At 62.0% G+C, this 461,373-nt stretch carries 433 protein-coding genes, 7 tRNA genes and 1 riboswitch (2 of these 441 running past the window's edge); of the genes, 263 read left to right on the top strand and 177 right to left on the bottom strand.

What is annotated here, in order from left to right:
* The 4 genes from KYT97_RS00465 to KYT97_RS00480 all read right to left on the bottom strand — a co-directional run.
* On the bottom strand, positions 1–731 hold the 5' portion of the coding sequence (locus tag KYT97_RS00465) for a PhzF family phenazine biosynthesis protein (protein ID WP_219111566.1). 130 nt of this gene lie to the left of the window's left edge; the window shows 731 of its 861 coding nt (coding positions 1–731); it begins with the start codon at positions 729–731; its stop codon lies off the left edge, out of view.
* A gap of 73 nt (positions 732–804) precedes the next feature.
* Entirely contained in the window at positions 805–1,185 is a 381-nt protein-coding gene (locus KYT97_RS00470) for a hypothetical protein (protein WP_033234950.1), read from the bottom strand.
* 99 nt (positions 1,186–1,284) lie between these two features.
* Entirely contained in the window at positions 1,285–1,701 is a 417-nt protein-coding gene (locus KYT97_RS00475) for an ATP-binding protein (protein ID WP_141486061.1), read from the bottom strand.
* 197 nt (positions 1,702–1,898) lie between these two features.
* Positions 1,899–2,702: a hypothetical protein gene (locus tag KYT97_RS00480; protein ID WP_219111567.1), complete on the bottom strand. Its 804-nt coding sequence runs from the start codon at positions 2,700–2,702 to the stop codon at positions 1,899–1,901.
* A gap of 94 nt (positions 2,703–2,796) precedes the next feature.
* Between KYT97_RS00480 and KYT97_RS00485 the strand changes: the two genes are divergently transcribed.
* Together KYT97_RS00485 and KYT97_RS00490 are read left to right on the top strand one after the other, a co-directional pair.
* On the top strand, positions 2,797–3,552 hold the full coding sequence (locus tag KYT97_RS00485) for a tryptophan-rich sensory protein (protein ID WP_219111568.1): 756 nt from the start codon (positions 2,797–2,799) through the stop codon (positions 3,550–3,552).
* Between the two features lie 118 nt (positions 3,553–3,670).
* Positions 3,671–4,591 (top strand): NAD-dependent epimerase/dehydratase family protein, encoded by a 921-nt coding sequence (locus KYT97_RS00490; protein ID WP_033234948.1) that lies wholly within the window; start codon positions 3,671–3,673, stop codon positions 4,589–4,591.
* A 139-nt stretch (positions 4,592–4,730) separates the two neighbouring features.
* Here the strand turns inward: KYT97_RS00490 and KYT97_RS00495 are convergent, their stop codons facing one another.
* The 3 genes from KYT97_RS00495 to ctaD form a co-directional block, all read right to left on the bottom strand.
* A complete protein-coding gene (locus KYT97_RS00495; RefSeq protein WP_033234947.1) occupies positions 4,731–5,033 on the bottom strand; it encodes a hypothetical protein in 303 nt (100 codons plus the stop codon).
* 107 nt (positions 5,034–5,140) lie between these two features.
* Positions 5,141–5,545, bottom strand: a complete 405-nt coding sequence (locus KYT97_RS30810; RefSeq protein ID WP_045067238.1) for a YtxH domain-containing protein — start codon at positions 5,543–5,545, stop codon at positions 5,141–5,143.
* Positions 5,546–5,667: 122 nt separating this feature from the next.
* Entirely contained in the window at positions 5,668–7,398 is a 1,731-nt protein-coding gene (gene ctaD, locus KYT97_RS00505) for an aa3-type cytochrome oxidase subunit I (protein ID WP_033234946.1), read from the bottom strand.
* Positions 7,399–7,550: 152 nt separating this feature from the next.
* On the opposite strand from ctaD, the gene KYT97_RS00510 reads away from it, so the two are divergent.
* The 4 genes from KYT97_RS00510 to KYT97_RS00525 are packed head-to-tail and all read left to right on the top strand — an operon-like array spanning position 7,551 to position 10,459.
* Positions 7,551–7,997 carry a PPOX class F420-dependent oxidoreductase gene (locus KYT97_RS00510; RefSeq protein WP_045067240.1) on the top strand — a complete coding sequence of 149 codons (447 nt, stop codon included), beginning with the start codon at positions 7,551–7,553 and terminating at the stop codon, positions 7,995–7,997.
* Positions 7,998–8,022: 25 nt separating this feature from the next.
* Positions 8,023–8,637: a TetR/AcrR family transcriptional regulator gene (locus KYT97_RS00515; protein ID WP_245005979.1), complete on the top strand. Its 615-nt coding sequence runs from the start codon at positions 8,023–8,025 to the stop codon at positions 8,635–8,637.
* Positions 8,634–9,647, top strand: coding sequence for a TIGR03617 family F420-dependent LLM class oxidoreductase (locus KYT97_RS00520; protein ID WP_095885998.1), 1,014 nt, complete (start codon positions 8,634–8,636; stop codon positions 9,645–9,647). The genes KYT97_RS00515 and KYT97_RS00520 overlap by 4 nt, the downstream gene beginning before the upstream one ends.
* The gene (locus tag KYT97_RS00525) at positions 9,644–10,459 is read left to right on the top strand and encodes an enoyl-CoA hydratase/isomerase family protein (protein ID WP_095885999.1); all 816 of its coding nucleotides are present in this window, start codon (positions 9,644–9,646) and stop codon (positions 10,457–10,459) included. The genes KYT97_RS00520 and KYT97_RS00525 overlap by 4 nt, the downstream gene beginning before the upstream one ends.
* A gap of 22 nt (positions 10,460–10,481) precedes the next feature.
* Here KYT97_RS00525 and KYT97_RS00530 read toward each other — a convergent pair whose 3' ends face one another.
* Positions 10,482–11,513 carry a phosphotransferase family protein gene (locus KYT97_RS00530; RefSeq protein ID WP_095886000.1) on the bottom strand — a complete coding sequence of 344 codons (1,032 nt, stop codon included), beginning with the start codon at positions 11,511–11,513 and terminating at the stop codon, positions 10,482–10,484.
* Entirely contained in the window at positions 11,506–12,651 is a 1,146-nt protein-coding gene (locus KYT97_RS00535) for an Rv3169 family protein (protein WP_095886001.1), read from the bottom strand. Before KYT97_RS00535 ends, KYT97_RS00530 begins: the two co-directional genes overlap by 8 nt.
* Before the next feature lie 100 nt (positions 12,652–12,751).
* On the opposite strand from KYT97_RS00535, the gene KYT97_RS00540 reads away from it, so the two are divergent.
* From KYT97_RS00540 to katG, 3 genes are all read left to right on the top strand, one after another.
* The gene (locus KYT97_RS00540) at positions 12,752–13,381 is read left to right on the top strand and encodes a TetR/AcrR family transcriptional regulator (RefSeq protein WP_239654714.1); all 630 of its coding nucleotides are present in this window, start codon (positions 12,752–12,754) and stop codon (positions 13,379–13,381) included.
* 200 nt (positions 13,382–13,581) lie between these two features.
* The gene (locus tag KYT97_RS00545; protein ID WP_033235028.1) at positions 13,582–14,025 is read left to right on the top strand and encodes a Fur family transcriptional regulator; all 444 of its coding nucleotides are present in this window, start codon (positions 13,582–13,584) and stop codon (positions 14,023–14,025) included.
* 36 nt (positions 14,026–14,061) lie between these two features.
* Positions 14,062–16,287, top strand: a complete 2,226-nt coding sequence (katG, locus tag KYT97_RS00550) for a catalase/peroxidase HPI (RefSeq protein WP_045067255.1) — start codon at positions 14,062–14,064, stop codon at positions 16,285–16,287.
* A 67-nt stretch (positions 16,288–16,354) separates the two neighbouring features.
* Here katG and KYT97_RS00555 read toward each other — a convergent pair whose 3' ends face one another.
* Both KYT97_RS00555 and KYT97_RS00560 read right to left on the bottom strand, forming a co-directional pair.
* Entirely contained in the window at positions 16,355–18,160 is a 1,806-nt protein-coding gene (locus KYT97_RS00555) for an alkyl/aryl-sulfatase (protein ID WP_045067256.1), read from the bottom strand.
* Between the two features lie 157 nt (positions 18,161–18,317).
* Positions 18,318–18,905 carry a helix-turn-helix domain-containing protein gene (locus KYT97_RS00560; RefSeq protein ID WP_045067257.1) on the bottom strand — a complete coding sequence of 196 codons (588 nt, stop codon included), beginning with the start codon at positions 18,903–18,905 and terminating at the stop codon, positions 18,318–18,320.
* A gap of 125 nt (positions 18,906–19,030) precedes the next feature.
* Here KYT97_RS00560 and KYT97_RS00565 point away from each other — a divergent pair, with 125 nt between their 5' ends.
* Genes KYT97_RS00565 through KYT97_RS00575 form a run of 3 tightly spaced genes read left to right on the top strand, consistent with a single transcriptional unit; the run spans position 19,031 to position 23,443 of the window.
* Positions 19,031–20,485 carry an MFS transporter gene (locus KYT97_RS00565; RefSeq protein ID WP_219111569.1) on the top strand — a complete coding sequence of 485 codons (1,455 nt, stop codon included), beginning with the start codon at positions 19,031–19,033 and terminating at the stop codon, positions 20,483–20,485.
* A 43-nt stretch (positions 20,486–20,528) separates the two neighbouring features.
* Positions 20,529–22,436, top strand: coding sequence for an alkyl/aryl-sulfatase (locus KYT97_RS00570; RefSeq protein WP_045067262.1), 1,908 nt, complete (start codon positions 20,529–20,531; stop codon positions 22,434–22,436).
* Positions 22,437–22,462: 26 nt separating this feature from the next.
* On the top strand, positions 22,463–23,443 hold the full coding sequence (locus tag KYT97_RS00575; RefSeq protein ID WP_045067263.1) for a linear amide C-N hydrolase: 981 nt from the start codon (positions 22,463–22,465) through the stop codon (positions 23,441–23,443).
* Between the two features lie 188 nt (positions 23,444–23,631).
* Here KYT97_RS00575 and KYT97_RS00580 read toward each other — a convergent pair whose 3' ends face one another.
* Complete coding sequence (locus KYT97_RS00580) at positions 23,632–25,029, bottom strand: DUF1254 domain-containing protein (RefSeq protein ID WP_219111570.1); 1,398 nt, start codon at positions 25,027–25,029, stop codon at positions 23,632–23,634.
* Between the two features lie 241 nt (positions 25,030–25,270).
* Positions 25,271–25,579 (bottom strand): amphi-Trp domain-containing protein, encoded by a 309-nt coding sequence (locus tag KYT97_RS00585; protein WP_033235026.1) that lies wholly within the window; start codon positions 25,577–25,579, stop codon positions 25,271–25,273.
* A gap of 161 nt (positions 25,580–25,740) precedes the next feature.
* Here KYT97_RS00585 and KYT97_RS00590 point away from each other — a divergent pair, with 161 nt between their 5' ends.
* Positions 25,741–26,286, top strand: a complete 546-nt coding sequence (locus KYT97_RS00590; RefSeq protein WP_045067266.1) for an alpha/beta fold hydrolase — start codon at positions 25,741–25,743, stop codon at positions 26,284–26,286.
* 95 nt (positions 26,287–26,381) lie between these two features.
* Here KYT97_RS00590 and mtr read toward each other — a convergent pair whose 3' ends face one another.
* Positions 26,382–27,758: a mycothione reductase gene (gene mtr, locus KYT97_RS00595; protein ID WP_116103921.1), complete on the bottom strand. Its 1,377-nt coding sequence runs from the start codon at positions 27,756–27,758 to the stop codon at positions 26,382–26,384.
* Positions 27,755–28,786, bottom strand: a complete 1,032-nt coding sequence (locus KYT97_RS00600) for an alpha/beta hydrolase (protein WP_116103923.1) — start codon at positions 28,784–28,786, stop codon at positions 27,755–27,757. The genes mtr and KYT97_RS00600 overlap by 4 nt, the downstream gene beginning before the upstream one ends.
* Before the next feature lie 146 nt (positions 28,787–28,932).
* On the opposite strand from KYT97_RS00600, the gene mqo reads away from it, so the two are divergent.
* From mqo to KYT97_RS00650, 10 genes are all read left to right on the top strand, one after another.
* Positions 28,933–30,471, top strand: coding sequence for a malate dehydrogenase (quinone) (gene mqo / locus KYT97_RS00605; RefSeq protein ID WP_116103925.1), 1,539 nt, complete (start codon positions 28,933–28,935; stop codon positions 30,469–30,471).
* Positions 30,472–30,482: 11 nt separating this feature from the next.
* Positions 30,483–30,959, top strand: a complete 477-nt coding sequence (locus tag KYT97_RS00610; RefSeq protein ID WP_045067941.1) for a GNAT family N-acetyltransferase — start codon at positions 30,483–30,485, stop codon at positions 30,957–30,959.
* Positions 30,960–31,011: 52 nt separating this feature from the next.
* Positions 31,012–31,158: riboswitch (adenosylcobalamin (AdoCbl) riboswitch) on the top strand.
* Positions 31,159–31,194: 36 nt separating this feature from the next.
* The gene (locus tag KYT97_RS00615) at positions 31,195–33,096 is read left to right on the top strand and encodes a VWA domain-containing protein (protein ID WP_116104062.1); all 1,902 of its coding nucleotides are present in this window, start codon (positions 31,195–31,197) and stop codon (positions 33,094–33,096) included.
* Between the two features lie 23 nt (positions 33,097–33,119).
* Positions 33,120–33,734 carry a cob(I)yrinic acid a,c-diamide adenosyltransferase gene (gene cobO / locus KYT97_RS00620; RefSeq protein WP_033234930.1) on the top strand — a complete coding sequence of 205 codons (615 nt, stop codon included), beginning with the start codon at positions 33,120–33,122 and terminating at the stop codon, positions 33,732–33,734.
* Positions 33,728–35,104, top strand: coding sequence for a cobyrinic acid a,c-diamide synthase CobB (locus tag KYT97_RS00625; RefSeq protein WP_219111571.1), 1,377 nt, complete (start codon positions 33,728–33,730; stop codon positions 35,102–35,104). Before cobO ends, KYT97_RS00625 begins: the two co-directional genes overlap by 7 nt.
* Positions 35,097–35,537, top strand: coding sequence for a cobalamin biosynthesis protein (locus KYT97_RS00630; RefSeq protein ID WP_219111572.1), 441 nt, complete (start codon positions 35,097–35,099; stop codon positions 35,535–35,537). Before KYT97_RS00625 ends, KYT97_RS00630 begins: the two co-directional genes overlap by 8 nt.
* Entirely contained in the window at positions 35,534–36,760 is a 1,227-nt protein-coding gene (gene cobA, locus KYT97_RS00635) for a uroporphyrinogen-III C-methyltransferase (RefSeq protein ID WP_219111573.1), read from the top strand. The genes KYT97_RS00630 and cobA overlap by 4 nt, the downstream gene beginning before the upstream one ends.
* Positions 36,761–36,771: 11 nt before the next feature.
* The gene (locus KYT97_RS00640; protein ID WP_219111574.1) at positions 36,772–38,283 is read left to right on the top strand and encodes an MFS transporter; all 1,512 of its coding nucleotides are present in this window, start codon (positions 36,772–36,774) and stop codon (positions 38,281–38,283) included.
* Between the two features lie 79 nt (positions 38,284–38,362).
* Entirely contained in the window at positions 38,363–38,791 is a 429-nt protein-coding gene (locus tag KYT97_RS00645; protein ID WP_033234926.1) for a CBS domain-containing protein, read from the top strand.
* A gap of 35 nt (positions 38,792–38,826) precedes the next feature.
* Complete coding sequence (locus tag KYT97_RS00650) at positions 38,827–40,335, top strand: protein adenylyltransferase SelO (protein WP_219111575.1); 1,509 nt, start codon at positions 38,827–38,829, stop codon at positions 40,333–40,335.
* 47 nt (positions 40,336–40,382) lie between these two features.
* On the opposite strand, the gene KYT97_RS00655 is transcribed toward KYT97_RS00650, so the two are convergent.
* Together KYT97_RS00655 and yaaA are read right to left on the bottom strand one after the other, a co-directional pair.
* On the bottom strand, positions 40,383–41,249 hold the full coding sequence (locus KYT97_RS00655) for an AraC family transcriptional regulator (protein ID WP_219111576.1): 867 nt from the start codon (positions 41,247–41,249) through the stop codon (positions 40,383–40,385).
* A 175-nt stretch (positions 41,250–41,424) separates the two neighbouring features.
* Positions 41,425–42,168, bottom strand: coding sequence for a peroxide stress protein YaaA (yaaA, locus tag KYT97_RS00660; protein ID WP_033234924.1), 744 nt, complete (start codon positions 42,166–42,168; stop codon positions 41,425–41,427).
* A 55-nt stretch (positions 42,169–42,223) separates the two neighbouring features.
* Between yaaA and KYT97_RS00665 the strand changes: the two genes are divergently transcribed.
* From KYT97_RS00665 to KYT97_RS00685, 5 genes are all read left to right on the top strand, one after another.
* Positions 42,224–43,969 (top strand): proline--tRNA ligase, encoded by a 1,746-nt coding sequence (locus tag KYT97_RS00665; protein WP_033234923.1) that lies wholly within the window; start codon positions 42,224–42,226, stop codon positions 43,967–43,969.
* A gap of 79 nt (positions 43,970–44,048) precedes the next feature.
* Positions 44,049–44,720, top strand: coding sequence for an O-methyltransferase (locus KYT97_RS00670; protein ID WP_033234922.1), 672 nt, complete (start codon positions 44,049–44,051; stop codon positions 44,718–44,720).
* A 22-nt stretch (positions 44,721–44,742) separates the two neighbouring features.
* On the top strand, positions 44,743–45,402 hold the full coding sequence (locus KYT97_RS00675; RefSeq protein WP_219112749.1) for a rhomboid-like protein: 660 nt from the start codon (positions 44,743–44,745) through the stop codon (positions 45,400–45,402).
* A 58-nt stretch (positions 45,403–45,460) separates the two neighbouring features.
* The gene (locus KYT97_RS00680; protein ID WP_219111577.1) at positions 45,461–47,191 is read left to right on the top strand and encodes an acyl-CoA dehydrogenase family protein; all 1,731 of its coding nucleotides are present in this window, start codon (positions 45,461–45,463) and stop codon (positions 47,189–47,191) included.
* Positions 47,188–47,967 (top strand): nuclear transport factor 2 family protein, encoded by a 780-nt coding sequence (locus KYT97_RS00685; protein ID WP_219111578.1) that lies wholly within the window; start codon positions 47,188–47,190, stop codon positions 47,965–47,967. The genes KYT97_RS00680 and KYT97_RS00685 overlap by 4 nt, the downstream gene beginning before the upstream one ends.
* A 53-nt stretch (positions 47,968–48,020) precedes the next feature.
* On the opposite strand, the gene KYT97_RS00690 is transcribed toward KYT97_RS00685, so the two are convergent.
* Together KYT97_RS00690 and KYT97_RS00695 are read right to left on the bottom strand one after the other, a co-directional pair.
* On the bottom strand, positions 48,021–48,446 hold the full coding sequence (locus tag KYT97_RS00690) for a pyridoxamine 5'-phosphate oxidase family protein (protein WP_033234918.1): 426 nt from the start codon (positions 48,444–48,446) through the stop codon (positions 48,021–48,023).
* A gap of 50 nt (positions 48,447–48,496) precedes the next feature.
* Complete coding sequence (locus KYT97_RS00695; RefSeq protein ID WP_219111579.1) at positions 48,497–49,897, bottom strand: aminotransferase-like domain-containing protein; 1,401 nt, start codon at positions 49,895–49,897, stop codon at positions 48,497–48,499.
* On the opposite strand from KYT97_RS00695, the gene KYT97_RS00700 reads away from it, so the two are divergent.
* Positions 49,896–50,888 carry a DMT family transporter gene (locus tag KYT97_RS00700; RefSeq protein WP_219111580.1) on the top strand — a complete coding sequence of 331 codons (993 nt, stop codon included), beginning with the start codon at positions 49,896–49,898 and terminating at the stop codon, positions 50,886–50,888. The genes KYT97_RS00695 and KYT97_RS00700 overlap by 2 nt on opposite strands.
* Here KYT97_RS00700 and KYT97_RS00705 read toward each other — a convergent pair.
* From KYT97_RS00705 to KYT97_RS00715, 3 genes are all read right to left on the bottom strand, one after another.
* Positions 50,850–51,680: an SDR family NAD(P)-dependent oxidoreductase gene (locus tag KYT97_RS00705; RefSeq protein ID WP_045067289.1), complete on the bottom strand. Its 831-nt coding sequence runs from the start codon at positions 51,678–51,680 to the stop codon at positions 50,850–50,852. The two genes, KYT97_RS00700 and KYT97_RS00705, sit on opposite strands and share 39 nt — an antisense overlap.
* Positions 51,677–52,174: a nuclear transport factor 2 family protein gene (locus tag KYT97_RS00710; protein WP_033235020.1), complete on the bottom strand. Its 498-nt coding sequence runs from the start codon at positions 52,172–52,174 to the stop codon at positions 51,677–51,679. Before KYT97_RS00710 ends, KYT97_RS00705 begins: the two co-directional genes overlap by 4 nt.
* A 93-nt stretch (positions 52,175–52,267) precedes the next feature.
* Positions 52,268–52,903: a TetR/AcrR family transcriptional regulator gene (locus tag KYT97_RS00715; protein ID WP_245005982.1), complete on the bottom strand. Its 636-nt coding sequence runs from the start codon at positions 52,901–52,903 to the stop codon at positions 52,268–52,270.
* Between the two features lie 70 nt (positions 52,904–52,973).
* On the opposite strand from KYT97_RS00715, the gene KYT97_RS00720 reads away from it, so the two are divergent.
* Positions 52,974–54,386: a DHA2 family efflux MFS transporter permease subunit gene (locus KYT97_RS00720; RefSeq protein ID WP_219111581.1), complete on the top strand. Its 1,413-nt coding sequence runs from the start codon at positions 52,974–52,976 to the stop codon at positions 54,384–54,386.
* A 52-nt stretch (positions 54,387–54,438) separates the two neighbouring features.
* Here KYT97_RS00720 and KYT97_RS00725 read toward each other — a convergent pair whose 3' ends face one another.
* Complete coding sequence (locus tag KYT97_RS00725) at positions 54,439–54,885, bottom strand: ferritin-like domain-containing protein (protein WP_219111582.1); 447 nt, start codon at positions 54,883–54,885, stop codon at positions 54,439–54,441.
* Positions 54,882–55,385: a hypothetical protein gene (locus tag KYT97_RS00730; RefSeq protein WP_033234912.1), complete on the bottom strand. Its 504-nt coding sequence runs from the start codon at positions 55,383–55,385 to the stop codon at positions 54,882–54,884. The genes KYT97_RS00725 and KYT97_RS00730 overlap by 4 nt, the downstream gene beginning before the upstream one ends.
* Positions 55,386–55,653: 268 nt before the next feature.
* Between KYT97_RS00730 and rimP the strand changes: the two genes are divergently transcribed.
* From rimP to truB, 11 genes are all read left to right on the top strand, one after another.
* A complete protein-coding gene (gene rimP / locus KYT97_RS00735; protein WP_219111583.1) occupies positions 55,654–56,259 on the top strand; it encodes a ribosome maturation factor RimP in 606 nt (201 codons plus the stop codon).
* Positions 56,256–57,287, top strand: a complete 1,032-nt coding sequence (gene nusA, locus KYT97_RS00740) for a transcription termination factor NusA (protein WP_033234910.1) — start codon at positions 56,256–56,258, stop codon at positions 57,285–57,287. Before rimP ends, nusA begins: the two co-directional genes overlap by 4 nt.
* A 44-nt stretch (positions 57,288–57,331) precedes the next feature.
* Positions 57,332–57,682, top strand: a complete 351-nt coding sequence (locus KYT97_RS00745) for a YlxR family protein (RefSeq protein WP_045067292.1) — start codon at positions 57,332–57,334, stop codon at positions 57,680–57,682.
* A gap of 108 nt (positions 57,683–57,790) precedes the next feature.
* On the top strand, positions 57,791–60,790 hold the full coding sequence (gene infB, locus KYT97_RS00750; RefSeq protein WP_084702751.1) for a translation initiation factor IF-2: 3,000 nt from the start codon (positions 57,791–57,793) through the stop codon (positions 60,788–60,790).
* Between the two features lie 139 nt (positions 60,791–60,929).
* Positions 60,930–61,220 carry a DUF503 domain-containing protein gene (locus KYT97_RS00755; protein WP_033234909.1) on the top strand — a complete coding sequence of 97 codons (291 nt, stop codon included), beginning with the start codon at positions 60,930–60,932 and terminating at the stop codon, positions 61,218–61,220.
* 149 nt (positions 61,221–61,369) lie between these two features.
* Positions 61,370–61,855: a 30S ribosome-binding factor RbfA gene (gene rbfA / locus KYT97_RS00760; RefSeq protein WP_033234908.1), complete on the top strand. Its 486-nt coding sequence runs from the start codon at positions 61,370–61,372 to the stop codon at positions 61,853–61,855.
* A gap of 12 nt (positions 61,856–61,867) precedes the next feature.
* Positions 61,868–62,872, top strand: a complete 1,005-nt coding sequence (locus tag KYT97_RS00765; RefSeq protein ID WP_084702753.1) for a DHH family phosphoesterase — start codon at positions 61,868–61,870, stop codon at positions 62,870–62,872.
* Positions 62,873–62,882: 10 nt separating this feature from the next.
* The gene (locus KYT97_RS00770) at positions 62,883–64,301 is read left to right on the top strand and encodes an MATE family efflux transporter (protein ID WP_425332396.1); all 1,419 of its coding nucleotides are present in this window, start codon (positions 62,883–62,885) and stop codon (positions 64,299–64,301) included.
* Positions 64,286–65,209: a metallophosphoesterase family protein gene (locus KYT97_RS00775; protein ID WP_138873123.1), complete on the top strand. Its 924-nt coding sequence runs from the start codon at positions 64,286–64,288 to the stop codon at positions 65,207–65,209. Before KYT97_RS00770 ends, KYT97_RS00775 begins: the two co-directional genes overlap by 16 nt.
* A 14-nt stretch (positions 65,210–65,223) precedes the next feature.
* Positions 65,224–65,883 (top strand): 4'-phosphopantetheinyl transferase family protein, encoded by a 660-nt coding sequence (locus KYT97_RS00780; protein WP_245005983.1) that lies wholly within the window; start codon positions 65,224–65,226, stop codon positions 65,881–65,883.
* 24 nt (positions 65,884–65,907) lie between these two features.
* On the top strand, positions 65,908–66,831 hold the full coding sequence (gene truB, locus KYT97_RS00785) for a tRNA pseudouridine(55) synthase TruB (protein ID WP_045067298.1): 924 nt from the start codon (positions 65,908–65,910) through the stop codon (positions 66,829–66,831).
* Positions 66,832–66,850: 19 nt separating this feature from the next.
* Here truB and KYT97_RS00790 read toward each other — a convergent pair whose 3' ends face one another.
* The gene (locus tag KYT97_RS00790; RefSeq protein WP_033234902.1) at positions 66,851–67,612 is read right to left on the bottom strand and encodes a metal-dependent transcriptional regulator; all 762 of its coding nucleotides are present in this window, start codon (positions 67,610–67,612) and stop codon (positions 66,851–66,853) included.
* A gap of 117 nt (positions 67,613–67,729) precedes the next feature.
* On the opposite strand from KYT97_RS00790, the gene KYT97_RS00795 reads away from it, so the two are divergent.
* The 22 genes from KYT97_RS00795 to KYT97_RS00895 all read left to right on the top strand — a co-directional run bounded on the left by KYT97_RS00795 (position 67,730) and on the right by KYT97_RS00895 (position 90,818).
* A complete protein-coding gene (locus tag KYT97_RS00795) occupies positions 67,730–68,710 on the top strand; it encodes a bifunctional riboflavin kinase/FAD synthetase (protein WP_045067300.1) in 981 nt (326 codons plus the stop codon).
* A gap of 157 nt (positions 68,711–68,867) precedes the next feature.
* Positions 68,868–69,137 (top strand): 30S ribosomal protein S15, encoded by a 270-nt coding sequence (gene rpsO, locus KYT97_RS00800; protein ID WP_033234901.1) that lies wholly within the window; start codon positions 68,868–68,870, stop codon positions 69,135–69,137.
* 427 nt (positions 69,138–69,564) lie between these two features.
* Positions 69,565–71,835 (top strand): polyribonucleotide nucleotidyltransferase, encoded by a 2,271-nt coding sequence (locus KYT97_RS00805; RefSeq protein WP_033234900.1) that lies wholly within the window; start codon positions 69,565–69,567, stop codon positions 71,833–71,835.
* A 127-nt stretch (positions 71,836–71,962) separates the two neighbouring features.
* Positions 71,963–73,366 carry a M16 family metallopeptidase gene (locus KYT97_RS00810; RefSeq protein WP_230590176.1) on the top strand — a complete coding sequence of 468 codons (1,404 nt, stop codon included), beginning with the start codon at positions 71,963–71,965 and terminating at the stop codon, positions 73,364–73,366.
* A 29-nt stretch (positions 73,367–73,395) separates the two neighbouring features.
* Entirely contained in the window at positions 73,396–74,514 is a 1,119-nt protein-coding gene (locus KYT97_RS00815) for an alcohol dehydrogenase catalytic domain-containing protein (RefSeq protein ID WP_219111585.1), read from the top strand.
* A gap of 175 nt (positions 74,515–74,689) precedes the next feature.
* Positions 74,690–76,384 carry a cutinase family protein gene (locus KYT97_RS00820; RefSeq protein ID WP_219111586.1) on the top strand — a complete coding sequence of 565 codons (1,695 nt, stop codon included), beginning with the start codon at positions 74,690–74,692 and terminating at the stop codon, positions 76,382–76,384.
* A gap of 156 nt (positions 76,385–76,540) precedes the next feature.
* Positions 76,541–76,870, top strand: coding sequence for a hydrogenase maturation nickel metallochaperone HypA (hypA, locus tag KYT97_RS00825; protein ID WP_219111587.1), 330 nt, complete (start codon positions 76,541–76,543; stop codon positions 76,868–76,870).
* 2 nt (positions 76,871–76,872) lie between these two features.
* A complete protein-coding gene (gene hypB / locus KYT97_RS00830) occupies positions 76,873–77,667 on the top strand; it encodes a hydrogenase nickel incorporation protein HypB (protein WP_219111588.1) in 795 nt (264 codons plus the stop codon).
* A gap of 164 nt (positions 77,668–77,831) precedes the next feature.
* Positions 77,832–78,905 (top strand): NADH-quinone oxidoreductase subunit B family protein, encoded by a 1,074-nt coding sequence (locus KYT97_RS00835; protein WP_033234895.1) that lies wholly within the window; start codon positions 77,832–77,834, stop codon positions 78,903–78,905.
* A 36-nt stretch (positions 78,906–78,941) separates the two neighbouring features.
* Positions 78,942–80,735, top strand: a complete 1,794-nt coding sequence (locus tag KYT97_RS00840) for a nickel-dependent hydrogenase large subunit (protein WP_045067307.1) — start codon at positions 78,942–78,944, stop codon at positions 80,733–80,735.
* Positions 80,736–80,846: 111 nt separating this feature from the next.
* Positions 80,847–81,737: a NifU family protein gene (locus KYT97_RS00845; RefSeq protein ID WP_172935603.1), complete on the top strand. Its 891-nt coding sequence runs from the start codon at positions 80,847–80,849 to the stop codon at positions 81,735–81,737.
* A gap of 14 nt (positions 81,738–81,751) precedes the next feature.
* Positions 81,752–82,354, top strand: coding sequence for a DUF5947 family protein (locus KYT97_RS00850; protein ID WP_084702856.1), 603 nt, complete (start codon positions 81,752–81,754; stop codon positions 82,352–82,354).
* On the top strand, positions 82,351–82,989 hold the full coding sequence (locus KYT97_RS00855) for a DUF6084 family protein (protein ID WP_045067309.1): 639 nt from the start codon (positions 82,351–82,353) through the stop codon (positions 82,987–82,989). The genes KYT97_RS00850 and KYT97_RS00855 overlap by 4 nt, the downstream gene beginning before the upstream one ends.
* Positions 82,986–84,401 carry a hypothetical protein gene (locus KYT97_RS00860; protein ID WP_219111589.1) on the top strand — a complete coding sequence of 472 codons (1,416 nt, stop codon included), beginning with the start codon at positions 82,986–82,988 and terminating at the stop codon, positions 84,399–84,401. The genes KYT97_RS00855 and KYT97_RS00860 overlap by 4 nt, the downstream gene beginning before the upstream one ends.
* The gene (locus tag KYT97_RS31220; RefSeq protein WP_371851312.1) at positions 84,398–84,517 is read left to right on the top strand and encodes a DUF6893 family small protein; all 120 of its coding nucleotides are present in this window, start codon (positions 84,398–84,400) and stop codon (positions 84,515–84,517) included. The genes KYT97_RS00860 and KYT97_RS31220 overlap by 4 nt, the downstream gene beginning before the upstream one ends.
* 6 nt (positions 84,518–84,523) lie before the next feature.
* Entirely contained in the window at positions 84,524–85,012 is a 489-nt protein-coding gene (locus tag KYT97_RS00865; protein WP_219111590.1) for a hydrogenase maturation protease, read from the top strand.
* Between the two features lie 2 nt (positions 85,013–85,014).
* A complete protein-coding gene (locus KYT97_RS00870; RefSeq protein WP_219112751.1) occupies positions 85,015–85,284 on the top strand; it encodes a HypC/HybG/HupF family hydrogenase formation chaperone in 270 nt (89 codons plus the stop codon).
* The gene (gene hypF / locus KYT97_RS00875; RefSeq protein ID WP_219111591.1) at positions 85,281–87,581 is read left to right on the top strand and encodes a carbamoyltransferase HypF; all 2,301 of its coding nucleotides are present in this window, start codon (positions 85,281–85,283) and stop codon (positions 87,579–87,581) included. Before KYT97_RS00870 ends, hypF begins: the two co-directional genes overlap by 4 nt.
* Positions 87,582–87,597: 16 nt before the next feature.
* Entirely contained in the window at positions 87,598–87,897 is a 300-nt protein-coding gene (locus KYT97_RS00880) for a HypC/HybG/HupF family hydrogenase formation chaperone (RefSeq protein WP_033234887.1), read from the top strand.
* Positions 87,894–89,006, top strand: coding sequence for a hydrogenase formation protein HypD (gene hypD, locus KYT97_RS00885; RefSeq protein WP_033234886.1), 1,113 nt, complete (start codon positions 87,894–87,896; stop codon positions 89,004–89,006). Before KYT97_RS00880 ends, hypD begins: the two co-directional genes overlap by 4 nt.
* On the top strand, positions 88,996–90,066 hold the full coding sequence (gene hypE / locus KYT97_RS00890; protein ID WP_219111592.1) for a hydrogenase expression/formation protein HypE: 1,071 nt from the start codon (positions 88,996–88,998) through the stop codon (positions 90,064–90,066). Before hypD ends, hypE begins: the two co-directional genes overlap by 11 nt.
* Positions 90,066–90,818, top strand: coding sequence for a DUF6390 family protein (locus tag KYT97_RS00895; protein WP_116103961.1), 753 nt, complete (start codon positions 90,066–90,068; stop codon positions 90,816–90,818). The genes hypE and KYT97_RS00895 overlap by 1 nt, the downstream gene beginning before the upstream one ends.
* A 15-nt stretch (positions 90,819–90,833) precedes the next feature.
* Here the strand turns inward: KYT97_RS00895 and KYT97_RS00900 are convergent, their stop codons facing one another.
* Positions 90,834–90,989, bottom strand: coding sequence for a hypothetical protein (locus KYT97_RS00900; RefSeq protein ID WP_187328581.1), 156 nt, complete (start codon positions 90,987–90,989; stop codon positions 90,834–90,836).
* Between the two features lie 190 nt (positions 90,990–91,179).
* Here KYT97_RS00900 and lplAB point away from each other — a divergent pair, with 190 nt between their 5' ends.
* Positions 91,180–92,229 (top strand): lipoate-protein ligase LplAB, encoded by a 1,050-nt coding sequence (gene lplAB, locus KYT97_RS00905; RefSeq protein WP_219111593.1) that lies wholly within the window; start codon positions 91,180–91,182, stop codon positions 92,227–92,229.
* A gap of 32 nt (positions 92,230–92,261) precedes the next feature.
* On the opposite strand, the gene KYT97_RS00910 is transcribed toward lplAB, so the two are convergent.
* Entirely contained in the window at positions 92,262–93,422 is a 1,161-nt protein-coding gene (locus KYT97_RS00910) for a hypothetical protein (RefSeq protein ID WP_219111594.1), read from the bottom strand.
* On the bottom strand, positions 93,415–94,374 hold the full coding sequence (locus KYT97_RS00915) for a metal-dependent hydrolase (RefSeq protein ID WP_141485999.1): 960 nt from the start codon (positions 94,372–94,374) through the stop codon (positions 93,415–93,417). The genes KYT97_RS00910 and KYT97_RS00915 overlap by 8 nt, the downstream gene beginning before the upstream one ends.
* A gap of 187 nt (positions 94,375–94,561) precedes the next feature.
* Between KYT97_RS00915 and KYT97_RS00920 the strand changes: the two genes are divergently transcribed.
* Positions 94,562–95,170: a TetR/AcrR family transcriptional regulator gene (locus KYT97_RS00920; protein WP_092808457.1), complete on the top strand. Its 609-nt coding sequence runs from the start codon at positions 94,562–94,564 to the stop codon at positions 95,168–95,170.
* Here the strand turns inward: KYT97_RS00920 and KYT97_RS00925 are convergent.
* The gene (locus KYT97_RS00925) at positions 95,167–95,895 is read right to left on the bottom strand and encodes an energy-coupling factor transporter transmembrane component T family protein (RefSeq protein ID WP_092808456.1); all 729 of its coding nucleotides are present in this window, start codon (positions 95,893–95,895) and stop codon (positions 95,167–95,169) included. The two genes, KYT97_RS00920 and KYT97_RS00925, sit on opposite strands and share 4 nt — an antisense overlap.
* Entirely contained in the window at positions 95,892–97,925 is a 2,034-nt protein-coding gene (locus tag KYT97_RS00930; protein WP_219111595.1) for an ABC transporter ATP-binding protein, read from the bottom strand. The genes KYT97_RS00925 and KYT97_RS00930 overlap by 4 nt, the downstream gene beginning before the upstream one ends.
* A gap of 103 nt (positions 97,926–98,028) precedes the next feature.
* Here KYT97_RS00930 and dapB point away from each other — a divergent pair, with 103 nt between their 5' ends.
* Together dapB and KYT97_RS00940 are read left to right on the top strand one after the other, a co-directional pair.
* Positions 98,029–98,793, top strand: a complete 765-nt coding sequence (dapB, locus tag KYT97_RS00935; protein ID WP_092808454.1) for a 4-hydroxy-tetrahydrodipicolinate reductase — start codon at positions 98,029–98,031, stop codon at positions 98,791–98,793.
* Between the two features lie 28 nt (positions 98,794–98,821).
* Complete coding sequence (locus KYT97_RS00940; RefSeq protein WP_033234876.1) at positions 98,822–99,289, top strand: hypothetical protein; 468 nt, start codon at positions 98,822–98,824, stop codon at positions 99,287–99,289.
* 6 nt (positions 99,290–99,295) lie between these two features.
* On the opposite strand, the gene KYT97_RS00945 is transcribed toward KYT97_RS00940, so the two are convergent.
* From KYT97_RS00945 to KYT97_RS00955, 3 genes are all read right to left on the bottom strand, one after another.
* Positions 99,296–99,964: a thioredoxin-like domain-containing protein gene (locus tag KYT97_RS00945; protein WP_245005984.1), complete on the bottom strand. Its 669-nt coding sequence runs from the start codon at positions 99,962–99,964 to the stop codon at positions 99,296–99,298.
* Positions 99,965–100,001: 37 nt separating this feature from the next.
* Entirely contained in the window at positions 100,002–100,949 is a 948-nt protein-coding gene (locus KYT97_RS00950) for a hypothetical protein (protein ID WP_245005985.1), read from the bottom strand.
* A gap of 121 nt (positions 100,950–101,070) precedes the next feature.
* The gene (locus KYT97_RS00955; protein ID WP_051730551.1) at positions 101,071–102,231 is read right to left on the bottom strand and encodes an isochorismate synthase; all 1,161 of its coding nucleotides are present in this window, start codon (positions 102,229–102,231) and stop codon (positions 101,071–101,073) included.
* Positions 102,232–102,385: 154 nt separating this feature from the next.
* Here KYT97_RS00955 and KYT97_RS00960 point away from each other — a divergent pair, with 154 nt between their 5' ends.
* The 6 genes from KYT97_RS00960 (at position 102,386) to KYT97_RS00985 (ending at position 118,967) form a co-directional block, all read left to right on the top strand.
* Positions 102,386–102,616: a phosphopantetheine-binding protein gene (locus KYT97_RS00960; protein ID WP_219111596.1), complete on the top strand. Its 231-nt coding sequence runs from the start codon at positions 102,386–102,388 to the stop codon at positions 102,614–102,616.
* Positions 102,617–102,656: 40 nt separating this feature from the next.
* Entirely contained in the window at positions 102,657–103,109 is a 453-nt protein-coding gene (locus tag KYT97_RS00965) for a flavodoxin family protein (protein WP_095887796.1), read from the top strand.
* Positions 103,110–103,352: 243 nt separating this feature from the next.
* Positions 103,353–115,805 (top strand): non-ribosomal peptide synthetase, encoded by a 12,453-nt coding sequence (locus KYT97_RS00970; protein WP_219111597.1) that lies wholly within the window; start codon positions 103,353–103,355, stop codon positions 115,803–115,805.
* On the top strand, positions 115,805–116,818 hold the full coding sequence (locus KYT97_RS00975; RefSeq protein ID WP_219111598.1) for a Fe2+-enterobactin ABC transporter substrate-binding protein: 1,014 nt from the start codon (positions 115,805–115,807) through the stop codon (positions 116,816–116,818). Before KYT97_RS00970 ends, KYT97_RS00975 begins: the two co-directional genes overlap by 1 nt.
* Positions 116,815–118,128: an enterobactin transporter EntS gene (gene entS, locus KYT97_RS00980; protein ID WP_219111599.1), complete on the top strand. Its 1,314-nt coding sequence runs from the start codon at positions 116,815–116,817 to the stop codon at positions 118,126–118,128. Before KYT97_RS00975 ends, entS begins: the two co-directional genes overlap by 4 nt.
* Positions 118,125–118,967, top strand: a complete 843-nt coding sequence (locus KYT97_RS00985; RefSeq protein WP_033234871.1) for a siderophore-interacting protein — start codon at positions 118,125–118,127, stop codon at positions 118,965–118,967. Before entS ends, KYT97_RS00985 begins: the two co-directional genes overlap by 4 nt.
* Before the next feature lie 40 nt (positions 118,968–119,007).
* Here KYT97_RS00985 and KYT97_RS00990 read toward each other — a convergent pair whose 3' ends face one another.
* Together KYT97_RS00990 and KYT97_RS00995 are read right to left on the bottom strand one after the other, a co-directional pair.
* A complete protein-coding gene (locus tag KYT97_RS00990; RefSeq protein ID WP_219111600.1) occupies positions 119,008–120,294 on the bottom strand; it encodes an alanine racemase in 1,287 nt (428 codons plus the stop codon).
* 32 nt (positions 120,295–120,326) lie between these two features.
* Positions 120,327–121,988 (bottom strand): amidohydrolase family protein, encoded by a 1,662-nt coding sequence (locus KYT97_RS00995; protein WP_342393902.1) that lies wholly within the window; start codon positions 121,986–121,988, stop codon positions 120,327–120,329.
* A gap of 2 nt (positions 121,989–121,990) precedes the next feature.
* Here KYT97_RS00995 and KYT97_RS01000 point away from each other — a divergent pair, with 2 nt between their 5' ends.
* From KYT97_RS01000 to KYT97_RS01015, 4 genes are all read left to right on the top strand, one after another.
* Positions 121,991–122,836, top strand: coding sequence for a M55 family metallopeptidase (locus KYT97_RS01000; protein WP_219111602.1), 846 nt, complete (start codon positions 121,991–121,993; stop codon positions 122,834–122,836).
* Positions 122,837–122,980: 144 nt separating this feature from the next.
* Entirely contained in the window at positions 122,981–124,075 is a 1,095-nt protein-coding gene (locus tag KYT97_RS01005) for a M20 family metallopeptidase (protein ID WP_219111603.1), read from the top strand.
* Positions 124,076–124,077: 2 nt separating this feature from the next.
* Positions 124,078–124,953, top strand: a complete 876-nt coding sequence (locus KYT97_RS01010) for a GNAT family N-acetyltransferase (protein ID WP_045067332.1) — start codon at positions 124,078–124,080, stop codon at positions 124,951–124,953.
* Positions 124,950–126,683 carry a PucR family transcriptional regulator gene (locus tag KYT97_RS01015; RefSeq protein WP_239654715.1) on the top strand — a complete coding sequence of 578 codons (1,734 nt, stop codon included), beginning with the start codon at positions 124,950–124,952 and terminating at the stop codon, positions 126,681–126,683. The genes KYT97_RS01010 and KYT97_RS01015 overlap by 4 nt, the downstream gene beginning before the upstream one ends.
* A 71-nt stretch (positions 126,684–126,754) precedes the next feature.
* Here KYT97_RS01015 and KYT97_RS01020 read toward each other — a convergent pair whose 3' ends face one another.
* Both KYT97_RS01020 and KYT97_RS01025 read right to left on the bottom strand, forming a co-directional pair.
* Positions 126,755–127,651, bottom strand: coding sequence for a serine hydrolase (locus tag KYT97_RS01020; RefSeq protein WP_219111604.1), 897 nt, complete (start codon positions 127,649–127,651; stop codon positions 126,755–126,757).
* 91 nt (positions 127,652–127,742) lie between these two features.
* Positions 127,743–128,630, bottom strand: coding sequence for a LysR family transcriptional regulator (locus tag KYT97_RS01025; protein ID WP_045067334.1), 888 nt, complete (start codon positions 128,628–128,630; stop codon positions 127,743–127,745).
* Between the two features lie 194 nt (positions 128,631–128,824).
* On the opposite strand from KYT97_RS01025, the gene KYT97_RS01030 reads away from it, so the two are divergent.
* The 6 genes from KYT97_RS01030 (at position 128,825) to KYT97_RS01055 (ending at position 136,068) form a co-directional block, all read left to right on the top strand.
* Positions 128,825–130,372, top strand: a complete 1,548-nt coding sequence (locus KYT97_RS01030; protein ID WP_219111605.1) for an N-acyl-D-amino-acid deacylase family protein — start codon at positions 128,825–128,827, stop codon at positions 130,370–130,372.
* A complete protein-coding gene (locus tag KYT97_RS01035) occupies positions 130,369–131,796 on the top strand; it encodes an FAD-binding oxidoreductase (RefSeq protein WP_425332397.1) in 1,428 nt (475 codons plus the stop codon). The genes KYT97_RS01030 and KYT97_RS01035 overlap by 4 nt, the downstream gene beginning before the upstream one ends.
* The gene (locus tag KYT97_RS01040) at positions 131,793–132,275 is read left to right on the top strand and encodes a RidA family protein (RefSeq protein ID WP_045067336.1); all 483 of its coding nucleotides are present in this window, start codon (positions 131,793–131,795) and stop codon (positions 132,273–132,275) included. Before KYT97_RS01035 ends, KYT97_RS01040 begins: the two co-directional genes overlap by 4 nt.
* 252 nt (positions 132,276–132,527) lie before the next feature.
* A complete protein-coding gene (locus KYT97_RS01045; RefSeq protein WP_245005986.1) occupies positions 132,528–133,922 on the top strand; it encodes a serine hydrolase domain-containing protein in 1,395 nt (464 codons plus the stop codon).
* 98 nt (positions 133,923–134,020) lie between these two features.
* The gene (locus tag KYT97_RS01050; protein WP_219111607.1) at positions 134,021–135,100 is read left to right on the top strand and encodes a dipeptidase; all 1,080 of its coding nucleotides are present in this window, start codon (positions 134,021–134,023) and stop codon (positions 135,098–135,100) included.
* Between the two features lie 32 nt (positions 135,101–135,132).
* A complete protein-coding gene (locus KYT97_RS01055; protein WP_219111608.1) occupies positions 135,133–136,068 on the top strand; it encodes an alpha/beta fold hydrolase in 936 nt (311 codons plus the stop codon).
* An 81-nt stretch (positions 136,069–136,149) separates the two neighbouring features.
* On the opposite strand, the gene menC is transcribed toward KYT97_RS01055, so the two are convergent.
* Genes menC through KYT97_RS01085 form a run of 6 tightly spaced genes read right to left on the bottom strand, consistent with a single transcriptional unit; the run spans position 136,150 to position 143,458 of the window.
* Entirely contained in the window at positions 136,150–137,283 is a 1,134-nt protein-coding gene (gene menC, locus KYT97_RS01060; RefSeq protein WP_219111609.1) for an o-succinylbenzoate synthase, read from the bottom strand.
* Positions 137,273–138,136: a GNAT family N-acetyltransferase gene (locus KYT97_RS01065; RefSeq protein ID WP_219111610.1), complete on the bottom strand. Its 864-nt coding sequence runs from the start codon at positions 138,134–138,136 to the stop codon at positions 137,273–137,275. The genes menC and KYT97_RS01065 overlap by 11 nt, the downstream gene beginning before the upstream one ends.
* Positions 138,133–138,924 carry an ABC transporter ATP-binding protein gene (locus KYT97_RS01070; RefSeq protein ID WP_141485980.1) on the bottom strand — a complete coding sequence of 264 codons (792 nt, stop codon included), beginning with the start codon at positions 138,922–138,924 and terminating at the stop codon, positions 138,133–138,135. Before KYT97_RS01070 ends, KYT97_RS01065 begins: the two co-directional genes overlap by 4 nt.
* A complete protein-coding gene (locus KYT97_RS01075; protein WP_245005987.1) occupies positions 138,921–140,798 on the bottom strand; it encodes a dipeptide/oligopeptide/nickel ABC transporter permease/ATP-binding protein in 1,878 nt (625 codons plus the stop codon). Before KYT97_RS01075 ends, KYT97_RS01070 begins: the two co-directional genes overlap by 4 nt.
* The gene (locus KYT97_RS01080; protein ID WP_084702760.1) at positions 140,799–141,812 is read right to left on the bottom strand and encodes an ABC transporter permease; all 1,014 of its coding nucleotides are present in this window, start codon (positions 141,810–141,812) and stop codon (positions 140,799–140,801) included.
* Positions 141,813–141,856: 44 nt separating this feature from the next.
* Positions 141,857–143,458: an ABC transporter substrate-binding protein gene (locus KYT97_RS01085; RefSeq protein WP_219111611.1), complete on the bottom strand. Its 1,602-nt coding sequence runs from the start codon at positions 143,456–143,458 to the stop codon at positions 141,857–141,859.
* A 633-nt stretch (positions 143,459–144,091) separates the two neighbouring features.
* Between KYT97_RS01085 and KYT97_RS01090 the strand changes: the two genes are divergently transcribed.
* The 4 genes from KYT97_RS01090 to KYT97_RS01105 all read left to right on the top strand — a co-directional run bounded on the left by KYT97_RS01090 (position 144,092) and on the right by KYT97_RS01105 (position 147,775).
* Positions 144,092–145,432 carry a serine hydrolase domain-containing protein gene (locus KYT97_RS01090; RefSeq protein ID WP_141485979.1) on the top strand — a complete coding sequence of 447 codons (1,341 nt, stop codon included), beginning with the start codon at positions 144,092–144,094 and terminating at the stop codon, positions 145,430–145,432.
* A 137-nt stretch (positions 145,433–145,569) separates the two neighbouring features.
* Positions 145,570–145,806 (top strand): RGCVC family protein, encoded by a 237-nt coding sequence (locus KYT97_RS01095; RefSeq protein WP_084702762.1) that lies wholly within the window; start codon positions 145,570–145,572, stop codon positions 145,804–145,806.
* A 62-nt stretch (positions 145,807–145,868) separates the two neighbouring features.
* The gene (locus KYT97_RS01100) at positions 145,869–146,492 is read left to right on the top strand and encodes a TetR/AcrR family transcriptional regulator (RefSeq protein WP_045067348.1); all 624 of its coding nucleotides are present in this window, start codon (positions 145,869–145,871) and stop codon (positions 146,490–146,492) included.
* A 26-nt stretch (positions 146,493–146,518) separates the two neighbouring features.
* Entirely contained in the window at positions 146,519–147,775 is a 1,257-nt protein-coding gene (locus tag KYT97_RS01105) for a DUF1214 domain-containing protein (RefSeq protein WP_092808443.1), read from the top strand.
* A gap of 6 nt (positions 147,776–147,781) precedes the next feature.
* On the opposite strand, the gene KYT97_RS01110 is transcribed toward KYT97_RS01105, so the two are convergent.
* The 19 genes from KYT97_RS01110 to KYT97_RS01200 all read right to left on the bottom strand — a co-directional run bounded on the left by KYT97_RS01110 (position 147,782) and on the right by KYT97_RS01200 (position 166,417).
* Complete coding sequence (locus KYT97_RS01110) at positions 147,782–148,411, bottom strand: class I SAM-dependent methyltransferase (protein ID WP_172935322.1); 630 nt, start codon at positions 148,409–148,411, stop codon at positions 147,782–147,784.
* Positions 148,408–149,064, bottom strand: coding sequence for a lysoplasmalogenase (locus KYT97_RS01115; protein ID WP_033234866.1), 657 nt, complete (start codon positions 149,062–149,064; stop codon positions 148,408–148,410). The genes KYT97_RS01110 and KYT97_RS01115 overlap by 4 nt, the downstream gene beginning before the upstream one ends.
* A 19-nt stretch (positions 149,065–149,083) precedes the next feature.
* Positions 149,084–150,679 carry an NADH-quinone oxidoreductase subunit NuoN gene (gene nuoN, locus KYT97_RS01120; protein ID WP_172935323.1) on the bottom strand — a complete coding sequence of 532 codons (1,596 nt, stop codon included), beginning with the start codon at positions 150,677–150,679 and terminating at the stop codon, positions 149,084–149,086.
* Positions 150,676–152,298, bottom strand: coding sequence for an NADH-quinone oxidoreductase subunit M (locus tag KYT97_RS01125; RefSeq protein ID WP_230590173.1), 1,623 nt, complete (start codon positions 152,296–152,298; stop codon positions 150,676–150,678). The genes nuoN and KYT97_RS01125 overlap by 4 nt, the downstream gene beginning before the upstream one ends.
* Positions 152,292–154,184, bottom strand: a complete 1,893-nt coding sequence (nuoL, locus tag KYT97_RS01130; RefSeq protein WP_219111612.1) for an NADH-quinone oxidoreductase subunit L — start codon at positions 154,182–154,184, stop codon at positions 152,292–152,294. Before nuoL ends, KYT97_RS01125 begins: the two co-directional genes overlap by 7 nt.
* 1 nt (position 154,185) lies before the next feature.
* On the bottom strand, positions 154,186–154,485 hold the full coding sequence (gene nuoK / locus KYT97_RS01135; protein WP_033234863.1) for an NADH-quinone oxidoreductase subunit NuoK: 300 nt from the start codon (positions 154,483–154,485) through the stop codon (positions 154,186–154,188).
* A complete protein-coding gene (locus KYT97_RS01140; RefSeq protein ID WP_092808439.1) occupies positions 154,482–155,279 on the bottom strand; it encodes an NADH-quinone oxidoreductase subunit J in 798 nt (265 codons plus the stop codon). The genes nuoK and KYT97_RS01140 overlap by 4 nt, the downstream gene beginning before the upstream one ends.
* Positions 155,276–155,803, bottom strand: coding sequence for an NADH-quinone oxidoreductase subunit NuoI (nuoI, locus tag KYT97_RS01145; protein WP_033234861.1), 528 nt, complete (start codon positions 155,801–155,803; stop codon positions 155,276–155,278). Before nuoI ends, KYT97_RS01140 begins: the two co-directional genes overlap by 4 nt.
* Positions 155,796–157,058 (bottom strand): NADH-quinone oxidoreductase subunit NuoH, encoded by a 1,263-nt coding sequence (gene nuoH, locus KYT97_RS01150; RefSeq protein ID WP_371851315.1) that lies wholly within the window; start codon positions 157,056–157,058, stop codon positions 155,796–155,798. Before nuoH ends, nuoI begins: the two co-directional genes overlap by 8 nt.
* Positions 157,059–157,144: 86 nt before the next feature.
* The gene (locus KYT97_RS01155; protein ID WP_172935325.1) at positions 157,145–159,559 is read right to left on the bottom strand and encodes an NADH-quinone oxidoreductase subunit G; all 2,415 of its coding nucleotides are present in this window, start codon (positions 159,557–159,559) and stop codon (positions 157,145–157,147) included.
* Positions 159,556–160,857, bottom strand: coding sequence for an NADH-quinone oxidoreductase subunit NuoF (gene nuoF, locus KYT97_RS01160; RefSeq protein WP_033234858.1), 1,302 nt, complete (start codon positions 160,855–160,857; stop codon positions 159,556–159,558). Before nuoF ends, KYT97_RS01155 begins: the two co-directional genes overlap by 4 nt.
* A 1-nt stretch (position 160,858) precedes the next feature.
* Positions 160,859–161,674 carry an NADH-quinone oxidoreductase subunit NuoE gene (gene nuoE / locus KYT97_RS01165; RefSeq protein ID WP_172935326.1) on the bottom strand — a complete coding sequence of 272 codons (816 nt, stop codon included), beginning with the start codon at positions 161,672–161,674 and terminating at the stop codon, positions 160,859–160,861.
* On the bottom strand, positions 161,671–162,987 hold the full coding sequence (gene nuoD / locus KYT97_RS01170; protein WP_072782567.1) for an NADH dehydrogenase (quinone) subunit D: 1,317 nt from the start codon (positions 162,985–162,987) through the stop codon (positions 161,671–161,673). Before nuoD ends, nuoE begins: the two co-directional genes overlap by 4 nt.
* Before the next feature lie 8 nt (positions 162,988–162,995).
* Complete coding sequence (locus KYT97_RS01175) at positions 162,996–163,658, bottom strand: NADH-quinone oxidoreductase subunit C (RefSeq protein ID WP_172935327.1); 663 nt, start codon at positions 163,656–163,658, stop codon at positions 162,996–162,998.
* A complete protein-coding gene (locus tag KYT97_RS01180; RefSeq protein ID WP_033234854.1) occupies positions 163,655–164,209 on the bottom strand; it encodes a NuoB/complex I 20 kDa subunit family protein in 555 nt (184 codons plus the stop codon). Before KYT97_RS01180 ends, KYT97_RS01175 begins: the two co-directional genes overlap by 4 nt.
* 78 nt (positions 164,210–164,287) lie before the next feature.
* A complete protein-coding gene (locus tag KYT97_RS01185) occupies positions 164,288–164,647 on the bottom strand; it encodes an NADH-quinone oxidoreductase subunit A (protein WP_033234853.1) in 360 nt (119 codons plus the stop codon).
* Positions 164,648–164,879: 232 nt separating this feature from the next.
* A complete protein-coding gene (locus KYT97_RS01190) occupies positions 164,880–165,302 on the bottom strand; it encodes an Rv3143 family two-component system response regulator (RefSeq protein ID WP_033234852.1) in 423 nt (140 codons plus the stop codon).
* 160 nt (positions 165,303–165,462) lie between these two features.
* Positions 165,463–165,897, bottom strand: a complete 435-nt coding sequence (locus KYT97_RS01195; protein WP_033234851.1) for an SRPBCC family protein — start codon at positions 165,895–165,897, stop codon at positions 165,463–165,465.
* A 61-nt stretch (positions 165,898–165,958) separates the two neighbouring features.
* Positions 165,959–166,417: a toxin-antitoxin system HicB family antitoxin gene (locus tag KYT97_RS01200; RefSeq protein ID WP_033234850.1), complete on the bottom strand. Its 459-nt coding sequence runs from the start codon at positions 166,415–166,417 to the stop codon at positions 165,959–165,961.
* A 157-nt stretch (positions 166,418–166,574) separates the two neighbouring features.
* Here KYT97_RS01200 and thyX point away from each other — a divergent pair, with 157 nt between their 5' ends.
* The 6 genes from thyX (at position 166,575) to KYT97_RS01230 (ending at position 174,917) form a co-directional block, all read left to right on the top strand.
* Positions 166,575–167,324 carry an FAD-dependent thymidylate synthase gene (thyX, locus tag KYT97_RS01205; protein WP_033235005.1) on the top strand — a complete coding sequence of 250 codons (750 nt, stop codon included), beginning with the start codon at positions 166,575–166,577 and terminating at the stop codon, positions 167,322–167,324.
* 69 nt (positions 167,325–167,393) lie between these two features.
* A complete protein-coding gene (gene dapA / locus KYT97_RS01210; protein ID WP_033234849.1) occupies positions 167,394–168,299 on the top strand; it encodes a 4-hydroxy-tetrahydrodipicolinate synthase in 906 nt (301 codons plus the stop codon).
* Positions 168,300–170,306: a ribonuclease J gene (locus KYT97_RS01215; RefSeq protein ID WP_033234848.1), complete on the top strand. Its 2,007-nt coding sequence runs from the start codon at positions 168,300–168,302 to the stop codon at positions 170,304–170,306.
* A gap of 46 nt (positions 170,307–170,352) precedes the next feature.
* On the top strand, positions 170,353–170,976 hold the full coding sequence (locus tag KYT97_RS01220) for a TIGR03085 family metal-binding protein (protein ID WP_095887802.1): 624 nt from the start codon (positions 170,353–170,355) through the stop codon (positions 170,974–170,976).
* 114 nt (positions 170,977–171,090) lie between these two features.
* Positions 171,091–173,895 carry a DNA translocase FtsK gene (locus KYT97_RS01225; RefSeq protein ID WP_052683555.1) on the top strand — a complete coding sequence of 935 codons (2,805 nt, stop codon included), beginning with the start codon at positions 171,091–171,093 and terminating at the stop codon, positions 173,893–173,895.
* Between the two features lie 47 nt (positions 173,896–173,942).
* Positions 173,943–174,917, top strand: a complete 975-nt coding sequence (locus KYT97_RS01230) for a TerC family protein (RefSeq protein WP_045067374.1) — start codon at positions 173,943–173,945, stop codon at positions 174,915–174,917.
* A 6-nt stretch (positions 174,918–174,923) separates the two neighbouring features.
* On the opposite strand, the gene KYT97_RS01235 is transcribed toward KYT97_RS01230, so the two are convergent.
* Together KYT97_RS01235 and KYT97_RS01240 are read right to left on the bottom strand one after the other, a co-directional pair.
* Complete coding sequence (locus KYT97_RS01235; protein WP_033234846.1) at positions 174,924–175,205, bottom strand: YciI family protein; 282 nt, start codon at positions 175,203–175,205, stop codon at positions 174,924–174,926.
* 31 nt (positions 175,206–175,236) lie between these two features.
* The gene (locus KYT97_RS01240) at positions 175,237–175,761 is read right to left on the bottom strand and encodes an amino-acid N-acetyltransferase (RefSeq protein ID WP_033234845.1); all 525 of its coding nucleotides are present in this window, start codon (positions 175,759–175,761) and stop codon (positions 175,237–175,239) included.
* Between the two features lie 120 nt (positions 175,762–175,881).
* Between KYT97_RS01240 and pgsA (KYT97_RS01245) the strand changes: the two genes are divergently transcribed.
* From pgsA (KYT97_RS01245) to pspM, 5 genes are all read left to right on the top strand, one after another.
* Positions 175,882–176,529, top strand: a complete 648-nt coding sequence (gene pgsA / locus KYT97_RS01245) for a CDP-diacylglycerol--glycerol-3-phosphate 3-phosphatidyltransferase (RefSeq protein WP_045067376.1) — start codon at positions 175,882–175,884, stop codon at positions 176,527–176,529.
* Positions 176,530–176,532: 3 nt separating this feature from the next.
* Positions 176,533–177,030 carry a CinA family protein gene (locus KYT97_RS01250; RefSeq protein ID WP_141485968.1) on the top strand — a complete coding sequence of 166 codons (498 nt, stop codon included), beginning with the start codon at positions 176,533–176,535 and terminating at the stop codon, positions 177,028–177,030.
* Between the two features lie 146 nt (positions 177,031–177,176).
* Positions 177,177–177,566 (top strand): helix-turn-helix domain-containing protein, encoded by a 390-nt coding sequence (locus KYT97_RS01255; RefSeq protein ID WP_033234842.1) that lies wholly within the window; start codon positions 177,177–177,179, stop codon positions 177,564–177,566.
* A gap of 166 nt (positions 177,567–177,732) precedes the next feature.
* On the top strand, positions 177,733–178,545 hold the full coding sequence (locus tag KYT97_RS01260) for a PspA/IM30 family protein (RefSeq protein WP_033234841.1): 813 nt from the start codon (positions 177,733–177,735) through the stop codon (positions 178,543–178,545).
* 105 nt (positions 178,546–178,650) lie between these two features.
* On the top strand, positions 178,651–179,433 hold the full coding sequence (gene pspM, locus KYT97_RS01265) for a phage shock envelope stress response protein PspM (RefSeq protein WP_245005988.1): 783 nt from the start codon (positions 178,651–178,653) through the stop codon (positions 179,431–179,433).
* Positions 179,434–179,445: 12 nt separating this feature from the next.
* On the opposite strand, the gene KYT97_RS01270 is transcribed toward pspM, so the two are convergent.
* The 3 genes from KYT97_RS01270 to KYT97_RS01280 are packed head-to-tail and all read right to left on the bottom strand — an operon-like array spanning position 179,446 to position 181,332.
* On the bottom strand, positions 179,446–180,051 hold the full coding sequence (locus KYT97_RS01270; RefSeq protein WP_033234840.1) for an energy-coupling factor transporter transmembrane component T family protein: 606 nt from the start codon (positions 180,049–180,051) through the stop codon (positions 179,446–179,448).
* Positions 180,048–180,728: an energy-coupling factor ABC transporter ATP-binding protein gene (locus tag KYT97_RS01275; protein WP_033234839.1), complete on the bottom strand. Its 681-nt coding sequence runs from the start codon at positions 180,726–180,728 to the stop codon at positions 180,048–180,050. Before KYT97_RS01275 ends, KYT97_RS01270 begins: the two co-directional genes overlap by 4 nt.
* Before the next feature lie 7 nt (positions 180,729–180,735).
* Positions 180,736–181,332, bottom strand: a complete 597-nt coding sequence (locus KYT97_RS01280; protein WP_033234838.1) for a biotin transporter BioY — start codon at positions 181,330–181,332, stop codon at positions 180,736–180,738.
* Positions 181,333–181,561: 229 nt separating this feature from the next.
* Between KYT97_RS01280 and KYT97_RS01285 the strand changes: the two genes are divergently transcribed.
* The 8 genes from KYT97_RS01285 to recX all read left to right on the top strand — a co-directional run bounded on the left by KYT97_RS01285 (position 181,562) and on the right by recX (position 188,012).
* Positions 181,562–181,738 carry a hypothetical protein gene (locus KYT97_RS01285; protein WP_033234837.1) on the top strand — a complete coding sequence of 59 codons (177 nt, stop codon included), beginning with the start codon at positions 181,562–181,564 and terminating at the stop codon, positions 181,736–181,738.
* Positions 181,739–181,756: 18 nt separating this feature from the next.
* On the top strand, positions 181,757–182,470 hold the full coding sequence (locus tag KYT97_RS01290; protein ID WP_219111613.1) for a PIG-L deacetylase family protein: 714 nt from the start codon (positions 181,757–181,759) through the stop codon (positions 182,468–182,470).
* 65 nt (positions 182,471–182,535) lie between these two features.
* Positions 182,536–183,174, top strand: a complete 639-nt coding sequence (locus KYT97_RS01295; protein WP_033234835.1) for a TetR/AcrR family transcriptional regulator — start codon at positions 182,536–182,538, stop codon at positions 183,172–183,174.
* A 4-nt stretch (positions 183,175–183,178) separates the two neighbouring features.
* Positions 183,179–184,723, top strand: a complete 1,545-nt coding sequence (locus tag KYT97_RS01300; RefSeq protein WP_219111614.1) for a glycerol-3-phosphate dehydrogenase/oxidase — start codon at positions 183,179–183,181, stop codon at positions 184,721–184,723.
* Positions 184,724–184,755: 32 nt separating this feature from the next.
* Entirely contained in the window at positions 184,756–185,919 is a 1,164-nt protein-coding gene (locus KYT97_RS01305) for a glycosyltransferase (RefSeq protein WP_219111615.1), read from the top strand.
* Between the two features lie 47 nt (positions 185,920–185,966).
* The gene (locus KYT97_RS01310) at positions 185,967–186,161 is read left to right on the top strand and encodes a DUF3046 domain-containing protein (protein WP_033235000.1); all 195 of its coding nucleotides are present in this window, start codon (positions 185,967–185,969) and stop codon (positions 186,159–186,161) included.
* Between the two features lie 193 nt (positions 186,162–186,354).
* Positions 186,355–187,392, top strand: coding sequence for a recombinase RecA (gene recA, locus KYT97_RS01315; protein ID WP_033234999.1), 1,038 nt, complete (start codon positions 186,355–186,357; stop codon positions 187,390–187,392).
* 8 nt (positions 187,393–187,400) lie between these two features.
* Entirely contained in the window at positions 187,401–188,012 is a 612-nt protein-coding gene (gene recX / locus KYT97_RS01320) for a recombination regulator RecX (RefSeq protein ID WP_072782495.1), read from the top strand.
* 134 nt (positions 188,013–188,146) lie between these two features.
* On the opposite strand, the gene KYT97_RS01325 is transcribed toward recX, so the two are convergent.
* The 4 genes from KYT97_RS01325 to gluA form a co-directional block, all read right to left on the bottom strand.
* Entirely contained in the window at positions 188,147–189,043 is an 897-nt protein-coding gene (locus KYT97_RS01325) for an amino acid ABC transporter permease (RefSeq protein ID WP_172935332.1), read from the bottom strand.
* A complete protein-coding gene (locus KYT97_RS01330; protein WP_033234831.1) occupies positions 189,040–189,720 on the bottom strand; it encodes an amino acid ABC transporter permease in 681 nt (226 codons plus the stop codon). The genes KYT97_RS01325 and KYT97_RS01330 overlap by 4 nt, the downstream gene beginning before the upstream one ends.
* A gap of 100 nt (positions 189,721–189,820) precedes the next feature.
* The gene (locus KYT97_RS01335) at positions 189,821–190,657 is read right to left on the bottom strand and encodes a glutamate ABC transporter substrate-binding protein (RefSeq protein WP_172935333.1); all 837 of its coding nucleotides are present in this window, start codon (positions 190,655–190,657) and stop codon (positions 189,821–189,823) included.
* A 78-nt stretch (positions 190,658–190,735) separates the two neighbouring features.
* Positions 190,736–191,464, bottom strand: coding sequence for a glutamate ABC transporter ATP-binding protein GluA (gene gluA / locus KYT97_RS01340; RefSeq protein WP_080711761.1), 729 nt, complete (start codon positions 191,462–191,464; stop codon positions 190,736–190,738).
* Positions 191,465–191,749: 285 nt separating this feature from the next.
* Here gluA and miaB point away from each other — a divergent pair, with 285 nt between their 5' ends.
* Positions 191,750–193,252 (top strand): tRNA (N6-isopentenyl adenosine(37)-C2)-methylthiotransferase MiaB, encoded by a 1,503-nt coding sequence (miaB, locus tag KYT97_RS01345; protein ID WP_219112761.1) that lies wholly within the window; start codon positions 191,750–191,752, stop codon positions 193,250–193,252.
* On the top strand, positions 193,249–193,842 hold the full coding sequence (locus KYT97_RS01350; RefSeq protein ID WP_033234997.1) for an Rv2732c family membrane protein: 594 nt from the start codon (positions 193,249–193,251) through the stop codon (positions 193,840–193,842). Before miaB ends, KYT97_RS01350 begins: the two co-directional genes overlap by 4 nt.
* A 35-nt stretch (positions 193,843–193,877) precedes the next feature.
* Here the strand turns inward: KYT97_RS01350 and KYT97_RS01355 are convergent, their stop codons facing one another.
* Complete coding sequence (locus KYT97_RS01355; protein WP_033234828.1) at positions 193,878–195,278, bottom strand: DUF349 domain-containing protein; 1,401 nt, start codon at positions 195,276–195,278, stop codon at positions 193,878–193,880.
* A gap of 139 nt (positions 195,279–195,417) precedes the next feature.
* Between KYT97_RS01355 and KYT97_RS01360 the strand changes: the two genes are divergently transcribed.
* From KYT97_RS01360 to KYT97_RS01385, 6 genes are all read left to right on the top strand, one after another.
* Complete coding sequence (locus KYT97_RS01360; RefSeq protein WP_095886068.1) at positions 195,418–196,149, top strand: class III extradiol dioxygenase subunit B-like domain-containing protein; 732 nt, start codon at positions 195,418–195,420, stop codon at positions 196,147–196,149.
* Positions 196,146–197,087 carry a tRNA (adenosine(37)-N6)-dimethylallyltransferase MiaA gene (miaA, locus tag KYT97_RS01365; RefSeq protein WP_219111616.1) on the top strand — a complete coding sequence of 314 codons (942 nt, stop codon included), beginning with the start codon at positions 196,146–196,148 and terminating at the stop codon, positions 197,085–197,087. Before KYT97_RS01360 ends, miaA begins: the two co-directional genes overlap by 4 nt.
* A gap of 50 nt (positions 197,088–197,137) precedes the next feature.
* Complete coding sequence (locus KYT97_RS01370) at positions 197,138–197,854, top strand: class F sortase (RefSeq protein ID WP_245005989.1); 717 nt, start codon at positions 197,138–197,140, stop codon at positions 197,852–197,854.
* Positions 197,855–197,885: 31 nt separating this feature from the next.
* Positions 197,886–198,755 (top strand): diaminopimelate epimerase, encoded by an 870-nt coding sequence (gene dapF, locus KYT97_RS01375; RefSeq protein WP_095886069.1) that lies wholly within the window; start codon positions 197,886–197,888, stop codon positions 198,753–198,755.
* A 66-nt stretch (positions 198,756–198,821) separates the two neighbouring features.
* Positions 198,822–200,345 (top strand): GTPase HflX, encoded by a 1,524-nt coding sequence (gene hflX / locus KYT97_RS01380; protein WP_045067393.1) that lies wholly within the window; start codon positions 198,822–198,824, stop codon positions 200,343–200,345.
* 19 nt (positions 200,346–200,364) lie between these two features.
* Positions 200,365–201,369: a hypothetical protein gene (locus KYT97_RS01385; protein ID WP_245005990.1), complete on the top strand. Its 1,005-nt coding sequence runs from the start codon at positions 200,365–200,367 to the stop codon at positions 201,367–201,369.
* Positions 201,370–201,435: 66 nt separating this feature from the next.
* Here the strand turns inward: KYT97_RS01385 and KYT97_RS01390 are convergent, their stop codons facing one another.
* From KYT97_RS01390 to KYT97_RS01405, 4 genes are read right to left on the bottom strand one after another with little or no spacing between them, the layout of a single operon-like run.
* Positions 201,436–201,693 (bottom strand): HPr family phosphocarrier protein, encoded by a 258-nt coding sequence (locus tag KYT97_RS01390; protein WP_033234824.1) that lies wholly within the window; start codon positions 201,691–201,693, stop codon positions 201,436–201,438.
* A 36-nt stretch (positions 201,694–201,729) separates the two neighbouring features.
* Positions 201,730–203,802 (bottom strand): PTS fructose transporter subunit IIABC, encoded by a 2,073-nt coding sequence (locus KYT97_RS01395; protein WP_172935338.1) that lies wholly within the window; start codon positions 203,800–203,802, stop codon positions 201,730–201,732.
* Between the two features lie 18 nt (positions 203,803–203,820).
* A complete protein-coding gene (gene pfkB, locus KYT97_RS01400) occupies positions 203,821–204,810 on the bottom strand; it encodes a 1-phosphofructokinase (RefSeq protein ID WP_033234822.1) in 990 nt (329 codons plus the stop codon).
* Entirely contained in the window at positions 204,807–205,574 is a 768-nt protein-coding gene (locus KYT97_RS01405) for a DeoR/GlpR family DNA-binding transcription regulator (RefSeq protein ID WP_045067396.1), read from the bottom strand. Before KYT97_RS01405 ends, pfkB begins: the two co-directional genes overlap by 4 nt.
* A gap of 205 nt (positions 205,575–205,779) precedes the next feature.
* Here KYT97_RS01405 and KYT97_RS01410 point away from each other — a divergent pair, with 205 nt between their 5' ends.
* The 3 genes from KYT97_RS01410 to KYT97_RS01420 all read left to right on the top strand — a co-directional run bounded on the left by KYT97_RS01410 (position 205,780) and on the right by KYT97_RS01420 (position 210,074).
* Complete coding sequence (locus tag KYT97_RS01410; protein WP_172935339.1) at positions 205,780–207,453, top strand: phosphoenolpyruvate--protein phosphotransferase; 1,674 nt, start codon at positions 205,780–205,782, stop codon at positions 207,451–207,453.
* A gap of 45 nt (positions 207,454–207,498) precedes the next feature.
* Positions 207,499–208,797, top strand: coding sequence for a uracil-xanthine permease family protein (locus tag KYT97_RS01415; protein WP_045067399.1), 1,299 nt, complete (start codon positions 207,499–207,501; stop codon positions 208,795–208,797).
* Between the two features lie 134 nt (positions 208,798–208,931).
* Positions 208,932–210,074 carry an acyl-CoA dehydrogenase family protein gene (locus KYT97_RS01420; RefSeq protein ID WP_033234819.1) on the top strand — a complete coding sequence of 381 codons (1,143 nt, stop codon included), beginning with the start codon at positions 208,932–208,934 and terminating at the stop codon, positions 210,072–210,074.
* A 66-nt stretch (positions 210,075–210,140) separates the two neighbouring features.
* On the opposite strand, the gene lexA is transcribed toward KYT97_RS01420, so the two are convergent.
* Positions 210,141–210,866 (bottom strand): transcriptional repressor LexA, encoded by a 726-nt coding sequence (gene lexA, locus KYT97_RS01425; protein ID WP_033234818.1) that lies wholly within the window; start codon positions 210,864–210,866, stop codon positions 210,141–210,143.
* Between the two features lie 389 nt (positions 210,867–211,255).
* Here lexA and KYT97_RS01430 point away from each other — a divergent pair, with 389 nt between their 5' ends.
* Positions 211,256–211,879, top strand: coding sequence for a LysM peptidoglycan-binding domain-containing protein (locus KYT97_RS01430; protein ID WP_242484358.1), 624 nt, complete (start codon positions 211,256–211,258; stop codon positions 211,877–211,879).
* Positions 211,880–212,104: 225 nt separating this feature from the next.
* On the top strand, positions 212,105–212,590 hold the full coding sequence (gene nrdR / locus KYT97_RS01435) for a transcriptional regulator NrdR (protein ID WP_033234817.1): 486 nt from the start codon (positions 212,105–212,107) through the stop codon (positions 212,588–212,590).
* Between the two features lie 285 nt (positions 212,591–212,875).
* On the opposite strand, the gene hrpA is transcribed toward nrdR, so the two are convergent.
* Entirely contained in the window at positions 212,876–216,781 is a 3,906-nt protein-coding gene (gene hrpA / locus KYT97_RS01440) for an ATP-dependent RNA helicase HrpA (protein WP_219111617.1), read from the bottom strand.
* A 96-nt stretch (positions 216,782–216,877) separates the two neighbouring features.
* Between hrpA and KYT97_RS01445 the strand changes: the two genes are divergently transcribed.
* Entirely contained in the window at positions 216,878–217,498 is a 621-nt protein-coding gene (locus tag KYT97_RS01445) for a Pr6Pr family membrane protein (RefSeq protein WP_033234815.1), read from the top strand.
* Positions 217,499–217,516: 18 nt separating this feature from the next.
* On the opposite strand, the gene KYT97_RS01450 is transcribed toward KYT97_RS01445, so the two are convergent.
* Positions 217,517–217,834 carry a DUF2322 family protein gene (locus tag KYT97_RS01450; protein WP_033234814.1) on the bottom strand — a complete coding sequence of 106 codons (318 nt, stop codon included), beginning with the start codon at positions 217,832–217,834 and terminating at the stop codon, positions 217,517–217,519.
* A gap of 143 nt (positions 217,835–217,977) precedes the next feature.
* Between KYT97_RS01450 and KYT97_RS01455 the strand changes: the two genes are divergently transcribed.
* Positions 217,978–219,201, top strand: a complete 1,224-nt coding sequence (locus tag KYT97_RS01455; protein WP_033234813.1) for an aminotransferase family protein — start codon at positions 217,978–217,980, stop codon at positions 219,199–219,201.
* Between the two features lie 9 nt (positions 219,202–219,210).
* Here KYT97_RS01455 and KYT97_RS01460 read toward each other — a convergent pair whose 3' ends face one another.
* Positions 219,211–219,465, bottom strand: coding sequence for a hypothetical protein (locus KYT97_RS01460; RefSeq protein ID WP_033234812.1), 255 nt, complete (start codon positions 219,463–219,465; stop codon positions 219,211–219,213).
* 18 nt (positions 219,466–219,483) lie between these two features.
* Here KYT97_RS01460 and KYT97_RS01465 point away from each other — a divergent pair, with 18 nt between their 5' ends.
* Complete coding sequence (locus tag KYT97_RS01465) at positions 219,484–220,182, top strand: hypothetical protein (protein WP_033234811.1); 699 nt, start codon at positions 219,484–219,486, stop codon at positions 220,180–220,182.
* Here KYT97_RS01465 and KYT97_RS01470 read toward each other — a convergent pair.
* The 3 genes from KYT97_RS01470 to KYT97_RS01480 form a co-directional block, all read right to left on the bottom strand.
* Positions 220,168–220,848 carry a PhzF family phenazine biosynthesis protein gene (locus tag KYT97_RS01470; protein ID WP_033234810.1) on the bottom strand — a complete coding sequence of 227 codons (681 nt, stop codon included), beginning with the start codon at positions 220,846–220,848 and terminating at the stop codon, positions 220,168–220,170. The two genes, KYT97_RS01465 and KYT97_RS01470, sit on opposite strands and share 15 nt — an antisense overlap.
* Before the next feature lie 89 nt (positions 220,849–220,937).
* Entirely contained in the window at positions 220,938–221,477 is a 540-nt protein-coding gene (gene ahpD / locus KYT97_RS01475) for an alkylhydroperoxidase, AhpD family (RefSeq protein WP_033234809.1), read from the bottom strand.
* Positions 221,478–221,479: 2 nt separating this feature from the next.
* Entirely contained in the window at positions 221,480–222,067 is a 588-nt protein-coding gene (locus tag KYT97_RS01480) for a peroxiredoxin (protein WP_033234808.1), read from the bottom strand.
* 197 nt (positions 222,068–222,264) lie between these two features.
* On the opposite strand from KYT97_RS01480, the gene KYT97_RS01485 reads away from it, so the two are divergent.
* Positions 222,265–223,191: a LysR substrate-binding domain-containing protein gene (locus tag KYT97_RS01485; RefSeq protein ID WP_033234807.1), complete on the top strand. Its 927-nt coding sequence runs from the start codon at positions 222,265–222,267 to the stop codon at positions 223,189–223,191.
* Positions 223,192–223,440: 249 nt separating this feature from the next.
* Here KYT97_RS01485 and KYT97_RS31225 read toward each other — a convergent pair whose 3' ends face one another.
* The 9 genes from KYT97_RS31225 to KYT97_RS01520 all read right to left on the bottom strand — a co-directional run bounded on the left by KYT97_RS31225 (position 223,441) and on the right by KYT97_RS01520 (position 228,982).
* Positions 223,441–223,620 carry a DUF7683 domain-containing protein gene (locus KYT97_RS31225; RefSeq protein WP_116103997.1) on the bottom strand — a complete coding sequence of 60 codons (180 nt, stop codon included), beginning with the start codon at positions 223,618–223,620 and terminating at the stop codon, positions 223,441–223,443.
* 98 nt (positions 223,621–223,718) lie between these two features.
* Positions 223,719–223,964 carry a DUF7683 domain-containing protein gene (locus KYT97_RS01490; protein WP_033234806.1) on the bottom strand — a complete coding sequence of 82 codons (246 nt, stop codon included), beginning with the start codon at positions 223,962–223,964 and terminating at the stop codon, positions 223,719–223,721.
* Between the two features lie 200 nt (positions 223,965–224,164).
* Positions 224,165–224,308: a hypothetical protein gene (locus tag KYT97_RS01495; protein ID WP_155276686.1), complete on the bottom strand. Its 144-nt coding sequence runs from the start codon at positions 224,306–224,308 to the stop codon at positions 224,165–224,167.
* Between the two features lie 101 nt (positions 224,309–224,409).
* Positions 224,410–224,655 carry a DUF7683 domain-containing protein gene (locus KYT97_RS31230; protein WP_033234805.1) on the bottom strand — a complete coding sequence of 82 codons (246 nt, stop codon included), beginning with the start codon at positions 224,653–224,655 and terminating at the stop codon, positions 224,410–224,412.
* A 63-nt stretch (positions 224,656–224,718) separates the two neighbouring features.
* The gene (locus KYT97_RS01500; RefSeq protein ID WP_202025568.1) at positions 224,719–225,864 is read right to left on the bottom strand and encodes a colicin E3/pyocin S6 family cytotoxin; all 1,146 of its coding nucleotides are present in this window, start codon (positions 225,862–225,864) and stop codon (positions 224,719–224,721) included.
* The gene (locus tag KYT97_RS01505; RefSeq protein ID WP_033234803.1) at positions 225,864–226,151 is read right to left on the bottom strand and encodes a WXG100 family type VII secretion target; all 288 of its coding nucleotides are present in this window, start codon (positions 226,149–226,151) and stop codon (positions 225,864–225,866) included. The genes KYT97_RS01500 and KYT97_RS01505 overlap by 1 nt, the downstream gene beginning before the upstream one ends.
* Entirely contained in the window at positions 226,151–226,525 is a 375-nt protein-coding gene (locus tag KYT97_RS01510) for a WXG100 family type VII secretion target (protein ID WP_342393914.1), read from the bottom strand. The genes KYT97_RS01505 and KYT97_RS01510 overlap by 1 nt, the downstream gene beginning before the upstream one ends.
* Before the next feature lie 166 nt (positions 226,526–226,691).
* The gene (locus tag KYT97_RS01515; RefSeq protein ID WP_033234801.1) at positions 226,692–228,077 is read right to left on the bottom strand and encodes an FAD-binding oxidoreductase; all 1,386 of its coding nucleotides are present in this window, start codon (positions 228,075–228,077) and stop codon (positions 226,692–226,694) included.
* Positions 228,078–228,133: 56 nt separating this feature from the next.
* Positions 228,134–228,982: a LysR substrate-binding domain-containing protein gene (locus tag KYT97_RS01520; protein WP_033234800.1), complete on the bottom strand. Its 849-nt coding sequence runs from the start codon at positions 228,980–228,982 to the stop codon at positions 228,134–228,136.
* A gap of 56 nt (positions 228,983–229,038) precedes the next feature.
* On the opposite strand from KYT97_RS01520, the gene KYT97_RS01525 reads away from it, so the two are divergent.
* Entirely contained in the window at positions 229,039–229,446 is a 408-nt protein-coding gene (locus tag KYT97_RS01525) for a DUF5997 family protein (RefSeq protein ID WP_033234799.1), read from the top strand.
* Positions 229,447–229,499: 53 nt separating this feature from the next.
* On the opposite strand, the gene KYT97_RS01530 is transcribed toward KYT97_RS01525, so the two are convergent.
* The 3 genes from KYT97_RS01530 to KYT97_RS01540 all read right to left on the bottom strand — a co-directional run bounded on the left by KYT97_RS01530 (position 229,500) and on the right by KYT97_RS01540 (position 234,203).
* Positions 229,500–232,004 (bottom strand): DEAD/DEAH box helicase, encoded by a 2,505-nt coding sequence (locus tag KYT97_RS01530; RefSeq protein ID WP_033234798.1) that lies wholly within the window; start codon positions 232,002–232,004, stop codon positions 229,500–229,502.
* A 26-nt stretch (positions 232,005–232,030) separates the two neighbouring features.
* A complete protein-coding gene (locus KYT97_RS01535) occupies positions 232,031–233,068 on the bottom strand; it encodes an alpha/beta fold hydrolase (protein WP_033234797.1) in 1,038 nt (345 codons plus the stop codon).
* A 175-nt stretch (positions 233,069–233,243) separates the two neighbouring features.
* A complete protein-coding gene (locus KYT97_RS01540; protein ID WP_033234796.1) occupies positions 233,244–234,203 on the bottom strand; it encodes a proteasome assembly chaperone family protein in 960 nt (319 codons plus the stop codon).
* A 310-nt stretch (positions 234,204–234,513) separates the two neighbouring features.
* On the opposite strand from KYT97_RS01540, the gene KYT97_RS01545 reads away from it, so the two are divergent.
* Together KYT97_RS01545 and KYT97_RS01550 are read left to right on the top strand one after the other, a co-directional pair.
* Entirely contained in the window at positions 234,514–235,281 is a 768-nt protein-coding gene (locus tag KYT97_RS01545; RefSeq protein ID WP_219112767.1) for a DUF5642 family protein, read from the top strand.
* A 156-nt stretch (positions 235,282–235,437) separates the two neighbouring features.
* A complete protein-coding gene (locus KYT97_RS01550) occupies positions 235,438–236,559 on the top strand; it encodes a DUF4192 domain-containing protein (protein ID WP_219111619.1) in 1,122 nt (373 codons plus the stop codon).
* 31 nt (positions 236,560–236,590) lie between these two features.
* On the opposite strand, the gene galE is transcribed toward KYT97_RS01550, so the two are convergent.
* Both galE and KYT97_RS01560 read right to left on the bottom strand, forming a co-directional pair.
* Positions 236,591–237,574 (bottom strand): UDP-glucose 4-epimerase GalE, encoded by a 984-nt coding sequence (galE, locus tag KYT97_RS01555; protein WP_045067413.1) that lies wholly within the window; start codon positions 237,572–237,574, stop codon positions 236,591–236,593.
* Between the two features lie 8 nt (positions 237,575–237,582).
* The gene (locus KYT97_RS01560; protein ID WP_033234793.1) at positions 237,583–238,269 is read right to left on the bottom strand and encodes an iron-dependent transcriptional repressor DtxR; all 687 of its coding nucleotides are present in this window, start codon (positions 238,267–238,269) and stop codon (positions 237,583–237,585) included.
* A gap of 176 nt (positions 238,270–238,445) precedes the next feature.
* On the opposite strand from KYT97_RS01560, the gene KYT97_RS01565 reads away from it, so the two are divergent.
* A complete protein-coding gene (locus tag KYT97_RS01565; protein WP_219111620.1) occupies positions 238,446–239,717 on the top strand; it encodes an acetoin utilization protein AcuC in 1,272 nt (423 codons plus the stop codon).
* Entirely contained in the window at positions 239,710–242,430 is a 2,721-nt protein-coding gene (locus KYT97_RS01570; RefSeq protein WP_045067417.1) for a bifunctional acetate--CoA ligase family protein/GNAT family N-acetyltransferase, read from the top strand. The genes KYT97_RS01565 and KYT97_RS01570 overlap by 8 nt, the downstream gene beginning before the upstream one ends.
* Before the next feature lie 102 nt (positions 242,431–242,532).
* On the opposite strand, the gene KYT97_RS01575 is transcribed toward KYT97_RS01570, so the two are convergent.
* From KYT97_RS01575 to KYT97_RS01585, 3 genes are all read right to left on the bottom strand, one after another.
* Positions 242,533–243,504 (bottom strand): sigma-70 family RNA polymerase sigma factor, encoded by a 972-nt coding sequence (locus tag KYT97_RS01575; RefSeq protein WP_033234790.1) that lies wholly within the window; start codon positions 243,502–243,504, stop codon positions 242,533–242,535.
* 163 nt (positions 243,505–243,667) lie between these two features.
* Positions 243,668–245,152, bottom strand: a complete 1,485-nt coding sequence (locus KYT97_RS01580; protein WP_116104005.1) for a DUF7782 domain-containing protein — start codon at positions 245,150–245,152, stop codon at positions 243,668–243,670.
* A 42-nt stretch (positions 245,153–245,194) separates the two neighbouring features.
* Positions 245,195–245,554 carry a DUF3099 domain-containing protein gene (locus tag KYT97_RS01585; RefSeq protein ID WP_045067419.1) on the bottom strand — a complete coding sequence of 120 codons (360 nt, stop codon included), beginning with the start codon at positions 245,552–245,554 and terminating at the stop codon, positions 245,195–245,197.
* A gap of 85 nt (positions 245,555–245,639) precedes the next feature.
* Here KYT97_RS01585 and KYT97_RS01590 point away from each other — a divergent pair, with 85 nt between their 5' ends.
* Positions 245,640–245,876 (top strand): DUF3039 domain-containing protein, encoded by a 237-nt coding sequence (locus KYT97_RS01590; protein WP_033234787.1) that lies wholly within the window; start codon positions 245,640–245,642, stop codon positions 245,874–245,876.
* On the opposite strand, the gene KYT97_RS01595 is transcribed toward KYT97_RS01590, so the two are convergent.
* A complete protein-coding gene (locus KYT97_RS01595; protein WP_219111621.1) occupies positions 245,849–247,132 on the bottom strand; it encodes a YihY/virulence factor BrkB family protein in 1,284 nt (427 codons plus the stop codon). The two genes, KYT97_RS01590 and KYT97_RS01595, sit on opposite strands and share 28 nt — an antisense overlap.
* 255 nt (positions 247,133–247,387) lie before the next feature.
* Between KYT97_RS01595 and KYT97_RS01600 the strand changes: the two genes are divergently transcribed.
* Positions 247,388–249,169, top strand: coding sequence for a DEAD/DEAH box helicase (locus KYT97_RS01600; protein ID WP_033234785.1), 1,782 nt, complete (start codon positions 247,388–247,390; stop codon positions 249,167–249,169).
* Between the two features lie 99 nt (positions 249,170–249,268).
* Here the strand turns inward: KYT97_RS01600 and KYT97_RS01605 are convergent, their stop codons facing one another.
* Positions 249,269–249,460 (bottom strand): DUF7455 domain-containing protein, encoded by a 192-nt coding sequence (locus KYT97_RS01605; RefSeq protein WP_033234784.1) that lies wholly within the window; start codon positions 249,458–249,460, stop codon positions 249,269–249,271.
* A 234-nt stretch (positions 249,461–249,694) separates the two neighbouring features.
* Between KYT97_RS01605 and KYT97_RS01610 the strand changes: the two genes are divergently transcribed.
* From KYT97_RS01610 to KYT97_RS01625, 4 genes are all read left to right on the top strand, one after another.
* Positions 249,695–250,072 (top strand): DUF952 domain-containing protein, encoded by a 378-nt coding sequence (locus KYT97_RS01610; RefSeq protein WP_095886079.1) that lies wholly within the window; start codon positions 249,695–249,697, stop codon positions 250,070–250,072.
* Between the two features lie 86 nt (positions 250,073–250,158).
* Complete coding sequence (locus KYT97_RS01615; RefSeq protein WP_033234782.1) at positions 250,159–250,641, top strand: cation:proton antiporter regulatory subunit; 483 nt, start codon at positions 250,159–250,161, stop codon at positions 250,639–250,641.
* A 7-nt stretch (positions 250,642–250,648) separates the two neighbouring features.
* Positions 250,649–251,821, top strand: coding sequence for a cation:proton antiporter (locus KYT97_RS01620; RefSeq protein WP_033234781.1), 1,173 nt, complete (start codon positions 250,649–250,651; stop codon positions 251,819–251,821).
* A gap of 21 nt (positions 251,822–251,842) precedes the next feature.
* A complete protein-coding gene (locus KYT97_RS01625; protein WP_219111622.1) occupies positions 251,843–252,649 on the top strand; it encodes a tyrosine-protein phosphatase in 807 nt (268 codons plus the stop codon).
* A 69-nt stretch (positions 252,650–252,718) separates the two neighbouring features.
* Here the strand turns inward: KYT97_RS01625 and KYT97_RS01630 are convergent, their stop codons facing one another.
* Together KYT97_RS01630 and ppgK are read right to left on the bottom strand one after the other, a co-directional pair.
* Positions 252,719–254,164 (bottom strand): RNA polymerase sigma factor, encoded by a 1,446-nt coding sequence (locus KYT97_RS01630; RefSeq protein WP_202025569.1) that lies wholly within the window; start codon positions 254,162–254,164, stop codon positions 252,719–252,721.
* Between the two features lie 112 nt (positions 254,165–254,276).
* Complete coding sequence (gene ppgK / locus KYT97_RS01635; RefSeq protein ID WP_116104010.1) at positions 254,277–255,020, bottom strand: polyphosphate--glucose phosphotransferase; 744 nt, start codon at positions 255,018–255,020, stop codon at positions 254,277–254,279.
* Positions 255,021–255,115: 95 nt separating this feature from the next.
* Here ppgK and KYT97_RS01640 point away from each other — a divergent pair, with 95 nt between their 5' ends.
* Positions 255,116–256,045, top strand: coding sequence for an inositol monophosphatase family protein (locus KYT97_RS01640; protein WP_045067426.1), 930 nt, complete (start codon positions 255,116–255,118; stop codon positions 256,043–256,045).
* On the opposite strand, the gene cei is transcribed toward KYT97_RS01640, so the two are convergent.
* Positions 256,035–256,715 carry an envelope integrity protein Cei gene (gene cei, locus KYT97_RS01645; RefSeq protein WP_033234778.1) on the bottom strand — a complete coding sequence of 227 codons (681 nt, stop codon included), beginning with the start codon at positions 256,713–256,715 and terminating at the stop codon, positions 256,035–256,037. The two genes, KYT97_RS01640 and cei, sit on opposite strands and share 11 nt — an antisense overlap.
* Before the next feature lie 535 nt (positions 256,716–257,250).
* Here cei and KYT97_RS01650 point away from each other — a divergent pair.
* The gene (locus KYT97_RS01650; RefSeq protein ID WP_003942593.1) at positions 257,251–257,553 is read left to right on the top strand and encodes a DUF4193 domain-containing protein; all 303 of its coding nucleotides are present in this window, start codon (positions 257,251–257,253) and stop codon (positions 257,551–257,553) included.
* A gap of 98 nt (positions 257,554–257,651) precedes the next feature.
* On the opposite strand, the gene KYT97_RS01655 is transcribed toward KYT97_RS01650, so the two are convergent.
* On the bottom strand, positions 257,652–258,152 hold the full coding sequence (locus tag KYT97_RS01655) for a DUF3093 domain-containing protein (protein ID WP_033234777.1): 501 nt from the start codon (positions 258,150–258,152) through the stop codon (positions 257,652–257,654).
* Positions 258,153–258,245: 93 nt separating this feature from the next.
* Here KYT97_RS01655 and dut point away from each other — a divergent pair, with 93 nt between their 5' ends.
* Together dut and KYT97_RS01665 are read left to right on the top strand one after the other, a co-directional pair.
* Positions 258,246–258,740, top strand: coding sequence for a dUTP diphosphatase (gene dut, locus KYT97_RS01660; RefSeq protein WP_033234988.1), 495 nt, complete (start codon positions 258,246–258,248; stop codon positions 258,738–258,740).
* A 3-nt stretch (positions 258,741–258,743) separates the two neighbouring features.
* Positions 258,744–259,571, top strand: a complete 828-nt coding sequence (locus KYT97_RS01665) for a DUF3710 domain-containing protein (RefSeq protein ID WP_219111623.1) — start codon at positions 258,744–258,746, stop codon at positions 259,569–259,571.
* Here the strand turns inward: KYT97_RS01665 and KYT97_RS01670 are convergent.
* Positions 259,565–260,311, bottom strand: coding sequence for an alpha/beta fold hydrolase (locus tag KYT97_RS01670; protein ID WP_219111624.1), 747 nt, complete (start codon positions 260,309–260,311; stop codon positions 259,565–259,567). The genes KYT97_RS01665 and KYT97_RS01670 overlap by 7 nt on opposite strands.
* Positions 260,312–260,448: 137 nt before the next feature.
* Here KYT97_RS01670 and KYT97_RS01675 point away from each other — a divergent pair, with 137 nt between their 5' ends.
* Together KYT97_RS01675 and KYT97_RS01680 are read left to right on the top strand one after the other, a co-directional pair.
* Positions 260,449–260,823, top strand: coding sequence for an OB-fold nucleic acid binding domain-containing protein (locus KYT97_RS01675; protein ID WP_033234775.1), 375 nt, complete (start codon positions 260,449–260,451; stop codon positions 260,821–260,823).
* 66 nt (positions 260,824–260,889) lie between these two features.
* Entirely contained in the window at positions 260,890–261,567 is a 678-nt protein-coding gene (locus KYT97_RS01680) for a DUF3159 domain-containing protein (RefSeq protein ID WP_045067432.1), read from the top strand.
* Here the strand turns inward: KYT97_RS01680 and KYT97_RS01685 are convergent.
* The 3 genes from KYT97_RS01685 to KYT97_RS01695 form a co-directional block, all read right to left on the bottom strand.
* Positions 261,560–261,853: a GNAT family N-acetyltransferase gene (locus tag KYT97_RS01685; RefSeq protein WP_033234773.1), complete on the bottom strand. Its 294-nt coding sequence runs from the start codon at positions 261,851–261,853 to the stop codon at positions 261,560–261,562. The two genes, KYT97_RS01680 and KYT97_RS01685, sit on opposite strands and share 8 nt — an antisense overlap.
* Positions 261,854–261,903: 50 nt before the next feature.
* Positions 261,904–262,566, bottom strand: a complete 663-nt coding sequence (locus KYT97_RS01690; RefSeq protein ID WP_033234772.1) for a potassium channel family protein — start codon at positions 262,564–262,566, stop codon at positions 261,904–261,906.
* 78 nt (positions 262,567–262,644) lie between these two features.
* Positions 262,645–263,310, bottom strand: coding sequence for a potassium channel family protein (locus KYT97_RS01695; RefSeq protein WP_033234771.1), 666 nt, complete (start codon positions 263,308–263,310; stop codon positions 262,645–262,647).
* A 171-nt stretch (positions 263,311–263,481) separates the two neighbouring features.
* On the opposite strand from KYT97_RS01695, the gene KYT97_RS01700 reads away from it, so the two are divergent.
* The 4 genes from KYT97_RS01700 to KYT97_RS01715 all read left to right on the top strand — a co-directional run bounded on the left by KYT97_RS01700 (position 263,482) and on the right by KYT97_RS01715 (position 269,049).
* Entirely contained in the window at positions 263,482–265,476 is a 1,995-nt protein-coding gene (locus tag KYT97_RS01700) for an APC family permease (protein ID WP_033234770.1), read from the top strand.
* A 34-nt stretch (positions 265,477–265,510) separates the two neighbouring features.
* The gene (locus KYT97_RS01705) at positions 265,511–266,785 is read left to right on the top strand and encodes a class I SAM-dependent RNA methyltransferase (protein ID WP_219111625.1); all 1,275 of its coding nucleotides are present in this window, start codon (positions 265,511–265,513) and stop codon (positions 266,783–266,785) included.
* A 151-nt stretch (positions 266,786–266,936) separates the two neighbouring features.
* A complete protein-coding gene (locus KYT97_RS01710) occupies positions 266,937–267,443 on the top strand; it encodes a MarR family winged helix-turn-helix transcriptional regulator (protein WP_033234768.1) in 507 nt (168 codons plus the stop codon).
* Between the two features lie 4 nt (positions 267,444–267,447).
* Entirely contained in the window at positions 267,448–269,049 is a 1,602-nt protein-coding gene (locus KYT97_RS01715) for an MDR family MFS transporter (protein ID WP_052683516.1), read from the top strand.
* Here the strand turns inward: KYT97_RS01715 and KYT97_RS01720 are convergent, their stop codons facing one another.
* Positions 269,050–269,718 (bottom strand): SIMPL domain-containing protein, encoded by a 669-nt coding sequence (locus KYT97_RS01720; protein WP_095886084.1) that lies wholly within the window; start codon positions 269,716–269,718, stop codon positions 269,050–269,052.
* A 13-nt stretch (positions 269,719–269,731) separates the two neighbouring features.
* A complete protein-coding gene (gene glsA, locus KYT97_RS01725; protein ID WP_219111626.1) occupies positions 269,732–271,555 on the bottom strand; it encodes a glutaminase A in 1,824 nt (607 codons plus the stop codon).
* 252 nt (positions 271,556–271,807) lie between these two features.
* Between glsA and dxs the strand changes: the two genes are divergently transcribed.
* Positions 271,808–273,745, top strand: a complete 1,938-nt coding sequence (dxs, locus tag KYT97_RS01730; protein ID WP_045067438.1) for a 1-deoxy-D-xylulose-5-phosphate synthase — start codon at positions 271,808–271,810, stop codon at positions 273,743–273,745.
* Between the two features lie 77 nt (positions 273,746–273,822).
* On the opposite strand, the gene KYT97_RS01735 is transcribed toward dxs, so the two are convergent.
* From KYT97_RS01735 to KYT97_RS01750, 4 genes are all read right to left on the bottom strand, one after another.
* Positions 273,823–275,265 (bottom strand): sugar porter family MFS transporter, encoded by a 1,443-nt coding sequence (locus KYT97_RS01735; RefSeq protein ID WP_095886087.1) that lies wholly within the window; start codon positions 275,263–275,265, stop codon positions 273,823–273,825.
* Between the two features lie 158 nt (positions 275,266–275,423).
* A complete protein-coding gene (locus KYT97_RS01740; RefSeq protein ID WP_033234762.1) occupies positions 275,424–275,894 on the bottom strand; it encodes an SRPBCC family protein in 471 nt (156 codons plus the stop codon).
* 46 nt (positions 275,895–275,940) lie between these two features.
* Positions 275,941–276,954: an iron-siderophore ABC transporter substrate-binding protein gene (locus KYT97_RS01745; RefSeq protein WP_095887810.1), complete on the bottom strand. Its 1,014-nt coding sequence runs from the start codon at positions 276,952–276,954 to the stop codon at positions 275,941–275,943.
* Positions 276,955–277,003: 49 nt separating this feature from the next.
* Positions 277,004–278,341 (bottom strand): lipase family protein, encoded by a 1,338-nt coding sequence (locus KYT97_RS01750; protein ID WP_245005991.1) that lies wholly within the window; start codon positions 278,339–278,341, stop codon positions 277,004–277,006.
* A gap of 339 nt (positions 278,342–278,680) precedes the next feature.
* On the opposite strand from KYT97_RS01750, the gene KYT97_RS01755 reads away from it, so the two are divergent.
* Both KYT97_RS01755 and KYT97_RS01760 read left to right on the top strand, forming a co-directional pair.
* Positions 278,681–279,232, top strand: a complete 552-nt coding sequence (locus KYT97_RS01755; protein WP_219111627.1) for a TetR/AcrR family transcriptional regulator — start codon at positions 278,681–278,683, stop codon at positions 279,230–279,232.
* A gap of 167 nt (positions 279,233–279,399) precedes the next feature.
* On the top strand, positions 279,400–280,995 hold the full coding sequence (locus tag KYT97_RS01760; protein WP_219111628.1) for a GMC oxidoreductase: 1,596 nt from the start codon (positions 279,400–279,402) through the stop codon (positions 280,993–280,995).
* Between the two features lie 81 nt (positions 280,996–281,076).
* Here the strand turns inward: KYT97_RS01760 and KYT97_RS01765 are convergent, their stop codons facing one another.
* From KYT97_RS01765 to KYT97_RS01785, 5 genes are all read right to left on the bottom strand, one after another.
* Positions 281,077–283,182, bottom strand: coding sequence for a 3-hydroxyacyl-CoA dehydrogenase NAD-binding domain-containing protein (locus KYT97_RS01765; RefSeq protein WP_219111629.1), 2,106 nt, complete (start codon positions 283,180–283,182; stop codon positions 281,077–281,079).
* A gap of 3 nt (positions 283,183–283,185) precedes the next feature.
* Complete coding sequence (locus KYT97_RS01770; protein ID WP_219111630.1) at positions 283,186–284,403, bottom strand: thiolase family protein; 1,218 nt, start codon at positions 284,401–284,403, stop codon at positions 283,186–283,188.
* Positions 284,404–284,564: 161 nt separating this feature from the next.
* A complete protein-coding gene (locus KYT97_RS01775; protein ID WP_219111631.1) occupies positions 284,565–285,878 on the bottom strand; it encodes a ribonuclease D in 1,314 nt (437 codons plus the stop codon).
* A gap of 11 nt (positions 285,879–285,889) precedes the next feature.
* Positions 285,890–287,329: a WS/DGAT/MGAT family O-acyltransferase gene (locus tag KYT97_RS01780; RefSeq protein ID WP_045067450.1), complete on the bottom strand. Its 1,440-nt coding sequence runs from the start codon at positions 287,327–287,329 to the stop codon at positions 285,890–285,892.
* A 62-nt stretch (positions 287,330–287,391) separates the two neighbouring features.
* Positions 287,392–287,982 carry a DUF3000 domain-containing protein gene (locus KYT97_RS01785; RefSeq protein WP_045067451.1) on the bottom strand — a complete coding sequence of 197 codons (591 nt, stop codon included), beginning with the start codon at positions 287,980–287,982 and terminating at the stop codon, positions 287,392–287,394.
* Positions 287,983–288,163: 181 nt separating this feature from the next.
* Between KYT97_RS01785 and hemE the strand changes: the two genes are divergently transcribed.
* The 7 genes from hemE (at position 288,164) to KYT97_RS01820 (ending at position 295,176) form a co-directional block, all read left to right on the top strand.
* On the top strand, positions 288,164–289,261 hold the full coding sequence (hemE, locus tag KYT97_RS01790) for a uroporphyrinogen decarboxylase (protein ID WP_045067454.1): 1,098 nt from the start codon (positions 288,164–288,166) through the stop codon (positions 289,259–289,261).
* A complete protein-coding gene (locus tag KYT97_RS01795; protein WP_219111632.1) occupies positions 289,258–290,619 on the top strand; it encodes a protoporphyrinogen oxidase in 1,362 nt (453 codons plus the stop codon). Before hemE ends, KYT97_RS01795 begins: the two co-directional genes overlap by 4 nt.
* A gap of 4 nt (positions 290,620–290,623) precedes the next feature.
* Entirely contained in the window at positions 290,624–291,319 is a 696-nt protein-coding gene (gene hemQ, locus KYT97_RS01800; RefSeq protein ID WP_033234754.1) for a hydrogen peroxide-dependent heme synthase, read from the top strand.
* A 48-nt stretch (positions 291,320–291,367) separates the two neighbouring features.
* Positions 291,368–293,644 (top strand): molybdopterin-dependent oxidoreductase, encoded by a 2,277-nt coding sequence (locus KYT97_RS01805; RefSeq protein WP_219112771.1) that lies wholly within the window; start codon positions 291,368–291,370, stop codon positions 293,642–293,644.
* 149 nt (positions 293,645–293,793) lie between these two features.
* Positions 293,794–294,195 (top strand): YbaB/EbfC family nucleoid-associated protein, encoded by a 402-nt coding sequence (locus KYT97_RS01810; protein WP_245005992.1) that lies wholly within the window; start codon positions 293,794–293,796, stop codon positions 294,193–294,195.
* Positions 294,188–294,499, top strand: coding sequence for a WXG100 family type VII secretion target (locus tag KYT97_RS01815; protein ID WP_033234752.1), 312 nt, complete (start codon positions 294,188–294,190; stop codon positions 294,497–294,499). Before KYT97_RS01810 ends, KYT97_RS01815 begins: the two co-directional genes overlap by 8 nt.
* Positions 294,499–295,176, top strand: coding sequence for a WXG100-like domain-containing protein (locus KYT97_RS01820; protein WP_095886092.1), 678 nt, complete (start codon positions 294,499–294,501; stop codon positions 295,174–295,176). The genes KYT97_RS01815 and KYT97_RS01820 overlap by 1 nt, the downstream gene beginning before the upstream one ends.
* A 31-nt stretch (positions 295,177–295,207) precedes the next feature.
* Here KYT97_RS01820 and KYT97_RS01825 read toward each other — a convergent pair whose 3' ends face one another.
* The 3 genes from KYT97_RS01825 to KYT97_RS01835 are packed head-to-tail and all read right to left on the bottom strand — an operon-like array spanning position 295,208 to position 298,631.
* The gene (locus KYT97_RS01825; protein ID WP_141485942.1) at positions 295,208–296,434 is read right to left on the bottom strand and encodes an MFS transporter; all 1,227 of its coding nucleotides are present in this window, start codon (positions 296,432–296,434) and stop codon (positions 295,208–295,210) included.
* Positions 296,431–297,513, bottom strand: coding sequence for an LLM class flavin-dependent oxidoreductase (locus tag KYT97_RS01830; RefSeq protein WP_219111633.1), 1,083 nt, complete (start codon positions 297,511–297,513; stop codon positions 296,431–296,433). The genes KYT97_RS01825 and KYT97_RS01830 overlap by 4 nt, the downstream gene beginning before the upstream one ends.
* Positions 297,510–298,631 (bottom strand): acyl-CoA dehydrogenase family protein, encoded by a 1,122-nt coding sequence (locus KYT97_RS01835; protein WP_219111634.1) that lies wholly within the window; start codon positions 298,629–298,631, stop codon positions 297,510–297,512. Before KYT97_RS01835 ends, KYT97_RS01830 begins: the two co-directional genes overlap by 4 nt.
* 296 nt (positions 298,632–298,927) lie before the next feature.
* On the opposite strand from KYT97_RS01835, the gene KYT97_RS01840 reads away from it, so the two are divergent.
* The 12 genes from KYT97_RS01840 to KYT97_RS01895 are packed head-to-tail and all read left to right on the top strand — an operon-like array spanning position 298,928 to position 313,426.
* On the top strand, positions 298,928–300,562 hold the full coding sequence (locus KYT97_RS01840) for an ABC transporter substrate-binding protein (RefSeq protein ID WP_219111635.1): 1,635 nt from the start codon (positions 298,928–298,930) through the stop codon (positions 300,560–300,562).
* A 14-nt stretch (positions 300,563–300,576) separates the two neighbouring features.
* Positions 300,577–301,641 carry an ABC transporter permease gene (locus tag KYT97_RS01845; protein ID WP_116104028.1) on the top strand — a complete coding sequence of 355 codons (1,065 nt, stop codon included), beginning with the start codon at positions 300,577–300,579 and terminating at the stop codon, positions 301,639–301,641.
* Positions 301,638–302,552, top strand: a complete 915-nt coding sequence (locus KYT97_RS01850) for an ABC transporter permease (protein WP_141485938.1) — start codon at positions 301,638–301,640, stop codon at positions 302,550–302,552. The genes KYT97_RS01845 and KYT97_RS01850 overlap by 4 nt, the downstream gene beginning before the upstream one ends.
* Positions 302,549–304,165 carry a dipeptide ABC transporter ATP-binding protein gene (locus KYT97_RS01855; protein ID WP_219111636.1) on the top strand — a complete coding sequence of 539 codons (1,617 nt, stop codon included), beginning with the start codon at positions 302,549–302,551 and terminating at the stop codon, positions 304,163–304,165. The genes KYT97_RS01850 and KYT97_RS01855 overlap by 4 nt, the downstream gene beginning before the upstream one ends.
* On the top strand, positions 304,162–305,412 hold the full coding sequence (locus KYT97_RS01860; RefSeq protein ID WP_116104032.1) for an acyl-CoA dehydrogenase family protein: 1,251 nt from the start codon (positions 304,162–304,164) through the stop codon (positions 305,410–305,412). The genes KYT97_RS01855 and KYT97_RS01860 overlap by 4 nt, the downstream gene beginning before the upstream one ends.
* Positions 305,409–306,653 (top strand): LLM class flavin-dependent oxidoreductase, encoded by a 1,245-nt coding sequence (locus KYT97_RS01865; RefSeq protein WP_219111637.1) that lies wholly within the window; start codon positions 305,409–305,411, stop codon positions 306,651–306,653. The genes KYT97_RS01860 and KYT97_RS01865 overlap by 4 nt, the downstream gene beginning before the upstream one ends.
* Positions 306,654–306,663: 10 nt before the next feature.
* Positions 306,664–307,584 carry an LLM class flavin-dependent oxidoreductase gene (locus KYT97_RS01870; protein ID WP_219111638.1) on the top strand — a complete coding sequence of 307 codons (921 nt, stop codon included), beginning with the start codon at positions 306,664–306,666 and terminating at the stop codon, positions 307,582–307,584.
* Positions 307,581–308,819, top strand: coding sequence for an acyl-CoA dehydrogenase family protein (locus tag KYT97_RS01875; RefSeq protein WP_219111639.1), 1,239 nt, complete (start codon positions 307,581–307,583; stop codon positions 308,817–308,819). Before KYT97_RS01870 ends, KYT97_RS01875 begins: the two co-directional genes overlap by 4 nt.
* A gap of 41 nt (positions 308,820–308,860) precedes the next feature.
* On the top strand, positions 308,861–309,892 hold the full coding sequence (locus KYT97_RS01880; protein ID WP_219111640.1) for an aldo/keto reductase: 1,032 nt from the start codon (positions 308,861–308,863) through the stop codon (positions 309,890–309,892).
* Between the two features lie 44 nt (positions 309,893–309,936).
* Positions 309,937–310,968 (top strand): aldo/keto reductase, encoded by a 1,032-nt coding sequence (locus tag KYT97_RS01885; RefSeq protein WP_033234740.1) that lies wholly within the window; start codon positions 309,937–309,939, stop codon positions 310,966–310,968.
* Position 310,969: 1 nt separating this feature from the next.
* Positions 310,970–312,043, top strand: a complete 1,074-nt coding sequence (locus tag KYT97_RS01890; RefSeq protein WP_219111641.1) for an LLM class flavin-dependent oxidoreductase — start codon at positions 310,970–310,972, stop codon at positions 312,041–312,043.
* Between the two features lie 21 nt (positions 312,044–312,064).
* Positions 312,065–313,426 carry an NtaA/DmoA family FMN-dependent monooxygenase gene (locus tag KYT97_RS01895; RefSeq protein ID WP_219111642.1) on the top strand — a complete coding sequence of 454 codons (1,362 nt, stop codon included), beginning with the start codon at positions 312,065–312,067 and terminating at the stop codon, positions 313,424–313,426.
* Between the two features lie 93 nt (positions 313,427–313,519).
* Here the strand turns inward: KYT97_RS01895 and KYT97_RS01900 are convergent.
* Positions 313,520–313,593 (bottom strand) — tRNA-Cys (locus KYT97_RS01900).
* 234 nt (positions 313,594–313,827) lie between these two features.
* On the opposite strand from KYT97_RS01900, the gene KYT97_RS01905 reads away from it, so the two are divergent.
* From KYT97_RS01905 to KYT97_RS01965, 13 genes are all read left to right on the top strand, one after another.
* On the top strand, positions 313,828–314,199 hold the full coding sequence (locus KYT97_RS01905) for a rhodanese-like domain-containing protein (RefSeq protein WP_033234737.1): 372 nt from the start codon (positions 313,828–313,830) through the stop codon (positions 314,197–314,199).
* A gap of 11 nt (positions 314,200–314,210) precedes the next feature.
* Positions 314,211–316,079 (top strand): ABC transporter ATP-binding protein, encoded by a 1,869-nt coding sequence (locus KYT97_RS01910; protein ID WP_219111643.1) that lies wholly within the window; start codon positions 314,211–314,213, stop codon positions 316,077–316,079.
* A complete protein-coding gene (locus KYT97_RS01915; protein WP_219111644.1) occupies positions 316,076–317,848 on the top strand; it encodes an ABC transporter ATP-binding protein in 1,773 nt (590 codons plus the stop codon). Before KYT97_RS01910 ends, KYT97_RS01915 begins: the two co-directional genes overlap by 4 nt.
* A gap of 403 nt (positions 317,849–318,251) precedes the next feature.
* On the top strand, positions 318,252–319,895 hold the full coding sequence (locus tag KYT97_RS01920; protein ID WP_033234736.1) for an ABC transporter substrate-binding protein: 1,644 nt from the start codon (positions 318,252–318,254) through the stop codon (positions 319,893–319,895).
* Between the two features lie 3 nt (positions 319,896–319,898).
* Complete coding sequence (locus tag KYT97_RS01925; RefSeq protein WP_095886108.1) at positions 319,899–320,915, top strand: ABC transporter permease; 1,017 nt, start codon at positions 319,899–319,901, stop codon at positions 320,913–320,915.
* Positions 320,912–321,793: an ABC transporter permease gene (locus KYT97_RS01930; RefSeq protein WP_219111645.1), complete on the top strand. Its 882-nt coding sequence runs from the start codon at positions 320,912–320,914 to the stop codon at positions 321,791–321,793. The genes KYT97_RS01925 and KYT97_RS01930 overlap by 4 nt, the downstream gene beginning before the upstream one ends.
* On the top strand, positions 321,790–323,535 hold the full coding sequence (locus tag KYT97_RS01935; protein WP_219111646.1) for a dipeptide ABC transporter ATP-binding protein: 1,746 nt from the start codon (positions 321,790–321,792) through the stop codon (positions 323,533–323,535). The genes KYT97_RS01930 and KYT97_RS01935 overlap by 4 nt, the downstream gene beginning before the upstream one ends.
* Positions 323,532–324,770, top strand: coding sequence for an acyl-CoA dehydrogenase family protein (locus KYT97_RS01940; RefSeq protein ID WP_219111647.1), 1,239 nt, complete (start codon positions 323,532–323,534; stop codon positions 324,768–324,770). The genes KYT97_RS01935 and KYT97_RS01940 overlap by 4 nt, the downstream gene beginning before the upstream one ends.
* Positions 324,771–324,938: 168 nt before the next feature.
* The gene (locus KYT97_RS01945; protein WP_033234734.1) at positions 324,939–325,844 is read left to right on the top strand and encodes a LysR family transcriptional regulator; all 906 of its coding nucleotides are present in this window, start codon (positions 324,939–324,941) and stop codon (positions 325,842–325,844) included.
* A 75-nt stretch (positions 325,845–325,919) separates the two neighbouring features.
* Positions 325,920–327,266 carry an LLM class flavin-dependent oxidoreductase gene (locus tag KYT97_RS01950; RefSeq protein ID WP_219111648.1) on the top strand — a complete coding sequence of 449 codons (1,347 nt, stop codon included), beginning with the start codon at positions 325,920–325,922 and terminating at the stop codon, positions 327,264–327,266.
* Positions 327,266–328,591: an NtaA/DmoA family FMN-dependent monooxygenase gene (locus tag KYT97_RS01955; protein WP_116104049.1), complete on the top strand. Its 1,326-nt coding sequence runs from the start codon at positions 327,266–327,268 to the stop codon at positions 328,589–328,591. Before KYT97_RS01950 ends, KYT97_RS01955 begins: the two co-directional genes overlap by 1 nt.
* A 156-nt stretch (positions 328,592–328,747) precedes the next feature.
* Positions 328,748–330,337: an FAD-dependent oxidoreductase gene (locus KYT97_RS01960; protein ID WP_219111649.1), complete on the top strand. Its 1,590-nt coding sequence runs from the start codon at positions 328,748–328,750 to the stop codon at positions 330,335–330,337.
* On the top strand, positions 330,334–330,657 hold the full coding sequence (locus KYT97_RS01965; RefSeq protein ID WP_033234730.1) for a 4Fe-4S dicluster domain-containing protein: 324 nt from the start codon (positions 330,334–330,336) through the stop codon (positions 330,655–330,657). The genes KYT97_RS01960 and KYT97_RS01965 overlap by 4 nt, the downstream gene beginning before the upstream one ends.
* 118 nt (positions 330,658–330,775) lie before the next feature.
* Here the strand turns inward: KYT97_RS01965 and KYT97_RS01970 are convergent, their stop codons facing one another.
* Positions 330,776–331,291, bottom strand: a complete 516-nt coding sequence (locus tag KYT97_RS01970) for a GNAT family N-acetyltransferase (protein ID WP_219111650.1) — start codon at positions 331,289–331,291, stop codon at positions 330,776–330,778.
* A gap of 489 nt (positions 331,292–331,780) precedes the next feature.
* A complete protein-coding gene (locus tag KYT97_RS01975; RefSeq protein WP_219111651.1) occupies positions 331,781–332,461 on the bottom strand; it encodes a TetR/AcrR family transcriptional regulator in 681 nt (226 codons plus the stop codon).
* 233 nt (positions 332,462–332,694) lie between these two features.
* Here KYT97_RS01975 and KYT97_RS01980 point away from each other — a divergent pair, with 233 nt between their 5' ends.
* The 6 genes from KYT97_RS01980 to KYT97_RS02005 all read left to right on the top strand — a co-directional run bounded on the left by KYT97_RS01980 (position 332,695) and on the right by KYT97_RS02005 (position 340,060).
* Positions 332,695–333,504, top strand: coding sequence for a TauD/TfdA dioxygenase family protein (locus KYT97_RS01980; RefSeq protein WP_219111652.1), 810 nt, complete (start codon positions 332,695–332,697; stop codon positions 333,502–333,504).
* A 120-nt stretch (positions 333,505–333,624) separates the two neighbouring features.
* Positions 333,625–335,190, top strand: coding sequence for an ABC transporter substrate-binding protein (locus KYT97_RS01985; RefSeq protein ID WP_219111653.1), 1,566 nt, complete (start codon positions 333,625–333,627; stop codon positions 335,188–335,190).
* Positions 335,191–335,196: 6 nt separating this feature from the next.
* A complete protein-coding gene (locus KYT97_RS01990; protein WP_033234725.1) occupies positions 335,197–336,156 on the top strand; it encodes an ABC transporter permease in 960 nt (319 codons plus the stop codon).
* On the top strand, positions 336,153–337,013 hold the full coding sequence (locus tag KYT97_RS01995) for an ABC transporter permease (protein ID WP_219111654.1): 861 nt from the start codon (positions 336,153–336,155) through the stop codon (positions 337,011–337,013). Before KYT97_RS01990 ends, KYT97_RS01995 begins: the two co-directional genes overlap by 4 nt.
* 30 nt (positions 337,014–337,043) lie before the next feature.
* Positions 337,044–338,681, top strand: a complete 1,638-nt coding sequence (locus KYT97_RS02000; RefSeq protein ID WP_219111655.1) for an ABC transporter ATP-binding protein — start codon at positions 337,044–337,046, stop codon at positions 338,679–338,681.
* A 653-nt stretch (positions 338,682–339,334) separates the two neighbouring features.
* Positions 339,335–340,060 carry a hypothetical protein gene (locus KYT97_RS02005; RefSeq protein ID WP_219111656.1) on the top strand — a complete coding sequence of 242 codons (726 nt, stop codon included), beginning with the start codon at positions 339,335–339,337 and terminating at the stop codon, positions 340,058–340,060.
* Between the two features lie 271 nt (positions 340,061–340,331).
* Here the strand turns inward: KYT97_RS02005 and KYT97_RS02010 are convergent, their stop codons facing one another.
* Positions 340,332–340,778, bottom strand: coding sequence for a DUF6301 family protein (locus tag KYT97_RS02010; protein ID WP_219111657.1), 447 nt, complete (start codon positions 340,776–340,778; stop codon positions 340,332–340,334).
* 266 nt (positions 340,779–341,044) lie between these two features.
* Here KYT97_RS02010 and KYT97_RS02015 point away from each other — a divergent pair, with 266 nt between their 5' ends.
* The gene (locus KYT97_RS02015; RefSeq protein ID WP_245005993.1) at positions 341,045–341,686 is read left to right on the top strand and encodes a recombinase family protein; all 642 of its coding nucleotides are present in this window, start codon (positions 341,045–341,047) and stop codon (positions 341,684–341,686) included.
* A gap of 118 nt (positions 341,687–341,804) precedes the next feature.
* On the opposite strand, the gene msrB is transcribed toward KYT97_RS02015, so the two are convergent.
* From msrB to KYT97_RS02035, 4 genes are all read right to left on the bottom strand, one after another.
* Positions 341,805–342,224 (bottom strand): peptide-methionine (R)-S-oxide reductase MsrB, encoded by a 420-nt coding sequence (msrB, locus tag KYT97_RS02020; RefSeq protein WP_045067462.1) that lies wholly within the window; start codon positions 342,222–342,224, stop codon positions 341,805–341,807.
* Positions 342,225–342,233: 9 nt separating this feature from the next.
* A complete protein-coding gene (locus KYT97_RS02025) occupies positions 342,234–343,517 on the bottom strand; it encodes a glycosyltransferase family 87 protein (RefSeq protein WP_045067463.1) in 1,284 nt (427 codons plus the stop codon).
* Positions 343,518–343,578: 61 nt separating this feature from the next.
* Positions 343,579–345,135, bottom strand: coding sequence for an alpha/beta fold hydrolase (locus KYT97_RS02030; protein ID WP_219111658.1), 1,557 nt, complete (start codon positions 345,133–345,135; stop codon positions 343,579–343,581).
* Between the two features lie 19 nt (positions 345,136–345,154).
* Complete coding sequence (locus KYT97_RS02035; RefSeq protein WP_219112775.1) at positions 345,155–345,913, bottom strand: pyrimidine reductase family protein; 759 nt, start codon at positions 345,911–345,913, stop codon at positions 345,155–345,157.
* A gap of 34 nt (positions 345,914–345,947) precedes the next feature.
* On the opposite strand from KYT97_RS02035, the gene zapE reads away from it, so the two are divergent.
* Positions 345,948–346,964 carry a cell division protein ZapE gene (gene zapE, locus KYT97_RS02040; RefSeq protein ID WP_033234718.1) on the top strand — a complete coding sequence of 339 codons (1,017 nt, stop codon included), beginning with the start codon at positions 345,948–345,950 and terminating at the stop codon, positions 346,962–346,964.
* Here zapE and KYT97_RS02045 read toward each other — a convergent pair.
* Both KYT97_RS02045 and KYT97_RS02050 read right to left on the bottom strand, forming a co-directional pair.
* Positions 346,961–347,494: a GNAT family N-acetyltransferase gene (locus tag KYT97_RS02045; protein ID WP_219111659.1), complete on the bottom strand. Its 534-nt coding sequence runs from the start codon at positions 347,492–347,494 to the stop codon at positions 346,961–346,963. The genes zapE and KYT97_RS02045 overlap by 4 nt on opposite strands.
* A gap of 66 nt (positions 347,495–347,560) precedes the next feature.
* On the bottom strand, positions 347,561–348,757 hold the full coding sequence (locus tag KYT97_RS02050) for an MFS transporter (RefSeq protein ID WP_219111660.1): 1,197 nt from the start codon (positions 348,755–348,757) through the stop codon (positions 347,561–347,563).
* A 118-nt stretch (positions 348,758–348,875) separates the two neighbouring features.
* Between KYT97_RS02050 and KYT97_RS02055 the strand changes: the two genes are divergently transcribed.
* Complete coding sequence (locus KYT97_RS02055; RefSeq protein ID WP_219111661.1) at positions 348,876–350,261, top strand: GH1 family beta-glucosidase; 1,386 nt, start codon at positions 348,876–348,878, stop codon at positions 350,259–350,261.
* Positions 350,262–350,422: 161 nt separating this feature from the next.
* Positions 350,423–350,905, top strand: a complete 483-nt coding sequence (locus KYT97_RS02060) for a 2-isopropylmalate synthase (RefSeq protein WP_092808378.1) — start codon at positions 350,423–350,425, stop codon at positions 350,903–350,905.
* 141 nt (positions 350,906–351,046) lie between these two features.
* Here the strand turns inward: KYT97_RS02060 and KYT97_RS02065 are convergent.
* The 5 genes from KYT97_RS02065 to KYT97_RS02085 all read right to left on the bottom strand — a co-directional run bounded on the left by KYT97_RS02065 (position 351,047) and on the right by KYT97_RS02085 (position 351,551).
* Positions 351,047–351,121 (bottom strand) — tRNA-Val (locus KYT97_RS02065).
* 17 nt (positions 351,122–351,138) lie between these two features.
* Positions 351,139–351,214 (bottom strand) — tRNA-Gly (locus KYT97_RS02070).
* A gap of 92 nt (positions 351,215–351,306) precedes the next feature.
* Positions 351,307–351,381 (bottom strand) — tRNA-Val (locus tag KYT97_RS02075).
* 1 nt (position 351,382) lies between these two features.
* Positions 351,383–351,453, bottom strand: a tRNA-Cys gene (locus KYT97_RS02080).
* Positions 351,454–351,478: 25 nt separating this feature from the next.
* Positions 351,479–351,551, bottom strand: a tRNA-Gly gene (locus KYT97_RS02085).
* Positions 351,552–351,836: 285 nt separating this feature from the next.
* Between KYT97_RS02085 and KYT97_RS02090 the strand changes: the two genes are divergently transcribed.
* The 11 genes from KYT97_RS02090 (at position 351,837) to KYT97_RS02140 (ending at position 361,033) form a co-directional block, all read left to right on the top strand.
* Positions 351,837–351,908 (top strand) — tRNA-Val (locus KYT97_RS02090).
* A 214-nt stretch (positions 351,909–352,122) separates the two neighbouring features.
* Positions 352,123–352,524: a TIGR02611 family protein gene (locus KYT97_RS02095; RefSeq protein WP_165826376.1), complete on the top strand. Its 402-nt coding sequence runs from the start codon at positions 352,123–352,125 to the stop codon at positions 352,522–352,524.
* Between the two features lie 131 nt (positions 352,525–352,655).
* Positions 352,656–354,713: a threonine--tRNA ligase gene (gene thrS / locus KYT97_RS02100; RefSeq protein ID WP_033234712.1), complete on the top strand. Its 2,058-nt coding sequence runs from the start codon at positions 352,656–352,658 to the stop codon at positions 354,711–354,713.
* Positions 354,710–355,264: an ATP adenylyltransferase gene (locus tag KYT97_RS02105; protein WP_080711748.1), complete on the top strand. Its 555-nt coding sequence runs from the start codon at positions 354,710–354,712 to the stop codon at positions 355,262–355,264. Before thrS ends, KYT97_RS02105 begins: the two co-directional genes overlap by 4 nt.
* Before the next feature lie 60 nt (positions 355,265–355,324).
* Positions 355,325–355,984 (top strand): phosphatidylinositol phosphate synthase, encoded by a 660-nt coding sequence (gene pgsA, locus KYT97_RS02110; RefSeq protein WP_033234710.1) that lies wholly within the window; start codon positions 355,325–355,327, stop codon positions 355,982–355,984.
* Positions 355,981–356,883 carry a phosphatidylinositol mannoside acyltransferase gene (locus KYT97_RS02115; protein WP_033234709.1) on the top strand — a complete coding sequence of 301 codons (903 nt, stop codon included), beginning with the start codon at positions 355,981–355,983 and terminating at the stop codon, positions 356,881–356,883. Before pgsA (KYT97_RS02110) ends, KYT97_RS02115 begins: the two co-directional genes overlap by 4 nt.
* The gene (locus KYT97_RS02120) at positions 356,880–358,007 is read left to right on the top strand and encodes a glycosyltransferase family 4 protein (RefSeq protein ID WP_033234708.1); all 1,128 of its coding nucleotides are present in this window, start codon (positions 356,880–356,882) and stop codon (positions 358,005–358,007) included. Before KYT97_RS02115 ends, KYT97_RS02120 begins: the two co-directional genes overlap by 4 nt.
* The gene (locus KYT97_RS02125; RefSeq protein ID WP_033234707.1) at positions 358,004–359,026 is read left to right on the top strand and encodes an NUDIX hydrolase; all 1,023 of its coding nucleotides are present in this window, start codon (positions 358,004–358,006) and stop codon (positions 359,024–359,026) included. Before KYT97_RS02120 ends, KYT97_RS02125 begins: the two co-directional genes overlap by 4 nt.
* A gap of 103 nt (positions 359,027–359,129) precedes the next feature.
* On the top strand, positions 359,130–360,038 hold the full coding sequence (pdxS, locus tag KYT97_RS02130) for a pyridoxal 5'-phosphate synthase lyase subunit PdxS (RefSeq protein ID WP_033234706.1): 909 nt from the start codon (positions 359,130–359,132) through the stop codon (positions 360,036–360,038).
* A gap of 27 nt (positions 360,039–360,065) precedes the next feature.
* Complete coding sequence (locus KYT97_RS02135) at positions 360,066–360,728, top strand: AzlC family ABC transporter permease (protein ID WP_239654719.1); 663 nt, start codon at positions 360,066–360,068, stop codon at positions 360,726–360,728.
* Positions 360,725–361,033 carry an AzlD domain-containing protein gene (locus KYT97_RS02140; RefSeq protein WP_045067480.1) on the top strand — a complete coding sequence of 103 codons (309 nt, stop codon included), beginning with the start codon at positions 360,725–360,727 and terminating at the stop codon, positions 361,031–361,033. The genes KYT97_RS02135 and KYT97_RS02140 overlap by 4 nt, the downstream gene beginning before the upstream one ends.
* Positions 361,034–361,069: 36 nt before the next feature.
* Here KYT97_RS02140 and KYT97_RS02145 read toward each other — a convergent pair whose 3' ends face one another.
* The 3 genes from KYT97_RS02145 to KYT97_RS02155 all read right to left on the bottom strand — a co-directional run bounded on the left by KYT97_RS02145 (position 361,070) and on the right by KYT97_RS02155 (position 361,853).
* Positions 361,070–361,258: a hypothetical protein gene (locus KYT97_RS02145; RefSeq protein ID WP_045067969.1), complete on the bottom strand. Its 189-nt coding sequence runs from the start codon at positions 361,256–361,258 to the stop codon at positions 361,070–361,072.
* A gap of 124 nt (positions 361,259–361,382) precedes the next feature.
* Positions 361,383–361,523, bottom strand: coding sequence for a hypothetical protein (locus KYT97_RS02150; RefSeq protein WP_162487743.1), 141 nt, complete (start codon positions 361,521–361,523; stop codon positions 361,383–361,385).
* A gap of 60 nt (positions 361,524–361,583) precedes the next feature.
* Entirely contained in the window at positions 361,584–361,853 is a 270-nt protein-coding gene (locus KYT97_RS02155; RefSeq protein ID WP_045067483.1) for a DUF7218 family protein, read from the bottom strand.
* A gap of 308 nt (positions 361,854–362,161) precedes the next feature.
* On the opposite strand from KYT97_RS02155, the gene KYT97_RS30815 reads away from it, so the two are divergent.
* The gene (locus KYT97_RS30815; RefSeq protein ID WP_239654749.1) at positions 362,162–362,464 is read left to right on the top strand and encodes a uracil-DNA glycosylase family protein; all 303 of its coding nucleotides are present in this window, start codon (positions 362,162–362,164) and stop codon (positions 362,462–362,464) included.
* Positions 362,465–362,472: 8 nt separating this feature from the next.
* Here the strand turns inward: KYT97_RS30815 and KYT97_RS02165 are convergent, their stop codons facing one another.
* Positions 362,473–363,411, bottom strand: coding sequence for a LysR family transcriptional regulator (locus KYT97_RS02165; RefSeq protein WP_219111662.1), 939 nt, complete (start codon positions 363,409–363,411; stop codon positions 362,473–362,475).
* Positions 363,412–363,530: 119 nt separating this feature from the next.
* Between KYT97_RS02165 and KYT97_RS02170 the strand changes: the two genes are divergently transcribed.
* The 5 genes from KYT97_RS02170 to KYT97_RS02190 all read left to right on the top strand — a co-directional run bounded on the left by KYT97_RS02170 (position 363,531) and on the right by KYT97_RS02190 (position 368,853).
* On the top strand, positions 363,531–364,778 hold the full coding sequence (locus KYT97_RS02170; RefSeq protein WP_219111663.1) for an MFS transporter: 1,248 nt from the start codon (positions 363,531–363,533) through the stop codon (positions 364,776–364,778).
* A gap of 250 nt (positions 364,779–365,028) precedes the next feature.
* On the top strand, positions 365,029–365,895 hold the full coding sequence (locus KYT97_RS02175) for an amidohydrolase family protein (RefSeq protein ID WP_219111664.1): 867 nt from the start codon (positions 365,029–365,031) through the stop codon (positions 365,893–365,895).
* Between the two features lie 49 nt (positions 365,896–365,944).
* Positions 365,945–366,529, top strand: a complete 585-nt coding sequence (locus KYT97_RS02180) for a TetR family transcriptional regulator (protein ID WP_084702864.1) — start codon at positions 365,945–365,947, stop codon at positions 366,527–366,529.
* Positions 366,530–366,852: 323 nt separating this feature from the next.
* Entirely contained in the window at positions 366,853–367,701 is an 849-nt protein-coding gene (locus tag KYT97_RS02185; protein WP_092808263.1) for an SDR family oxidoreductase, read from the top strand.
* Between the two features lie 63 nt (positions 367,702–367,764).
* A complete protein-coding gene (locus KYT97_RS02190) occupies positions 367,765–368,853 on the top strand; it encodes an alpha/beta fold hydrolase (protein ID WP_230590163.1) in 1,089 nt (362 codons plus the stop codon).
* 38 nt (positions 368,854–368,891) lie between these two features.
* Here the strand turns inward: KYT97_RS02190 and KYT97_RS02195 are convergent, their stop codons facing one another.
* Complete coding sequence (locus KYT97_RS02195; protein ID WP_219111665.1) at positions 368,892–370,514, bottom strand: flavin-containing monooxygenase; 1,623 nt, start codon at positions 370,512–370,514, stop codon at positions 368,892–368,894.
* Positions 370,515–370,627: 113 nt separating this feature from the next.
* On the opposite strand from KYT97_RS02195, the gene KYT97_RS02200 reads away from it, so the two are divergent.
* The 11 genes from KYT97_RS02200 (at position 370,628) to KYT97_RS02250 (ending at position 383,260) form a co-directional block, all read left to right on the top strand.
* On the top strand, positions 370,628–371,245 hold the full coding sequence (locus KYT97_RS02200) for a TetR/AcrR family transcriptional regulator (protein ID WP_033234697.1): 618 nt from the start codon (positions 370,628–370,630) through the stop codon (positions 371,243–371,245).
* 100 nt (positions 371,246–371,345) lie between these two features.
* Positions 371,346–372,323, top strand: coding sequence for an alpha/beta hydrolase (locus KYT97_RS02205; RefSeq protein ID WP_230590162.1), 978 nt, complete (start codon positions 371,346–371,348; stop codon positions 372,321–372,323).
* On the top strand, positions 372,316–374,049 hold the full coding sequence (locus KYT97_RS02210; RefSeq protein WP_219111666.1) for an N-acyl-D-amino-acid deacylase family protein: 1,734 nt from the start codon (positions 372,316–372,318) through the stop codon (positions 374,047–374,049). The genes KYT97_RS02205 and KYT97_RS02210 overlap by 8 nt, the downstream gene beginning before the upstream one ends.
* Positions 374,050–374,089: 40 nt before the next feature.
* On the top strand, positions 374,090–375,703 hold the full coding sequence (locus KYT97_RS02215) for an ABC transporter substrate-binding protein (protein ID WP_219111667.1): 1,614 nt from the start codon (positions 374,090–374,092) through the stop codon (positions 375,701–375,703).
* A 112-nt stretch (positions 375,704–375,815) separates the two neighbouring features.
* The gene (locus KYT97_RS02220) at positions 375,816–376,799 is read left to right on the top strand and encodes a DUF2332 domain-containing protein (protein WP_219111668.1); all 984 of its coding nucleotides are present in this window, start codon (positions 375,816–375,818) and stop codon (positions 376,797–376,799) included.
* Between the two features lie 68 nt (positions 376,800–376,867).
* Positions 376,868–378,109: an MFS transporter gene (locus KYT97_RS02225; RefSeq protein WP_245005994.1), complete on the top strand. Its 1,242-nt coding sequence runs from the start codon at positions 376,868–376,870 to the stop codon at positions 378,107–378,109.
* Positions 378,106–379,317 carry an LLM class oxidoreductase gene (locus tag KYT97_RS02230; protein WP_219111670.1) on the top strand — a complete coding sequence of 404 codons (1,212 nt, stop codon included), beginning with the start codon at positions 378,106–378,108 and terminating at the stop codon, positions 379,315–379,317. The genes KYT97_RS02225 and KYT97_RS02230 overlap by 4 nt, the downstream gene beginning before the upstream one ends.
* The gene (locus KYT97_RS02235; RefSeq protein ID WP_095886150.1) at positions 379,314–379,694 is read left to right on the top strand and encodes a MerR family transcriptional regulator; all 381 of its coding nucleotides are present in this window, start codon (positions 379,314–379,316) and stop codon (positions 379,692–379,694) included. Before KYT97_RS02230 ends, KYT97_RS02235 begins: the two co-directional genes overlap by 4 nt.
* Positions 379,695–379,781: 87 nt before the next feature.
* Complete coding sequence (locus KYT97_RS02240) at positions 379,782–380,207, top strand: DUF7144 family membrane protein (protein WP_033234969.1); 426 nt, start codon at positions 379,782–379,784, stop codon at positions 380,205–380,207.
* A gap of 134 nt (positions 380,208–380,341) precedes the next feature.
* Positions 380,342–381,547, top strand: a complete 1,206-nt coding sequence (locus KYT97_RS02245; RefSeq protein WP_219111671.1) for a DUF2254 family protein — start codon at positions 380,342–380,344, stop codon at positions 381,545–381,547.
* Positions 381,548–381,889: 342 nt separating this feature from the next.
* Positions 381,890–383,260 (top strand): cytochrome P450, encoded by a 1,371-nt coding sequence (locus tag KYT97_RS02250; RefSeq protein WP_219111672.1) that lies wholly within the window; start codon positions 381,890–381,892, stop codon positions 383,258–383,260.
* A 6-nt stretch (positions 383,261–383,266) separates the two neighbouring features.
* Here KYT97_RS02250 and adhP read toward each other — a convergent pair whose 3' ends face one another.
* Positions 383,267–384,307: an alcohol dehydrogenase AdhP gene (adhP, locus tag KYT97_RS02255; protein WP_172935399.1), complete on the bottom strand. Its 1,041-nt coding sequence runs from the start codon at positions 384,305–384,307 to the stop codon at positions 383,267–383,269.
* A 329-nt stretch (positions 384,308–384,636) separates the two neighbouring features.
* On the opposite strand from adhP, the gene KYT97_RS02260 reads away from it, so the two are divergent.
* From KYT97_RS02260 to KYT97_RS02290, 7 genes are all read left to right on the top strand, one after another.
* On the top strand, positions 384,637–385,431 hold the full coding sequence (locus tag KYT97_RS02260) for an SDR family NAD(P)-dependent oxidoreductase (protein WP_033234692.1): 795 nt from the start codon (positions 384,637–384,639) through the stop codon (positions 385,429–385,431).
* A 52-nt stretch (positions 385,432–385,483) separates the two neighbouring features.
* Complete coding sequence (locus KYT97_RS02265; RefSeq protein WP_219111673.1) at positions 385,484–386,401, top strand: tyrosine-protein phosphatase; 918 nt, start codon at positions 385,484–385,486, stop codon at positions 386,399–386,401.
* 146 nt (positions 386,402–386,547) lie between these two features.
* Complete coding sequence (locus KYT97_RS02270) at positions 386,548–387,132, top strand: biotin transporter BioY (RefSeq protein ID WP_172935402.1); 585 nt, start codon at positions 386,548–386,550, stop codon at positions 387,130–387,132.
* Complete coding sequence (locus tag KYT97_RS02275; protein ID WP_219111674.1) at positions 387,129–388,235, top strand: AMP-binding enzyme; 1,107 nt, start codon at positions 387,129–387,131, stop codon at positions 388,233–388,235. Before KYT97_RS02270 ends, KYT97_RS02275 begins: the two co-directional genes overlap by 4 nt.
* Positions 388,232–389,359 carry a thiolase family protein gene (locus tag KYT97_RS02280; RefSeq protein WP_045067502.1) on the top strand — a complete coding sequence of 376 codons (1,128 nt, stop codon included), beginning with the start codon at positions 388,232–388,234 and terminating at the stop codon, positions 389,357–389,359. The genes KYT97_RS02275 and KYT97_RS02280 overlap by 4 nt, the downstream gene beginning before the upstream one ends.
* 10 nt (positions 389,360–389,369) lie before the next feature.
* On the top strand, positions 389,370–390,752 hold the full coding sequence (locus KYT97_RS02285) for an AMP-binding protein (RefSeq protein WP_045067977.1): 1,383 nt from the start codon (positions 389,370–389,372) through the stop codon (positions 390,750–390,752).
* Between the two features lie 237 nt (positions 390,753–390,989).
* Entirely contained in the window at positions 390,990–391,811 is an 822-nt protein-coding gene (locus KYT97_RS02290; protein WP_045067504.1) for an alpha/beta fold hydrolase, read from the top strand.
* A 120-nt stretch (positions 391,812–391,931) separates the two neighbouring features.
* Here the strand turns inward: KYT97_RS02290 and murJ are convergent, their stop codons facing one another.
* The 5 genes from murJ to KYT97_RS02315 all read right to left on the bottom strand — a co-directional run bounded on the left by murJ (position 391,932) and on the right by KYT97_RS02315 (position 396,961).
* Positions 391,932–393,518, bottom strand: coding sequence for a murein biosynthesis integral membrane protein MurJ (murJ, locus tag KYT97_RS02295; RefSeq protein ID WP_219111675.1), 1,587 nt, complete (start codon positions 393,516–393,518; stop codon positions 391,932–391,934).
* Positions 393,519–393,774: 256 nt separating this feature from the next.
* A complete protein-coding gene (locus KYT97_RS02300) occupies positions 393,775–393,954 on the bottom strand; it encodes a hypothetical protein (RefSeq protein WP_219111676.1) in 180 nt (59 codons plus the stop codon).
* 111 nt (positions 393,955–394,065) lie between these two features.
* Entirely contained in the window at positions 394,066–394,755 is a 690-nt protein-coding gene (locus KYT97_RS02305) for a TetR/AcrR family transcriptional regulator (protein ID WP_045067507.1), read from the bottom strand.
* Positions 394,755–395,570, bottom strand: coding sequence for a Fic family protein (locus KYT97_RS02310; protein ID WP_219111677.1), 816 nt, complete (start codon positions 395,568–395,570; stop codon positions 394,755–394,757). The genes KYT97_RS02305 and KYT97_RS02310 overlap by 1 nt, the downstream gene beginning before the upstream one ends.
* Complete coding sequence (locus tag KYT97_RS02315) at positions 395,567–396,961, bottom strand: putative nucleotidyltransferase substrate binding domain-containing protein (protein ID WP_219111678.1); 1,395 nt, start codon at positions 396,959–396,961, stop codon at positions 395,567–395,569. Before KYT97_RS02315 ends, KYT97_RS02310 begins: the two co-directional genes overlap by 4 nt.
* A 198-nt stretch (positions 396,962–397,159) precedes the next feature.
* Between KYT97_RS02315 and KYT97_RS02320 the strand changes: the two genes are divergently transcribed.
* The 5 genes from KYT97_RS02320 to atzF are packed head-to-tail and all read left to right on the top strand — an operon-like array spanning position 397,160 to position 403,917.
* Positions 397,160–398,683: an amino acid permease gene (locus KYT97_RS02320; protein ID WP_219111679.1), complete on the top strand. Its 1,524-nt coding sequence runs from the start codon at positions 397,160–397,162 to the stop codon at positions 398,681–398,683.
* On the top strand, positions 398,680–399,585 hold the full coding sequence (locus tag KYT97_RS02325; protein ID WP_245005995.1) for an urea amidolyase associated protein UAAP1: 906 nt from the start codon (positions 398,680–398,682) through the stop codon (positions 399,583–399,585). The genes KYT97_RS02320 and KYT97_RS02325 overlap by 4 nt, the downstream gene beginning before the upstream one ends.
* Positions 399,582–400,235, top strand: a complete 654-nt coding sequence (locus KYT97_RS02330) for an urea amidolyase associated protein UAAP2 (RefSeq protein WP_033234682.1) — start codon at positions 399,582–399,584, stop codon at positions 400,233–400,235. Before KYT97_RS02325 ends, KYT97_RS02330 begins: the two co-directional genes overlap by 4 nt.
* Positions 400,232–402,244 (top strand): 5-oxoprolinase/urea amidolyase family protein, encoded by a 2,013-nt coding sequence (locus KYT97_RS02335; protein ID WP_219111681.1) that lies wholly within the window; start codon positions 400,232–400,234, stop codon positions 402,242–402,244. The genes KYT97_RS02330 and KYT97_RS02335 overlap by 4 nt, the downstream gene beginning before the upstream one ends.
* Positions 402,241–403,917: an allophanate hydrolase gene (gene atzF, locus KYT97_RS02340; protein WP_072782504.1), complete on the top strand. Its 1,677-nt coding sequence runs from the start codon at positions 402,241–402,243 to the stop codon at positions 403,915–403,917. Before KYT97_RS02335 ends, atzF begins: the two co-directional genes overlap by 4 nt.
* Before the next feature lie 28 nt (positions 403,918–403,945).
* Here the strand turns inward: atzF and KYT97_RS02345 are convergent, their stop codons facing one another.
* Together KYT97_RS02345 and KYT97_RS02350 are read right to left on the bottom strand one after the other, a co-directional pair.
* Positions 403,946–404,374 carry a pyridoxamine 5'-phosphate oxidase family protein gene (locus tag KYT97_RS02345; RefSeq protein ID WP_219111682.1) on the bottom strand — a complete coding sequence of 143 codons (429 nt, stop codon included), beginning with the start codon at positions 404,372–404,374 and terminating at the stop codon, positions 403,946–403,948.
* A 57-nt stretch (positions 404,375–404,431) separates the two neighbouring features.
* On the bottom strand, positions 404,432–405,730 hold the full coding sequence (locus KYT97_RS02350; protein WP_219111683.1) for a serine hydrolase domain-containing protein: 1,299 nt from the start codon (positions 405,728–405,730) through the stop codon (positions 404,432–404,434).
* A 174-nt stretch (positions 405,731–405,904) separates the two neighbouring features.
* On the opposite strand from KYT97_RS02350, the gene KYT97_RS02355 reads away from it, so the two are divergent.
* Positions 405,905–406,726 (top strand): acyl-CoA thioesterase, encoded by an 822-nt coding sequence (locus tag KYT97_RS02355; protein WP_033234679.1) that lies wholly within the window; start codon positions 405,905–405,907, stop codon positions 406,724–406,726.
* Here the strand turns inward: KYT97_RS02355 and KYT97_RS02360 are convergent.
* Positions 406,720–407,331 carry a hypothetical protein gene (locus tag KYT97_RS02360; RefSeq protein ID WP_342393903.1) on the bottom strand — a complete coding sequence of 204 codons (612 nt, stop codon included), beginning with the start codon at positions 407,329–407,331 and terminating at the stop codon, positions 406,720–406,722. The two genes, KYT97_RS02355 and KYT97_RS02360, sit on opposite strands and share 7 nt — an antisense overlap.
* Before the next feature lie 89 nt (positions 407,332–407,420).
* On the opposite strand from KYT97_RS02360, the gene KYT97_RS02365 reads away from it, so the two are divergent.
* Both KYT97_RS02365 and pdxT read left to right on the top strand, forming a co-directional pair.
* The gene (locus tag KYT97_RS02365) at positions 407,421–408,293 is read left to right on the top strand and encodes an acyl-CoA thioesterase (RefSeq protein ID WP_219111684.1); all 873 of its coding nucleotides are present in this window, start codon (positions 407,421–407,423) and stop codon (positions 408,291–408,293) included.
* Positions 408,290–408,895 (top strand): pyridoxal 5'-phosphate synthase glutaminase subunit PdxT, encoded by a 606-nt coding sequence (gene pdxT, locus KYT97_RS02370; RefSeq protein WP_219111685.1) that lies wholly within the window; start codon positions 408,290–408,292, stop codon positions 408,893–408,895. Before KYT97_RS02365 ends, pdxT begins: the two co-directional genes overlap by 4 nt.
* Here pdxT and KYT97_RS02375 read toward each other — a convergent pair.
* Together KYT97_RS02375 and KYT97_RS02380 are read right to left on the bottom strand one after the other, a co-directional pair.
* Positions 408,892–409,827 (bottom strand): hypothetical protein, encoded by a 936-nt coding sequence (locus KYT97_RS02375; protein ID WP_219111686.1) that lies wholly within the window; start codon positions 409,825–409,827, stop codon positions 408,892–408,894. The two genes, pdxT and KYT97_RS02375, sit on opposite strands and share 4 nt — an antisense overlap.
* Entirely contained in the window at positions 409,824–410,180 is a 357-nt protein-coding gene (locus KYT97_RS02380; RefSeq protein WP_033234675.1) for a GntR family transcriptional regulator, read from the bottom strand. Before KYT97_RS02380 ends, KYT97_RS02375 begins: the two co-directional genes overlap by 4 nt.
* A 146-nt stretch (positions 410,181–410,326) precedes the next feature.
* Between KYT97_RS02380 and KYT97_RS02385 the strand changes: the two genes are divergently transcribed.
* From KYT97_RS02385 to KYT97_RS02430, 10 genes are all read left to right on the top strand, one after another.
* On the top strand, positions 410,327–411,082 hold the full coding sequence (locus KYT97_RS02385) for a YebC/PmpR family DNA-binding transcriptional regulator (protein WP_045067518.1): 756 nt from the start codon (positions 410,327–410,329) through the stop codon (positions 411,080–411,082).
* Positions 411,083–411,228: 146 nt separating this feature from the next.
* The gene (gene ruvC / locus KYT97_RS02390) at positions 411,229–411,801 is read left to right on the top strand and encodes a crossover junction endodeoxyribonuclease RuvC (RefSeq protein WP_033234673.1); all 573 of its coding nucleotides are present in this window, start codon (positions 411,229–411,231) and stop codon (positions 411,799–411,801) included.
* Complete coding sequence (gene ruvA / locus KYT97_RS02395) at positions 411,798–412,394, top strand: Holliday junction branch migration protein RuvA (protein WP_141485891.1); 597 nt, start codon at positions 411,798–411,800, stop codon at positions 412,392–412,394. Before ruvC ends, ruvA begins: the two co-directional genes overlap by 4 nt.
* Positions 412,391–413,488: a Holliday junction branch migration DNA helicase RuvB gene (gene ruvB, locus KYT97_RS02400; RefSeq protein ID WP_033234671.1), complete on the top strand. Its 1,098-nt coding sequence runs from the start codon at positions 412,391–412,393 to the stop codon at positions 413,486–413,488. Before ruvA ends, ruvB begins: the two co-directional genes overlap by 4 nt.
* Positions 413,489–413,626: 138 nt before the next feature.
* Positions 413,627–413,974, top strand: a complete 348-nt coding sequence (yajC, locus tag KYT97_RS02405) for a preprotein translocase subunit YajC (protein ID WP_045067521.1) — start codon at positions 413,627–413,629, stop codon at positions 413,972–413,974.
* 128 nt (positions 413,975–414,102) lie between these two features.
* Entirely contained in the window at positions 414,103–415,833 is a 1,731-nt protein-coding gene (gene secD, locus KYT97_RS02410) for a protein translocase subunit SecD (protein ID WP_033234669.1), read from the top strand.
* Positions 415,830–417,050, top strand: coding sequence for a protein translocase subunit SecF (secF, locus tag KYT97_RS02415; protein ID WP_033234668.1), 1,221 nt, complete (start codon positions 415,830–415,832; stop codon positions 417,048–417,050). Before secD ends, secF begins: the two co-directional genes overlap by 4 nt.
* 2 nt (positions 417,051–417,052) lie before the next feature.
* Entirely contained in the window at positions 417,053–418,786 is a 1,734-nt protein-coding gene (locus KYT97_RS02420; protein WP_219111687.1) for an ABC transporter substrate-binding protein, read from the top strand.
* Positions 418,787–418,821: 35 nt separating this feature from the next.
* The gene (locus KYT97_RS02425; RefSeq protein ID WP_045067526.1) at positions 418,822–419,373 is read left to right on the top strand and encodes an adenine phosphoribosyltransferase; all 552 of its coding nucleotides are present in this window, start codon (positions 418,822–418,824) and stop codon (positions 419,371–419,373) included.
* Between the two features lie 96 nt (positions 419,374–419,469).
* Entirely contained in the window at positions 419,470–421,884 is a 2,415-nt protein-coding gene (locus tag KYT97_RS02430; RefSeq protein WP_033234665.1) for a RelA/SpoT family protein, read from the top strand.
* 51 nt (positions 421,885–421,935) lie between these two features.
* Here the strand turns inward: KYT97_RS02430 and KYT97_RS02435 are convergent, their stop codons facing one another.
* From KYT97_RS02435 to KYT97_RS02450, 4 genes are all read right to left on the bottom strand, one after another.
* On the bottom strand, positions 421,936–422,511 hold the full coding sequence (locus KYT97_RS02435) for a hypothetical protein (protein WP_219111688.1): 576 nt from the start codon (positions 422,509–422,511) through the stop codon (positions 421,936–421,938).
* A gap of 16 nt (positions 422,512–422,527) precedes the next feature.
* Entirely contained in the window at positions 422,528–423,031 is a 504-nt protein-coding gene (locus KYT97_RS02440) for a flavodoxin domain-containing protein (protein ID WP_219111689.1), read from the bottom strand.
* Positions 423,032–423,121: 90 nt separating this feature from the next.
* Positions 423,122–423,922 (bottom strand): peptidylprolyl isomerase, encoded by an 801-nt coding sequence (locus tag KYT97_RS02445; protein WP_033234663.1) that lies wholly within the window; start codon positions 423,920–423,922, stop codon positions 423,122–423,124.
* Positions 423,922–424,794, bottom strand: a complete 873-nt coding sequence (locus KYT97_RS02450; RefSeq protein ID WP_033234662.1) for a peptidylprolyl isomerase — start codon at positions 424,792–424,794, stop codon at positions 423,922–423,924. The genes KYT97_RS02445 and KYT97_RS02450 overlap by 1 nt, the downstream gene beginning before the upstream one ends.
* A gap of 166 nt (positions 424,795–424,960) precedes the next feature.
* Here KYT97_RS02450 and KYT97_RS02455 point away from each other — a divergent pair, with 166 nt between their 5' ends.
* From KYT97_RS02455 to KYT97_RS02485, 7 genes are all read left to right on the top strand, one after another.
* Positions 424,961–425,641, top strand: coding sequence for an MBL fold metallo-hydrolase (locus KYT97_RS02455; RefSeq protein WP_092808188.1), 681 nt, complete (start codon positions 424,961–424,963; stop codon positions 425,639–425,641).
* Between the two features lie 16 nt (positions 425,642–425,657).
* On the top strand, positions 425,658–426,929 hold the full coding sequence (gene hisS, locus KYT97_RS02460) for a histidine--tRNA ligase (protein ID WP_095886170.1): 1,272 nt from the start codon (positions 425,658–425,660) through the stop codon (positions 426,927–426,929).
* Entirely contained in the window at positions 426,889–427,548 is a 660-nt protein-coding gene (locus KYT97_RS02465; protein WP_372472392.1) for a hypothetical protein, read from the top strand. The genes hisS and KYT97_RS02465 overlap by 41 nt, the downstream gene beginning before the upstream one ends.
* A 53-nt stretch (positions 427,549–427,601) precedes the next feature.
* The gene (locus KYT97_RS02470) at positions 427,602–428,591 is read left to right on the top strand and encodes a malate dehydrogenase (RefSeq protein WP_033234659.1); all 990 of its coding nucleotides are present in this window, start codon (positions 427,602–427,604) and stop codon (positions 428,589–428,591) included.
* A 230-nt stretch (positions 428,592–428,821) separates the two neighbouring features.
* Positions 428,822–429,526 carry a TetR/AcrR family transcriptional regulator gene (locus tag KYT97_RS02475; RefSeq protein WP_219111690.1) on the top strand — a complete coding sequence of 235 codons (705 nt, stop codon included), beginning with the start codon at positions 428,822–428,824 and terminating at the stop codon, positions 429,524–429,526.
* Positions 429,527–429,551: 25 nt separating this feature from the next.
* Positions 429,552–430,718 carry an FAD-dependent oxidoreductase gene (locus KYT97_RS02480; protein WP_219111691.1) on the top strand — a complete coding sequence of 389 codons (1,167 nt, stop codon included), beginning with the start codon at positions 429,552–429,554 and terminating at the stop codon, positions 430,716–430,718.
* Positions 430,719–430,898: 180 nt separating this feature from the next.
* Complete coding sequence (locus tag KYT97_RS02485; protein ID WP_219111692.1) at positions 430,899–432,239, top strand: HNH endonuclease signature motif containing protein; 1,341 nt, start codon at positions 430,899–430,901, stop codon at positions 432,237–432,239.
* 88 nt (positions 432,240–432,327) lie between these two features.
* Here the strand turns inward: KYT97_RS02485 and KYT97_RS02490 are convergent, their stop codons facing one another.
* The 3 genes from KYT97_RS02490 to KYT97_RS02500 all read right to left on the bottom strand — a co-directional run bounded on the left by KYT97_RS02490 (position 432,328) and on the right by KYT97_RS02500 (position 435,658).
* The gene (locus KYT97_RS02490) at positions 432,328–433,791 is read right to left on the bottom strand and encodes an APC family permease (protein WP_245005996.1); all 1,464 of its coding nucleotides are present in this window, start codon (positions 433,789–433,791) and stop codon (positions 432,328–432,330) included.
* 172 nt (positions 433,792–433,963) lie between these two features.
* Positions 433,964–434,977: a MerR family transcriptional regulator gene (locus KYT97_RS02495; RefSeq protein WP_219111693.1), complete on the bottom strand. Its 1,014-nt coding sequence runs from the start codon at positions 434,975–434,977 to the stop codon at positions 433,964–433,966.
* 15 nt (positions 434,978–434,992) lie between these two features.
* On the bottom strand, positions 434,993–435,658 hold the full coding sequence (locus KYT97_RS02500) for a HEAT repeat domain-containing protein (protein WP_219111694.1): 666 nt from the start codon (positions 435,656–435,658) through the stop codon (positions 434,993–434,995).
* A gap of 286 nt (positions 435,659–435,944) precedes the next feature.
* Between KYT97_RS02500 and KYT97_RS02505 the strand changes: the two genes are divergently transcribed.
* A complete protein-coding gene (locus KYT97_RS02505; RefSeq protein WP_179300714.1) occupies positions 435,945–436,100 on the top strand; it encodes a hypothetical protein in 156 nt (51 codons plus the stop codon).
* Between the two features lie 700 nt (positions 436,101–436,800).
* Complete coding sequence (locus tag KYT97_RS02510) at positions 436,801–437,112, top strand: MerR family transcriptional regulator (RefSeq protein ID WP_033234653.1); 312 nt, start codon at positions 436,801–436,803, stop codon at positions 437,110–437,112.
* A 329-nt stretch (positions 437,113–437,441) separates the two neighbouring features.
* Here the strand turns inward: KYT97_RS02510 and KYT97_RS02515 are convergent, their stop codons facing one another.
* From KYT97_RS02515 to KYT97_RS02530, 4 genes are all read right to left on the bottom strand, one after another.
* Positions 437,442–438,629 carry a zinc-dependent alcohol dehydrogenase gene (locus KYT97_RS02515; RefSeq protein WP_141485872.1) on the bottom strand — a complete coding sequence of 396 codons (1,188 nt, stop codon included), beginning with the start codon at positions 438,627–438,629 and terminating at the stop codon, positions 437,442–437,444.
* Between the two features lie 263 nt (positions 438,630–438,892).
* Complete coding sequence (locus tag KYT97_RS02520; RefSeq protein ID WP_219112780.1) at positions 438,893–441,028, bottom strand: catalase; 2,136 nt, start codon at positions 441,026–441,028, stop codon at positions 438,893–438,895.
* 362 nt (positions 441,029–441,390) lie between these two features.
* Positions 441,391–441,573, bottom strand: coding sequence for a hypothetical protein (locus KYT97_RS02525; RefSeq protein WP_141485870.1), 183 nt, complete (start codon positions 441,571–441,573; stop codon positions 441,391–441,393).
* A gap of 138 nt (positions 441,574–441,711) precedes the next feature.
* Complete coding sequence (locus KYT97_RS02530) at positions 441,712–441,981, bottom strand: DUF4235 domain-containing protein (protein WP_033236141.1); 270 nt, start codon at positions 441,979–441,981, stop codon at positions 441,712–441,714.
* Positions 441,982–443,540: 1,559 nt separating this feature from the next.
* Between KYT97_RS02530 and KYT97_RS02535 the strand changes: the two genes are divergently transcribed.
* Entirely contained in the window at positions 443,541–444,275 is a 735-nt protein-coding gene (locus tag KYT97_RS02535) for a GAF and ANTAR domain-containing protein (protein ID WP_219111695.1), read from the top strand.
* Positions 444,276–444,617: 342 nt separating this feature from the next.
* Here KYT97_RS02535 and KYT97_RS02540 read toward each other — a convergent pair whose 3' ends face one another.
* Positions 444,618–444,908, bottom strand: a complete 291-nt coding sequence (locus KYT97_RS02540; RefSeq protein WP_033236145.1) for a MerR family transcriptional regulator — start codon at positions 444,906–444,908, stop codon at positions 444,618–444,620.
* Between the two features lie 291 nt (positions 444,909–445,199).
* Between KYT97_RS02540 and KYT97_RS02545 the strand changes: the two genes are divergently transcribed.
* Positions 445,200–445,346, top strand: coding sequence for a hypothetical protein (locus KYT97_RS02545; protein ID WP_155276695.1), 147 nt, complete (start codon positions 445,200–445,202; stop codon positions 445,344–445,346).
* Positions 445,347–445,797: 451 nt separating this feature from the next.
* On the opposite strand, the gene KYT97_RS02550 is transcribed toward KYT97_RS02545, so the two are convergent.
* The gene (locus KYT97_RS02550; protein WP_242484363.1) at positions 445,798–446,238 is read right to left on the bottom strand and encodes a hypothetical protein; all 441 of its coding nucleotides are present in this window, start codon (positions 446,236–446,238) and stop codon (positions 445,798–445,800) included.
* Positions 446,239–446,504: 266 nt separating this feature from the next.
* Between KYT97_RS02550 and KYT97_RS02555 the strand changes: the two genes are divergently transcribed.
* Positions 446,505–446,729 (top strand): hypothetical protein, encoded by a 225-nt coding sequence (locus KYT97_RS02555; RefSeq protein ID WP_143547493.1) that lies wholly within the window; start codon positions 446,505–446,507, stop codon positions 446,727–446,729.
* A gap of 195 nt (positions 446,730–446,924) precedes the next feature.
* Here KYT97_RS02555 and KYT97_RS02560 read toward each other — a convergent pair whose 3' ends face one another.
* Entirely contained in the window at positions 446,925–447,344 is a 420-nt protein-coding gene (locus KYT97_RS02560) for a hypothetical protein (RefSeq protein WP_033236147.1), read from the bottom strand.
* Positions 447,345–447,591: 247 nt separating this feature from the next.
* Here KYT97_RS02560 and KYT97_RS02565 point away from each other — a divergent pair, with 247 nt between their 5' ends.
* Positions 447,592–447,807 (top strand): hypothetical protein, encoded by a 216-nt coding sequence (locus KYT97_RS02565; RefSeq protein WP_141485867.1) that lies wholly within the window; start codon positions 447,592–447,594, stop codon positions 447,805–447,807.
* 53 nt (positions 447,808–447,860) lie between these two features.
* On the opposite strand, the gene KYT97_RS02570 is transcribed toward KYT97_RS02565, so the two are convergent.
* From KYT97_RS02570 to KYT97_RS02580, 5 genes are all read right to left on the bottom strand, one after another.
* Positions 447,861–448,601 carry a thioesterase family protein gene (locus KYT97_RS02570; protein ID WP_219111696.1) on the bottom strand — a complete coding sequence of 247 codons (741 nt, stop codon included), beginning with the start codon at positions 448,599–448,601 and terminating at the stop codon, positions 447,861–447,863.
* 525 nt (positions 448,602–449,126) lie between these two features.
* Complete coding sequence (locus tag KYT97_RS31055; RefSeq protein ID WP_255285223.1) at positions 449,127–449,261, bottom strand: hypothetical protein; 135 nt, start codon at positions 449,259–449,261, stop codon at positions 449,127–449,129.
* 158 nt (positions 449,262–449,419) lie between these two features.
* Positions 449,420–450,097 carry a hypothetical protein gene (locus tag KYT97_RS02575; protein WP_245005997.1) on the bottom strand — a complete coding sequence of 226 codons (678 nt, stop codon included), beginning with the start codon at positions 450,095–450,097 and terminating at the stop codon, positions 449,420–449,422.
* Entirely contained in the window at positions 449,997–450,764 is a 768-nt protein-coding gene (locus KYT97_RS30820) for a hypothetical protein (protein WP_245005998.1), read from the bottom strand. Before KYT97_RS30820 ends, KYT97_RS02575 begins: the two co-directional genes overlap by 101 nt.
* Positions 450,761–451,090 (bottom strand): type VII secretion target, encoded by a 330-nt coding sequence (locus KYT97_RS02580; RefSeq protein ID WP_245005999.1) that lies wholly within the window; start codon positions 451,088–451,090, stop codon positions 450,761–450,763. The genes KYT97_RS30820 and KYT97_RS02580 overlap by 4 nt, the downstream gene beginning before the upstream one ends.
* A gap of 100 nt (positions 451,091–451,190) precedes the next feature.
* Between KYT97_RS02580 and otsB the strand changes: the two genes are divergently transcribed.
* Positions 451,191–451,985, top strand: coding sequence for a trehalose-phosphatase (gene otsB, locus KYT97_RS02585; RefSeq protein ID WP_033236151.1), 795 nt, complete (start codon positions 451,191–451,193; stop codon positions 451,983–451,985).
* Positions 451,986–452,356: 371 nt separating this feature from the next.
* A complete protein-coding gene (locus KYT97_RS02590; protein ID WP_033236152.1) occupies positions 452,357–452,908 on the top strand; it encodes a LysM peptidoglycan-binding domain-containing protein in 552 nt (183 codons plus the stop codon).
* A gap of 84 nt (positions 452,909–452,992) precedes the next feature.
* On the opposite strand, the gene KYT97_RS02595 is transcribed toward KYT97_RS02590, so the two are convergent.
* The 3 genes from KYT97_RS02595 to KYT97_RS02605 all read right to left on the bottom strand — a co-directional run bounded on the left by KYT97_RS02595 (position 452,993) and on the right by KYT97_RS02605 (position 455,814).
* On the bottom strand, positions 452,993–454,426 hold the full coding sequence (locus KYT97_RS02595; protein ID WP_245006000.1) for a putative nucleotidyltransferase substrate binding domain-containing protein: 1,434 nt from the start codon (positions 454,424–454,426) through the stop codon (positions 452,993–452,995).
* Between the two features lie 50 nt (positions 454,427–454,476).
* Entirely contained in the window at positions 454,477–455,370 is an 894-nt protein-coding gene (locus KYT97_RS02600) for a DUF5995 family protein (RefSeq protein WP_033236254.1), read from the bottom strand.
* A 78-nt stretch (positions 455,371–455,448) separates the two neighbouring features.
* Positions 455,449–455,814 (bottom strand): RidA family protein, encoded by a 366-nt coding sequence (locus KYT97_RS02605; protein ID WP_219111698.1) that lies wholly within the window; start codon positions 455,812–455,814, stop codon positions 455,449–455,451.
* 99 nt (positions 455,815–455,913) lie between these two features.
* Here KYT97_RS02605 and KYT97_RS02610 point away from each other — a divergent pair, with 99 nt between their 5' ends.
* From KYT97_RS02610 to KYT97_RS02635, 6 genes are all read left to right on the top strand, one after another.
* Positions 455,914–456,936: an Rv2578c family radical SAM protein gene (locus KYT97_RS02610; protein WP_219111699.1), complete on the top strand. Its 1,023-nt coding sequence runs from the start codon at positions 455,914–455,916 to the stop codon at positions 456,934–456,936.
* Between the two features lie 24 nt (positions 456,937–456,960).
* Positions 456,961–457,578 (top strand): hypothetical protein, encoded by a 618-nt coding sequence (locus tag KYT97_RS02615; protein ID WP_219111700.1) that lies wholly within the window; start codon positions 456,961–456,963, stop codon positions 457,576–457,578.
* A 90-nt stretch (positions 457,579–457,668) separates the two neighbouring features.
* Positions 457,669–458,157 carry an FBP domain-containing protein gene (locus KYT97_RS02620; RefSeq protein ID WP_092808172.1) on the top strand — a complete coding sequence of 163 codons (489 nt, stop codon included), beginning with the start codon at positions 457,669–457,671 and terminating at the stop codon, positions 458,155–458,157.
* A 139-nt stretch (positions 458,158–458,296) separates the two neighbouring features.
* Positions 458,297–458,740, top strand: a complete 444-nt coding sequence (locus KYT97_RS02625; protein ID WP_187328577.1) for a helix-turn-helix transcriptional regulator — start codon at positions 458,297–458,299, stop codon at positions 458,738–458,740.
* 10 nt (positions 458,741–458,750) lie between these two features.
* On the top strand, positions 458,751–459,161 hold the full coding sequence (locus KYT97_RS02630) for a VOC family protein (RefSeq protein ID WP_033236256.1): 411 nt from the start codon (positions 458,751–458,753) through the stop codon (positions 459,159–459,161).
* A 77-nt stretch (positions 459,162–459,238) separates the two neighbouring features.
* Positions 459,239–461,373, top strand: partial view of an ATP-binding cassette domain-containing protein gene (locus tag KYT97_RS02635; RefSeq protein ID WP_033236257.1) — the 5' portion only. It continues 247 nt past the right edge of the window; only the first 2,135 of its 2,382 coding nucleotides appear in the window; the start codon lies at positions 459,239–459,241; its stop codon lies off the right edge, out of view.

The following is a 461,373-nucleotide window of genomic DNA, read 5'->3' on the forward strand; positions in this document are numbered from 1 at the left end:
GGATCGAGTGCCCGCAGGTATCCGCCGGTGGAAGCCGCCGCAGATCCTGTTGCCGGGTCTTCGGTGATGTTGCCCGCGGGGAAGAGATTTCGGGCTTCGAAAGTGTTGGCGTCCAATTGATGCAGGAAGGTCACGGTTCCGGCCCAGCCTTGTGCGTCCATGAGAGTGCGCATTGCCGCGGGGTCGAAGGTGAACTGGTCGAAGGTCGATTTGTCACCGAGAACCACAATCGGATGGGTGTTTCCGGCATACGACAGCTGCGGCGGAAAGTTGGTGTCGATTGCCGACGAGTCGATGCCCACGAGGCCGAGTAGTGCAGTGAGCACGGCATGGTCGATGGGCGAGACTGCAGGTTCCACGCTGGTGAACGTTGCGTGAATGCCTGATGCCTCTGTTGTGGTCGTGATCGACACCGGTCCGACGGATGTCTCGAACGTGAAGGTTCCGGCGCCGTCACGTTCGGTGAGCGCCACCGCCGTGGCAATGGTGGCGTGACCGCAAAATGGAATTTCCGCAATCGGGGAAAAGTATCGAATAACGTTGTGTTGCTTGTCTTCCTCGGATCCAGGCTTGGTGACAAATGCAGTCTCCGCGTATCCGATGTCCGTTGCGATGGCCTGCAACTCCGCGTCGCTCAGCCCCCGTGCGTCCAGCAACACTCCTGCGGGATTGCCGCCCGCGGGATCGGAGCTGAATGCGGTATATCGAAGGATATCGGGTGTGATGGCCATGGAACTATCGTCCCTCGTGGACGAGCCGGCAACAAATGGCCGGATGGTCGGAACTGGACTGCGAGCGTTTCGATCAGCCCGCGTAGCGCCAGCTGTAGGCGCACAGCAAGCCCCAGGTGGCCGCGAATCCAGCGACCTTGAGCCGCGTTGCGGTTCCGGGCAGCGTCGATCCGAAGATTGCGGCGTCACCGAGATCGGCTGCGGCTCGGAACGCGACAGCGCCGCGACGCGCCGGCCCGTACGGTGCCATGGCCAGCAGAAGTCCGCTCGCGACATCGCGCGCTCCAACCGCCCTGATCACGGTCGCTACTTCCGGTGCGATGCTGCCGTCAGCCTTGGTGAGTTTGCACGGCTTCGCAAGAATTCTCGGTGAGAGGACGAGGGCGGCGCTGTAGGCGGCGGTCAGGACACCGAGAGCTTGAGGGAGCAATCGCGCAGTGGGGATTGGCGTCATGATCTCTGTGTACCCACAATCCGTTGTCCTACCTCCGTCGCACATACCGTCTGTTTGTGCTGAGGACTCCAGCTGGACGCTCGTCGTCCGTGGATGGAATCAGGGGTCAGCCTTCAGTGTCATGTCCATGGTGACGGTCACAGCCCACATCTCGGTAGGGCCTGCGACTGCGGACGGACACTGCTCGAGAGCGACGCTGTCCACCAGCTTTTGCAGCACGAACCAACTGAATGAGGTTGTACTGGTGTCGACCATTGCCGACGTCGTCCCGGTGAGGATCACCGACACGCTGCCAGGGTCGGCTCCGACGGTGCACGTGAGAGTGCTGCAGGTAGGCGTGTGGCGCAAAAGAGTGCTCGCTGCTTCATCGACCGCGAGAACGAGGTCTGCCACAGCGTCGGCTGCTAGGTCGTGGTGTCTGCCCCTCGACCGGACGAGAGCTCGCAGGATATGGAGCTGATCAGCGGTGGCGGCTACGGACAGTGAAGGTAAAGGGAAAGACTCGTCGACAACCATGAGTGCTCCTACGATGCGTTGCGGTGTCGTGTCAGGAAGCAGCGGCGGCGGACCGTCCTGATGACTACCAGTGCGCGCATCAAAAGGTGCTCTTTCCAGTGGCCTCCCGTCGAAACGATTCGGCAGGGACAGGCCAGATGCCGTCTGTAGTGCATTCGTAGCCGGATCGAAGGCGGATGGGTCGGACGTGGGAAATATCAGGTGTCGAACTCGGCAGCAAGATCCCTGGCCTGCGTCAGCTTCGTCGCCGCCCGCTCCGCGGCTTCCTCGGCGGTGCGCCGAGCGGACTCGGCAAACCGGCACTCCTGCTCGGCCTGTGACAAAGCCTCTCGGAGATCGGAGACCTTCTGCGCCGCCTCGTTCACCCTCGCAGTAGCCGAGTCGAGTTCCGAAGTAGCCTGATGCGCAGCAGTTTCCGCCTCGCTGACGCGAGCCTGGGCTTGTTTTCGCGCGGCCTCAGTCGGCTGTCCTTTCGGCTCGGCGTCGGAAGGCGCCGGTGCGGTCGGTTCAGGTACCGATGCGAGCGCTGCAGGGCCGAAGCCGCTGTACGACACTGAGCCCAGCAACCGGCCGCGACGTAGATCGGCGCCGATATCGGGTTCGGAGAGCGCCGCCGACAGTGACTGCCCGATCTCGCGCATCACTGTCTCCGACAGCGGGCGGCCACGATCTTGTGCCGCCGACGCGGCGCGGTCGGTCAGCGCTGAGATGACGGCCGCTCGCCGGGAAGCCAGAGACCGCAACTCTCCAGCGCGTAGGGCCTGTTGTGCGGATCGCAGTGCTGCCCCGAGTTCGAGCAACCGATCGACGCTTTCCGGCTCGACCCGAACGAGAAGGTTGAGAGCCCATCCCGTTGTCGTGGGTTTGCGCAGGGCATTCAGATTTTTCGCCAGCGTCGTATCGCCCAACTCCTTGGCGCGCGCGACTGCGGCGCGTCGCGCGCCGATGAATTCGGACGGGTCGAGTGCGTAGAGTTCGTCGGCTGTGTTGTCGAAGTCCACACATCATTGTTACACCGGGAACGCCGTGGCACCGCGATCGCCAACGGGAGTCGTACTCGGACTCGCTGGGCATACATCCGGTATGGGTCAGGTTATGAAACTCGTCGTTGTTGTCAGCGCCGTGATCGCAGTAGTCGGATCGTTCATCGGTTCGGGAGCCTGGATCGGCACGCCGATCGCGGAGGCAGCAGGAGGTGCACTGAGCGCTACGTCAACGCTGGTGGCACCGGCCGGGACTGCGTTCTCGATCTGGTCGGTTGTCTACGGCGGATTTCTCGCATACGCGATCTGGCAGTTCCTGCCGGGCAGAACTGAGCGTCACGAGGCCTTGCGTCCCGCGATAGCGGTGTCGATGCTCCTCAATGCGGCCTGGATTCTCTCGGTGCAGGCCGGATTGTTGTGGCTGAGCGTCGTGATTATCGCGAGTCTGCTGGCCGTGCTTGCGCGAGTGTTCGTGCTGCTTCAGCGACAGCGCCCGGAGAACGGGATCGACGCGGTGATCACGGACGGCACCATGGGTCTGTATCTCGGCTGGGTGTGCGTCGCAACCATTGCCAACGTCACCGCCTGGCTCGTCGATCTGGGTATCACGAGTGCCGCGACGACGTGGGCAGTCATTGTTCTCGCCATCGCTGCCATGGTCGGAGTTGGCCTTGCGACCGGTTCGCGCGGCGCGATCGCGCCGTCGATCGGCATTGTGTGGGGACTGGCGTGGGTGGCGCAGGGCCGACTGGGCGGCGAAGTGGCGAACACGGCGGTCGGTATCTCGGCAGTGCTTGCAGCCCTGCTGGTCGGTGTCTATACCGCCGGCGTCAGGCTCGAGCTGACCGGCGCGCACCCGGCGAAATGAATTTTTGATCCCGGTTGGTGAGAGAAGTCATCCCGAAGCGATTCCGGTTTACCTAGATTCATGAATCGAAGTATTTCTCCACCTAGAAGTAATTCTCTACGTAAAGAAGAGGCATTCTGTGAAGATCCTGATTGTTGGCGGAACTGGCATGATCGGTGCCCACACGGCACTTCACCTTCGCGACATGGGAAACGACGTCACCGTCGCGGCGCGTAATCCACTCGCCGATGACTCGCCTGTGCGAGATTTCCCGGTCCTGCTCGGTGACTACACGGAACAAACTTTCACGGCGGATCAACTGGCACCGTTCGACGCGATCGTCTTTGCCGCCGGTCAGGACGTGCGACACATGGGCCGCGGCGTCGATGAGGCGGAATTCTGGGAGAAGACACAGTCCGGTGGGGTGCCGCGGTTCGCGGCGCTCGCCAAGGAGGCTGGTGTTGCCCGGTTCGTCCAGGTGGGAAGCTACTACCACCATCTGCGTCCCGAATTGGCAGAGACGATGCCGTACATCGCTGCGCGAAAGGCTGCCGACGAAGGAGCACGGGCGTTGGCCGACGAGACCTTCAATGTCTCGACGCTGAACCCGCCCTCAATTCTCGGCGTCATCAGTGGAACGTCTGCCAAGCGTTACCGCAAGATGTTCTCGTGGGCTGCGGGCAACGAGGCACAGATTCCTGATTTCGCTCCGGCCGGCGGCACCAATTTCATGTCGGTGCGGTCTTTGGCGGAAGCGATCTGGGGCGCGCTGCAACACGCGGAATCCGGCAAGGCATATCTGATCGGCGACCAGAATCTCACCTACCAGCAGTATTTCCAGTTGCTGGTTGCTGCGGCAGGCGGCGACCGGGAGATCGGCGAACGCAATGAGGAGCACCCCATCCTTCCGGACAGCTTCATCGTCCAGGGGCGCGGCAACGTCATCTCCTACGAGCCGTCTGACGCCGACACCGCGCTCCTCGGTTACACCCGGAACGACTGTGCGCGAGCACTTACCGAGATGCACGAGACAGTGAAGGAAGCCGTCGACGCACGCTGACGTCGTGGCCCGCTGTCCTTTTGGTGATCCTGTTTCGGTGTGTCGCCAAGCCCACGCCAGTGGACAGCGGGCCGGCCGGCCCAGCGAGCCAGGCCGCGGCTTGCGGCCGCGCTACGCGCCGCTACCGCGATCCTCGTCTTCAGTCCTCGTCAGGGTAGTTCCAGTCGAACACAACCTTCGCGGGCGGAACCGCCTCCGCGACGCGAAGCTGCAACGACTTCTCGAAGGTGGGACGCCACTTGTAGAAACCGCTGAAAATTACGGGATGCTGTGACACGACGTGCACGTCACGGGTCCCTTCGGGATTTTCTCGCCGTGAGATGACCACCTCACGTTCGAGCCGATTTTCCTCAACTACCTGCTCGAACAATGTGTAGATCGCGTCGGCGTCTGCCGGCGTGAGGCCATACACACCAAAACGGACATCGATATTCACAGACATCCGACAACTGTAGGTCGAGGTTCACCCGACAGTTGCATTGAGGTGACGGATGTTCGGCTCGGGTGCACGCGATTTCCGTTGTCCCGCACACCAACGCCTCTGTCAGGTCAGGCTTTCGGATCCGGGTTTTGGTTGCGGCTGGTGTGCCCCTGGCCGGAATCGCTTGGTGCGGCATCGTCTGGCGGGGCCGGGGTGCCGGGCGAGTTGCCTTCCGCTGTCGGAGTTGGGGTCGCAACCTCATCGGGTGTTTCTCCGATGGCTGGACCGCTCGCAGTGCTTGTCTCGGCGTTGTGGTGGCTAGCTTTTTTGGCAAGGTCGCCGACCTTGTGTTGCACCTGCGGTGCCTTCTCCTTGACGGTTTCCGCCACTTCGCTCACTTTTTCCTGGACAGTCGGGTTGTGCCACAGTTCGAGGGACTGGTCCCTCATCTTTTCGTAGGTTTGTCGTCCGGATCTGGTGCCCACGACGAATCCCGCAGCGGCGCCCGCTATGAAGATCAGTGCTTTCTGCATGACGTCTCCTGGTGTCGTCCGGCATGGAACGAGGTGGACGAGTTGTCACTGATCGCTCGTCCACCCACGAATACCCGTCAACAAGCCTGCTAACCGCGCGAGCGGCGGTATGACGGAGCGTCTTAACGATCAGCGGTGTCTTCCAAGGACATTGCGCGCGCGGAGTGGCCATCGCTGGTGATGTGAGCTTCGGCGCGCATCCGGTCGACCATGTGTGGGTAGTGAAGTTCGAACGCGGGGCGTTCTGATCGAATTCTGGGAAGTTCGGTGAAATTGTGCCGGGGCGGGGGACAACTGGTTGCCCACTCGAGCGAGTTTCCGAATCCCCACGGATCGTCGACCGTGACCACTTCGCCATATCGGTAGCTCTTGAAGACGTTCCACACGAACGGCAACGTGGATGCACCGAGAACGAACGCGAAGAGCGTGGACACGGAATTCAGCATCGTGAACCCGTCGGAAGGTAGGTAGTCGGCGTATCTGCGCGGCATTCCTTCTGCGCCCAGCCAGTGCTGCACAAGGAATGTGCCGTGGAATCCGACAAACGTGGTCCAGAAATGCCAGACGCCGAGCCGGTCGTCCAGCATCCGGCCGGTCATCTTCGGGAACCAGAAGTAAATGCCGGCAAACGTCGCGAACACGATTGTGCCGAACAGAACGTAGTGGAAGTGCGCGACGACAAAATAGCTGTCCGTGACGTGGAAGTCGAGTGGTGGGCTCGCGAGGATGATGCCAGTCAATCCGCCGAACAGAAACGTGACCAAGAAGCCGAGGGAAAACAGCATGGGTGACTCGAAAGTCAACTGTCCCTTCCACATTGTGCCGATCCAGTTGAAGAACTTGACTCCGGTGGGCACCGCGATCAGGAAGGTCATGAAGGAGAAGAAGGGCAATAGAACGGCGCCGGTGGCAAACATGTGGTGTGCCCAGACGGCGATGGACAGCGCCGCAATGGCGAGAGTGGCGTAGACCAGGCCGTTGTAGCCGAAGATCGGTTTGCGGCTGAAGACCGGCAATATCTCCGAAATGATGCCGAAGAAGGGGAGGGCCACGATATAGACCTCGGGGTGGCCGAAGAACCAGAACAAATGCTGCCACAGGACGGCACCGCCGTTGCTCGCGTCGTAGACGTGTGCGCCGAGGTTTCGGTCGGCGAGGAGTGCCATCAGGGCTGCAGTCAGGATCGGAAAGGCGATCAGGATCAGTATCGACGTGATGAAGATGTTCCAGGTGAAGATCGGCATGCGGAACATCGTCATTCCCGGCGCGCGGAGGCAGATCACGGTGGTGATCATGTTGACCGCTCCGAGAATGGTTCCGACTCCGGCCAATGTAAGACCGGTAATCCAGAGGTTGGCTCCGGCGCCGGGTGAGAACGTGTCGGTGGACAACGGCGCGTACGCAGTCCAACCGAAATCGGCCGCGCCGCCAGGCGTGACGAACCCACTGATCGTAGTAATCGCGCCGAACAGGTAGAGCCAGTAACTGAGGGCGTTCAATCGGGGAAACGCGACGTCAGGTGCTCCGATCTGCAGCGGCAGTATGTAGTTCGCGAAGCCGAAGACGATCGGGGTCGCGTACAGCAGAAGCATGATGGTGCCATGCATGGTGAACAGTTGGTTGTACTGCTCGTTGGACAGGAACTGCATTCCTGGAACAGCTGTCTCGGCACGCATCATCAACGCCATCACGCCGCCGATCAAGAAGTAGGCGAACGACGTGAACAGATACATCAAGCCGAGTTTCTTCGGATCTGTGGTCGTCAACGTGTCAAGAAGCGCCTGGCCCTTCCGCAGGCGGCGTGGGGGATACGGCCGTCGGCCTACGAGGGCGCGGACTGGTACTGCGGTCATCAGGTCTCCCATCGCACGTATGGAAGCGCGACTGCAAGAGTTGTTACCCGTACTTGAAGCTGGCGAAACAGCGCTGAACTATCTCGGATGGTGTGGATTCTCGGCGGATCCCGGTGCGGAACAATATCCATTCCTGCGTCGTTGTCCGGGCTATGAGCGACGATACGGAAGTCCGGGACGCACTCTTCGAGCTTGTTGCCAATGGGAAACAGGGTGTTTTGGCAACCATCAAGCGGGACGGCAGGCCGCAGCTGTCCAACATCATTTACCGCTGGGATTCCGAGTCGCGAACGGCATCGATCTCGATTACGGCGGACCGCGTCAAGAGCAAAAATGCCGAGCGTGACCCGCGGGTGTCACTGCATGTGAGTGCTCCGGATTTCTGGAGCTATGCAGTGATCGAAGGCATTGCGAAGTTGACTCCATCAGCTTCCGATCCACACGACGAGGTGGTCGACGCGCTGGTTGATCTCTATCGAGACATCAGTGGCAATGAGCATCCCGACTGGGAGGACTACCGCCGCGCGATGGTGGCGGAACGCCGCCAGATCCTGAGTGTGCGAGCAGATCATGTGTACGGCATGTCGGGCACCGGTTAATAACGTTACGAGCTACTATGTAATGGTGAATTCGGAGACACCACGCGCCGGCCGGCCGCGCGACCCGGGCAAGGACCAAGCTGTGCTGGTTGCAGCGCGCCGCCTCCTGGCCGAAGTTGGCTACCAGCAGACGACGATTGCCGCCATCGCCCGGTCGGCCGAAGTGAATACGCCGGCTATCTACCGCCGATGGCCGACTCGCGAAGCATTGATCGAAGAAGCAGTGCACGGGACCGGAGGCCATCCGTTGCCCGAGGTGTCCGGAGATCTCCGAACAGACCTCGCGACGTGGGTGCGGATCTTCCTGGTTCGAGCCGCGCGACCTGCGGCCAGGGCCGGTGTTCCGGGACTGCTCGCGGACCCTCAAAGTGAGGACGCCCGGCAGCGTTTGCTGGCCATCGGCGCTCCGGTTCGCAAAGCCTTTCAAGAGATGTTGGACGACGCCGCTGCTCGGGGAGAAATCCCGGTCGACGTCGACGCGACGTTCCTGTTCGATCTACTCTCGGGCGCCACCACTATGCGTGGTCTCACGCGTGGCGCCGAGGGCGAGGACCGCTTCGTCGATTCACTTGCAGGTTCGCTGTTCGTGTTGGCAGTGCATGCAAGCGAGACGATCGGTCTGAAAGCAGGGCACGAATGAAGATCGATCTCCAGTTGGATTCACGTCCCGAAGACTCGGCAGCGCGCGCGAAGGAACTTGTTGCGCTGGGCGCCGACGGTCTTTTCACGTTCGAGGGCGCACACGACGTTTTTGTCCCGCTCGTCGCAGCGTCAGGTGTGGTCGAGGCGGACCTCATGACCAATGTGGCGATCGCGTTGCCCCGCAGTCCGTTGCACCTCGCTCATGTTGCGAACGACCTACAGGCATTGAGCCGCGGTCGATTCCGGCTCGGTTTGGGTTCGCAGATCCGTCCCCATATCGAGCGACGCTACGGTAGCGAGTGGTCGCGGCCAGCCGCACGAATGCGGGAAGCAGTACTTGCGATCAAAGCGATCTTCACTGCGTGGGAAGAGCGTTCGCCCCTGGATTTCGTGGGCGAGTTCACCCAGCACACGCTCATGCCACCAACGTTCGATCCTGGACCTAATCCGTACGGTCCGCCGGAAATCTGTCTGGGAGCGTTGGGGCCCTTGATGACTCGGGCCGCTGCGGAAGTGGCAGACGGGTTGCTTGTCATGCCCTTCAACAGTGCCCGTCATTTTCGCGAGCGGACCATGCCCGCAATCGAGGAGGGGCTCGAACTCGGCGGGCGTACCAGGGCGGATCTTGCGATCTACCCGCAGGTGCTGGTTGGTGTCGGGCGGACCGCAGACGAACTCGCCGACGCCGAGCGCGGGGTCCGGAGTCTGCTCGGGTTCTACGGTTCCACGCCGGCGTATCGGCCGGTGTTGGAGGTCGACGGCTGGGAAGATGTTCAGCCCGAACTCAACTCGCTCTCCAAGCGGCGCGAGTTTGCTGCAATGACGGACCTGATCGATCGAGACATGATGAACACGCTTGCAGTGGTGGGTACCCCCGAGGAATGTGCGGCAAAGATCATCGCGCGATTCGGCGACCACGCTGAGCGCGTGTGCTGCTACTTTCCTGGATACTCGGTATCTGATTCCCATGTTGCGGAGATGATTTCGGCGCTCGGGAAAATGCGATGACAAGCGGGGTGCTGGTGGAGGTGGACGGCGGCGTAGCCGTAGTCACCCTCGACCGGCCGGAACGACGCAACGCGTTCACCGGGGCGATGGGTCGAGCACTGGGTGAGGCGTACCGGAATCTTGACGCCGATGACGGCGTTCGTGCCATCGTGCTGACCGGTGCGCCGCCGGCATTCTGTGCGGGCGCAGATCTAGGGGGAGGCGCGGACACGTTCGATGCGCCTGTCGGTGACGGCTTTTCGGCATCGCCGATCAACCCACCGGCCTTCGATTTGCGTAAGCCCGTGATCGCGGCGGTGAACGGACACGCGATAGGTATCGGACTGACTATCGCGATGCAAACAGACATCCGGATTTTTGCCACCGATGCCAAGTATGCGATTCCGCAGGTTCGCCGGGGAGTGTTGCCCGACGCGATGTCACATTGGACCGTTCCGCATATCGCCGGTATGGCGGTTGCTGCCGATATCCTGTTGACCGGTCGCACATTTGACGGTGCGGAGGCTGTTCGGCTGGGACTCGCGAGCCGTTGCCTGCCCGCAGACGACGTGTTGCCCGCCGCCCTGGGCATCGCTCGGGATATCGCGGTGAATGTTGCACCCATGTCGGTTGCGCTGTCCAAACGTCTCTTGTGGCAGTCGGCCAGACACGGCTACGGTCCCGAGCGGGTAGCGGACCTCGAGACAGAGTTGCACTTGCGTGTGATGGGTGAGCCCGACTCGTCCGAGGGGGTTCGCGCCTACCTGGAACGGCGTGACCCACACTGGGTCTCACGGCTGTCATCCGACTGGCAGGAGATTGCTCCGCAATGACTCAGTGTGGGGTCAGGCCGCGCTAGGCGTGTGCCAACAACTGTTCGAGGCGGCGGCTACAGAATGCGGTGATGTCCGCGTGCTCACCGAGTTGTAGGTGCGTGGACAGTCGCAGTAGCGGAACCGATAACAGCACCGCAGCGAGCACCTCGTTGAACAACAGGTTCTGGACCGGCCATCCTGTCAGTTCCTCGTAGCGGGTGATCGTCTGCTCCCGGGTCGGTGTGCCAGGCAGAGATGGGTGACCCTCGAACTCGCTGCAGGCCCAGTCGAGGAACAGCATCCACGCCAGGTCGGCTTCGTGATCACCCAGATACGCCATTTCCCAGTCGAGTACACCGGCAACGGAATGGTCCGGGCTGTAGAGGATGTTCGACATGCGCGCATCGCCCCAACACAACGTGACATGTTCGGGCTCGTAGATATTCGCGCGGAGCCACGACAGTGCCTTCTCCATTACCGGCGACAGACTCGGCGCTGCCCAACGCACGGCCCAGTCGAGATAGTTCACGGCCTGCTCGATCGGTTTGTCCCCGAACCTCGGCATGGAGAGAAAGTCGAGGCGAAGCTCGCCGGGGTCGAGTTGATGGATGCGGGCCATCGTCTCGACGCAGCCCCACCACATCCGCGCCCGACTCTGCTCGTCGGCCTCGAAGTAGTTTCCGGCGGTGTGATACGACGGAAAATCGCTGGGAGCCTCGGCATTTCCGATGCGTTCCATGACGTAGTACGGCCCGCCGAGAGCATTATCGGCGTTGTCTATCCAGAGCATCCGGGGGACAGGCAGATCGGTACCGGCAAGTCGCTTCGACACCAAATACTGGCGTCGTAGGTCGTAGTCGGGAAACAGGGAGATCTCGGGTGGGCGTCGGAACACGAAGCCCGCCCCCGAATTTTCGGACCCTTCCAGCTCGAACAGGTAGGTCTCGGTGGAGAACCCGCGCTCGGTGCGTTGCCAGGCGACGATCTTCGCTTCCTGTGCGCCTGGAATCTGTTCGCGAACAACGGGTTCCAGGGTCGATGCCAGAGCCTGCGCGGCGACACGTTCAGTCATTGTGTGCGTCCGTCCGGTTTGCCGACCAGTCCGTGTACCCGTACCGGGGGTTCACACCCATGAAAACCATCTCGACCAGTCCGTGCCCGATCTTGTCACCCATCCGAACCTCGCACAGTGTTTCGCTGAGCATGCTCACTTGGCGGATCTCGTCGAGGTTGGTGATGTCCACTGTGAAGCTGTCGCTGAAGTCCTTGCCGCGGTACATGCCCGAGGCGTAACCGCGGTATTCGTCGTAACCGGCTAGTCCCGGCCAGAAATCACACACCGGATTCACTTCGATGACGTCGGTGGTTCGGTCGGCGCGATGCACGGTGAAGGTACCGGATTTCACGACGCGCAGATCGTCACGGAACTTCAGGTCGTGTTCGACGTCGCTGATGGGTAATGGGTCCTTGCCGCTGTCGATCGGGAAGAGCACTTCGCCCTCGAACTGCCAACGCGCTCCCGTGCTCGTTTCACGCTGCGCGAAATGCACTACCTCGTCGTCGAATTGGAAGATCCCCATGTAGTACAGGACTCCCTCCGGAACCTCCGACGGCTGCAGGTTCGCGCCCTCCGACAGGCTGCCGCCCCCGCCGCCGTGGCGAACGCCCCACGAGTGGTCACGACCGAACCACCAGTTGTCCGGATCGATCTCGATGCGCTCGCCGTCGATCTCGATCCAGCCGGTGATCGTGCCGTTCTGGTAGAAGCGACGGGCGTCCTCGCGCACTCTGCCACGGGTGCGGTGGAATGCTGCCGTCTGCTCGTAGACCGGAAAGTCGCCGGAGAAATCGAGTTGCAGGCTCAGTCCGTGCTCGTTCGACTCGACGGTCGAGCGAACCTTGCGCAGCGGTTCGACGATCTCGTAGGTGTACGGCCCGACGCTCCAGGCCGCAAGAGCGCCGGTCTGCGGGTTCAGTTCGGTCGACAGACGAACCACGCGAGCCTCTTCGCCCTTGCGTGTGACCATCGCGTAGGCGTCGAGGACGTTGCGGTTCGGGTATTTGGCCAGGCCGGTCATGACGGAGACCTCGCCGGTTTTGTCGAACCCGTACATCACGATGCGTTCGGTCCAACGCAGGTCGCTTTGCGAGACGTGGTCGAGTGTCGTGGGTAGTTGGTGGATGAGCAGTTCGTCGTGCGGAGTGATCACTGCGGGCCCCTTCGTGGTGGATGGATGCCTTCAATCTATTACGGAGCGCATCGCAACGTAATAGTTTTCGGCAAATATATCTCCGGTAATGTCCGCGGATGTGGATGAACGCAGAGATCGTCGAACCGGTACCGCTGGCGTGGGGAGGCCCCGCGATCCTCAGGTGGACCTGGCCGTTCTCGCCGCCACCCGGGAATTGCTCGTAGAGCTCGGCTACCAGAAAACCACCATCACGGCGATCGCCCGACGAGCAAACTTGGGTACGGCAGCGATCTATCGGCGCTGGGCAACTCGCGAATCGATTATCGAAGAAGCGGTCTTCGGCATGCAGAATGGTGCATTGCCCGCGACTACCTCGAATTTGCGCGAGGACCTACTGATCTGGACGCGATGGTTCCTCACGCAAGTGGCGGAACCGGCAACTCGCGCAGCCATTCCGGGCTTACTCTCTGCATATCAACAAGAGGAAGGCGCGTACCAGCGACTGGTTCTCAGTTCCGAGTATCCCGCCCGACTGGCACTCCTCGAGCGGGTGCGCGCCGAGTACCCGGAGCGGTCCGAGGCGGACGTTGCCGCCGCCACCGATGTCGCCTTCGATTTCCTCGTTGCGGCCACGATTGTCCGCGGACTCACCAGTGGACTCACCGACGCCGACGCTTTCTGCACCCGAACCGCCGCATCATTGGCGCTGCTGATCACCTCTACTCGCAGCGATATCAACGCCGAGTAATTGCATTCAGGCTAGGTAAGGGATTCGACACTTCGCGTCGGTCGGGCCGCTGATACTGCGCGCGGAGGATAACGGCCACAGTGACATCTGTGGCAACAATCCGGAATCAATTCGAGCTCGAAACCATTCGGTTGGCGTCAATTCCAACTATTTTCGCGAAAGTCTTGGATCAGTCCAGAAATCCGCGTCATAGTAGTGGGGTGTCCTCGACGCCGGACTTTCCAGCACAACTGCGTGACGCAGAGCTCCGTGTGACCCGACCACGGGTTGCGGTGCTCGAAGCGCTGCATGCGCGTCCACATGCCCCGACGGATTCGATTTTCGATGCTGTTCGGGCGGTTCTACCGGGAGTGTCTCGCCAAGCGGTGTACGACGTACTGCATGCGTTGACTTCAGTGGGAATCGTGCGGCGGATTCAGCCTTCCGGTTCAGTGGCTCTCTACGAGTTGAGGGTTGGTGACAACCATCATCACGTCGTCTGCCGATCGTGCCGGACGGTGTCGGACGTCGACTGCGCAGTTGGCGAGGCACCTTGTCTGACGCCACCGGATTACGACGGCTTCGAGTTCGTCGAAGTCGAAGTTGTCTTCTGGGGGATGTGCCCCGACTGCGCGGCATCACAGAGTTCGCGATCACACCCGTGATCGGAGTCGGATCTATTTGCTCATGGAGGGATTAACGTGTCCGATAGTTGCCCGATGGCCCCTGAAGGAAAGTCGCAGGGGGGAAGCGAAAGTGAAAATCCCGCGATCTCGGCTCCGACGCCCACGGCGCATCGCCCGATGACAAACCAGGACTGGTGGCCGAACCAGCCAAACCTTTCGGTGTTGCGTGTTCATTCGCCCAAATCCAACCCTCTGGGTTCGGACTTCGATTACGCGGCGGAGTTCGCGAAACTCGACGTCGACGCTCTCAAGCGCGACGTCATCGACTTGATGACAACGTCGCAGGACTGGTGGCCCGCAGACTACGGTCACTACGGTGGGCTGTTCATTCGGATGAGTTGGCACGCCGCGGGTACCTACCGCATCGCGGACGGCCGCGGCGGTGGAGGTCAAGGCGCACAACGGTTTGCGCCGCTGAACAGTTGGCCGGACAACGCAAGCCTCGACAAGGCTCGCCGCTTGCTGTGGCCCGTCAAACAGAAATATGGCAAGCAGATCTCGTGGGCCGACCTTCTGGTTTTTGCCGGCAACTGCGCCTTGGAGTCGATGGGGTTCAAGACCTTTGGCTTCGGGTTCGGTCGCGAGGACATCTGGGAGCCGGAGGAAATGTACTGGGGCCCGGAGGACTCGTGGCTCGGAGACGAGCGGTACAGCGGCGACCGTGAGCTGTCCGGTCCGCTCGGCGCGGTGCAGATGGGTTTGATCTACGTAAACCCGGAGGGGCCGAACGGGCAGCCCGATCCGGTCGCCGCTGCCCGCGATATCCGCGAAACCTTTGCGCGCATGGCGATGAACGACGTCGAGACGGCGGCGCTGATCGCCGGCGGACACACCTTCGGTAAGACTCACGGGGCCGGCCCCGCCGATCTCGTCGGGCCCGAACCCGAAGGCGCTCCGATCGAACAGCAAGGCTTGGGCTGGAAGAGTTCCTTCGGCACTGGCGTGGGGAAGGATGCGATCACCAGCGGCCTCGAGGTCGTGTGGACGAATACGCCGACGCAGTGGGACAACTCGTTCCTGGAAATTCTCTACGGCTACGAGTGGGAACTGACCAAGAGCCCCGCTGACGCGTGGCAGTGGACGCCCAAGGACGGCGCCGGTGCCGGCACGATCCCGGACCCGTTCGATTCGTCGGTGAAGCGTTCTCCGACCATGCTGACCACGGACCTGTCGCTGCGGCTCGATCCGGCATACGAGAAGATCACGCGCCGTTGGCTCGATCACCCGGACGAATTTGCCGACGAGTTCGCCAAGGCCTGGTACAAGCTGCTGCACCGCGACATGGGACCGGTCACTCGCTATCTCGGTCCGTGGATTCCGGAACCGCAGCTGTGGCAGGATCCTGTTCCCAACGCCGCTGCCCCGGTGATCGGCGATGCGGATATTGCTGCCCTCAAGAGCAAGGTACTGGAGTCCGGGCTGTCGATCTCGCAGTTGGTGTCTACCGCCTGGGCGTCGGCGGCGAGTTTCCGTGGCACCGATATGCGCGGCGGCGCAAACGGAGCCCGGATTCGCCTCGAGCCGCAGAAGAGTTGGGAGGCAAACAGTCCCGCCGAGTTGTCAACGGTATTGAGTGCACTCGAGCAGATCCAGCAGGACTTCAATTCCCAGTCCGGCGGAGCGAAGGTCTCGCTTGCCGATCTGATTGTTCTGGCGGGAACCGCGGCGGTCGAGAAGGCCGCCAAGGACGCCGGCCACGAAGTCTCTGTCTCGTTCACACCCGGTCGGGCGGACGCGTCGCAGGAACAGACGGACGTGGAGTCCTTTGCGGTTCTCGAACCCCGGGCAGACGGATTCAGGAACTACCTGCGCGGCGGGGAGAAGATTCCGGCCGAAATCCTGCTTGTCGATCGGGCATACATGTTGACGTTGACCCCACCGGAGATGACGGTGCTGGTCGGCGGCCTTCGCGGGCTGAACGCCAACGTCGGGGGTACCGCCCACGGTGTGCTGACCGATCGGCCGCAGACGTTGACCAACGACTTCTTCGTCAATCTCCTCGACATGGGCACGGAGTGGAAGCCGTCTACGTCGTCGGAGAACGTCTACGAGGGTCGTGACCGGGCCACCGGTGACGTCAAATACTCTGCCACTGCCGTCGATCTTGTCTTCGGATCGAACTCGGAACTGCGTGCTCTCGCAGAGGTGTACGCAAGTGCGGACGCACAGCAGAAGTTCGTGGAGGACTTCGCGAGCGCGTGGACCAAGGTGATGGAACTCGATCGGTTCGACCTCGACTGATCGCCGCCCTGCTGAATACGTAAGGCCCACCTGGCAATCAATTGCCGGGTGGGCCTTACGTATTCGTTCAGGGAGTCACAATCGCAAATGCCGGATCGGGACTGTCGAGTAGCCCGAGGAGCCGCTGTATCGTCGCCGGGTCGCCGGAATGCTCGATACCGTCCAGTCCGCCGCCGGCCAGCAACCCGAGCAACTGGGCTTTGGTCAACGTGAGGGTGAGATCGGCGGTTGCCTTGGTCCGCGGGTTGGGTGTCTGTATCAGCGCGCCATTGGAGAGAGTCATGCGGACTTTTGTGTCGAGATCGGTGAAAATCCACTCGATGCAGAGCTTTTCACCCCCGGCGCGGGGCCCGTTGACGCGGATGGCGAGTGTGTCGAAGAGTTGCTCCACCGTCAGTGCCGCTGCCATTCCGGTGCCGAGATCGATGGGTGGTGGGGTGATTTCGCCTCGCAGTTCCTTCGCCCCGGTGAGGTAGAAACCGCGCCAGGTCGGATTTTCGGCGCCGTAGCCGAGCGTGGTGTAGAGATCTGCGAGAGCGTTTCTCGCTTCTGTGTTGTCTGGTTCGGCAAATACCGCGTGCTTGAGCAGTTCGGCCGCGAACCGCGTGTCACCGGCATCGATGTAGCCGCGCGCCTTGTCGAGCACTGCCGGTACGCCACCGATCACGTCGACGTATCGGGCCGCCAACTGCTCGGGCGGGTGCTGCCAGAGTGAGCTGGGATGACCGTCGAACCAGCCCATGTAGCGCTGGTAGATCGCTTTGACGTTGTGACTGACCGATCCGTAGTAACCGCGCACGTGCCAGGCGTCGTCGAGCGACGCGGGAAGCGTGATCGCCTCGGCGATTTCGCTGCCGGTCAGTCCGATGTTGACCATCCGCAACGTCTGATCGTGCAAGTACGCGTACATGTCCCGCTGTTCGGTCAGGAACTGCACGATGTTCTCGGATCCCCATGTTGGCCAATGGTGTGACGCGAACACGACGTCGGAATCCGGCGCGAACAATTCGACAGCCTCGTCGAGGTAATGGGACCAGATGCGTGGGTCACGTACCAGTGCGCCCCGAAGTGTGAGGATGTTGTGCAGGTTGTGCGTGGCATTTTCGGCGACGCACAAAGCGCGGCTGCCCGGAAAGTGGAAGTTCATCTCCGACGGCGCTTCGGTGCCCGGCGTGATCTGGAAGACGATCCGCACTCCGTCGACGGTTTCCTCCTGCCCGGTACGGGTGATGTCGACAGTTGGGGGGATCAGACCCACCGATCCACCGGATGTCTGAATGCCCAGTCCGAGACTGGCTTGGCCCTCTGGTCCGACGTCCAATGTGTAGCCGTACTGGTAGTTCGCGCGACGGTTCATTGCCGTTCCCGCATAGACGTTTTCCGATACCGCGTGTTCGAGAAATCCTTCGGGCGCGATGATCGGCACGTCGCCGGCGCCGTCCGGCAGAACTCCCATCACGCCGCCGAAATGGTCTGCGTGTGAATGGGTATAGATCAAGCCGGTGACCGGACGGTCACCGCGGTGCTCGCGGTAGAGCGCAAGACCTGCGGCAGCGCACTCGGCGGAGATCATCGGGTCGATCACGATGACGCCGGTATCGCCCTCGACGATCGTCATATTGGAAATATCGAACCCGCGGATCTGATAGATCCCGTCGGTGACCTCGAAGAGTCCGTTCTTGACGCAGAGCTGCGCCTGACGAAACAGGCTCGGATGAACTGTTTCCGGGCACGGTTCGTCGAGATAGCTGTAGCCGGACAGATCGAAAACAATCCGTCCGTCGGCGTTCTTGATGGTAAGCGGTTCGAGCGTGGCGATGAAGCCCCGCTCGGCGTTGTCGAAATCCGTGCGGTCGGAGTAATCCAGCGCCATATCGATGCAGCTCCCTCGAAGAGTCGATGATCACGTCCTCACATGGTCGAATTCCGCACGGCTCTGCGCATCATCCGCGGCGGGTGAATCGAGTGGCACCGAACGCGACCGAACGCCTCGTGCCGACTCGCCGTCGCAGGCAGATCAGCCGGAGGTCTCACTTTTGTGCGGCAATAGTTTTCGAGTTCGTGCGCACGCGGGCCTTGTCGCCGCTGGGGCCGAACAGGTGCAGGATCTCGACAACCTGGTCATCTGCCGGGCCGAACCAATGGGGCTCCGCGGTGTCGAACTCCGCGACTTCTCCTGGCCGGAGGACAACCTCGTGCTCGCCGAGAATCAGGCGTAGGTCGCCGGCGAGAACGTACAGCCACTCGTATCCGGCATGTGTGACGAGTTTCGGCGGGCGAGGCCCGATCACCTGCTTGAAGACCTGAACCCGGCCCGGGTAGCGCGTCAACGGCACTACAGCGCTTCCGTTTCGGCGGCGACTCGGTGTGAGGTGAACTCTGGGGTCCCCGGTGGCGGGCGCCCCAACCAGTTGGTCCAGTGCCACACGGTGGGTTCGGGCAAGAGGCACAAGCAAATCGAGGGTAGGACGACGCTTGCCCGACTCGAGTCGTGACAGTGCGCTGACGGAGATACCCGTGGCGTCGGACAGAGCTTCGAGGGTCATGTCGCGATCGCGACGAAGTGCCCGCAATCTCGGTCCGATATCGCTGAGCATCTTCTCCAGTTCGGTATCCATGAGCTCATCTTTGCAGTTTCCGCAAATTTCCTACCGAGTTTGCAGGCCCGGTTGCGACGATCCTTTCGACAGGCGACCACGGCACAGCATCAGCACAACAGCATCAGTACAAGGGGAGTCCAACCATGAAACCTTCGAGCGGAATCGACAGACCGCAGGCGATCGGAATGCATGCCCGACGGCGGTGGGGCGTCCTGGCAATCTGCTGCACGAGTTTGTTCGTGGTCGGATTGGACACGACCATCGTCAATGTCGCGCTGCCGACGATCGGGGCAAGTTTCCACGTCGGCATCCCTGGTCTCGAATGGGTCGTCAACGCATACACACTCGTTCTGGCGAGCTTACTGATCTCGTCCGGAGCCCTGGCCGACAGGTTCGGCCGTAGACGCGTTTTCCAGGTCGGACTGGTCGTGTTCGGAGTCGCGTCGATAGCGTGCGCACTTGCGCCGTCGGTAGGCGTGCTGATCGCCGCGAGAATTGCACAGGGCGTTGGCGGTTCGATGTTGAGTCCGGTCGCGCTCGCAATCGTGGTCAACGTGATGACCGACCCGAAGGAGAGAGCCAAGGCGATCGGCGTGTGGGCCGCGGTCTTCGGTCTGAGTATGGCCGTCGGGCCGATCGTCGGTGGAGTGCTCATCGAGAGCTTCGGTTGGCGATCCGTGTTCTGGGTCAACGTCCCGGTGATCGTGATTGTCCTTTTGTTGACTGCTGTGTTCGTGCCGGAATCGCGCGCTCCGCAGGCGCGAAGGCTCGATCTGCCGGGACAAATACTGTTGGTCGCTGTTGTGGGCGGTGCAGTGGGGCTGCTCATCGAGGGCCCACGAATCGGATGGACGTCCCCCGGTGCGGTGGTCGGTTACATCGCAGTCGCGCTCGCTCTGGCTTCGTTCATTGCTGTCGAATCGAGGAAAGCTGAACCACTCGTCGACCCTGCACTGTTTCGGCACAGACCGTTTTCTGCGGCGGTTCTCGGCGCAGTTGTGGTGTTCGTGGCATTGAACGCGACGCTGCTGCTCGGCACGCTCTACCTGCAACAAGCGCGTGGCATGACCCCGGCCACCGCGGGCGTCGTCATTCTCCCGATGGCTGTTGCAGCAACCGTGTGCGCACCGTTGTCGGGGATTCTGGTCGGACGCGTCGGGCCGCGGTTACCGCTGCTGATCGCCGGCGGCTTCACCGCGTTGGGTGGCCTGTGTCTCGTATCGCTCGACAACAACACCGGTCTTCCGACTGTGCTTGTCGCCTACCTGTTTCTCGGTATCGGGTTCGGTTTCTCGAATGCCCCCATCACCAACACTGCTGTCAGCGGACTGCCTCAATCGCAAGCTGGACTCGCTGGTGGAATCACATCCAGTGCAAGACAGTTCGGCGCTGCTCTCGGCGTCGCACTGGCCGGTGGCTTTGTCGCGAACACTGTCGATTCGGACGTCGCGCAGGCGTCACACGCGGGGTGGATGCTCGTTGTCGCGTGCGGGTTGGTGGTTCTTGTCATCGCGTGTGCATCGGCTCAGCCGACATTGGCTCAGTCAGCATCGGTTCACCCAGCACGGGTGATTCCAACTACCCCGCCCGCCCGATAGAGATGGGGGTGTAACCGATCGTCGTAACCGAACGGGGAGTGCCATGTGCCAGAACCATCAAGACGCAACACCGGCCACTGTGACGGTGAATCGCGAAGCCGTCGCGCGGTATGCCATGGAAGACCGGCAAGATTTCGTGGATGCGGATCGTGGCTTGATCGCTCCATTGCCGGGAGAGGTGTTCGGCGACGACGGTCACGTGGTGTTCGACCCGGAGGCGATGGCTTACCTCACCGACGACACTCCTGCGCCGGATACCGTCAATCCGAGCTTGTGGCGTCAGGGCCAATTGATGCGCCGGGGCGGGCTGTACCAAGTCACGGATCGTCTGTATCAGGTGCGAAACAACGACCTCGCCAACCTGACGGTCGTAGAAGGCGACGAGGGCCTGATCGTCATCGATTGTATGGCGGGCGTTGAATCGGCGCGCCAGGGCATGAAGATGATTCGTGAGCACGTCAGCGACAAACCGGTGGCGGCAATTATCTACACGCACACTCACATCGACCACTACGGCGGCGTCAAGGGAATCGTCGATGTCGACGACGTTGCGTCGGGGAAGGTACCGATCATCGCGCCAGGCACGATCGCGTCGTTCGACAAGTTTGCAATCGGTGAGAACGTGGTTGCGGGTAATGCCATGGCCAGGCGTTCGTTCTATGCGTTCGGCGGACTGCTCGACCTCGGGCCGAAGGGGATGGTTACGTGCGGGATCGGAACGATCAGCACCAAAGGTCCACTGGTCTCGTACATTTCCCCCACGGATAGCATCACCGAGACCGGAACGAGACGAGAAATTGCGGGTCTGGAGTTCGAATTCCTTTATGCGCCGGACACCGAGGCTCCCGAGGAAATGCACATCTGGATCCCCGAACTCGCGGCCTTGACCTGTGCGGAGAACGCCAATCATTCGCTCCACAACATCCAGACATTGCGGGGGGCACGCACGCGCGACGCTCGGAACTTCGCCCGATATCTGGACGAGACTCTCGAACGATGGGGAGACGACGCAGCAGTTCACTACGGTCCGCACACGTGGCCGGTGTGGGGCAACGAGAACCTGGTGCCGTTCATCGAATCACAAAGAGACACATACAAATACATTCACGACCAGGCGCTGCGTCTGGCTAACAAGGGATACACACCACTCGAAGCTGCCGAAGTCATCGAGCTACCGGAGGAACTCGGCCGTAAGTGGTACAACCGCGGATATCACGGAACACTGCACCACGACGTTCGCGCCGTCTACACCAAGGAACTGGGAATGTGGGACGGCGATCCGGTGTCGCTCCATCCGCATCCACCGGTGGAGTCGTCCAGACGGTTTGTCGATCTCCTTGGTGCACAGAAGATTCTGGACGAGGGAAAGCGGGCTTTCGATGCGGGGGACTACCGCTGGGCAGCTGAGATCCTGCACAAGTTGGTGTTCGCGCAACCGGAGAACACCGAGGCGAAGAACCTCCAGGCCGACGTCTACGAACAGATGGGGTATCAAGCCGAAGGGCCGCAGTGGCGCGGGATCTACCTGACAGCCGCCCTGGAATTACGTGAAGGCTCGCAACCTCCTCCCTACATCACGGCAAGTGAGGACAGTGTCCTAGCGATGCCCATCGACATCCTGTTCGACTTCGTCGCAGTACATCTCATCGGCGACAAGGCAGCTGACGTCGATCTCCGCATCGATTTTGTGTTCACCGATCACGACGACGAGGCATGGACGACGTGGGTCAAGCGTGGCGTTCTCAATGCCAGGCGGGGGGCGGCGTCGAACACGCAGCTGACGGTCTCGGGGCCGAAACCTGCGCTGATCGGCGCACTTCTGCAACCAGGTGCAGCGCCCGAGTTGGCTCGGGCCGGGAAAATCTCGCTCGACGGCGACGATTCGGCTTTGAAGACGCTCGGAGGGTTGTTGGATACCTTCGATCCCACCTTCAATATCGTCACGCCGTAACCCAGAGACGAAGGGAGATTTTCTCGATGTGTACGCGATTGGTTTACCTAGGACCGAACGACACCGTGATCACTGCCCGGTCGATGGACTGGAAGCTCGATCTCGGTACCAATCTGTGGGCATTTCCCCGCGGTATGGAGCGTGAAGGCTGCGCCGGGCCGAATTCGATAACGTGGACATCGTTGTACGGCAGTGTTGTGGCTTCCGCTTACGACATGTGCACGACAGATGGGGTGAATGACGCCGGACTGTCCGCAAATCTGTTGTGGCTCGTTGAATCCGAGTATCCGGAATACGACGGATCAACTCCAGGCCTGTCGATTGCTGCGTGGGCGCAGTACGTGTTGGACCGGTGTGGGAGCGTCGCGGAAGCCGTCGAGGTGCTGGCAGCGGAGCCCTTCACCATCGTGACTGCGGCCGTTCCGGGAGAAGACCGCTTGGCAACACTGCACATGTCGCTCTCGGACGCTCGCGGTGACAGCGCCATCATCGAGTACATCGGTGGCCGACAGACAATTCACCACAGTCGTGAGTATCAGGTGATGACCAATTCTCCGATCTTCGACAAACAACTCGCCGTCAACGAGTACTGGAAGCAGATCAACGGAACCGTCATGTTGCCCGGCACCAATCGCGCCGCGGATCGTTTTGCCCGTGCCTCGTTCTACGTCGACGCGGTCCCGAAGACCGACGACCCGCGTACCGCATTGGCCGCGACCTTCAGTGTCATTCGGAACGTGTCAGTGCCCCTGGGTATTTCGACTCCCGACGAGCCGAATATATCCTCGACACGGTGGCGCACCGTTGTCGATCACAAACGGGGACTGTACTTCTTCGAATCGGCCATGACGCCGAACACTTTCTGGGTGGATGTGTCGTCGATCGATCTGAGTGAGGGGTCAACCGTCCGGAAGCTCGAACTCGGGCCGGACGAGAGCACCGTATTTTCGGGGGATTCCACCGATCAGTTCAAACCCGCCGAACCGTTCACCTTTGCCGGGTTGTAGGGGCGGGATGTGGATGTGCGCTGCTGAGGTGACGGAACAGCTACCGACCGCTCGCCACTGTTGCCCTGGCCGCGTGGGGGGCTTTCGGTTTGGCATCCTCCCATGGGAGAAGTGCTTTTGACCTCCAGACCTGTCACCCGTTCAGGGCGGCGCAGGGCGAACAGTGGGCGGTCGATGCCCAGTTAGTTTCAGCGTTTTGCCGGGGTGAAGTCTCCGGGACGCCAGCTGCCGTCGAATGCTGCGGCTTCGGGTCCGTAGATACGGATGTATGCGAACCATCCGCGACCTGGAACCGTTTCCAGCCAGTTGTCCGCCGCATCGTCTGGTTGGGTCGGACCGAAGTGCAGCGTGATCTCATTGCCAGAGGTCAGAGCCGATGACAGTTCGAACAACGATCTGAGCGCTCCCTTGTTGCCGTCCGTCTGCACTTGCGAACGTGTTTGCGCGTCGTAGATGGTGACGGACCAGAAGAGCTTGCCAGGGACCGGCAGCGGGATAGTGAGTGTGTAGGCGTTGGCGCCGTCCAGGTATGTTCCGGTGTTGTCGCGTGTGGCGAGCCAATACAGCGATCCACTGCCCTCCACGCGCCGGAACATCGCCGGCGACGCGACGATGGCCTGCGCGAACCACCGCTCACGGGCTTCGAGATCGAGACCTGCGGGTGTCTCGAAGTCCGCGTTGTCGGGAACCAATCCCACCCATTCCCACTGCCGATCGGTCCAGGCGGCCTGGTCAGGGCGTGTTCCGGCGAATGCCGTCACCAACATTTGATCACGGCCGATTCGGGCGGCCTTCGTGAGTGCTGCGGCGTCGCGGTCTGTCGGTGCGAACGGGGTTCCTTTCCCGATTCCGAGTCCGTCGAGCAGTCCGTGCATTGGCCGGAACTCCTCGACAAGCGGTTCTTCCTCGAGGATGCCGTGCAGGACTCGCCAGAATTCGAGGTTGTCCTCCCACCGCAGACAGGTGCTGTCGACGGTCTTGGTGCTGGTGTCGATCACATCGAGTAGTTTGTCGGTGCCGAGGCGGTAGATCTTCACTCGGAGGAGTGCGTCCTTGGCTGCATCGAGATCGCCCCCTACCGGGAGGGCTCGTACTGCCACCAGCACTTTGAAGGAATTCGACCGACTGACGTGATGATCTGCCGGTACTTCTCCGGTGTGATCGGGGGGAAGTATGGCGTATTTTCCTCCAGCGCCCTGGTCGGGCCCGGGGATACCCATATCGGTGATCCACCTGTGGTGATGATCGTCGACGAGACCGATGTACGCTCCGGGCGGTAATTCGATGACCATCGGTCCCTCCGTGAGGTCCAAAGCCGCTGCCCCGTAGGGGGTATCGGAGTTAAGTGTGAATCCGACCTGCCGAGGGGTTGTCGCTGCAATTCCCATCGCCTTGTTGTCGTCGAAACCTAGTTCGCGGTTGCCGTTGAAAATCCCCTCAATGGACACTGTCGGGTACCAAAACCGGTAGGCGACGAGTGCGCGCTCCAGATAGGCGTCCTCGTGGGCTTTCTTCGCGGTCGCAGCGGTCGGGTAGCCCCCGGAGAATTCATAGGGTGTCTCAGATGTCGGATGTGTTTGGTCCATGCCACAGATCATCAACGGTCAGTATCGACGACGGCATCACCCGCGTCGGATGATCTCCGGAGCTCTGGCAGGCATTGCGTCCGACGCAGTGGCAGATCGATTTGCGGGGTAGTCGCGTGAGGGGCGCGCGACTCTATTCGGAGCCGCTACCCGATTCTGTTGTCACACGGAGAGTTACAGAAGTGGCGACGGCTGGGACCTCTGAAAGCTCGGCCGGAGCGACCGATGGAATGTCAACGAATTACTTGGCGGCGCTCTTGCGAGGCCGACCGCGTCGAACTGCCTTAGTCGGAGGCGTGGACTTTGCGGCCGGCTCAGCCGGGGGATCGTCGCGCCAGTGAATCTCGATTTCGATTTCGACTTCGTTGCCGTCTACCTCGATCTCGAGTTCCCACCGAACCTGTTCAGGGACAGCGATTTCAATCGAGTCGCCGCCCGATCCCAGTTCCACTTCCGAGCCGCTGGCGAGAGCTTGCCCGAGCGCGATCAGTCGCTCGGCGACTTCCGCTCGCGAGAGTGCGGACTTACTTTTGATCTCCAATTTGGGCACGATCACTCCTGACCTCGGCGGATTCATTGTTCACGGTAATTGGACCATCGAAAGATTGTGGGAGTTTCGCGCGACCGCTGATTACCGCGCTCCTGTGTGAGTTGTCATTTTCAGTCCGCTGCTCGCCGACCTGGGGATTGGATCGCGTACCGTTGCCTTTCATGGAACTGACTCGAGTAGCGGTGGGCAAGGGGTCGTGCACCGTTCGGATCGACGGACCGGTCAGTAAGCACGCGGTCCTCCTTCTTCCGGGCAAGGGCGACCCTGTCGACGTATACGACAAAGTGTGTGAACGCCTCCACAATTCGGATTTGCGCACGGTTGCGGTCGAATCGATCGAGAATCTGGACGAGAAGACGGCAGTAGTTCTGCTGGACGAGTTGAACATCGCCTGGGTGAACCTGGTGGGGCACCGCGAAGGCGCGGACCTAGCGTGGCTGTTGGCCGCACGCCAGTTCGGCCGCTTCGCGAGCTTGATTTCGGTGGATCGTGGCCATCCGTCGGCGGCCGACATCGCCGGAGTTCCGCCGGTGGAGGTGCCGACAACCATCGTGGTCGGCAGTGCTGGGCGGGCGATCGCCGACGCCAGTGGACGGTTTGTGTACTCCGATTTCCGGGTGGCCGAAGTGCCTGGCGTCGATGACATCGTGAAGTCCGCGCCCGCTGAACTCGCCACGGAGATCGTGTTGCGCACCAGCCCTTGGTAGACCCGGGAACCACCAAGGCGGGCATCCCCCGAGGGGGTGCCCGCCTTGTGCGTTCTTCCGAAACAGATGTCGAGTGTTCCTAGATGTCGAGCGTTCTAGATGTCGAGCCCGAGCAACGCGTTCTCGACGACCTCGGCCAGGGCCGGGTGGATCCAGTACTGCCCACGGGCCATGTCCTGCGCGGACAGCCCGAAACTCATGGCCTGGATGAGTGGCTGGATGACGGTCGGCGCGTGGGTTCCCATGACGTGAGCGCCCAGGAGTCGGCCCGTGCCGCGCTCCGCGATGACCTTGCAGAGACCTTCCTGATCTTCCATCGCCCAGCCGTAGGCGACGTCGCCGTACGCCTGGACCTTGACGGTGATGTCGAGTCCGGCGTCGCGCGCCTGCTTCTCCGTCATTCCGACATCGGCGATCTGCGGATCGGTGAACACCGCGGCCGGGACAAACCGGTGATCGGTGGCGCGCAGCCCGGAAGTGTCGTTCCACGCGTCCTGGAGCAGGTTGTGCTGCACAACACGCGCCTCGTGGTTGGCCACGTGCTTGAGCTGATAGGGGGAGGAGACGTCGCCGAGTGCAAAGACGCCTTCCGCGGTGGTGCGCTGGTACTCGTCGACGACGACGGAGCCGTTGTCGTCGAGTTCGATGCCGGCCTTGTCGAGGTCCAGGAGATCTCCGTTGGGCTTGCGGCCCACCGCAACGAGCAGAACGTCGCCGGAAACGACTGTGCCATTTGCCAGTTCGACGGCGATGTTCTCACCGTCCGCGCGGACCGACTGCATCGGTGATCCGAGATGCACGTCCCACTTCTTGACGGCGAGTTCGGTGAAACGCTCCGAGATCTCGTCGTCGAGATGACGCAGGAGGCGCCCACTGCGGCCGATGATCGACACGCGAGAACCCAAGGCGGAGAACACATGTGCAAACTCGGTGGCAATGAAGCCCGAGCCGACGATCACGAGGTGCTCGGGGAGTTCCGGCAAGCGCATGATGTCTTCGTTGGTGTAGTACTTCACGCCAGACGAGGCGATCTCCTCGGGAATGATCGGGCGTGAACCGGCCGCGATCACAACCTGGTCGGCAGTGATGGTCTCACCTGTGCCGGTGTTGATGGTCTTCGGTCCGGTGAAGGTGGCGTGGCCGCGGTAGACGGTGGTGTTGGGGCTGTCCTCGCTGCGGTAGCGTTCGCCGCCCGCGGAGATGGGATCGATCCGGCCGAAGACGCGCTTGACGATGTCGGACCAGCGGACGCCGTCCAGGGTGGCGTCGACGCCGAACTTCTCGGCATGCGACACCGTGTTCGCGACCTCTGCCGCGTAGACGAACATCTTGGTCGGTATGCAACCGACGTTGAGGCACGTGCCGCCGAAGGTGCCTTCCTCGAGGATGGCGATTTTCTTGCCGTCGAATCGCTCGTCGGGCAACGAATTCCCCGAGCCGCTTCCGATGATGGCAAGGTCGTAATGCGTCACTGCGCGTTCTCCTGTGTGGTGGTGTCTGCGTCTGCGGTCAGATGGCGCTCTAGCCACTCCAGCCACTGATCGAGTTCGGAAAAGGCTGTGGCCAACGGCTTCTGAGTCGAGAGGAAGACGTCGTGGCGCGCGCCGTCGATGGGAACGATGGTAGTCCGATCACCGAGGCAACCTGCCCACCGTGCGATCTGCCTCACATCCAGGACGGAATCTGCCAGGTCGACGCCGGGGTGGTACGCCCTGGCGAACTCCGATTTCTTCGAGCGCAGGATCAGCGCCGGCACACCGATGTCCAGGCCGCGGTGCAGTTGCGCGTGTCCGCCGCGCACGGCACGCATCCACCCGAACGTGACCGGGCAGCCTTCGAGCGGCTTCCAGTCGAGGTTGTAGTCCCACTCGCCGTTGGCGGAGACGTGCAGGCTCGAGCCGTACGTCGGCAAGCCCGTGCCGGGGATGACAGTCTTCGCGGACACCCGTCCCAGTGCGTCGATGGCGGCGGTGCCGACGCTGCGAACCATCGCTGGACCCTGCAGGTCGAACCACGGGCTGTTGAGCACAAGACCCGCGATGCCGTGTCCCGCGCTGCCGCCCGGCTTGCGCTGGAGTCGGTCCAGCCACAGCGGAACGATGAGCCCACCGGTCGAATGCGCCATCAGGAGCAGTTCGCTGCCGTCGGTTTCGGAGTTCACGATGCGCAGGGCCTCGTTGAGTTCGGCGTCGTACAGTGCGAGATCCGACACATAGTGAGCGGTGTGGCCCGGTTTCAGTGAACGCCCGCACTTGCGCAGATCCAGTGCAAAGAAGGCGTAGCCCTGCTCGGCAAAGTGCTCCGCCAGATGTTTCTGGAAGAAGTAATCGGTGAACCCGTGTACGTACAGAACTGCACGGTTCGCCCGAACTGCCTCGCCAGGCGGCTGATAGCGGACGAGTGTCGCGTCGACCTCACCCTCACCGTCCGGATCGGTTCCGAGAGGAATGGTCAGCTGCTGATATCCGTCTCCGAGGACGTCTGGAACCCATGTAGTCACAGATCACAATCTAATCGTCGTTTCCCGGCGGCGTTGTAGAGCACAATTGGGGGTGGTAAACGGCGCACTTACGCCCAGGTAACCTATTCGGCGTAACACAGCAGGCGGATGCGCGCACGGCTAATGACAAGGAAGTCGATTCTCCAGTGTCGAATCAGAACGCGGTAGAGACGAAGACGGATGTAGTGCTCGTAGGTGCGGGCATCATGAGTGCCACGCTTGGTGCATTGTTGCGCCAGCTGCAGCCGGACTGGTCGATCTCGACCTTCGAGAGGCTCGACGCCGTCGCAGCCGAGAGCAGCGACCCGTGGAACAACGCGGGAACCGGTCACTCCGCGCTCTGTGAGCTCAACTACACCCCCGAGAACTCGGACGGCACGGTCGACATCAAGAAGGCCGTCAACGTCAACGAGCAGTTCCAGGTGTCCCGGCAGTTCTGGGCACACGCTGTCGAGCAGGGCGTGTTGACGCAGCCCAAGGAATTCATCAACCCCATCGCGCACGTGAGCTTCGTTCACGGCGAGGCAAACGCCAAGTACCTGCGTGCCCGCTACGACGCACTTGTCGGCCACCCGCTCTTCCGTGGCATGGAGTACATCGACGATCCGGCCGAGTTCACCAAGCGCCTGCCGCTGATGGCAAAGGGCCGCGACTTCTCGGATCCCATCGCCCTCAACTGGAGCCAGGACGGCACCGACGTCGACTTCGGAGCGCTCACCAAGCAGCTCGTCGGCTACATCGGCAAGACCGGCGGCAACATGTACTTCGGTCACGAGGTCACCAACCTCACCCAGAACTCCGACAAGACGTGGACCGTCAAGGTCACCAACCGTCGCACCGGTGAAAAGCGCGTCGTGCGTTCACGATTCGTGTTCGTCGGAGCCGGTGGCGGCGCTCTGCACCTGCTGCAGAAGTCGGGCATCAAGGAAGCCAAGGGCTTCGGCGGTTTCCCCGTCAGCGGCGCGTTCCTGCGATGCACCAACCCTGAGCTGATCGACCAGCACAGCGCCAAGGTCTACGGCAAAGCTGCCGTCGGCGCTCCGCCCATGTCGGTTCCGCACCTCGACACGCGTGTCATCGGCAACAAGCCAGGCCTGCTGTTCGGACCGTACGCCGGCTGGTCGCCCAAGTTCCTCAAGCAGGGTCGCTTCACGGACTTGCCCGGTTCGGTCAAGCCCAACAACATCCTCTCGATGCTCGGCGTCGGCGTCAGCGAACTCGGTCTGGTCAAGTACCTGGTCAGTGAGCTCACCAAGAGCGAAACCGGACGCATCTGGGATCTGCGTGAATTTGCGCCCAAGGCGGAGACCAAGGACTGGGAGCTCATCACCGCAGGCCAGCGTGTCCAGGTGATTCGCCGGGCCAAGGGCAAGGGCGGCGTCCTCGAATTCGGTACCGCCGTGGTGGCTGCCGAAGACGGAAGCATTGCCGGACTGCTCGGTGCGTCACCAGGCGCGTCGACGGCTGTTCCCGCGATGCTCGACGTGCTCGAGCGCTGCTTCCCGACCGAATTCCAGGGCTGGAAGGGCAAGCTGCGCGAGATGGTTCCGTCCATCGGCGTCAAGCTCACCGACAACGAAGGACTTTTCAACCAGGTCTGGGATTGGTCCTCGAAGGTGCTCGAGCTCGATTCCTCGGCGTCAACCGATTCTCTTCCGGTCGCGGAGACCGCTGCAACTGTGTGATAGTCGCAACCATGACGGCAACAGCAGCATTGAAGCGTTCATGGGCACTCGACCTCGACAACAAGACTTTCTACGAGTTGTTGAAGCTTCGGGTAGAAGTATTTGTCGTCGAGCAGGCCTGCCCGTACCCCGAGTTGGACGGGCGGGACCTGCTGACGGAAACCCGCCATTTCTGGCTGGAGCAGGACGGCGAGGTGGTGTGCACTCTGCGCCTCCTCGAAGAGCACGACGACGGCACGAAGAGCTTCCGAATCGGTCGACTCTGCACGTCACGTGAAGCACGCGGACAGGGCCATACGACGCGATTGCTGCAAGCTGCGCTGGCCGAAGTGGGCGAAGCGCCGTGCCGCATCAACGCTCAGACCTATCTGGTCGACATGTACAGCAAGCACGGCTTCAAAGCTGACGGCGAAGAATTTATCGAGGACGGTATTCCGCACACCCCGATGCGCCGCGGTGGCGGCGAGGCGTTTGTGCTTGCCAGCTGAAACGCAGTCATACACCCGACCCAGTCGGCTCACGCAATTGTGGGCCGACTAGGGTTTTTTCGATACCGAATGCTCGCGGGGAAGTCCTGTTCGATTCAGGTGCGGTCCCGCCACTGTAAAGATCTCACGAGATCTCAGCCAGATTGCCGCGACGTTCGGATGAAGCCAAGTTCTCGGCGAGGAAACCGAGAGGTGGAGGGATGTCGACGTGCGTGTAGAAGACGATCAGGCAGCGGTGGCGGGTTTCCCGTTCAGCGCGGTAGTAGGCCAGGACCAACTGCGATTGGCGTTGATCCTGTGCGCCGTACACCCCGGAATCGGTGGCGTGCTGGTTCGCGGTGAAAAGGGCACGGCAAAATCCACCGTCGTTCGAGCCTTGACGGCTTTGCTACCGGCTGTCGACGACGCCGGTGTGACGCGTCCGGCCAGGCTGGTCGAACTGCCCGTCGGGGCGACGGAGGACCGCGTGATCGGCTCGATCGACCTCGAGAAGGTATTACGCGACGGTGAGCGCGCCTTCCAGCCCGGACTCCTGGCCGCGGCGCATCAGGGGGTTCTGTACGTCGACGAAGTGAATCTCCTGCACGACCACCTGGTGGACGTTCTTCTCGACGCGGCCGCGATGGGCCGAGTGCATGTCGAGCGGGACGGAATTTCGCACTCCCACGCCGCGAAGTTCGTCCTCGTCGGAACAATGAATCCCGAAGAGGGAGAACTGCGTCCACAGCTGCTGGATCGTTTTGGTCTGGCGGTCGACGTGTCGGCGTCTCGCGACGTGGATGTGCGGATGGAGGTAGTGCGACGACGCCTCGACTACGAGCGCGATCCACAGGCGTTTGCCCGCAGGTATGCGCCGGCCGATCAGGAACTCGCCGCCGAAATCCTTTCTGCGCGTGACAAACTGGATGGCGTGGAGCTGAGCAACCGCGAACTTCGGCGCATCGCGTCGCTGTGCGCGTCGTTCGACGTGGACGGTATGCGCGCCGATCTTGTTCTCGCCCGTACTGCCACCGCTCATGCTGCCTGGCGTGGCGGCAGCGAGGTCGCCGAGGAAGACGTACGAGTCGCAGCGGAACTGACACTGCCGCACCGCCGCCGTCGCGATCCCTTCGACGAGCCGGGCCTCGATCAGCAGCAACTCGACGACGCGATGGATCGTGCAGACGAGGATGCTCGGGCCGGCGAGCCTGAACCACCCGAGAATCCTGAAGGCGGCGAACCTGACGGCGATGAACCCGATGACGGGGGCCCTGATGATGACGGCCCCGACGATGATGGGCCGCAAGACGATCCGGACGGTCCGGGCGGGGGAGTTCGCGCCACCGATCGACCGTCTGCGCCGCCGAGCAGTGCGTTCAAGGCCAAACTTCTCGAAGTTCCTGGTGTCGGTGAGGGTGCGCCAGGCCGGCGTTCGCGCTCCACGTCGTCGCGTGGACGCGTCGTGCGGTCCACCACCGACCGCGGGCACGGTCTGCACCTGACGAGCACGGTGTTTGCCGCTGCGGAATCGCAGATTGCGCGGGGCCGGACGGAGGGCCGTCTGCGGTTGGCGCCGGCCGACCTGCGAGGCGCGATTCGTGAAGGGCGCGAGGGCAATCTGATCGTGTTCGTGGTGGACGCGTCGGGGTCGATGGCGGCGCGCGACCGGCTCTCCGCTGTGACGGGCGCCGTTGTCTCGCTCCTGCGCGACGCTTACCAGCGCCGCGACAAGGTGGCCGTTATCACCGTCCGGGGCCGCGAAGCCGAACTGGTTCTGCCGCCGACGTCGTCCGTGGACATCGCTGTTCGCCGGTTGCAGTCCATGCGAACAGGTGGCAAATCACCACTCGCAGAAGGCTTCTTGCGTGCCCGTGAGGTGATTCTGCGTGAGCGGCTCAGGGATCCGCAGCGCCGCGCGCTCATGGTTGCGCTGACAGACGGGCGTGCCACCGGCGGCAAGGACGCGCTGCACCGCGCTCGCGTTGCCGCGCACTTACTGGCCGATGCATCGGTCGCTTCGATCGTCGTGGACTGCGAAACCGGGCTCGTCCGTTTGGGGTTGGCCGCCGAATTGGCCCGAGAACTACGAGGTGGATGCGTCCGCCTTGCCGAATTGTCAGCTCAGCAGGTCGCGGGTGTCGTCCGCGCCGCCGCCTAACGTTTTCATTTCAGGAGATCACCATGCCTAAAGGCGTTCCCGACACTGTCCCCGACGACGGATTGACCACACGTCAGCGTCGCAACGCGCCGGTGCTTGCCGTCCACACCGGACCGGGAAAGGGCAAGTCCACCGCAGCATTCGGGATGGCGCTGCGTGCCTGGAACCAGGGATTCGACATCGGCGTCTTCCAGTTCGTGAAGAGCGCAAAGTGGAAAGTCGGCGAGGAAGCCGCCTTCCGCGCACTCGGAAACCTGCACGACGAGAGTGGCGTCGGCGGTCCGGTGCAGTGGCACAAGATGGGTGAGGGCTGGTCGTGGACTCGTAAAGCGGGTAGCGAGGAAGACCATGCGGCAGCAGCTGCGGAGGGATGGCAGGAGATCGCCCGTCGCCTCGCCGACGAAACGCACCGTTTCTACGTCCTCGACGAGTTCACCTATCCGCTCAAATGGGGATGGGTCGACGTCGACGAGGTTGTGCAGACCCTGCGTGATCGGCCGGGAAATCAGCATGTGGTGATCACCGGCCGTGACGCGCCGCAGGCGTTGATCGACGCAGCCGACCTGGTGACCGAGATGACCAAGATCAAGCACCCGATGGACGCCGGCCGAAAGGGCCAGCGAGGCATCGAATGGTGAGTTCGTCCACTCCCGCCGTTGTTATCGCCGCACCCGCATCGGGTAGCGGAAAGACCACGGTGGCAACGGGATTGATCGGTGCACTCCGGCGATCCGGCAGCAGTGTTGCACCGTTCAAGGTTGGTCCGGATTACATCGACCCGGGCTATCACGGACTTGCGGCGGGAAGGCCGGGTCGCAACCTCGACACGGTGCTCGTCGGCGAAGAACGCATCGCTCCGCTCTATCAGCACGGCACCGCCGACTGCGATATCGCGGTGGTCGAAGGCGTCATGGGCCTCTTCGACGGCAAGATCGACGAAGCCAATGCGCAGGCATCCGCAGAAGGGTCGACGGCGCAGGTGGCCGTGGTTCTGGGGGCACCGGTTGTTCTGGTCATCGACGCTCGCGGCCACAGCCAGAGCCTGGCCGCCGTGTTGCACGGCTTTGCCACCTACGACGCTAGTGTGCGGATCGGCGGCGTCATCCTCAACCGCGTCGGCAGCGCCCGGCACGAGCAGGTTCTGCGCCACGCGTGCGACAAAGTGGGGATACCGGTACTCGGGGTTGTTCCGCGCCTGGCCGAACTGGAAGTGCCGTCGCGTCACCTGGGGTTGATTCCGGCTGCCGAGCACGGCACCGCGGCAGTCGCCGCCGTGGACGCGATGTCGGAGTTGATCGCAACTCACGTCGATCTCGGCGCGGTGCGCGCATTGGCCGCATCGAATGTTGTTGCACCTGTGTGGGATCCAGTACAGGAAGTGGGGGAGCATCGCAGCTCGCGGCCCGTGGTGGCAATGGCGGGCGGGCCTGCCTTCACCTTCGGGTACGCCGAACATCGTGAACTTCTCAGTGCCGCAGGCGCGGACGTGCAGGTCTTCGATCCGCTGCGCGACGAATTGCCCTCCGGTACTGCCGCGTTGGTCCTTCCCGGCGGATTTCCGGAGGAGCATGCCGTTGACCTCGCGTCGAATACTGTTCTGCTGGCGCAGGTTCGAGAGCTGGCCGCCGGCGGAGCACCGATCCACGCCGAGTGCGCGGGACTGCTCTACCTCGCCCGCAGCCTCGACGGTCATGCCATGGCCGGAGTTGTCGGCGTCGACGCCGTTTTCGGTAAACGACTCACACTCGGTTATCGGGAGGCGGTGGCGTTGACGGACTCGAGTCTCTTTGCGGCGGGTTCGCGTGTCGCCGGGCACGAATTTCACCGAACGTCTCTCGTCAGTGCCGACGCCGACGGGTGCGCAACCGCATGGGGTTGGCGACCGTGGGACGGCGGCGCAGTGCGCGAGGGATTTGTCAACGGTGGAGTTCACGCGTCGTATCTCCACACACACCCGGCGGGTCAGCCCGAGTCGATCGCCACCTTTGTCGAGGCCGCGCGTGGCTGAGGTCTATGTCGGACTCGGGTTCACTACATCTGCCTCTGCTGTCGAGATCGTCGACGCTGTGCGAGGGATACTGCCGCAGGGCGCGACGCTCGTTGGTCTTGCCACCGCCGCGGTCAAAGCCTCCGCCCCGGCGCTGATCGACGCCGCGCAGATCCTGTCAGTCGATGTCGCGGCGTTCACGTCGGAAGAACTTGCAGCCGTGAACGTTCCGTCACCGTCAGCGCGCGTAGAGCAGGCTGTCGGCACTGCGAGCGTTGCCGAGGCGGCAGCGATCCTGGCTACCGGTCACGGACAGTTGACAGTAGGTAAGACCTCGACCGGTGCGGTGACAGTAGCCGTGGCCAGTAAAGTTCCCCCAGCGAGCGCAGGTTTTCCCGCGAGCACAGCTTTTCCAGCGAGCACAAAGATCGACGATGAAATGGAGTGCGAGTGAGCGAGCCCACCGCAGACGAGACCAACTACCTGGTCGGACTCAACCTGACCGATCGACGCGTTGTCGTATTCGGCGGCGGGACGGTCGCTCAGCGCCGCCTCGGCCTGCTGGTCGCGTCGGGCGCGGCAGTTCACGTGATCAGCCGCGAGGTCACGCCGGCAGTCGAGGGCATGGCAACGGCAGGGCAGATCACACTCGAGCTGCGTCCGTACCAGGAGGGTGACCTCGAGGGTGCCTGGTACGCAATCGCGTCGACCGACGAGCCGGAGACCAATGCGGCGATCGTCGCGGAAGCGGAGCGTCATCGAGTCTTCTGTGTCCGCGCGGACAACGCCAAGCACGGCACTGCCGTCACACCCGCAAGTGCCGAGTACGACGGTATGAGCATCGGCGTCCTGGCCGGCGGCGATCATCGTCGTTCGGCAGCCGTCCGTACCGCGGTGGTCGAAGGTCTGCAGTCCGGTGTCCTCGCGGATACGGCCGAACCGGCGGCGCCTGGCGTTGCACTGGTCGGCGGTGGGCCAGGTGACCCGGATCTGATCACGGTGCGCGGTCGACGGTTGCTGGCCCGCGCCGACGTTGTTGTTGCCGACCGCTTGGCGCCGCCGGAGTTGCTGGCTGAGCTCGGTCCTGATGTCGAGGTCATCGACGCCGCGAAGATTCCGTACGGCCGGGCCATGGCGCAGGAAGCCATCAACGCTGCGCTGATCGACAACGCGAAGGCCGGAAAGTTCGTCGTGCGGCTCAAGGGCGGTGACCCCTACGTCTTCGGTCGTGGCTACGAAGAACTCGAAGCGTGTGCCGCAGCCGGTGTTCCGGTGACCGTAGTGCCCGGAATCACGAGTGCCATTTCCGTACCGTCGGCAGCCGGCATTCCCGTCACGCATCGCGGTGTCACGCACGAGTTTGTAGTCGTGAGTGGGCACGTTGCTCCGAATCATCCGGATTCGCTGGTCGACTGGTCGGCTTTGGCGAAGCTGCGCGGCACGATCGTGCTGCTCATGGCCGTCGAACGCATTGATCAGTTCGCGGCTGCACTCATCGAGGGTGGGCGTGCCGCGAGCACTCCGGTCACGGTGATCCAGGAGGGCACACTACGTACGCAGCGTGAGTTGCGGGCCGATCTGGCGACCGTTGCTCAGCGCGTCAAGGACGAAGAGATCAAGCCCCCGGCCATCATCGTGATCGGACCGGTGGCGGGCTTTTCCGTCAACGCTGGGTAACGTGAAGTCTTGTGTCTGATTCCCCAAAATCTGAAACCGCTCAATCCGCGGCCCCAGCGGTCAATGCGCCGGTAGCGACCCGAGTCATCGGACTCGCCATCATCGTCCTGAGCGGTTTGCAGATGATGGTGGTGCTCGACGGCACCGTCGCCAACCTTGCGCTTGCGCCGCTTCAGGCTGATCTCGGCCTCAGCGACAGCGGCCGAAATTGGGTGCTGACGTCGTATGCCCTGGCGTTCGGCGGGCTGATGTTGCTCGGTGGGCGACTCGGTGACGCGTACGGCCGCAAGAAAATGTTCATCGCGGGCGTCACGCTCTTCACCGTGGCGTCGTTGTTGTGTGGTCTTGCGTTGAACGAGGGCATGCTGATCGCGGCGCGGGCCCTGCAAGGCGTCGGAGCGGCCGTAGCGTCGCCGACGGCCTTCGCTCTTGTGGCCACTACATTCGCCGCGGGTCCGGCTCGTAATCAGGCCATCGCGATTTTTGCCGCCATGACCGGCGTCGGTTCGATTGCCGGGCTGATCATCGGCGGCGCGTTGACCGAGGTGTCATGGCGACTGATCTTCCTCATCAACGTTCCCATCGGAATTGTGCTTGTCGGGATGGCGTTTCGGGCTCTGCGCGAAACAACGCAGACTCGGCTCGCCCTGGATGTGCCGGGCGCGATTCTCGCCACGCTCGGCTGCACCGGCATCGTCTTCGCATTGACCGAGGGGCCGGAAATGGGCTGGGGGAGCGTCGCCGTTATCGGTGCGTTGGTCGCCGGACTGATCGCTCTCGGAGCATTCCTCTTCGTCGAACGCACCGCCAAGAATCCGTTGCTCCCGTTCTCGTTGTTCGCCGACCGGAACCGCGTTGCGACCTTCCTGGCGATCTTCTTCGTCGGTGGTGCGATGTTCAGTATGACCGCGTTTGTTGCGCTCTTCGTGCAGGACATCATGGAGTACTCGCCGCTGCGCTCAGGTTTGGCGTTCATTCCGTTTGCCATCGGACTAGGTGCCGCAGCAACGGTCGCGTCGAAGTTGGCGGTCCGTGTCCAACCTCGCTGGCTGGTTCTGACCGGTGTGCTGATCATGATCGTCGGACTTCTCTACGGCTCCACCCTCGACTCCAGTTCCACCTACCTTGCCAACCTTTTTGTCCCCGTCATCGGCATCGGATTCGGTATCGGACTGGCGATGGTGCCGCTGCCACTGTGCGCGATCGCCGGTGTTCCCGAGACGGAGATCGGCCCGTTGACCGCCATTTCCCAGGTTGCCCAGACGCTTGGCGGCCCACTCGCGCTGTCGGTCATCGGCGCGATGGCAACGTCGAAAACTCTCTCGCTCGGCGGTATTTCGGGCAAGGCTGCCGACATGAATCCGGCCCAGCTGATTGCCCTCGGAGAGGGGTACACCTTTGCGCTTGTCGGCTGTGCGATCTGCGCGGTACTTGCCGGCATTGCGGCCGCGTGCATCAGATTCACCCCGGCCCAGGTAGCTCAGGCGCAGGCTGCGGAGAAGGCCGCTCAGGGAATTAGCTGATCAGCCCTGTTTTTGTGCGTCGCAACTGGATACGATCGTTGCAAGAGGGCCGAGATTCTCGAAGGATCGGAGTGCCGTGATGCGGATCGCGGATATCTTGCGCAACAAGGGCAACAGCATTGTCACCATCGACGCTCACACCACCGTCAACGCGTTGCTGTGCGATCTTGCCCGCCACAACATCGGCGCAATGGTCGTCCTCGACGGCGACGCGGTTGTCGGAATCATCTCCGAGCGCGATGTCGTGCGGCGTTTGCACGAGCGGGGTCCGGAATTGCTGGCCACGGAAGTGTCCGAGGTGATGACAGCGTTGATGTACACGTGCGTGCCTGCTGATTCCGTGGACAGTATTGCCGCGATCATGACCGATCGCCGAATCCGCCATCTGCCGGTCATCGAGGACGGCGAACTGCTCGGAATCGTCAGCATCGGTGACGTGGTCAAGAGCCGGATCGACGAGTTGCAGAGCGAGCGCGATCACCTCGAGTCGTACATCGACCAGGGCTGATCGATGGGCTGTCTCACGGTGGCTACTCTCGTGTGATGGCTGCAATCCAGGATTCCACAGCAGGCACTGGCACATCCGTGACCGGCCTCGAGAGCACGTTCGCTGACGAGCTTGGCGCTTTGACGGTTCCGTGGCAAGGTACTGCCGCGCCTGACCCGCAGTTGCTCGTCGTCAACGAACGGCTGGCTGCATCGTTGGGCTTGGACGTAGACGCGCTGCAAAGTGTGGACGGGGTTGGCGTCCTGTCCGGGTCGACGGTGCCGGTTGGGGCAAAACCGGTGGCGATGGCGTATGCGGGTCATCAGTTCGGTGGATACGCACCGATCCTCGGGGACGGTCGGGCGTTGCTACTCGGTGAACTGTCGACCGGTGACGGTCGGCGAGTGGATCTGCATCTCAAGGGCTCGGGGCGCACGCCGTTCTCTCGGGGCGGTGACGGGTATGCAGTTGTCGGGCCGATGCTGCGCGAATATCTGGTCAGTGAGGCGATGTATGCCCTCGGTGTCCCCACCACGCGCGCGCTGTCGGTGGTGGCGACTGGACGGGACGTTCGCCGCAACGGCGCAGAACCCGGTGCCGTGCTTGCACGGATCGCGTCGAGTCACCTTCGAGTTGGGACCTTCGAGTTCGCGGCCCGGCAGGGCGAGGTCTTGCAGTCGCTCGCCGATTACGCGATCGCCCGGCACTACCCGGAGCTGACCGAACTGCCGGCAACGGGTACACACAATCGCTACCTGAGGTTCCTCGAGGGGGTGGTCGAGGCGCAGGCGTCACTGGTGGCGCGGTGGATGCTCATCGGTTTTGTACACGGAGTGATGAACACCGACAACACGACAATTTCGGGGGAGACCATCGATTACGGTCCGTGCGCCTTCCTCGACGCGTTCGATCCGGCGGCAGTGTTCAGCTCGATCGACAGCGGCGGCCGCTACGCGTTCGGCAATCAGCCCGCCGTCTTGAAGTGGAATCTGGCGCGCTTGGCAGAAACACTGTTGCCGCTGATCGATTCCACACCCGACGATGCGATTTCCGCGGCGTCGGCAGTTCTCGACACCTTCGACGAGCGTTACGAGGGCCACTACGCGGCCGGCATGGCGGCAAAGCTCGGTCTGGCCCACCCGATTGTCGATCGGGCGCTTGTCGACGATCTGCTGACATTGTTGGCGGAACACGGTGCTGATTGGACGGGCAGTTTCCGTGCTCTCGCGGACGAACTGCGCGGAAATTCGGCGCCCCTCGACGACCTCGTGCCACGGGATCACATCGCGCCCTGGTTGCAGCGGTGGCACGACGCCCTGACGGAACAGGGACGCGAGGCCGTGGAGACCGCGAGCGCGATGGATCGCGTCAACCCGCTATACATTCCGCGTAATCATCAGCTCGATGCTGCTCTGTCTGCCGCGACCGACGGGGACCTCGTTCCCTTCGAGAAGCTGCTCGAGGTTGTCACGCATCCGTTCGACCGACGCGACGAGTGGTCCGACTACACCGAGGCGGCCCCGCAGTCTTTCAGTGAAACGTTCCAAACCTTCTGTGGCACTTGATTTATGATCGAACACCGCCAGCACCTCACTGCCGGCGGGCCGCTTGATCATGCGCGTTCCACCGGGAGCCACAGTTCGCACGTGGCCGTACTGAAATCATCGGCGCGGTCGAGAACTGCGACGATCGACGGACCCGGCCGGAGTCGCCACGGGTTCGACGGAAACCAGTCCGTCGCGGTCGCTGCCCAGGTCGCCTGCAACGCAGCCGGATACTCGCCCTCGGTGCGGAACACCGCCCACCTACCGGCAGGAACCTCGATCGTGTCGAGATCGTCGGGCACCGGCGTCGTGTCGGTGACGGCGATGCCGTGCAGGTAGGTCAACTCGCTTCCCTCGGTGTAATCCGGGTCGACGTCGGCGCTCACTTGGAGCAGGCCGGCCGGTTCGGTGTTGCCCAGCGCTTTGAGGCGGGCGTGCTCTGCAGGCGGCAGAGAAGCGATGTGGGCTTGGATGTGGGGGTTGACGCCCTCGTGGATGAGGGGCACGCGCGTGGCGTGGCCGACGAGGCGGAGCGCCGGTCGATCGGTGATGCGGGTGTCCATGGTGATGTTCCCTTCTACGGTCAGGCGGAACCTGAGCTGCGGTTGCGTTCGAAGGGGGCCGCCATCTCGCTTGACGTCGCCGGGGCTGACGCCGTGCACGGATCGGAAGGCTCGGCCGAAGGCTTCGGTCGACCCGTAGCCGTAGCGGACCGCGATGCTCAGCAGGTTCCCGTTTCCGAGAACGTCTGCCGCTGCGACCGACATGCGGCGACGCCGGATGTACTCCGACAGCGGCATGCCCGCCAGGGACGAGAACATCCGCCGGAGGTGGTATTCCGTCGTGCCGAGCTCAGTCGCCAATGAAGCCACATCGAGGTCGTCGTTCAGACGATCCTCGACCAACTCGACCAGTCTGTTCAGCTCCGCGATCATGGCGCCTCCTTCGACACCCACACTTCCGGGTCGTCCCGATCGGCACCCTACTATCGCGGTCCGATCGGATCGTCTTTGTACGCGCAGTCGTCCTCCGACATTCCGTTTTCAGAAGTGCCGTGCACAAACCGTCCAGCTGACTTTGCGGTGCAGGGTTGATCGGCTGGTGAAGTCGTCAATCCGTCAGGATGATCAATTCGCGCTCCGACGCGATTTCCACGCGCAGGCCCGCCTTCGACGCGACTCGGGCAACTCCCTTGATGTCGCTGGGTTCGGCGCGCGAGACCACCAGGGCGCGCGCGAGCAGACCCTTGTGATGCTTGTTGAAGTGACTGACCACGGTGCGGGTGCCGTCCGGCTTTTCGGTTAGCACGGTGGCGATTAGTGCGTCAGGAACAGGTCCGAGGTCTTGGTAGGTGCCGGATCGTAGATCGATGACAAGGCCGTCGGCTTCGGCGGCCAAGGCCTTCGGCAGCTCCGGCTTCCACAGCGAGCGCAGCGTCCCCATCCCCGGCAGCTTGGACCCGCCGGAGAGGCGGTAGGCGGGAATCAGATCGCCTGCCCGGACGGCGCCGAACAGGGCAGAACCGATAGCGATTCGATCGAGTGCCTTGGCCTTCTGAGCGCGCGTGAACGACTTCGCGTCAAGGGCGTCGAACAGCACACCGGTGTAACGCTGCAAGGCGGGGCGGGTTGCCGAGACCCACAGTTTCGCGTTGCGTTCCACCTCGTCCGCCTGGGTCGGTCCGAGCCCCAGCGCCTGGCACGAGGCGTCGACATCGGCGGCTAGATCGACGAGCGTCTGCACCAGCAATTCGCGCGTTTCGGTCAACTGGGGCATCGACAGTTCAGCCAGATCGAGGGGCGCGTCCTTGCCGCCGTCGGACTTGGTTTCTGAGGGAGGCAGCAATACAAGCACCCCGATACCGTACCGACGCCTGCGGACGGTACAGCGCCGACTATCCTTGTACCTCGTGATTACCCGTCTGTCCCACCTGTTCCTGCGTACCCTGCGTGACGATCCCTCGGACGCCGAAGTTGCGAGCCACAAACTGCTGGTTCGCGCCGGCTACGTGCGCCGAATCGCTCCAGGCGTCTACTCGTGGTTGCCACTGGGATTGCGGGTGCTGCGCGAGGTCGAGCGCGTTGTCCGCGAAGAGATGAATGCCATGGGAGGCCAGGAAATCCTGCTCCCCGCATTGCTGCCGCGTGAACCCTACGAGGCATCCAACCGGTGGACCGAATACGGCGCCGGACTGTTCCGCCTCAAGGACCGCAAGGGTAACGACTACATGCTCGGCCCGACCCACGAGGAGCTTTTTGCTCTGACGGTCAAGGGTGAGTACAACTCCTACAAGGATTTCCCGGTCACCCTGTACCAGGTGCAGACCAAGTACCGCGACGAAGAGCGTCCGCGCGCCGGCATTCTGCGTGGCCGCGAGTTCGTCATGAAGGACTCGTACTCCTTCGACCTCACCGACGAGGGTCTGACGGCGTCGTACCAGGCGCACCGCGACGCGTACGAGAAGATCTTCACGCGGTTGGGCGTCAAGTACGTCATCGTCTCGGCTACGTCGGGCGCGATGGGCGGCAGCGCATCCGAAGAGTTCCTCGCCGAGAGTGAGATCGGCGAAGACACCTACGTGCGCTGCCTCGAATCCGGTTACGCCGCAAATGTCGAGGCCGTCAAGACGGTTGTGCCCGAAGCCATTCCGTTCGACGGACTGCCTGAGGCCAAGGTCTACGACACCGCGAACACCCCCACCATCGACACCCTGGTGGACTGGGCGAACGGTGCCGACCTCGGCCGCACGATCACCGCTGCCGACACCCTCAAGAACATCATGGTCAAGACCCGCCTGCCCGGCGGCGAATGGGAACTTCTCGGCATCGGCATCCCCGGCGACCGTGAGGTCGACGAAAAGCGCCTCGAAGCTTCGCTCGAGCCCGCCGAGTTCGTGATGATCACCGAGACCGACTTCAAGAACAACCCGTTCCTGGCCAAGGGCTACATCGGCCCGAAGGCGCTGCAGGCCAACGGTGTTCGCTACCTCGTTGATCCGCGCGTCGTGGACGGCACCAGCTGGATCACCGGCGCCGACGAAGACGGCAAGCACGTTGTCGGCCTTGTTGCCGGTCGCGACTTCACACCCGACGGAACCATCGAAGCCGCCGAGGTTCGCGACGGCGACGCATCTCCCGACGGAGCCGGCACGCTGGTCTCGGCCCGCGGTATCGAAATCGGTCACGTCTTCCAGCTCGGCCGCAAGTACACCGATGTGTTCAACGTCGACGTCCTCGCCGAGAACGGCAAGCCGGTTCGCCCGACCATGGGTTCGTACGGCGTCGGCGTCTCGCGCCTCGTGGCCGTCATCGCCGAGCAGCACCACGACGAGAAGGGCCTGCGTTGGCCCGCCGAGGTCTCACCGGCCGATGTCTACCTCGTCATCGCGAACAAGGACGAGACCGCTCGCGAAGGCGCCGAAGGCCTCGCGGCGCAACTCGACCGTGCCGGACTCGAAGTGATTCTCGACGACCGAAAGGCGTCGCCTGGCGTGAAGTTCAAGGACTCCGAGCTGATCGGTGTTCCGCTGATCGTTGTCGTCGGCCGTGGTTGGGCCGACGGTAAGGTCGAAATCCGCGACCGCTTCACCGGCGAAAGCCGCGAAATCGACGCCGATTCGGCAATCGAGGAGATCATCGCCGCAGTTCGCGGCTGATCCCAGAAGATGTGCGGGCCGCCGCAGACACCGTTCGAGGTGTCTGCGGCGGCCCTTCTTTTCTGCCACAATCGTTCCTATGGAACGCGAACCGGATTGGGCAGAAGTCGACGGTTACCTTGTCTCCACGTTGGTAGGTGAAGATCCGGTCCTCGATGCGGCACTCGCCGCCAACACCGCGGCCGGCCTGCCGCCTATCGACGTAGCGCCGAACCAAGGCAAGTTGCTCCATCTGTTTGCTCGAATGTGCCTGGCGCGCAACGTCCTCGAAATCGGAACCCTCGGCGGGTACAGCACCATCTGGTTGGCCCGCGCCGTCGGACCGTCGGGACGCGTCATCAGTCTCGAATTCGAGCCGGCACACGCCGAGGTAGCGCGCGCCAACATCGAACGCGCCGAACTCGCCGATCGGGTCGACATCCGCGTCGGCGCTGCCCTCGACAGCCTGCCGTTGATCGCGAAGGAAGAACTCGGTCCCTTCGACCTGGTGTTCATCGACGCGGACAAGGAAAACAACAGCGAATACGTGCGGTGGGCCCTTGCACTGTCGCACCCGGGAACCGTCATCGTCGTCGACAACGTCGTGCGTGGGGGACACGTCTCGAATCCGGACATCGACGACGAGCGAGTCAAGGCCAGTCGTGCCGTCCTCGAGATGATCGCGGCCGAACCGCGACTCGACGGCACCGCGATTCAGACCGTCGGATCGAAGGGGTGGGACGGGTTCGCCGTTGCAGTAGTCAACGAGTGAGCGCACACTCGAAGCGGTGAGGATGCTGGGGGCAGCAAAGGCGGTATGGCAGTGGGTGCGGAGCGCACCCGGGACGTATATCTGGTTGTTGGCCCTGCTCTTCACCACACTGTTCCTGCGGCATCTTCCCGACAATGTCGAGGAACACTTTCTCGGTAAACGCTCCACTAATCTGCATCACCTCTCCGAAGACCCGATCCGCGTCCTGTTCTCGAGTGCCTTCTGGCTCGAAGGTGGTGGCTGGCTGGGGTATTTGGTTCTGTTCACTGTTTTTCATGCCACGGCAGAGCGCTGGCTCGGGACGTGGCGGTGGTTGTGCGTTGTCGTGATCGCGCACGTCGGCGCCACCTACATCAGTGAAGGTGTTCTCTACGAAGGCATTCGGCACGGATATGTCGCAGAGTCGGCGGTCAACACTCTCGATGTCGGGGTCAGCTACGGATTGGCCGGTGTCGTCGGTGTTCTCGTGTACCGGATTTCGAAGCCCTGGCGCTACGTCTACCTCGGTGCAGCAGTGATTTTCTATGCGGTGCCGTTGATCTTTGCTACGACATTCACTGCGGTCGGGCACATGTCGGCGTTACTTCTCGGAGTGGCGTGTTATCCGCTGACGCGGGCTCGGACGGGGGTGTGGAATCCGGCGGATCTATTGCCGGCGCGGAGGGCTGCGCCGGCTTCGTGAACTCTTCCCAACCTAAGTTACTCACTGGTAGGTTTACGGCATCGACGAAAGGTATGACGTGTCTGACACCGACGGATTGCTGTTCAACCCCCACACCGAAGATTTTGCCCGTTTTGATCCCGAGACTCGCAGGCTGCTGCTGGCAACAGTCGAATGGTTCGAAAGCCGTGGCAAGAATCAGCTCCTGCATGACGATCTCGAAGCTGTTTGGGTGTCGGACTTCCTCGACTTCGTCAAGAAGGAGAAGTTGTTCGCGACATTCCAGACTCCAGCGGCTTACGCCGACGGCGACGAGAACCGTCGCTGGGACGGTGCCCGCAACGCGGCACTGAGTGAGGTCTTCGGCTTTTACGGACTCGCGTACTGGTACGCGTGGCAGGTCACGATCCTCGGACTCGGACCGATCTGGATGAGTGACAACGACGCCGCAAAGAAGCGTGCAGCGCAGGAACTCACCGACGGCGGAGTCATGGCGTTCGGACTCTCCGAGCGCGACCATGGCGCCGACGTCTACTCCACCGACATGCTTCTCACTCCGGCCGACGGCGACGTTGCCTTCCGGGCCAGCGGTGAGAAGTACTACATCGGCAACGGCAACGTCGCCGGAATGGTGTCGGTATTCGGGCGTCGCACCGATGTCGACGGACCCGAGGGGTACGTGTTCTTCGTTGCGGACAGCGCGCACCCGAACTACCACCTCGTCGACAACGTCCTCCGTGGTCAGATGTACGTCAGCAACTTCCGCTTGGAGGACTACCCGGTCCGCGAGGAAGACATCCTGCACACCGGTGTCGCGGCGTTCGAGGCAGCGCTCAACACCGTGAACGTCGGAAAGTTCAACCTCTGCACCGGTTCGATCGGAATCAGCGAGCACGCGTTCTTCGAGGCAATCACCCACGCGCAGAATCGAATTCTGTACGGAAATCCCGTCACCGACTTCGCTCACGTCCGAGCGGCGTTTGTCGACGCGTACTCCCGGCTGGTTGCGATGAAGCAGTTCAGCGCGCGGGCTGTCGACTACTTCCGCAGTGCGAGTCTCGATGACCGTCGCTACCTTCTGTTCAACCCGATGACCAAGGCCAAGGTCACCTCAGAAGGTGAGCGCGTTGTCGGACTTCTGCACGACGTTATTGCTGCCAAGGGCTACGAGAAGTCCACGTACTTCCGCGAAGCCGCGCAGGTGATCGGCACACTGCCCAAGCTCGAAGGCACCGTTCACGTCAATGTCGGCTTGATCCTCAAGTTCTTGCCGAACTACCTCTTCAATCCGGCAGAGTTCCCGGAGATCGTCACGCGCGACGACGCAGCCGACGACGAGTTCTTCTGGAATCAGGGACCGACTCGCGGCGCCGCGAAAATTCAGTTCCACGAGTGGAAGCCGGTGTACGAGAAGCACTCTTCGATCCCGAACGTCGCTCGTTTCTACGAGCAGGCGATCGCACTCACCGAATTGCTCACTGCCGCAGCGCCGGACGCGCAGCAGCAGAAGGATCTCGATTTCATGCTCAACGTCGGGCATCTGTTCTCGCTCGTCGTGTACGGGCATCTGATCCTCGAGCAGGCCGACATCGCCGGACTCGACGCCGATGTCGTGGATCAGATCTTCGACTTCCAGATTCGCGATTTCTCCGGCTATGCGATTGCGCTGCACGGGAAACCGTCGTCGACACCGGAACAGCAAGCTTGGGCGCTCGCAGCTGTGCGCAAGCCCGTCGTAGACAGTGAGCGCTTCGACCGCGTGTGGCAGCAGGTCAAGGCCTACGACGGCGCATACGAGATGCGCGCATGAGCGCGGTGGCAACCCGCGATCAGTTGATGGCGGTAGTCGAGGGATCTCCCAAAGCTGTCGGTGCACACGATCGTTCGGCGTGGGTGTCGCTGTTCAGCGCAGACGGTCAGGTCAATGATCCTGTTGGTTCGCGTCCGCACAACGGGCGGGCGTCGATCGAGAAGTTCTACGACACATTCATTGCCCCGAACACCATCACGTTCCATGTCGAGCGCGACATAGTGTGTGGCCGAACAGTGTGGCGCGACCTCAGCCTCGCCACCGAAATGTCGACGGGCGTTGTCCTGAACGTGCCGATGCATCTGCGCTACGACCTGGTGGGCGAGCCGGATTCGTTGCAGATCGGAACCCTCTACGCCCATTGGGAATTGGCGACCATGTTGAGTCAGCTTGCCACCGCGGGCGCAGCAGGCGTCAAGGCTGCGGCCAAGCTCACGCCGCAGTTGCTGTCCAACCAGGGGATCGGGGGAGCGATTGGCTTCTCCAGCGGCATCCTCGGGGTCGGGTCCAAGGGCAAGCGGGCGGCAACACGATTCCTCGACGCCGCAAAGGTCGGCCGGATTCCGCCCATTCCGGTCGAGCTTCCGGCGGGCACGCACCTGTCTACCGCAGACGCCAACGATCTTCTGGCCGGCGTGAGCCGGGGCAAGGTCCTCGCTGCCGGCCGCACGGCCACGGCAAGCGTTGTCGTCTGCGGTGAACCGGCCATCGCGCTCTTCGGATTCGAGGCCTCGGGGCATCGGATCAACCGGGTGCGGTTCTTCACCGAGAGCTGACGTTATTGGCTCGGCGCACCGATTCCGGCGCGCCGAGCCTGCGTCGTCCTTGTTTAGAGAGCGCCGAGATCGGCGGACAGCCAGGTGTGCGGTTTCATGTAAATTGCGACCTGCTCGCCCAGTTGAGAGCGGGCAAAGTCGAGATAACCGTCAACCTTGTCCGGGGTCAAATATCGCCGCGATACTTCGACCAGCATCTCGTCGGTTCCAGGCACGATTTTGTCGACGGAACCTTCGACGCTCACATAGCGGATGGTCGGCTCGAGTCGTTGAGCCATGAGGGAGAAGTGCCCAGCAGACTCTATGAGCTGGGCCTTTTTCGATCCTTTTCCCGTGAGAATCCAGGGGCTGCCACCTGGTGAATAGAGATACCAGATCGGGACTGTCAACGGACCGCGCTCGGAGTTGTTCGCCACCGACAGCGCTGCTACGTGCGGCTCGGCCAGAAACTGTTCACGCTCATTCTCGGAGAGTGCCATCACCTGAGACTACAGCGGCATTCGACAGGCTGGCCAGCGTTGTGGCGCCCTCATTTCGGGACGAGTTGATCGGCCAGGATCCGGGCGGCTTCCTCGAAACGATCTGGATGTGAACCGCCGAAGTTCAGACGAATGTATGCGGCGGTTGGTTCCGCCGGAAACCACTCGGCCCCAGGGGAAATCGAGAGGCCGTGCGTGAGGCACCTGGTTGCAAACGTTTCGGAATCGGAGCCGTCCGGCAGGCGAAGCCATAAGTTGAGACCACCGGCGGGTTTGTGGGTGAGCGTGAGTTCCGGTGCATGAGTATCCAATTCGCGGATCAGATGGTCACGCCGTTCGCGCAGTAGTTCGCGAACGTTTCGCCGATGAGTAACCCACGAAGGTTGGGTGAGGACGTCGACCGCCGCAGCTTGCAGAATCCCGGAAACGTACAGGTCATCGATGGTGCGATCGGTTTCGATTCGTCGTCGCGCCGGACCGCGTGCAACAACGGCCGCGACCCGTAGTGCCGGCGACGTGCTCTTGGTGAGCGACCGGACGTAGATCACGTGGCCGTCGGGGTCGTTCGCAGCCAGGGGAGTGGCGTCCATGTCGATTCCGAAATCGTGCGCCCAGTCGTCTTCGATCACGAATACACCGTGATCGCGCACGACCTTCATGATCGATTGCCTCTCAGCGTCCGACCAGAGTGCTCCGGTTGGGTTGGCAAAATGTGGTTGCGCATAGAACAAGCGCGCTCCGGAGAGTTCGAACGTGGTGGCAAGATCATCCGGATCCGGCGCGTGCGTCCCGCGGGCGACGGGCACAACGCTCAGCCCGGCCTGTTTGGCTGCTGCGATGGCACCCCAGTACGTGGGCGACTCCATCACGATGGCATCGCCGGGACCTGCAAGCGCCCGGAACGTCGAAGACAGTGCACTCTGCCCTCCGGGTGTGATCAGGACGTCGGAATCGCGCACCGTGGTAGCGCCGCCCGTGGTGAGCTCGTGGGCGAACCACTCGCGGAGTTCTCCAAGCCCTGCGGTGTGCGGTCGACGTGCCGCAAGTGAGCTCCGCGCAGCCCTCGACAGTGCTCCGCGGATCTGACGAAGGGGAAGCAACTCGTCCGTTGGGTAGCCGCTGTGCAGCGAGATCGTGTCTGCCGTAACCGTGAGCATGCTTGATCCGATGGGATTGGCGTCGACCCGGCTCGGACCGAGACTGGTTGTCTGCCAAGAATAGTCGGATATCTGAGGCGCTCGCTTGCGGGCGACGAAATTTCCCGAACCTGGGCGGGTTTCAACCAGGCCTTCACCCACGAGTTGGCGGATTGCGTGCTGCACAGTGACAGGCCCCACGCCGTGCGTTGCGGCCAGCGCCCGAGTGGAGGGGAGTTGCATTCCGGCGGTCGACGACGCGATCAGCGTGCGCAAGCCGTCGACTACCCGTCGGCTACTGCTATCGTGGGACATGAATGACAATAGTAGCGCTATCGCAAACGGATCGGCACCGCTATCGGGTCTGTGGTGGGGGCTCCTGGGAGTTCTGGCGTTTTCGTTCACGGTTCCACTGACAAGAATCGCAGTCGCTGACCTTGATCCGTTGTTCATCGGCGCCGGCCGGGCTGTAGTGGCGGGAGGGTTGGCGACGATTGCGCTGCTGGCTTCGCGCGCCGCCATTCCCAGCCTTCGGCAATGGGCACGGATTGCACTTGTCGCCATCGGAGTCGTTCTCGGGTTCCCTCTACTCACCACGTTTGCAGTGCAAACATCACCGGCCAGTCATGCCGCCGTCGTGATCGGGCTATTGCCTGCCGCGACGGCCGTACTGGCCGTACTTCGGGGGAAAGAACGGCCGAGTCAGGCATTTTGGTGGGCGAGTGCGGCCGGCGCGATATCGGTGGCAGTGTTCGTCGCATGTGCAGGCGGCGGACTCGGTTCGTTCCACCTCGCGGATCTTCTGCTGGTCGGGGCAGTGATCTGTGCTGCTCTCGGGTACTCCGAAGGAGCTTTGCTGGCCCGCGAAATCGGATCATGGCAGACAATCGCCTGGGCGTTGATTCTCGCACTGCCCGTTACGGCCACCATGACCGTTGTGTCGGTGGTGAATACGCCCGTCCACGCCGACGCCAATTCATGGCTTGCGTTTGCCTACCTCGGTGCCATCAGCATGTTTCTCGGTTTCTTCCCCTGGTACCGGGGCCTGGCGATGGGGCCGATCTCCACAGTCAGTCAGACGCAGCTGGTTCAACCGGTTCTCAGCATCGCGTGGTCGGCCTTGATCCTGGGCGAGGAATTGTCGCTGTCCATCGTCGCGGGCGGCATCGTGGTGATTGGCTGCGCGTGGCTTGCGCTCAAGGCGCGCGTAGCGGCGCCGGGCACCGCGAGGGTGCGCGACGCCGCTACGGCGTCCGGTGTGCGTGGCTCAGAAGAGCGGGCCGCCACCGAATGCAGCACGATGTGACGCCGGCTGCTTGCCGTTGGCGTCGGTGATTCCGTAGTCGAGTGCAGTTTCCGCGGTGATCAGCGTGTGCCCGCTGCGGGAGTTGACGTCGGGATCGTTGGCCAGTGCCGTGATGACCTGCCCGACGAATTCCGGGGTTTCCGCCTCGGCGAGGGAGAAGCCCTCGAAGCTCTCCATTCCGCTGGCTTCCATTCGCTCGTTGCGAATCAAGCCGAGCCAGAAGGACAGTGCGGTGACTCCGGTTCCTTTCAACTCGACGGCCATGTCCGCGGCCATCTTGTCGAGTCCGGTCTTCGACATCCCGTACAGCACGGAGTGCAAGTATCCGCGGCTGCCGAACGACGAGATATGGCCGATGACACCGCTTCCGCGCGGAACCATCAACTTGGCGGCTTCCACGGACGCGACGTAATGCGCGCGCAAACCGATCCCGATCAGGGAGTCCCAGTCGGCGACGGGGCGCTTCCAGAACGGATCCGTGAAACCTGCGTAGCCGGCAGGGTTGGCCCACACGTTGTTGACGAGGAGATCGAGACGGCCGGACTGCTCGTCGGCAATGCGGGCAAAGAGATCAACGATTTGCTGATCATCGCTGTGATCACACTGCACGGCGATTCCCCGGCCACCACGCTCGGTGATCTCCGCGGCTGCAGCGTCGAGTGGGCTGTTGGTGCCGACTTCACCGCGCGCGGTCACATACACGGTCCAGCCGTCGCTGCCCAGCGCCAACGCGATTCCTTTGCCGACACTGCGACTCGCGCCGGTTACCAGTGCAACCTTTGATCCAGTCATTCTTGACTCCCCACTGATCCCTCGGCGAGGACGGTCTCGGCTGACAGGGGAGTGGTCATCGACCACGTCTCCGTGAAGTGGCAGCGACTCATCTTCCACGCTCCGTCCTCGATCACATACGCGTCGTCGTATTCGCCCGTCATCAATTTCTGAGTCCGAGCGACGGTGTCGATCTGGCGGAACTGCAGCGTCCATCGTCCGAGTGCGGAAGTCTCCGAAGTTATTTCGATATCGGGGTGAAGTCCGTGGTGCATGTCGAGGACCGCGTAGTGGCCGTCGACTTTGCGCAGGGCGACTGCAGTGAAGATGTCGGCCATCGGGCCCGCGTCGTCGAACGCCCCCAACTGGCCGTAGTCGATGGACGCGCCGCTCTTGATGAAACTGTTGCGGAACGCGACCGGGTCCTTGGCATCACAGGCGCGCCAGTAGTTGTACTTGAGCTTTTTGATCTCTTCGATCTGCTCGAGGGCGTCGATGCGTTGTGCAAGATCCAACGTCGGTCCTTTTCGTCCGGTTTTACGTGATGTGTCGGAACCCGACTCTATGGTGCGTTCCATCACACATGTGACGTAAATCCCAGTGGCCGGTCAGGTGTCCGAGTCGGATGCAGGCGCGGTGCCGGTGGCGGAGAGTGTTGTTGCGGCCGATTCGCCGAAGACGCTGACGCACAGTTCCCCTAACGCGGGATCCTCGTCGATGTGGTCCGGCGCTTTCATCGCGAGCAGATTGTTGATGAGCATGCCGTTGGCGATGAACATCCGGGCCTGCTCGGGGGTGCAACCGGTTCGATCACGCACCAGGCTGTAGATCTTCGACATCGCGAACCGAGACACGGTGGCGATGTCGTCTGTGCCGGTGGCGAACCCGTGCAGCATGACGAGCAGTAGGTCGCGGTCCAGGATCAGCTCGCCGTAGGCGGAACCGAGCTCGGCCCAGAACTCCGGATCGTCAGGCTCGATATCAAGTGTGTCCAGCTTTTCGGTGAAGGTTCGGACGATCTCGTCGAGTGCTCGCGCGAACACCGCCCGGAACAGTTCTGCTTTCGTTCCGAACATGCGCACAATGTACGGCTGCGAGACACCGGCTTCCTTCGCGACCGCATCGGTGCTGGTGCCGGAGTATCCGCCGCGGGCGAAGGCCCTGGTGGCTGCTGCAAGGACAAGCGCCCGGCGCTGGGGCGCGCTCATCCTTCGCTTGGGTGTGGCGGAATCTTCGCTCGACATATTGACAGGTTATCAGTTGATAACTTAGCGTCGAATAAGTAATCAACTGATACCTAAGCGAAGGCGTGCAATGACTGTTTTGGCGAATGCCGGTGCCGCACCCGGTTCGGAAGGGACCCGCAGGCGATCAGTACCGGTTGCGATTGCGATCGTCGCGGCGTCCCTGCCGATGTTCATGGCAACCCTCGACAATCTGGTGATGACCAGCGCATTGCCGGTGATCGAGAAGGACCTGAATGCGTCCGTGAGCCAGTTGCAGTGGTTCATGAATGCGTACACGCTTGCGTTTGCGACGCTGATGTTGTCGGCGACGACGCTCGGCGATCGCTGGGGTAGGCGACGCATGTTCGTCGGCGGGATCGGACTGTTCACCGCGGCGTCAATTGCCTCCGCGCTCTCGACATCGGCAGGACTGTTGATCGCGGCACGCGCCGTTCAAGGCGTCGGCGCTGCCGCCATCATGCCGCTCTCGCTGACACTGCTCGTGGCTGCGGTTCCGGAAGCCAAGCGCGCCATGGCAATCGGCATCTGGGGTGGAGTATCGGGGCTCGGTATCGCGATGGGTCCGGTGGTGGGCGGCGCTGTGGTCGACGGTTTTTCGTGGCAAGGGATCTTCTGGATCAACGTGCCGGTAGCAATCGTCGCAGTTCCGCTCGCAATGTATGCACTGCGCGAATCGACCGGGCGGAAGCAACCTTTGGACGTCGCCGGGGTCGCGCTGGCCGGACTTGGTGTGTTCCTCGCTGTCTGGGGCATCGTTCACGGAAACGACGACGGTTGGGGTTCCTTCGGTGTTGTCGCATCGCTGGTGGGTGCCGTAGTTGCCTTGGGGCTGTTCATCGTTCGCGAACGAACCACGTCGCACCCCGTGATGCCGTTGCGTCTGTTCCGATCCAGAAGCTTCTCGATGGCAAACGTGATCGGACTGACCTTCTCGATCGGCATCTTCGGTGCGGTGTTCCTGCTCTCGCAGTACCTCCAGATCGCGATGGGGTTCACACCGTTCGAAGCCGGGTTGCGGACGCTTCCATGGACCGCGGCGCCGATGGTGTTCGCCCCGCTCGCGGGCTTCCTCGCCCCGAAAGTGGGACTGCGGCCGCTGCTTCTCACCGGTCTCGGTCTACAAGCCGGCGCGTTGTTCTGGTTGGCTGCTCGCATCGGTCCCGACGCCACGTACGCGTCACTCGTCCCCGCACTTCTCATGGCCGGAATGGGCATGGGGCTGACCTTCGCGCCCAATGCCACCGCGGTACTCGTCGACATGGACGCGCCGGATCACGGCACGGCCAGTTCGACCAACGCAACACTTCGCGAGATCGGCGTCGCATTGGGAATCGCAGTCCTGACAGCGGTGTTCCTGGCCGCAGGTGGAGCGTTGACGCCGCTGGGATACAGCGAAGCACTGACGCCGGCCCTGCGAGTCGGCGGATGTTTTGTACTGGTCGCGGTAGTGGCGGCGTGGTTTGTGCCGACTCGGAAGTGAGTTTTGCTGTGCGCCTTTATCAACCGCGGGCGGTTAATGAAGGCGCACAGCACTATTCGCCGGGAAACGCCGATGTTGCGGGAGTTGTCCCGAGTGCGAGGTTCCATCCAGCCCCGCGGATCGAGGCGTCTGTGAGCGCCTCGACTCCGAAAGTGCGGAGATCGTCGGAATCGGCCTGTTCGATCAACGCGCGATACGCAGCCGCGGTATCGGCTTCGATCTGTGCCGCCAACTGCGCTGCCGTGATGGCGTCGGTGACCGGGAAAGGGATGTCGTAGCCGGCGGCGGCAATCGGGGGAGTGAGGCCCGCGTCGACGGCGATGACGGAGAGAGCGTCACGGCGCGCCCGGTGGGTTGCCATGTGGGTGGCAACCTCGTTGGCCCGAGCCGGGTTGGAGAACGCTGCGACGACGCCGTAAGCGAAGATTGCGGCGTTCTCGGATTCGATGGCGTCGAGCACGGCTGAATCACTGGTTGTCGATGTGCGCAGAATGCTCATGGCAGCAGTACCGCCGTCTGGGTGGCGCACGCCGCGCTGATCGAACCGAGTAGTCCGGCGCGATAGCCCGATGTCGTCCGAGCGAGATCGGCAGCGCTGCGAGCGGACTCCGCTAACGACGCGCGCACGGCGTCGATCCCCGCGGGCGCTGCCGGTGCGGTCGACGACGCTGACGGCGTTGACGTGGTGCCGGCACCCCCGCCTGCCGCTCGCGCGATCTCGGCGTCGAGGGCATCGGCATGAGCGGTGCGCTCCGCGCTGATCGTCGTGAGCGCGGCAACACGTTCCGGTGCCAGCGCGATCGAATTGCTTGCAGCGGCGGCGTCTGCTCGTGCGCGATCGGCCTGCGAGGTCAGCTGGTCGACTTCTACGGCGGCCTGGGCGGAGCCGTTGTCAGTACACGCTGTGGCCGCGAAGGCGATGGCGCCGATCGATGCCGCACCTGCGATCTTCAGCGCACTCCGGCGGGAGTGGGAGGTGGTGGATAGGGGCGTCAGCACTCGTCCATGGTGCCAGGTACCGCGCGATTCGTTCGAATCAGGCAAACGTGTTCACGTGTGATGTGTAACGGTCGGTCTGGTCGCAGTCATCTCGAAGGGGCGGTACTCTTGGATGCTTGGCCGGACAGTGTGGCGAATGGTGTCTTTGGCATGCCCACAAACTGGGTACCTGCTACTTCGAGACCTGCATCACACAGGCCTGAGCCACACAGACTGACAACACCGAGTCGATGCGAGTCGACGACAACTGAAACGAGGAGTTCGCGAGATGCCGGTGCCATCCAAGGACAGGGTTATCGAGCTGGTCTCCGAACTCGTGCAGTCCAAGGGCTACGACGTCGAGGACGTCGTGGTCACTAATGCGGGCAAGCACAGCGCCGTTCGCATCATGGTCGACAGTGACGCCGGTATCGAACTGGATGCCGCTGCCGAGATCAGTCGGCTCGTCTCCGAGTTGTTCGACAGCCTCGAGGAAATCGGGGAAGCGCCGTACACGCTCGAGGTCACGTCGCCCGGGATCGATCGGCCGCTGACAGCAGAGCGACATTGGCGCCGCGCACGTGGGCGCAAAGCACGCATCGATCTTGCCGACGAGACCGTCGTCGGTCGAATCGGTGTCCTCGGCGAGGATTCGGTTGCAGTGGTCATGAACGGTCGCGGCGGTCTGACAGTCCGCGGGATACCGCTGGCAGACGTGCAGAAAGCTGTTGTGCAGGTCGAGTTTTCGAAGCCGAGCGACGCAGAGCTGGAACTTGCCGGAGGAATTCCGGAGGGTCGGGCAGTGCATACGGACCTCGACGAGTCCGACGCACAGGTGCTCGATTCCGAAGAAGACGTAGAAGACGTAGATAACGAAGAAGGGTTCGACAAGTGAATATCGACATTGCAGCGTTGCGAGCGATCGAGGCCGAAAAAGGCGTCCCGATCGAAACAGTGATCGCCACGATCCAGACCGCGCTGCTGACGGCGTACCGACACACCGAGGGCCACAAGCAGAACGCTCGGATCGACGTCAATCTCAAGACCGGATCGGTGCGAGTCATGGCTCACGACACCGACTCCGACGGAAATATGGTGGGCGCCGAGTGGGACGACACCCCCGAGGGCTTCGGCCGGATCGCGGCGACCACCGCGCGTCAGGTGATTCTTCAGCGTCTGCGTGATGCCGAGCACGAGCGCAGTTTCGGCGAGTACTCGACGCACGAAGGCGAAATCGTCGGTGGTGTGATCCAGCGAGACACCCGCGCGAACTCGCGTGGCATGGTTGTCGTGCGAATCGGCAGCGACGCGCATGGCACCGAAGGCCTGCTTCCGCCGGCCGAGCAGGTTCCTGGTGAAAGCTACGAGCACGGCGAGCGCATCAAGTGCTACGTCGTCGGGGTTGCCCGCGGCGCGCGCGGCCCGCAGATCACGCTGTCGCGCACCCATCCGAACCTGGTTCGGAAGCTGTTTGCACTCGAGGTTCCCGAAATTGCCGACGGCAGCGTCGAGATCATCAATGTTGCCCGCGAAGCTGGTCACCGTTCCAAGATCGCGGTTGCGTCGCGCGTTCACGGGCTCAATGCGAAGGGTGCATGCATCGGTCCTATGGGGCAGCGCGTGCGTAACGTCATGAGCGAACTTGCCGGCGAGAAGATCGACATCATCGACTACGACGAGGACCCCGCGACATTTGTGGGCAACGCACTCTCTCCGTCGAAAGTGGTCTCCGTCACTGTTGTCGACCTCGATGCCCGCGCAGCTCGGGTTATCGTGCCTGATTTCCAGCTGTCGCTGGCCATCGGCAAGGAGGGTCAAAATGCCCGCCTTGCTGCGCGGTTGACCGGTTGGCGTATTGATATTCGAAGCGATGCAGCACCGGTCGACGACGCGTCGGATCGCTCCGGCGCGTCAAACGGATAACGGTGGAATGCAGTGTTCCAGACAGTTCGACGGTAGAGTAGACGATGGTTCGACGTGAGTCCTCGGATTTTGCGCGCGCGACGCCCGGTTCGCCGGTCAGAACGTGTGTGGGATGCAGGGAACAAGGGTCGGCTGCCGATCTGTTGAGGGTCGTGGTTGGTGGGCAGGGGCCGGAGGGTTCCCTGCTTGTCCCCGACGTATTGCGAAGGCTCCACGGTCGAGGTGCATGGCTGCACCTGGATCCGAGTTGCCTGAGCCTGGCAGAGCGGCGCCGAGCATTCAGCAGAGCACTGCGAGTGTCCGGAAATCTGGACACGTCCGCTGTCGACCAGCTGGTCGACGCAGTTCACACAAAAGCAGTACCTCTCGAGAAGAACAGGCACAAGCACTCATGAGCACACCGTGAAGCACCAACGATGAACGTCCATCGGCTATAACCCGAGGTCGTGTGGGACCCACATCTGTGGGATGCCTCCTGCTCGACCTCATCAGTGAGGAGAGCAGTGGCAGGCAAGGCCCGCGTACACGAGTTGGCTAAAGAGCTCGGTGTTACCAGCAAGGAACTACTCGCAACGCTCAAAGAGCAGGGCGAGTTCGTAAAGTCTGCGTCATCCACAGTGGAGGCGCCCGTCGCACGTCGTCTGCGGGAATCATTCCCGTCTGCCGGTGGTGCAGAAACCAAGCCCGCGTCCGGCGACGCAGCGGCAAAGCCCGCAGCAAAGCCAGGCGCACCGTCGCCGTCGGCAGCAAAGCCCGGCGCACCGCGTCCCGGGCAGCGTCCCGGCCCCAAGCCGGCCGCACCGGCTCCCGCAGCACCGGCAGCCCCGGCTGCTGCAGCTCCGGCCCCGGCAGCACCGTCGGCTCCCGCAGCACCGGCTCCTACGACGCCGGCAGTTCCCACGCCGACGTTCAATGCGCCCGCTGCACCCAGCAACGCTCCGAAGCCGGCTCGTCCGGCTCCGGCAGCTCCCGCGGCACCGGCAGCTCCCGCTGCAGCTGCTCCGGCAGCACCGTCGACCGGCGCAAAGCCCGGTGGACCTCGTCCGATGCCCAAGGCTCCGCGCGTCGGAAACAACCCGTACTCCTCGGCTCCGGCTGAGCGTCCGGCACCACGTCCGGCTCCGGGCCAGAGCGGTCCTCGTCCGGGCGCTCCGCGTCCCGCGGCGCAGGGTGGATCTCGTCCGGCTCCCGGCCAGGGTGGACCCCGTCCGGCTCCCGGCCAGGGCGGTCCTCGTCCGGCTCCCGGCCAGGGCGGTCCTCGTCCGGCTCCCGGCCAGGGTGGACCCCGTCCGCCCGCAGGTCAGGGTGGACCCCGTCCGAGCCCCGGCTCCATGCCTCCTCGCCCGAACCCGGGTGCAATGCCTGCTCGTTCCGCTCGTCCCGCGCCCGGTGGCGGCGCAGGTCGTCCGGGCCGGCCCGGTGGCGCTCCCGGCGGTCGTCCCGGTGGCGGCGGCGGTGGGTACCGCGGTGGCGGAGCTCCCGGCGGCGGCGCAGGTGCCGGTGCAGGTGCTCCCGGTGGCGGAGCTCCCGCAGGTGGTTTCCGCGGTCGTCCCGGCGGCGGTGGCCGTCCCGGTCAGCGCGGCGCAGCAGCAGGTGCATTCGGTCGTCCCGGCGGAGCAGTTCGTCGTGGACGTAAGTCGAAGCGGGCAAAGCGCGCCGAGTACGAGAGCATGCAGGCTCCCGCAGTCGGTGGCGTCAGGCTGCCTCGCGGCAACGGCGAGACCATCCGTCTCGCTCGCGGCGCGTCGCTGTCCGACTTCGCAGACAAGATCGATGCGAACCCCGCAGCACTTGTGCAGGCACTGTTCAATCTCGGCGAGATGGTCACGGCAACGCAGTCGGTCAACGACGAGACGCTGGAGCTTCTCGGCGGCGAAATGAACTACGTCGTTCAGGTCGTCAGCCCTGAGGACGAAGACCGTGAGCTGCTCGAACACTTCGACCTCACCTACGGCGAGGACGCCGGCGGAGAAGAGGACCTCGAGTCCCGTCCGCCTGTGGTCACCGTCATGGGCCACGTCGACCACGGTAAGACCCGACTGCTCGACGTGATCCGTAAGGCCAACGTCCGTGAGGGCGAAGCCGGCGGCATCACGCAGCACATCGGTGCTTACCAGGTGCTCACCGAGCTCGAGGGCAACGAGCGTCTCGTGACGTTCATCGACACCCCCGGTCACGAGGCCTTCACGGCCATGCGTGCTCGTGGTGCCAAGGCCACCGACCTCGCGATCCTCGTTGTCGCAGCCGACGACGGTGTCATGCCGCAGACGGTGGAAGCGATCAACCACGCCCAGGCGGCCGACGTGCCGATCGTGGTCGCGGTCAACAAGATCGACAAGGAAGGCGCCAACCCGGACAAGATCCGTCAGCAGCTGACCGAGTACGGACTGGTCGCCGAGGAATACGGCGGAGACACCATGTTCGTCGACATCTCGGCGAAGCAGGGTCTGCACATCGATCAGCTTCTCGAAGCTGTGCTGCTGACCGCGGATGCCTCCCTGGATCTGCGCGCAAACCCGGACATGGATGCACAGGGTGTTGCGATCGAGGCTCACCTCGACCGTGGCCGTGGCCCCGTTGCCACAGTGCTCATCCAGCGCGGAACGCTGCGCGTCGGCGATTCCATCGTCGCCGGTGATGCATACGGCCGCGTCCGCCGCATGGTGGACGAGCACGGCGAGGACGTCCACGAGGCACTGCCTTCGCGTCCGGTTCAGGTCATCGGCTTCACGTCCGTCCCCGGTGCAGGCGACAACCTGCTCGTGGTCGACGAGGACCGTATTGCCCGTCAGATCGCTGACCGTCGCAATGCACGTAAGCGCAACGCGTTGGCAGCGAAGAGCCGCAAGCGAATCAGCCTGGACGATCTCGATGCAGCTCTGAAGGAACATTCGCAGCTGAACTTGATCCTCAAGGGCGACAACTCGGGAACCGTCGAGGCTCTCGAAGAGGCACTGCTGGCTATCCCGATCGACGACGAGGTGCAGTTGCGCGTCATCGACCGCGGTGTCGGTGGCGTCACGGAGACCAACGTCAACCTGGCAGCGGCTTCCAACGCGATCATCATCGGCTTCAACGTCCGTGCCGAAGGCAAGGCGACCGAGCTGGCGAACCGCGAGGGTGTCGACATCCGGTACTACTCGGTGATCTACCAGGCCATCGACGAGGTCGAGAAGGCTCTCAAGGGTCTGCTCAAGCCGGTGTACGAAGAGGTCGAGCTGGGCAAGGCGGAGATCCGCGCGATGTTCCGTTCGTCCAAGATCGGCAACATTGCCGGTTGCTTGGTCACGTCGGGCAGCATCCGTCGCAACGCCAAGGCACGGCTCATCCGCGACAGCAAGGTTGTCGCCGAGACGGTCACCATCTCCTCGCTCAAGCGGGAGAAGGAAGACGCCACCGAGGTTCGCGAAGGCTACGAGTGTGGTCTGACCGTCACCTACTCCGATATCAAGATCGGTGACGTTCTGGAGTGCTACGAGCTTCGTGAGAAGCCGCGCGACTAGTAGTCGCCGCGGGCGCTGGGGGCGCTCGTGACTATTGACTGACATGGACTCTCCTGGACATTGACCACAATGTCCGGGAGAGTCCATTCGGCTATGCCGACGAGGAAGCGGTCTGGGACGAGAAACGGTCTGGGGGAAAATGTTCGTAGGTGCGTTGGAGTTCGACATTCTTTTCGGAGATGTCCACTCCCTCAAGGAAAAGCGTTCGCTGGTGTCGCCGATTCTGACCGAACTGCGGCGTTTCGGTATCAGTGCGGCGGAAGCCGGGGAACAGGGGCGTCTTCGCCGCGCCTTGGTCGGTGTTGCTGCGGTCAGTTCGTCGATGGATCATCTGCACGACGTACTCGATCGTTGTGAGCGAGCGGTTGCAGCGCGACCGGAAATGCAGTTACTTGCCGTACGTCGGCGCGTCTTCGGTCCCGAGGACTGATTTGGTCGGTGGGCGGCGATGCACAAGACTGGTGTCGGTAATAATTCTTGTAAATCGAACATTGTGAACGATCGAGTTATCTCGTATCGGATGTGCGTGAAATCGAATGTCCGTGGAATCGAAAGTCCAGGGAGAAGGAGACAGAGATCATGGTGGATCCCGCCCGGGCCCGTAAGCTCGCAAAACGAATCGGCACGATTGTCGCGACCGCAATCGACCACGAGATCAAGGATCCGCGGCTTGCTTTTGTGACCATCACCGACACGAAGGTCACCAACGACCTGCACGATGCGACCGTGTACTACACCGTGATGGGTGAAAAGGTCGATTCCGCACCCGACGTCGAAGCTGCTGCAGCCGGTCTCGAGAAGGCCAAGGGTGTTCTCCGGTCGAAGGTGGGCGCCGGCACCGGTGTCCGTTTTACCCCGACGCTGACGTTTGTCGCGGACACCGTTCCCGATACTGCGCGCCACATGGAAGAGCTGTTGGCTCGTGCGCGTGCCGCCGACGGCGAGCTCGCCAAGGCTCGCGAGGGAGCTCAGCCTGCCGGTGATGCAGATCCGTACAAGGAGCCACGAGTAGCTGCTGACGACGATGACGACGTCGTTGCCTCGGATGCTCGAGATCTCGACTGACCCGCAGCGAGGATGACGATCACCGCACGCGCTGACGGAGACCCTTGCGAGGATCCTTGCCGGGCAGGCTTCGCGCGGGCAATCGAAGTGCTGGATGCGGCTCGGACGGCAACTGTCCTGTGCCACATCCAGCCTGACGCAGACACTATCGGCAGCGGTCTGGCATTGGGGTTGGCGCTCGAGCGCAGGGGCGTTTCGGTTCAGGTTGCCTTCAGCCGGCCTGCGCACCTGCCCGAGTCCATGCTCGGATTTCCCGGTCTGCATCTGTTGGTTCCACCGACTTCCGTGCGTTCCGAAGTGGACGTCCTGGTCACCGTCGACGTGGGAAGCACCGGGCGCTTGGGCGCTCTTGCGGATCGGTTGGCTGGTGCGGCCAGCACTGTCGTCGTGGATCATCATCGATCCAATTCGGAATTCGGTGCGATCAACGTCGTGGACGAATCCGCAGCATCGACGACGGCTCTGCTGGCACGGTTGTTCGATTTTTGGGGCGTGGAGATCGATCGTGACGTGGCCCATTGCCTGTATGCCGGTCTGGTGACCGATACGGGGTCCTTCCGTTGGGGCGGGCCGTCGACGCATGTTCTTGCGGCCCGGCTGTTAGCCACCGGTATCGACGGCGACACCATCGCTCGGCAACTTCTCGACACGCATCCGTTCGGCTGGCTGCCGATGCTGTCGTCGGTTCTCGGCTCGGCGACGCTGGTACGAAGCGCCGCGGGCGGTCGTGGTCTCGTATACGCGGTGATCCGCCGCGACGACATCGGAGATCTGCGGTCCGAGGAAATCGAGAGCGTTGTCGACATCGTCCGGACGACGTCGGAAGCCGAGGTTGCCGCTGTGCTCAAGGAATCGGAAACCGGCAGCTGGTCGATATCGTTGCGCGCGAAGACCGATGTCGACGTTTCGGCTGTCGCGGAGAGTCTTGGTGGCGGTGGGCATCGGCTCTCGGCCGGCTACACCTCGACCGATTCGAGTGAGCAGACGGTTGCAGCGTTGATTGCCGCACTGGGGTGAGTGTCCGATCGTGACCGCATCCGATAGTCCTGCGCCTGCAACAGCGACAAATCCCGGCGCCGAGGTCGACGTGACCGGCCGTCGTATCTTCGGGTTGGCGTTGCCTGCGCTAGGTGTGCTGGCAGCCGAGCCGCTCTATCTCCTGTTCGACATCGCAGTCGTGGGACGGCTCGGAGCCCTTCCGTTGGCGGGTCTGGCGGTGGGCGGGCTCATCTTGTCGTTGGTGAGCACTCAGTTGACGTTCCTCTCGTATGGAACCACCGCTCGCGCGGCTCGACTGCACGGCGCCGGCCGCGATCGCGAGGCGGTCGGTGAAGGTGTTCAGGCAACGTGGTTGGCGTTGGTGATCGGGCTGCTGTTGGTGGCGGTGGTGCAGGCGATTGCCGGGCCGTTGACGTCGGCGGTGGCGGGCGGTTCCGATATCGCGGATGCGGCCGAGAGTTGGTTGCGCATCGCGGTGCTGGGTGTGCCGCTCATTCTGGTAGCCCTCGCCGGCAACGGTTGGATGCGCGGGCTGCAGAACACGATCCGTCCGCTGCGCTTCGTTCTTGTGGGACTGGGGATTTCGGCAGTTCTGTGCCCGATCCTGGTTCACGGATTATGGGGTGCGCCGCGCCTCGAACTCGAAGGTTCGGCGGTTGCGAATCTTGTCGGTCAGAGTATTTCCGGCATCTTGTTCGCGTGGGCGTTGTTCCGCGAACCAGTCTCGGTCAGACCACGTGTGTCGATCATGCGCGCGCAGATGGTCATGGGCCGAGATCTGATTCTCCGCAGCCTCGCTTTCCAAGCCTGTTTCGTGTCGGCTGCGGCGGTTGCGTCGCGATTCGGAGCAGCCGTGGTGGGCGCGCATCAGGTGGTTCTGCAGTTGTGGAACCTGGTTGCGCTGCTTCTCGATTCATTGGCGATCGCCGCGCAGACGCTGATCGGGGCCGCGCTGGGAGGCGGATTTGCGGTTGCTGCCAAGAAAATGGCGTGGCGGATCACAGTGTGGTCGACGGTCTTCGCAGTGCTGTTGGCCGTTCTGTTTGCCGCCGGGCACTCGGTGATCCCGCAACTGTTCACGGCAGACGACGAGGTGCTTGCGCAGATGTCGATCGCCTGGTGGTTCTTCGTCGCGATCATGCCGTTCGCGGGAGTGGTGTTTGCCCTCGACGGGGTTCTCCTCGGCGCCGGTGATGTGACCTTCATGAGAAATGCCACCATGGCGTGTGCGGTGGTCGGATTTCTGCCGGCAATCTGGATGTCGCTGGCCTTCGACTGGGGGTTGGCCGGAATCTGGGCGGGCCTGACCGTGTTTGTCGTACTGCGGATGATTGCGGTGTCCTGGCGTGCGCTGTCGGGAAAGTGGGCTGTGACGGGAACCGAGACAACTGCACATGCAGTCGAGCGTTCGAGTGAGGAAGCTGAGGGATCGTGGCAGCAAAGCTGATGGCAGTGAGCGACATTCATGTCGGTCACAACGGCAACAAGCCGATGACGGAGGAACTGTTCCCGGACTCGCCGGACGACTGGTTGATCCTGGCCGGCGACGTGTCGGAGAAGACCGACGATATTCGCTGGGCGCTCACGCTCCTGCGCTCGCGCTTCGCGAAGGTCATCTGGATTCCCGGCAACCACGAACTGTGGACCACGGCCAAGGACCCGGTGCAGATTCACGGCGCTCCGCGGTACGAGTACCTGGTCAACATGTGCCGCGAGATCGACGTCATCACGCCCGAGGATCCGTTCCCGGTGTGGGAGGGCGAAGACGGTCCGGTGACGCTCGTCCCGATGTTCCTGCTCTACGACTACTCGTTCCTGCCCGTCGGGGCGCGAGACAAGGAACACGGCCTCGAGATCGCGCGGGACAAGAATGTCGTCGCCACCGACGAATTTCTGCTGTCGTCGCAGCCGTACGCAACCCGCGACGCGTGGTGCCGTGCCCGCATCGCGTACACGCAGGAGCGTCTGGACGCGTTGCCCGAAGGTACGAAGACCGTGCTGATCAATCACTTTCCGTTGGTTCGTCAACCGACTGACGTGCTGATCTATCCGGAATTCGCGCTGTGGTGCGGTACGACGCTGACCGCGGACTGGCATGTGAAATACAACGCCGTGTGCTCGGTCTACGGGCACCTGCACATCCCGCGAACCACCTACTACGACGGCGTCCGCTTCGAGGAAGTGTCGCTCGGATACCCACGGGAGTGGCGTCGGCGCGGCCTGCCCGAGAAACTGTTGCGGCAGATTCTGCCGGTGCCGGAGTACCCGCCGGGAACGTTGAACAAATGGGGCGGCCACTTCAAGGTGACGCCGGAGCAGGAAGCCGAAGTCGAGCGTATGCGCTCGGGTCGCTAGAAAGGCACCGACACGTGATCGAACAGATTCTGCCCGGCGGCATCGCGATTGCCGAGGCGTTCGAGGATCCGCCTGGACTTGTCCCGCATCCCAGCGAAGAGGCGCTGATCGGCCGTGCGGTGGAGAAGCGTCGTCGCGAATTCGTGACGACGCGCAATCTTGCCCGCACCGCCATGGGGAAACTGGGTGTCCCGGCGGCCCCCGTCATGCGGGGGGAGCGGGGAGCGCCGTTGTGGCCGAAAGGCGTTGTCGGCAGCCTCGCGCACTGCGAAGGATATCGCGGCGCGGTGCTGGCGTACTCGATGCAGGTTCGTTCGCTCGGTATCGACGCCGAACCCCACGGGCCGTTGCCGGACGGGGTGCTTCCGGCCGTCAGCATCGAGGACGAGCGAACCTGGCTGGGCGAGCAGGCCGGCGACGGTCCCGTCCACTGGGATCGAATCCTGTTCTGCGCCAAGGAAGCCACGTACAAGGCGTGGTTCCCACTGACACAACGGTGGTTGGGGTTCGAGGACGCACACATCACGTTCGAATCCGAATCGGATACGTCCGGCACGTTCCGATCCAAGTTGTTGGTCCCGGGGGAGACGACGTCCGGTGCGCCGCTCACCGAATTCGACGGTAGGTGGATGGTGTCCGACGGACTGATCCTGACGGCAATTTCGGTGCAGTGAGTCCGGCTGGCAGAATCGAGACCCGTGTCAGCTCGCGAAAAGCCTTCCTCCGGACTTGTCGGCGCCGGAATCTTGATCGTCGACAAAGAAGCAGGCCTCACCAGCCATGACGTAGTGGCCCGGTGCCGCAAGCTGTTGAATACCCGCAAGGTCGGCCATGCGGGAACGCTTGATCCCATGGCAACCGGTGTGCTGGTTCTCGGCGTGGAGCGTGCCACCAAACTGCTCGGCCTGCTGGCACTGACCACCAAGGCGTATTCGGCGACCATCCGGTTGGGTGCGTCGACGACCACCGACGACGCGGAAGGTGAAGTACTCACCTCAGCGGATGCGTCGGCCGTGACGGATGAGGAGATCGCCGCAGTAGTGGCGACGCTGACCGGTGACATCGAGCAGATCCCGGCCAGTGTCAGCGCCATCAAGGTGGACGGTCAGCGGGCTCACGCTCTGGTGCGAGCCGGTGAAACCGTCGAACTTGCCGCGCGTCCGGTGACGGTGTCGACGTTCGAGATTCTTGCCCGACGCGACATCGAGGGCGGATTTGTCGACCTCGACGTCGACGTGGAGTGCTCGTCGGGTACCTACATTCGTTCGCTGGCGCGTGATCTCGGGCGAACGTTGGGTGTCGGCGGTCATCTGACGGCACTGCGTCGTACGCGCGTCGGACCGTTCACTCTCGAACACGCGCGCACGCTCGAAGATCTCGCCGAGGCTCCCGGCGTGAGTCTCGATATCGACCAGGCCGCCCAGACTGCGTTCCCACACCGTCAGATCACAGTGGCCGAGGCCGAAGCCATCAGCCAGGGGCGGTGGCTCGAACCGATCGGGCTCAAAGGTGTCTACGCGGCCATCGATCCCAGCGGCCATACGATTGCCCTGCTGCAGGAAAAGGGAAAGCGTGCGAGTTCGGTCATGGTCGTGCGCCCGGCGACACTGCGCCAAGACTAGTCACTCCGGACCAGGCTGATCAGACCAGCCAGATGGCTTGGGCGACAGGGCTTCCCAGATCTATACAGTCGGGGTTGTCGCCCAAGCGTACGGAGACGGTGCCGGCAAAATCGCGACGCTCCTCCACGGTGATCTCGACGTCGAGTGTGACGCCGACGGAATCGAAGTAGCGAAGCATCTCCGGATCGGAGTCGGAAATACGCGCAACCCGCCCGCGCTCACCGTTGGCGAAGTCGCTGAGCTGGCGCGCCGGGGGAGTGGGAATCGACCCGTCGGCGGCCGGGATGGGGTCGCCGTGCGGATCGCGTTCGGGGAAGCCGAGTTTGGCATCGATGCGCGAGATCATCAGGTCGGAGACGGCGTGCTCGAGAATTTCGGCTTCGTCGTGAACCTCGTCCCAGCCGTAGCCGAGTTCGTGAACGAGATACGTTTCGAGCAATCGGTGGCGTCGCACCATGGAGACAGCTGCCGCCCGGCCCGTGTCCGTCAACGCGATCGATCCGTATCGGGCGTGATCGACCAGACCCTGATCGGACAGTTTGCGGATGGCTTCGGACACCGTGGAGGCGGAGACGCCCATCTTCTCGGACAGCAACTTCGTGGAGATGCGTTCGAGTGACCACTCCTGAATGGTCCAGATGACCTTCAGGTAGTCCTGCGCGACCGAGGACAGTGCAAGCGTGTCGATCGATCCGTCCGGGTGGGAATCCGCGTCGCCGGATTCGGCGGCACCATCCGGTGCAGAGTGTGTATCGGAGGGTCCAGTCTTGTGAGCTGCCACGACACTTAGCTTAGGCTACGAATTGCGGAAGTTCCGTACCTGCGACGTAGTGCAGTGGCAGACCGCTCGGCGGGTCCAACCGAAACTACTGACGGTGCGCCCCGTAGGCTGCCTTTCGTGCTGAGGTGGCGTGGTCTCGACGAAGTTCCGGCCGATTGGGGTCGTTGTGTGCTCACTATCGGTGTGTTCGACGGTGTGCACCGTGGGCATGCCCAATTAATTGCCCGGGCAGTAGCCGCGGCGCGAAAGCGCGGGGTTCCCAGTGTGCTCATGACGTTCGATCCGCACCCCATGGAAGTTGTGCGACCGGGTAGTCATCCGGCTCAGTTGACGACGCTGGCGCGTCGTGCGGAATTGGCCGAAGAGTTGGGCATCGACGTCTTCTGCGTCATGCCGTTCACCGCGGATTTCATGAAGCTGACTCCGGAGCGGTACGTCCACGAAATCCTCGTGGAGCGCCTGCACGTTGCCGAGGTTGTCGTGGGCGACAACTTCACGTTCGGCAAGAAAGCCCTGGGTAACGTCGATCTGCTTCGCGAAATGGGCGATCGATTCGGATTTGCCGTCGACGGTGTCCAATTGCTCGCCGAGCATGCGGTGACGTTCTCGTCGACCTACATTCGCTCGTGCGTCGACGCCGGCGACATGGCCGCGGCAACCGAGGCGCTCGGTCGACCGCATCGCGTCGAAGGTGTTGTGGTGCACGGCGACAAGCGTGGCCGTGAGCTCGGATTTCCGACGGCAAACGTCGCGCCTCCGGTGTTCTCGGCTATTCCGGCCGACGGCGTCTACGCGGCGTGGTTCAGCGTTCTGGGGGCAGACGAGGAGTTGGGCACACTCGTACCGGGAAAGCGGTACAAGTCGGCAGTGTCCGTCGGCACCAATCCGACATTCTCCGGTCGCGCTCGCACCGTCGAGGCCTTTGTTCTCGACGCCGACGCAGATCTGTACGGACAACATGTCGCCGTCGACCTGGTGGCGCGGATCCGCGGGATGGAGAAGTTCGATTCCATCGAGTCGCTGATCGCGGAAATGAATCGCGATGTCGAGCGCGCTCGTGAAATTCTGGATCACGACTCGGAACAGAGTGTCGGCTGACGCCTGGGAACAGAGTGTCGGCTGACACACTTGCCGTCGACCGGTAAATCGATCGCAACGGTCCTGGTAGAATCTTCTCTCGGTGTGTGCTGCGGTTTGCGGCGGCCGCGTCCGATCTAGTTCCTTTCACGCAAACGTCATCACAGGAGTGAATCAAGTGGCATTGACCACGGAAGAAAAGAAGGCCGTTCTCGGCGAGTACGGCTTGCATGAGACCGACACGGGATCGCCCGAAGCTCAGGTGGCAATGCTCACCAAGCGCATCACCGATCTCACCGAGCACCTCAAGACCCACAAGCATGACCACCACTCACGTCGTGGACTGCTCTTGATGGTCGGTCGTCGTCGTCGTCTGCTCAAGTACGTGGCAAAGACGGACGTCGCTCGTTACCGTGCGCTCATCGAGCGCCTCGGCCTGCGTCGCTAGATTTTTGTCACGACGCTGATCGAAAGCAACACGGCAGGCTCCGGTTTGCCGAACACTCCGTTAGCCGGCGAAGCCACGCATATACTGGGCTTCGCTGGCTTTCGGCGTTAGCTGCCGCAAGGCAGTTTCCGCTGTCGGCGCATTTGCACAGTTGGTGCAGTGCGAAGTCAGCACACCGTATGCATCAGAGAACGTGGTGTCGGTTGTCGGTAGTGGTTCTCCGGACCGGGCGAATGCCCTGCGGTTCCGGCGGACTTCGATCGACGGCCGCCCCGAACGTCAGTGACGTCCCGAAGCAGAGACCAGTTCGCACGTAGGAACCTCTGCAATTCAAGAGGGGGACGTCCCTCGGTGCGCAGTTTCCACCAGGAGGGTGGGAACGCCCGCGCGGGTACGGCGAAGACGAGAGGGAAGTGAAGAGAAAAAGATGACAGAGAATTCCGTAGTAGAGGTCGACGAAGGCGTGTTCGAATCCACCGCCGTGATCGACAACGGGTCCTTCGGTACCCGCACCATCCGTTTCGAGACCGGACGCCTTGCTCAGCAGGCCGCCGGTGCCGTCGTTGCCTACCTGGACGACGAGACCATGCTGCTGTCCGCCACGAGCGCCAGCAAGCACCCCAAGGAGCATTTCGACTTCTTCCCCCTGACGGTGGACGTCGAAGAGCGCATGTACGCAGCGGGCCGCATCCCCGGCTCGTTCTTCCGTCGCGAGGGACGTCCCTCCACCGACGCGATCCTGACCTGCCGCCTCATCGACCGGCCGCTGCGCCCGTCGTTCGTCGACGGTCTGCGTAACGAGATCCAGGTCGTCGTCACGGTCATGAGCCTCAACCCGCAGGATCTGTACGACGTCGTGGCTATCAACGCCGCATCCGCGTCGACGCAGATCGCGGGCTTGCCGTTCTCCGGTCCCGTCGGTGGCGTGCGTGTTGCACTCATCGTCTCCGAGGACAACAAGGCCGGCCAGTGGGTTGCATTCCCGACGGTCGATCAGCTCGAGAACGCCGTGTTCGACATGGTCGTCGCCGGCCGCGTCGTTTCCGGCAGCGGTGACAACGCCGACGTCGCGATCATGATGGTCGAGGCCGAGGCCACCGACAACGTCATCGCGAAGATCGCCGACGGCGCTCAGGCTCCCACCGAGACCATCGTCGCCGAAGGCCTCGAGGCTGCCAAGCCGTTCATCGCCCGTCTGTGCGCTGCGCAGGCAGCACTGGCATCCAAGGCTGCAAAGCCTACGGGTGACTACCCGGTCTTCCCGGCGTACCAGGACGACGTATTTGCTGCCGTCGAGGCTGCTGCGTCCGAAAAGCTCAATGCCGCACTGACAATCGCCGGCAAGCAGGAACGCGACGACAAGACCGACGAGGTCAAGGTCGAGGTTCTCGAGCAGGTTGCACCGAACTTCGAAGGCCGCGAGAAGGAACTGGGAGCAGCGTTCCGCTCGCTCACCAAGAAGCTGGTTCGCCAGCGCATCCTGCGCGATCAGTTCCGCATCGACGGCCGCGGCGTCACGGACATCCGTTCGCTGTCCGCCGAGGTTGCGATCATCCCGCGCGCACACGGTTCCGCACTGTTCGAGCGCGGCGAGACCCAGATCCTGGGTGTCACCACACTCGACATGGTGAAGATGGCTCAGCAGGTCGACTCGCTCGGCCCCGAGACCAGCAAGCGCTACATGCACCACTACAACTTCCCGCCGTACTCCACCGGTGAGACGGGTCGCGTCGGTTCGCCGAAGCGTCGCGAAATCGGTCACGGCGCACTTGCCGAGCGCGCACTCATGCCGGTTCTGCCCAGCGTCGAAGAGTTCCCGTACGCGATTCGCCAGGTCTCCGAGGCGCTGAGCTCCAACGGTTCCACCTCGATGGGCTCCGTGTGTGCTTCCACGCTTGCACTGCTCAACGCCGGTGTGCCGCTGAAGGCTCCGGTTGCCGGTATCGCCATGGGCCTCGTCTCCGACCAGGTCGACGGCGAAACCCGTTACGTGGCACTGACGGACATCCTCGGCGCCGAAGATGCTTTCGGTGACATGGACTTCAAGGTTGCCGGTACCAAGGACTTCGTCACGGCTCTGCAGCTGGACACGAAGCTCGACGGCATCCCGTCCAAGGTCCTCGCCGGCGCACTCGCGCAGGCCAAGGATGCTCGTACCACGATCCTCGAGGTCATGGCAGAGGCCATCGACACCCCGGACGAGATGAGCCCGTTTGCACCTCGCGTGACGGCCATCAAGGTCCCGGTCGACAAGATCGGCGAGGTCATCGGCCCCAAGGGCAAGATGATCAACTCCATCACCGAGCAGACCGGTGCCAACATCTCCATCGAAGACGACGGCACCGTGTTCGTCGGCGCCACCGATGGACCGTCTGCACAGGCCGCGATCGACATGATCAACGCCATTGCCAACCCGCAGCTCCCCAAGGTCGGCGAGCGGTTCCTGGGCACGGTCGTCAAGACCACCGCCTTCGGTGCCTTCGTCTCGCTCCTGCCGGGTCGCGACGGATTGGTACACATCTCCAAGCTGGGCAGTGGCAAGCGTATTGCCAAGGTCGAAGACGTGGTCAACGTCGGATCCAAGATCCGCGTCGAGATCGCAGATATCGATGCTCGCGGCAAGATCTCGCTGATCCCCGTGGAAGAGGGCAACGACGACGCTGCCGCTCCGGCTGCTGAAGAGGCTGCTTCCGAGTAGCACTTCTTCTCGGTTTGTTCGATGCGGCCCCGCGCGGATTTCCGTGCGGGGCCGCATCTGTACTGTCTGTAGACACATACTTTCCGGACCTGATCATTCTCCGCACCGAGGACTGCTGAACTTTTTCATGGCCAAGACCCCAGGCAAGACCACTGCCAAGACCTCAGGCACGACAACTGCCAAGAATGCTGCGAAGAAGACGCGCAGCCGCAGTACTGCACTCGCAACTCCGATCGACGCTCTTCCCGAATCCGGAGTCCAGCGGACAGTTCTGCCTGGCGGACTCCGCGTCGTCACGGAGTTCATCCCGGGTGTGCGCAGTGCGTCGGTCGGCGTCTGGGTGGGCGTCGGATCGCGTGACGAGCAGCCCAGCGTTGCCGGCGCGGCCCATTTCCTCGAGCACCTGCTGTTCAAGTCGACGCCGTCGCGGACAGCGCTCGACATCGCGCAGGTCATGGACGGAGTGGGCGGAGAACTCAACGCGTTCACGTCCAAGGAGCACACGTGCTTTTACGCGCATGTGATCGACGAAGATCTGCCGATGGCCGTGGATCTTGTCGCCGATGTCGTTTTGCGCGGCCGGTGCCGGTCCGCTGACGTCGATGTCGAGCGGCAAGTGGTCCTCGAAGAGATCGCGATGCGCGACGACGATCCGGAGGATCTCCTCGGCGACGCGTTTCTGACTGCTCTGTTCGGTGACCACCCGGTGGGTCGCCCCATCATCGGCAGCGTGGATTCCATCGAGTCGATGTCCCGCAATCAGTTGCATTCCTTCCACGTGCGCCGGTACACGCCGCAGCGGATGGTTCTTGCCGTCGCCGGAAACGTCGACCACAAGCAGGTCGTGACATTGGCGAAGCGCGCATTTGCCGGTCACCTCGAGCGTGGTGTGAAGCCGGCACCGCGCCGTGAAGGAACTTTGCGTCTGCGCACGATGCCGGAACTGAGTTTGACGCATCGTGACAGCGAGCAGGTTCATCTTGCGCTTGGTGTACGGGCTTTCGGCCGTCACGAAGGTCATCGGTGGGCGCTGTCTGTGCTCAATACCGCGGTGGGCGGCGGCTTGAGTTCGCGTCTGTTCCAAGAGATTCGGGAACAGCGTGGTTTGGCGTATTCCGTGTATTCCGGGGTGGACACCTTTGCGGACACGGGGGCGTTCTCGGTCTACGCGGGGTGCCAGCCGGAAAACCTGGGTGAGGTCACCACGGTGATCCGCGAGGTTCTCGCTCAGGTGGCCGCAGGCGGAATCACGGACGCGGAGATTGCGCGCTCCAAGGGCGCGCTTCGGGGCAGTCTTGTTCTGTCACTGGAAGATTCGGGTTCGCGGATGAACCGTATCGGTCGCAGTGAACTCAACTACGGAAACCATCGCAGTGTCGCCCAGACATTGGCGTCCATCGACGCCGTCACTGCGGAAGAAGTTCTCGAAGTGGCACAGACTTTGCTGACACGGCCGTTTGCCGCCGCCGTGGTCGGTCCGTACAAACGTGTCCGGGATCTGCCGGCGTCAGTGCGTGGGATTGTCCGATAATCGGTAACTAGCGAAATCAGGGTGCGCAGTTGAAGATTCGTGGAGCAGTGCTCGAAGAAATCGGACGGAGCCGCCCGTACGCGTCGTCGATGCCGATCACGGTGTCGGAACTCGAACTTGATGCTCCCGGTCCCGGTGAGATCCTCGTGAGGATCGAGGCGGCCGGACTGTGTCACTCGGATCTCTCCGTCGTAGACGGCAATCGTGTTCGCCCGGTGCCGATGCTGCTGGGGCACGAAGCGGCCGGTCGGATCGAGCAGATCGGTGACGGCGTGGACGCCCTGCGGGTGGGGGATCGTGTTGTCATGACGTTCCTGCCTCGGTGCGGCGAGTGCGCCGGCTGCGCAACCGACGGCCGGATGCCGTGCACGGTGGGCAGTGCCGCAAACAACGACGGCAGTCTTCTCGGCGGTGCGCACCGACTGCAGCGCGACGGTGTGAGCGTCAAGCATCACTTGGGAGTATCCGGATTTGCCACGCACGCTGTCGTGAATGCCAAGTCGGTGGTGGCCGTCGACGACGACGTACCGGCGGATGTTGCAGCTGTGCTGGGCTGCGCAGTCCTGACGGGTGGCGGAGCGCTACTCAATGCGGCAAAACCCCGTTCCACCGACACCGTGATGGTTGTCGGTTTGGGCGGCGTCGGTATGGCAGCAATTCTGACGGCCCGAGCGTTGGGTGTCGCGACGGTCATCGGCGTCGACGCGCTCGAGTCGAAGCTGGCTCAGGCACTCGAACTGGGCGCGACCGATGTCTTCACACCGTCCGGTTTGTCCGAGAGTGGTGTGCGCGCAGACATTGTGGTGGAAGCTGCGGGCAATGCTCGCGCGTTCGAGACTGCCGTGTCCGCCACGGCTGCGGGTGGCACCACTGTCACGGTGGGACTGCCCGCGCCGGACGCGCGTTCGTCGATTTCGCCGCTCGGACTGGTCGCGGAAGCTCGGACCGTCATCGGCAGCTATCTCGGCTCGGCAGTCCCGGCGCGTGACATCCCGATCTACGCGCAATTGTGGCGCGACGGAAAGCTACCGGTCGAGAAGCTCATCTCGTCAAGAATCGAGCTGAGCGACGTCAATTCGGGGATGGACGAACTGGCGGACGGGAAAGCAATCCGACAGGTCATTATTTTCGACTCAGAGCACGACTGAACAGGGATTTTGTCGGGTGAGGGCATGGCCTCTCAGGCCGAATCGAGCACGCATAGCCCTCGCAGATCGTTATCCGATGTAACGCTTCTCCCGAACTGGACGACTACTCGAATGACGTTGCGTGACGCCCCGGGGGTCGGTCGTACGTTTTCCGAAAGTGGATTGGGGAGAAAATATGCCGGTTCGTGGGTTCTTTTCACGACATCGAATACTTGCGGGCGCACTGGCGCCTGCAGCGCTCGGCGTTGCAGCGCTGGTAGCTGTGGCGGTAGCCGTGGACTCACCGCAGTCCAGCACGATCGAGACGCAACTGACGTCGTCGGTCACCGAATGCCACGACATGGTGAGCATCGCAGTTGCCGGTCGGCACGACACTCCGGACGCGAACACGGTCAAGATGCTGCTCGGTGCGGACGGTAAGCCGCTACCTGCCGCGCTGTCAGGCGATTACACGAGTGACCGCGTCGATCAGGTGATCAATCCGGCCGGTTCGGTCAACACGACCAAGCCAGGTTCGTATGCGGCCGTATATATCGCATACCCGGCAAACATGGCGTCGTACGAGGATGCCGTTGCCGCCGGCGCGGCAAACACCCAATCCGTGATGAGTGCGATCGCGAAGGAATGCCCCAAGACGCAGTTCTCGATCGTCGGGTACAGCGAGGGTGCTGACGTCGTCCGCCGTGTTGCCATGGACATCGGAAATCAGGAAAGCAACGAGTTCGGGGTAGACCCGGACAAGGTTGTCGGTGTGGTCATGCTCGCGGATGCGGGACGTGAAGAGGGAGACGGCACGTTCATCGGCGCCCAGAATCCGTTCACGAACCCAGACAATTTCGACACGAAGTACCAGAATGGCACGTCGGCAACCCCAGGTCAGGGCGTCCTCCCCGACACGGCGGGCAGCTTCGGCAAGCTGAACGGCAAAGTCGCCTCGTTCTGCTCCGACGGTGACTTCACGTGCTCGGCTCCGAGCAATATTTCGCTCTTGCTCCTGGCTGCGAACGTCGGACGCCAGCTGAACATCGACGATCTCGAATCCCAGGGACTCACCCCGACCACCGGTATCAACGTTGCCGTTGTGCTCGGTCAGATCGTCTTCGAAGCATTCAACGACATTTCATCCGATCCCGATTGGATGAAGGGTGACGAGACCTTCCTCCAGGTGATGCTGAAGGTATCGGATCCTGACTACAAGCCAGGTACGGCCACCACGGTGACCACCGTGGCCGACGAAGACTCGATTACCGCCGAGAAGGTCTCTCCGCTGGCGTACCTGCCGCAGAAGCTCTTCAAGGAGATCGTCGGACTGATCGCCACCAACCAGAACACGATCCCGGTGATCATGAGTGATCCGTACCAGATGACACTCGGTCCAGACGTCGGACATCATTTCGACTACTGGCGCGACGCCGATGCCGCGAACGGCAAGCCGTTGACTTCTGCGCAGTACGCAGCAGCGTGGCTTACGTATCTCGCGCAGCAGGCCAAGGACGGTAAGCCCGTCGATACGACGGCAAAGCCCACGGCTGTAGAGCTTGTCGCTGCCGTCGACGCGTACATGGCTGACGACGCAGCCGAAGGCGATGTCGCTGCCGAAGGCACCGATAATCAGGCTCCTGCCGGAACCACAGGTTCGACGGACTCCGCCACCGCGCCGGGAACGTCGCCGGATGCTCCTGTCGCCGGATCTGTTTCCGAGACCTCAGGTGCAGTTGCAACACCGAGCGAATCGGTGGTGCCCACCACGGGCGCAGCAGTCTCGAGTGCTCCGACATCGGAGACAGCGAGTTCAAGTGCGGCCGCCACTACCACCACGACGGTGACGTCTACGACGACCACAACCAAGGCGCCGACCACGGGACAGTAGCCTCTCCCCGGCAAGCATCAGGCTGCGATCCGCATGTACATGCGGATCGCAGCCTTTTTCTATGCCACGGTTTTTCTAAGCCACCGTTTTTCTAAGCCATGGCTCTGCCCTATCGTGGAACGTACGGTCCCTTCACATGTGAATTGCGGGTCTGCCGTGCATGAACTGTCGATTGCCCAGAGTGTGGTCGATGCCGTGTGCGAGAAGGCAGGCGCGCGACGCGTATGTGGTGTCCGACTCGAAGTGGGACGACTGTGTGCTGTTGTGCCTGATTCGCTGCTCTTCTGCTTCGACGTCGTGACCGCGGGTACTCAGGCCGAAGGCGCGAGTCTGCGCATCGACGAGATCGCGACGAGCGTGCGTTGCCGGGAATGCGGCGAGGTTTTCTCACCGCCGGACATGATCTTGCTCTGCCCCTGTGGCAGCGCCGACGTCGATATCCTCGCCGGGCGTGAACTACGGATATTGTCGATGGAAGTGAGCTGATCATGTGCGCAACGTGCGGCTGCGGTGAGGGCGCGGGGGTGCGAATCTCCGGTGAATCGGGGCACAGTCAGGATCATGAGCACCCGCACGACCACGAGCACCCGCATAGTCACGATCATTCACACAGTCACGAACATTCCCACAGCACGACCGTTGTTCTGGAACAACAGGTACTCGCCAAGAACGACGAAGTTGCCACCCGCAATCGCGAGTGGATGCGTCGGCGCCGGATTGCCGCACTCAATGTTATGAGTTCGCCGGGCGCGGGTAAGACAACGTTGCTGGTTCGCACGATCAACGACTTGCGCGGCCGATTTCCCGTTGCCGTTATCGAGGGCGACCAGGAGACTGCGCTCGATGCCGAGAGGATTCGGTCAACGGGATCTCCTGTCGTTCAGGTGAATACAGGTGCGGGCTGCCACCTGGATGCGGAAATGATCGATCGTGCCATTAACGTGAATCGCCCTCTCGACGATTCTCTTCTCTTGATCGAAAATGTGGGAAATCTAGTGTGTCCCGCACTTTTTGACCTCGGCGAGGAAGGCAAGGTTGTCCTAATTTCTACGCCGGAGGGTGCCGACAAGCCGATGAAGTATCCGCATATCTTTGCCGTCGCGGACCTCGTCATCGTCAACAAGATCGATTTGCTTCCCTATGTGGAATTTGACGTCGATGCATGCATCCGTCAGGCAAAATCGCTGAATCCTGCTGTGCGCGTTGTTGTTTTGTCGGCAACGACGGGTGAGGGTTTGTCGCAGTGGTATGACTGGATCGACTCTCGAATGGCGCTTTCCTGAGTTGTCGTTGACAACTGATCTGCTCGGGTACTTAATGAAATGAGTGGGTGCCACGTTGCGGGCCGAATATCGGCTCGGGTGGTGTTCGATACCGGCGGCAGGAATCCGGTGGAACCAGACCCGGTGTAGCAAGTGGTGCCGTCGCACACGTGAAAGCGGCTGATATGACTACTCAGAATGCGACTGCGGACACCGCAGCAGCGAAGGCGGAAGAAACTCTCATCCATGTTCTGTGGATCAACGCCGGGCTCAGTTGTGACGGCGATTCGGTGGCGTTGACCGCGGCCACGCAGCCGAGCATCGAAGAGATTGCACTCGGTGCGCTGCCCGGCTTGCCTCAGGTTGCGGTGCATTGGCCACTGATCGACTTCGAGTGTGGGCCAGAGGGCGGCGCCGACGATTTCCTGGAATGGTTCTGGAAGGCGGATCGGGGTGAACTCGATCCGTTTGTCCTTGTTGTCGAAGGGTCGATCCCGAACGAGAAACTGCACGACGAGGGCTACTGGTGCGGTTTCGGCAACAACCGCGAGACGGGGCAACCGGTCACGACCAGTGAGTGGCTGGACAGGCTGACCCCCAAAGCGACTGCGGTTGTTGCTGTCGGCACGTGCGCGACGTACGGCGGAATTCACGCCATGGCGGGAAATCCGACCGGCGCGATGGGCGTACCGGACTATCTGGGATGGACGTGGAAATCCAAGGCCGGTATCCCGATCGTCTGTGTGCCGGGGTGCCCGATCCAACCGGACAATCTGTCGGAGACCCTGACCTATCTGTTGTACATGGCAACTGATCAAGCGCCGATGATTCCACTGGACGAATCGCTGCGACCACAATGGCTGTTCGGCGCGACGGTGCACGAGGGCTGTGATCGCGGTGGCTACTACGAGCAAGGAGAGTTTGCCACCGAATACGGTTCGCCCAAGTGCATCGTGAAACTGGGCTGTTGGGGTCCGGTCGTGAAATGCAATGTGCCAAAACGTGGTTGGATCAACGGAGTGGGTGGATGCCCCAACGTTGGCGGCATCTGCATCGGGTGCACCATGCCGGGGTTCCCGGACAAATTCATGCCGTTCATGGACGAACCACCCGGCGGCAAGCTTTCGTCCACCGCTGTGGGTATGTACGGCAGCGTGATTCACAGTCTGCGCCGGATCACCGGTCACACCTTGGACAAGGAACCGCATTGGCGCGAACGGGGTTCGAAGTTGCTCACCGGCGCCACTCGCACGTGGTGAACAACTCGAGATACATCGAAACTGGGAGGCACTGACATGACGGCCATCGTTCCCGAACCCACCTCTACCGCGGATCGTGACGGTCTGGTGGAGATGGCGTGGGATCCCATCACCCGCATCGTCGGAAGTCTGGGCATTTACACCAAGATCGACTTCGCGAACCGGGAAGTCGTGGAATGCCACAGTACGTCGTCGATCTTCCGCGGCTATTCCCTGTTTATGAAGGGGAAGGATCCGCGCGACGCGCATTTCATCACCAGTCGCATCTGCGGTATTTGTGGAGACAACCACGCGACGTGCTCGTGCTACACCCAGAACATGGCGTATGGCGTAAAACCACCGCATCTGGGCGAGTGGATAGTAAATCTCGGTGAAGCCGCAGAATACATGTTCGACCACAACATCTTTCAAGAGAATCTTGTTGCGGTCGACTACTGCGAGAAGATGGTGTCCGAGACCAATCCCGGTGTCCTGGCGCAGGCGGAGAACACCCGCTGCCGGCACGAGGATCAGCACGGTTACCGCACCATCGCCGACATCATGCGCACTCTCAATCCGTTCACCGGCGAGTTCTACCGTGAGGCCCTTCAGGTTTCACGTTCGACCCGTGAAATGTTCTGCCTGATGGAGGGCCGTCACGTTCATCCGTCGACGCTCTATCCGGGCGGCGTCGGAACAGTGGCCACCATCGAACTGATGACCGACTACATGACGCGGTTGATGCGCTACGTGGAGTTCATGAAGAAGGTCGTGCCCATGCACGACGATCTGTTCGACTTCTTCTACGAAGCCCTGCCCGGTTACGAGAAGGTAGGTCTGCGTCGGACTCTCCTCGGCTGCTGGGGGTCGTTCCAGGATCCGGAATTCTGCAATTTCGAGTACAAGGACATGACCGAGTGGGGACGCAAGATGTTCGTGACCCCCGGAATCGTGGTCGATGGCAAACTGATCACGACCGATCTGGTCGATATCAATCTCGGTATCCGAATCATGCTGGGCTCTTCGTATTACGAGGATTGGAAAGACCAGGAGATGTTTGTCGAGACCGACCCTCTCGGTAACGCGGTGGATCGGCGTCACCCCTGGAATCAGCACACCAACCCTCATCCGCAGAAGCGTGATCTGGAGGACAAGTACAGCTGGGTGATGTCGCCTCGATGGTTCGACGGCAAAGACAATCTTGCTCTCGATACCGGCGGCGGCGCACTCGCCCGCTTGTGGAGCACGGCGCTGGCGGAGTTGGTCGACATCGGCTACGTCAAGTCCACCGGACACAGCGTGCAGATCAATCTGCCCAAGACAGCGCTGAAGGGGCCGGTCACACTCGAGTGGCACATCCCCGAACACGGGAGCAACACGCTCGAAAGGAACCGTGCACGTACGTATTTCCAGGCATACGCGGCCGCATCGGCGTTACATTTTGCGGAGAAGGCTTTGGTGGAGATTCGCGCCGGCCGGACCAAGACGTGGGAATCGTTCGAAGTTCCGGACGAGGGTATCGGCTGCGGCTTCACCGAAGCCGTCCGCGGAGTTCTTTCCCACCACATGGTGATTCGGGACGGCAAGATTGCGAACTACCACCCGTACCCGCCAACTCCGTGGAACGCGAGCCCGCGTGACAGCTACGGCACTCCCGGGCCGTACGAGGATGCGGTGCAAGGTCAGCCGATCTTCGAGGAGAACGATCGGGACAATTTCAAGGGTATCGACATCATGCGCACAGTCCGCAGTTTCGACCCGTGCCTGCCGTGTGGCGTTCACATGTATCTCGGTGGCGGTAAGACCATCGAGAAACTGCATTCGCCGACACAATCCGTGACGGGGGAGTAGCCCGTGGTGCACGGTGACAGGGAGCGCGGTGACAGGGAGCGCGGTGAGAACGCGAGCGGTGCACCGCCTGGTGACTACTGGCGTGGAGCGGGCGAACGCATCGAAACTCTGTTGCAGGCCAGCGCAGGGGGCGGACCGGTAGCACGTGATCGTGCAGAGCAACTGGTGCGTGAAGTAGTGCAACTCTACGGCGCAGCTCTCGAACGCACTGTGCACCTTGCGGATTCCGCGATGGTAGATGAGATGACCCGTGACGACCTGATCTCGAGCCTTCTGCTCGTGCATGGCCTACATCCGCACGACGTGGAAACCCGCATACGTACGGCGCTGGACAGTGTGCGCCCGTACCTCGGGTCGCACGGCGGCGACGTCGAATTGATCGAGGTGACCGATGGTGTGGTGCGGTTGCGGCTGCTCGGCAGCTGCAACAGTTGTCCGTCGTCGTCCGTCACGCTCGAATCGGCCGTGCAGGACGCCGTGACGGCTGCGGCGCCCGAGACGAGCGGCATCGAGGTCGAGACCCCAACCGAACATGAGCCCAAAGCTGGTGTGATCTCGGCGCAGTCGCTGTTCTCGCACATCCACCACGACGCCGCCGGCCACTGGATCGGTGTGCCGGAGTTCGCCGAGGTCGGCGAAGGTGAGGTGGCAGGTTTTTGCGTCGAAGGCGCAGATCTGTTGGTATGCAGGCTCGGCGACACCCTGTACGCCTACCGCGATCACTGTCCGGTCTGTGATCGCTCGATGGCGGGGGCGATGCTGGAGCGAATGATGGGGCGACCCGCACGTAGCGGCGTGGTGCTGACCTGTCCGAACTGCGGCACTCACTACGACGTCCGAACTGCAGGCGCGCGCGTCGATGCCCGTGCCGGTGTTGATGCCGGGGCGGAACATCTTGCGCCCCTGCCGCTTCTGCCTCGCGACGGGATCCTGTCGGTGGCAGTGCCTGGCAGCGCTGCACCGGGAAGTTCAGCAGCTGACGTTCAGGTATCGGTGATGTAGTGGCAAAATCCACTGTGGGAGAGGTTCTCACGAGAATAGCGTCGGCGCGATCGGTACCAACCGGTCCGCGATGCGAGATGTGCGCGGTCGGCATCGGCGAGGACCATCAGCACGTCGTCGATGTCTCGGTGCGCGCCCTGATGTGCGTCTGTCGACCGTGTTACCTGCTTTTTGCCCCGGTGGACGCTGATCTGCGGTACAAGGCAGTTCCGGATCGATACGAGGAACTCGACGATTTCGAGCTGGGCCCTGGTCGATGGGAATCGCTGGAAATTCCGGTGAATCTGGCGTTCTTCTTCCGCAATTCCGTGTTGGACAAATTCATCGCGTTTTATCCCGGTCCGGCGGGGGCCACGGAATCCGAGCTACCCATCGATGCTTTCGAGGCGGTGCTGCGGGAGAATCCTCGAACGAGCACGATGCGAGCAGACGTCGAGGCCTTGATCGTTCACGTTGTTCCGGGCGAGGTGGCTCCCCGATGTTTCATTGTGCCGATCGACGCCTGTTACGAGTTGGTAGGGCGATTGCGGAAGGTGTGGCGCGGTTTCGACGGCGGCCAGGATGCGCACACCGAGATCGCGGAGTTCTTCCACAGAGTCGAGGAACGGTCGCGATGACCGCCTTGGAGTTCTCCGTCGTGGACATCATGGTCGACCCGTACGCGGTGACCCCCAATCTCGTAGTGAAACTGAAGATTTCGGAGTCCACCGGAACACCTGTCCGGGCGCTGGCCGTGCGAGCACAGGTTCGGATCGAACCACACCGACGGCCGTACTCCGCATCTGAAGAAGACGCGCTGCTCGATTTGTTCGGTCGGCGTGAACGTTGGTCGAGTACGCTACGAACCTTCCTCTGGATGGAATGCTCGACGGTGGTCCAGGGGTTCTCAGGAGTCACCGTCGCCGATCTTCCTATGCCGTGTACGTACGACGTCGCGGTGACCGCATCCAAGTACATGCATGCCCTGCAGGACGGCACGGTGCCGGTAGTCGTGCTACTGAGCGGCACCGTCTTCACCGACGGCAGTCGCGGATTCTCGGTCGAGCAAATTCCGTGGGACAGATCGGCGTCGTACGAGATGCCGGTGGCCACGTGGAAGCACATGATCGAGACGCATTACCCGGGTTCGGGTTGGGTACGCCTCGATCATGACACCATTGCCGAACTCACCCGGTTCAAAGCCACACACGGTTACACCGACTTGGAATCCACGGTCGGCGCGCTCTTGGCGGGGATCGAGGTGCCGCAATGACACACGCGGGTGTCGACCATGACGTTCGAGCCGTAGCCGACGCGATCCTGTACGAGGGGTACCTGCTCTACCCGTACCGGGCGAACTCGGGAAAGAACCAGTCACGCTGGCAGTTCGGTGTGCTCGGTCCACCGGGGGCATCAGAGTTGGGTGTCGGTGAGCAATCAGGGATGTCGGCCCAAGCCGTCGTGGCCGCGGATGCCGGCGATCTGCGTGTCACGTTGCGGTTTCTCCACCTTCAGCGCCGAACAGTCCAACGACGTATCGATCCGGACGGCTGGGAGTCAGTGCATCACGTGACTTCCGGTGACCACGAATGGATTTCGTGGGACGAAGCAAGTGAATGTGAGATCGAGTCGGGTCCGCACCGGCTCACGGACCTTGGCGAAGGGCGAAGCCTGGCTTTCGAGGTTCCGGCCTTTTCGGAGATCGAACCGATCCTGGATGCGACCGGCGCATCTATCGGTCGCATTGTGCGCACCCGGGCTGCGCTGTCCGGACTCGTTGATCTTCGGGCTGCGTCGGGGAGGCCTGATCAGGTTGTGTTGTCGATGGATGTTCGAAACACCACCGCGATCGTGGCCGTCGACAAGCATTCGGCGCCGGCGTATTCCATGCTCGGGGCGCATGTGATCATGCAGTGCGATACGCCGTCGTTCGTCTCACTTTTCAGCGTGAATGACGAGCAGACACACGAATACCCGTTGATTCAAGATCGGTGCTATCCGGTGTTGGCCGGTACCCCGAATCCAGCGTTGCCGGACCGCTCGACCACGGTTCTGGTATCGCCGATCATTCTGTACGACTTTCCTGTGATCGCGGGGCAAAGTGAAGGATTGCTGTTCGATTCCACCGAAATCGACGAGATCCTGTCGCTGCGCATTCTGACGATGACGGACGAGGAGAAAGCGCAGGCGCGGGCGACAGATCCGAAAGCCGCCGAGATCATCGATCGTTGTGAGGCCCTGACACCCGAAGGGTTTGCCGACCTTCACGGAGTGCTTCGTGATCCTCATGCCGGGCAGGAAGACGCGCAGGGAAACTCGGCTCCCATGCTTCCCGAAGTGCCAGACGGTGTCGACTGGTGGTCGCCCGAGGCCGATACGAGGGTGTCGCCGCGAATCGACGGCATCTTGGTGGGCGGTGTGCGGATAGCCGGGGGAAGCACCGTACGCGTGCATCCGTCGCGGCGGGCCGACGCTCAGGACCTGTTTTTCGACGGCAAGCTCGCTCGCGTTGCCACCATCCACGAAGACGTGGACGGCGACATTCACGTAGGGGTGACGCTGCTCGACGATCCCGCGGCCGACCTGCACAACTGGTACGGCCGCTATCTGTATTTTGCTCCGGACGAGGTGGAACCGGTGCCCGGAGCGCAGACGCAGAGCAATCGAGAGGAGAACACACTATGAGGGGCATGGGAATGCTGTCGACGGTACTTCTCGGCGCAACAGCGATCGCTGCGGCCGTCGTGTTGGTGGTGTCGATGCCGGATATTCAACGGTATCTACGGATGCGAAAGATGTAGTCACGCATGCGCGTTCTGGTTGCGGGTGTCGGGAATATCTTTCTCGGCGACGACGGGTTCGGGCCCGAAGTCGTGCGGGTGCTGCAACAGGAGCAACTGCCGGCGGGAGTGCAGTTGGTGGACTACGGAATTCGAGGGGTGCACCTGGCCTACGACCTTCTGGAAGCGTGGGAGGCCTTGGTGCTGATCGACGCGCTGCCGCCGAGCGGGAAACCCGGCGCGGTCGAGGTATTCGAGCTGGAGGCCGAAAGGGATGACAGCACGGCAAGGTTCGACGCGCATTCGTTGGATCCGAACTCCGTGTTCTCCAGTCTGCGGGCGCTCGGTGGAACAGCGCCGCGAACGTTTGTCGTTGGTGCGCACGTCGAATCGGTGGACGAGGGGATGGGATTGACACCACAGGTTCAGGCTGCCGTGAGCGGCGCCGCGTCAGTTGTCATGGGCCTTGTCAGGTCGATGGCGGCGGACGCCGCAACCGCTGATCAGGGGGCATGACCATGTGCCTGGGTATCCCTGGACGCGTCGTGGCGCTGCTCGACGGATACGGCGGACAACTGGCGCTCGTCGATGTGGAAGGTGCGGCGCGCAAGGTGAATATCGGGATGCTCGATGAGAATACAGTCGGCGCTGGTGACTGGGTTGTCATCCATATGGGCTTTGCCGTCGAGAAGGTGGACGCGACCGGCGCTGCCGAGGCGCTTGCGGGTTTGGAGCTGATGGGTCGATCACGCCCCGAGGTCGCGGGCGAGGACGGGGGCGAGCCATGATCACCGCCATCCGACTTCATGTTCAGGGGGTGGTGCAGGGAGTCGGATTCAGACCATTCGTGTATTCACTCGCAACCGAATTGGGGCTGACGGGCACGGTGGGCAACTCGCCGCGAGGAGTGGTGATCGACCTCGAGGGCGAGGATCTATCGCTCGCGGAGTTCGCGACAGTACTGCGGGTGCGCCAGCCGCCGTTGGCCAGGATCGAATCGGTGGAGTGCGTGCCTGCTCAGGCGTGTGGGCGGGCCGGGTTTCGGATCGTGGACACGGACACGACGACGGCAGGGCGGACGTTGGCACCGCCTGATGTTGCGACCTGCGACGATTGCCTGCGCGAGATGGCCGACCCGGGGAACAGGCGGTATCGGCATCCGTTCATCACGTGCACCAACTGTGGTCCACGGTTCACGATCATCGAGGAACTTCCGTACGACCGGGCAGCGACAACGATGCGCGGGTTTCCGATGTGCTCGGAATGCGCGGCCGAGTACGCCGATCCACGTAATCGTCGCTTTCATGCGCAGCCGATTGCGTGTCCGCAGTGTGGCCCGACCCTGACCTTCGTCGATACAGACGCAGATGCTGCTGCCGTGCCCGTGAACGGCGAAAATGCCGTACACCGGGCGCGAGAGTTTTTCCGCGACGGCAAGATTGTTGCAGTCAAAGGCATCGGGGGGTATCACCTGGCGTGTGATGCCCGAAACGAGTCGGCAGTACAGGAACTACGAGCTCGTAAGTGCCGCCGCGGTAAGCCGCTTGCCGTGATGGTGCGAGATATCAACGGTGCGTACGCGGTGGGACGGGTCAACGAGACGCAGTCGCGGGCGCTGACCGAATGCTCGCGCCCGATCGTGTTGGTGGACAAGGCGTCGAAGTACGACCTTGCGCCTTCGGTCGCGCCGGGAATCCCGGATATCGGAATTATGCTGGCGTACAACCCGATCCAGAACCTCCTGCTCGGTCTTCCCGGTGATGCGGCTGGGCCGACAGCGCTGGTGATGACGTCGGCGAACCTCGGTGGTGAACCAATCCTGTTCCGCGGCACTGATCTGGAAAGAGTGTCCGCGCTGGCAGACAGTGTCCTGACCCACGATCGCCCGATTCGGGTGCCGTGCGACGATTCCGTCCAGCGTGTAGTCGACGGCCGCCGAGTGATGCTTCGCCGTTCCCGCGGATATGCACCTTTGCCGATCGAACTGCCATTGGACGTCGCACCGATTCTGGCGGTGGGCGCAGATCTGAAGAACACCTTCGTGATTGCCGACGGAACGTCCGCCTGGCCGAGTCAACATATCGGAGACATGGGTGATGTCGCCGTGTTGGACGGGTTCGCGGCGGCCCGGACACACTTCGAATCGATTACCGGCGTCACCCCGAGTCAGGTTGTGTGCGACGAACATCCCCGGTACCACTCGTCGGCGTGGGCCAGAAGGCATGCGGCGGGACGGCCGGTGCGCACTGTGGGACATCATCACGCGCATATCGCCGCGGTGATGGGTGAGAACGGCTGTGACGGCTCCGAACCGGTTATCGGAATGGCCTTCGACGGAACGGGCTACGGAGCGGACGGAGCGGTGTGGGGCGGGGAGATGCTGCTCGCCACGTACAAAGGTTTCCGTCGTCTAGCGCATCTCGGGTACGTAGCGCTGCCGGGCGGTGACGCCGGCGTGGAACGTCCGTACCGCATGGCGATGTCGCACCTGCGTTCGGCGGGAATCGGCTGGGACAGTGAGCTTCCACCAGTTGCAGCGTGTCCGGCTCGTGAACGCTCCGTCCTCGGTCATCAGTTGGAGACGGGATTCGGCTGTGTGGAGACTTCCAGTATGGGGCGGCTTTTCGATGCCGTTGCCGCACTTGCCGGTGTCCGCCAAAGTGTGGAGTACGAGGCTCAGGCAGCAATCGAATTGGAAGGCATATCCCGGGGAATCGACTGCGGCAGTGAGTACTACGTGTTCGGTGAACGCGAAGATGCCGGCGGGTCGTGGATCGCCGATCCCGGTCCGGTCATACGTTCCGTGGTTGACGACTTACGGAACGGTGTGTCGGCAGGTGTGATCGGTGCGCGCTTCCACGAGAGTGTTGCGCGTTTGGTAGTGACCTGGGCGCAGGCAGCGCGCGCCGCAGCCGGCGTCGACGACGTTGCCTTGAGTGGCGGTGTCTTCCAGAATCCGTTACTCCTGGCGCGGGCGCGGGTACTGCTGTCAGACGCTGGATTCCGCCCGCTGACGCACCACGAGTTACCGCCGAACGACGGTGGTCTTGCGTACGGCCAAGTGCTGGTCGGGAGTTCGCGATGAAGTCAGGAGGGTAGCCATGTGTTTAGCCGTACCGGGACGTATCGAATCGCTCGAGGATCGTGACGGAACCACGATGTCCGTCGTCAACTTCGGGGGAGTCCGCAAAGAGGTGTGCCTCGAGTACATTCCGGGCGCCGCGGTCGGAGAGTACGTCGTTGTTCACGTCGGGTTCGCGATTCAGAGGCTCGACGAGGAATCAGCACAACGCACACTTGCGGAGTTCGAGCACCTCGGCGTGCTCGACGAGGAGTTCGGCGACGGATTTGCTCGCGCAGCCAAGGCTCTGGGAGTCGATCAGAAGGAGAATCAATCATGAAGTATCTGGACGAATTCTCCGACCCCGAGTTGGCCGGTAAATTACTCGATCAGATTCGCACACTCGCTACCCGCCGATGGGCGATCATGGAAGTCTGTGGTGGCCAGACGCATTCGATCATCCGCCACGGAATTGACCAATTGCTGCCCGAGCAGATCGAGATGATTCACGGGCCGGGGTGCCCGGTCTGTGTGACGCCGCTGGAGATCATCGACAAAGCGCTCGAGATCGCCGCCCGCCCGGACGTGATCTTCTGCTCGTTCGGTGACATGTTGCGAGTACCAGGTAGTGCGTCCGACCTCTTTCGGATCAAGAGTGCTGGTGGTGATGTGCGCGTGGTCTATTCGCCGCTCGACGCGCTGACCATCGCGAAGGAGAATCCGGACCGGGAGGTCGTGTTCTTCGGGATCGGGTTCGAAACCACTGCGCCCGCAAACGCGATGACCGTATATCAGGCGCACCGACTCGGCATCAAGAACTTCTCGTTACTTGTCTCCCACGTGCTCGTCCCGCCCGCGATGGCCGCGATCATGGACTCCCCGGAGTGTCGGGTGCAGGCGTTTCTCGCCGCAGGTCACGTGTGCAGTGTGATGGGAACATCGGAGTACCCCGCTCTGGCAGAGAAGTACCGGGTGCCGATCGTCGTCACGGGGTTCGAACCCCTCGATTTGCTCGAGGGCATCAGAAAGACCGTGCTGCAGTTGGAAACCGGCAGGCACGAGGTGGAGAACGCCTATGCCCGGGCTGTGACGGCCCAGGGAAATGTGGCAGCCAAGGCGATGCTCGACGATGTGTTCGTAGTATCCGACCGGACGTGGCGCGGTATCGGTCCCATCCCGGACAGCGGTTGGCAGTTGGCGCCGAAGTATGCAGAATTCGATGCGGAACAAAGATTCTCGGTAACCGACATTCACACCGATGAGTCATCGGTGTGCCGTTCCGGAGAAGTTCTCCAAGGCTTGATCAAGCCGAACGAGTGCGCTGCCTTCGGGAAGGAGTGCACGCCGCGTAATCCGTTGGGGGCCACCATGGTCTCGTCCGAAGGTGCGTGCGCCGCCTACTACCTGTACCGACGCTTGGAACTGCAGGAGGCGGGTCATGGGAGCTGACAACAGTGCGGTGGTGGACCCTGGGGCGTGGGTCTGCCCGCTGCCGCTCCGTGATTCGCCGAACATCGTCATGGGACACGGCGGTGGTGGCGCGATGTCCGCCGAGCTGATCGAGCACTTGTTCCTACCCGCATTCGGCGACGCGGCCGACGCGGAACTCGGCGACTCCGCGGTGCTCGACATCGGCGGCGTTCGGGTGGCGTTCTCGACGGACTCGTACGTGGTCAAACCGATGGTGTTTCCGGGTGGAAACATCGGCGATCTGGCCGTGAACGGCACGGTCAACGATCTTGCCATGGCCGGCGCGCAACCACTGGCCATGTCGACCGCCTTCATTCTCGAGGAGGGGACACCGCTCGCCGAAATAGCCACGGTGGCGGCCACGCTTGGCGACGCGGCTCGCTCAGCCGGAGTGCGTCTGGTGACCGGCGACACCAAGGTGGTCGACGCCGGTCACGGCGACGGAGTCTTCGTGAACACTGCGGGCATCGGCATCGTGCCAGCTGGTGTCGACATACGGCCGAACCGGGCCGAGGTCGGTGATGCAGTGATCGTCAGTGGTGACATCGGAGTTCACGGCGTGGCGGTGATGAGTTGCCGGGAGGGTCTGGAGTTCGGAACCGAGGTGCGCAGCGACTGCGCCGCACTGAACGGCCTGGTTGCGGACATGATCGCCACCGGCGCGGACATCCACGTCCTTCGCGACCCGACGCGCGGCGGAGTTGCAGCGACGCTCAACGAGATTGCCCAGGCGTCGAATGTCGGTGTTGCGCTCGTGGAACGGAAGCTGCCGATTCCCGACGCCGTTCGGGATGCCTGTGGATTGTTGGGTCTGGATCCGCTGTACGTGGCCAACGAAGGCAAATTGGTTGCGTTTGTCGCACCCACCGACGTCGACCTCGTGCTCGATGCCATGCGTGGACACTCGCTGGGAAGGGGGGCAACGGTGATCGGGGAGTGCGTGAGCGCGCACTCCGGAATGGTGGTTGCCCGAACCGCGCTTGGTGGCAATCGGGTAGTGGATCTCCCTGCTGGTGAACAGCTTCCGCGGATCTGTTGATGACCGGCATTCACGTTAGCGGCCCGGCTCTGTTTGCGAGGTACGCATATCCGCCGAACGAATTGGGGTATTGCGGAGCTGACGATCCGTCGGCGCTCTTGCGTCAGGCGGCCGGAACGGTGACAGAGCAGGACCGTGGCCGAGCGCAACAGTTCGACGGTGCGTGGCCGTATCTCGAGGCACTGGCCTGGGGAGCGGGTGTGGACGACCCACTCGACCCACGCGTGATCGAGGCTTACTGGTTGGGTGGGTCGCTGCTGGATTCGGTGAACTCGGAAGAGTTGGTGGCGCACCTACGGCATGAATTCGGGACGCGCAACGACGGAGGGTTGCTCCCAGATCTCGATGGCCGAGATCGCGCTCTTGCGCATCACAGTTTCCACGTTCTTGCCGTGTATCCGTGGGTGCGCCTTCTTCGGAAGCACGGTGCGGTGCCACTGTCCATCCTCCAGAACTGCCGAATCAGGTGGGGCGAAGTACGTGAAGTAGGTGACGAGTATGCCGAGGTGGAGTCCTCGCCGCTCGCGTTCGACGGTAACCGACTGACCCGCGGTCCGAAGGCGATCGAACACGTGCGGTGGAACGTCGACGGCATTCCACTTGCTCCCGCTCCGGTGCGAGGGAACGTGGTAGCGCTGCACTGGGATTGGCTGTGCGACAGCATTTCGGTGAAGCAAGCCGAGGCCTTGGATCACGCCGAAGAGGCGGCACTCGAGATCGTCAACCTGCGACTGCGGGAGCGCAGAATGTAGGCGCGTCAGGCGGTGCTAGTCCAACGATGCACAGGCAGTGCACCACGGGCGACCGTCGACGCCGTCACTTCGATCCGAAGGGTCGATGCGCGCGGCAAGGATGCAGCTCTCGTTGTCGTGGTAGACGTCGAGATCGGAAGGAACCGTCGAGTGGAACGCCGGGACCTTCATGTGCACCTCCGTTGTGGCTCGTCAGGATTCGAGCCGAATGGGCTAATGATCGCACCCTGGGCATCATTTCGCTCGGCGGGTGGCACGACCAGGTGGGGTGCTTTGTCTCACCGGGCATCCGATGTGTGACTCTGCCCTCTGCTCCGACGGCGCGCGCCGACGGGCGATCCCGCGGGGATAGGCTGAACACATGCGCGGAGAGTACAAGGTTCCTGGTGGCAAGCTCGTTGCAGTCGATGTCGAGGTCGAGGACGGGCAGCTGTCCGACGTAGCGGTTTCCGGCGATTTTTTCCTCGAGCCGGACAGCGCGCTGGATGACATCAACGGAGCGCTGACGGGTATGCCGGCCGATGCCAACGTGGAACAGCTGGCGGACGCCATCATCGCGACGCTCGACGAGTCCGTGTCGATGATCGGGTTCACTGCGGAGTCGGTCGGCATCGCGATTCGCCGCGCGCTCGGTCATGCCACCAGCTGGGCGGACCACACATTCGACGTCATTTCGCCGGCGGTCCTCGATCCCGCGATGCACGTTGCGCTGGACGAGGTCATCGCGCGCGAGGTGGCGTCCGGTGAGCGTCCGGCCACTTTGCGTTTCTGGGACTGGGATTCGCCGCTGGTCGTGATCGGCTCGTTCCAATCCGTACGCAATGAAGTCGACTCGGAAGCTGCTGCGCGCCACGGTATCGGTGTTGTGCGCCGGATCTCAGGCGGCGGTGCGATGTTCATGGAACCGGGTAACTGCATCACGTATTCGTTGGTGGTACCCGCGTCGTTGGTGGAGGGGCTGAGTTTCGAACGGTCGTACGCCTTCCTGGACCAGTGGGTGATGGGCGCGCTTGCCGAAGTCGGAATCACCGCGCGCTACGTACCGCTCAACGACATCGCCTCGGACAAGGGCAAGATCGCCGGCGCAGCCCAGAAGCGGTTCGCCGACGGCACAGTCGTTCATCACGTGACGATGGCCTACGACATCGACGCGGAGAAGATGACGCAGGTTCTGCGAATCGGCCGAGAGAAGATGTCCGACAAGGGAACCAAGAGCGCGGCCAAACGAGTGGACCCGCTCCGCTCTCAGACCGGAATGACACGCGCCGCGATCCTGACAGCGTTCGAGAATTACTTCCGATCGCAGCACGACACCCGCACCAGTACCTACACCGAGGCAGAGTTGGCGCAGGCGCGTGAGCTGGTGGAGACCAAGTTCAGCACCGAGAAGTGGACGCACCGCGTGCCGTAGGGTGCGTCCACCTCGAGCTGTTTTCAACCAAGTTATGCGGTGTGAGGAGCGGGTTGCTCTTCGGTGGACGGAGAGTCGCCTGCTGCTGCACTGCGACGCGTCACGGTGAATGTTGCAGCGACACAGAGTATTGCGACGACGAAGCACGCCAGCGTGTACCAGAGATTCCCGATCGGGTCTCCGTTGCTGGTCGAACCGTCGACGGCACCGAAGAAATCGGGTAGGGCGCTGGCCCAGAGAACGGCCATGATGCACAGGTACACCACGCTGTAGTACTGGACAAACCTGTTGGTGTACGGGGGCGCGTCAGACGGCTGCGTACGCAACCGGGTCCACTGGCGGATCAACAGCGTAATCGCGACAACGGAGAGGATCACCAGTTCCGCTGCGTAGAGCACTCCTCGGACCGTGTCGCTCCCCGCACCGAACACTGTTGCGGGCAACGGCAGGATGAACGTGCCCACTGAGGCCAGGACGCCGATGACGATTGTGCGCCAAACCAATTGGAGTCCGGTGAAATGTTGGCCGTTGTCGACGTGGCGGCCAACGAAGAACTGGACGCAGAATGCCAGCGACATCGGCCACAAGGCTGCGAACACAACAACGCTCGGCAGTGGGACGGCGTCGAACATCGGTTGGTTGATCGGGTTTGCCGTCGACCATTCCCACCACCGAAGCTGCGGTCCGAGATGGTCGAAGATCTCGTAGAACGCGTGGTGAACGAAGCCCACGCAGACTGCGCCGGCGAGCACCCCGTACCGACGGAAAACGCCCAGCATCTTGACGATTTCGAAGGCCAGCGTTGCCATCAGCGGATAGATCGCGATGATGTAGAGGGGGAGTCTGCCCCACAGGAAATCGACAGTGAACACGTTGTGCGCGAACATCGTATCCACGTGCTTCTCGATGCCGAAGGCCGCGGGAAAGTACAGCGGCGGTTCGATGATGAACAGATAGGCGGTGGCGCCGAACCAGAGTACGAGATTGGTGGGATCGCCGTTTCGCCGCAAGCGCACGATCGCGAGAACCAGAGCGAGCACCGAGCCGATGATGATGGTCCACTCGAGAACCGGCAGAGTCCAGTTCTCCAGCCCGAAGGGGTTGCGGAGTTCGACCAGTCCACCCGCTTCTGCGCAGGAGAAGCCGAGTTCCGTGGCGAGTTGATCGAAAGTGGGGGAACAGAGGTCAGCCATTGTTCGACCGCCCTGTGCTCTTCGATCCTGTGCTGTTCGATTCAGCTGTATACCAGCGGGTTACGTCGTATCCGGCTTCGAAACGTTCGAACCACACGTCGGCCAGGGCGGGCAGGTTCTCGGTGGCGGGGTTGTGCTTGGGCAGTTGGCTGCGGATAACTCCCCGCAGCGCGGTGAGTTGCTCGCCGAGCGGCAATACGTCGAACGCGCGAGACATCGGACCGTTGTCCTGCGCCTCGAGCCCGGGTAAACGCTTGCGAAGAAACTGCATGTTGCGATACGACGCGAACATGGCCATCGCGTCGACCTGCCGATCTTCGCGCGGCACATGCTTGTTGAAGCCCAGGGAGGCCAGCCTGATCACTTTCATGACGTGCCGGAAAATTGACGGTGCCATACGCATCCGGTAGAGGTCGCTGCCGACGACGGAGTCGAAGATGATGAGGGCGGAACTTCGGTGTTCGACTTCCTCGACGAAGTGCCAGATGAACAGCGACGCAACCCTGTCGTCGCCGGGGCGGAAAAGTGCAGATTCGTTGTCGAGCATCAGCTTGAACACCGAGGTGAAGGTTGCTTCGAGGTCGGCGGTGTATGCCAGTCGGTAGTTCACCGACGTTTCTGCAGTGAGTTTGTCGAACTCGCCGACCACGTCGTCGAGAGTTTCCTGCAGGCCGGGATATCGCCTGATCAAGCCTTTGACGTGTTGACGATGCGCCGAGGAATGCTGTCCCTCTTGGCGCATGAACGCGTCGGCTTCCTCGGCAACTGCGCGATCCGTCAACAGCGGTTTGGTTTGCATGATGAGCTTGACGATCATCTTCTCGAAACCGATGGCCAGGAAAGAGACGGCATTGGCCATGCTCGAGAAGGCCGGATTCTCCTCGTTCCACAGGAAGGGGACGTCGTAGTCCTCGAAAGCAAAATTCATCTTTCGCACGTGTAGATCAGTCACTTCTCGAAACCTCGTCTTTCCGGACGGTCGGGTAGGTGGCTGCCCGGATGCCCCGATAGCCACGCTCTGAATGTGACCATACACAGATTAGCGTTTGTGTATGGTCACAATTCCGTGATGCGCACAGAATTGGTGTCGACTGGCAGTGTTAGCCTGGGTTTCTCGATTCGAGTGAGGAATACAGGCAGTGGCGCGAAGACGTGGGTGGGGCGGAAATCCGCCAGTCGACGATGACGACGCAACTCGTCGAATCGTCACCGCGGCAGTCGATTTGATCGGGCGAACGGGCTCGGCAATCAGCATCGCCGATATCGCGGAGTCGCTGGGCGTGATCCGTCAGACGGTGTATCGGTACTTTCCCAACTCCGACGCCCTGATGCGCGCAGCGGCAATCGCATCGGTCGCCGGATTTCTAGATCGGCTCACTGCCCATGTGAGCGGCATCGAAGATCCCGTCGACGCGATGACCGAAGGCGTTGTCTACACACTGACCGAAGTCCGCAGAATCCCACATCTTGGCATCTTGCTGACGGGAACGTACTCGAACCTTCACCCCGACGGTCTCACATCGGATGAGGCTCAGGCCTTCGGAATCGCGATGATCAACCGATTCGACGTCGATTGGAAGAAGTACGGCTACGACGACGCTGCTCTTCGGGAACTCGTCGAATACGTGCTGCGCACGATGCAGTCGTTTTTCATATCCCCCGGTAATCCACCTCGGAGCGACGACGAACTACGGCAATACCTGCGCCGTTGGATGGGCGCTGGGATCACTGCACAACCACAGCCCTAGATCACGGTCAGTACGATCGCTCCGGCGCAGGAAAGAACGACAACGATGATCGCCAGCAGATCAGCTCGACGCGGACGCTTCGGATAGGCGGCGATCAATCCCGTTCCGCCGCGTGCGGAGATGGCTTCACCCATTTCGGCGGATCTCCGGATCGCCACCGACATCGTGGTAGTGATCAGATCGATAATCGTGTTGTCGGACGCGCTGTGCACCACGCCTTTCGGCCGGAGTCGGCGAGCCGCGGCCAGCGTGAGCATTTCCTCGATCAGGAGGGGGAGTGAGCGAATGCACAGCGCCGCGGCTGTTGCCCACTCGTCCACCGGGATTCGTAGGAACCGCAGCGGACGTCCGAGTGTCGCCAGTGCGGGTGCGACGTCGCTCATCGAGGTGGTCCAGGCCAACATCAGTGACGCGCACAGCAATATGATTCCGAAGGTGACTGCCCGAAGGTAGAGGTACACGGCGTCGAGACCGATCGGGAGATTGACCAGGGCGCCGCCCAGCAGTAGCAGCCATATCCACCATGGTGGGCGCGGGATTGCCGTCGGTGGAATGTGGCCGATCGCGGCAGTAATGACGAGCAGTCCGGTGATCACGGCAATGGACGGCCACGACGGCGCGATCACCATGACAAGGCTGATGAGAACCACGGCAATGATCTTCGTGCCGGCCCATAGTCGGTGGATCGGTGAGGTGGTGGGAACTTCGCGCAGGAGTGTGGTCATCGCCGGGTCTCTTCCAGTGTGACGGGACTTTCGGTCAGGACACCGTCAGCGAGATGAATTGTCCTGCTGCACACGCCATCCATGCCGTCGACGTCATGGGAAATCACGACCAGCGCGGTGCCGTTGCGCCTGATCCAGGTCAGGACATTCATGATGGCCGCTCGCCCGGGTGGGTCGAGGCCTGCGAGGGGTTCGTCGAGGATGAGCATCTGGGGCTGTCGGACGAGCAGACCGGCGAGCACCACTCTGCGCATCTGCCCGCCACTGAGTTGATCGATGCTGCGGCTGGCAATGCGACGATCAAGTCCGACAGCGTCGAGTGCCCAGGAAACCTGCGTCGACCCGATTTCGGGCCCACCGGCGGCCTCGATGTCTTCGGATACGGTTCGACGTTGCAGTTGCAGCCGCGAGTGTTGGAAGGTCAAGCCCACCGAACCCACCTGCCGGGCAATCGGTTTGCCGTCGAACAACGCCGTGCCCGACGTGGGTACCGTTAATCCGGCCATGATCCAGGCCAGTGTGGATTTTCCGGAGCCGTTGCCGCCCAGGACCAGTACGCCGTCACCTGAGCCGATGGTGAGATTGACGTCGGACAACGCGGTGCGCGACCACGGAGTCCGATTGTTGTAGGTGTGCGAGAGGTTCTTGATTTCGAGCAGGGCTTTGGTGCTGCGCGGCCAGTAGGTGGGAACCGTCGGCGCTCCGGTGCCGACCATCCAGCCCGGCTCATGTTCGATCTGCCGGCCGTTCTCGAGCTGGATAACCCGGTCTGCTTGGCGGGTGTCGGCCTGATGATGGGTGACAAGAACAACGGCCATATTGTGCCGACGGGGGAGAGCTGCCAGCAGTTCCACTAGTTCTTCTCGCCCGGTGCGATCGACCATCGCGGTGGCTTCGTCGGCGATGAGCAACGCGGGACGACGCGCGAGGGCAGCGGCGACAGCAAGGCGTTGCATCTCGCCACCCGAGAGTGACGACGTTTCACGCATCGCCATTCCACCCAGCCCGACTTCGGTCAAGAGCGCCTCGATGTCCGGAACATGCTCGGGTTGCAGGCCCCACACCACGTCGTCGGCGACGCGCGTTCCGAGGATCTGGCTTTCGGGTCGCTGCAAAACCACCGCCGTACCGTCGTGATGGCCGAGTCCCGCAGCGCCAGGTCGAACCAGCAGTCCGGTGGACGGTGCCCGGCCGGCGAGAAGGCGCGTCAAGGTCGATTTTCCGGAACCGTTGTGCCCGACGACGGTGACAAATTCGCCGCGGTCGATCGAGAAGTTGATGTCCGTCAACGCCGGCGACGTAGAACCCGGGTAGGTGAAGCCGACGTGTTCGAGCGTCAACGGCAACGGGTTGATCGACCGGTCGTCGGGCGTCGTGGCCAGCGGATCCACCGTGGGAAGTGCGGCCAACCGATCGAGAACTGCGCCGAGAACAAAGTAGGAGACGACGGTGCTGATGATGATGCCCAGCGTCGCGGACGCGGCGATCCAGAGCCACCAGTAATCGATGATGGCTCCGATACTGCTTTCGATCGCATCTGCGATCCCGATGAAGTACGGAAATCTTCTGAGAATTTCCGCGACGCCGCGAGCCGTGTTGTCGAGTGAATCCAACAACAGATTTCGTAGCGGCGAGAGAATGAGCAGCAGAACTATCGAGAACAGGGCCAGAATCGGCCCGACAACGAACGACGCCAGTAGCGCGGAAAAGAATCCGCGCCCCCGCCTTTTTACGTTGCCGATAATTCCGCCCAGTAGGGCGCACAGCGCAACGGCTGAGGCAGAACCGGAGCCGGCGGCAACAAACGCGACTGCGGTGGCTGCAACCCCGGAGGCGACCACAGCGCGGATTCTGAACCGCTGAGCAACGATGCCCATCGGAACAGCCGCAACAAGATGGAGAGCACTCGCCAGAGGAATAACTGTCGCGATGACTGAAAGAGCGACCGTGAATCCGGCCATCACGGCACCAGTCGCCACCTCGAGTGGACGCAAGTTGCCGGTTGGCTGAATTTCTGGGCGGTTGCTCACCAACTCCAGTGTGCCAGTCGTGACGAAACTCCTGTTGCACTGATGGTGAGCCCATCTGCCCGGTTGCGTAGGCTTTACCCCACAACAATGCATCGGACGGAGCGTGGAAGACGTGAGTGCAGCACCCATCAGGGTTGGGGTTCTGGGAGCCAAGGGCAAGGTCGGCCAGGCAATCTGCGCAGCAGTCGAGGCTGCCGCTGATCTGGAACTGGTTGCGCAGGTAGATACCGGCGATCCGATCGAGACGTTTGTCGACACCCGCACTCAGGTCGTGGTCGACTTCACACATCCCGACGTCGTGATGGGAAACCTGGAGTTTCTCGTAGCCAATCGCATTCACGCCGTGGTCGGCACCACAGGTTTCGACGAGAGTCGGCTGGCTGCGGTGCAGTCGTGGGTCGACGCCCAGCCCACCACAGGCGTCCTGATCGCCCCGAACTTCGCGATCGGTGCTGTGCTGTCTATGCGCTTCGCGGCTGCCGCAGCTCGGTTCTTCGATTCCGTCGAAGTTATCGAACTGCACCATCCCCACAAGGCTGACGCGCCGTCCGGCACCGCGTACCGCACTGCGGCGATGATCGCCGCGGCGCGCGCCGAAGCTGGTGTCGGTCCCAGTCCTGACGCCACGACCACTGAACTCGACGGTGCCCGCGGCGCCGATGTCGACGGTGTGCGCGTGCATTCGGTGCGCATGGCCGGGATGGTCGCGCACCAGGAGGTCATTCTGGGCACGCAGGGCGAGACGCTCACCATCCGTCACGATTCCATCGACCGAAACTCCTTTGCACCGGGCGTCCTGCTCGGCGTTCGCCAGATCGCGTCTCGCCCCGGCCTTACCGTCGGTATCGATTCGTTCCTGGATTTGTGAGCACTACGGGCCTGTGAGTACCAAGAACATGAACAACAAAACCACCCGCACGCTCATCTTGATCACGGCGATCTGTATTGCCTTGGCGGTGTACTTCGTGCTGCTGGGCCAACGCGGAATTCAGCTCATCCAAGACGGCGGCGGCGTGGCCATCGGCCTGGGAATCGGTGTGCTCATCCTGCCGTTCCTGGGACTGTGGCTGGTGATCGCAACATTGCGAGCGGGATTCACCCATCAGCGCCTGGCTCAGCAGATCCACGACGAAGGCTTGGCCGTCGACGCGTCGACGCTCCCGAAATTGCCGTCGGGCCGGATCGAGCGCGCTGCAGCCGACGAGTTGTTCGCGACGGTCAAAGTTGATTGGGAAGCTGATCCCGACAACTGGAAGCAGAACTTCCGTCTTGCCCGCGCCTACGACTACGCGGGTGACCGAAGCCGCGCCCGCGAAACCATGCGCCGGGCAGTGGAATTGGAACGACGCGAGCGCGGCAAGTAGACCCGTCTACTCCGGAACGGTGGTGGGGGACGCCGGATCCGGAGTGGTGGGGTCGAACGGCGGCGGGTTGTCCGGGTCGAAGCTCAACGGCGGAATCGAACACGTCGCTCCCACTTCGGGATACGTCGCGGGATTGAGTCGAAGCGCCGAGATGAACTGATCGATTCGGATGTCGGATGCTTGGTCGAGTTCGAGTTGATGTCCCCACGACTGCAACGAGATCGGCGCGTCGAGCGTTGGATACGGTGACATCAGCATATGGCTGTTTCCGCTGACCCTTCCAGCGAGGAGCTCGACGTCGCCGGCTGAAACAAGGTCAGGGTTGTACGTGATCCAGACCGCGCCGTGTTCGAGTGAATGAACGGCATTTTCGGTTCGGATCGCCTGTGGATACACAATTCCGGTGCATTTAGCCCATACCCCGTCGTGCCGCCCGCCGAACGGTGGTGAATGTGTGTATGCCACACGCTCATTGGGCTGGACGTGAAGTGCCGTTGGGTATTCGACATACACAACCCCGTCGATCGCTTCCGACGGATCAGGGTTGTCGGCGCTCGGAACAAACGCATCGGGGAGCGGCGCGCCATTGACTACGTGGGTGCAGCCCGCTGCCCCGAGGGCAACGGTGCATACCAGTGCAATGGCAGCGCCGCTCATCCGAATTCGTGTATTCACCCCGCGATGATAGCGGTCCCGCGGATTGACCCCGAGTCTACGAACCCGTTGAGCCCAGGGGTCCCGCCGAGCCTCCCGCCACGGCAAGGGCGGTTGCTCCGCGAAGGATGAGCAGTGGTGGCAGTGGCCCCGGGTAGGCCTCGGATCCGCTGATCAGATCTCCGTCGTTGTTGAATGTAATTGCCTCGCCCTGTGGTTCGTTCGGGAGCGGAACCCGAATCGCTCTGGTGGACAGGGCTTTGACTACGTCACCGTCGGGGGCGGAATACAGGTAGATATCGGTGTACGTGCGCAGAGCGACCACCGTGCCGTCGGTGCTGACTGCGCCGCCGGTGACGGCCATTTTTCCCGCTCCGTCGACCGGACCGCCGGGAGTTGTGGTCGGCGAGAATTGCAGGTGTCCGACCTTGTTCAGTTGTGTCGGGACAGTCGTGCTCAGGTCATGCACATTCTGATTACCCTCCGGTGCGTAGATATCGCTCGACCCGAGATAGTCCTTCGTCACGATGACGGGCAGCCCGTCATGCGAGATGAGCAAGGTCTCGGCGTCATGTGCGCCGTCGGGATAGGTCAGCACACGTGGTGTGGCAGCTTCCGCGCCCGACGGATCGAATCCGATCAGCGCCACGGACGTACGAACCTTGTTGTTGTCCCCGATGTCGGCAAGCCACAGAGTGCCGTCGGTAGTGCAGTCGAGATCTTCGACATCGTAGGTCTCAGTCCCCACCGGTATCCAGCGAGTGACGTGGCAGCCTGCGTCGAGTTCGGCAATCCGGTTGTCTGCCCCGCTGTCGCCGATGGCGTACATTCCGGTGGACGTATCCGCCAACCCGGACAGTTCGGTGAGGCCGGTGTCAGTCGGGGTGCACAACACCTCGAAGGTTGGAGATACCTGCTGCGCAGATACGGTTCCGAACTGAATCTCGGTGACGAGGATAGTCACTGCGCCGGCGACCATCGCAGCGTGGCGGGTTGAGGCGCGCATTCGATTCACAGGGAACCCTCCAGGCGAGAAGCCAGAGACGAATTAGGATGTATCGCCCAAAACGGTACTGAACGCCCGACCTGTTGGTGTCAAAATGAGTGCATCGACCGGTAGTGAGCCACTATTCGGCAAGATCTTCGGCAAGATCGAATGCGCTGAGAATCGTTCGGAACTTGGTACTGGTTTCACGCAATTCCGTATCGGGATCCGACGACGCGACGATTCCACCACCGGCATAGGCCTTCGCCGAGAGGCCGTCGGCCGCGATCTCGGCGCATCGGATGGCAACCATCCATTCGCCGTCGCCCGTCCGATCGCACCATCCGATGGCACCTGCGTAAAAGCCACGATCGTCCTCGGTCCCGGTGATGTGATCGCGAGCGGCATCGGTCGGTGTTCCGCAGATCGCCGGAGTGGGGTGCAGTGCAAGCGCGAGCTCCAGTGCCGTTGTGTTCGGGTCGGCCAGTACCCCTTCGATCTTGGTTCCGAGGTGCCAGAGTTGAGGCGTGCGGAGCAGTTCGGGAGTGCTTGGCGCTGAGAATGATCGGCACAGCGGTCCGAGAACCGCGCTGATCGAATCGACGACAAATTTGTGCTCGGACAAATCCTTGGTGGACGCCAGGAGTTCCTGGGCGTGTGCTTCGTCTTGCTTCGAATCAGGGTGTCGTGCAATCGAACCTGCGAGCGGGTGGCAGGTGACGATGTCCCCGCGGCGTTCGATCAGGACTTCCGGCGTTGAACCGACCAAAGCGCGCCCGCGGTATTTCCCGCCGGCGGGGGAGAGGTCTACGCAGAACCCGTTGTGCGAGTGATCGAGCGAGATCAATTTTCTCGTGAGTGCTGTGGGCGAGATCGGCGATTCGGTTGCGATCGCGAGCGTGCGTGCGAGAACAACCTTGTCCAGTTCGCCTGCCTGCAGTCGCGTGATCGCACCGCGAACGCGCCGGGTGTGCTCGAGAGGGCTTGGTTCGCATCCGGCAACTTTCGCGGAGGGAAGATTCACCGCACCGGAGTGATGTAGATCACCCCTCGTTCGAGTGAAACTCAGCGGCGCGGTGAGCGCGCACGGTGTTGAGGGAGCGAAGGGGAGGGCGCCCACAACCGAGTCGATCCGCCCTGTCTTGAGTCCCTCTACAGCGTCGAACGCCGAGTCGAATTCTTCCACCACTCCGGAGGTCTGAACCGAGGTCTGCCTGCGGGAGAGCAGGAAAACTGAATCCGCTCCGTTGTCAGATCGGTTGGTGTGCAACGGGTATTCGGCGACTTCGGCCAGTGCAAACATGGACGCCCTTCCAGATTGTCCGGAACTATTGCTATGTTGAGGCTAGCCTTAGTTGTGCGAGATTTGTGTGTCCAGTTTCAAGTTGGGTACCAACGTACCAATATGGTTAGGCTGGCCTAAAGTCATTCCGTATTCGTACTATACGAGGAGATCGATGAGCAGCACTGTGGACCGGGCCCGGATTGTGCGTGACGTTGCCGAAGTTCTGTCGATGAGGGCAGAACAACTCGGCGACGACACGGATCTGACCGATGAGGGCCTGGACTCGGTGCGGCTCATGATGCTGGTCGAACAGTGGCGCGCCGACGGAGCGGATGCAGATTTTGCCGAGTTGGCGGAAGAGCAGACCGTCAATGCATGGGTTGCGGTTCTCTGCTCGCGGTAAGCGGCCTTGCCTGCGGTAAGCGCGTCGTATTCTCGTGGACGTGAAGACTTTGTTGGTGGTTCACCATTCGCCCTCGCCCGCGACGCATGAATTGCTTGATGCCGTGCTGGCAGGCGCGCATGATCCAGAGATTGAGGGCGTCGAAATTATTGCTGTCCCGGCATTGGCAGCGACCGTGCCCGACGTACTCGGTGCTGACGGATATATTTTCGGAACCACCGCGAACTTCGGCTATATGTCCGGGGCATTGAAGTACTTTTTCGACACTACCTATTACCAATGCTTGGGTGCGGTGTCCGAGCGTCCATATGGGTTATGGGTGCACGGAAACAATGACACTGCCGGTGCTGTGTCGTCGGTGCGGGCACTGGCAACCGGTCTCGGTTTGGTTCCGGTGGCCGAGCCGCTCGAAGTGATTGTGCCCGTGGACAAAAACGTTCGTGAGCAGTGCTACGAATTGGGCGGAACCGTCGCTGCCACCGTGATGGGCTGACGCATTCCGTTTCGGGTTCGATCCCACATTTTGATACAGCAGCGGTGTTGTCGGAAATGAAGTAGTTGTTCTTTCAATAAGATTCGGTATTTCACCTGCGGTAATTGTCGGAAAGCGTCGACCTGGCAGTGGTCGCGAAAATTGCCCTGAGTGAGTCTTCCACTTTGCCGCATATTTAGTTTAGGCTGCCCAAAATGAGGTTAGGCCACCCTTGCGTGGCACGTCCGCGGCGAAAGGATCAGTGTGAGCGTTTTTCCAGGTTCGAACTCCATCGAGGCAAGCGAGAATTTGCTTGCACTGACAGGAGCTCAGCTCGGAATCTGGAACGCGCAGAGACTTGATCCGGAATCGCGGAGTTATCTCGTCGGCGAGGTGCTCGAGATTGTCGGCGACGACGCGATCGATACCGCACTTCTGGCAGATGCCATCCGGGCGACGATCGGCGAGGCCGAGACCATGCGGCTGCACATGATCGAGACGCCTGACGGACCTCGACAGATCATTTCCGACGCTCCCGTCGGTGACATCCCGATAGTCGACCTGCGGGCGGAGCGTGACCCGGTTGCGGTTGCGCACGCCCTCGTCGACGCCGAACGAGGCCGGGCGTCGGAGTACTGCCGGGCGATGGTGGAACGCCCGCTGTACACGTACTCGCTGATCAGGCTCACCGATCGCGAAGTCTGGTGCATCCAGCTCTATCACCACCTGATCGTCGACGGATACAGCGCGGCAATGATCTCGCGCCGCGTGGCCGACCATTACACCGCGCTCGTGCGCGGAAGTGAGGTAGCACCAACACGATTCGGCTCGATCGAGCAACTGATTGCCGAGGACGAGGAGTACCGCGGCGGTGAGCAGTTTGCCGAAGACCGCGACTACTGGCGTGACGCCCTTACCCCGTTGCCGCCGTTTGACGGTCGAGGCAGGCAGGTTGCCGGTCCCGCCGAGCGAACCGTTGCGGTCCGCAGTGTGATGTCTGCCGACACCCTGGCCAAGCTCAAGGCAGTGGCGGCCACAACGGGTACGACCTGGGCCGAAGGTCTTATTGCCTGCTACGGAGCATTCTTGCATCGCCTGCTGGGTGAGTCGGACGTTGTCATCGCGATGCCGCTGATGGCTCGGGTCGGTCGCACGGCGCTCCGGACTCCCGCGATGGCTGTCAATGTGCTGCCACTGCGCCTGACGGTCCGCAGCGGTGACCGACTCGGCGACCTCAGCAAGCAGGTCGCGGCGTCGATGAAGAGCATGCGTGCTCATCAGCGATACCGCGGAGAGAACCTGGCCCGCGATCTCGCGGTGGCCGGCAGCGGTGCGTTGCTTCACGGAATCGGTATCAATCTCAAGGCATTCGACTTCGCATTGGACTTCGCAGGTGCTGTGGGCGTGCTGCGCAACGTTGCAGGCGGTCCGCCGGAAGACCTCGGCTTGACTGTTACACCCATTGCCGACGGTGAGGTGCTCCTCGGGTTCGAGGTGGACGCCCGCACCAACACTCGTGAATCCGTGGAACGACGCCTCGCGGGATTTGTCAGCATCATCGACGCGATGGTCGGGGAGGACGATCCGGCTGTCGGGCAGGTGGACGTACTCTCCGTCGCCGAGGCCGACCGGATTCTGGTCGACCGTGAGAGCGCGCCGAGCGCCGGCCGGATCGAGCAGGTTGCAGATGTGTTCGATCGTGTTGTCGCCCAACAGTTAGAGGCCACGGTCCTGGTGTGCGGCGACGATTCTCTGACCGGCGGCGAGCTGGGCGCTCGCGTCTACCGACTGGCGCGCGCGTTGCGAGCCCGGAGCGTCGGACCTGACGACATAGTCGGGATCGCAATACCGCGCACAGCCGACATGGTTGTTGCACTGCTCGCGACGCTCCAAGCCGGGGCCGCGTACGTGGCATTGGATCCGGAGCATCCGGTAGAGCGCCTGCGGGCTCTGATCGACGACGCTCAGCCCAAGGTTGTGCTGACCACTGGTGCACTGGCGGAGCAACTTTCGGGGGATTCCCGGCCGGATCCAGTAGTCGTGGAGTCCGAAACGCTCCGCGACGAACTCACGCGTTACTCCGATCTACCTATCTCCGCGAGTGAACTGGCTGCTCCGCGTCACGCAGACCACCTCGCCTACGTCATCTACACATCCGGATCGACGGGGACACCCAAAGGCGTTCTGGTGCGAAGCGGCGGACTCGCGCATTTGCTACACCACCACAGTGCGACGATCTACCGTGACGCTGCGAACCGAGTGGGCGGGCGACAACTGCACACCGCTCATACGGCCTCGTTTGCCTTCGACGCATCCCTCGACCAGCTGCTGTGGATGCTGTGTGGGCATCGAGTGCATGTGTACGACGAAGAGCTTCAGAAGGACGCCGACGCACTGGTTTCCGCGTTCGCGCGCGATCGGATCGATGTCGTCGACACCACCCCCTCGATGGCTACGGCACTGGTCGACAGTGGATTGTTGACGGGCGCACACCCACTTGCGTTGTTGGTTGTCGGCGGTGAGGCCGCGCCGCCTGCGCTGTGGGATGCGATCATCGCTGCGAACGTGCCGGCCCAGAACCTGTACGGACCCACGGAAGCAACCGTCGACGCGATTGCTACTTCCGTCCACGGCGCCGAACCCCGAATTGGCTACCCGCTCGCGGGAACTCGCGCGTATCTCCTCGACAGCGCGTTGAAGCCGGTTGCCGACGGCGAGCGCGGAGAGCTCTATCTGGCCGGTCCTCAGTTGGCCAGGGGATATCTCGGGCGGGAAGCCGCGACCGCTGAACGATTTGTTGCCGACCCCTTCGGGGCTCCCGGTGACCGCATGTACCGGGCCGGCGACCTGGCCCGTTGGGTGCCTGGCCGCGGATACGAATTCATCGGCCGCGGCGACAAGCAGGTCAAGATCCGTGGTCATCGCATCGAACTCAGTGAGGTCGAAGCGATTCTGGGTGCCGTGCCCGGCATCGGCGCGGCCGCAGCCGTCATTCGCACCGACGGTGGACGCCCCAGTTTGGTGGGTTACGTCGTGGCTGTGGCCGGTGCTACTTTGCCGCCGCAGGACGAACTGCGCCGTGATCTTGCGACGCGAGTGCCGGATCACCTGGTGCCTTCGGTTGTTGTTGTCTTGACTGAACTTCCCGTGACTGTCAACGGAAAACTTGATCGCGCGGCGCTACCCGCTCCGGTTCTGGAATCAGAAGGTCGTGCCGCATCCACACCCCGCGAGCAGATCCTCTGTGCTGTGGTGGCGGAGGTTCTGGGACGGGACCGAGTTGGTGTCGACGAGGACTTCTTCGGTCTCGGTGGTGACAGCATCACCGCCATCAGCGTCAGTAGTCGGCTACGTGTGCGCGGAGTGCTCATTGCTCCGAAAGAGCTTTTGGCGCAGCGCGATTTGGGGACCATCGCAGCGGCGGCCCGCGAGGTCGCCGACGATGACAACCGCGCCGCTGCTGTAGTCGACGTAGCGACCGGCTCAGTGATCGCACCACCGATCGTGCGCGCATTGACCGACAAGAACCCCACCGACGAGTCCATTGCCGGTTACGCACAGTGGACCGCTGTGCGTATCGACGAGATGGTCGCGTTCGACGACATCCGATCAGGGGTCCAGACGATCCTCGATCGCCACGATGCACTGCGACTTCTACTGCGACGGGGAACTGGCGGCGCCGCCACCGAATTGATCGTTCGTGACTCGGGTGCCGTGCGCGCAGAGGGGCTCGTGAGTGAGATCGCGGGAAGTGCTGACACTGAACTGATCCAGCGCACCGCCGAAGAAGCTGCGGCGCAACTCGATCCGCGTGCAGGCAATCTCCTGCGCGTAGTGTTGCTGCGAACCCCAACCGGTCACCCGGATCAGTTGATCGTCATTGCGCACCACTTGATCGTCGACGGCGTTTCCTGGCGGATTCTGCTTCCCGATCTGCACGAGGCAACCGATGCTGCGCGCGAACGTCGATCCGCCACGCTGGGTGTCTCAGGTAGTTCGTGGCGTCGGCACGCGGGCGTGCTCGCGGAGTTCGGGGCTTCGGGCACACTGCGATCCGAACTCGACTACTGGAAGACCGCCGCCGGCATCACGGCAATCGGCAGTGGGAGCGCTGCTCCGATCGGCGCTCGTCGACTCGACCCCACGACGGACACCGTGAGTACCGCGGCCCGCACCACAACCGTAGCGTCGGCAGCAGTGACCGAAGCGGTTCTGGCCACGCTTCCTGCGGCGTACCGAGCGCGGGTAGACGAGGTATTGCTGGCAGCGTTGATGTTGGCGTTGCGTTCGTGGCAGAACAGTCGTGGGCACGAATTGGGTCACACGCAGACGGTGACCGTCGAAGGACACGGTCGTGATCCGCTGACCGAAGACACCGACTTCGCCGGAACGGTCGGCTGGTTCACCAGCGAGTTCCCGGTATCGGTGCCCACCGGCGCGATTTCGAGCCGCGACGCACTGACCGACGCTCTGAGCGGTGGCGCGGCGGCCGGAGCTCTGCTGCGTAGCGTCAAGGAGGCGAAGCGCGCTGTTCCGGGCGGGGGCGTCGGCTACGGGGTACTTCGCTACCTCGATCCCGTTGCGGCGCCGGAATTCTCCGACGTCGTTGAGCCTGAACTTCTGCTCAACTATCTGGGACGCTTCCCGTCGTTGCCGGGAACCGGGTGGAGGCTACCCGAGCATGACGCGTTCTCCGTGATCGAACCGGCATCCAAGGCGATGTCGGAAGTGTTGGCGCTCAATGCGTTTGTTCGCGAAGACGGTGACCCCCAATTGGCTGTCGAGTGGACGGCAGCGGGCCGGGTGCTGGACGCCGCGATCGTCGATGAACTGCACGGACATTGGGACGAAGCTCTAGCGGCGCTCACCGCGCATGCAGCGCTGTGCGCCGGCGGGTTGACCCCCTCCGACTGCTCGGCTCATTGGGTCGATCAGGACGGCATCAATGAACTGGAGTCGGTTCACGGCCCGCTCGCCGATCTTCTTCCGTTGTCCCCGTTGCAGGAAGGGTTGCTGTTCCACGCCGTTCGAGATGGCGTTGCGGACGTCTACACTCTCACTGCTCGTTTTGATCTCACCGGACCGCTGGACGACGCGCGGCTGGCCGAAGCATTCGAGACGGTCATCGACCGGCATCCGAACCTGCGCGCGGCGTTCCACTACGAACAGTTCGATCGGCCGGTGCAGGCAATTCCGCGTTCGGCCAAGGTCGCCTGGCGATCGGTCGATCTGACGGCGGTACCGAAGGCGGCAGCACTGCGTTCGGCGCAGCGCCTGGAGGACGAGGCTGCCGAGCACATCTTCGACGTCGGACTTCCTCCGCTGCTGCGCGCCCTACTGATTCGTCTACCCGGTGATGTCCATCGGCTGATCCTCAATGCGCATCACCTGCTCACCGACGGCTGGTCCACGCCCATCGTCCTGCGTGAATTGATGAACGTTTACCACGACGGTGACGCCGGTCTGCCGGCGCCGACTCCGTACGGCGACTACCTGGCGTGGATCGCCGACCGCGACGAGGATGCGCAACGGGCAGCGTGGAGCAAGCGTCTGCGTGGGCTGACCACTCCGACGCTCGTTGCTGACGGACAGTCGGAACGAGGCGTGCCGGTGCAGGTTCCGGTACCGCTGTCGGACACGGACGCCTCGGCGTTGATCGAACTCGGACGCGCCCGCGGGTTGACTGTCAACACCCTGGTCCAAGGGGCCTGGGCTGCAGTCCTTGCCGAGCTGACCGGGCAGTGGGACGTTGTTTTCGGAGCGACAGTCTCCGGTCGTCCCGCCGATCTTTCCGGTGTGGAAGCTATGGTCGGATTGTTCAGCAACACGATTCCAGCGCGGTTCGACATCGCTACCGACGTTCCTCTTCTCGAGCAGTTTGCCGGTTTGCAGAACGCACAATTCGATATGCAGGACGTCGAGCACGCCAGCCTGGCGGAGATCGAGCGAATCGCGGGAATCGGGCAACTGTTCGACACACTTCTCGTTTTCGAGAATTTCCCGAATTCCGGAGCCGGCCAGCCCAGCTCGCACGAGCTGCGCGTCAGTAGCTTCACGAACCGTGGTGTCACGCACTACCCGATGACGCTGATGGCACCGCCGAGCCTGGGCCTCGATCTTGTGCTCTACCACGATCCTGTTGCCATTCCCGCAGACACCGCTGCGCGGGTGGTGACGCGATTGGGTGAGATTCTGGGCGGTGTTGTTCATTCGCCGTCGTTGCCCGCGGGGGACCTCCTCGACGTCGTGAAGCGCGTTTCGATGCGCAGACCATCCCCGGCGCCGATCAAGTCGGATGTGGCAGCGCCTGGCGCCGTAGATCCTGTCGTCGTGGACGCACTGTGCCGTTGCGCTGCAACGGTGTTGGATCTTCCCGTAGTGAACCCGGCTGATAACTTCTTTGCCCTCGGCGGTCATTCGCTGACCGCTATGCGTTTGGTGGGAAGCCTGCGCAAGCTGGGCTTACGCGTATCGGTTTCGGATGTGTTCGATACGCCGACCCCGTTGGGGCTGGCCGGCGTCGCGCGGATTGACAACACGAAGTTCGGTGCGCTCGAGCTGGACTCGACCGTGGCAGCGCCCGTGGATGGTGTCGGGGATCAGAGCGAGGCGCCGCGCGGCGGCGCCGAGCCGGGAAATCCTGACGACGAAGAGTACTGGGTTCAGGTGCTCGGCGGTCTGCCGCTCGACGTGGATCTTCCCTACGATCGAACTCCGTCTCCGGCGTACCGTGCCCACACGTACATTCGGCAGCTGGGCGAAACCGTCGACCGGGATTCGATGCTGCTCGCTGCAGTTGCCGCCGCGCTGAGTACCTTCGGTGCCGGCCGCGACATAGCGGTCGGATTGGTCGACGCCGAAGCGGAGTCGATCATCCGGGTCGATCTGAGCGGCCGACCGACCTTTACCCAGGTCGTGGACCGGGTCGAGAACGCCATGTCCGGCGCCGGTCTGCATTCCGACGTGAGTCTCGATCGACTCGCGAACCTCCTGGATCGTTCACGGGCAAGTCTGGGTGCCGCTCGCGTGGGGCATGCCGACGCAGTTGTCGATCTCGAGTTTGTGCGCGTTGGTTCCGAGATTCACCTGACCGTCAATGCCGAGGTGTACGACGGATCGACCGCGGACGCCCTCCTCGATACCGTGATCTCGGTACTCGAGCGCGGCGCCCGGCACGGGGACCTTCCCGTTCCCGAATTGCTGCCGACAGTGGCTCGTCCGCATAACGACCCACCGCGGCGAGTTGACGCTCCAGCGGGAATATCGATCCTGTTCGAGCGGAATGTCGTCGCAGTACCCGACGTCATCGCGCTGATCTCCGGCGAGTCGACGCTCACCTACCTCCAATTATCGCGCCGGGTGGACGAATTGGCGCGCGAACTTGTTGCCGCCGGTGCCGGGCCGGAGCAGGTTGTTGCCGTTGCCCTTGACCGATCCGTGGACCTGGTCGCAGCACTGCTGGCTGTTCTGCGTGTCGGCGCGGTGTACCTGCCACTCGATGTCGATTATCCGGCCGAGCGGCTCGAATTCATGATCGAGGACGCGGCACCTGTTTGTGTTCTGACGAGTTCCGATGTGGCAGGGCAACTTCCTTCGACTGCGCCGGCGGTGGTGCTCGTGGACGCAGCACAGACGAGTTCGGATGTTGTTCTTGCAGAACCGCGACCGGCCGGTGAGCACCTTGCCTACGTCATCCACACCTCGGGTTCGACGGGTCGACCCAAGGGAGTGATGGTCAGCACTGCCAATCTCGCGGCGTTCGCCGAGACTGTGATCGGCGATCAGTGGATCAGGCCAGGCGATCGCATTCTTGCGGTGACGACGGTGTCGTTCGATATCGCCGCGCTGGAATTGTTGTGTCCGCTGGCTGCCGGTGCCACCGTTGTGCTCGCCGATCGGGGGACGGTCCGTGATCCGGATGCCCTGCTCGAGTTGATCACGCAAAGCCGTGCCACCGTCATGCAGGCAACTCCGTCGCTGTGGCGAGTTGTCACGGAACACGAGAATGCGCATCGCCTTCTCCAGGTTCGAGCGTTGGTGGGTGGAGAAGCACTTCCGCAAGACCTGGCCGATGATCTGGTGACATTCTGCCCCTCGGTGCGCAACGTGTACGGACCCACGGAAGCGACAGTGTGGGCGACATCGGCGGTACTCGATCGCGATGATCGGGTCACGATCGGGCGACCATGGACCGACGTCCACGCACGGGTACTCGACGACGATCTGCGGAACGTTCCGGAAGGTGTTGCAGGCGAGCTGTACCTGGGCGGTTCGCAGGTGGTACGCGGATACTTGAACCGACCCGATCTGACGGTCACCAGGTTTGTGGCGGATCCGAGCGTGCCGGGCGCCCGCCTGTACCGCACGGGTGATCTGGTTCGACGCAGGAACGGTGTGTTGCATTTCTTGCGACGTGCGGACGATCAGGTGAAGGTCCGCGGGTTCCGTATCGAACTCGGTGAGGTCGAGGGCGCGCTCTGCGGTGTGAGTGGTGTATCTCGAGCGGCAGCCACCGTCCGAGTAGATGCGGCAGGCATCGGAAGTCTGCACGGATACGTGGTGGCTGAAGTCGGTACCGGCCTCGATTCGGCTTTGGTTCGCAAGGAAGTTGCGCTGCTGCTTCCCGAACACATGGTGCCGCAGACACTGACGGTGCTGGATGCGCTTCCGTTGACGCTCAACGGAAAAGTCGACCGCAAGGCGCTTCCCGAAACGGCGCCGGATCGGTTGCGGCACCCCTTGGTGACCGTCGACTCCGATCGGCGGATACGTCTCGACATTCTCAGTCCGGGTTGGCGGGATGTGTTGCCTCTCGGTCCGTTGCAGGAAGGCATGTACTTCCAATCGGTACTCGACGGTGCCGGCGGCACTGACGTCTACCACATGCAGCCGAAATTCACGTTCTCGGCGGAGGCCGATGTGGACATTTCTGCGCTGCGCGCGGCGGGTGATGCACTTCTGCGCCGCTACCCGAACCTGCGTGCCGGCTTCACTCACGCCGGGTTCGACGCTCCGGTTCAGTTTGTTCCGCTAGCAGCCTGCATGCCTTTCCGGGAAGTTGACCTGAGCACTACTCCGGTCGGCGAGATCGAGGGTGCAGTACAGGCACTCGACGAAGAAGAGTTCGCCACCGTCTTCGATCTGAGCGCTCCACCGCTGATCCGAATGGTTCTGGCGTGGTTGCCGGGCGGCGGCGCGCATCTCGTATTCACCCAGCATCACTTGCTGACCGACGGTTGGTCGCAGACGCTGATGTACGCGGAACTGTTTGCGCTGTACGAATATGCTCGTTCGAACGGCACAGATCCGGTCCACCTCGACTCGGCGTTGGAAACCCCGGCGGATTTCCGTGATCACCTGCGCTGGATCGCCGAGGCAGATCGCCCGGAGGCTCTTTCGTCGTGGAAGAATTATCTGGCAGACCTCGAACAGCCGACGCTTGTCGGCGGCACCGGTTCCGGCGGTAGTGCGCCTCTTCCGGTGTTCACGCGAGTTGTGTTGGAACAGAGCATCAGTAGTGACGTACGGGACCTTGCGCGCAGGACCGGTGTGACCCTGTCTACGGTTGTCTCCGCGGCCTGGGGACTGGCGCTGCGAGCAGTGACCGGTCGTGACGACGTGGTCTTCGGTTCGACGGTGTCCGGGCGTACGCCTGAGGTGGACGGCGCGGACCGCATGGTGGGTCTGGCGCTCAACACCATTCCGGTGCGCATGAATGTTCGCCCCGGGGAGCGGATCTCCGACCTCCTCGGACGGTTGTTCCGCGAGCAGGGTTCACTCCTCGAACATCACCATGTGGGTCTCGGCGACGTTCAGCGCGCGGCCGGATTTGCCGCACTGTTCGACACGCTCTACGTTTTCCGTAATACCCCTCGCGACGAACAGGCACGCCAGGACACGTTCGGGCGCAGTGGAATCGTCGGATTCGACGCGGTGGACGGCACCCACTACGCGCTCACACTCGATGTTGATCCCGGTGGGGGTGACGCGTCGATGGCGCTTGTTCTCGAGAACCGGCCGGATCTGGTTCCGGGCGATGTGGCGCACGACGTTCTGGCTCGTACCGAAGCCATCCTCGAACTGATGGCGCGTTCCGAGGCGGCGACAGTGGCCGACACGGCGGTTCCGCGCGCCCAGACGCCCACCGAGTTCGTGTCGCAGCACGTCACTATGCCCCTTCCCGGAGAGCCGGGCGGCAGCGTCGACGCGTTGCTGCGAGAACGAGCGTTGGCGACACCGGACGACACCGCACTCGTATTCGGCGATGTGACGTTGAGCGCTGCGCAGATGAATACGCGAGTTGATCGGTTGGCGCGAATACTTGCATCGTCCGGCGCTGGGCCGTCCGGCGTTGTTGCGCTTGCACTTCCGCGGACAGCGGATCACGTGGTGGCGATCTTTGCCGTCATGCGAGCCGGAGCTGCCTACCTTCCGTTGGATCTGGCGCATCCCGCCGCCAGGCTGCGGGAGTTGATCGAAGACAGCAATGCGGCCGTGGTGATCACCACCGCCGATCAACACGATCTCGTCGCTGCCGAGGGTCGGACAAGCATTGTCATCGACCTGCCGAGCATCGTTGACATTCTTGACGGCCGCGCCGAGACACCCACTGTTGCCGATGCAGCGGTAGGCGGTCCGACATCGGCGGATCAGCCTGCCTACGTGATCTACACGTCGGGCAGCACGGGCAAACCAAAGGGCGTCGTGGTGGGCCACCGCGGCCTGACCACGATGTACCACAACCACAAGGCCGAAATCTTCACGCCGACCGAAAACAGCGCTGCCGGGCGACGATTGCGTATCGCGCACACGGTGTCCTTCTCCTTCGACATGTCGTGGGAAGAACTGTTCTGGCTCCTCGCCGGTCATGAGGTTCATGTGATCGACGAGCAGGCGCGGCTGGATCCGGTGTCGTTGGTCAAGCACTACCAGTCCGTCGGCATCGATGTGGTGAACGTGACGCCCTCGTATGCACGGGAATTGACGGCGGCCGGACTTCTCGACGGTGATCACACTCCGGCGCTGGTCATGCTCGGCGGCGAAGCGGTTCCCGCGGAATTGTGGTCGCGGTTGCGTGATCAGGACGGCGTCGACGGCTACGACCTGTACGGCCCCACCGAGTTCACGATCAATGCGATGGGCTCGCCAGTTCGGGCAAGTGACACTCCGTGCTTGGGGCGGCCGATCCTCAATGCGTCGGCGCGGGTGCTTGATTCAGGCCTGCGCGAAGTCCCGCTAGGGGCGGCGGGGGAGTTGTACATGTCCGGTGACGGAACAGCGATGGGCTACCTCGATCGGACCGCTCTGACGTCGTCGGTATTTGTCGCCGACCCTTTCAGCGTCGGCGGGCGCATGTACCGGACCGGTGACGTGGTGCGTCGACGGCGCGACGGCGAACTCGAATACCTCGGACGCGCAGACCATCAGGTGAAGATCCGAGGAATCCGGATCGAGCTGGGAGAAGTGGAATCTGCACTGGCAGCGTGCCCCGGAGTGCTTCGCGCCGCGGCGACCGTTCGGCGTGACAACGGTTCAGCGCCACGGCTGATCGGCTACGTGATTCCCGAAACGGGTTGTGCACCGGGAGACCTCAGGGCGGTCATGCGGGAACGTGTACCGGCGCACCTGGTTCCGTCGGATATCGTCACCGTCGCTTCGATTCCGCTGACACCCAACGGAAAGCTGGATCGAGCGGCCTTGCCCGCGCCGCCGACCCGGGCAGCGGCGCGCGAACCTCACACCGAGACCGAAAGGCAACTGTGCCAGGTCTTCGCGCATGTTCTCGGTGTCGACACCGTCGATCCGGAAGAGAGCTTCTTCGACCTCGGTGGAGACTCGTTGCGTGCCATGCGTTTAGTGGGCGAAGTAGAACACGAACTCGGCGTCGGAGTGGGCGTGGGAACGTTGATGGCTCGTCCGAGCGTTGCCGAGCTTGCTGCTCATATCGCAAGCCCCCTTGACGTGGACCTCAGCCGTGATCACCTGGTGTCGCTGCGGGCCGAAGGCGCCGCCGAACCGTTGTTCTGTGTTCACCCTGCGGGCGGATTCGTGTGGCCTTTCGCACCGCTGACCGGGGTGCTCGAGGCTGATCGTCCGGTGTTGGGCCTGCAGTTGCCGACGCTCGCGGGCGACACCCTCGAAGCTACGAACGTGGATCAACTTGCATCGATGTATGTCGAGACGATTCGCGGCGTGCAACCGGACGGTCCCTATCACCTCCTCGGATATTCGTTCGGTGGCAACGTCGTTCACGCGATGGCTGCGCAGTTGGCGGAGGCGGGACACACGGTAGGATTCACCGGCCTGATCGACACCCACCCGCTCGGAACCAGGTCCGCTGAGAACCGGGAAGACCGCAGCACCGAACAGGACTTGGCAGCGGCACTCCCGCCGGAACTCCTTGCGCAGGCACCCGCCCTGGTCGAGTTGGTGCGAACCGGATTTGATGCCACTCGTTCACTGGCGTCGGGATCGGTGGACCCGAATTACGCCGGGTCGGTTACTCTGATCACCGCTGACACGGGTGTGTCCGGGGAAGTGCTGGCTGATCGCTGGCGCACAATCCGGGGGGACCAGGAACTTTCAGTCCACCACCTACCGTTCGACCACGCCGGATTGGTGACCCCAGCCGGTTGGGCGGCAATTGCGCCACTGCTCGACAGTCATCTGTCGCAGCTCACAAACCACACAGTTGGAAACACAATGGGAGTTGAATGATGAAGTCCACACCGCCCCTCGCGATTCGAAGTTGGCGACGATTCGTCGCGATTGCGGGTCTGTTGATCGTTGCACTCGTTGCGATGGTCGGTTGCAGCAGCGCGTCCTCGGACGAGCCTGCAAAGGCAGACGAACCTACGACGCGTGTGATCGAAACCGAGAAGGGTTCTGTCACCGTACCGGCGTCGGCAGAACGGATCGTGGTGCTCAGCGGTGGCCTCGCCGGTTACCTCTATGCACTCGACGCACCCGTAGTCGCAACCGACACACGCGTTTTGGGTGTGACGAACCTCGACGGCGGCTTCCCGCCGGCTTGGGCAGCGGATGCAAAGGCCCAGGGCACCAAGGAACTGCCCGCCGGTGAGCAGCTCAACATCGAAGCCGTCGCCGCAGCTGCGCCCGACCTGATCATCGGTGGCGGACAGGGTGTCACCTCGGTGCAGGCTGAGGAGCTCTACGACCAGCTCACAGCAATTGCGCCGACCGTCCTCGTGCCGCGCACCGTTGCCGCATGGGACAAGCAGCTCGAGATCGTCGCCGACGCCGCCGGACGCTCCGACCAGGTTCCGGCTCTGATGGATGCATACGACGCCAAGGTCAAAGAGGTAAAGGGCAAGATCACCGTTCCCGAGGGCAACGTCGTCTACATCCTCTCGCTCGCGAACAACAAGCCGTACCTCGTGCCGCCGACTGCCGCTCTGCCCGCAATGCTTGCAGAACTCGGATTCAAGGCCGACGACGTCATGACCAAGGCCGGAAACCCGCAGCTCTTCGGCTCGGGTGACTCGTTCGAGGTCAGCCCGGAAATGCTCTCGCAGGTTGCCGACGCCCCTGTCGCATTTGTCATTCCGGTATCCGGACGCCCGATGGCAGAACTTGCCACCGATCCGCTGTACTCGCAGCTTCCTTCCTTCAAGGCCGGAACGACGTTCGAGCTTCCCGCCACCAGCTACCGTCCTGACTACGACGGCGCAATGGCGACCCTCGACCTGATCGGTCAGACCTTCGGATGACCCGACTCGGTGGGCTGGTCATCGATGTATCACCATTGCGGACCAGCCGTCCCTTCCGGTACGCGTTCTCCGCGCGAATGATCTCGCTGCTCGGGATCGGACTACTTGTCGTAGCCGTTCCCGCGCAGACGTACCAGCTCACCAAGTCGACCTTGCAGGTTGCCGGAGTGTCCACGGCGATGGCCATCGCCATGTTCGTCGGCAGCCTGTTCGGTGGGGTGCTCGCGGATCGATACGATCGGCGACGCACTATCCAACTTGCCCGCAGCGCTGCGGGTCTCGGATTTGTGATCCTCGGGTGCAACGCTCTGCTTCCGCATCCGTCCATGTGGGTCATCTATGTCGCAGCGGCGATCGACGGCTTGGCCGGCGGCGTCAGTAGCTCGGCCCTGATGGCTTTGATGCCGGCGCTGCTGCCCCGCGAGAAGATGGCGGCAGCCGGCGCACTGGTGGCGTTGACCACCGATGTCGGGACGATGATCTCACCGGCGATTGCCGGAGTGATCATCGCCTCCGGCGGTATTCCTGTGACGTACTTCGTGGCCGCCGCGGCCACGGCGGGCACGGTTACTCTCTTCCAAGCTGTCGGACCGGCGCCGGCGCCCGGCACCAACCACGAAAGCCCCGTCCGCGCTCTCGTGACGGGAGTGAAGTTCGCGGGTACCCATACCGTGATCCGCGGAATCCTGATCAGCGGATTACTGGTCATGTTTGTCAGTGGTCCGATGGTCCTGCTTCCGGCCTTTGTCGACGACGTACTCGGTGGTGGCCCAACGATGCTGGGTCTGCTGTACGCGGCACCGGCAGTGGGCGCGGTGATCGGTTCGCTGACCAGCGGATGGACTGGGCGCGTTCACCGCAACGGCGCGGCTATGTTGATATCGGTCGCGCTCATGCCGCTCGGTTTGGTGATTCTCGGGGCTTCGGGGGCTGTATTCCTCGCCTTCCTCGGCCTTGCCGGATTCGGACTCGGACGAGCCCTCAACGACATCTTGCGATTCGCCGTCCTGCAACAGAACACGCCGGACGAATTGCGTGGACGCGTGTCGAGTCTGTGGATGGTGCAGGCCGTCACAGGTACGGCGATCGGGTCCATGGCAGCGGGATTCCTCGGCCAGTGGCTCGAACCGGGAACTGCACTGCTGGCCCTGGGTATTGCAGGCCTGACGTTGGGACTGATACTCCTCGCAACACTGGGTTCGGTGCGGCGGGTAACTTCAGAGGTAATCGTGCTCGATCGCCCAGACTCTCACCCAGAAAATGCGGTGCCCGTGGCCACTGCTGCGCGGGAAAAGGAAGGTAGTTCATGAATCGAGGAGACCATCTCGCGACCATTGCCGACGTGCTGGCGGGAACCAGCGGCGCAAAAGTGCCGTACCCCATCGGCATTCGTGAACTCGAAGTCGTTCGTAGCACCATGGTCGGATCAGGGTTGTTGCGGTTGACGTTGGGTGGACCCGAACTCGAAGGGTTCGAGTCGCATGCTCCGGATGAACATGTGCGGCTGGTCTACCCGAATGAGGACGGAACACTTCGCCTACCCGAGCGTGATGGGACAATGCTGAAATGGCCTAGACCGCTTCCGATCTCGCGTGAATACACCGTCCGTCGGTACGACCCGGATCTGGCGGAATTGGACATCGACTTCGCCCTGCACGAAGGTGGCTTCGCCTCCGATTGGGCCCAGGCCGTGACACCGGGTACCCGGATCCATGTGGCAGGTCCGCCCGGTGGCGTCATCGTGCCGTGGACGTACGACAGGTACCTCCTCGCCGGCGACATCACGGCGCTGCCCGCGATCGCCCGGTGGCTCGAGATGCTGCCGGAAGCTGCATCCGGGTGGGCGTTCATCGAAATTACCGACGCTTCACAGGAAATCGAGTTGACGGTCCCTGAGGGTGTCGAGGTCCGGTGGCTGCACCGCGGTGACGTTCCGGCCGGACATTCCGATCTGCTCGAGCAGGCAGTGCGAACTGTCACCGTTGCTGAAGATGAGCGTATCTACGCCTGGATATCCGGGGAAGCCACGAGCCTCAAGCCGCTTCGCAGGTTCGTTCGCGACAACTTGAAGTTGGACAAAGGCGACTACCTGATTACGGGTTACTGGAAGCGTGGCGTCGCAGATTTCGACGAGGACGACGAAGACTGAACCAGAAAGGCGTCCCCGCGGGGACGCCTTTCTCGGGTTTTCAGAAGAACGTGTGGACTGACCCTACGACGCGATAACGTGCATCAACCTCAGGAATCAGTGACCACTTGTCGAAAGTTGTGCACGGGTGCGAGATTCCGCAGCCCAGGAGATCACCGACACGCACGTCGAAATCTGCCGGCAGATCGACGTAGGCGTGCTGATCGTTGAGTGCAGAGATGGACAGTTCCCGAGCCGACTGATTGGAGCCGTCTCGCCGTCGCCACAGTACTGTGGGAAAGCCTGCGTCGGAACCGACGTCGCGACGACCGAAGCCGAGGATCGCCCGGCCCGGCTCAGGTAGGGAGAGCACAACGCCCCAGACCTCGGCAGCTGCCCGCAGAGTCCGCGGACCATCGGCCCATGGCGAGGTATCGGCGTAGAGGCCGTGATCGTGAGTGATGTAGCAACCACTGCGCAGCACGACGCGCACACCGTTGTCCGTTGCCCAACGGCCGGCCAACTCGCGGACTACCAGATCGTGGAATGCGCTGCCGCCGAAGGTGACCAGGGGGAGCGGGGCTTGTGTCGAGTTGTTCTCGAACAGGTTCTCCGCCACGCAGATTTCTGTGAATACTCGCGCGGATCTGAGATACGAATCGACGGAGATGCGGCGGGCAGCCACCGACGCACCCGGCATCATGCCCTCGAACCCCTCGACTCCGGTGAGGACGAGTGCCTGGGTCTGTGACGCTGCGCGGGCGACGTCGAGTGCCTGGTCGAGTGTGCGCGCCCCGGCGCGACCGTTGTCGTAGCCGAGTTCGACGAGTACGCGGATTCTGCTGCTCGGTGAGACTTTCGCGATCAACCTCTCCATGAGTTGGACGCTCTCGATCGAGTCGACCAGGGTAGCGACGAAGAACCCGGGATCTGTTTGCTGCACATCACAGATCCATCGAATGCCCGCCGGGTCGAGTACTTGGCTCGCGATGATGATGGTGTCGACGCCGAACTCGCGGAGAATGCGTGCCTGCGCGACCGTCGCCGCGGTCATTCCCCACGCTCCGGCGTCGAGTTGTCGATGAACCAATTCCGGACTCATCGTGGTCTTGGCATGAGGTGCCAGGTCGACATCGTGGTCGGCGCAGAACTTTGCCATGAGGTCGACATTGTGTGAGATCGCCTCCCGATCGAGTGTCATCACCGGGAGTGGGAGGTCGCCGTCGAGAGCGGAGATCCCCAACGCTTCGAGGTCGGAACTGCGCAGACCGTTGAGGTCGGTTCCGAAGGCTTTGTGCTGCCAGCCGATCGGTGGGTTCGTGTGGTCGGTCGTATCGGCGATGTTCATGAGTAAAAGACTTTCTGTCAGAGCTTGTCCGGTCACGAGCGGCGAATTGGTCGACCTGGCAGGGCATCCTCGACGAGGATGCCTCCCTCGACGACGGGTACTCCGCCGACCAGTACCCGGCTGATTCCACTGGAAGGCCGAGTACCGTCGACGTACGTGGCGTTGTCGGTAATTCTATCGGGGTCGAAAACGACGATGTCGGCGTCGCTGCCTGGGCTGATCCGCCCCTTGGACGACATTGCGGGAACTGACTCCTCCAAAATCTGGGCTGGGATCAACGAGCAGCGAGCGATGATGTCCGACAGCGACAGTAGTTGACGCTCGCGATACAGCGTGCGGATTGCGCGTGCATAGGTACCGGCGCCGCGAGGATGGCCGAGTGCAGTCGGGGGCAGTGGCCACTGCAGTGCATCGGCCGGGGTGCGCCTCGGCCAGGTCAGCGGCATAGCGTCGCTGGCGATTGCGGCTCGATCGAAAGTCATTGCCCGTTCGAGGATCTCGCGTGTGGGGTCGTCGGTCTCGTCGAGGAACTCGACGAGAACCAAGGCGCCGGGATCGGTGGCACGGAGGTGCTCCAACTGCTTGCGGTTCTCGATGCGTTCCCCGGTGGGAACGAAGGTGAGTGATTGCGTCGTCAGATTCATCAGATGCAGCCTGTCCGGATCGAGAAAGGCCGCTCCGACTGCCGTCGACCCGGAACCGTACGGATACGCCTCGGTGGTGACACGTGAGCCGGCTTCCTGAACGCGCGCCACCACCGCCAGAGCTTGGTCGACGTGCGCACCGGAGGTGCTGTTGACATGGCAGTAGTGCATATGTGCGCCGGTTTCGGCTGCAGCACGGGCGATTTCGACGGCACCGTCCACCGGGCTCGACGGATCCATCGAAATGAGCGGACGCGCATGGGTATAGGTAGGCACACCCGCCCGGGCAGCGAGTGTCGCGACCTCCAGGTATTCCGCGGGGTCGGACTTCGGGGCGTATCCGACCACGACTCCGATCCCGAGAGCTCCTGCGGCGAGGTCACTGTCGATGAGTTCGAGAATGTGTGCGCGCTGCGCCGACGTCGGCTCGCCCTGCCAGCTCGGCGCACCCAGGTGATGCAGAAGTGTTCGGATGTCACCGTCGGGATCGGCGCCGGCGAGCTCGATCATGCGGGCGTGTGCCCACGATGTTGCGTAACCGTAGTTGATCGGGCGTCCTTCGGAAGCCGCTCGCGCGTACGCCTTCGCGACGGGTATGACGCCGGCCTCCAGTTCGAGGGCCGTCGTGACGCCGTCCATCGCCTGCAGCCGTTGCTCGGCGATTTCCTGTCCGTGACTGTGCATGTCGATGAATCCGGGGCAGATCACCTGACCTGTCACATCGATGGTCCGGAGGGCTTCGATCGCGTCGTGGCCCCAAGCCGAAACCGTGCCGTCGGTGATCGCGATGTTGCGAACCTCGTCGGTGCCCGATGCCGGATCGACCACGCGGCCGCCGGTGAACACGATGTCGTGGACCTGCATAAGCGTTGCACTCCTGTCGTTGGTCGATAGTGTCCCGATGGTTTCACGGGTGCAGTTCCGGATTCTGGTGTGAACGTCCCAAATTGAGGCGTGCTCACCGTTCGGCGGAACAAGAATCTGACACGCACGAATGTGAAGGTGAGGTGTAACGACCAACACGGCTGGAACAGATTCGATGGAGGGCACTGATGCACGTCTACATTTCGGTGGACATGGAGGGTATCGCGGGTATCGCGACTCTCGATCAGACGGTTCGCGGCGGTGGCGGGTATCCGCGGGCGCAGGCGCTCATGACCGCAGAGACGAATGCTGCAATTGCCGGTGCGTTCGACGGCGGCGCGACGAGCGTCCTGGTCAATGACAGCCATGGAACGATGGACAACCTGCTTCATGCTGATCTGGATCCTCGAGCTCGGGTGATTTTCGGGTCTCCGAAGTTGCAGTGCATGGCCGAGGGTCTGACGTCGGATCACGACATTGCACTTTTTGTGGGCTATCACGCGCCTGCGGGTGGGCCTGGCGTCCTGGCGCATACTTTCTCGAGTCTGTTCGCCGACGTTCGACTCGACGGTAAGTCGGTGTCCGAGACCGATGTCAACACTCTGTACGCGGCGACGCAGGGTGTTCCGGTAGGCCTGGTCACCGGAGACGACATCATCTGCGCCCTGGTGGACGCAGCGTCGCCGACGACGGAGACCGTAGAGGTGAAGAAGGCGCATGGATGGTCGGCTGCAAACTCGTTGCCTCCGTCGCTCGCGTGCGACCACATCAGGGCAGGAGCGGAACGTGCGGTGCGCAAGGCCGACACGCTGAAACCCGTAGCGCTCCGGGACGAATGGACGCTCGAGATCGTTCACCCCACGACTACGGCTGCCGAGCTTGCGGAGGCTGTTCCCGGTTCGAGGAGGATTGCGGACCGTACCATCGCGCACACTCTGGGCAGTGTCGACGACATACTCGGATTGATCACTGTCAACTCACGATTGGCCGCAGTCGGGGTCAAGCCGATTGTGACGGTTGCCAATCGAACCTGATTCGCCGATGTCCCGTCGGGGAAGCAATTGGTGGCGTACGACGAATTCGAGTCGGAAGGACAGTAGTCCTGGACAAGATCTGCGGTAGTCGGTTCGGCCAAGCTTGACGGGAGTAGTCGACGTCGGTGACAGGAGTACCTGAGAGTGGACAAGAAGACAATGGCGGCGGACTTGGCCGCTTTGGTGATCGCCGAGTCACCCAGTTCAGATCTCGCGGCGGTCGACGCCTGTGCGGACGTGGTTGCCGAGATCGGGGAACGACATCTCGGAAGCGCTCCGGAACGCATCCGCATCGACGGACGGCAGCACTTGCGTTGGTCGTTCGGGGCGGAGCCGAAGGTGATGCTCCTCGGGCATTTCGACACCGTGTGGCCGCTCGGGACACTCACCGAACTGCCCTGGTCCGTCACCGACAACATCGCCACCGGACCCGGAGTCTTCGACATGAAGGCCGGCATCGTTCAGCTTTTTCATGCGCTCGCATCTCTCCCGTCGCTCGACGGCGTAGTCGTGCTCCTCAACTCCGACGAAGAAATCGGCTCCCCGACTTCGCGCGCCCTGATCGAGGAGCACGCGCGCCAGGTCGAGGCGGTGCTGGTCCTCGAAGCCGCCGCCGACGGCGCGGTGAAGACAGCGCGAAAGGGCATGTCGCTCTACTGCATCACTATCGAGGGACGCGCTGCGCACGCAGGCCTGGAACCCGAGCGGGGTGTGAACGCTGTCGTGGAACTCGCGCATCAGATTCTGGCCGTGGCGGAACTCGCGGATCCGGCGGTGGGAACGTCAGTGGTCCCGTCGGTCATCAGTGGTGGCACCACCACCAATACTGTTGCAGCGCAAGCGCAACTGTGGTGCGACGTTCGGATGTGGTCCGCGAAGGAACAGGAACGCATCGATCGTTCGGTTCGCGAGCTGGTGCCAGTACTGGCCGAAAGCCGGATCTCGGTGACCGGAGGACCCAACCGGGGTCCCCTCGAGGCCGCGTCGTCGGAGAAGCTGTACTTCCTCGCCCATCAGATCAGTAGCGAGAACGGGCTGGGGATGTTGCGCGACTGCGCGGTCGGCGGTGCCTCGGACGGAAACTTCACCGCTGCAGTCGGAACCCCCACGTTGGACGGCCTCGGTGCCGTCGGCGGTGGCGCCCACGCGGCAAACGAACACGTAGAGATAGATCAGATGATCCCGCGCGCCGCGTTGTTGGCCGGTTTGGTGACTCGAGTCCTGGAGGGAGGACTGTGACGATGACATCGCCGAATATCAGCCAAGCCGAACATGCCGCTGTGCTTGCGCGTGTGACTATCGAAACCGTTACCGGGCATGCCAAGTTGGAACAGGTTTTCGACCTGTTCGAGAAGGTATGGCAGCCGGAGAGCGGAAATCCGCCCGTGCACCGGGACATGATGCAGGCACTCGCGCACTCCGGTAATTACGTAGCCGGCGCTTTTCGTGGTGGAGACCTGATCGGTGCGTCGGTCGCATTCTTCGAGGAACCGCAGCACCGTTCGTTGCATTCTCACATCACGGGGATCCTCCCGACTGTCCAGAACGGTCATATTGGCCTTGCATTGAAACTGTTCCAGCGGGCGTGGGCGCTGGAACGGGGGATTCTCCACGTGCGGTGGACTTTCGATCCCCTCGTCGCGCGCAATGCCTACTTCAACGTCTCGAAACTCGGTGCGCTCCCGATCCAGTATCTGCCGCGTTTCTACGCGCCGATGAACGACGGTCTCAACGGCGGTGCCGACAGCGACAGGTTGCTGATCGACTGGGAAATCGGCAGTAGCAAGGTCTCGGATGTCGTCTCCGGTGCCGGCGAGGTTCCGACTCCAGAGTCCTTGGGAACGAGCGAACTGCTGTCCGTCTCGGAAGCCGGTCTGCCCGTGATGAAAGCGACCGAGAATCGATTTGTCACCGTGGCTACGCCGAATGACGTGTATGCACTGCGTAATTCGGACCCGACGGTGGCGAACGATTGGCGATTGGCTGTCCGCGACGCTCTCGGTGGCGTGCTCGCCGAGAACGGGGTGGTAGTTGCCGTCACCCGGAGCGGGAAGTACGTGCTGGATCGTGCGCCGGGATCAGAATTCGTCAAGGCGACAGTGGAGGTTGCTTCGTGAAGGGTCTGGGAGGCCCAGGTGTTCCGGGAGGCCCAGGCGTTGCGGGAGGCTCAGGTATCGGCGTCGGACCGTATGACACACTTCGTTCACAGGACGAAGGAGTGATGGACGTGGGCACCGTGCGACCTCGCATCAGTTTGGTGCGGCTTCTCGAAGACGTGGGAACCACGGTGCTGAACGCGGTTGTCGGTGATCCGCAGTCGATGGACGAGGTTGCGTCCGTCGTCATTCACGATCCCGAAGACGATTCGCCGTCGACCTCGGACTCGATGGTATTGCTCGTCGGGATCAGTGGCGGTGAACGTATCGCGGAATCCGTCGTCGATCTGGCCGAGCGTGGTGTAGCGGTGGTGGTCGCGCGTGTCAGCTCCGACCTGAGCTCTGTGGACCGGGAGACCATCGAATCCACGGGTGTCGTCGTGTTGGCGCTGGCCAGAGGAGTCTCGTGGGTTCAGTTGACAAGCCTGCTGCATTCGGTGCTGGAAGCTCGTAACGAAGTCGGCCACATACATTCTCGCGGAGGTGGCCCGGCTGGGGATCTGTTTGCGTTCGCCAACGCGGTCAGCGCACTCCTGGACGCGCCGATCACGATCGAAGACAGAAGCTCACGGGTCATAGCGTTCTCCGGTCGTCAGGAGGAAGGTGACGGTCCGCGTATCGCGACCGTTCTGGAACGGCAGGTCCCTGACCAGTACATTCGAGTGCTCGAAGAGGCAGGGGTATTCGACCGGCTCTATCGAAGCGACGATCCGGTGTGGGTGCCGGCGGAGACCCTCGGTACCAAAATGGGACGTATCGCAGTGTCCATTCGGGCCGGCGACGAGTTCCTCGGCTCCATGTGGGTGGCACTGGTCGCGCCGTTGTCGGAAGACCGAACGCGCGCGTTGCTCGATTCGGCAGGGATGATCGCGTTGCAGATGTTGCGGTTGCGCGGCGGCGCCGACGCCGAGCGTCGACTGCGCGCAGACCTGATCGCGACCCTACTCGACGGAGGGGCCGGTGCGGTCGACGCGATGAATCGGCTCGGCCTCGGCACTGGTCCTACGCTCGTAATGGCTTTGGGCCGAAGGTCTTTCGAGGGGTCGTCGAAGCCGGATGACGCCGCCCATATCGTGCGATTGACTGACGCTCTGGCGATGCACCTCGGTGCCGTTCACTCGCAGTCGGCGGCTGCCCTGGTCAACGGAACCGGCTACGCGGTGCTGTCCGTTCGCGGGCACTCCCCGGCAGAAGCCGAGTTGCAGGCGTCTCGTGTGGCCTCGGATTTCCTGGACCGCACCGGAGCGTCCGGCGATACGATTATCGGGATCGGTCGGGTCGTGACCAGACCGGCTCAGTTGAGCCGATCGAAGCGCGATGCCGAGCACGCACTCGAAGTGTTGTTGGCGGGACGAGCGTCCGGCAGTGTCGCCACCTTCAGCAGTGTCCACGTTGATGCCATTCTGTTGGAGATCGCGTCGGAGGTCGCAGCCGAAGGGTTTTCGGACCTCGGGCCGATCGAGGCAATCGCCAGTCACGACGCTGCTCATGCGACCTCGTTTGTCGACACTCTCGATGCGTGGCTCAACGCCTTCGGGGATGTCGGTGACGCGGCCGCATCATTGCATGTGCATCCCAACACATTTCGGTACCGGCTCAGTAAGGTGAAGAGTATGGCGGCACTGGATCTCGATGATCCGAACGTGCGCTTCCGGCTGATGGTGCACCTTCGACTGCGTGGGCCGCGGTAGCTCGAAAGCCGAAAAATGCGGGTCGCGCTGAACTTTCAGCGCGACCCGCATTTTTTGTCAGCGGATTTTTGTCAGCTGTTGTTGCGGAGTGCTTCGACAGCGATGCGGCCGACGGTTCCGATCGAGGCGTCGATTTTCGGCGCCCGTTTGGTGAGTTCGTGGGATTTGGTGAAGACACCGACGGCGTAACGCTTGCCGTCCGGGTACGTCACGACACCGGCTTCGTTTCGTACCAATCCCAGGGTGCCGGTCTTGGCGGCGACAGTGACCTCGTCGGGGAAACCGGAAGAAAGTCGGTGCGGCCAGACCTGCTTGCTCATGATCGTTCGGACCTCGTCACAGGCGGATGCGGGGCCGGCTTCGTCGCGCCAGATTGCAGCCAGCAACTGTGTGATCTCGCGAGGAGTACTGGAATTGGTGCGGGACGGATCCATAACGGAAATCGTCCGAAGAATTTCGATCTCGGGGTATTCGAGCAGGGTGCCAGCGTCGACTCCGAGATCTTCGTAGACTGTCTTGAACAGGCCGCGGCAGTCGCGAACCAAGTTGGTCTTTTCCAAGCCGAGCCCGCGCAGCGTCGCGACGATGTTGTCGAGCCCGAGTCGGTTGTAGATGAAGTCGGTGGCGGCGTTGTCGCTGAAGCTCATCATGAGCAGAGCGAGGTCTCGCCAGCTGGCGGTGACGTCGTCGGCGCAGCCGCCGATACCGATGCCGCCCGAGCGGAACTCGGCCGTCACTGTGGCGTGCTCGGTCGGATCGAGGGTTCCGGCCGCTACTGCGCGGGCGTACTCGAGGACGACGGGAATCTTGAAGACGGAGGCGAGGATGACACCGTCGTCAGCGCCGTAGCCGAACTCTTCGCCGGAATCGATGTCACGTACGTGCACGAACGCGTCGGTCTTCGCTTCGGCCAGAACAGCAGCGATCTCCTGCTGTGCGCTGTCAACGTGGGTGGCAGTGTCGGTCATTCGAGGGGCCTTTCGTCGGTGTCCGTAGATCTGAGGATAGTGAGATCCCGAAGGCCGGTCTTGTGTGAATCGACGAAGGTTGGCACTGGTTTCAGTGGTGATCCACTATCTGGTCCACTACTTCGAGGAAAAGCCGGAGCGCGAGGTTCGGGTTGTCGGCTCGAAACGCGAGACCGACCGTCAGATACATTGCCGGTCCGTCGATCTCGCACATATGAACCCCGGGAACCCGGTAGGTTGCGGCGCGTCCGGCGGGCATCGGCGCTACCCCGACGCCGGCCGCTACCGCGTGCAGTACCTGCTCGTCATCGGCCTCGCGTCTGACCACGTTCGGTGCCCTTGTGGGCCAGAACATTTCGACGATGGCGTCGTACATGCCTGGTCCGTTCGCCCGGGGCCAGAACACCACCGGCTCGTCCGCAAGTTGTGCCAGTTCGACGACGTCGAGTGCGGCGAGTGGATGTCCGGACGGTACCGCGAGCAGGAGTCGCTCACGGTCCACAATGCGAACCGTCAGCTTCGACTGGTCAAGAGGCGGCCGCACCACCGCGATGTCCACAGCCCCGTCGGCGGCAAGCGCCGTATTCCGGGTGGTATAGCCGCGATGCTCGGTAATCGCGACCTTTGGGTATCTGGCGCGAAATTGGTTGACGGCCAGTGCAACTGCCCCGCCGGCCCATGATCGCGTGTGCGCGATGCGCAGTTCACCCTCGGACCCGAGCGCTGAGGCTCGGATCCGTTCGACGGCTCGGTCGGCTGATTCGAGCAGGAATTTTGCTTCACGAACCGCGACGATTCCGGGATCCGTCAGGCTGATTCTGGGCCCTCGCCGATCGAAGAGCACTACGCCGAGCTCACGTTCGAGGACTTTGATCTGTTGGCTCAGTGCGGATTGTGCAACATGTAGCTCAGCGGCCGCGCGCGTGAAGTTAAGGTGATCCGCGATTGCCACCAGATATCGCGCCCGCTGCAGGTTCACGCTGTAACTATAAGTGAAGATGATCGAACAAGCGGGAATGCGACTTGGACAGTGTGTGCGCGCCGAGGCATGCTGAGTGCTGATCGACACGCTGTCGAAATCGGACGGGCCGAAGCCCTCGAGGACCCACATATGGCAGAAGACTCCCACGTGTACCTGCTGATCATGGTCATCGAAACACGATAGGAAATATCATGGACTACGACTTCGCGATAACCGGGGGAACGGTTGTCGACGGAACCGGATCACCACGACGCACGGCGGACGTGGCCATCGTCGGCGATCGGATCGCGGCGATCGGTCCGGGTCCGTTCCCGGCTACCGAGACCATCGACGCGACCGGTTGCATTGTGGCTCCCGGCTTTATCGACCTACACTCGCACGCCGACTTCACCGTACTTGGCCACCCCGGCGCCGAAACGCAACTGGCACAGGGCGTCACGACGCTCGTCACCGGAAATTGCGGACTGTCACCGTTCCCGTCGCACGACAGCGGACAGGCAGGGGCGCAGTGGCCCGACGCGTACGGATTCGGGGACGCAGTCACCGCAGCACGACCGGCTGTCAATGTGGGCTTACAGTTAGGGCACAACACACTGCGGGTTGCTGTGATCGGCAACGAGGATCGGCCTCCGACGACGGCGGAACTCGGGCAGATGTGCGCGATCATTACCGAATCTGCGACGGCGCCCGGCGTCGTCGGGTTCTCGACCGGCCTCATCTATATCCCCGGCCTTTTTGCACAGTCCGACGAACTGTGCACTCTGGTGGCAGCCGCCGCGACGGCGGGACTGTTGTACTCGACGCACATGCGCAACGAAACGTCGGAATTGGCCGCTGCGGTAGAGGAAGCCATCGAGACCGCGGAGCGGGCCGGCGCACGTCTGCAGATTTCGCATCTCAAGGCGATGGGACCGGAGAACTGGGGGACGGTGAACCGCGCCCTGGAACTGATGGATCAAGCCCGGATACGCGGAGTGGACGTCACCGCAGATGTTTATCCGTACACCGCGTCGAGCACGGACCTGTCCTCGAGGCTTGCGAGATGGGCCGTCGACGGCGGCCTCTCGGCGCTGCTTGAACGGCTGGCGGACCCCGAGACCCGGATACGCATTGCGGACGAGTTGAGGTCCAGGTTCGGCCGAGATATCGACCCGGACGGCGTCGTGATCGCGGCTCTGCCTAGCGGAGAGTTCCACCGTTACATCGGACACTCGCTATCCGAGATCGGCGCGGACCGCGGTACCGACGCCGCTGATGCTGCTCTCGATGTACTTGCCGCACATCAGGGTTCGGTGAGCATCGTCAACCACGCGATGAGCGAGGATGACATGCGGTCGGTGCTGACACATCCGCAGGTATCCGTCGCCAGCGATGGCGCGATGCTCGCCCCGGCCGGTCCCGGCCGCCCGCATCCACGCAGCTTCGGCACCTTTGCGCGAGTACTCGGCCGGTATGTCCGCGACGAGCGCACTCTGACGCTCGAGGACGCGATCCGGAAAATGACATCGCTGCCGGCATCCCGAATCAGGGTGACCGACCGCGGCCTTCTTGCTCCTTCCATGGCTGCCGACGTGGTGATCCTCGACCCGAACACGATCGAGGACACCTCGACCTTCGACGCACCGTGGCAGCTCGCCCGCGGTGTACGTGACGTGTTCGTGAACGGCATACCGACTGTGAGCGGCGGAGACCTCACCGGCCACCGCGGCGGCCGCCTGCTCGAGAGGAGCGCAGCGTGATCGCATCGACCACGACGCTCGTCGACGAACTCGCCCGCATTGTCGGGCCGGCACACGTCTTGACAGATCGTGACATGGTTGCGGGATATGTCACCGACTGGACGGGGCACTGGCACGGCGCTACCACTGCTGTGGTCAGGCCCGCCGACACCGGCCAAGTCTCCGCGGTCCTCGCCTGTTGTCACCGCGCCGGCGTCGCCGTCGTGCCGCAAGGCGGCAACACCGGGCTGGTCGGTGGGTCGGTGCCGATGCGCGGTGAGGTGGTGCTCAGCACGACCCGCCTCGCCGTCATCGAGGAAATCGACGAGGTCGGTCGCACGCTGGCAGCCGGCGCCGGTGTCACGATCGCGCAGGCGCAGCAGGCTGTCCGCGAACACGGGTTGGACCTCGGTATCGACCTGGCCTCACGTGATTCTGCGACGCTCGGAGGGATTGTCTCCACCAACGCGGGCGGCGTGCGAATGATCAAGTACGGCAACACTCGATCACGGTTGCTCGGCGTCGAAGCTGTTCTGTCCGACGGCCGGGTGCTCTCGCGTTGGAAGGCCTTGACGAAGGACAACGTCGGCTACGACCTGCCGGGTCTGCTGGCCGGCGCCGAAGGTACCCTCGCGGTCGTCACCCGGGTCCTGATGCGTCTGGTGGTTCCGGCTGCTCACACGCAGGTAGTGATGGCCGGGGTCGAATCGGTGGGTGCCGGTCTGGAACTGATCCATAGGCTCGAGCGCGCGGGACTCACGCTCGAAGCTGCCGAGTTGATGACTCGCACAGGTATCGGGCTGGTCCGGAAGCATCGGCACTTGCGACCGCCGCTCGACGCGGATGCACCGTTCTACGTACTTGTCGAGGTCTCCGGACCGACGCAAGCGCAGTCACTCCTGCTCGGGGTGCTCGCTGAAGCTGAGGGTATGGTGCAGGGCGCCGTCGTCGAGACCGGGCCGGCAACAAAGCTGTGGCAGTACCGTGAAAGTCACACCGAATCGGTCAGCGCCGAATCATCCACTCCACCAGTGAAGTTGGACATCGCGACGCCGCTGCGAGAGATAGAACCCTTCCTCGAGGCCTTGACCGCAGGGCTTGCCATCTCTTTCCCCGGTGTCACCCCGATTTGCTTCGGGCACATCGCCGACGGCAACATCCATGTCAATCTGCTCGACGTCACCGGCGATCAACGAGATGCCGTCACCGACTTCGTGCTTCGCTTGGTCACCCAACACGACGGCAGCATCAGTGCCGAGCACGGAGTGGGCCGCGCGAAGGCCCGCTGGATCGCCCTCGGGCGGAGCGATGTCGACCTCGACCTCATGGCCTCGATCCGGACTGCGCTGGATCCAGCAGGCATGCTCAACCCGCACATCCTCCCGGGGTCATCTGACTCCGAGACTAATTCGCCGATACAGCTCGAACGAGAGGTAGCCCGATGACCGGCACAACGACCTGGACAGACCGCCTGCGAGATCTCGAGCTATCCCTGCCGCCGGTCGCGACACCGGCGGGCGCATACGTGCCTGCTGTGCGTACCGGGAACCTGGTCTATACATCGGGGCAGTTGCCATTGGTGGATGGCGTCAGCACCTGTACCGGAAAGCTGGGCGTGGATGTATCGGTCGAGGACGCCGCCGCGGCTGCGCGACTGTGTGCACTCAACGGACTCGCCGCGGTCGACATGCTCGTCGGCCTCGATCGGGTCGTCCGCGTCGTGAAGATCGTCGGCTTTGTTGCGTCCGGTCCCGGGTTCACGCTGCAACCGCAAGTCATCAACGGCGCCTCCGACCTGCTCCTCGACGTTTTCGGTGGTGCCGGTCGGCACGCACGATCCGCGGTCGGGTTGGCCGAACTGCCTCGAGGTTGCGCCGTCGAGGTCGAGTTCGTTTTCGAAATCGACGGCGGCGGACTCTCGTAGCTGCTTGCCTGACGACGAACCCTGCGGCACTCGAGGCTCGTCGAATCGCACCATTTTCGGGTGCATGTTCAGTGCAATCGACCAGGACGAAATTGCAGCCGCGCTGAGATCATCGACTGATGGTTTTACCTTCCGCTTGCCTCGCACCTCGAAGAGTGAGCTGGTGGAGCAGGACCGATTTTGCGAGACGTTCTGCACCACAAGGTGGATCGCATCCATGCCATTGACTTCATGATCGAAGGAGTTCGACCAGTGACCGAATTGCCCAAGGACCTACTTGTCGCCCCGAAGTGGCAGGCACGACTCGACGAACTGGCCGAGAAGCATGCGGTGCCGGGCGCCCAGGTGGGAGTGATCGCGCTGTCTGACGACGGAACTGCGGATATCCGCGTGATCACTACCGGGCTGACCAGCTTGAACACCCGCGTCGAGGTGGATGCCGACACCCTGTTCCAGTACGGGTCCGCGACCAAGATCTGGACGACAACGCTGATCATGCAGCTCGTCGACGAGGGCAAGCTCACGCTGGACACCCTTGTGGTGGAGGTTCTTCCGGAGTTCACGATCGCGGACCCGTCCAACACGAAGGAAATCACGATCCGCCAGTTGCTGACGCATACCAGCGGTATCGACGGAGACCTGTTCAACGACACCGGCGACGGTGACGACTGCGTCGAGAAGTACGTCGACGAACTCGCGACCGCGATCAGCGTGACCAAGCCGGGCGGACATCTAAGTTACAGCAACGCAGGTTTCTCAGTGGCCGGCCGCATCGTCGAGGTTCTACGTGAGATGACGTGGGACGAGGCGTTGGTCGAATACCTCTGGAAGCCACTCGGATTGACGCACATCATCACCAAGGCCAAGGACGCCCCGCTGTTCCGCACCGCCGTCGGCCACGTGGGCAACCCGGATCGGACTTCACCGGACACGGTGGTTCCGACGAAGCAGTGGCTGCTCCCTCGCGGCATCGGACCGGCCGGCATCATCCTCGGATCCGTCAGCTCTCTGCTGAGCTTCGGTGCTGCACACATGCGTGACGGCCTGGCTCTGACGGGCGAGCGCATCCTGTCCGAAGAATCCGCGCGTTTGATGCGGACCCCGCAGTTGGACCTGACAGCGGTGTCGAGCGTCGATCAGGCCTGGGGGCTGGGTTGGATTCTGTCCGACTGGGGCGGAGTCACGTCCGCGCAGCACGGCGGCGCGACGATCGGCCAGATCACCCGATTCCACACGTTTCCCGAGCTCGGCCTGGCCATGGCGGTCGTCACGAATTCACGCGGCGGCGGAGCTCTGGCTCACGAGATCGAGAAAGAGATCGCTCAGGAATTCGATCTTGTTCTGCCCGAGCCGAAGTCCGAACGGGATGCTGCCGGCATAGATCTGTCGCCCATTCTCGGGACCTATGAATCGACCACCGTGCGAATCGAACTCACGCGCGGCGATGACGGTGGCTTCCAGGTCCAGAGCTTCGCCAAGGTCGAGATCGACGGTGAGCCCCCGTCCCCGCCCACCAAGGTCGTGCCGTTGTCTGCTTCACGGTTTGCGATCAGCAGTGAAAGTGCCTCGGGCGAGATGGCTCATCTCACGATCGATGGTGAGGAATATCTCTACATGACAAGGCTTTTCAAGAAAATACCGGAATAGCCGTGGCGAGGTGATTCTCTTCGCTGAATGAAATTTCGGGCAGGTCGAGGGCGATGAGGGCCCTCGACCTGCCCACACTACTTTATCCAGGAGAACTCGTGCTGAAACCTCTCGCTCCCTTTCCGGATGTGAATCATCCTGCTGCACTCGATGCTTACGGTCTTGCCCCGGTCATCGACGGTCACAACGATCTGGCCTGGACGGCTCGTCAGATCGCAGGCTATTCGGTGGAGAATCTCGAGAAGGATTCCATCTTCCAAACAGACATCGACAAGCTCGGGCGCGGGGGTGTGGGTGCGCAGTTCTGGTCGGTGTACGCACCGTGCGACATGACCGAACCCGAGGCAGTTCAGTACACCCTCGAACAGATCGACTACGTGTACCGGATGATCGAGCGGTATCCGGATACATTCGAATTCGCGCGAACCGGTGACGACGTGCGTCGTATCTGGAGCGCGGGCAAGGTCGCATCCTTGTTGGGTGCGGAAGGTGGCCACAGCATCGGAAGTTCGCTCGGCGTCCTGAGAATGATGGCGCGCCTTGGTCTTCGGTACATGACTCTCACGCACAACGACAACACCGGCTGGGCGGACTCCGCGACGGATTCGCGAGTTCACGGCGGTCTCACCGACTTCGGCCGGGAGATCGTGCGAGAAATGAACCGGCTCGGCGTGCTCGTCGACCTGTCGCACGTCTCGGTGGAAACCATGTGTGACGCCGTCGAGGCGTCGTCAGCGCCGGTGATTTTCAGTCATTCGTCCTGCTCACAGCTATGCGGGCACCCACGCAACGTTCCCGACGACGTCATGCGGTTGCTCGCTGCCAACGGCGGCGTGATCATGATCGCCTTTGTCCCCATGTTCCTTTCGGCCGAGTACAACGAATGGTTCACGGGCGGACGCGTCGGCGATCGGCCGGCGATGACGGTCGACCATCTCGCAGATCACGTCGAACATGCCAGGAAGGTTGCCGGAATCGATCACATCGGATTGGGCAGTGATTACGATGGATTCGACGACTTTCCGGACGGCATGCACGATGTATCGGGATTCGCAGTATTGATCGATCGTCTCGCCGAGCGCGGTTGGTCTGCCGAAGATTTGGCAAAGCTGATGGGCAACAACGTGTTGCGTGTACTCGACGAGACCAGTGTGGCCTCGCTGTCAAACCTGTCCTAGCTGTAGCGACGCCAAAGAAGATGAGGATGAGAATGAAGAAGATTCGTACTGTTGCACTGAGAGCTCTTGCTTCGGTGTCCGTTGTTCTGGTTTTAGTTGTATCCATTGCGCTCGTGTTCAACCTCGGTTCCAGCAAGGCAAACGTCCCGAGTGGGGAAGCGGGCAATCAGTTCGTGTCCGTCGACGGAAAGAACATGAGCGTCTCGATCCGTGGAAATGGCGATCAGACCATCGTGCTTCTACCCGGGTTCGGAACGTCCGCACCGATTCTCGACTTCAAGCCGCTGATCGACGAACTCGCGCCCAACTACCGGGTTGTTGCGATCGAACCCTTCGGCTATGGATACAGCGACGCAACGGACAAGGACCGCACCACGGAGAACATCGTCGAAGAAATACATGCCGCTGTGCAGGCTTTGGGGATTGACGAATACGTCCTGATGGGGCACTCCATCACAGGAATCTATGCTCTGGACTACACCGCGAAGTACCGCGACGAGGTCACCACTTTTGTGGGAATCGACAGCAGCGTCCCGGGGCAGCCGAACATGGATACGAAGTTTCCGATCGGAGCATTCAGGGTTGCAAAGCAATTGGGCTTCTCCGACGTTCTGGCGAAGTTTGCCGGTAACGAAGAATCAGACGCGTACCTCGATGACGCGGAGAAGGAAGAAATGAGCCGTCTGGTCGCGAAGAACAACTTCAGCGACACCTACCTCAACGAGATGGACCATCTTTCCAGCAACTTCGCTGCGTCGATCGGCAAGACGTTCCCGGCCGACCTTCCGATTCTGTTGTTTGCCGTACAGAATTCGAAGGTCCAGAGTTGGACAGCGCTCCACGAAGGGCAGGCAGCCTCCGTCGATCATGGTGAGTTGGTGCTGCTCGACGGGGACCACTACCTGCACCACACCAAATCGAAGGAGATCGCCGAACACTTCACGACTTTCATGGACGAACTTAACTAGGCTCACCCGCAGTACCGGCGCACATTCAAACAGCCGCCTCCACTGGATGACAGTGGAGGCGGCTGTTTGAATGTGCGGAACTTACAGAATCTCGGTGGCGACGGTGAAGCGCTCCATGACGTCCTCACGCGGAGTCACGCCGAAGCCGGGTCCCTGCGGCACGGCGATGTGGCCGTCCTCGATGACAAACGGTTCGGTGATGTCTTCTTTGTAGAAGCGATCCGACGCCGAGATGTCGCCGGGGAGCGTGAAGCCGTCCAGGGCTGCGAGAGCGGTGTTGGCTGCGCGGCCGATCCCCGTTTCGAGCATTCCGCCGCACCACACCGCAATACCGTGAGCGGAGGCGAGATCGTGGATGCGCTTGGCTTCCAGGTACCCGCCGACACGGCTCGGTTTGATGTTGATGACCGAGGCGGCGCCGAGCATGATCGCATCCGCTGCATCCTTGGCGGACTCGACCGACTCGTCGAGGCAGATCGGAGTCGATAGCGTCTGCGCGAGCTTGGCGTGCTGCACCAGATCGTCCTCGGCCAGCGGCTGTTCGATGAGGAGTAGCGCGAATTCGTCCAGCCGGCGTAGTAGTTGGGAGTCGACGAGGGTGTACGCGGCGTTCGCGTCGACCTGCAATGGGACGTCGTAGCCGAACTCCTTGCGCACCGCGGCCACGGGAGCGATGTCCCAGCCCGGCTTGATCTTCAGCTTGATTCGCACGTAGCCCTGCGACAGATAATCGCCGACGGTATCGAGCAACTGCGGAATGCTGTCCTGAATACCGACGGATACTCCGGAGGGAACTCGCGTACGCGTGGCACCGAGGTAGCGGGCGAAAGACTGTCCGCGAGCACGCAATTCCGCGTCGAGGATCGCCATTTCGATGGCCGACTTGGCCATCTGGTGGCCCACGACGGGGTGAAGCACGCTGCCGACGGTCTCGGCCGAGAGCGGCTGATCCGACTGCGATTTACGCAGCGTCGGAACAAGATACTCGCGCAGCATCGCACGCGCCCCGGCGGTGTACTCCGAGTTGTAGAACGGATCGCTCAGCGAACCGCACTCGCCCCAGCCGACAGTCGAGACCGCACCGTTTGGGCCCTCGGTGGTGCCGCTCACCTTCAGAACGAGTGTGTTGCGTTCGAGTTGGGTACTGAAGGACGTCGTGAAAGGGGAGACGAGAGGGATACGCAGTTCGCGCAGCTCGACGGACTCAATGTGCATGGATTTGCTCTTCTCCGGTTGTCTCGCAGATTTTCGTGAACGTGTAGTAGCCGCTGGGGTCGAAGCCGGTCGATTGCCATTCTTTCGACGCGATGAGTGGTTCGAGGTGCTCGCGCAGCGCATGGCGCCAGGCGAAGGCGCAGGCGCGGTCGACCGTTCTCAGATGCTCTATGTCCCGAGGTATTCCCACTGCGATGTCGACGCAGCCGGGCGGGATCGGGAGCATCCGAGGTGTATTGTCCTCGGCGGGTTGGAGCACTGTGAAGATATCATCAACGGCCACAGTAGAACTCGGAGCAGATTCGGCGTCGAGGTCCCAACTCACCAGCATGCGATCGCTGGCATCGCCGGCATTGATTCCGTCGGCCATCGATCCGTAGAAATCCGGATTGTATTCGGCCGGTTCGGCACCGAGGCGCGAGATGTTGAAGTAGGCGTTCCGTGCGACGAGGGGATCGAAAGTCCACCGGATCGTTCGGACTCCGCGCTCGATGCACCAGTCCCGCTGGTGATGCTTCAATGCACGGCCGATTCCCTTGCCTGCGAAGCCCGGTAGAACCCCCGCGATGTGCGAGTGCAGAACCTCGCCGAGTGGCTCGACAAAGAATCCGACGCATCCGCCGATCATTTTGTCGCCGGAAAAGGCTCCCACTACGTAATGCCCGCCGTGGTGAAGGGCAACCAGCATCGCTGTGCCGAAATGGGCCGGTCCAGGACTGGTGGCCCAGATGTCGTCGAAAACTGCAGAGAGATTCTCTATTTCGCGATTGTCGACCAGTTCTCGAAATTCAATCGCAGGGGAGAGCGCGGGCGCACCGGCGCCGGGTGAAGCCGGCCGGATCGAGTGTGTCATCGGAACATCGGCTCTCCGAATTGCGGAATCGCGGACAACAGCTTGGCCGTGTATGCCTCTCGAGGAGAATCGATCACGTCGAGAATCGGCCCGTGTTCGACGATCTCGCCGCCGAGCATGACCGCGACGTGGTCACAGACGTAGCGGATCACTGCAAGATTATGGCTGACGAAGAGAACCGTCAGACCTAGCTGTTTCTGTAGATCTACCAAGAGATTCAGGACTGCGCCCTGCACGGACACGTCAAGCGCAGAGGTGATCTCGTCGGCAAGCAACACGGACGGCGCAGCAGCGAGTGCCCTGGCCAGCGCCACACGCTGGCGCTGACCACCCGACAACGAGGACGGGTAGTCGTACGCCTTCTCCTCCGGGAGTTGGACCGTGCTGAGCAGTCGAGCGACTTCGACAGCCCGGTCGCCGCGGCTACGACGCACGCGGTCGCGGCGTTCGGTGGATCGCAGCGCCTCGGCCAGGGACTGGCCGATGGTCATTCGGGGGTCCAGGCACGAGTACGGATCCTGGAAGACCATCTGGATTGTGTGGCGCAAGCGTGCCGTCGCCCCGCGGGCATGGGCGACGTCGACACCGTCGAGGAGAATCTGGCCGGAACTCGGCTCGGCCAGACCGACCGTCGCCCGTGCCAGAGTGGACTTTCCGGAACCGGATTCGCCCACCAGTCCGACTATCGAACCCGAAGGGATGTCGAGGTCGACGTTCTTGACGGCGTGGAATCGTTTGGTGCCGTTGCCGAGATGGACGTTGACGTCGCGAAACTCCAGCCTGCTCATCGGATCTCCTCTGCAGCTGCAACCAGCTCTTGCAATTCGGCATCTGCGGTGCTGGTCATGGTGCCGAGGCTCTCGACCTGCCAGACTTCGTCGACTGTGGCGAGCGGCTTGTCGCGGTCGGTGGTCATGGTGGGAACCGCGGCGATCAGCGCGCGGGTGTATGGGTGCTGTGAGCGTCCGGCGACCAGATCGTCCACGGAGATGTCCTCGACGATGTTTCCGGCGAACATGACCAGGACACGCGTGCACATTCCGGTGATGACGGCCATATCGTGCGAGATGAGAAGGATTGCGGCACCGGTCTCTTCGCGAACCTCGTGCAGCAGTCCCAGAACCTCACGCTGGACGGTGACGTCGAGTGCGGTGGTGGGTTCGTCCGCGATGATCAATGCAGGCTTGCCCATCAAACCCATGGCGATCATGGCGCGCTGACGCATTCCGCCGGAGAACTCGTGTGGGTACTGCTTCGCGCGGCGAGGAGCGTCGGGGATCTTCACCGCTGTGAGACGGTCGATGGCAGCCTTCTTGGCTTCGGCCTTGCTCATTCCCTCGTGTAGCCAGCCGATCTCGGCGACCTGGTACCCGACCTTGAGGGACGGGTTCATCGAGGACATCGGGTCCTGAAACACCATGGACATGCGCGTTCCGAGTTGGCGGGCGATCTTGCGTGCGGCAGAACCTTCCGGCCGCTTTCCGTCCTTCATCAGGACGGTGCCGTCGAATTCGATAAGACCGGCGTCGACAACTGTCGGGTGATCGGTCAGCTGCGAGATCGCCATGCAGCTGAGCGACTTTCCGGAACCGGATTCGCCGACGATCCCGACGGTTTCACCGCGATGGACTGTGAAGCTGATGTTGTCGACAGGTCGACGCCATACGTTGCCGGCGGGAACCGCGACGGACATGTTGCGGACGGTGAGAACAGCGTTGTCGTCCACCGGAGCCGATGGGGACTCGCTTGTGGCCGTGTTGATCGGGTTCCATTTGGGGAGCTTGCTGCTGATCGGGCTGCGAATACCCGCGCCGCGGGCGATGGCCTCGCCGACCAAGGTAAAGGTCAGACCGGAGAGCACGACGGCGATGCCGGGCGCCAGTGCGGTGGCGGGGTTGACGAAGATCTTCGACAGGCCTTCGTTGAGCATGCGGCCCCAGTCGAAGGACGGCGGCTGGATACCCAGGCCGAGGAAAGACAGGCCGGCGAAGACGACCAGTCCGCTGCCGACGGAGATGCTGGCGTTGACGATGAGGGGTTCGCGAATGTTGGGAAGAATGTGCCGAAACAGCAAGCCGGGCTTGGTGACTCCGAGGATGCGTGCGGCGTCGATGAAGTCGCGGCCGTTCACCGAGGAAGAAAGTGCGTAGGTCAGTCGGGCGAACGGTGACGCCATGGCGAGACCGATCGCTATCACGGCGCTGCCGGAGCCCTGCCCGAGCACGACCAGCAGGAAGATGGCGAGGAGCAGACCGGGGAAGGCGATGGCGAAGTTGAGAAACGCCACGACGAACCGACCGATCCAGCGGGGAGCGAGCAGGGGGAGTGTTCCGAGGAACAAGCCCAACGCGACGCCGAGGCCTACGGCGCTCAGTGCCATGAGGACGGACAACCGGGCAGCAGTCATGGTGCGGGCGAAAACATCTCGTCCACCGGCGTCGGTACCGAAGATGTGCTCGGAACTCGGACCCTGGGAGAGTGCCTTGGGATTGGCGACGACGGCGGCGTCGCCCCAGATGATCGGTCCGAAGATCACCAGTGCGATCAGCCCGGTCAGAAAGGTGAGAGCCAATATTCCCAGGGGAGTGCGGAAAGTCTGGACCAGCCAGTGCCGACGAGGAGGCGTCGTTGCGGCCGTTTCGACCGTAGGTGAGGTACTCACTCAGTTCTCCCGGATGGTGGATCGTGGGTCGATCAGAGCGAGCACCACGTCGACGATGAAATTGATGAAGAGGACGATGCTGCCGTAGATCACGACCAGTGTCTGGGCGAGTGGATAGTCCTTCTCGGTGATGGCCTTGACCAAGGCCAATCCCATTCCCGGCCACGCGAAGATGCTTTCGATGAGCACGGTTCCGGCTATGAGGCCACCCAGCAGGAGACCGGCCAGCGTCAGCGTGGAGGTCAGGAGGTTGGGCATTGCGTGACGGAAGTACATGCGCGCTGCGGACATCCGCTTGGCGCGTGCCGTTCGGATGTAGTCCATGTCGAGCACGCTGAGAGCCTCGGCGCGCACGATCCGCGACATGGAGGCGATGGTGCCGATGGACATGGCGGCAACCGGGAGGATGTAGCTTTCCGGCCCGCCTCGTCCGGCGACCGGAAGGATTGGGAACGTGACGGCGAACAGGTAGACCAATGCCGTACCGAACATGAACTCCGGAATGACGGCGATGGTGCCCGACGTTGCGGTGTAACCGATTTCGACTCCGCGGCGTCGGCCGCCTCGCGTCAGCGCCGCGAAAATGAGCCCGAGCGGGATGCCGATGACCAGCACGGTGATGACTGTGAGGAAAGCCAGTTCGAGTGTGGCGGGCAACCGGGTCCCGATCACCTCGAGGACCGGAGTCCTCAAGGTGATCGAGTCACCTGGATTGCCAGTGAGCAGACCACCGATGAAGCGGAAGTACTGCTGGTAGAGCGGAAGGTCGTATCCGAGTTGAGATCTGGTCGACTCGACAAGCTCGACCGGGGCGTTCAGTCCCAATGCCAACCGGACGGGATCGCCCGGAATCAGCTGGAGCATCAAGAAGGCAGCCGTCACCAGCGCCCAGAGAGAGACCACGAACGTGCCGAGGCGGCGCAGAAGGTACGCGGGCCAGCTGTCGGACTCGAATAACTTCTTTCGAGCCGACGGTGCCGCGTGTGGTGTCGCGGCTTCAATTGTTTGACTCATGGGCTGTCTTTCCGAGGGGCGGGATGCTGGGACGGTGAATCGGCCTACTGGTAGACGCGCAGTGCGGACCCGATGTAGGTCTTACCGAATGCGAGTCCCGACTTGGAGAAATAGGTGTTGTTGACCGAGTTCGCGAACGGAACGGCGTCGACCGACTTGACGATTTCGGACTCGGCGGCTGCCCAGGCATCACACGCTGCGTCGCCGGTCAGGTTGGAGGCCTCGGTTGCGCCTGCTTCGTATGCGGCGTTGCTGATGTCGGAGAAGTTCTTGCCCGCTGCCGGAACCGGTCCGGCGAAGAAGCCGGTGAACGCACTGGGCAGGGTGTTGTTGATCTGAATCCAGCCGATGTCCCAGGCGGAGTTGTCCTTGCCGCTGAGCATGACGTCGATGACCTTGTTGGAATCGCCACCGGTCACCTCGACCACTGCACCGAGAGCGTTCCAGGCGGTCTGTGCCATCTCGACTGCTGCGTTGCGCGAGTCGTCGACGCCGTCGTAGTACATGCGGAGCTCGAGGGCGGTTCCGTCCTTGCTGCGCTTGCCGTCCGATCCGGCGGTCCAGCCTGCGGCGTCCAGGGTGGCCTTGGCAGCGTCGAGGTCGAACGTGGGCAGGTTGCCGTCCACCGAGTTGTAGATGCAGGCGCGGGGTTCGAGGGCGACGAAGCTGGTTGCACGGACTCCGTTACCAGCGGTGAGAACCTGGGTGATGTCGTCGAGATCGACGGCCTGAACCAGAGCCTTACGCACGGCAGGGTCGCTGGTCGGGTTACCGGCCAGGTGGTTGAAGTACATCTGACCGGCCGGAACCGGACGCTCGACGACTGTCAGGTTGGCGGAGTCGACACGGGCCTTGTCCGGTCCGGAGATCGCCACGGCGTTGATTTCGCCGTTCAGCAGCTGGTTGGCTGCGGTGCTCACGTTCGGAATCATGGACGCGATGACCGTCTTGGGGACACCCGGTGTCTCCGAGGTGGTGTCGTCCGGACCCCAGTTGTAGCCGTCGCGGCGTTCGAACGTGTAGTGGTTGTTGGGAACGACCTCCGTGACCTTGAACATGCCGGTACCGAGCGAAGCCTTGTTCGCGGCAGTCGGGTCCTTCAATGCGCCGTCGCAGACGATGGGCAACCTGGCGAGGTTCAGCAGCAGGAACGGGCTGGCCGCCGGGGTGGTCACCGTGACTGTGCGGGTCGCGACGTCTGCCGTGGCCGTTGCAGTCGACGGAACGGTGGTTCCGCGCATCTGCGAGCCGTTGGCGGGGTCCGCGACAAAGTTGACGTTGTCGGCGACGGTCTGGGCGGTCAGGGTGGACCCGTCCGTACAGGTCACCCCGTCACGAATGGTGAAGGTCGCCGACGTGGGCGTCTCTTCCCACTTCTCGGCAAGCCACGGTCCGACGACGCTGGTTTCGGGGTCCTGGAAGACCAGGTAGTCGTACGCCAGCTTCGAGATCTCCGCCGTGGCCGTCGAAGCTGCCATGATCGGGTTGAGTGAGCCGGGATCCGCCTGAAGTCCGAACCGGAACGTACCGTCCGTGACGGGATCGCCACCGGAGCCGCCTGCAGTGGTGCTTCCTGAGCCACAAGCGGACAACACGAGCGCGAGCCCGGCGGCTGCCGCAAGTGTTGGATAGGACCGGTGTTTCATAGTACCTCCGTGAAAGAGCGCGGGTCCGAGTGAATCGGTTGAACGCGGGTTGGCTTACTGACTGCTAAATCTCCACGATCGGCGTGACGCGTGTCTCGGTCGATCCTCAAGAAAATCAAGCCATATTTCGTCCGGTCCCACCAAACCCGGCCGACGGTACTTGAGGATTACACGATTGCGTACTTCAGGCTGAGTAACTCTGCACCGCAAGCCGATGTGTAGCGGTGAGACGGCTGGTGAGATGGAAACATGAATGTCGACAACACGGAAGGAAGGGTCGCCCGCTCGCACTGGCACCTTCGGTGTCGATACCATACGGGCCGGAAAAGTTTGAACCACAGTTGATTACGGGGTCTGGCGGTTGATGACGATTCGGGTTTGGTGGCCCAGAACAAAAAGTGGCTTGGTATTTTTGTGAATCGGCCGAGACACGCATCACGCCGACCGTCGAGAATAGCAGTCGGTAACTCAGTCGCGTCCAATCGATTATCGCTCGGGCCCAAGCTTTTTCACGGAGGTAGCATGAAGCGGTAAGGCACTCAACGGATCTGCGTCGCATCTCTACCAGTAAGCCGACTCACACCGACCGAAGAAGCAGCAATACAGAACGCCGGCGAAATCGAGGAATCAAAGATGCAAGAACAGTTGCAGGAACTTGTCGACCAGTGGAGGGTCGAGGCGAACATCCCCGGCGTATCGGTCGGTATCGTGCACGGTGACAAGGACATCGTCGTCACCAGCGGTATCGAGAGCGTCGAGACACAACTTCCGGTCACCGACAAGACCATGTTCATGATCGGCTCCACCACAAAGGTTTTCGTCTCGACTGCTGCCATGACGCTCGTCGAGGACGGCTTGCTCGACCTCGACACCCCGGTGGTCGAATACGTACCCGAGCTTGTCCTCGCCGACGAAGAAGCCACCCGTACAGTCACCATGCGCCACCTTCTCACCCACACCGGAGGATTCACCGGCGACGCCAGCCTTTCGGCAGGCTGGGGCGAAGACGCACTGGTTCGCTCGGTTTCGCGACTGAAGGAGCTACGACAAGAATTCCCGGTCGGTGAGGTCTTCTCGTACAGTAACTCCGGTTTTGTACTCGCCGGACACGTCGTGGCCAAGATCAGCGGGCTGACTTTCGAAGAGTTGGTCACACAGCGAGTCCTGGAACCTCTCGACATGAAGGATTCGGCCTTCCTGCCCTGGGATGTGATGACTCATCGGTTTGCGCTCGGCCATTACATTCGCGACGGTGTCCCGTTTGTTTCCAATGAAACCGGGCTCGACCGCGGCATGACGCCCTGCGGTGGAATGTGGTCCTCGGTGCGGGATCAACTGGTCTGGGCGCGCTACGCACTCTCGGGCGAGCACCCCGGCGAGGGACAGCCGCTCGACGAGTCCACACGGTTGCTGATGCAGGCACCGCAGCGGCCGGCGGCGATGATGTTCGAAGAGGTCGGTCTGGGGTGGCTGCTGACCAGGTACGGCAGCACACAGGTCGTCCGGCACGGCGGCAACGTCAGCAATCTCCAGGTCTCCGAGTTCATGACGGTGCCCGAGAGGAACTTCGCCATCACCGTTCTGACCAATGCACTCGGTGGAGGAATCGCCAAGAAGATTGTCGATTGGTGCATGAGCAACATCGCGGAACTGCCAACGCCCGTTTCGCTCGACCTGGTCGACCTCACCCCCGCTGCGGTCGACGCGGTCCTGGGCAAGTATCAGGCGGGTTCGCTGACAATGACAGTCGCCCCTGGTGACGAGGGAATCGGCATCCGGATGGGTAGCGCAAAGGACCTCGGCGAGTACGAGGACATCGTCTGGCCGCCGGCGATCCCGATTGCCTTCGTCAACGACAACAACTTCGCCGCTCGTGCGGACACCACTCGGGCGTTGGGACGCTTCGTCACCGACGACACCGGACGCGCTGTGATGCTGGAATTCGGCGGGCGTACCGCTAAGCGAGTGGCTTAGGCCGGTAGGGGACGACGCCGAGACCGAAGCGGGTAGCGTGGAGGATGCCAGGGCAAATCGAATGTGTGCCGTCACGCCACGTCGTCCTCGGCATCCACATCGGCCGGAAGTTGAAAGGTCGAGAATGGAGAACCGCCATGGCCTCGAACCCGACCGATGTGTCGAATTCTGTCGACGTTTCCCAGTCACCTGCCGCGCAGCAGGCGCAAGGATCGGCAGATTCGACGCCGTCCTGTCCGGCTTGTGGGCACAGTCTGGAATCCCACGATCCCCTCGGAGTTCGATTCTGCCGCGTGACTTCGGACCGGAACCTCGACCGAAAATGCATCTGCCCGGATGAGCACGTGAGCATGCAGCACTACACGCGGTATTGAACGCCACCCGGAATTAACGCACTGCATTGACAATTTAATGCAGTGCGTTATAGCGTCCTCGCATGGCATCAGTAGATCCCAAAAGTGCAATGGTCGATGTCGCCGAGCGGCTGCTCGGCACCCAGGGAGTCGACGCGCTCTCGATGCGAGATGTGGCAAACATTGCGGGCCAACGCAATACGTCCGCGGTGCAGTATCACTTCGGTGGACGCGATCAACTGCTCATTGAAGTGTTCCGTCGCCGAATGGTGGCAATCGCAGAGGACCGACGTGCCTTCTTGGCGACAATCGACGCAGCCGGCCGTGGCCGCGAATTGCGAGCACTCGTCGAGGCCTCGATCGTTCCTTTTGCATCCTCGGTGAGCAGATCCGTCGACGGCGCGAACTACGCCGAATTCATTGTCAGACTCCTTCCTACGGTGGACTATTTTGGTCCAGATCTTGATTCCCCCGGCAATGTGAACCGGGAAATCCATCAAAGGTTGGTGTCTTCATTGACACATCTGACGGAGAATCAGGCTGCTGAGCGAGTCGAGATGATGTTCACTATGGCGTTCTCGGCGATCGCTCTACACATGAGACGTCGTGCGCTCGGAATCAGCTCTGCTTCAGCAACTTTCGACGACTATGTCGAGCATGTCCTGGTGGTGGCTGTTGCTGCGTTGTCTGCTGGGCAATCAGTGTGACTGTTGACAAACAGAAATGAGCAAAGATGGACGTTTCCTCTCGTTCCGAAGCCGATAATGCTGCGTTGGATGCAGCCTGGGCAAAAATGTGTGACGACCTGCGGTCCGCAGGCACTCTTGTGGCACGTGACCCGGTGGCAGTCGACCCCACGATGCGCTCGGCGGGATACCGATACTTGCTGAATCTTCTCAATGCGGGGCTGGAGCAGATGGTGTTCAGTGCCGACCCGCAATACCCGGAAGTCGGTCACCTCCAAGACAATACGAAGCGTTATGCGACAGAGTCTCCGGATTGCTTGTTCGGTCACGCAACTCTCGATGCGGCCGGTACATATCGACTGACAGGTACCGGCGGGTGCGCGCGATATCTTGGGCTGACGTTGTACGACTCCGTCAATCTGTACGAGAACCTGGACCGCGCCGCGCTCGAGCGCAGAGATTTTGCGGCAGCGTTCAAAGCCGCGACGGCCGGCACCCTTGGCGCGATGTCGAATCCCGGCGGAATCACCTTGGATGCAAACGGCGACTTCGAGGTGATCATCAGTGCTGAGCGCCATGACGGGAACTGGCTGCCGATGGACGCCGCTGCGACGAAGCTGATGATCCGTCAGTACTTCTACGACTGGGAAAATGAAGAGCCGTATCACATTTCGCTCGAGCGGCTGGACTTCTCAGGAACCGGGCCGGTGCCGGACCCCGTGGTGATCGCCAGTCAGGTGACGAGAGTCGGTGAGTTCGTCGACGGATTCTCGGACTACTGGGCAGCAATGTATGCGGCCCGCGCCGGTGAGCGCAACGTACTGCGAACACAGCCACCCGTAAGTGAGACCTACGCTTCCGATACCGGGTACATCGCCTACGGCGGAGGAAGTTTCGAGATCGGCGACGACGAAGCCGTCATCATCGAGGTGACACCACCGGACTGCCATTTCTGGAATATCCATCTCGGCGACTACTGGGGCCAGTCGCTGGACTACACGTTCCGCCAGACGTCGCTCAACGGACACCAAGCAGTGCTCGACGGTGGGGTCTTTCGGGCCGTTCTTGCACATCGTGATCCGGGAGTGGCCAATTGGCTCGACACGGCCGGAAACCGCTTCACTCGTTGCGTGTACCGATGGTGGCTCGCCGGCAGTGACGATCTGCCGACGCCCACCGTGCGAGTCGTGAAGTTTGCTGACCTGGCCGAGGAACTACCCGGGGTCGAACGGATTTCGGCGGACGAAAGAAGATCGATGCTCGATCGTCGCCGTCGTGCGGTACTGGCTCGCTATCAGCGATAGAGCCGACTATTCTGCGCGGGAGAACACCGCCACCAGGAAGCCGGAATTATCGGTGAACGGTCGTAGGTCCCACGTGGAGAGCAGCAGATCAACCGTAAGCCCGCTGGCTGACGCGTCGGCCAGGAAGTCCGAGAATTCGTAGTCGCGGCCGGCGCCGAAACCGACGACCACGCGTCCGGTAGGGGAGATATGACGGGCGAACCCGGCCAGCACAGTCCGTCGGGTCGACGGCGCGAGGAAGGTCACCACATTGCCGGCGCACACGATGACGTCGAAATCGGCCGCAACTCCACGACTGGGCAGATCCAACTCCGCAAGATCGCCGACGAGCCACGTGGGTCCGGGGTAGTCCGCTTCCGCTGCGGCGATCAGTACCGGATCAACATCGACGCCGACAACCTCGTGGCCGGCTTTCTGCAGGTGACCTCCCAGGCGTCCCGGCCCACAGCCTGCGTCGAGAACCCGGCCGCCGCGGCCGAGCATTGCGTCGATCAGCCGAGCCTCACCGACAATGTCATTGCCTTCCGCTGCCATGGTCCGGAAGCGTTCGATGTACCGCGTGGAATGTGATGGGTCGGCAGTGGTGATTTCTTCCCACTGGCTGGGTGTGCGCTGGCTGGGGGCCGGTTCAGTCATCTTGTGATGGTACCGAGCCTCATTTTCTCCTGACTGAGGATGCCAACCGTCAGGAGGAGCAGCGCGAGGATGTACGACGCCATGATCCAGATGTCGGTGGGTTCGGGCTGCCACTTGTCTGCTTGGCCCAACAGAATAATGGCGTCCGAGAAGAGAAAGAGTGCTCCGCCCAATCCTGCAGTCTTGTTGTAAGCCAATGAGGTTGCCGCGGTGCAGACCAGGATTGCGGCGTAGATCGGGACGGGAATCTGGAGTTCGCCGAGGCCGGACCAGGTGTAACCAACAAGGGCGACGGCGGCGGCGGTGTAGGCGAGGAGAACCCACGGGTTTTTACGGATACCTTGCAGTGCTCCGCGCGAGATGAAGAAACGGATGAAGCAGATGTGGCCGATCGCGAAGGCCGCCATTCCGACGATGAAGGTGCCGTCCCAGAGAAGGAACAGATCGCCGAAGGCGCACGCGATAAGCGCGGCGGCGATAATTTTCGGTCCGTGATCCACCAGAACCCAGGCGGCAAGGAGCGGAGCAAGCATCACTTTTGTGATGCCATCCCACGGCGTCACGTCCGCGCCGTTGAGGATCAGGTGCGCGACGGCAACAATCGCGAAGGCAACAAACCACGGACTCCGCACGATGAGCTTTTCCACTGTCATCGATCCACCGTATCGGGACTTAACGGATGAACTCCGCTGCTCGCTCGGCAAGATCGAGTGCCGGTTGCGGCAGCACTCCGAGGATCAGTGTCACGCCGGCGCCGAGGCCGATGACACTGCTGGTGAGCGCACTCGGAACAACGACGCTCGGGGCGTCGTCAACAGGATCGGTGAAGAACATCAACACGATGACTCGCACGTAGAAGTACGCCGCAATCGCGCTGCACAGGACACCGACAATCACGAGTGGGGCCGCGCCGCCCTCCGCGGCGGCTTGGAACACCGCGAACTTGCCGATGAATCCACTGGTCAAGGGAATTCCGGCAAAAGCTAGGAGGAACAGTGCAAACACGATTCCGATCAACGGTGAGCGCCTACCCAATCCGGCCCAGCGATTCAGTGTGGCAACTTCGCCGTCAGTGTCACGCACCAGAGTGACCACCGCAAAAGCGCCCAGCGTGCTGAATCCGTAGGCGAGTAGGTAGAACATCGTCGAAGACAGACCCGCATCCGAATCGGCGACCACCCCGGTCAGGATGAATCCGGTGTGTGCGATGGCCGAGTACGCCAGCATTCGCTTCATATCGGTCTGCGTGAGAGCGACAACGGAACCGACAACCATCGTGGCGATCGCAACGCCCCACATCAGTGGACGCCAATTCACGTACTCGTTGGGCAGGGCCACGTAGAACACTCGCAGGATGGCTCCGAAGCCGGCGATCTTGGTGGCAGTAGCCATGAAACTGGTGATCGGGGTCGGTGCACCCTGATACACGTCGGGAATCCACGAATGGAAGGGCACTGCGCCGACTTTGAACAACAGACCTACCGCCAGCAGGGCGGTGCCGAGCCACAAAAAGGAATCGTTCTCCGTTCCGATTCGTGCCGCATCGGCGATACCGGAGAGCGTGACCGTGCCGGCATAGCCGTAGAGCAGGGCAATGCCGAACACGAAGAACGCCGACGAGAATGCCCCGAGCAGAAAGTATTTCATCGCCGCTTCCTGCGACAGGAGACGGCGTCGTCGCGCCAATCCGCACAGCAAGTACAGCGGAAGTGAGAACACTTCGAGCGCAACAAACATCGTGAGGAGATCGTTGGATGCGGGGAAAAGGAGCATTCCGCCCACCGCAAAGAGCGTCAGTGGGAACACTTCTGTTTGTGCAACACCGGCTTTGGTTGCTTCTTGTTCGGCAACGCTGCCGGGAACGCTCGACGCTTGAGGCGTGAAACTCCCCAGCGCGTCCTCGTGATTCTCGGCAGGCACCGTATCGCCTGATCCGCGCTCGGCGATCAGCAACACGGCCGGAATCGCAACCAGCAGAATGGTGCCTTGCAAGAACAGGGTGGGACCGTCGACGGCAACGGATCCCGCCATTGCCAGTGATCGAGTGCCCGCGAGTGCGACGACAGCCACAAATGCCGCAGCCAATCCGCCGATACCGAGGACCAACTGGACGGGGTAGCGCACGGAGCGAGGTGCAAACGCTTCGACCAGCACTCCCACCACCGCGACACCGAATACGATCAGCATCGGTGAGAGCAGGCTGTATTCGACACTCGTGGAATGGGATGCAGGCTCCGCGAGAACGGCCAATCCGTCGAAGGAACTCATTTGTGGGCACCTTCCTCGGTACTGGCATCGGCATCGGCATCGGCGATCACGGGTGTGGGCACCTCATCGACGACGGTGTGGCTGACCGCAGGGGTAATGATGTCGAGAGCCGGTTTGGGGTAGATGCCCAGGAAGAGCAGGAGCGCGATCAACGGCGCCACCACAACAAGTTCGCGGCGAACCAAATCGCGGATTTTGTCGGAGCCTTCTTTCTCGGGACCACCCATGATCCGCTGGTAGAGCCACAGGATGTAGATCGCAGACAGGACCAGCGCACTGGTCGCGATGATGGCAGCGACGTGATAGCGCGTGTATGTGCCGATCAGGACCAGGAATTCGCTGATGAACGGCGCCAGGCCGGGAAGCGAGAGAGTGGCAAGTCCGGCAACGAGGAAGGTGCCGGCAAGAACCGGTGCAACTTTCTGCACACCGCCGTACGCCGCGATGGCGCGTGTACCACGCTGCGAGACAAGGAAACCCGCGATCAGGAACAGGGCGGCCGTCGAGATTCCGTGGTTGACCATGTACAGAGCGGAACCGGCCTGGCTCTGACTGGTCATCGCAAAGATCCCCAGAATGATGAACCCGAAGTGCGAAATCGACGTGTACGCAATCAGGCGCATGATGTCGGTCTGCCCGATCGCGAGAATCGCGCCGTAGACGATGCCGATCACTGCGAGCGTGATTATCCACGGCGCAAACGTCGCAGACGACTCCGGAAACAGTTGCAGACAGTAGCGAATCATCGCGAAGGTACCCACCTTGTCGACGACGGCCATCATCAGAACAGCTGTCGACGGCGTGGATTCCACCGCCGAATCCGGCAGCCAACTGTGCAGCGGCCAGAGTGGGGCCTTGACCGCAAACGCAAACATGAAGCCGAGGAACAGTGCGTTGAGTACACCTGGCCCGACACCCAGGTCGCCGTTCGCAGCTGCTGCGGCGATGGCTTGGAAGTCGAAAGTTCCTGAGGTGAATGGGCTCTCCGCGCGGGCGGTCACCACGTAGAGGCCAACGACTGCCGCGAGCATGACCAACCCGCCGAGCAGGTTGTACAACAGGAATTTGACCGCGGCGCGTGACCGGTTGGCACCACCGAAACCACCGATCAGGAAGTACATCGGTATCAGCATTGCCTCGAAGAAAATGTAGAAGAGCAGAACGTCGAGCGCGCTGAACGACAGCAGCACCATCGATTCGACTACGAGGATCAAGGCGAAGTACGTGTGCGGCAAGCGTCGTGGCGGTTCGTCCGGGGTCTCCGCCGGCACCGCGGGGACGTCGTTCCATCCGGCAACCAAGAGCAGCGGCACCAGTACTGCCGTCAGTAGAACGAGAACAAGCGCGATGCCGTCCAGTCCCAGGCTGTAACTGGTCCCGAATGCGGGTATCCAACTGTGCCTTTCGACGAATTGGAACTGCTGTCCGCCGCGGTCGAACGTGATGGCGAGGGCCACACCGATCGCGAGGACACCCAACGACACCGCAAGAGCAACGGATTTGGCGACGTGAGACATCCGGGCCGGAAGTGCGACCACCACTGCGGCGCCAACCAGGGGGAGTAGCCACAGGAATGTCAGAGCGGGGAAGCCGGCGTTTGTCACAGATTCGTTCACCACAGTGTCACCGCCATCATCGTCGCGACCACCAGCGCTGCACCCACGAACATCACCAAGGCGTAGGAACGGACGAAGCCTGTCTGCAGCTTGCGGACCAGGCCGGAAAGTCCGCTGACCGCCCCGGCAAAGCCGTCGACCGCACCGTCGATGCCTTTGGTGTCGACCACCTCCAACGTCTGGGTGAGCTGTTGGCCGGGCTTCATGAACACCGCTTCGTTGAATGCGTCGCCGTACAGATCACGACGGGCGGCGACGGTCAGCGCGGACACGGCAGTTGGCGCCTCTACCGGGATTTCCCGAGCTGCATACTCGCGGTAGGCAACTCCGACGCCGAGTGCGACCACAACCAGTGCCATCAGGGTGATGGTCCACGCGGGTATCGGCGGCTCCACGTGATGGGCGCCGACAACGGGTTCGAGCCAGTTCTGCAAGCTGGACCCGATGGTCAGCAGCATGCCGGCGCCGACGGATCCCACCGCGAGCACAATCATCGGAGACGTCATCACGGAAGGGGATTCGTGTGGATTCTGGTTGTCCCATCGAGGTTTCCCGAAGAAGGTCATGAGCATCACGCGGGTCATGTAGAACGCGGTGAGTGCGGCACCCAGCAACGTGACCAGGCCGAGGACTATGCCCTTGACCCCGCCGGCGCCGATGGCAACTTCGATGATCTTGTCCTTGGAGAAGAAGCCCGCAAACGGCGGAACACCGATGATGGCAAGGTATCCGAGCCCGAACGTGACAAACGTCAACGGCATGAATGCTCGCAGTCCGCCGTAGCGTCGCATGTCGGTTTCGTCGTTCATCGCGTGCATTACCGAACCGGCGCCGAGGAAGAGACCGGCTTTGAAGAATCCGTGGGTGATGAGATGCAGGATCGCGAACGCGTATCCGGCGGGCCCCAAACCGGCTGCGAGCACCATGTACCCGATCTGGCTCATGGTCGACGCGGCGAGAGCCTTCTTGATGTCGTCCTTCGCGCAGCCGATGATCGCGCCGAACAGGAGCGTGACCGCTCCGACGATCACCACCACTGTTTGGGCGTCGGGTGCCAGGTTGAAGATCGGGTTGGAACGCACGATGAGGTAGACACCCGCAGTGACCATGGTTGCCGCATGGATCAGCGCCGACACCGGGGTTGGGCCTTCCATCGCGTCGCCCAGCCAGGACTGCAACGGCACCTGTGCGGACTTCGCGCACGCCGCGAGCAACAGCATCAGACCGATGGCCGTCAGAACCCCTTCACTTGCGCCTGAGGCGTTGCCGAAAACAGTGGTGAACGACAGCGATCCGAAAGTGTTGAACATCAACATCATTGCGATCATCAGGCCGATGTCGCCGACTCGGTTGACCACAAACGCCTTTTTTGCCGCGGTCGCTGCCGTCGGCTTGTGCTGCCAGAACCCGATGAGCAGGTACGACGCCAATCCGACGCCTTCCCAGCCGACGTACAGGCCGAGGAAGTTGTCGGCGAGGACCAGAAGCAGCATCGCCGCCAGGAACAGATTGAGGTAGGCAAAGAACTTGCGGCGCTCGGGGTCGTGGTCCATGTATCCGACCGAGTAGATGTGGATCAGCGAGCCGACACCGGTGATGAGGAGAACAAAGCACATGGAGAGTTGGTCGAGTTCGAGGCCGAACTGGACCTGCAGACTGTCGACGGGCACCCAGCTGAACAGGTGCTCGTTGATGCTCCGATCGGCGGTGTCGCGGCCGAGCATGCTGACGAAGAACGCCACTCCCACGGCAAACGACGCCAACGCCATGACGCACGCGAACAGATGCCCCCAGGTGTTGGTGCGACGACCGGCAAGGAGTAGGACGGCAGCGCCGCACAGCGGCAGGGCAGGCAGTAACCAGATGGCGGACGTGATTCCTCCTGACATATCAGTACTTCAGCAGGTCTACGTCGTCGACGGATACAGAACGCCGAGATCGGAAGATAATCATGATGATTGCCAGGCCCACAACCACTTCCGCGGCGGCCACAACCATCGTGAAGAACGCAAAGATCTGGCCGTCGAGGTTGCCGTGCATCCGCGCGAACGTGACAAACGCGAGGTTGGCGGCGTTGAGCATCAGTTCGATGCACATGAACACGACAATGGCGTTGCGTCGTAGGAGAACTCCGGCCGCGCCGATGGTGAACAGCAGAACCGACAGGTAGAGATAGTTCTCGGGATTCATCGGTTGTTCTCCTCTCTGCTTGTCGGATCCTGCATGCGCGGCGTGAGGGCGCTCGAGACCGAGATGTCCGACGGCGAGCCGTCGGGCAGCCGCGCCGGTATGTCGACAGCGTTGTTCCGGGCATAGACGCCGGGACTGGGCAGCGGTGTGGCCGAGCCCTTTTCGGGATTGTGCTCGTCGCTGCCCAAATACTTGAATCGCTGCTGCGAGAGTTCGCGTTGACTCATCGACGCCTCGATCTTCTCCCGGTGCGCCAGCATCATCGCGCCCAGTGTGGCCGTGATAAGCAGTGCGCCGGTCAATTCGAAGGCCCAGACGTAGCGAATGAAGATCAGATCGGCGAGCGCGTCGATGTTGCCCTGCTCGAGGTTGGTGAACCCGGTGAATCCCGAGATCGATGCGTTGCCGAGTCCGCCGATCAGCAGCAGACCAAAGCCGAGACCGATCACGATCGCGCTGACGCGTTGTCCCCGCAGAGTTTCGACCAGCGAGTCCGAGGAGTCGACGCCTACCAGCATCAGCACGAACAGGAACAGCATCATCACCGCACCCGTGTACACGACAACCTGAACAACTCCGAGGAACAAGGCACCTTGAACTATGTAGAACACGGCCAGGATGATCATGGTCATCGCCAGGAACAGTGCCGAATACACAGCTTTCGGGGCCGCAACAACTCCGAGCGCGCTGATCACGGCGAGAGTGCCGAGAATCCAGAACTGCACGGCCTCACCCGTCGACGTCGACGTCAGCGTTCCCTGTGCGAGAACCTCCGCGGTGATCGCGCTGATCATTGTTCCGGCTCCTGGCCGGCAGCCGCGATGTCGCCGCGGTAGTAGTCGTCCTGCGTGGTTCCCGGGCGCAATGCGTGCGGAGGCGCATCCATGTCGGGCTTCAGGGGTGCGAGCAAGCGGTCCTTCTCGTAGATCAAACCGGCGCGATTGTCGTCGGCCATCTCGTATTCGTTGGTCATGGTCAGCGCACGGGTGGGGCACGCCTCCACACACAATCCGCAACCGATGCACCGCAAGTAGTTGATCTGGTACACCTGGCCGTACCGTTCACCGGGGGAGTATCGCTCGTCTTCGGTGTTGTCCGCGCCTTCGACGTAGATCGCGTCGGCGGGGCACGCCCACGCGCAGAGCTCGCAGCCGATGCACTTCTCGAGACCGTCGGCATACCGATTGAGTTGGTGGCGACCGTGATAACCCGGCGCCGTCGGCCGCTTCTCTTCCGGATAGAACTCGGTTTCCGGCTTCTTGAACATGGTCGAAAGCGTGACGCCGAATCCGGCAAGGGGTCCGAGGAATTCAGGCATGGGAGTCCTCCGATGTTTCGGTGGGTGCAGCTGTCTCGGTGGGTGTAACCCCGGTTCGGCTGAATGCAGAAACCGTCTGACCAGGCATCGGCGGCACAGGGAAGCCGCCGGCCATGGGATCGAACGGCGTGGGATCGAAAGGCGCGGTTGCGGTTGCGGTTGCGGCAGGTGGTTGCTCGACGTCGCGTCGGCGGCCCCGGTAGAGACCACCGACTGCAAGAACAAGCGCGCCGCCCAGAACCACACCGACGCACAGCAGCACCAGCCAGGTGTTGTACCCCGCGTTGCGGAAGGCGCGTACCGAGGCGATTGCCATGACCCACACCAATGCTGCCGGGATGAGGATTTTCCACCCGAGATTCATGAACTGGTCGTAGCGCAACCGGGGAAGCGTGCTGCGGAGCCAGATGAAGATGAAGAGGAAGAACCAGACCTTGCCGATGAACCACAGCACCGGCCACCACCCCGAATTTGCGCCGTCCCAGAGATTGAACGGGAACGGCGCGTGCCAGCCGCCGAGGAAGAGTGTCGTGGCCAGGGCCGAGACCGTCACCATGTTCACGTATTCCGCGAGCATGAACATCGCGAACTTGAGTGACGAGTACTCGGTATGGAATCCGCCTACCAGTTCGCCTTCGGCTTCGGGAAGGTCGAATGGCGCGCGGTTTGTTTCGCCGACCATGGCAACTACGTAGATGAGGAACGAGGGAAGGAGCAGGAAGACGTACCAGGATCCTTCCTGGGCGCTGACGATCCCGGACGTGGACATGGTTCCGGCGTAAAGGAATACGGCGGCAAACGACAAGCCCATCGCCACTTCGTACGAGATGACCTGCGCCGTGGATCGAAGAGCGCCGAGCAGCGGATAGGTCGATCCGGACGACCACCCGGCAAGAACGATTCCGTACACCCCGACGGAGGTGACGGCGAGGATGTACAGAACACCGACGGGAAGGTCTGTGAGTTGCAGCGGCGACCACGTCCCGAAGATCGACACTTCGGGGCCGAAGGGGACTACCGCAAATGCCATGAACGCGGGGACGACGGCAATGATCGGAGCCAACATGTAAATCGGTTTGTCGACGCCGGAGGGTGTGATGCCTTCCTTGAGAGCCAGTTTCACGCCATCTGCCAGGCTTTGCAGCAATCCGCGCGGGCCAACCCGGTTGGGGCCGACACGCATCTGCATTCGGGCCATGACCTTGCGCTCGACGTAGATCGCGATCAGCGTCGTGAGCAACAGGAACACGAAGATGACGAGCGCCTTGGCGATCACCAGCCACAGTGGATCGTGCCCGAACGCCGAAAGATCCACGGGTTCAGCGATAAACGTGACAGTGCTCATTGCGGCACCTGATTGGAGATCGTGACTATGTCGCCTGGGGATACTCCCAGCGTTCGATTGACTTCGCTGCCGGTCGAATTGAGGGGGAGCCAGACGACTCGCGTCGGCAGATCCGTGATGGCCAGTGGCAGCGTGATAGTTCCACGGTCCGAGCTGACCGACACAGGCTGACCTTCGATTGCTCCGATCTCCGTGGCAGTGCTCGCGCACAGCCGCACAACCGGTTCGTGGGCTGTTCCGGCCAGGTTGGGATCACCGTCCTGTAGTCGTCCTCGGTCGAGAAGTAGGTGCCAACTCGACAGGACGGCTTCGCCGGGTTGTGGTTCGGGACGCGCCGACGCGGGGGAGCGGGGAGCGGGTACCCGCTTGCCCGACCACGTTCCGAGCGCGAGGATCTCGGCGTGCGCGGTGGCAGCGTCGGGAAGTCCAAGGCTGATGCCCATCTCGGTCGCAATCGCCTGGAGGACTCGTTGATCAGGCATCACACCGGTGGTCCGCAGGGCAGTCTCGAAGGGACGCTCGCGGCCCTCCCAGTCGATGAATGTGCCAGGTTTCTCGGCGACGGCCGCCACCGGGAACACAACATCGGCCAGTTCGGTGACGCTGCTATGTCGAATCTCGAGGCTGACGACAAAGCCGGCGGATTGAACGGCGGCGCGGGCAGCGTCGGGATCCGGCATGTCGGCAAGATCGACCCCGCCGATCAGCAGAGCGCCCAGCGCTGAGTCCGATCCCAACATCTGTGTTGCACTCAGTCCATGCTCGGTGGGTAGTTCCGCCGACCAGGTCGAGGAAATATCTTCGCGAGCAGCAGGATCGGATACCGGTCTGCCCCCGGGGAGCAGTCCCGGCACAGCGCCGACTTCGACGGCGGCCCTATCTCCGGCGCGACGCGGAATCCACGCGAGCCGTGCACCGGTGGTTTCGGCCAATCGCTGTGCCGCCGAGAGTCCGCCGTCGATGGCGCCAAGTCTTTCGCCGACCAGAATGACTGCACCAGGCTGACGGAGCAGCCGGCCGACTTCGCCGTCGGGATCAGTCAGTGAATCCAGAAGGACAGGTTCGCCCCCTGGTGACGCCTGCAGAAGTGTGCCGGCCATTTTCTGTAGACCTCGGGTTGTAAAAGGAGCGAGAGACAGAACCCGAGTCTGCTGCGTCCGCGCAGCCTTGCGGAGGCGAAGGAAGACGATGGGCGATTCCTCTTCCGGTTCGAGTGCCACCAGAAGTGCGACCGGGGCAGCCTCGAGGTCTGCGTAGGTGACAGATTCATCGAGCGATCGGCCGGCGACGTGAGCGCCGAGAAATTCGGATTCCTCCTGGGTCTGGGCGCGAATCCTGAAGTCGATATTATTGGTGCCCAATGCGATACGTGCAAACTTGCTGTATGCGTACGCGTCTTCCATGGTGGACCGTCCACCCACCAGTACGCCCGCATTGCCCCGTGATTCGGCAAACTTCCGGGCCGCCATGTCAAGGGCGAACGGCCACGACGCGGGAACCAGTGCGCCCTCGCGGTCGCGGATCAATGGAGTGGTGATCCGGTCGCGTTGTGTTGCATACGAGAAGGCGAATCGCCCCTTGTCGCAGTTCCACTCCTCGTTGACGTCCGGGTCGTCGCCGGCGAGGCGCCGCAGTACCTTCCCGCGGCGATGATCGGTCCGTTGGGCGCACCCGTCAGCGCAGTGTTCGCAGACGCTGGGGCTGGACACCAGGTCGAAGGGACGAGCGCGAAAGCGGTACGACGTATTGGTGAGAGCGCCAACGGGGCACACCTGAATGGTGTTTCCGGAGAAGTACGACTCGAAGGGTTCGTTGGCGTAGATCCCGACCTGCTGCAACGCACCGCGCTCGAGGAGATCGATGAACGGGTCACCTGCGATCTGCTGCGAGAACCGGGTACACCGCGCGCACAGTACACACCGTTCCCGATCGAGCAGAACCTCCGACGAGAGGGGAATCGGCTTGGGATACGTCCGCTTCTCCTCGCCGAACCGGGATTCGGTCCGGCCCGTCGACATCGCTTGATTTTGCAGTGGGCACTCGCCGCCCTTGTCGCACACCGGGCAGTCGAGAGGGTGATTGATGAGGAGCAGCTCCATCACTCCGCGCTGCGCCTTCTCGGCGACGGGCGAGGTGACCTGGGTGTTGACAACCATTCCGTCCGCGACCGTCGTGGTGCAGGAGGCAAGCGGCTTGCGTTGGCCCTCGACCTCGACGATGCATTGTCGGCACGCGCCCACGGGATCGAGAAGGGGGTGATCGCAGAATCGGGGAATGACAGTACCGATCATCTCTGCGGCGCGAATGATCAACGTGCCCTTGGGAACCTGGACCGTGGTGCCGTCGATGGTGAGGGTGACGAGGTCCGACGGGATTACGTCACCGGTTTCGACATCAGCCGCTGCAGTCATGAGGTGTACGCTCCTGTCGCCAGAACGGACCGCGCGGGATCGAACGGGCAGCCGTCTTGATCGAAATGCATCAGGTACTCGTCGCGGAAGTACTTCAGCGACGACATGATCGGACTGGTCGCCCCGTCGCCCAAGGCACAGAAGGACTTTCCGAGAATGGTGTCGGAGATGTCGAGCAGTTTTGTCAGGTCGGACTCGGTTCCGCTTCCACCTTCGAGACGACGCAGAATCTGCACGAGCCAGTACGTGCCTTCGCGACAGGGAGTGCATTTGCCGCACGATTCATGGGCATAGAACTCCGTCCACCGCAGCACCGCCCGCACGATGCACGTCGTGTCGTCGAAGATCTGCAGAGCCTTGGTGCCCAGCATGGATCCGGCGGCGCCGACACCCTCGTAATCGAGTGGAACGTCCAGGTGTTCATCGGTGAAAATCGGTGTCGACGATCCGCCGGGTGTCCAGAACTTGAGAGTGTGGCCGGCCCGGACGCCGCCGGCGTAACCAAGCAGTTCGCGCAACGTTATGCCGAGAGGCGCCTCGTACTGCCCGGGAGTCGTGACATGACCGGACAACGAGTACAGCGTGAATCCCGGCGATTTTTCCGTACCCATCGACTTGAACCATTCGGGGCCGTTTTGGATGATGGCCGGCACGCTGGCGATGGATTCGACGTTGTTGACCACTGTCGGGCACGCATACAAGCCCGCCACTGCCGGAAACGGCGGCCGCAATCGCGGTTGCCCGCGGCGGCCTTCCAATGAATCGAGCAGCGCGGTCTCCTCACCGCAGATGTACGCGCCCGCGCCGGCGTGCACCACCAGATCGAGATCGAAGCCGGAACCCTGGATATCGCGTCCCAGGTAACCGGCCGCGTAGGCCTCCGAAACCGCAGTCTGTAGGCGTCGTAGCACCGGGACAACCTCGCCGCGCACGTAGATGAACGCCTTGGCCGCGCGAATTGCATAGGCCGCGATGATGACTCCCTCGACCAACGTGTGAGGGGTTGCCATCATCAACGGCATGTCCTTGCATGTTCCGGGTTCCGACTCGTCGGCATTGACCACGAGGTAATGCGGCTTGTTGTCGCCCTGCGGGATGAAACTCCACTTCAAACCGGTAGGGAATCCGGCGCCACCACGGCCACGCAGACCCGCGTCCTTGATGGTGGCAATCACGTCGTCGGCGGTGCCCGCGAGTGCCTTGCGCAACCCTTGATAACCGTCGTGCCGAAGATAGGCGTCGAGAGTCCACGAATGGGGTTCGTCCCAGTGCCGGCTCAGTACAGGCGCAAGTGCCATGTCATTTCCCTTCGCCGGAGCTGGGATTGTCGGTGGACTGCGCCGCGACCACTCTCAGTCCCGCGAGAGTTGCGGCGCCACTGGTCTGAGCCTCGGCAGCTTCGGCGCGGGAATCCGCGAATCCGGCCAGGGTGCGGGCGGTTTCGCGGAAAGAACACAGCGTGGCACCGCGACTGGGGGTGACACGCTCGCCGCTACGGAGTGCATCGACCAACGTGCGTGCAGACTCGGGCGTCTGGTTGTCGAAAAACTCCCAATTCACCATCACCACCGGTGCGTAGTCGCAGGCGGCATTGCACTCGATGTGTTCGAGCGTGATCTTGCCGTCCGACGTGGAAATCGAATGTGACGCCTCGTCACGGGAGCCCGCCGATTCGAGGTGCTCCTCGAGAGCCTCGAAGATGGCATCGCCGCCCATGATCGCGCACAGAGTGTTGGTGCAGACGCCTACCAGGTACTCGCCCGTCGGTCCGCGCCGATACATGGAGTAGAAGGTGGACACTGCCGCGACTTCGGCACCGGTCAAGCCGAGTTTGCCTGAGCAGAAGTCGATTCCGGCCGGCGTGATGTAGCCGTCCTCGGATTGGACAAGATGCAGTAGTGGCAGCAGCGCGGATCTGCTGGTAATCGCGCCTTCGCCTGCCGAATCGTCACGGTATCGCGCAATGACGGCCTCGGCATCGGCGTCGAGTCGTGCCAGGACGTCGGCAGGGTAGCTGCTTCGAGCGCCTGGTCGCACCAACTGGGTGGGTTCTTCGGGCCGTGGACCGAGTTCGAGGAAGACGCGGGTGCCACCGTTTTTCGTGGAGTCTGTCATCGGTCCACTCCGCCCATGACTGGATCGATGCTGGCCACCGACGCGATCACATCGGACACCATGCCTCCCTCACACATCGCAGCTACCGCTTGGAGGTTCGTGAACGACGGATCCCGGAAATGCACTCGGTACGGACGGGTGCCGCCGTCGGACACCATGTGAACGCCGAGTTCTCCGCGTGGCGATTCCACGGCCACGTACACCTGACCGGCCGGAACGCGGATACCCTCGGTCACCAATTTGAAGTGGTGGATGAGGCCTTCCATCGACGACTCCATGATCTTGCCGACGTGCTTCTGCGAATTGCCGAGTCCGTCATCACCTACCTGGAGATCTGCAGGCCACGCAATTTTCCGATCGTCGACCATGATCGGTCCCGGGGCCAGCTTGTCGAGGCATTGTTCGACGATCTTCAAGGACTCCTTCATCTCCTCCACCCGAATGAAGTACCTTCCGTAACAATCGGACCCGGTGTGTGTGATGACGTCGAACTCGTAGTTTTCGTAACCGCAGTAGGGCTGCGCTCGACGCTGATCGTGGGGGAGGCCGGTGGCCCGAAGTACCGGACCGGTGATGCCGAGCGCCATGCATCCGGTGAGGTCCAGGTATCCGATGCCGCTGGTTCGCGCCTTCCAGATCGTGTTGTCGGTGAGCATCAACTCCATGTCGCGCAGACGATTCGGCAGAACCTTCAACAGTTCGCGGATCTTCGGAATCGAACCTGCGGGTAGATCCTGAGCCAGTCCGCCTGGACGGATGAACGCATGATTCATCCGAAGACCGGTGATGGTCTCGAAGACGTCGAGTATCAGTTCGCGCTCGCGGAACCCGAACAGCATGGCAGTGACAGCGCCCAACTCCATACCGCCAGTAGCCAGCGCAACAAGGTGTGAGGAGATCCGGTTGAGTTCCATCAACATCACGCGCACAACGGTGGCGCGTTCCGGGACGTCATCGGTGATACCGAGTAGCTTCTCGACGCCCAGGCAGTACGCGGTTTCGTTGAAGAACGGAGACAGATAATCCATACGGGTGACAAAAGTGACGCCCTGAGTCCAGTTCCGGTATTCGAGGTTCTTCTCGATTCCGGTGTGCAGGTAGCCGATTCCGCATCGCGCCTCGATTACCGTCTCGCCCTCGATCTCGAGAATGAGACGGAGCACGCCGTGCGTCGACGGGTGCTGTGGCCCCATGTTGACGACGATGCGTTCGGCACCGGCATCGGATCGGCCCGCTGCCGCCGCGGCGACTATCTGGTCCCAGTCCTGACCTGAGGCGGTGTAGACCGTCTCCTGTGATGGTGTGTCAGCCATGTTGTTCATCAGATGTACGACCTGCGCTCGTCGGGTGGCGGGATGTGTGCTCCCTTGTATTCGACGGGGATTCCGCCCAGCGGGTAGTCCTTGCGCTGGGGGTGGCCCTGCCAGTCGTCCGGCATCTCGATGCGAGTGAGCGAAGGATGGCCGTCGAAGATGATGCCGAAGAAGTCGTAGGTTTCGCGTTCGTGCCAGTCGTTGGCCGGGTAGGTGCCCACCAGCGAGGGAATGTGCGGATCGGAATCCGGTACCGACACCTCCAACCGGATACGACGATTGTGGGTGATCGACGAGAAGGGGTACACCGCGTGCAGTTCGCGTCCGGCATCCTGTGGGTAGTGAACGCCGTTGACTCCGAGGCACAATTCGAACCGCAAGTCCGGTTCGTCTCGCAGACGGCGGGCCACCTGGGGTAGGTACGAACGTTCGATGTGCAACGTCAACTCGTCGCGGAAGATCACCACCTTCTCGACCGCGTCGTCGAAGGCAGTTCCGTTGTCCGACAGTGCAGCCGACAATCCGTCCGCGATCTCGTCGAAGTATCCGCCATATGGCCGCGTCGCAGCATCCGGTGCGGCGGCAGGGCGGGCCAACCGGTTGTACCCGGATGTGTCGCCACTGCCGCGTGCGCCGAACATTCCGCGGCGGTCGGAGGATTCATCGGTCATCGCAGCAGTCCCTTGATGTCGATCAGGGGAGTGGACGCCAGTGCGGCGCGCTCGGCAGCGGCGCGTGCTTCTTCGCGGTTGACGCCGAGTGGCATGTCCTGAATCTTTTTGTGCAGTTCGATAATTGCGTTGAGCAGCATCTCCGGACGTGGCGGGCATCCAGGCAGGTAGATGTCGACCGGCACGATGTGATCGACACCCTGGACTATCGCGTAGTTGTTGAACATTCCGCCCGACGACGCGCAGACACCCATGGAGAGCACCCATTTGGGTTCGGCCATCTGGTCGTAGACCTGCCGCAGGACCGGCGCCATCTTTTGACTGACCCGTCCGGCGACGATCATCAGGTCTGCCTGCCGGGGTGACGCGCGGAAGGCTTCCATGCCGAAGCGCGCCAAGTCGAATCGGCCGGACGTAGTCGACATCATCTCGATGGCGCAGCACGCAAGTCCAAAGGTTGCCGGCCACAGCGATCCCTTGCGGAAGTAGCCGGCCAGGCCCTCGACAGTTGTCAGGAGAAAACCGCTCGGAAGCTTTTCTTCAAGACCCATATTCGACTCGTTTCCGTCGTGAGAGTTGCCGTCGGATGCGTGTGCACTTGCTGTGTTTGCAACTGCGGGGAAATCAGGTCAGTCCCAACTCAGACCGCCTCGTCTCCATTCGTAGGCATACGCAACCGAGACGTTCACGACGAACAGGCCCATGGCCGCGAGTCCGAACAAACCGAGCGAATCGAAATGGACTGCCCAGGGATAGAGGAAGACGATTTCGATGTCGAAGATGATGAACAGCATGGCCGTCAGATAGAACTTGACGGGAAACCGTCCGCCACCGACGGCGCGGGGCGCCGGTTCGATGCCACATTCGTAGGCTTCGAGTTTCGCGCGGTTGTACCGGCGAGGCCCGACGACGGAGGCAAGAACGACTGACACCACGGCAAAGGCCATCGCAATGGCACCCAGAACGAGAATTGGCACATACGCGTTCATGTCGCACCGAACCTCTCTCCGTTTAGCGTGACGCCCCGTGAATGACGCTGCCCCAGAAGGCCCTGCTGTCCCTGCCAGATCGATACTGCCAGCATCTCGCCGATCGTGTGACCTGTGACACTTACCCTAGGTGGTGCCTCCGACATTGGGGCTGATTTTCGAACTGTGGAGTTTTGCTCCCGAGATGCCGAAGTGCTCGCCGCCGCAAGGGAACTGTGTAGGCACCGGCCGATCAGAGGTTCAGGCGAACGCGGAGCAAACGAATGACGGCCGACGCCAGTTCGATCGGGTCGAGTGGTTGGGAAACGGCAGCTTCCGCGCGTGACCACGACGCGAGCCAGGCGTCGTCGGGTCGACCGGTCAGAATCACGATCGGCGGGCAGTTCGCGATCTCGTCTTTGAGTTGCTTCGCGACGCCCATGCCCCCGGCCGGGCTTGCCTCGCCGTCGAGAATGGCGAGGTCGATGCCGCCGCGGTCGAGTCGATCGATCACCACCGGTGCTGTGGCCACCTCGACGTATTCGATCGGTGGGAGATCCGGATGGGGGCGCTCGCCGAGGGCGAGGCGGACCTGTTCGCGCGTGTGGGCGTCGTCGCTGAAGACGAGCACACGCACGGTGGCGGGGGTGCGAGGAGGTGCTGCCGCGTCGGACACGAGGCCGACGTTACCCCGCGACTATCCGTCGCGGCAGTGAATCATGAACTTCACCAAGGACTTTCCGTCGAGTGCGGCGGTCCGGGGGGTTCGTGAAATGCGGCAACCCTCGCGTCCGAGCTTGCGGGACGCGAGGGTTGTGCGCGAATAGTGCTGACTGTCAGAAGTTTTCGACGAACTTCGTCAGTCCCTTGCTGGCGGTCTCCAGCGCCGTCTTCTGGGCTTTCTTCACCAGGAATCCCGGCAGCGGAATCTTGGGGTCGATGGTCAGTTCGAAACTGATCTTCGTTCCGCCATCGGTGGGGGTGAGGGTGTACGAGCCGTCCTGCTGGTTCTGCTGTCCACTCTCGACGAGGGTCCAGCTCACCTTCTCGTCACCGTCGAAGGTGTAGTCCACAACTTGCTCGTCGTTGATGCCGAGAATCGACACGGCCATCCGGACGCGATGCGGCCGACCGTCGTCATGTGTGGTCTCGATCGTGATCTTCTTGTGCGCAGACGACCATTCGGGCAACCGGTCCACCGCTGCAACCGCTGCCATGACCGTGGCCGGATCGGCCTTGATCTCGAATTCCTTGACGCCCGAAACGGCCATACGTCTACTCCTTACATGCCTGACGGCAACAACTTCGTGGACTTGCTCGGACGCAATTAGATCAGTCCATGCCGTTCTTACGCATCTGATCCCGCAAAGCGCCTTGCACGGCTTGCGACACCCACGAATTCAAGGAGACGCCGTTCTGATTTGCGGCTTCTTCGGCGCGGGCCTTGATCTGCTCCATCATGCGCAGGGTGACCCGGCTGATGTCGCCGCTGACGTCGTCGAACGAGTAGACGTTTTCCTTGGCGGGCTCCTCGGCCCCGGAATCCTTCGATGCTTTCTGGACGTCGACCAGAATGTTGTTGCCGTCGAGATGGACCTTGACGTCGCGGTCCTCGATCTCGGCTCCGATTTCCTTGGCGAGCTCGGTTGCCGCGGCCAGCAGAACGAGGCGTATCGACGGTTCCATGGCGGCCGCGAGTGACGCCGCGATGCGACGGGTGTGGTCGTCGCCGAGTTCGGCCGCCGTGACGAGGTCATCGTGCAGCTTTGCGGTGTACTCCGAAATATCCATGACACCACAGTGACGTCAAAAGTGACGTCAGTCAAGGTGCCGTCTGGCGTCAGGGCTTCCCAGGTGGTTTCTGCCTATAGAGTTGCCGCGCAGCAAGGCCGGAAGCGTCCGGTTGGCCTGACAGCCGGAAGTGTCCGGCGGACTCGAGGAGTATGTAGTGCCGCACACGGTGTCACTGAAAGTGCAGATGGTGGCAAAGTCCGAGTTCTTCCCGCCGGACGACATCGACTGGGAAACCGATGCCGACGGCGGTGAGGCACTTGCGGAATTCGCCGGCCGCGCCTGCTATCAGAGTTGGTCCAAGCCCAACCCGCGCACAGCCACGAACGCCGGATACATTCGACATCTCCTAGAAGTCGGGCATTCGTCTGTCCTCGAACATGCGACGGTCAGTTTCTACATCACCGGAATCTCGCGCTCCTGTACCCACGAATTGATCCGTCACCGCCACTTCTCGTACTCGCAACTCTCCCAGCGGTTCGTTAGGGAGAACGATGCAAGCGTCGTGGTCCCGCCGGCTGTCGAAGGTGACCCGGAACTCGAAGCGCTGTTCCTGGCCGCCACCGAGGAAAGTCGACGGGCCTACGGCGAACTGCTCGCTGCGTTGGAAGGCAAATTGCAGTCCGTCCCCGGCGCACCCGTGCGCGGCAAGCAAGCGCGTCAAGCCGCTCGCTCGGTGCTGCCCAATGCCACGGAAACCCGTCTCGTAGTCAGCGGAAACTACCGTGCTTGGCGACACTTCGTGGATATGCGCGCCACCGAGCACGCGGACGTCGAGATCAGGCGCGTCGCGATCGAGTGCTTGCGGCAACTTCAAACCGCTGCGCCAAATGTGTTCGGAGACTACGAGATTCTGCGCAGAAGTGACGGATCGGAAATTGCCGTCAGCTCGTTCGCTGCCGAGTGAAGTTACGTTCGCGACTCGACTGAAGACTCGTGTGCAGAAGTAAGCGACTGACCGGGTAACCTTCTGACCATGACCTACGGTGATTCCGCTTCTCTCGTCGAGCGTCCGTTCGGCACCATTTCCGTTGCGATGGTGACCCCGTTCACTGCCGACGGGAAGCTGGACGTCGACACGGGCGTGCGCCTCGCAGCCCATCTCGTCGACAACGGCTGCGACGGCCTTGTCCTTGCCGGCACAACGGGTGAGTCTCCGACCACCACCGAATCGGAGAAGCTCGACCTGCTCCGCGCGGTAATCGACGCCGTTGGCGACCGCGCCAAGATCGTTGCCGGAGCCGGCAGCAACGACACTGCACACAGTGTCGAACTCGCCCGCGACGCGGCCCGCGTCGGCGCTCACGGCCTTCTTGTTGTCACGCCGTACTACTCACGTCCCCCGCAGGCCGGGCTCTACGCGCACTTCACCGCAGTTGCCGACGCCACCGACCTGCCCGTCATGCTCTACGACATTCCGCCCCGCTCCGTTGTCCCCATCGAGACGGAGACAATCCGTCGTCTTGCCGAGCATCCCCGCATCAAGGCCGTCAAAGACGCCAAGGGTGATCTCAACGCGGGTGCAGAATTGATCGGCACCACCGAACTTCAGTTCTTCTCCGGCGACGACCCGTTGAACCTCCCGTGGCTCGCAGTCGGAGCCACCGGCTTCGTCAGCGTCATCGGACACCTGGTTCCTGGTCGACTGCGTGAGCTTCACACCGCATTTGTCACCGGCGACATCGCCCGTGCACGCGAAATAAACCTCAGTTTGATCCCTGTGATCCGTTCCGTCGCCCGTTTGGGTGGCGTCAGCGCGTCGAAGGCGGGTCTGCGACTCATCGGTATCGATGTCGGAGAACCGCGCCTTCCGCAGGTTGCACCCACTAAAGAGCAGATCGACGGTTTGGCCGCCGATCTGCATGCGGCAGGAGTTTTGTAAATGACCCGTCCCCCCCGACGTCGTAGTGCCAGTCGCCAAGCCGGACCGCCTTCGATCCCGGCACCCGAATCAGCTACGCCGGCAACCCCGCCGGCAGCTCCGGCTCCGGTAGCAGCTGAGCCTGCTGCCGCGGCGTCGGCCCCGAAAAAGGCTGCACCGCAAAAGGCTGCACCGCAAAAGGCTGCAGCCCAGAAATCGGCGCCGCAAAACGCAGCACCGCAAAAACAAGCCCGGAAGAGCGCTGCAGGCAACCGCCCGTCAGCCGGCAAGTCCGGTAACTCGCGTTCCGGGAACAAGCGTCCCGACAACCGTCCGCAGGTGGACCCGACCGCGCGTCTGGGCATGCCGCCCAAGGCCCCGGCCAGTGGACTTCGTGTTGTTGCGCTCGGCGGTATCGGCGAAATCGGTCGAAACATGACCGTCTTCGAACACAAGGGCAAGTTGCTGATCGTCGACTGTGGCGTTCTGTTCCCCGAGGACCAGCAGCCCGGCGTCGACCTCATCCTCCCGGACTTCCGTTACATCGAAGACCGCATGGACGACGTCGAAGCCGTCATCCTCACGCACGGCCACGAAGACCACATCGGCGCGTTGCCGTTCTTGTTGCGCCTGCGCGCGGACATTCCCGTCATCGGTGCCAAGTTCACACTCGCGCTCGTGGCGGCGAAGTGCCGTGAACATCGCCTGCGGCCCAACCTCGTCGAGGTCGTGGAAGGTGACTCCACCACGCACGGTCCGTTCGACTGCGAGTACTTCGCGGTCAACCACTCCATCCCGGACGCGCTCGCCATTGCGATCCGCACCGACGCCGGAGTTGTACTTCACACCGGTGACATCAAGCTCGATCAGCTTCCGCTCGACGGGCGCCTGACCGACCTCGCCGGATTCTCCCGCCTCGGTGACGAGGGTGTCGACCTTTTCCTCGTCGACTCCACCAATGCGGAAGTGCCGGGATTCGTCACGCCCGAACGCGAAATCGGCGGCGTGCTCGACAACGTCATCGGCAAGGCCAAGCAACGCGTCATCGTGGCGTCGTTCGCCAGCCACGTGCACCGTATCCAGCAGGTTGTCGACGTCGCGGCGCGGTACAACCGTCGCATCGTGTTCGTCGGCCGGTCGATGGTCCGGAACATGCAGATCGCACAGGATCTCGGCTACCTGCGGGTGCCAGACGGTCTGGTCGTCGACATCGATACCGCAGCCACACTTCCCGATGATCGACTGGTTCTCATCTCCACGGGTTCGCAGGGCGAGCCTCTCGCAGCGCTCTCGCGGATGGCTCGCGGTGAGCATCGCCAGATCAACATCCGTGCCAACGACCTCGTCGTTCTTGCGTCCTCGCTGATCCCTGGCAACGAGAACTCCGTCTTTGCCGTGGTCAACGGTTTGGCCAAGCGTGGCGCCACTGTCGTCACGCAGCAAAGCGCCAAGGTCCACGTATCGGGTCACGCCTCCGCCGGTGAGTTGCTGTACCTGTACAACGCGGTGCGCCCCACCAATGCCATGCCGGTGCACGGTGAATGGCGCCACCTGCGCGCAAATGCAGCCTTGGCCAAGGCGACGGGTGTTCCGGAAGAACGCATCGTGCTGGCCGAGGACGGCGTTGTCGTCGACATGGTCGACGGTCTTGCCGAGATCGTCGGACGCGTTCCGGTCGGACACGTGTACGTCGATGGACTCTCCGTAGGCGATGTCGGCGAGCCGACGCTCTCGGACCGTCTGGTGCTCGGTGAGGGTGGCTTCATCGCCATCACCATCGTCATCAACGAGTCGACGGGACGCGCGGTCAGTACCCCCGAGGTGTCCGGACGTGGATTCTCCGACGACCCGACCGCTCTCAAGGACGCTGCACAACTCGTGGAAGCAGATCTTCTGCGCCTCGCGGGCGAAGGAATCACCGACGCACATCGCATCGCACAGTCGGTGCGTCGCGTGGTCGGCCGTTGGGTTGCGGACAAGTACCGTCGTCGCCCGATGATCATTCCGACGGTTATCGCGGTTTCCTGAGCGACTTCTCCCGGTAGAGGGAGAAGTTTCGCGTACGTTGGCGAAGGTGACCTTCGCACATGACGAACGACTCGCCCTGGTGGACAGCATGGTCGAATTCGGCCCCGATGCACCCACTCTGTGCGGGGAGTGGACAAATCGTGACCTGGCAGCACATTTGATCGTCCGGGAGCGGCGTCTCGACGCCGCTCCCGGAATCATGATCAGTGCCTTGGCCGGACATACCGAGAGCGTCAGAAAAGCGGCCGCATCGCGCCCGTGGGAAGAACTACTCCGTGACGTTCGCAGCGGACCGCCGCGCTGGTCGCCGATGTACTGGCTCGATTCTCAGGTCAACACCACCGAGATGTTCGTCCATCACGAGGATGTGCGCCGAGCGCATCAGCATTGGGTGGCCAGGGCGCTGCCACAAGATCGTCAGGCGGATTTGTGGAAGTACGCACGCCAGGTAGCCAAGCTGGGGTACCGGAAGTCTGACGTCGAAGTGATCTTCGAATTACCGTCGGGTGAAAGTGCCGTTGTGCACAAAGCAGATACCCGGACGGTGGTTCTGCAGGGAGAGCCGGCCGAGCTCTTGTTACACGCTTTCGGACGCAACGAAGTGGTGATCGAAGCCAAAGGAGAACTGGCCGACGTCCAGTCCGTCATGGGCTTGGATCGCGGTTTCTGATTCGGCGCTCGATCCATTCGGCCGGCGTAGCGAACATCACGATTCGCACGTATGAACGGTGTTGCTGGTGTTGCGGATGGTCCGGATGGGGTTGCACCGACTAGCCTGAACGTCATGGCAGGTAAGTCGAGCGCCCGAGGATCCGGTACAGGTTCGAGTACAAGCACGTCCGCGTCCAGGGCATCGACCAGGTCGTCAGCGTCAACTCCCGCGGCAAAGTCGCGAACACGAACAGTCTCCACCCCCCGCAACGTCACGACAGCGTCGCACGCCGGTGGCCGCGCGGGAGCGGGTAAGGGAGCCAAATCGACCCCGAGGAAAGCGCCGGCGAAGAAGGCAGCCCCCAGGAAGGCGTCCGGTGCGTCCTCGGCGGCTCGTCGGCCGGTCGCAAAATCGAAGCAGAGTGCCAGCCCGCTCGATGTTGTCGGCAAAGGCATTGCCGCCGGGTGGTCGCTGGCCGCTCGTGGCGTCGGCGCTACCACTCGCACGGTGAGCAAAGTCGGCGATATCGAGGCAGGCCACCGACGCGACGGAATTGCCCTCGGGCTTATTGCTTTCAGTGTTGTCGTCGCGGGCAGTGTGTGGTTCGCGGCGGGTGGACCGATCGGCGGCGGAATCGAAACGGCCGTTCGCGCGGTGTTCGGTGCTGTGTCGGCCGTTCTGCCGATCTTGTGTGTCGGAATCGCAATCCTGCTGATGCGCACGGAGCCACGCCCCGAGATCCGGACCCGTCTCATCATGGGTTCGCTGCTGGTGGGGCTACCCGCACTGGGCTTGTGGCACATCGGTTCCGGTGCGGAGACAACTGCGGACACACGTGAAATCGGAGCCGGATTTGTCGGCTCTGTTGTCGGCGGACCATTGACCAATGGTCTGACGGCCTGGCTCTCGGTGCCGTTGCTGGTGATCGCCGTCGGCTTCGGAATCCTGTTGTTGACCGGAACCACCCTGCGACAGGTCCCCGGCAAGTTTCAGTCCTTCTTCGGATCTCCGTCCGGCGACGACGACGAATTCGAGGACTACGGCAGCGAATTCGACGACGACAGCTACGGTCGCGACTACGGGGGAGGCTCGTACGAGTCATCGGAGTTCGACGCCGACGGTTATCCGGTGGACACGTATGCGGAGCCTCCGCTGCGGCCGTCCAAACGGTCGAGCCGCCGGGCGCCGATCGACAACTACCCGACGGACGAATTCGAATCCGGCGACAAGAAGACCGAAATCCTCGACCTGTGGTCAGCGGACCCGGACGAAGTTGCCCCGGCAGCGGACGAGACCGCCTCGGCTGCGGAAGCGCCGGTCGCCGAAAAGCCGGTGACCCGGACCAGACCTCCCGCGCGATCGGTTCCGGTGGCGAAGCCGGCACCCAAGCCCGAGCCGGAACCCGAAGAGGCCGAAAGCTTTGTCACCGATCGTGTGACGGACGGCGACTACAACCTTCCGCCCACATCGCTGCTGATCGACGGCGACCCGCCGAAACTGCGCAGTTCGGCGAACGACGCGATGATCGAGGCGATCAGCGAGGTACTCGAACAGTTCAAGATCGATGCTGCCGTCACCGGATTCACGCGCGGACCGACAGTAACGCGGTACGAGGTGGAACTCGGTCCTGGCGTCAAGGTCGAGAAGATCACCGCGCTCGCTCGAAACATCGCGTACGCGGTGGCCACCGACAACGTGCGTCTTCTCGCTCCGATTCCGGGCAAGTCGGCCGTGGGCATCGAGGTGCCCAACTCGGACCGCGAACTGGTCCGCTTGGCCGACGTGCTGACGGCGCCGAGCATGCGACGCGAACACCACCCGCTCGTGATCGGACTGGGTAAGGACATCGAGGGTGACTTCGTCCATGCGAACCTCGCGAAGATGCCCCACTTGCTGGTTGCCGGTTCCACCGGCTCGGGTAAGTCGAGCTTCGTGAACTCGATGCTCGTGTCGCTGCTGACCCGCGCGACTCCCGACGAAGTTCGGATGATCCTGATCGACCCCAAGATGGTCGAACTGACGCCGTACGAGGGTATTCCGCACTTGATCACGCCCATCATCACGCAGCCGAAGAAGGCGGCGGCCGCGCTTGCGTGGCTGGTCGAGGAGATGGAGCAGCGCTACCAGGACATGCAGGTCAACCGGGTACGCCACATCGACGATTTCAATGCGAAGGTGAAATCCGGCGAGATCACCGCACCGCTGGGTAGCGAACGCGTCTACCGGCCGTACCCCTACATCCTGGCGATCGTCGACGAGTTGGCAGACCTCATGATGACCGCTCCGCGTGACGTCGAAGAGGCCATCGTGCGAATCACGCAGAAGGCACGTGCCGCGGGTATCCACTTGGTGCTCGCGACACAGCGCCCGTCCGTCGACGTCGTCACCGGTCTGATCAAGACGAACGTGCCGTCCCGATTGGCGTTTGCGACGTCGTCCCTGACGGACTCGCGAGTCATCCTCGATCAGCCTGGAGCCGAGAAGCTCATCGGTATGGGTGACGGACTGTTCCTCCCCATGGGTGCCGGTAAGCCGACCCGTATGCAGGGCGCATTCATCACGGACGAAGAAATTACCGCGGTCGTGGATTTTGCGAAGAACCAAGCAGAACCCGAGTACACCGAAGGCGTCACCGCTGCGAAGGCCGGCGAGAAGAAGGACGTCGATCCCGATATCGGGGACGACATGGACGTGCTGCTGCAAGCTGTCGAACTTGTCGTGACCAGCCAGTTCGGTTCCACGTCGATGCTGCAACGCAAACTGCGCGTCGGGTTCGCGAAGGCCGGACGACTCATCGACCTCATGGAGAATCGTGGAATCGTGGGACCGAGTGAAGGGTCCAAGGCTCGCGAGGTGCTGGTGAAGCCCGACGAGTTGGACGGATTGTTGTGGTCCATTCGGGGCGGCGATCCGGAGGATAGTTCATCCGACGACTAGTGACGTGGGTCGGCGGGTAACCGTCGGCAGACGATCGGAGGCTGCTCGTGCATGTGACACCGTTGACGTGGGTTATCACGATAGTGGTGATACTCGGCTTGTTTGTCTTCGATTTCTTCGCGCATGTCCGGACGCCTCATGCACCGACCTTCCGTGAGTCGGCCTTCTGGTCGACGGTCTACATCTCGATCGCGATAATTTTCGGTCTGATCGTGATGTGGATCTGGGGGACGACGTACGGCGGCGAGTACTTTGCCGGCTACGTCACGGAGAAGGCGCTGTCCGTCGACAACCTTTTTGTGTTTGTCATCATCATGTCGACGTTTGCGGTCCCGCCCCAGTACCAGCAGAAGGTCCTGCTGATCGGAATCGTGCTCGCATTGGTGATGCGAGGGATTTTCATTGCGGTGGGCGCTGCGGCCATCAATGCCTACAGCTGGGTGTTCTACCTCTTCGGAGCCTTCCTGATCTACACCGCGTACACGTTGGTCCGCGACCACGGACACGAGAAGGAAGCCGAAGAGAAACGTGACAGCCGCATCATCAGCATTGTGAAGCGTGTACTGCCCACTACCGAGGAGTACGACGGCGACAAATTGATCACCAGGATCGACGGCAAGCGTGTCATTACGCCGTTGATGTTGGCGCTCATTGCCATCGGATTTGCGGACGTGTTGTTCGCGCTGGATTCCATCCCGGCGATCTACGGTCTGACCCAGGAGCCGTACATCGTGTTCACCGCCAACGCCTTTGCGTTGATGGGCCTACGCCAACTGTATTTCCTCATCGGCGGACTGCTCGAGCGGTTGGTCTACCTCTCGTACGGGCTGTCGATCATCCTCGCGTTCATCGGCGTCAAGCTTGTCCTGCACGCATTGCACGAGAACACGCTGCCGTTTGTCAACGGCGGCGAACACGTCAGCGTGCCGGAGATTTCGACGGCATTGTCCCTGTCCGTCATCATCGGTGTGTTGGCCGTGACCACGGTCGCGAGCCTGATGAAGACCCGCGACCGCGCCTGAGTAGGTTCAGGCCAACTGACCCAGTACCGGCACCCACTCGGTGATCCGGATATTCGCGACTAGATCGGCTTTGGCAAACGGATCGTGCGTGAAGAGAAGTGCCACGGTGTCGGCGTCTGCCGTGTCGACGATGATGAGTGCTCCGAGGCCGTCGGCGAACGGGCCGGACGTCACGACGATGTCACGCTCGAGAAGATCACCGAGCCATGCCCGGTGATCGGGGCGGAGGGCGTCACGCTCGGCGTTTTTTGCGGGGTCATAGGTGTATTCGACGAGGAACAACGACATCGGGACCGCTTTCGGGATGTGAGTGAACCGATCAGAGCGTCAGAAGCATACGGGTATTTCCGAGGGTGTTGGGTTTGACGTAACTGAGATCGAGGAACTCGGCGACACCGGCGTCGTATGACCGGCACATCTCGGTATAGACCTCGGCGGTGACCGGAGTTCCTTCGATTTCGACGAAGCCGTGGCGGTGGAAGAAGTCGGTCTCGAAGGTCAACACGAACAACCGCTCCAATTCCAACTCGCGTGCAACTTCGATCAGTTTGTCGACCACCTGGAAGCCTGCTCCCTGGCCTTTGACGGTGGGATCGACTGCCACAGTGCGAATCTCGCCGAGGTCCGCCCACAGGACGTGCATCGCCCCGCAACCCAGAATTTGGCCGTCCTTTTCGGCGACCCAGAACTCCTGCACAGCCTCGTACAACGTCACCAGGTTCTTTTCCAGCAGAATCTTGCCGGCATAGATGTCGATGAGGCGTTTGATTTCCGGGACGTCGGATGTTCGTGCCCGCCGCACGATCAAGTGGCTCTCGGTGTCGCTGCGCGCGGTGGAAGTCATGTGGTGCACATTAGTCAATGGGTCTACCGATATTCTGAGTCGCGTGCCTGTCCGCTCCACGAAATACCCCGCCCGCCCGGTCACCGTCCGGGTTCGGCCCGCCTTCCGCGCGGTGATCCGATGAGTTCCCCGCGTGATCAAGCAGATGCCCATCGGGCTGCTGTAGGGCCCACTGGAGAAACACCGGCCGACAAACCCGTCCCACTTTTCAATATCGCGAACATCTTGACAATGATTCGGATCGTTCTTGTTCCGGTCTTTCTCGTCGTGCTTTTTGTCGACGACGGTCAGTCGACGTCGTGGCGTCTGGGCGCGATGGCGATCTTCATCGTCGCCGCGGTGACCGACCGGATCGACGGCCAGTTGGCCAGGAAATACGGTCTGGTCACCGACTTCGGCAAGTTGATGGATCCCATCGCGGACAAGGCACTGATCGGCGCTGCGCTTATCGGGTTGTCGGTACTCGGTGACCTGTCGTGGTGGGTGACCGGCGTGATCATCGCCCGCGAACTCGGAATCACGCTGCTGCGTTTTGCCGTGCTCCGCCATGCCGTGATTCCTGCCGGCAAGGGCGGCAAGCTCAAGACCCTCGTCCAGGCCGTAGCGATCGGTTTCTACCTGTGCCCTTTGCCGAGCAGCTGGGACGTGGTCAGCTGGCTCCTGATGGCCGCGGCGGTTGTGCTGACCGTCGTCACCGGCCTCGAATATGTTGTTCAAGCCATCAGATTGCGCGCCGGCGTCCGGTTCGCCGAACGAGACGGACACTGACCTGTGCGCGATCCGCTGCTCGACCTCGGTGTCGGCGAACTGATCGCCGCGTTGGTGGTGGCAGGGGAGAGCGTCGCGGCTGCCGAGTCGCTGACGGCCGGACTGTTCACTGCTGCGCTGGCGTCGGTTCCCGGATCGAGCCAAGTCCTGCGCGGCGGCCTGGTGGTGTACGCCACCGACCTGAAAGCGACGCTGGCAGGCGTAGATCCCGATGCGTTGGCACTCGACGGCCCGGTGTCCGCATCCACGGCGATTGCTCTGGCCGACGGTGCCCGCACTCGGTGCGTCGCCGATTGGGGTGTCGGACTGACCGGTGTAGCGGGGCCGACCGAACAAGACGGGAACCCTGTCGGCACGGTGTTCTTGGGGATTGCCGGGCCCGACGGAACTCTGTGTGAGCGTCTGTCGTTGACAGGAGAGCGGTGGGAGATTCGAATCGCTGCAGTCGCGGCAGCCGTGTCGCGGTTATGTGATCGTGTTGAAGAGCGCCGGGCACGATAGGCTCGGGAACCAATCGGTCGAGTTCGGACGTTGACTGTTGTGAAGGTGTGCAACAGCCACGGTGTCGAGACGGTACCGATGTGGCCAGGTGACGGTGCGGACCTGTGAAAAGACAGGTACGGCACGACGGATGAAGGAGGAGCGAGATGGCGCTGCTATTGCGTGAGGCAATCGGTGACAGTCTCCGGCGTACGCGCGTTTCGCAGAGTCGCACGCTACGTGAGGTGTCGAACAGTGCGCGTGTGAGCTTGGGCTACCTGTCCGAGGTGGAACGTGGACGCAAGGAAGCGTCGAGTGAACTGCTGGCCGCGATCTGCGATGCGCTTGCCGTACCGCTGTCCGACGTGTTGGTCGACGTCAGTGAAACTCTGGCCACCAAGAAGTCCAACTCTGCGCTCGGTCGTCCGGTTTCCGGTGCCGCGCCGACCGGTGCAGCCGCTGCTGTGTCGGCACAGGTGTCCGGTTCGCCGTCCATCGCCCGGGATACCCGAGTGGTGATTCCGGCGCCCAACGCGCGCAGTTTGGCTGCTGCGTAGCTACTGGCCGCTTGAACCCGATAGATTCGGTAGATATACCGGTATGGCAGTGCAGGGTCAGGGCAGTTGGAGCGCAGCCCTGATGTATTGGTGAGTTTCGGTGTGCGACGGTCGTTCACCGGGTCGCGTAGCGCGCGGCGCATCAGATGGAGGCAGGATCAAACCCATGGCTAATCCTTTCGTCAAGGGCTGGAAGTACCTGATGGCGCTCTTCAATTCGAAGATCGACGAGAACGCCGACCCGAAGATCCAGATCCAGCAGGCGATCGAGGACGCGCAGCGTCAGCACCAGGCGCTCTCGCAGCAGGCCGCGTCGGTGATCGGTAATCAGCGTCAGCTCGAAATGAAGCTCAGTCGTCAGCTCGACGAGGTCGAAAAGCTCAACGCCAACGCGCGTCAGGCCGTCAACCTCGCCGATCAGGCTGCCGCCGCGGGCGACAACGACAAGGCGATCCAGTACACAAATGCCGCTGAGGCTTTTGCCGCTCAGCTCGTGACCGCCGAGCAGGGTGTCGAGGATCTCAAGGCGCTGCACGATCAGTCGTTGCAGGCTGCTGCGCAGGCGAAGAAGGCCGTCGAACAGAACGCTATGACGCTTCAGGCCAAGGTTGCCGAGCGCACGAAGCTGCTCAGCCAGCTCGAGCAGGCCAAGATGCAGGAACGCGTCAGCGAATCGCTGCGATCCATGGACAGCACGCTGTCCGCACCCGGCAACACGCCAAGCCTGGACGCCGTTCGCGACAAGATCGAGCGTCGCTACGCAAATGCCCTCGGCTCGGCCGAACTTGCCCAGAACTCGGTGCAGGGTCGGATGATGGAGGTCCAGCAGGCTTCCGTGCAGATGGCCGGGCACAGCCGACTCGAGCAGATTCGCGCATCCATGAAGGGCGAGGCACTGCCGTCCGGTGGGACTGCGGCGGCACCTGCGCCGACATCAATCGAAAAGCAGCCGCCTGCTGCCGGAACCACCGGCCAGTAGATCCACGGTCTGCAGTTTTCCAGAGATACACGATTCGACACACTGATGTTTTCTTCACGAGGTGGCCGGCCTGAGCGAGAGCCCAGGTCGGCCGTTCCTGTTTCCATGTCCGGCGCATTCGGTGCGCTGGGCCGTACTGCAGATTCGCTCCGCGAAGTGACGGCGTCCGCTGCGGAGGCAGCACGGCGGTGGCAGGATCCGCGGGCAAAATTCGAGCGTAAACGAGCGCGTGCAAGGCGACGCGCTCAGCGCTGGGGATTCATCTCCGGTGGAACCGTGATCGGCACTGCCGGGCTTGCGGTGGCGTCGGCGCCGGAATGGTCTGTTGTTGTCGCTGGTGGGGGAGCCGCACTGTTTGCGGTACCCGCTGTTGTTGCGGTCGGGCGCTACCGGGCGATGAACGCCGGGCCGCCGCCCGCTCCGATCCGGCGGCGACTGCCACCGTCGTCCTCGCGCGCGTTCATACCGATGTCACGACTGGTCGGAGCAGAAACGTCGCTGTTCGAAATTCTTGGTGTGCTGCGACGCGCAGACACCATCGATCCCGGCGAACTCGACGAGATCACCGTGACTGCAGATTCCGCATTGCGCGCGATGTTTGCGGTGTCGTCCGATATCGCGTCGATGGAACGGGCCGTGACATCGACCCCCAAGGTTGCCGAGACACTCGAACCGACTATCGCAGGTGCCGTTCGCGAACTGCAGGCCGGACTCGGTCAGTACGAGGATCTCGTCAATTCAGCCGCCACCTTGACGGCGCCGCATACCCCGTCTGCCCTGGTGGGATTCAACCGTGAACTGTCGGCTCTGCACGCGGCCGCAGAGCGTCTGTCCAGCCTGGCCGACGCGATCGGCGAGGTCGACGAGATCACCCAGAAGTATCGCTGAGCTGGTCCGCGTTCAGTCGTCAGCTCCGCGCGCAGCCAGTGCCTCACCCATCGCGTCGGCGGTCATGAGGGTTCCGATGATGACGGGAACGGCAAAGGATCGCAGTGAGAAGCCGAGACCGCGGGCCTTGCGTGCTTCGGACACCTGTGTGATGACCTCGAACATCAACGGGATGCACCGGATGGTCATCGCCAGCAAGAGCGCGATTCTTTCGGGATTGACCCCGAATCGGCGCAGCGGGGTGAGGAAAGCCGTGATGGCGTCGAGCATTTCCGAAATGCGGGTTGTCAGACCCATGAGCGCGGCCAGCGCGATCGACAGGATCAGAACGCCACAGACGACGGCCGCGCGCTCCCACCCGGCGACGAGTATCTGGAATCCGCCGATGAACAGCAGCATCCACAATGCCGGGCGCAGATGGGCGATCGCAATGCGGAACGGAATCCGCGCGGCTACGTAGAGCGCAACAACAACAACGGTGGGTGGCACCAATTGCCAAGGGCTGCGCACGAATACCGATACCGCGACGATTGCGACGATCAGCGCGAGAAGTTTGTAGCCAGGCCGCGCCCGATGGAGGATGGACGTGCCGGCGCGGTAGTGGCCGAGTGTGGTCACGAGACGAGGGAACGGTAGAAGTCGACGGACTCCGCGGGCGGGCCGTCGGCCACGACAAGCCCTCGATCGATCACCAGAACTCGATCGAACGAGGAGAGCAGATCCAGTTGGTGGGTCACCACGATCAACTGCTGTGTGAGGGACGCGAAGACAGAGCTGATGAGCTGCGAGTTGCGCAGATCGAGCAGCGTTGTCGGTTCGTCCGCCACCAGTACCTTCGGCTCGGTCACCATGATGGCGGCCAGGGCAAGAAGTTGTTTCTGACCGCCGGACAGTTGGTGGGTGGGATGGTCGCTGTGTGACGCCAATCCGAAGCGCTCGAGGACGGAAGAGACTTTCTGCGCCCGTTCAGCCTTGCCGAGTCCGCTTCGCCGCAGCGAAAACTCGATGTCCTCGGCGACGGTCGGCATGACAATCTGATGATTGGGATCGGTGAACACAAAGCCGACGTGCTTGCGTACGTCGCGCCCCTTCTTGGCGGTATCCAAACCGTCGATACGGACGGAACCTGTTGCCGGAATCACCAATCCGTTGATCATGCGGGCAAGCGTCGACTTGCCGCTTCCGTTTGCACCGACAATCCCGATGCGCTGCTCGGTCAGTGTCAGGTCGACACGATCGAGCACGGTGCGTTCGCCGAAACTGTGCCCGACGCCTTCGAAGATGATCTCGCTCATCGAGGAATCAGTTCGCCACTGCAGTTTTTGCGCGTGCGGCGACGCTGTCACGAAGCAGTGCCGGATACGCACGATGGACCTGAGCGGCGACCACTGCGGTGACAACGGCTTTCGCAGCATCGAGGGGGATGAAGGCGGCGTTGGCGGTCCACGCGGCGAGGAAGGTCATGTGTCCACGGATCATCATCCCGGCGATTCCGAAGAGGTAGAGAACAACAACACCGCCGAGAAGGTTGATGCCGATTCCAGGAATGATTCGGTACTTCGGGAGCATCTTCGTCGTCAGCCATCCGATGACAAACGCCGCAGGTATCCAGCCGATCAAGAACCCGGCAGTGGGACTCGACAGCGCAAATAATGCAGTCCGCCCGCCGGCGAGCACCGGTAGCCCGACCAGGCCGAGCGCGATCACGGTCAGCACCGCCAGTACGGCCTTGCGAGGCCCGAGGAGCGCACCGGCCATCATCACACCGAGTGATTGAAGGGTGATCGGCACACCGGAGATTCCGATGTTGATCGCCCCCGGTAGACCCAACGCGATGATGAGGGCCGCGAACACTGCAACGTGCGCGAGGTCGCGGGCCGGAATTCGGGTGGTAGACACGGCGAACGTGCTCCTTAGGGCGTACTGGATGGAACTTCGCGAGTCTACGTCAGCGCGAATCACGGGTGTTTTGGATGCATGCCCAGTCTCGTCATGGTTGATCAGGGTGAACCCTGATCTTTACCTGATCTTGCCGGTGAGCTGCTGCTTTGTCCGGCCGAACGTGTCAGGCTGGTGTCACGGACTTTCTCTAAGCCAGTCCGAAAGCTCACGGCAAGGAAGGTACGTTATGTTCTGGAAAATCGTGTTGGCTGTGGTCCTCGTGTGGATCGCGCTTGCAGTGGTCGGCGCGTTGATCAAGGGTCTGTTCTGGATTCTGGTGGTCGGCGCGCTGGGCGTCGGCATCTACTTCCTCGTGAAGGCGATGTCGGGCAACGATGAAAACACACCCGTTTCGAGGATGTGACAGGCACAATCGTGCGGTATGGAACCATTCCCCGAGGACTGGCAGCGCGCGATTGTGGTCGTCGCCCATCCGGATGACATCGAGTACGGCGCAGCTGCAGCGGTAGCCCGCTGGACGGATCAAGGCAAGGACGTCAGATACGTACTCGCGACGAGCGGGGAAGCCGGGATTGCAGGACTGCCGCCGGCGGAGTCCGGACCCATCCGCGAGGCAGAAGAGCGTCGCAGTGCCGCTGTTGTGGGAGTGAGTGAAGTCGAGTTCCTGGGTCTTCCTGATGGTCGACTGATTGCCGGACTCGAATTGCGTTCCGTCTTGGCAGCCGCGATCAGGCGGCACCGGCCGGAACTGGTGGTGACGATGAACTTCTCGAACACCTGGGGCCCTGGCTATCTCAACAGTGCCGATCATCGAGCGCTGGGAATCAGTGTCCTTGACGCGACCGCGGACGCGGCCAACGAGTGGATCTTTCCGGAACTGTCGGACGTCGGACTCGAACCGTGGACCGGAGTTCGGTGGGTTGCAGTGAATTCGATGACACCGACTCACGGCGTCGACGTGAGTACAACGGTGGCGCGAGCGGTGGATTCCTTGGCAGAGCATTCACGGTATCTGGCGGCGCTGAGTGAGATTCCGGTACGCGTGCAGGCGCAGGCTCAGATCGACATGGTGTCGGGGCCGAAACCCGGCTTCGAGGCCGACCGTGCCGTCGGGTTCGAGTTGTACTATTTCTGATAGTCGGAACACGCCGTGTACTAGTCGCACTGCCGGACGGCGCGTCGGGTAGCGTGTTACACACGATGGCAATCCGTAACGCAGATGATCAAGTCCTGCCGCGAAAGGGCGACGGTCAGCGCACTCCAAACCTCGCGATCGACAATCTCATTCTTGATGCCGCGCGATCGTGCGTGCTCGATTTCGGTATGCAGCGCACCACGTTGGCCGAGATCGCTCGGCGCGCCGGCGTCAGCCGGCCGACGGTCTACCGGCGCTGGACGGATACCAGAGCAGTTGTCGCAGACCTCCTCACTCGCGAAATTCGGGAGGTCCTCCCCGACATACAGACGACGGGTTCGGCTCGGGATCTTCTTCTCTCCGCAGTGGTCGACGTTGTCGCCGAGATCCGCGATCATCCGCTGTTCGTGAAGATCCGGTCGACGGATCAGGAATTGCTGACCACCTACATCGTGGATCGCATTGGTGCCAGCCAGAAGTCGATACTCGAACTCATGACTGCTGTGGTCACAGCCGGGCAGCAGGACGGATCGATCCGTCACGGAAATGCTGACGAGATAGCGTCCATGCTGTTGCTGATGGCACAGTCGGTGGTGTTCTCGGCACCGACACTGCAGGATCGACTTTCTGCCGATGCAGCGGTGCAGCAGTTGAGAATTGCGGTGTCGGCGTACCTGACGCCGACTGCAGGAACGGACGGTTAGAACGATGGCCGACAGCGATCGCAGTGCACCGAATGCCGATCCGTCGGCGCTCAACGCCGGCCGTCGGACACGCGAGTGGGACGAACTCTCACGCGGAAGTTCTGTGGATCTTCTGGTTATCGGCGGCGGAATCACCGGTGTCGGTGTGGCTTTGGACGCCGCGACGCGTGGCCTGAGCGTTGTGTTGGTGGACAAGCACGACCTGGCCTTCGGTACCAGTCGGTGGAGTTCCAAGCTCGCTCACGGCGGACTTCGGTATCTTGCGTCGGGAAATATCGGTATTGCCCGTGAGAGTGCTGTCGAACGCGGAATCCTCATGACGCGAACGGCGCCGCATCTCGTACGGGCGATGCCGCAACTCGTACCGTTGCTCCCGCAGACGTCGTTCTTCGGAAAGTCCTTGGTGCGTACCGGATTTCTAGCCGGTGACGTCTTGCGGGCAACGGCTCGGACACCGTCGTCGGTGTTGCCTCGCTCGCGCGCGGTGAGCGCGTCTCGGGCACGAGAGTTGGTGCCGGCGGTACGGCAGGCGGACCTTCGTGGTGCGCTGACGGCCTACGACGGTCAGTTGATCGACGACGCTCGGCTGGTTGTGAACATCGCCCGCACAGCGGCATCTTTCGGTGCTCGGATTCTGACCAGGGTGGGTGCCTACGAGGTGTCCGGTACGTCCGCGACGTTGCGAGACGAGTTGACCGGAACCGAGTTTCTGCTGCGGGCTCGGACAGTGGTCAACGCGACGGGCGTGTGGGCAGATCAGGTGGATCCCAGTATCACCCTGCGTCCGAGTCGCGGCACGCATCTGGTACTCGACGCGAAATCGCTGGGTAGTCCCACTGCCGCACTGACGGTTCCGATTCCGGGTGAGACCAATCGGTTTGTCTTCGCGTTGCCGGCGCAACTCGGCCGGATCTATCTCGGTTTGACCGACGAAGCGGCGCCCGGCCCCGTACCCGACGTACCGCAAGCGTCGGACGCGGAAGTGGATTTCCTTCTCGCTACGGTCAATACGGCTTTGGAAGTTCCGTTGACCCGGGCCGATGTGCTCGGCACTTTTGCGGGTTTGCGACCGTTGCTCGATACCGGCGGGGGATCGACCGCTGACCTGTCGCGTAATCACGCGGTGGTCCGGTCGGCAACCGATGTGATCACGGTTGTCGGTGGCAAGCTCACGACGTATCGCAAGATGGCGGAAGACGCCGTCGACTGCGCGGTCGAAGCGGGCGGATTGAACGCGGGTCCGTGCCGAACGCGCAACCTGCCGTTGGTCGGTGCCGCGTCGCGCGCTGTGTTGGACAAGGTTCGAGCGCCCGCCGGGCTGGTGGCGCGGTACGGCACCGAAGCCGAAGCGGTGGTCGGGTTGGGCGATGACGGACTTCGTCAGGTAGCCGGGCTGGATATCTGCGCCGCCGAACTCGCCTTCGCGGTGTCTCACGAGGGGGCACTCGACGTGGACGATCTCCTGGATCGTCGGACGCGTATCGGTCTGGTGGCTTCCGATCGTGAACGTGCGTTGCCGGAGGCGGAGCAGGCATTCCGGGCGGTATGACCGGTCGTTGTGGCGTGTGACACGCTGATGCGGTGCGAGTAGCCGTTGTTGCCGGGCCGGACCCGGGTCATGCTTTTCCCGCAATAGCGTTGTCGCTGGCGCTGATCGCCGCGGGCGACGAGCCGATCCTGTTTACCGGGTCGAGATGGGTGGAGAAGGCCCGTGCTGCGGGAGTGAACACCGAACCTCTCAAAGGCTTGGCGCCGAGGCCCGGCGACGACGACCTTGACGCCGGTGCGCGGATCCACTCGCGGGCGGCGTACATCTCGACCGAACTGCTGCCCGATCTGAAAGCGGTAACCCCGGATCTGGTGGTCTCGGACATCCTCACTGCCGGAGGTGGATTGGCTGCCGAGCGACTGGGAATTCCGTGGGTGGAGCTCTCGCCTCATCCGCTGTACTCGCCGTCCCGAGGCCTGCCGCCCATCGGGAGCGGGTTGGCTCCCGGCGTCGGGTTTCGCGGACGCCTGCGCGACACCGTGATGCGAGCGGCAACGGGGCGTTCGATCAAGCAAGGACTGGCCCAGCGATCCGAGGCACGCGTCGGAGTCGGACTTCCCGCAGTAGATCCAGGTCCACATGCACGATTGATCGCGACGATTCCAGCGCTGGAAGTTCCGCGGCCGGATTGGCCTGCCCACGCGCACGTCGTCGGCCCGTTGTTATGGGAACCGACTCGCGAGATTCTGGAACCGCCGCCAGGTTCGGAACCGTTGGTCATGGTGGCGCCGTCGACCGCGCATACCGGTGCGGTGGGAATGCTCGAGCAGACCGTCGACGGCCTGGAAGGGTCAGGGCTGCGGCTGATCGCGTCGGTTCTCGACGGTTCGGACGCGCTGTATCCGGATTGGGTTCGTGCCGGGCTCGGCCGCCAGGACGTGATGCTGCGCGACGCTTCGGTTCTGGTGTGCGGAGGTGGGCACGGAATGCTGGCGAAGGCTCTGTCGGCCGGCGTGCCGACGGTGGTTGTTCCCGGCGGCGGCGATCAGTGGGAGTTGGCCAATCGTGCCGCTCGCGCCGGTAGTGCGGTGATCGTACGACCGGCTGATGCAGGATCCATCAGGGACGCGGTGTTGCAGGTTCTCTCCCAGCGCAGCTTCGCCGACGCGGCCGGCGCTGCCGCGGCGACGGCATCCGACGTCCGCGACCCGGTAGCGGTGTGTCGGGAAGTTGTGGCCGGGGGAGTGGCGGCCTGACCTGTGCGGAGTGTGCACAGCTGCCTGGGTGGACTACCGTGGCGCCCGTGCGATTGACCGAGTTTCACGAATTGGTACGAGAAGAGTTCGGGCAGGTACGAGGTGACTCGATGCTGCTCGACCACGTCATCCTGAGTCTGGGCGGACTGACTGCCGCAGAGGCTATCGAGGCAGGCCAGGACCCCCGCGAGGTGTGGCGAGCGTTGTGCGCGGAGTTCGACGTGCCGCCGTCGCGTCGCTAGTTTGTTTCGGCAATGTTCGATCCTTGCCTGTGTTTCGAACAGATGTTCGTCTATGCTGAGTGTGTTCGGTGGTAACTGCCGCTTCCGCGACTGCAGGGTTCGAGTGGGTCGGCACGATGAATCAAAAGTTTGTCGGTAGCCGGATCTACTCTGATCGCAACACCACTGAAGAGACTTGAGAATGGGGATCACGATGGCACCACAGGCACCAGATCGGGACAAGGCGCTCGACCTCGCGTTGGCGCAGATCGACAAGAATTTCGGCAAGGGTTCGGTGATGCGCTTGGGCGAAGGCGTTCGCCAGCCCATCGCGGTGATCCCCACGGGTTCCATCGCGCTCGATGTCGCGCTGGGCATCGGCGGCCTGCCTCGTGGTCGAGTCGTCGAGATCTACGGCCCGGAATCCTCGGGTAAGACCACCGTTGCATTGCACGCAGTTGCCAATGCGCAGGCCAACGGCGGCATCGCTGCATTCATCGACGCGGAACACGCACTCGATCCGGATTACGCGGCCAAGTTGGGTGTCGATACCGACGCACTGCTGGTCTCCCAGCCCGATACCGGTGAGCAGGCGCTCGAGATCACCGACATGTTGATCCGCTCCGGCGCTCTCGACATCATCGTTGTCGACTCCGTGGCAGCGCTTGTTCCCCGCGCTGAAATCGAAGGCGAAATGGGTGACAGCCACGTCGGTCTCCAGGCTCGTTTGATGAGCCAGGCACTGCGAAAGATCACCGGTGCCATGAACAACTCGGGCACCACCGTCATCTTCATCAACCAGCTTCGCGAGAAGATCGGTGTGATGTTCGGTTCACCCGAAACCACCACTGGTGGTAAGGCTTTGAAGTTCTATGCGTCTGTCCGTCTGGACATCCGCCGTATCGAGACGCTCAAGGACGGTACCGACGCAGTCGGTAACCGCACCCGCGTCAAGGTGGTCAAGAACAAGGTCGCTCCGCCGTTCAAGCAGGCCGAGTTCGACATCCTCTACGGCCAGGGCATCAGCAAGGAAGGCTCGCTCATCGACATGGGTGTCGAGCACGGGTTCATCCGTAAGTCCGGCTCCTGGTACACCTACGAAGGCGACCAGTTGGGTCAGGGCAAGGAAAACGCTCGAAAGTTCTTGCTGGAGAACACCGATATCCGTGACGAGATCGAGAAGAAGATCAAGGAAAAGCTGGGTATCGGTGCCGATGTCACCGCTACCGATGAAGCTCCCGCCGACTTCTGATCCCTGTCATGGAGTACATCGACGATGACGGTGGCAGCGACACCGGTTATCGAAGGTCTCGCTCGCGGTCCGATCGGGCGGGCAGCCGTGGTGGCAGCGATCACCGCGGCGAACGCAGGCAGCGCGGCGAAGGTACACAGCGCGCCGAGGGTGGCACGGAGGCGCAGGCAAAGGATGCTTGCCTGCGCCTCCTGAGTGACCGCGCGCGCAGTCGGTCCGAGTTGGAAAAGAAGCTGATCAGCCGGGGATACGAGACCGACATTATTACTCGGGCACTCGATCGTCTCCAGGAGATCGGTCTCATCGACGACGCGGATTTTGCCAACCAGTGGGTGCATTCACGTCACACCTATTCGGGCAAAGGCAAGAAGGCGTTGGCCGTCGAACTTCGACTCAAGGGCGTCGATCAGGATGTGGCAACTGAAGCGTTGTCGCAGATCGATGCAGAAGACGAGCGCGAGCGGGCAGCTGATCTTGTTCGAAAGAAGTTGCGCAACAAGCCGGTCGACGATCGCGACAAGGTGATGAGACGTCTGGTGGCGATGCTTGCGCGCAAGGGCTACTCGGCGAGCATGTCGTACGAGGTCGTCAAAGCCGAGATGGCTGCCGCGGAGCCGTAGGCGACAAAACTATGCGGAGCCGTAGGCGACAAAACTTCGCGGAGCCGTAGGCGACAAAACTAGAAGCGGGGTGTGTCACCGAATTTGGTGACACACCCCGCTTCTGGTGTCGGTGAAGCAATAGGTCGATCAGTTCACGGCTTGGTCAGATCCATTCCCGGAACCGACACCGCAACATCGGCGACAGGCGGAGCGATCGGGCCCTTGCCCTTTCGCTTTCCGGACCTCAGTCGTTTCTCGACCTTGGTTGCCAGGTAAGTCAGCGAAGAGTTCAAGATGATCATGATGACAGCAGCCACCATGAGCGCCGGCAGGTAGTTCTGGAACGCAGCACCCAGCTGGGTGGACTGTCGAACAAGTTCGGTGTAGCCGATGATGTAACCCAGAGCTGAATCCTTGAGCGCAACAACCATTTGCGATATCAGTGCGGGGAGCATGGTTGTGACTGCTTGGGGTAGCAAGATTGTCACCATGATTTGAGATTTGCGCATACCGAGAGCTTTGGCGGCTTCACTTTGTCCGCGGGGGAGTGAGTTGATTCCCGAGCGAACGATTTCCGCGATCACCGATCCGTTGTAGAGCGTCAAGCTCACCACGACGGCCGTAAGCGCCAAGTAGTCGAGTTTCACGATCTTGTATTCGGCAAGAACGGCGTACATGAAGATGATCAGCAGAAGCACGGGAATTGCTCGGAACAATTCCACGATGACACCACTGATAATTCGCACAACGCGGTGATCGGACAATCTGCCGATTCCGAGAATTGCGCCGAGGATCAGTGCAAGCACGATGGACAGTGCTGCCGCAATCAAGGTGCCCTTGATGCCGGGAAGCAGATACGTCGTCCAGACGTCCGCCTGCACGAACGGATCCCATTTGGCGGAGGTCAGCTGCCCCTTGTCGTCGAGCGCGCGGTACACGACATACGCGATGGCGAGGGCGAGGACGGCTACGACAACCGAAGCGAATCGGTACAGTGCCCGTGCCTTCGGGCCGGGTGCGTCGTAGAGAACCGTTGCTTGCTTAGTCATCGTGCGACCTCGAATTTCTTGGCGAGCTTACCGAAGAGCAATCCCGTCGGCAGGGTCAAGATGACAAAGCCGACTGCAAAGATTCCTGCGGTCACGAAGAGTGCGGCTTCGTTTTCGAGAATCTCCTTCATCAATTTCGATGCCTCGGACACGCCGATGACGGCGGCGACGGTGGAGTTCTTGGTCAGAGCGATCAGGACGCTTCCGAGCGGTGCGATCACAGCGCGGAAGGCCTGCGGAAGAACGATGAGTCGGAGGTTCTGCAGGAAGGTCAACCCGAGGGACCGTCCTGCTTCTGCCTGTCCGGCATGGACGGTGTTGATTCCGGCGCGGATCGACTCGCACACAAACGACGCGGTGTAGACGCTCAGTCCGAGGACGGCCAAGCGGAAGTTGTTGTCGATCACGAAGGTTGACGAACTGGTCGATGCGAGGCTGATGTCGAGAGTTTGGTACAGACCGAACACACAAAAGAGCAGGATCAGGGTGAGCGGCGTATTGCGGAAGACGGTGACATAGGCGGCGCCGAGGAATCGGGCGACAGGTACGGGAGATACCCGCATCGCGGCAACAATCACTCCGAGTATCAATGCGCCGATAGCCGAGAAGATCGTGAGCTGGATCGTGGTCCAGAACGCTTCGAGGATCTGGCTTCCGTAATCGTCGAGTATTTTCACTTACGGTCTCCCCAGTTCATGGGTCGTTGTTGAAAGTGCTTGCCCAGGTGGGGTTTCCGGACATGGAAACCCCACCTGGAATGGCTACTGCTCAGCTGGATCAGTACCGGTTGACAGTGGGCGGAGCGGGCATCGTGTAACCGGACGGGCCGACCGTCTCGGTGAATGCTTCTGCCCACGCTCCGGAAGAGATCATCTTCTCGATGGCATCGTTGATCTTGCCGCGGCCTTCGGAATCGTCCTTGGCCAAGCCGATTCCGTAATTTTCGGTCGTGAACGGCTCACCGGCGATACGGAATGCACCGGGGGACTGTGCCGCGTAGCCGGCGAGAATGATGTCGTCGGTCGTGACTGCGTCGACCTTGCCGTTACGCAGCGCTTCGACGCACGCCGAGTAGGTGTCGAATTCCTGGAGCTGGACGTCCTTGGCGTAGGTGTCCTTCACCTTCTGGGCGGGGGTGGACCCAGCCACCGAGCACAGGATCTTGCCACCGTTCAGTGATTCGGGACCGGTGATGTCGGTGTTGTCCGCATTGACGAGCAGCGACTGGCCGGCGACGAAGTACGGTCCGGCGAAGCCGACCTTTTCCTTACGTGCGTCGGTGATGGAGTACGTCGCGACGATGTAGTCGACCTCGCCGTTCTGGATCAACGTCTCACGCTGGGCGGACGGTGACTCCTTGAACGTGATGTTCTCGGGCTTGACGCCCAATTCGTTTGCAACGTACTTCGCGACCTCGACGTCGAAACCGGTGTACGTGCCGTCCGCGTTGCGCAGGCCGAGTCCTGGCTGGTCGAACTTGATGCCGATGGTGAGCTTGCCGTCAGCGGCGTTCTCGCTGACCGTCTTGCTCTCCTCGCCGCCACCGCAGGCGGTTGCTGCGAATGCAATGGCCATGATTCCGATTCCGAAACGGACGGAACGATTGATCTTCATGGAGATCCTCTCAATTGTGTCGACATTCGAACTGTGCAGTCGAGACGGGTGTCTTGTGGACGTCGGTGCAGGACTTGATCAGTGCGTGAGGATCTTTCCGAGGAAGTCCTTGGCCCGATCCGACTTGGGGTGGGTGAAGAACTCTGTCGGGTTGGTGTCTTCGACGATCTGGCCGTCGGCCATGAACAGCACCCGATCGCCGGCTTTGCGGGCGAATCCCATCTCGTGGGTGACCACAAGCATGGTCATGCCTTCCTTGGCGAGGGAGGTCATGACGTCGAGGACCTCGTTGACCATCTCGGGGTCGAGAGCGGAGGTCGGCTCGTCGAACAGCATCACCTTCGGCTGCATCGCGAGCGCGCGAGCGATGGCGACACGCTGCTGCTGACCACCGGAAAGTTGTGCCGGGTACTTGTCGGCCTGATTGGCGATGCCGACCCGTTCGAGCAACTGCAGTGCCGTCTTCTTGGCGTCTTCCTTCTTCGCCTTGCGGACCTTCATCGGTGCGAGCATGACGTTCTCGAGAATCGTCTTGTGCGCGAACAGGTTGAAGGACTGAAAGACCATGCCGACGTCGGCGCGAAGTGCGGCAAGGGCTTTGCCCTCCTCGGGGAGGGTTTTGCCGTCGACGGCGATGGTGCCTGAATCGATGGGTTCGAGCCGGTTGATGGTTCGGCACAGTGTCGACTTACCGGAGCCCGACGGACCGAGGACGATCACTACTTGGCCCTTGGGTACCTCGAGATTGACCTCTTGCAGGACGTGAAGTTCCCCGAAGTGTTTGTTCACCGAGGTCATCGAAATCATGGATGTGGAATCGCCGGAGGTAGTCGGCGTCGTCGCATCGTCGGCTTGGGTCATAACCGAGAACCTTAGGCGTAGTTTCCGTCTGTGCCCCGCATTTCGTCAGGGTTCCGCGTAACGGTAGTGAAAATTTTACGCCGTTGACGTTTATGTGGCGCTTTGTCGGTTTACCTGGGCGTTATTACACGCCGTAGTGGACGTGAGCTAGGCTGAAGCGTGTCACTGATCGACGAAAAGACCTCTACCGCGCCTGCGGCGACCACCGCTGAAGCCTCGGCAACCACCGCAGTGCCCCCTGCCCGCACGTATGAAGTGCGGACTCACGGATGCCAGATGAACGTCCACGATTCCGAACGTCTGTCGGGACTTCTCGAAGATGCGGGTTATCGCAAGGTGGAGTCCGGTGTCGATCCCGATCTGGTGGTCTTCAACACCTGTGCCGTCCGCGAGAATGCCGACAACAAACTGTACGGAACACTCGGTATGTTGGCGCAGAACAAGAAGGCCAAGCCCGACATGCAAATTGCTGTCGGTGGATGCCTTGCACAGAAGGATCGCGAGACCGTCGTCAAGCGGGCGCCGATTGTCGACGTGGTCTTCGGAACGCACAATATCGGTTCGCTGCCCGCGCTGCTCGACCGTGCGCGTCACAATCAACGGGCCGAGGTCGAGATCCTCGACGCGCTGGAGGCATTTCCGTCGACGCTGCCCGCGAAGCGTGAATCTGCCTATGCCGGTTGGGTTTCCATCTCGGTTGGCTGCAACAACACCTGTACCTTCTGTATCGTCCCGGCGCTGCGCGGCAAGGAAGTAGATCGTCGTCCGGGCGACATCCTGGCCGAGGTGCAGGCCCTCGTGAACGAAGGCGTGTCCGAGGTGACTCTGCTCGGTCAGAACGTCAACGCCTACGGCGTGTCGTTTGCCGACCCCGAGCAACCGCGTGATCGCGGGGCTTTTGCGTCCCTGCTGAAGGCCTGCGGAAACATCGAGGGACTCGAGCGCGTCCGATTCACGTCACCGCACCCCGCCGAATTCACCGACGACGTCATCGACGCTATGGCCACCACTGCCAATGTGTGCCCGCAGTTGCACATGCCGTTGCAGTCCGGGTCCGACAAGGTCCTCAAGGCGATGAAGCGTTCCTACCGCAAGTCGAAGTACCTCGGAATCATCGAGAAGGTGCGTGCCGCGATGCCGCACGCCGCGATCACCACCGACATCATCGTGGGCTTCCCCGGCGAAACCGAAGAGGATTTCCAGGAAACCCTCGATGTCGTACGCAAGGCGCGGTTCTCGAATGCGTACACGTTCCAGTACTCCATCCGCCCGGGCACGCCTGCGGCAGAGATGGAAGACCAGATCCCCAAGGACGTGGTCCAGGAACGCTACGTGAGGCTTCTGGCGGTGCAGGAAGAAGTCAACATCGAAGAGAACCGCAAACTCGTGGGCACCGAAGTGGAGCTCCTTGTTGCGGCAGGTGAGGGCCGTAAGAATGCGGCGACGCACCGAATGAGCGGTCGCGCACGCGATGGGCGTTTGGTGCATTTCCGGCCCGAAGGCAACGTGAACACCTCGATTCGCCCCGGCGACGTCGTGACGGTGGTCATCACGCACGGCGCGCCGCACCACCTCGTTGCGGACGACGGAGTGCTCACCCATCGGCGCACGCGCGCCGGAGATTCTTTCGACCAGGGCATCACGCCCAAGACCGCACCGATCGGTGTCGGTCTCGGACTGCCGAAGATCGGTGCCCCAGCCCCACAACCCGTTCAGATGGGATGCAATTCATGAGTTCAGCACACGACAACAGAACGTCGCCTTCCGGTGACGATGCCTCGTTCGAGGAATACCGTTCCGATCTCGACGCCGTCGAGCGGAAGATTGCCGGCGAAATCGATCCGGGTGTTCGAGCGATGGTTGTTGCGATTGCCGTTCTGGTGCTCGTCGGAACGCTTGCGCTTCCGCACGCCGGGGCAGCCAACGGCTGGGACGTCTTGGCGTTCAACCAGGACGCGGTTTCCGAGCGAATCGCACTGTTCTCGCGACTGTATGTCTGGTTTGTTGTGATCTTCGGCATCGGATTCTCGATGCTCGCCTTGGTCACGCGTCGTTGGTCGGTGGCGTGGATCGCGCTGGCCGGTAGTGCCGTCGCAAGTGCGCTCGGCATGATGGCAATTTGGTCGCGTCAGACAATTCCCGAAGCGTTCCACGTAGCCGGACCGTCGATCGGACTTGTCATCGGCTGGTTCACCGTCATATTCCTGACGTTCCACTGGCTCAAGGTCGTCTGGGCGCGCACGACAATCCAGTTGGCTGCCGAGGAACAGCGCCGGATCGCTGCTGCGGAAGCTGAGAAGAATCAGGAGTGGAACGCCGGCTGACCCCGCATAACGGGGCCGGCCGACGGTAAATCCGCTCAGTCGTTCACTGCGCCTTCGGCTGCGTCTGCCCACTCTTGCCACTGCTTGGCCTGAGCGCGCGCCTTCTCCGCATCCTTGGTCTTGCCGGCAGCTTCAGCCTTGGCGGCCTGCTCCTCGAACTGGGTGACCCGTTCCTTGAACTGGGCTACGCGGGCGAGGGCCTCCGGGTCGGTACGACGCCACTGTGCGTCGACGGCGTCACGGACCTTGCTCTCGAGAGCGCGAAGCCGTGCCTCGAGGTCCTGCATGCGATCACGCGGGACCTTGCCGATGGCGTCCCACTTTTCCTGCAGGTCACGCAGTGACGCGCGGGCACTGTCGAGGCCGTGCTCGGGATCGATGTTGGCGTGCGAGGCCAACAGCGCTTCCTTGGCTTTTGCGTTCTCCTCGAACTCTGCGTCACGTTCCGCGGCCGCGGCATTACGCGCTGCAAAGAAGACGTCCTGCGCGGTCTTGAACCGGTCCCACAGAGTGTCGTCAGCCTCGCGAGGGGCGCGGCCTGCGGCTTTCCACTCGGTCAGAAGATCGCGGAACTGCCCCGCTGTCGGTCCCCATTCGGTGGACGTCGACAGCTTTTCGGCGCGCTCGACCAATTCTTCCTTGGTGGAGCGGGCGCTGGCCCGGTCGCGGTCCAATTCAGCGAAGTGGGCGCCGCGTCGTCGATTGAAGGATTCGCGGGCCTTGGAGTACCTCTTCCACAGGGCGTCGTCGACCTTACGATCGATACCCCGGATGGTCTTCCACTCGTCGAGAATTTCGCGGAGACGATCGCCTGCGGTCTTCCACTGGGTGGATTGTGTACCGATCTGCTCAGCCTCGGCGGCAAGGGCTTCCTTGCGTGCAGTATTGGTTGCCCGCGACTGCTCCTTCTCCTCCTTGGCGTGAGCTGCGGCTTCGTCCGACCCGGCAACAATGTGATCGAGGCGTGTGGCAAGAGCGTCGAGATCGCCGATTACGGCTGCCGTGGGAAGCGTTTCCAGGAGCGCAACGGCTGCGGCCTTGGTTTTCTTCGCGTCACCGGCACCCGAGGTCAGTCGCGCCTCGAGCAGAGTGACCTCGGTGGCGAGGTCGTCGTAGCGGCGACCGAAGTGGGCCAATCCCTCGGCGGCGTCACCGGCCTGCCAGGATCCGATCTGGCGTTCTCCGTCGGCAGTCTTCACCCAGGCGGTGCCGTCTTCCTCGACGCGGCCGAACTTGCTCGGGTCGCTTGCCGGGGTAGTCGGTACTGCCGGCCGACTGGCAGCCGGTCCTGGCCGTGGCGCGCCTGGTCGCGGTCCACCTGGTTTCGGAGCGCCCGGTTTGGGCGTCGACGCGCTCGGCTTGGCAGCACCGGGGGTTGGTGTGCCGGGTGCCGAGCTGGTCTCTGTTCCGGTGGTGGGTTCGCTGTTCTCGGTCATCGGTCCTCGTCTCTGCCGCGCGTCACGGCTGCCTGATCGCATTCCTGGTTCCATTGAACCCGGTACTCACGTTCTACGACTATTGAATCAGGTAACAGGGTGTCAGGTTGTCACCTCGGGTTGGACTAGCGTGGCATCTGTGTTCACAGCTGCCGCACTGGTCCCGTCACCCCCACTTCTTGTTCCCCAATTGTCGGGCGACTCGGCTCCGGCCGGCGAGGTCAGGGCGGCTGTGCTCCAGGTAGTTCAGGAACTGGCAGCCACGGCGACGCGATGGATCGCCGTGGGCGCCGACACCGAGAAAGTCCTGGAAACGGCTGGAACAGCAGGCGTGGGACGGGGAGAAGTCGGGACCTTTGCCGGCTTCGGAGCTGACGTTCGCACCCGACTCGACGGCGATGCCCGCGGGCCGGTCAATCCGGAGCTGCCGTTGACTGCTCTGGTCGCGGGCTGGCTCCGCGAGCAGGCCGGGCCGGACGTGTCCGTCGATGTACACCTGATTTCAACTAACGCGTCGGTGGACGAATGCCGCACACTCGGCGCGCGGCTGCGTGAACTCCTGGACGCCGGAGACGAGCCGGTCGGCCTGCTGGTCCTCGCTGATGGAGCGTCGACCTTGACCCCCAAGGCGCCGGGCAGCTTCGACGAGCGAGCCGCGCCACTTCAGGCAGTGATCGACGCTGCGCTCGAGCAGGGTGATCGGGCGGCGCTTCTGGACCTGGATCCTGCGCTGTGCGACGAGATAGGTGCGTCGGGCCGGGCCGCGTGGCAGGTCTTGGCGTCGGTCTTCACCGAGCAACCCGACGCGGTGGTGCACTACAGCAGTGCACCGCTTGGCGTCGGCTATCACGTCGGGATGTGGCGCCGGTGAGCAAAACCGCGGATTCTAAAGCTGGAGATTGTCGACCCATCGCCGTGGTCGGTCCGACGGCTGCGGGCAAGTCCGATCTTGCGCTCGATCTGGCGCAGGAGTTCGGCGGCGAGATCATCAACATCGACGCGATGCAGCTCTATCGCGGCATGGATATCGGAACTGCAAAACTTTCACCCGGTGAACGTCGGGGGATTCCGCATCACCTGCTCGACGTGCTCGATGTCACCGAGACGGCCACTGTGGCGCGGTACCAACATGACGCCATGACAATCGCGGAGCGGCTGATGGCGGAGGGCAAAGTACCCGTCATCGTCGGTGGTTCCATGATGTACGTGCAGTCACTTCTCGACGAGTGGGCCTTCCCGGCTACGGACCCTGTGGTGCGTGCGCGGTGGGAGGCTGTTCTTGCCGACGAGGGGATTGCGGCGGTGCATGCCGCGCTGGTGGCGGCGGATCCCACCGCGGCTGCGTCGATCCTTCCGACCGACGGTCGCCGCATGGTGCGGGCGCTGGAGGTGGTGGAGTTGACCGGTCAGCCCTTCGCGGCATCAGCTCCGCAGATCGGTGAACCTCGTTGGGGTACAAGGATATTGGGTGTCGATCGGGAGACGGAACGGTTGGATGCGCGTATTCGACTGCGGACGGAGTTGATGTTCGACACCGGTTTGGTCGGTGAGGTCGAGGCGTTGATCGAGCAGGGTCTTCGCGACGGCGTGACAGCGCCGCGAGCGATCGGCTATGCACAGGTGCTGGCGCATCTCGACGGTGAGTACAACCTCGCTGAGGCGCTCGAACGTACCTTCATCGGGACTCGACGATACGTTCGGCGTCAGCGGTCGTGGTTCCGTCGCGATCCGCGAGTGCACTGGCTCGACGGCGGCGCTGACGATTTGCTGGACGCCGCGCGCGCAGCTGTAGTGGGGGAAATTCGCTAGCTGTGCGGCCCGGTGTGTAACGAATCCCCGAATTCAGCTATCTTACAGTTATGGCAATCGGTCATGGCGACCAGCTGACGAAGGGTGAAGAGAACATGGTGCAGACGGCGGCGCACGCTCGAACGCCCCGCAGGCGCAAGACAACTCTGCCCCTGATTCTTCTCCTCGTCGTGTTTCTCGCAGCGGGTGCCATCCTTGTCTACCTGGCTGTCAGTGCCGCGGGAAAACCGATCAGCGCACCATTGCCCGATGCTCCGTTCGAGGTCGGAACAGCGCCGGACCCCGGCATGGTCTGGGCTGCGGCACCGACCGATCTGCCTCCGAACACACTCGCGATCCCGGACCTCGACGTGCGGGCCGACATCGTGACCAGTGGTCTGGGCGCCAATCGCGGCATGATCCTTCCGCACCCCGACAAGGTCTCGCACTTCCTCAACGACGTGCATTTCGGTGAGCCGGACGGCACCAATCTTGTTGCCGGGCACGTCGACGACGGCGACCGCACCCACGGCGCGCTCTGGCCGTTGCACCAGATCAAACCGGGAACGCCGATCTACGCCACCGACGACGCGGGCACCATGTACACGTACACCGCGGCGAGTCTGAAGCTCTACGAGAAGGTGGCGTTGCCGGCCGAGTTCTTCGAGGACACGGGTGCACCGAGGCTGGTTCTGGTTACCTGCGGCGGCCCGACGGTTCCTGATCCGTCGATGCCCTCCGGATTCACTTATGAGCACAACCTGGTGGTCACGGCCTCACCGGCGTAACGGTCTGGTAGGTCCGGATAGGATGGCGCCCATGGATTTCAGCAAGGGCCACGGCACTCAGAACGACTTTGTCGTGCTTCCCGATCTCGATGTCGCGATCGATCTCGAGCCGGCGCGCGTCACAGCGCTCTGTGACCGTCGTCAGGGATTGGGCGCCGACGGGATTCTGCGTGTCGCGCGGGCCGGTGCACTCGCCGATGCCGGTGTCCTGACCGAGATTCCGACGGGAATTGCCGCCGACGACTGGTTCATGGACTACCGCAACGGCGACGGCTCGATCGCCGAGATGTGTGGCAACGGTGTTCGCGTGTTCGCGCATTACCTGACTGCGTCCGGCCTCGAGAACCGTCGCGAGTTCGTGGTCGGCAGCCGGGCCGGAGCGAGGCCGGTGGTAGTTCACGCCACAGGCGCCACCGCGGGTGATGTGACCGTAGGCATGGGAACCGTCACCGAGCTGGGGACCAGCAGCGCCAGCATCGAGGGCAGGGCCTTCACCGGGCTGGGAATCGATGTCGGCAATCCGCACCTGGCCTGCGTCGAGAAAGATCTGCACGCCGAGCAGTTGGCGGCCCTCGATCTGTCTATCGCACCGGCATTCGATCCGGCGTTCTTCCCGCATGGCGTGAACGTTGAATTCGTGACGCCACTCGAAGACGGCGGCGTCAGCATGCGGGTGTACGAGCGCGGTGTCGGCGAGACGCGCTCGTGTGGCACCGGAACTGTTGCCGCAGCCGCTGCGGCGCTGCGCCACGACGGTCGCAGCGACGGCACCGTCACCGTCAAGGTTCTCGGCGGCGCGGTTCAGGTTGCGATCGACAAGGGTGTTGCCGAGCTTCGCGGACCGTCGGTTCTGCTCGCAGCCGGATCGATCAGCGATGACTGGTGGCGATCACTTGCGTGAGCTGCGTATGCCGTGCGCGAAAAGCGGATGCGCCGCTGTGAGGTTTCGTGGGAACATGGATCTTGTATGACGAAATCACATGACAATCAAGAATCCACTGCAGACGAGTCTGCAGAATCGTTTGCTGCCGACTCTTCACCGGCAGGCGAGCAGGCCGAGTACACAGCCGACGAGTCCGACTACGCAGCGTCTTCCGGTTCCGGAACGCCGTCGGTTGGTGAAATGCAGCTTTCCGAGCGTGGTGCATTGCGCCGCGTTGCGGGACTGTCCACCGAGTTGGAAGACGTCACCGAGGTCGAGTACCGCCAGCTGCGCCTCGAGCGTGTTGTCCTGGTCGGTGTCTGGACCCAGGGAACTGCTGAGCAGGCAGAGTCCAGCATGGCCGAGTTGGCTGCACTGGCGGACACGGCCGGATCAGAGGTTCTGGACAGCTTGGTACAGCGCCGCGACAAACCCGATACGGCTACGTACATCGGTTCCGGCAAGGCCCAGGAACTACGTGAAATCGTGCTCTCGACCGGCGCCGACACGGTCGTCTGCGACGGTGAATTGACACCTGCGCAGCTCACCGCGCTGGAGAAGATCGTCAAGGTCAAGGTCATCGACCGCACGGCCCTGATTCTCGATATCTTTGCTCAGCACGCCACGTCCCGCGAAGGTAAAGCTCAGGTCGCTTTCGCTCAGATGGAGTACATGCTTCCTCGCCTGCGTGGTTGGGGCGAGTCGATGTCGCGCCAGGCTGGTGGCCGTGCCGGCAGCAACGGCGGTGTGGGCCTGCGTGGTCCCGGTGAGACCAAGATCGAAACCGACCGTCGACGCATTCGTGAGCGCATGGCAAAACTGCGGCGCGAGATCAAGGCCATGAAGGCGGCCCGCGACACCAAGCGGACGCGTCGATTGCGCAGTGACATCCCCGCTGTTGCCATCGTCGGCTACACCAACGCCGGTAAGTCGAGCTTGCTCAATTCGCTCACCGGGGCAGGCGTACTGGTGGAAAACGCACTGTTCGCCACCCTGGATCCGACTACTCGTCGGGCGTCGCTCGAAGACGGCCGCGAGTACGTACTGACCGACACCGTCGGTTTTGTTCGGCACCTTCCTACCCAGTTGATCGAGGCATTCCGCTCGACCCTGGAAGAGGTTGCCGACGCGAATCTGCTGATGCACGTCGTGGACGGTTCCGATGCATTGCCCACCGAACAGATCAAAGCCGTTCGGGAAGTGATCACGGACGTTCTGCGCGAGACCAATTCGCCTGCGCCGCCGGAGTTGATCGTGGTGAACAAGATCGACGCCGCAGATCCCGTGACGCTCACGCAGTTGCGTGCGTTGCTTCCCGGCGCTGTGTTCGTCTCCGCCAAAACGGGCGAGGGAATTGCGGAACTGCGGGCCCACCTTGCCGAGGTTCTGGTGCGCCCCGACGTGGAAGTCGACGTTCTGGTTCCGTACCACCGCGGCGATCTGATGGCCAAGATCCATTCCGACGGAACAATTCTGGAGTCGGCTCACGAGGAATCGGGAACCCGGGTTCACGCGCGCGTTCCACAGATGTTGGCGTCGGCTCTGGTCGAGTACGCACCGAGTGCGTAGTTGGTCGAGTACGCACCGAGTGCGTAGTTCTTACTTCGCAACTGCCGCTGCCACCGGCGCACTGGTGGTCCTGCTGTCCGGAAGTGCTGGAGCGCAATCGAATACACCCGTCCCGGAGGCGGGTGTATTCGAGCCACTCTGCACACCGACCGATCCCGGACTCGAGGAACTCTCCGGCATGGTGGCCGTCGGCAACCGGATCTACGGGGTCGGCGACAGTGGAAACGACGAAGTTGTCCTGGAACTGGACACCGATTGTGTTGTGCGAAACAGGATTCCCGTGCCGATCGACCCGTACGACATCGAGGATCTCGCTTGGTACGATGGATCGCTGATTCTCGCGGACATCGGCGATAACCTCAGAACCCGCGAGACCGTTGCGTTCATCACGCTCGACCCCGCGTCGGGTAGCGCGTCGTTGCATCGCGCGAACTACCCAGACGGACCGCACGACGCCGAAGCAGTGCTGGTCGATCGAAGTGGCCGCGTATTCGTCGTCACGAAGGAACTTTTCGGAACGAGCAGTATCTACACACCAGCGCAGGGCCAGAGTATTTCCGCGCTGGCCGAACCCGGGCCGACACCGCTGACGCGAGTCGGAACACTCAGCACAGGGGACGGGACTGCCGCTTCGATGTTCACCGGCGGCGCGGTGTCCGCAGACAGTTCGGTGGTGGCCCTGCGGAATTATTCGGATGTCTATCTCTACCGGGTCGGCGAGAAGGGGATCGGCGCCGCACTCACCGAGGGGCAGCCGCTACGCATCCCGACGCCGTATCAACCTCAAGGTGAGTCCGTCACCTTCACGGAAGTCGGCGATCTGGTGATCGGTTCCGAGTCGAAGGGTGAAGCGCATCCGCCTCTGTACGTGATGAGCGGCGCTGTCGAGAAGGCACTGGCCTCGCAAAACGGCGAGTCGCCGGGCGAAGAGTCGAGCAACGCAGCGGTGTGGGGCATTGCCGGCGGTGTTGTTGTGATCGCCATCGGTGGTGGTCTGCTCGTCCGCTTCCGAAGGCGCAGATAGAAACACAGCAGATAGAAACACCAAAGCCGGACACTCATACGAGCGTCCGGCTCTGGTGACGGATATTCAGGCGTCGAGATCGGCAGCAACCAACTCGGCAACCTTCTCGAGGGCGTCGATGTCGTCGGATTCGATGGTGACTTCGGCACCCTTGGCGGCGCCGAGCGTCATGATCATCAGCGCCGAGCCTGCGTCCACGGGTTCTTCGCCGGCAACGGCGAGAGTCACGGTGGCTCCGGAGGCGCCCACCGCTTCGGCGATGAGGGCAGCGGGGCGCGCGTGGAGGCCAACTGCGGAACCTACGGCAACTGTCTTACTTGGCATGAGAACTCCTCAGGGTGGTGGTGGGTGTGATGTCGATCATGCCGCAGCGGGCACGATTTCGGGGTCCAACTCGGCGTCTGTCGGGCCACTGCGGATGAACTGTTTTGCGCCGATGACCGCCAGCGCAGCTACGACGGTTCCGGCGGCGAGAGAAACCAGGAACCAGCCGATTCCGCCGACTGCGAAGAATACGAAGATTCCGCCGTGCGGAGCGCTCAGTGTGACGTCGAATGCCATGATCAGACCGCCGGTGATGGCGCCGCCGGCCATCATCGAGGGAATGACACGCAACGGGTCGGCAGCGGCAAAGGGGATGGCGCCTTCGGAGATGAAGGCAGCGCCGAGCAACCAGGCAGCTTTTCCGTTTTCACGTTCTGCTTCACTGAACAACTGGGGGCGCAGGACGGTGGATGCAAGTGCCATCGCGAGCGGCGGGACCATGCCGGCCGCCATGACGGCGGCCATGATGCGCAGCGATGCGGGGTCGTCGACGTTCAGACCGGCTACGGCGAAGGCGTAAGCAGCTTTGTTGACCGGTCCGCCCAGGTCGAAGCACATCATCAGGCCGAGGATGATGCCGAGGAAGATGGCGGAGCTACCCGAGAGTCCGTTGAGCCAGTCGGTGAGTCCGGTGGTGATCGCGGCCAAGGGGCGACCGAGGACCAGGAACATCAGTGCGCCGACGATCATGGTGGCGAACAGCGGAATGATCACGACGGGCATCAATCCGCGGAGCCACTGCGGTACGGAGATCCGGCCGATGTACAGCGCGACCACACCGGCGATCAGACCGCCGACGAGGCCGCCGATGAATCCGGCACCGACAAAGACGGCTACCGCGCCGGCCGTGAAACCGGGGGCGATACCTGGCCTGTCGGCGATGGCAAAGGCTATGTAACCCGCGAGCGCCGGCACGAGGAAGCTGAAGGCCAGCGAACCGATCTGGAAGAGTACGGCGCCGAGGTAGGTGGCGAGGCCGCCGTCAGGCAGGTTTGTCAGTGAGTTGTTGAGAACGATGTCCCCGGCGGGACCGGAGATTTCGTAACCGCCGAGGAGGAAGCCGAGTGCGATGAGCAACCCACCGGCGGCGACAAACGGAATCATGTAGCTGACACCGGTCAGAAGGACCTGCCGCAGGTGCGTGCCGAACCCGACGTCGCCGGTCTCGCCGTCATCCGCGCCGGCAGCGACAGTCCCGTCCACCGTTGCCGCTGAGGGATTGTCAGCGGCGCGGAGTGCTTCGGCCAGCATCTTGTCCGGTTCGTTGATCGCCCGTTTCACTCCGGACGCCACGACGGGTTTACCGGCGAACCGCTCGCGGCCCTTCACCCCGACATCGGTGGCAAAGATGACGGCCGCGGCACTTGCGATCAGCGACGGAGAGAGCGGTGTGCTGCCGCTCGAACCCTGTGTTTCCACGTGGACCGTGACACCGGCGCGTTCACCGGCGGCAACAAGCGAGTCAGCGGCCATGTACGTGTGGGCGATTCCGGTGGGGCAGGCCGTGACGGCAACGACGTGACGCTCGGCAGCGGCAGGCGGGGCCGGTTCCGGCGGCGTCGGCTCGGCTGAGTGTTTCGCTGTGGAAACAGCGGCAGCTGCCGGCTCAGGAGTTGTCGGCTTTGCCGGTGCCGGATTGAGCACCTCGTCAACCAACCGCACGATCTCATCCGGCGTCGGGGCTTCCCGAAGGGACGTGACAAATGCGGGCCGCACCAGGGCGCGAGCCAGCGACGACAGGAGCTTCATGTGTTCTGCGCCGGCGCCCTCGGGGGCGGCGATCAGGAACACCAGGTCGGCAGGACCGTCCGGGGCTCCGAAGTCGACCTTCGGATCGAGGCGCGCAAACCCCAGCGACGCCGACGTCACGGCCTCGGCGCGGCAATGCGGAATCGCGATTCCGCCGGGTAGGCCGGTGGCGGACTGCGCTTCGCGGGCCAGGGCGGCGTCGACCAGACCGTCGGCGTTGTCGGCGCGTCCCGCCGCGGTCAGTCGCGCGGCCAGCGCACGGATGACGTCCTCTTTCGAGGCGCCGAGGTTGGTGTCGAGTGAGATCAGTTCTGGGCTGATGATCGGGGAGCCGGAACTGCGTGCGGTGGGTTCGGACATGTCGATTTCCTTACGGCGTCAGGCGAGTTCGGTGGGCAGGGCGGGTGCGGATGTGGCAGACGAGATCGTGACGCCTGCAAGATCGACTTGATCTGGAGTCGGGAGGGTAGTGCCGGGGAGGGAGGCGGCAGCGCTTCCGTAGGCGACAGCGTGGCGAAGGCATTCACCTGGATCAGCCCCGGCGGTCGCGGCGAGGATGTATCCGGCAAGTGAGGAATCGCCCGCGCCGACGGTACTGACCGCGACGATCGGGGGAGCGGTGGCAATCCAGGTGCCTTCGGCGGTGACCAATACGGCTCCCGCTGCTCCGAGAGTTGCGAGCACCGCGCCGACACCGCGTTCGACCAGAAGTGTGGCCGCAGCGATCGCCGGCCCCGGATCGCCTTCTTGTGCAGCATTTTCCAGGGCATTGCCGTCGACGCCGGTGAGTTGCGCCAACTCCTCGCCGTTGGGCTTGAGGAGATCCGGCGCCGTGAGCGGAAAGTTCTCGGCAAGAGCGGACAGTGGCGCGTCGGAGGTGTCGACCGCGACCTTGCAGGGGTGATCGCGCAGTGCCGCAACAAGTTCGCCGTACCAGCCGGGATCGACGCCAGGTGGAATGGAACCGGACAGCACAATCCAGCTGGCTACATCTGCTCGTGAAACGAGTTCGCGTGCCAGGTTGTCGAGTGTCGTGCCGGAGAGGGCCGCGCCAGGTTCGTTGATCTTTGTTGTGGTTCCGTCCGGTTCGGCGACGGTGATGTTGGTGCGCGCGAGGCCCTCGGTTGCGACGCCGAGGTGGGGGATTGCGCCATCTGCAAGTGTGCTGAGGAGCGGGTCGCCCGGGTTTCCGGGAAGAATCGCGAGGACCTCGAGTTTCGCCGCGCTCAGGACGCGTGCCACGTTCACCCCCTTGCCGCCCGGATCGCTGCGCGTGGAGTGGGCTCGCAGGACTGAGCCACGCTGGAGTGGTTGCTCCAGTTGCACCGTTCGGTCGATGCTCGGGTTGGCTGTCAGGGTGACGATCATGCGATGACTACCTCGATTCCCTGGTCGTGGAACTCGGACGTGTCGGTCGGGGTGATGTCCTCGTCGGTGATGAGGACGTCAATGCTGCTCAACGGCGCGAAGCTGATGAGATGCTCGCGGCCCACCTTGCTTGAATCTGCCAGTACCACTACGTGATTGGCGGCCTTGACCATTGCTCGTTTGACTGCTGCCTCCTCGCTGTCCGGGGTGGACAGTCCGTGTCCGAGGCTGATGGCATTTGTGCCGATGAAGGCGACATCGACACGCAAGGTACCGAGCAGTCGTAGTGCGTCCTCGCCGACCGCTGCTTGGGTGACTCCGCGAACGCGGCCGCCGACGAGGATGAGCGATACCGAGTTCATCGACGCGAGTCGCGCTCCGATCGGAACGGAATTGGTGATCGCAGTGAAGTCGAGATCGGTCGGAATTTCGGTGATCATCCGACCGGTGGTGGTGCCGGCGTCGAAGAGTGCGCTACCGCCGTTCGGCGGCAGGTACGACAGCGCGCAACGGGCGATGCGGTCTTTCTGTTCCGCGCGGGTTTGATCACGTTCTGCCATGCCGGGTTCGGTGACGTGCAGTGAGGCGGTGGGTACTGCGCCGCCGTGGACGCGTCGTACCTGCCCGATTCGTTCGAGGAAGGCCAGATCGCGTCTGACGGTTTCGGTGGTGACGCCGAAGGTCTCGGACAGTGCCGCCACGGACATGCGTCCTCGCTGCGACACCATCGTGCCTATCGCTTGTTGGCGTTCTTCCGCGTACACAGTCTCTCCGTTGCTGGTGCCGGTCGTGATTCGCGGGTGCGGTGCGAGTCACAGTCAATGTTGCTTTATGTTGTTTTACGCCCGAGTGTGTTGACATGTCAAGAGTTGCGAGTAATCTTCGTCACAACAAAGCTGAACAGGAAGTCGGCGCGGCGTGGGACCTACGGTTGGTGGCCAGTCGGGCAAATCGTTTCTAGGAGGACCGATGACCGAACAGATCGATATCGCGAGTGTGCATGGAACACCGGTTGTTCCCGGAGTCGCTTACGGCCCGGCAATCTGGCCTTCCCGGCGCCCCGAGTTGATCGCAGAAGCCCCACCGCTGGACGAGTCGGTTCGGGCAGCCGCCCAGGACGATTTCATCGCCGCGGCCAAGACAGTCGAAGGTCGACTGCTCGCCCGAGCGGCCTCTGCCACTGGCGCTGCCGCAGAGGTGCTGACGGCAAATGCGGCTATGGCAGCTGACCGGGGCTGGATCGGGATAGCGAAGAAATCCATCGCTGCCGGGGTGCCTCCGGTTCAGGCCACCATCGCAGCGACCGAACAGTTCGTGACGATGTTCACGAAACTCGGCGGGGTGATGGCAGAGCGTGTGACGGACCTCAAGGACATTCGCGATCGGGTGATCGCCGAGCTGTCCGGACTGCCGGAACCCGGAATTCCCGCCCCCGAGACGCCGTCCGTTCTGTGCGCCGACGATCTTGCGCCGGCTGACACGGCTGGTCTCGACGCGACCAAGATCATCGGGCTCGTCACGGTTCTTGGTGGTCCCACCAGCCACACCGCGATCATCGCGCGCCAACTGGGGATTCCGTGCATCGTGGCAGTCAAGGATCTCGAGACGGTGCAAGCCGGTACTCCCGTACTGATCGACGGGACCACCGGTGAGGTGATCAGCAATCCCGATGCAGACAAGGCAAAGGCGCTGGTCGAGCAGTCCAGACTCGAGCGTGAGCGGGTCAGCACCTGGGTGGGCCCAGGGCGCACAGCCGACGGTCGGCCCGTCGACGTACTGGCCAATGTCCAGGACGGCGCAGGTGCCCGGGCGGCGGCGCTCACCGCAGCTGACGGTATCGGACTGTTCCGCACCGAACTGTGTTTCCTCGGACGTGAAACCGAGCCGACCGTGGACGAGCAGGCGGCAATCTATACCGAAGTTCTGGAAGCGTTTGCGGGCAAGAAGATCATCGTCCGCACCCTCGATGCCGGGTCGGACAAGCCATTGAAGTTCGCCAATCATCAGGAGGAGGCGAATCCCGCTCTCGGTGTTCGAGGCGTCCGAATTGCCTGGCAGGACATGGGAATTCTCGATCGGCAACTCGACGCGATCGCCGCTGCAGCAGCTCGTACGGGCTCGTCGCCGTGGGTCATGGCGCCGATGATCGCGACCCCGGCGGAAGCCAAGCGCTTTGCCGAGGCCGTCCGAATCCGTGGCCTCGTTCCCGGCGTCATGGTCGAGGTCCCGGCCGCGGCGTTGCTCGCTGATCAGATCCTCGAGCACGTCGAGTTTCTCTCCATCGGCACCAATGACTTGGCTCAGTACACGATGGCCGCCGATCGGATGTCGTCCGAACTCGCGGAGCTCACCGATCCGTGGCAACCGGCGGTGCTCGCATTGGTTGCTCGTACCGCGCAGGCCGGTCAGGCAGTCGGCAAGCGCGTCGGTGTGTGCGGCGAGGCGGCGGCGGACCCGTTGTTGGCGTGCGTTCTTGCCGGACTCGGTGTTTCGTCACTCTCGTGTGCTGCCGCGTCCGTTGCGGGCGTCGGGGCCAAGGTCGGTTCCGTCACCATGGAGCAGTGTGTCGCTGCGGCTGCCGCAGTACTTGCCACTGGCGATCCGGCGTCGGCACGAAAGGCTGCTGCACTCGCCCTGAGTTGAACCGAATGAGGTCGCAGTACCAGCACTGACCTAGTATTTCGGGCTGTGACTAAACGAGAAACGACGACCGGGGCCAGCGGAATCGGTTGGACTGTCCACGGCGACGGTAAACGAATTGCCGACGGCGCCGTGGTGCGCCCGGACGAACGGCTCAGTTGGCCCCGAACCGTCGGCATCGGGATGCAGCACGTCATCGCGATGTTCGGCGCGACACTGCTCGTGCCGACGATTACCGGCTTTCCGGTCACGACCACTCTGCTGTTCTCGGGTATCGGTACCGCGCTGTTCTTGATCATCACCAAGGGACGGATTCCGAGTTACCTCGGTTCGTCGTTTGCGTTCATCGCGCCGCTGACGGCGTCGGCTGGGTCCGGCCCGGCCGCGCAGCTCGGTGCGGTCATGGCGGTCGGTATCGTGCTGATGCTCATCGGTGTAGCCGTGCGCGTGATCGGCGGACGGGTGATCGACGCGGTCATGCCCCCTGTGGTGACCGGTGCTGTCGTGGCGTTGATCGGTCTGAACTTGGCGCCGACCGCAGCCGCGTCGTATCAGTCGCAGCCCCTGATCGCGACAGTGACGTTGTTCTCGATTCTTCTGGTCACCGTGGTCGGACCGGGCTTGCTCGGCCGGCTCGGAATCCTTGTCGGCGTCGTGATCGGCTGGGTTTTTGCCGCAATCTACGGTGGCCTCGACAGCGAGCGTGTTACTGCACTGCGCGAGGCCGACTGGTTCGGTGTCCCGAGCCTGCACGGCCCGTCGTTCGACTGGTCTGTCATCGTATTGGCGCTGCCTGTCGTGATCGTTCTGGTGGCCGAGAACGTCGGACACGTCAAGGCTGTGTCGGCGATGACCGGAAAGTCGTTGGACGACCTCGCCGGAAACGCACTCTTTGCCGACGGTCTGGCAACTACGTTGGCCGGCGCGGGCGGAGGATCAGGAACTACGACGTATGCCGAGAACATCGGCGTGATGGCGGCTACCCGCGTCTACTCGACTGCGGCGTACTGGGTCGCGGCGGCCACGGCGGTCGTCCTGGCTTTCTCGCCCAAGTTCGGCGCGCTGGTGTTCACGGTTCCGAACGGCGTCATCGGTGGCGCGACCATGGTGCTGTACGGCCTCATCGGCATTCTCGGTGTTCGGATCTGGATGGAAGCGAAGGTCGATTTCACCGATCCGGTGAATCTCACCGTGGCCGCTGCCGCGCTGGTCGCCGGTATCGGCAACCTGACACTCACCATCGGCTCGGTGGAACTCGGCGGCATCGCCTGGGGCTCGATCGGCATCCTCGTCGCCTACCCGGTCATGCGCTATCTAGCTAAATTCCGTACTTCGAGTAACAGGTAACCGGTACAGTCACGAATCGTGATCGTTCGAGTCATCGACGCGTGCTCGCAGGAGTTCTACCGTCAGAACGACAGTCAGGTGGGACGAGTGGACATCCGTTCGCCCCGTGATGCATCGAAGCAGTAGGAGCTGGCGTGGAACGTACCCTGTTCGAACCGGAGCATGACCTTTTCCGGGAGTCCTTCCAGAAGTTCTTGGCACAGCATGTTGCACCCTTCCACGATCAGTGGGAGGAGCAGAACATCGTCGATCGTGGCGTGTGGGTCGAAGCCGGAAAGCAGGGCTTTCTGGGAATGGCCGTTCCCGAGGAATTCGGTGGCGGCGGTGTAAAGGACTTCCGCTACAACGCGATCATCACCGAGGAAGCCACCAAGGGTGGGTACAGCGGGCTCGGCTTCACCCTTCACAACGACGTTGTGGCGCCGTACCTACTCGATCTGTGCAACGACGAACAGAAGCAGCGCTGGCTACCGGGATTTGCATCGGGCGAGCTGATCTCCGCGATCGCGATGACCGAACCCGGCACGGGCAGTGACCTGCAGGGCATCAAGACCAAGGCAGTTCGCGACGGTGACCACTGGATCCTCAACGGGTCCAAGACGTTTATCACCAACGGCATCAACGCCGATCTCGTCATCGTGGTGGCATGTACCGATCCAGACAAGGGCGCACAAGGCTTCAGCCTGTTTGTGGTCGAGCGCGACATGCCGGGCTTCGATCGCGGACGCAACCTCGACAAGATCGGCATGAAGGCACAGGACACCGCCGAACTCAGCTTCACCGACGTTCGGGTTCCCGCTGCCAACTTGCTCGGTGAAGAGGGAATGGGCTTCCTCTACCTGATGAAGAACCTTCCGCAAGAACGTCTTTCCATCGCAGTGGTAGCTGCCGCGGCCATGGAATCCGTTCTCGAGAAGACCATCCAGTACTGCCGAGACCGCAAGGCATTCGGCAAGTCGATCGGCAGCTTCCAGAACACCCGATTCGTGCTGGCCGAATTGGCGACGGAGACCACCGCCGTCCGTGTTCTCGTCGACAAGTTCATCGAGCAGCTCAACGCCGAGAAACTGACGGTTCAGGAAGCCGCAATGGCCAAGTGGTGGACCACCGAGGCCCAGGTCAAGCTGATCGACCGTTGCCTCCAGCTTCACGGCGGCTACGGATACATGAAGGAATACCCGGTTGCCAAGGCGTACATGGATTCCCGCGTGCAGACCATTTACGGCGGCACGACTGAAATCATGAAGGAAATCATCGGACGGTCCCTGAACCTCTGATCGAAGCAGCGACAACTATGGCCCCGGCATCAGCCGGGGCCATAGTTGGTTTTTGATCTGTACGCGTCAGATCTTGCGCATCACGGTGACTACCTTGCCGAGAATGACGGCGTTGTTACCGGAGATGGGTTCGAACAGGGGATTGTGCGGCATCAGCCACACGTCCTTCTTGACCCGCTTGAATGTCTTGACCGTCGCCTCGCCGTCGATCATCGCAGCAACGATGTCGCCGTTCTCGGCGACATTCTGCTGACGCACGACTACCCAGTCACCGTCGCAGATCGCAGCTTCGACCATGGATTCACCGACAACCTTGAGCATGAACAGCGATCCCTGCCCGACCAATTCGCGGGGGAGTGGGAACACGTCTTCGACGGCTTCTTCCGCAAGAATCGGCCCGCCGGCAGCGATGCGACCCAGGACCGGCACAAATGCAGGCTCAGGAAGCGGATCGCCCGCGGCGCTACGAATCTCCGACGCATGCCTCGTCACCGAAGCGATAGCGGTGTCGGCGGCAACCTCGTCCAGTCCTCGGACATCCACCGCTCGAGGGCGATTGGGGTCGCGGCGAATGAAGCCCTTGCGCTCGAGTGTGCGGAGTTGATGCGCGACCGACGACGTCGACGTCAGTCCCACCGCATCGCCGATCTCCCGGATGCTGGGCGGGTATCCACGCTCGCTCACCGAATCCCGGATCACTTCGAGAACGCGGCGCTGCCGCTGGGTGAGAGCTTCGGCTGACGTCGCGGCAACGCCTGCCGTTGCGGCACTTGTGGAGCGATCGTCCTTCATGGCGTTGAGCCTTCCGTGTTTGCGGTGATTGCGGTGATTGCGTGTTTGCGGTGATTGCTTGTCTACGAGCAGTGGATATCAGGATTATCGGCGGTGCAGTGACTATTCGGTCGAACTTTGTTGTCTCGGTCGAGCTTTGTTGTCGGTGGTGCGTGGTTCTCTGTGCGTACACGTCGCCCCGGGAGTCCCAGTTCGGAATTCCCATTGTGTGACCTGACACGAATCTAGTCGCATTTGCTCGCGGTTTCAAACATCTGTTCGACCTGTGTCGCTCGAATAGAAGACTTTGTCAGTCAGACGTGGTAGAAATTCGAACATGCGTTCCATCGAACGCAGGTTCGAACCGCTAACGAGTTCGAATGAGCCGGTGTAGATCCGCGGAGGTCAAGATGGGCAACGCAGCACTGAAGTACGACGCAGCTTTCGAGTACGACCCAGCTTCTGATCAGGCACTTCCGGATCCTCGGGTGGCGCCGAAGTACCACGCGTCGTTCTACGATGCCGCGCCATACGACGAGGCCGTCGGGGCGATGGCTTACCGCGTCCGCCGCGAGACGCCGGAATTTCGCGGACGTCGTGACTCCGTTCGTGAGCCGGCTGGTGATCGCCGATTCGATCGAGATTCGGATTCTTCACGGCCACATAGCGGGAACTTCGAACACCGCAATCGAGTGGGAGTGTCGCGGGCGCCTCATATTGTCCATGTCGATCGTGTCGGTTCCGACGGGGTTGGTTGGCTGAGCATGGCCACGGGAGTGCTGTTGACGGCCGTGGCGGTGCTCGGTTTGGTAGGGCTCGCGGCTGTGTCCACAAGTGGTGCTTCGGATCCGGTCGGTGCTACCTCCGTTGTGCGCGTCGCAGCGGGTGAATCGTTGAGCGACATCGCAGCCGATATTGCTCCCGGTCAATCGGTGGGGGTCGTCATCGAACGGATCATGGATCTCAATGCAATGAATGATTCCAGGCTGAAGATAGGTCAGACGCTGATTGTTCCTGCCGCGCAAGGGCGTTGACGTAAGCGCAGTGCAAGTCGAGGTCTCGGAGTGCGCGGGTGATCGGCACTCGATGGCCGGAGAAGGACCGAGCATGCGTTCGGGTGGTGTCGAACGAGTAAGCTGTGAGCTTGACAGTCACACCACCTCGGGTGGTCGCGCATCTGCTCTGTGGATCCTCCGAAGATTTGCAGTTGGTGGGAATCTTCAATTGCGGCCATTCCTGGCAACGAAGAAGGAACCGCGATGCATTGCCCGTTCTGCCGGCACCCTGACTCCCGAGTGGTCGACTCGCGTGAGGCGGATGAAGGTCAGGCAATTCGCCGTCGTCGTTCGTGTCCCGAATGTGGTCGTCGCTTCACGACTGTCGAGACAGCGGTGCTGTCAGTTGTCAAGCGCAGTGGTGTCACCGAGCCCTTCAGCCGCGAGAAAGTCGTGAAGGGTGTGCGCCGCGCGTGCCAGGGTCGTCATGTCGACAACGATTCGTTGAATTTATTGGCTCAGCAGGTCGAGGATGCCGTGCGTGCTTCCGGTTCGGCCGAGATTCCGAGCAACGAAGTGGGATTGGCGATCTTGGACCCCTTACGCAACCTCGACGAGGTGGCATATCTCCGGTTTGCGTCGGTCTACAAATCCTTCAGCTCCGCAGAAGATTTCGAGCGAGAAATTACCGATATGCGTCATCGCGTGGATGCCAAGGCGTCCGGTGAAGAAGCTGTCGCCGTCGACTGAGTCACGTCGAGGGATCGTCCTTAGATAACGCTCCGAGAACAAATAGGGCTTTTGCCCCTATTTCTCGGCGACAGACGCCTACGCTCGACGAGTACGTTCAGCGGTCCGAGTCGGAATCGCAGCATTCGGGCCGAAAGTCCGCATCTGTCGTTACGGAGGCGTTATGCCCTTGAACGGAATTCTCGCAGTAGTCAACAGCCTGGTCACGTTAGGTCTGGCCAACACTGTCGCAACAATTGGTGGCTCGGTCGCCAATGTGAACATTGTGCAGTGAACCCCTGACGGTCAGCGTTTGATCGCCTCGATTGCTTTGAGTACCCGCTTCTCCGAGACTGGAGTTGGGGTTCCCAGAGACTGTGCGAACAGTCCCACCCGAAGTTCCTCGATCATCCACGAGATGGCGTCGACATCTTTGGCGGTACGACGCTCTTCCGGCAGCGAATTCAGCAATCTGTCGTACGCGGCGTACACCCGATCGAGAACGTCCATGGCTTGGTGGTCGCGATGAGCGCTGGCAGGAAGCGCTTCGAGCCGGAATGTCGCGGCCGCCAGGTACCGGGGTAGCTCGCGTAGTCTCGCCGAACCCAATTCTGCGACAAAGCCGGGGAAGAGGAGCGATTTCAGTTGCTCGCGAACGTCTTCGGCGGCTTCTCCGCGCGATCGCTGGAGGACGACATTCAAGCGGTGTGATTGTTCGAGGATCGGAACGATCATGCGCAGTATCGCGGACACGCGCCCGGCCAACTCCGATCGGGCTGCTTTGACGAGTGCCTCGAAAGCCTCCGGTGTCCGTACCGGTCCACCTTTGGCAGCGATGATCTCGTTGGCTGCGGCTACACGGCAGTCCTCGACCAACGCTTCCAGGCTTCCGTCCGGATTCTGTCCCAGCATGAGTCGGTGTGTATTCGACAGCCCTGATGTGACTGCCTTGAGTTGGGTTGGCACCGCCGCGAGAAGAAGAGCCCGAGTGCCCTCGCGCATCGCCTGTGCCTGCGCTGCAGGGGTACTGAGAACCCGTACTGCCACACCGCCGTTTTCCGGCACCAGCGCCGGGTATCCGGTGACCTGCTGGCCGCCGATGCTCCTGGTGATGGTCGGCTCCAGTGCGCCCAGCGTCTCGGAGGTCCACACCGTCGAGGCTGCCCGCTCGGTACCGGTCGCTGCTTTGGCAACTTCCTTCTGAACTCGCGGGGCGAGTGTGCGTCGTAGCTGAGCCAGATCCTTGCCTTTGGCCAGAACTTTTCCGGATTCGTCCTCGACCACAAACGTCATTCGAAGGTGATCAGGAAGGGCGCTCGGATCAAAATCCTTCGCGTCGATGTGCGTTGCGCCCAGACGCGACAGCTCGCGCGCCATTGCCGTGAGCAGTGGTTCGGATCGTGGTTTCACGGAAGCCAGTGCTGCGCTTGCATAGTCAGGCGCCGGAACAACCTGCCGCCGGATGGTCTTGGGCAGCGTCTTGATCAATGCCGACACCAATTCGACACGCATGCCCGGTACCAGCCAGTCGAACCCGACGGGTTGGAGTTGTGCGAGGAGACCGACGGGAATGTGCGCGGTGACGCCGTCGTCGTCCTTGCCTGGTTCGAATTGATAGGTCAGTGGCAACAGCATGTCGCCCTGACGCCAGGCATCGGGGTATTCGCCGCCCAGAACCGTTGCGGCATCGGAATTCACGACGGTTTCGGGCGTGAACGTCAACAGGTTCGGGTCTTGCCGGCGTGCTGTCTTCCACCACTTGTCGAAGTGTCGCGCGGACACAGCTTCGGCGCCGACGCGTGAGTCGTAGAACTCGTACAGCGTCTCGTCGTCGACCAGGATGTCGCGTCGGCGGGCCCGGTTCTCGAGTTCTTCGACGTTGTCGAGCAGTGCGCGATTTTCGTGGAAGAACTTGTGCTGTGTAGTCCATTCGCCCTGCACCAGCGCATGGCGAATGAACAATTCGCGCGAGGTTTCCGGATCGATTGACGAGTAGGTGACAGCGCGTCCGGTGACCAGGGGTACGCCGTAGAGCGTCACGCGCTCGTACGCCATGGCCGAACCACGCTTGGAGGACCAATGCGGCTCGGAGTAGGTCCGTTTGACCAGGTGTGGTGCCAGTTTTTCGGCCCATTCCGGTTCGATGCGCGCGGACATGCGGGCCCAGAGCCTGGTTGTCTCCACCAGTTCGGCGGCCATTACCCAGCGGGGTGGCTTCTTGAACAGGCCCGAGCCGGGGAAGATCGCAAAACGGCTTCCGCGAGCACCGAGGTAGTCGCGCTTTTCGCCTTCGCGAAGTCCGATGTGGGAGAGCAGGCCGGCCAGCAAGGATTGGTGGACCGAATTCTCGGATGCGGGAAGTTCGTTGACCGACCAGCCGAGTCCGCGAGTGATCTGACGCAACTGCCCGTGCAGATCCTGCCATTCGCGGATGCGTAGCCAATGCAGGAACTCGTTGCGGCACATCTTGCGGAATTGGCTCGAGGACAGATCGTTTCGCTGCTCGCGGAGGTAGTCCCACAACTTCAGATAGGCGAGGAAGTCGGAGTTCTCCACCGTGAAGCGGGCGTGCTTCTCGTCGGCGGCCTGCTGGAACTCGGCGGGCCGCTCTCGTACGTCCTGAATGGACAGTGCAGCGACGATGACGAGCGTCTCGTGCAGCGCTCCGTTTGTCTTGGCTTCCAACAACATTCGAGCCATGCGAGGGTCGACGGGAATCTGCGCCAGTTCGCGGCCGATCGGAGTCAGTTCCGGATGCGACGCGTCGGATCCTCGTGCGATAGCGCCCAGTTCTTCGAGTAGTCCGATGCCGTCTTTGATGGCTCGCGAATCCGGGGGCTCCACAAACGGGAATGCGGCAATATCGCCGAGACCCAGCGCCGTCATCTGCAGGATCACAGACGCGAGGTTGGTGCGCAGGATCTCCGGTTCGGTGAACGCCGGCCGGGCTTCGAAGTCCTCTTCGGAATACAGCCGGATGCAGATACCCTCGGCGACACGGCCACAGCGACCGGACCGCTGACGCGCTGATGCCTGGGAAATCGGTTCGATCGGCAGCCTTTGCACCTTGGTGCGGACGGAATATCGCGAGATGCGCGCTGTTCCGGGATCGACGACGTAGCGAATGCCGGGAACCGTCAGAGATGTTTCGGCGACGTTGGTGGCCAGGACAACTCGTCGGCCGGTGTGCGGAGAGAACACTTTGTGCTGTTCGGCTGCCGACAGGCGTGCATACAGTGGAACGATTTCGGTGTTGCGAAGCCTGCGGTCGCGCAATGCATCTGCGGTGTCACGAATCTCGCGTTCACCAGACAGGAAGACGAGGATGTCACCCTCGCCCTCTGCGCTGAGTTCGTCAACAGCTTCGCAGACGGCGTCGACCGGATCTCGGTCGTAGCTGATATCTCCGGATTCGACAGTCAATGGGCGGTAACGCATTTCCACCGGGAAGGTTCGCCCGGACACCTCGACGATCGGCGCGGGCTTCCCGTCGACGGCAAAGTGCTGAGCGAACCGCTCGGGGTCGATGGTCGCCGAGGTGATGATGACCTTGAGGTCGGGTCGGCGGGGGAGTAGCTGCGCCAGATACCCGAGGATGAAGTCGATGTTGAGGCTGCGTTCGTGAGCCTCGTCGATGATGAGAGTGTCGTAGCGGCGCAACATCTTGTCGCGCTGAATCTCCGCAAGCAGAATGCCGTCGGTCATCAACTTCACGTACGTGCGGTCGGAAACTTGATCGGTGAATCGCACTGTGTAGCCCACGGCGTCGCCGAGTTCGGTGTCGAGTTCTTCGGCTATTCGCTCGGCGACCGTTCGCGCGGCAAGGCGCCGGGGCTGAGTATGGCCGATCAGTCCGCGAACTCCGCGTCCCAGTTCGAGGCAGATCTTCGGGATCTGAGTGGTCTTGCCAGAACCTGTCTCGCCGGCGACGATCACCACCTGGTTTTCGGAAATCGCGCGGGCAATGTCGTCTTTGCGTTGACTGACCGGCAGTGCCTCGGGGTAGGACACTGCGGGCACGTTCGCCGCGCGTTCGGCCAGCCGGATGCGCGCGGATTCGATCTCCTGGGCCAGTGTTGCCAGGTTCTCCGGCGTGCGGGCGCGGTCGAGTTTGCGCCGCAGACGGTTCTCATCACGGAATGAGACTTCGGACAGGGCGCGTTTCAGGTCGCTTCGTCGTGGTGAGAGCGGGGCCGGTGGTGTTGTAGACATGCTGACGGACAGCTTATCGAACGCCGGGAAATCTCACTCCCGCAGCGTGCGTTGTGACACGATCGGGCAGTGACGACATTTGCGACATCCACTCCGATGGCGGTACGCATTCTCCGCCTTGCGTTTGCGGTCTACGGGCTGACCGCCTTGTTATGGATCCCGCTACGCAACGCCGAGGGATTCTCCCTGGTGAACTATCTCAGCTATTTCACTATCGAGAGCAATATCGCCGCAGCCGTCGTACTGATTGTCGGAGGGCTGCGGGATCCGCAGTCGCGCACCTGGCAGACAGTTCGAGGCGCCGTGACGCTCTACATGGTGATCACGGGCATCGTCTACGCGGTGCTGCTCTCGGATGTCGATGTGACGCTGAACGACACCTGGATCAATGTCGCCCTGCATCAAGTACTGCCGTTGGTGATGCTTGCCGACTGGGTGTTTTCGCCCTCGCGCCACCGCATCTCCGAAGGGTCGGCCTTGACGTGGCTCGCCTTTCCCGCCCTGTATGCCGTGTATTCGCTGGTTCGCGGAGCGATCGTCGACTGGTACCCGTATCCCTTCCTCGATCCGCGAGCCCACGGTTACGTAGCCCTGGTGATCGGGCTTGTTGTGCTTGCCGTGGCAATGGCGCTGATGGCGCTGGCGGTCAACGCCGTCGGCAAGCTAGGGGCGCGGTGGCGGTACGGCGACGCCGACCGGGACTCTGTCGCGATGTGAGATGTGGACCGCGGGCTGCTACTCCGCCGGAACTTCCTGCAGCCCGAGAGTGTTGCCGCTGGCAAGAACCTGATCGAGACGGTCGATGTTGGGGTGCTTGCCGCGGTTCGCGCGGGCATCGTCTGTGTGCTCGGCAAAAATCGCCAGCGCAGCCGTTGCGGCCTCAGGAGTGATTGCGCCGTAGACCTGGGCGAGGTGGTTGTAGACCTTGACCGAACCAGATTTGCCCGGCTTGTTCTCCACGGTGTCGATGACGGTGCCGTCGGTGTCGAGCACGTTGATGGCGGCGAGGTGATCGATCGAGGGGAGGGCAGCAAGATTCTCGGCAAAAGTCATGGTGATGAGATTACGTGCCCAGGGCGGCGATCCCCACGCAGGGCAGCATCACGCGGGAGACGATTTGTGGTGTCGATATAGTTGCTGCACATCGTGTGCACACCAGCATCGTTGGTATTCGTTTGGACTCGAAGGGGAAAAAGATGGCTTCGGCACTGTGGCACGGGTTCGCGGATATGGGCGCGGTCGAGAAGAACGGCGCATTTGTCGTCTCTCGCGGTGAAGGCGCGTACATCTGGGACTCGCAGGACAATCGGTACCTCGACGCAACTGCCGGGCTCTGGTTCACGAACGTGGGCCACGGCCGCACCGAGATCGCCGACGCCGTTGCCGCTCAGCTGTCGAAGATCGCTCACTTCTCCAACTTCGGCGATTTTGTCCCCGAAACCACGCAGGCACTGGCTGAGCGGCTCGCGAAGATCGCGCCGGTTGCAGGCAGCAAGATCTTCTTCACCTCCGGTGGTTCCGATTCCGTCGACACCGCAGCGAAGTTGGCGCGTCGGTACTGGCATGAGGTCGGCCAGCCCGACAAGAACATCATCGTCGGACGCCAGAAGGCCTACCACGGAATGCATGTTGCGGGAACAGCTCTCGCCGGTATCCCCGTCAATCGCGAGGGGTACGGCGAGCTGATGGCCGATGCTGCCACCGTCGGCTGGGACGACGCCAAGAGCCTCCTCGAACTGATCGAGAAGGTCGGCGCGAACAAGATCGCCGCATTCTTCGCCGAGCCCATCATCGGCGCCGGCGGGGTGTACCTTCCGCCCGAGGGATACCTGGCCGAGGTCCGAGACATCTGCCGTGAACACGACATACTGTTTGTCGTCGACGAGGTTGTCACCGGTTTCGGTCGTATCGGTGGCGAGTGGTTTGCATCCACTCGCTTCGATCTGCAGCCCGACATGATGACCACAGCAAAGGGTTTGACCTCCGGATACGTTCCGATGGGTGCCGTGTTCATCGCACCTCGCGTCGCCGAGCCGTTCTACAACGGTGCTTGGTGGCGTCACGGCTACACCTACGGCGGGCACGCCGGAGCGGCAGCTGCAGCCATGGCAAACCTCGACATTCTCGAGCGTGAGAACCTCCTCGCCGAGTCCAAGCGGCTCGAAGCGTCGTTGCACACGCACTTGCAGCCGCTGGCCGAGCATCCGCGGGTTTCCGAGGTCCGCAGTGGACTCGGGGCCGTCGCCGCCGTTCAGCTGGCAGACCCGGCCGAGGCACTGCCGTTCGTGAAGACGCTGCGCGAGCACGGAATTTCAGGTCGCGCGGCAGGTCAGGGAGCGATGCAGATTTCCCCGACCTTCGTGATGACGGACGATCAGGTGGCCGAGATGGCTGCGGGAATCCTCGCCGCTCTCGGATAAATTTGCGAACTAGCTGCGGCGTCGGAAGAGTTTCTTCATCCGGCGCCGCAGTGTGCTCGGTACCGGCTCCAGCTCGATAGTGTCCTGCTCTGACGCCCTGGCGTACGCCTGCGTGTATCGCTCGTGGAGGACGGAGCGAATCTCGTCGGGGGAGTACGCCCGACGCGCACGCTCGTTCCGCACAGCGAGGACCCCGGTGGCCGCGACCCCCATAGCGCCGGCGAGGCCCACGAGCTTCCATATGTGCGAGGCACGAAGTGTCATGCCTCTAGGCTAAAGGTTATGGACCGACGATCACGCTCTCAGGTGACCCTCGACGAGGCAGCCAGTGTCACCCGCACTGGCGATATCTGGATCTTCCGCGGAGATTCCACGGCCGACAAGGCAATTCAGACGCTCACTAACAGTCCGGTCAACCACGTCGGCATGTCGGTGGTGATCGACGATCTGCCACCGCTCATGTGGCATGCAGAGCTCGGTCATTCGTTGCAAGACATGTGGACCGGTCGTTTCCAGCGTGGCGTTCAGCTCCATGATCTGAAGGCCGCCGTGCAGGTGTGGGGAGCCAAGTACGGGCAGCAGGGTTGGCTTCGGCAGCTCGACACCCCGGTGACCCGTGAACAAGAGGATGCGCTGCTGCGCACCATAGCCCGCCTGGACGGCACGCCGTTTCCCTCCACCGCCAAGCTCGCGTCACGATGGTTCGGCGGGCGCGTCCCGAAGTTCCGGAAGAAGCCCGAATCGCCTGCGTCGGGCATCGAAAGTGCCTACTGCGCCGAGGTTGTCGCGCAGACGTACGAGGCAATGGGCCTGATGGTGGGAAACCGTCGCATCAACTGGTTCGATCCCGGCAAGTTCTGGAGCGGCGATCAACTGCCGCTTGCACCCGGCGTGGCACTCGGCGACGAAATTGCCGTGACGCTCAGCGCCGCAGACCTCGAGGCAGGACGGAATCCGGCAGGCCAGTCACAAAGTTCGTGACTGCTCGGCAACCACGCGTCCGCCCACTTCGAGCCATCCTTCGGGCGAGTAGGTGGTGTGCAGGATCGATCCCCGTCCCTGGGTGATTCGAAGCGATTTTCGTAGGTGATCAGTGATGCGTAGGGCCGCCGATCCGGTAGCTTCGTCCTCGGCGATTCCCATTTCCGGAGCGAACATCCTTGAGCGGATGGACGATTCGAGTTTGTCCTGCCACGCCCACAGGTAGGAGTGATCGGTTTCGTAGTCCGACGGAACCGCGTCGATTACGTCATCCACCGTTTCCAGGGGGTAGAGAGCAAACTCCGGTGCCCATTCGGCGCGGGCGCGAACCCACGTGAGGTTACTGCTGCGGCGTACGTCGAGTTCGCCGGCGGGGACACCGAGTGTGGTCACCGGCCGTGCCTGATCGTGCAGCCACCAGGTGAGACCGACCGTGGGATGACCGGCAAAGGGGAGTTCTGCTGCCGGAGTGAAGATCTGGGCACTCGCCCGAGCGGCGCCCACTTCGGGGAGATCGACAAAAATCGTTTCGCTGTACCCGAGCGTCGCGGCGACTTCTTGCCGTTCGGATAGTTCGACCAGTGATGCGTCGACAATCCCGAGTGGGTTGCCGTGCTTTCCGTTCTCGTCCGTGAAGACCCGGACCACACTCACTTCGATGCCCATCGGTCCACAGTAGCGCGCCGGAAAAACGAATAAACCCTCCCCACCGTGGAAGGCGGGGAGGGTCTTTCGTCTACTGCGTCGGTCTGGGATCAGACCTGTGCGGCAGCGAGGATTTCATTGGCCTCGACAGCCTGCGCGACACCCATGACGATGGAACCGGCACGGATCGCTTCGAAGATGACCTCGCGGGAAACGCCTTCCTGACGGAGGGTGTTCTCGTGAGCTTCGAGGCAATGGTTGCAGCCGTTGATCGCGGAAACCGCGAGCGACCACAATTCGAAGTCGGCCTTGTCGACGCCCGGGTTGCCGATGATGTTCATCCGCAGGCCCGCACGAAGGTCGTCGTACTTACCGTCAAGGTAGCCCTTGGTGCGGTAGAAGACGTTGTTCATGCCCATGATCGCCGCTGCGCCGAGCGCTGCGTTGTACGCCTCAGCGGACAGGTTGTCTGCCGCCTCGGCTGCGATTTCCTTGAGCGTGGTCGCCGACTTGGTTGCAGCGGCCGTTGCGAGGAGGGTGCCCCACAGCTGCTGCTCGTTCAGAACCGTGGTGCGCGCAATGGAACTCAGGTTGAGCTTGAGATCCTTGGCGTACTCGGGAAGCGAATCTTTCAGGTTGTCGACGCTCATGATCAGACGCTCGCGTTCAGCAGCTCGCCGGCGTTGATCGTCGGGTCGCCCTTCTTCCAGTTGCAGGCGCACAGCTCGTCGCTCTGCAGAGCGTCGAGAACGCGGAGAACCTCGTCGACGTTACGGCCGACGGAACCGGCTGTGACGGAGACGAACTGGATCTCGTTGTTGGGGTCGACGATGAACGTCGCGCGGTCTGCAACGCCGTCAGCGTTGAGGACGCCGGTGGCCTCGGCAAGCTCGCGCTTGAGGTCCGAGAGCATCGGGAAGGGGAGGGTCTTGAGCTCGTCGTGCTGTGCACGCCACTGGAAGTGAACGAACTCGTTGTCGACGGAAGCGCCGAGAACCTGTGCGTCGCGGTCTGCGAACTCGTCGTTCAGCTTGCCGAATGCTGCGATCTCCGTGGGGCACACGAACGTGAAGTCCTTGGGCCAGAAGAAGACGATGCGCCACTTGCCTGCGTAGTCGTCGCTCGTGATCTGAGTGAAGTAGTCGTCGGGCTGCTGAGCGTCGACCTTGGAGAGGTCGCCGCCGATAACGGCCTTCAGGTTGTATGCCGGGAACTGGTCGCCGATTGTCAGCAGAGCCATATGTCTCGTCCTCCTACTTGTCTTGTGAACAGGTTTTTCTCACACGCACGATCACGAATGTTTGTGATCGAAAGTTCTCGATACCGTCGAAGCGGGTCTCACCGTCATGGTGCGCGACCGGCGCTTTTTGGTATGAGTCCATTCTGCATCAAAGTGGTCAAAAGGTAAAGGTGATAGGTGGCACTACACTGATAGCCATGGCTGATCAGACTTATCAACCTTCCTTGTCACAGCTGCGTGCCTTCGTATCGGTGGCCGAACATCGGCACTTCGGCACCGCCGCAGCACGTTTGAGTGTGAGCCAACCCACACTCTCGCAGGCGTTGGCCGCACTCGAATCGGGCCTCGGCGTGCAATTGATCGAACGCAGCACCCGGCGTGTCCTCGTCACAGGCGACGGTCAGCGGCTTCTCAGCCAAGCGAAACTGATTCTCGAGGCTGCCGACGGATTTGTCGCGAGCGCCGCCGGAATGGGGGATCGATTGGCCGGCCCACTTCGGATCGGGCTGATTCCCACTGTCGCGCCGTACATCCTGCCGTCACTGCTGCCGGCATTGCGGACGTCCATGCCAACGGTTGCACCTCACGTCATCGAGGACCAAACCGCACGACTGCTCGACTCGCTCCGCTCCGGTGCCCTCGATCTGGCCTTGCTCGCCCTGCCGGCTGGTGCGCCTGGGTTGATCGAGATACCGCTCTACGACGAGGATTTTGTTCTGGTCGTCCCAGCAGACCACGCGCTGGCAGGACGCAGCGATCTCACCGCTGACGTCCTCGACGAACTGCCCTTGCTGCTTCTCGATGACGGGCATTGCCTGCGGGACCAGACACTGGATCTGTGCCGTTCCGTCGACGCCCACCCGCTCTCCGGGGATACGCGGGCAACATCCTTGGCGACGATCGTGCAGTGTGTCGCCGGCGGGCTCGGTGTGACCTTGGTCCCCGAATCGGCTGTGCCGGTGGAGAGTCGGCGGGGTGAACTCGCCACGGCGACATTCACGGCACCTGCCCCTGGCCGGACAATCGGACTGGTATTCCGCTCGTCCAGCGGCCGCGCCGAAGGGTTCAGGCAGTTGGCGGAGCTGGTGAAATCCGTTGCGCCGGGGCGGACGATCCCTCAATGACCCCTGTCGTTGTGACCGGAACCAGTACTGCTCGATTCCTTCAGATCGATATTTGACGGGTTTGGCATCCGGAAACCCCGGAAGAAACTCCGGAGCCTTGTGGAAATTCCACATCTCTCCGGGTTCAATGGTCTTGGCGTCGAATGTAGCCGGATTGGCCTCGAGGATTGGCCGACGAGGTGCAGTGTTGCTGTTCAGTCGGCGAATAGGCCTATTTCGTATTCGCGGTTCTCTGTTATCTCGATGGGTTTACAAGTGTATTTCGCGAACTCGAGTACTTTGTCGAGGGGAACGCCACTCTGAGGGGAAATTTGGAGTCGTGTCGTCGATCCCGAGGATTTCCTTCACGATCTCAACAGCCATATCATGCAGAGCGTAATCTTTGACTAATCGATTATTTCCATTGTCGAAAGCTTCGAGATGCCACATGTTTCACTTTCCATGTCTGCGGCTGGCGTCGGCGGGTTTAGTCGGGCGATCCGGCATTGGAGTCGAAATCGCCTAGATGCGTGCCGTTCTTACAGTACTCAGTCAGCGAATAGTCCAACGAAATATTCGCAGTTTTCGATTACGTCGATAGGTTCGTGGGTGTACTTCGCGAACTTGAGAACTTTGTCGAGTTGAACGCAACTGAAACGTGCGACGACGGGTAGATCGAAGTTGTTGTCGTCGATGCCGAGGATTTCCTTCACGATCTCGGCAGTCATGTCGTGCAAGAGGTATTTTTCGGTGCGAAATTCGGTCTCGTTGTCGAAAGCTTCGAGGTACCACATGTTTCACTTTCCTGCTCGACGACTTGGTGCGGCGCGGATGGTCTGGCCGCATCAATTGAACTTGTCGGGTTCGAGCTGACAATCGAGGCCCAGGCTCGGTTCAATCCGTTAGATCTGAGACTTCAAACTCACTATTTCGGTCTATCTTGAAGGGTTCGTTACTGTATTTAGTGAACTCGGGCACTTTGTCGAGGGGTACGTCATTCTAGGATCCAGACGGGTAAGTCGAAGCCGCTGTCGTCAACGCCGAGAATATCTTTCACGATTTCGGCAATCATATCGTGCAAAAGGTAGATCTCGGTTTGTAATTCGGCGTCGTTGTCGTAGGCCTGGAGATGCCACATAAACTTCTCTCCTGGTTTGCGGGTGGAGTGGCGGGTCCGGAGTCGTGAAGTCGATCTGATGAACCGTCGGGCTCGACTGGTATTCGAACTCTCGATGGTTGTTACTCAGTTAAGAATGCTACTTCGTATTCACAATTTTGGTCTATCTTGAAGGGTTCGTTAATGTATTTAGCGAACTCGGGAACTTTCTCAAGAGGTACGTCATTTTGACGTATCCCAACGGGTAATTCGAAGTCGCTGTCGTCGATATCGAGAATTTCTTTCACGATCTCAACGGACATTTCGCGTAAGAGGTACTCCCCGGCTAATAATTCAGTATCGTTGTCGAAAGCTTCTAAATACCACATGTCTCACCTTTCTGTTCGGCGGCTTGGGTCGGCGGGTTTGGTCTGTGTGCCTGTATTCGCATCTTATTCTCCTAGATGCGTGCCGTTCTTGTTGTATTTCTCGACGGCACCGTGCTGATAGTCCCATTCGTAGATGTTGCCTTTGTCATCTTTCCAGCGCTTTCGCTCGTTCATTCTCTTGACTAGTTTGGCATTCGGGAATCCGGGGAGGTGCCGCGGTGCGGGATAGTAACCGAGCGTGTTTCCTCCGCCGCCGGTGTTGGCATTGAAGGTAGTCGGGTTGGCTTCGAGCAGTGGTTGCAGCTCGTTGACCGCACCCACAGCAGCAGCCCCCGCCGCGGCGACGCCACCGACCACCGTTACGGCGACCGCGTCCACGGCGCCGAGTACCCCAACGACGCTGGCAGCGATCACACTTCCCGTCGCTCCGGCCGCGGCGACGGTACCAGCACCGAGGGTAAAGAGTGCGGTGACTGCGCCGGCCAAAGCCCCGACGATGATGGCTTTGCCGACGATGTCGAAGATCTTGCGGTGAGCCTCCTCGATTGTCTGTGCCCACTCGTCGCAGGCGGCGGCCAGTGTGTCGTACTGATCGGCGACGGCGTTGGTAGTGACGAAGACATTGTCGAGTTGAGCCAGGACCTGCGGCATCTCGTCGGAGTCGAGTTCCTCGAGGGCGACCCACGCTGTACCCGTTGCATCGTTTGCATCGCGCAACCCCTCGGCGGCTGTGCGCCACGCTCGCCCGAGTGCTTTCAATTTGTCGGGGTTCCCGTTGGGCCACATGTGTCCCTGCAGCCACGCAGTAATCAACTCCCACCCGAGCGGCGGGTCGGTATCGCCGCCGAGCGCCCCGTAAAACGCCGGCGCCGACACGGTCGGAAGCTGCGACGCCGGCCCCTCCGGGGGCTCCGGCGGGTTGGTATTCGATCGCTCGGTGTTGGCGTGGTTGACACCGGTCGCCGCGAGTAGATCGTGCAGTTTGCTGAACGCGTTGACAATGTTTGTTCCGGCGGCGACGGCATCAAATGCGGCGGGGTCATAGCTCGCGGCCCACCCGGCTCCCGCGTTGTCGGTTCCGGCGCACCCCCAGTTGGTTTGGAGCGTTTCACCGAGCAGACGGATCACACTGTCAGTGCTGTTGCTGACCGTTTTGTACTGTGTGGCAGCGTCGATGAGGACTGCGGGGTCCATTGTGATCGGCGCCATCAGGGCCACATCCCACTGTTGTGTCGCGCGTTGGCGAGATAGCGATCGTGCGCGCCCTGGGCCATCGATTCGAGTTCGGACAGTGCAGTGCGCATGTCTTTCAGTTCGCGGTGCAAGGTTTCGTGTTTGGTGCGGTGGGCATCGGCGGCATCGCCGTCCCAGTCGACGTTGAGGGCCACGACTTCCCGTTCGACGTCGGTGATGCGGGCTTCGACGCGCATGCCGATCTGCTTCGCCCTGCCGACGAGACCGAGGATTTGCTCGGTGTCGGCAGAGTACCGGCCCATCAGAAGTCCATGTTCAGTCGAGTACCCGAAATGCTGCCGGCATTCTGGTCGTCGGTCCTTCTGTACTCGGTAGCTGCTTGATGCAGCAGTCCGGCGTCCTCGGTGAGTGCGCCCGCGACCTGGCGGGCGGAGTAGACCCACTCGGCCCACAGTGCGGCGTGGGTTCGGGACGCGTCCCCGGTCCATTCGGCTGTCATCAAGGATTCGGCATCGCGGCGCAACGTTTCCACGTCGTCCCAGAATTCGTCGGCGAGGTCTGAAATTCGAGTCGCTGTTGCGTGCATCTGTTCGGGATCGCAGCGCATCATTGCCCGCCAATTGATTTCTGGTACAGGTATTTTGCCTTTTTTGCGCTGGTAATGCCCACGATGGATCTACGCATTTACTGGTCCCCCCGGGCAGTGTAAATCTCGATGGAGTCTAGACCAATGTCGTCGCATGTCACTAACGCGAGGTGTTTGTCCGGAGTGTGCGGGCAGAGGTTTGGGCATGCACATTTTCGCCGACGGGTGTCAGCGAAAGTGGACTCGAGATGTGTGACTACTTCGCAGCGATGACCGCTCCGGGATTGAGAATTCCTAGGGGATCAAGCGCATCTTTGATTTTCCGGTTCAACGCCATGACGTCCTCGCCTAGCTGAGCTGGCAACCAGTCGCGCTTGATCCGGCCCACACCGTGTTCGCCGGTAATGGTGCCGCCCAGCGCAATTGCGAGATCCATGACCCGTCCGAATGCGATCTGGGCGCGCTCTGTCATATCGGGATCAGACGGATCGAACACGATCAGTGGATGAGTGTTTCCGTCGCCGGCGTGCGCCACGGTGCAGATAAGGACATCCAGGTCCGCGGCGATGGCTTCCACCCCCGTGATCAATCGTGGCAGCGCTCGCATCGGAACGCCGACATCTTCGAGGAGCAGATTCCCCAACGCCTGAACGGCTGGAAACACCGCCCGTCGGGCCGCAGTGAACGCATCACCCTCGGCCTGGTCGTCTGTCGCGAAAACTTCGGTGGCCCCGTTGTTTTCGCACGCTGCGACAATGCTCTCGATCTCGAGTACACCAGCGGCGCCGTGGGCATCGGATTGGGCCAGAATCAGTGCGCGAGCCTTCCGGTTGAGCCCCATCCGCACAGAATCCTCGACAGCGTTGATGCTGGCGTGATCCATGAACTCGAGCATCGCCGGACGCATTTTGCCGGTGATCGCCAAGACCGCGTCGGCAGCTTCCTCGACGGAATCGAACGACGCGACGACAGTTGAAGCGGGCGGCTGCGCCGGAATCAGACGCAAGGTGATCTCAGTGATGATGCCGAGAGTGCCTTCGCTGCCGACAAACAGTTTGGTAAGTGAGAGTCCTGCAACATCTTTCAGGAGCGGGCCGCCCAGTGACACTGCAGTGCCGTCGGCGAGCACTACCTTCAGGCCGAGCACATAGTCGGTGGTGACGCCGTATTTCACACAACAGAGTCCACCGGCGTTGGTAGCGGCATTGCCACCGATGGAACAGATCTCGAACGACGACGGGTCAGGCGGGTACCAGAGCCCATGCTCTGCGGCAGCTTTCTTGACCTCGGCGTTCATCAAGCCGGGCTGAGTTACGGCCACCCGAGCTACCGGGTCGATGGTGATCTCGCGCATTCGCTCGGTGCTGACCATGATGCAACCGTCGACGGCGCTGGATCCACCGGAGAGTCCCGATCCGGCACCGCGCGGAACCACGGGAATGCGATGTTCGGTGGCCCAGCGCATCACGGCCTGGATATCTTCGGTGCAGGTGGCCCGGACAACGGCCAGCGGGTTGCCTGCATTCGGATCGGCTGCCCAGTCTTGGCGGTAACCGGCCGTAAGGTCCGGATCGCGCAGGAGCGCACCATCCGGCAGCGCAGCGATCAGTTCTGCCAGGACCGTCGAATCAACCGAAGTCATAACTCCATCATGCGCGCAGAACTTGGGGATGCGAGGTGAGTTGGCGGAACTCCCCGCTAGCGGCCCTTCGGTTTGCCCGTGAACCGGCCACCCGAACTCTTGGTGCCGCCCGACTTGCCGCTACCCGCTTTGCCGCCGGCCTTGGCTTTGCCGCCGCTGGTATTGCGGCCCGAGACGCTCTTTGCCGTTCCGGCACTCTTGGCTTTGTGATCGGCTTTCGCGGCCTCGGCACGACGTTCCTTCGCTGCCTGCTTGGCCTTGACCGAACCCTTGATCTTCTCGGCCGGCTGACCATTGCGTCCGCGTGAACTCTGAGCGGTACGTCCTCGCACGATGCCGATGAGTTCTTCGACCAATTCTGTGGTCTTGGACTCCAGCCAAGCCAAAGCAATAGGGGACTCGGGAGCACCGGCAACAGGACGGAAAGTCAGATCCTTGCGGTGGTGCAACCGCGCCACCGAATGCGGAACAACAACAACGCCGATGCCGGCCGCAACCAACTCGATGGCGTCGGCGATCGTTTCCGGCCGCTCGGCTGCTGCCTTACCTGGACGCGTCGGCCACTCGAGGGTGTCTTCGAGAGGGTTGAGCACAATCTCGTCGCTCAGATCGGCGACGGAAATCTGGTCTACAGCGGTGAACACGTGATCTTTGGGGATCACCACCACCGGCGTCTCCGCATATAAGGAGATCGCGCTGAGCTCAGTGCGATCGATCGGTAACCGAACCAGGCCGGCGTCGGCCTCGCCCGCCCGTAGCGCTGCCACAACCTCGAGAACCGGAAACTGGACCAACTCGAGACGGACGTCGGGAAGCCGCTCGTGCCACACTCGAATCCACTTGGTCGGCGTTACCCCGGGGGCATACGCGAGTCGAAAAATTGCCGGACTATCCGCGTTGCTCACCCGGCAAGGTTACCGCCTTGGTAAAACGCGACGCGATGGCTGGCTACTCTTGTTGCATGACGTCGAACAAAACGCCCCAGACGATGAAGCCGACGACGGCTGCCAAGAAGCTGGGTGTGTACCTGGAAGCAACACCGAAAGAGTTCCAGGAAGGCGACGTGACCCGTGAAGAACTGACCGCGCTTCAGACCGAAGCTCCGGAGTGGCTGCTGGAACTGCGCCGCACCGGCCCGCACCCGAAGCAGGTCATCGCCGCAAAGCTGGGCATCTCCATCGCCGGGCTTGCTCGCGGCGGCGTCGAAGAGGCGCTCACCACGGATCAAGTTGCTGCCCTGCTGGAAGAAAAGCCCGAATGGCTGGAGAAAGAACGCGCACTGCAAGCGGAGGTGCGCGCCGAGAACCTCCGTATCAAGGAGAAGCGCGCTTCGCGCCGCAATCAGCCGCGCAAGGCTCGTAGGGGCTAAAGCCGCCGTGCGCCTTTTTGGTAGTGCCCACTACCAGAAAGGCGCACAGGGTGTCAGCCCTCGACGATGCTGAGCTCGTCGAACACGATTTCACCCAACGCGTCGGACTCCGGGATATCGACGACACCTAGCAGTGCCCAGCCGTGATCACCTTCCGGGTCCTCGAGCACCTGACGCACTCGCCAGAACTCGCCTTCCTCGACTACCTGGAACAACGCCGGCCCACGCGCTGACGGTCCCGTTCCGATCGAGCTGTACTCCTCGAAGTAGGGGAGCAGTTGCTCTTCCCACTCGGCGGCGTCGATACCGTCGTCGAGGTTTTCCAGTTCGTTCCACTGTCGCCGCGACGCGAGGTCGATCCGACGGAACATCGCGTTGCGCACCATGACGCGGAACGCGCGCGGGTTTGCCGAGATCGGGCGCGGAATGTCGGCGCCGAATGCAACCTCTTCGGTGTCGGCTTCGGCTCCGGGGTCGGTTAGCGACTCCCACTCGTCGAGCAGGCTCGAGTCGACTTGTCGGATCAACTCACCCAGCCACTCGATGATGTCTTCGAGTTCTTCGGTGCGCGCTTCGGTGGGCACGGTCTGGCGCAGGGCGCGGTAGGCGTCCGCGAGGTAACGCAGAACCAGTCCTTCGGAGCGGGTGAGCCCGTAGTGACTGATCAATTCGGCAAAGGTCATTGCACGTTCGATCATGTCGCGTACGACGGATTTGGGGGAGAGCGCAAATTCGGTGATCCACGGATGGCCGCCGCGGTACATCTCGAAGGCGGGGAACAGTAACTCCGCCAACGGTTTCGGCCAGGTGACCTCTTCGAGGAGTTCCATGCGCTCCTCGTACTCGATGCCGTCCGCTTTCATCTGGGCAACAGCCTCACCGCGGGCGAAGTGCTGCTGACCCATCAACACCTGACGGGGGTCGTCGAGCGTCGATTCGATGATGGACACGACATCGAGTGCGTACGTATCGGATTCGACGTCGAGGAGTTCGAACGCAGCGAGAGCAAACGGCGAGAGTGGCTGATTCAAGGCGAAGTCGCGCTGCAAGTCCATCGTCAACCGCGCCATCCGGCCGTGCTCGTCCGGTTCGTCGAGGCGTTCCACGATGCCGGCGCTGAGCAATCCGCGGTACAGCGAGATCGCCTTGAGGATGTGCTTGCGCTGCGCCGGACGCGATTCGTGGTTGTCCTCCAACAGATGTCGCATCGCATCGAAGCAATTACCCGGTCGGGCAATGACATTGAGCAGCATGGAGTTGCTGACGGAGAACCGCGACACCAAGGGTTCCGGTGATGCCGCAACCAGGCGGTCGAATGTCGCTTCGCTCCACGAAACAAATCCTTCGGGAGCCTTCTTGCGTTGAATTTTCTTGATCTTCTTCGGATCGTCGCCCGCCTTGGCGACTGCTCGCAAATTGTCCACTTCGTGTTCCGGCGCCTGCACCACGACGGTACCCATCGTGTCGTAGCCGGCGCGGCCGGCGCGACCTGCGATCTGATGGAACTCACGAGCCTTGAGGTGGCGGGTGCGGACGCCGTCGTACTTGGCCAGACCCGTCAGCAACACCGTGCGGATGGGAACGTTGATGCCGACGCCGAGTGTGTCGGTGCCGCAGATGACCTTGAGCAGACCGTCCTGGGCAAGGACTTCGATGAGCCGTCGGTACTTGGGCAACATGCCGGCATGGTGAACGCCGATGCCGTGGCGAACCAGGCGGGAGAGTGTCTTACCGAATCCCGTCGTGAAGCGAAATCCGCCGAGCGCCTCGGCAATTGCTTCCTTCTCCGTTTTGGAACAGAAGTTGACGCTCGTGAGCGCTTGCGCTCGTTCGAGAGCTGCGGCCTGCGTGAAGTGCACGATGTACACGGGGGCCTGGTTGGTGGTGACCAACTCTTCGATGGTCTCACCGACCGGCGTGGTGGCGTACGAGAACATCAGGGGGACAGGGCGTTCGGTACCAGACACGACGGTGGTGGGCTTGCCGGTGCGACGCGTGAGGTCCTCGGAAAAGAAGTCCACCTCGCCCAGAGTTGCGGACATCAGCAAGAACTGGGCGTGCGGTAGTTCGATCAGCGGAACCTGCCACGCCCACCCGCGATCCGGTTCGGAGTAGAAATGGAACTCGTCCATCACTACCTGGCCGATATCGGAATCGGGGCCCTCTCGCAGCGCGAGATTTGCGACGATCTCCGCTGTGGCACAGATGATGGGAGCCGACGAGTTGACGGCAGCGTCGCCGGTCATCATGCCGACGTTCTCCGCGCCGAACACCTCGCAGAGCGCAAAGAACTTCTCGCTCACCAACGCCTTGATGGGCGCGGTGTAGTACGTGCGCTTGCCCTGGGACATCGCGTAGAAGTGCGCGCCGATCGCCACCATCGACTTTCCGGAACCGGTGGGTGTAGCCAAAATAACGTTGGCACCCGAGACCAGTTCCATCACAGCCTCTTCCTGGGCAGGATAGAGCGTCAAACCACGCTCGATCGTCCAGGATAAGAAGGCGTCGAAAACGGAATCGGGATCCGCGTTGTCGGGGAGCAGTTCCGTCAGCAGCACTTGTACAGGTTAGCCGCTGGCGGTGATCAGGTTGCGCTGCGCTCGTCCGAGCCCATCGCATCGAGTACCGCCATGCGTGTCGACGACGAACCGGTGATGGTGTTTTCACCAACCCCGGCAATCAGCATGTGCCGCCAGTGTGCCTCGTCGAATACCAGTGGCGCGGTGCTCGCGAGGAACTCCTCGATCACCTGAAGGAAATGCATGGGGTCGTCGCGGAAGGGGAAGTGTCCGGATCCACGGAAAACTTCGAGTCGGGAGTTGGGCATCGCCGCATGCGCGAGGTGCGCGTGCGAGACGGGAATCACGGAATCCTCGTCACCCCAGATCAACTGAACCGGCAGATTCTCGGTCAGGTAACACCGATCGAGCATCGTGACGACCTGACCTCGCCAGTCGACTACCGCGCGCAACGTCCGCAGGTATGCCTCGTAGGCAGTGGGGTCTGGTAGTTCGGCGAGAACACGAATCAGGTCAGGAGTGTCGTGCAGCATGGTTCCCGGGCGCAGGTTCGATCCGTGAACGGCGCCGGCGAGACTACCGGCGAAACGCACGATCGGCATCGCTCCGGGAATGCGCAGAAGTTTGAGGACCTCGTTGACCACCGGCACCGACATCAATCGAAGAATCGGATGGACGTCTTTGGTGATGCCGCCGGTCGAGACCAACACGAGTCGATCGACCATGTCGGGGAACTGGTATGCAAATTGCATCGCCACGCCGCCGCCGAGTGAATGCCCGATGACACTGACGTGTTCGATTCCCAGAGTGGACAACAGATCGCGCATGCCGTTGGCGTAGGCCGCTACCGAGTAATCGGCACGAGGCTTGTCGGAGCGACCGTGCCCGAGAAGATCGGGGGCGATGACGGTGTAGTTCTTGGCCAGATGGGGGATGATCTCCGTCCACGTGGACGAGTTGTCGCCAATGCCGTGCAGGAGCAGAACCGCAGGGCCGTCGCCGGCAATGCGAAAAGCTCGACGGTAACCGTGAATCGTCCGAAACATCATCCGCGGTTCCTCGTCGGGAACTGGCCGGAGCTGCCGCGTTCGGGGTCTGCTCATGTCGCCTCCAGTATCAGCGCGTGACCGCTGTTGACTGAATCGCTCCGATTTGTTGAGCCGTCAACAAAAGTCACGCAGAATTTGAGGCTATCCGACAGATGTATCGAGAACAACATCTCAGGTAACGACGAGGTTGCGGAATGCGCACGATGTGCGCAATTCCGCAGCTCATATGTCAGTTTCGGTCGGATTCGCCGTCATCCGGCGTGTCGAACTCTCCATTGCCTGCCTGTTCGGCCAGGAACCGCTCGAATTCGGCACCGATCTCGTCTCCACTGGGAAGGTCGGCCTCACCCGCGAGCAGTGACGCCTGCTGTTCCTGCGCTGTCACGAAGGTGTCGTACTGGCGCTCGAGAGCGTGGACCACGGTCTGAACTTCTTCGTTTCCGGCAATGTGCTCGTTAACCTGTTCGAGGACGCGCGCCGAAGCCTCACCCAGAGCGGCGAGTGGCAATTCGAGCCCGGACACCTCTGCGACATTCTCCAGCAAGGTCTCGGACGCAGCCGGGTAATCGGTCTGTGCCAGGTAATGGGGAACGTGAACGGAGAAACCGACGGCTTCGTGGCCGTGCTGGCTCATCCGGAATTCCAGCAGCGACGACGCACTGCCGGGAACCTGAAGTTCGCCGGACCAGCGCTGGTGGTCGCCGATCAGGTCCTTGTTCGTGGAATGAGCCGTCAAGCCCAACGGGCGGGTGTGCGGAATCGCCATCGGGATCGCATTGAGCCCGATGGTCTGGCGTACGCCCAGCTGTTCGGCGAGCAAGCGGACAGCGGTGGTGAATCGCTCCCACTTGAGATCGGGTTCCATACCGGCAAGCAGCAGGAAGGGCGTTCCCACCGTGTCACGAAGCGCGTAAAGGTTCAGAGAGGGGGCGTCGTAGTCCGAGAAGTGATCGGCCTTGAACGTCATCGTGGGGCGGCGTGATCGGTAGTCGATCAACTCGTCCACGGCAAACGACGCGACAAGTTCGGTTTCGAGGCTCTCGCGCAAGTGCTTCGTCGCAAGTTTCACGGCGTGACCCGCGTCGGAGTAGCCCTCGAGTCCGTGGATGAGAACCGGGCCCTGGCCGTCGGCAGCCGACAACTGGGGCGCCGGGAATTCCAGCTCGTACATTTTCGACTGGTCGTCCATCGCAGTCCCCTTCTTTCACGGTGCTTGTTTCCAGTGTCCACTATCGGCGGTTGCCGATTCGCAGTGGAGTCGGCAGTGGAGTCGTCTTTCGCCGAGGTTCCTTTGGTGGAACGTGTCCGACAGGCTCGGGCATTCCCGAATTCCGACGCGGATGCGTTCGCCAGGAGCGAAGCGTGCGGGTCAGGGTTCGACACCGTCGCGCAGTGGGCGGAGATCCACGATCCGGGAGATAGGACATGGCAGAGTGACGAACAGGTACTGCCGTGGTGGATTTCTCCCATTCGGCTGCAGCCGAATGGAGGCACACGTGATGGTCGGTCGGGGATCGGGCAGGTCGAGGCTCGCAGGCGTCGTGGCTGTGGTTGCTGCGCTCGGATTGGTATCGGGGTGTTCCTCGTCGATTTCCGGGGAAGCTCAGCCTGATGCCGGCGGACAGACACCCGCCGTAGCGGGGTCGAGCGCTCCAAGCACGGCAGGGTCGACGCCACCGAGCACAACGGCTTCATCCAAGGCTGCGCCGCTAGCGGACTTGTTGCTGACTCCTGCAGAGTTTCCGCCGCCATTCGACGCGGTAGTACTTCCCGCGCAAGCTGTTCCGATGGCCGCGCCGGATCTGGTGGGTGTTCCGCGCGGAGCAACCGTCGACCCCGCAGACTGCGCCCCACCCGAACAGGACTACGGGCCGACGGGCACCGTCATGGCCGTGGGCACCGACAATGCGAGTAGGTCGACAATCTCGGTGGAGCTCACTCGGAGTGACACCAGCCTGACGTCGTTGGAAGCGCAGACCGAAGACTGCACCTCGATGAAGGTGACCGCAAACGGAGTGACGTCGACGGTCACGACGGTCATTTTGCCGCCTTCGCCGATCAATGCCGATCAGACGTTGTCCTTGCGGCGGACGGTATCCACACCATCCTCGGCTACCGGGGACCAGACGATGTTGACGCTGATGGCCCAGGTCGGTGACGTGCGCATTGCTGTCACGCTGATGACATTCGGTGCAACCGAGCCGTCCACCGCGCCGCTGGACGAGGCTTTCACCGCCGCTGTTCAGAAGGTTCGCGCGGGCAGCTGACGATCATGCACGACGCACCGACACTCATCGCGTGGTCGGTGCCTGTGTTCGTGATTCATCCACAACAAAATTGGTTCTGCACAGCTGAGCTTCATGAGCTTCGTTTTGCCAGGTCGAGCGCCGCAGGTCGGTGGCGGCTCTTGACATGGTCTACCCATGACAACATCACCGTTTTCCCGGGAATTCGAATCCTCCGACGACCAGGCGCAGAGTTGGGCGTCGCGTGAGTCCGAACACCTTTCGGAACCAGGCGAGCTGATCGCTGCGATCCCAGCGTTGATGGGGTTCAGCCCCGAAGACTCCGTCGTCGCGTTGTGCCTGATGGACACCACACCAAAAACACTCGGACCGATCATGAGGCACGACTACTTTCCGAACATCGGCTCCGAGTTGGCTCCGGCGATGCACTCGGCCCTCGAGCAATTTGTTCGAGTCTGTGCGACAGAAGGAACAGTCGCGGTGATCCTGGTAATGATCGGAGACCATCCGTTGGGGGAATTATTCGACATCGCAGCGGAATTCAACGACATGCTTACCGGCAACGGCGTCGAACTCGTCGATGTGTTCGCAGTACCGGTGATCGCGAGGGGTCGCGACTGGATGAGCATCCTCGCGCCGGATCGGTATGGGCGCCTGCCCGATCCCGGTTCGTCCTCTGTCGCGGCCGCCCAGGTCCTCGGCGGCCGTGTCATCCGAGCGTCGCGGAGCGAGTTGGTGCGCTCGGTTCGTGGGCAATCGAGTAACCACGCGACGATCGGGTCGTTGATAGACCGGGGGCGCGCGCAGATCGCGTCGGCGCGGTGCGAGGCACACTGCTCGAACGATCCCTTCGCTCAGGTGCGCCGGGAGGTCGAGGAAGTTCTGGCGTTTGTCGAGCGGATGCGGCGCGGAGTATTTCCCGACCCCAGTGAATGTGCGCACCTGGCACTGGTGTTGTCGGACGTGCGCGTCCGGGACACTGTCATGGGTCTAGCGGCAACGGAGTACGCAGATTCCGCGGAAGCGTTGTGGATGATCTTGACGCACGAACTTCCGGTTCCCGAATGTTCTTATCCCGCTACACTTCTGGGATTCTTTGCCTATGCCCGCGGTGATGGCCCACTCGCCGGTATCGCGCTCGCATATGCACTGGAAGCGGACCCTGAATACAGTCTGGCCGGCTTGCTCGACAACTCGCTGCAGGCCGGCATGCGACCGGACGGAATTCGCAGGCTGGCGGAAGTCGGACTCGACCTCGCCCGGGACTTCGACGTGAGTGCGATGCCCGAGGCGAGGTGAGTTGGACCTGGAGGACTTAAGCGTCGCAGATCTACCGAGCGGAGTGCGATGCAGAACCGAGGTCTTGCAGGAACTGCCAGGCATCCGCGACGATCACGTCGAGATCGGTGCGCGTCGGGGTCCACCCGAGTTCGGCAATTGCCTTGTCGCTGGACGCGATCAAGACGGCCGGGTCGCCGAGACGGCGTGGAGCGTCCTCGACATTGATCGGAAGTCCGGTCACCCGAGCACACGAAGCAATGACCTCGCGGACGCTGAATCCGGCACCGCTACCGAGGTTGTAGATGCGATGCTCGGACGGCGTGGACTTCTCCAAGGCGAGGAGATGAGCCTCGGCGAGATCGAGCACGTGGATGTAGTCCCGCACGGCAGTTCCGTCGGGCGTGGGCCAATCGGTGCCGAAGACCGAGATCTTGTCCCGCTGCCCGAGTGCAACCTGCAGCACCAACGGGATCAAATGTGTTTCGACAACCCGGTTTTCACCGGCAGACTTGTACGCACCGGCGACATTGAAGTAGCGCAAGCTGGTGGCGGCAAGACCGTGTGCGACGGAGTACGACGTGATCGCGTGGTCGATGGCGAGCTTCGACGCTCCGTACGGATTGGTAGGCCGAGTCGGAGCAGTCTCCATGATCGGAGTCTGCTCCGGCTCGCCATACGTCGCCGCAGTCGACGAGAACACCAACCTCGGAGTCCGAGAGTCGCGGATGGCCTCGAGGAGCGCGAGGGTTGTTACTACATTGCCCTGCCAGTACTTTTCGGGATGCAACACCGATTCGCCGACGAGTGACTGCGCGGCAAAATGCAGAACACCGTCGAAAATCGGGGAGTTGCCGAGGACCTTCGCCGCCGTCTTGGCTACATCACCTTCGATGAAGTCGGCGCCGGCTGGGACGGCGTCGGCATTTCCGGTGGATAGGTCGTCGATCACAACGACCTCGTGTCCGCGTTCGAGTAGTACTGTGCTGCAGACACTGCCGACGTAGCCGGCACCGCCGGTAACCAAAAGTTTCATGAAATTCCTCAGACCAGCTTTACCTGTACGGCGTGCGCCATTTCTTCTGCCAACTCCACACCGTCGTGGCCGGGCACGATGATCGTCACTGAACCCGGGCGGGTCTCGACGGTCACCCTGGCGTCCGGAACGACGCCGGCGTCACGCAGTTGGGCGATCACATCGGGATCGGACTGCACGTGCTCGGCGAGCCTGCGCACAACTACAGCCGTCGGCTTGCCCGCCGGAACATCGGTGAGGCGCATCAAGGTTTCGGCTGGATTGCTCGGCCCGTCCAGACCCAGCTGATCCAGCCCGGGAATCGGATTACCGTACGGCGACGTGGTCGGGTTGTTCAGAACGACGACGAGTCGGCGCTCGACGTCCTCGCTCATCACATGCTCCCAGCGGCACGCCTCTGCATGCACGTCTTCCCACTTCAAGCCGATGATGTCCACCAACAGGCGTTCTGCCAAGCGGTGCTTGCGCATGACCGAAACGGCCAAGTCGCGGCCCTTGTCGGTGAGCTCCAGGTGTCGATCGCCGGCAACCATCAGCAATCCGTCGCGCTCCATGCGCGCAACGGTCTGGCTCACTGTGGGTCCGCTCTGCTCGAGCCGTTCGGCGATCCGCGCCCGGAGTGGGACGACGCCCTCTTCTTCCAAGTCGTAGATCGTCCGGAGATACATCTCCGTGGTGTCGACTAGATCCTTCACACTCAACCCCTTCGTCAACGGCCATTCTACCGTTCGGTTCCGGAAACTTGTGCCGCTCCATCAGCGGCGAGTCCGGCTGTTCGGCCGGTGGCGACATCCCTGGTGTGACGGCCTGGACACACTTTCGAGAACAGTGTGGTGCACGGCACCAGTCGAACACGAAGTAGCGTGTTCCCATGACCGCCTCGATCAGATCTGACGAGGACCCCACGATGCCTCGAGCGAATCGAGTTGTGGTGTGGAGTCCGGAGTACCTGAGTTATCGGTGGAGTAACGATCACCCGATGAATCCGACCCGCCTCGACCTGACGATGGAACTCTCTCGTGGCCTCGGACTGCTCGAGGGAATCGAGTTCCTCGAGCCGGCACCTGCCAGTGACGTCGACCTCCTCCGCATACACACGCCCGCCTACCTCGCCGCCGTCAAATCAGCGGGCCACTCAGCATCCAACGGTGTTACCGGTGCGGATGTTCCCCACGGTCTCGGGACCGAGGACAACCCGGTCTTTCCGCAGATGCACGAGGCGAGCGCAATTCTTGCCGGTGGTTCCCTGGCCGCTGCCAAGGAAATCGCGTCGGGCCGCACCCGTCGGGCGGTCAGTATCGGCGGCGGAATGCACCACGCGATGGCGGACTGGGCCTCGGGATTCTGTGTCTACAACGACGCGGCTGTCGCAATCTCCTGGCTGCTCGACAACGGGTACGACCGCATCGCGTACATCGACGTCGACGCACATCACGGTGACGGCGTGCAGCACGCTTTTCTCGGCGACCCACGAGTATTGACGGTGTCTCTGCATCAGCATCCGGCAACGCTGTGGCCCAATACCGGTTGGTCCAGCGAAGTCGGGGACGGCGCGGCGGAGGGTACGGCTGTCAACATCCCGGTGTTGCCGGGAACCGTAGACGCATTGTGGCTGCGGGCATTTCACGCGGTGGTGCCCGGTGCGATCGCCGCGTTCCGGCCCCAGATCATCATCAGCCAGTGTGGGGTCGACTCGCATCGGGAAGACCCGCTCGCTGATCTGGCGTTGACCGTCGACGGTCAACGAGCAGCGTTCATCGCGATGCGTGATCTTGCCGACCGCTACTCCGAAGGACGATGGCTGGCGGTCGGTGGTGGTGGTTACGGGCTGGTGCGAATCGTTCCGCGGGCGTGGACGCATCTCATCGCGGCAGCGCTTGATCGTGACATCGATGTGAACACGCCACTTCCGGACGGTTGGAAGGAAAAGACCGGGGCGATGGCACCGGGCGTCGAACTTCCCGAGGTCATGGGGGACGGCGGCGACATCAACTTCTCGAAGTGGGACGGGCCGGGCGGTACGCCCGAAACCGGAGTGGCGTCGGTAGACAGAGCGCTCACCCGCATCGATTCCGCCATCATCGCGACGCGCCGCGCTGCGTTTCCCCTTCTCGGACTCGACCCGGAGGATCCCCGTGACTGAACAGTCCGACCCCAAGTCCGACTCTAAAGAATCCGACACCGAAGCCAAGACAGACGCTGCGGTGGATGCGGCGCACAACTATCCGCACGAGTGGGTTGTCGACGTGCTCGCCTCGGACGGCGGCGCGGTTGCCCTGCGGCCGATCGTCCCCGAGGACGCGGACAAGCTTGTCGAATTCCACGGCAAGCTCTCCGAGCGCACGCGGTATCTGCGGTACTTCGGCCCTTACCCCACGATGTCAAAGCGCGACGTCACGAACTTCACGACGGTCGATCACCACAATCGGGTCGCGTTTGTCATGATGCTGGGCGACGAGATCATCGCCGTCGGCCGGTACGAGCGTCTACTCGACGTCGGTGACGGCAAGTCGGCGGAGGTGGCATTTGTTGTCGCCGACGCCCATCAGGGTCGCGGCCTTGGCCCCATCCTGCTCGAGTACCTGGCAGCGGCAGCCGCGGAAAACGGGCTGACGATGTTCGTGGCGGAGGTCCTGTCCGAGAACCGCAACATGGTCACCGTCTTCCGCGAGGCCGGATATCAGGTCAGCCGAACGTTCGACGGGGGAGTGCTGCGCCTGGAGTTCGCGATCGACCCCACAGAAGCCCTTGTCTCCGTGCGTAATTCCCGTGAGCGGGCGGCTGAGGCCAGGAGTATGGGCAACGTGCTCAGTCCGCGGTCCGTTGCCGTGATCGGAGCGTCGGCCGACCCGGCGAAGGTCGGCAACGCCGTACTGACCAACCTTCTGCGTGGCGGGTTCACAGGCCCTGTCTATCCGGTCAATGCCGAACATCGTTCCGTACACGGAGTTCGGGCATACAAGACTGTTCGCGAGATTCCCGACGACGTCGATCTTGCGGTGGTTGCCGTCCCCGCCGAATCCATCAGTTCGGTTCTCGACGACTGCCTCGACAAGGGTGTCAAGGCGCTGGTTGTCGTGTCGTCGGGTTTCAGTGACAGCGGCCCGGACGGTCGCGCATCTGAGCGGAAACTTGTCCATGCGGCCCGCGCGCACGGGATGCGTCTCATCGGACCCAATGCGCTGGGGGTGGCAAACAACGATCCAGCGATTTCCCTGAACGCGACGCTGGCGCCGGTTCTTCCGGCGGCAGGCAACGTCGGGTTCTTCTGCCAGTCTGGTGCTTTGGGAATCGCGATCCTCGACGAGGCCGCGCGCAGTCGAATCGGGTTGTCGGCCTTCGTCTCTGCCGGAAACCGTGCCGATGTGTCCGGCAACGACCTTCTGCAGTACTGGGATTCGGATCAGTCCACCGAAGTGGTTCTCCTGTACTTGGAGAGCTTCGGTAACCCGCGAAAGTTCTCCCGGATCGCAAGGCGCGTGGCGCGTAAGAAGCCGATCGTGGCAGTCAAGAGCGGACGCCACGCAGTGCCACCCGTGCTGGCGGCCACCGGAGTCGAGATCGACGATTCCATTGTCCGCGCGCTGTTCGAGCAGGCCGGTGTCATCCAGGTCGGGTCGATCTCCCAATTGTTCGACTGCGCACTGCTGTTCGGTTATCAACCGTTGCCGGCCGGCCCGCGTCTTGCAGTCATCGGCAACTCCACTGCTCTTGGTGTACTGGCCGCAGACGCAGCCCGTAGCGAAGGGCTCCAAGTCAGCGATCCGATCGACTTGGGTGCCCAGGCCAGTCCCGAGTTGTTTGCGTCAGCGGTGCGTGATGCCTTGGCGTCCTTCGACGTCGACGCCGTCATCGCGGTCTTCGTTCCACCGGTCGCCATCCCGGTCGAACCCTTCGCGAAAGCGCTCAAGGATGCGGTAGCGGGATCGGACAAGCCCATTCTCACGACGTTCCTGGCCGCGGAGGGAGTGCCGGAGGTGCTGACTGTCCGCGATGACGCCGGCAATCCGACTCGGGGATCGGTGCCGTCGTATCCGGGACCGGAGCGTGCGGCACTGGCGTTGGCGCGGGCCTGGCGATATGCCGAATGGCGAAGCAAGCCCGCGTCCAAGGTGGTGCGGCCAGCCGGCATCGACTCCGAGCGGGCTCGCCAGATGGTTGCCGCCTGGCTCGAAAACTCCCCCGGTCGTTGGCTTTCCGACTTCGAGGCATCGGAACTTCTGGCGTGCTACGGCGTCGACGTCGTCGAATTCCGCTCGGTCCTGAGCGAAGACGAAGCCGTAGAGGCAGCCGACGCACTCGGGTACCCCGTGGTGGTGAAGGCAACCGGCGAACTATGGCGCCATCGCCCGGATCTTGGTGGTGTGCGCCTCGACCTTGTCGGGCCGGATTCGGTTCGACTCGCGTACAGCGACCTTGCTGCCGCGTCGGGGGAGCCGCTCCTGCACGTGCAGAAAATGGCGCCAAAGGGTATCGGGTGTGTTGTGGCCGTGCAGGACGACCCGTCGTTCGGTTCACTGATCTCGTTCGGCCTGGCCGGCGTGATCTCGGATCTCCTCGGTGACCGGGCTTACCGAGTCCTGCCGCTGACCGAGGACGCCGCCACCGAATTGATCGACGCTCCCAAAGCTGCGCCGCTGCTCTCCGGATACCGCAACGCCGTCCCCGTCAACAAGGGTGCGCTGGTGGATCTGGTGCAGCGGATCTCGACGTTGGCCGACGATATCCCCGAAGTTCGGGAGCTTGCCTGCGAGCCGGTACTGGCGTCCGCTGTCGGCGCCGAGATCACGGACGCCCGGGTGCGCATCGGACCGGAACCGAGCGCCGTGGATCTGGGGCCCCGCCGACTGCGCTGAGCCTCGCGTTCGACACCCAGCGTTCAATACGAAAAAGCCGGCCACCGTACGTTCCCGATGGGAGAACATACGGTGGCCGGTGAGTGTCACACGGCGCCGCGATCAGCTGGCGTAGGAGCGCAACTTCTCGGCACGATCGCCGACACGGAGCTTGCCCATAACCTCGCGCTCGATCTGGCGCACCCGCTCGCGGGAGAGGCCGAAGAGCTTGCCGATCTGGTCGAGGGTGCGCGGCTGGCCGTCGTCGAGGCCGTAGCGCAGGCGGATGACCTGCTGCTCACGCTCGTCGAGGGTGCCGAGCACGCTGCGGACGTCGCTGTGCAGCAAACCGGCGATGACGGCGTTCTCGGCCGATGTTGCCTCGGCATCTTCGATGAAGTCACCCAAAGGTGCTTCTTCGTCGCTGCCGACGGGCATGTCCAGGCTTACCGGGTCGCGGCTGTGGTCGAGAAGATCGGCGATCTTGTGTGCCGGGATTCCCGACTCTTCCGCCAATTCGTCGTCGGTCGCTTCGCGTCCGAGCTGCTGATGGAGTTCGCGTTTGATGCGTGCCAGCTTGTTGACCTGCTCGACGAGGTGGACTGGCAGGCGGATGGTGCGGCTCTGATCAGCCATTCCGCGGGTGATGGCCTGGCGAATCCACCAGGTGGCGTACGTCGAGAACTTGAAGCCCTTTGCGTAGTCGAACTTCTCCATCGCGCGGATCAAGCCGAGGTTTCCCTCCTGAATCAGATCCAAGAGGGGCATGCCGCGTCCGGTGTACCGCTTGGCCAGCGATACGACGAGTCGCAGGTTCGCTTCCAGGAGGTGGCTGCGTGCCGACTCTCCCTCACGAACGATTGTTGCGAGATCCCTCTTCTTGGCAGCTGTCAGGCGCTTTCCCGTAGCCAGAACGTGGCTGGCGTACAGCCCCGCTTCGATTCGCTTCGCCAGTTCGACTTCGTCTGCTGCTGTCAGCAGTGCGGTGCGACCGATTCCGTTCAGATAGACACGGACCAGGTCTGCTGACGGGCTCTGGGCGTCCAGATCCGCAGCGCTCGGACGAATGCGAGTAGTGGTGCTGGGGCTTGTCATGACTTGCCTCCCTATCGGCGGTCTCTCACAAGGTTCAACGCGTGAGAGTTCCGAGATAGTTCCCGCAGCGATTTCGTCGAAATTGCTCTGACCTGCTGTGTTCCCCGGGCCGTCCTGAGAAGTTGCTGAGAACCCGAAAATCTGCAACCCAATCGGAACTCGACTACGTGACCGGCAACACCAATCCGTGACGTACGAGTGACACGAGCAGAGTGACGACGCCGGCACTGAGAACTTCGGGGTCTTCACCGTTTGCGGCGGCAAGAAGCTCGACCAATTCCTCGACCACAAGTCCGTCGGCCCGCAGGCCCGCCAGTAGTGCGGCACCGAGGTCGTCGATCTCATGCTGCCAGTGTGGTCCGTTGCCACGGTGAATCCGAGTGACAACCTGCTGCCACCCTTCTTCGCCGGGAAGATAGACGCGTTCGAGGGCGGTGTTCGGATCGACGACAAACCGCTCCTGCAGCACGTCGTGTTCACGCAGCCAGGCAACCCGGTCGAAGTACGCCAGCGCCTCGGGCCCGAGCGGGTCGGAGAAACCGTGCAGGAGATCTTCGGCCATCAAGTCCGTCGGCGAGTCCGTTCGGCGCAAGAAGACGAAACCGAATCCCACACCTTCCACGTGCGATTCCTCGAGATGATCGAGCCACGCATTGGCGCGTTCCTCGGTGGCGGGGTCCCGCGGGTCCTGGCCGCCGTCCTTGAGCCACGTCCCGACGTACAGCGCGGGATCCGCGACGTCACGCTGCACCACCCAGGCGTCGACACCGTGTGCCGGCAGCCACGACGCGATCCGCGATCGCCAGTCTTCGCCCTCGACATGGACCCACGACGCCAGCAGCGCTGCGGTGCCACCGGGATTCAGATAGTCGACGGACCGCGAGATCATCAGCTCGCTGGCCCCGTCGAGATCGAGACCGGAATCCCGATAGGTGTGGTGAACGCGGGCCTCGCCGACGACAAAGGGGGGATTGGCGACAACCTGGTCGAAGGTTCGTCCCTCGATCGGTTCGAACCACGAACCCTGATGCAATTCGACGTCGAGGCCGTTGAGCGCCATAGTTGCTGCGGTGAGATCGATCGCGCGCTGATTGATGTCCGTCGCGGTGACGGAATCAGCGTAGGTCTTGGCGTGCAGGGCTTGGATTCCGCAGCCGGTGCCCACATCGAGAACTGTTCCGACGCGAGACGTCGGCGTTGCCTGCAGTAATGACAGTGAGGCGTGTCCAACACCGAGGACATGGTCGGCGGTCGTGGACTGCTTCGGCCGAATTCCACCGTCCAGGTCCGAAATCACCCAATGATCACCGGCTCCGACGTCGATGGGCCGCAGATCCACGGCGGCACGCACAGCGGAGCCGGCTGAATTTTCGAGCAGACCGGCTTCGATCGCATCGTCGACGGTCAGCGGTGCCAACGCGGCGGCGACGTCCTCGCGAGCACAGTCGTCGGCGAGAAGGAACAACCGGATGAGAACACCGATTTCTCCGTGCTCACGGCTCGCGCGTCGCACCGGAACCGGTTCACTGCGACCGAGCGCTGCGTGAACTTCCGGACCGAGCAGCTCGAGCAGGGTGTCGGTGTCGAACCGATTGCGCAGCAGAGCCGTGCGCAGCGCAGGGGTGATGGACAGGAGAGTTGTGCTCACCCGGACATTCTCGCAGGCGACGAATTTCTACCAGGTGATGCGTCAGCTCTCGATGATGTGATGCGGACTCGACTCGATCTCGCCGGCGTTGCGGCGTCGGCCGTCGTAGCGACTCGGCTCGTCCTTCGTGCGCGGTGGTCGATCATTTGCGATGAGGACCGCGATCCACGGAAGTGGGATGGACGCACCGATAATCAGCATCGAGACCCAGCCGTTCTCCCAAATGCCATACGCGATGGCAGCCAGAATCAACGCGGGGAAACGGAAAGCCATGATCGTCATGTACTTCCGCACGCGCGCTTTGTGCTGCTCGTCGATGGACAGCTGTGCTTCGGTGATCAATACGGGATTGTCGGGTGTTCCGGCTTCGTCGGGGTGACCGAACGCGCCATTTCTTGCCATAGCTCCACTGTTCCACTCTCGGCCGACAATTGCACACGCGGCCCGACGCTCGCACCGCTGCCGCGTAGACGGCATTATTGGAGGTATGAGCACCCAAACCAAGGAACGTCCCGACGTCTCGACCGACGAAACGACCGATGACGACACCCCGAAGGTCTTTCACTACGTCAAGAAGAACAAGATCGCCGAAAGCGCCGTGATGGGCACCCATGTGGTTGCACTGTGCGGCGAGGTCTTTCCGGTCACCAAGTCTGCGAAGCCGGGATCGCCCGTGTGTCCCGACTGCAAGAAGATCTACGAAGGACTTCGCAAAGGCGAATGACCGGGCAATCGGGAACGGCGTCGTTGCGCCGGATCCGATCCGCAGTCCGAACTCGGCGACTCGACAGTGTCAGTGCAGTCGGTCGCCGGGTTCGTTTCTGCTCCGATGCCGTCGCAATCCTTGACGTCTGAGTTGGCACGGCCGTCCGAGCTGGCACAGCCGTCCGAGTTGGCGCGCCGACTTCGCGGCCGACCGTAGGTCGGCACTGCCGCCGGATCGGACTTGTCACCGGACACCCGAATCGGACTTGTTGCCAGGTGCCACGTCAGAGTGGTCACCGGCCCGGCGCTGTTGTCGTCGTCCTGCTGTGCGGCCAGCCACTCGCGGACCTGTTCCAGGCGCGTCGCTCGCGCCGGCCAGAATTCTTGCACCGTCGCGTTGAACTCGGCGCCGAGCACCACTGCAAAGCCGAGGAAGAATGTGAACAGCAGGAAGGCGATCGGCGTCGCCAAGGCTCCGTAGGTGTAGCCGGTGCCCGTGACAAATCCCAGGTACCAGCGCAATCCGGTGCTCGCGGCCATGAAGAACACACCGGCCACCAGTGCGCCCGCAAGAAGTCGATGCCACGGCAGGGACTTCGGTAGCGCGACTTTGTACAGCGTTGTCAGGCCGATGATGACCAGCAGGCCTACGGCCGGGTAGTAGAAGGTGTCGACCAGGTTGGAGCCCACGTCGTACCACGACGGCGGCAACACACGTCCGATCATGGTCGGGCCGAGCGCGACCATCGGCAGGATGAACACGGCCATCCCGAGGAACATCACGTAGAGCAGTAGCGCAAAAATTCGCTGCCAGATCGCGTTACGGGCATCCTTCTGCCCGTGCGCTTCGACAATCGAATCCACGAACGTCGAGATCGCCGACGAACCGGCCCACAGCGACAGCAGGAAGCCGACCGAGATGATTTCCGGCCGGCCGCGCTGGAGAACGTCGGTGACCGTCGGCCTGATGATCTGATCGACGACGTTTTCGCTGAAGATCGTCCCGCTGAACGTGACGATCTTCGACTCGATGATCTCGACCGTGTTCGGTCCGAACCAGCCGCCGATGTAACCGATCATGCCGAGCAATCCCAGCAGTAGCGGCGCCAGTGAGAGCGTCTGCCAGAACGCAGCCGTTGCGGCTTTGCCGAAGATCGAGTCGTCCCAAGCCTTGCTCAGAGTGCGGCCGATCAGCTGGCCCGTGCGGCGCAGCGGATGCCATCTGCGGTGATGCAGATCACTTCCGTGCGTTTTCGGGCACGCCTTTTCACTCATAATCACTCCAGCATTCCTGATGACACACCTCGTTGCCCAACCGTGGCGTCGCCGTGTCGCATATTTTTCCGCGGTGAGGTTGTGTCTCCGATCTCGCGAAACCTCGCCGCGGGGAGGGGATCGACAGTGAATCCGGCCATGCCCGGGCGCTTCGGGTGCGGCTTTCGTCGGTAGCGACAGTTAGGCTCGTCGCCGGACATTCATGAAAAATCTAGGAGCGCGAGGCAACAGTGCGATTCCAGCGGAGGCGCGCTTATGACGTCTGAGACAACGACGACAGAAGTGACAGGGGCAGCCGAAGTGAACAACTCGACCGAGAGTGCCGGAGCGCAACCGACGGCCTCGACAGGGTCGCTTCGCGCGTGGCAGCGGCGGGCACTCACCAAGTACTTGGCGAGCAGTCCTCGGGACTTTCTCGCGGTGGCAACACCGGGTGCAGGTAAGACGACATTTGCTCTGCGAGTGGCGTCGGAACTGCTTCGCGACCGGACTGTCGACCAGATCACCGTCGTTGCGCCCACCGAGCATCTGAAGCATCAGTGGGCGGAGTCGGCGCAACGTTCGGGCTTGTCGTTGGACTCGCGGTTCTCCAACTCCACCGGCCAGACGTCCAGCGACTATCACGGCGTCGTTCTGACGTATGCCCAGGTGGCGGCGCATCCTACTAAGCACCGAGTCCGGACCGAAGGTCGCAAGACCCTCGTGATTCTCGACGAGATCCACCACGGCGGTGACGCAAAAAGTTGGGGTGAGGCAATTCAGGAGGCGTTCGGCGACGCCACCCGGCGCTTGGCACTGACCGGAACTCCGTTCCGAAGTGACGACAGCGCAATACCTTTCATTCAGTACGAGCCCGACAAAGAGGGATTGCTCCGATCCAAAGCCGATCATTCCTACGGCTACTCCGACGCGCTCAAGGACGGCGTTGTCCGTCCGGTTGTCTTTCTCGCGTATTCCGGTGAGGCCCGCTGGCGCAACAATGCCGGCGAAGAGTTCACCGCCCGACTGGGTGAGCCGCTCAGTGCCGAGCAGACCGCCCGAGCCTGGCGCACCGCACTCGACCCTGCCGGCGATTGGATTCCCGCCGTCCTGCAAGCAGCAGACACCCGTTTGGGGCAGCTGCGTTCCACCGGTATGCCCGACGCCGGTGGGCTGGTCATCGCCACAGACCAGACTGTTGCTCGCGAATACGCCAAGGCGTTGACCGCGATCACGGGGGAGGAGCCCACCGTGGTCCTCTCCGACGATCCCACCGCGTCCAAGCGCATTGCGGAATTCGGTGCGAGCGACCAGAAATGGATGGTCGCCGTGCGCATGGTGTCGGAGGGCGTCGACGTTCCGCGTCTGGCCGTCGGTGTGTATGCGACCAGTGCATCGACACCGCTGTACTTCGCGCAGGCCATCGGCCGATTCGTGCGTTCACGGCGTAAAGGCGAGACCGCAAGCGTCTTCCTTCCGTCGGTACCGGTCCTGTTGGACCTCGCCGCTCAGTTGGAGGCCCAGCGCGATCACGTCCTTGGCAAGCCGCACCGCGAAAAGGACGGCCTCGACGACGATCTTCTCGCCGACGCCAACAAGCAGAAGGACGAACTCGGCGAGGAAGAGAAGGCGTTCACGTCCCTCGGTGCCGACGCCGAGCTCGACCAGGTGATCTACGACGGTGCCTCGTTCGGAACGGCAACGTTCTCCGGCAGCGACGAGGAAGCCGATTATCTCGGTCTGCCCGGTCTGCTCGACCCCGATCAGATGCGTGCACTCCTACGGCAACGCCAGGCAGAACAGGTGAACAACAACTCCGCCAAAGCGTCGGCTCCGGCGCCGACTGCCGCAGTGGTCGCCGAGCGCGCTGCTACCGCCGATCAACTGGGTGCCTTGCGACGCGAGCTCAATGGTCTGGTCGCGATGAATGTGCACCGCACCGGACGGCCTCACGGAATCATTCACGCCGAACTGCGTCGCGTGTGCGGTGGCCCGCCGACGGCAATCGCGACGGTCGATCAGCTCACCGAGCGCATTGCGATTCTGCGTAGCTGGTAGAAATCCTGAAGACGGCAAAACGGGCGATCACAGTGATTGTGATCGCCCGTTTCGGCGTTCATGGTGCGCCTCGCGAAGAGGCCACCCCCGGCTGACAGGTTAGTTTGCGGGTTCACTCTCGGAGACGACGGCATTCATCTCGCGAAGTCGATCCGCGTGTTCGGTTGCGTGGTGTCCGCAGAAGAGAAGCTCGCCGCCGGTGGGAAGCACGGCGCGTACGCGTGCTCCGGCACCGCACCGGTCGCACCGGTCGGCAGCGGTCAACTGTGGGCTGGTCAGTGTTCCGGGCATGACTCCTCCGTACTGGCTTGACGGCTTTCGTGCCGCGTGCCTGGGGCCTGGTCCGCCGCGTCGGAATGGCGCGGTAGATCCACTCTTACAGACGTTTGGCGTTCATGGGTTGTTCCCAGAAGAGTTTCTTAGTGTTGTGTCTCACTGGAAATGCGCTGGGCAGGCATTCTGTGTGCAGAATTGTTCGCTGAGAGCTGATTCAAATCCGCGTGTACAGAGCGATATTCTGGGGCGATGAACCAGGAAACCGGAACGGGCGCCGACGCATCGGCCGAGTTGCTCCATATGTGCACACGCGTCGAATGGGAGCGTGCGCAAGAGGTCGGGCAGCGCGTTCCCGACGGATTTGCCGCCGAGGGTTTTGTGCACATGTCGACGCCCACCCAGGTTCATCTACCGGCGAACCGGATCTTCGCGGGCCGAGACGACATAGTGTTGCTCTCCCTGGATCCGGCTCTGCTGGGAGCTGAAGTCAAGTGGGAACCGGGGGTGCCGTCGGATCCTGATTCGATGCGCTTTCCTCATCTGTTCGGGCCGATTCCCGTCGCGGCTGTCACTGCCGTTACTGCGTACATTCGCGACGAGAACGGTGCATTTCCGTCCCTGCGGTGACGCGATGGAATACGCAGCGCAGCACCGGTCGACGATAATTTCGCCCTCCTGCGAAACTTGTCACAGATCGGCGCTACCGTTGATATATGAATGTAGAAGTCACCCCTCTGCCGGGCATCGGGACTCGTAAGGATTTTGTCCTGGCCTCCGGTCGCCGCGTGGGTGTCGTCACTCATCGTGACGGACATACGGACCTCATCGTGTCCAAGGAAAACGATCCTGATGCGTGCGCCGCGTCGTTGCCGCTCACCACGGAAGAGGCCGCTGCACTGAGCAACCTGCTTGGTGCGCCGCAACTCGTGGCCCAGCTCGAAGACGAACACAGTGACATACCCGGGATCAGAACCAAACAGCTGTACATCAAGGACGGTTCCCGCTACGACGGACAGACACTCGGCGACACCGGGATGCGGACACGCACCGGCGTCTCGATCGTCGCCGTGATGCGCGCCGGGCAGGTGAATCCGTCGCCGAACCCCGACTACACGTTCACCGGAGGTGATCTGCTGGTGGCAGTCGGTACACCCGACGGCTTGGCTGCCGCTGCAAAAATCCTGACCAACGGCTGACTGGCAGGTGGATACAACCACACTTGCACTCATCGAACTGGGCGCGGTCTTCTTCGCGCTCGGTCTTCTGGGAAGGCTCGCAGCACGATTCGGCATGTCGCCGATCCCGTTCTACCTGATCGGTGGCCTGTGCTTCGGTCAGGGTGGATTCATCCAACTCGGCGATATCGGCGAATTTGCGCACCTCGCAAGCGAAATCGGTATCGTTCTCCTCCTGCTCCTGCTGGGACTCGAGTACACCGCAGCCGAATTGATGACCGGGCTCAAACGGTCGAGGGTTGCCGGCATCGTCGACATCGTTCTCAACGCCACACCGGGCGCGGTAGTCGGTCTGATGCTCGGGTGGGGTGTTGTCGGCGCGACGGTCATGGCCGGTGTCACCTACATCTCGTCGTCGGGAATCATCGCGAAAGTTCTCAGCGACCTCGGACGTCTGGGCAACCGCGAAACACCCGTCGTTCTCTCGATCCTCGTGTTCGAGGATCTTGCGATGGCGGTGTACCTGCCGATTCTGACGGCAATGCTTGCGGGTGTCAGCTTCATGGGTGGACTCGAAGCGGTGGGAATTTCGCTGCTGGTCATCACCGTCGTGTTGGTGGTGGCCTTGCGATACGGACGGTATGTCTCGGCTCTGCTGGACAGTCCCGACAGTGAGACATTGCTCCTGAAGTTGCTTGGTGCTGCACTGCTGGTGGCCGGCGTCAGTTCCGCGATGCAGGTCTCCGCGGCGGTGGGGGCCTTCCTGCTCGGCATCGCGATTTCGGGTTCGACGGCACACAACGCCAGTCGGGTGCTCGAGCCCCTTCGTGATCTTTTTGCGGCGATGTTCTTCGTGGTGTTCGGACTCAGCACCGATCCAAGCACCATTCCGCCCGTGCTCGGGTGGGCTGCGATCTTGGCAGTCGTCACCGCGATCACCAAACTGATCACCGGGGCCTGGGCGGCAAAACGTCAGGGTGTGGCCCGCATGGGCCAGGCCAGGGCGGGCGCGGCACTGATTGCTCGCGGCGAGTTCTCGATCATCATCGCCGGTCTGGCAGTGTCCGCGGGTGCCGTGGAACCGGAACTCGCAGCGCTCGCAACGGCGTACGTGCTTCTGATGGCCGTGATCGGTCCCGTTGCGGCGCGAGTTGTCGAACCGGTCACCTCGTTGTACATCAGAGTTCGCACAAAGTCCTGATTGCGACAATATTCTGGTTGGATGCCCAACGGATTCGCTCGTCCCGCCGCGACAGTGGCGTGTGCCTTCCTGATCGCGTGTGCTCCGGTTCCCGCGTTTGCGGGCGGGATTCCCACCACAGACCAAGGCGTGGCGGCAGCGCAGGTTGTGGTCGATCGATCGCTGCACCTCGAGGGTGCGTCGAATGCGAGGGATGTCGGCGGCTATCGAACGTCGGATGGACGTACGGTTCGGATGGGACAGGTCTTCCGGACCAATGCACTCGACAAACTGACGCCCTCGGATCTTGCGGTGCTGCACCAGCGCGGCGTGGCGTCGGTCGACGACTTCCGGACGGTCGTCGAACGCGCCATGTCCCCGGACCGCATCCCGGAGGGTGCCCGGAGCAATTGGTTCGACGTGATCGGGACCAACCCGGTGAACTTCCCGGCTCTGGCGGATATGCAGTCGATGTACACGGTCATGGTGAGTGATCCCGGAGCGAGCCGAGCATTCCACGACGCACTGGCGAATATCGCTGACACGGACGGCGCTGTCCTGTACCACTGTTCGGCAGGCAAGGACCGAACCGGCTGGATGACCGCCGTTCTGCTGACACTGCTCGGTGTGTCCCGCGAAGACGTGAACGCCGACTACATGCTGAGCAACCAGTACCTGACCGGTCCCCGCACCGGCATAGCCTTCGTGGACGGTGTCGAGCAGTCGTGGCTGGATACGTCGTTCGCGACAGTCGAGCGCATCTACGGCAGTTTCGACAACTACGTCCGGGACGGCCTTCAGTTGAGCCAGGACGATATCGCACGGCTCGAGGACAAACTCTTGGCCTGAGGCTGTACGAAAGAAAAGAGCCGCTCCCCGAGGAACAGGGGAGCGGCTCTTTTTGTGGAGCTGGTGTGACTAGTCGAGGTAGTCGCGCAGTACCTGCGAACGCGACGGGTGGCGCAGCTTCGACATCGTCTTCGATTCGATCTGGCGAATACGCTCACGCGTGACGCCGTAGACCTGTCCGATTTCGTCTAAAGTCCTCGGCTGGCCGTCGGTGAGGCCGAAGCGCAGGCGAACCACTCCGGCTTCGCGCTCGGACAGCGTCTCGAGGACCGACTGCAGCTGATCCTGCAGCAAGGTGAACGAGACGGCGTCAACTGCGACAACAGCTTCGGAGTCTTCGATGAAGTCACCGAGCTGGCTGTCGCCCTCGTCGCCGATGGTCTGGTCGAGAGAGATGGGCTCACGCGCGTACTGCTGGATTTCCAGCACCTTCTCCGGCGTGATGTCCATTTCCTTGGCGAGCTCTTCCGGCGTGGGCTCACGGCCCAGGTCCTGGAGCAGCTCTCGCTGGATACGGCCGAGCTTGTTGATGACCTCCACCATGTGCACCGGGATACGGATGGTGCGTGCCTGGTCGGCCATTGCGCGGGTGATGGCCTGACGGATCCACCACGTTGCGTAGGTCGAGAACTTGTAGCCCTTGGTGTAGTCGAACTTCTCGACTGCACGGATCAGGCCCAGGTTGCCTTCCTGGATGAGGTCCAGGAACGCCATGCCGCGGCCCGTGTATCGCTTCGCGAGCGAGACGACGAGTCGGAGGTTGGCTTCGAGGAGGTGGTTCTTGGCGCGATTGCCGTCGCGGCAGATCCAGCTCATGTCGCGGCGCTGAGCTGCAGGCAGCTTTTCGCCCTTGTCAGCAAGATCCTGCATGATCTGCACGGCGTACAGACCGGCTTCGATGCGCTTGGCGAGTTCGACTTCCTCTTCGGCGTTGAGGAGTGCGACCTTGCCGATCTGCTTGAGGTAGGCGCGAACGGAGTCGGCGGACGCCGTGAGTTCGGCATCCTTACGAGCCTGACGAAGTGCCTCGGACTCTTCCTCGTCCCAGACGAAGTCGCCGGACGCTTTGTCCTTGTCGGTCGGTTCCTCGGTGGCGGGCTCTTCGTCCTCGCCGACTGCGACGACCTCGACCTCTTCGAGGTCTCCGTCCGTGATGTCGATGTCTTCCAACTCGACGTCGCCGTCTTCTACATCAGGATCCCCGGCCTTCTTGGGGCCTGCCTTCTTTGCTGCGGCCTTCTTCGCCGGAGCTTTCTTGGCGGGGGCCTTCTTAGCTGCTGCCTTCTTGGCGGGGGCCTTCTTCGCCGGTGCCTTCTTGGCGGCCGGAGCTGTGACGGTGGCCGCCTCCACGGCTGAAGATTGTGGCTCTGACTCTGATGGAGAATCAGCAGTCTGACGTGTATCGGTGGCTGCCACGTACGCCCTTTCGTGACGGTGTCGTGCGGCGTCACGCCAGAGTGGTGATCCGGCGGAGAGGTCAATGGTTGTGGCCGGCGCGCAGCCGGACTCCACCATTGTAACGACTCTCAGGAAACTCTTACGTCACGACGGGCGTTAACGGCTTTTTTCGGACCGGATTAACCCCTTGTTTCACCTTTTCGCTCGGCCCATCGCCAGCGGAATCACCCTAAATTTTTGATGCGGCGAGGGCGGCGCCTGCGATTCCGGCGGTGTTCAGGAGTGCGGCCGGAACGACTGGCGTGCGGTTGGTCAGCAGTGGAATCCACTTCTCGTGTTTGCGACTGATCCCGCCGCCGGCGATGAACAAATCAGGCCACGTCAGATCCTCGATCGTGGTGAGCACCTTCGAGACCTCGACGGCCCAGTGCTTGTAGCTCAGATCTTTTTTCTCCTTCACCGACGACGCAGCTCGATGTTCGGCTTCCTTGCCGTCGACTTGGAGGTGGCCGAACTCGGTGTTGGGCAACAGAACTCCGTTGTGCAGAATCGCCGACCCGATGCCGGTTCCGAAGGTCAGCAAGATGACAACCCCGGACGCGTCCTTGCCGGCGCCGTAGGTGTCTTCGGCGATACCTGCGGCATCGGCGTCGTTCAGAACGGTGACGGCCCGGCCGCCGAGAGCCTTTCCGAACAGTGCAACAGCGTCGGTTCCGATCCAGGACTTGTCGATGTTGGCGGCGCTGCGAGCGACGCCACCGGTGACGACCGACGGCAGGGTGATGCCGACCGGTCCGGCCCAGCCGGCTTGCTCGACGATCTGCGTCACAGTCGTGGCGATTGCCTCGGGAGTCGAGGGTTGCGGGGTCAGGATCTTGATGCGCTCACCGATCATCTCGCCGGTGCTCAGATCGATGAGAGCGCCCTTGACTCCACTGCCGCCTACATCGATTCCGAAACCTGTCGTTGTCATCGTCCTGCGCTCCTGAGGGCTCGAATTCGAATGTCGCGATCTGACCGAATCAAACACTAACCCGATTGGGTACGCGTGGTGCGGCGCAACGAGGGATGTGTTGCGATGGTGGTGTGCGCCCACAAGAGATTTCCCTGTCCGAGTTGTCCACGGATTCGCTCGATCCTGCCGAACTGAGAGTGGTGGCGGTGGCCGTCGCGGAACGCGCTGCTGCGCACGTTCGCGCCCGTCGTCCGGAAGTGTTCGGCGTCGTCGGTTCGGGTGAGAGCGAGAACGGTTCCGACGCCGGAACCGTTGCGGCCAAGAGCACACCGACCGACCCGGTGACGATCGTCGACACCGAGACGGAACAGGTGATCCGGGATCTGCTTGCGACGCTGCGGCCGCACGATTCGATTCTCGGTGAGGAAGGTGGCGGAGACGCAGGCGACGTCGTAGGGGTCCGCTGGGTTGTCGATCCCATCGACGGAACTGTGAACTTCCTCTACGGAGTTCCGGCGTTCGCGGTGTCGGTAGCGGTGCAGATCGACGGAGTTTCCGTGGCCGGCGCGGTAGTCGATGTGTCTGCAGGGGCGACGTATTCGGCGCACCGCGGTGGCGGCGCCACGATGACCACCGAGGACGGTGCGGTCAGTGAGCTCGCCGCCAACCCGGTGACCGAGCTGTCAATGGCTTTGGTGGCTACAGGTTTCGGATACGGCGCTCAGCGACGCAAGGCACAAGGGCGGTTCATCGCGGAGATTTTGCCCCAGGTGCGCGACATCAGGCGGATCGGTTCTGCGGCGCTGGATTTGTGCATGGTGGCGACCGGTCGCGTCGATACCCATTTCGAGCACGGACTGAGCCCATGGGATTGGGCTGCCGGTTCGTTGATCGCCGAGGAAGCCGGTGCCGTGATCTGCATTCCGGGCCCGAATTCGACGTCTGCGGCGGGCGACATCGTCTACGCGTGCGCCCCGGGGATCGCCGACGAGTTCGCGGCGATGCTCACCGCATGCGGTGCGGACCGCCCGATCAGCACCTAGCGGTTCGCGCCGCCTTCAGGAGATCGATGTCCATTGCCGCGGCTTCGGCATTCGCGGGTTGCTCGGCGAGGGCGCGGAGCACCTCGCCGGCATCGGTGTTGGGGGAGACCTTGCTGAAGTACGTGCCCAGCGCAAAATCGACCGTGTCGTCGGTCCGGCCGTCCCTGATCAGTTCTGCACACGGAGCGACCAGCCACACGGCACTGGCCGCAGCGATTCCGTTCTCCCCGAAGCGGATCTGGCCCTGGCATTGCATGTTCTGATCAACGTAGACCGGGTCGTTGCCCACTTGTACGTCTGGAGCGCTGGCAAAGCCGTAGTCCTTCAGCTGGGCGGCTACCTGCGAGGCCTGACCGCTTTCACCGTTGGCGTTGAAGACTCGAACCTTGGTCGCAGCCAGCGGCGCCGGTTCCACGTCGAGCAGCGTGGTTCGGTCCACAACCGAACCGAGGGGCATCGGTTGTGGGGCGGCCGGATCGGACGATGCCTGCGGGCGATTGCAGGCGACCGTATCGCTGATTTTTGCGTCAGCCGTGAGGATCTTGATCCACAGCGCGCTGCCGAGGACGGCGAGTACCGCGAACACCGCGACGACCGGCCACACGCGTCGGCGCCGGAACGGACGACCTCGGTCGTCGGTCGCGCTGCCTTCGGTGATCAGAGAAACCACGGTATCCCTCGACTTTCTGGACGAGTTGGAGCTTCGTCGTCAGGCCGAGCAGAGCGGGCGTGACGTTCGGTGCCTACCTTAGAGGGCGCGCGGTTCAATCCCGTTCAGGTGTGTGGTGACTGGCCGTCAACCGAATTTCGCCGAGTTGATACGTCGGTGCTGCTGCGGTGATACCGCGGTGATTTCAGGGGAGTTTTCGGGGTCGAAGATCACAAAATGCTGTGTAGTTGGTGACGATTCGCAGACTTTTTTCGGAAATGACCGAATGGGTTACTACTTTCGTGCTGACTTCGGCTACTGTCTGGCGGCCCAGGTCGTTCGACTGGGCGTCGGCTCCATGCCGTAATGACAACCAAATGAGGCACAGATCACGTTCTCGGGAGAAGTTTCCGGGCACTTTTCCACCCGCTGCCACGTTGTGCAGCGACAGGGAATGATCTCCATGCCACGGCGGTTTCCATGCGCATGACGGGATCTACCGGATTCCAGGCGTTCATGGGACCGGGATACACGAGAAGGATGAGGGGTAAGCGACATGGCAACTGACTACGACGCACCGAGGCGTACAGAGTCCGACGAGGTTTCGGAGGATTCGCTCGAAGAGCTGAAGGCGCGGCGCAACGAGGCGCAGTCGGCTGTCGTCGATATCGACGAGACCGACACTGCAGAATCCTTCGAGCTGCCCGGTGCAGACCTTTCCGGCGAAGAGCTGTCGGTTCGGGTCGTTCCGAAGCAGGCCGACGAGTTCACGTGTTCGAGTTGCTTCCTGGTGCATCACCGCAGCCGTCTGGCGAGCGATGCAAACGGACAGCTCGTGTGCATGGACTGCGCAGCCTGATAGTTCTTCGCAGCTTTACATTGCGTCCCGACGGTCGACCCGATGTCTTCGGGTCGACCGAGGGATCAAGGCGGTCGTGAGACCGCCTACTACTTTGCTCAGTCTTCGCTGAGAGCTTTGACCAGTGCTTCGGGTCGACGTGAGCTCACGAGCCAGTACGGCGTCGGATCTTCCGGATCATCGAGGACGATCAAGACCATGGTCTTGACCCACGGTCGGTGCTGGACAAAAGCAGACGGGTCGAGCTGGCGACCCATCGCGGCACTCTTGGCCGAAGCAGGTACCGCAGCGGCGCGTGAGATCAGATTCACTGGAATGTGCGCTCGGCCAACATGCAATTCCTTGACCCCGCCGGTTTCGACAACCTCGACGCGGGTGCGGCTGAGCCAGAACGACAGCCAGATCGGGATGGGTAGCAGCACCACGTACGCGAGCAGCGACACCAGGCCCGGGCGCCCCATGTGGACTTCCGCTGCCAGGAGCGCGGCCACGGCGATTCCGGCGATCCACCACCCGATGGGCAGCCAGAGGCGCTCGGAATAGAGCGTCGTGGACGCAGGGGCTGTGGTAGCGACGTCAGGTCGAGATGTTTCGGGCACGAGTCAAGGATAGTCCGTCTCGCGCAGTGGTCCTCTAGGTGCTCCGCGCCCAGTAGTCCTCTCTCCGGTCTGCGCCGAGTAGTCTTGGCCGACGTGAGCGATCATCTCTCCATCGCCTTGAAGCGACTGGACCCAGACCTGCCGGTTCCGCAGCGTGCACATCCCGGTGATGCCGGTGTGGATCTGTGCTCCACCAGCGATGTCACTATCGAGCCCGGCCGCCGTACCCTCGTTGGTACGGGTATTGCGATTGCCTTGCCGGTCGGCACTGTCGGACTCATCCATCCGCGTTCCGGACTTGCTGCAAAATCGGGTTTGTCCATCGTGAATGCGCCGGGCACCGTGGATGCAGGTTATCGAGGCGAGCTCAAGGTGTGTCTGATCAATCTCGACCCGGACACAGCGGTCGAGATTCGTCGCGGCGACCGAATTGCGCAGCTCGTGGTTCAGCGCGTCGAACTGCCGGTATTCGAGGAAGTGGAGTCGCTCGACGACACCGCCCGAGGTACCGGTGGATATGGTTCGAGCGGCGGACACGCGATACTCGACACCGATGCAGGTGTGAGTCCTGTCGTAGAGGGAGTCTGAAACATGTTCGGACGTAAGAAGAAGTCAGATGTAGACGAGGAACCGACAGGTTTCTTCGAGGACGAGGATGTCGACCAGGTCGACGAATCCGACGACGCAGATGACACGGTGAGCGAAGAGTCCGAGGGCCCGTACGACATCGCGGACATCGAGTCCGACGATCCGACTGCCGGTCGGAACGGTCAGCGACTCGATCTCGGTTCTGTTCTGGTTCCGATGCCTCCTGGCGGCCAACTGCAGGTGGAGATGGCGCCAAACGGGTCACCCCAGGCCGTGCACCTGGTCACCGAACACGGACGGGTCACTGTCGCCGCCTACGCGGCACCGAAATCGCCTGGCCAGTGGCGTGAGGTTGTCGCCGAACTGGCGCAGTCCTTGCGAGACGACAATTCGCCGGTCAGCATCGAGAACGGTCCGTGGGGTCGCGAACTGGTCGCGGAGACCGCTGCCATGGATTTGCGTTTCATCGGTGTCGACGGTCCGCGGTGGATGGTTCGGTGTGTTGTGGCCGGTCCCAGTGGATCGACAGCCGCCGGCGCGCCGCTGGTTGCTATTGCGCGCGACATTCTGCGCGATACCGTCGTCAATCGCGGAGCGGAGCCACATCCGGTGCGGACTCCGCTGCCGGTGGTGCTGCCGCAGGCGTTGGCCGAGCAGCTCGCTGCCGCGCATGAGCAGCAGATGGTCGCGCAGCAGCAGGCCGCAGCTCAGCAACAAGTCGATCAGCAGATCGCTGCGAGCCAGCAGGTGCAGCAACAGCCGCCCACGCAGCCGGTCCCGCCGCAGCGCCGGGGCGAATCCGGTTCTGCCATGCAGCAATTGGGTCAGTAACTCACGTTTACTTCAGGCGCTCGCGGCGGTTGAGAGAATCCGGCCGCCGTGAGCGCCTTGAGGCAGGTGGCCCCGAGTATCGCGGCGTCGTGGCCGATCTGGTCGAGCTCGAGTGTGCCCACTTCGGCGCGGGGGAGCGCGGCCGCCCATTCGTAGCCGACGGTCGCCGGATGAACCGGATCGTCGAGCGCTATCGCGATTCCGACCGGAACGTCGATCTCCGTAAGAGCTGGTTCGGTCAGCGAGCAATACGTCGCGGCTTCGTCGAGAGCCGCCGGCAGATCCGGCCACTGCGAACGCCACGAACGTTCCAGTTCGCGTCCCAGCCAGGCCGGGCTGGAGGCGAGCATCGCTGCAATGACCGATTCCAGACCTTCGCTGCGCAGCTGTGACGAGGTGAACCGTGCGCTCGCCGCTGCCGGTGCGTGATCGGGTGCTCCGGTCCACGGTGGCAACGCCGCCAATACTCCCGACGTCTTGTCCGGATTGAGCGCTGCCCACTGCAGGGCGACGGCAGCACCGATGGACACACCACCGACAAGGATTTTCCCGTATTCGGTGGCTGCGGCATCCATCGCGTCGAGGTAGCTGCCGACGACACGCCGAGGGTCCGGTTCGATTGCGACGGTGCGCACACTTCGAGCGCTGAGCGGCCCGCGGAACGCGTGGTCCACGAAGTGTGCGTCAGAGCCCGTACCAGGGAGAACGACGGCAACGGACGGTGAATGTGTGAGCGCCATTACCTGATCTTGCCTGGTGCCCCGAGATCGCCGATCGACCGGTGTGGTTACCCGCTCGTAATGGGGCTACAGTGGCGAACACACAGCCCTTCCGTGACGCGAAACCCGTGCGTCACATTTGTTCGCAGGAGCGCGCAATGGCACCCGCCGCCGCAGGATATTTTCGCCGACTGACTCGTCGCCTCACCGAGGATGTCGATCAGTTGGATGCACAGGAAATGACCGAGTCCATCGAGGCCGTGGGAGGCCGGAAAGCATGCGACTGTCGGCGCGGTGAAGAAGTCACGATGGAGGGTCGACTCCGTAGCGTCGACGCGTGTCCGAAGTCGGGCAATGCCAGTATCGAAGCGGAATTCTTCGACGGCACCGAGGTCATCAACCTCGTCTGGATCGGCCGACGCCGCATTCCGGGCATCGAGACCGGCAAGACCATCCTGATCCGCGGCCGCGTCGGCGAGCGGGACGGGCGCAAGGCAATCTTCAATCCGTACTACGAGCTGCGCGGCGAGTAGCCGCAGCCGTAGGACCAGACACAGCGCATTTGCCGCATAACGCGGCGCGTGTGGCACCCTCGACAGGTGAGCGAACCCAAACAGCAATCGGTGATGGACCAACTCGGTGGAGTGAGTGGTCTCGTCTACACGTCGCTGCCGATTCTGATCTTTGTTCCGGTCAACAGCATCTGGAACCTCACCGCTGCCATCTGGGCGGCAGTGGGCGTGGCCGTGCTTATCGCAGCGTGGCGCGTCTTCCGTAAAGAGTCGATCCAGCCGGCAATTTCAGGCGTTCTCGGTGTCGCCGTATCGGCGTTCATCGCACACCGCACCGGAGATGCGAAGGGCTACTTCCTCTTCGGGATCTACACGAGCCTCGCCTATGGTGCCGCATTTGTAGTGTCGATACTGATTCGCTGGCCCCTGGTCGGCATCATCTGGGGTTTTCTCAACGGTCACGGCAACCTGTGGCGTCGACACAAAGGCGCGGTGCGGGCTTACGACATCGCTACCGCGGCATGGGCGTTGGTGTTCGGCGCCCGGTACGTCGTGCAGTCGCAGTTGTACGACACAGATCACACGGGTTGGCTCGCGGTGGCACGTATCGCGATGGGGTGGCCGCTCGCCGGCCTGGCGTTTGTGGTCACCATTTGGGCTGTGCGCAAGGCAGATCGGATTGTCGAGCCCCCGCCTACCGAGAGCGATATCGAAGCGGTAGGCGAGGAGCCAGGCGATCAGCCGGATCAGCGCGACGTCAGCTGACCAGATCCTGATACTCGGGGTGCTTGCCGACGAACTTCACGACGTACGGGCACACCGGGTGTACTTTCAGCCCGCGTGATCGCAGTTGGTCGAGTGCGCCGCTCACCAGGATTGCTGCCAATCCGAATCCCTCGAAACGGGGATAGATCTCGGTGTGATTGAACGAGAGCACGTCGCCGGCAGTGGTGTAGTCCTCGATCCCGGCAAGCTCGCCGTCGACGTGAATCTCGAAGCGGCTCTGAGCCGGATTGTCGACGACAACGGTATTTTCGGGTGCAGCGGCCATGATTATCCCTTTCGTTGTGTGATGTCGGTGTCAGGCGTCGAGGCTCGTTGTCAGGCGTCGAGACGCAGCGCCGTTCGGAGCTGGTCCTCGGTGTCGATAGCCGCGACGAAAAGAAGTTCGTCGCCGCCTTCGATCGGGTCGTCGAGTTCGGGAACGATGACGCGGCCTCCGCGCAGGATCGTCACGAGCGCGCAGTCTCGGGGGAGTTCGAGCCGCTTGACGGGCTTGCCGGCGAGGGGAGTGTTGTCCGGCAGGGTGATCTCGACGAGGTTGGCCTGCCCCTGACGCAGAGTCATGAGTTTGACCAAGTCGCCGACCGAGACGGCCTCTTCGACCAGCGATGCCAGCATCCGGGGGGTGGAAACGGCGACGTCGACGCCCCACGACTCGTCGAACAGCCATTCGTTTCGCGGATCGTTGACGCGGGCGACAACGCGGCGCACGCCGAATTCCGTTTTTGCGAGCAAGCTCAGTACGAGGTTGGCTTTGTCGTCACCGGTTGCGGAGATCACCACCTCGTACTCCTCCAGCGAGGCCTCCTCGAGTCGGCTGAGCTCACAGGCATCGGCATGTACCCAGGTGGCTTCGGGCACTGACTCGGGTTCGACGTGTTCGATCTTGCGTTCGATCAGCATGACGTCGTGGTTACTGCGAATCAGCTCGCGCGCAATGGAGCGACCTACGGCACCTGCGCCGGCGATGGCGACCTTCACCTGGAACTTCCAATCACGTTGTGGTGCATCATGTTTTCGGGCAGTGCGGTCGGGTGTGACGTGTGCATAGCAGCCGCCTCAGTCGTCGCTCGGAGGCGGATTGCCGGCAAGTGCGATCGCTTCGGCGACGGTGCCGGACACCGCTGCGATGTACACCTGGTCGTCGGCTTGGATGACGGTCTTGCGATCGGGGAGAACGCCGGTACCGAAGCGGATGATGAATGCCACCCGGGAATTGGTCGCGCCTTCGAGAACCGAGATGGATTTACCGGCCCAATCCTCGTGTAGCGCAAGTTCGGTGATCGCGACGTTTCCCGACGGATCGCGCCACTTTGCCGTCTGGCTTTCCTTGGTCAACGTGTGCAGGAACCGGTCGGTCGACCATGGAACTGTTGCCACGGTGGGGATGCCGAGGCGCTCGTACACAGCGGCGCGCTTCGCGTCGTAGATTCGTGCGACGACGCGTTCGACACCAAAAGTCTCGCGCGCGACCCGGGCCGCGATGATGTTGGAATTATCACCCGACGAGACTGCCGCGAAGGCGTCGGCGCGCTCGATGCCTGATCGAATCAGTACGTCGCGGTCGAAACCCATGCCGAGGACTGTGGTTCCCGGGAAATCATGGTCGAGACGCAGAAATGCACTCTGATCGCGGTCGATGACCGCAACTTCGTGTCCGATCCTGGTCAGGGACGCGGCGAGGGAAGATCCCACACGACCGCATCCCATGATGACGACATACACGACCTACTCCGTTCATGGACTTTCGACGCGATTGCACGCCGAAACGAACCGTACATCGCTGAGCGGGAAGAGCAAGTCTCGACTGGCGCAATTCCGTTGTGATTGCGGGGATGACGGTGCAGTTCTACGGCGGATGACTCCATTTCAGGCTCGACGGCTTACGCTTTGGACGTGTCTAAGCTCTCGACCGCGACCAAGCGGCTCTTGCTCGGCCGGCCGTTCCGAAGTGACAAACTCGGGCACACGCTGCTACCCAAGCGGATTGCGCTCCCTGTGTTCGCGTCCGACGCCATGTCGTCCGTTGCCTATGCCCCCGAAGAAATCTTCCTGGTTCTCTCCGTTGCGGGCATTTCGGCGTACGCCTACACGCCGTGGATCGGCCTGTCGGTCGCCATCGTGATGGCTGTCGTGGTGGCGAGCTACCGCCAGAACGTCCACGCGTATCCGTCCGGTGGTGGTGACTACGAGGTGGCGACGGTCAATCTCGGGCCGACAGCGGGCTTGACCGTGGGCAGCGCGCTGATGGTCGACTACGTGCTCACTGTTGCTGTATCGATCTCGTCAGCGGCGTCCAACATCGGTTCGGCACTGCCGTTCGTGGCTCAGCACAAGGTGTTGTTCGCGGTGGCGGCGATCGTCCTGCTGACGGCGGTGAACCTACGCGGCATCCGGGAGTCGGGAACTGCATTCGCGATTCCGACCTACGCCTTCATCGTCGGGATGTTCTTGATGTTGGCGTGGGGGTTCTTCCGGATCTACGTGCTCGGTGAAGATGTTCACGCGGAATCGTCGTCGTTCACACTCAATGCCGAGGACTCGCATCTGTACGGAATTGCCTTCGCGTTCCTGATCGCGCGCGCGTTTTCCTCGGGTTGTGCCGCGCTGACCGGCGTCGAGGCAATCAGCAACGGTGTGCCGGCCTTCCAGAAGCCGAAGTCGCGCAATGCTGCCACGACCTTGCTGCTGCTCGGTTCGATCGCCATCGTCTTGCTGATGGGCATCATCATCCTGGCTCAGAAGATCGGCATCGTCTACGCCCACAATCCGGCAGAACAGCTGGTCGGCGCTCCTGAGGGTTACCACCAGAAGACACTGATCGCGCAGATCGCCGAAGCTGTGTTCAACGGATTCCCGATCGGATTCTTCTTCATCGCGATTGTCACCGCGCTGATCCTCGTGCTGGCAGCGAACACCGCGTTCAACGGATTCCCCGTCCTCGCATCCATCCTGGCTCAGGATCGCTATCTGCCGCGTCAGTTGCACACTCGCGGCGACCGCCTGGCATTCAGCAACGGCATTTTGTTCCTGTCGGCTGCAGCAATCGCGTTTGTGGTCATCTTCGGCGCTGAGGTCACCAAGCTGATCCAGCTGTACATCGTCGGTGTCTTCGTCTCGTTCGTGCTCAGTCAGACCGGCATGATCAAGCACTGGACGCGCCACCTGAAGTCCGAGACGGACAAGGCGCAGCGCGCTCGTATGCAGCGGTCGCGGGTCATCAACTCGATCGGTCTCGCGATGACCGGTGCCGTGCTGATCATCGTTCTGATCACCAAGTTCGCAGCGGGTGCCTGGATCGCAATCGTCGCGATGGTGGCCATCTTCGGCGTGATGAAGCTGATCAGACGCCACTACGACAGCGTTGCCGCCGAACTCGAGGAGCAGGAGTGGGACGGTGTGCTTCCCAGCCGCACGCACTCGATCGTGCTTGTCTCGAAGCTGCACATGCCGACGATGCGCGCCCTGGCCTATGCGCGAGCAACACGACCGGACACGCTCGAGGCAATCACCGTCAACGTCGACGAACCTGACACCCGCGCGCTCGTTCGGCAGTGGGAGAAGAGCGACGTGACTGTGCCGCTCAAGGTGATCGAGTCGCCGTACCGCGAAATTACGAAGCCGGTTCTCGACTACGTCAAGCGAGTGCGACGTGACGCACCCCGTGACGTGGTCACCGTGTTCATCCCCGAGTACGTGGTCGGCCATTGGTGGGAGCAGATCCTGCACAACCAGAGCGCATTGCGACTCAAGAGCCGTTTGCTCTTCCAGCCCGGCGTCATGGTGACGAGTGTTCCGTGGCAGTTGAGTTCGTCGGCAAAGGCCAAACCCCTCGATATCGAGAAGACAGCCGGCGCTACTCGTCGTGGTTACGACGCCGGAGAAAAATGATTGATCAAGAAAATGGAACGGCAGGCGTAGTTCGTTGAGTGAGAATTGGACCGGGCAGACCTTCGAGGCCGAACTGGGCAAGCCCGGTCACGGCGGGTTTGTTGTTGCCCGCCACGAGGGGCGTGTGGTGTTCGTCCGTCACGGCTTGCCAGGGGAGCGGGCACTGGTTCGCGTTACCGAGGACAAGGGCGGATCGTTTGCGCGCGCCGACGCGGTATCCATTCTCGAGGCGTCGCCGCATCGGATCGACCCGACGTGCCCTATCGCCGGACCCGGAGGAGCAGGTTGCTGCGACTACTCGCATGCCGATCTGCAGATCCAGCGAGAGATGAAATCTCTGGTGGTGGCCGAGCAATTGCAGAGACTGGCCGGCGTCGAACGCGACGTGCAGGTTGAGGAACTGCCGGGCACCGGCGACGGCACCGGGTGGCGGACTCGCGTTCGGCTCGCCGTCGACCGAAACGGTGAGGCGGGGTACCACGCGTTTCGTAGCAATCGCATTGTCACGGACCTGCGATGCACCCAGATCGAGGAACGTGCCTACGACGGATTGGCCGGAGATCAGTGGTCTCCGGGCAGTGAACTGCAGGTGGTCCTCGACGCCGCCGGTGCCAGGCATGTGGTCGAGATCAGTGCGCCCACCATCGCGAAGGCGGGGCGCCGTGCGCCCGGTCGGCGCGGGGCGACGGCTCGCCGTGCTGCGAGCAGCGGCCCGCGGAAAACTCGTGTTGCGATCGGTAATGACACCGTGCGTGAGCGCGTGGGAACCCGCGAGTGGGAATTGTCCGCGACGGGCTTCTGGCAGGCGCATCGTGGTGCCGCGCAAGCATATTCAGAGGTTGTGCGGGACTGGTCCGGCGTCGGCTCCGGTGCTACCGCGTGGGATCTGTACGGCGGGGTCGGAGTGTTCGCGGCGGTACTGGCCGATCTTGTCGGACCGGATGGCGTCGTGGAATCCGTGGAGTTGTCGGCGCGGGCAACATCGGACGGCCGGGCAGCGTTGTCCGATCTGGAGCAGGTCCGATTCCACACTGACCGGGTGGAGAAGATCGTCGCAAGCGCGTCATTGTCTTCCGCGCCGGGTGTGATTGTTCTCGATCCGCCGCGAGCGGGCGCCGGCCGACCGGTGGTGGAGGCGATCGCGTCGACCGGCACCGAACGTGTGATTCATATCGGGTGTGATCCGGCATCGTTCGGCCGGGATATCGGTCTGTATCTCGAGCAGGGATTCCGCATCGGTGGACTCCGTGCCTTCGACGCCTTTCCCCAAACACATCATGTGGAATGCATAGCTCTGCTCGAGCGTTGAGTACTGTCAGGGTCTGATCGCTGTCGGTTAGCTGATTCCCGAATCGGGTGTGACCCTTATCGCGTCGCCAGAGGTTGCTTGAGCTATGCAACTAAATGTATAGTTGCGTTCTGCAAGTAGTTTTCGCGTAGATCGTTGTCAGGGGTTCTCAATGTCAGTGCAGCCGGATACGGCCCAAGCTCTTGTCGACACGGTTTTCCTGTTCGGCAGATCCTTGCGGGCCGTGGTGACGCACAGCGCTGAAAGCGTGTTGCCCCCGGCGCTGATCAGTGTGTTGTTCATGCTGGCAGCCAAAGGGGAGTGCAGACAGAACGAGCTGGCAGTAGACCTCTGTGTCAGCCAGTCCTCGCTCAGTCGGCAGATGTCCGATCTCGTGGATGCCGGGTATGTCGAGCGAAGTCCCGACCCCGCAGACAAGCGAGCGTTCCGAATCCGGGTCTCGGACGAGGGGCACAGCGTTCTCGAGGAAACGAAACAACGGCGAGCGGCGCGATTGCGCAGCATGCTCGAAGACTGGAGCCAGGAAGAGGCCATGGCCGCAGTGTCATCGCTACAACGTCTCAACGAGACGTTCGGCGCAGCGCTCCATCGTCAGGCCTCACCTGCAGTCCCGCACCCGGCCTTGCCGGTCGCGGGCGTAGAAACTATTGGGAGATAAGCACATGTCAGCCACAGTTGGAGAAACTCGGGCTAGTACCGAGAGCGGTGCGATGACGCACAGCGAAATTTTGAAAGTCCTCACCGGACTCATCGCGGCACTCTTTACCGCGCTGCTGAGCAGCACCATCGTCTCGACGGCTCTCCCGACCATCATCGGTGAATTGCACGGAACGCAGACGCAGTACGCCTGGATCATCACGGCGGCACTGCTCGCGACGGCCGCGTCGACGCCCATCTGGGGCAAATTGTCTGACCTCTTCAACAAGAAGTTGCTGGTCCAGACGTCGATCGTGATCTTCGTGGTCGGTTCCATCATCGCCGGCGCAGCGCATAACGTGCCGCTGCTTCTTGGCGCCCGCGTGATTCAGGGCATCGGCATGGGTGGTTTGACTGCCCTCGTCGTGGCCATCATCGGCTCCATCATTCCGCCGCGTGATCGTGGTCGGTACTCCGGCTACATGGGTGCTGCCATGGCTGTCTCGATGTCCGGTGGACCCGTTCTCGGCGGTGTCATCGTCGACACGGTCGGTTGGCGCTGGTGCTTCTACGTGTGTGTTCCGTTGGCAGTCATCGCACTGTTCCTCCTGCAGCGCACATTGCACATCGAGACCGAGAAGAAGGAAAACGTCTCCATCGACTGGTTGGGTGCCACCTTGCTCACCGCCGGTGTCAGCGTTCTGCTGATCTGGGTTTCCTTCGCCGGTCAGGATGACTACTACGCCTGGTTCTCGATGCAGTCGCTGTACTTCGTCTTCGGCGGACTTGCCTTGCTGGCTCTGACGATGTTCGTCGAATCCAAGGTCAAGGATCCGATCCTGCCGATCAAGATCATCACCGAGCGCACCACCGCGTTGGCAATCATCGCGTCGGTCGCAGTGGGTGTCGGCCTGTTCGGTGCGACGACCTTCCTGACGCAGTACTTCCAGACAGCTCGCGGTTTCGATCCGACGGCAGCCGGACTGCTCACCATCCCCATGGTGGCAGGCATGCTCGTCGCCTCGGTCGGCTCGGGTCAGATGATCACCAAATTCGGTCAGTGGAAGCCGTTCGTTGTTTCCGGCGCAGTGCTGCTGCTCATCGGTTTCGGTCTGCTCTCGACGATCGACCACGCGACCAACCTGTGGACCATCGGAATCTTCATGGCCATCGTCGGTTTGGGTACCGGCATGCTGATGCAGAACATCGTGCTCGCGGTCCAGAACACTGTCAGCGTCGAAAACATCGGCGCGGCAAGCAGTATCGTTGCGTTCTTCCGTACCTTCGGTGGTGCGATCGGCGTGTCGGTACTGGGTTCCATCCTGGCAAGTCGCGTCGGCACCCTGACCAAGGAATCCGTGTCCGCACTGCCGCCCGAGCAGCAGATGGTTGCAGGCAAGAGCTTGCAGGACGGACTCGACCTGAACAACATGCCCGACTTCGTCGGACAGATCGTTCGATTCGCGTACGGCGACGCAACGGGACGCATCTTCCTGGTCGCAGCCGTTGTTGCCATCGTCACCTTGGTAGCGGTTTCCTTCATCCCGAACCGGGCACTGCGGACCACGATCGACATCGTTGTACCCGAGGCGGACGAGGTCAACCTCGAAAAGTCGGCTTCACGCTGATCACGCCATAGACCATCGAACACGGATCGAGATCGTTTCCTCGATCTCACCGTGTTCGACGGCTAGCGGAGCAGAATCTGCCCGAGCCGCGGCAAATACACCGTGCACCGGGACCATCTGGTCGGCGCCCTCGACAATCTCGAGGGTGTCGACCAGATTTTTCCGTGCCAGGGCCGCGAACTGTGCGGCTTTTGATTGTGCTGACGCCCAGGCAGATTCGCGGGCGAGCTCGGCCAGCGCCGTTCGATCCTCGAGGTCGAATGCCACGCTGTCGAGTCGGATCGCGTCGCCGGAGGCGGACACACAATCAGCGATAACGGCGGCGGGAGAATGCGAGCTGTTCGCACTCAACTCGCGCACTACTATTCGAAATGTCGTCGACGCAGTGAAACCGGTGGTTTCTGCTCGGCCGCCGTCCACCCACTGAGTCTGCGGGTGGATGCTCAATCCTGTTGTCACGAGGTCGGCTCCGCGGATGCCGTGTGCGTGCAGTACGTCCGTCAATGCGGTCGAGTGCCTGGCCAGGGCACCGAACGCGTCGGCAACTGCCGGGTCTGTCACCGAGATGCCAATCGACAACCGGGCAATGTCGGGAGTGGCTGTTGCGCGGCCGATTCCACTGACCGTCACGCTGGTCGCGTCCGACTGTTCCGAATGAGTGAAGGTCATGGGGCTTCTCCGATCAGATGCGTCCTGCGCCGATAACGCTGCGCAAGGTCATGTCGAGTTGTTCGTACGCGCCCGATGCCAGGCTCTCGAGCAGCGCAAGTTTGAGTTCCGGTGCCGCAGAGGTCAGTTCGTTGTACCGCGCAGTCGTGAGGACAGCCACAACCACAGTGGTGTCGGCCCGGACGTCGTTGAGGAAGCGGGAGTTCAGGAACATCGTCATCTCGCCGAACGTCATTCCGGCGGACAACGTCGCGATCCGGTGCGTGAGGCCTTGAACGTCGGTGAACGTCGTGCTGACCTGTCCTTGCAGAATCAAATAGAACCCTGACGCCGCATCACCGCGGCGGGCGATAGTTTCGCCCCTGGCATACGTTCGGCTCTCGAGCTGAGACACGAAGGCAGACACCTGTTTCGGTGACAACGCGTCGAGGACGGGGTGATCCTCGATCGACATGCTCGCCGGCTGACGCTGCTGTGAGCAGTGGAGCGTCAGGAGAGCGTCCTCGCACCACGCCATCGCCGCGTCGAGGTCGGCAAAAACCCGTCCGCCGCGTTGCGCGGGATTGATGCTCGAACTTGCCTGTCCGAGAAGCCCGCTCGGATCCACCAATGCCACGGCGCAACCCTTGTCGGCCAGTTGGGTCCGCAGAGCCGTGATCATGCGAATCGCCACGTCGCTGGCGTCGTCGACACGTCGTACGTCGATCACGACCACTTCGAGTCCTTCGTCCACCGAACCGATCTCGCGCACGGCGGACTCCGCGCCGGTGAACAGGAGATCGCCGTGCAGTTCGTAGATCCGGCTCCGCTTGCCCACGTCTTCGAGAACAGCCTGTTCGGTGGGTGTGCGCCTGACTCGGGAAGGAGCCTGAGTCACGTTGTATCGCGCGCGGATCGACGACCTCGACGCCCGCGTCACATGGAGGAAGTGAAGTTCCAACTCCTTGGACAGAGCCTTTGCCGCGGCCACACCACGAACGCTGTTTCCGTGAGCATCGAGTCTGGGGGAGTAGACGGCGATCCCGATCTGCCCGGGAAGAACTGCCATGACGCCGCCGCCGACGCCACTCTTGGCGGGTAACCCCGCTTCGACCAGCCACTTCCCGGCGCCGTCGTACATTCCACACGTCGACATGACGCTGAGGACCTGTTCGACGCCGACGGCGGTGAGTGCGCGCTCGCGGGTCAACGGATTGACGCCGTTGTTGGCCATCGTCGCGGCCATCAGGCTCAGGTCGCGGCACGTCACGTCGATGGAGCATTGACGGAAGTACAGGTCGACGGCGTCGTTGGGGTCGCCGGAGATCACATCGAACGAGCGCAGCATGTGTCCGATCGCGCGATTGCGATGTCCGGTGCGCGCTTCGGATTCGTAGACGGCTTCGTTGAACGGCAACTCCCGGCCTGCGTAACGCGAATATGCTGCGCGAATTCGTTCGAAGCGGGTTGCTTGATCTGCACCCGTCACCAGCGAGGCCGCGGTGATCGCGCCCGCGTTGATCATCGGATTCCGTGGTCGCTCGGTGAGGGGATCGAGGCTGATCTCGTTGAACGGCTCACCGGACGGTTCGACGTCGATCTTGGCGTCGACGGCCTCGGCACCGCGATCAGCGAGAGCGAGTGCGTACGTGAACGGCTTGGAGATCGACTGGATCGTGAATGGATGTCGGGAATCGCCGATTTCGTAGACGTATCCGTCGATGGTGGCGAGGCAGATCCCGAACGAATCGGGGGCGACGGCAGCAAGTTCGGGTATGTAGTCGGCGACTTCTCCGGCATCGAGTGATCGGACGTCGTCGAAGACTCGGGCGATCAGATCGTCAACCACGTTTCCCATAGGATGACTGTAGGCGGACGAGTTCGACAATTTGTGGTCGCCGAGCGGATATCTACAAGACCGGCCATCCGTTTTGTCTGTGATTGCAGTCACGGACCGCCGCCCCGGTGGTGCTGTAACTCGAAGTTATAGGTGAATACCGCCGAGTCCGCGTGTCGGTTCGCTGAGTCGCTCCGTAGACTGACAGAACTGTCGTACAGACAGCCGCGGCGCGCACCGGTGCAGCTGTGAAGCACGGAAGGAGCGATCTCGTTGGGTGTTCTTGCCCGCATTCAAGGTCCTGACGATCTGCGTCAGTTGAGCCACGCCGAGGTTTCGGAGTTGGCTGACGAGATTCGTGAGTTCCTGGTGCAGAAGGTCGCTGCCACCGGTGGTCACCTCGGCCCCAATCTCGGGGTTGTCGAGCTGACCCTTGCCCTGCATCGAATTTTCGATTCTCCGCAAGATGCCATCATCTTCGACACTGGGCATCAGGCGTATGTCCACAAGATCCTGACCGGACGCAAGGATCAGTTCGAGACCTTGCGCAAGCAGGGTGGTTTGTCGGGATATCCCTGCCGGGCCGAAAGTGAGCACGACTGGGTCGAGTCCTCCCACGCGTCAGCTGCACTGTCTTATGCCGACGGTTTGGCCAAGGCGTTTGCGCTGACCGGTCAAGATCGACACGTTGTCGCCGTTGTCGGTGACGGTGCGCTCACCGGCGGTATGTGTTGGGAAGCCCTCAACAACATCGCGGCCGGCAAGGATCGCTCGGTGGTGATCGTCGTCAACGACAACGGTCGTTCGTACGCGCCCACCATCGGCGGACTCGCCGATCACCTTTCTGCGTTGCGTACCGCCCCGAGCTACGAGCGGGCCCTCGACAACGGTCGCAGGATGGTCAAGAAGCTTCCCTGGGTGGGTCGCGCTGCTTACTCGGTGCTGCACGGAATGAAAGCCGGTCTCAAGGACGCGGTCAGCCCGCAGGTCATGTTCACCGACCTCGGCATCAAGTACCTCGGCCCTGTCGACGGCCATGACGAGCAGGCCATGGAATCGGCGTTGCGCCGGGCCAAGGCATACGGCGGACCGGTGATCGTTCATGCCGTCACCCGCAAAGGCAACGGTTACGCGCACGCCGAGAACGACATCGCGGATCAGATGCACGCAACCGGGGTCATCGACCCCGTGACCGGTCGCTCCGACAAGACGCCGGCACTCGACTGGACATCAGTTTTCTCCGCCGAGTTGATCGAGCAGGCTTCGCGCCGCGAGGACATCGTGGCGATCACAGCCGCGATGGCCGGCCCGACAGGCCTGGCCGCGTTCGCGGAGAAGTTCCCCGACCGCATGTTCGACGTCGGTATCGCGGAGCAGCATGCGATGACGTCGGCAGCTGGATTGGCGCTCGGCGGATTGCACCCGGTGGTCGCTATTTACGCGACCTTCCTCAACCGTGCCTTCGATCAGCTGCTCATGGATGTTGCGCTCCTGAAGCAGCCGGTCACGGTAGTTCTCGACCGTGCCGGCGTCACCGGGGTCGACGGCGCCAGCCACAACGGTGTTTGGGACCTGTCCCTGCTCGGCATCATTCCCGGAATTCGTGTTGCGGCTCCACGTGACGCCGTCACGCTCCGTGAAGAATTGGACGAAGCACTCAAGGTCGACGACGGTCCCACCGTCGTCCGGTTCCCGAAAGGTGCTGTCCCCGAGGGGATTCCGGCGATCAAGCGGCTCGACGGAATTGACGTGCTTCGTGAATCCGACGGCGATCGCGGCGATGTGCTCCTCGTTGCCGTCGGACCATTTGCCTCCTTGGCCCTCGCGATCGCCGATCGTCTCGACAAGCAGGGCATCGCGGTGACTGTCGTCGATCCGCGTTGGGTTCTGCCCGTCTCGGACACGCTGGTCAAGATTGCCGACAAGTTCGCGCTGGTTGTCACCCTCGAAGACGGCGGGGTGCACGGCGGTATTGGATCGACGGTTTCCGCAGCGTTGCGGGCTGCGGGTGTTCACACCGCGTGCCGCGACATGGGTGTGCCGCAGCAGTTCCTGGATCACGCCTCCCGTGAAGCCATCCATCAGGAACTGGGTCTGACGGCGCAGGATCTGTCCCTGAAGATCACCGGTTGGGTGGCCAGCATGGGTGGCTCCGCGGTTCACGTTAACGGGGATGCGCCTGCACGTGGCGACGCTCCCGCCCAAGGCTGAGTAGCGCTTCATACAGATCGGCACTGCTGGAAATTGCTTCCCAGCAGTGCCGATACGTATATGCGCTGGTGCTGCACTTACTGCACGGATTCGAGTGTGCTGCCTCGAGTTTCCTTTACGAATCTCAGCACCACGAACAGGGACAGCAGTGCCATTACCGCGTAGCCGCCGTAGGTGAGCGACAGATTCCAATCGGCCAGCGACGGGAAGGTCCAGGACACCAGGAAGTTGGCGACCCAGTTTGCTGCAGTGGCGAGACCGACTGCGGTGGCGCGCACACGGTTGGGGAACATCTCGGAGATGAGGACCCAGACGACAGGTCCCCATGACAGCGCGAAGAAGAACACAAACGCGTTTGCACCGATGAGGGCGATGGTGGCGTTGGCGCCGCTGAGGGTCGCGACGGATTCGCCGATCTCGTTCTTTGTCACTGTTGCCGAATGGAAACAGATAGCCGCGGTGCCGAGTGAGATTGCCATACCGGCGGAACCGACCAGCAGCAACGGCTTTCGTCCGACGCGGTCGATGACGGCAATCGCGACGAAGGTGCCGACGATGTTGACCAGCGCACTGACGACGCTGATCAGGAGCGAGCGGTCTGCGCCGAATCCGACGGCCTGCCACAGCGTGCTGGAGTAATAGAAGATGACGTTGATTCCGACCAGCTGCTGGAGTGCTGCCAAGGCGATGCCGAGCCAGACCAGGTACGAGACACCGAGTCGTTTCGAAAAGAGCTCGCGCACAGTGGTTTTGGCCTGCTTGAGTTTGAGAGACTCGCGAATTTCGTTCATCCGGCCGGTGACGGCGTCATGGTCGCCGCCTTCGAGGTCGGAGATGATCTTGCGTGCCCGATCATCCTTGCCTTGAGCGACGAGGAAGCGCGGAGACTCCGGGATCGTGGTGGTCATCACGAGATACAGAAGTGCAGGTACTGCCTCGAGCATCAGCATCCACTGCCAGGCTTCGAGGCCCGCGATCTGATTGCGCGCGCCACCGGCAGCGGCTTGCAGGGCGTAGTTGACCAACTGTGACACCGCAATTCCGAGCACGATGGCCAATTGATACATCGAACCGAGGCGGCCGCGGATAGCGGCCGGCGAGATCTCCGCGATGTATGCCGGCGCGATCACCGACGCAAAACCGACAGCGACGCCACCGACGATGCGCCAGAATGTCAGGTCGTAGACACTGAACGGAACGGCCGAACCGACCGCGCCGACAACAAAGAGCACTGCCGCGATCTGCATGACGCGGATGCGACCGAGTCGATCAGCTAGTGACCCCGCTATCCAAGCGCCCAAGGCTGCGCCGAGCAGGGTCAGGGACACGGTCAGGCCGGTGGCACCTGCGCCGATGTCGTATTTGTCGCGGATCGCTCCGACGGCTCCGTTGATGACAGCTGTGTCGTATCCGAACAGGAATCCGCCGAGCGCGGCAGCGCCGGCAAAGAGAACTGCATGTCCGACGGCGGCGCGTGTAGCGCCGGAACCGCCACTGTCGGTGGTACCGCTGAATGCCATTCCTGCCCCCTCCGGGCCAAGTGAACGATGCCCCGCTGCGTCGTCCGCGTGTAAAAGCACTCTGGACGCTACGCCCACCACGCGCGATTTGGCGGTTAGTCGAGTCTTGTTATCCACCTGAGTTGTTCGGGACATTCATCGGCGACGCGGATCGCGCGTCAGGTTGATGCGATCCGTTCGGCCTTTGCGGCGAAGTCCGCGAGATCCGCAGCCATCATCTTTCGGGTGATTCGAAGCCCGAGGCGCCCGAATACAGCACCGAGGACTTTGGACACGGCCGACTGGGCTTCGGAAACGCCGGCGAAGTTCATTTCGAGGAGCGTGCCGCCGGGTGCGGGCTTCAGCGTGAATCCGGACGTGTAGTCCATGCCATTCGAATGTGCTTTCACCACAGTGCGAATGGGCGCCTCGACCTCCACGACCCACATTTCCTCGGATGCTTCCTTGCCCATCAGCTTGCGGGTTTCACGCCACCTGGTGCCCACGGCGTACCCCTCACCGGCAAGCCGTTCGATACGGGTTACGCCGGTGAGGGTGTCGACCGCGCCGTCGAGGTCGGTGACGACCTGCCACACGGTGTCCACGGGTGCATTGACAACTCTGGTCACGGAAGTAGCAAGTTCAGGCATGCGCAGAGCCTAGGTCGTGACACCGACAAGCGGGGGTTACTTACTGTCAGCCGACGCGGTTGGCAGCTTCCGTCAACGACGGCGTTATCTGGTCGAGGACCCACGGGGTGCTCAGTACGTTGACGTTGCTGAGGCCGCCGATGACTCTGGTGTCGCTGAGGAAGACCGTCGATCCGCGCTTGACGGCGTCGAGTGCGCTGACCGCGGGAATGCTTGCCGGGTCGGTGGTTCCGTCGGTGAAGCCGACAATCACGTCGGCGTCGATGTCGGCGATGTTCTCGTAGGAGAGCGTCGTGAAGAACGACCCACCGGCATTGGCAGCGCCGAGCTTTTCGACGCCAGGAGCGTTGACAAACCCGAGTTCGTTCAACACCTGCACACGGGGATCCGTCGGGAGGTACACGTTGACGTTGCTGGCGTCGGTGTCGAAGTTGACGACGGCAATGGTCTTTCCGGCGTATTCGGGATGCGCAGCGGCAGTGTCGGCGAGAGTGGTGTCGAGGCCCTCGATCAATGCGTCGGCTTCGGTCGGCTTGCCTACGGCCTTTCCGACAATGCGTGTCTGGTCCTGCCAGGTTGTCTGCCACGCATCGCCGGGATAGGCGACAGTCGGCGCAACCTTGCTCAGCTGTTCGTAGACCGATTTCTCGAATCCTTCGTATGGGGCAAGGATCGCGTCGGGAGTCAGGGAAGCCACGATTTCGACGGGCGGCTCGCCAGTGGCCGGCATGTCGAACAGCGTGGTCTTGTCAGCGTCGAAGTATTCCTGTGCCCACGGCATCACTCCGTTGTCGTCGGCCCCGTATGTGTACTTGGGCTGTCCGACCGGAGTGAGACCGAGGGCGTAGAGGATGTCCTGAGCGTTCCAGCCGAGGGTGACCAACCGTTCCGGTTGGGTTTCGATCGTGGTGGTGCCGAAGACGTTGTCGATGCTGACCGGGAAACCCTCCGAGTTCGCCGGAGCAGACGAGGAGTCCGAATCGGATGAGCAGGCTACGAGTGCGGTGGCGGTGAGTGCAGCCAGACCCAGTGCTGCCCATCCGCGAACGGTAGTTTTCATGTAGGAAAGCCTAACCTGTTCCGGCGGCCTGAGAGCGACCTCTTCGGGATCAGTCGAACTGGCATCCACTCACCGGTACTCCATTGAAGCGATCGCGGAGGTAGTCGAATGCGTTGTTCGGGCCGAATCCGTCGATGATTTCCGGACCGAAGTGGTTAACAAAGGTTGTACCGGGTGCGATCGGTGGCAGGTCGTTGGTTCTGAAGGTGACCGTGGCACCGCGTGAGCACCACGACTGCGCAAGGCTGCGAGCCTGGGAATAGGGGATGGTGTCGTCGTTGATTCCGCTGGTCACGAGAACTGGAGACGTAGGCGTCAGGTTGCCGACCTGTTGTTCATCGAGAATCGTTGCCGCTTCAGGGATCTCGTCCAAGTGTGCAAGGAGGGGCCGGCCGTCGACCGTCAGTGCGTCGGTGCGCATGAAGGGGTGTTTCACGATGATGTCGCCGACACATTCGGTGGACAGTTGATCAAGAACCGCGCGCCCTTGCGGCGTGATTCGCTTGTCCAACGATGTATTCAGGTCAGGATAACGCGCGAGCAATCCGTTGATGTTGAATCCGACGACCCCGCCGATCAGGTTGCCGTCGATCTGTCCGAGTACCGATCGCAGATCAGCGGGAGGAGCGCCAGCCCAGGTTCCCGCGAGATTGAGTTCCGGTGCGTAGCTCGGCTGGAGTTCGGCCGCTGCTGCAGCCGCTCCGCCGCCCTGCGAGTATCCCCAGAAAGCCAAGGGAGTGTCGGAGCCGGTTCCACTGAGAATGTTCGCCGCCCGGGCGGCGTCGAGCATTGCGTGTGCTTCTTCGATTCGATTGACGTAGGTGTGGACGCCGGGGGTGCCCAGGCCGATGTAGTCGGTGACAAAAACGCGGACCCCCAATGCATTCCAGGTTCCGGCGGAGAACAGTTCCTGATTTGCGGACATCGACAGTGGATCGGTTTGGATCAGCAGTGCGTCGGGAAAGGCACGCGATGGTGCGCACTGGTCGCCTTGGCCCATCGTGCCCGGTCCGATGACAACGGTTGGTCGCTCGCCGGTCCCTTGCCACGGCTTCGACGAGTCGATGTAGGTGCCCGTCACCGCGGCGGGCGTGCCGTCCTGGAGTCGTGATGTGTACATGACTCGTTGCGCCGGCGCGGGCCACGGACCGTTGTAGTCGGGTAGTGATGCCCGCAGGGTCATCGGTTCGGTGCGAATGACACTTCCGGGACCTGTCGGGAAATTCGCCGGCGGTTGATAAAACTCCGGGATCGCCGGAGCGGCAGCGGCCGGGTTGATCGCGGTGACGGTGCAGAGCGTCGTTGCGACGACGGACATGCCGACCAATGTGGCCATCCGGAGTCGTCGAGTGGACGTGCGCCGAAATGCTGCGGACAACTTCTTCATGGAAGCCTCTCGATGCGTGTCGACGACAGCGCACGAGTTGCTGCGATCGACAGAAAGAAGTGTGAAAGACGGTCCTCGGCAGAGTCCCGCGTGCCGGATCGGAACGCCGTACGCATAGGTGCGGCAATCGATCTCGGCAGTGCTCGGAAGGTGTGGTGCGGAGCTCACCCCTATGAGCTACCGGCGAGTAACAACATAGCCCATAATTTCGTGAACTGGGTCACGAAAGTGTGATTTCGCCCGAAAATCTTCACGAGTGGTTCGAAAATCGTCGTGACCTGCGGCCTTGTTGCAATCCTGGTTTGGGTGAATCGGGTAGTAATAGGCGATAATTGTCCGGTGCGGTCGCAGAAGAAGATCTTGAACGCCACGCTTCGACTGATCGAGGGTGGCGGGTTCGAGGCCGTCAACATGGCGGCGATCGCTCATGAAGCCGGTGTGTCGCGCCAGACTGTGTACTCCAACTTCGGGTCCCGTGAAGAAGTGGTGTCAAAGGCGATGTCCGATCTTACTGTCGAGATGTTGAGTGGTATCAAGGCTCGACTGGCTACTGTGGAGAGCGCCTGCGAATACGTCGTCGAATTCATCGTGGCGTCGCGGGCCGAGGTGCGGGCGCACCCGGTGCTGACGACGTTGTTGCTCGCCGAACGAGGTGATCCGGTGTTCTCGGCGGAGATGATGGTACGTGCCAAACCTGTTGCACACGAGTTTCTTTCGCCCATCGTGGAGCGAGGTCTCGCAACCGAGGAGGAGTTGGACGGCATTATCGAAATTGCCGTTCGACTGGGTTTGTCGGTCATTGCGTTCGACAGTGAGTCCATCCACTCCGACGACGATTTACGAACTTTTCTCACTCGCTGGCTTCAACCTGCAATGGGTTCCACAGCCTAGATATCAGCTTTCTATTCAACTTTTCTTGACACTTTTCCGGTAAGTGTCTAGTTTTGGACTCGCTCGGTTGTTTTGTCCATACGGAACTAGGCACTTCCCCTGATTTTCTTGTGCCCCGTGAGTTTTCGCCGCCGGCACATTCGGCGATTCACCAAGGGAGTACAGCTATGTCTGCACTGAAACGGCGAGCCTTTCTGTCCGGAGCCGCCGCGGCAATGGCCGCAGTGGCGATACCGAGTGTTGCTCGGGCCGATGCCGGTACCGCTGCCCGAACCGTCGGCGTGCCGCTCACCCGCGAAGAACATCGCGTTGTCGTGATCGGTTCGGGATTCGGTGGCGGCGTGACCGCGCTTCGTCTGGCCGAGGCGGGCGTTCCGGTTACGGTGCTGGAGAGGGGAATTCGGTGGCCCTCGGGTCCGAATGCCGAGACATTTCCCCATCCGGCCAGTCCTGACAAACGGATCCTGTGGCACCAGTCCAATCCGACGCTCTTCGGGAGAGAAGTTGCTTTCGAGCCGTACGTCGGGTTGCTGGAGACGGTGTCCGGCGAGAACATGACATCGATCTGCGCGGCCGGCGTTGGCGGTGGTTCGTTGGTGTACCAGGGCATGACGCTGCAACCTGCCGAATCCGTCTTCAACACGCACTTTCCCGAGCAGTTGGACTACGCGACGATGGACCGCGTCCACTACCAACGCGTCGCATCCATGCTGCAACTCGCCGTAGCGCCGGACGAGCTGGTCGAGAGTCCGAATTACGAGGCTGCCCGTGTATTCGCCCGCAATGCAACGCGTTCCGGGCTTCCGGTGTCGAAGATTCCGATGCCGATCGACTGGGACTTTGCGCTGGCCGAACTGCGCGGTGAGATGAAAGCCTCGTACACCAACGGCGACGGCGCACTCGGCGTGAACAACGGCGGCAAGCACTCCGTCGACGTCACCTACATTGCCGCCGCAGAAGCCACAGGATTGGTGAAAGTCGAGACGCTGCACCAGGTTACCGACGTCGAACGCGCGGAAGACGGCCGATGGCGGGTATATGTGAACCGCACCGACATGTCCGGGCGGGTGCTCGAGAACAAGATCCTGACGACAAAGGCGCTGGTCATGGCCGCGGGCAGCGCCAACACGACCAAGTTGCTCGTGCGGGCCGGTGCGCAGGGGCGGATTCCCGATCTGCCCGGCGAGTTGGGCGGCGGCTGGGGCACCAACGCCGACCGCATCTACATCTGGTCCGACCCCACCGAGAATTTCGGTAGCACCCAAGGCGGCCCGGTTGTCTACGGAAGCCGGAACTGGGACGACCCGGATTCGGCATTCACCCTCATTCAGGCGTCGTTCCCGCCGGTGCCGTTCGATGCGCGCAGCACAGTGATGGTCGGATTCGGTGTCAGCAGCGACCGAGGCCGGTTTGTGTACGACTCCGCGCGGGACGAGGCAGTGCTCCGTTGGCCGAAGGACGGCGACTCTGCCATCCAGCGAGGCCACATCGGGCCGGCTGCCCACAAGATCGCCGGGACCACCGGCATCCTCACCGACACGAATGTGGTGCTGTCGTCGACGTGGCATCCGCTCGGCGGCGCATGCATGGGAACGGTCTGCGATCTCGAAGGTCGCGTGCAGGGCCAGCGCGGACTGTACGTGCTTGACGGTGCTTTGATGCCGGGTAATGCTGCTGCGTGCAATCCGTCGATGACTATCGCTGCCGTGGCGGAGCGAGCACTTGACTACATTGTGAAAGAGGATGTCGGAACAGTGTTTTGAGCTGCCGCACAGTGTGAACTATCGCGAACGGCGCACCCGGAAAATTCGAGTGCGCCGTTCGGCTTTGTCAGAGCGAGAGAATCAGACGCTCGCAACACCAGGCGCGAGGAAGCGCTTGCCGTTGACGGCCTCGGAGGTGCCGGTGCGGTCCAGGTACGGCGTGATGCCACCGTTCCAGAATCCGAATCCGCCGCCGAGCAGCAGGCAGAGGTCGATGTCCTCGGCTGCCGCTACGACGCCTTCGTCGAGCATGATCTGGATTTCCTGGGCGAAGGCACGGCGTGTGCGCTCGAGTACTTCTTCCGAGGTGGACACCTTGTCGCCTCGAGGCCACAGCGCGGCAACCTCGGGATCGACAGCTTGGCCGTTCTCGCCCCAGGTCCAGACGCCGGGCTTGCGGGCTTCGACGAGTGCTTCGAGACCGGGCGAGCTCTTGAACCGTTCCGGGTACGACGCCTGCAGGGTCTCGCCGGTGTGCAGTGCGACTGCGGGTCCGACGAGGGCCAGCAGGGTGAACGGCGACATCGGCATACCGAGTTCGGCGATGGCATTGTCCGCGACGTCGAAGGGGGTGCCTTCGTCGACGGCGGACATGACCTCACCCAAGGTGCGGGTGACGAGGCGGTTGAAGACGAAGCCGGCCTTGTCGCCGCACAGGACTGCAGACTTCTTCAGTGACTTCGCGGTGGCGAAAGCCGTTGCGAGCGTAGCGTCGTCGGTCTTCTCGCCCCTGATGATCTCGAGGAGTGGGAGAACGGCAACCGGGTTGAAGAAGTGGAAGCCCACCACGCGCTCGGGATGCTTCAGCTCGGACGCCATCTCTGTGATGGAGAGCGACGAGGTGTTGGTCGCGAGGATGGTTTCGGGAGCGATGAACTGCTCGAGTTCCGCGAAGACCTTCTTCTTGACATCCATGTTCTCGAAGACGGCTTCGATGACGAAGTCGGTCTTGGCAAACGCGGCCTTGTCGAGTGAGCCGGAGACGAGGGCCTTGAGACGGTTCGCGGCGTCGGGGGACAGGCGCCCCTTGCCGAGGAGCTTGTCGATTTCGGTGTGGACGTAACCGACACCCTTGTCGATGCGCTCCTGGTCGATGTCGGTCAGGATGACCGGCACCTTGAGCTGGCGGACGAAGAGCAGCGCGAGCTGGCTGGCCATGAGACCGGCACCGACGATGCCGACGCCGTTGACCTTGCGGGCCAGCGAACGGTCGGGCGCTCCGGCGGGACGCTTGGCGCGCTTGTTCACCAGATCGAAGGCGTACAGGCCGGCGCGGAGCTCGTCGGTCAGGAGGAGATCGGCAAGTGCCTCGTCCTCGGCCGCAAAGCCCTTGTCGAGCGAAGCCGCATCCGTGATGTCGGTGGTGCGAGCCAGTTCGAGCAGCTCGACAGCCTTGACGGCGCCGGGAGCGTTGCCCTTGGTCTTACCGTCGACGATGGCCTTCGCACGGGCGATCGCGTCGTCCCAGCCCTGGCCGCGATCGATCTCGGGGCGAGCGGGGGTGACGGTACCGGCGAGAACCTGCGCGGCCCAGGCGAGTGACTGCTCGATGAAGTCGGCGGAATCGAGAACGACGTCGACGACGCCGAGTTCGAGTGCCTTCTTGGGGGAGAGCACCTTGTTCTGGTTGAGCGAGTTCTCGATCACCACGGTGACGGCGTTGGACGGGCCGACGAGGTTGGGGAGCAACTGCGTGCCACCCCATCCGGGGACCAGACCGAGGAATGCTTCCGGAAGACCGAGTGCGCCCGCGTTGGCGGCAACCGTGCGGTAGTGGCTGTGCAGGCCGACCTCGAGGCCACCGCCCAGTGCGACACCGTTGATGAAGGCGAACGTGGGAACGGAGGACTCACGCAGGCGTCGGAACACCTTGTGGCCCAAGCGGCCCAGCTCGAGTCCCTGCTCACGTGAGGTGATCGCGGGAACACCCTTGAGGTCCGCACCGGCGGCGAAGATGAACGGCTTTCCGGTGACGGCGATGGCCACCGGGTTCGCGGCAAAAGCTTCGTCCAGTGCGGCGTCGAAGGATGCGAGCCCGCCGGGGCCGAAGGACGACGGCTTGGTGTGGTCGAAGCCGTTGTCGAGGGTGATCAGTGCAAACGGGCCCTCGATGCCGGGGACCGAGATGATCTTGGTGTACGCGTTCGTCACGACCTCGTCGGCGAATGCTGTTGTTATATCAGACATTTACTAGACTCCTGCCTGGTAATCAGCGTGGTTCGGGTTCTCCCAGATGACGGTGCCACCCATGCCGAGGCCGATGCACATGGTGGTCAAGCCGTAGCGCACGTCGGGGCGTGTCGCGAACTGGCGGGAGAGCTGCGTCATCAGGCGCACGCCCGACGAGGCGAGGGGGTGGCCACACGCGATGGCGCCGCCCCACTGGTTGACGCGGGGGTCGTCGTCGGCGATGCCGTAGTGCTCGAGGAACGCGAGAACCTGAACCGCGAACGCTTCGTTGATCTCGAAAAGTCCGATGTCCTCGATCTTCAGACCGGTGCGTGCCAGAAGCTTCTCGGTGGCGGGGACCGGTCCGATACCCATGACCGCGGGGTCGACGCCCTGGTAGGCAAAGCCGACCATGCGCATGCCGACGGGCAGTCCGAGCTCCGCTGCGGTGTCTTCACCGGCGAGAAGTGCTGCCGTGGCGCCGTCGTTGAGGCCTGCGGCGTTACCGGCGGTGATGCGCCCGGCGGGGCGGAACGGCGCTTTGAGCTTCGCGAGGTCTTCGACGGTAGTTCCGGGGCGCGGCGGCTCGTCCTCGGTGGCGAGCCCCCAACCGGCTGCGCTGCGGGTCGCGACGGGAACCAGCGTGTCGGCGATGAAGCCGGCCTTCTTGGCAGCATCGTACTTGTTCTGGCTGTTCACGGCGTAGGCGTCCGTGCGGTCTTTGGTGATGGTCGGGAACCGGTCGTGCAGGTTCTCTGCGGTGTTACCCATCACGAGTGCGCTCGGGTCGACCAGACGGTCGGCGAGGAAGCGCGGGTTGGGGTCTGCGCCCTCACCCATCGGGTGGTGGCCCATGTGCTCGACGCCACCGGCGACAACAACGTCGTACTGGCCGAAGCCGATGCCCGACGCGGTGGTAGTGACGGCGGTCATCGCGCCGGCGCACATGCGGTCGATGGCAAATCCGGGGACGGTTTCGGGCAGGCCGGCGAGGATCGCGGCGGTGCGGCCGATGGTCAGTCCCTGGTCACCGGTCTGAGTGGTGGCAGCGATCGCCACTTCGTCGATCCGCGCGGGATCCAGCTGCGGGTTGCGACGAAGCAGTTCGCGGATGGCTTTGACGACCAGGTCGTCTGCACGCGTCTCGGCGTACATGCCCTTGGGGCCTGCCTTGCCGAACGGGGTGCGAATGCCGTCGACAAAGACGACGTTGCGTTGGTTGTGTGTGGATGGAGCCACGCGAATTCCTCCTGATGGAGATGCCCACCACGCGCTGGGCGGATGGGACTTACGGTTCGGCAATCACGGCCAAGCGTCCGGCCTTGTAACAAGCGTACTACTGCCCATTACTCACCGGTAACTTAACGGGTCGAATTGCTCCACCCACACCCGCAACCCCGTCAGGATTCGCCGGTTGCCGCTGCTTCCTCCTCGGCTGCGACCGCGTCGTCCTCTGCCGGAACTACCGAGTTCAGCGCCTCGGCGAGGACCGGCACGGTCAAGGTGCGCTGCCACAATCGGGCGCCGCCGGACGTGAGCTTCGTCTCGATCGCAGCCGTGACCACGGCGATGTCCGATCCCGGCTCGATTGTCCAGTCCCAGCACAGACGACGCACCAGCTCCGGTTGCAGCAGATTTTCGACGGGGACCGATACCTCGGAACTGAGATCCGACAAGGCTGCGCGGGCTGCGGTCAGACGATCGGCGGCTTCGGGATCCTGACGCGCCCACCGTCCGGGAGCTGGCGGGCCGATGTTCGGCGGAGTCTTCGGGGGAAGCTCGCTGTCCGGCAGGGACCGAGCTGATTCCAATGCAGTCATCCAGATTCGTGAATAGCGTCGTTGCCTCGGTCCGCCGAACACGGGCAGCGACCGCAGCGCATCCATCGACCGGGGATCCTTGAGCGCCGCGTCGATGATCGCCGAATCCGGCAGCACTCGGCTGGGAGACACGTCGCGCTTACGTGCGAGATCTTCACGCGCCTGCCACAGCGCCCGGACCGCAGCCAATTGGCGAGTGGTCTTCAGTGACGTGATGTGCGACGTGCGGCGCCAGCGATCCGGCTTCGGCTTCGGCGGGCCGGCAAGTCGAATGTGCTCGAATTCTTCTTTCGCCCAATCCAATTTGCCTTGTGCACGCAGTTCGGCTTCCATGGCGTCGCGCAATTCCAGCAGCACTTCGACGTCGAGCGCGGCGTAGTTCAGCCATGGTGCCGGCAGTGGCCGTGTCGACCAGTCGGCGGCGCCGTGGCCCTTGCGAAGCTCGACATGCAACGTGCGTTCCACGATCGCGGCCAGACCGACCCGTTCGAATCCGGCCAGTCGGCCCGCCAATTCAGTGTCGAAAAGTACAGCCGGATACAACCCCAACTCGGCCAGTCCGGGCAGATCCTGATCTGCGGAATGCAGAACCCACTCCAGAGGGTTGATCGCCTCGGCCAGCGGTGCCATGTCCGTGGCGGTGGGGATCGGATCGATCAGAAACGAGCCGGCGCCCTCACGTCTGAGCTGAATCAGATACGCACGGGCGGAGTACCGGAATCCCGACGCACGCTCGGCGTCAACAGCCAAAGGCCCGGTGCCCGCTGTCAATTCAGCGGCAGCCTTCGCGATCCCGTCTGCGGTGGTGATGACATCAGGCACACCGTCACGCGGCACCAGGAGTGGTTCGACATCGGACGTGGGCTCGGTTGCATCATCGGTGACTTCGGACATGATCGATAACTCTACGTCGCAGAAGGCGTCGTAGTTGCGCAACCTTCCCCGTCACTTTCTTCGTCGCCTTTCTCGGCTGCTCCCAGGAGTTCGTCGAGCGCCAGGGCGAATCCTTGCGCGAGTTCGTGCAATTGGGGTGCCAGGTCCGTGCAACTGACGATGCCCACATCTACTTTGCCGTCGAGCGACATCACCGTCACATTGAGTCCGGCGCCGTGAAAGATGGGTCCCAGTGGGAACATTCCCGTAATGCGTGCGCCCAGGAAGTACAGCGGAACCGGCGGGCCGGGAACGTTCGACACCACGAGATTCGAAACGACGGGGTGCCGTTCTGCGAGCTTGAGCGAGGAGTAGACGCGCATTGCGGCGCCGAAAACTGCCGGCGACGCAAATTGTGACCAGTCTTGAAGCATGTTTGCGCCCAACGCCTCGTTATGGTTTTTCGAGGTCGCGTTGTATTCGCTGATCGCGCGCAAGCGGTCAAGTGGGTCGACGATCTGGGTGCCCAGTTGCGTGAACATACCGGAGATCTGGTTTGTGCCGGCGCGGTCGGATTTCCCGTGAACCGACACAGGAACCATCGCGACCAACGAATCCTCGGGAAGCTCGCCGCGCTCCTCGAGGTAGTTGCGCAGCGCTCCGGCGCACAGCGCAAGAACGACATCGTTGACCTTGACGCCGTGACGGTCCTTTACGGCTTTCACTTTGGCCAGGTCGAGCTGGGCGAAGGCAATATTGCGATGACCGGTGATGGCGCCGTTGAACGACGTTCGAGGGGCGGTGAACGGCGCAGGCATCGCTCTGCCTTTGCGGGCGCGGGTCACCCATTTGGGCAGCATCGCGATACCGCCGGGGACGAGGCGCGCCAGCCGCGCAGGCCTGGAAATTACGGCGAGGAGGCCGCCGACAGCGATGTCGAGTGTGCCGGCGTCACCGGCGCTCTCGGCTGTGGTGTCTACCAGTGCGGGGGATTCCGGTTCCAGACTGCACAGTTGAGCCAGGATGTTGGCACCGGTAATGCCGTCAGCGGCACTGTGATGGATCTTCGACATGACGGCGATGGTTCCGTCGGCAAGTCCTTCGATGACCCACATTTCCCACAGCGGACGGGAACGGTCCAACGGTTGGCTCGCGATATGTCCGGCAAGTTCTGCCAGCTCGTCGTGGCCACCTGGCGCCGGTACCGATGTGCGATGGCAGTGTCGTTCGATATCGAAGTCGTGGTCGTCCACCCAGACGGGGTAGTCGAGGTTCAAGCGTGAATCTTTCAGCTTGCGCCGGAACGTCGGCATCGCTGCCATGCGGGAGTCCAACTCGCCGAGTAGTGATCGGTAGCGGTAACCGCCCGGGATGGTCGACGGGTCCAGTATCACCAGGCCGCAGACGTGGAGTAGCTGTGTCGACGTTTCCAGGTACAGGAAGGTGGCATCAAGTCCGCTGAGACGCTGCATCTACCGATTTTAGAACGGGTTCTAGTTAGATTTTGGTGGAATGATCAAACCGGCGTTGGGGATCAGTCGTTCTTTCGCGACAATTCTGTTACCCCGGCGGGTGGTAGGCCCGCGGCGTAGGCCAGCACTTCGCAGAATGCCTCGACGTGATGTCCCAATTCCGTTGACGTGGCAGTCCAGGAGGCCCGCAGTTCCAGTTGATGCGCCCGCGGAGGCCCCGCGATGTCGCCGTAGCGAACCGACGTTGTTGCCGTGACCGTGCCGCCGAGCGCTACAAACGGAGCGCTGCCGGCTTCGAGGGCGTCCACCAGCCAACTCCACGCAACTTCGGGCAATAGTGGATCAGCGGCAAGTGATTCATCGAGATCGGCCTGGATGTAGGCGACCAGACGCATGGTGCCGTTCCAGGCTTCGTCCCCGTCGGGGTCGAAAAGCAAGATGAGTCGGCCGAAGGCATCACCTTCCGATTGCTCGGACACGGTGTCCGATTCGGGGTGAAGCACCTCGGCGCCGATTGCGTGGCTGTACGGGGCAAGTCGTTGTGGCGGGCGTATCGGACCGACTTCGATCTCGGACCGGACCTGTGCTGAGCCCATTGCGGCGATTGCGGCACGGAATTCGGCCGGGTCAGCGGTGGATCCGGAAGTTGTCACAGGTCAGGACGTTAGTCGGGGAAAAGGTCCCTGAGGTGGAGGCGCGCCGATCAACTGTGACGTGCTCCGCACAGATAAGTGTGAGCACCGTCACGAAATGTGACGTGGACTTTTCTGCGCGCCGAACATGGCAGCATTGGGAGCGGTCGGATACACATGTTGGCGGAGAGCGCGAGGATTGATGAGCGGGTTGGACAACTTGAATTCAGGCACCATCAGGTCAGCGGAGTACAGCGCACGGCGCGTGCTTCCGGATGCGCCGTTGTTGGCGGCGGCCACCGGTCGGACGCCGGTGCGGCGTCCGGTGTGGTTCATGCGGCAGGCCGGCCGCTCGCTGCCCGAGTATCGCGAGATCCGCGCCGGAATCGGAATGTTGGAGTCCTGCTTCGATCCGGCGTTGGTCTGTGAGATCACGATGCAGCCGGTGCGTCGCCACGACGTCGACGCCGCAATTCTCTTCTCGGACATCGTGGTGCCGCTGAAAGCAGCCGGCATCGACCTCGACATCGTTGCCGGTGTCGGTCCGGTGGTTGCCAATCCTGTTCGCTCGATCGACGATGTCGCGTCCCTGCCGCGGTTGGTGCCCGACGAGGTCGGCGCAATTGCGCAGGCTGTGCGTCTGCTCACCGCCGAATTGGGTTCGGTGCCGTTGATCGGGTTTGCCGGAGCGCCCTTCACGTTGGCGTCGTACCTGGTCGAAGGTGGACCGAGCCGCAACCACGAGAAGACCAAGGCGCTCATGCTGTCGGATCCGGCGACGTGGCACCAGCTCCTCGGCAAGATCGCCGACATCACGATCTGCTTCCTGCAGGCGCAGCTCCACGCCGGTGTCGACGCTGTTCAGCTGTTCGATTCCTGGGCAGGCGCCCTCTCGCTCGCGCAGTACCGCGAGTTCGTACTTCCACACTCCGAGCGCGTGTTGGCCGAGGTGGCGAGCGCAGGAGTGCCGCGTATCCACTTCGGTGTTGGTACCGGTGAACTGCTCGGCGCCATGGGTGAAGCCGGGGCTGACGTCGTAGGCGTCGACTGGCGTATTCCGCTCGACGTTGCCGCGAGGCGAGTCGGTCCGGGCAAGGCGCTGCAGGGCAACCTCGATCCGGCAGTGCTGTTCGCGGGTCCCGAGGCGGTCGACCGTGAGGTCAGACGCATCGCGGCTGAAGGTGACCGCGCTATCGAGGCCGGCGCCATCGGGCACATCTTCAACCTCGGACACGGTGTCCTTCCGGATACCGATCCGGCGGCAATCACGGCGGCGGTGGAGCTGGTGCATTCGCTGTGAGGACAACGCGTCCGTCGGTAGCGGTGATCGGGGGCGGAATCTCCGGCCTGGTCGCCGCCTACCGGCTTCGCCGTAGCCTCGGAGCGGACGCCGAGATCACGATCGTCGACCACAGCCGCAGGCTCGGCGGAAAGTTGCGAACGGTCGATATCGGCGGCGGGCCGATCGATATCGGCGCCGAGGCGTTCATTGCGCGTCGGCCCGAGGTTCCGGCACTTCTGGCCGAGCTCGGTCTCACCGACCAGATCGTGTATCCGGCGGGACGCACTCCGTTGATCTGGTCGCAGGACTCGTTGCATCGTCTCCCCGTAGGCACGTTGATGGGCATTCCGGCGAGCGCCGACGCGGTCGAGGATCTAGTCGACGACGCAACCCTGGCGCGAATCGCGGCGGAACCGGAGCGCCGGATCGACTGGACTCCGGGTTCGGATAGCAGTGTGGCCCAACTTGTTTCGGATCGCTACGGCGATCAGGTAGTTGCCCGCTCGGTTGATCCACTGCTCGGGGGTGTGTACTCCGGATTGGCGGAGAACATCGGAATACGGGCTGCATTGCCGACCCTCGCGGCGGCGTTGGACGCCGGAGCGCGGAGCCTGTCGGAAGCCGTGTCGGCGGCGCTACCGACGCCGGCTCCCGGGCCGGTCTTCGGTGCGTTGAAGGACGGATACGGAGTGCTCCTGGATGCACTCCGGGAGGCAGCTGCCGCGCATGTCGTTCACGCGGAGGCCGGAGTCGTGCGCGCCGACGGGAGCCGCTGGTTCATCGATCCGGTCGGCGCCGTCGATGCGATTGTCCTGGCAGTTCCCGCTCCGAACGCCGCAGTGCTTCTCGCTGACGTCGCGCCACAGGTCGCCCGGATCGCGGCTCGGATCGAGCTGGCGTCCTCGGCTGTCGTGGCGATGCGTCTGCCGGGTAATGTCGAGTTGCCGGAGAATTCGGGAATCCTCGTCGCGACGGACGCAGATCTCACGGCCAAGGCATTCACGCTGTCCAGTCGCAAGTGGACCCATCTCGCCGATCGGGGCGAGCACCTCGTGCGGGCGTCGTTCGGCCGCTTCGGTGCCGCAGACATCGTCGATCGCGCCGACGACGAACTGATCGCTCTGGCCCGCGCTGATCTTGCAACAGTGACGGGAATCACTGCGAGTCCGGCTGCGTCCTTTGTCCAGCGCTGGCATGGGGGACTGCCGCAGTACGCACCAGGTCACGTGCAGAAAGTGGCTGAAATCGAACAGTCGGTCGCAGGGTTGGACGGTATCGAGGTGGCCGGTTCGTGGCTACACGGCGTCGGCGTTCCGGCGTGTGTTGCCACTGGCACGACGGCGGCGACACGGATTTTCGAACGGGTGGCACGATAGAGGTATGGCACGCCTTGATTTCGACAAACTGAACTCTGAAATCCGATACCTCATGTTCTCCGTGTTCCAGGTGGAACCCGGTGTGCTGGGCGACGATCGGGAAGCTGCGGTCAAGGACGCCCGCTTGTTCTTCGAAGGTCTCGAAGACAAGGGCGTCGTGGTTCGCGGAATCTACGACATCGCCGGCATGCGCGCAGACGCAGACTTCATGATCTGGACCCATGCAGCCAGCATCGAGCAGCTGCAGGCCGCGTACTCGGACTTCCGCCGCACCACGACACTGGGCAAGATCAGCGCTCCGGTGTGGAGCAACTCCGCCGTGCACCGTCCGGCCGAGTTCAACAAGAGCCACGTGCCGTCGTTCATCGCGGGCGAGGATCCGGGCGACTACATCTGCGTCTACCCGTTCGTTCGGTCGCTCGAGTGGTACCTGCTTCCCGACGAGGACCGTCGCAAGATGCTCGCCGATCACGGTATGGCGGCACGCGGATACAAGGACGTTCGCGCCAACACGGTGCCGTCGTTTGCGCTCGGCGACTACGAGTGGATTCTTGCCTTCGAGGCACCGGAACTCATTCGCATCGTCGATCTCATGCGCGACCTGCGCGCCACCGAGGCTCGTTTGCACGTGCGCGAAGAGGTTCCGTTCTTCACCGGACCGCGTGTCGACATCGAGAAGCTGGTTCTTTCCCTTCCCTGATCGAAAGTAGCTGCTGTGGCCACCACGCCGAATCGGCGTCATCAGCACATGTCTCACTGGGGCATGTTCACTGCCGAATCGGTAGCCGGCGAAGTCACTGCGGTCCATCCGTACGAGGGAGATTCCAATCCTTCGCCGATGCTCGGCAACTTCGCCGGTTCGGTGCGCAGTCGCAGCAGAGTGGCCGGCCCGGCAGTGCGTCGTGGCTGGCTCGAGAACGGTCCAGGCCCCACGGAAAAGCGGGGCTCTGACGAGTTCGTCTCGGTCGAGTGGGACGAACTGACAGAACTGCTGTCCCGCGAATTGCGCCGGGTCGTTGACACTCACGGCAACAACGCGATCTTCGGTGGTTCATACGGATGGGCCAGCGCCGGTCGATTCCACCACGCGCAGAGCCAGGTTCACCGGTTCCTGAATCAACTCGGCGGTTACACCAAATCGGTACACAGCTACTCGCTCGGAGCAACGGGCGTCATCATGCCCCGTGTGGTCGGGACCCACAGTCAATTGTTCGAACGCTCCACGTCGTGGGACGTCATCGCGCAACATTCCGATCTGTTGGTGTGCTTCGGTGGGGTGCCGATCAAGAACACTGGCGTCAATGCCGGTGGTACCAGTGAGCATCCGACTCGCGGCGCGATCGACGCATTCCGTCGTCGCGGCGGAAAGATCGTCTCGATCAGCCCGTTGCGCGACGATCTCGACGGTGAATGTGACTGGATCGCACCGATTCCCGGGACCGATGTGGCGATCATGTTGGCGCTGGCGTATGTCCTCGCTTCGGAGGGTTTGCATGACATCGCATTCTTGAACCGGTACTGCGTCGGCTACGAGCGATTCGAGGAGTACCTGCTCGGACGCAGTGACGGTATCGCGAAGGATCCTCACTGGGCCCAGGAGATTTCAGGAATCCCTGCCGAGACCCTGGTCGACCTGGCCCGCCGCATGGCCGCCGGTCGCACGCTGGTCTCTGTCACCTGGTCACTTCAACGCATCAAACACGGTGAGCAAGCCCCGTGGATGGGGGTGACTCTCGCCGCGATGCTGGGTCAGATAGGGCTTCCCGGAGGGGGATTCGGACACGGCTACGGTTCGATGAACGAGCCGGGAATGACGTCGATCCCGTACCCGCTGCCCACCTTCCCGCAAGGACGGAATCCGGTCACGGACTTCATTCCGGTCGCTGCGGTATCGGATCTTCTGCTCTCGCCCGGCGAAGACTTCGACTACGACGGCAGACGCCTCACCTATCCCGACATTCGCCTGGTCTACTGGGCAGGCGGCAATCCGTTCCACCATCATCAGGACATCCCGAGGCTGCGGCGGGCTTTGGCACGTCCGGACACGATTGTCGTTCATGATCCGTACTGGACGCCGATGGCCAGACACGCCGACATCGTGGTGCCCTCGACCACGTCATTCGAACGCTCCGATCTCAGTTGTACGCGCAACGACGCGTTGCTGGTCGCGATGCACCAGGTCACCGAACCGTTTGCAGGTGCGCGCGACGACTACGAGACCTTCGCGGCACTTGCCGACGCGCTGGGATTCGGTGACACGTTTACCGAGGGACGATCGTCGCAGCAATGGATCGAGCACCTCTACGGTCAGTGGCAGCCGAGCGTCGACGCGGACGGTGGAAACACCCCGTCGTTCGAGGACTTCTGGGCCGATGGTCACTACCGGATGCGTACGCGCGGCGACGAGGTTCTGTTCGGCGACTTCCGCGAGAATCCCGAGAAGTATCCGCTTGGCACACCCAGCGGAAAGATCGAGATATTCTCCGAAACCATCGAATCTTTCGGCTACGACGACTGCGTCGGCCATCCCCGATGGTACGAGCCTGATGAATGGCTGAAAGGTTCACGTGCGGAGGCTTTTCCGCTGCACCTCATCGCCAACCAGCCCAAGACGCGGCTGCACAGCCAACTCGATCACGGCGCCGTGAGCCAGGCGTCGAAAATTCACGGGCGAGAACCGATTCGGATGCATCCCGATGCAGCGGCAGAGCGAGGCATTGTCGGCGCGGACGTGGTGCGGGTGTTCAATGATCGCGGCGCGTGCCTGGCAGGTGTTGTCGTCGATGCAGACCTTCACCCGGGCGTTGTCCAACTTGCGACGGGAGCCTGGTACGACCCACTCGATCCGGCCGACCCGGACTCGCTGTGTGTCCACGGAAATCCCAATGTTCTGACCCCGGACGTCGGCACGTCGCTGCTGTCACACGGATGCACCGGACAACACGTCCTGGTGCAGATCGAGAAGTTCGAGGGGGAACTTCCCCCTGTTCGCGCATTTGATCCGCCGGTGCTGAATCTACGCTGACGGAACCGATCGAGGCCAGGCCGCGTCGAACTTGGTGAGCACCTGATATCCGGGTGAGCACGTCGAGCGAGGTGGGGGCCATCGTGAGTACAGCGCAGTGGAATTCGGCACGGGGGAGATCGGAAGTCCTTCGCGGGCAGATTGATTCAATGATGGAGGACCTGCACGAGCGGACGCGGTTACTTGCGCTCGCGCAGGAGAAGATCGCGTTGTCGACTGCGCGTGCTCTGTCGGCTGACGGGTTGGTGGAGGTTGTCGTCAATGCCTCCGGAGCCGTTGTCGGCGTGAAATTCTCATCGGACGCGTGTGCGAAATCAACGCCGAAAAAGCTTGGTGCGTCGGTGCTGGCGGCGTCGACGGCAGCGTCGGCAGACATGCGTCGGCAAAACGCCGAGATATTGAAGCCGTTCACAACTGCGACGCAGTTGGATCTTCCAGATCTGATAACCGGAGCGCCCAGCGTGCGCGGTCTGTCCGCAGTGCCTCAGATAGCCGAGCACATGGAACAGGATTGGGATCAGACCGTTCTGAGGAGCGCGGGCAATGTCTGAACTGTGGATCGATGTTCAGATTGTGCGTGCATTGGCACCGCGATTCGTGGGACTCGCCGAAGACATCGAGAGGTCGAAAGCGGATCTCGAACGGGAAATGACTGCCGAAGGCTCGAGCTGGGGAAATGACGAGGTCGGCAACACTTTTGCCGCCGCCTACCTTCCGGGCTCAGAGTCGGTGATTGCCGGTATCTCGATGATGGCCGGCGTCATGCGGAATCTCACGGATGCGCTGTACCGGACTTCGGACAACTTCGAGGGCGTCGACGCGGAACTTGCCGACAACTTTGCAGGTGGTCTCTGATGGGAATCGAGATACCGGGATACCTGCAGGCCGTTGCCAGTGTGGCAGTGGGTAGCGACTGGCCGGAGGGGGACGAGACTTCCTTGTGGCGATTGGGTGACGCGTGGACCGAGATTGCAGACCATCTGACCAGTGCATCCATGGGTGGTGATGTCACACTGAGAGGAGTACTGACAGCAATCACCGGTGAGACGCACGATTCACTCGATGCATTCTGGCAGGATTCCGGTGGCGTCGCTGATGTCTTTGATCGATTGATTGCTGCCGCAACGGAATTAGCGGAATCCTGCAATGCTACGGCGACGGAGATCGAGTACACCAAACTTGCGATCATCGCGGCGTTGATCGCGCTGGCGCTCGAGTTGGCGGCCATGGCAGCGGCAGCGATTCCCACTCTCGGGCTGAGTGCGGTAGGAGCAGGCGCAGCGGAGGTCGCTACCGCGGTTACTGTCCGAATGCTGTTGCGCCAATTACTGACCGGGGTGCTCGAAGCCGCTGCGGTGGAAGCAGCGTCGGCCGTCTTCTCCGGCCTGGCCATTCAGCTGGGCCAGATAACAATGGACCATCGCGAGTCCGTGGATGTCGGCAAGGTCGTGACCGAGGGGCGCGAGGGGTTTGTCACGGGCGCGGTGGATGAGTTGTCCACATCCGGCGGCGCACTGAACTGGAATTTCTGACGCCGTAACCGGGCCTGAGTGCGCACAACATTCACTCGCGTGCGGCCACGAGCCCGCTTTCCGCGGTGGATTTCACTCCGATGAGTGGAAGCAACGCGACGGCGGCAATCAGTGCGAGTGACCCGCTGACCACGAGAAATCGCCAATCGGCGAGCCACGCTCCGAGCAGTGGTGAGCCGGCTCGGGCCAGCGCTGTCGGAATGGTGATCGCGGCAAGGACACTCGCGAAGTGGGTAACGCCGAAGTTGTCGGCCAATATCGACGGCCGCGCGATGACGCCGACGCCTTGGCCGAGACCCACAGCAGCAACGCACAGCAACGTCAGGGGTATCGACAAGCCCGCGAGTGGTAGCAACAGTAGGCCGAACCCCTGTATGGCGAAGGCGCACGACGTGACCGGTGTGATGGCCAGTCGGGTGCCCGCCACTGTGAGTATCAGCCGCGAGAGAATCTGCAGGACACCGACAGCGATGGGCACTGATGTTGCGACCGCAACAGAGTGACCTTGGTCGAGCAAGTATGCGATCACGAGTAGGAGGAAGGCCGACGCCGATCCTGCCTGAGCGACGAAAGCGATCAGCAGCAACCAGAACCGGCGCTGCCGCAGTGCTGCACCGAAAGGCGTTCCTGACCTTGCCCGGACTCGGTTGCGATGAGCGGCGCGCGACGGTACGGCCCACAGATGACCCGGAACCGCGGTAGTGACGAGTATGGCCGACAGGATGATCAAGGTTGTGCGCCAGCCGAATTCGCTGTTCATCCAACCGAGGAGTGGATACACCAGATATGTCGACAGTCCGGCGATCATCGTGACGGTGAGAATCGCCTGATTTCGTTGATACGCTTCGGTCGCCACCACGATCACCGCGAAGGTCGACTCGTACGTCGACATTGCCAGTGCCAGCCCGATCAAGGCAAACGCAACATACAGCGACATCAGGTTGGTTGCCTGTGACCACATCAGTACCGAGCCTGCTCCGATCACCGAGCCGGTGGCCATGAGCATGCGTCCGCCCCGCCGGTCGAGGATGCGACCGACGGGCAAAGCGGCCAGTCCGCCCACCAGCGTCGATACTGTGGAGGCACCTGCCACGGCGGTGCGTGAGACATCGAGATCGGTGGCGATGGGAATGAGGATCACCGGCAGGATCTGGATCATCGCGATGAAACTGATGGTGTTCGTGAGCGCGAAGACCATCACCAGATGGCGTCGATACTTAGGGCTGAGAGAAGTTGGAGTGTCGGTCTCGGCGGTCATCCGCGAAGTAGCGGAAGCAGCTGGCTGCCTTGGCGTTCGATCTCGGGCAAGTACGGGGTGTCGGACAGAACGAAGTGACTGATCCCGAGATCTTCGTATTTACGTAGCGATTTTGCAACGTCTTCGGCGGAACCGACCAGCCACGTGGTTGCCGCGCCACCACCGCCCACTTTGCCGGGCGTGGTGTAGAGGTTGTCATCGAGTACCTCACCGCGGGAGGCCAGATCGAGCAGGCGTTGTTGGCCAACTGCGCTTCGACGGTGTGGATTCTGTGCCAGCGATTCGGGTGCACCTTGTTCGCGCTGGCGGGCTGCCATCTGTGCGACTTTTTCCTCGGCTTCTTTCCACGCCTGCTCTGTTGTGTCTCGGACAAAGGTGGTGATCCGCAAACCGTATTCCAGTGGGGCGTGTTGCCGTTCGATCTGTCGACTCAGTGCCTCGAGTCTGTCGATGCGTTCGGCGACACCGTCAAGTGTTTCGCCCCAGAACAATTGGACATCGGCCTCCGCGGCTGCGACTTTCTCGGCGGCTTCCGAGGCGCCGCCGAAGTAGAGCTTCGGGTGTGGACGGCCGGGCCGAGTCTCGATGCGCGGCCCAATGGTCGAGTTCTCCACGTGGAAATGCTCGCCGCGGTAGGTCACGTTCTCTTCGGTCCACAGTTTGCGAACGAGTTGGAGGAACTCCTGGGTCCGCGCGTAGCGATTCGCTTGATCACCATCGGTATCTCCGTAGGCAGCGAGATCGTCCTTGCCGGATACGATGTTGACGCGGACGCGACCGCCGGTGAGGTGATCGAGTGCCGCCGCAGACGCCGCAAAGTTAGCCGGCCGCCAGTATCCGGGGCGGATCGCGATGAGTGGCTCGAATGTGGTTGTCCGCGCGGCCAGTGCAGTAGCCACCGTGAAGGTGTCCGGACGCCCCCAGCCTGCGCCGATCAGGGCACCGGTCCAACCGTTCTGCTCCAGCGCGAGTGCCTGGCGAGTGAGGGTTTCGAGGCTGTTGTGACCGGACTGCGTGTTGTCGCCGCGGTGGCCGGGCTCAACCTGATTGGGGATGTACCAGAGGAATTCGGTGCTCATTGGTTCTTCCTGATCTGTGCGAGATGGGACAACTGCGCGTCACGTACTTCGGCTGTTTGTCCTTGCACCAGGACGAAGAGGGCTGTGCGTGCGTACAACTGCGCGGTGTTGTCGCGAACGATGCCCCGTCCCGCTCGGGCTATGACAAGGGCGTGAGTGAGGGTGACGAGTGCTTCGCCCATGGCAACTTTTGCCGCAAGACGCTCATCGATTCTGTGCCTTTCGTTCCCCGTGCTCTTGGCTGCGTCGGAGAGTGCGTATGCGTCGGTCCGAAGCTGCGCGATCCGGGGGCGCCACAGGTCGGCGAGCTCACGGGAAGTGGGATGAGCCTGCTCGAGTTCGCCGAGGACTCTGTCGGCAAGCCCGAAATGATGTGGCCTGGCGTCGCTTGCCGTGCTGAAATCGGTTGTGCGGTACTTGGATAGAGGAACCCTGCTGATGACATGCGCTTCCGGTACGAACACTTCGGACAATGTCACTCGTTCCGTTCGACTACCGGCCACGGCACTCAACTCCAGGTCGGAGGACTGAACACGCTCGTTGATCGGTACCAGTGCGGTCACAACGGTGCGGGTCGAGCTTTCGACAGCAGCCACCATCAAGACGGTGTTCAGGCCCCAACCGCTGACCCACGAGATAGTGCCGGAGAACGTCCAGCCGGCAGATTCACGCGTCGCCGCGATGAAGTGGTCGGGGTATCGCCGGACGTCGCTGATCGCCGCTCCGGTGAGTAGGCGTCCGCGCAGAATCTGGTGGGCGATCGGGGGTAACTCGGTGCCTGCCGCGTGTGCATCGGCCAGTCGCCCGACCACTGGCGCATGCTGCGCCCATACGAGCCACGTGTTCAGGCAGGCACCGGCCAGGACTTCGTGGAGGAGTCGATCACTATGTCGGTCGACATGTGCCCCGTCGAACTCGGCCGGCGCCAGATGGTTCAACAGGTGGAGGTCGGAGAACTCGACAATGCGTTCAGGGGTTACTCCGTGCCGATCCGTTTCGAGCGCGGTCGGTAGCAGTACGGCGTCGGCATACTGCTTGGCACTGGCCACCAACGGATGCGTGTTGGCAGCCGTAACTGCCTGAGCTCTCACGTGTGTGGCGAGTTCGGAGACAGTCATACAGGCACGATTCCTCTCGAGGTGTACTGGATTTCGGCAGCGGCGAAGAGGGGATTCGGATCGTCGCGAGAAAAACTCGCTGTTGCGATCGCATGTGCCCCTACAGAGAAATCTACTGCGGCGGAGCAATTTTCACCAGATTGTGATCATCGTGAATGCAAGAGGTGACGTTTGCTCCGGGATCGGGTTGACTTCCATTCAGTGTCTACCAGACCTCGACGGGCTGCGTTCTCGTTCAGTCGCGACGGTGATCGTCCGTCTCTCCCTTCGGAGCCCTTCAAGAAAGGCAAATTCCTTTGTTCACCAATAGTTTTCAACGTGCCGTCAAGTCTGCGGCGGCCGTGACAGTACTGGCCGTAGCACTTGCCGCCTGTGGTGGCGCGTCGGCGTCGGACGGCACCGCCGGAACACCGGTGGACGGCGGGACGCTGACCTTCTACGACCCTGTCGATTACGCGGCGTGGAAACCTACGAACTCGCTGTGGTCCAACAGCCAGGTTTCCAACAATCTTGCTGAGCGGCTGATCTGGCAGGACCCTGAAACGGGTGAATACCGGCCATGGTTGGCAGAGTCGTACCAGGTCAGCGATGACCATCTGTCGTACACATTCACGCTGAAGTCCGGCGTTACATTCAGCGACGGCACTGCGCTGAATGCCGGAGTGGTCAAGGCGAACTTCGATCAGCACGGCATCGGCGACGCGCAGAAGGGCATCACCGTGGATCCGTTCTGGACCGATTACGCCGGCACCGATGTGGTCGACGATCGGACGGTTGTCGTCAAGCTGGCGAAGCCCAATGTCGGCTTCATTCAGATCCTGTCGAACTACCGTGCCAGCTCGATCCTCGGGCAGTCGCTGCTGGATCGAGATCTCAACGGTCAGAGTGATATTCGTAACTGGGTGGGAACAGGCCCCTTTGTGGTCGAGTCGGTGAACGGAACCAGCGGCGTCACTCTCGCACGACGCGACGATTACAACTGGGCGCCCGAAGGTTCGGGTCATTCCGGCCGAGCCTACTTGGAGAAGATCGTCTTCAAGACAGTTCCGGAAGCCGGAACGCGAGTCGGCGCATTGCAGTCGGGTGAGGCGCAGATCGCGCGCAACATCGCGCCGTACGACGAGGAAACTGTGACGGCAGGCGGCGGAGTCCTGCTACCGATTTCGGTGCAGGGTGAGACCAACGACCTGACCCTTCAGTTGAAGGATCCGGAAGCGCCAACTCAGGACAAGCGGGTCCGTCTTGCGTTGCAGGCGGCCACCGATCGCACGGAGATCAACCAGACTGTGCTGTCCCCGAACTACCCGGTTCCGTCCAGTGCACTGGTTCAGGGAACGCCGCTTCGTGGTGATTCGAGCAGCTATCTCACCTACGACCTCGACAAGGCCAAGTCCCTGCTCGACGAAGCGGGTTGGAAGCCGGGAGCAGACGGGGTCCGTGAGAAGGACGGCAAGCGATTGGCCTTCCACTTGCGGGTGGCACCCTACTATCAGGTCTCGCAGTCGGTTCTGGAAGTTGTTCAGTCGCAGTGGCGAAAGGCCGGCGTCGACGTCACGCTGACGCGCCCGTCGTTGACGGAATACGAGTCCCAACTGGCTTCCGCGCCGGACTGGTACTTCACGCAAGGTCAGACGTCCACCGCGGAACCCAGTGTTCTGCGCACGTCGTATGGCAGTGACCGCCAGAACGGGACCAAGAACTTCCAGAAGGACGAAAAGTTCGATCAACTCTTGGCGGCGCAGTCGTCTGCATTCGATCCGAATGAGCGCAAGACCGCGATCCAGGCGATCGAAGATCACATCTTCGGCGAGGGCTACTCGATACCGCTCTACGACGAGACCCAGGTCTTCGGCCTCGCTTCCAGCGTCCACGGTTTTGCCACTGAATCCACCGGCCGGTCGTGGTTCTACGACACATGGGTTTCGCAGTGAGAGGCAACGGAGGAATGCGCAATTACACCCTGAAGCGAATCGGGCAGTCGTTCTTGGTGATGTGGGCCGCCTACACTCTGTCCTTCTTTCTCCTCAGCGCATTGCCTGGGGACGCGGTGAACAACCGCATCCAGAACCCGGAGGCCCAACTGTCCCCGGAGTCCGCGCGGGCGCTGGTCGAGTACTACGGACTTGATCGGCCGTTGCTGGAGCAGTATGTCAGTGGTCTGGGTGGAATCCTGCGGGGAGACTTGGGGTATTCGCTCACCAATGGCACACCGGTGACCGGTCTCATCGGTGACGTCCTACCGAGCACGCTCCAACTTACCGGTCTGGCATTGGTTTTCGGCCTCGTCCTGGCAGCTGTCATCGCCGTGGTCGCGAACTATGCTCCGTGGGCGTCGGTGCGAAGTGTGGTTGGTTCGGTACCGGCGCTGTTCGGTTCGGTACCCACTTTTGTGGTGGGAATCCTTGTACTGCAATTCTTGTCGTTCAAGTTGCATGTGATTCCGTCGTCCGACGACGGTTCGTTCCTGGCACTACTGGCTCCGGCCGCGACATTGGCTATTCTCATCGCTGCACCGCTAGCGCAGGTGTTCAGCACCTCGATAACCACAACCCGCGACTTGCCATTTGTTCACGTACTGCATGCAAAGGGCGCTGGGGAGGGGTATGCCTTCCGCCGGGGCGTACTACGAAACTCTGCATTGCCGGTACTGACGCTTCTCGGACTTGCCTGCGGCGAACTGATCGCCGGATCTGTGGTGACCGAGGCAGTCTATGCTCGACCCGGACTCGGCCAGCTGACCGTGAATGCGGTCGGTACCCAGGATCTCCCGGTTCTCCAGGGAGTGGTGTTGGTTGCGGCTTTGGCATACGTGGCGGTCAACCTCGCGGTCGACCTGGCGTACCCGTACATCGACCCGCGGGTTCTTGTGGACGGGCAAAACTCACGCGTCACCGCTCGTAGAACCCGAACGAAGCTGGTACTTCCCGGATTCGGCGTCAAGGCAACTGGCGTCGCCCCTGTACCCGTTTCGGTTCAGCGCCGGCTGCCGGCGGAGGTGTCGATGCCATGACCGTCATCATCGACGACACAACGGCGCAGAATACGCCGCCGACGAGCGGTGCAGAGCCAGACGCAACTGCGTCGATCGTTCGAGAAACGGTGCGATGGGCTGCCCGGAACTGGGGTTTGGTGCTGTCGACCGCCATTTTTGTACTCGCGCTGCTGTGGGCGCTCCTGCCAGGGGTGTTCACCAGCTTTGATCCGATTGCCGTCGACAACGGCCGTAAGTTACTACCTCCGTCCGGCGAACACTGGTTTGGTACCGACCTTCTCGGTCGCGACATGTACGCACGTGTCGTCTACGGCGCACGGGCGTCGCTACTGGGCGCCAGCATGGCGGTCGCCGTCGCGGTGATCGTCGGTTCGGTGCTCGGCGCAGTTGCCGGTTGGTTCGGTGGGTTCGTCGACACCGTGGTGATGCGACTCATCGACGTTGTGCTGTCCGTCCCCGGTTTCTTGCTCGCTATCACGATCGTGGTGGTGTACACGGCAAAAGTGGGGCAGGCGGGCTTGATTCCCGCCGCGATTGCAGTGGGTCTGACCTCGGCGGCGACGTTCGCGCGATTGATCCGGTCCGAGGTACTCACCGTGCGGGCAAGTAACTACGTCGAGGCGGCGATCACCAGCGGCGCAACCACGTTCACGGTTCTGCGGCGCCACGTGGTTCCGAACTCGTTGGCGCCGACCGTATCGCTGATCGCCGTTCAACTCGGGATCGCCATCATCTGGATTGCCTCACTGAGCTTCCTCGGACTCGGTGCTCAGCCACCGAATCCTGAATGGGGACTGCTTGTTTCGGATGGGCGGCAGTTCATTGCCACTCGAGGATGGCTCACACTCTATCCCGCACTCACCATCATCGCGGTGGTTCTGGCGACCAACAACATCGCTCGTCACCTCACGACAAGGAGTTCGCGATGAGCCTGGATCCAGTCTTGTCCGTCAAAGGACTCACCGTTGGCTATCGGACGAATCGCACGCTTGCGCCAGTGGTGCACGATGTCAGCTTCGACGTCGGCCCCGGTCAGGTTCTGGCGCTGGTGGGGGAGTCGGGGTCGGGTAAGACCACCACCGGCCATGCGATCCTCGGCTTACTCCCCACGAACGGCGAAGTGATCTCGGGTTCGATCGTCTTCCGTGGTCAGGAGCTGACCGCGTTGAACCCCAAGGGGTGGCGCGAGATCCGTGGCCGGTCGGTGAGTCTGATTCCGCAGGACCCGACGGTGTCCCTCGATCCGGTCCGCCGGGTGGGGCATCAAGTCGAAGACGTGGTGCGTCTTCATACCGACCTCGGCGCGGATGCGCGGCGTGAGCGTGTTCACGAACTGTTCGCGCTCGTCGGTTTCGACGATGTCGAACGCCGATACGGGCAGTATCCGCACGAGTTGTCGGGGGGAATGCGGCAACGAGTGCTGGTTGCAGCCGCAGTGGCCGCGGAACCTGATCTGATCATCGCCGACGAACCCACGTCGGGACTCGATGCGACCGTGCAGAAACAGGTCCTCGATCTCATCGACAGCCTGCGGGCTCGATCGTCGACGAGCATGGTTCTGGTTACCCATGATCTTGGTGTTGCCGCAGACCGCTCCGATCTCATCGGAGTCATGCGCAACGGGCATCTGGTGGAAGTCGGACCGACAGCGGAGGTTCTCGCGAATCCACGGCATGCCTATACCCGGCATTTGTTGAACAGCGTGCCATCACGGTTTTCGGTGCGCGAGAATCGAGGCTCTGTGCTCGCGGCACGGAAGACGGTTATCGAGGTCGCGGACCTGCACAAGGATTACGGCGAAGTCCCTGCCGTGGACGGTATTTCGTTCCACGTTCGGCAAGGCGAGACTTTTTCGATCGTCGGCGAATCCGGTAGCGGAAAGTCGACCACTGCCCGAATTCTCGCGGGGTTGACCACTGCGACGTCCGGGCGCGCGTCCGTGCTTGGTTCGGACATCACTGCACTGAGCCGCTCGGAGTTTCGGCCACTGCGCCGTGACCTGCAAATCGTGTATCAAAACCCGTACTCGTCGTTCGATCCCCGGTTTACAGTCTTCGACGTAGTCGAAGAACCGCTGCGGTCTTTCCAGAAGGCGCACTGGGGACGACGCCGGGGAAACGTCGACCGCGTGGCGGCTGCGTTGGAAGCCGCGGCACTACCAGCTGACTTTGCGCGCCGTCATCCACGTGAACTGTCCGGTGGCCAACGCCAACGTGTGGCAATCGCCCGTGCGCTGGTGGTCGAACCGAAAGTTGTCGTGCTCGACGAGCCGATCTCGGCGCTGGACGTGTCTGTGGCCGCACAGATACTCGAACTCCTACAGCGCCTTCAACAAGAGCGCGGGCTCACTTACGTTTTCATCTCGCACGACTTATCTGTTGTTTCCGCAATCTCAGATCGAGTTGCGGTGATGCAGCGCGGACGCATTGTCGAACAAGGATCCGTGGAACAGGTCTTTTCGAATCCCACGGACGACTACACCGTCCGGTTGCTCGAGGCGATCGCCGGACGCGAACTCACCACTACCCGAGGAACCCCATGACTACTCGACCCGACACCCTCGATGCCGCTCTGATCCGGTTCAGGTCCATCTTCGGTGAACTGGCAAAAGGTGCCGGAGAACGTGATCTGTCCGGCGAACACCCGTATGAACTGGTACAGGAGCTTGCCGACGCCGGATTCGGCAAGCTGCGAGTCCCCCGCGAGTACGGCGGATTCGACGTCGATTTGCCGACCTTGTTCGCCCTGCTCGCGGAGGCCGGGCAAGCCGACGCCAACGTGCCGCAGATCTGGCGTGGGCACTTCACCACCACCGAGATTCTGCGGCTGGAAACCGATTCCGAGGTGAGGGGGTATTGGTTGACTACGGTCGCCGGTGGTGCGGTGTTCGGCAATGCGCAGTCGGAGCCGGCCGACCGTGTTGCCGGCCTTGATTCGGGCGGCGGATGGGGCACGATCACCACACGGGTCAGGCGCAGTGACGCGGGCGAGCGGGTTGTCTCCGGTACCAAGTTCTATTCGACAGGCTCCCGCTTCGCGGATTACATTCGGGCGGCGGTCGTGGACGGCGACGGGCACCGGGAGTTCGTGGTGCTCCCCGCCCGGCACCAGGGCGTTGAGCATGTCGACGACTGGGACGGTGTCGGACAACGCCAGACCGGTAGTGGTACAACAATTTTCACTGATGTCCCGGTGGAGTCCAACGGCGACATCGGCCGCTATACCGAATCTTTGCGTGGGCTGGACTCGTTCGTTCAGATCGTGCATCTGGCGAACCTGGTCGGGATTGCGCGCAGTGTCCTGGCTGAGACCATCGATATCGTCCGTAACCGAACCCGCACCAGTCGGCATGCCCTGACGCAAGATGCAGTCGCCGATCCGGACGTGCTCGGTGTTGTCGGAACTCTCTACTCCCGCACGCTGACGGCGGAAACTCTGCTCGGTCACGCCGCGCGTCGGTTGGACGAGGCGCATGCCACCGGTGACGAGGCGGTGTATTCCGACGCCTATATCCAGGCCTCTGCTGCGCAGGTAGCAGTCATCGACGCCGTTCTGGCAGCCGCCAGTGATGCGTTCAATGCGGGTGGTTCGTCCACAGCTCGTAGGCGAGCGCACCTGGATCGACATTGGCGCAACGCGCGCACGCTCGCGTCACACAATCCGGTCATCTACAAGCCGCGGGTGATCGGCGACTACTACGTCAACGGAAATGCGCCGGTATCAGGCTATTACGCCGATCGGCCGTCGGCAGCCAACGCTGCCGACCAGAGCGAAAGGGTTCAGCTGTGAGCGGGCAACTGCATCTGAACGTCAACATCCTCAATGCCGGTGTCTTCGGAGGCTCCTGGCGGTTCCCCGATACCGACGCGCTGGCGAGCTACACGATCGAGCACTACACAGCAATCGCCAAAAAGGCCGAGGCGGCCAAGCTCGACGCGGTTTTCCTCGCCGACGGTCCTCTACTGGACCCGAGTATCAGGCACCGATCCGGCAACAACCTGGAGCCCACAACAGTATTGGCGCGGGTGGCCGCACAGACCGAGAAGATCGGACTGATCGGGACACTGTCGAGTTCGTACAACGATCCGGAGGAAATCGCCAGGCGACTCGGAGACCTCGATTACGTCAGCGGTGGGCGATTCGGTTGGAACGTAGTGACAACGGCGGGGCCGGTCGCAGCGCGCAACTTCGGCCATACCGGCGAGCCGGAGCACGGTCTCCGCTATCGCCGAGCCGCGAGTGTGGTCGACCAGGTGGTCACCAAGTGGGGAGCGCGAACTGAACTCGTATCACCGCAAGGACGGCCTGTCATAGTGCAGGCAGGAGGCTCCAGTGACGGAATGCGGTTGGCCTCGCAGATCGGTGAAGTGATCTTCTCCGCGGAACAGGACCTGGACAAGGCGCGAGCATTTCGCACCGAGATCCGCGAAGGTGCAAGGAAGTTCGGTCGTTCGCCGGACGAGGTGGTCGTTCTTCCCGGGCTGTCGACAGTGTTGGGCAGCACGGAGGCGGAGGCTAGAGCGCGGCGCGAACTCCTCGACGAGTTGCTGCCCGATGCGTACGCCCGCGATCGGCTTGCCGGACAACTCGGATTCTCCCTGGACGGACTCGACGACAATGCGCCGATTCCTCCTGAGCTACTGAGAAATCCAGATCACGCCGGCGGATCTCAGACGTTCTACCGGGTTGTCCTCGGCATCATCGAGCGCGAGAATCCGACCCTGCGTCAACTGTTGAAGAAGCTGTCCGGAGGTGGCGGTCACCGCATAGTCGTCGGCACTCCGGAACAGATCGCCGACGACATCGAGCGGTGGTTCCGCCATGGCGCGGCCGACGGATTCAACGTGATGCCGGATGTATTGCCTTCGGGGTTCGACGATTTTGCCGACCATCTCGTGCCGGAGTTGCGCCGGCGAGGCCTGTTCCGCACCGATTACGAGGGGACCACTCTGCGTGATCACCTCGGGCTCGGTGTGCCTGGCGTCCCATACACCACCACAGACGAGTACCCGCTCGTGAGCGCGGAATGAGGAGAAACAGATGACCGTGTTCGTGGAGTTGGCGGTGGGTGAGTCGGCGGGACAAGTATCAGTCTCCGCCGCAGATGCAATCGCACGAGTTGCCCAGAGCGTGAACGCAAGTGGTATCAGACTTGTCGACGAGGTCGAGAGCCTGCGCACGATCGATCCTTCGATTGTCGGCAGCTACCTCGCTGGTCGGTACGGACACCTCGGGTACCTGATCGATGCGCGGACAACGCACAATGCGCCGTACAACCTGGCTCGGCGAGTGCTGTCGCTGGATCGTGCGACAGACGGCCGCGTGGGTGTTGTCCTCGCGCCGGGGGAGGGCGACGAGGTCAGCGATGCGACAACCCCAGACCCCCAGGCATCGGAGACATCCGAACGGTGGGTCGAGTATGCGGACATCGTCTCGCGGCTGTGGGAGTCGTTCCCGCGCGCGGCACTGCTCGGAGACCAGGAACGTGCCACCTTTGTCGACGACACGTTGATCGCACCGATCAATCACGAAGGTCGGTTCTATCGCGTGGCCGGACCGTTGGACGGACCGGCGTCGGTGCAAGGTCGCCCCGTGGTCGTGGCTGCCGATCCCGACGCTCTGGGATGGTCGCGGATCGCAGCGGTTGCGGACGTGGTCATCGTGGAGCGCAACAACATCGACGGGGCCGACGCTGCCCTGTCGGGCGCACTTCATTCCGTTGGACGCCGGCGATCCGATGTTGCGCTGCTGGCCCGGTTGACCGGTGGCGTCAGTGCGGTAGAACTCAAGCAGTGGGCGCCTGACAACGGTGTCGACGGATTTGTCCTCGCGACAAGTGGACGTGACGAAGCTGCGATTGTGGACCTTGTCAGGGACGTGGTGCCTCAACTTGCGGGACCGATAGGGCGCACGCTGCGTTCGACACTCGCGCTGCGTGAGAGCGCAGAGGTGTTTGCATGACCGCCGTACATGTGTCTCCGGCACCCGTACCGGAGCACGGCGTGGAGCGTCGGGAGGAATCTTTGACTGTCGCCGGGATCCGAGCAGCTGCCGCTCCGGTGTTGACCCGCCTCGGTGCCACTGCTCGGGCTCGCGAAGAGACACGGGACTATGCGTTCGATGATGTCCGTGAACTTGCCGATCTCGGAATTGCCCTTACCGGCATCGCCACTGCCGAAGGTGGCGGCGGAGGAACCGTCAGAGATGTCGTGGAGCTGGTCATCGACATTGCCCGTGCGGATTCCAATGTCGCGCAGGCGCTTCGGCCGACATTTTTGGCTGCGAACCAGGTTGCCAGTCGTGAGGACGTTCCGCTTCGGGAGATCAATCTGGAGCGTTTGCGTCAACGCGCGTTGTTCGTGGGTACCGGCAACGAGCGCAACGGCGGGGCGAGTGGAAGCGTATCCACCACAGCCCGGCGTCACGGTGATGGTTATGTCGTCAACGGACGAAAGTTCTATTCGACGGGCGCGTTGTACGCGACGTACTTCTCGTCACAAGCAGTCACCGAGGACGGCACCATCATCCGATTCACGGTGCCCGTTGATCGCGCGGGCGTAGACCGACGTGACGACTTCGACGCTATCGGCCAGCGACTGACACAGAGCGGTTCCACCTGGTTCAACGATGTGTGGGTCTCGGATGACGAGGTTGTCGTCGCGGAGGACTCGCGTCCGGACAATCCGTGGCAGGGCTCCTTCGCGCAGCTCTATCTCGCGGCGGTACAGGCGGGCATTGCGGCGCGCGCGCTCGATGATGCGGTGTGGTTCGTGCGGGAGCAGGCTCGTCCCATCAAGCACAGCTCGGCGACACAGAGCGTCGATGATCCGTACGTGCGGGCGACCGTCGGAGAACTCGGTGCGCGGGTACGGGCAGCACGTGCGGTGGTGTTGTCGGCTGCCGAAGAGCTCCAGAACTTGCGGGGATTGGCGGGCGAGGATGCGCGGCGGGCCGGCGCGAGCGCAGCCGTTGTCGTCGCCGAATCAGGCGTCATCGCGATCGAGTCTGCGCTTCGCGCTTCGGAATTGCTCTTCGATGTCGGTGGCGGTTCGATTACGAACCGCGAGTGGGGTTTCGACCGTCACTGGCGTAATGCCCGTACGGCTGCGAACCACAATCCGCGTCAGTGGAAAGCGGCAGTCGCCGGCGCCTATCACCTCACCGGGGAAGAGCCCCCTCTCACGGGGTTGTTCTGAAACAGATTTGTGCACAGCACCATTCATGTGAAAGGAAATCAATGACCATCGAGGTTGACCGTGTACTCGGCCGAACCGGTGTCCGGATCACTCCACTGACGCTCGGGACGATGAATTTCGGCCGCTGGCAAGAGGAAGGGGAGAGCCTTCGGATCATTTCGTCCGCTCTGGATCTTGGTGTCTCGGCTATCGACACCGCGGACGTGTACGCCCAGGGTGTTTCCGAGGAGATCGTCGGGAAAGCGCTCACCGGTCGGCGCGACGACGTGTTCCTCGCGACGAAGTTCCACGGCCAGATCGGGACAGACCCTCGTCACGCGGGCAATTCACGCCGCTGGATCACGCGGGCGGTCGAGGACAGCTTGCGCAGGCTGCGTACCGACTACATCGATCTCTATCAGGCGCATCGCCCGGATCCGGATACGAGCCTGCTCGAGACGTTGCAGTCACTCAACGACCTGATCCGTCAGGACAAGATCCGGTACTACGGAACCTCCGCGTTTCCGGCACATCTACAGGTCGAAGCCCATTGGCTTGCCGAGAAGTACGGTCTTGTCGCCCCTCACACCGAGCAGCTGCCTTACTCGCTGCTGGTGCGTGGCGTCGAGCGTGAGGTGTTCCCAGTGGTGAGGAAGTACGGCGTTGGCGTCCTCTCCTACGGCCCGCTTGCCGCCGGGTGGTTGTCCGGCAAGTATCGGTTGGGCGCGCAGCAACCGGAATCGGCTCGTGCCGAACTGATCCCGGGTCGCTTCGACGTGAGTGCCGAGCGCAACCAACGCAAACTGGTGGCAGCTGATGCACTTGCCCAGCTTGCGGAGGACAACGGACTCACACTTGTCGATCTGTCGATCGGATTTGCCCTCAATCATCCGGCGATCAGCAGTGTCATCATCGGCCCCCGAACGCAAGAACATCTCGAAGCGTATGTGAAGGCCGCGGCGGTGCAGCTGAGCGGTCAGATCCTGGATCGCATCGATGAGATCGTCGACCCGGGTACACAATTCTCCGAGCGAGACACCGGGCGAGACACTCCGTCGTTGACACCGGCCGAGCTTCGCCGCGACCACCGCTGACCTACTGAAAACTACCGAAAAACTACCGAAAGACATTCACACTCATGAGCTATGGCACTTTCGAAACCACCTACACTGCTGATGCCGAGCGCTACACCAAGATTCCGTACCGCAGAAGCGGTGCGTCGGGGCTCGACCTTCCCGCGTTCTCTTTCGGGCTGTGGCAGAAGTTCGGTACCGACTACGCGTTCGAGACGCAGCGGGAGATCATCCTGCACGCTTTCGACCTGGGGATCACCCATTTCGACAACGCGGACCGGTACGGCCCGCCGCACCGCGCCGCGCAACAGAACTTCGGAAGGGTTCTGGCGAAGGATCTGGCGTCCTACCGCGACGAGATCATCCTGTCGACGAAGGCAGGCAACGCGATCGGGCCCAGCCCGTATCTGAAGGGTGGATCCCGCAAGTCCTTGCTGGCCTCGCTCGATCACAGTCTGCGTGATTTCGGCACTGACTACGTCGACATTTTCTACAGCCACAGCCCAGACCTGTCGACTCCCATCGAAGAGACTGTCGGAGCCCTGGTGTCAGCTGTGCAGCAGGGCAAAGCGCTCTATGTCGGACTCTCGAACTATCTACCAGAGCGTGCGCACGAAGCCGCAGTGTTGCTCCGCGAGGCCGGCGTTCCGTTGCTCATTCACCAGCCGAGGTATTCGATCTTCGATCGGCGTATCGAGCAGAACGGATTGCTCGAACTGGCGCAAGAGGACGGCTTCGGGCTGATCGTGTATTCGCCGCTGGCTCAGGGTCTGCTCACGAACAAGTACCTCGAGACGATCCCCGCCGATGCCCGAGCAGTCAACAGCACCTTCCTCAGTCCCGATGTCCTCACCGACACCTATCGGCAGCGTGCATCCGAGCTCAACAAACTGGCGGAATCACGTGGACAGTCGTTGGCGCAGTTGGCGCTTCAGTGGGTCTTGCGGCAGCCAGCAGTCACGTCGGCGTTGGTGGGGGCCAGCTCGACGTGGCAGCTCGACCACAATCTGCAGGCACTGAGCTTCCCGGAGTTGACCGACGAGGAACTCGCCATCATCGAAGAGCACGGTGTTCACGGCACCGGGCTGAACCTCTGAGATGACGTCCGTCGCAGCGCCGATCGGTGCGGGCATCGAGGATGGACGACCGTTCCGGCTCAATTTCCTCCTCCATCTGGACCGGGATCTGTCACCAGCGCAGGCCTACCGCGAGGCGATCGAATTGTTCGTTGCCGCTGAGGAATTGGGATACGACTCCGGGTGGGTGATCCAGCGTCATTTCCGTCAGGGCAACGAACATATCTCCGCTCCGCTGGTCACGCTTGCGGCGATCGCCCAGCACACCAGCAGAATTCGTTTGGGCACCGGGGTATTGGTGCTTCCCCTCGAGGATCCGCTGAAGGTTGCCGAGGACGCTGCGACGCTTGACGTACTCAGTAATGGACGGTTGGAACTCGGTCTGGGTTCAGGGCCTTTCCCGGGGGCCTGGGAAGCGTTCGGGCGAGATCTCTCCGACAAACAGCGGTTGGTTGACGAGTCGATCGATCGACTGCACGGCGCACTCGAGGGGAAGTCTCTCAACAGTGCCGGGGAGGTCCTGTACCCACCTGGTCACGGCGTACGGGATCGATTGTGGCAGGCCACGACGAGTGAACCCACGCACGCTCACGATGCGGCCAGAGCAGCGGCTCTCGCCGGCGACGGCTTGCAGTTGTCCAGGGCCACAACGTTTCGGGGTGGGAGCGCGCGAGAGGCACAGGAACGACAGGCGGCGTGGATCGACAGCTACCGCGGCGCCTGGAATGACCCCGTGCGCTCGCCACGGGTACAGGTGTCGCGCGCGGTGTATCCACATCCGGATCGGGAAGCGGCAACACGATTGGTGACCCCGGGTGTGCAGCGTTGGCAGAGTTGGAGCACGTCGGGAAAACAGACCCGCAGCCAGAGCGTCGAGGAGTATCTCGCGGCTGACAACGCACTGATCGGACCCAGCGAGACACTGGCAACTGAACTTGCCGCCGACCCGGCACTGCGTGACATCACCGATTTGCTGGTGAGCTTTGTTCCCGGGGTGCCAGACCGGGATGAACATCTCCGATTGCTCGAAACCAGCGCCCGGGAGCTGGCCCCTTTGCTGGGCTGGCGATCGGCCGCTGCGTCCGTCCCTTCATAACCCGATTGTGAGACTTCTGCGATGACTGGATTGCACCTGAACTTGTCCCTCATGACGCCGGGTCATTTCCGGCACGCGTGGCGGTTACCGCACGCTGATCCACTGGCCTATCTCGATATCGATCATTTTGTGCGGCTCGCTCAGATCGCAGAAGCGGCCAAGATCGACGCCGTCTTCCTCGGCGATGGGCCGGCGTTGCGCGGCGAGATCGAGGAGGCACCTGGAACCGGAATCGATCCGCTGGTGCTACTCGGCCATCTGGCGGCGATCACCGAGAACCTTGGTGTCGTAATTACCAGTTCGACGACCTATAACTCGCCGTACAACTTGGCACGTCGATTTCAAGCACTCGACCATGTCACCAAGGGGCGTGCCGCCGTCAACATCGTGACCACCGGGACACCGGCGGCAGCTGCGAACTTCGGCCTGTCCGAGCACCCGGACAAAGAATCTCGTTATCGGAGGGCGTGGGAGTTTCTCGAGGTGGTGACTGGTCTGTGGGACAGCTGGGGCCCGGATTGGCTTGTCGCGGACAAGAAGTCAGGTCAATACGCGGACGTCTCCCAAATCCGCTCCAGCGACCATGTCGGGGAGTTCTTTTCGGTGGCCGGCCCGCTTCCTGTCCCGCCGGGGCCACAGGGTCGTCCGGTATTGGTGCAGGCAGGCGGGTCGGAAGGCGGGTTGAAACTGGCCGGAGATTTTGCCGACGTCGTATTCACGGTGGCACAGACGCAGTCGAAAGCGGTTGCCTTTCGAGATGACATCCGGCGTCGGGCCGTCGCTGCCGGTCGCGGGCCCGATGACGTGAAAATATCACTCGGAGTTGTTGTGCTGGTTGCGGCGACCGAGGAGCAGGCCCGAGCTCGAGAAAAGGAACTGTATGCGACATTGCCGATCGAACGATTGACTGCAGTTCTGCTTGCGAATCTGGGCTTACCCGAAGGCTCGTTCGGTCCCGACGACGTGATTTCCGAAGCCGACCTGCCGGGAACGATTCCGACAGGTGCGTTCTCGACCGGGTTCAGTGTGTCGACGCGCGCCTTGATTCACGAGGGTCCGCTCACGCCGCGTGAACTGGTGTCGCGTGGCGCAGGCGGTTCGGGGCATCGCCTTGTGGTGGGTTCGGCTGAGCAGGTTGCCGACGATCTGCAGGAGTGGTTCGAGGCCGGAACAGCGGATGGTTTCACCATCATGCCTGCGGATACTGCCGTCGACCTCGAGAACTTCGCAAACCTGGTTGTACCGATCCTGCAATCACGCGGTCTGTTCCAGCGTGAGTACACAGCACCAACTCTGCGAGAGAGATTTGGCCTGTCCTTCGGGGACCGTCGACGCCCGCAGTCGCATCGGTCCGGAACCGAGTTGGTTGCAGTCCCGGTGTAGACGGCGGACATCGCAACGAGCGCGTGATCTGTTGTTATCGCGGCAAATCTCAACCCGATGGGCACCGACTTCGAGGTCGGTGCCCATCGGTGATGGAGCGGATGGCAGGATTCGAACCCACGTGGACGGTTTTGCAGACCGCTGCCTCGCCTCTCGGCCACACCCGCGCTGGCAATCAATTATGTTTGTAGAAAACAGCATTCGCCAGAGTTGTGATCACGAAGAGTTGATCGGACTGAAGTGTCGAGTATCTTTGAGCCGCAACGAGTTAAAGCAAATCTAAACAATCCTCGTAGATCAGCTTGCTTGTTCTTCGGGCAACCGCTGTGCAGACTCGATTGCGTGCACGTGCATCTAACTGTGCATCTATTTTCCGTACCCGAGAACCATGAAGGACCACTATGTCGCCGCAGAACGAACCAGCGTTGGTCACTCCGGTAATCGCCGCAGCAGCAGTGGCCGGAGGGGCGTTGCTCATCGATGTGCGCAGCGCGAAGGGCCGCAACGAGAATGGCGCAATTCCAGGAGCCGTGGTCGTCGACCGCAATGACCTCGATGCCGAGTTCGGACTCGACTCGCCCGCCAAGCACTCGGAGGTGAACTCGCTCGATCAACCGATCGTCGTGGTGTGTGGCTCGATTGCCGGTTCCGCGCCGGTTGCCGAGGGGCTTCTTCAGCGCGGGTTCGTGAACGTGGTCCACGTCGACGGCGGTTTCCCGGCGTGGAAGGCGGCGGGTCTGACCGTTGCCGAACCTGTTTCGCCGCAGTCGTAATTCGTTTCTCGATGTCGATGCGTGGAGGTTCGGCCATTTCGTTGCCTGGCGACGATCTCGATTCGATGGAAACCGGTACCGTGCTGCGTGCCGGCGTGCGGGTCATGGCCAAGGGGAGCCTGGGGTATCGGATAGCGACTCCACTGTCGATCATCGCCGGACTGATCAACGGTTCCACGATGGTTTTCAGTGCTGTCGCCATCGGCTGGGCCACCGATCATCTGATCATCCCGGCCTTCACGGATGCCGAGGTTTCGGCGCGGTCGTGGTGGATCGCTTTGGGCGCCATCGCCGGAGTGTCACTTCTTCGAGTGATCACCATCGTCACTCGAGCGGTCGCGGCCGCATACGTGCAGTACGGCAACCAAGCGTCGACCAGGCGTGCGTTGATACGGCAGTATGCCAAGCTCGGCGTTCCCTGGCATCGGCGGCACTCCACCGGGCAGTTGCTTTCCAACGTGGTCTCCGACGTCGAAGTTCAGTGGGCGCCCATGCAATTCTTCGCTTTTGCGATGGGCAGTGTGTTCATGCTCCTGGTGGCGCTGGCGAACATCGCGCGCTCGGACCGGTACCTCGCGGTGGTCGCGCTGATGCTGGTGTTCGTCGTGCTTCTGGCTAATTTCGTGTACCAGCGGGTGATGTCACCGCGTGCTCGTGACGCGCAACGAGCCAGAGCCGCGGTCAGTAGCGTCGCGCACGAGGCCATCGAGGGCGAGCAGGTTATCCGCACGCTGGGGATCGTGGACAGTGAGTCGGCACGATTCGTGCGCGCCGCCGAGAACACCCGCGTTGCGAATACTCGGATGTCCTTTGTCAGTGCGGCCTTCGATCCCTTCGTCGAACTTGCCCCGACGGCAACGGTATTGGTGGTGCTGCTCATCGGTTCTGGCCGAGTGTCCGCGGGCGAGCTGACTGTCGGCACGCTGGTCGAGACCATCTATCTGTTCCTGACGATGGCCTTGCCGCTGGGCATGATCGGCCGGTTCCTCAGCATTCTGCCGCTGGCCGTGGTGGGGAACAAACGCACTGCTTCGGTACTCGATTCCGTCGACTACACGCAGTTCGGAACCGAAACGCTGGCCGGTGAGAAGGCTTTGGGGGTGCACGTAGAGGCGGTGCGTTTCACGTACGACGGGGCACTTGGTGAAGCCATCGGCCCGGTGGAGTTGCGTTTCGACGCCGGTGATGTCGTTGCCGTCGTCGGCGCCACCGGATCCGGGAAAACGACGCTCGTTCGCATCCTGGCCAGGCTTGCCGATCCTGATACGGGCATTGTGCGCTACGACGGTATCGACGTGAGAAGCCTCGCGGACGGAGAAATCGAAACCCGGGTAGCAGTGGTGAGCCAGACGTCCTTCTTGTTCGACGACACGATTCGAGGGAATGTCACGTTGGGTCGCGATATCGACGATCTCCAGGTTTGGCGGGCTCTCGACGTGGCCGAGGCCGCAGAGTTCGTCCGAGACATTCCCGGTGGGCTGGACGCCGCGGTCGGGAAACGAGGTGCCTCACTCAGCGGTGGCCAACGTCAACGGATCGCGCTGGCCCGCGGTCTGGCCGGCTCGCCGTCCTTGCTGATCCTCGACGATGCGACCAGCGCACTCGATCCCACAGTCGAGCGCGACGTGCTCGACAACATCCGTCGCGAATTCGTGAGCGAACGCGGCGGCGACCGTCGATGTACCGTCGTGATGACAGCGGCGCGCAAGAGCACGGTTACTCTGGCCGACCGCGTCTTGTGGATGAACGGCGGTGTGATCACCGCTTCCGGCACTCACACAGACCTTCTCGCGCAGTACGACGGCTACCGGCAAATAGTCGACGCCTACGCCGACGGAATGGACATCGACGAGTTGGACGCGGCCGGCGGCCGCTCATGAGTGAGTCCCTGGCGTCGAACGTACGAGTAACTCGAGTGCTGTACCCCGGTCTCCTGCGCGGAATGTGGTTGACCGTTCTACTGGCGTTTGTCGCTGCCAGCGGACGAATCGTGGTTCCGCTGACGGTGCAGTACGCCCTCGATCACGCACTGCTGCACGGCAATGCCGACAATGACAATTCGACTGTGCTCCTCGGCGCGGTGGGGGTGGGTGCACTCGGCGTCGCGGCAGCGGGAACGGCGTCGTGGTTGCTCAACCGCCGGTTGATCCGCACCAGCGAAAACGCGTTGGCGGCACTGCGCACAGCTGCATTCACTCACATCTTCAGGTTGCCGCCCGCGAGATTCGACGACACAGCCCGCGGATCGCTGGTCGCCCGCGTCACCAGCGACGTCGACACGGTGTCGCAGTTCGTCCAGACCGGTGGTGTCACACTGGTTGCGAACTGCGCACAGATGTTGGTCGCATCGTCGATCATGCTGGTGTACAGCTGGCAGTTGGCACTGTTGGTGATCGGTGTCTCCGTGATCGCGGTGGTGACCATGCGATTGATCCAACGAGTGATCGCCCGCCGATTCGGCGAAGTCCGAGTAGCCGTGGCGAATCTGTACGACGGTGTGTCCGACATGGTGAACGGCGCCGAGGTGACTCGTTCGTACGGAGCCGACGCACGTATCCAGGCGCGAGTGGACGGACTGATCGACACGACGAGGAAATCGCTGTTGCACACCCAATTGCCGTTGGGCGTCAACATGTCTCTGGGTGAAGCCGCCAGCGGAACCATCACAGCTGCGGTCGTGCTCTTCGGTGCCGCCGTGGGTACCGGTCACATCGAGTGGATGGATCTGACTGCGGGTCAGTTGGTCGCATTCCTGTTCCTCATCACGTTCTTCGTGCGCCCGCTGCAGTTCTCCGTGTCGATTCTGGGGGAGTCGCAGAGTGCGGTAGCAGGATTGCGCAGAGTGTTCCACTTGCTTTCCGAGCCTTCGGTCACCGTGGGAGCGGGTGCGGGTACGCCGCTCCCCGTCGGCGGCGTCGGCGTCCGGATGCGCGCGGTCGATTTCTCGTACAACCCGAGCAGGCACGCGATCCGCAGCCTGGACCTCGACATCGAGCCACATGAGCACGTGGCTGTGGTCGGCGAAACCGGCTCGGGAAAAACGACTTTCGCGAAACTATTGACCCGTCAACTCCTGTCGACCAGCGGATCGATCGAGCTCGGCGGAGTCGACATCCGCAGGATCACCGACAGTTCGTTCGCCCGTCGTGTCGCCATCGTCCCGCAGGAAGGGTTCCTGTTCGACCGCTCGGTGTTCGAGAACATCGCAATGGGGAGTCCCGGCGCCACCCGTACCGACGTCATGGACGTGTTGTGCGATCTGGGCCTCTCCGAATGGGTGCAGGGTCTCGGTTCCGGGCTCGATACGCTCGTGGGAACGCGAGGCGATGCGTTGTCCGCAGGCGAGAGACAACTCGTGGCCCTGGCGCGGACCGCTGTGGTGGATCCCGATCTGCTGGTACTCGACGAAGCAACCAGCGGAGTGGATCCCGCCATCGATGTCACCGTGCAGCGCGCACTGGCCCAGCTGACCAAGGGACGCACGACAGTCACGATTGCTCACCGCATGATCACCGCGGAGACCGCAGACAGCATTCTGCTCTTCCACGACGGTCTATTGGTGGAACGAGGATCGCACGCCGAATTGACTGCAGCAGGTGGGCGGTACGCTGCCCTCCATCAGGCATGGAAGACCATGAACAGTCTCTGACTCGCTATCCCGGCCCCGGCCGTCGTCGGTGAAGTTCTTCTTAAATGATTGCGTAGCCCCGATGGGTTGTTGTGACGCGGAATTACTTCGATAGTGGACGTGACAGCAGTGCATGCGTTCGGCATCGCACATGATCGGCTCGGTTATCAGGAGTTAGACGTGTCCAACAGCAACGACGGCGATCTCGGTCGCCACAGCAGCAGCGACGGCGTGGTCCACGCACGTCCGCTGCTGTGTTGTCTCAGTTGTTGACCCACTCCTGATCGAGATTCACCTCGTTGCGCCCCGACTCCGGGCGCACTTCGTCCACTCACATGATGCCCACGGCAGTCAGTCCCCTTGGGTGTCGTCTGCCGTTTCGCGCATCGGTGTATTTGAAAAACCGCACAATAGGAGCACTTTCGTGAAATCTATCCGCCATTGGCGCGCTGTCGGCGCACTTCTTCTTGCAGTCGGTATCGCGGCCACCGGATGCTCTGCGCAGGCGAAGGTCGCTTCGGCGCAGGGAGGTGATCCGGTCTCCGGTGGAACACTGCGATTCGCGGTTCTCGATGCCCCGGCCAACCTCGATCCACATTCCGGGAGTAGCTATCCGGAGTCGTTGATCACCAGCAACACCAGCGACAAACTGACCTACCAGAACCCTGAGACAGGAGAGATCGAACCGTGGCTCGCGACGTCGTGGGAGTACAACGACGATCTGACCGCGTTCACGTTCCACCTGCGTGACGATGTCACCTTCAACGACGGCAGCAAACTGGACGCTGCGGTGGTGAAGGAGAACTTCGATATTCTCGGGCTCGGCAACGAGGCACTCGGCGTTCCCGCGGTGACCGCGTACTGGGTCGGGTTCGTCAGCAGCGAAGTGATCGATCCACTGACGGTGAAGGCCACCTTCAATCGGCCGAATGCCGGTTTCCTGCATGCACTTTCGCACTATTTCTCCGGAATAGTCGGACACTCGACACTCCAGCTGAGCAAAGCGGACCGCGCGCTCCCGCAGAACATCGTCACCACCGGTCCGTACACCGTGACCGAGCAGATCTACCAGGAGAAGACGGTGCTCACCAAGAGGGCAGGGTACGACTGGGCACCGGCGAGTCGAGCGCACAGCGGCGAGGCGTACCTCGACACGGTGGAGATTGCGGTGATTCCCGAGGCAAGCGTTCGGACGGGTGCGCTGAAGTCGGGTGAGGTCGACGCGATCCTCGATGTCAATTCGACGGACGAGGCGCCGCTGAAGGCGCAGGGGTATCAGATTGTTTCCCAACTGATTCCCGGACGCGACATCGCCTTCGACTTCAAGACCGACGTCTTTCCGACCGACGACATCGCTGTGCGCAAGGCAGTCAATCTGGGCTGGAGTCGTGACGCCCTGAAGAAGACCGTGCTCACGGACAGCTACGCGGTGTCGACCTCGGCGATCTCCTCGCGGGTTCCCGGATGGAAGGACTTCAGTGCCGATCTGACCGAGAACCAGGACGAGGCGGCGAAGATCCTCGATGCGGCTGGCTGGAAGTCGGGTGCCGACGGTATCCGTGAGCGTGACGGAAAGCGGCTCACTCTCGAGCTTCTCGGCATCGACAATCTGGTGGTCAACAAGCCCGCGTACGAGCTGATTCAGCAGGACCTGGCCAAGATCGGTATCGAGCTCGATCTGGCGGTTCTCCCGATCCCCGACTTCAGTGCGGAATCGAAGAAGTCCGGCGTCTACAACATTCAGGTCGCCAACACGAGTCGCGCCGATGTCGCAGTCCTCGAACAGACGTACTCTCCGCTGTTCTCCAACGCCGGCAAGCTTGCGAAGGACAATCCGCTGTATCAGCAGGCAGTCGACGTTCTGCTCGGAGTGAGCGCCACGCTCGATCCGACGGCGCGCGCGCAGGCGGCGGCAGATGCGCAGGAGTTCATCCTCGACACCGCAGCCTTGACCTCGCCGGTGTACAACCCGGCTCAGGTCACGGCGGCAGATCCGAAGGTACACGGGATCAGCTACGAAGCGCAGTCGCGGAATGTCTTCTACGACACGTGGATCGAGAAGAGCTGAGCCATGACCCGTTACGTGCTGGCCAAACTGGGCCAATCGCTTTTCGTCATCTGGGCTGCTTACACTTTCACGTTCGTGCTTCTCTACGTACTGCCTTACGACGCTGTCGATGTCATGTTCAGTCCAAGTGACGGTGACCTGGTCAGTGATGCGCAGAAGGATGTGGTCCGCGATCAGCTGGGAATGAGCGGGTCGGTATTCGAGCAGTACTTCACTCGTCTGCTGCGCGCCGTGCAGGGTGACTTCGGACAGTCGACGCGGACGGGTGAACCTGTCTTGTCGATGATCGCCCAGGTCCTGCCGCAGACGGTGATACTGGCCGCAGTTGCACTGACCATGGCGGTGGTCTTTGCTTTTGCACTGGCACTCGGTGCGGCCTACACGCGCAATCGATGGTTGGCCAACACCCTCGCAAGCATCCCGGCACTTGGAGTATCCGTCCCGGTCTTCCTGGTGGGATTGGTCATCTTGCAGGTGTTCTCGTTTCAGCTCGGCTGGTTTCCGTCGATCGGCAATGACGGCGTCGCTTCGCTGATTCTGCCGGCGGTGACCTTGGCGATCCCCGTCAGTGCTCCCATCGCCCAGCTGCTGGTGAAGAACTTCACCATCGGATTGGGATCACCGTACGTCGCGGTGTCGACGGCAAAGGGCGGAACGCGGCTCTGGGTTCTGGTCAACGACGTGGTGAAGAACGCCGCGCTTCCGGCTCTGACAATTGCCGGCATCACCCTCGGCAACCTACTGGCGGGAGCGGTGATCGTGGAGACGATCTATTCACGATCCGGTCTGGGCAGGTTGACGGAGACCGCGGTGCGGACCCAGGACGTGCCCTTGGTCCAGGCGGCAGTCGTGTTCGCAGCCTTGGTATTCGTGACGGTGAACTTCCTGGTCGACATCGTCTATCCGTTGCTCGATCCGAGATTGCGCACTGCCGTGCTCAATTCGAGGTCGGGTGTGTCAGCCAAGGATGTCGACTCCGCGCAGAAGAAGCCCGTCGAGCAGGAGTTGGTGCTCTCATGACCGCAGTAGTCGACATCCCCCGCACGGTGGTCACGGAGGAGCCATCGCCGGGGTACTCGGCCGGGCTGCGCCGCCGAGCACGCGAGATCGTGTCTGCGCCTGGCCTGGCCTTGTCCTGGATTGTCATCGTCGTGGTGATCTTGTGGGCGCTCGTACCCGGTCTCTTCACGAGCAAGAGCCCCTATGACGGTGACGTCGACGCGAGCTTTGCGCCGCCGAGTTTCGAGCACCCGTTCGGCGCCGACCGGCTCGGACGTGACCTGTTGGCACGCACCATCTACGGAACGTCGACGACGTTGACGGCGACGTTGGTCGCAGTAGCTGTCGGTTTTGTCATCGGCTCCGCGACAGGTCTTCTCAGTGGCTTCATCGGTGGGCGTACGGACGGTGTCGTGATGCGTTTTGTCGACGTGCTGCTTGCCATTCCCGGCCTGCTCCTGGCGATGACCGTCGTGACTGCGCTTGGCTACGGAACACTGAACGTGGCGGTCGCCGTCGGAATCACCGCCATCGCAGCCTTCGCTCGTGTCATGCGCTCCGAGGTTCTCAAAGTGGCGCACACCGAATTCGTCGAAGCCTCTTACGGATCCGGGGCGAAGTTCGGACGGGTTGTTCTGCAGCATGTTCTTCCCAATTCACTCGCCGCGGTCCTTTCTCTGGCTGCGCTCGAATTCGGTGCGGCGATCCTTGCTGTCGCAGCGCTCGGCTTCCTCGGCTACGGCGCGCCGCCGCCGCAGCCCGAATGGGGGCTGGCGGTATCCGAAGGCCGCGACTATCTGGCCGTGTATCCGTGGATCGCGATCTTTCCGGGAATCGTGATCGCGGTAGTAGTCCTGTCCACCAATCGAATCAGCAAGTCGTTAGGAGAGTCGCGATGACCGAGCTTCTCGAATCACCTGTCGGTACCGAGCCGGCCCCGACGTCGACGCCGCTGTTGGCGATCGACAGATTGAGCGTCAGCTATGTCAGAGGTAGAGGCCGGGCCGTCGCGGCCGTGCGTGATGTGAGCCTGAACGTCGAGGCCGGCGAGTTCGTGGCGGTGGTGGGTGAGTCCGGTTCGGGAAAGAGCACCACCATTCATTCTGCGCTGCAGTTACTTCCGTCGTCGGCGCGGGTCGACAGCGGCACCATTCGCTTCCGCGGGGAGGACACCACCGGCTGGAACGACAAGCGACTGGCCAAGGTTCGGGGTCCGTTCGTCGGATTCGTTCCGCAAGATCCGGGTAACTCGCTCAATCCTGTCAAACGCGTTGGCACTCAGGTACTCGATGCTGTCGGTCTGCACCGACGTATAGGCAAGTCAGCAGCCAAGGCCGTGGCGTTGGAAAAGCTTCGTCTGGCCGGACTTTCGGACGTGGAGCGGTTGTACTCGCAGTTTCCCCACGAGCTCTCGGGAGGTATGAAGCAACGTGTTCTGATCGCCATCGCACTCGCGAACGATCCGGAGTTGCTGATTGCGGACGAGCCCACATCGGCGTTGGACGTGACAGTGCAGAAGGTGATCCTCGATCACCTCGAGCACCTGCGCTCCACACTCGGCTTGGGCATTCTGCTCATCACTCACGATCTGGGGGTCGCCGCGGAGCGAGCCGACCGTCTGATCGTCATGCAGGGCGGAACGATCGTCGAGCAGGGCACTACCGAATCGGTGGTCGGCGATCCGGCGAGCCCGTACACGCGGCAACTGCTCGAGGCCGCACCGTCGTTCCAACTCGGCCGATTGGCGCCAGACGTCGGCGTCGAACCGGCGAACGGCGACACGGTGAATGGCGACAGCGGGGAGGTGGTACTCCGAGCAGACGGGATCACCAAGTACTTCTCAGTGGTCGACGCGACCGGCGCGCGTGATGTCTTCACCGCGCTCGACGACGTCTCGATACGGCTACGCCGCGGAACGACGCACGCGGTGGTGGGGGAATCCGGCGCCGGGAAGTCGACGCTGGCCCGCGCCGTGGTGGGGTTGACGACTCCGGATCTCGGAAAGGTGTACTTGCACGACGACCCGATCTCGGGATTGTCGAATCGGGCACTGCACCCTGTTCGTCGACGGATCCAGCTGGTGTATCAGAATCCGATGTCCTCGCTCGACCCCAGATTCACGATCGAGCGCACCATCGCAGAGCCGTTGCGAACCTTCGGGATCGCCAAGGACCGCAAGGAGATCCGCGCGCGGGTGACCGACCTGCTGACAGCCGTTGCACTCGGCCCTGAGTATCTGCTTCGCAAACCGGCGGAACTGTCGGGTGGTCAGCGTCAGCGAGTTGCCATCGCTCGCGCACTCGCCGCCGACCCGGAAGTGCTCGTCCTCGACGAGGCGGTCTCCGCGCTCGACGTGTCGGTGCAGGCCCAGATCCTACGACTGCTCGTCGATCTTCAAGCCGAACGTGGGCTGACCTACCTGTTCGTCACACACGATCTGGGAGTCGTGCGTCTGGTGGCCGACGATGTCACGGTTATGCGGGCCGGTCGCACCGTGGAGTCGGGAGCCGTCGAGCAGGTACTGGGGAATCCGAGCAGCGACTACACCCGTGCACTTGTCGCCGCCGTACCGCATGTTCACCGGCAGGAACTGCTCGACGATCACAGGACCCACAGCCGTACGATCGGAGTTGCGTCATGACGTCCACGCTCGAAACGCCCACCAATCCGCTTCCACCTGGTCCGATCGATCCAGGTCCGGTAACACGCAGACTCGGGTTGGCCGAACTCTTCTCGAAGATACGTGTCGGAGCATCCGACCGAGATCGTCACCACGACATCCCCTACGGTTTGGTGGACGAACTTAAACAGGCAGGAATAGGCGCGTTGCGTCTACCTGTCGAGGCGGGCGGCCACGGCATCAGTCTCGTCGAATTGTTCGATGTGGTAGCTGATCTGGCCTCCGCGGACCCGTCCATCGCGCATGCGCTGCGCAACCACTTCGGCTTCGTCGAGAATGCACTCTCCCTGCCGGTCGTCGGAATCCGAGGACGACTCCTCGAAGAGACAGCGCGCGGTACGTTGGTGTTCGGATCGTACGGTGAACGGACCACGCCCACGTCAGGCGACGCCCAGGCGGACTTCACAACCACCGTGCGTAAGCAGGACGGCCAACTTCTTCTGCGTGGTGAAAAGTTCTACTCCACTGGCAACCTGTACGCGGACTATCTGGTTGTGAAGGGGAATTGGGAGACCGGAAAACCGGTGACCGTGGCGATTCCCGCCACGCGGGTGGGTATCGATCGGACAGATGACTGGGACGGAATCGGCCAGCGACTCACCGGAAGTGGCTCGACCAGATACTTCGACGTGATCGTGCGCGACGACGAGGTCCTTCCTGAAGACGGTCCGTCCGTCGACAAATACGAGGCATCGTTTGCGCAGTTGTATCTCACGACGGTCATCGCCGGAATCGTTCGCAGCATCGTCGCGGATTCCGTGGAGGCAGTCAACGCCCGTAGTCGCAACTATTTTCACGGTCAAGCCGACCATCCATCGGGGGAGGCGGTGGTGCACCATACGATCGGGCAGATATCGGCGTACTCGTTTGCCGTGACATCGGCAGTGCGCGCCGCAGCCCAGGTGCTGGACGCGGCGGTGCGGGCAACCGATCCGGACGAGCGCGCCGAACTGAGACTGGCTGCTGCTCTTGATGTCTCGAATGCGAAGGTGATCGCCGACGAACTCGCCGGCAAGGCCGGATGGTTGTTGTTCGAAACTGGCGGTGCATCCACCACCAGCCAGTCGAAGAATCTCGACAGACATTGGCGAAATGCCCGGACGCTGTCCTCGCACAATCCCGGAAGCTACAAACTGCGCTATCTCGGAGCTTACGAGGTCAACGGGGAGTTGCCGCCACCGATCAGCTACTTCTGAAATCTCAACTGCAGCTGTAGCAATCTGAAACTTCGGTCTGTTGTTTCCGAGTGTTTCGCGCTGAGGTTGCTCGAATCCCGGTGATCCCAACTCTGTGGAGGCGCCGGGATTTCCAGCACAATGTGTTATCGGGCGCTCCGCTCAATTGCCTGGCCGCGAGGACACATCATGTATGACATACGACGATTGATTCTGCTCCACGACCTCGCGGAACTGACGACGATGACCTCGGTCTCCGAACGTCACGGAATCACGACATCTGCAGTTTCCCAGCAGATGCGTCTCCTCGAAGAGGAGGTCGGCACAGTTCTCACGCGTCGGGAGGGACGAGTCCTGCGCCTCACCCATGCCGGCCGGGTTCTGGTCGACCACACCGCACGCATCATCGCTGCGCTCGAGGAGGCTGAAAGCGCTGTCGCGGCCACCGGTGAATCGGTCACGGGTGTCCTCACCCTCGCGACGTTTACCACCGCTCTCACCCGACTCGCGATTCCCGCAGCAACCCGTCTTCATCGGGAACATCAGGGTCTGCGAGTCCGATTGGTGGACGCGGTACCGGTCGATTCCGTACCGGCAGTGAGGCAACAAGAAGTCGACCTTGCGATCACCTACACGTATTCGTTTCGTACGAGCGAACTCCCCGTCGGATTGAGCTCGGAGTTCCTGTTCACCGATCCGCTCGTGCTGTTGGCGCCGGCACCGCTGCGTGAGCGGGCTCAGCTGTACGGTCTCGAAGCAGTTGCCGATGCCGACTGGATTGCGGCCAAGGACGGTGCTCCGTCGATTGCGTCGATCATGTTCTCCTGCAGGCAATCCGGGTTCACCCCACGAATCGAGCATCGTTCGGCAAGCTTCAGTGCCATGGCGGAGATGGTCGATCACGGTTTCGGTGTGACGGTGCTGCCGGAGATGGCTGTGCCGGAGTCGGCCAAGCACCTCGTTGCCTGCCCTGTCGCCAACGGAGCCCGCGAGATCGGTGTGACGTATCGTCAGGCCTCGCTCGAGCGACCGGCGGTGGCTGCGGCGATCCGCGCGCTGAGGATGGCTGCGGTACCGCTGCGTCTCGCGTCGTGAAGTCTGCCGCGATCGGTACCCATGTCCTTCAGGTCGCGGATTTCATGTATTCAGTTACGAAGGAGGCGAACATCGATGACCCGTCAGGTCCATCTCAACGTCAACATCCTCAACGCCGGTGTGTTCGGTGGTTCCTGGCGACTTCCGGGAACCGATCCGCTGGCGAGTTTCGGCCTCGCACACTATGTGGACATCGCGCGCAAGGCCGAGGCCGCTAAGTTCGACGCAGTATTTCTCGCCGACGGTCCGGCGATCCGGGAAGATTTGCGCTATCGGCCGTTCAACAGTCTCGAACCGTCGGTGGTGCTCGCTGCGGTGGCCGCGTCGACGTCCAGGATCGGATTGATCGGCACCCTGTCTTCGAGTTACAACGATCCGTATGACGTGGCAAGACGCTTTGCGACGCTCGATCAACTCAGCGGCGGACGGTCAGGGTGGAATGTCGTCACCACGGCGGGCCGGGAATCAGCGCGCAATATCGGTTTCGACGACGAGCCCGATCACGGCCGGCGGTACGAACGTGCGGCAGAGTTCGTCGAAGTGGTACGAAAGCTTTGGAACAGTTGGGAACCCGACGCGTTGGTGGGGGATAAATCTGGCCAGGTGTTCGCCGACACCACACGGATTCACCGCACCGACCATCACGGCGAACACTTCGACGTGGCAGGCCCGCTCAACGTTCCGCGGTCACCACAGGGTGAGCCGGTGGTTGTGCAGGCGGGTGCCTCGCGAGACGGACGGGCACTGGCGGCCAGGGTCGGCGAGGTGATCTTCACAGCGGCGCAGACCGAGGACGAGGCTCGGGAGTATTACCACGATGTGAAGGCGAGGGCGCGCGGATACGGCCGAGGGCCCGAGGACGTCATCGTCCTGCCTGGACTGTCGACCGTGATCGGCAGTACGGAAGCCGAGGCTCATGAGCGTCGTGAGCTGTTGGCCGAATTGGTGCCTCCCGAGTACGCGCTCGACCGCCTGGCGGGTCAGTTGGGAGTTCCTCGCGAGAGCTTGGTTCTCGACGGTTCGTTGCCGTGGGAGCTCTTGGCCGATCCGGACGACGCGGGTGGATCGCAGACGTTCTACAAGATCGCGGTCAGTCTCGCCCGGCGCGAGAGCTTGACCGTTCGGCAGCTGTTGAGGCGACTGGGCGGAGGTGCCGGACACCGGATCGTCACCGGCACTCCGGAACAGATAGCCGATGCCATCGTAGATTGGGTGGACAAAGGCGTTGCCGACGGATTCAACCTGATGCCGGACGTGCTCCCGAGCGGATTCGACGATTTCGTCGATCACGTCGTGCCGGAGTTGCAGCGCCGCGGTGTTTTCCGCACCGACTACGACAGCACCACGCTTCGTGGACATCTCGGGTTGGCCGCTCCTCACCATGCGATTCCGTCGTCGCACGTCGAACAGGTGGTGGCGTGATGAGTCGTTCGCTGCACTTCTTCGTCAACGTCGGTAGCGCGGGCTACCACTCGGCGGCCTGGCTCGACCCGGAACTCGATCCCAGCGCCTTTGTCACTCTCGACCACTACCGCCGCGCCGCCGAGACCGCCGAGCGCGGCAAACTCGATGCGTTGCTGTTCCCGGATATCCCGGTCCAGCACCCGGGCATCGGCCGTGGACCGGCGGCCTCCCTCGACCCGGTGTTACTGACCAGTGCGCTCGCGGTGTCCACCACCCGGATCGGTCTGATTCCCACTGTGTCATCCACCCTGAATCTGCCGTACAACCTTGCTCGTCGAATTCTCTCGCTGGATCACGTGAGCGGTGGTCGTGCCGGATGGAACGTGGTGACGACGTTCGAGCCGAATGCGGCCAAGAACTTCGGAATCGACCACCTTCCGGAACGCGACGAGAGATATCGCCGTGCAGCGGAATACGTAGAACTTCTCGAAAGATTGTGGGACAGTTGGGAGTACGGCGCTCTGATCGGTGATCAAGAGAACGCGCGCTTTGCAGATCCGGATCTGGTACACGCTGTCGAGCACCGAGGCGAGTTCTACTCCGTTGCCGGCCCGCTCAACGTCACGAGGTCGCCACAGGGACGACCGGTTCTGGTCCAGGCAGGATCCTCCTCTCGAGGGCGGGAATTCGCCGCAGCCCATGCCGAGGCGATCTATGCCACCCAGTTCGGACTCGACGCTTCAGGAGAGTTCTCCACGGAGATCAGGTCGAAAGCTGCTGCACTCGGCCGCGATCCGGATCAGATCAGGATTCTGCCCGGACTGGTGCCGATCGTTGCAGAGACCGAACACGCGGCGCGAGAGAAGTTCGACGAACTTCAAGCGCGCCTTCGTCCAGAGAGTGCACCCGTTCGCCGGCTCGCATCGTGGTTGGGATTCCCGGACGAAGAGTTCGACCTGGATTCGCCGCTCCCCGCGCATGTGCTGGACCTGCCGTCCGGTCGTGTCGGCCCCCAAGGATTCTTCACGTCGCTCGCCGATTATGCAGCATTGACCGGCCACACTGTTCGTCATCTGTTGACCGAATTCTTGGGCGGTCATCGTGTGGTAATCGGTGATCCTGTACAGGTGGCTGATCATATCGAAACCTGGTGGCGGAGCGGCTCTGTGGACGGATTCACGATTATCCCCGCTGTCCTGCCTCGATCGCTGGAGGACTTCGTCGACCTTGTCGTTCCGGTTCTTCAGGAGCGGGGCATTTTCCGGTCCGAATACAGCGGAGTCACGTTGCGCGATCACCTCGATCTGCGTGAACCTGCGAATTCCTTTGCGTCCCAAAGGTGACTCCGTCCGTGCGTACGCGTTTTCGTCCACACTTCGTCGACGTAAGGGCAGAGCCGGTTGCATTCACGATGATCCTGATTGTGGCACTGCAGCGTTCGCTGGAGAAACATAGCGGTATCAGGTTCAGTCGTGTAGACCTTTGACAGGAGCAGACCAGTGACGGACGTCCTCGAAGTTTCCACCGATGTGCTGGTAATAGGTGGTGGTCCCGCCGGCGCCTGGGCAGCGTTGCGTGCCGCCGAGGCCGGTGCGGACGTCGTCCTGGTCGACAAAGGGTATTGCGGGACGAGCGGGGCGACTGCGCCGTCGGGCACAGGTGTCTGGTACGTCGAACCCGAACCTGCGGCGCGCGCAAAGGCCAAAGCAGGGCGTGAGGCACTCGGCGGATTCCTCGCCGATCACCATTGGATGGACCGCGTCCTCGAGCAGACGTATACCAACATGGACCTCCTGGCGGTAGAAGGCAGATACCCGTTCCCCGTCGACGCGCGTACCGGTGAGCAGATTCGCACCGGCCTGCAGGGGCCGGAATACATGCGCAGAATGCGCGCCTGGATCCGCCGCGCCGGAGTGCGAATTCTCGACCATTCGCCCGCGCTGGAGTTGTTGGTGGACAAACAAGGTTGTGTGCGGGGCGCCAGCGGATATCGGCGTCACGAGCATCACGACTATCGAGTGTCCGCAGGTGCTGTCGTGGTCGCGAGCGGCGGATGTGCCTTTCTCTCAGGCGCATTGGGTACCAACGTCGATACCGGTGACGGCGCACTGATGGCAGCTGAGGTGGGGGCCGAGTTCTCCGGAATGGAGTTCTCCAACGCATACGGAATTGCTGCGGCCGGATCCACCATCACGAAGACGGCGTACTACGCCTACGCAACCTTTTTCCATGCTGACGGGAGCGTACTCGAAGGGGCCGGCTCGGCGAAGGGGCGATCTGTCATCGCGAGAACCTTGAAGTCCGAACCCGTCTTCGCGCAGATCGACCGTGCGGACGTCGAGGTGCAGCGTCGAATGAGGATGGGGCAGCCCAATTTCTTCCTGCAATTCGATCGCCGCGGAATCGACCCCTTCACAGAAAGGTTCGAGGTCGGGATGCTCGCAGAGGGGACCGTGCGCGGTACTGGTGGAATCAACGTCGTCGACGACGATTGCGCCACGACTGTCCCCGGACTGTTCGCTGCTGGGGACGCTGCAACTCGCGAACGTATATGCGGTGGGTTCACCGGCGGTGGCAGCCACAACGCGGCCTGGGCGATGTCGTCCGGTTCATGGGCAGGGTCGGGTGCCGCGAGGTACGCGCGGTCGGTGGGGCGTGGATCAAGGATCGGTCTCCGCGGAGCGGGGACGGTAGGGCTACGTCCCTCGTCCAACTCTCGACTGACTGCTGTCGACGTGGTGAAAGCTGCTCAGGAGCAATTGCTTCCCTTCGACAAGAACTACTTGCGGAGCGGAGATCGAGTGTCGGCGGCGCTCGACGAACTCGAATTGCTCTGGAGTGCAGCGAGTGTGGGTCTGGGTGGCGCGCCCGCTGAACGGATGGCAGCTCGTCAGGCGGCGGCGATCACCGCTGTGGGTCGGTGGATGTATCACTCGACCTTGGTGCGGACTGAAACTCGGGGGATGAGCAAGAGAGACGACTTCCCCGAACTCGACGTCGCGCAGCATCATCACATCTTGACCGGAGGACTTGACACGGTGTGGACCACTACGGTCGATCCCGCCGGTGCAACACTGGTGGCGTCGTGATCGAACTGGTGTCAGCACCGGACTGCATCGGGTGCGACAAGTGTGTAGAAGTCTGTCCGACAGATGTTTTCGATCGCACGCCATCAGGTGTTCCCGTGATCGCGCGCCAATCGGACTGCCAGACGTGCTTCATGTGCGAGGCATACTGCCCGACCGATGCCTTGTACGTGCATCCGCAATCGGCACCAGTGGGAAGTGCCGATGTGATCGAGCGCGATCACATCGGACGCTACCGGGAGAAGATCGGGTGGGGAAAGGGGAGGACACCTGGGGCGCTTACCGCAGTGGGACCCGAGGTGCCCCGCCCGATCACAACCTGACGACAATCGTTGCAGCCGTTCCGAGATCGTCTCTTCGAGCGGGAGCCGGCCGGTGATGAACGGCGCCAGGTCTACAACCAGCTCGTGATCGCGGACGTGATCGTCAGCGAAGCCGAGCTCAGCTGCGGGGTTGTACGAAGGCCTTCTCGAAACAGTTCGAAAACGGCATTACTTCATAGGGCGAGAAGATCGGGATCCGCGAGTATCCGCTCTTTTCGTACAACCTGACTGCATCGGGTTGACGGTCCCCGGTCTGGAGAATCAGCCGTGGCCGACCAGCCTGCTTGGCCGCATCCTCGACTGCGTCCAACAGGAGCGTGGATACGCCGGAGCCGCGATGCGAGGGCCTGACGTACATCCGCTTCAACTCCAGATCGGCGCCGTTCCAGCGAAGCGTGGCATGACCTACTGCTTGTGGTTCTTCGGCTTCGCTGCCGTCGGCGTACGCCACCACAGTCAGGTGAACTGATTGTGGGTCAACCGAATTTGCGGCGGCACGGTCCGTGGTGGATACGCGATCGGAGTAGCGTGGCCCCACTTCGGCAGCCATTTCGCCGCGTAATGCCTCGGCATCAGGATGGGACCACGACACCTCACGAACATGAAGGGATGAAGTCTTGATGTCGTGTGCCATGTGTAGTGTCCATCCTGACGCAGACGATGAGATCAATTCGACACGAATAGTATCGGCAAGCGCATGCCGCGGGGTGTGGAGTGCGACAACAGGAAGTCAGGATTCGGGGTCTATCCCGAGTTTCGTATGAAGGGCGTTGGAGTAGTCTCCCGCATCGAACGCCGCGATCCACTGGCTTACGGGACCAGGCCCGTTAATGCGGTAAATATCGCTTGAATATATTGTGGCAGTGTTGGATTCGATTTCATATGTGCTCGGCGAGTGGCCGTCGCTGCGCACGGTAATGGAATGCGGGATCGACGAAAGTGACCGCCCAGTGACGGTCGAATCACGGCATATGGATCGGAATGGATCCGTTTCGATCCGAGTGATTTCAACTGGCCGCCGACAAGCGTGGAGTGAGTGTCACGAGAAGGCGGCACTGTTAGTGGGCCTGCAAGAGACTTCGGGGTGCAGCGTTTGACGCTGCGCACCGAAGCATCAACGCCTTCAGTGACTCGATGAAGTCGGGTTCAGCTGGGCTTCCTTCTGGGCGTCGAGAGTTTCCTGGGAAACCGGAGCTCGCAGTAGTGCTTCCCATCCGTCGATCAGAGCGGACAGTTCAGCATGGGTGGGTCGGGTGCCGCGTCTGTCGTAACCCGCCAATACCCGGAGATAGCTGGTGTAAACGATCTGAATGCGCTGCAGTCGAACATCTTCCGCAAGTTCGACAAGGCTGTCGTTGAGGCTCTGGTTGACGGCGGATCCGCTTGTTGTCACAGTCGGATCTGCGGTGGTGAAGACGCGGCCGAGGATTTCCGTCTCCATCAACCGATCGAGTAGTGCGACGTAGTGGTTGTCGGGGCTGATGCTGTTGGCCAAGGGTTGCACAATTGCCCATAATGCCTCGCGCGTAGTCATATTCGCGCCCTGTGAGCTTGTTCGGAGCATCATTGCTTGTCTGTCTGCGTTGATGTCGGGCAGGCGGTACGCGAATATCGCGTGCAGCAGATTTTCCTTCGAACCGAAGTAGTAGGCGATTACCGATGCATTCTGCTGGCCTGCCGCGATGCGGATTTCAGAGATGGAGACGCCCTCATAGCCGCTGAGTGCAAAAAGCCGCTCCGCGGTTTCGATGAGTTGTACGCGTGTCTGTTCTCCCGCGCGGTATCGGCCACGTTTTGAGGTCACACTGGTCGACCCTACCGGCGACAGTGTTGCGGCTGGACTCGTCGGGTCGAATATAGCCGGACTGCAAGAGCATTGGTGAATTCTCTGCGTGAGTTGCTGGCAGGATATCGACCAAGCTGACGTCTGTCAATGCTTAAATCATCGAAATTTTAACGATGCTCAAAATAAGAAACATTGATTACTTTGAACGCAGTCCGATGTGCACACCCACGTATATGTTTCGAGGAAGATTGATGACCGCAATCGCAGAACCCACGACAACTACAATCGTGCCCCTCGCCGGCAAGATCGGCGCCGAAGTCCGGGGCCTGCGAGTGGACTCACTGACGGACGCCGATGTTCAACTGGTCAAGCACGCGCTGTACCGCTACAGCGTGCTCTTTTTTCCGGAACAGGGCCTCGATCCGGCGATCCACCGCGCGTTTGCGCAGCACTTCGGTGAGGTTGTTCTCCCACACGAGCACTTGTTGAACCTTGGCGACGAGGGTTACCGCGAGATCAGCGTGATCGGCACCGAGAACGGAAGCGCGTACCAGGCCAATCGTTGGCACTGCGACGTGTCCTGGCGCGACGCGCCGTCGAGGTTCAGTGTTCTGCACATGCAGGTCCTTCCGGAGTTCGGCGGCGACACCATGTGGTCCAACCAGTCGGACGCACTCGACGCTTTGTCGGAGCCGTTGCGTGAACTCCTCTACGGCCTGACTGCCAAACACCGCATCGCACCGAGGGAGAACGTGCCCGAAGCCGATCACCCGTTGGTGATCCGGCATCCCGAGACCGGACGCGAAGCGCTTTTTGTCAACGATCTGTTCACCAGCCACATCAACGAACTCGACGCACAAGAGAGCGCCGCGATCCTGGGTGTACTCAAGGCAGTGTCGATCCGGCCGGAATTCACGGTCCGCCGCCGCTGGACTGTTGGCGAAATCGCTATCTGGGACAACCACTTTGTCCAGCACAATGCGATCTACGACTACGCGGATCAGCCCCGCCGAATTCATCGCATCGAGGTTGCTCCGGAAGCTCCCATCCCGGCTCGCTGACTCTGACGTCACCTTGCGCTTCTCCCAGCTGCTCACGAACCATTGTCCGCGAGCAGCACGATCTTTCATCCCGATCAACAGCAGCACCTGCCCGTGCAGGGCCCCTCGAAAGGTTTCTCCGTGAACAGCCGCTCCGTCCTCAGACGTCCCTCCCTGCGAGGGATAGTCGCCGTTGCTCTCTTCGGTGCACTCACCGTGACGGGATGTAGCTCGGCAGTGGATCAGGCGGCCGCCGGCACGGAGGTCGTAGATGGCGGTGTGCTGCGGATCGGCGACAGTGGGGATCTGACCCCGGCCTCGTTCTTTTCGGGCGTACCGGTAAATGCTGCGCTCTCCGGGCTTGTCTACGACACGCTGATTACCTACCCGGCAGGAAGCCTCGACCCCCAGCCCGCGCTTGCCGAATCGTGGCAGGTGTCTGATGACGGGTTGACGATCACGCTTACGCTGCGGCCCGATGTCACGTTCCACGACGGACGCCCGATGACGTCCGACGATGTGCAGTTCAGCCTCGAAACCTATGCGGACCCAGCGCGTTCCGGACAGCTCGCGCGAACTGCGCAGCTGATCACCAACTACGCCAGGCCTGATGATCACACGATTGTGCTTACTCTCGCGCATCCGGCGGGTAACTTCTTCGATCTGCTCGACGTCGTGCCCGTCATCGACCGCAACACCATGGCCGACTTCGATTCGGGGAAGGGCTACAACGGAACCGGAGCTTTCACCTTCGCAAACTGGCAACCCGGAAGCGGAATGACCTTCGAGGCCAATGAGCAGTACTGGGGTGGTGCGCCCAACCTCGACGGCGTCGAGTACGTCATTGTTCCCGACTCGCAGACACGGGTGTCGCAACTTCGGTCAGGACAGCTGGATTTGCTGCTCAACGCAGCTCCGCGTGACGCCGATATGCTCGCCGCCGACTCCAATTTCGAGGTCGTGGACCAGACCGGCGTGTTGCGCACGTGGTACATCGGCGCGAACGTGCAGGCTCCGGGCCTGGGTGATGTTCGCGTCCGCCAGGCAATCGCGAATGCCGTGGATCGCGAACGCCTACTCGAAGACGTCTATCAAGGGCATGGCAATTCCGACAACCTGCCGTGGCCGGAATACTCGCCGGCGTTCGATGCGAGCCTCAACTCCACGTACAACCATGACGTCGACAAGGCAAAGGCCCTCGTCGCCGAGGTCGGCGCCATCCCGGTCATTCCGATCAGCTACACCGCGGGATCGAGTGAGTCGGAATCCATCGCGCAAATCATTCAAGCGGACCTTGCCGCAGTCGGTATCACGACGGTTATCGAACCGATCGATGCTGCGACATCGGTCAAGAACCTGATCGGTGGCACGTACGGCGGACTCTGGATCACCTCGCACGTATTTGCGCAGTACACACCCTCAACCTTGCCAACCAGTGCCTACCCGTTCAACGCCTACAAGAACACGTCCAATTTCATCGATGCGGATTACCAGGCTGCCACCGAAGCGGTGTGGCGGATCACGGATCCGAAAAGCCCGGAAGCGTCTGCGGCATACCAGGTTCTGAACCACGAACTGCTCGACAACGCCGTCGTGATCGGACTGCTCAACGCAGACAACACCCTCGCAATGTCCGCCGCGGTCCACGATGTGGACTGGTCGAAGAGGGCGGAACTCGACCTGAGTAATGCCTATCTGAGTGAGTGATCGGTCATGCTCTCGTATGCACTTCGGCGCCTGCCCTCGGCCCTGCTGGTTCTGGCAGTGGGTTCGGTGCTGATCTTCACCCTTTTGCGGCTGGTACCTGGTGACCCGGCCAGTGTGTTGGCCGGTGCAGATGCCACTCCGGAAGCTCTGGAAGCCCTGCGTGAAGAGCTGGGGCTGAACGGTTCTCCACTCGGTCAGTACTTTTCGTGGCTTGGCGGAATCCTCACCTTCGATCTCGGTCGGTCGTTGATTCTCGGCGGTGAGATCTCCACGCTGATGCTCGACGCACTTGGCAATACCTTGCTCCTCTCGGTCACCGCCCTGGCGATTGCGATTGCTGTAGCGCTCACCTCGAGCACGGTGTCGGTCATCATCGATCGGCGGTGGCTCAACAGCATTGTGACCACATTCGGCACGGTCGCCGTCGCGATCCCGAACTTCGTGACGGGCGCGCTCCTGGTGGTGTTGTTCGGTGTGGTCTGGGCGGTATTGCCGGCCGGCGGGATTCCCCGCAAAGGCTTCCTGGACGACCCGGGCATCACGGTGCAGTATCTGATTCTCCCCGCGGTATGTCTCGGGCTTCCGATTGCGGCCGCGCTGACCCGGTTTCTCACCGAGTCGCTTCGCAGTCAACTTGCGGAGCCGTACGTCACAACGGCTCGTGCCCTTGGTATTTCGCGTCGACGGATCATTCTGACTCAGGTGCTGCCCAACGCTCTGCCGTCGACCGTGACGGTATTGGGGATGCAAATCGGTCATCTACTCGGTGGAGCCGTACTCGTCGAGGCCATCTTTGCCTGGCCAGGCCTCGGAAACCTCATCGAACGCGCGATCTCGAGCCGGGATTACCCGGTGGTTCAAGTGATGCTGCTGTTCTCCGTGGTTCTTTTTGTCATCGTTCAGCTCGCCACGGATCTCGTCAACGCGTGGCTCGACCCTCGAATTCGATTGGGGAGTCAGTCATGACCATGTCGCTCGAGAAGTCCGCCGACGGAACCGGCGCAGATCGCGACGATCGCTGGGCAGCACTGCGAAGCGGTCGCGGACTGATCGGCGCCGCGTTGGTCGGGGCTGTTGTCCTTGCCGGACTGCTAGCCCCTTGGCTCGCTCCGTTCGCGCCGGACGAACAGATACGTGGAGCGACTCTGCTCGGCCCGAGCAGTGATCATTGGTTCGGTACGGATTCGGTTGGCCGCGACGTATTTTCGCGGACGCTGTACGGCATACGGATCGATTTGCTGGTGATCTTCGTTGCTGTCCCGTTGGGAGCTCTGATCGGCTCCTTTCTCGGTCTGGCAGCATCGCGCGCCGTCTGGCTCGATACCGCGCTGCAACGCTCGTTCGACCTGATTCTCGCGTTTCCGACCATCGTTCTTGCTATCGCATTGACGATGGTTATCGGCCCGGGAATCATGACGATCTCGGTTGTCATCGTGCTCGCCGAAATCCCGGTGTTCGGCAGGCTCATGCGCACGTCAGTGCTGACGGTGCGCGAGCTGCCGTACGTCGAATCCGCTCGAACCCTGGGTGCGAGCGAAGGCTGGATCCTGCGACGCCACGTACTGCCCAACTGCCTCGAACCCCTCACCGTTCAACTTGCGTTGGCGATGTCGGTCGGCGTGTTCATCGAAGGCGCGATGAGCTTCCTCGGACTCGGAGTTATCCCGCCGATGCCGTCACTCGGTTCACTCATCAAGGAGGGAACCCAGAATGCCTATCACTCGCCGTATTTTGTCTTCGGTCCTCTTCTGGTCGTTGTTGTTCTGGTCCTCGGACTGCTCCTGATTTCGCAAGCGCTGGCAGCCCGGTCCCGGCGCCGGTAACTACTCTTCTCCCGAACAAGGACACCTCTCGTGCGCACTGCTCTCCTCTCCGTCCGCGACCTGCATATTGCCTTCGGGCAGCAGCCGCCCGTCGTCAACGATGTCACTCTCGAGGTGTGTCGGGGCGAAGTCGTGGCTCTCGTGGGGGAGTCCGGTTCGGGTAAGTCGATGACAGCCCGCGCGATCCTCGGCCTACTCCCTGATGGAGCCGCGGCGGGCGGTTCGATCGGTGTTGACGGCACATCCGTACTCGACGCGACCGAGGACGAATTGAATCGGCTGCGTGGCTCGACGGTTGCGCTGATCTTCCAGGAACCGCAGAGCGCGCTCAATCCAGTCCGTCGTGTCGGATGGCAGATCCGAGAGGCGATTCGCGCCCATCGCACGGTCTCTTCCCGTGATGCTCGCGTCCGCGCAATCGAACTTCTCGAGCAGGTGGAGATTCCAGATCCGCAGCGCCGCGTCGATTACTTTCCGCACCAACTCTCGGGTGGCCAGAAGCAGCGCGTTGCGATCGCGCTGGCCCTGGCCAACGACCCCGATCTACTGATCGCCGATGAACCGACCACCGCGCTCGACGTCACCGTGCAAGCCGAGATCCTGGCGCTGCTCGACCGGATCCGTCAGCGGACCGGAATGGGAATCCTGCTCATCACCCACAACATGGGAGTTGTTGCGCAGCATGCTGATCGGGTGATCGTCCTCCGAGATGGCGAAGTTGCCGAGACTGGTGACACGCACACACTGTTTGCCGCGCCGACCCACCCGTACACCCGTCGACTGCTGGCCGCAGTGCCGCGCCTTCCCGAGGATGTCGCAGCGGCTGCGGTTACTCCTGAGTCGACCGAGGACACTGTGCTCGAATTCGACAGCGCCACAGTGCAGTTCCCGGCCAGGCGCGGTAGTCCCGCCTTTCTGGCAGTCGACGGCGTGAACCTGACGGTCCGCAGGGGAGAGGTCCTCGGTCTCGTCGGTGAGTCGGGTTCCGGGAAGACCACGATCGGCCGCGTTGCTGCCGGCCTGGTGCCGTTGGCGGCGGGACGTGTTCTGTTCGGTGGCCACGATCTTGCTGTAACGCCGTCCCGTCAGCTGCAAGAACTACGCCGTGATCTGGCATTTGTTCACCAGGACCCCGCCGCGTCTCTCGACCCGAAACTGACGATCGCAGCAACCATCCGTGAGCCGTTCGACGTCCACAAGATCGGTACGGCGGGGGAAAGGCGCGCTCGCGTACTCGAACTGCTCGACGCCGTTCGGTTGCCCAGTACGTTGGCCGACCGTTTCCCACATCAGCTCTCCGGTGGGCAGAGGCAGCGCGTTGCACTCGCTCGCGCACTGGCGCTGACGCCCAAGCTGGTGATTGCGGACGAGCCGACCAGCGCGCTCGACGTGTCGGTGCAGGCCGAGGTGCTGGAGCTGTTCACCGAGGTGCAGCGTGATCTCGGGTTTGCTTGCCTGTTCATCAGCCACGACCTTGCCGTTGTCCACCAGGTCGCGGACCGGGTTGCAGTGCTGCGATCCGGCTCCGTTGTTGAGATCGGCAGCGTCGACGCGGTCTTCACCGCACCGCGTGATGCCTACACGAGGGCCTTGATCGACGCCGTTCCGGTGCCTGACCCCACGCACGCCCGCGATCGCTCGTCTGACTTGGCCTCGCTCGCTGTGTAATCGGCGTCCCATGTCAGTTTCAGAAGGCGACTGCATTTTTCAGAAGACGACTGCACTCTCGGCGAAGGCATCATCACTCCAGCCGTTCTCTGTCTGTCGATCGTTCTGACGCAGTGAAGCAGAACATCCGAGGACTCAGTCAGTGGTTCAGCACCGATTCTGCGATTCGATGTGCAGCCTCATCCGCAGTCTTGAGCCGCTCGAACCGGTGGAGATAGTTGTGGCCCGCGCCCTGTGCCTGCAACGTCGGTGGCCACGACTCGGTGCGGTGGGCCAGCGGATAGCCCCACAGCCCGGCCTGCACCGCCACTTCAGCTCGCGACCGCAGTGGCGACCTGGAATCGATCCCTTCAAGTGGTACGACGAGGGCTATCGAATCGTTCACAAGATGCGGCTGCAATTCCCGGATGTACACGTCAAGCCGAAATTATCGTCACCGACCGCGCACAAATCTCGAGTGAGCCAGGAAAAGGACTCCGGCACCGAATTTCAGTGGGCATGGAGGGATGAATTATGTGACTAGGCCTCGCGTATCGGACGCCAGGTAACCTCCCTGAGGTGGCTACAGATCCGGCAAGGTCGTGGTGGGAGCGCTACAACGACGGGATTGGTGAATCGATGTGGTGGGAGCTCTCGCCTGAAAGGAGTTAGTTGTGGCTGCTCGAAAAAGAGACCGTGTTACCAATATGGTTAAGGGAGAATTGACCGATGCAATGGTGCGCGCGGGATATATGCCGTATGAACCCTTAGTGGAGAGTAATGACGGTGCCTTTTGGTTCAAGAGTGATGCTGTTGGCATTCCGAATACCATCGCTGCCGTGCAAGCACTTATCGGCTATTCGAGGGACGGTGCCACAAGGTGCACGGGAACTGCATTCCTGATATCTCCGAGGGTAGGTGACGCACTACAGTCAATTCCATCAGACGCACTGCTGAAAGGCGATAGGCCGGACAGCCCCTTCCATGAGCGCGTTGACTATCGGGTTTTCAACGAACTGCCGGGTCTGGAGTTGGTGGGGAAGGCACCGTGGGTGATTACTGAAGCGGACGTCCCGATTGCCGTGCAGTGGTTTGAGAATCGCGTATCCGGTGCGGTTGTGAAATGGTTCGACGATCGCAACTCGATTGAGAAGTTGATCCGGGTGGCGGAGGAGCCGATCCCGGGAACCTCGCACGACCGGATCAACCCCCGCGTTCTACGGGCGACAATTACTTTGTGCATCGTCAATGGTTACTTCACTGATGCAGCAGGATTGATGACGGCGCACCTTGAACGCGATCACGTGCAGCCGAATGTTGATTCATTCGATCGTGTTGCCGCGTTTGATAGAGCTCTAGCGGATAGATTTCCAGAATATCGGCGTGCTCGAGGCCGCTGACCTTGCCATATCCCAGACGGCGGGATATCCGCTGTGGGTGTCCTCTGGATCGGTGGCCATGAGCTGAATCACTTCTCGGTGTGGCAAGTCCGTCGGGCACTATGAGTTCTCTGGGGAGAATTCGAACAGGATTGGAGGCTCTTCCGGATCCGGAGTGCATGAGGCCGGGGCCGCGCGGTGACTAGTACTGTTTCCGCACCGGATGCGATCTCGCCGACCTCGATCGCTAGTCCTCGTACTCGTCCTCGTACTCCGGTTCGGGCTCATCCGCTCATGCCTGATATCCCGGACTCTTCAGATGCAGGTGGATCGCACTGACACCCCGGTTCAGTGTGATGACCGCTTTCGGCAGATCCCACCGGATAGTTGCCTCAGGTTCGGCGCTCGTGGCTGTCCCCAGGAGTGCAGTAAGTGCCACATCGAGGTTCGTGAATCCTTCGACCAGCAACGGACGCACCACTGTCATGGGCGTAGCGTCATCTGCCAGATCCGTGACTAAGATCGAGATCGAATCCATTCTGTGTTGCCGCCCGAACATGTTCGCCGTCGGCCGGCTGACATGAAAGTTCGTCCGAATCGAGCCGCCAGCATGCCTGAGTTCGACGAGCTCCCATCCAGCTTGTGCGCAGAAGGGTTCCAGGTCGTCGACGGCCCAGGTCCAGTCGAATTCTGCAGCGAGGCGGGCGATCTGGGTGGCGCCTTCGATGTCGACGTGCATGTGTGGATGCTACTTCCTTCTCGACGCAGCCAGTTCCGCCGCAGAGGGAACCTACGATTCATTGATCGAAGCGCTCGCGGCTAGCTGAGCCGAAGGGTCGGTGCCAGCAGACCGTCGACCGCCAACTCGCCCGGCGGGGCCTCACCGTGCCAAATAATTCGGGGAAAAACGTGCCAAATAATTTCGAGAGTCACACGCAAAACCCGTCCGAAAACCCACTGTCTCTCAATACTTACTGTCGTTGAGTTCTGCAACACTGTGCCCTTGTGAGCACACTTTTGGGGTGCGCGAGGGTATCGACGGCAGATCAAAACCCAACTCTGCAGACGGACGCTCTGACGGCCGCGGGCTACTACAAGATCTGGACCGACGTCGCATCCGGCTCGAAAGACGACCGCCCGCAACTGGCCGCAGTCATCGAACACCTTCGACCGGACGACACGCTGGCCGTGTGGCGTCTGGACAGGCTCGGCCGAAGCCTTCCTCACTTGCTGGAAACGGTTGCCCACCTCGAAGCTATCGGCGTCGGGTTTGCCTCCCTCCCCGAAGAAATCAACACCACCAACTCCGGCGGCCGGTTGATCTTCACAATTTTTGGAGCTCTCGCCGAATTTGAGCGAAATCTTCTGAGGGAGGGAACATTTGCTGGCTTGGAAGCGGCGAAAAGGCAAGGACGAACCGGTGGCCGACCACCTGTGCTTCATGAGAAACAGAAGGGCAATCGCCCGCAAGATGAAAGGTGCCGGCGTTTCCATGACCGCAATAGCCGACACGCTCGGAGTCGCCTGATCAACCCTGTACCGCAACGTCAGTTAGACGGTTGGTGCACAGCACTTCTGAACACGGAATGTCAGAAGACGACTGCACGCGACACCAAAATCGCAGGTCACCGCGCAGTCGTCTTCTGAAACTGACACCCCAGTTTCAGCTTGGGGCCGGAACGCACACAAGTCTCCCTCGGATGGCTGATCCAGCCACGCAGGGGAGACTTGTGTGCACTTGTACCTGTCTCAGGGACCCCGAGGACTACTGTGCGGGATTCAGTACCAGTGAAATTGAGTTGATGCAGTACCGCTGATCCGTCGGAGTGGGGTAGCCCTCACCCTCGAAGACGTGGCCGAGGTGGCTGTGGCACTTCTTGCAGATAACCTCGACGCGTCGCATTCCCAGGCTCACGTCTTCCTTCAGGATGACGGCGTCGGAGTTAGCCGGATCGAAGAATGACGGCCATCCGCAATGCGATTCGAACTTCTCGGTGCTGCGGAAAAGTTCGGCGCCGCACGCTCGGCAGGAGTACACACCTTCGGTGGTGGTGTCGGTGTATTCGCCCACGCCGGGCCGTTCGGTACCGGCCTGACGCAGGACCGCGTACTCGGCCGGGGTCAGTTTTTCGCGCCACTGCTCGTCGGTGAAGGTGACTTCGGGGGCGTTATCTGTAGAACTCATGCCTACACGCTAATCCTTTACTGCAGGTTCGGCTTTGCTTGCAGGTGGGACGGCATCCACAGGAGGATCGAGGAGGTAGGCGGGATCGATTCCGCGGTCCAGGCGTCCTTCGCGTCGGGCAACCAGATACCGGTAACCGAGGACGCAGAAGATCACGATCAGCAGCAGGCTCCACCCGAGAGTGCTCTTCATGTACTCCGCTGCCCGGCCGAAGGCGGGCCAACGGAAGGACCACCAGTCGTCGAACGTCATGCACCCGTACACGGCAAGCCAGGCCGGCCAGTTTCGCATGACGGAGTTCTTGAGTATCACCGACATCAGGAGCGGGAACAGCATCATCGAGTAGTACATCTGGCCGAGCGATGGCAGCAGGAACGATGCGGTCATGATCACGCCCGTTGTGGTGGTGAGGAAGAACAGATCGTCATTGCGGTAGTACCGGTAGAGCAGCCACAGCGAGATCAGGACCATGGCGGCGAAGACCGCGCGCAGGGTGAGGACCAACCAATCGGGCAGGCCGAAGTAGGCGCCGTTACCGACAATCGAGCTGTTGAAGTAGTCGCGTGATTCCAGCAGGTACGGAACCGTGCGTTCGACAAATGCCATCGGATCTGCCGAGAGAGGCACTGCGACGACGGTGAGGATGAACGGGATGCCGAGTGCTGTGACAAAAACCTTCCACTGACCACGAACCAAGGGGAGCAGTAGCAGCGGCGCAAGAGTGGGTTTGACGGCCAGAGTGATGCCGATCGATGCGCCTGCCCATAGATCTTTACGGCGCATCAGGAGTAGCAGGAACGCCATCTCGCTGAGCAGCACGATGCCATTGATGTTGGTGAACACCAGGGTGTTGGTGACGGTCTCCGACGAGAACGCGGCCAGTACGAGAATTGGCGCGGCGATGGAGCTGATTGTCAGATCGAACAGCCGTAGCAGCAGATAGAGCGCGACCAGGATCGCAATCGCATTGGTGCCGATGAACAGCCAGCGCGAGCGCTCGGGATCGAGGATGGCCAGTGGTGCCATCAGCAAGGATCCCGATGGGGGATACAAGTAGTGCGGATCTACCGTGTTGAAGTCCGCGGTGTAGACCTCGCGGCCGTTCCAGAATGCCAGCGCGGCGTTGTAGACCGGCCGGAAATCATCGGTGATCGACCCGTTGACGGCTTTGACGACAACGCGATTGATCACGGTCATCACGGCGATCGGCCACAAAACGTAGTTGACGACTTGTTGGGTTGTCCGCCCGGTGCGAGGCTCGATTTGTCTAAGGAACACTTCGGAACGGTACACCGAGACGCAAACAGATCTGGGGATGCACCCTGCAATGGTGGGTGACGGCCGTCATATTCGACTAGGCCGGGCACACATTGCCGTTGGCCGGCAGGCTCTGATTGTCCAGGTAGGACACCGCGGCCTGTTGCACGCAGGCAGATTGCATCGCGGGGTGTCCGGAGCCTTGCCAATCGAGGCTGGCGAACCGGGCGCCGGCGTTGGTGACAACTCCGGTGACGGTGGCCAGCCCGGTGTTGCCGACGGCGGGGTCGGCTTGACCGCTGAGGACCAGAACAGTCGGTTTCAACGCGGTGGGTAAGGGCGTCGGAGCGGTTGTCGGCCAACTTGCGCAGGCCGACAATCCGAGTGCGGCTTCGTTCCCGAACACGGGGTAGGACTTACCCCACGTTTGTTGCAGTTCGCGGATGCGCCCCACCCCCGGCCACTGAACGCCGTCGGTGCAGCGTCCGACAAACTGACCGTCACTGGCAAGTGCTTTCTCCGCGGCTGCGGCACGTTCGCGCATGGGTACGGGGTTTCCCGTTCCGAGTGCGCTGAGAGCATCGGCCAGAGACGTTGTGTCCAGCTGGCGATTCTGGCTCGCGATGGCAAGACTTGCCGAGATTGCGCGGGTGATCGACGCCGCGGACAAGGGCCGGAACTCACCAGTTCGCGCGCGTTCCATCAAGGCAACGACGGCCGCGCGGGGGTCGGGTCCGAGTGAGCAGGACAGCGCCGCGCAGCGAGTGGCAAACGCCGTCAACGCTGCTTCCTGGCCTTGGACTCGGCTTTCCTCCTCGGTGGTGGCATCGGTGGCGATCGGTGCGGGCGAGTCGAGGATCAATCGTGCAATGTTGTCGGGATATGTTGCGGCGTAACTCAATGCGATGTCCGAACCGGAGCCTGCAGCCCACAGTGCGATGGTGTCGACGCCCCATCGCGTGCGCAGTGCGTTGATGTCGTCGGCCGCGGCGTCGGCTCCGAATTCGAGTTCCTGTGGATCGAGATAGTCGGTGCAGGAGATTGTGGCGTCGTGCCCGAGGGTGGCGACGGCGTCGGCTGCGTCTCCGCTGAAACTCGGCTCGAATTGGCCGAGATCGGCGAGTCCGCGCCGAGTATCGGGTTCCATGCATTCGATGGGCGTTGAGCGGTCGATACCGCGGCGATCGAGAGCCACAACCGGGTGGGCTGCGAGGACGGCCGTCAGTCCGGTGGCAGAGAGCATGGCCAAGGTGCTTCCCGAAGACCGATCGGTCCCGGAGGTGAAGACAATCGGGTAGGCGTCAGCAGGAGTAGCCGAGGTTCGGGCCCGGGTCGCCGCAGCCGTGAATGTTCCGTCGATGCGGCCGCTGGTGTCGATGGGAGCGCTGAATTCGGCGCATTCGACGATGACGCCCGTGCTGGCGGCAGCCAACGAGGCGTCGGCAAGAGATGTTCCGCTGCAGTCGCGCCACGGGAGATCGCTGGTCGGGACGGCCGGAGCGGGAACCGGGGGAGGTGTCGCCTGTGACGTATCGGAACTCCCGGGGGTGCCACCGGTGTGACCTTCGACGGCGACGTCCGGGCGAATGGAGGGCCCTGCGCCACAGGCACAACAGGTCGCCACGACAACTGCAATCAAAGCCGCTCTGCGCATGCCGACCAGAGTGCCAGGTTCAGTGCCGAGGACGTTGACGAACCCACCGCGACAGCACCGTGCCGTCGGAGTCCGTGAGGATATGTGCAGGCATCATCGGGGTGGGAAGGGACTGCGCGGAGAGGGAAATCCGCCCCGCGTTGCCGCCGACCAGTTGCGGAGACGTCGTCACGCATAGTTCGTCGACGGCGTTGTCCGTGATCAGTTGGCCGAACAGGGACGGTCCGCCTTCGCACAGAATTCGCGGCAAATTCAGAGTGGATGCTGTGTTCTCGACGTCGACACTGCGCACCGCCGCGCCGACACTTCGGTGAACGTCGGCACCGGCATCGCTCAACCTCGATACGGCAGCGGCGTCTGCGTCGGAGCCGACCAGCAGAATCGGTGGGACCTCGGCGTCGCAGAACAGCCGGCTTTCGGGGTCGATCGACGCGCGTGACGAGACAACCAAGATCGGGGGCACAGGGGCGAGCCCCGACGCGACCCGGCGTGCCCGAGCGTCGTCGTTCATCACGGCGCCGCCGTAGTTCTCCGCGCGCGCGGTTCCGGCTCCGACGACAACCACGTCGCAGAGTTCGCGCAGCGTGTCGAACACCGTCTTGTCCGCCGGGGTGCCCAGACCGCCGCTGAGCCCACTGACGGAGACGGCACCGTCGATGCTGGACACGAAGTTCACCCGTACCCACGGACGCTGCAGGTTTTCCGGATATGAATAGAGCTCTCGGAGCCGCTGCGGCTGATCGGGTGTGAAGTAGGTCGCAAAATCCAGATGGTGCATATGAGAGATCACACCACGTAGATACCCTTGATGGATGCCTCAACGTCTTGTCGATCGCAGTCCGGTGGTACCCGCCGATCAATTGGTCGCTCAAATGGTTCCACCCGCAATGTTCGACGACGTGAGCTTCGCGTCCTACATCCCGGATCCCAACGAGCCGAGTCAGGCAGCTGCCGTTGCGAAGACCGAGGAATTCTCCAAGCGCGTAGCCAAGATTCGGGCCGGCGGTCGTCGCGGATTGTTCGGCAAGAAGACTCAGGCCACGGGCGCCGGTCTGTACCTCGACGGCGGCTTCGGTGTCGGTAAGACGCACCTTCTCGCGTCGATCTTCCACAGCGTTCCGTCGCCCAAGGCTTTCGGCACGTTCGTCGAACTGACGCACGTGGTCGGCGCACTCGGCTTCAACAAGGCCGTCGAGGCATTTTCCGAGCACAGCGTTCTGTGCATCGACGAATTCGAGCTCGATGATCCGGGCGACACAATGCTGGTCTCTCGCCTGCTGTCCGAGCTGTCGACGCGCGGTGTGTCCATCGTCGCGACGTCCAACACGCTCCCGGGTCAGCTCGGTGAGGGCCGCTTTGCTGCGCAGGACTTCATGCGCGAGATCAAGAAGCTCGGCTCGATCTTCGAGACCATTCGCGTCGACGGTCCCGACTACCGTCACCGCGATCTGCCACCCGCTCCGGAGCCGATTTCCTCCGAAGAGTTGGTCGCTCGCGCAGAGTCCGTCGACGGCGCAACGCTCGACAACTTCGACGAGCTGTGCAAGCACCTCAGCACGCTGCACCCGTCGCGATACAACAAGTTGGTCGAGGGTGTTCGTGCTGTCTACATCGACGGCGTCCACCCCGCGACAGACCAGTCGGTTGCGCTTCGGTTCGTGGTTCTTGCCGACCGCCTGTACGACGCGAGCATTCCGGTGACAGTGTCCGGCGCTCGCCTGGACGAGATCTTCACCCCGGAGATGCTTGCCGGCGGTTACAAGAAGAAGTACCTGCGCGCCATGTCGCGTCTGCTCGCGTTGTCTCGTTTCGAGGTCGCCGCGACCTAGTTCACCGGTCGCTCCATCACAAAATCGTGATGGAGCTGGGTGCCCACGACAAAGGTCTTGGTCCCTACCCGTGTGAAGCCATGCTTTGCGTAGAACTTTTGCGCTCGCGCATTTTCCTGGTTCACTCCGAGCCAGATTCCCGCACTGCCACTTTCGTGGGCGTGAGCGACCACCGCGGCCATCAATGATGCTGCGGCGCCGCTTCCGTGATTTCCGGGAAGCACGTACAGCTTGCTCAATTCTGTTGTCGGGCGAAGCGTGAGTGCTGCCCGCACGTCGGGATCGGACGGTTCGGCGTCGATGAGCATCGCGTAGCCGACTATGGCGTCGCTCGAGATCACTTTGAGAACCGTCCGTGTCGGGTCGGTCAGGTATTCGGAGAACTTGTCGACCGAGAGCACGTTGTCGATGAAGGCATTGATGTCGTCGTCGGATGCATCGGGCGGGCAGGCGAGTGGAAACGTCACCGCGGCCACGTCGGCGATTGCTTCGGAATCCCAGATTCCGGCCCGGTTAACGGTGATGCTCACGTCACTTCGTCCTTCCCTGCACGCGCAATGGTCGCTCAAGTACACCACTTGCCGTGTCAGTGACGGCTATCCGGCTTTCTCAGCCGCCAGGCTCTCGGCGCGTTTCGGGGCAAACGCGGGTGCAAGCGCAATCAGAATCACGCAGAACGCCAGCGGTATGAGGAACCCGATCCGCAGGTCGCTGAATGCGGCGACAGCTCCGACGATTCCGCCGCCGACAACGGTGCCTACGTAGTTGAAGAGGTTGATGCGAGCGATGACGGTATCCACCTGATCGGGTGGCGCCATCCGACCGGCAGCGCTGAAGCAGATCGGGGCGATCACCGGAAGGCCAAGGCCGACGATCAGGAACCCGGCGATCGCAATCGCAGGAGATTGCGCCGTCACGACAATCGTCATGCCGATCACGCCGATCACTGATCCCATGCGGACGACGGCGGTTTCACCGAACTTGCCCACCCAGTAGTCGCCGGTCAATCGCGCAATCAAAGCTGCGATTTGGTAGGCAGCCATCGACAGAGCGGCAGTGCTCGCGTCGGCCAGCAGGACGTCTTCGAGGTACAGGGTCGACCAGTTGCCGATGCTGAAATCGACTGCGTAGAACAGTGCCATCGCGATGCCGAGCAGGACAAACGCTCGCATCGGGACCGTGAGCGTGACGGAGCCACCGGTATTCGTATCCGCGATGGTTGTTGCGCTTCGATCGAGCAATGACGGTCCGAATACCAGAAGCAGCAGGGCCACAATCACTCCCGCGACCACCTGGGTAACCCGCACCGAGATGTCGAGTCCTGCGGTTGCCGAGATGTAGAGCGCGCCGGCGATGGCCCCGACGCTCCAGGCTGCGTGGAACGAGCTGAGAATGAAGCGTCCCTTGGCGTGTTGGATCGAGACGGCCTGCATGTTTGCTGCCGCATCAACGATGCCGAGGCCGATTCCGTAGACAGCGAGGCAGACAAAAAAGAGTGCAGAGTTGGGGGCCAGTCCGGTGGCGCCGCCGAAGACCGCGATGACGGCCAGTCCTGTGCGGAGCGTGGTCTTGCTCGATGTTCGAACTGCGAGTCGCTCGGCGAGAACGCTGCCGAGGCCGGCGATCACTGACACCGACACAACCGCAACGACCAGCAACGACTCGCTGAGCGCAAACAAGTCCCGGTACGCGGGCAGTTGCGTCAGAATCGACGCGAGAAGAAAACCCTGGAGTCCGAAAGCCACGGAGGTGGCGATCCGAGCCTTCGTCAGGCTGCGGGTGTGATCCGTCATCGAATGTGGCCTTGTCTGTGGTTGGGCACTGCCCGCCGAACGCTACTTGATACTTGGTACTGGTCGAGTGTCCAACAAAGTCGCGTGTCGCGCAGCATTCTTTGATTAACTGACGGCTATGAGTGCACATCCAACAGCAATGTTTCCCCCCGGATTTGTGTGGGGAACCGCGACGGCTGCGTATCAAATCGAAGGCGCAGTGACCGAAGACGGTCGGGGACCGTCGATTTGGGACGATTTCTGCACTCAACCCGGTGCTGTGGTGCGCGGCGAGACCGGCGTCGTTGCTGCTGATCACTACCACCGCTGGGAATCCGACGTCGCTCTCATGGCGCAGCTGGGACTTGACGCGTATCGCCTGTCGCTGTCGTGGTCGCGAATCCTCCCTACCGGATCAGGCGAGGTGAACCAGAGGGGGCTCGATTTTTACGACCGAGTGATCGACAGGCTCTGCGAGTCCGGAATTACGCCCGCCGTCACGCTCTTTCACTGGGATCTGCCGTCAGCTCTGCAAGAGCAAGGGGGCTGGATGAATCGCGACACGGCGTTTCGGTTGGGGGAGTACGCGCAGATTGTGGGCGAACGGTTTGCCGATCGTGTCGGGATGTGGATGCCACTCAACGAGCCTGTTGTCCACACTCTGTACGGCCACGCCCTAGGAGTTCATGCCCCGGGACTTGCCTTGGGATTCGCCGCCTTCCAGGCCGCACATCACCAGCTCCTCGGGCATGGTCTGGCAGTCGACGCGCTGCGGTCGGCGGGCTGCTCGGGGATTGGCATTGCGTCCAATCACGCTCCGGTGCGCGCCGCAACAGATTCGGCGGACGACGTGATGGCCGCAGACATCTACGACCACGTTGTCAACTGGATGTTCGCCGATCCGATACTGCTCGGAAAATATCCGGCCGACGAATTTGCGCAGATCCTCACCGGACCGGTCGACGAGGATCTGACGATCATCAGTGCGCCCCTCGACTGGTACGGCATCAACTATTACGAGCCGACGATGATTGCTGCCCCTGTCGAGGGGCAGGGCACCGACGGCGTTCTCGAGATCGATCTACCGCCGGGACTTCCCTTTGCTCCGGTGGCGATAACCGGTTACCCCACAACCGATTTCGGATGGCCGATCGTTCCCGAAGGACTTGGCGAGATCCTGCGAACATTCCAGTCGCGGTTCGGTGAGTCCCTGCCGCCGATCTACATCACCGAGAGCGGATGTTCGTTTCACGACACCTTGAACAGTTCGGGCGAGGTCAGTGACACTGCTCGAATCGAGTACCACGACGCACATCTACGGGCCCTGCGATCGGCCATGGACGACGGTGTCGACGTGCGCGGCTATTTTGTGTGGTCGCTGCTGGACAACTTCGAGTGGGCAGCCGGCTACCAGGAACGATTCGGCCTGGTCCACGTCGATTTCGACACCCAGAAACGCACCCCGAAGGCTTCGTTCGAGTGGTATCGCAGCTTGATTGCGGCTCAGAAGGCAGCGCGGGTTTAGCGTCCAGGTTTGCGTTCTGGCGCCTGGCCGCCTAGCCTCACTCACATGAAGCGCATTCTCGTAGTACACCGCCGTAGCGGGGTCTGAATCGGACCGACCCCCCGCTGCGGGTCGTCGTGCTACCAGTTGGTCCTCCACTTCATTCCAGGAAGACCACGACAATGACTTACAACTTCGCCTTCGCTTCTGATTCTTCTTATTCCTTTGCCGGCGATCCTTTTGCTGCGCGTCATGGAAAATCCCTGCCTGCCGGCCTGCGTGCCGAATGCGCTGAGATGTCGTGGAACGAATTCGAATCCACCTACGCGGCAATGAGTGGCCCGATCCGTCTCGGTGCATGGTCGAGCGAGAAGATCGCCCCCGGTCGTTGGACGTACGAAGCAACTCTCGGTCTGGGGGAGCGCATCGCGACGGCCTCCGCCACCGCAACCGGAGCAATTTCTGCAATGACGTCGATGCTGCACGACGCAGGAATCGCGCTGGAGATCCTGTCATTTCACCAGCACCAGATCGGCCACCGCACAGCCACCTTCATTTTCACGGAGTGCAATGGTCGTCGGAATTGGGCTATGGGCATCGGTGAGTCGGCAACAGAGTCATCACTTCGCGCGATGACGTCAGCAGCAAACCGTTTCTCGAACTGAAGCGTCGCCTTTACTGCTCGCTCACGCTGATACGGGAACCCTTGTCGGGATTCTGTATCAGCGCGAGTGGTGCAGCAAGTCTTAGTGCACAACGCAGAAAGCCGGAATCCCGTAAGGATTCCGGCTTTCTGCGTATTTCCGTGGTGCGCGATACTGGGATTGAACCAGTGACCTCTTCCGTGTCAGGGAAGCGCTCTCCCGCTGAGCTAATCGCGCGGGTCTGGAGATGAAAATGGAGCGGACGACGGGATTCGAACCCGCGACCCCAACCTTGGCAAGGTTGTGCGCTACCAGCTGCGCCACGTCCGCATGTGCATTGAACTCCGTTGCCGGCGCTCAGTGCGTGTCTAACCTACCAGACCCGCAAGCGGGTCTTGACCATCAGGCCCGAGGGCCTGACGTGGTGCGCGATACTGGGATTGAACCAGTGACCTCTTCCGTGTCAGGGAAGCGCTCTCCCGCTGAGCTAATCGCGCGAGGTGGAGACGGGAATCGAACCCGTGTGCACGGCTTTGCAGGCCGTTGCCTCACCACTCGGCCACTCCACCGTAAAAGGTTGAGTTACACCTCTCGAGCGGACGACGGGATTCGAACCCGCGACCCCAACCTTGGCAAGGTTGTGCGCTACCAGCTGCGCCACGTCCGCATCGCACCGTGTTGCTTGGGGAGTTGGTTGCTCTCCTCGGTGCGTTGAAAACATTAGCCGACGGTGTCGGATTCATACAAATCACCAGCTCAGTAGGCGTTTCGGTAGTGGAATCGCTCAAAATTGCGATGTTATGGGCCGGTCGAGTGCGTTCGTGAAGTTCTTAAATGGGTGAAATTGGGCGTTCGGGGAGGAGAATGAATGCCAACCTGGTGATTCGTGTTCGGCGGGCGAGCGTGTTAATGTTCCAACTCGTTCGAGCGCATGCGTTCGAATAGTTCGTAAGGTCCCGTGGCTCAGTGGGAGAGCGTCCGCTTCACACGCGGAAGGTCGCTGGTTCGATCCCAGCCGGGACCACAGGTACAGACTGAAGGCGTTCCCGAGAGATCGGGGACGCCTTCAGTCGTTTCTGCGCCCGACGTGCCAATCCGGGCGCACTCGAGATTTCGGTAACCTGGGTCGCAAAGACGTGCTCTTCTATGGAAACAGGTGAGGGAAGTTGACTACCAAAAAGGTCGACCCTCCCGTCGACGACTCCGACCTGACGCTCTTTCGCGAAGCCGAGTCTCGTATCCACGAAGCTGAGTCCCGCTGGTCGAGGTGGCGCGCGCACATTGCCGCCCGCCCGAGCTTGAATCTCGCGTATCGAATCGCGGTTGGTTTTGTCGGTCTCGTCGTATTGGCGGCCGGTGTACTGGCCATCCCTTATCCCGGACCTGGCTGGCTTATCGTCTTTGCCGGCCTCGGAATCCTGGCGTCGGAGTTTGCCTGGGCGCATCGACTGCTGCATTTTGCCAAGGCACGGTACGACCGTTTCATGACGTGGTTCGGCAAGCAGTCCCTGTTCGTCAAGGGAATCGGCGTTCTGTTCACCACAGTGGTCGTCGTTGCAACATTGTGGCTTCTGGGCACCTTCGGCCTGATCGGGACTTGGGTTGGCCTCGACTACTCCTGGCTCGAGTCGCCACTCTGAGGTGAAAGTGGCTTGTTAACTTCAGTCGGTTGACTCGTCGGGTCGGCAGGGTAGATAACATGATCGTGCACGTGCTCGCTGTGGGTGCGATGCACGTCTTACTTGCCGCAATACATTAGGAGCACATCGCCGTGACCAGTCCCGCGCCAGAGCACTCAGCCGCCCCACTTCGGGTGCCCGCGGGGACGACCGCCGGGACTGCAGTGCGTGAGGCCGGATATCCCTCGAAGGGACCGGACGTCATTGTCGTCGTTCGTGACAGCGAGGGAACGCTCAAGGATCTGTCGTGGACCCCGGAGGTCGACGTCGAGGTTGAGCCTGTAGCCGCGTCCACCGAGGACGGCCGCAGCGTGATCCGCCACTCGGCCGCGCACGTCTTGGCGCAGGCAGTGCAGAAGGAATTCCCCGACGCGAAGCTGGGTATCGGTCCGCCGATCACCGACGGTTTCTACTACGACTTTGCTGTCGATCGTCCCTTCACCCCGGAGGATCTGGCCAAGCTCGAAAAGCGGATGAAGCAGATCATCAAGGGATCGCAGCGATTCTCCCGCCGCGTGGTCGATTCCATCGAAGACGCTCGCGTCGAATTGGCAGACGAGCCGTTCAAGCTCGAGCTCATCAACGACAAGTCGGGCATCGACGATCCGGAGATCATGGAGGTCGGTGGCAACGAACTGACCATCTACGACAACCTTGATCCGCGGACCGGCGACACCATCTGGTCCGACCTGTGCCGTGGTCCCCACATCCCGACCACCAAGCACATCCCGGCCTTCAAGTTGACTCGAAGCTCCGCTGCCTACTGGCGCGGCAACCAGGACAATGCCGACCTGCAGCGCGTCTACGGCACCGCATGGGAATCCACCGAGGCTCAGGATGAGTACTTGGAGCTCTTGGCCGAGGCCGAGCGCCGCGATCACCGCAAACTCGGTAGTGAACTCGATCTCTTCAGCTTCCCGGACGAGTTGGGCTCCGGTCTGCCGGTCTTCCATCCCAAGGGCGGAATCATCCGCACCGAGATGGAGAACTACTCGCGCAGCCGCCATATCGAGGCCGGCTACGAGTTCGTCAACACCCCGCACATCACCAAGGGGCATCTGTACGAGGTTTCGGGTCACCTCGACTGGTACCGCGACGGCATGTTCCCCGCGATGCACATCGACGCGGAACTGAACGAGGACGGCACCGTGCGCAAGCCGGGCCAGGATTACTACCTCAAGCCGATGAACTGCCCGATGCACAACCTGATCTTCCGTGCACGTGGTCGCTCGTACCGCGAATTGCCGTTGCGGCTCTTCGAATTCGGCTCCGTGTACCGCTATGAGAAGTCCGGCGTCGTCCACGGTCTGACACGCGTGCGCGGCATGACTCAGGATGATGCGCATATCTACTGCACCCGCGAGCAGATGCGCGACGAGCTCACCACCACGCTGCAGTTCGTGCTGAATTTGCTCAAGGATTACGGTCTCGACGATTTCTATCTGGAGCTCTCCACCAAGAACCCGGACAAGTTCGTCGGTAACGACGACGTCTGGGAAGAGGCGACCGCAACACTCGCCGAGGTCGGCGAAGCATCCGGTCTGACTTTGGTGCCGGACCCGGGTGGAGCCGCGTTCTACGGCCCCAAGATTTCCGTTCAGGTCAAGGACGCGCTGGGCCGCACGTGGCAGATGTCGACCATTCAGCTCGACTTCAACCTGCCTGAGCGCTTCGACCTCGAATACACCGGCAGTGACGGCGTCAAGACCCGGCCGGTCATGATCCACCGTGCGCTCTTCGGTTCGATCGAACGATTCTTCGGTGTACTGACCGAGCATTACGCGGGCGCGTTCCCGGCGTGGCTCGCGCCGGTGCAGGTTGTCGGCATCCCGGTCGCCGAGGCGTTTGTCGATCATCTCTTCGACGTCACCAAGAAGCTCAAGGCGGCCGGCGTTCGAGCCGAGGTCGATTTCAGCGACGACCGGATGCAGAAGAAGATCCGCAACCACACCACGCAGAAGGTTCCGTTCATGTTGCTCGCCGGTGAGCGCGACGTCGAGGCAGGCGCCGTCAGCTTCCGCTTCCGTGATGGAACTCAGATCAACGGCATTCCCACCGACGACGCGGTTCGGATCATCACGGAGTGGATCGCTCGACGCGAAAATGCTTCTCCGACTGCGGAACTGGTTCAGCCAAGCGTGGCGCCATGAGTATGCCCGGTAGCGACGGTCCAGGTTCGTTGATCGATCAGGGTGTCGGTGATCCAGACCATCTTCAGCGGATCTGGTCGCCCCACCGGATGTCGTACATCACGGAGGCGCCCAACACGCCCGGCACGACCGGTGAACCGTTCATCGACATTCCCAAGATGTCGGACGAAGAAGGGTTGATCGTCGCCCGCGGTGAGCATGTGTACGCGGTCCTGAACCTGTACCCGTACAACCCCGGCCATCTGATGGTGGTGCCGTACCGCAAGGTCGCGGCACTCGAGGACCTGACGCCTGAGGAAAGCGCCGAGTTGATGGCGTTCACGCAACGCGCGCTGCGGGTCATCAAGAGTGTGTCCAACCCGCACGGTTTCAACGTGGGTCTCAACCTCGGCGCTGCCGCGGGTGGATCGCTGTCCGAGCACCTTCACCAGCATGTGGTTCCGCGTTGGGGTGGCGACGCCAACTTCATCACTGTCTTGGGTGGTGTGAAGGTGATGCCGCAGTTGTTGCGCGAGACCAGGGGATTACTCGCTCGTGCTTGGCAAGAGTGAGCGAACCGAGTTGATTCGACGGGTCCCGCTTCGGGACTCACGAGGTGGAGGTTTCCAGAGGTGTTGAGCTTCTTCGGACGCGCATCGGTGTCCAAGGTGACGGCACCGATGGGCCAAGCTCTGATCAAGACCGGATTGACGCCCGATGCGGTCACGATCATCGGCACGGTCGCGAGCATCGCCGGCGCCGTGACACTGTTCCCGTCCGGTCATCTGTTCTGGGGAACCATCTTCATCTGGTTCTTTGTCATGTTCGACATGCTGGACGGTGCGATGGCTCGCGCCCGTGGCGGCGGAACCCGCTATGGCGCGGTTCTCGACGCCACGTGTGACCGTGTTGCCGACGGTGCGATCTTTGCGGGCCTGGCCTGGTGGGCCGTCTACCACGAGAACAACAAGTGGCTCCTGGTGGCAACACTGATCTGTTTGGTTACCAGCCAGGTCATTTCTTACGCGAAGGCCAGAGCCGAGGCGAGCGGTCTGACGGCTGATGGCGGTTGGATCGAGCGTCCGGATCGTCTGGTCATCGTCTTGGTCGGTTCCGGCCTCACCGGCCTCGGATTGCCGTGGGCGATCCACATCGCCATGTGGGTCCTTGCCGCGGGCAGTATCGTGACTGTTTTCCAGCGTGTGCTTGCGGTGCGGAATTCGCCTGGTGCACGGGAGCTTCTACCGATCGCACCGGCTGCATCCGACACCGAAGGTGAGTCCGACAAGTGAGTGTTGCCGAGCGCGCTACCGATTTGGGTTACGCCGCCGGGTGGAGACTGGTTCGCAGTCTGCCGGAGTCCGTCGCGGTCAAGCTTTTTGACGCCGGCGCGGATTTTGCAGTGCGCAAAGGTGGTCCAGAACAACTGCGCAAGAACCTTGCCAGAGTTCTCGGAACGACGCCGGCTGAGGTTCCGGATCAGCTGATCAAGGAGTCGATGCGCTCGTACGCGAGGTATTGGCGTGAGGCGTTCCGATTGCCGTCGATGGATTTGGCGGTGACGGGCAAGGCACTGAGCGATCTGGTCGAGGGTCAGGAGTACCTCGAGAAGGCAATGGCAGACGGCAAGGGCGCTGTGTTGGCCTTGCCGCACAGCGGCAACTGGGACATGGCCGGCGTGTGGTGTGTTCAGCAGTGGGGTGGCTTGACCTCGGTTGCGGAGCGGCTGAAGCCGGAATCGCTGTACGAGCGTTTTGTGGAGTATCGCGAGAGCCTCGGCTTCGAGATCTTCCCGCTGAGCGGCGGGGAGCATCCACCGTTCGTCGAACTGTCGAAAGATCTGCACGAGAACAAAATTGTGTGCCTGCTAGGGGAGCGCGACCTAGCGAAAAAGGGCGTGCCGGTGACGTTCTTCGGCGAACCCACTCGCATGCCCGCCGGCCCGGCAAAGCTTGCCATCGACACCGGAGCGGCCTTGTTGCCGGTGCACTGCTGGTTCACCGACGACGGTTGGGGATTCAAGATCGATCCGCCGATCGACGTGTCCGAAGGCGTCGGCCCGGCCACTCAAGCGTTAGCCGACCAGTTTGCGATCAACATCGCAGCGCACCCGGCGGATTGGCACATGCTTCAACCACTCTGGCGTTCCGACCTTTCCGAATCGCGGCTCGCCCGCATGGAGGGTGAATGAAAATCGGCATGATCTGCCCGTATTCGTTCGACGTACCCGGTGGGGTGCAAGCGCACGTGGTGGATCTGGCCGAGGTGTTGATCGAGCGCGGGCACAAGGTCAGTGTGTTGGCGCCGTCGTCGGATGACGACGAACTGCCCGAGTTCGTCGTCTCGGCAGGCAAAGCCGTCGCGATTCCGTACAACGGTTCCGTCGCGCGGTTGTCCTTCGGGCCTACCGCGAATGCGCGTTTGCGTAAGTTCATCGCCGAAGGTGACTTCGACGTTCTGCACATTCACGAGCCGAACGCGCCCAGTCTGTCGATGCTTGCGTTGCGCATTGCGGAGGGGCCGATTGTCGCGACGTTCCATACGTCGACCACGAAGTCGTTGGTACTGAGCACTTTCCAAGGCGTATTAGCTCCCTACCTCGAAAAGATCAGTGGCCGCATCGCTGTCTCGGAGTTGGCCCGTCGGTGGCAGGTCGAGTCCCTGGGATCCGACGCCGTCGAGATCCCGAACGGCGTCGACGTTGCTGCGTTTGCGGGGGCGGAACTTCTACCCGGCTATCCGCGCGAAGGTGGAACCATTTTGTTCCTCGGTCGCTACGACGAACCGCGCAAGGGGATGGCGGTGCTGTTGGGTGCATTGCCCGCGCTGGTCGAGCGTCATCCGAACCTCGAGGTCATTGTCGTCGGGCGCGGCGACGAGGACAAGCTTCGTAAGGAAGCCGGTCGGTACTCCCGCCACTTGCGTCTGCTCGGTCAGGTCAGTGACGAGGAGAAAGCGTCGGCGTTGCGTAGTGCCGACGTGTACTGCGCACCCAACCTCGGTGGGGAGAGCTTCGGGATCGTGCTGGTGGAGGCGATGGCAGCGGGGACCGCAGTCGTGGCCAGTGAACTCGACGCCTTCCGCCGGGTGCTTCGCGACGGACAGGCCGGATTGTTGGTTCCGATCGGGGATTCCGACGCACTTGCCGTGGCTATCGATTCGGTTCTCGGTGATCCTGACCGTCGTAGAGCTTTGGTCAATACTGCGACCGCGGTGGTTGCCGAATACGACTGGCCTGTTGTGGCCGAACAAATCCTGCGGGTCTACGAGACCGTGACCGTGGGTGGCACCGGCGTGCATGTGGTGGGATCGTGACTTTTTCTGCACTGACAATTTTTGTCCTCGGGCTCATCGCTGCGGTTGTTCTGGTCATCGGGCTCTGGGCGTACGCAACGGCAAACCGGTTGGACCGCTTGCACGTCCGGTCGGATCAATCGTGGCTGGCGCTCGATGCGGCGTTGTCGCGCCGGGCTGCTGTGGTTCGAGCTGCGGCGGTCGACATGAGTGCCGAGGATGCTCGACGGTTCGTGAAGCTGGCGGATGCTGCCGAACGTGCCGATCGGCAGGACCGTGAGCTGGCGGAGAACCGACTCTCCAATGCGCTTGCCGCATATGGAACGACGTCGCTGCGGCCGCAGTTGGTTGCGGAGCTGGCTGACGCGGAGGCTCGGGTACTGATCGCTCGGCGGTTCCACAACGACGCTGTCCGTGACACCCTCGCGTTGCGAACCCGTAGGTTGGTCCGTTGGCTTCACCTTGGTGGAACCGCGCCGCTGCCACAGTATTTCGAGATCACCGAACGGACCACCGCGGCCGCAGTTCCCGAGGGCATTACCGTGGATACGGCTCGGACGTCCGCACGAGTGGTGCTGCTCGATCGACAAAACCGCGTGCTGCTTCTGCGCGGACATGATCCGAAGATCCCGGACCGGCAGTTCTGGTTCACCGTCGGCGGGGGAATCGAGCGTGGCGAACAAATTCGGGCCGCTGCAGTTCGTGAGGTGGCCGAGGAAACAGGGTTGACGATCGCGCCGGAAGACCTCCGTGGACCGCTGTGGCGCCGCGTCGCGATCTTCCCGTTCGACGGCGAATTGATCCGCTCGGAGGAATTGTTCTTCACCACTCGTACCTCTGGCTTCACTCCGGTGTTCAAGGGCCACACCGAATTGGAACAACGTGCGATTTCCGGCTACCGGTGGTGCAGCGCTGACGTCATTCGTGAACTGACAAAGGCTGGGGAGCCGGTGTATCCGCTCGATTTGGCAAACCTGCTGGCAGAAGCTGCGACCGTCGCTGATGGCACCGAAGATCCGGAAGTACGCTCGATCCGCTGATCGCATTTAAGGCCAGCAATGGCAAATTGGCTACGGAATCAAAGGCCGGTTCGTTCTACAGTTCTGGGGTTCGATCATCACGCCACTATTGCAGGAGTTTGCTGTGAGCACCCCCGATTCCGCCCCCACCACTGCCGTTGGCACCGCACGCGTCAAGCGCGGTATGGCCGAGATGCTCAAGGGTGGTGTGATCATGGACGTGGTCACCGCCGAGCAGGCCAAGATCGCCGAAGACGCCGGCGCTGTAGCTGTCATGGCACTCGAGCGCGTCCCCGCAGACATTCGCGCCCAGGGCGGCGTCTCGCGTATGAGCGATCCGGACATGATCGACAGCATCATCTCCACCGTCAGCATCCCCGTCATGGCGAAGGCGCGTATCGGCCACTTCGTCGAAGCGCAGATCCTGCAGAGCCTCGGCGTCGACTACATCGACGAGTCCGAAGTTCTCACCCCGGCCGACTACGCCAACCACATCGACAAGTGGAAGTTCACGGCTCCTTTCGTTTGTGGTGCTACCAACCTCGGTGAAGCACTGCGTCGTATCAACGAAGGTGCGGCCATGATCCGCTCCAAGGGTGAAGCCGGCACCGGAGACGTCTCCAACGCCACCACCCACATGCGCACCATCCGCGCGGAGATCCGTCGTCTCACCTCGCTCAGCGAGGACGAGTTGTACGTCGCGGCAAAGGAATTGCAGGCTCCGTACGAGCTCGTCGTCGAGGTTGCCAAGGCCGGCAAGCTTCCCGTCACCATGTTCACCGCCGGTGGCATCGCCACCCCGGCCGACGCCGCGATGATGATGCAGCTCGGCGCCGAGGGCGTGTTTGTCGGATCGGGCATCTTCAAGTCCGGTAACCCGCAGCAGCGTGCCGAGGCCATCGTCAAGGCCACGACGTTCTTCGACGACCCGGACGTGCTGGCCAAGGTTTCTCGCGGTCTGGGCGAAGCAATGGTCGGCATCAACGTCGACGACCTGCCCGTCGGACATCGTCTCGCCGAGCGCGGTTGGTGATTTTTTCCAGGGCGGTAATCTGACTTGGTGCCTGATCGTCAATCCCTTGCGGCTCTACTCCCGTTGGGATTGGCGATGGCGTTGGTCGGTGCCTCGTTCGGAGCGGTTGCGGTAGCGGCGGGGGTGTCGTTGCCGCAGGTTATTGCTCTGTCGGGCATCGTCTACGCGGGCGGAGCTCAGTTTCTCGTGGTGGCGGCGGTGGTTGCGGGTGCAGCCCCCGCCGCTGTCGTTTTTGGTGGGCTGCTTCTCAACGCGCGTCACCTGCCGTACGGATTGGTGCTTGCCGACGTTCTGCGGGGGAGTTGGCGCTCACGCATCTTCGGCGCGCACCTGATGACCGACGAAGCTACAGCTTTCACCACAGCGGAGCTTGCGTCGCACGGTGACGTGGCTCGTGCCCGCAAGACGTTCTTCGCTGCGGGAATCACGCTGTTTCTTGCGTGGAATATCGGTACCGCGATCGGCGCAGTCGGCGGCAATCTTCTGGGCGATCCCAACGCGCTCGGTATCGACGCGGCATTTCCGGCAGCACTGCTGGCGCTCACCGCCGGAGCGTGGCGAGACCGGCTCGACCGCCGGGTTGCGTTGCTGGGGGCGGCCATTGCGGTGGTTCTGACGCCTGTGTTGCCTGCCGGTCTCGGCGTCATCGCCGGCTTGCTCGGTTTGATCGCTGCGGGCCGTAACCGATGAGTTGGTGGATCATCGGCCTGATTGCCTTGGGAACCTTTGGCTTTCGTATTTCCGGCCCACTGTTGCGGGATCGAATTCATCTCAGTCCGGGGGCGGTACGCATGCTCGGGTTGGGCGCAACCGCACTGTTGGTATCGCTGGCCGCTACGCAGACCGTGTACTCCGGTGACGGTTTTGCCGGGTGGGCGCGAGTGCTCGGTGTTGCTGTCGCAGGCGTACTGATTTGGCGCCGTGCACCATTCGTGGTGATTGTGGTGGGCGCAGCTGCGACGACGGCGGTGCTGAGGGTAGTGGGGGTGGCCTGAATCAGAGGTCGGCTGTCGGGCTATTTTCAGGCCGGCTTACTCGGACGCTGAATCGGAGTCGTCGGTGTCCGAGGTAGAGATGGTCTCCTCGTGATCGAACGATCCTTCCGGCCGGTCTACGGGTCCGCCGCCAGGCTCGTTCGAACCGGTATCGCGAGAGCCAGGTTCGCCTCGCTCGGATTGAGGTTCCTCGGAGAGATGCTCACCGGGTGCATTATTTGTCATGACCGTCCTCTCGACTTCGTGATCGAACTCCGGAACGATCACATCGGAGTGCATATAAGGCGACAAGTCCTCGCTATCCAGTCAACGCGGGCACAATATCGAAGTCAACGCCTCCAAGTCTGGATCACTGCAGGACCTTCTCGCGAAGTTCATCGTCGAGAGATGCCCGGATCAACGCTGCTGCGAGGCGTGCGGTCTCGTTGCTGCCGACTAGAGAGGCAAGTTTGTCGGCGCCGACCGGTCCGATGCCACTGAATTTTTCCAACAGCGATTTGGGACTCCCGCGATGTCGTAGTTGCCATGGGATTGGGTACCGTTCGCACTGTCAGTGGTTGCGGAGCGAATCGATCAGTTCGCTCTTCTTCATCGAGGAGTAGCCGGACAGCCCGATTTCCTTGGCGCGCTTTTTCAGTTCCGTCACCGTGCGGTCCTCGTAGTTCTCTGCCTCACCGCCCTTTCTGCCGACGTTTCCACGCCCGCGACTGGCAGCGGCGTTCGATATTCGTGCGGCTTTCTCCTTGGATTCGCCCTTGTCGCGCAGGTCCTCGTACAGTTCCTGGTCTTTGAGATGGGGATCGGATCCCTTGCGAGGCATGGCGGTGCTCCTCCTACCGAGTTGGGATGTGTTCGCTTTCGGTGTACCCGTCGCCAGGTGTGAAAAACCACCGATTGGTGCCATTACGACACGCTTTCGGAGTGATGATTGTTGTTGCTGTTCAGGGGAATACGAAACCATGGTCGCCGACAATCGAGCACCGAGAGCAATCGGGGCACAGGAGTTTGTACCGGACAGTCGTAGTATTTTCTACGCTGAGAGCGGCGTCAGCCGACTGTCGTTGGTGTCGGTTTTTCCATGCGGCGCAGCAGACTGTCCTCGGACAAGGAAGGCGTTCTGCGACGGTCATGCTGGTCGGTGAACAGCCCGGGGGCCAGGAGGACCGTGCGGGCAAGCCCTTTGTCGGGGCGGCAGGCAAAATCTTGCACCAGGCGCTCGATTCCGCGCAGATCGAGATGGATACGGTCTACATCAGCAACGCCGCACATCGCCAGGAGGAACTGCATCTTGGTGATGACATTCCGGTTTCGCGCGACCCGGCCGTGTTTGCGACGATTCATCCCTCCGCGATACTTCGTGGACCGCCGGAGCAACGTCGCAGTGTTTTCGACGCCTTCGTGCGTGACTTCGAGGTAGCCGTGGCGCACTAGGATCGCAGTCATTGCGGCGCCGACGTTGCCCAGGACGGACGCCATACGGTTTCCGGGAGCGGTGTCAGGTTTCCGAAGTGCTTGATGATCGCCGCCAGTGAAGGGTGTGGATTCGCGGTGCGGAGAATGAGCGAAAGCGGATATGCGAGAGTTGGATTCACGATCGGTATGCGGCGCAGGTCGTAGTTAGTCGGCCAGATGTAGCGGTCGCGCGCACCGACGAGAGTGGCCACGTCCGCGGAGTCCGCGAGGGTCTCGAGAAGGACTTCGTCGCCGAAGTGCGGGCCGGTGGCGTCGATGCGTAAGTCGAATTCGGTGGCGAGCTGATCGTAGAACTCTCCCCATTCGGTGCGGGGCGCGATACCCGGTACCCAGATCCGATGCCGGCGCAGCTGAGGTGGCGTCAGTGTTCGCGAGGAGGCAAGTGGATGTCGTGGTCCGACAAGGAGTTCCAATGGGGAATCGAAAGCGTGAATCGTGCGCACGTCGCGCGGCAACATCGTCGGATCTGTCACGGTGCGAAACGTGGCGTCGATTTCGCCGGCCTCGACGGCGGCGACGGCTACGCGCGGGTCGTTGACTCTGAGAGTCACTACGTCGAGATTGATTTCGGGATGTGACCGCCAATAGTCGTGCAGAATAACGGCCTGCGCGCTACGCAGGCCGAGAACGTCGATTCGAAGTGCCCGCGAACCTGGTCGGACCGCAGTGATGGCACGCTCGACTCCCGTGACGATGTTCCGCGCATGCGGGAGAAATGCTTGTCCGTCGAGTGTCAGCTCGACTCCGCGGGCGGTACGGGTGAACAACCGAACTTCCAGCTCGCGCTCCAGGGCGGCGATACGCTTCGAGACGGCTTGTTGTGTCACACCCAGCTCGTTGGCTGCATGTTGCAGCTGTCCGAGCTCTGCTGCCCGTACGAATGATCGCACTGCTTCGGTATCCATTCACCCAGCCTATTCATGCACAACTGATCGTTGTGGCTCGCCGACTGTCGGTTGTTTGATCGTGCGTCGGTACAGCTGGTGTGATTCATGCCGACGTCGGCGTTGCAAAGGGGAGTTGTATGCGGGTGGACTTGGGGCGCAGTTTCGGCTGGCTGTGGACGGCCTACGCCATCAGCACCTACGGCACGTGGCTTGCCTTCGGAGCGTTCGCCCTCATTGCTGTGCAAGTGCTGCACTCATCGGCATTTGCAGTCGCGCTCCTGGGATCGGCGGGACTTGCCGTTGCCGCGATCGTTGCGTTCCCGCTCGGGCCGTGGGTCGAGCGCAGGGCAAAACGGCCGGTGATGATCGCGACGGACCTGGCCCGATTCTTCGCAATGGCGAGTATTCCGATCGCGTATTTCTTCGACATCCTGACCTATGGGCAACTGCTGGTTGTCTCGGTTGTCTCCGGAACCGCAGGTATCGTCTTCTCTGCCGCTTCCGGCGCATATCTGAAACATGTCGTCCGCAGCGATCACCTCCTTGTCGCAAACGGAAGATTTGAAAGCACGAGTTGGGTGGCAACCGCGGCGGGTCCGCCCCTTGGCGGCGCGCTCATCGGACTGCTCGGTCCAGTCGTCACAGTCGCGGCCGACGCCTTCAGCTTTCTGCTGTCCGCTCTCGGGGTTCTCCGCATTCGTGGCGACGACGTCGAGGCGCCTGGAGGCGCGCCCACCAGAGTGCGCGCCACTGACCTGTTGAACGGCTGGCGGCACATTCACGCCGACCGCGTCCTACAACGTCTGTTTCTCAATTCCGTGATAGTCAGTGGCCTGATCATGGCAACCAGCCCCCTCCTGGCCGTCCTCCTTCTCGGTCAATACCATTTCACCGCTTGGCAATACGGTCTTGCGTTCGGCATCCCAGCACTCGGGGGTTTCGCGGGTGCCCGCCTTTCCGCGCCACTCGTCGCTCGGTACGGGCGCTACCGCGTTATGATCGTCTCCGGTTGGCTGCGCTCGATCTTCCCGCTCGGCCTCGCGTTCACCCAACCCGGCGTCGCCGGACTTATCACGGTGATTATCGTTGAGGGCCTGTTGATCACGTGTATGGGCATCTTCAATCCCATTAATGCGACCGAACGCTTGCAGCGCACTTCTGCCGATCACGCCGCGCAGGTCCTCACCACATGGAGCGTCAGCAGCAAACTCGCCCAGGCGACGCTCATGTTGGTGTGGGGCGTGCTCGCGACACTCACCAGTCCGCTGGCCGGGATCACGACGGCAGGCCTTCTCCTACTTGCCACCCCGCTCCTGTTGCCTCAACGGGCGCATATGACCGCGCCCGAGGCTGGTGTGTCGGGTAAAGGCGTCCGGGCAGGATGACTCACTCAGACGTGGCGTCCATGATCTAGAACAATATTTCAGGTCTATGCAAATGCGCGATGCGCTGGTCGGTCAGAACATGATTTATCACGGGCATCCGAATCAGCATATTATCTGTATATTTCGTGATCCGGCGGCGATGGACATCTACGCGACCAAGCTCTACTCTGAGGCTTACCAATAAATAGAACACAGTTTCATTTCTGGAATTCGATTCGGTAGGTGAACCGACGGCGGAGGAGTCGCAGGTATGGCGTCGTACGAGGACATTCCGATCATCGACACTCTCATTGGCTTCCGTGAAGCCGGTGGGCACGAGTACGACTTCATCACTGAGCAGACCAAGGACCGGGAAAGTCGGGAGTCGTTCGAGTTTCCGGCCGAGTACATGTTCAAAGGTGTGCCCAAGGAATTGCCCACCGACGACCCGGTGTCGGTGACGTTGCGTGAGATGGACAAGCACGGTATCGAGATCGGTATGGTTACCGTGGCGACAGAGTCGGGTAGGACTGCAGTGCAACGGTTCCCCGACCGTTTTGTGCCACAAGGCTCCGCTGTGGACCCCAACGACATCATGGGCACCCTGTCGACAATGACGCGTGAGTACGAGGAATTCGGCATCAGATCGGTGAGTTCGTTTGCCGCGGGCACCTTTCCGCAGGTGGCTCTCAACGCGCCCCAGATGTACCCCGTCTACGCGAAGTGCGTCGAACTCGATATCCCGATCTTTGCGTGCGCAGGTATCGCGGGGCCGCGCTTGAAATCTGCTGTACAGCATGTGGAACTCATCGACGACGTGATGTTCGATTTCCCCGATCTGGTGTTCGTCACCAGGCACGGCTGTGAACCGTGGGAGGAATTGGCAGTCAAGCTGATGCTGAAGTGGCCGAACTTGTACTACTCGACGTCGGCTTTCGCGCCGAAGCACTACCCCAAGGCGATAGTCGATTACGCAAATTCGCGTGGCGCCGACAAGATCATCTATGCGGGCTACTTTCCGGCCGGCTTGACGTTGGACCGCATCTTCGCAGACATGCCGCATGTGCCGTTCAACGAGGATGTGTGGCCGAAGTTCCTGCATCTGAACGCCCGCAAGGTTCTGAAGTTGAAGGAGTGATCGCACGGTGACCGATGCATCTGTCGCCTTTCCGCTGAACCCAGACGACATGACGACGTCCCAGCTCGAACGTCGTAAGGCGCTCACCGACACTGTCATCGAGATGCTCGCCGATATGAGCCCGGACAAGGTCCAGATGCGCGAGGTTTCCGAACGGTCGGGCGTCGCGCTCGGAACGGTGTACCGCTATTTCCCGGCCAAACAGCAACTCTTGGCGGCGTCGATAGTTGCGTGGAACGACATCCTCGCCGATCGGCTTGCACGTGAACAAGCGAGTGGACGTGCGCGGTATGGCGGCCACGACTCAGTCCTTGATCGAGTCCTCGACCTGTATCGCCGCCAGATGAAGGCATTCCACCGCAGGCCCCACTTTGCGCGGCTCGAGGTCGACATGCAGACGTCGGACGACCCTTACGTTCGGGACACGATGGACGAGCGAGCCGCCGCCAACCGCTCGGTGATTTTCGGACTGATGGACGGAGTCCCGGCTGAGTTGGCTCGTCTGGCGTCGCTTTCCATTGGCAGTGTGATGCTTAATTCGTTGATCTTGTGGACCACTGGTCGCATCGGCTATCCAGAGGCGCTGCGCAATGTGGAGGAGATCTGTCGACTGGTCTTGCGCGATTACTCCTAGAGATGCGTCGTTTACGGGATCTGGGGAATCGGGTCCGGTGGATAGGGGTTGGGCGGCGTTGGAGTCGGGGGTACCGGCGGTGGCGTCGGCGGTACGGGTTCCGGCGCTGGCGGGATTGGTTCAGGCACGGGGTTCGGCGGAACCGGATCGGGCCCGGTACCCGACGGGGTGTTGTACGCCAACGCAAAAGGATCGATCATGCCAGTCGTGTTCCCCAATACTCCGTTCGCAAACCCTGAGCTGGCTTTCGGGTTTCAGCGTTGGACTCGCCGGGTAGCTGATCGCTGGCAGCGCGAACAGCGGCACAACGAGAGAGGCTTGTGATGAGTGAGCATCCGCGCGAGCGAATCGAATACCCCGGGCACACCAGCGACATGAGTGAAAAACCCCACGACGAGATGAACGGTTACGTCGGGCGGGGCCTGCTCGACGGCAAGCGTGCGTTGATCACAGGTGGCGATTCCGGTATCGGAAGGGCTGTGGCTGTTGCATTTGCCAAGGAAGGAGCCGATGTCGCGATTGCCTATCTCGAGGAAGACGCCGACGCACATCACACCGCCGCACTTGTTGCGCATCAAGGCAGAAAGTGTCATCTGATGCGGGGCGACCTCGCGGATCCGTACCACTGCAATGATGTGGTCGGGCAGACGGTGGACGTGCTGGGAGGCTTGAATATCCTCGTCAACAATGTTGCCTACCAACAACCGGTCGATGACTTCGTCGAGCTGTCGGACGAGCAGTGGCGTCGGACCTTCGCGGTGAACATCGACAGCTATTTCCACGTCAGTAAGGCAGCGGTTCCCCATCTGAGAGGCGGTGGGTCGATCATCAACACGGCGTCGATCAACGGCCTGCGCGGAAATAAGAGCTTGATCGACTACTCGGCGACCAAGGGGGCCGTCATTGCGCTGACGTACTCACTGTCCCAGTCGTTGCGTGAGCGATCGATTCGCGTCAATTGTGTTGCCCCTGGCCCGGTATGGACGCCGCTGATACCAGCGACATTGGACAAGGACAAGGTGGAGTCTTTTGGTCAACAGGCACCGTACGGGCGGGCAGCCCAGCCGGACGAGATCGCACCCTCGTACGTGTTCTTTGCCTCGGAAACTATGTCGTCTTATTACTCCGGGGAGGTGCTTGCGCCGATCGGCGGAGAAACGCTGCCCGGTTGACGGCAAATTCCGACAATTGCCTTCTGCCTGATCTCCAGAAGCGGCGTCGGCTAGGTTAGTCGTGTGGGGGACACCAGGGGAACTGATCCAATTGTCGTCGAGCCGCAATCGCAGGAGCAGGTCGGTGATTCGACGGGCCGCAAGCCGCGGCGGCGATTCCTTCGCGTGGTGCGATGGATCTGCGTCTCCGTGCTCGCGATAGTTGTTGGTGCTGTTGCGATCTCGACCATCAATCATCGGTGGCAAACTCCACGGGACAAGCAAGCCATCGAGGCGCTGATCGGTCCCTCGCACCGTTACGTCGAGGTGGACGGACATCGGATGAGCGTTGCGATTCAAGGCTCCGGCCCACGCACCATCGTCCTCATGCCAGGTTTGGGTACTCCTGAGCCGATCCTCGATTTTGCGCCCCTCGCGCGACGCCTCGCTGAGGCGAACACGGTGGTTACCGTCGAAAACTTCGGGTTGGGACTCAGTGACGGCACAGACGCACCGCGAACCAGCGAAGCAATCGTCGACGAGACCCGTTCTGCGCTGAGTGCCCTGGGGTTGAACGGACCCTATGTTCTTATGCCGCATTCCCTTTCCGGTCTGTACGCGATGTGGTGGGTTACCAACCATCCTGACGAGGTGGCCGCGGTAGTAGGAGTCGACGACGAGCGATATACGTCCGAACTTGCCGAAGGTGCGCCGGAGTGGCCGGGCTGGATGTCTACGGTCACGGCGCTCGGCGGGGTACGGGACTTGATCTACTTGGATATGAATACCGATTACTTGGGGCTCGCGGCCGACTACCGAGAAAGTCTCGGCGACGCCGCCGAATATACCCCTGAGCAGCAAGAACTCTATTTGCGTTCCTACTCGTGGGTATTGAATTCAACGATGCTCGCCGAGACCGCGCACGAAGCTGAGAATGTACGAGGCGTCGAGGGCGCTACCTTGCCTCCGACTATGCCGGCCATGTCTATTCTCGCGTCGTCGTCACTCACAGCCGACCCGGAATGGGAGTCGTCGCACCGCGCGGCAATTACCAACCCGTCGATTCAACGGGTCGAAATATTGGACGGCCACCACTACCTGTTTCACGCAAACGCGTCCGAGATTGCCGACATGACCCAGCAGTTTCTGGACGAACACGTCCAGCCTCGGTGAGCAAGCAATTCAGGACGTAGCGCCGTCGCTATACACAGCTACGCGAGTTCGGGGGTCGTTGTGAACCCGCGGTAATTGTCGGCGGCGATTTGAGTACAGAGGTTTCGATAGTTTCCGACGCCGCCGATATATGGCATGAAAATTCTTGGTTTACCGGGAACATTGGCGCCGAGATACCACGAATCCGCTTGCATATAGAGACTATCCGCGGCAATGGAGGTCACGTGGTCTACCCACTGCTCTTGAGCGGCATGGGTAGCTTCGGCGAACTGCGTGCCGACGCGGCGCATATGGTCGATGTAGTCCACTACCCACTCGACGTGCTGTTCGATCGAGACCACGACGTTGGACAAGACCGAGGGGCTGCCGGGTCCGGTGAGGACAAACATGTTGGGGAAGCCCGCAACCGCAACGCCGAGATACGTGCGTGGCCCAGCCGCCCAGGTCTCGCGTAGTGCTATGCCATCGCGCCCGCGGATGTCGATGGCGTTCAACGCGCCGGTCATGGCGTCGAATCCCGTGGCGTAGACGATCATGTCGAGTTCGTGCAGTCCCGCTGAGGTCTGGATTCCCTCGGGCACAATGTGCTCGATCGGTGCGGCGCGGAGGTCCGCCAGCGTGACGTTGTCGCGGTTGAAAGTCTCGTAATAGTCGGTTCCGATGCACAACCGCTTCGAACCCAATGGATACCCCTTGGGGCACAGTGCCTCTGCCGTAGTGGGATCTTCGACGGTGTCGCGGATCTTCGATCGTACGAATTCAGCGGCGGTCTCGTTGGCGTCGACGCTGATCATGATGTCGCCGAAGGTGTTCTGGAAGGCGATTCCGCCGCCGGCCCAGCGGCTCTCGTATTCCTTGTCACGGACTTCCGGCGCGGTTTCGAGTGCCAGCCCGACGGGCGGCGGGAGAATCCAGCCACCGTGGGATTCGCGCAGGTTCTGGCGGCGGGTGGGGTAGTCGGCCTTGATCTCGTCGAGTTCGTCGGGTCCGAGTGGCCGGTTGCGCGCTGGGATGACAAATCCCGGGGTCCGCTGGAATACGGTGAGGTGTTCGGCCTGCTCGGCGATGAGCGGGATCGCCTGTACCCCGGACGATCCGGTACCGATGACGCCCACGCGCTTACCCGTGAACTCGACACCCTGAGACGGCCAGTGTCCGGTGTGATGGACCTCGCCGCGGAAATCCTGCTGGCCGGCTAATTCTGGCATTCGCGCGGATGAGAGTGCACCGGTTGCCATGACGACCCACCGACCGGTGACAGAATCTCCGTCGTCGGTCGTGATCGTCCACAATCCCGCCGTTTCGTCGAAATCGGCTGATGTCACACGAATTCCGAATGTGATCTCCTTGCACAGGTCGAATCGATCGGCGACGTGCTCGAGATACGAGAGAATCTCAGGCTGCGCGGGGAAGCGTTCTGTCCAGATCCATTCCTGCTGAAGGTCGTCGTCAAATGAATACGAGTAGTCGGCGCTGTCGACATCGCACCGGGCGCCGGGGTAGCGGTTCCAGAACCAGGTTCCGCCGACGCTGCTACCTGCTTCGAACCCTCGAACGGAGAGGCCTCGTTGCCGAAGGCTGTGCAGCGCATAGAGGCCGGCGAATCCGGCGCCCACGACAATTGCGTCGCAATCTGGAGTCTGCGGAGGGTTGTTCAGCATGGGGACTGCCTCGATTCACGGTGAGGGGCGGGGACGACGGGATGTGCCAGTAGCATCAGTGCAGGCTGTGAGTACGCCGCACGCTGTTCGGATGTAACGGGAGGAATGCAAACGTGGACGCAGGGCCCAACGACAGGCCGGCGCAATTGGATCCCGCGTCGTTGCCCAAAGGTCAACAGGCGCGGCGCCAACACATCATCGATGTCGCCGGCGAGTTGTTGGTTGCGGACGAGTTCGAGCGCATCCAAATCCGTGATGTTGCAGAGGGTTCCGGCGTTGCGCTCGGAACTGTATATCGGTATTTCACGTCCAAGGAGCACCTGTATGCGGCGGTGTTGCGAGACTGGTCGGCGACGGATCCGATCAAGCACGGAAACCCGGTTGATACGTCGCGCTCGCCCGCCGAGCGGATACGGGTGCGCTTGCACCACTCGGTCCGTCGGTTCGAGGAGTATCCGAGTTTTCTTCGTCTGCAAAGCACACTCAGACAGTCGACGGATCCGATCGTGTCCGAGATCTTTGCCGAATTCTCCGACCAGGTGCTGATCTCGTATCGCGCGCAACTTGCCGATCTGCCCGCGGGCGACGCTGCGGACATCGTGTCGATTGTGACCGCTGTGTTGACTCATCAGTTGGTACTTTTCGGATTGGGACGTCAGGAAGCCGCCGAGGTTCATCGACTGCTCGATCGCACTGTCGACATGATCTTTTCGTTGAACGGCACGGTCTGAGCGAAGGCGGCGTTCGACGCTCGTAAACACAGCCGCACGCCGACTCGCGATTTTGATGTGACCGTTGTCATATTCACAGACTAGAGTTAGATTCTAGTTCATGACAAGCGGTGTGCAGGAGCGAAGTGCGTTGGATCCGGCATTTCAGGCCGTCGCGGACGCGGCGTCGGGGGCAGGGCTTCCGCCGATGGTTGAGCTGTCTCCAGCGGATGCGCGTGAGCGGATACGAGGTGCGCTGCAGGCCTGCGCACCTGGGCCCGAGGTGGCGTCGATCGAAACGCATGCAGTAGGTGACGGGGTTTCGGTGCGGATCTACCGGCCGGTGGACGAGACACACGCCGGTACCGTCGTGCATTTCCATGGCGGAGGTTGGGTCACCGGGGATTTCGATTACGCGGACCCGATGTGCCGGCTGCTCGCCGAGACTGCTGGCGTCCCGGTAGTGAGCGTGGATTACCGGCTGGCACCGGAACACCCGTTCCCGGCCGCCGTGGATGATGCGTTGACGGTGCTGCGCTGGGTCGCTTCAGAATCCGAAGGGCTGGATCCACGGATTGTCGTCACGGGTGACAGCGCCGGCGGCAATCTCGCAGCGGTGAGCGCGCAATTGATGCGGTCCGATGACGCCGTCAACCTTTTGGGGCAGGTGCTCATCTATCCGGTGGTGGACGCCGATCTGACGCGGGATTCCTACGTCGCCAACTCAGGAGTGTTCCTCGGTGCGCGGGAGATGGGATGGTTTCTCGATCATTACTGCCCCGACGTGGACGCCCGGACCTCTCCCGATCTTGCACCGATTCGCGCTGCGGACCTGTCCGGGCTGCCGCCGGCCGTCGTAGTTGTCGGTGGACACGATCCATTGCTGGACGAGGGCCTCGAATATGCCGAGCGGCTGCGCGGTTCCGGGGTGCCCGTCGAGGTGCAGCACCTCCCAAGCCTGCCGCACGGATTTCTCCAGTTCACGGCTGTATCGGCGGCTGCGGCAGCGGCCGCTGCCGCAGTCGCAGCAGCAACAGCGCGTTTGTTCGAAGGCGTTGCCCAGCAGTCCGATTCGACGGAGGCAGTAGACCATGCATGATCTGGTGATTCGCGGTGGGACCGTTGTGGACGGAACGGGCAGCGTGCCGCGGCGGGCAGACGTGGCTGTCGACGGCGGCACGATCACCGTCGTCGGTGTGGTACCCGAGGCAGGGCGTCGTGAGATCGACGCGTCCGGAAAGCTTGTCGCCCCCGGGTTTGTCGACATCCACACGCATTACGACGGACAGGTCACGTGGGACACGTTGTTGACACCGTCGTCGTTGCACGGCGTCACCACCGTGGTGATGGGTAACTGTGGAGTTGGCTTTGCACCCGTCAAACCCGAGCAGCGCGACTGGCTGATCAGCTTGATGGAAGGCGTTGAGGACATTCCCGGAAGTGTTCTTGCTGAAGGGATGAGCTGGAACTGGGAGTCTTTTCCCGACTATCTCGACGCGATCGATACGCCGCATGCCATCGACTTTGCCGCGCAACTGCCACACGGCGCACTTCGCACGTATGTAATGGGGGAGCGCGGAGGTGACCATCTGGCCCGGCCGACCGACGCTGAAATGGACCGGATGCGTGACCTTGTTGCCGAGGCAGTCGAGGCTGGTGCGCTCGGTTGGTCGACGTCGCGGTCTGCGGTGCACAAGACGTCTGCCGGCGAGCCGACGCCCAGTCTGACGGCGTCTCGGGAGGAGTTGACCGGGCTGGCACATGGTCTGGCGAAGGCAGGGGCCGGTGTCATCGATTTCATCTCCGATTTCATGGACGAACCTGAGGAGATGGAGTTTGTCAGCGCCATAGTCGAGGCAGCGCAGCGGCCGATGTCCGTGTCCATCGTCCAGAGTGACCGGGCGCCGGACAAGTGGCGGTCACTACTGGATGGGCTGGCGGAAGTCTCTGCGCAACAGAATATTTCGATCACCGGCCAGGTGGCACCGAGAGCTGTCGGAGTCATGCTCGGCTGGGAGCTGAGCTGGCATCCGTTCATGGCGTATCCCAGCTATGCGGCACTCGCGGATCTTCCTCGCGAGGAGAGAGTGGTGCAGCTGTCCCGCCCCGAGGTCAAAGCGGCCCTTCTGGCGGAGAATCCGGTATCGGACAGTGAGTTCGTGCAGAGACTCTCGACCAAGTTCGAGAGCGTCTACCTTCTTGGCGACCCGCCCAACTACGAACCGGGACCGAATGATTCGGTCGCTGCGCTTGCTGAGCGTTCCGGTGTGTCGCCGGTCGAGGTTGCCTACGATGCGATGATGGCGCAAGACGGTCGTGGTCTGCTGTATTTCCCGATGCTCAACTACGCGGGTGGGAATTTGGATGCCGTCCGCGAGATGCTCGCTCGGCCGGATACCGTGCCGGCGCTCGGTGACGGTGGTGCGCATTGCGGCGCTATCTGCGACGCAAGCTTTCCGACAACACTGCTCACGCACTGGGGTCGTGACCACCGGAACCCCGAATCATTGTTTCCCATCGAGTGGTTGATCAAGCGGCACACCGTGGACACAGCCGCGGTGGTTGGTCTACTTGACCGCGGGCAGGTACTGCCGGGGTACCGGGCGGACCTGAACGTGATCGATTTCGACCGGCTACAGGCTGACCAACCGGAAGTGCTGTACGACTTGCCAACCGGTGGTCGTCGGTTGATGCAAACCGCGACCGGCTATGTCGCAACTGTTGTCGCGGGTGAAGTTGTCTTCGAGGAGGGCGAGCACACCGGCGCCCTACCAGGACGACTGGTGCGTGGCGCTCGGCCGATTCCCGAATCAATCACGCGCTGAACGGTATATCCTCCCGAACACCCTAGGAAAGAAGGTCTACATGCGTCGTAGTTCATTCGCTCGTGCCGCGACCACGTTCACTGCTCTGGCGGCGGCGACAATGCTTGTTGCAGGCTGTGCCGGCGGCGGATCGGGTTCGGAGACCGATACGTCGGACGTGACGACCGGACTGGTCGGCGATCAGGGGGACGGAGGTGAACCGACGTCTGGTGGAACGCTGTCCTTTGCGACGTACAACGGCGTCAGCAGCCTCGATCCAGCCGACCGGCAGGATGGCGGTGCGACCGGCGGCAACGAAATGGCCGCGATCTACGACCTCCTCGTGCGGTACGACCCCGAAACGAAGGCGTTCGAACCGCAACTCGCACAATCGCTCGAAGCCAACGGGGACAACAGCGTCTGGACGTTGACGCTTCGCGACGGAGCGAAATTCAGTGACGGGACACCGGTGGACGGCGCCGCGGTGTTGTGGAGTATCAACCACTATCTGGAGAAGAAGGGGACTCACACCCAGGTGTGGAAGGCAACCGTTGCCGACGTACAGTCGCCCGATCCGGCTACCGTCGTCTTCACGTTGAAGCAGCCGTGGAACGAGTTCCCGATCATGTTCACCACCGGTCCCGGGATGATCGTGGCACCGTCGTCGATGACAACAGGAGCATTCGCGCCGATCGGAGCGGGCCCCTTCGTCGTCGAGAAGTTCGCCTCTCAGGATGAATTGGTGCTCGCGGCCAACTCCGCGTACTGGAACGGCAAGCCGAATCTCGACACATTGCGCTTCCCAGCGATCGTCAGTGAGCAGGCCAAACTCGACGCCCTGCACACCGGTGGTGTCCAGGCCGCATACCTACGAGGCGCAGAGGTTGTTCATAACGCTCTGAGCGCGGGAGACGTGGGATACGTCTACACCGTGAATATGGGCGGTGTCGGCAACATCAATCAGCGTGAGGGGCGAGCGGCGTCCGACGTCCGGGTTCGTAAGGCGATCGTGGCGGCATTCAACCCCGATACGTTCAACGAGCGGGTCGAAGCCGGCTACGGAATGCCCGGCAGCGATATGTTCCAGTCGTGGTCGCGGTGGCACGGATCCGTCGCCGGAAACGGGTACGACCCCGAGGCTGCAAAGAAGTTCCTGGGCGAAGCCAAGGCGGACGGATACGACGGCAAGCTCACCTATGTGGGCTTGAACGACCCGGCCACCCAGCGCAGTGCGCTGGCGTTCCAGGCAATGCTGCAGGCCGTCGGATTCACGGTCGAGATCGTGTACACGACCAGCATCAACGACCTCGTGAAAACCATGTACGCCCAACATGATTACGACATCGGGTATGCAGGCTTCAACGTGCTCGACGAATCGCCGTTCGTCCGGATGTACGGCAACCTGTACAGCGAATCGTCGTCGAATGTGATCGGGTACAAGAACGCGACCATGGATTCCCTTCTGATCGAGATGCAATCGGCGCCGACCGACGAAGATCGCACGAAAGTGATCGAGAAAATCCAGACCCTTGTCAACGAGACGGCTCCCATGCTGGTCGTCAACACGGGTAAGTACTTCATTCCGTGGAGCAAGAACGTCTACGGAATCACGCCGAGCGCCGACGGCATCATGCTGTTCGGAAACGCTTGGATCACACCTGATTCGACGTCGTAGGACAGCGAGATGCGGGGCCGCTCAGTGGGGAATCCACTCGGCGGCCCCGTCGTTCTTGTTCAGCGTGATCGAAAACCTTCCCGAACCCCACCACGTTCGGTAGACATCGATGGTGGACACTTCGCTCTGGTACCGATCATTCGCGGAAGTGGAAGCGCGAGGAAATTCGGCGATCTACGAGGACTGGGGTTTCAGGGTCTCACAGGACCCAGCGGTCCTCGCCCTCATCGATCGACTTCCAGAACCCCGACGGCAACCGAACCTGGTCTTCGGCGCCAGCCGTCATCTCGGTGCCCCGATAGCTCCGTACGAGTCGTTTCGTCGGTGGGTGAGTGCGCACTGGTTCGAGGTCGAACAACTCGCACGCACCCGGACTACCCAGACCAACGAAACGGGTCGCGACGCCGTGCTGCTTCCCGTCCTCGGACTGTTGAAGGGTCCGTTCGCCCTGATCGAGGTCGGCGCGTCCGCTGGCCTGTGTCTGTATCCGGACCGGTACAGCTACCTCTACGACGGCAACCGGTATCTGCATCCGGTAGACGGTCCGTCCACGGTGCTGCTCGAATGTGCGACGAACGGAAATCCGCCGATTCCGCAAAAGGCCCCAGAAGTGGTGTACCGGGCGGGCATCGACCTCAATCCACTCGATGTGACCAACGCCGACGACATGAGTTGGTTGGAGAGTCTCGTGTGGCCCGAGCAGGAGCATCGCAGACAGCGATTGCGAGACGCTGCCGCCCTCGCTCGAGAGGATCCGCCACATCTGATTCGCGGTGATCTCAATTCCACCATTGCGGACCTCGTCGAGCAGACACCTCGAGGCACAACTGTGGTGGTCTTTCACAGTGCTGTTCTCAGCTACCTCGCCCCGTCGGATCGAGCGGCGTTCGTGGACACTGTGGGTTCGCTTCCATGTCACTGGATTGCCAATGAAGGGGTCGGAGTCCTTCCGGCCATCGACAACCGGTTGACGACGTCAACGCAGACGCGTCGCGGTAAGTTTGTCGTCTCTCTCGACGGTGTACCTCATGGGTTAGCCGGTGCCCATGGCCAGTTTCTCGACTGGACGAACGAAACTCACACGGCATCACAATGATTGACTCGCGATCCGATACGCGTGGAATGCTTGACCCTCACATTGATGTGAGGGTTGACAATCGGTCCATGGCAGATGACATCGCTTCACAGCAACAAGTTCTCGGCACCAACCAACGTCTTCCGGACAAGCTTCCGAGAGTCCCGCTACTGGCCTTGTTCGCGTGCGTCTTCATCACCAGCCTGACGGAGACTCTCCCGGCTGGAGTGCTACCCGCAATCAGTGACAGTCTCGATGTCAGTGAATCCGCTGCCGGGCAGACGATCATGGTCTACGCGCTGGGAACGGCGCTGACGACGGTTCCCTTGGTTGCAGCGACGGCGTCGTGGTCCCGGAAAGTGTTACTGCTGAGCGCGATTCTCGGGTTTGCGGTCGCCAACACCGTCACCGCATTTTCTTCCGACTATGTTCTGACGATGACCGCTCGCTTTGCCGCGGGAGTTGCTGCGGGGATTGCGTGGGCGTTGCTTGCCGGGTACGCCAGAAGTCTTGCCCCGAAACATCTCGAGGGCCGCGCCATCGCGGTGGCTATGGCAGGAATTCCGCTGGCTCTGGCGTTCGGCGTTCCGTTCGGAACATTCTTGGGAAACGCCGCCGGGTGGCGTGTGCCGTTCTATCTCATGTCGGGTCTGGCTGTTGCGTTACTCGTTGCGATCGGGTTGACAGTTCCGGATCGTCCTGGCCGGCCGCGAAACCGGAAACAGCGGAGCATGTTCGGGGCCGCACGAATCCCCGGTGTCGACGCGGTTCTGATCGTGACCTTCACTGTGGTGTTGGGGCACACGATCATGTACGCGTACATTGCCCCGTTCCTCGAGGCGATCGGTATGGGAGGCGATACCGACCTCATTCTATTGGCGTTCGGAGTGGCATGCCTGATCAGCATTGTTGTTGTAGGTCAACATATTCACACGAAGCTTCGGACCTTCTCCGTGGTCAGTGCCGTCTCGATTGCAGTTGCCGCAACCGTTCTGGCCGTCACTACCGAGGATTCACTGCTCGTCTATGTCGCTGCCGCAATATGGGGCCTGGGGTGGGGAGGAATTCCGACTCTGCTGCAAACGTCGGCAGCGGTTGCCGCAGGCTCGCATGCAGACGACGCTCAGGCACTTCTTACAACGCTGTGGAATGGTGCTATGGCTGCAGGAGCGGTGTTGGGCGGAGTTCTACTGACCCTCAACGGCGCTCGATCTCTGCCGTGGTGGACGGTGACACTCGCCCTACTCTCCGTAGTGATCATATTGACCGCTCGCGGTGGCGGGTTCCGATCTCCCGCACACATCCATCAGGAAGATCAGGTTCACATATGAACGCACCACAGTCCCACCGCTTACCCATAATCGGCATCGCTTTGGAACCTGCCGGATGGCATCCAGCGGCGTGGCGACTACAGGGTCACACGCCGGCCGAACTGTTCACTGCTCCGTATTGGTTGGCGTTGTTGCGTGACATCGATGCATCCGTCGTAGATTTCGTGACCTTCGAGGAATCGATCGGGCTTCAGTCGTCGGACTTCCGGGCAATGGACTGCAAGGAGGACCAGGTGCGCGGCCGACTGTCGCCGGTCGCGCTGACCGCGCTGGCCGTATTCGGAACACAACAACTTGGCGTGATCGCCGCGAGAAACCTCACCCACAGCGAGCCGTACGGTATCGCCACCGAAATAGCATCGCTCAACGTCCTGAGCGGAGGCAGAGTCGGGCTTCGTGCCCAGATCACTTCGCGAAGCATCGACACACATCATTTCGTCCGCCCGCAGCCCGTTCCGGACCTGAAAGAGTCCGACATTTACTTTCCCGAGAAGATCGGAACCCGACTGGCGCCAGTTTTCTCGAAAGCCACCGAGTCGATTGAGATACTCCGAGCACTGTGGTCGACCTGGACGGAAGACGCACTCTCAGACGGGACGGACGGACGATTCGTCGATGTCAACAAGATCTCGGCCCAGCCAATCACGACCGCGACCTACGACATCGCAGGCCCACTCGGCGTCCCGGTCACCACGGATATGCAACCCGTCGTTCTCGCGCTGGCACATCACGCCCACGTGCCCTACAAGTTGGCGACCGCGGCAGCTGACGTGATTCTGGTGACGCCGACTCCGAGCACGAACGGGGTCTCCATCGGCGACGTATTGAATGCTGTGGACTCTGAATGCACTGCAGTGCAACGAGACTTGATCGCTAGACCGCTGACTACTCTGGTGGATCTTGTCGTCTTCCTCGGTGCGACTCGCCACGAGGCAGTGACCATGAAGAGGTCACTCGACGAACTGTCAGGCGCACCGTATTCGTCGGACACCGAAATATTTGTCGGTTCGGTGGGTGAACTCGTCCGTCGGATCGAAGAGCTTGTGGCAGCTGGTGCAGACGGTGTGCGACTACGGCCGGCGGTGAACGGCTCGGATATCCCACTCGTCCTTCAGCAACTCGGCTTAGTGTTCGGATCGAATCGCCTGACCGGCACGCTGCGTGAGCGCCTGCACCTCGGTTCGCTCGAAACATCCTCAACTACATGAAGATAGGCGAGCTTTCGACGGCCACGCGGGTATCTCGGCGGCTGTTGCGCTACTACGAGGAACAAAGCCTGATCGCTCCGAGACGATCCGAAAACAGCTACCGGGACTACGACGAACGTATGGTCGATCGGGTTTTCCAGATACGAGGGTTGTTGGAGATGGGATTTCCGACGCGAGTGATTCGGCAGATCCTTCCGTGTCTGGATCAAGAACGCGTCATTCATATGAATGATGTAACACCGGAGATGCTGGCGATGCTCGAGGCGGAAGCGTCCGGGCTGGACGAGAAAATTCGCTTTCTGGTCAAGAATCGGGACGCCATCCGTGAGTACATTACTGAAGTACAGCAGCGGCATACCGTTCCAACCAATACATGAGTGTGGGTTCACCCGTTCGGGGTGATGTTCGCCCTACTGAATCTCGGGAAACTGTTCACACGCTATTCTGCCGATGAAGGGGACGTCATGACTGCTCCGAACCAAGCTCCCGCGAACCATCCTGTCCGACAGGGCTTTGCGATTGGTACTACGGTAGCGGCGGCTGCCCTGCTGTTTGTCGCAGGTGTCGTTGCTCTCCTGCAAGGTATCGCTGCTCTCGCCGACAACAATATCGTAGTGGTCGGAACCAACTACGCGTTCAAATTCGACGTCACGACGTGGGGTTGGATACATATCATCCTCGGAATCATCGGCATTGCGGTGTCGTTGGGGCTGTTCGTGGGACAGACATGGGCCCGCGGGATGGCCTTTGTCATCGCAGCGCTCTCGATCGTGGCCAATTTCCTGTGGCTGCCGTACTACCCACTGTGGTCGATCGTGATCATTGCGCTCGATGTCGTGGTGATCTGGGCAGTTGCGACCTGGCGGCCAGACGCTACAAAAACGATCTGATCAGCTCACCGGTGTACCCCAGATCCGCCTCATCGGCTCGTCGGGCATCTCGAGGGTTGCGGTATCACGCCAACAGCACCAGGGGGCGGGCAATGCTCGAGAGTGAGCTTCGATGACTTCGAGCGGATAGGGCGATGAGCAAGCCGGTCGAGCATGGATTTCTTCGCGGACGCCGTCGGTGGCGAGCGGGGTTGAGCCAGCTTGTTTCGATCTTTGCCGGTGTGAGTTTGGGTCTTTTGATGCCACTCGTCGAATTCGGGCCAACAGTCCCAGCCCGCCAGGTGACCGATATGTTGGTTGCGGTAGGGCTGGGATTGCTGGGTTCCATCGCGGTTATATTCTCGTTGCTGTTTCTTGTTGTACAGTGGGCAGCAACAACTTTCACACCCCGGCTGACGCTGTTCCGCGACGATCCGATCGTGTGGCGAACCTTCGCTTTCGCGGTGGGGCAGGCCGTATTCTCCATCACCGCAGCACTCGCCATCGGCAACCGCGCCCGAGTTTCCGTGGTCGTTCCCATTATCGCGGTACTACTCCTGCTCGCCATGCTGGCATTTCTGCGAGCGCTTCAGATTCACTCTTTTGCCGCTATCCAGCTGGCACCGGTTCTGAAATCGATAGGCAGTCGGGGCCGCGCAGTCCTTGGCGCGTACTACAGCACGAGGGGTTCGGAATCACCGTCACCGCCATTGGCGCTGCCTGCCGATCACACAACCATCGTATGGCCCAACCCGCCAGCCGTGCTGCATGAGATCATCATCGACGATTTGCTCGAGGCAGCGACCGTTGCTCAGGTAGTCGTCGTTCTTCAGGTCATGCAAGGCGATACACTGCTGTACGGTGCGTCCGTTGCCGACGTACATCGTGGGTCACTCTCGGCACCAACATTTCTCGATGCTCTGGTCACTCGCCACGAACGCACATTCGACGGTGACCCGTTACTCGCGCTCCGGCTCTTGGCAGACATCGCTCTGAGAGCCCTGTCTCCGGCCGTCAACGATCCGGCCACCGCGGTGCAAGCTCTAGACGAAATCGAAGATCTGCTTACCCGCGTGGCGTCTGTCGACACTGCGCCGACATACATCACCGACTCTTCCGGGCACGTCCGAGTAGTGCTGTCTCGCCCCACTCTGGACGACTATGTCCAGATCGGGCTCGATGACGTGATCGCCAGCGCCACTACGTCACCCATGACCGTCGATCGGCTCCGCGCACTGTTGATGCGGCTTACGACCCACTGCCGACCCGAACATGTCGCGATGCTCGAAGCCCGACTCAACCGGATCAACGGTCTTGACGGTCCTGGGTCGCCCTTCGATACCGTCGGAAAATCTCAGTGAGGCCGGTCGAACGGTGGATACGTGAATTCGACGTAGTGCGATGCAGGGGATTGAGGGGTTCGCGATGATCGCAGGTGGTTGGATCTGGTTCCTTCCGTTGCCATGGGAATGGCGAATTGCGCTGTCGAAAGCCATCCCATGCGAACTCGGTGGTACACAGTGCTATTGATGCACTGAAATGTCGATAACTGACTGACTCTTCGCACGAGAGGGCCGTCGGCACCCGACGGAATCCAGCGGCTTCATGATGTCGGTAGCAGTCTTGGGTCTCGCGAAGTGGGTGTCACCGAGCTGCCCCGTAGACTTCCGGCGGATGTCAGTGCCAACAGCCAGGAGTCGTCAGTGAGCATCGAAGTTCCGCCCCACCCTCCGCGGCGAGTGCCGATTCTCGGCGACATCATCGGGCTGGACCCCGTCAAGCCGATGCAGAACACGGCACGGATTCTGGCGTCGCTCGGTCCGATCTACCAGCGTCGAATTCTGACAATGCGATTGAGCTTCATCGGCGGGGTCGACCTGGCCGAGGATGTGAATGACGAAAAGCGCTGGCAAAAGAACCTTGCCCGGCCGCTACGTCAGCTGCGGCCGATTTCGGGTGACGGATTGTTCACAGCCGAAAATGACGAACCGAACTGGTCCAAAGCTCACGCGATCTTGATGCCCGGCTTCACACAAGCGGCGATGCGCAGTTATCACGACACCATGCTCGATGTCGTCAGGGAGATGGTCGGGGCCTGGGACCATGCCGATGCTCCCGTCGACGTGTCCGAGGAGATGAGCAAACTGACCCTCGAGACAATTGGCAGAGCAGGATTCGGCTATCGATTCAATTCCTACGATCGCGAGGATATCGATCCGTTTGTGACGGCGATGCTCGGAGCTCTGGAATACATTCAGCAGAAGGGCCTCCCGATTCCGGGCCGGGCATTATTCGACCGCCGACGCCGTCGCCGCCACACCGCGGACGTCGAGTATCTGAACGCGGTGGTCGATCGAGTTGTCGAAGATCGGCAAGTGAACAGTGCCGATCGACCTGACCTCCTGACCTTGATGCTGGAGTCGGTCGACCCGGACACCGGGGAAAGGCTTGATCCGGTCAACATCCGCTACCAGATCTTGACCTTCCTCGTTGCCGGCCACGAGACCTCGGCCGGCGCTTTGTCTTTTGCGCTGTGGCTGTTGTCCCAGCATCCCGAGGAAGCCGTAAAGGCTCGGGCGGAGGTTGACGCGTTGTGGCCGTCCCGGGAGATTCCGGCGGTCGAGTTCGATCAGGTGGGAAAGTTGCGCGCGGTACGGCGAGTGCTCGACGAAACACTTCGGCTGTGGCCGACGGCTCCGGGATATTTCCGCGAAGCCAAGGAAGACACTCTCCTCGGTGGGAAATACGCCTTCAAGAAGGGCGACTGGGTCATGGTTGTCCTGCAGCGCGTCCACTGCGACAAAGCCGTGTGGGGCGCGGACGCAGACGAATTCCGCCCGGATCGCTTTCTTCCCGAACAAGTCAGGGCGCGGTCCGGTGCCGCATACAAACCATTCGGCACCGGACCACGTGCATGCATCGGACGCCAGTTCGCGTATCACGAAATGCTCATGGCACTCGCAGTGATCCTGCATCGTTACGACTTCACAGCGGACCCGTCCTACGAACTCGAGGTTCAGGAGCAACTCACGATGCGTCCGCGAGGCTTTGCCCTGACGGTTACTCGTCGCTAGTTCAGTTCAGGACTTGCCTGCGGTGTAATCGAGGACGATACGGCCGTCGATCTGACCGGCCTCCATGTCGGTGAAAATGCTGTTGATGTCCTCGAGCTTCCGAAGAGAATAGGTGGGTTTGATCAGCCCCCTGGCGAAAAAGTCCACAGCTTCGGTCATGTCCTTACGGGTACCGACAATCGAGCCACGCACAGTCAATCCCAAGAGCACTGTGGTGAAGATGTCGAGGGGGAATTTCTCGGGTGGGAGCCCGACCAGGGAGACGGTGCCGCCGCGGCGCAAACTGCCGACCGCTTGGGGGAAGGCGTGTGCGTTGACGGCTGTGACCAGTGCTCCGTGAACTCCGCCGCCGGTGAGGGCGCTGATGGTTGCGGCAGGATCATCCACTGTGCTTGCGTTGACGGTGTGTTCGGCGCCGTGTTTGGTGGCGAGTTCCAGTTTGGCGTCGTCGACGTCGACGGCAACCACGCGGAGCCCCATCGCGACGGCATACTGCACCGCGATGTGTCCGAGGCCGCCGATTCCGGAGATCAGTACCCATTGCCCTGGTCGTGTGTCGGTGACTTTCAGTCCTTTGTAGACCGTGACACCGGCACACAGGATCGGACCCACCGCGGAGAGATCAACCCCGGCGGGAATGATCGGCGCGTAGCGGGAGTCGACGAGCATGTACTCACCGAATGATCCGTCAACCGAGTAGCCACCGTTCTTCTGGTTGGGGCACAAGGTTTCCCACCCGGTTTCGCAGTACTCACATTCTCCGCACGCACTCCACAGCCAGGCGTTGCCGACAGTGTCTCCGACGCTGATCCGGGTAACCGACTCGCCAACCGAGATGACCGTCCCGACGCCTTCGTGGCCAGGGACAAACGGTGGCGACGGCTTGACCGGCCAATCGCCGTGCGCTGCATGTAAATCGGTGTGGCAGACACCGGAATACTCGACGCGAACCAAAGCTTCGAAGGGGCCTGGTTCCGGGACTTCGATATCGTCGATCGTCAACGGTTCGGTGAACGAATGTACAACCGCAGCTTTCATGGTGCCCATATCTGCACTACTCCTCGCATCAGTCGACTACTTCACGGGACGCAGAGTTATGGCTGGCGTGCGTCCGTCTTCATCATGGTCCCTTTCGCTCTGATGCGCGAAGGTTCGGGGAGAATCCCTGTGCGCAACACTGTGGCATGACTGCGAAACGCGCCTGCTTGGCCCGTTGGCGGTGTACGGCTATGCCTTACAACAGTTTCAAGTATCGCTGGGGGATCAGTTGCCGACAAACGTCGTTCCGTCCCGGTCAGCGGGCTGGGCGCTCTCGCTCCCCGAGCGGGCTCTGCACTATGACAGGCAGCCATTACACATGACGAGGTAGGAGAGCAATGGACATCGCGAAGTACGGGCCGTGGGCAGTAATTGCAGGTGGATCGGAAGGCGTGGGAGCGGAATTCGCCACCCAGTTGGCCGATCAAGGTTTCAACTTGGTGCTGTTGGCGCGCAAAGAAGGGCCACTCGCGGAAGCAGCTGATGCCAGCCGCGCTCGAGGCGTCGAGGTTCGCACGCTGTCGGTTGATCTCCTGGCTTCGGATGCACTTGATCGCATTCGGCAGATAACAGATGACATCGACGTCGGCTTGTTCATCTACAACGCGGGAGCCAACACCTACGGTCACGAATTTGCCACCGGCGATCTCACTCGATTTCAGTCCGTCATAGATTTGAACATCACCAGTCAACTGCTGCTCGTCCACCACTTCGGAGGTCGGCTCCGAGAACGCGGACGTGGTGGAATCTTGCTGGTGGGCTCGCTGAGCGGCTATTTGGGCTCGGCCCAGATCAGCGTTTATTCGGCGGTGAAATCTTTCTGCAGAACTTTCGCCGAAGGGCTGTGGCTCGAGATGCAAGACCATGGCGTGGATGTGCTCGAATTGGTTCTCGGCCTCACTCGAACCCCGGCTATGGCCCGCGCAGGTTTGAACATGGACACACCGGGCCTTCGCATTTCGGACCCTCGCGATGTTGCCGCCCAAGGGCTTGCGAATATCGCCAACGGTCCCGTCGTGGTGGTGAAAGAGCACGAAACGGCGGCAATCAGAAATAGCGGCCACAATCGGGCCGAGTTGCTTCTGGCATCCCAGGCTGCGGCACGAAAGCTGCTTCCCCCGCCAACTGTCTAACCGCGGTTCATATCCGAAACTTCTTGTGCTCCTTGTGGAAAGGATTGATCAGATGTCAAATCGCCCCACGAGCTTGCGTCGAGCGGCCCGAACGTGTGTTGCGCTCGCATCAGCTGGTTCGTTCGTGCTAGCCGGCGCAAGCGCTGCTACCGCGACGCCGATTGATCTACCGTTCTCAGGATCGTCGGAACTCGGCTCGAGTGCGCCGGCCGCCGTCGTAGCACCCCGACTTGCATCGGTGGACAATTTTCGCGATGTGGCAGGTCGGGAAGCCGGTTACATCGGAACCGGCGGCCTGCATGTGCGCCAGGGAGTGTTCTACCGCGCCAACGCGATAACCCCGAGCGCCGAGGACCTCGCGACACTCGAGTCGCTCCATCTGACCGCGGTGTATGACCTGCGGACCGAGGCCGAGATCGCGGCGAACCCGAACACTCTGCCCAGCGGGGTTCGTTACGAGAAAATTCAGGTCCTTGCGGCTGATCCGAGCGGCGACGTCGCCTCCATTGCCACAAAAGAGCAAGCGCTGGCGTATGTCCAGTCCGGCTACCGGTCGACCGTCAGTGATTCCGTCTCCCGTGCCGGATTCGGTGAGCTGTTGACCCAGCTCGCAGATACCCCCGGTGCGCAGATTTTCCACTGCACCGCAGGCAAGGATCGCACCGGCTGGGCATCGGCGCTGCTACTGAGCATTGCAGGTGTATCTCGAGAGACGATCATGGAGGACTATCTGCTCACCAACGAGTACTCCGCGGCGTCGATCGACGCAAAGGTGGCTCGTATTGCCGCCGCAAAGGGTCAGGAGTACGCCGAGGTTTATCGGTTGCTCCTCGGGGTCGATGCCAGTTATCTGCAGGCGGCATTCGACGAACTGGACAACAACTACGAATCCTTCGACAGCTATCTCGTCGACGGACTCGGCTTGGACGTGGAAACGATCATCAAGCTGAAACTCAAGCTTCTGGTCTGAGTTCGCGTGAGAGGAAATGAAACCGCTGGGCGCGTGACCGATGTGATTGGTCACGCGTCCAGCAGTTTTATGTCGAATGCCGGGACTACTGGTGTAGTCGCAGACCTGCTATCTTGAACGTCGTTCAAGTATCTGAAGGAGTGGGCATGTCAAGTCTCGAGGGCGCCCAGGCGTCGCCGGTCGGCATTCAAGCAAGGGAAATGGCTCAGATCGCGGTGTTCGCGGCGCTGATCGCTGCATTGGGTCTTCCCGGCGCTATCTCGATCGGTATCAGCGGCGTGCCTATCACGCTGCAGACGCTCGGAGTTATTCTCGCCGGTGCGATCCTCGGTGCACGGAAAGGTGTTGCGGCAGTTGCCGTCTTCATGGCACTGACACTGATGGGATTGCCACTGCTGTCAGGCGGACGCACCGGACTCACTGCCCTCGCTGGGCCTAGCGCCGGCTACCTGATCGGCTGGATTCCCGCGGTACTGTGCATCGGCTGGCTCACTGCCAGGATCTTGCCGAAGTATCCGCTTGTGCTGGGTATTTTGATCAACGCGTTTGGCGGAATTGTTGTCGTGTATCTGTTCGGCACGGCAGGGCTCATCCTGCGAACCGACATGGGTATCGGTGCGGCACTGAGTACGAACGTGGCATTTATCCCCGGCGATGCGTTGAAGGTGGTTGTCGCGAGTGTTGTCGCCAAGGGGGTACACCGAGCATATCCAGGACTGATTCGTCGGTGATCGGAGCACTCGGGGGACACGGCGACCAGCGGGCGCTCGATCTCGGCGGCACAGTTCTCACCTATGCAGAACTGGACGCCGCCATCGAGCGATCGCCGCAGGCTGCCGTGTGTGACGCGTCGGCGCTGCCGGTGCTGGAAGCGCTGATCTGCATCTTTGCTGCCGCGCGGCGTGGAACCGCGGTGATCGTGGAGGATCCGGCGACGCGACCCGAGCGCGGCAAAATCGATCCGTCGTCGTTCCTGCTTGTTGCCACGTCGGGTTCCAGTGGCCGGCCACGTCCGCTGGCCAGGACAGCGGCGTCGTGGTTCGACAGCTTCCCCGAGTTCACTACCATCACCGGCATCGAGGCACGCGATCGAGTGCTGATCACCGGGCCGCTCCACGCAACGATGCACCTGTTCGGCGCTGTTCATGCACTGTGGCGAGGCGCGTGTGTCACCGACGACCCGGCGGAGGCGACGGTTGTGCATGCGGTTCCCGCCGTGTTGCGCCGCGTTGTGCTCGAGGCGCCGCGTTTGCGGACCGCCGTTGTTGCCGGGACCATGTTGGACGACGGTGCCCGGTCTGCAGCGTCGAGGATTGAGATAGTCGAATACTACGGCGCTGCAGAGCTTTCCATTGTCGCTGCTCGGCGAGTGCCTGAAGCGATGCGTCTACTCGACAGCGTCGACGCCGAGATTCGCGACGGACTCTTGTTTGTCCGTTCGCCGTATCGAGTGCTGGGTGCGGCAGAGTGGTTTGGTGTGGGGGACAGAGCGATCCTCGGCTCGAACGGGGAGTTGACGATTCTCGGCCGCGGGGAGTTTGCGATCAACGTCGGCGGAACCACCGTCATGGCCGAGGACGTCGAGCGAACCCTGGAGTCAATGGACGGCGTCAGAGGCGCCGCCGTAATCGGTTCGCCGCATTCGGTTCTCGGAGAGACGATCACAGCTGTGATCGAGCACGACGACGCCGTCACTCTCCAGGCAATTCGTGCGCAGGCGCGGGCGTTGTTGGCACGAGAAGCCATGCCGAGTCGCTGGATCACCGTCGACGAACTGCCACGTACCGGTAGTGGCAAAGTCGCTCGAGGACGCGTGAAAGAGTTGCACTCATGAATTCCGCTCCTGTTCTGGTGGCCGCACGGCGAAGCCCGATCGGTAATGCAGGCCATGGATTTGCAGACCTCACAACGACGGACCTCGCCGCCCCGGTACTCGGCGAAGTAGATGCTGTGCTGCGTCGATCCGGTATCGAGGCCGACGTGGACGACGTTATTCTCGGAAACTGCATGGGCCCCGGCGGCAATCCTGCTCGTATCGCAGCGCTTGCGGCCGGGCTGGGATTCTCGATCCCGGGCGTCACCGTTGACCGACAATGCGGTTCGGGCCTCGATGCGGTCATGCAGGCCGCGCTGCGCGTACGCAGTGGAAACGACACGCTGATCCTGGCGGGTGGCGTCGAATCCGCCAGTACTGCTCCGTGGCGATACTGGCCGCCCACTTCGGGCGGTGAACTGACGCGATACACCCGGGCGCCGTTTGCTCCGCAGGGCTTTGCCGATCCCGATATGGGTTGTGCGGCAGATGATCTCGCGCGATTGCGTGGCATCAGCCGCGAGCGCCAGGATGCGTATGCAACGCGTTCGCACACGCTCGCGGCAGCGTCGGATTTCTCGTCCGAAACTGTGCCGATCGGGGCCGTCGCCGCTGACCAGCGGATTCGCCGCGGCATGACCGAAGCACGGTTGGCGAGGCTTCGTCCAAGTTTTGGGGTCGACGGCACCGCAACGGCCGGCAACTCGTGTGGCATCTCGGACGGCAGCGCAGTGCTGGCAGTGACGACAGAGTCACTCGCGCAGGGAATGCCGGCGCTCCGAATTCTCGGCACTGCTGTTGCCGGGTCCGATCCGGCATTGCCGGGACTCGGTCCGGTACCCGCCATTCGCTCGCTGTTCGCAAAAACCGGAATCGGTGCGTCCGACCTGGGTATTGTCGAAATCACCGAGGCGTTTGCCTCCGTAGTCCTGGCAGTATCGGACGAACTCGGACTCGACGAATCCATCATCTGCCCGCAAGGCGGGGCAATTGCGATGGGCCATCCGTGGGGTGCTTCGGGAGCTGTTCTGTTGGTGCGCTTGGCAAGTCAGATGCTCGCCGACGGCGGCCCGGAACTGGGGCTCGCAGCATGCGCAATCGGCGGCGGTCAGGGCATTGCGATGCTGGTCGAGCGTGTTTCGTGAGGCTGCAACGATGAGCGAACTTCTGGCGGAACGAATTGCTCGACGAGTTCGCATCAATCCGTCGACGGTCGCAGTTGCCTCGTCGCGCGACGAGATCAGCTACGCCGATTTCTGGACGCGGGTGTGCCGGGTCGCCGCGGGACTGGCGTCGATGAACCGAGTTGCGGTACTGCCGACCTCGGACGTCGAATCATTGGTGGTTGTCGCGGCTGCGATGCGGACGGGTACCAGTGTGGTCCTGCTTCATCGACATCTGCTCGGGTCGCAGTTGGAGCGGGTGCTCGAGCTGTCCGTTCCTGGAGTCGTTGTCGCGGAATCGAAGCAGCACAGGCGGTTGCGCAGGCTGGGGTTCTCGGGTGAACTTGTCACCGCGGTTGATCTCGAAAGTGACGGGGCGTCGAATCAGGCGTCGGCCGACTCCGAACTGTTGATCGGTGTCACGTCGGGTACTACCGGCGAGCCGAAGCTCTTCGTCCGAAATCAGTTGTCCTGGGCACGAACTCTTGATCGATCGGATGCCGTGTTCGACGTCGGTGTCGGAGATCGAGTGTCTGTACCGGGCGTCCTCGACCACACCCACTTTCTGTACGGGGCGCTCCATGCGCTCACCCGCGGTGCCACTGTCGATCTCCGTGGCGCGGAAACAGCGGTGAAAACGGGTGCAACCCATCTGTATTCGGTTCCCACGATCGCCTGGGACCTCGTGCGATCAGGCATCGGCCCGGTCGACTGTGTCCGTGAAGTGATCTCGTCGGCCGCTCGGTGGCCGCGTGCCGGGCGTCACGCGCTGCAGGCGATATTGCCGAATGCTTCGTTGGTGCACTTCTACGGCGCATCGGAATTGAGTTTCGTGTCCTTCGATCGAGGGCTCGGTGACCTCGACGAGTTTTCGGCCGGCGAGCTGTTCGGCGGCGTCGACGCCGAGATTCGCGACGGGCTTGTGCATGTGAAGAGCGACATGCTGTTCGACGGTTACCTCACCGAAACCGGGGTGGTAAACGGCCCGGTCGACGGGTGGATGACTGTCGGCGACAGAGGGCACGTGGAGGCCAGGCGTCTGCAATTGCTCGGTCGTGAGAGCGAGATGCTGATCCGTGCGGGCCTCAAAGTGGAACCAGCGGCCGTCGAAGCGGCATTGACCTCACTGCCTGGGATTGCCGAGGCCGCGTGCATCGGTGTTCCTGACGCACGCATGGGGGAGGCCCCGGCGGTCGCGATTGTTGTCAGCGATCAAGGTTTGCACACCGACACGATCTGGCGGCATTTGAGAACAACCCTTCCCAGTCCGAGTATGCCGGTGCGAATTCTCCGAGTCGATCAGTTGCCGCGCACTCCGCGGGGAAAGCTCGATCGCTCCGCTCTTGCGATTACTCTCACGGAGTCAGAACGGTAGATCACACCGGGCTTCGGCGGTTTCGCGTGGCTGTGGATTGGGATGTGGCAGACAATTTAGTCGTGCACATGAAGACTGGACGCTTGTAGATCACGTGGCGTTCGACATTTGTAGGAAAAGTTGTCGATCTTTGTCTCTAGTGTCGCCGGTGTGGGCATCCGTAGCGTCAGGGAGGTCGGACAGTCGGCACGTGCACGCTTTCAGATCTCCTTCCATCACACGAGAAAAGAGCCAAGGATGCCGTACATCACCACCTCTGACGGAACCGAGATCTACTACACGGAGCAGGGCGCCGGCCAACCCGTACTACTGAGCCACGGGTGGCCACTGAGCTCCGACGCGTGGCAAGTCGAGCTCAAGTTGTTCGCGGACGCCGGGTACCGGGTCATTGCGCATGATCGTCGTGGCCACGGCCGCTCGTCGAAGACCTACACCGGCAACGACATGGACACGTACGCTCGCGACCTCGCCGAGCTCGTTGAAACCTTGGACCTGAAAGAGCTTGTAGTCGTGGGTCATTCGACGGGTGGCGGTGAAGTGGTACGGTACGCGGCGCAGCATGGAAAAGGCCGTGTGACAAAGGTGATCACCGCCGGCGCGGTCCCACCGATCATGGTCAAATCGGACGAGAATCCCGAAGGCACGCCCATCGAGGCGTTCGACGGAATCCGCGCTGGTGTGCTGAAAGACCGGTCGCAGTTCTACAAGGATCTGAGCGAGTCGTTCTACGGCGCAAATCGTGACGGCGCTGAGGTCTCGCAGGGTGCAAAGGATGACTTCTGGCGACAGGGAATGTTGGTGAACCTTGCGGCAGCATACGACTGCGTCAAGGCATTCTCGGAGACGGATCAGACGGCGGACCTCCAGGCGATCGACGTACCGATGTTGATCGCGCACGGCGACGACGATCAGATCGTTCCCATCGCCGCTGCTGCCGAAAAGTCTGTCAAGCTCGTCAAGAACGGCACCCTCAAGGTGTATCCGGGAGCCCCGCACGGCATCTACGGCGCATATCAGGATGCCCTCGACCAGGACATTCTCGCGTTCATCAAGGGCTAGCGTCGTGCATTGGTGGCCCCGCACGGTCAGACCCGAGCGGGACCACCTTTGCACTAGCCGTCCGAGTCCCCGGGGGTAGCGCCGTACCACGTCAGTTCGGTGGGTGCGGTGCCTGCTTTCTCAACGATTGAGCAGGGCCTTGGCGGTGCGGACTTCGGGGATGCCGATCTTTGTGGCTGTGACGAGGAATGTCGGTGCTCCGAGGACGAGTACGGCGACCAGTGATGCTGCTGCGGCCGTGCGAGGGTTGTCGATCAGTTGGTGTGAGGCCCAGACTGTGATGACGCAGACCCCGCCGGCGGCTATCGACGCCCATAGCACCTTCGAGAATGTTGCAAGCACTGTGTGGAAGCCGAGCAGGCCGTAGCGGTGACGCAACACGAAGTGCCCGCTGATGGCACCGACGACGTAGGACAGTGAACTTGCGACCGGCAGCATCACCACGATCACCTGGTTTGGTAGACATGCGAGAGCGAGTGCAACGACGGAGACCTTTGTGACCACCATTGCGGCGTTGATCAGGGCTGGCGTGCGCATGTCATTGCCGGCGTAGAAGACCCGCAGTTGCAGCATGACCAACGCGAACGGCGGAAGCCCGAATGCCGACAGTGCCAGCGCCACACCGATAGTGCGAGCGGAATCGACATCGACGCGTCCGACGAACATTACCGTGGTCAGTATCGGCCCGAGAAGGGTCATCGCGACTGCGGCGGGGACGAGCGCAACAACCGAGTACCGGGCAGCGCGGCCCATGTCGGTGACCAGAGCGTCACGGTCCCCGAGCGCCACCGCGCGGGAGATACGCGGCATGAGCACGGTCAGCAGGGACACCCCGAGGATGCCGTACGGCACCTGGAACAGCAGGTCGGCGTACGTATAGGTCGAGACTCCGCCATGGCTGAATGCAACTCTGAGCACGAACGTGACGCCTGCCTGACTGATCGCGACATACAGCAGCACCCAGCCGAGCAGCCTTGCCCCGACGCGGACCGGGCGCCACGTGTACGGCACCGGGCGTACCCGCCAACTCCACCGGAATCCGGTACGACGCAACGCGGTCACCGTCCACACAGCCTGTCCCACGATGCCGATCGTTGTCCCGATGCCTAAGACGAGAACCTGTGCGGTGGTCATCGTCGACGGCAGCAACGTCACAGGTCCCGGTATCGCAGCGAACACCACGACCATCGCGAGCACGATCACGTTGTTGACCACCGACGCCCAGGCCGCCGGCGCATAGCTTTCGCGGATATTCAGCACGGCTGTCGCGGTCGCTGCGATCGCGTAGAAGAAGATCTCAGGCAACAGCAAGTACGCCAGCGCGGTTGTCAGCTGTGTCTGTTCCGTATCCGACACCAAGGCGGCGACGAGGAACGGGGCGCACGCCACCGCTATGGCGGTGATGACAGCGGCGCCGAGAATCGTCGCCAGCAGCAGGCGTTGGGTGAAAACCCGCGAATAGGTTCTCCCGCGGAGTCGTGCCCTTGCCAGAACAGGGATCAGGACGCTGCTCATCACGCCGCCGAGGAGCAGTTCGTACACCATGTTCGGCATGCTGTTCGCGCCGTTGTAGGCGTCACCGACCACAGCAGTGCCTAGCACCGCGGCCAAGGCAAGGGTGCGGATAAAGCCGGTTGCGCGACTTGCTGCGGTCGCCACCGCGACCGCACCGGTTGTACGCGCGAATCCGTTTTGAGAAACCGCCATTCGACCATCGTGCCCTAACGTCGCTCATCGAGGAGGCTGTGCAAGCGCGGCACTGTCGACGAGCCGTAGGTAGGGTGTGCCGGTGATCATCGCCGTCGAAGGGCCTAGTGCCGCAGGTAAGACCACGTGGTGCCGAGCCAGTCGCAGGCGGTTCGTCGCTGAATACAGCCCGACGGGTCAGGAACCGGACGGATCCGACGCTATGGAACAGGCGGCATACTGGGCCCGGGTGAATGCACATCGTTGGATGCAAGCGTTAGCGCTCGAGGATGCGAGTAGTGACGCGATATGCGACAGCGATCCGCTGAAACTGCACTACAGCTGGTGTCTGGCCGCTGTAGGGGTGGAACCGATTACCCGATTCGAGCACGAGTTCGCCGCAGTTCGGCAGATGTTTGCACAGCGTCGACTCGGATTCGCAAATTGGCCGGGTCATTCACGGTGTCCTCACTGAGGGTGACATCGCCACGCCGGCACAACCGCGCCCGAATCGTTACGACCTGAACTTGCTCGACAGATTGCTCGACGAACTTCCCACAGTGGCGCACTAACGTTGTCCGCCGGAGTACTCGTCAAGAAGTGCCGTTGTACGAGAAGCAAGTTCAGCGGTCGGCCCTGTCCAGCCGAGGATTCGAATCGAGGCATCAGCGATCACCTCCGGCGAAGGTGAGGCACTGGAACCTTCCGCTTCAGCGTCCGACCTTGTGTTGATCACCGTCTCGACGAGTCGGAACGGTAGCTGCGCAATGCGGAGATCGACTTCGGCGTCAGGGTTGATCTGGACCAGCGCGTCACGGGCGAATTCCGTGTACAGATCCATGAGTGTTCCGCGTTGCGCTCGGAACGGTTCGAATCGTTCGGTCCGTAGCTCCGGTAGCAGGTAAAGGGCACCAAGATTCCATCGCGAGTTTGCGAGTTGCTGCGCGTCGAAGCAGGTCAGGGCGTACATACGCACTGCGGCGGATTCCGGGCTCTCGCGCATGTCTTCCGCAAAAGCCAAGGGGGAGGTGACTGTCCCGACAAGCAGCGCGGTCAGCAGGTCGTCCTTGTTTGCGAAGTGGTGGTAGAGCGACGCCTGCCGGATGCCCACTGCGTCGGCGATCATTCGGGTCGACGTACTGGTGAAGCCTCCGGTGGTGAACAACTCGGCCGCGGCATCGAGAATCTCATCGCGTGCCGTTGCTCCGGGACGCTTGCGTGTCGACAGCCGTGGGCGGCCGGCTCCGGTTGTGGTCATCACACCATCCTTCCATCACTGCGGTCTACGAGTGCGCGCCGCAACACGGGAATCATGGGTCGCGGCGACGGTGCGCCGGTGCGGCGAAAGGGAGACGAATCACGAGAGGCGGCAACCCATTCCGCCGCATCGATACCCGACAGGTCGAGGAGGAACCCGGTCGAGCTTACGAGTTGGTGCAGGAGCAGGGTGCCGGTACGGCCGTTTCCTTCGCGAAACGGGTGCGCGTGGTTGTAGGTGACATAAACAGTGGCCAGTGCGTACGCCAGGCGTCCGCGGTCCGCGCGGTGCCAGTCCGTCGCGGCAATCGCGATCTCGACTTCACGCAGATAACGGCCGATCGTCCCGACCGGCGCGAAACCGTCCCCGTTCTTGGTGATGTCGACGATGCGTTGCTGCCCCGCCCATCCGAACACGTCACCGAACACACGCCCGTGCAACCCGAAGATGTACTCGGCGTCCACCTGGCGCGGAGTCGGCGCTTGTTGCAGATGCGCTTGGAGCAGGCGGGCTGCGGTCGCGGCGTACTCGACGTCCCGAAGCTGGGTCTGGTCTCTGAATCCGAAGTTGTTGCGCAGCACAGAAGTCCCGGTGACAAGGTACGGACGTGGTAACGCGAGCCGTCGACGGCGCGGGACCGCGCGCGTGGACGCGGCACTACGGTGGCGTTCGATGTAGTCCTCGTACGTGAACGTGCCGACGGCCAGCGCGTCCAGATCGGTGAGGTCGTCGCCAGTGGGCTGCCATCCCTCGAGTCGCTCGGCCGCCACGGTCTGAAGGACCGCGTGACGCTGAGCGGCGGTCAATTCCGTCATGCCGGCGGCCCCGTGTATGCGAGTTTCCGTTGTATCCCTGCGATCTCGCGGACGGCGCTCGCGAGCAGACTCCGGTAGAGGGGCGTCAGCGAGTCCAGTGCCAGGACGTCGGTCGGGGTCTCGCCTCGCTCGATCTGCTCGCACTGATGCCGTAGCCGGATCTGAGCCAGCACGTCGAACGACTCGGCGAGCATCGTCGCGTCGTCGTCGGGCAGGATTCCCGAGTTCGCTGCCGTTCGCAGTCGCACGATGGTTGACGGGTCCGCGCAGCCTGCGGCGAGCCCAGCCCACCGCGCGATGTTCACGATCGGCATCACGCCTTGTGCCTTGATGTCGACGGAATCGGTGCGGCGGGTGAGACGCTCGCGCAGTGAATGCATCCGCGCCTTACCTTCGACTGCTTCCTTGAGCAGCAGTCGAAGCGCGTCGGGATCGAGTCGCTCGGATACGACGGGGGACAGAGCAAGTCGGTTGTCGCCGATCGCGATGCGACTGTCGGCGAGCAGTGACACCATGACGATGCCCTGATCGGCGTAAGGATCGGCGAGCCAGCCGTCGAGCCCACGCAGCCAGTCGGATTCGGAACGCGCGAACCGCGGGCTCGACGCTACCGCCCCGTTGGCGTCCGAGGGGAGTCCGCAGCGTTCCAGTAATCCGTGCACACGCTTTCCGTACGCGGTTTCGCGGGCCTGCTGTTCGGGACTGTCGTCGTTCGCCCAGATCAGGGCACTGTCCACGTCGGAACTTGGCATGGCCTCGCGGCGGGCGATGCTGCCGAGTGAGAGCCAGGTCGAACCGGGATGGCCTTCGGCGAGCAAGCTCGCGGCTCGGGTGACGGCGGCGTCCATGAGTACCGACGCGATGGCGCTGACGTCGAGCGCCGCCACACGCGCCCGCCAGAGTCCCACCGCAAGCTCCGGTATCCGTGCTGTCGCAGCTACGAGTTCATCGGCGTCGGCGGCCTGAGAAATTGTGCTGCGCACCAGAAATCCGCTCCGAGTTGCGGTGGCGAACAGATCCGCGTCCTCGACCACACCAAGAACGTCGCCGCGAGCGGACAGTACCGGCAGGTGCCGCACGCCGCGTTCGAGCATATCGAGCAGCACGTCCGCGCCGAGCCGGTCAGCGTTGGCCGTGTGTACGGGAGTGGTCATCACCTCGGAAACGGGGGTGGTAGTGCCGAGTCCGGCCGCGACGATCCGCCGTCGGAGGTCTCCGTCGGTGAAGATGCCCAGCGCATTCCCGCGGATGGGGATAAGTACGTACCGTCGGCCGGCTGCGGTCATGGCGCGGGCGGCGTCGGCGGCGGTTGTCTCAGGGCCGCAGGTCAATGCAGGACCACGCAACAACTCGCCCACCGGAAGCATCGATGGATCGCGGACGACGTTCATGGCCCTTATCTAATGCTGTGCCGCTCTGTCGGGTGTCACCGACTACCCGCGTGAGGGTTCGGAAACGTTCCGGTAACCGATGTCATCGACTCGCAACGCAATCGCTACACAGCGAAACATGAGAGACACCAGTAGGGAACGGGAGCGCAGAAAACTGTCAACTGACAGGAATACAGCCCCCAGGCCCCAGGAGAATCAATGACGATCGCGGCACCTAAGCCCAGCGACGACAACGACCTCGCCGAGTTCGGCTACGAGCAGCAACTGCACCGCTCGCTCGGCAAGTTCGCGTCGTTCGCGGCGGGCTTCTCGTTCGTCTCCATCCTGACCACGATCTTCCAGTTGTTCGGACTCGGCTTCAGCTTTGCCGGACCGGCATTCTTCTGGACGTGGCCCTGTGTGTTCCTGGGCCAGTTCATGGTGGCGCTGAGCTTCGCCGAACTTGCTGCGCGGTATCCGATCTCAGGCGCCATCTACCAGTGGTCCCGGCGGATGGGCGGCGAGATCATCGGGTGGTTTGCCGGATGGTTCATGATCATCGCGCAGATCGTTACCGCCTCTGCGGCGGCGATCGCCCTGCAGGTGGTGTTGCCAAACGTGTGGAGCGGATTTCAGATCGTCGGCGAGGACAGCTCGCTGACATCGTCGAGTGGCGCGACCAACGCGGTACTGCTCGGTTCGGTGCTGTTGGTGCTCACGACAACGATCAATTGCGTTGGCGTGAACTGGATGTCGCGCATCAACAATATCGGCGTGACCTGCGAGATCATCGGCGTCATTGCGGTGATCGGCATGTTCTTCACCCACGCCCAGCGTGGCCCGCAGGTGGTATTCGACACCGGCGCCGCAGGCAGCGAGCCCGGCTACATCTGGGCCTGGATCGTCTCGGGATTGATGGCCGCGTACGTCATGGTCGGCTTCGGCTCGGCAGGCGAGCTCGCCGAGGAGACCCGAAATCCGCGTCGCGTCGCACCGCGCACCATTCGGTTGGCACTGTCGGTGTCTGCTCTTGGTGGTGGCCTGATGATCGTCGGCGCGCTGATGGCAGCGCCGAGCCTCACCGACGGTCGGCTCGCCACCGAAGGCCTGCCGTACGTGCTCGGCGCAATCCTGAGTTCCCCGTGGGGCACCCTGCTGCTGATCGACGTCGCTATTGCGGTATTCGTGTGCACCCTCGCAATTCAGACCGCCGCGTCCCGGTTGATGTTCTCCATGGCCCGCGACGGCCGCCTGCCCGCATCGAAGATCCTCTCGAAGGTCAACGCCCGCAACGGAACTCCGATCGCGCCTTCGGTCCTGATCGGTATCGCCTGCATCCTGGTGCTCGCTGTCAACGTCGGGAACTCGGCAATCTTCACGACACTGTCGAGTGTGTGCATCGTGCTGATCTACCTTGCCTACCTGATGGTGACCGTTCCGCTGCTGCGTCGACGGTTGCAAGGCTGGCCGCACGGAGATGTCCAGTACGACTCCGAAGGTCGAAAGCTGTTCTCATTGGGAGTCTTCGGTGTCCCGGTCAACATCGCGGCCGTGCTGTACGGAGCTGCAATGGTGATCAACTTGTCCTGGCCACGCGCCGAAATCTTCAACCCGTCCGGTGACATGCCGATCCTGCAATGGGCCGCCCCGATCACCGTGATTGCCGTCGTCCTGGTTGGCGCTCTCTGCTACCCGCGCGGCAAAACCGTTCCGAACCCCGTCACGATTGGAGCTACGAAGTGACCACGACCGACACAGCCACCGACACCACAGCAGCCGCCCGCGAGCACGCCCGCTCGCAGGCCGGTGCGATCACCGACTCGATGCCCGTCCTTCCCGCCTCCGATTGGCCCACCCCTCCGGCCGGTATCGACGCTGACCGGCTCACCTGGGCGGAGACCGTGCCTGGCGGCCGCTACACCTCGAAGGTGCTGGCCCGCGGCACGCGGCTCCGATTGCGTGACATCGCCGGCAGTGCCTGCGCGAACCTCCTGCTGTACCGGGCTGACGCGCCGCACGAGCGACTCAACATCGCCGACACCGTCAAGGTGCCGTGGCAGGCGTACCTGAGGGTGGGGCATCCGCTGCTCTCCGACCAGGGACGGGTGCTGGCCACCGTTGTGGCCGATACCTCCGGTCACCACGACGCGTTCTGCGGAACCACTTCACTGGCCACGAACACAGCCAAGTACGGCGAGGGATCCGTCCATTCGGGAGCGCCCGCCGGCCGGGAACTGCTGACACTGGCTGCGGCCAAACACGGTCTGACCGCCCGCGACCTGCCGCCCGTGCTGTCCCTGTTCCACGGAGTGCGCGTCGAGTCCGACGGCGGACTCACCAGCACCGGAAATGCCGGCGCCGGAACAGAGCTGGAGCTGCTGATCCATCTCCCGGTGATCGTGCTGATCGCCAATACCGCACACCCGCTTGACCCGGCCACCACGTTCGGCACCACATCCCTCGAGGTAGTGGCATGGACGGCACCCGAGGATCTGGAGGCTCTGCCGAACAACGATCCCGAGTACCGCCGCGCAGTCCTCAACACCGAGGACGCCTGGAACGCCGCCAAGCCCGTCAATGAAGCACAGCCCGTCAATGAAGCACAGCCCGTCAATGCAGCACAGCTCGGAAGGGACGCCAAATGACCACCGCCGTAGACACTCCCGCTCTTGTCCCCGGAGCCGTGATCCTCGATGACACTGTCGGCGCTCGCGGACCCTGGTCCGCGATCGTTCGGGCCGGTGACGTCCTGACCATCGTCGACCTGCACGGCAATCAGGCCGTCGACTCCCTCTTCTATGCTGCCGATGATCATGCTGTTCGGTATTCAGCTGCCGCAACCGTTGCAGCTCAGCGCAATCTGTTTCTCACGACAGGGTCCGTGCTTCGCGCCGACGATGGAACAGCTCTGATGACGCTTGTCGGTGACGAGGTCGGCAACCATGACACCGTCGGTGGCGCGTGCTCGCAGGAGTCGAACACCCTGCGCTACGGCCACCACACCAAGCATCAGCACGCGTGTGTCGAGAACTTCCTGATCGAGGGAGCCAAGTGGGGCCTTGGTAAACGAGACTTGGTCTCCAACATCAATTTCTTCATGAACGTACCGGTCGACGCGGACGGCACACTCGGCATTGTCGACGGGCTCTCCGCGCCGGGTAAGCGCCTCGCCCTGCGCGCTGAGATCGACACGCTTGTACTCGTATCGAACTGCCCGCAGATCAACAACCCCTGCAACGGTTTCGACCCCACAGAGGTACGGATGATCGTGACCCGTCCGGAGGAAGAGCGATGACCGAGATCACCGTTCAGCGCCCCGGTATGTTGAGCACCGTCCAGGACTGGCCAGGCCGCGTCGGCTACTGGCAGATCGGTGTTCCCCCGTCAGGCCCGATGGACGACCTGTCTTTCAGGCTCGGCAACGAAGCACTCGGGAACGAACCGGGAGCCGCCGGGCTCGAGTGCACGATGGCCGGACCAGCACTGCGATTCGCCGAGGCCACCGTCGTGTGTGTCACGGGCGCACCTGCCATTGTCCGAGTGAACGGACTGCAGGTCCGGGCCTGGGCGCCGGTGCAGGTTCCTGCCGGCGGTGTCCTCGACGTCGGGGCGACAACAGGTCCGGGACTGCGGATCTACGTGCTGGTCCGCGGCGGGATCGACGTGCCCGACTACCTGGGCAGTGGAGCGACGTTCACGCTCGGCAAGTTCGGCGGTCACGAGGGGCGGACGCTACGCGAGGGGGACGTGTTGAGCTGCGGAGCGGGGCCATGCAACCCCGATGCCGCCCAACCAGTTCCGATGGAACACGTACCGGTGATCGGTGGCCGCTGGGAGATCGCCGTTACCGAGGGTCCACACGGCGCACCGGAGTTCTTCACCCGCAACGATATCGACACGCTGTACGCCACCGACTACGAGGTGCACTTCAACTCCGATCGCACGGGCGTCCGGTTGATCGGTCCGCAGCCTGACTGGGCGCGCAACGACGGCGGCGAGGCCGGACTGCACCCCTCGAACATTCACGACAACGCCTATTCGGTTGGCGCACTGGACTTCACCGGTGACACTCCCATCCTGCTCGGGCCGGACGGCCCGAGTCTCGGTGGATTTGTCTGCCCGGTCACCGTCGTATCCGCGGAACGGTGGAAGCTCGGCCAACTGAGCCCCGGCGATACGGTTCGATTTGTGCCGATCCGCGCCGATCGTGCCGCGTCGAAAGGTCAACTGGGCCTGAGTCGGCGTGCGAGCCTGCCGGCAGTGTTCAGTGACGGCGGCGACGGGGACGACGGAGTGATCGCCCGCCGCGACGGCAAGACTGCGGTGACGTATCGCCGCTCGGGCGACGACAACGTTCTTGTCGAATACGGGGACATGACGCTCGACCTCGCGCTCCGGGCGCGGGCGCACGCGCTGCATCAGCGACTCGAGGCAGAGAAGCCGGCTGGGCTACTCGATCTCACCCCCGGCATCCGGTCGCTGCAGGTGCGCGTCGACCCTGATGTGCTTCCGGTGTCGAAGCTGATGGGTTTGCTCGCCGAAGCTGAGGAACAGATCCCGGATTCGTCCGAACTCGTGGTCCCCAGCCGATCGGTGCGGATGCCCTTGTCCTGGGACGACCCGTCCACCCGCGAGGCGATCAAGCGCTACATGCACGGTGTTCGTGCCGATGCGCCGTGGTGCCCGTGGAACATCGAGTTCATTCGGCGCATGAACGGGCTGGATTCGGTCGCTGACGTCTTCGACACGGTCTTCGACGCCGAGTACCTCGTCCTCGGACTCGGCGACGTCTATCTCGGTGCGCCGGTTGCCACTCCGCTCGACCCGCGTCACAGGTTGGTCACCACCAAGTACAACCCGGCACGTACCTGGACGCCGGAGAACGCGGTCGGTATCGGCGGAGCGTACCTGTGCATTTACGGCATGGAGGGGCCGGGCGGCTACCAGTTCGTGGGACGCACCACCCAGGTGTGGAATCACCGTTATCCCGAGAAGTCCGGACCGTTCGAGGACGGTACGCCCTGGTTGCTACGGTTCTTCGACCGGATCTCCTGGTATCCCGTCGAGCCGGACGAGTTGCTCGAACTGCGCGCCGAGACGGCGGCAGGTGGGCCCGGCGGCGTGCAGATCACCGACGGCAGTTTCTCCCTCGCCGAACACGAGCAGTTCCTGACCGACAATGCGGACTCCATTTCGGCATTCCGTGCAACCCAGGCAGTCGCGTTCGGCGCCGAGCGGGACGCCTGGTCAGCTGCGGGTGAGTTTGCCCGCACGACAACAACAGTCAAGGAGGTAGCCGCGTGAGCGCGACCGAGCGGGTATCGGCGGCATATCGGTCGATCGAGCGCGTCGACCGGCCGGAGATCTGGATACACCTGCGCCCCGAGGTCGACGCGATGGCCGAGGCCGCGCGCGTCGATGCCTCCACCGCTGACCTGCCGCTACGAGGTCTGGTGCTCGCAGTCAAGGACAACGTCGACGTGGCAGGCTTACCCACCACCGCCGGATGTCCCGAGTTCGCCTACACACCTGCGGTCGACGCGGCCGCCGTTTCGGCTCTGCGGGCGGCGGGCGCAGTAGTGCTGGGTAAGACGAATCTCGACCAGTTCGCCACCGGACTGGTCGGCACACGCAGCCCCCACGGCGCGGTACGCGACTCGCGTCGGCCGGAGTACATCTCGGGTGGCTCGAGTTCTGGATCCGCGGTAGCTGTTGCGCTCGGGCTGGTCGACATCGCGATCGGTACCGACACCGCAGGGTCCGGCCGTGTTCCAGCAGGTCTGCAGGGCATTGTCGGCATCAAGCCGACCGTCGGGGTCGTCTCGACCGAGGGAGTGGTCCCGGCGTGCAGTTCCTACGATTGCGTGACCATTTTCGCCGCGGATCTGGCCGGCGCCGAGTCTGCGATGGCCGTGATGGCATCAGGCGCACGGGGCGGCCAGTGGCCGAGCGACGTCCGGTTGGCCGCGCCGCCGCGGCCACGCGTCGCAGTTCCAGCTGTGTTGCCCGGACTCGACGAGCAGTGGGCGGCAGCGTTCGGAGCAGCTGTCGGACGGCTGCGGGCTGCGGGTGCCGAGGTAGTCGAGATTGACCTGACGCTTTTCCTCGACGCCGCGAAGCTGCTGTACGACGGTGCGCTTGTCGCTGAAAGATATGCGGCGGTAGGCGAATTCGTCGACGCGCACGCCGATGCGGTGGACCCGACGGTACGTTCGATCATTGCGCCGGCCGGAGTCATACCGGCACATCGACTACTCGCGGACCGGGAATTGTTGGCGCAGTTGCGGAACCGGGCGATGAAGGAGCTCGACGGACTCGATGCCCTCATGGTGCCGACGGCCCCGGAACATCCGACGATCGCCGACGTTGCGGGCGATCCGATCGGCGTGAACTCCCGTATGGGCACGTACACCAACTTCTGCAATCTCTTCGACCTGTCAGCTGTCGCGGTTCCAGCTGGTAGGGCAGGCGATGCGCAGTTCGGGGTGACGGTGCTGGCGCGTGCGTTCGAGGACGGCGTCGCTGCTGACATCGCGGCGATGGTGAATGGCGACCAGGCAACCGGATGGACTTCAGCGCCCGCGGACACGGTCGAGTTGGCAGTATTCGGCGCTCACCTGCGCGGTCAGCCGCTCGAGCATCAGCTGACCGGGCTCGGTGCCCGCTGGTGTGGGCCGGTAGCCACCGCTCCGCGCTACCGACTCAGCGCGCTGGACACCACGCCACCTAAACCAGGATTGATCCGGGTGAGCGAGGGCGGCGTGTCGATTGTGGGGGAGCGCTGGCAACTCACTCCCGCCGCACTCGGCACATTTCTCGCGGCACTGCCGACGCCGATGATGCTCGGATCGGTCGAATTCGACGACGGCAGTTGGGGAACCGGGTTCGGCTGTGACCAGGAAGTAGCGTCCACGGGCAAAGACATCAGCGAGTACGGAGGTTGGCAAGCTGCACTGGCGGCCGGGGCGGTGGGTTGACCTGGCAGTGCTATGTCCGCGTTTTCGCTCAGCTCTGGGTGTGATCCAATTTCACGGCGCGGCCGGTGATTTCGGATGCGGTGATCTCGACAACGTTGTACTTGGGCGTCGGAATCCAGGACCGCAACCCCAATTCGTCGATCCTGGCGGTTTCGGTGAATGACGTGATCACGCGAGCGGTTCCACGTACTACGACGCTCCATCCCTGTTCTGGGCCAACGTGATCGGCTTCGAACAGAACGCGATCGTTGATGGTCAGTTCGACGAGTTTGGCTCCCTCCGCGGTGCGGAAGTAGATGTGGTTGTCATCGACCACGTAATTGACCGGGAAAATGTCCACGTGTCCGGAAGTTCCGACCACAATCCGGCCCAATGTGGCTTGGCTCAGCAGCTTCCAGCTTTCTTCGGCTGAGAGTACGGCGACTGGTGAGTTCGAGGAGAGATCGTTGGCGGTCATGTCTTATTTTCTCACGCGAGAGGGGACTAATCGGGCGAGTTGGACGAAGATCACTAGTCAGCGGGTCGGTGTTGGCGCCGCGGGTACCGCCGCGGGGTCACCGCCGGGTACGCCGCCCCCGCCGTAGAAGGTGGGAATGATGCCCTTGGCCAGAACCAGCGCCGATCCCTCACCGCTCGGTACCGTCGCCAGGTTGGTGGCGATGACAATGGTGAGGTCGGTGTTCGGGTCGTGGGCCATGAACGACATGAATCCGGGAATCTGGCCGTCGTGGCCGATCAGGGCAGGTCCGAAGCGTGCGATGCCCAAACCGTAGCCGGCGGCCGAGGGATTGCTCGGATCAGTGGGTTGAATGCTGTCGAGGCGAATCTTCTGCATGTCGTCATTCAGCAACCCGCCGCCGACAAGGGCTTTGACGTAGGTAGCCAGATCTCCGACCGTCGAAATTGCGCCGCCCGCCGTCCACGTCCAGGACGGGTTGGCATCGGTCTCGTTGTTCGGCTTCAAGGTGCCGGCCAGCGCTGCGCTCAGTTCTGGTTCAGGGAGGGCGAAGGTGTCGATCGTGGAGACATTGGTACCGAAGGAATAGCCCTGCGGATGGGGGTCGGGGATCGAAGAATCGCTTGCGGCCGGTAGCGACGTGTGTGTCAACCCGAGGGGTTCGTAGATGCGCTCCTGGAATGCCTGTGCCGCAGTCATATCGGTGAGTTTTTCGATGACCAGGCCGAGTAGCACGATGTTGGTATTGCTGTACTCGAACTTCTCGCCCGGAGCAAAATCGACGGGGTGCGAGAACGCGATGGCCAGCAATTCCTCCGGTGTCCACGCCTTCTGCGGGTCGTTGTCGAGCGTCGCGTTGAATTGTGGGTCGAAGGAATAGCTGTACAGCCCGCTGTGCATGTCGGATAGCTGCGCAATGGTGATGGTGTCGCCGTTGGGCACCCCGTCGATGTACTTGCCGATGGGATCGTCCAGGCTGAGTTTTCCTTCCTGCACCAACTGGAGAATGACCGTCGACGTCATGGTCTTGGTATTGCTTCCGACGCGGAAATAGTCGTTCAGTGACATCGGTTTGTCCTCGCCGATGACCTGTGTGCCGAATGTCGCGGTCCAGTCGCCTTGTGTCGGCGACGAGATCAGCACCACTGCGCCGGGAATGACGTTGTCTTTCATCAGTTTCTCGATGGTCGGCTGCAAGGTTGCCGCGTACGCCGGTGCCGGGGCATTGTTTGACGACGTGACCAGAGTCTGCGAAACGTCAGTGGAATCGCTCTCCTCCGGCGAGGTGCCACACCCGGTCAGGGCGACGAGACTCATCGTCAAAGCGATGGCTGCTGTTGTGCTGTGACGGCGCATGGGTTCTCCCGGTCTGCGATCGCGAATTCAGCTTAATTTGAATCGTAAAGAACTACCCGGCCCGTTTTGGGTGTTTCGCGTGTCTGCTGTGGTTGAATTCGCTGAATTTGTCCACCGTCAGGCATTGTGTGACTCTCGGTGAGAATTGAGCAGATGCGGAGAACGGGAGTAGCGATGGCGACGATCGAAGAAATTCTGGAACTGGAACGCCTCGAACGCGACATTTTCCGAGGGATAATCGCGGAAACCACGCTGCCCCGAACATTCGGTGGGCAAGTGGCAGGTCAGGCACTCGTCTCGGCCGTACGTACCGTTGATCCGGAATTCTTGGTTCATTCCCTGCACGGATATTTTCTCCGACCCGGAAACCCGAAGGAGCCCACTGTCTTTCTGGTCGACCGCGTGCGCGATGGCAGATCTTTTGCCACACGACGGGTGACAGGAATCCAAGACGGGCAGGCGATCTTCACGATGTCGGCGTCGTTCCACGTTCAAGACGAGGGCATCGAGCACCAGGACGAGATGCCGCCTGTGCCCGACCCTGAGACGCTGGGCCTGGCCACCGACTCCGACGACGGCGAGACCGCGTGGCTGGCTCGCGAATGGGCAGACTGGGACCTACGGCTCGTCCCACAAGCTGATATCAGCAAGCGTCCAGGCGCCGCGGCTCAGCAGCAAGTGTGGTTCCGCTCGCGGGAGGCACTACCGGATGACCCGGTCTTCCACGTGTGTGCCCTCGCGTACATGAGCGACATGACCTTGCTGGGATCCTCTCGTATCCCGCACAAGGACACACCAATGCAGGCCGCATCGCTCGATCACGCAATGTGGTTCCTGCGCCCGTTTCGGGCGGACGAGTGGTTGTTGTACGACCAGACCTCGCCGTCGGCCGGGTTCGGTCGCGCGCTGACTCAGGGACGGATTTTCGACCGACGCGGAAACATGGTCGCCGCGGTGGTTCAGGAAGGTTTGACGCGTCACCTTCGTACTCAGTAGACGCGAACGGCAGGTCGAGCGGGGTGGTCGTAACGCACGTCCAGATCGATCCGGTCGGTCACACCATCCTGATGCTCGAGTAGCGGGTCGACGGTCCACAGCTGTGCAGGCGGTGTGTGCCGCCGGATCGCCGCCTCGGACATGTTCAATCGGACGGTGACGTCGAAGTCGAGACCGCGGCCAAGCAGCATCGGTCCGGCGACAATGATCACCGTTCGCTCGTGAACGGTTCGGCGGGATGAGCGTGCCGACCGGTCTGCTGTCTCGTCCCACAGTTGGGGAAGCCACGTACGACGCGCCCGCGCCGCCGTCACGACTTCACGGTCCAGAGCGTCGTAGTCGAACCACATCGTTCGATAACTCAGCGGATCTTCGCGCCCGAACTCGAGCCGTAACGACGCCGGCCGTACGTAGTCGTGAAGAGAGACAACAGCACTCGGACGTTGGCGCGACTGCGCGGCAACACCGATCAACTCTGCGAGTTCGACCGGCCGAGCGCAATCAGCACCGTCCAGCGCCACCACCGCAACTGTCGGGTGTGATTCACAGAGCGATACAACCTGTTCGGCCAGGGCCTGCGGGGTCGAGGGGATGAAGGCGTTCACGCCACCATGGTGCCGTGTGCGGGCGGCGAACCGATAATGTGAACCCGTTGCCCGCCGGCGCTGTCGGCCTCTACTCTGCCGGAGGACACATGATTGGTATCGAGGAGATCCTCGAGCTCGAAACGCTGGAAAAGGATATTTTCAGAGGGGCAGTTCACCCCACTGTCATGCAGCGCACCTTCGGTGGACAGGTAGCCGGCCAATCTCTGGTATCCGCAGTCAGCACCGTAGACGAGCGCTTCCACGTGCATTCGTTGCACGGATATTTTCTGCGGCCCGGAAATCCCAAGATTCCCACGGTGTATCTCGTGGACCGGATCCGTGACGGGCGCTCGTTCTGCACACGCCGAGTGAACGCCGTCCAGGACGGGAAGACGATCTTCTCGATGTCGGCGTCGTTCCACGTCGAAGACCAGGGCATCGAGCATCAGGACCGGATGCCGAATGTCCCGATGCCGGAGGAACTGCCGGACCCGTTGACCATTCCCGATTTTGCCGGAACACCGCTTCACGAGGAGTGGCGGAACTGGGATCTGCGAATCGTGCCTGCTGACGTTGCGAACTCGGCACCGGATATGCCTGCGCAGCAGCGGGTTTGGATCCGTTACCGCAACGCCTTGCCGGATCGCCCACTTCTGCACATCTGCACCTTGGCCTATCTGAGTGACATGACGCTGCTCAACACCTCGAATGTGCCGCACAAGGACGTGAAGACGCAGAATGCCTCACTCGATCATGCGATGTGGTTCCTGCGTCCGTTCCGGGCCGACGAATGGTTGATGTACGACCAGACGTCGCCGTCGGCCGGGTTCGGGCGAGCGCTGACGCAGGGGCGCATTTACGATCGAAGCGGCAATATGGTGGCAGCGGTAGTCCAGGAAGGCTTGTCGCGGATCGAACGCGAGCCCTCGGTTAGTGAAGACCCCTCGGGTAGTGAAGACAAGGTAGGAACACAGGCATGACTCGTCCGTTGATCGGCGTACTCGCACTCCAGGGTGACGTGCGGGAGCACCTTGCTGCCTTGGCGGATTCGGGGGCGGACGCCGTGGGTGTGCGCCGTCCCGAGGAGCTCGACAAGGTTGACGGCATCGTGATTCCCGGCGGTGAATCGACAACGATGAGCCGGCTTCTGCAGGTTTTCGAATTGCTCGAACCGCTTCGCGAACGGCTTCGAGGTGGACTGCCTGCCTACGGATCGTGCGCCGGCATGATCTTGCTGGCCAGCGAGGTGCTCGACACCCGGCCCGATGCCGAGCACCTCAATGCCATTGATATGACCGTGCGCCGCAACGCTTTCGGACGTCAGGTCGATTCGTTCGAATCGGACCTCGAATTCGAGGGCATTGTCGGAGACCCCGTCCGGGCCGTGTTCATTCGCGCGCCGTGGGTGGAACGGGTAGGCCCGGGCGTCGAGGTTCTTGCCAAGGTGCCGGCGGCAGCAGGCGAAGCTGCCGGCCGGATCGTCGCTGTTCGGCAAGGTTCGGTGATTGCGACGTCGTTCCATCCGGAGGTGACGGGGGACCGTCGTGTGCACGAGCTCTTCGTCGACCTGGTTCGGGGCTAGATTTCGCGAGCGTCAGCCTGTTGGACGAGTGAATTAAGGAGTCGGACACCATCTTCCGGGTGGTCGACGGTGACGGCGAAAACGCGCCCGGTCTCGAGCGTGAGCACGATTGCCTCGCCGGAGCGCAGTGTCACCGCCGTGCCGCGTGGAGTGATGCGATAGCCGTATCCACCCCACTCAATGGGCCGGATGGCGTCGGCCGACGCGGACTTCACTCTCGAGATGGCAATCTTCTTCCACCGGATGCCCCACGAGCTGATGCTCAGTCCGGAATTATCCACGCGGACCGTGACGGACGCGAAAGCTGCTGTCATGACGGTGGCGGCGAGCAGGATGACAGCTACCCACCAGTCGGAATATGCGGCGGTGCCGACCGTGAGTGCTGTCAGACCGGCGGAGAGGACCCACGGCCAGACGCTGTGTGCGCGGCCGATCCACGCTGCGCGTTCGGTGGCAGTGAGCGGTGTGTCCAGCGTCGGGGTGGGGAGCAGCGGTTCGGCATTGGCTCCGCCCCGTGAGATGAGCGCCCAAGCGGCGATTCCCGTCATTGCCGCAGCGATGGGAAGGGCTATCCACCACCCGATACGTGCGTTCTCCGGGGCGCCGGCGTCGAGGGTCAAGGCAACGCTGAGGATCCAGATCGTCGCTGACGTCGCGGCTGCGGTGGCTGTGACGGACAACAGCAGGGGAGCGGAGTCGCCCGCACGAATCGCCGTGACCGCGGCAACGACGGAGGCGATCAACGACACTGCCAGTGTGATGGCGAAGAACGTTGTGGTTGTGGCGAATCCGTCCGGCGTCGATCCGGACCAGTGACTGGCGACAGTGTGCGGAAGCTGATCGCCCCACAGTAGGCGTGCCACGATCAACACCGCCGTGGGGATGAAGGTCAACGAGGCTGCGGTCCAGAGCCGGACCTTGCTGGTCGTCATTGTGTGCTGGTCTCCTTGATGAGGTCGAGCATGTGGGCTGTGTCGAGACCCAGATTGCGGGCCTGGCGGACAAACTCTCGTGCTGATTCGTGGAGAGCTGTTGCGCCGGAATCGAACTCGGCGCGGATGACGGCGCCGCGCCCGCGTCGTAGATCGATGAGGCCCTCGTCGCGCAGCGCCGCGTACGCACGCAGAACGGTGTGCAGATTGACGTCAACCGACTCGGCGAGTGCGCGAGCGGACGGAAGTCGATCACCGGGGCCGACCTCGCCGCGGATGACGGCCCCGCGCACTCCGGCCGCAATCTGATCGGCGAGTGGCGTCGCCGAGGCGTGATCGATGCGAATCAACATGTTTGCATTCTATGCAAACAATCTCGTGTTTGACGAATTAGTGTGCGGGGGATGCAGCATGTGGCGACGTGGGACGGGTAACATCGTCAGAGCTGAAAGAAGCGCATTCGGCGTGCGCAACACAGCAGGAAAGGGGCTTGAATCGCATGAGCGGCCACTCAAAATGGGCCACCACCAAGCACAAGAAGGCTGTGATCGACGCACGTCGTGGCAAATCCTTCGCGAAGCTGATCAAGAACATCGAGGTGGCGGCACGAACCGGCGGTGGCGATCCCACGGGCAACCCCACGTTGTTCGATGCCATTCAGAAGGCTAAGAAGACGTCTGTCCCCAACGACAACATCGAGCGTGCGCGCAAGCGCGGCGCAGGTGAAGAAGCTGGCGGCGCGGACTGGCAGACCATCATGTACGAGGGCTACGGGCCCAACGGTGTTGCTGTGCTGATCGAGTGCCTGACCGACAACCGCAACCGTGCAGCTGGTGAAGTTCGTACCGCGATGACGCGCAACGGCGGCAACCTTGCCGATCCGGGTTCGGTCTCATACCTGTTCGCTCGCAAGGGCGTCGTGACGCTCGAGAAGAACGGGCAGTCCGAGGACGACGTGTTGATGGCAGTTCTCGATGCCGGCGCAGAAGAGGTCACCGATCTCGGTGAGACCTTCGAAATCGTCTGTGAGCCACAAGATCTTGTCGCGGTTCGCAGTGCTCTGCAGGAAGCCGAGATCGACTACGACTCCGCCGAAGCCGATTTCCGTGCATCCGTAGAGGTTCCGCTGGACGTCGACGGCGCCCGCAAGATCTTCAAGCTCGTCGACGCGCTCGAGGATTCCGACGACGTGCAGAACGTCTACACGAATATCGATCTGTCCGACGAGGTGCTTGCAGCACTCGACGCCGACTAGGTCGACGCTGAACTAGTTCGACGCAGCCATGCTCAACCCGGCCGTGACGGTAATCGTCGCGGCCGGGTTGCGTGTTGATGTCGGCAGTTCGCCCGTACACCGCTAAGCTATCGAACAGCTGTTCGGTGTGGAGAGGTGTGACAAAAGTGCGCGTGCTCGGAGTGGACCCTGGCTTGACCCGTTGCGGGTTGGGTGTGGTCGATGGGAGTAACGGCAGAGTTGTGCGTCCCATTGCCGTCGACGTGGTGCGCACGCCTGCTGACATGGACCTCGGACCTCGCCTGCTCCGAATCTCGGATGCGGCGGAACTGTGGATCGAGCAGTACAAACCTGACGTCGTTGCCATCGAGCGGGTATTCGCGCAACACAACGTCAGTACGGCAATGGGGACGGCGCAAGCCGGTGGTGTTGTTGCGGTTGCGGCCACGCGCCGTGGCATTCCCGTGTTCTTTCACACGCCCAGCGAGGTGAAAGCGGCTGTCACCGGGAGCGGAACTGCAGACAAGGCGCAGGTCACCGCGATGGTGACTCGAATCCTCAATCTCAAAACCGCTCCGAAACCCGCCGACGCGGCGGACGCACTCGCGCTGGCGATCTGCCACTGTTGGCGGGCACCCATGATCGAACGAATGGCGCGCGCCGAGGCAATGGCTGCGGAACAGATGCGTAAGTATCAGGCAAAATTGGCCGAGACCACGAAGAAGGCAGGTTCACGATGATCGCGTCGGTTCGCGGCGAGGTACTCGACATAGCTCTCGATCATGCGGTTATCGAGGCTGCGGGTGTCGGTTACCGCGTCAACGCAACGCCGGTGACGCTGGGTGCGTTGCACCGGGGGAGCGAGGCGAGGCTTTTCACGACGATGATCGTGCGTGAGGATTCGATGACGCTCTACGGTTTCTCCGATCTCGAGTCCAAGGATCTGTTCAGCCTTCTCCAGACGGTGTCGGGCGTCGGCCCTCGCCTGGCGATGGCCACGCTTGCGGTACTCGAGCCGGATGCGCTGCGGCGAGCGCTCTCGGAGGGCAATCTCACCGCGTTGACGAGAGTGCCTGGCATCGGAAAACGTGGTGCCGAACGCATGGTTGTGGAACTGCGAGACAAGGTCGACGCAGTACCGACGACCGCCGGGGTGTCGGGGGCAGTCGCAGCAAATGCGATCCGTGATCAGATTGTCGAGGCCTTGGAAGGGCTCGGGTTCCCGCTCAAGCAAGCCGAACAAGCCACGGATTCCGTGCTCGCGGAAACACCCGGCGCAACTACGTCCGTCGCACTTCGATCCGCTCTCTCCCTGCTCGGTAAAACTCGATGAATTTCGACCCGATCGACGACTTCGACGACGAATCCCAGGTCAGCGCCGAATTGGTGGCGGGGGACGGTGAGGTCGAGGCAAGTCTCCGGCCCAAGAGCCTGGACGATTTCATCGGTCAACCGCGCGTGCGCGAGCAATTGCAACTGGTACTCACCGGGGCAAAGATGCGCGGCGGAACACCCGACCACATTCTGATGTCCGGTCCGCCCGGACTCGGCAAGACGTCGATGGCGATGATCATCGCGGGTGAGCTGGGTTCTTCACTGCGGTTGACGTCAGGCCCGGCTCTCGAGCGGGCCGGTGATCTTGCGGCGATGTTGAGCAATCTGGTGGAGGGTGACGTTCTCTTCATCGACGAGATTCATCGGATCGCCCGTCCCGCCGAGGAAATGCTGTACCTCGCGATGGAGGACTTCCGAGTCGACGTCGTGGTCGGCAAGGGTCCAGGTGCTACGTCGATTCCGCTGGAAGTTGCGCCCTTCACCCTCGTAGGGGCGACCACCCGATCCGGCGCCCTTACCGGTCCGCTGCGAGATCGGTTCGGGTTCACCGCGCACATGGATTTCTACGAACCCGATGAGCTGCAACAGATTCTGATGCGATCGGCGGGCATCCTCGGCGTGAATCTCGAAGTTGATGCCAGTGCCGAAATTGCTCGACGCTCGCGAGGGACGCCGCGTATCGCCAACCGGTTGCTGCGGCGAGTGCGAGATTTTGCCGAAGTGAGGGCAGATGGGATCGTGACGATGGAGGTCGCCCGCGCCGCTCTCGCCGTTTACGACGTCGACCAACTCGGACTGGATCGTCTCGACAGATCTGTGTTGAGTGCGCTCGTGCGTTCATTCGGCGGCGGCCCGGTGGGAGTGTCCACCTTGGCGGTTGCGGTCGGTGAGGAACCGTCGACTGTCGAAGAGGTGTGCGAGCCGTTCCTGGTTCGCGCCGGCATGATCGCCAGGACCCCGCGCGGTCGTGTTGCCACTGCTGCAGCCTGGAAACAGCTCGGCATGACGCCGCCACCGGACGCCGCTGCGGGTGGTATCGAGGTTCGCGCCAGGGAGCCACAAGCATCGTTGTTCGACCCGGACGCGGAGTGATTTCGCGTTGTCGGAGCCTCCCGTTAGTGGCGAACTGTCGGGTTTCCTAAGGAACTAGTGGCACACTGGTGTCTTGCGTAGGTCCATCCGGGGCCCGCGTGGCGAAAAATATGCTACAAAACCGAGGTTGATCAACACATGTCGAGTTTGCTTTTCCCCCTCCTGATCCTCGCACTGCTGGTGCCGATGTTCCTGGGCATGCGCAAGCAGAAGAAGGCCATGGCCGCGACTTCCGAGATGCAGGATTCGTTGCAGGTGGGCGACCGTGTGCAGACCACGGCCGGCCTGTACGCGACCATCACGTCGTTGGACGACGACACCGTGGAACTGGAGATCGCGCCCGGCGTCGTCACCACCTGGTCGCGTCTGGTTATCCGCGAGCGTGTCAGTGATGTCGTCGAGGATTACAGTGACGACGAAGACGCGTCTTCCGAGTTCGAAGAATCGGCGACTGACACCGAAATCCGACTCACCAAGGATTCCTGAACGCAGTCACGTCGTGACCCTGCTCTAGAGTTACTGTGTAGTTAACGCATCGCCGCACGTTCGAACGGCGCAACTCGAGCGGTCGTGGACCGCTCACGTCCGGCACCTAATGAGGAGACTTAAAGATCGTGGCACCTTCCACCGGAACGGTGCATCCGGCCCGCTACCTGGCCCTGTTCGGGGTCCTGGTCGTGGCGCTGTATGCGCTGGTGTTCTTTACTGGCGATAAATCGGCCACACCGAAGCTCGGTATCGACTTGCAGGGTGGAACGCGTGTCACGCTGACCGCGCGCACGCCGGACGGCAGCGCGCCCAGTCAGGACAGTCTGAAGCAGGCTCAGGAAATCATCGAGACCCGTGTCAACGGGCTCGGCGTATCCGGGTCCGAGGTTGTCATCGACGGTGACAATCTGGTCATCACGGTGCCAGGCGACGACAGCGCGCAGGCGCGGTCGTTGGGTCAGACGGCTCGTTTGTACATCCGTCCGGTTACCGGATCGATCGACGTAGCCACCCGCGACGCCAATCGAACGGCTGTTACTCCCGGCGCCGAAACACCGGCGGCAGAAACACCGGCAGCAGAGGCGCCCGCAACGGAGGCACCGGCCACACAGGCTCCGCAGAACCGCCCGTTCCCAGCGCAAGAACCGGCAACCAGCGAACCCGCTCCCACATCGGAAGCAGCGCCAACTACAGAGCCGGCGGCACCGGCCGCTCCGAGTGACTCCGCCGACGCCAGTGACGCCGCCGCAGCCGAGATCGCCGCTGCGCGAGCGCTGCGTCAGAGCACCGATCCCACGGTTCAAGAGCAGGCCGTCGCCAATCTCGATTGCTCCGTGGCCGATCCGCTGCGTGGTAACGACGATCCGACGCTTCCGCTCGTCGCGTGCTCTCAGGACGGCGCGTACATCTACCTTCTGGGCCCGTCGATCATCGACGGCCAGGAAATCGCGGACGCGTCGTCGGTGTTCAATTCACAGCAGTCACGTCATGAGATCAGCCTGTCGTTCAAGACCACAGGTAGTAACACCTGGGCACAGTTCACCTCGGCAAACATCGGCAAGCAGGCAGCCTTCGTCCTCGACTCGAAGGTTGTCAGTGCGCCCACGATTCAGGGCGCAACGCCCGCCGGTAGCGCCACCTCGATCACCGGTAGCTTTACCGCGGAAAGCGCCAAGGAACTGGCGAACACCCTGAAGTACGGTTCGCTGCCGCTGTCGTTCGCAGCCTCGGAAGCCGAGACTGTATCGGCGACACTCGGACTGGCATCGTTGGAAGCAGCGTTGATCGCTGGTGCGGTGGGCCTCGTTCTCGTACTCGTGTACTGCCTCGTCTATTACCGAATGCTTGGCGTGCTGACGGCGCTGTCCCTCGTCCTCTCGGGTGTCATGGTGTACGCCATCATGGTGCTGCTGGGCAGGTACATCGGGTTCACCCTCGACCTCGCCGGCATGGCAGGTCTGATCATCGGTATCGGTATGACTGCCGACTCGTTTGTCGTGTTCTTCGAACGCATCAAGGACGAGATGCGTGAGGGCCGCAGTTTCCGTTCCGCAGTACCCCGTGGTTGGGCCCGTGCCCGCCGCACCATCCTCTCGGGTAACGCGGTGAGCTTCATCGCAGCCGCCGTTCTGTACGCACTGGCGGTGGGCCAGGTCCGCGGATTTGCGTTCACCCTCGGCTTGACCACCATCCTCGACGTCGTCGTGGTCTTCCTCGTGACGTGGCCTCTGGTACATCTGGCTTCCCGTTCGGCGTTCTGGTCCAAGCCCAGCGTCAACGGATTGGGAGCAGTCCAAGAGGTAGCCCGCGAACGTAAGGTTGCCGCCGCTGCGTCGGCTAAGGAGACACGAGCATGAGTGAGTCCAACAACAACTCTGCCGGAGATTCCTCGGCGGACCGGGAAGCACGTTCCGTAACAGCCGATTCCGGGGTCGACCAGGCGTCGATGCCGAAACACAGTCTGCTGTCGCGTCTGTACACCGGGACCGGCGCATTCGAGGTAGTCGGCAAGCGTCGGTTCTACTACGGCCTGACCGGCGCACTCGTGGCAATCGCACTGCTGGCAATGCTGATCCGCGGTTTCACGTTCGGTATCGACTTCGAGGGTGGATCGCGCATCCAGTTCCCGGCCGGAGACGGAGTCGAGACGTCGCAGGTCGAAACCGTCTACTCCGAAGCTCTCGGTTTCGAACCGGAGAGTGTTCAGACGGTGGGTTCGGGTTCGAGTGCCACAGTGCAGATTCGGTCGGAAACGCTCGATGCGCAGCAGATCGTGACGCTCCAGAATGCACTCTTCGACGAATTCCAGCCCGAGGACAGAAACGGTAATCCGTCCCGCGATGCCATCAGCTTTGCCGATGTGAGCGAGACGTGGGGTGGTCAGATCACCAAGAAGGCTCTGCTCGCGCTGATCGTCTTCCTGGTCATCGTAAGTATCTATATCGCGGTTCGGTTCGAACGAGACATGGCGATAGCCGCGATCATCGCGTTGTTCTTCGACATCATCGTGACCGCGGGTATCTACGCGCTCGTCGGATTCGAAGTCACACCTGCGACGGTGATCGGTCTGCTCACCATTCTCGGTTTCTCGCTGTACGACACCGTCGTCGTGTTCGACAAGGTGGAGGAGAATACGAGAGGCATCCTGCATCTGACGCGTCGCACGTACGGTGAACAGGCGAACCTCGCCGTCAACCAGACGCTCATGCGTTCGATCAACACAACCGTCATCAGTGTGTTGCCCGTGATCGCCCTGATGGTGGTCGCGGTGTGGATGCTCGGCGTCGGAACCCTCAAGGACCTGGCCCTCGTCCAGTTGGTCGGCATCGTCGTTGGCGCCTACTCGTCGATCTTCTTTGCGACCCCGCTCCTCGTGTCGATGAAGGAACGATGGGGACCTGTGGCCGTTCACACCCGCAAGGTTCTCGCTCGCCGGGCTACGCTTGCCGAAAAGGGTCTCGGTGCCAAGACCGCAGAGTCTGTCGGTGCCGGAGCATCGGTAACGCAACGTGCCGCAGTTGCTCCCGCGCCTGGCGCTCGGCCGACCGGAAAGCGGAAAAAGAAGGCTCACTGATCATGCTCCAAGCGAGGCGAGCAGTAGTTCGCTCACTGTCGTTTGTTGCTGCCACCGCGGTGGTCACAGGTTCGTTGGCGGCCTGCTCGGAGAACGACACCGAGCAGGCTCCGTCCATCGGATACGCAATCGACAACACGATCACCACGTACAACGGCAACACGACGGCCGGGGCCGTCTCGGGAACGATGGCGGCGCTCAGTCGGGTGCTACCCGGCTTCACCTTTACCGGGCCGGTCGGCGCTCCGGTATCGGACACAGACATCGGTACCGCGGCGCAGTTGCCGGGTGAGGCGCTGACGGTGTCGTACACGCTCAATCCCTCGTCCGTGTACTCCGATGGTGTTCCGCTGACCTGCGACGACCTGGTTCTCACGTGGGCCGCATCGAGTGGCCGATTCACGAAAACCGTCGACGGCGCGGACGTGCCGATGTTCGATGTAGCCAACACGTTGGGGTACTCCGATATCGACCAGGTGCAGTGCCAGCCCGGTGCTAAAGACGCGACCGTCGTGTTCAAACCCGGCCGCGCGTTCACCGAGTGGCGTTCCCTGTTCGGGGCGACGGCACTGATGCCGTCGCACATCGCGATGCAACGCGCCGGCGTGCCAGACCTGGTGTCGGCCGTGAACTCGGATGACACCGAGGCACTGACGAAGATCGCCGAATTCTGGAACACCGGGTGGAACATGACGCCCGGTCAGTTGGATACGTCGGTATTGCCGTCCTCGGGCCCGTACCGAGTCGAGGACTACACCGAAGACGGAGGGCTGGTACTGGTCGCCAACGAGCGGTGGTGGGGCAATGCACCGGCCACTGACCGCATCGTGGTGTGGCCCCGTGGAGTGGACCTCACCAAGGATGCTGTCGACCAATCGATCGAAGTGATCGACGTCGGTTCCGGTTCGGCCGGGGACCTCAGCGCGCTCTCCGGTTTCACCAGCGAGCAGATCCCGTCGAGGTCCATCGAGCAATTCATCTTGTCGACGTCGGGGGTTCTCGGCGACGAAGCAGCCCGGCGGGCATTCGGGCATTGTGTGCCTCGGTCGACGCTGTTCGATCAGTACGGAAGCACGCCAGACGCGCCGGCGGTCGGCGTCGGATCCGGAACGGTGGATTCGCGTCTCGTAGTCCCCGATTCGTTGGTGTACAGCGATGCCGCGGCGACCGACGGTAATCGATACAGCGCAGCGGACGTCGCAGCCACCAAGGTCTCGTTGTCCGAGGCCGGATTGGATGCGTTGACCGTGCGTGTCGGGTACCTGGCTCCGGATCCGGTGCGGTCCCAGATCGTGGCCGACGTGAAGGCGGCGTGCGAACCTGCCGGAGTCACGATCGAGGACGTCAGCTCCCCGGATTTCACACCGGACGCACTGCGCACGGGTGGCGTCGACGCGGTGCTGGCCGGCACCGCCGGTCAAGCGGGTGCAGCGGGCATGGCGGACATGATCGACGCGCGCGGCGCACTGCGGTCGGGTAACTCCTCGAATTTCGGTGGATACGGAAATGCGCGGGTCGATCAGATCATCGACCAGTTGGACACCGATCCTGCAATAGCTGCGCAATTGGGACTGTCGGTGGAGGCGGAGAACATCCTCTGGACGCAGGTGCCTACTATTCCTCTGTTCAATCAGGTGCGAACTGTTGCCGTCGCTCAAGGAATGAGTGCCGTGGTTGCCAATCCGACTCGATCGGCCAGCGGCTGGAACATGGACAGATGGGTATTGCGTAGATGACGATTTCGAATGAAATCAGTGTGGGTGGGACAAGGATGACGTCAGACGAATTGAAGGCAGTGCATCTGGCCGCGTCGGATGCCGTAGTCCGGTTGACACGGTGGGCCGACAATTTCCCAGGTCCGGGTGTGCGTTTTGCAGACCTGACGCCGGTGTTCGCGGACGCCGAAGGTTTCAGTGCTGTTCTCGACGGTTTGATTGCATGTGCACCCGATGTGGACACGATTGCGGCCGTCGACGCGCGTGGTTTCCTGCTCGGAGCCGGTGCTGCCGCTCGAATGGGCGCCGGTGTGGTTGCGGTGCGCAAGGTGGGCAAACTGCCGCCACCTGTTCTCTCACGTTCGTACAGCCTCGAATACGGGTCGTCGACGCTCGAGATTCCGGCAAACGGGTTCGATCTCACCGGACGGAATGTTCTGGTCATCGACGACGTTCTGGCTACCGGAGGGACATTGGAAGCAGCCGTGCAGTTGGTGGAACTGGCCGGCGCCACCGTCGTCGCGGTGGCCGTGGTGCTCGAGATCGAGGAACTCAGGGGCCGTGATCGGTTCGTAAAGTACCCGCTGACGTCCCTGGTCAAGGTCTGAGTACTAAAGTTGGCTCCTGGGGGTCTGGTAGACCTCCAGGGCAATTTCCCGTTGCAGGGCGGTTGCCTAACCAACTCGGTGGTAGGAGGTGGCGACATGACGTCGAATCTTGATCGATCACAGAACTCGGGTGCAGTGTCGCAGGAATCGGGTACCAACCCGGCTCCGGATACGACACCATCGAAGTCCGGTGCTCCGGACGACAGTTCCGCTTCGTCGCAAACAGCAGGCAATCGGATCGGTCAGAGTGCAGCCGTACCGGCGTCGGCGTCTCGCCGCGTTCGAGCTCGCCTTGCTCGGCGCATCACGGGGCAGCGTAATGCCACCATCCGCCCGGTTCTCGAGCCGCTGGTCAGTTTGCATCGTGAGCTGTACCCGAAGGCCGATCTGGCGCTTCTCCAGCGCGCGTACGACGTCGCGGAGGAACGACACTCCAGTCAGCGTCGTAAGTCCGGCGATCCCTACATCACGCACCCGCTGGCTGTCGCGAGCATCCTTGCCGAGTTGGGGATGGACACCACCACGCTGGTGGCCGCATTGCTTCACGACACCGTTGAGGACACCGGTTACTCGCTCGAAGAATTGACGCGCGATTTCGGCGACGAAGTTGCGCACTTGGTCGACGGCGTCACCAAACTCGACAAGGTTGTCCTGGGCACCGCCGCCGAGGGCGAGACCATCCGCAAGATGATCATCGCGATGGCGCGTGATCCTCGGGTGCTGGTCATCAAGGTTGCCGACCGCCTGCACAACATGCGGACCATGCGCTTCCTGCCGCCGGAGAAGCAGGCACGCAAGGCTCGCGAAACTCTCGAAGTTATTGCACCCCTTGCTCATCGGCTTGGAATGGCGACAGTCAAGTGGGAACTCGAAGACTTGTCGTTCGCGATCCTGCACCCCAAGAAGTACGACGAGATCGTGCGTCTGGTTGCCGATCGCGCGCCGTCGCGGGACACCTACCTGGCGAAGGTGCGGGCCGAGATCAACTCCACGCTGTCCGCGTCGCGGATCAATGCGGTGGTTGAAGGACGACCCAAGCACTACTGGTCGATCTATCAGAAGATGATCGTCAAGGGCCGCGACTTCGACGACATCCATGACCTGGTCGGCGTCCGCATTCTGTGCGACGAGGTCCGTGACTGTTACGCGGCAGTCGGTGTTGTGCATTCACTGTGGCAGCCGATGGCGGGGCGGTTCAAGGACTACATCGCGCAACCGCGGTACGGCGTGTATCAGTCGCTGCACACCACGGTCGTGGGTCCGGAGGGCAAGCCCCTCGAGGTCCAGATCCGTACGCAGGACATGCACCGGACGGCCGAGTTCGGTATCGCCGCGCACTGGCGGTACAAGGAGACCAAGGGCAAGCACGCCGGCGACATCGCCGAGGTCGACGACATGGCGTGGATGCGCCAGCTACTCGACTGGCAGCGTGAAGCGGCCGACCCGGGGGAGTTCCTCGAGTCGCTGCGCTACGACCTTGCCGTCAAGGAGATCTTCGTCTTCACCCCCAAGGGTGACGTGGTGACCTTGCCTGCAGGTTCGACGCCGGTCGACTTTGCCTATGCCGTGCACACCGAGGTGGGCCACCGCTGTATCGGTGCCCGCGTCAACGGACGTCTGGTCGCCCTCGAGCGCAAGCTCGACAACGGCGAGGTGGTGGAAGTCTTCACGTCGAAGGCGGCCACCGCAGGCCCCAGCCGTGACTGGCAGTCGTTTGTCGTCTCCCCGCGGGCCAAGGCAAAGATTCGTCAGTGGTTCGCGAAGGAACGACGCGAGGAAGCTCTCGAATCCGGTAAGGATCAAATCGCCAAGGAAGTACGACGCGTCGGACTTCCGTTGCAGCGCTTGATGAATGCCGAGTCGATGAGCACGATCGCGAACGAGCTTCGGTACCCGGACGTCTCGGCGTTGTACACCGCGGTGGGTGAGAGCCAGGTCAGTGCGCACCACGTCGTACAGCGTCTGGTGGCTCATCTCGGCGGCGTCGGCGCAGTCGAGGAGGAACTGGCCGAACGGTCGACACCGTCGAACATGCCGGTGCGTACTCGCAGTACCGGCGACTCCGGCATCCTGGTTCCCGGTGCTCCGGGCACGGTGGCAAAGCTTGCCAAGTGCTGCACACCGGTGCCTGGCGATTCCATTCTGGGCTTCGTCACGCGCGGCGGCGCGGTCAGTGTTCACCGCACGGATTGCACCAACGCCAATTCGCTGCACGACCAGTCCGAACGGATCATCGACGTCGAGTGGGCACCGTCCGCGTCGTCGGTGTTCCTGGTCGCGATCCAGATCGAGGCGCTCGATCGTCACCGCTTGCTTTCCGATGTGACCAAGGCGTTGGCAGACGAGAAGGTCAACATCTTGTCTGCGTCGGTCAACACGTCCGGTGATCGAGTTGCCATCAGCAAGTTCACCTTCGAGATGGGTGACCCGAAGCATCTCGGCCACGTTCTCAACGTGGTCCGCAATGTGGAAGGCGTGTACGACGTGTATCGAGTGACGTCGGCGTCGTAGTCCTCTCACACCGACTGGCGCCGAGCAGATTCCCTGCTCGGCGCCAGTCGCTTACGTGCGCCTGGAAGGTCTTGCCGCTGCAGCGATTCCGGCGTGCCAGCCGGGAGCCCGCCCGCCGCGCGGTGGCTCGATTCCGGAAAGGTCGACGCCGCATCGGGTCAAGACCCAGGCCACAACGGAATTAGAGTTCCACATGTCACCTACGCCGACGGCATCCCGTCCCCAGACGAAGGTGGGAACCGTTCGAATCTCGTCGAGGATCTGCTCGGCAACTGCCGAATCCGCCGATAGACACAGCGGACTCTCGACGGCTTCGTCGATATCGTCGACCGTTCCGTTCCGCCAACAATGCACTTCGTACCGGAAGTACTTCGATCTACCAGCCCAGCGTGCGCCGACCGGGCCTTCCGCGACAACGCCGCGATCGGGTGCCTTGCGCTGCCACACCGGAGTCATCTCGATCGAATAGAGGTTGGGCGGCACTGTGATTCGCAGCGCGCAATGGTAAAGCGGCACCGGTGTTCGAGGAGCGAACCAGGCGCTCAACCGTTCGTAGACAATGCCGTTGAAGCGCACCACATGTCCGCCAGCGCCGAGCGGAAGCCAGTACAGATCTACGGCGGTCACGTGTGTCCTTCGACCTTCACCGATCCGGGTGGGCGGCGAGGGTCGAGCAGATGCTGTCGGCCCAAGCGGCGATGTCGTCCGGCGATCGGAAATCGCCCTCGGTCGCTTTTGCCGCTCTGGTCGCAATGCGCTCGGTGAACGAGAGCACCGACGGATCGAGTTTGCCGCCGAACATGTGGTGCTCAACAGCCCACGGTGTGTTGATCCACTTGAGATTGTCGGCATTGTCACCAGGGGTGATTGGGCCGCTGGAGAACAACCACACCGGACGCTTCTGCAGGGCATCGAGATCGCGGTCCACCAGACGGGTCGCGTCCTTGAGCCATTTCCCGAGGTAGATCGCGCTGCCGAGAACGACGGCGTCATAGCCGTCGACCGTGTGGACGTCGTGGGCTTTCTTGACATCGACCTGAGGCTCGATATTCCGTGCCCGCAACCCCGAAGTAATCGCGCGGCCTAACTGCTCACCGATTTCGGCAGTCGATCCGTGCTTGCTCGCTGTTGCGATCAGAATCCTCATGCAGTGATGATCCCGCTTTGTCGGTCATACAAAACGGAAAAGGGCGATACGAGAGGAATCTCTCGTATCGCCCCTTTTTGTGCTGGCAGATCAGGCGACTACTGCTGTTTCGATGGTGATCGGGGTGTTCGGGGCACCGCCGCCGGTGGCTCCCATGCTGCCATCGTCACCGTCGGCGGCGATCTTCTCGATGGTTGCAAGACCGGCCTCGTCGATGGTCCCGAAAACGGTGTAGTCGGGCGGGAGGAGTGAATCGTCGTATACGAGGAAGAACTGGCTACCGTTGCTGTCCGGCTGTGATGAATGAGCCATGGCCAGAGTGCCGCGCGGGTAGACGACCGGCAACGACAGCGCCGGATCGTTCTCGGCGTACACGGTGGTCGGGTACTCGTTGGCAAAGCCGAATCCCGGTCCGCCCGTGCCCTGGCCCGAAGGATCTCCGCACTGGAGGATCTGCAAGCCCGGGCTGGTGACCAGGCGATGGCACGGGGTGTCGTCGAAGTACTTCTGCTCGACCAGGCTGACCATGCTGTTGACGGTGCACGGGGCGGCGGTGCGGTTGAGTTCCATACCGATCGGTCCGGCGGTGGTGGTCAACTGGACGTTTACGGTGCCCTCGGCGGGGACGCCGGTGGAAGTCGGTGTGTCAACCGTCTTGGCTGCACCCGCCGCCGGGGCATAGGTGCAGTCGACCGTGGCACCAGCAGGCGCCGGAACGGCGGGCAACTGTTCGAACTGCGACATGTCGAGTGGTGCTGACTTCGTGGTCGACTTCGCGCTCGCCTGAGTGCTCGACGACGCGGAATCGGACTCGGAGTCGTTACTGGAACACCCAGCGAGGACGAGGGCGGTGACGCCGACGGCAGCGATCAGAAGGGACGTGCGTTTCATCAGTCGATCCTTACAGTCTTGATATCGGTGGTGAGGTTCGGCGTGCCGTCGCCCTCGGGCGTGCTGCCACCCGCCGCGATCTTGTCGAGCGTCGCAAGCCCGGTCTCGTCGATCGTGCCGAATACGGTGTAGTCAGGCGGGAGCTGTGAATCGCCGTAGACGAGGAAGAACTGGCTACCGTTTGTGCCGGCCCCGGCGTTGGCCATCGCGATCATTCCGCGGCTGTACGTCACCGGCATCTGAGCGGCCGGGTCTGCGGCGTCGAAAGCAGTGGTCGGGTACTCGTTGTCGAAGCGGTAACCGGGTCCGCCGCTACCGGTGCCCGACGGGTCGCCGCACTGCAAGACCTGCAATGAGGGGCTCGTCGTCAGGCGATGGCATGTCGTGGCGTCGAAGTAGTTCTGACCCGCGAGGCTCACAAAGTTGTTGACCGTGCACGGCGACTTCGTTCCGTCGAGGACGAGGCCGATATTGCCCTGCGACGTCTCCATGCTGATGCTCGGCGTCGCGTCCGGCGCCGTGGTGGGGATGCCGTCCGCGCGCGGTGGGTTGTTCGGCTTGGATGCCGGCGCAGCGTCAGTCGGGTAAGCGCACGAGACGGTCTCTGCCAAGGGCGTGAGCAAACCGGCAGGCATGGCGGCGGCAGTCTGCTCAGACGTCGATGTGGCGTCGTCAGCGGTGTTCTCGGTGCTGCTGTCGTCACCTCGGGTGAGCAGGACGATCCCGGCGACGACGGCGACAGCCACGACGACACCAGCAGCCGTGTAGACGATTGTCATTTGCTTGCGCTTACGCGCCCGCTCGGCGCGGCGTTCGAGCTGGCGCTCGAGCTTGCGTTTTGCCGCCTGGCGGCGCTGCTCGTTACTCGGCACTGCTGGAGTCCTCCATATTCACGGGTGGAACTGCGTCTGGTCGGTATAACTTCAGTTGTCGGAAAGTCTCCCACTGCAACCTGAGAACTTACTGGCGGGGCAGCAGCTTTAGGCTGTACGTGACACCGTGTTGCCTGATTCGCCCTTCGAAGAGGAGTTACCTCAAGTGCTCGTGACTGGTTTTCCGGCCGGGATGTTCCAGACCAACTGCTACATACTCGCTCAGGACGATGCCTGCGAGTGTGTGGTGATCGATCCGGGTCAGGACGCTGCTGAGCCGCTGTTCGAGTTTCTCGACTCCAAGGACATGTCGGTGACGGCCGTGCTGCTGACGCACGGGCATCTCGATCACATGTGGTCTGCGCGTGAGGTCTGCGAGCGGTACTCGGCGCCGGCCTACATTCACCCGGATGATCGCTACATGCTCACCGACCCTGCCCGGGGAATCGGTCCGACGATGAAGGACTTCATCAAGGACATGTCCTTCGTCGAACCGGACGAGGTCATCGAACTATCCGACGGGGACTCGTTCGAGCTCGCCGGAATGTCCTTTGCGGTCGATCACACCCCGGGCCATACGCAGGGATCTGTTGTCTTCCGCACCCAGGCGGGTACTGCAGAAGGTCCAGTCGATCTGGCTTTCACAGGCGACACCCTGTTCCAGGGCTCGATCGGGCGAAGTGACCTTCCCGGTGGCAACCATGAACAATTGCTCGATTCCGTCGCGAAGAAACTTCTGATTCTCGACGACGCGACAGTCATCCTCCCCGGGCACGGCGACAACAGTTCGATCGGCGCCGAAAGAAGCTCCAATCCGTTTCTCGTTGGACTCAGCGGACAGAAATAAGGAAAAGTAACCACTCGTGAGTAAAGCCAGCACCTTCTCTGCACCCAAGGGCGTCCCGGACTACGTTCCGCCGCAATCCGCCGAATTTGTTGCCGTCCGTGACGGATTGACGCGCGCCGCACGTCTGGCCGGATACGGCCACATCGAATTGCCGATCTTCGAGGACACCGCACTGTTCGCCCGCGGCGTTGGCGAGTCGACCGACGTCGTCAGCAAAGAGATGTACACGTTCGCCGATCGCGGCGATCGTTCCGTGACTCTGCGCCCTGAGGGCACGGCCGGAGTCATGCGCGCCGTGATCGAGCACAACCTCGACCGTGGCACGCTTCCCGTCAAGGTCAGCTACGCGGGCCCGTTCTTCCGCTACGAGCGTCCGCAGGCGGGTCGCTACCGTCAGCTGCAGCAGGTGGGCGTCGAGGCCATCGGCATCGACGATCCGGCGCTCGACGCCGAGGTCATCGCCATTGCCGACGCCGGGTTCCGTTCGTTGGGACTCGACGGCTTCCGTCTCGAGATCACCTCGCTCGGCGACGACACCTGCCGCCCGCAGTACCGTGAACTGCTGCAGAAGTTCCTCTTTGCACTTCCTCTCGACGAAGAAACCCGTCGCCGCGCCGAGATCAATCCGCTGCGCGTCCTCGATGACAAGCGCCCCGATGTCCGGGCGATGACGGCAGATGCGCCGCTCATGCTCGATCACTTGTCGGACAGCTGCAAGGCACACTTCGACGAGGTCCTGAGCCACCTCGACGCGTTGGGCGTTCCGTACGTCGTCAATCCGCGCATGGTCCGTGGCCTCGACTACTACACGAAGACGACGTTCGAGTTCGTCCACGACGGTCTGGGCGCGCAGTCCGGTATCGGCGGCGGCGGTCGATACGACGGTCTGATGGAGCAGTTGGGTGGACAGCCGTTGTCCGGCATCGGTTTTGGTATCGGTGTCGACCGCACGGTGCTGGCACTCGAAGCTGAGGGCAAGTCCGTCGCTCCGCCGGCGCGCGTCGATGTGTTCGGCGTGCCGATGGGATCCGAAGCGAAGGGTAAGTTGGTTGCCATTGCACATCAGTTGCGTGGCAATGGCATTCGTGTCGATCTGGCCTACGGAAACCGTGGCGTCAAGGGGTCGATGAAGGCTGCCGACAAGTCCGGTGCGGCCTTTGCGCTTGTCCTGGGTGAGCGTGAACTCGAAGAAGGTGTTGTTGTCCTCAAGCACCTCGCGACGGGTGAGCAGGAGTCGGTTGCGCTCGATGAAATCGTCGACAGGCTCGGGACTCTCGTTGTCTCGTGACGTAGAACCGGTTTCGCTTGATCTTGTCCCGATCGCGCTGATTGCGCCGAGACTCAAGCGGATTGCCGTCGCGGTGATTGTGCTCGGTGTTGTGGTCGGCCTTGTCGTGAGCGTCTTTGCCTCGACGACGGTGGCGCTGCTGGTCGGCTTCATCATCGCCGTTCCGACGTCGCTTGCGATCTTGATGACCTTGCGTCGACACATCACGTTGTACGGCAAGAAGATTCGGGCGCAGGCGGGTTTCCGCACCGGTGAGGTCGACGCGGCGGAGGTGGTCACCGCCGAGCTCATGGTGCGCACGGGGCGGATCAGCGAAGTCAGTATGAAGTTGACCGACGCGCGATCCAGCGTGCGAATTCCCCTTGCTCTCTACACCGCAGGGGGAGGGCGCGAGCTGGAAATCCTTGCGCTCCGCAAGCTGGCCGACGCCTTGGCGTCGAGCGAGTTGGTGCCGGCAGCAGCCTTGTCGTCGGTACTGATCGAGCAACTGCGCGCGGAAGCGCGCGGTGCCGGTTTGGCGGAGCGGCCACTGTACCGGGCAGTGGAGCTGGTGAGCGCAACGGGAAGAGTGCCGAGAACCACACTCACGGACCACGAAGTGGCGGGTTTGCTGGACTAGCGTGGAAGTCGTTCGCAGAAGTGAAAGCAGAACGGCAAGTGGAGGAGTCGGCAATGAGTGTTTCGCCAGTAACCGTCACGGTGACCGGAGCGTCGGGTCAGATCGCCTACGGATTACTTTTCCGGATCGCTGCAGGTGACATGCTCGGACCCGATGTTCCGGTTCGCTTGCGACTGCTCGAAATTCCTTCTGCCGTGTCCTCTGCCGAGGGGGTGGCGATGGAACTCGAAGACGGCGCATTCCCGTTGCTGGACTCCATCGACATCACCGACAATCCCGACGTTGCGTTCTCCGGCGCAAACGTCGGGATGTTGGTGGGCGCTCGACCGCGCAGCAAGGGCATGGAGCGCGCCGATCTGCTCAGTGCCAACGGCGCGATCTTCACTGCACACGGCAAAGCGATCAACAACAATGCGGCCTCCGACGTGAAGCTGCTGGTGGTGGGCAACCCCGCCAACACCAATGCGCTGATCGCGATGAACAACGCTCCTGATGTTCCGAACGTACGCTTCACAGCTTTGACCAGGCTCGATCACAATCGCGCCATTGCGCAGGTGGTCAAGAAGACCGGTGCGGCGGCAGCGTCGGTTCGTAGGGTGTCGATCTGGGGTAATCACTCCGCGAGCCAGTACCCGGACCTGTCTCACGCGACGGTCGCGGGCAAGCCGGCGCTCGACGTGATCAATGACCGCGAGTGGGTAGAGAACGATTTCATCCCGACGGTGCAGGTGCGGGGTACGGCGATTATCGCGGCCCGTGGATCGTCGTCAGCGGCGAGTGCGGCAAGTGCGTCGATCGATCACGTCCGCGACTGGGTCGGCGGAACGGCCGAGGGGGACTGGGTGTCGATGGCGGTTCCGTCGGATGGTTCGTACGGCGTTCCCGAGGGCTTGATCTCGTCGTTCCCCGTCACGTGTGCCGGTGGCGAGTACAGCATCGTTCAGGGGCTGTCGATCGACGAATTCTCGCGCGCTCGCATCGATATTTCGGTGAACGAGCTGGAACAAGAACGAAACGCGGTGCGCGAACTCGGGTTTGCCTGAACCGGACTCGGGCCCAAATTAGCGGAGCCGTTTGCTGTCGCAGCGCTCGGTGTGGTTCCGCCGCGTCGCGCGCTGATTGTGCCCCCGCGCGCCTGATCAATGCTGCGGGGGCTCATTTGTGCTGCGGGAGTGAACTGGTTCGTACTGCGTGGTGGAGAAACTGCGACGCTTTCCAAAAAAGAGATATGACGAACATGTTCGTAACGAACATGTTCGTGTAGAGTTTCGGTATGTCAACTCCCAACCGCAGTCGCCGTGAGCGGCCGGCAAAACCCGCGCTTTCTCGCGAGGGGATCATCGCCGCAACTATCGAGATCGTGCGCGCCGAGGGGCTCGAGAAGGCAACCATGCGTCGTGTCGCGCAAGCACTCGACACAGGTCCTTCCGCGTTGTACGTCTATGTCGCGAACACTGCCGAACTGCATGGCGGCGTCCTCGACGAACTCGTTCGGACGCTGGATGTGGCACCGGACGGAGACTGGCAAGATCGGCTGGTGGCGCTACTGCGCGACTATGCGGACGTTCTGTTCGCATTTCCTGGTTTGGCGAGATCGGCACTCGTGCTTCGTCCGTCTGGCCCGAATTCGCTCCGGATATTCGATCGGGTGCTCGGGCTGTTGATCGACGGCGGGGTTGATCCTGCGCGTGCGGCCTGGGGTGCTGATCTTCTTCTCCAGAATGCCACCGCGGCCGCCGCCGAGCACAGCACTCCCAGTCCGAGCGACATCGACGCATCCGTTGATGACGAGGCCGCGTGGGAAGGCCTTGTGCGCGCGGTTCGAACTGCCGACCCCAAGGAACTTCCCAGCATCGCCGAGCACGCCGATGCGATTCTCGCCGGCGCGCCCACCGAGCGCATGACGTGGTCGATACGAGCGCTCATTGCCGGTATCGCGGCCACTCCGACATCGCTCATACACCACGAATTGCCCTGACTGAAACTACTTTTCGAGGAGAACCATGACTACTCACTACCCCATTGCGATCATCGGTGGGGGACTCGGTGGCCTCATCGCTGCCCGCGTCCTCCATGTTCACGGCATCACGTCGGCCGTGTTCGAACTCGAGCCCAGCCGCAGCGCACGAGTGCAAGGCGGCATGCTCGATATCCACGATCACAACGGCCAGAAGGCCATACGCGCCGCCGGTTTGTGGGAACCCTTCTGCGCGTTGATTCACCCTGGTGGCGAAGCAATGCGCATACTCGATCACGCCGGAACAATCCTTCGGGAAGAGGCTGATGGCGGCACTCTCTCGCGACCCGAGGTAGACCGCGGCCACCTCCGCGACATGCTCATAGATTCTCTACCCGACGAGGCTATTCATTGGGGGCACAAAGTCACCCGAATCAGTCAGGTCGAGGGCGTTGCCGGTCGCCACGAGGTTTCCTTTGCGGACGGTGGGAGCATCACTACCGACCTCCTCATCGGTGCCGACGGCGCCTGGTCGAAAGTCCGGCCGCTCGTCTCCGGCGCCTGGCCGACGTACAGCGGGATCTCCTTCATCGAAGCGGACCTGCTCGACGCCGATGAACGTCACCCCTCGGCGGCTGCGGTCATGGGCGGCGGCATGCTTTTTGCATTCCGCGGTAACATCGGAATCCTGGGCCACCGCGAAAGTGATGGGAGTCTGCACAGCTACTTGGGTGTCCGTGCCGATGAGAACTGGATTGACACTATCGATTTCACTGATGTTCCCGCGGCGACGAGTGCGATTCTCCGACTGCTCGACGGATGGGACAACTCCCTTCGTGACTTGATTGCGCGTGCCGACACCGGCTTGACTCCGCGCCGCATCTTCGCCCTCCCCATAGATCATTCCTGGAAGCGCGTCCCTGGCGTCACGCTCCTTGGCGACGCCGCGCACGTGATGTCCCCATTTGCAGGAGAAGGCGCGAATCTTGCGATGTACGACGGTGCGTTGCTCGCCCTGGCAGTCAGCGAACACTCTGGTGACGTCGAATCTGCGCTCGCGGCCTATGAAGCAGAGCTATTTCCGCGAGCAGCCAAGGCTGCTGCCGAATCTGCCGAGAGCCTCGAAATTCTCTTCAGTGAGAATTCGCCGCAGGGGCTGGTAGACATGTTCGCCGGCTTCGACGAGCAGGATGCTGCGGCGGCGACAACGTGACAGAATCTCGATTGCTTTCGGTCATTTCGGGGTAACAAGCCAAGTCGCAGTAGCAGCCTCCCTGTCGAATATTGCTGTGCATCAATGACTCTCGAGTAAGTATTTTGGAACCTGTCCGAAATACCTCTTGAATCGAATGGTTGTTCGAGTATAATTGGGGTCACGGGTGGGGAGGCCTTGATGACTACGGTTTGTGATTCAACTGCAGTGGGGGATGTTGTAGGCGGTTCCGCGGCAGGCGTGCGTGGCAGGTTGTGGCGGTTGCGTCCGGCCGAGGTTCGGGACGTTGCAGTCTGTGTATCGGCGGAAATTCTTCGGTTGGAAGCGATTAGGGTTGCCGCGGTCGACGAGTTGGCGCTTAGTCCGGATGAGCAGGTGCTGTGTTACCGGGGTGTTGGTCGGTGGTTGGCGGCGAACACGATGCTGCAGAACGCAGCCGGCAACAAGATCGCTGCCCTCGGTGCCGCGTTGCGGGGGTTGCCGGATATTGCTGCGCAGTTCGAGGCCGGTGACCTTTCGCTCGATCATGCGGCAATAGTTGCCGCGTTCTGTGAATCTCCACCAAAAGGCATGCCCGACAGGGCGTTGCCGTCCTGTATGAAGACTCTTCTTGCTGCGGCATCCGGGGTGGAAGCGACCACCATCAAACTCCGCTACGCGATTGCGGTTTTGCAGCGAATTTTTGAATCGGATGAGATCCCGCCCGGTGAGGACGACGACCTCAACGTCTTGCGGATCGCTCCAACGTTGAACGGTCGGGTCGCGATCAAGGGTGATTTCGACGCGCTCACTGGTGAAATGTTGTTGTCGGCGCTCTCGGGGTTGTCGATGCCGAAACCGGCCGCGGACGGAACCCCGGATCAGCGGTCGGCAGCCAAGCGCACCGCCGACGCGTTCACGGAACTGATTCGCCGGTATCTCGACAATGCCATGACCGGTGTTGATGGCGGTCAGCGTCCGCATGTGAACGTGCACATCACTGCGAAAGATCTTGCGGAGCATCGGGACTGCGCCACCATGCGCAGCGATGTCGCGGCGGATTTCGATGAGCCTGATTTCGAAGACCTTGACGTCGGGTACATGCCCTGGATGGGGCCACTCAGCGTGAGCCTGACCCGCATGCTCGCGTGCGATTGCATGCTCTCCACCGTGTTGATGGACGGCAACGGCGCACCGCTCGATGCGACTCCACATAAACGCCTCGTCACGCCAGAACAGCGAACCGCACTGATCGCCCGCGACAAAGGCTGCGCCTTCCCGAACTGCGATGCCGTACCCGCTTGGTGCGACGCACACCACATAAAACCCTGGTCAGTGGGCGGTCTGACGGTGATGGACAATCTCACCCTCCTCTGCCGTAGCCACCACCGATTGATCCACAGCACCAGTGGGTTCCGCGGGATCTGGGAAATCAAGATGGGCGATGATCACAAATCTTGGTTCATCCCGCCGGCTGCGATCGACCCGAAACAAGGACGCCGACGCTCCACCACCCGTCAAGGCCCGGTGCACCGAGACTGAATCCGGCTGCGCCGGAAATAGATACCGCGCCCAAGCTTCGCATCACCAACAAAGACGATGCGAAGCCCACACGCATGCGCCGGTTCAACTAGATTTCGAAAGCATCCTCGAGTCCAGGCTCGTTGTTCAGTGTCTCGGGTTTGAATTTGAGCAGATAGCAGAAGTACATCGCTCCTGCTGTGATCAAGCCGGCCACCACCATTACCGGGGTCAACGTTCCCGACGCAATCAGTACGAACAAGCTGAACAGTATCCACACGAGCGCGGCAATCGCGATCGGCAACTCGAAGCGGCCGAGGTCGAACGCGCCCGGCTTGTGATCGAGTCGCCTGCGTACGGCCAGATAGAGGACGATCGTCATGCCGTAGAGGAGGAACGGAATGATCGTTGATGCCAGGATCAATTCGAGCAATGCGGCACCTGGTAGTGCGATCATCAAGACGACGCCGATGACAAGAACCAGTATGGTCGCCGGGATCGGTGTCTTGGTACGAGGGTTGACTCGCCGCATCAGTCGGTGCGCAGGGAAGCGTGCATCGCGGGACATCGCAAAAATTATTCGTGACACTCCAGTCATCACGACCAGTCCGGCGGCAAAGAACGCTAATGATATCGCTACCAACAATATTCGCTCCACCACGGGACCAAGTTGATCTCGCATGATCGCCGCAACCGGTGAGCCGCTTTCGGTTATCTGGGGGATGTCGTCGATGGCGACGGTCAGCGCGATCAGGAAGAACATTCCCAGAATCCCGGCTGCCACTACCGATCCGACGATTGCGCGGGGGACACTCCGAAACGGGTCTCTGGCCTCTTCAGCCATGTTCGCTGCGGCGTCGAATCCCTGGAGCGTGGCAAAACCCAGAATCATCGCAGCCATCACCCCGCCGCCGACGGCAAAGTAATCGGGAGCGCCTTCGGTGATACCACGCGATGTGAGGTTGTCGGTTGTGCCGTTTCCCGTCACCACCACAGCAACGATCAGCGCAATGCCGAGCACCACAACAATCGCCAATTCGACACCTACAGCGGCTGAGTTAACCAGTGCGACAATCCGTGTCGAGGCAATGGCGAGCACAGTCTGAATCAGCAGAGTGACTACGGTGATTACTCGTGCCGTGTCCTCGTTCGGTTCCATGTTGAGCAGGGGCATGAGGCACTGACTGGCAAGCGCATTGTCGATTGCGCTCACACCGATCGCCAACGCCCAGACTGCCAGCCAGCCGAATACCCAGCCCACTTTGGGGTTCGCCAGCCGCGACGCCCATTGGTAGGAAGACCCGCTGAGCGGAATGCGGGCTGCGAATTGCGCGTAAACCAACGCCACCAGGATTTGCCCGCATACTGCCACGACCCACAACCAGATTCCGACTGGTCCTGCGTTGGCAAGGACGGAATCGAAGGTTCCGAAGATGCCGATTACCACGGAGATGAACGCAAACGAGATCGCGAACATCTGGAATGAGTTCAGAGTTCGCTTCAGTTCGGGTTCGTAGCCGGCGCGTCGTGAGACATTGTCCGCGGTTGGGTCATCTGCCAGCGACTTTGTCACCGTGGTGACCTCGTATCTCTGAAGAGGTGTCTCGAAGACGTTCTTCGCAGTCCCACGCTAACGCAGGTGGCACGCGGGAGCCGGCCGGTTCCCCGGAATAACCTGGATAAACGTGATTGGGCCAGGAATATGTTGTGGGGCTTTGTTTTAACCGCATCTCGGCAACTAGCGGTTAACGCTGTCTATGCCTGCGCTCGTGGGTGGATAAAATCGAAGCCGCAGTGGCCGCGATCGTTCGATCGTTGTCCTGGGTCAGCCGGGCGAGAGCTCCGTGTGCCGATGGACCGGGAATCTCCGCAAGCGCCTGAGTAATTCGCAACCGAGTTGGTGCGTCGGCGATGCTGTCGAGTGTGGTCTGCATCTGATCGACGATGGTGTCGGGTGATGGCGAGACGTCCGTCAAGATGCCTAGAACTTCGGCAGCCTCGACGTCGAGCTGGCCTGTCAAGACCATTTCGAGGAGGGCAGGGATCGCGTCGACGCTTCCCCGAGCGCCGAGAGCGAGAGCCGCGCGTGAGCGGACGGTGGTGTCGGAATCCTCGAGTGCTTGTCTCAGATGTGTGGTTGCCTCCGAGGTGTGTACGGCTGCAATTGCGGCAACGGCGCGGCGTCGGACGTCGACCTCCTGAGACCGGAGGCCGACGGCGAGATTTGTGACTCCCTGACCGGCGGCCCTGGCCAACGACCACTGGAGCGCGCCGGCGACATTGAGGTCGTCTTCCGTCAATGCAGCCTCGACCAATGCGTCGATGGGCAACGACGCATTGCCCTCCTGATTCAGGATTGCTTGTTGACGGCGGGCAGCAAACTCCGACTCGAGCGCACGCAACAGGGTGACCATTCGTAAAACGTCCTCCCACTCCGACGGTGCCGTGGCGTCGACGCGTTCGAGTTTCGTGAGCAGTTCCTGTTCGGCAGCGATGCGCTGACGCGTGTGTTTGATGAGATCACCCACCAGATCGGCGGGAGCAAAATCGGGCTCGTCCAGGGCGCGTCTGGTTTCGTCCAACGAGAGCCCGAGCGTCCTCAGGCTCTCGACATGGAAGAGCCGGCGGATGTCGTCGGCTGAGTACTCGCGGTAGCCGCCGGACGTGCGGCCGGTGGGCTCCACCAGGCCCAAGGCGTCGTAGTGACGCAACATTCGCGTACTGACACCGGACTGCCGCGAGACTTCGCCGATCAACATCTTTACTCCTGTTCACTACGTGTGCGGCCCGACGATAGCTACACGCTGCGCCAATTCCACTGCGAGGGTGAAGCCACTGTCGGGATCCAAGTAAAGCCGCTTAGTTGCAACTGCATGTGCGCGAACCTTTGGATCAGGACTCGTCGCAGCCGCGTCGAGGATCGGTAGGACGGAATCTCCGAGACTCACCAGCGCCCGGCTGAGGCTGAGGTGCATGTCCGTGTCGCCTCGTCCGAGTTCAGTGGCCAGATCAGCCGCAAGCGCGGCCTCGTCGCCTGGTCGTACGAGTGCCACGGCCGCCCGCCAGGCGCTGCGCGCGACCTCGTCGTGGTCGTCATGCAGCAGTGCTATCACGGCAGGCCAGGAGTCAGGGTCCCCGATCTTGGACAGGGTGTGCAGCGCCTGGCTGCGAGCCTGGACGGAGTCGGATTCGAGCTCGCCGGTCAGTCTCGGCACTGTCACTTCGGCGGGGAGTCGGCACAATGCCCATGTAAGCATGTCGCGGACAAAGAAATCCGGTTCAACAGCGCACCGATCGACAAGGGCTTCCATCAAGCCCGGATCACCCCGGGTACCTAGAGCGAGTGCAGCCTGAAGCCGGTCCGACGAATCCGCTGCAGCCAGCGCGTCGACGAGATGGGTATTCGACCCACCGTTATTGGTTGTGTTCACGACAACCACCTCCTTCGTCGACCATTTGAGTGCTTGTCACTGTGTCAAGGTCAAGCCCGGTTGTCGGTAGTCGTTGATCACCGTGATGGCAAACCTTTACGTCGGCCGTCTAGCTCCAGTTAGAGTTGTTCGACGGCCGTCTTTCTCGGCGCGAAATGTGTCCAGAGGTCGCGTACGCACTTGCGGCAAGGAATGCACTCGCGTAGTCCTGCAACGGAGCGATGGAATACTGCGCGAGCCGGTAGCGATAATTATCGAAGCGCCGAACGGCCAATCTGCATTGATCGTCTCTCATGTGGTGGACCACAGCAGGAGCGAAGAATTGGTTGTCACGGACCAGGCGGTGCTGGTGGATCTCTTGGCGGATGGCGACGCAGACGAACTCGAGTTCACAATCGTTGGATGCTCTGTTTTTGCCGCGACGGCAATCGAGCACTACAGCGCGGGTTGACTACTGACGCTGATGGCCTCGTGCCTGGCACTCTCAACGTCGCGTGGACATTGGGGGTTATTGTCGCGAGATGGTCGCGCGGTCGCCGGTTCGCGTCGAGCACCTCGTCGACCGACGACATAGACGCTCGGAGTTCCGCTTCGTCGAGGCAGGTTTTGGCTAGGTCGAGGTTCGAGATGATCGCTTGCGTGTCTGCCTCGCCGCTCGGTCAGTTGGGTCGATCGTTTAGTTGGGTGTTTGCCGGCAAGGGGGTTGCGGAGTCTAGGTTCTGCTGTCTCACTGTTCTGCTGTCTCACTACTGAAAATTTCAGCGGTACTCGACTTGTGAGTTGCCCCGAACTTACAGTTAATCATTAGCTCCGGCCGCGGAATTTGATTTGTGACGGAAATTGAGCGGAGCTTCTGCACTGTCTGAGCGTCCAGGGCGAATCACCGATCAGAGACAGTCTCTTGCAGTGCAAATTGCCCTGATCTGTTGGGAAACGAGAGGTGCGTCCATCAACAATGGCGTGATGTCGGTTACGATTTCTCGATGTTAGTTCTCCCTCTGGTTGCCGAATCTGCTTGCCGAGGTGGATAAGGCGGAAGCGTGGATGATTTGTCTCTCTGGCTGCAAGGAATCTGTATCTGCTGGTCGAGATTCTTTAATGTCGGATGCTAAAATCGGCGTAGTGCCCAGGTATCCGTGAGGAGGTGTGCAGTGGCGTTGGAGTCTCAGTCGCATTCACTGCGCGGTGTTTACGGGATCTCGGTGATGTCGGAGCTATCCGGAGTCGGGCCTCAGACGTTGCGTTTGTACGAGCGGCGGGGATTGTTGACGCCTACTCGCACTGGTGGTGGAACGCGTCGGTACAGCGAGTCAGATTTGGAGACTTTGCGTCGTATTACCGGGTTGGTCGATGACGGGGTCAATTTGGTTGGTGTGCGTTTGATTCTTTCGCTCGAGGCGGAGAATTCGGTGCTTGCGGCGCGGATTGCTCAGTTGAGTGAATCTGCCGACAGCCTTGCTTGATTGAACACGCGATTTGCCGGAAGGCTGCGTCTGCAACGATCTTATTTCCTTCGGACACAAGGATTTTCGTCGTTATGTCGATTGCGTCCGTGAGCGGTGGTTGTGCGGTTCGGTGAGAAGCTCCGTCGATACGCGGTCGGTGCGGGATTGAAAGAACCGCGGACCGCCCGTGTTCGGGTGAAATTCTGGCGTCGGATGCCGGTGGGGGAGCTTTTGATCGATTGTGGCCGGAAACGCCCCCACTGCGTGAGTCTGCGAGGTGGGGCGTTTCCAGACTGTGCGACCACCTACTGCGTGACATGCGAAGCCGAGCAGGTGCTCGCAGGTTGCTACAGGTGCGGCTTCAGTTGAATCTTGACTGCTCCATCCTGCTTTTTCTGAAAGATCTCGTACGCGTGCGGTGCCTGTTCCAATGGCAGTTGGTGGGTTGCGAAGGTGTCGACTCCGAGGGGGTCGTCGTCCGTCAGGAGCGGAATGATGTCGTTGACCCACTTCTTGACGTTGGCTTGGCCCATTCGCAGTTGAATCTGCTTGTCGAACAAAGTCATCAGAGGAAGTGGGTCGATCTTTCCGCCGTACACGCCGATCACCGAGATCGTTCCGCCGCGTCGGACGATGTCAATTGCCGAATACAACGCGCCTAAACGGTCGAGACCGGCGGTGCGCATTGCCGGTGCGGCAATCGCGTCGGGAAGTAGCCCGATGAATTGCTGCGCGAGCTTCGCGATTGGCGACCCGTGAGCCTCCATGCCGACAGCGTCGATCACGGAATCCGTTCCGCGGCCGTCGGTGAGAGCGCGGACGGCGTCGCCGATCTTGTCGCCGTAGTCGTCGAGGTTGAGTGTTTCAACGCCGCGCTTTTCCAGGCGTGCGAGGCGTTCGGGTACCCGGTCGATGCCGATGACTCGAAACCCTTTGTGTTGAGCAATGCGAGCGGCCATATCTCCGATCGGTCCGAGGCCGAGGATCGTCACGGAACCACCCGGTGGCACTGCGGCGTACTCAACCGATTGCCAGGCCGTCGGCAGCACGTCGGAAAGGTAGACGAAGCGTGAATCGTCAGGTCCTTCAGGTACTTTGATGTGAGTGAACTGCGCTTGTGGGACCCGCAAGTACTCAGCTTGTCCGCCTGGTACCGAGCCGTAAAGTTCGGAGAATCCGAACAATGCCGCGCCGGTGCCTTGGTCACGGACCTGCGTCGTTTCGCACTGCGTGTACAAGCTGGAGTTGCACATGAAGCAGTTGCCGCATGAAATTTGGAAGGGGATGACGACACGGTCACCGACTTCGAGATCAGTGATGTCGGATCCGATCTCCTCGACAATCCCGATGGGCTCGTGACCGAGGATGTCCCCCGGGGTCATGAACGCGCCCAAGGTCTCGTACAGGTGTAGGTCGGATCCACAGATGTTTGTGGTGGTGACTTTGATGATGGCGTCGGTGGGTTCGACGATGGTGGGATCGGGAACTGTTTCGACGCTGATCTTCCGCTTACCTTGCCATGTAACTGCGCGCACGTTGATCGACCTCTTCTCGCTGGAATGTTGTCGCCGTTCGCCTGCCCTAAACGACTGAAGTGCAAACAAAATCGGCCGGGCCATCAGTGGCTCGTCACCTGCCCTGGAGTCTCCAGGGCTATGGGTTTACATGGGGAACCATCCCCATGTACGAAGAAGAACGACGGAGAATGGCTCCTCTGCAGTTACAGAACTGATCTTCCTCGGCGGTGCAGCGTGACTGCCGATTTCGGCCGCACCGGGAGCCGCTCACTGACAACTTGTCAGAGTCGGCTCCATACTCGATGCGACTTGAGCAGTGTGACCACTTGTTCAAGTACCGATACGCTGTCCTCGCCGGTCACGACGCCGTCCGCCGCAGTGAGTTCTGCGGTTTCGAGAAGTTCCGTCGCGTCATTCCATGCGCCGATGGCCTTGCCGTGCCGGAACATTTCCGAGAGGAGAATGTCCAGGCGTGGGTCTGCAGGTGCCCCGGCGAGTAGAAGCGCGTCGAATTCGATCGATCGTGCAGTGTCGAAGGTGCGCGAGACGGGAACAGTGACCGACCCCGAGACCAATGTGCCGCCGTGCGGGGCGATCACCAGCGGCACTATCCCGCTTTCTGCGAGACCTGACACTATCGCTTCGACGGCGGGAAGGTCGGAGTTCTCATCGGCGACGATGCCGATCACCCGGCCGGTGACCGGCCACTGCGCACCGATCTGGGACAGGGCAGAGCTAGGCATCGGTGCGTCGTCGAACGGGACGGACGGCTTCGGGGCCGGGAGGCCAAGGCCCGCGGCGACCTTCGCGCACAGGTCGGGATCGATGTTGGCGATCACACCGAGGGCTCGTTCCTTGATCGTTTGTTCGTAGCACTTTCCCAGTTCGAAGGTGTACGCCTGTGCGACATGGTCTTGTTCGATGACAGTGAGACTGCTGTAAAACAGACGCGCCTGCGAGTAATGGTCGTCGAATGTGGCTGGCGCGCCGCGAAGTTTTGTACCGGCCTCGAGCGCTACCGGTACTTCGACGAACGTCCCGGACTCTGCGCCGGCCATGAAGGGACAACCCCCGTCCAGTGAGTTCGGCTTGTAGGGGGCGACACCGGAATGTACTGCGCTTTGGTGCATTCCGTCGCGGAACGTGTCGTTGACCGGTGCGTGTGGGCGGTTGATCGGGATCTGACCGAAGTTGGGTCCACCCAGCCGGCTGATCTGGGTGTCCAGGTAAGAGAACAGGCGGGCCTGCAGTAGCGGGTCGTCGGTGACGTCGATACCGGGCACGAGGTGCCCTGGGTGGAAGGCGATCTGTTCGGTTTCGGCGAAGAAATTGGTCGGGTTCGCGTTGAGCGTCATCACCCCGATCGGTTGAACCGGGGCCAGTTCCTCGGGAACGAATTTGGTGGGATCGAGGAGGTCGATGCCCTCGAACATCTGCTCGGGGGTGTCGGGGAAGATTTGGATGCCCAGTTCCCATTCCGGGTACGCACCGGCTTCGATGGCGTCGGCGAGATCGCGGCGGTGGAAGTCGGGATCGAACCCGTTGATCAGTTGTGCTTCTTCCCATACCACCGAGTGCACGCCCAGGCGGGGCTTCCAGTGGAACTTCACCAGTGACGTTTCTCCGTCGTCGTTGAGAAGCCGGAAGGTGTGAACGCCGAATCCTTCCATCATTCGATACGACCGGGGGATACCGCGGTCGGACATGTTCCAGAGGGTGTGCGCGGTGGCTTCGGTGTGGAGGGAGACGAAATCCCAGAACGTGTCGTGTGCGCTCTGGGCTTGCGGGATCTCGCGGTCGGGATGTGGTTTCGCGGCATGGATGATGTCGGGGAATTTGATTCCGTCTTGGATGAAGAAGACCGGGATGTTGTTGCCGACCAGGTCGAATGTTCCTTCGGCTGTGTAGAACTTGGTGGCGAAGCCGCGAGTGTCTCGGACCGCGTCTGCCGAGCCGCGTGAGCCGAGCACTGTGGAGAAACGGACGAATACGGGGGTTTCGACTCCTCTGCGGAGGAAGCCTGCCTTGGTGACCTTTTCAGCGGCACCGAAGGCGCGGAACACTCCATGGGCGCCGGCGCCGCGGGCGTGAACGACGCGCTCGGGGATCCGCTCGTGATCGAAGTGGGTGATCTTTTCCCGTAAGTGGTGGTCCTGGAGCAGAGTTGGGCCGCGTTCCCCGGCTTTGAGAGAGTGGTCTGTGTCGTAAAGGCGGGCGCCCTGTGCGGTGGTCAGATATTCACCCTGCTGTCCACGCGCGTAGTCAGGGCCGTCGACGACTTCGGCTGTCGCCGTGCGCAGTTGAGGGGAGCGTTGATCGGCCTTCGGGGGCAACGGAATGCGTGGCTTGACCGGTTCCTCCAGCGGCGGAGTCGCCTGGCCGGGCGCTCCGGAGATCGGAGGGCTCTTTTTAGATATTTTTTTGGACACGATGACTCCTCGATTCTCTGTCAGAAACTTGTCAGAAATATGTGTCGTGGAGAGAGCGCGGGAGCGCACTTTGCGGTAGGGCTTTTTCCGTTCCCGATGAAGTGTCGGTACGGGGTGAACCTCGACGAATGGATCAATCGCGGAAATTTTGGCTCGCCCGCATTTCACTCCGTCAGCGATGCGTGTTGCTGTTCAACCCAGTGGTACGGGCCAGTGATGTTTTGTGGATCAGCGAATATCGTTGGAATCCCCGAACGCTGCCTATTTCTGATCATCACGCACGTCGGGTACGGTGCGGTTGCTTGTCCAAGAAAACCATCCTGCGGTGCGGGTATCGCCTCTGGTCCGCTCTATCGCGAGTGTGGATCGGTTGCAGGTCCTTGTGTGGTGGCGCCGCCCTCGTCGGACCAGGTTTCGCCGCCGGAAGGATCCGATTGCACGTCCCCGGCTGCGTTTTCGCTGCTGGGATCTGTGTGGACAGTCTCGATGTCGTCGGGTGGACCCTCGCCTGTACGTGCTTGCTTGTCGGTCAAAGTACCTCCGGGGTTCATCTCGGCTCGTCGGCCGAGGGGAATCGACTATCGTTGCTGCCGTCCATGTTTCGCGCCTGGCATTCAGTTATTCGAGATGCGACGATGCTCGACGTGTCTCATGCGCGAAGTGGCTGAAGTTCACATCGGGTCCTCGTGAGTGAGAGCCCGGTAGCTTTTTGCGCCAGCTCGGTCCACTGCTGCTTTCACGACGGCGAAAACTGCTCCCTGGAGCGCCGCCGCGATCAGGACTTCTTTGCTCGATCTGTTGAGATCTTGCGGGTCGGGGGCTTTTTCGTCATGCCCGACGCGCTTCCAGATCTGTTGAAACACCGCTCCAGCGGCGATTCCACCAATCACGCTCGTTGCGAGGGAAAGCGGTTTGTACATTGCTTTGGTTATTGCGCTCATTGTGTGAATTCCTCCATTGATGTCGTTCTGTTAGAAGGAAGTGATCGCTGCGGCGCCGAGCGATGTTCTGCCATGATCGAACCCGGCAACAAGCGTTGCTGCCGTTGGAAGATGCGATGTTCGCGTTGCGTCACGGTTCCGGAGTTCTCCTCACTTATCGCCGGTAGCTATCCGGCTGAACGCCGTACAACGGCGGGTTCAGTCTTGGCGCGCTTTGTCGGCTGACTCTTGGCTGATGAGTAAGTCTTCTGAGTAAGCCTGCGGTGCGGTGTGGATGGTTGTATGCGCTCAGCCGTATCTGCAGCACTGCAGCCACGTTCGCGCCGTCGTCAGTGCTCAGTCCCGGTATCGTGAATCGGACATACGTCTTCCTCTCTTGAGATGTCGAACTGTTCGCGCGAATGTGTGCGTGCAGTTGCGGCATCATCGCCAAAGATCGTCTCTGTCTGTTCAGCCGATGCTTGCGGCCAATTCCTTCCTCATAGGGTCCCCGAACATCGGGGCGATCCGGAACTCGAGCTCCCGGTGTTCACAGTTGAACTTCCGGGGTTTGATCGCGCCGGGCCGAGCGGACTGGATGTCGATCGCTGTCATCGTCCTCCTGAAGCCAAGTGTGCAGTAGCGGCAGTATGTGCAGTTTCAGGCGCTCTAAATCTATACCAGGAGAAGTAGATAATTGGCAAGCCTGGACGGGCGAAACTGGAGGCGAAAACATGGTTTGCATCACCAGTTTTTGGGCCGTTGCCAGATGAAATGCTTGTTTATGTCGCATTTGGGGGGCGAAACCTCCCCTTCCCCTTCCGTGAAATCTGTGTCTTACGGGATAGATTTATTGCTGTCGATTGATGAGCTCCGGGTCGCAGATTGTGCCTGAAACGTCTGCAGTGACATTGGAGCGGTGCTGCTTGATGCCCTGCCGGTCGTGCAGTGCACATCGAGATTGGGGCGAGAAACGTGTTGCGCAATGGATTATCCGACAGTTTCACTGAGTAGGAAGAGTCTGCTGCGGAGCTGGCGGTGGACCCCAATTTCCACAGCGGGTCAGATGTTTCCGGCTCACCGATACAGCGGAACGTTATCTGGTGAAACACTCGCAATTGGGAACGTAGTCGCTGCGTAATCGCTTGCGCAGTCATAGGTTCGGCATTGATTGTCGGCAGTAGCCGAATGTCGACGCCACTCGCTGTAGTTGACACATCGACTGTGAGAGGTGAGCGGTGCCAGGGGCCGGGTCTCCTCTGCGGCGAGTTAGTGCAGTCGGATGTGCGGTCCTTCGGAGTCGATATGGGCGATCGACAAGGCTGCGGGATCCGGCGCGGCCGATACTGGGTGAGACGCTCGACTGTGCGGTAAGACTCGCGGCGGTGTGTTCTCGGGTGCCCGGCACCGGTGGCATTCGTCGATCGCCATATGTGGCGGGCTCACTATGTGCCGGCAGTTCGTCGGACCGGATGATGGAGTGGGCTGGGAGTTCGAGTATTCTTCGATCCCGGTCGGGAGTCGGCGCTCCGACCTGCGCGTAGATGATTTTTATGGTGACACTGCGGGTGGAAGGAAGAATGGCAGTGGAGACATCGGAGAAGTCGGTTCTGGATGTTTATGGGCGGATTTCGCAGGTGGCGCGGACGGTGCACGGAACGCTTACCGGTGGTGTTATGTCACCGTCGGAGGTGCTCGAGGAGGTCGCCGAGGCTGCGGTGAAACTGCTCCGTGGTGTCGATCATGCGGGGATCACCTTGGTGCGCCGCCATCGTCCTGAGCATTTCGAGTCGGCTGCAGCGACCGGTAGAGTGCCGACGCGGTTCGACGAATTGCAGCACGAGCACGGTGAGGGGCCGTGTTTCGATGCGATCTGGTCTCGTCAGACGGTGCGGATAGTCGACGTGATTTCGGATCCGCGGTGGCCCGCGTTTATGACTGCGGTGCGGGAGCAGACTCCGGTTCGGTCTGTGTTGTCGATCCAGCTTTATACCGATGGCGACGAACTCGGCGCGTTGAACCTGTTCTCGGACAATGCCGGCGGGTTCGACGCCGAAACGGAGGAGCAGGCGATCAATCTGGCTACCCATGCGGCCATTGCGCTTTCGAGTGCACGTCGCGGTGAGCAGTTTCGCAGTGCGCTGGCCTCACGTGATCTGATCGGCCAAGCCAAGGGCATGCTCATGGAACGTTTCGACGTCGATGGCATAGCGGCGTTTCAGATGCTTCGAACGCTCTCGCAGGAGATGAACGTGTCCGTGCTCGAGTTGGCGAGAAGGGTGGTCCTCCGCGAGGTTCCGGTTGGTAACGAGTAACGCCGAATATGGGAAGTGCTTCGCTGGGAAATGTTGTGGCAGAGCAGTTTCGCTGCTCTCTGCCTGATGGATGCGTGGCCGGCGCCCCATCAGGCAGGGGGGCGCCTAGTTCGGCCCCGTTGGTTCGATTCTTTCAGGCCGAAATCGACGGCGTATCGGATCAACGTCTCGCCGAAGCGACACACCAAAGGCTCGTCGACGCTTTCGATTCTGCCCTCCGTTACCTTGAGGCTCTCGGCAACAAGTTGTTGCCGATGTTGACTTCGGGAGTATCAGCAGCCCCGCGACGTCACTCCCAGCTGATGTCGCCGGTCTCGACAATCAAAGCTGAGCGTCGGCCGATTAGTGCATCTGATTGATCCGCGTCGCAAGAGCTGCGTTCTCGGCCTCGAGTGAGAGGATCAATCCGATTCCGACCAAGTTCACTCCGTTGGCGATCAATTCGCTAATGCGACGTAGCGTGGTCAGATCCGCTTCGCTGTAGCGGCGGGTTCCGCCATCGGTGCGCGTCGGGGTCAACAACCCTCTTCGGTCGTAGAGCCTTAAGGTCTGCGGTCCGATGCCGGATAACTCCGACATCACCGAGATCCCGTACACGCCGCGCAGTGAGGGCGGTTGACGTTCGAAAGTCACGGTGAACCTCCTCATCGTAATCGGCTGATCGTAATGGGTTGTCACGCGACCTTAACATCTGTGACCATAAAATCTATATCTACGGGTGTAGATTTGGCCCAGTCGGCACCGGCTGACCTCCGGAGTTTCCTGCATTTCAGCTGTTCAGGGCGTGCATCAGTCTTTTCGGGAAAGGTCTTGCCTAAGTTGTTGCTCTTTCGGGCATGCGAATTATCTGTGTTGGCCGATGTAGATTTAAATAACGTGGATGCTTAGACGGGCGCTCGTACATCCCTTCATCTCGCGAACGCGATGACGGCGATCGACATCCCGTTCGCTCATAGCGGCGACATTGCCTCGGGCAGTTCCACCGTGAACACGCCGGAACCCGCGCTAGGAATCGCCGCCAAGATATTCGGGCATCCCGTATCAGAAGAGTTGACCGTGGATATCGGCTGAGCGGGTGGCCGAAACAACACGCTGGCCGGTTTTTGCGGCTAACGCCGTATCTCGCTGATCCTAGGCCGGGTTCGCAGGTCCAAATCTTGGCAGGTCCAAATCTCTGAGGGGTTATCGCTCGAACGTTGTTCGATGGCTTCGAGAGCGGATCGACCGTCGGGGTCTCCGTAGCGTGTCCGGGCGGGTGTGTTTCCCGATTTCGCCCGACCGGACGGCAGTCTCACGGAGAAGTGCCCGTTGAATGGCAAGTGCCCGTTGAATGGCAAAGTGCCGCTTATCGGTTCAGTCCTGCCCAATGCTCCTCCGCAACAGAAGTTTTGGAACCATGAAGGCAACTCGATGCCCACACCGACATGGGCCCAGCACTGAGGTGATCGATGACGGAATCACGCTCGTTGGAATCGAACGATTTCTTGCTGGAAGCCGAGAATTCGATTCTGGCCGCGATCTCTCAGCTGAGCGACACGACTGACGACCCGGCTTGAGCTGGTGCCATGACATCGGTTGATGCGGTTGATGCGGTTGCATCAGGCCGTGCCATGTCACCGAAGTCTGCGTCCGCGACAATCTTGTTACCGTCGGCTTCGAGGCGGGTGAGTGCGGAATCGAACGCGTCTACGAGCCATGGGTCTGCAGCCTCGCCGAGCAGTGTGTCCGGTATCGACTCGATGTTGGTTTGAAAGACACGAACCGTCCAGGATCCACTTGTATCGGGCTCGTCCGAGAGGCCCCGGCCGGTGTTGGTTGCCAGGACGTAGCGGTTGTATTCGAGGTCGACGCGGATGGCGTAGTCACCGGCAAGGTTGACCACGTTGGCGGGGCGATGGGTAGCGGTGGCCAATGCGATCAGTGCGTCGTTGTACTTTTCCGAGAATTTCTTCGTAAGGGGCATGGCTGTCCTACCTGTCTAGGCGTGGCCGTTGCAATATTGCAATGGCTGATGAAGACAGTTCGTTGCCGCGGCTTGACGAGGAACTATGAGTGATCCTATCTCAGGTAGACCGGATACACCCATGCTGCCAATCTTTGGGTGGTCAGAGATGCAGGTGTTCAGAGATGCGCTGTGGCGCTCAACCATGCACTCGTAGACCTACTCGAAGATGACGGCTACGCCCGTGGCGACGAGTTCCTCTCTGTTGCCTGTGCATTGTGGACACCATGACCACACCGTTTACCGTCACCTACGTCGAGCATCCCGGCCCGACCGCTGACAGCGGCTTGTGGAACCACGCGAACTTCGAGCGGGAACTGTTAAGGACGCTCATGGAAAGGCCTGGCGATCCGGCCGGTCTCGCACGACGTGGAATAGACGCGGTCTGCGCCCGGCTCGGACGACAAGCAACGGGCCGGCAAAGCGCCCGAGTCCGTCCATCGGTCCTGTGAATTGCGATAACGATCTGAATTGAAGAGTTTGCCGAGCAGACTAGCGTCCAGCGCTCGAAAAGCGCTGGACCGCAACCCGCGGGGGACATCACTATTTCAGGCCGCGAGACCCGTCTGCGGAATCGTTGAGGTGCATGGCTGTAAATCTGCGCCCGTTGGATATCGGGGTCCGGCGGCTCAGAGTGTGGCGATCACCTACGGAACGAAAAAGGTTGCGACACCAGGGGTAATCGTTCCGGCCGTAGATAGAACCGCGACTGCGATTTGCCCGGTGCCGGTCTGCAGGGTCGCTTCGGCCGGGTATCCGTGCAGTCCGTCAGACAGTCGGGCGGTTCCGGACGTCCCGGTCGACAAGTTCAACCAGCGCACTTCCGACGAGAGCAGGCACCCCCACCGGCCTTCTTTGCCTCCGGTGATCCTCAGCGTGCCCGCTTGTTCGCCGACCACGGCCACACAGCGGACCGCGGGTGCGTCGAAGCTGCCATTCGGGTTCCCGTACGGAGCCGGATCGATCTGGAACGGAACGGTGACTGCAGCGGAGGCCGCGGCTACCGGCGCCAGAGCCGAACCGATCACTACGGACGAGCAGATGGCCAGTCGGCGAACGAGATTCATTACGGTGCCCTCCAGCAGGCGGGAAATTAGGTGTCGCGCCCATCCTTCACCCGGACTGCAGTCGTGGCAAGGCGAGTCCGAGCTCTCGGATTGGAGAAGTTGGGTCGCTGGGTTACTGATCTGCCAGGCTCCCGAATTGGTTTCCATCGCTTCCGAGTGTCGCGTAGGTTAGGTGATTTCCGCTGTTTACCCAGCACTAGACCTTTCGTGACGAGACCCTCACCGATACGTCGTTCCAGTGGGCGCCGTGGTTGCAATGTTTGTTCTGCTCGGCCCGTACTTCGCATGGTGGCCTTTCCGTACCTGGCGTACGACACGAATCGTTGTTGTCGCCGCACCGGATTTGTTGGTTATCGTCGCGGCCAAGCTGGCATGGCTGGTGAAGCTACCCGGTGGCACGCGATTTTTGCTCTCGCTCATCAATGTCGGCGGCCCGTGGTACCAGTTCGAGGACGGCTCGTAGCAAAACCAGGTCAATCAGAGCAGTGTTGCGCCGAAGTCGGTCAGGTCCGGCTCTCAGTTCAGTATCCGACGCAGCTGTCTCGCCTGGGCCGCGAGTTCGCCTGTTGCGGTGAATAATTCGGTCTCGTCGACGCACAGCGTGTCTGTTGCCCACACGGTGCGATGGCGCAGGCGGTGCCACGGTGAATCCGACGGTGTGGTGGGAGCAAAATGTGCGCTGAATTCGACGGTGGGAATTGCAACAGGCATCGTCAGGGTCGCAAAAAGCCCGGGCGGCAATGCGTCGAGTAGGACTGCAGAGCGCTCTGTCGTCGTGAAATCGAGATTGTCGAGCAAACGAATCCAGACATCGAACTCGGGGGAGTCGCCACCTGCAAACGGTCGGGCGGCGTTGATCGGGCGAATGTCGAGATGCTGTGAGAACGGTACGAAGTCGATCGGTATCTCGAGGCGTGGCAGAGTCGACGGGTCGTCAGAGGCCGGTGCGACTGATGAGGTCGTCCGGACTGTGTGGCCGACATCGCGCGCGAGACGAACGAGCGCGGTAGCGGAATCGGCAAGTGCGACCCGGCAACTGACGGTACGGCCGCCATGCACGTCATCGACTGTCAGGGCGGCTACGCCGGGTGGGACCGGCCGATCGAGGTGTGCGCTGACCGCGGCAGGCGAGGCGCCGGTGGCGTCGACTGCTGCTCGGATCATGCTCGCGACGACGAGGCCACCATGGATTCCGTCGAAACTCTTCCAGCTCGCCTCGAAAGTGGCGCTGTGCGATGTCGTGGTGGTGACAGTCATATCGAGGGCTCCCGTAGTTCGGCTGACATCTGACTTGTGCTTTCTATAGTCAGAATCCTAGGGTCTGACTATGGTAATTACAAGCCAGGCCCAGGTGGATATGAACCTACTGATCCACGGATCGGGCGCGCTCTCGAGGATGTGATCGGTCTCGTTGGTACTGATACTGACGGATGTTGCTGATGGCGCAGTATCTTCGCTTTCGCGTTGGCTTCGTATGTGTCGGTCGACGCACCGCGACCTCGGCTCGGCGTCGGCGGTTGCAGATTCGAAGCAGACACTTCGCTTTACATATCTCTCGACTGTCCTGCCGATGGGCCTTGTGCTCAACAGCCTGTTCGGCTGGTTCTAGACCCGATTGCGGCGTTGGTGATCGCCGTCTTCGCTGCGAAGGAATGCGTCAGGGGGAGGTCTATCAGTCGAGTACGTCGAAGGCTGACTGATACAAGGCTGACCGTGTGGACCTCGACCCCCGACGCTCGTGACCCCAAATTCCTCACACCGACGATCAACTGCCAGGTACGCCTAGATCACGGCTCCGCCGCTCAGTACGCTGACCAGTCCGATCGCGATGAACGCCACTACGTAAAGCGGACCCCTGATGGGGTCTCCGGCACTTGCTCCCTCGTGAAGCCAATTGAGAATGTCGATGGAACCCATATGCACACTCCTGCTCTCGTTTGGACGACCATTCACGGATTCAATCGCCCACACATTCGCCAGTGTTACTCATATCGGACAAAATCGACTCCAGTCACCCGCTGGCTCAACGTCTCTCGAACGTAGTGTGCACGTACCCGTCGAGTGTGTGGGTTGTCTCAGAGCCCGGTGAACAATGCCTGGTCGGGATCTTCTGATCCGATCACCGCGGGAGTGACCATGGGGAGATCCCCGATGACAGCGTTGTTGTCCGATACCTCGATCAGGTAACCCGGTGTGGTCCTCGAACTGTCCTGTTGCCCCCGGGCACCACCCATCGCTCCTGCTCCACCACCCATCATGGCGCCTCCTGGGCTCGTGCCGGTCACTGCACCACCAGCAGTTCCCGACGGCGCAAAGGGGGTAGGGGATTGGCTGGTCGACGAAAGGGGTTGTAGCGCTGCAATTCCTGAAGGGCCGACGATGCCACCGCCACCTGAGGAGGCTCCGAACGTTCCGCTGCCCGCGCGCGTGGTGGCTGCGGGCCCGATTGCACCACCCGCACTTCCGAGTTGGTGTGACACGCCTGCGCCCGAAGCGGCGAACGGATTTCCAGTGCCCCAGAGTTTGTCGACGCCCGAGTTCAATGCCGCTGCGGCGTGCGCTGCGCTGGTCTGCGCCGGTCCGGATGGCGTGGCGCCGGCTGCTGAACCACCGGTGGCGGACTGTAATTGTGTAGCTCCAGCGGTAGCGCCTTCAAGCAGCTGTGACGCTTGTTGGGCGAGCGGTCCAGCTGCAGCGAGTGCATCGCTGACTGGTGGTGCCGGAACCGGGATCGAACCGGCAAGGGAGTTCATCGTGGCTGTGTGCGAGCATTTCCGAGCGGGTTGCATTTACTGCTGCCATGGCCGCCTGCATGTGTTCTGCCGCTGCCGCGAGCAGCATGGCCTGCCCGGGCGGGGTCAACGCTATCGGCGCTGCCGCTACCACTGCCGAGGCAAATGATTGTGCGATGGTCGCCAATTGATCGTTGCCACGCTGCACGGATTCCGCCGCTGCAGCAGTGGTTTGGGAGATTGCATTCCCACGATCGCTGAGCTCTGATCCGCTGCGTTGAGCTACCTCGTTGATCTGTGTAGCGGCCTGGTTACCTGCGCCGCTCCATGTTTGGCTCACTGAGGAAAGCCCCTGTGTGGACAGTCCGGCTGCCTTGTCGATGAGTGCACTGGCCGAACTGAGGGCGTTGACGGGATCAACACCACTGAAGACCCCCGAACCGAGGCTCTGCGCAAGCTGGATCAGCGGTGTGAACAGTTGGTCCACGCCGGGCAGGGACGGCAGTGAAATTCCTTGCATGATCATATCGGCGGCGCCCTGCGGGAGTTCCGGCGTGGGCGGCGCCATGAGGTATTCAGGAATCGCCGAGTTCTCGACGGGCTCGGGCAGTTCCAGGCCGAGAACGGGTGCAAGCGCACTGCCCTGGAGAAACTCGAGAACCGTCGTAGGGTCGTCCGGAGTGCTCATGCAAGGTCCCTGTTGGTGGCAGCGGTACGTCGGAGGTCGGCGGCGCCCGCCTGGTCGGTGCCGTCGTATGTGCTCGCGGCCGCACCGGCCGTCGCAGCAGTGCCGGCATAGTACACGGCAAGTGCCGCAACGTCTTTGGTGTGCGTCGCCTGTGCACGTGCGAAGGCTTCGAGGAACTCGAGTCCCACGGGCCCGACTGCCGGTGCTACGGCTGCGAGGTTGGCGTTCAGATCCATTACCGCGGCGTGGGCAACCTGACCGGCAGATTCTGCTGCTGTAGTGCCATACGTGCGGATGTCGTCGGTGACGACAGAAAGCTCGCTCATCATTACCCCCGTAGTTGGTAAGCGTCTTCTCAGGACTCTAACGGAATGAATTGGTCGAGTGCATGTTCGTGTGTGCCGACACCTTTGAGAGACTGAACCCATGAAAACTGCTTCGGACGTTATTGCCCGACTTGCGTCCGATCCCACCCGTTCCGGATTGGTGATGGACTTCGACGGGGTTCTCGCTCCGATAGTCGACGATCCGGCCGCGAGCGCTCTCTTGCCGGGCGCCGCCGAGGTACTCGACGCGCTGTCACGTCATCTCGCAATGGTGGGCTTGCTTTCCGGTCGTCCCGTCTCTTTCCTTCGTGAGCGGGTGCCCGGCGAGAATGTTGTCCTCATGGGCTCGTACGGAGTCGAGACGTGGGTTGACGGGGAAATTCGAGTGTTGCCGGCCGTAGCGCAGTGGCAGCCGGCGGTTGCGGAGGCAGAGGCCGAACTACGGCGAATGATTGATGCCGCAGGCGTCCCAGGGATTCACGTCGAGGGAAAGGGGCTTGCCGTCGCTGTGCATTGGCGGCAGGCACGCGAGAGAGTTGCCGCTGCGGCGTTCGTGGAGCATGTGGTGCGTGAGGTCGCAGCGAAGACCGGGCTGCGCCGCGAGCCGGGCAAGCTCGTCGAGGAGTTGCGCGCTCCTGTAGACGAGGACAAGGGGACGGGATTGCAGCGGGCGATCCGGGCCGCTGGCGTCGATGCGGTGGCATACGCGGGTGACGACCGGGGTGACTTGCCGGCATTTGCGGCCGTGTTGGCGCTCGGCGGCGACGCATTGGTAGTCGGCGGCGTCGACATTGCGCCTGAAGTTGCCGCAGTCGACGGCGTTGCGTTCAGTGATCCGGAAGAGTTCTTGGTGTGGATGAAGGACCTGGCGACGGTTCTCGATGCACAAATTTGATAACAAGGCCGTGATTTCCGTGCGGCGAGTCACAAAAAGTCTGTGATGGTCGTCACGTAACGGATGGATAACGATCGGTATGGTTGAAGCTCGAATCAAACCTCCGACCTGCAATTTTCTGCCGATTTCGGGCGGGCTAATGATACGGGCGTGCCAAAAAATTGCCCCGTGACCTTTCCGTGACCATCGCCTAGCGTCGTTGGCAGTCCGAAACAGCCGGACAAACACCGGCCCGCAACTGCGTGCTTCTGCCCCGCGGGTCCGGTACTCCCCAAACCTTCGCGGGGCAGGAGTGAAACAGGCGAGTCGTTCGATACGGCACACATGTGCCAGGTCCGATGTCGTCCGCGGTAGCGGAGAGGATTTACCTGATGACCAGCATTACTTTCAAGCGCGCCCTCGGCGCAGTTGCAACAGCCGGCGCAGTAGTAGCCATCCCGCTCGCGATGAGCACCGGCACCGCCTCCGCAGCCGGCCACGACTGGTCCGGAGTCGCGAACTGCGAGTCTTCCGGAAACTGGGCAGCCAACACCGGAAACGGCTTCTACGGCGGCTTGCAGTTCACGCAGAGCACGTGGGAGGCATACGGCGGATCGGGCAACGCTGCCAACGCAAGCCAGTCCGAGCAGGTCCGCGTCGCCGAGAACGTTCTCGAAGGCCAGGGCGTCGGCGCATGGCCCGTGTGCGGCCAGTACCTGACCGGCGGAACCACCGCAGCCACCTACCAGGAGGCTTCTGCACCCGTCACGGCTGAGGCCAGCGTCGAATCCGCTCCTGTTGCCACTACCGGCGGCAACTACGTGATCCAGGTCGGCGACACCTTGTCTTCGATCGCTTCAGCTCACGGCATCTCGCTGGACGCTCTTGCAGGTCAGGTCGCAAACATCAACCTGATCTTCCCGGGACAGAGCCTGTCCGTCTAACCACCCTTGTGGTTGAACACTTCTGAATGTGTCCGGAGCGATTGCGCTCCGGACACATTCGGCGTTTGTGCAGTTCGACTGTATTTAGGGTTCGATATCCGGTAGCGCGGATGCTGATGCCTCGTACTCGAGTCGGCGTTGCACCCCGGCTACTTCTCTCACCGCATTGCCGAGCAGGCTGCGCGAGAGGGGAGTGAGGTCCGCGACCACGATCTCGTCGGTGGGCATCATGCCGGCGGCAAACTGATCCGTCTGGTGACGGACTCGGATTTGCTGGAGAACCTCGAAAGACTCGATGAGCACCCGCGTGTCGTCGGCGGGGAGGAAACCGGTGTCGGCAGCAACCTTCAGGCGTTCGACGGTGGTGCTCGTACGTGCGCCTACGGACGTGCCGGCCCAGCGTGCGATATTCACGATCGGTTGCACAGCTGTGGATTTCAGGTTGACGGTACCGGTACGGCGTGTCACCACGTCCCTCAACGAATGTAGTTTTGCCTTCTCGCCCACGGCTTCTCGAAGTAGTAGTCGCATGACGGCCGGGTTGAGGCGTAACTGATCCAAGGCTTCGGGCCTCGGATCGAGGGCAGGATCTCCGGCAACAACGCGGGCGTCTGCCAGCATCGACAGCATGACGAGGGCCTGGTCCTGATAGGGATTGGCTACCCACTTGCGTAAGGCGCGGCGCCACTGCGGGAGCGTACGTGCGAATCGTGCCTGAGTTGCGACCGCGTTCTGCGCGTCGCGAGGGAATCCACACCGGTCGAGAATCTCGTGTATCCGCTGCGCCGCATCCGCACCTTCGCGGTGCGACTCTCCGCCCCACACCAACGCGCTGTCGATGTCCGACGACGGCAGAGCCTCGCGCCGGGCCGCGCTGCCGAGTGACAGCCAGGCAAAGTCCGGGTGTTCGTCGCCGCCCACCACCAGTTCGATTGCGCGCCGCACCGTCACGTCGATCAAGACCGACAATGTGCCGCTGATGTCGATGGGTGAGACCCGTGCGTCGACCAGGCCGGTGACCAGCTCAGGTACAGCTCGGGCCGTGGCAATAAGTTCGACGTCGGTCTTGGCAGTCGCAAGGGCGGCGCGAAGTTCGAAGCCCTGATTTGTTGCCGACGTCAGAAGGTCGCTCAGTTCGAGCACACCGAGAAGTTCGCCGGACGCCGTGACGACGGGAAGGTGGCGCAATCCGTGTTCGAGCATGTCTGTGACAGCGTCGGCTCCGAGTCGATCAGGATCAACCGTCACGGCAGACGGCGTCATCACCGTGGAGACCGGGCGAGCGCTGTCGATTCCTCCGACAACAACTCGGCTGCGCAGATCGCCCTCCGTGAAGATTCCGTAAGTGCTTGCATCTGTGGGAATTACGACGGCTCGACGCCCGGCTTCGGTCATCAGTGCAGCGGCATCGCGGATGGAGGATTCCCCGGAACATACAATTGCCGGTCCCCGCAACAGATCTCGTACCGCACGCATGGCTGGGTTCGGTACCGAGATTCGCGCGGTGTAGCCCGTCATGGCTCCATTGTCGCAGGCATGTCCGATTGATCGTCATGTCGGTCGCGGCGTCACAGGCCGCCAAGGCGTGCGAGCGCGTCGAGCGCGACGTCGGTAGTGCGCCACAGTGCGTCGATCTCCTGTTCGGTGCCGGCCTTCGTATACGGGTTCTGCAGTGCAAAACCGTTGGTCAACGTGATCGTGTTGTATCCACTGTCGGCGGCCCTGAGCAGAAGCTGGGACGGTTCGGAGTTTCCGGTCAGCCGATCGAGCCCCTCACCGACGAAGTAGAACCGCCATAGTGGGCCCAAGTCGGCGCCGTATTCGGCTTTGGTGTCGGAAACTATCGAACCGCCTTTTGTCGCGATGGAATCGACGATCTTGTAGAAATCGGGGATATCGACGGGCTGGGTGGTAGCGGTGGCCACGGTGTAGGCGAGATCGACTGTGAGGTGTGCGTTGTAGCCTGCCATGGCGACGCGCGCGGGACTGATGTCGCATTGGCGCGTCAACAAGTAATAGTTGCTCCATGCGGGATCGGTAGGAGCGCCGGTGAATTCGGCGTGGATATTGGTCAGATAGCGGCGTAATAGTTCGTAACTGACTGAATTTGACCAGGATCTGTTGGTGAATGCGGCCGGATCGCGCTGCAGGGGCATGACTGCCTCATGTTCGACGGCATCGAGACCGATCGAGAAGAGTCCGCGCCAATCATGATGTGATACAAGGATTGTGGTGATTTGGTGATGCCGCTCGACTGCGGACTCCAAGCGTTCGAGGCCTTCTCCGTGCAGCGTCGATACGTCGCTGAGGTACGCAATTCTTTCGACCTCGCCGGCAGTCAGTGGAGTTCCGCAGGCTATGGATAGATTCTTGCCCGGATCCGCAGCTACGGATCCGGGCAAGAGTAGAGCGAATGTGAAACTCAGTGCGATCGCTGTGGTCACGATTCGGCTCGATTTCATCGGCTCACAGTAGTTGAACCGATTCATGATTGCCGGGTTGGCAATCAGCTGAGAACTGCAGTCAGCTCAGCACTGCAGTCAGCTCAGAACTGCGTCGGCTTCGATCTCGATGAGTAGAGCGGGGTCGATCAACGAGCTGACCTCGAGGATTGTCGTAGCCGGACGGATGTCGCCGAATACTTCACCGTGAGCGAGTGCGGCCTGCTCCCACTGCGACATGTCGCGCAGGTACATGCGGGTGCGGATGACATCGTCGAGCGAAGCGCCGGCTTCTTCGAGAGCGGCCTTGATGGTGTCGAGTGCGGCACGGGTCTGATCGTTCAGGGTTTCGCCGGGGGCGGTGGTGCCTGAAACCGCAACCTGATTGCCGATGCGGACGGCGCGGGAGTAACCGATCTTCGGTTCCCATTCGGAACCGGACGAGATGTTGATTCTGTTGGACATGGCGTTGATTCTGCCAACAACTGATCGACCGTGGTGAAGCACGGGTCGCTTCCACGGTTCATCTTGACATAGCATAGAACAAGTGTTCGACTTGGGGTTATGAGGTGGTCGGGTCAGGCATTGGATGCAGACGACGGAGCGTTGCCCGGGCTCGAGCGAGCCGGGTTGGTCCGCTCGGTGCAGACGCCTGAGTTCGAGGGCATCACGTTCCATGAAGTGCTCTGTAAGAGTGCGCTCAACAAGATGCCGGAAGCATCGACGTTGCCATTCAACTACACGGTCAATGCGTTTCGCGGTTGTTCCCATGCGTGCCGGTACTGCTTCGCGCGGTCGAGCCATGAGTACCTCGACCTCGACGCCGGCCGGGACTTTGATTCGCAAGTTGTCGTGAAGACCAACGTTGCGGCGGTTCTGCGCAAGGAATTAGCGCGAAAGTCATGGAAGCGTGAACCCGTAGCGCTGGGCACCAACACCGATCCGTATCAGCGGGCCGAAGGCCGATACCGATTGATGCCCGGCATCATTCGAGCGATGACAGAATCCGGTACGCCCTTTTCGATCCTTACGAAAGGGACTTTGCTGCGCCGAGATCTGCCGTTGCTCAAAATGGCTGCCACCCAGGTCGATGTCGGCATCGGAGTGTCGCTGGCGATCAACGATCCCGTCTTACAGAAGCAGATCGAACCTGGCACACCATCGCCGCGCGCTCGACTGGAGATGATCCGGGCAATCACCGACGCCGGATTCTCGTGCAACGTGATGGTCGCGCCGGTCATCCCGTTCCTCACAGATTCGAGCCAGCACCTCGACGAACTGTTTGCCGCACTCGCCGACGCCGGTGCCACCGGCGTGACGGTCTTTCCGATGCACCTTCGCGGCAGTACGCGCGGATGGTTCCTGAACTGGCTGGCCCAAGAGCATCCCGCGCTGATCCGCCGGTATCGCGAACTTTACGGACGCGGTGCCTACGTCACGCCGGAGTACAAGAGTTGGCTCAAGAAGCGCGTCGAACCGCTGGTGGAGCGTCATGGATTGGCGGGACCGTCGCAGCATCGTGAGCTCGAGGGTCCACGGGTTGAACGCGAATTGGTCGGTGCCGGAGCGGCATTGACGCTTTTCTGAGAACGCTGCTTGGTACGGTCAGGCATGAACACTCCGGTAGTGATCGACTGGTTACGGTTTCGGTGGTTTGTGCCGCCGAAGCTGGGAGAAACCATCCGTTGGGGATTGTCGTGGAACCCTGACAGTCCGCGGAGGTGGGCTGCGTTGGAGCCGACCTGGTCGTGTGTCGCGGACGTTCGCCGAAGTTCGAATCCGATAGTGCGGCGGTTGACTGCAGACCCGGATATTGATGTGGTACAACAACCTTCGATCGGCGGTGCGGGCAATCTACAGTTCACGTTTAACGCTGATCTACCGATTCCGTCGCAGATCGAGGTATCCGGTGCGCTGCATCTACGTGCGGGCACGATGCGGAAGAATTCGAATGCGTCGCAGGCCTGGCAGGATTTCGACGCGGACGCCGTTGCTACAGGAGTTGTTCGTGGACTTCGACTCGTGTCCATCGTTTCGGATATGCAGCCTGATCCGCGGCAACCGCACGGTTCGCGCTGGGGGTGGGCATCGATGCAGTTCGTTTCCGGGACCGAACAGTTCTACGAGTTGGCGCACCCGCCGCAGGGATTGCGTTCCTATCAACTAACAGACCGGGAGTGGGGGCCACGCCGGGAGGATTTCTTGGTGGTCGACCTCGAGACGGATTAGATCGCGTAGCCCGGAAAATACGTTGCGCGAGGTAACGATCGTGAGTAGCGTCGGTTCGGCTTGATTCAACTGTCGAAATGGAGTTCCACCGTGCTGCCGCTCACCGAACGCGAAATTCGCGCGTCGTTCGTGAATTGTTCGAAAGGCGACGCAAAACGATTGCCGGTGCCACGGGATCTCGAGAAGCGCCCATGGGAAGACCTGGATTTCTTCGGTTGGAACGATCCGACCATGCCCGGGCGGGGATATCTGGTGATCCCGCAGGGCGACGAGTTAGTCGGCATCGCCCTCCGATACCAAACCGGCAAATCAGGTCGCGCGCAAATGTGCACGATTTGCCTCACGACGCACGGCAGCGGGGGAGTATCACTGCTGACCGCCGCCAAGATCGGTGAGGCCGGCCGACGCGGCGACACAATCGGCACCTATATGTGCACTGACCTGGCCTGTCCGCTGTATGCGCGCAACAAGCGGCGGCCGTCGGCAGGCAACCGGTATCAGGAAAATCTCACCGAGCAGGAGAAGGCTGATCGCGTGGTCACGAACATTGCTGCGTTTGTGGCCATGTTGCGGTCGTAGGTGCCTCGGAGCTAACACAGTTTGCAAACAGTGAGCACACGTTTCAGCGTGCCGGAAGCCGTGTCAGCTTGACCAAATCATTGTTCGCTTCCCCGCGGAAATCGGCGAGAACGTGCGCGGACATGGCACGATCGAACCTGTGACAAGTAGACCCGCGACTTCGCAACAACTGCGCGACCTCGCGCTTCTTCGGCGTGTTCGTGACCGGATCGACCGGGAGTACGCGCAACCCCTGGACGTGGAGGCGCTTGCCCGCGGAGTGAACATGTCGGCCGGGCACCTCAGTCGCCAGTTCAGGCTGGCGTACGGCGAGCCGCCGTATTCCTATCTGATGACGCGGCGCATCGAGCGCGCCATGGCGCTGCTGCGTCGCGGTGATCTCAGTGTCACCGAGGTGTGTTTTGCCGTTGGCTGTTCATCGCTCGGTACCTTCAGCACTCGTTTCACCGAGTTGGTCGGCGTCCCACCGAGCGTCTATCGAGACGAGGCTGCCGGCGTGACCGAGGGCATGCCGTCCTGCGTGTCGAAACAGGTGACAAGACCGATCAGGAATCGAGAAGCGCCGGCCCCCAGCCGCAGATAGCGTGACATTCATGGACATCACCATTGCATCGAGTTTCCTTCCGCAGGACGACCCGGAGGCCGCCCTTTCCTTCTACCGCGACTTGCTCGGTTTCGAGGTCCGCCTCGACGTCGGCTACGACGGGATGCGCTGGATAACCGTCGGCCCGCCCGACCAGCCCAACACGTCGATCGTGTTGCATCCCCCGGCCGTCGATCCGGGTATCACCGACGAGGAGCGTCGCACCATCGTCGAAATGATGGCCAAGGGCACCTATGCCGGTATTCTGTTGGCCACCAAGGATCTCGACGGTACTTTCGAGCGGCTGCAGGCCGGCGACATCGACGTCGTCCAGGAGCCGACCGAGCAACCGTACGGTGTTCGGGACTGCGCCGTCCGCGACCCAGCAGGCAACTTGATCCGCATCCAAGAGCTCCGCTGAGTCAACTGAAGAGAACCGCGGCCACCCACACAGGGCGACACTGTGTGGGTGGCCCTCACCTGAGAGATGGAGACATGATGAGCACGGCTGAAATGGCGGAGCGAGAGCTACATGTTGCGGACACCCACGACCTGATCCGCGTGCAGGGCGCGCGCGTGAACAACCTCCAGGACATCAGCGTCGAAATTCCCAAGCGCAGGCTGACGGTCTTCACCGGTGTCTCGGGTTCGGGCAAGAGCTCATTGGTGTTCAGCACCATCGCCGCGGAGTCGCAGCGGATGATCAATGAGACGTACAGCGCCTTCGTTCAGGGGTTCATGCCGACTCTGGCGCGGCCGGACGTCGACGTGCTCGACGGTTTGACCACGGCGATCATCGTCGATCAGCAACGGATGGGCGTCGACCCTCGCTCGACGGTAGGTACTGCCACCGACGCGAACGCGATGCTTCGTATTCTCTTCAGTCGTCTCGGTAAGCCGCATATCGGTTCGCCCCAGGCATTTTCGTTCAATGTCGCGTCAGCCTCCGGTGCGGGTGCGCTCACCGTGGAGCGCGGTGGCCGTCAGACGAAGGAACGGCGGACCTTCAGCATCACCGGTGGAATGTGTCCGCGTTGTGAGGGGCGCGGCTCGGTCAACGATTTCGACCTGACAGCGCTGTACGACGACACCAAGTCGCTCAACGATAGTGCGATCACTGTTCCCGGCTACAGCATGGACGGTTGGTACGGCCGGATTTACCGGGGATGCGGCTACTTCGATCCCGACAAGCCGATCAAGAAGTACACCAAGAAGGAACTGAACGACCTGCTCTACAAAGAACCGACGAAGATCAAGGTCGAAGGAATCAACCTGACGTACACAGGACTGATTCCGCAGATCCAGAAGTCGTTCCTGTCCAAGGATGTCGACGCGATGCAGCCGCACATTCGGGCGTTCGTTGAGCGGGCAATCACGTTCACCACATGCCCCGAGTGCGATGGCACACGGCTGAGTGAGGGTGCGCGATCGTCGAAGATCAAAGGCATCAACATCGCTGATGCGTGTGCGATGCAGATCAGCGATCTCGCGGAGTGGGTCGGCGGTTTGAAAGAACCGTCAGTGGCGCCCTTGTTGACGACGCTCGGTGAAACGCTCGACTCGTTCGTGGAGATCGGACTGGGCTATCTGAGCCTTGACCGGCCGTCCGGGACACTGTCCGGTGGTGAAGCTCAGCGCACCAAGATGATTCGCCATCTAGGGTCCTCGCTCACCGACATCACGTACGTGTTCGACGAACCCACGACGGGCCTTCATCCCCACGACATCGCGCGCATGAACGACCTACTGCTGCAGTTGCGTGACAAGGGAAATACGGTCCTTGTCGTCGAGCACAAGCCGGAGACGATCGTTATCGGCGATCACATCGTCGATCTCGGCCCCGGCGCCGGTGCCGCGGGCGGAACTGTCTGCTTCGAGGGCACCGTCGACGGCTTGCGGGCCAGTGACACGGTCACGGGACGTCATTTCGACGACCGAGCTGCACTAAAAGCGAGCGTGCGAAAGTCAACGGGCGCAATGGAAATCCGTGGCGCAACCTCCCACAACTTGCAGAACGTCGACGTCGATGTGCCACTCGGTGTGCTGGTTGTGGTGACGGGCGTCGCCGGGTCCGGGAAGAGTTCGTTGATCCATGGCTCGCTCGCGAAGCGGGAGGGAGTGGTGTCGATCGATCAGGGCGCGATCCGCGGTTCGCGTCGGAGCAACCCTGCAACGTACACCGGTCTGCTCGACCCCATCCGCAAGGCGTTTGCGAAGGCCAACGGTGTGAAGCCGGCGCTGTTCAGCGCCAACTCCGAGGGCGCCTGCCCCACATGCAACGGCAACGGCGTCATCTACAGCGATCTGGCGATGATGGCCGGCGTTGCGACGGTGTGTGAGGAGTGCGAGGGGAAGCGGTTCCAGGCCGATGTCCTGGAGTACAAATTCGGAGGGAAGGACATCAGCGAGGTTCTAGCGATGTCGGCCGCCGAGGCTGAAGAGTTCTTCGGTGACGGTGAGGCTAAAACCTTGGCCGCACACAAGATTCTGGTGCGACTCGTGGATGTGGGGCTCGGCTACCTCACCATCGGCCAGCCCCTCACGACGCTGTCGGGTGGTGAACGTCAGCGCATCAAGCTTGCCACGCACCTGGCCGAAAAGGGCGGCGTGTATGTCCTCGACGAGCCGACCAC

The sequence above is a fragment of the Rhodococcus globerulus genome, from assembly GCF_019334125.1.
Taxonomy (GTDB): Bacteria; Actinomycetota; Actinomycetes; order Mycobacteriales; family Mycobacteriaceae; genus Rhodococcus_F; species Rhodococcus_F globerula.

Bases quoted from the DNA above. Each gene is read 5' to 3' on its own strand.
- KYT97_RS01215 (WP_033234848.1), top strand. From the start codon at position 168,300: ATGACCCGTCCCCCCCGACGTCGTAGTGCCAGTCGCCAAGCCGGACCG.
- hypF (WP_219111591.1), top strand. From the start codon at position 85,281: ATGATCACCGCCATCCGACTTCATGTTCAGGGGGTGGTGCAGGGAGTC.
- KYT97_RS31230 (WP_033234805.1), bottom strand. From the start codon at position 224,655: ATGTGGTATTTAGAAGCTTTCGACAACGATACTGAATTATTAGCCGGG.
- KYT97_RS01595 (WP_219111621.1), bottom strand. From the start codon at position 247,132: ATGAGTGAAAAGGCGTGCCCGAAAACGCACGGAAGTGATCTGCATCAC.
- KYT97_RS01255 (WP_033234842.1), top strand. From the start codon at position 177,177: ATGGCGCTGCTATTGCGTGAGGCAATCGGTGACAGTCTCCGGCGTACG.
- KYT97_RS00575 (WP_045067263.1), top strand. From the start codon at position 22,463: ATGTGTACGCGATTGGTTTACCTAGGACCGAACGACACCGTGATCACT.
- KYT97_RS01855 (WP_219111636.1), top strand. From the start codon at position 302,549: ATGAGCCTGGATCCAGTCTTGTCCGTCAAAGGACTCACCGTTGGCTAT.
- KYT97_RS00975 (WP_219111598.1), top strand. From the start codon at position 115,805: ATGAAGTCCACACCGCCCCTCGCGATTCGAAGTTGGCGACGATTCGTC.
- KYT97_RS00725 (WP_219111582.1), bottom strand. From the start codon at position 54,885: ATGAGCATTCTGCGCACATCGACAACCAGTGATTCAGCCGTGCTCGAC.
- KYT97_RS01880 (WP_219111640.1), top strand. From the start codon at position 308,861: ATGACCATCGAGGTTGACCGTGTACTCGGCCGAACCGGTGTCCGGATC.
- KYT97_RS00950 (WP_245005985.1), bottom strand. From the start codon at position 100,949: ATGCGCGCCTCAACCCGCCACGCTGCGATGGTCGCCGGCGCAGTGACT.
- KYT97_RS01295 (WP_033234835.1), top strand. From the start codon at position 182,536: ATGGCAATCCGTAACGCAGATGATCAAGTCCTGCCGCGAAAGGGCGAC.
- KYT97_RS02120 (WP_033234708.1), top strand. From the start codon at position 356,880: ATGAAAATCGGCATGATCTGCCCGTATTCGTTCGACGTACCCGGTGGG.
- KYT97_RS01275 (WP_033234839.1), bottom strand. From the start codon at position 180,728: ATGAGCGAGATCATCTTCGAAGGCGTCGGGCACAGTTTCGGCGAACGC.
- pspM (WP_245005988.1), top strand. From the start codon at position 178,651: ATGTCCGGCGCATTCGGTGCGCTGGGCCGTACTGCAGATTCGCTCCGC.
- KYT97_RS01195 (WP_033234851.1), bottom strand. From the start codon at position 165,897: ATGGCCGTTTCGGGCGTCAAGGAATTCGAGATCAAGGCCGATCCGGCC.
- KYT97_RS02240 (WP_033234969.1), top strand. From the start codon at position 379,782: ATGACTGCTCCGAACCAAGCTCCCGCGAACCATCCTGTCCGACAGGGC.
- KYT97_RS01200 (WP_033234850.1), bottom strand. From the start codon at position 166,417: ATGGATATTTCGGAGTACACCGCAAAGCTGCACGATGACCTCGTCACG.
- KYT97_RS01890 (WP_219111641.1), top strand. From the start codon at position 310,970: ATGACGTCCGTCGCAGCGCCGATCGGTGCGGGCATCGAGGATGGACGA.
- KYT97_RS02320 (WP_219111679.1), top strand. From the start codon at position 397,160: ATGACGATCGCGGCACCTAAGCCCAGCGACGACAACGACCTCGCCGAG.
- KYT97_RS01685 (WP_033234773.1), bottom strand. From the start codon at position 261,853: ATGGCCGCTGCACCCGAAAATACCGTTGTCGTCGACAATCCGGCTCAG.
- KYT97_RS01175 (WP_172935327.1), bottom strand. From the start codon at position 163,658: ATGACCGATGAATCCTCCGACCGCCGCGGAATGTTCGGCGCACGCGGC.
- KYT97_RS00470 (WP_033234950.1), bottom strand. From the start codon at position 1,185: ATGACGCCAATCCCCACTGCGCGATTGCTCCCTCAAGCTCTCGGTGTC.
- KYT97_RS02445 (WP_033234663.1), bottom strand. From the start codon at position 423,922: ATGAAACGCACGTCCCTTCTGATCGCTGCCGTCGGCGTCACCGCCCTC.
- KYT97_RS02465 (WP_372472392.1), top strand. From the start codon at position 426,889: ATGAAATCGTCGACAGGCTCGGGACTCTCGTTGTCTCGTGACGTAGAA.
- KYT97_RS00910 (WP_219111594.1), bottom strand. From the start codon at position 93,422: ATGGCTGACCTCTGTTCCCCCACTTTCGATCAACTCGCCACGGAACTC.
- KYT97_RS02165 (WP_219111662.1), bottom strand. From the start codon at position 363,411: ATGGATACCGAAGCAGTGCGATCATTCGTACGGGCAGCAGAGCTCGGA.
- KYT97_RS00685 (WP_219111578.1), top strand. From the start codon at position 47,188: ATGAGCGCGGTGGCAACCCGCGATCAGTTGATGGCGGTAGTCGAGGGA.
- KYT97_RS01825 (WP_141485942.1), bottom strand. From the start codon at position 296,434: ATGACCGCCGAGACCGACACTCCAACTTCTCTCAGCCCTAAGTATCGA.
- KYT97_RS01290 (WP_219111613.1), top strand. From the start codon at position 181,757: ATGGAACCATTCCCCGAGGACTGGCAGCGCGCGATTGTGGTCGTCGCC.
- KYT97_RS01515 (WP_033234801.1), bottom strand. From the start codon at position 228,077: ATGACTTCGGTTGATTCGACGGTCCTGGCAGAACTGATCGCTGCGCTG.
- KYT97_RS02550 (WP_242484363.1), bottom strand. From the start codon at position 446,238: ATGCCCCTTACGAAGAAATTCTCGGAAAAGTACAACGACGCACTGATC.
- KYT97_RS02485 (WP_219111692.1), top strand. From the start codon at position 430,899: ATGACTACGGTTTGTGATTCAACTGCAGTGGGGGATGTTGTAGGCGGT.
- KYT97_RS01735 (WP_095886087.1), bottom strand. From the start codon at position 275,265: ATGGCATTCAGCGGTACCACCGACAGTGGCGGTTCCGGCGCTACACGC.
- KYT97_RS01180 (WP_033234854.1), bottom strand. From the start codon at position 164,209: ATGGGTCTTGAAGAAAAGCTTCCGAGCGGTTTTCTCCTGACAACTGTC.
- KYT97_RS02155 (WP_045067483.1), bottom strand. From the start codon at position 361,853: ATGCCTCGCAAGGGATCCGATCCCCATCTCAAAGACCAGGAACTGTAC.
- KYT97_RS01910 (WP_219111643.1), top strand. From the start codon at position 314,211: ATGTCGATGCGTGGAGGTTCGGCCATTTCGTTGCCTGGCGACGATCTC.
- KYT97_RS00495 (WP_033234947.1), bottom strand. From the start codon at position 5,033: ATGTCTGTGAATATCGATGTCCGTTTTGGTGTGTATGGCCTCACGCCG.
- KYT97_RS00925 (WP_092808456.1), bottom strand. From the start codon at position 95,895: ATGACCACACTCCTGCGCGAAGTTCCCACCACCTCACCGATCCACCGA.
- KYT97_RS01545 (WP_219112767.1), top strand. From the start codon at position 234,514: ATGGTCGGTCGGGGATCGGGCAGGTCGAGGCTCGCAGGCGTCGTGGCT.
- hemQ (WP_033234754.1), top strand. From the start codon at position 290,624: ATGGCACGCCTTGATTTCGACAAACTGAACTCTGAAATCCGATACCTC.
- KYT97_RS01490 (WP_033234806.1), bottom strand. From the start codon at position 223,964: ATGTGGTACCTCGAAGCTTTCGACAACGAGACCGAATTTCGCACCGAA.
- KYT97_RS01710 (WP_033234768.1), top strand. From the start codon at position 266,937: ATGTCAGTGCAGCCGGATACGGCCCAAGCTCTTGTCGACACGGTTTTC.
- KYT97_RS01020 (WP_219111604.1), bottom strand. From the start codon at position 127,651: ATGACCGACACTGCCACCCACGTTGACAGCGCACAGCAGGAGATCGCT.
- KYT97_RS01905 (WP_033234737.1), top strand. From the start codon at position 313,828: ATGTCGCCGCAGAACGAACCAGCGTTGGTCACTCCGGTAATCGCCGCA.
- KYT97_RS01100 (WP_045067348.1), top strand. From the start codon at position 145,869: ATGGCATCAGTAGATCCCAAAAGTGCAATGGTCGATGTCGCCGAGCGG.
- KYT97_RS00810 (WP_230590176.1), top strand. From the start codon at position 71,963: ATGGCCAAGACCCCAGGCAAGACCACTGCCAAGACCTCAGGCACGACA.
- KYT97_RS01460 (WP_033234812.1), bottom strand. From the start codon at position 219,465: ATGACACTTCGTGCCTCGCACATATGGAAGCTCGTGGGCCTCGCCGGC.
- KYT97_RS02475 (WP_219111690.1), top strand. From the start codon at position 428,822: ATGTCAACTCCCAACCGCAGTCGCCGTGAGCGGCCGGCAAAACCCGCG.
- KYT97_RS01260 (WP_033234841.1), top strand. From the start codon at position 177,733: ATGGCTAATCCTTTCGTCAAGGGCTGGAAGTACCTGATGGCGCTCTTC.
- pgsA (WP_045067376.1), top strand. From the start codon at position 175,882: ATGAGTTCCCCGCGTGATCAAGCAGATGCCCATCGGGCTGCTGTAGGG.
- KYT97_RS01875 (WP_219111639.1), top strand. From the start codon at position 307,581: ATGACCGCCGTACATGTGTCTCCGGCACCCGTACCGGAGCACGGCGTG.
- lplAB (WP_219111593.1), top strand. From the start codon at position 91,180: ATGCGCGGAGAGTACAAGGTTCCTGGTGGCAAGCTCGTTGCAGTCGAT.
- KYT97_RS01085 (WP_219111611.1), bottom strand. From the start codon at position 143,458: ATGAAACACCGGTCCTATCCAACACTTGCGGCAGCCGCCGGGCTCGCG.
- KYT97_RS01240 (WP_033234845.1), bottom strand. From the start codon at position 175,761: ATGACTTCCACCGCGCGCAGCGACACCGAGAGCCACTTGATCGTGCGG.
- KYT97_RS02365 (WP_219111684.1), top strand. From the start codon at position 407,421: ATGATTGGTATCGAGGAGATCCTCGAGCTCGAAACGCTGGAAAAGGAT.
- KYT97_RS00580 (WP_219111570.1), bottom strand. From the start codon at position 25,029: ATGGACCAAACACATCCGACATCTGAGACACCCTATGAATTCTCCGGG.
- KYT97_RS00610 (WP_045067941.1), top strand. From the start codon at position 30,483: ATGACGGCAACAGCAGCATTGAAGCGTTCATGGGCACTCGACCTCGAC.
- menC (WP_219111609.1), bottom strand. From the start codon at position 137,283: ATGCACATTGAGTCCGTCGAGCTGCGCGAACTGCGTATCCCTCTCGTC.
- KYT97_RS01505 (WP_033234803.1), bottom strand. From the start codon at position 226,151: ATGGGCCGGTACTCTGCCGACACCGAGCAAATCCTCGGTCTCGTCGGC.
- pdxT (WP_219111685.1), top strand. From the start codon at position 408,290: ATGACTCGTCCGTTGATCGGCGTACTCGCACTCCAGGGTGACGTGCGG.
- KYT97_RS00525 (WP_095885999.1), top strand. From the start codon at position 9,644: ATGACAAGCGGGGTGCTGGTGGAGGTGGACGGCGGCGTAGCCGTAGTC.
- KYT97_RS00860 (WP_219111589.1), top strand. From the start codon at position 82,986: ATGACACACGCGGGTGTCGACCATGACGTTCGAGCCGTAGCCGACGCG.
- hypD (WP_033234886.1), top strand. From the start codon at position 87,894: ATGAAGTATCTGGACGAATTCTCCGACCCCGAGTTGGCCGGTAAATTA.
- KYT97_RS01410 (WP_172935339.1), top strand. From the start codon at position 205,780: ATGACCGAACAGATCGATATCGCGAGTGTGCATGGAACACCGGTTGTT.
- KYT97_RS01095 (WP_084702762.1), top strand. From the start codon at position 145,570: ATGGCCTCGAACCCGACCGATGTGTCGAATTCTGTCGACGTTTCCCAG.
- KYT97_RS02600 (WP_033236254.1), bottom strand. From the start codon at position 455,370: ATGAAATCGAGCCGAATCGTGACCACAGCGATCGCACTGAGTTTCACA.
- KYT97_RS01335 (WP_172935333.1), bottom strand. From the start codon at position 190,657: ATGAAGATCAATCGTTCCGTCCGTTTCGGAATCGGAATCATGGCCATT.
- KYT97_RS01395 (WP_172935338.1), bottom strand. From the start codon at position 203,802: ATGTCCGAACCCACCGCACGCAGTTCCGGCTCCCCGATCATCAGCCCA.
- hypB (WP_219111588.1), top strand. From the start codon at position 76,873: ATGTGCGCAACGTGCGGCTGCGGTGAGGGCGCGGGGGTGCGAATCTCC.
- KYT97_RS01585 (WP_045067419.1), bottom strand. From the start codon at position 245,554: ATGGCAAGAAATGGCGCGTTCGGTCACCCCGACGAAGCCGGAACACCC.
- KYT97_RS01820 (WP_095886092.1), top strand. From the start codon at position 294,499: ATGGGAATCGAGATACCGGGATACCTGCAGGCCGTTGCCAGTGTGGCA.
- KYT97_RS01355 (WP_033234828.1), bottom strand. From the start codon at position 195,278: ATGACCGAGAACAGCGAACCCACCACCGGAACAGAGACCAGCTCGGCA.
- KYT97_RS31225 (WP_116103997.1), bottom strand. From the start codon at position 223,620: ATGTGGCATCTCGAAGCTTTCGACAATGGAAATAATCGATTAGTCAAA.
- KYT97_RS01065 (WP_219111610.1), bottom strand. From the start codon at position 138,136: ATGACACACTCGATCCGGCCGGCTTCACCCGGCGCCGGTGCGCCCGCG.
- nuoD (WP_072782567.1), bottom strand. From the start codon at position 162,987: ATGGCTGACACACCATCACAGGAGACGGTCTACACCGCCTCAGGTCAG.
- KYT97_RS00755 (WP_033234909.1), top strand. From the start codon at position 60,930: ATGTTCGTAGGTGCGTTGGAGTTCGACATTCTTTTCGGAGATGTCCAC.
- KYT97_RS02530 (WP_033236141.1), bottom strand. From the start codon at position 441,981: ATGAGCGCAATAACCAAAGCAATGTACAAACCGCTTTCCCTCGCAACG.
- KYT97_RS01805 (WP_219112771.1), top strand. From the start codon at position 291,368: ATGTCTCACTGGGGCATGTTCACTGCCGAATCGGTAGCCGGCGAAGTC.
- KYT97_RS00625 (WP_219111571.1), top strand. From the start codon at position 33,728: ATGGTGAGTTCGTCCACTCCCGCCGTTGTTATCGCCGCACCCGCATCG.
- KYT97_RS00715 (WP_245005982.1), bottom strand. From the start codon at position 52,903: ATGTCGAGCGAAGATTCCGCCACACCCAAGCGAAGGATGAGCGCGCCC.
- KYT97_RS02355 (WP_033234679.1), top strand. From the start codon at position 405,905: ATGGCGACGATCGAAGAAATTCTGGAACTGGAACGCCTCGAACGCGAC.
- KYT97_RS01430 (WP_242484358.1), top strand. From the start codon at position 211,256: ATGGGCAACGCAGCACTGAAGTACGACGCAGCTTTCGAGTACGACCCA.
- KYT97_RS02420 (WP_219111687.1), top strand. From the start codon at position 417,053: ATGCTCCAAGCGAGGCGAGCAGTAGTTCGCTCACTGTCGTTTGTTGCT.
- KYT97_RS00855 (WP_045067309.1), top strand. From the start codon at position 82,351: ATGACCGCCTTGGAGTTCTCCGTCGTGGACATCATGGTCGACCCGTAC.
- KYT97_RS01980 (WP_219111652.1), top strand. From the start codon at position 332,695: ATGACCGCAATCGCAGAACCCACGACAACTACAATCGTGCCCCTCGCC.
- KYT97_RS01445 (WP_033234815.1), top strand. From the start codon at position 216,878: ATGGCGGTACGCATTCTCCGCCTTGCGTTTGCGGTCTACGGGCTGACC.
- KYT97_RS02305 (WP_045067507.1), bottom strand. From the start codon at position 394,755: ATGACCACAACCGGAGCCGGCCGCCCACGGCTGTCGACACGCAAGCGT.
- KYT97_RS01745 (WP_095887810.1), bottom strand. From the start codon at position 276,954: ATGAAAACTACCGTTCGCGGATGGGCAGCACTGGGTCTGGCTGCACTC.
- KYT97_RS02580 (WP_245005999.1), bottom strand. From the start codon at position 451,090: ATGAGCGAGCTTTCTGTCGTCACCGACGACATCCGCACGTATGGCACT.
- ruvA (WP_141485891.1), top strand. From the start codon at position 411,798: ATGATCGCGTCGGTTCGCGGCGAGGTACTCGACATAGCTCTCGATCAT.
- KYT97_RS02230 (WP_219111670.1), top strand. From the start codon at position 378,106: ATGAACGCACCACAGTCCCACCGCTTACCCATAATCGGCATCGCTTTG.
- KYT97_RS01610 (WP_095886079.1), top strand. From the start codon at position 249,695: ATGAACCAGGAAACCGGAACGGGCGCCGACGCATCGGCCGAGTTGCTC.
- KYT97_RS01895 (WP_219111642.1), top strand. From the start codon at position 312,065: ATGACTGGATTGCACCTGAACTTGTCCCTCATGACGCCGGGTCATTTC.
- KYT97_RS01830 (WP_219111633.1), bottom strand. From the start codon at position 297,513: ATGAGCACCGAATTCCTCTGGTACATCCCCAATCAGGTTGAGCCCGGC.
- KYT97_RS00720 (WP_219111581.1), top strand. From the start codon at position 52,974: ATGACTGTTTTGGCGAATGCCGGTGCCGCACCCGGTTCGGAAGGGACC.
- KYT97_RS01185 (WP_033234853.1), bottom strand. From the start codon at position 164,647: ATGAACGCGTATGTGCCAATTCTCGTTCTGGGTGCCATTGCGATGGCC.
- KYT97_RS01780 (WP_045067450.1), bottom strand. From the start codon at position 287,329: ATGCAGCGTCTCAGCGGACTTGATGCCACCTTCCTGTACCTGGAAACG.
- KYT97_RS02470 (WP_033234659.1), top strand. From the start codon at position 427,602: ATGAGTGTTTCGCCAGTAACCGTCACGGTGACCGGAGCGTCGGGTCAG.
- KYT97_RS00840 (WP_045067307.1), top strand. From the start codon at position 78,942: ATGACGGCCATCGTTCCCGAACCCACCTCTACCGCGGATCGTGACGGT.
- KYT97_RS02480 (WP_219111691.1), top strand. From the start codon at position 429,552: ATGACTACTCACTACCCCATTGCGATCATCGGTGGGGGACTCGGTGGC.
- yajC (WP_045067521.1), top strand. From the start codon at position 413,627: ATGTCGAGTTTGCTTTTCCCCCTCCTGATCCTCGCACTGCTGGTGCCG.
- KYT97_RS02380 (WP_033234675.1), bottom strand. From the start codon at position 410,180: ATGTTGATTCGCATCGATCACGCCTCGGCGACGCCACTCGCCGATCAG.
- nuoI (WP_033234861.1), bottom strand. From the start codon at position 155,803: ATGCCTGAATTCCTCGGACCCCTTGCCGGATTCGGCGTCACGCTTTCG.
- KYT97_RS01870 (WP_219111638.1), top strand. From the start codon at position 306,664: ATGACCGTGTTCGTGGAGTTGGCGGTGGGTGAGTCGGCGGGACAAGTA.
- KYT97_RS00835 (WP_033234895.1), top strand. From the start codon at position 77,832: ATGACTACTCAGAATGCGACTGCGGACACCGCAGCAGCGAAGGCGGAA.
- KYT97_RS01670 (WP_219111624.1), bottom strand. From the start codon at position 260,311: ATGGCGCTCACACATTCACCGTCCGTTGCCGTCGTTCTCCCTGGTACG.
- KYT97_RS02215 (WP_219111667.1), top strand. From the start codon at position 374,090: ATGCGTCGTAGTTCATTCGCTCGTGCCGCGACCACGTTCACTGCTCTG.
- KYT97_RS31055 (WP_255285223.1), bottom strand. From the start codon at position 449,261: ATGGGTTCCATCGACATTCTCAATTGGCTTCACGAGGGAGCAAGTGCC.
- KYT97_RS01550 (WP_219111619.1), top strand. From the start codon at position 235,438: ATGACAACATCACCGTTTTCCCGGGAATTCGAATCCTCCGACGACCAG.
- KYT97_RS01860 (WP_116104032.1), top strand. From the start codon at position 304,162: ATGACTACTCGACCCGACACCCTCGATGCCGCTCTGATCCGGTTCAGG.
- hemE (WP_045067454.1), top strand. From the start codon at position 288,164: ATGAGCGGGTTGGACAACTTGAATTCAGGCACCATCAGGTCAGCGGAG.
- KYT97_RS01935 (WP_219111646.1), top strand. From the start codon at position 321,790: ATGACCGAGCTTCTCGAATCACCTGTCGGTACCGAGCCGGCCCCGACG.
- nrdR (WP_033234817.1), top strand. From the start codon at position 212,105: ATGCATTGCCCGTTCTGCCGGCACCCTGACTCCCGAGTGGTCGACTCG.
- KYT97_RS00705 (WP_045067289.1), bottom strand. From the start codon at position 51,680: ATGACTGGATCAAAGGTTGCACTGGTAACCGGCGCGAGTCGCAGTGTC.
- KYT97_RS01915 (WP_219111644.1), top strand. From the start codon at position 316,076: ATGAGTGAGTCCCTGGCGTCGAACGTACGAGTAACTCGAGTGCTGTAC.
- KYT97_RS01390 (WP_033234824.1), bottom strand. From the start codon at position 201,693: ATGCCAAGTAAGACAGTTGCCGTAGGTTCCGCAGTTGGCCTCCACGCG.
- KYT97_RS01455 (WP_033234813.1), top strand. From the start codon at position 217,978: ATGGCTTCGGCACTGTGGCACGGGTTCGCGGATATGGGCGCGGTCGAG.
- KYT97_RS01080 (WP_084702760.1), bottom strand. From the start codon at position 141,812: ATGAGTCAAACAATTGAAGCCGCGACACCACACGCGGCACCGTCGGCT.
- KYT97_RS02180 (WP_084702864.1), top strand. From the start codon at position 365,945: ATGACGACGTCCCAGCTCGAACGTCGTAAGGCGCTCACCGACACTGTC.
- KYT97_RS00565 (WP_219111569.1), top strand. From the start codon at position 19,031: ATGAAACCTTCGAGCGGAATCGACAGACCGCAGGCGATCGGAATGCAT.
- KYT97_RS01285 (WP_033234837.1), top strand. From the start codon at position 181,562: ATGTTCTGGAAAATCGTGTTGGCTGTGGTCCTCGTGTGGATCGCGCTT.
- KYT97_RS01990 (WP_033234725.1), top strand. From the start codon at position 335,197: ATGCTCTCGTATGCACTTCGGCGCCTGCCCTCGGCCCTGCTGGTTCTG.
- KYT97_RS02430 (WP_033234665.1), top strand. From the start codon at position 419,470: ATGACGTCGAATCTTGATCGATCACAGAACTCGGGTGCAGTGTCGCAG.
- KYT97_RS01495 (WP_155276686.1), bottom strand. From the start codon at position 224,308: ATGTGGCATCTCCAGGCCTACGACAACGACGCCGAATTACAAACCGAG.
- KYT97_RS02615 (WP_219111700.1), top strand. From the start codon at position 456,961: ATGAACACTCCGGTAGTGATCGACTGGTTACGGTTTCGGTGGTTTGTG.
- KYT97_RS01485 (WP_033234807.1), top strand. From the start codon at position 222,265: ATGGCTGATCAGACTTATCAACCTTCCTTGTCACAGCTGCGTGCCTTC.
- KYT97_RS02225 (WP_245005994.1), top strand. From the start codon at position 376,868: ATGGCAGATGACATCGCTTCACAGCAACAAGTTCTCGGCACCAACCAA.
- ppgK (WP_116104010.1), bottom strand. From the start codon at position 255,020: ATGACAACGACAGGTTTCGGAATCGATGTAGGCGGCAGTGGAGTCAAG.
- otsB (WP_033236151.1), top strand. From the start codon at position 451,191: ATGAAAACTGCTTCGGACGTTATTGCCCGACTTGCGTCCGATCCCACC.
- KYT97_RS00510 (WP_045067240.1), top strand. From the start codon at position 7,551: ATGAGCGACGATACGGAAGTCCGGGACGCACTCTTCGAGCTTGTTGCC.
- recA (WP_033234999.1), top strand. From the start codon at position 186,355: ATGGCACCACAGGCACCAGATCGGGACAAGGCGCTCGACCTCGCGTTG.
- KYT97_RS00895 (WP_116103961.1), top strand. From the start codon at position 90,066: ATGACCGGCATTCACGTTAGCGGCCCGGCTCTGTTTGCGAGGTACGCA.
- KYT97_RS02545 (WP_155276695.1), top strand. From the start codon at position 445,200: ATGACGGCGATCGACATCCCGTTCGCTCATAGCGGCGACATTGCCTCG.
- KYT97_RS01760 (WP_219111628.1), top strand. From the start codon at position 279,400: ATGTCTGCACTGAAACGGCGAGCCTTTCTGTCCGGAGCCGCCGCGGCA.
- KYT97_RS02280 (WP_045067502.1), top strand. From the start codon at position 388,232: ATGAATTCCGCTCCTGTTCTGGTGGCCGCACGGCGAAGCCCGATCGGT.
- KYT97_RS02105 (WP_080711748.1), top strand. From the start codon at position 354,710: ATGAGTATGCCCGGTAGCGACGGTCCAGGTTCGTTGATCGATCAGGGT.
- KYT97_RS02555 (WP_143547493.1), top strand. From the start codon at position 446,505: ATGACCACACCGTTTACCGTCACCTACGTCGAGCATCCCGGCCCGACC.
- KYT97_RS02270 (WP_172935402.1), top strand. From the start codon at position 386,548: ATGTCAAGTCTCGAGGGCGCCCAGGCGTCGCCGGTCGGCATTCAAGCA.
- KYT97_RS00695 (WP_219111579.1), bottom strand. From the start codon at position 49,897: ATGTCCCACGATAGCAGTAGCCGACGGGTAGTCGACGGCTTGCGCACG.
- KYT97_RS30810 (WP_045067238.1), bottom strand. From the start codon at position 5,545: ATGCAGAAAGCACTGATCTTCATAGCGGGCGCCGCTGCGGGATTCGTC.
- adhP (WP_172935399.1), bottom strand. From the start codon at position 384,307: ATGGGCACCATGAAAGCTGCGGTTGTACATTCGTTCACCGAACCGTTG.
- recX (WP_072782495.1), top strand. From the start codon at position 187,401: ATGGAGTACATCGACGATGACGGTGGCAGCGACACCGGTTATCGAAGG.
- KYT97_RS30820 (WP_245005998.1), bottom strand. From the start codon at position 450,764: ATGAGCACTCCGGACGACCCTACGACGGTTCTCGAGTTTCTCCAGGGC.
- entS (WP_219111599.1), top strand. From the start codon at position 116,815: ATGACCCGACTCGGTGGGCTGGTCATCGATGTATCACCATTGCGGACC.
- KYT97_RS01110 (WP_172935322.1), bottom strand. From the start codon at position 148,411: ATGACTGAACCGGCCCCCAGCCAGCGCACACCCAGCCAGTGGGAAGAA.
- KYT97_RS02210 (WP_219111666.1), top strand. From the start codon at position 372,316: ATGCATGATCTGGTGATTCGCGGTGGGACCGTTGTGGACGGAACGGGC.
- KYT97_RS01540 (WP_033234796.1), bottom strand. From the start codon at position 234,203: ATGGACGACCAGTCGAAAATGTACGAGCTGGAATTCCCGGCGCCCCAG.
- ctaD (WP_033234946.1), bottom strand. From the start codon at position 7,398: ATGACCGCAGTACCAGTCCGCGCCCTCGTAGGCCGACGGCCGTATCCC.
- hflX (WP_045067393.1), top strand. From the start codon at position 198,822: ATGACGAAATCACATGACAATCAAGAATCCACTGCAGACGAGTCTGCA.
- KYT97_RS00530 (WP_095886000.1), bottom strand. From the start codon at position 11,513: ATGACTGAACGTGTCGCCGCGCAGGCTCTGGCATCGACCCTGGAACCC.
- KYT97_RS00990 (WP_219111600.1), bottom strand. From the start codon at position 120,294: ATGAACATCGCCGATACGACCGACCACACGAACCCACCGATCGGCTGG.
- KYT97_RS01775 (WP_219111631.1), bottom strand. From the start codon at position 285,878: ATGTCCGAAGTCACCGATGATGCAACCGAGCCCACGTCCGATGTCGAA.
- KYT97_RS00940 (WP_033234876.1), top strand. From the start codon at position 98,822: ATGAACAACAAAACCACCCGCACGCTCATCTTGATCACGGCGATCTGT.
- KYT97_RS02175 (WP_219111664.1), top strand. From the start codon at position 365,029: ATGGCGTCGTACGAGGACATTCCGATCATCGACACTCTCATTGGCTTC.
- gluA (WP_080711761.1), bottom strand. From the start codon at position 191,464: ATGATTTCGATGACCTCGGTGAACAAACACTTCGGGGAACTTCACGTC.
- cobO (WP_033234930.1), top strand. From the start codon at position 33,120: ATGCCTAAAGGCGTTCCCGACACTGTCCCCGACGACGGATTGACCACA.
- KYT97_RS01325 (WP_172935332.1), bottom strand. From the start codon at position 189,043: ATGACTAAGCAAGCAACGGTTCTCTACGACGCACCCGGCCCGAAGGCA.
- KYT97_RS01070 (WP_141485980.1), bottom strand. From the start codon at position 138,924: ATGAGCAGGCTGGAGTTTCGCGACGTCAACGTCCATCTCGGCAACGGC.
- KYT97_RS01605 (WP_033234784.1), bottom strand. From the start codon at position 249,460: ATGCCCGGAACACTGACCAGCCCACAGTTGACCGCTGCCGACCGGTGC.
- KYT97_RS01525 (WP_033234799.1), top strand. From the start codon at position 229,039: ATGACGTCGAACAAAACGCCCCAGACGATGAAGCCGACGACGGCTGCC.
- KYT97_RS02345 (WP_219111682.1), bottom strand. From the start codon at position 404,374: ATGACCGCCAACGATCTCTCCTCGAACTCACCAGTCGCCGTACTCTCA.
- KYT97_RS00655 (WP_219111576.1), bottom strand. From the start codon at position 41,249: ATGATCGCGGAGCTGAACAGACTGGTCGAGTTGGTCGAGGATCGTCTG.
- KYT97_RS01640 (WP_045067426.1), top strand. From the start codon at position 255,116: ATGTGTTGCGATGGTGGTGTGCGCCCACAAGAGATTTCCCTGTCCGAG.
- KYT97_RS02170 (WP_219111663.1), top strand. From the start codon at position 363,531: ATGCGGGTGGACTTGGGGCGCAGTTTCGGCTGGCTGTGGACGGCCTAC.
- KYT97_RS01765 (WP_219111629.1), bottom strand. From the start codon at position 283,182: ATGTCTGATATAACAACAGCATTCGCCGACGAGGTCGTGACGAACGCG.
- KYT97_RS00690 (WP_033234918.1), bottom strand. From the start codon at position 48,446: ATGGCACTCTCCGAGAATGAGCGTGAACAGTTTCTGGCCGAGCCGCAC.
- KYT97_RS02035 (WP_219112775.1), bottom strand. From the start codon at position 345,913: ATGCACCATCTGGATTTTGCGACCTACTTCACACCCGATCAGCCGCAG.
- KYT97_RS01970 (WP_219111650.1), bottom strand. From the start codon at position 331,291: ATGGCACACGACATCAAGACTTCATCCCTTCATGTTCGTGAGGTGTCG.
- KYT97_RS01720 (WP_095886084.1), bottom strand. From the start codon at position 269,718: ATGACCTTCACTCATTCGGAACAGTCGGACGCGACCAGCGTGACGGTC.
- KYT97_RS01950 (WP_219111648.1), top strand. From the start codon at position 325,920: ATGACCCGTCAGGTCCATCTCAACGTCAACATCCTCAACGCCGGTGTG.
- KYT97_RS02385 (WP_045067518.1), top strand. From the start codon at position 410,327: ATGAGCGGCCACTCAAAATGGGCCACCACCAAGCACAAGAAGGCTGTG.
- KYT97_RS02030 (WP_219111658.1), bottom strand. From the start codon at position 345,135: ATGCGCAGAGCGGCTTTGATTGCAGTTGTCGTGGCGACCTGTTGTGCC.
- KYT97_RS01835 (WP_219111634.1), bottom strand. From the start codon at position 298,631: ATGACTGTCTCCGAACTCGCCACACACGTGAGAGCTCAGGCAGTTACG.
- KYT97_RS00650 (WP_219111575.1), top strand. From the start codon at position 38,827: ATGGCTGCAATCCAGGATTCCACAGCAGGCACTGGCACATCCGTGACC.
- KYT97_RS00675 (WP_219112749.1), top strand. From the start codon at position 44,743: ATGCTGGGGGCAGCAAAGGCGGTATGGCAGTGGGTGCGGAGCGCACCC.
- KYT97_RS31220 (WP_371851312.1), top strand. From the start codon at position 84,398: ATGAGGGGCATGGGAATGCTGTCGACGGTACTTCTCGGCGCAACAGCG.
- KYT97_RS02195 (WP_219111665.1), bottom strand. From the start codon at position 370,514: ATGCTGAACAACCCTCCGCAGACTCCAGATTGCGACGCAATTGTCGTG.
- hypE (WP_219111592.1), top strand. From the start codon at position 88,996: ATGGGAGCTGACAACAGTGCGGTGGTGGACCCTGGGGCGTGGGTCTGC.
- KYT97_RS01925 (WP_095886108.1), top strand. From the start codon at position 319,899: ATGACCCGTTACGTGCTGGCCAAACTGGGCCAATCGCTTTTCGTCATC.
- KYT97_RS01010 (WP_045067332.1), top strand. From the start codon at position 124,078: ATGACATCGCCGAATATCAGCCAAGCCGAACATGCCGCTGTGCTTGCG.
- zapE (WP_033234718.1), top strand. From the start codon at position 345,948: ATGCCTCAACGTCTTGTCGATCGCAGTCCGGTGGTACCCGCCGATCAA.
- dapF (WP_095886069.1), top strand. From the start codon at position 197,886: ATGGATTTCAGCAAGGGCCACGGCACTCAGAACGACTTTGTCGTGCTT.
- KYT97_RS00870 (WP_219112751.1), top strand. From the start codon at position 85,015: ATGTGCCTGGGTATCCCTGGACGCGTCGTGGCGCTGCTCGACGGATAC.
- KYT97_RS02310 (WP_219111677.1), bottom strand. From the start codon at position 395,570: ATGACGGAATTGACCGCCGCTCAGCGTCACGCGGTCCTTCAGACCGTG.
- KYT97_RS01590 (WP_033234787.1), top strand. From the start codon at position 245,640: ATGAGCACCCAAACCAAGGAACGTCCCGACGTCTCGACCGACGAAACG.
- KYT97_RS00820 (WP_219111586.1), top strand. From the start codon at position 74,690: ATGCCGGTTCGTGGGTTCTTTTCACGACATCGAATACTTGCGGGCGCA.
- nuoK (WP_033234863.1), bottom strand. From the start codon at position 154,485: ATGAATCCCGAGAACTATCTCTACCTGTCGGTTCTGCTGTTCACCATC.
- KYT97_RS01350 (WP_033234997.1), top strand. From the start codon at position 193,249: ATGAGTTCAGCACACGACAACAGAACGTCGCCTTCCGGTGACGATGCC.
- KYT97_RS01115 (WP_033234866.1), bottom strand. From the start codon at position 149,064: ATGACAGTGGAAAAGCTCATCGTGCGGAGTCCGTGGTTTGTTGCCTTC.
- KYT97_RS01625 (WP_219111622.1), top strand. From the start codon at position 251,843: ATGCCCAACGGATTCGCTCGTCCCGCCGCGACAGTGGCGTGTGCCTTC.
- KYT97_RS00985 (WP_033234871.1), top strand. From the start codon at position 118,125: ATGAATCGAGGAGACCATCTCGCGACCATTGCCGACGTGCTGGCGGGA.
- KYT97_RS01995 (WP_219111654.1), top strand. From the start codon at position 336,153: ATGACCATGTCGCTCGAGAAGTCCGCCGACGGAACCGGCGCAGATCGC.
- KYT97_RS02050 (WP_219111660.1), bottom strand. From the start codon at position 348,757: ATGACGGATCACACCCGCAGCCTGACGAAGGCTCGGATCGCCACCTCC.
- KYT97_RS01810 (WP_245005992.1), top strand. From the start codon at position 293,794: ATGATGGAGGACCTGCACGAGCGGACGCGGTTACTTGCGCTCGCGCAG.
- nuoL (WP_219111612.1), bottom strand. From the start codon at position 154,184: ATGTCAGGAGGAATCACGTCCGCCATCTGGTTACTGCCTGCCCTGCCG.
- KYT97_RS01940 (WP_219111647.1), top strand. From the start codon at position 323,532: ATGACGTCCACGCTCGAAACGCCCACCAATCCGCTTCCACCTGGTCCG.
- murJ (WP_219111675.1), bottom strand. From the start codon at position 393,518: ATGGCGGTTTCTCAAAACGGATTCGCGCGTACAACCGGTGCGGTCGCG.
- KYT97_RS01030 (WP_219111605.1), top strand. From the start codon at position 128,825: ATGGACTACGACTTCGCGATAACCGGGGGAACGGTTGTCGACGGAACC.
- KYT97_RS02575 (WP_245005997.1), bottom strand. From the start codon at position 450,097: ATGAACTCCCTTGCCGGTTCGATCCCGGTTCCGGCACCACCAGTCAGC.
- galE (WP_045067413.1), bottom strand. From the start codon at position 237,574: ATGAAACTTTTGGTTACCGGCGGTGCCGGCTACGTCGGCAGTGTCTGC.
- KYT97_RS01140 (WP_092808439.1), bottom strand. From the start codon at position 155,279: ATGATCAGCGCGATCACCGCGGAGGTTCTCGCACAGGGAACGCTGACG.
- KYT97_RS01885 (WP_033234740.1), top strand. From the start codon at position 309,937: ATGAGCTATGGCACTTTCGAAACCACCTACACTGCTGATGCCGAGCGC.
- KYT97_RS02570 (WP_219111696.1), bottom strand. From the start codon at position 448,601: ATGACTGTCACCACCACGACATCGCACAGCGCCACTTTCGAGGCGAGC.
- KYT97_RS01535 (WP_033234797.1), bottom strand. From the start codon at position 233,068: ATGAGCAGACCCCGAACGCGGCAGCTCCGGCCAGTTCCCGACGAGGAA.
- KYT97_RS01470 (WP_033234810.1), bottom strand. From the start codon at position 220,848: ATGGGCATCGAAGTGAGTGTGGTCCGGGTCTTCACGGACGAGAACGGA.
- KYT97_RS02610 (WP_219111699.1), top strand. From the start codon at position 455,914: ATGAGGTGGTCGGGTCAGGCATTGGATGCAGACGACGGAGCGTTGCCC.
- KYT97_RS00955 (WP_051730551.1), bottom strand. From the start codon at position 102,231: ATGTTTGCACTGGCCGAAGTCGCCGAATACCCGTTGCACACCAACCGA.
- pfkB (WP_033234822.1), bottom strand. From the start codon at position 204,810: ATGATCGTCACCCTGACAGCCAACCCGAGCATCGACCGAACGGTGCAA.
- KYT97_RS01105 (WP_092808443.1), top strand. From the start codon at position 146,519: ATGGACGTTTCCTCTCGTTCCGAAGCCGATAATGCTGCGTTGGATGCA.
- KYT97_RS01845 (WP_116104028.1), top strand. From the start codon at position 300,577: ATGCGCAATTACACCCTGAAGCGAATCGGGCAGTCGTTCTTGGTGATG.
- KYT97_RS02375 (WP_219111686.1), bottom strand. From the start codon at position 409,827: ATGACGACCAGCAAGGTCCGGCTCTGGACCGCAGCCTCGTTGACCTTC.
- KYT97_RS00880 (WP_033234887.1), top strand. From the start codon at position 87,598: ATGTGTTTAGCCGTACCGGGACGTATCGAATCGCTCGAGGATCGTGAC.
- KYT97_RS00805 (WP_033234900.1), top strand. From the start codon at position 69,565: ATGACAGAGAATTCCGTAGTAGAGGTCGACGAAGGCGTGTTCGAATCC.
- KYT97_RS00670 (WP_033234922.1), top strand. From the start codon at position 44,049: ATGGAACGCGAACCGGATTGGGCAGAAGTCGACGGTTACCTTGTCTCC.
- KYT97_RS02060 (WP_092808378.1), top strand. From the start codon at position 350,423: ATGACTTACAACTTCGCCTTCGCTTCTGATTCTTCTTATTCCTTTGCC.
- KYT97_RS01000 (WP_219111602.1), top strand. From the start codon at position 121,991: ATGCACGTCTACATTTCGGTGGACATGGAGGGTATCGCGGGTATCGCG.
- KYT97_RS02300 (WP_219111676.1), bottom strand. From the start codon at position 393,954: ATGACCCGGCCAATTTGCGAATCCGAGTCGACGCTGTGCAAACATCTG.
- KYT97_RS02265 (WP_219111673.1), top strand. From the start codon at position 385,484: ATGTCAAATCGCCCCACGAGCTTGCGTCGAGCGGCCCGAACGTGTGTT.
- KYT97_RS30815 (WP_239654749.1), top strand. From the start codon at position 362,162: ATGCTGGTCGGTGAACAGCCCGGGGGCCAGGAGGACCGTGCGGGCAAG.
- KYT97_RS00900 (WP_187328581.1), bottom strand. From the start codon at position 90,989: ATGAAGGTCCCGGCGTTCCACTCGACGGTTCCTTCCGATCTCGACGTC.
- KYT97_RS02290 (WP_045067504.1), top strand. From the start codon at position 390,990: ATGCCGTACATCACCACCTCTGACGGAACCGAGATCTACTACACGGAG.
- KYT97_RS02495 (WP_219111693.1), bottom strand. From the start codon at position 434,977: ATGTTGATCGGCGAAGTCTCGCGGCAGTCCGGTGTCAGTACGCGAATG.
- KYT97_RS02315 (WP_219111678.1), bottom strand. From the start codon at position 396,961: ATGAACGTCGTCCGCGATCCATCGATGCTTCCGGTGGGCGAGTTGTTG.
- KYT97_RS01465 (WP_033234811.1), top strand. From the start codon at position 219,484: ATGGACCGACGATCACGCTCTCAGGTGACCCTCGACGAGGCAGCCAGT.
- KYT97_RS01225 (WP_052683555.1), top strand. From the start codon at position 171,091: ATGGCAGGTAAGTCGAGCGCCCGAGGATCCGGTACAGGTTCGAGTACA.
- KYT97_RS01155 (WP_172935325.1), bottom strand. From the start codon at position 159,559: ATGACTGCAGCGGCTGATGTCGAAACCGGTGACGTAATCCCGTCGGAC.
- KYT97_RS01815 (WP_033234752.1), top strand. From the start codon at position 294,188: ATGTCTGAACTGTGGATCGATGTTCAGATTGTGCGTGCATTGGCACCG.
- nuoF (WP_033234858.1), bottom strand. From the start codon at position 160,857: ATGGCACTTGCGCCTGTACTGAGCCGGCACTGGGACGAACCCCATTCG.
- hrpA (WP_219111617.1), bottom strand. From the start codon at position 216,781: ATGTCTACAACACCACCGGCCCCGCTCTCACCACGACGAAGCGACCTG.
- KYT97_RS00570 (WP_045067262.1), top strand. From the start codon at position 20,529: ATGTGCCAGAACCATCAAGACGCAACACCGGCCACTGTGACGGTGAAT.
- rimP (WP_219111583.1), top strand. From the start codon at position 55,654: ATGCCGGTGCCATCCAAGGACAGGGTTATCGAGCTGGTCTCCGAACTC.
- KYT97_RS00475 (WP_141486061.1), bottom strand. From the start codon at position 1,701: ATGGTTGTCGACGAGTCTTTCCCTTTACCTTCACTGTCCGTAGCCGCC.
- KYT97_RS02595 (WP_245006000.1), bottom strand. From the start codon at position 454,426: ATGACGGGCTACACCGCGCGAATCTCGGTACCGAACCCAGCCATGCGT.
- KYT97_RS01650 (WP_003942593.1), top strand. From the start codon at position 257,251: ATGGCAACTGACTACGACGCACCGAGGCGTACAGAGTCCGACGAGGTT.
- dapA (WP_033234849.1), top strand. From the start codon at position 167,394: ATGACCTACGGTGATTCCGCTTCTCTCGTCGAGCGTCCGTTCGGCACC.
- KYT97_RS00745 (WP_045067292.1), top strand. From the start codon at position 57,332: ATGGTTCGACGTGAGTCCTCGGATTTTGCGCGCGCGACGCCCGGTTCG.
- KYT97_RS01500 (WP_202025568.1), bottom strand. From the start codon at position 225,864: ATGGCGCCGATCACAATGGACCCCGCAGTCCTCATCGACGCTGCCACA.
- KYT97_RS02605 (WP_219111698.1), bottom strand. From the start codon at position 455,814: ATGTCCAACAGAATCAACATCTCGTCCGGTTCCGAATGGGAACCGAAG.
- KYT97_RS00700 (WP_219111580.1), top strand. From the start codon at position 49,896: ATGAATGACAATAGTAGCGCTATCGCAAACGGATCGGCACCGCTATCG.
- KYT97_RS01575 (WP_033234790.1), bottom strand. From the start codon at position 243,504: ATGACAAGCCCCAGCACCACTACTCGCATTCGTCCGAGCGCTGCGGAT.
- KYT97_RS02330 (WP_033234682.1), top strand. From the start codon at position 399,582: ATGACCACCGCCGTAGACACTCCCGCTCTTGTCCCCGGAGCCGTGATC.
- ruvB (WP_033234671.1), top strand. From the start codon at position 412,391: ATGAATTTCGACCCGATCGACGACTTCGACGACGAATCCCAGGTCAGC.
- KYT97_RS01565 (WP_219111620.1), top strand. From the start codon at position 238,446: ATGACCGCCTCGATCAGATCTGACGAGGACCCCACGATGCCTCGAGCG.
- KYT97_RS01450 (WP_033234814.1), bottom strand. From the start codon at position 217,834: ATGACTTTTGCCGAGAATCTTGCTGCCCTCCCCTCGATCGATCACCTC.
- KYT97_RS01715 (WP_052683516.1), top strand. From the start codon at position 267,448: ATGTCAGCCACAGTTGGAGAAACTCGGGCTAGTACCGAGAGCGGTGCG.
- KYT97_RS00960 (WP_219111596.1), top strand. From the start codon at position 102,386: ATGAGCAGCACTGTGGACCGGGCCCGGATTGTGCGTGACGTTGCCGAA.
- KYT97_RS01740 (WP_033234762.1), bottom strand. From the start codon at position 275,894: ATGCCTGAACTTGCTACTTCCGTGACCAGAGTTGTCAATGCACCCGTG.
- KYT97_RS01675 (WP_033234775.1), top strand. From the start codon at position 260,449: ATGGCACCCGCCGCCGCAGGATATTTTCGCCGACTGACTCGTCGCCTC.
- KYT97_RS02140 (WP_045067480.1), top strand. From the start codon at position 360,725: ATGAGTTGGTGGATCATCGGCCTGATTGCCTTGGGAACCTTTGGCTTT.
- KYT97_RS00520 (WP_095885998.1), top strand. From the start codon at position 8,634: ATGAAGATCGATCTCCAGTTGGATTCACGTCCCGAAGACTCGGCAGCG.
- KYT97_RS00590 (WP_045067266.1), top strand. From the start codon at position 25,741: ATGGAACTGACTCGAGTAGCGGTGGGCAAGGGGTCGTGCACCGTTCGG.
- KYT97_RS00765 (WP_084702753.1), top strand. From the start codon at position 61,868: ATGACGATCACCGCACGCGCTGACGGAGACCCTTGCGAGGATCCTTGC.
- KYT97_RS02145 (WP_045067969.1), bottom strand. From the start codon at position 361,258: ATGACAAATAATGCACCCGGTGAGCATCTCTCCGAGGAACCTCAATCC.
- glsA (WP_219111626.1), bottom strand. From the start codon at position 271,555: ATGGGAAACGTGGTTGACGATCTGATCGCCCGAGTCTTCGACGACGTC.
- KYT97_RS02245 (WP_219111671.1), top strand. From the start codon at position 380,342: ATGAGCAAGCCGGTCGAGCATGGATTTCTTCGCGGACGCCGTCGGTGG.
- KYT97_RS02260 (WP_033234692.1), top strand. From the start codon at position 384,637: ATGGACATCGCGAAGTACGGGCCGTGGGCAGTAATTGCAGGTGGATCG.
- KYT97_RS02440 (WP_219111689.1), bottom strand. From the start codon at position 423,031: ATGAGGATTCTGATCGCAACAGCGAGCAAGCACGGATCGACTGCCGAA.
- KYT97_RS02185 (WP_092808263.1), top strand. From the start codon at position 366,853: ATGAGTGAGCATCCGCGCGAGCGAATCGAATACCCCGGGCACACCAGC.
- KYT97_RS01300 (WP_219111614.1), top strand. From the start codon at position 183,179: ATGGCCGACAGCGATCGCAGTGCACCGAATGCCGATCCGTCGGCGCTC.
- KYT97_RS02235 (WP_095886150.1), top strand. From the start codon at position 379,314: ATGAAGATAGGCGAGCTTTCGACGGCCACGCGGGTATCTCGGCGGCTG.
- KYT97_RS02425 (WP_045067526.1), top strand. From the start codon at position 418,822: ATGACGTCAGACGAATTGAAGGCAGTGCATCTGGCCGCGTCGGATGCC.
- KYT97_RS02285 (WP_045067977.1), top strand. From the start codon at position 389,370: ATGAGCGAACTTCTGGCGGAACGAATTGCTCGACGAGTTCGCATCAAT.
- secF (WP_033234668.1), top strand. From the start codon at position 415,830: ATGAGTGAGTCCAACAACAACTCTGCCGGAGATTCCTCGGCGGACCGG.
- KYT97_RS01665 (WP_219111623.1), top strand. From the start codon at position 258,744: ATGTTCGGACGTAAGAAGAAGTCAGATGTAGACGAGGAACCGACAGGT.
- rbfA (WP_033234908.1), top strand. From the start codon at position 61,370: ATGGTGGATCCCGCCCGGGCCCGTAAGCTCGCAAAACGAATCGGCACG.
- KYT97_RS01945 (WP_033234734.1), top strand. From the start codon at position 324,939: ATGTATGACATACGACGATTGATTCTGCTCCACGACCTCGCGGAACTG.
- KYT97_RS01930 (WP_219111645.1), top strand. From the start codon at position 320,912: ATGACCGCAGTAGTCGACATCCCCCGCACGGTGGTCACGGAGGAGCCA.
- ahpD (WP_033234809.1), bottom strand. From the start codon at position 221,477: ATGAGCGTCGACAACCTGAAAGATTCGCTTCCCGAGTACGCCAAGGAT.
- KYT97_RS02350 (WP_219111683.1), bottom strand. From the start codon at position 405,730: ATGCGCCGTCACAGCACAACAGCAGCCATCGCTTTGACGATGAGTCTC.
- KYT97_RS02630 (WP_033236256.1), top strand. From the start codon at position 458,751: ATGGACATCACCATTGCATCGAGTTTCCTTCCGCAGGACGACCCGGAG.
- nuoE (WP_172935326.1), bottom strand. From the start codon at position 161,674: ATGACAGACTCCACGAAAAACGGTGGCACCCGCGTCTTCCTCGAACTC.
- nuoN (WP_172935323.1), bottom strand. From the start codon at position 150,679: ATGAGTTCCTTCGACGGATTGGCCGTTCTCGCGGAGCCTGCATCCCAT.
- KYT97_RS02590 (WP_033236152.1), top strand. From the start codon at position 452,357: ATGACCAGCATTACTTTCAAGCGCGCCCTCGGCGCAGTTGCAACAGCC.
- KYT97_RS01370 (WP_245005989.1), top strand. From the start codon at position 197,138: ATGGCAATCGGTCATGGCGACCAGCTGACGAAGGGTGAAGAGAACATG.
- KYT97_RS02335 (WP_219111681.1), top strand. From the start codon at position 400,232: ATGACCGAGATCACCGTTCAGCGCCCCGGTATGTTGAGCACCGTCCAG.
- KYT97_RS00865 (WP_219111590.1), top strand. From the start codon at position 84,524: ATGCGCGTTCTGGTTGCGGGTGTCGGGAATATCTTTCTCGGCGACGAC.
- KYT97_RS01750 (WP_245005991.1), bottom strand. From the start codon at position 278,341: ATGAAGAAGTTGTCCGCAGCATTTCGGCGCACGTCCACTCGACGACTC.
- KYT97_RS01480 (WP_033234808.1), bottom strand. From the start codon at position 222,067: ATGGCTCTGCTGACAATCGGCGACCAGTTCCCGGCATACAACCTGAAG.
- KYT97_RS02560 (WP_033236147.1), bottom strand. From the start codon at position 447,344: ATGAATCTCGTTCGCCGACTGGCCATCTGCTCGTCCGTAGTGATCGGT.
- KYT97_RS00560 (WP_045067257.1), bottom strand. From the start codon at position 18,905: ATGGATACCGAACTGGAGAAGATGCTCAGCGATATCGGACCGAGATTG.
- KYT97_RS00645 (WP_033234926.1), top strand. From the start codon at position 38,363: ATGCGGATCGCGGATATCTTGCGCAACAAGGGCAACAGCATTGTCACC.
- KYT97_RS01850 (WP_141485938.1), top strand. From the start codon at position 301,638: ATGACCGTCATCATCGACGACACAACGGCGCAGAATACGCCGCCGACG.
- KYT97_RS00555 (WP_045067256.1), bottom strand. From the start codon at position 18,160: ATGGCGCTGGATTACTCCGACCGCACGGATTTCGACAACGCCGAGCGG.
- msrB (WP_045067462.1), bottom strand. From the start codon at position 342,224: ATGAGTTCTACAGATAACGCCCCCGAAGTCACCTTCACCGACGAGCAG.
- KYT97_RS01630 (WP_202025569.1), bottom strand. From the start codon at position 254,164: ATGGTGGAGTCCGGCTGCGCGCCGGCCACAACCATTGACCTCTCCGCC.
- KYT97_RS02535 (WP_219111695.1), top strand. From the start codon at position 443,541: ATGGCAGTGGAGACATCGGAGAAGTCGGTTCTGGATGTTTATGGGCGG.
- KYT97_RS01600 (WP_033234785.1), top strand. From the start codon at position 247,388: ATGACGTCTGAGACAACGACGACAGAAGTGACAGGGGCAGCCGAAGTG.
- KYT97_RS01235 (WP_033234846.1), bottom strand. From the start codon at position 175,205: ATGTCGTTGTTCCTCGTCGAATACACCTATGACCCCGCAAAAAACGCC.
- KYT97_RS02205 (WP_230590162.1), top strand. From the start codon at position 371,346: ATGACAAGCGGTGTGCAGGAGCGAAGTGCGTTGGATCCGGCATTTCAG.
- KYT97_RS01955 (WP_116104049.1), top strand. From the start codon at position 327,266: ATGAGTCGTTCGCTGCACTTCTTCGTCAACGTCGGTAGCGCGGGCTAC.
- KYT97_RS01090 (WP_141485979.1), top strand. From the start codon at position 144,092: ATGCAAGAACAGTTGCAGGAACTTGTCGACCAGTGGAGGGTCGAGGCG.
- KYT97_RS01055 (WP_219111608.1), top strand. From the start codon at position 135,133: ATGAAGAAGATTCGTACTGTTGCACTGAGAGCTCTTGCTTCGGTGTCC.
- KYT97_RS00485 (WP_219111568.1), top strand. From the start codon at position 2,797: ATGAAACTCGTCGTTGTTGTCAGCGCCGTGATCGCAGTAGTCGGATCG.
- KYT97_RS02055 (WP_219111661.1), top strand. From the start codon at position 348,876: ATGAGTGCACATCCAACAGCAATGTTTCCCCCCGGATTTGTGTGGGGA.
- lexA (WP_033234818.1), bottom strand. From the start codon at position 210,866: ATGAAGGACGATCGCTCCACAAGTGCCGCAACGGCAGGCGTTGCCGCG.
- KYT97_RS02010 (WP_219111657.1), bottom strand. From the start codon at position 340,778: ATGCACGTCGACATCGAAGGCGCCACCCAGATCGCCCGCCTCGCTGCA.
- KYT97_RS01040 (WP_045067336.1), top strand. From the start codon at position 131,793: ATGACCGGCACAACGACCTGGACAGACCGCCTGCGAGATCTCGAGCTA.
- KYT97_RS01615 (WP_033234782.1), top strand. From the start codon at position 250,159: ATGAATGTAGAAGTCACCCCTCTGCCGGGCATCGGGACTCGTAAGGAT.